The organism is Stutzerimonas stutzeri, from assembly GCF_000219605.1.
GTDB lineage: Bacteria > Pseudomonadota > Gammaproteobacteria > Pseudomonadales > Pseudomonadaceae > Stutzerimonas > Stutzerimonas stutzeri.
In genome coordinates this window covers 1,697,278-2,158,650 of record NC_015740.1, presented here as the reverse complement: position 1 = coordinate 2,158,650, position 461,373 = coordinate 1,697,278, and the positions used below count along the sequence as shown (strand labels likewise).

The window sequence follows — 461,373 nt, the reverse complement described above, 5'->3', positions numbered from 1 at the left end:
TTGCCGACGCCCGCCACGTTGACCATGCGCGTCAGGCGCAGCGTCACCTCCACCGGTACCTCCAGGGTATTGCTGACATCCATGGCCTTGCCGCTGCCGGCACGGTTGATGAGCAGCCGTACCGAGCCCGGTTTGTCGGTTGCTTTCGCTTGCTTGCTGGAGGCGAAGCTGGGAGCCAGCGGAGCCAGCCCGATCAGCAGCAGAAGGGGATAGATGAGCGGTCGCAGAGAGAGCATGACGTGTGATCCATCACGGAAAAGACAAGACTGCCGGCGACGAGCAGAACGAATCCGTTGGTTGTTTAAGGGGGCCGCGCTGGATTTTGGGACTGGCGTCATGCGGCGAGGTTCACTGCCGCATGTCGTTTATTCCAGGTGGATTTTTTCGTTGCGAGAACTGCGGATGGAACGCCTCGGCCGGCCGAAGCGGGAGCCCACGCCCAGCGGTGTGGGCAGCCGACAACGTCAGAACGCGACGGGCCCGGCGACGCCGCCCCGAACCCGTCACGGTCCGGGGCGCTTCATCACTCGTCAGCCTTGATCAGTTCCAGCAGCAACAGCGAGCGGCCGGTGACGGCGTACTCGTCGTTAAAGTCGAAACGTTCCGGCCGCGCGGTGGGGTGGTTGGTGTCGATCAGGCGGTTCCAGTAGATGCCCTGGGGCACCTCGGGCAGCGTGAAATTCACCAGGTCGTGGTGCGAGTTGACGATGATCAGCAGCGTCGCATCCGAACCGGCGCGGCGGATGCCGGTCGGCTGGGCACGGCCGTCGAGGAGCATGCCCATGCAGCGGTTGTGTGCATCTTCCCACTGCTCGATGGTCATCTCTTCGGCATTCGGCGCCAGCCAGGTGACATCCTTGACCCCCAGTTCCTCGTTGTAGGCGCCGACCAGGAAACGGCTGCGGCGCAGCATCGGGAAGCGCTGACGCAGGCGGATCAGCTTGCGGGCGAAGCCCAGCAGGCCGTAGCTGTCCTCGCTGATGTCCCAGTTCACCCAGCCGATCTCGCTGTCCTGGCAATAGGCGTTGTTGTTGCCGTGCTGGGTCCGGGCGAACTCGTCACCGGCGACGATCATCGGGGTGCCCTGGGAGAACAGCAGCGTGGCGAGGAAGTTGCGCATCTGCCGATAGCGCAGCTCGTTGATCTCCGGATCGTCGGTGTGGCCTTCCACGCCGTGGTTCCAGGACAGGTTGTTGTCGCTGCCGTCGCGGTTGTCCTCGTCGTTGTCCTCGTTGTGCTTGTGGTTGTACGACACCAGGTCCTTGAGGGTGAAGCCGTCGTGGGCGGTGACGAAGTTGACCGAGCTGAACGGCCGACGCCCGCGCTGGTTGTAGAGGTCGCCGGAGCCGGTCAGGCGGCTGGCGAAGTCGGCCAGCTGGCCGTCATCCCCTTTCCAGAACGACCGCACGGTGTCGCGGAACTGGTCGTTCCACTCGGCCCAGCCCGGTGGGAAGCCACCGACCTGATAGCCGCCGGGGCCGCAGTCCCAAGGTTCGGCGATCAGCTTGGTCTTGGCCAGCACCGGGTCCTGGCGACAGGCGACGAGGAAGCCGTGACGCTCGTCGAAGCCGTAGTGCTCGCGACCGAGAATGGTCGCCAGGTCGAAGCGGAAGCCGTCCACGTGCATCTCGGTGGCCCAGTAGCGCAGCGAATCGGTGACCATCTGCAGTACGCAGGGGTGGCTCATGTCCAGCGTATTGCCGGTGCCGGAATCGTTGATGTAGTAGCGCTTGTCATCCGGCATCAGGCGATAGTAGGAGGCATTGTCGATGCCGCGCATGGACAGCGTCGGGCCCAGCTCGTTGCCTTCGGCCGTGTGGTTGTAGACCACGTCGAGGATCACCTCGAGGTCGGCATTGTGCAGGTGCGCGACCATTTCCTTGAATTCGGTGATCTTGCCGCTGGCCAGATACTTCGGATGCGGTGCGAAGAAGGCGATGCTGTTGTAGCCCCAGTAGTTGCTCATGCCCTTTTCCAGCAGATGCTGGTCCTGGACGAAGGCATGAATGGGCAGGAACTCGATGGAAGAGACGCCGAGCTTGCGGATGTAGTCGATGACCTCCGGCGTCTTGAAGCCGGCGAAGGTGCCGCGGACGTCATCGGCCACGGACGGGTGGCGCATGGTGTAACCGCGCACGTGGGTCTCGTAGATGATCGTCTTGTCCCAAGGCACCTGCACCGGATGGTCGCGGCCCCAGGTGAAGGCCGGGTCGATGATCTTGCACTTGGGCACGAAGGGCGCGCTGTCGCGCTCGTCGAAGCTGAGATCGCCGTCGGGATGGCCGATGGTGTAGCCGAACAGCGCTTCCGACCATTTCAGCTCGCCCACCAGTTGTTTGGCGTAGGGGTCGATCAGCAGCTTGTTGGGGTTGAAGCGATGACCGTTCTCCGGGTCGTAGGGCCCGTGCACGCGATAGCCATAGATCTGTCCGGGGTGGGCGTCGGGCAGGTAGCCGTGCCAGATCTCGTCGGTGTACTCGGGCAGTTCGATGCGCTCGATCTCGGTTTCACCGCTGGCATCGAACAGGCACAGCTCCACTTTGGTGGCGTGTGCGGAAAAGATGGCGAAATTCACGCCCAAGCCGTCCCAGGTCGCCCCGAGAGGGAAGGGCAGGCCCTCGCGAATCCTGGAAGGGGTCATGACCTGTGGCGCGTGGGGCTTTTTCTTACTCATGAAAACTCCAAGGACGGATTCAGGAAGGCACAGCGAAGCGCCTGTCGGCGCGGACGGTCATTGGACCGAACCGACGCCGACAAGATTGCCTGCCGCCGGTCAGCTTTCCTTCTTTGCGCGCGGGGTACGGGTCTTCTTGATGGTTTCCGGTGTGCCGGCCTTGGCGTCGGTGTCCGCCTTGGCGGTATCAGCCTTGGCACTGGCACGGCTCGCGCGGGGCTTCGCAGCCGGCGCTTCCTTGACCTTCGGTGTGGCATCGGTGGGCTTGGTGGCGGTTTTGCGCGCGCGGGTCGCCGGTTTGGCCACGGGGGCCCCTTTTTCGGCCTCGACCAGCTTGCGAGCCATCTCCCAGTGACGCTCTTCCTCGCCGTGCGGGCAGCCTTCGGACTGCCAGATCTGGTAGGCGAACTCGCGGATACGTTTTTCTTCTGCACTCATTGTTGGGATTCTCCTGTTGCTCTCGTAGACGTATGCAGGACGGCCACCGACAAGCCGTCCAGAACGCGCGCAGCCTCGAGGCTGGCTTGTTGGGATGTGACTGTCGTTCCGTCGAAAAGTCGCTCGAACTCACTACCGTCCAGCGCCTCGGGCAATGCGATACGGGTATCGCCCCAACGCTGCGCTGGAATCCGAGGTTGTCTGCTGTCGCTCAGCAGGCCGGCAGCCAGCCGCGGCACCACCACCACCAGCCATTGCCCGTCCAGTTCGCGAGCGAAGGCGAGCAGGCGCTCGGCCTGCTCGCCGCTCACCGAAAGCGGCAGATAACGGCCCTCGGTGAACAGCCGCGGAAAACGTCGACGAGCCTGCAGCGTGCGGCTGATCACCAGCTGTTTGATGCGACCGTCATGCCAGCTTTGCAGCAGCTGGTCAGGCGTTGCGGGCTGCTCGAGGCTGTTGCGGCGCGCGGCGAAGTCCACGGGGCGGCGATTGTCCGGGTCCACCAGGCTCAGGTCCCAGAACTCGGCGCCCTGGTAGAGATCCGGCACACCGGGGGTGGTCATGCGCAGCAAGGTCTGCACGAGGCTGTTCAATGCACCGGCGGGCGCCAGCTCAGCGGCTGCGGCGGCGATTTCGTCCCGCAATGGTGCGCCTTCGGCGGCCAGCAGCAGGTGCTCCACGTATTGCCGGCAGGCGCCTTCGTAGTCGCCGTTGGGATCGCTCCAGGTGGTGCGCAGCTTGGCTTCGCGCAAGGCCTTTTCCTGCCATTGCAGAATGCGCGCGCTGTACTGCTCCATGGCGGGTCGATCGTCCGCGTGCAGGTCCAGCGGCCAGCTGCCGAGCAGGATCTGGAACAGCATCAGCTCGTCGGCGGGCGAGGGCGCGGCGCCATCGTCCAGCTGGCGGATCTGTCCTGCTGCCAGTTCGCGCCAGTGGCGGACCTTGCCGGCGAACCAGTCGGCGCGCTCGCTGAGCACCGCGATGCGCGCACGGGTGTCCTCGCCGCGCTTGTGATCGTGGGTGGCGGTGGTCAGCAGGTTGCGCGGGAAATGCTCGACGCGTTGCAGGCATTCATCGTGAAAGGCCTGCGCGGGTGCGCTGAAGTGCTGCGGGTCGAAGCCCACATCGTTGCGCGAGAGCAGGATGCCGGAGCGGTAGCAGGCGGTGTCTTCGACGGCCTTGGCGGCCGCCGGCGAGGTCAGCTGCTGGAAGCGTGTGCAGGCGTAGCGGCGAATCTTGCGCAGGTGGCGCGGCAGCTGACGCAGGCTCTCGCCGCCCAGCCAGCGCTGCAGATGCTCCAGCAGCGGCCAGTCCGCTTCGCTCAGGGTCGTCTTCGCGCCGTCCAGCGCCTGCTGGAAGAACGGCTCGTCCGCCTCGCGCCGGCCTGACGCGGCGATATAGGTGCGGTACACCGGGAAGTGAATGATCAGCTCCAGCAGCGCTCGACGGATCGCGCCGAGGGTGATGTCGCGAGTCATCACGTCGCCGCGAGCCACCTGTAGCAACGCCTGGGCGACGGTTTCGAAATCGCCGGCCAAGGGGCCGGTCAGCACCAGCTGGCGGGCCTGGCGGGCCTCTTCCATGAAATCGGTGGTGCGCCCGCTGGTCTCGCTCCACAGCGAGCAGAGCAGCGCTTCGCCAGCCGGGTCGTGCTGCAGCAGCGACACCTGGTTCATGAACTCGTAGCCGGTGGTGCCGTCCACGCCCCAGTCGTCATGCAGCCGTTCGCCACCGGCAAGGATCTTTTCGACGTAGATCGGCACGTGATCCTGTACCGCTTCCGGCGGACGGCCGGCATTGAGCCGGTCGACACGACGGCGCAGGCGCCGGCAGTAGCCACGCGGGTCGGCCAGACCGTCGATGTGGTCGATGCGCAGGCCATCGACCAGGCCGTCGCCGATCAGCTCGAAGATCTTGGCGTGGGTTTCCTCGAACACCACCGGCCGCTCGACGCGCAGGCCGCCCAGCTCGTTGATGTCGAAGAAGCGTCGCCAGTTGATGTCGTCGCCGGCGGTGCGCCAGCTGGCGAGGCGATAATGCTGGCGTTCAAGGAGGCCGTGCAGGCGCTTGAAGCCGTCCTCGCTGGTCGAGTCGTAGCAGTTCAGCGCCTGCTCCAGCGCCTGTCGCGTTTCAGCGTCCTGCAGCTGTTCGGCCAGGTCGGCACGCAGCAGGCGAGCAGTCTGGTAAGGCGCCGGCTCGGTCTTCAGTGCATCGAAATGCTGTGCCAGCGCCCGCAGCTGCGGATGCTCGGCGGCGCGCAGTACCTCGCCGTAGCTCGGCGGGGTGATCGGGAAGCGATGCTCGTAGTGCTCGGCGTACAGGGCGCCATTGTCGATATCCAGGCGCAGTTTAACGGTGCCCTGTTGCAGCGCCTCGCCATAGTCACTGCCCAGGAAGGGCACCAGCAGCTGCCCTTCGAGCAGGGGGTCCGGCGAATTCCATTCGATGTCGAAGAACTGCGCATAGGGGCTGCGGCGACCCCATTCGAGCACGTCCTGCCACCAGGCGTTACCGGAACCACCCACGGCCATGTGGTTGGAGACGATGTCCAGGATCAGTCCCATGCCCTTGCCGCGCAGGGCCTCGACGAGACGCTGCAGCGCCGGTTCGCCGCCCAGTTCCGGGTTGATGCGGGTCGGGTCGATCACGTCATAGCCGTGCATGGAGCCCGGGCGGGCTGTGAGCAGCGGTGAAGCGTAGATGTGGCTGATGCCGAGTTCGGCGAAGTAATCCACCAGTGCGGTGGCGTGATCCAGGGTGAAGTCGCGGTGAAACTGTAGTCGCAGGGTCGCGGTAAGGTCTTTCATCGATGCGCAGCTCCACGATGGTTGCGGCGTGCCTGCGCCAGGCATTCCAGGCGCCGGCGGCTGGCTTCGCCGTCGAGCAGCGTTGCACTGTCGCCGGGATAGCGGCGACGCCAGTTGGGGTGGGTTTCGACGATGCCCGGCATGTTGGTCTGTTCCTCCAGGCCGAGGGCGTCCTCGACCGGAAACAGCACCAGCGGCGCGCGGGTGTGGCCGAGAAAACAGGCGGCGGCATCGACGGCTTGTTCGGCGCTCAGCAGATGATGAGGATCTTTTCCGCCATCCTCGCAGAGCGCACGGTTGAGCCCGGCGCGCTCATGTTCGCGGGAACGCCATTGCTGATCGCGATCGGCTTCCTGCACCTGACCGACCTTGATGCGCCAGTCGATGTCATGGCCGTTCCACCAGCCCCTCAGGGTCGGGATGTCGTGGGTGGTACTGGTCGCCAGGGCCTGGTCGGAATACTGGTCGGCACGCTGGAAATGGCCGTCGTGCTGTTCGAACAGCAGTACCCGCATGCCGAGGATGCCCTTGGCGGCGAGCACGTCACGAAACCCGTGGGGAATGGTGCCGAGATCCTCGCCGAGGATCACCGCCTGATGCCGCCAGGCCTCCAGGCAGAGCAGGCGCAGCATGTCGTCGAAGGGGAAGTTGAGGTACACGCCGCGCTTGGGGTCGGCGCCGGCCGGCACCACCCACAGGCGCTTGAGGCCCAGCACGTGGTCGATGCGCATGCCGCCGGCGTGGGCGAGATTGGCGCGCAGCATTTCGATATAGGCTCGGAAGCCATGCTGACGCAGGCCCCAGGGCGAGAACGCGGAGATGCCCCAGTTCTGTCCGTCGCGGTTCATCACGTCCGGCGGTGCGCCGACGCTCAGCGAAGCGAGCAGTTCGCCCTGGCGGCTCCAGGCCTGGCTGCCACCGCCGTCGGCGCCGACGGCAAGGTCGGAGACCAGACCGATGCGCATGCCTGCGCTGCGTGCGGCAACCTGTGCGCGCTCGAGCCCGCGCGCCATCAGCCACTGGCCGAAGGCGTGATAGCTGACCTCGTCGGCATGTTCGCGGGCGAAGCGTTCCACTGCCGGGCTGGCCGGGTCGCGGTAGTCCTGCGGCCAGTTGCGCCAATGCTGCGGATGGCCTTCGGCGTCACGCAGATGCTGGTGCAGCGCCTCGAAACGGCAATGGTTCTCCAGCGCTTCGCCGCCATTGGCGCGAAAACTGTCGAAATCGGCCTGTTGCGGGTTCTCGCCCTGGCTGAAGTCGTCGAACAGCTGGCGCAGCAGGCGCTGACGCGATTGCGCCACGGCAGGCCAGTCGATCAGGTCCAGTCGCTCGAGGCGCTCCAGCTCCTCGCCGAGTCTGCACGCCTCGATGGCCTGACGCACCGGCCATTCGCCGAGAATGGAGCCCGGCGCTGCGTGCAGCACGTTGTAAAACAGGCGGCTGGAGGGCGAGTAGGGACTGTACTGATTGATATGCGCACCGAACATGGCATGCACCGGGCTGATGCCTAGCACGTCGGCTCCATGGGCACCGGCATTGCGCACCAGGGCTTCCAGCGCCTGGGTGTCGCCCAGCCCGCCGTCGCCTGGTCGGCGCAGGCTGTACAGCTGGGCCGTCAGCCCCCAGGCGTTCGGGCCTGCGAGCTGCGCAACCGTGGGGCACGAGGGCGGCGCGACCGCCACGATCAGTTCGGTCTCGTCGATCCTCAGGCGGTGATAGCCCGGGGTGTCCGGCACATGCAGCCGTGCCTGGTCGTCCAGCGTGCCGTGCAGCACGTCGCCCTGTTCGGCCACCAGTTCGTAACGGCTGGACGGCGGGAAGTAGGCCGCCAGCTCCAGCACGGCGTTCTGGTCGCAGGTCAGCAGCGGCGGTACACCGCCGTGGTTGTTCTGATGCGCGATGACTTTCAGGCTGGCTTCGATCTGCTGATCGGTATCTGCCTCGAGTCCGAGGCAACCGAGCACTTCACGCAGTACTTGCGGCTCCACCCGCTGCTGACGGTTGTCGGCGTCCACCCAGTCGATGGACAACCCGGCTGCGTCAGCCAGGCGGATCAGGGCTTCGTCACTCATGTGGCTTTCTCCAGATACAGCCTGGCCATACGAGGTGCCAACTGGTCATGCGCATGCGTGGCCTCGCGGCTGGCGAACAGCAGCTCGCCGCTGATCGATGCCGTCGGAAGGGGTGCGGCCTGGGTGCCAAGGTTGAGCTCCAGACGCAGCCGGCTGCCATCGCCGAGCTGCCAGCGGGAGAGCACCGCCGCTTGCGCCAGCACACGGGATTCGAGAAAGCGCGCACCCTGCAGGCGCGGCACGATCTCCCGGTGGCGGATGCCCAGCAACTCGCGATACAGCGCATACCATTCGGCATGCCCAGGTTCCTGGCGGGCGCTGAAATCCGGGCGCGAATTTTCGAAGGTGGAAACCGCGTTGGGGTCGGGAATGCGCTCGCGGGTGGCTTCGTCGGCGAACTCGGCAAACTCGGCGAACTCGTTGCGCCGCCCTTCGCGCACTGCATCGGCCAGTTCGCCGTGGTGGCTGGTGAAGAACAGGAATGGTTGGCGCGCCCCCCATTCCTCGCCCATGAACAACAGAGGCACCATGGGCGACAGCAGCAGCACGGCGGTAGCAGCACGCAATGCGTCGGCATCGGCCAGGCTGACCAGGCGCTCGCCGAAGGCGCGGTTGCCGGTCTGATCATGGTTCTGCAGGAACAGCACGAAGGAGGTCGGCGGCAGATGGCCGCTGGGCTCGCCACGTGCTTCACCGCGACGATTGTTCTGCCCCTGGTAGATGAAGCCTTCACCGAGGAAACGCGCCAGCTTGGTCGTGGCGTCCTGGTGATAGTCGGCGTAGTAGCCCTGACTCTCGTCGGTGAGCAGGGCATGCAGCACGTTGTGGCCGTCGTCGTTCCACTGCGCAGTGAAGCCGGCGGTCAGCAGGCTAGCGCGGTTGTCCTCGTTTTCCAGTACCAGGTGCACGTGGCGGCCAGGCTCGACGCTGGCGTGCACGCGCTCGGCCAGCTCGGTGAGGAAACTGCGGTCGGGAATCGCATGCACGGCGTCGAAGCGCAGCCCGTCGAAGCGGTAGTCCAACAGCCACATCAGGGTGTTGTCGATGAAGAAGTCGCGCACTTCGCGGCGGCGGAAATCGATGCCGTCGCCCCAGGGCGTCTGCTGGTCGTGGCGGAAGAAGTGCTTGGCATAGCGGCCCAGGTAGTTGCCGTCCGGCCCGAAGTGGTTGTAGACCACGTCGAGAAAGACCATCAGGCCCAGCCCGTGGGCGGTGTCGATCAGGTGCTTGAGTTCTTCCGGGCTTCCGTAGGCGGCTTCCGGCGCATAGGGCAGGACGCCGTCGTAGCCCCAGTTGCGATCGCCGGGGAATTCAGCGATCGGCATCAGCTCGATGGCGGTAACGCCAAGCTCCGCCAGGTCGGCGAGGTGTTGCTCCATGGCGGCGAAGCCGCCGTACAGCCCGACGTGCATCTCGTAGAGGACGGTTTCCTCCCAGGGACGACCCAGCCAGTTCGGGTTGCGCCACAGATAGTTGCTGCTGGTGTCGACGACCAGGCTGGGCGCGTGCACGTCGCCGGCCTGGGCGCGGGAGGCGGGGTCCGGCACCTGTAACTCATCGTCGATGAGAAAGCGGTAGAGGGTGCCGGCTCCGTAAGGGGCATCGATGCTGTACCAGCCATCTTCGTTGGGGGTCATCGGCAGCGTTTGGGCGCCAACCACGATCAGACTGACGTTTTGCGCATCGGGCGCCCAGATCCTGAAGCGGGTGGTCCCGTCATCCAGCAGTTCCGGACCGTGATGCCCGATAAAGGCACGCTGCTTGTGCATTGAATAGCCTCTTCAGATTAAAAGACGAACCTCGCGGCGCTCCCCGAGCAGCTGCTGGTAGAGCGCGTCATAGGGTTCGATGGCATGGCGCCAGAAGAATCCGGCCGCCATGGCCCGGCAGCGCATGGCGCCGAGCAGTTCAGGGTGGTGATGCACCGCCAGGGCGCGCTGTACGGCCTGGCGATAGCTGGCCGCGTCGGGTGCGTCGAACAGGAACCCGGTGATGCCGTCCTCGATGGAGTCCGCAAGCCCGCCGGTACGCCGGGCGATGGGCAGCGAGGCGTAGCGCTGGGCGTACATCTGGCTCAGGCCGCAGGGCTCGTAGCGTGACGGCATGAGCAGGAAGTCGCTGCCGGCGAACAGACGGCGCGCGTCGGTCTCGTTGAAGCCGATGTGCGCTCCGACCTGTCCGGGATACTGCTCGGCCAGCTGACGGACCTGCGCTTCGATCTGGCTCTCGCCCTGGCCGAGAATGGCCAGCTGACCGCCGCCTTCGACGATGGCATGGGCCACATCGAGGGTCAGGTCCACGCCTTTCTGATGCACCAGGCGCGAGACCACGGCGAACAGCGGAGCGTCGCGCTTCTCCAGCCCGAACGCGTCCCGCACATAGGCGGCATTAGCCTGCTTGCCGGCCCAGTCACGGGCACTGAAGCCGCTGACGAGGTAAGGGTCGCTTTCCGGCTCCCAGCTATCGTCGATGCCGTTGAGCAAGCCGCTGAGCAGGCCCTGGCGGGCCTTCATGCTGAGGAACCCTTCCATGCCGCAGCCGAACTCCGGCGTGGTGATCTCCCTGGCGTAGGTCGAGCTCACGGTGGTGACGTGATTGGCATAGGCGATGCCGGCCTTGAGCAGCGACAGCTTGCCGTAGAACTCCATGCGCTCCGGGTCGCAGGCCTCGCCGGGAATGCCCAGCTGACGCCGCTGGGACATGTCGATGTTGCCCTGATAGGCGAGGTTGTGGATGGTGAACACGCTGGGCGTCGACAGTCCGCGCCAGTGCATGTACGCCGGTGCCAGACCTGCCGGCCAGTCATGGGCGTGGACCAGCTCTGGCGCCCAGCTGATGCAGGCGGTGCCGGCGGCGATCTCGGCAGCGGCCAGGCCGAGGCGGGCGAAGCGGACCGGGTTGTCCAGCCAGTCGTTGCCGTGTCCGTCGACGTAGGGTGAACCATCGCGCTCGTAGAGTTCAGGGCTGATCAGCACATAGATGATCAGGCCATCCGGCATGTCGATGCGGCCGATGCGGCAGCCGGGTACCTCGGCGTATCCGCTCAGCGAGCCGACAATGCGGATAGGGTGGCCGCTGTTGATCACTTGCGAATAACCGGGAATCAGCACACGCACATCGTGGCGTGCGCCAAGTGCTCGGGGCAGGGCGGCGGACACGTCGGCGAGCCCGCCGGTCTTGACCAGGTCAGTCAGCTCGGAGGTCACGAACAGGATCTTGCGTTTGTCATCGTGGCTACTGCGAATCTGCAGAGCAGGGCGAGTAACCGGGGGCACAGCGGGTTGGGCCTTCGGTAGTCCGAGAGGCCGGGCGTTCACAGCGGCAATACTCATCACGATCTCCCCAGAGCCCCGGCGTTCCAGGTGCCGGTGCCAGCTACGAGCATATTTCTCCCATGCAACGATCTGATGACCGCCACATACCATGAACACGACCAGGCAAAAACGATTGTTAGGAGCTGCCGCGAGGGCAGGTAGAGCTGCGCCGGCCCTACCAAAAACCAGACCCGATGTCGCGGTAGAAGTTCTTAAAAAACTAGAACAGACGACCGCGGTCGGAACTCGCGCCAGGCCAACCCGCTCCGAATTCAGAACACGAACCTGAAGGCCCATTTGTGGCGGAGCAAAAAACATGCAAGAGATCGAACGAGTCGTGGCATTCCTGCAGCGCGAGGAACTCAAGCTGACCACTGCTGAATCCTGTACCTGCGGTTTGATGGCCTCGCTGCTGGGAGACATCCCGGGTTGCGGCCAGGTGCTCGACAGCGGGTTCGTCGTCTACTCGCCGAAAGCCAAGAACCGCCTGCTCAACGTGGATTTCGAGACTATCGAGAAATTCGGCCTGACCAGCGAAGAGGTGGCCCGCGAGATGGCCATCGGTGCGCTGAACGCCAGTGTCGCCACGCTGGCAGTGGCCAATACCGGCGTGGCCGACGACGATCAGGAGGATGAAGGCGGCACGCAGTGCTACGCCTATGCACTGATGCGGGGCGAGCGACAGGTGGTGGTGAGCGAAACGGTGCAGTTCGACGGCGACCGCGTCGAGATTCGCAAGCAGGCGGCGCGGCACGGCCTGACCCAGCTGGAAAACAAGTATGCGCAGCTGGTGGAGAAGCTCGAGCAGGGTGAAGGCACCTGACGCCTACACCGGAGGCTGGCGTTCCGGCTCGACGTGCTCCGGCTGCGACATATCGACGCGCTGCTTGTGTCCGACGCTCAGATCGGCCCGGACCTGCGGCAGCGAATGCGGGTACTGCCGCTGGATGAAGCCCAGCAGGTTCTCGCGGATGTGGCAGCGCAGGTCCCAGTTGCGTGAAGAGTCCAGGGAGCTGACCAGGGCGCGCAGCTGGATGGACTTCTCGCTGGCATCGGTCACCTGCAGCACGCAGACCCGGCCGTCCCACAGTTCGGGAACGTCCTTGCAGAGCCGCCGCAGCTCCTCGCGCAGCGGCTCCAGAGGCAGGCTGTAGTCGGCCCAGAGAAACACCGTGCCGATCAGGCTCGAGCCACGACGGGTCCAGTTCTGGAAAGGCTTTTCGATGAAGTACTGCAGCGGCACGACCAGCCGGCGGTCGTCCCAGATCCGCACCACCACGTAAGTGCCGGTGATTTCCTCGATGCGGCCCCATTCGTTCTCGACGATCACAACGTCATCCAGGCGGATCGGCTGGGTCATGGCGATCTGCAGTCCGGCGATCAGGTTGGCCAGTACCGGCCTCGCGGCAAAGCCCACCGCAAGACCCGCAAGCCCCGCCGAAGCCAGCAGGCTGGCACCGAACTGGCGTGCGCCGGGGAAGGTCATCAGCATCGCCGCGGCACCGATCAGCAGAACGAAGAACGCCAGGGTCCGCAGCAATACTCGAGATTGCGTCTGGATCTGCCGGGCACGCAGGTTGTCGACCACATCCACCGGGTTGCGCAGCTGGATGAACTGCTGAAGGCCGCGCAGCAGGCGCATCACCAGCCAGGTCAGGGTGCCGATGATCAGAAGCGTGGTCACATGCCGCGCGCCGCCGATCAGCAGCAGGTCATCAGGCGCCGAGGTCCAGACGCCCTGCAGGCCCATCAGTGGCAGCAGCACGCGGATGGGCTTTTCCAGCTGTTCGGACAGCTCGCGGGTGAACAGGAAGGCCCGCGCCAGGCGCAGCATCAGAGCGGTCAGCAGACGGCCGAACAGACTGAGGATAAGCACCACGAACAAGGCTGCAGCGAGCGTGCGCAGCGCTGGCTGGCTGATGTACTGGTCCCATTGCAAGAGATAGGCGGGCAGTTCGATGGCGTGGGGCTCCGGTTAACCGTTCGTCAGGGCCAGTGACAGGCTGTGTCTGGCAAAAGTTCAGGCCGTTGCGCCTGGGGGCGCGCCGGTCGGGTAGGGGGAACTCTTGCTGGCGGGGTCTCTCACAAAACCAAGCGGGCCACATTCGACCCCCGACTTTTCCAGACCTGAGGAGTGATCCCATGCAAAGTGCACAGACCGGCAATGACGTCCGTACCGAACGCCTCATCGAGTGGCTGCGCGATGCGCATGCTATGGAAGCGCAGGCGGAGACCATGCTGAACAAGCAGGCAAGCCGTATCGAGCATTACCCCGAACTCAAGGCGCGGATCGAGCAGCACATCACCGAGACGCAGAACCAGGCCAAGCTGATCGAAGGCTGCCTGCAGCGCTACGACAAGTCCTATTCCGGCCTCAAGGACCTCGGCGGCAAGATGATGGCGATGGGGCAGGCCATGGGCGGCATGATGGTCAATGACGAGATCGTCAAAGGCGCGCAGATGGGCTACGTCTTCGAGAATCTCGAAATCGCCTCCTACAAGATCCTGATTGCCGCTGCCGAAGCGGTCGGCGACATGCAGACCAAGGAAGTCTGCGAGCGCATCCTGGTAGAAGAGGTCGCCATGGCCGACTGGCTGCGCGACCACCTGGCGGAGCTGACCCAGGCCTACCTGACCCGCGCGCTGGAACCCAACGTCGAAGCCAAGCGCTGAGACGGCTTGCCTGATTGCCCGGCCATCTCGGCCGGGCCTTCCCCATTCTCTTTCGCAGGGCCGTTGCGGGACCGCAAACGGCCGTGCCTGTCCGTCGGGAGCCGTCCATGAGACCACGACCGCTCGTCAAGACCCTGACCTTCGCCGTGCTGCACTTCGCCACGGCTTTCATCGTCGTTTATGCGTTGACCGGAAGCGCCGTCATCGGTGGCGCCGTCGCCTTGATCGAGCCGCTGTGCAACACCGTGGTGTTCTACCTGCACGAACGCGCCTGGCAGCGATTCGGCCGGCAGAAGGCGACCCACTCCCACAGCTACGGCCACGATGTGTTCCTCAAGTACATGGGCCGGGGGCAGGCCGCCGGGGGCCGGGCCGCGCGTACGCCGCGCTGAGCCGGGTCACTCCGTGCGCACGCTCCGATTCGTTTCGGCGGGCAGCGTGCTGCGGGTGGCGCACATTTCGATGCGCAGTTCCTGAGCCAGACGCACCAAATTGGCCGCGTCGCGGCATTGGTCGTAGGAGATGCCGAGAACAGTCAGTTCCTCATCTGGCGGTTCATGGTAGAGGCGCACGCTGAGCGAACTGTCGGAAGCATCGCGGCATTCACACTGAAACGGCCGTAGGTAGGTGTGCAGGATGGCTTCGATCTTGAACAGAGGAAGACGCGTATTCATAAATCCTCCCTAGCAAAGGAGGTGACTAAAGCGCAGTACAGCATCCGCTGCGCACCCCTGGCGTTCCGACGTCCTTCAACCGTAGCAGCACTGTTCGCCTTGTAAATGCGGCGATATGTCCATTGAGCGGATTAAGTCGCCCAGGCGCTCTAGCTAGCCTTTTCAGACCAGTGCCGCTTATCGGAACCCGTCGGGCGGACCGGTCGCCGCCCCCCTGAACTCATACCAGCGGGGGATGACCAAATTAAGTAACAGCCATGACTACCCAGCCTACGCGGAGATCCCACATGAAAAGACTGCTGCTCAGCGCAATGCTCAGTGCAATGGTTGCGGCGCCTGCGATGGCGCAGTTTCCCGCCGGCACTCCGCGTGACGATACCGGGTCACGTCCGAGCCCGATGGGCAACCCCACGCCGCAGGAAGAAGTGGAAACCCGCAAGGATCACAAGGGCCGTACCGTGACCGAAGACGGCCAGCTGGTGGCGCCACAGCCGGGCAGCGAGGAACCTTCAACCGATCCGGACCGGCATTCGGCGCCGGGCGGCCCCAACGACACTTCCACCGACGCCGGCAAGCTGGAATAGCCGCCGGCATAGCTCGCGGAGGTTGGCCATGGCGCTCGAAGATTACCAACGCATGCGTGACTTCGCCGCCACGCCGGAACCCGCCGGCAAGGCACGGCCGAAGTCCCGCAAGAGCCAGGCGCTGCAGTACTGCATCCAGAAGCACGACGCCACGCGTCTGCATTACGACTTCCGCCTGGAACTGGACGGCACCCTGAAGAGCTGGGCGATTCCCAAGGGGCCAAGCCTGGACCCCGGCGTGCGCCGGCTGGCCGTTCACGTGGAAGACCACCCGCTGGAGTACGCCACCTTTGAAGGGAACATCCCCGAAGGGCATTACGGTGCCGGCGACGTGATCGTCTGGGACCGTGGCGTGTGGACACCCCAGGGCGACCCGCAGGAGGGCTATCGCAAGGGCAAGCTCAAGTTCAGCCTGGAAGGCGAGAAGCTTGCCGGCAGCTGGAACCTGGTGCGCACGCAGATGGACGGGAAGAAGGAGCAGTGGTTCCTCATCAAATCCCGTGACGAGGCGGCGCGCGAGGAGAGCGAGTACGACATCGTCACCGCCGAGCCCGACAGCGTGCTCAGTGACCGCACTCTGGTGCCGCGCAAGCGCGGCGCGAAGGCCCGCGTGGCCGAAACCCCGCCTGCGCCAGTCAAGGCGCCCGCCAAGAAGCGGACACCGGTCAGGCGAAAGGCAAAGGTCGCGCTCGAGGGGGCGGTTCCGGCCGAGCTACCGGAGCATTTCAAACCGCAGCTGGCCACCCTGGTCGATACGGTACCGGGCGGGGACTGGCGGTACGAAATCAAGTTCGACGGCTACCGGATGCTCGCGCGCATCGACTCCGGCGAGGTCAGGCTGTTTACCCGCAACGGCCACGACTGGACGGCGAAGATGCCCCAGCAGGCCGCGGCGCTTGCGGGGCTCGGGCTCGAGTCCGGGTGGCTGGATGGCGAGGTGGTGGTGCCGAACGAGGAGGGCACGCCGGACTTCCAGGCCTTGCAGAACGCTTTCGAGGCGGGGCGCAGCGGCAGCATTCTCTATTACCTGTTCGACATGCCTTACCTGAACGGCATGGACCTGCGCGAGGTGGCGTTGGAGCAGCGCCGCGCAGCGCTGCGCGAGGTGCTGGAGCGCAGTGACAGCGAGCTGCTGCGCTTCTCCGAGGACTTCACCGAGCAGCCGGACAGCATTCTGGAAAGCGCCTGCCAGATGAAACTCGAAGGGCTGATCGGCAAGCGCGCTGGCAGCACCTACACCTCGCGACGCAGTAGCAGCTGGGTGAAGATCAAATGCAGCAATCGGCAGGAATTCATCATCGTCGGCTATACCCAGCCAAAGGGTACCCGCACCGGTTTCGGCGCGCTGCTGCTCGGCCTGCACGACGACAACGGCGAGCTGCGTTACGCCGGCAAGGTCGGCACCGGCTTCAACCATGCAACGCTGCAGAGCCTGCACAAGAAGCTGAAGAAGCTGGAAACCGATAAAAGCCCGCTGGCAAAGGCACCCCCAGCAGCCGATGCACGTGGCGCGCAGTGGCTCAAGCCGGAGCTGATGTGCGAAGTCGCCTATGCCGAAATGACCCGACAGGGTGTGGTGCGCCACTCGGTGTTCCACGGCCTGCGAACCGACAAGCCGGCCGAGGCCATCACCCACGAGCGGGCCAAACCAGTCGCCAGGGCAAAGCCGAACGTCGCCGACAAGGCCGATGCCCTCGGCAGCGGTCGGATCAAGATTTCCAACCCCGAACGGGTCATCGACCCCAGCAGCGGCATCACCAAGATCGAACTGGCCCGCTTCTACGCGCAGATCGCCCCCTGGGCGCTGCCGCAATTGCAGAACCGGCCGCTGGCGCTGGTCCGCGCGCCTGAAGGCATCACTAGCGAGCTGTTCTTCCAGAAGCACGCCGACAAGCTGGCCATCCCGCATATCACCCAGCTGGACCCGGCGCTCGATCCCAAGCACGGCGCGCTGCTGGTGATCGACAGCGCCGAGGCGCTGGTCGGCGCCGCGCAGATGGGCACTATCGAGCTGCACAGCTGGAACGCCGTGGCGCCCAATCTCGAGCACCCTGACCGCTTCGTGCTGGACCTCGACCCCGATCCGGCTCTGCCGTGGAAGCGCATGCTCGAGGCGACCCAGCTGACCCAGACGCTGCTGGACGAGATCGGCCTGGCATCGTTTCTCAAGACCAGCGGCGGCAAGGGGCTGCACATCGTCGTACCGCTCGACCCTGTGCATGACTGGAGCGAGGTGAAATCCTTCAGCCAGGCGATTGCCAGGCACCTGGCAAAACTCCTGCCGTCCCATTTCTCCGCGGTCAGCGGGCCGAAGAACCGGGTCGGGCGCATCTTCATCGACTACCTGCGCAACAGCCGTGGCGCCAGCACCGTCGCGCCGTACTCGGTACGCGCCCGCGAGGGGCTGCCGGTTTCCGTACCCATCCACCGCGACGAGTTGGCGGACCTCAAGGGCGCCAACCTGTGGACGGTGCGCAACCTGCTGGAACGCCTGCAGGAACTCGGTGGCGACGACCCCTGGGCGTCCATCGGCAAGACCCGCCAGCGCCTGACCAGAAAGATTCGCGACCGCCTGAACGCCTGATGCGGCGACTGGCTCGCATCGGCATCCCGCCAGTGCGCACGCAACTATCAGAGGAGGCAGCATGAGTGACATGACAGTCGGAGATTACCTGGTCGAGCGGCTTTACCAGTGGGGCGTGCGGCGCATCTATGGTTATCCCGGCGACGGCATCAACGGCGTGCTCGGTGCGCTGAACCGGGCGGGCGGCAAGATTCGCTTCATTCAGGCTCGGCACGAGGAGATGGCCGCCTTCATGGCCTCGGCCGATGCCAAGTTCGGCGGTGGGTTGGGAGTCTGCCTTTCCACGTCGGGGCCGGGCGCCTCACACCTGCTGACCGGGCTGTACGACGCGCGTCTGGATCATGTGCCGGTGCTCGCGATCGCCGGGCAACAGGCCCGCACCGCGCTGGGCGCGCACTATCAGCAGGAGATCGACCTGCCGGCGATGTTCAAGGATGTCGCGGGCGCCTTCGTCCAGCAGGCCAGCGCGCCGGCACAGGTACGCCATCTGGTGGATCGGGCCATTCGCAGCGCAATCGGCGAGCGCAAGGTCGCCGCCATCATCCTGCCCAACGACCTGCAGGAGGCTCCCTACAGCGAGCCGCCGAGGACTCACGGTGCCGTGCTTTCCGGTATCGGCTACAGCCGGCCGAAGATCGTTCCCTATGACGCGGACCTGCAGCGCGCCGCCGAGGTGCTCAACGCCGGCAGCAAGGTCGCCATCCTGGTCGGCGCCGGCGCGCTGCAGGCCACCGACGAGGTCATTGCCGTGGCCGAGACGCTGGGCGCCGGCGTGGCCAAGGCGCTGCTGGGCAAGGCGGCAGTGCCCGACGATCTGCCCTGGGTCACCGGTGCCATCGGCCTGCTGGGCACCGAGCCCAGCTACAAGCTGATGAATGAATGCGACACGCTGCTGATGATCGGCTCGGGCTTTCCCTATTCCGAGTTCCTGCCGGAGGAAGGCCAGGCCAGGGGTGTGCAGATCGATCTCAAGCCCGACATGCTGAGCATCCGTTACCCCATGGAGGTGAATCTGCACGGCGAGGCCGGCGAAACGTTGCGCGCGCTCTTGCCGCTGCTGGAGAAGAAGATCAATCGTAGCTGGCAGCAACAGGTCGAAGCATGGCGCGCCGATTGGGACCGCACGCTGAAGGAGCGGGCAATGGCGGCGGCCGACCCGATCAACCCGCAGCGTGTGGCCTGGGAACTGTCGCCCCGCTTGCCCGAACGGGCCATCATCACCAGCGACTCCGGCTCCTGCGCCAACTGGTATGCCCGCGATATCCGAATGCGGCGTGGAATGATGGGGTCCCTGTCCGGCGGGCTGGCCTCCATGGGCGCCGCGGTGCCCTATGCCATCGCCGCGAAGTTCGCCCATCCGGACCGCCCGGTGGTGGCTTTGGTCGGCGACGGCGCCATGCAGATGAACAACATGGCCGAGCTGATCACGGTGGCCAAGTACTGGAGCCAGTGGCAGAACCACCAGTGGATCTGCTGCGTGTTCAACAACCAGGACCTCAACCAGGTGACCTGGGAGCAGCGCGTGATGGAGGGCGACCCGAAATTCGAGGCTTCGCAGAATCTGCCCGACGTGCCGTATCACCGCTTCGCCGAGCTGATCGGGCTGCAGGGCATCTTCTGCGACCGCGAGGACCAGGTGGCCGCCGCCTGGGAGCAGGCACTGGCCGCCGATCGCCCGGTGCTGCTGGAGTTTCGTACCGATCCCAACGTGCCGCCGCTGCCGCCGCACATCAAGCTGGAGCAGGCCAAGGCCTACGCCTCGGTGCTGCTGCATGGCGATCCGGACCAGGCCGGCATCATCAAGCAGACCGCCAAGCAGGTGCTCGGCGCGATCCTGCCAGGACACCGCAAGGACAAGCGCTGAAGCCGCCTTCAGCAGGCGGCACAGGCCCGGCGCTAGGGCTGACCGTCGCCGCCGGAGGCGCCGAACACCTGGCCGGTTACGTAGCTGGCCTCGGTGGACGCCAACAGCACGTACAGCGGGGCGATTTCGGCCGGCTGGCCCGGGCGGCTCATGGGCGTATCGCCGCCGAAGCGCTGCAGGTTCTCCATGGTCTGCCCACCGCTGACCTGCAGGGGCGTCCAGAACGGTCCGGGCGCCACGGCATTCACCCGGATGCCTTTGTCGATCAGCTGCTTGGCCAGCCCCTTGCTGAAATTGGTGATTGCCGCCTTGGTCAGTGAGTAATCCAGCAGGTTGGCAGGTGGGTCGTAGGTGGTGACCGAGGAGGTGTTAATGATCGAAGCGCCCGCCGGCATATGCGGCACGGCGGCCTTGGTGATCCAGAACATGGCATAGAGGTTGGTCTTGAGCGTCCAATCGAACGCCTCGTTGGAAATGTCGAGGATCGATTGCTCGCTGCTCTGTCGCGCGGCGTTGTTGACCAGAATGTCCAGCTCGCCCAGTTCCTCCACCGCCTTCTGAACCATCGAACGACAGAAGGCCTCATCGCGGATGTCACCGGGCAGCGCCACCGCCTTGCGTCCGACGTCGCGGATCAGCGCCACGACTGCCTGTGCATCCGGCTCCTCGTCCGGCAGGTAACCGATGGCGACATCGGCGCCTTCGCGGGCAAAGGCGATCGCTGCGGCACGCCCGATTCCCGAATCTCCGCCGGTGATCAGCGCCTTGCGCCCGGCAAGCCGGTTGGAGCCGCGGTAGCTCTTTTCGCCATGATCCGGCGGTGGCTGCATGTCCCGCGCAAGGCCGGGCCAGGGCTGCGACTGCTTGTCGCTTGCGTCGGGAGCTGTCATGGTCGTCGGAATGCATGGGAAATCCTGCAGCGTGTTGCGGCGTTGGCCGTCCATCGGTCGAGGCTCGCGTTGAATTAGGCCGACGGCGTCCCTGGGCGGCATGCCACGTGCGTTACGCAGGGATCCGCCAGTGCGGTGCCCCGCAGAAAGGCTCAAAGCGAGCGGGCGGCCAGCGGTTCGATGGCGGGGCCGTGGATGACTTCGCCGTCCGCCTGGAAGATAGAGCCGTGGCAGGGGCAGTCCCAGGTCCGGTCGGCGTTGTTCCAGGTCACGCTGCAACCCATGTGGGTGCAGGCCGCGGACACCGCGTGCAGGCCGCCGGCATCGTCGCGCCACACCGCGAGCTGTTCATCGCCGCGGGTGATCACGCCGCCTTCGCCCGGGCCGATGGCATCGAGGTCGTCGACCCTGGTCTGGCTATCGCTGCTCTGATTGAAGTCATCAGGGGAGGGACGGTTGGGGTCGTAGAGCTGCTTCCACGGGCGGCGGCCGGTGATGATCTGGCGGGCCATGCCCAGCCCGACGGCGGTGCCGTTGCTGATACCCCAGCCGTTGAACCCGGTGGCCACGAACAGGCCGGGGGATTGTTCCGGGTCCGGCTCGCCGGCATAGGCGACTCGGTCGGCGGTGTCGTAATCCTCGTTGCACCAGCGCCAGACGGCCTCACCCACTGACAGGTGGCCGCGTGCCCAGTGTTCGAGTTCGACGAACCGCCTGGCGACGTCTGCGTCCTGGCCGGTCCTGAAGCGCGGACCGAGTACGATGAACAGCGCCCCCCGGTCATCACGGCCCATGCGGATGGAATGAGTCGGCTCGTCGACGCCGATGAACATGCCGTCCAGATGCGCGCCGTCCTGCGGACGAAAGGCCATGGCCACGTGGCAACGTGGCTGGGTTGGGCTGACGAGGTCGACCGGCGTTTCCACCGGCATGTGCGTAGCGAGGATGACCTGATCGGCTTCCGCACTTCCGCCATCGAAGCCAACCTGCCAGCGCCCCTGGCGCTCGAAGCTCGTCGCGCGGGTGTGCTGATGGATGCGCCCGCCGCGGGCGTGCAGCGAGTTGGCCAGGCCGATCAGATAGCGTGTCGGGTTGAACTGGGCCTGATCCGGAAATTCCAGTGCGCCGGCGGTGGCGAAGGGCAGGGGCGGCTGGTCGATGACCCGTGCCGCGAAGCCCAGGCGGCGCGCCGCTTCGGCTTCATCGTCGATGGCTCGGCGCCAGTCCGCCGAGCACGCATAGGCGTAGGCGGACTGACGCTGGTAGTCGCAATCGATGGCGTGCTCGGTGACCCAGTGACGAATACGCTCCACGGCTTCGCGGTTGGCGTCGGCGTAGCACTGCGCCAGTTCCTGGCCGAAGGTATCGATCAGGTAGCGATAGATCAGCGCATGCTGGGTGGTGACCTTTGCGGTGGAGCGCCCGGTGACCTGTCCGCCGACCTCGCGGGCTTCGAGCACCACGACGGACTTGCCGGCTTCGCATAGCGTCATGGCGGCGCTCAGCCCGACGATGCCGGCGCCGACCACCACCACGTCGCATTCGCTGCGCGGAAAGTCGCCACGCGGCGCGCTGGCGCTCCAGCAGCAATCAGGGGTTGCGGATAGGGCAGGCATTGGCGGGTCCTCCTCACGGGTGGCATAGGCTGTAGAGCGGACCTGCCCGACCGGGTTCCGACCATCGGGCGGTTGGCGATCGAGGCACCGCCGTCACCGGCGCGTGCCCGGGAGAGCGCGACGGTGCGCCGACCGCTCAAGCGCAATGGGTTCGCCCGCAAAAAGGTGCCCCGCGGACGGAGCGCAACCTGATGGAATCTGTAAGGGATTGGGCGTCGCGCGCGTTGGGGACCGAACATGCACAGGATTAAGCCGCCATCCGTCCGAACGCCGCTTCGTCTGCACCGAACAGGCAATACTTGCTCCGCGGCGCCAGGCAAAACAGTCGGCGCGTTCAGGGAGTGGCAGCGGCAGGGACACGCCAGACAGGGTCAGCATGATGTCGGCCGACGACGACTTTCAAAGGAGTGTTCCCTATGTTCTCGCATAAACCGCTGATCGCGTGCTTTCTATTCGGCTCGCTGCCGGCACTGGCGCTGGCACAGACCGCCGCCACCCAGACCGGAAATGACAACGAAATCATTCTCGAGCAGAACGGCTGGAACTCGGCAAGCCAGGTGCAGCAGGGGGATCGCAATTATTCGCGGGTCAGGCAGGACGGCGGTGACAATCGGGTGCAGACGAACCAGCTCAATCTCGACAATTGGACTGAAGTGGTGCAGAACGGATCGTCCAACCAGGCAAGCGTCATTCAAATCGGAGATATCTACTCCGGACATTCGGCATCCATCGTTCAGCTCGGGACGGACAACCTCGCCGAGGTCAGTCAGATGGATGGCAATGGCGCACAGGCGAACATTCACCAAGAGGGAGCGGGCAATGTTCACCGGGTTACGCAGCTGTATTACATGAACGAGGCCGACAGCCGCTCCGCTGGCACGAACAACCTGACCGAGATCAGTCAGGAGTGGGCCGGCAGCGCCCGTACCGACCAGCTCGGCAACAACAACCGGATCACGATCGAGCAGGGTTTCCTGCCTTATGGCGGATTGGTCTCGGTGTATCAGGACGGCGGCTCGAATGAAGCGGCGGTCAACCAGCAAGGCGGGCGCTACTACGTCGGCCAGGTCGAGTTGAGACAGCTCGGTAGCGCTAACCGCGCGCAGGTAACGCAATGGGCCGGTTTCAGTAGCCTCACCTTCACCCAGGAGGGTAGCGGCAACGAACTGAACGCCCGGCAGGCGACCCGTGACGGGATCATTCGAGGCAATACGGTTGGCAACGACAACCGCGTCAATATCGACCAGAGCTATGACAGCCCGGTGCTCGACATCGCCCAGAACGGTTCGGCCAACGAAATCGATGTGGTGCAGCATACTCCCTACAGCACCGTGTCAATCGCCCAGACTGGCGATGGCAACGTCGCGCTGCTGAATCAGACGACACAGTTCGAATTCCCGGTGCCCGCCACGGCCATCATCCAGAACGGCACCGGCAATAGCGCGTCGATCACACAGCGTTATTGAGGCGTCAGCGGGCGCAACCGATTGGCGGTCGGCGGTCGCACTTCGTTTTCAGTGGTCCATGCAGTCCGGACCCTGACGCAGGTAGGTGGTTTCGTGGGTTTCGCCTTTGGAGTCCACGTACGTCATCCTGGCCTGCACGATCTCGCAGCCGCCTGCGGGCACGTCCATCGAGACGACCTTGGCGATGTCGAGCTTGTCGCCGTACTGGTAGGGCTTGGGCTCGTCGGCGGCATGCGCCAGCTGGGCGCTGAAAGCCAGGGCGGCGATCCAGATCAGTCTTTTCACGGGTAACCTCCAGAAACGCCTGCACGCCCGAGACGCTTCGACGGGCATTGGCAGGTCTTGCAAGCGACGCCCGCCGAGCAGCGGGCGTCAGGAATAAACGAGGCTGCCACGAGGGGAGCAGCCTGAAGGTGGCCGGACGGCTGGCCGACGGAGCGATTCGGCCAGCAACGCGGAACTGAGGGTTGCCCGTCCGCTGCCACCCGCCAATTCTAGGAAGCGCGCTGGGCCGGAAAAACCGCGCCGCCGGTGAAACACCTTTACCGAGCGCGCAACAATCGTTCAGGCCCAATGCGTCTCGTCCCGCAGCACCCGGTGATAGTCGTTGAAGGCGCGCGGCAGTGCCTGAGCGAGAAAGTCCAGCCAGGTCCTGATCTTCGCGTCGAGAAAGCGGCGGGAGGGGTAGAGCGCATGAATCTGCTTTTCCTGCAGGCGGTACTGCGGCAGCAGGCGCAACAGCGTCCCGCGCTGCAGCGCCGGCGCCGCCACGTAGTCAGGCAGCAGGCAGATACCCATGCCGGCTTCGGCGGCGCTGGCCATGGCTTCGGCGACATTCACCTTGAACGTCTCGCCGGGGCGGATGACCTCTTCGACGCCGTCGCCGACGAAGTGCCAGTCGTCGGCGAACACCGGATCGAGCAGCCGCAGGCAGCGGTGGTCATGCAGATCGGTCGGCCGTCGCGGCACGCCATGCCGCTGGAGATAGGTCGGTGCGGCGCAGACGACGTGAAACACCGGCCCGAGCCGCTGGGCGATCAGTTCCGAGTCGGGCAGGTCACGAGACAGGGTGATGATCACGTCCAGCCCGGCTTCCAGCAGGTCCGGTTGGCGTTGGGACAGGCTCAGATCGAGGCTGACCTCCGGATAGCGCTCGCAGTAGTGCCCGGCGAGGCCGGACAGGAGCTGGATGCCGAGGCCGGTGGTGGAGTGCACCCGCAGGCGACCGCGCGGCATGAGGTGCGCGCCACAGGCTTCCTGCCGGGCGTCATCGAGCTGCGCCAGTATCTCGCGGGAACGCTCGAGAAAGCGTGCACCGACCTCGGTCAGCGCCAGACGCCGGGTGGTGCGCTGCAGCAGGCGGGCGTGCAGATGGTTCTCCAGCTCGCTGACCAGGCGCGACACCTGCGCCGTGGAGGTGTCGGTCTGCCTGGCTGCCGCGGTGAAGCTACCGGTGTCGACGACCCGGACGAAGGCGCGCATCGCATGCAGCATGTCCATCAACCGTCGTCCTCCTGGCTGGCGGCGGGCGGCTGGCTCGTGCGCCAGCCTCCACCTAGGGCAAGGGACAGATCGACCTGATCCAGTGAAAGCTGCGCCTGCGAGGCGGCCAGCGCGGCCTGGGCGGTGGCCAGGGTGCGCTCGGCGTCCAGGCTGTCGAGATAACCCAGGCGACCCTCCTGGTACAGCCGGCGGGTGTGATCGGCGGCGTTGCGAGCCGCGTCACGCGCCTCGTGCAACGCCTGGTCGCGCTGCAGATCATGCGCGTAGCGGCTGAGCAGGGTCTGGGTTTCCCTCAGTGCCTCCAGCACCACACCGTCGAAGCGGGCTAGGGCGGCGTCTGCTCCAGCTTCCATGGCACGCACCCGGGCGCGATCGACCTGGGTTGGAAAGTGCCAGCTGATCGAAGGGCCGAATGCCCAGCGCTGCGTCACCGCATCTCCGAGGTGTTCGAGCATGCCGGTGTAGCCTGCCGTGCCGCCGAGACTGATCTGTGGGTACATCATCGCCGTGGCCACGCCGATCTGTGCCGTGGCCGCGGCCAGGCTTCGTTCGGCTGCGCGAATGTCGGGGCGTCGGCGGAGCAGGGCGGCGCCGTCACCAAGCGGAATCGGCTGACTCAGCTGTGGGGCGTGGTTGCAGGCCGCGGCGGCTTCAGGCAGCTCGCCCGGTGTGTGACCGAGCAGGGCGGCGAGCCGATACAGCGCCGCGGCCTTCTTCGCCTCGAAGGGAGGCAGCTCGGCGCGCAGGGTTTCGACCTGCGCTCGGGCGCGGGCAACATCCACTTCATTGCCGCGGCCGCCAGCGAGCAGGCGGGAGGCCACCTCAAGCTGGCGCTGCTGGATCGCCAGCGAGTGTTCGGCGATGGCCAGCTCTTCGCCGGCATGGCAGGCCGTCATGTAGCTGCGCACGACCCCGGCTACCGCACTGATGCGTGCCGCCTCGAGCAGCGACGCACTGGCGTCGGCTGTCGCACCGGCGGCTTCGGCGCCGCGCCGCAGCTGGCCGAACAGGTCCAGCTGATAGCTCACGGCGAGGCCGGCATCGGCCAGGTTCATCACCGGCAGCTTCTCTTCCAGCGCCAGCGCCTCGCTGGACAGCTGGCCGCGCGCCAGTGAACCGTCGCCACCCACCACCACTTCCTGGGCGTGATGGGCCATCTGGAAGCCCTGATAGGCCTGACGCAGGTTGTGATGGGCCTGGCGTATGTCACGGTTGCCCGCCAGCGCCTCGCGCACCAGCCTGTCGAGCAGGGGATCGTCGTACAGCTGCCACCAGCCGTCCGGCAGCGGCGTCTGTTCGACTTCTCGATTGCCGAGCGTATCGAATGGCGCCTGCGCTGCAGCCTGGCGCACCACGGCCTGGTCCGGTACGCGGTAGTCCGGGCCGACCGCACTGCAAGCGGCGAGCAGCGTGACGAGCAGGGGCAGGGCGGGGTACAGGTAGCGGCTCATGGTGTCGCGCTGCTCGCGTCGGCGACCGGCCACGGCAGCACCGAGAGGGTAGCCGTGCGGCCGACCACGAGGCGGATGTCGCTCGGCTGGCCTTCGTCGAGCACCACCCGCACCGGAATCCGCTGGGCCAGCCGCACCCAGTTGAAACTCGGGTCGATATTGGGCAGCAGCGAGTTGCCGCGGACCCGGTCACGATCCTCGATACCGGCGGCGATGCTCTGCACGTGGCCACGCAGGTGCTGCGTTTCGCCCATGACGTGGATGTCTACCGGCTGGCCGATCCCGATGGCGTGCAGCTTGGTTTCCTCGAAGTAGCCTTCGACGCGCAGGGAGTTGGTGTCGACGATGGACAGCACCGGCGTGCCGGTTTTCACGTAGTCGCCGACCCGCATGGTCTGGTCGCCCAGATAGCCGTCCACGGGACTGAGTACGCTGGTGCGCTCCAGGTCCAGCTGCGCCACGCCAAGGGCCGCCTCGGCGGTTGCCAGTGCCGCTTCGGCCCGCTTGACCTGGGTGTCGCCGATTTCCACCGTCTCGGCGGCGATCAGATCCTTCAGCACGCGGTTGCGTCGGGCTTCGCGCTGCGCCTGCTCCAGCTGTGCGCGGCGCTCCAGCACGGTGGCCTGCGCTTCGTCGACGGCCAGCTGGAAGCGCGCCCGATCGATCACGAACAGCACCTGGCCACGCGTGACACGCTGGTTGTCGCGCACCCGCAGTTCGGTGACCAGCCCGGACACATCCGGCGCGACCTGGACGATATCGGCATGTACATGCCCATCACGGGTCCAGGGCGCTTCCATGTAGTAAACCCACAGGTGCAGGCTGACGACGGTGGCGATGGCTAAAGCCAGCAGGGTCAGCAGTACCGAGCCGGCGGTGGGTATCCAGTTCTTCACGATTCAAATCCGCGCTACGAAATAGAACAGGGCGCCGAGCACGATGATGTACAGGGCGAGATTGAACAGCGGCGGGTGCCAGACCCAGCGGTAGAAGCCGACACGCTGCAACAGCGCGGCCAATAGGCTCTTCAGGCCATAGGCCGCCAGCATTTTCACCAGCAGGACCGGCACATAGACGCCGTAGAGATTGAGATGGCCCGTCATGCGAAGGCACCTGCGTCAGCGGGCCCGGCGGATGGTCCACACGGCACGCTGGCCGGCGCGTCCGGGAACAGGGCCAGCCGCAGGCCGTGGAGGGCTTGCGCCGCCTGCGGGGCCTCCTGCTGCAGACGCACAACGGTGCTTTCCAAGGCATGGCGCAGGGCGGCCGGGGGCGGCAGTTCACGCTGCGCCGTGGCGCAATCGCGAAAATAGGTCTGAATCATCATCAGCACCGGCGTCAGCTGTCGGCGCAGGAGGCCGCTTGGGCGTAGCTCGCGTAATTCCAGCAAGCGAAAGCAGACCCGCAGCTCGCGGGTGACATCGTTCAGCGCCAGGCCCTGGTCACCGAGTTGTGTCAGTCGAGGCAGCAGCTGAGCGATACGATCGACGAACGCCGATGCGCTGGCGACCGTATTGGCGCCGCGGCTCAGGTCCGCGAGTTGCGCCAGATTCTGCCAGCCGTGGCGTACCAGCCGACGCGCGGCCCAGAGCGTGCCGAACGGGCGGGTCAACCGCGCCCAGACCAGGGCGAACACCACGCCCAAGGCAGTGGACAGGGCAATATCGGCGAACAGTTGAAAATCCGCCTGGTAGGCACTCTGGATGGTGATGCTGGAGATCGTCTGGACCGCCACCAGGATCACCGTTCCGGCATGCTGCGGACGACCGGCGAGCGTACCGAGCAGCAGCAACGGTCCGGCGAGCAGCGTGGCCAGGCTGCCGAAGTCGTGCACGTTGGGCATCAGCGCGAACAGGTAGATGCCGGCGGCGCTGATTGAGACCAGTGTGGCGGCCAGAAACGACCTGATGAATGGCGCCGGGTTGTCCTGACTGGCGAAGAAGCAACCCGCCACGGCGGCAATGAACACGCCGCTGTAGCCGTGCTGCCAGCCGGAAACGAACCACAGCATGCTCAGGCAGAACACCGACAGCGCCACGGAAGCAGCGGTGAACCCCTGCAGGCCGTAATCATGATGGCGCCGGCCGCCGGCCAGCTGCTGGGCGTGATAGCGCAGCGCCGGGAGCCTGTCGGCACGCTCGGCGGCAAATTGCTGCCGCAGCGCCAGGCAGTCCTGCCAGAGGTCGAGCAGCGCGCGCAGTTGGCGCAAGGCGCCGTCGATGGCCAGCGCCTGTGTCGGATGGGCCGCACTCAGCCACGTGCCTAGCTGCAGGCTGCGCTCACGCAACTGGTCGGCATCGCTGGACGGCGCATCGCCCTGAATCCAGCGATCCACCGTCTGCAGGTATTCCTCCAGCTCCGGCAGCAGGCCGTGCGGCTCCCGCTGCAACCGGTGCAGCGAGTCCGCGGTGGAAATCAGCTGCGGCATCAGCATGGCCATGCGTGCACGGAATTCACGCGCCTGGACCGTCGAGCTGTAGCTGCGGCTGTCGTAGTCGAGGTGCGTGAGCATGCCGTCCAGACCCATGACGTCTACCAGCAGCGCGTTCAGCGCGCGCTGGTCGGCTTCGCCCAAATGCCGCGCGTTGAGCATGCGGCTGGCCGCGGCTCGGCCGTCGCGCAGCAGCGCGTCCATCTTTGCACTCAGCGTCGGCGCGATACGGCTGGGAAACAGCACCGAATTGACGACGCTGGCGCAAACGATGCCGAGCAGGATTTCCTCGGAGCGTGCGAGCGCGACATCGAAGATGGTCGCGGGATGATTGACCTCGGCCAGGCTGATCAGCGGCACCGTGTAGGCCGCCAGCAGAAAGATGTAGCTGCGCGGCGAGCGATCCAGCAGCGACAGGTAGAGCAGGGCGCCGATCCACAGCGGCATCGTCAGGCTCAGCATGATCGGCTGTTGGGCAAAGGCTGGGAGCAGCACGACCGACGCGGCGGCGCCGAGCAGCGTGCCCAGGGCTCGGTAGATCCCCTTCGAGCGTGTCGCGCCGGACAACGGGTGCGACACGACATATACGGAGGCCATCGCCCAGTACGGGTTGTCCAGTGGTATCGCCAGTGCGATGTACAGCGCCGTCAGGGCGGCAATCAGCGCCTTGGCCGAGAACAGCCATTCGCGCCAGGTTGGCATGGTCATAGGCGTATTGTTCGAGAGACGTGGGCCAAGGGCGGGAGAGGGCGGCCGGCACGCGTTGACGTGACATTTAACGACATCCACCTGTGACAAATTGAACAAGCAACAGGACAATCAGCGCACTTTCGTTGTTTCGAGTTCTGGGCCGCCCATGAGCAGACGCATTCCCAATTACGCGCTTTACGGCCAGGCCGCGTTGCCGGCGTGGCAGGATTTGCTGCATCTGGAGTGGATCAGTGACCGCGGCGACATGCATCAGCGCGAAATCCGGCCCCATCAGCACGATGCGTTGCTGCAGGTCGTCTACGTGCGCAACGGCCAGGGCGAGGTATCGCTGGAGAACAGTCGCATGGCTTTCCATGCGCCGTGCCTGATCCTGCTGCCGCAACGCACCGTGCATGCGTTTCGCTATAGCGCGGAGACCGATGGTCCGGTCATCACGGCAGCGCAACGGCCGCTGGAGTCCATGGCACGTATTCTCTCCAGCGATCTGCTGGCAATGATGCAGCGTCCGGTGGTGATTCCCTTGCCTTGGATTGCGGATGGCACGGAACCCATCTGGCCACTGATTCAGCTGATTCAGAACGAAGCGCAAGGCCAGGAACGCGACAACGTGGCGGCCGGCCATGCCTTGCTGATCGCCTTGCTGGTACAGATCACACGGCTCAATCAGCCGACCCTGACCGCAAGGCCGGCCAACGGCAGACGCTCGGCATTGCTCGGTCAATTCCGCGAACTGATCGATCAGCACTTCAAGCAGCATTGGCCGCTCGCGCTGTATGCCGAAGCGCTGGGCATCACGCCGGCCACGCTGGGCAGAGCCTGCCGCGAAGAACTCGGCGAATCGCCGACAGCCGTCATCAACGAACGCATCGTGCGCGAAGCACAACGACAGCTTGCATATACCGCATTGGACATCCAGCAGATCGCCCATGACCTGGGCTACGCCGACGCTGCGTATTTCAGCCGATTCTTCAGAAAGCAGGCTGGCCTCAAACCCAGCGAATTTCGCGCAGCATTCCGCGGACGAGCGTGAATGCAATTGAGGCGGGTGCAATCGGCGCGTCAACTGCAGGGTCGACGAGCGATAAAAGTGACTAGCCGAGCACCTGCAGGAATATCATGTGATTTCGCATAATCTATATTATGTTAAATTGGATATAGGTTGCGTCTGCCAGCTCCGTATCCTCGGCGCTTGCTTCCTCTACTTTCCTGATTGCTACCACCCTCGCTTCTCTTTCGTTTTTCACTAACCGCGAGGCGGTCCCGCGTTTCATCAGCGATGCGTCGAGCAGCCTGCCGTCGCGCAGCTAGACTCGCAGACAGCTGCCCCTTGTTTCGCGCCGACGGCGCCCAAGGGGCCTACCGTGCCGAAGAATCCTAAGGGACAGATGAGCGGTCAGCACGAGGTCATCGGCTTTCTTTCCCGCGCTGACAGCTACGGCTGCCCGGGCGGTACGGTCGAGCGTATCGAGACCCATGGCTCGCTGATCTTTCTGTGTGGCGAACGCGTCTACAAGCTCAAGCGCGAGATCGCCTATGCGTCGCTGGATTTTCTCACGCTGGAAAAGCGCGAGCGCGCCTGCCATGCCGAGCTGCGGCTGAACCGGCGCACGGCACCTGGCCTTTACCTCAGGGTGAGCGCGATCACCCGGGATCGCGCTGGCGTGCTGGCCTTCGACGCGGACGGCGAGGTGCTGGATTGGGGCGTGGTGATGCGCCGCTTTCCGCAGTCCGCATTGTTCGATCACATGGCCCTGGCCGGCGAGCTGACGACCTCGCTGATGCAGACCTTGGGCGTCGAGATCGCTCGTTTTCATGCCGGTGCCGAGCGAACGCCGGCCTTTGGTGGCAGCGCTGGCATACGCCGATCCATCGAGACCAATCATCAGGAGCTGCGCCGCCAGTGCGCATTGCTCGATGGAAACGCGGTGCAGGCACTCTACCGGGACCAGTTGGCCCTGCTCGATCAGCTGTCGGCAGAGCTGGACCGGCGGCGCCGCGATGGATGCGTGCGGCGCTGCCATGGCGATATGCGATTGGCGAACATCTGCCTGTTCGAAGGGCGGCCTACCCTGTTCGACGGCATCGAGTTCAGCGACGAGATTGCCTGTATCGATGTCCTGCATGACCTCGCCTTCGTGCTGATGGATCTGCAGCACCACCAGTTGGCTGATCTGGCGCCGACTGTTTTGCGAGCCTATCTGGATGAGAGTGGCGAGGCCGAAAAGTGTGCACCGTTGCCGCTGTTCCTATCGGTTCGCGCGGCGACTCGCAGCTTCACCCTGGCCGGCAGCGCCCAGCGCCAGGCCACAGCCGAAGCTGCCCAGGCCAAGGCTGAACAGGCACGTGCGTTGCTGCGACAGTCACGCCTCTATCTGCTCGATCACCAGGCACTGGGCCTGGGCTACCTGCAGCTCGCGTCCACTCGTCCCCGTCCAAGCAGGAGTCATCCATGAACACCCGCCCTCCTCTGTTGTTCGCGCTGCATGGCACCCAGGAATATGCCGCTCGTGTCGCCCGACACATGGCGCTCGAGCTGGCCGAACTCGAAGAGCGCGCCTTCGAAGACGGCGAGCACAAGACCCGCGCCCTGACGTCTGTGGAAAGCCGCAACGCCGTCGTCTTCCATGCGTTGTACGGCGATGACGAGCGCAGCGTGAACGACAAGCTCTGCCGCCTGTTGTTCTTCTGCGGCGCCCTGAAGGACGCCGGTGCCCGCCACGTTGAGGTGGTCGCACCCTATCTCTGCTATGCACGCAAGGAGCGTCGTACCCAGTTCCAGGACCCGATCATCACCCGCTACGTGGCGGCGCTGTTCGAGGCCTGTCGGGTGGATCGCCTGACGACCTTCGAGGTGCACAACCTGGCTGCGTTCGACAATGCGTTCCGCATCCCCACGCGGCATATCGAGAGCGCCGAGCTGTTCGCCGCGCACTTTACGCAGCTGCCTGGTGATGTCGATCTGGTAGCGGTCTCGCCCGATGCCGGCGGCGCCAAGCGTGCGGAATCCTTTCGCCGGGCGCTGGAGCGGCATATCGGGCGCGCGGTTGGCAGCGCCTACATGGAGAAGTACCGCAGCAACGACATCGTGACCGGAACGATGCTGGTCGGCGACGTTCACGAGCGGATCGCGATCATCGTCGATGATCTGATCAGCACCGGCGGCACTCTGTTACGCGCCGGCGAGGCCTGCCGCAAGGCCGGCGCGCGGCAGGTCCACGCAGCGGCGGCCCACGGCCTGTTCACCGGCGGGCCGGAAATCCTGGAGAGCCCGGTATTCGACCAGTTGGTGATCACCGACACCGTTCCGCCGTTCCGTCTTCCCTCTGAGCTGGTCAGCCGGCGCCTCACGGTGCTCGACTCAAGCGCTATGGTCGCCGCCGCGCTGAAGAGCGAGTACGGTTGATTGGTCGCTTGCTCGGTCTGCATGCATTTCTTGACTACCTTCGTGCTGGCAGTGCACTCGGAGCCGTGGATGTTGCGGTTCGTTTCGGTAAGTCGATTGGCGCCGTGCAATACCCTCTCGCGCGCGGCACCAGGAACAGCGGCTTCGTGAGGTTCATGACGTGCATCCTTGCGTGCAGTCCCCAGCCGATTTGTCCGGCATCGACGGCTTGTGTTTGATCGGAATCAACGTCCCGGAGGCCGTCATGCAACCGAACGTAGCGCCTGGCGCCAAGCGGCGTAAGATGGCGCCATTCTTCACACGATAATCGGAGTTTTCCATGCTGCTTCGCTTACTGGCCGCAGGCGCTTTCACCATGCTTTGCATGCCTGCCTTCGCGCAGGACCACCACGATCATCACGCAGCAGCACCCGCAGTCGCCGGGGAGCTGGCTGTCAGCCAGGCCTGGTCGCGCGCGATGCCGCCGAGTGCGCCCACCGGTGCGGTGTATTTCGTTCTGGAAAATCGTGGCGAGCATTCGCAGCGACTGATCGGTGCGCAGACGCCGCGCGCGGAAAAGACCGAGCTGCATACCCATGTGCATCAGGGCGACATGATGAAGATGCAGCAGATCGATTCGGTGGAGGTGCCGGCGGCGGGCAAGGTGGAATTCAAACCGGGAGGCAATCACGTGATGCTTTTCGGCCTCAAGCAGCCACTGGTGGCCGGAGAAAGTTTTCCGGTCACCCTGCAGTTCGAAAGCGGTAGCGAGATCACCACCGAAGTGAGCATCGAGGTCGATGCGCCGGCATCCGGGAATACCGCAACCGGCCATCATCACTGAGCTGAGCGGCGTGCCGCGCCGCGCAAGGCGGCACGCCTGTCTGCCCTCAGATAGCGGCGGGCGTGCGCATGGTGACGAACTCTTCGGCCGCCGTCGGGTGGATGCCCAGGGTCTCGTCGAAGACCTGCTTGGTCGCCCCGGCCTTCAGCGCCACGGCCAGCCCCTGCATGATTTCGCCGGCGTCCGGCCCGGCCATATGGCAGCCCAGCACGCGGTCGGTATGCGCATCCACTACCAGCTTCATCAGGCTTCGTTCGAGGCTGTCGGTCATGGTCAGCTTCATGGGACGGAAGCGACTTTCGAAGAGCGTGACCTTGTAGCCCTGCTCCCGCGCCTGCTCCTCGGTCAGCCCGACGGTTGCCATGTTAGGCAGGCTGAACACCGCTGTAGGGATGGTCGAGTAGTCGACCTTGCGATACTGCTCCGGTTTGAACAGGCGCCGCGCCACCGCCATGCCTTCGGCCAGCGCAACGGGCGTCAGCTGGACGCGACCGATCACGTCTCCGATCGCCAGAATCGAAGGCACCGAGGTGCGGTACTCGTCATCCACCGCAATGAAGCCACGGGCATCCAGTGCCACGCCGGCCGCTTCGAGCCCCAGGCCGTCGATCATCGGCCGGCGGCCGGTTGCATAGAAGATGCAGTCCGCTTCCAGGGTGCGGCCGTCTTCCAGGGTGGCAAGCAGGCTGCCGTCGGCAAGCTTGTCGATATGGACGACGTCGGCGTTGAACTGCAGGTCCACGCCCTTCTTGATCATCTCGTCCTTCAGATGGTCGCGCAGCGAGCCATCGAAACCACGCAGGAACAGCTCGCCACGGTAGAGCAGCTTGGTGTCGGCGCCGCAGCCATGGAAGATCGAGGCGAACTCCACCGCGATATAACCGCCGCCAACCACCAGGACCCGCCGCGGCAAGGCGTCCAGATAGAAGGCTTCGTTGGAGGTGATGGCGTGCTCGCGGCCCGGGATTTCCGGCACGTGCGGCCAGCCGCCGGTAGCGATCAGGATATGTTCGGCGCTGTAGCGCTTGCCTTCGACTTCGACGGTATGTGCATCGACCAGTTGCGCACGCGCCTGCAGCAGGGTCACGCCGCTGTCCACCAGGATGCTGCGATAGATGCCGTTCAGGCGCTGAATCTCGCGATCCTTGTTGGCGATCAGGGTCTTCCAGTCGAAGGTCGCGCCGTCGATGGTCCAGCCGTAGCCCTGCGCCTGGCCGATGTCCTCAGCGTAGTGCGCACCGTAGACCAGCAGCTTCTTCGGCACACAGCCGACGTTGACGCAGGTGCCGCCCAGGTAGCGGCTCTCGGCGACGGCCACTTTCGCGCCAAAGCCTGCAGCGAAGCGCGCCGCACGTACGCCACCGGAACCCGCACCGATGACGAATAGATCGAAGTCGTAAGCCATGTAGAGTTGTCTCCTTCTGTAGCGAACAGCATAACCCAGGCTTTGCGCCTGATTCACCGAAGGAGTGCCCCATGCGCCCCACCCTCACCCACCTGGCGCTGCATGTGCCAGACCTGGACGCCTGTATCGCCTTCTACACGCGGTTTTGCGGAATGCGGGTGTTCCACGAGCGCCCGGGCAAAGGCTCACGCATCGTCTGGATGGCCGAGCCCGGCAAGGAGCGTGAGTTCATCTTCGTGATCATGCCGGGCGGCATGGATCGCTCGCTGGCGGAGAACGACTACAGCCATTTCGGTTTCGCCATGGCCAGTCGGGAGGAAGTGGATATGGTAGCCGAATTGGCGCGCGCGGATGGCTGCTTGATCTGGGAGCCGCGCGACGAGCCCTATCCGGTGGGCTACTACTGTGGGGTACGCGACCCGGCGGGCAATTATGTGGAGTTCAGCTATGGCCAGCCGCTCGGGCCGGGCGCCGAGGAATTGCCCACGCCATAAAACGATCGGGCCACCCTGAGGTGGCCCGACTGGATCAGAACGCCTTACCGGTGAGGTAGAAGTTCTCGTAGCAGAAGTTGGTCGCCTCGATGTAACCCTCGGCGCTACCGCAGTCGAAACGCTGTCCTTTGAATTTGTAGGCCAGCACGCAACCGTCCTTTGCCTGCTTCATCAGCGCGTCGGTGATCTGGATTTCACCGCCCTTGCCCGGCTCGGTCTGCTCGATCAGCTCGAAGATGTCCGGGGTTAGGATGTAACGGCCGATGATCGCCAGGTTCGACGGGGCGTCTTCCGGCTTGGGCTTTTCGACCATGTGGCTGACGCGGAAGATGTCGTCGCGAATCATCTCGCCGGCAATCACGCCGTACTTGCTGGTTTCTTCCGGCGGTACTTCCTGGATCGCCACGATCGAGCAGCGGAACTGGTTGTACAGTTTGACCATCTGCGCCAGCACCGGGTCGCCATCGAGGTTGATGCACAGGTCGTCTGCCAGCACCACGGCGAACGGCTCGTCACCGATCAGCGGACGGCCGCTGAGAATCGCGTGGCCCAGCCCCTTCATTTCCACCTGACGGGTGTAGGAAAAGCTGCACTCGTCGATCAGGCGACGAATACCGACGAGGTACTTTTCCTTGTCGGTGTTGCGAATCTGATGCTCGAGCTCATAGCTGATATCGAAGTGGTCTTCGAGCGAGCGCTTGCCGCGCCCGGTGACCATGGCGATCTGCGTGAGCCCTGCCGCCAGCGCCTCCTCTACCCCGTACTGGATCAGCGGCTTGTTCACCACCGGCAGCATTTCCTTGGGCATGGCCTTGGTTGCGGGGAGAAAACGGGTGCCATATCCGGCAGCGGGAAAAAGGCATTTCTTGATCATGTGAGTCCTTGAAATGAAGGTTCCAATCGATGCACTGCTTGTAGGAACAGCAGCTGCCTTGCGGTGTTGCCCGGTCTTGCCGGCGTAGAGCCTACGACCATCGTTTTCATAAGGGGTTCGCAGCGAACGCAACGGAGGAATGCAGAAAAGATGCCCGTTCACTGACGTCTTTTCCAAACGCCTGCCAGACGGGTCGGCAACGCTAATATCGCTTTGCCATTCTGTAAAGCGGCGCTATGTCTCATGCCCGTTTGCACCGGCGTGATGCATGACGCCGCTTCTGTTCTTTAGCAGTGCGCGGTTACAGCAAGATGCCAACTAGGACCGCCGCCCCTGCCCTCGAAATCATGACCTGAGTCAGTGAAAGCTGCATTTGCTCCGTCATTGGTCGAGCGACGTGGTTCACATTCTTCGGAAAGCAATACCATAGCGCGCGCCATAATGGCGCAAGGCTAGCACCGGCTTCGAAGTTTCAAGAATCCACGCTACTAGCCGATACGAGCTTCAGATCGCCCAGCTCGTTGCTGCGTCGTCATGGGAAACCAATAAAACAAGAGTGCAGTGACAGCTACCTTCCGCGTGGCAGTAGTACTAAGGAAAACCATGAACAACTCCGCCCCTCGACAAATGTCCGTGCAGACGAAGATCAACCTGGCGCTGGTGCTGGTGCTGGTGGCGATCATGTCGGCCTCGCTGTTCATCGCTGCCAGCACGGAGAAGCGGCTGGTTCTGCAGGTGGTCGAGCAGCAGACCAAGGATGCCGCCGACTCGTACTTCGACAGCATCAACACCATGATGCTGACCGGTACCATGGCGCAGCGCGAGGTGCTGCGAAACAAGATCCTGGCACGCCCCGGCGTCATCGATGCGCGCATCATCCGAGGCGATGAAGTGACCAAGGTGTTCGGTCCCGGTTACGCGCATCAGGCGCCTGCCGACGCGCTCGATCGTCAGGCGTTGACGGGCGAGTCGATCATTCAGGTCGACAAGAAGGATGGCGGCCGGGTGCTGACCGTGATCAACCCGATCCTTGCCCATGCCGACTACCGCGGAACCAACTGCCTGACCTGCCACCAGGTCGCCGAGAACGCCGTCATGGGCGCCGTGCGCATCAGCTACGACCTCAAGGCGCTGGATCAGGAGGTCGACCGCAATATCCTCGTCAGCGGCGCGATCCAGTTGTTGTTGCTGATTGTCGGCGTGGTGGTGATGTGCATGACCGTCCGCCATGTGATCCTGCGTCGTATCAACGCCATGCGCCACACCATGGACAGCATGGCCGAAGACGAGGACCTCAGCCGCAGTGTCGCGGTCGGTGCAAAGGATGAAATCGGCGCCATGGGCGATGCCTTCAACCGCATGATCGGCAAGTTCCGCCATAGCCTGGAAGCAGTCGCCGGGGTCACGCACCAGCTCACCGATGTGTCCGAACGCGTCTCCCATGTCGCGGAAAAGACCCTGGCCGCGGTCAACGACCAGCGCAGCGAGACCGATCTGGTCGCCTCGGCGATGAACGAGATGAGTGCCACCGTGCAGGAAGTGGCGCGCAACGCCAGCCATACGGCAACTGCTTCCACCGGAGCGGACAATGAATCGAAGGCCGGCGTGAAGGTCGCCAGCGAAGCGCTGGATGGTATCGAAGTGCTGATCGCCGAAATCGAAAAGGCCGCCGAGGTGATCCAGCGGGTCGAGAGCGACAGCGCCAGCATCGACATGGTGCTCGGCGTGATCAACGGCATCGCCGAGCAGACCAACCTGCTGGCGCTGAACGCCGCGATCGAAGCAGCCCGCGCCGGCGAACAGGGCCGCGGCTTCGCGGTGGTGGCTGACGAGGTGCGTACCCTCGCCTCGCGCACGCAGAAGTCCACCGAAGAAATTCAGGCCATGATCGAGCAGCTGCAAAGCGGCGTGCGCAACGCGGTACAGGCGATGAAGGAGGCGCAGCTGCGTGCGCGTTCCGGCTCGCAGTGCGTCGAGAAAGCCGCACAGAGCCTGAGCGTGATTGCCAACGAAGTGGGCACCATCAACGAGATGAACACCCAGATCGCCACGGCTGCCGAACAGCAGAGTGCGGTGGCCGAGGAGATCAACCGCAACATCACCACCATCAGCCGCATTGCCGACACCACCTCGGCCGACGCGGCACAAACCTCGCAGATCAGCGATGAACTGGTGCGCCTGGCTACCGAACTGAACCGTCTGGTCGGCCAGTTCAAGCTCTGAGCACGCACGCGAGGCCAGCCGCGGTCTCGCGTCTTCTGCGCCCTGCATCCCGCCCAGCGGTGCGGTGCGGGGCGCTATTCTTGATCTGAGACAGTCGGCGCATGAGGCCTGATCGTCCATAATTCGCGCCCATGACCTGCCTGAGCCGGAAACACCCGAGGGTGGCACCGCGTTCCGCTTCCGGCTCCGAATTCAACCCTTAGGTGAAACGAACAATGGACCAACTGCCGAGCTTCAACCGGGCCCTGGTCGAGAAATACGACCGTCCCGGTCCACGCTACACGTCCTACCCTACTGCCCCGCAGTTCCATCAGGCCTTCGCCGAGGACGACTACCGCGCTGCCGCTGCGCGCAGCAATCAGGCGCAGCCGCCCAAGCCGCTGTCGGTGTACATCCACATCCCGTTCTGCAAGAGCCTGTGCTACTACTGCGCCTGCAACAAGATCATCACCCACAAGACCGAGCGCGCCGTCGAGTACCTCGAGTACCTCAAGCGCGAGATCGCCATGCAGGGTGCGCTGTTCGACCGCTCGCGCAAGCTGACCCAGCTGCACCTGGGCGGTGGCACACCGACCTATTTCACCAGCGAACAGCTGGCCGACCTGATGGCGAGCCTGCATCAGGCGTTCAACATGGATGACAGCGACAGCCACGAGTTCTCCCTTGAGGTGGACCCGCGCACCGTCACCCCGGAGCAGATCCACGGCTTGCGCAAGCTCGGCTTCAACCGCCTGAGCTTCGGCGTGCAGGACTTCGACGAGCAGGTGCAGATCGCCGTCAACCGCATCCAGACCGAGGAGCAGACCCGCGAACTGGTCCAGGCCGCCCGTGATGCGCGCTTCAAGTCGGTCAGCGTCGACCTGATCTACGGCCTGCCCCTGCAGACCGTCGCCAGCTTCGATGCCACGCTGAGCAAGATCATCGACATCCGCCCGGACCGCATCGCCGCGTACAGCTACGCGCACCTGCCGGATCTGGTGCGCGCGCAGAAGCTGATTCGCCCCGAGGACATGCCGCCGCCCGAGCGCAAACTGGAACTGCTGGAGCTGACCATTCAGCGCCTGACCGCGGCTGGCTACGTCTACATCGGCATGGACCACTTCTCGCTACCCGAGGACGAGCTGACCCTGGCCCGCGCCAACGGCACTCTGCAGCGCAACTTCCAGGGCTACTCCACCCATGCCGACTGCGACCTGATCGGGCTGGGCATTTCCTCCATCGGCAAGGTCGCCGACAGCTACAGCCAGAACGTCAAGGAGCTCTCGCAGTACTACGCGCGACTGAACGACGGCATGCTGCCGGTGCACCGTGGTTACAAGCTGAGCGACGACGATCGGCTGCGCCGCGATGTGATCGTCTCGTTGATGTGCCATGGGCGTATCGATTACCGGCAGATCGAACAGAAGCACGGCATCGACTTCCGCAGCTATTTTGCCGACTCGCTGGCCAAACTGGCCGAGCCGGTCGCCGATGGTCTGGTGGAGCTGCGCGACGATGCGCTGATTCTGCTGCCGCAGGGGCAGCTGATGATGCGCAACGTCGCCATGGCTTTCGATGCCTATCTCGGTGGCGAGCAGCGCGGGCGCTTCTCGCGCACCGTCTGATCCTTCCATCGCGTCCGGGGCGACGCCCACGCCGCCCCTTCCGCTGATCACCGGCCATTGCCAAATACCGCTCGAACTGTATAAATAGCCAGCTTTCGAGCGGGCCGCCCGCGCCCCAGTTTTACCGGATGTGCGATGCGTCAGGCCCTGGAAAACTCCTTCTACTATCTCGACAACTTTCAGCAGGTCCTGGCCTGGGTGGACCAGCATCATGGCGACCTGCTGGACGACGCCGAACGCGCCTTCATCGGGCGTTTCGCTCTGTTGCCGCAGGCGTCCCAGGCATTGCTGGTGCGCATGGTGATGCGCAAGGGCGCGCTGTTCCGCGCCAGCAAACTGCACTACGGGGAGATCGGCTGTCCACGTCGGGCGGCAGCGCCATTGATCGAGCAGGGCTGGATCGATGCCGAGCGTGAGCTGACGCTGGAACAGCTGTTCGGCCTGCTGACCAAGGGCGAACTGCTGCAGCTGTTCGGCGTCACGAACTCGGCCGGCCTGCGCAAGGCCGAGCTGTTCGAAAGGCTGCGCGCCGACCATGACTTGGCCAAGCCCTTCGGGCAATGGTGGGCGGGCTCCGAGGACGCGGTGTACAGCCTGTGCATCGACGAACTCTGCGAGCGGCTGCGCCTGCTGTTCTTCGGCAATATCCATCAGGACTGGTCGGAGTTCGTGCTGGCTGATCTGGGCGTTTATCGCTACGAGCAGGTGTCCTTTTCCCCCGCCTCACGAGCGTTCAGTTCGCGTGCCGAGCTGGACGCCTACCTGCATCTGCATCGCTGTCGCGAGCGCTTCGATGCCGGCGAGCCGCTGGCGGAGATACTGGCGGCTGTACCGGCCGCGCCGTTCGGCAATGCCTGGCTGGAAAGCCGCCGCGGCAAACTGCTGCTGCGCATCGGTCAGCAGTTCGAACGGCTCGGCCAGCTCGACGACGCCTTGCGCGTGCACGCGTCCAACGGTTATCCCGGTGCGCGTGAGCGGGCAATTCGTGTATTGGAGCGCGGCGGCCAGCCAGCGGCCGCGCTGGATCTGTTGCTTCAGGCCCGGGCCGCGCCGGAAAGCGAACATGAAGTGCAGCAGCTGCAGCGCATCCTCCCACGTCTGCAGCGCAGCCTGGGCATTCCGACCGAACGTGCACGCAGCCGCAAGCCGGAACAGCTCGATCTGGTCCTGCCGAGGCCTACCTGCAGCGTCGAGCAGGCGGTGCGCGAGCATCTGACGAGGCCGGATGCGCCGGTGTATTACGTGGAGAACGCCCTGGTCGGCTCGCTGTTCGGCCTACTCTGCTGGGACGCGATCTTCGCGCCGTTGCCGGGCGCGTTCTTTCACCCGTTCCACTGGGCGCCGGCCGACCTGAACCGCGCGGACTTCCACCAGCGCCGCGCCGATCTGTTCGCCGCCTGCCTGGCCTGCCTCGACAGCGACGACTACCGTGACTGCATCTGGCGCACCTTCCAGGCGAAGCTCGGCATTCATAACGCGTTCGTCACCTGGGGCCTGCTCGACGAACAACTGTTGGCGCAGGCGCTGGACTGCATTCCCGCCGCGCACCTGAAGCTGCTGTTCCAGCGCATCCTGGCGGACGTCACTGGCAATCGCACCGGCCTGCCGGATCTGATCCAGCTGTGGCCGGAAGCGCGCCGCTATCGCATGATCGAAGTGAAGGGCCCGGGCGATCGCCTGCAGGACAACCAGAAGCGCTGGATCGACTACGCCCATCAGCACGGTCTGCCCATTGCGGTCTGCCATGTCCAGTGGGCCGAGGCCATGGCGTGAGCTATCGGGTCGCGGTGCGCGCGCTCTGCGAATTCACGGCCAAGGTCGGCGATCTGGATCTGCGCTTCACGCCCTCGCCCACCGCGCTGGAAGGCATCGCCGGGCACGCCCAGGTCACCGCCAGGCGTGGCGATGGCTACGAGCGCGAGATCGCCCTGGAGGGGCAATACGGGCAACTGAGCGTGCGCGGCCGTGCCGATGGCTACGACCCGGCGCGCAATCGCCTGGAAGAGATCAAGACCTTTCGCGGCGACCTGGAACGCCAGCCCGCCAATCATCGCCAGTTGCACTGGGCGCAGGCGAAGATCTATGGCTGGCTGCTGTGTCAGACACGCGGGCTCGATGAACTCGAACTGGCACTGGTCTATTTCGACGTCACCAGCCACAAGGAAACGCTGTTCGTCGAGCGTCACACCGCAGCACAGCTGCGCGTGTTCTTCGAGACCCAGTGTCAGGCGTTCATCGATTGGGCCGCACAGGAAATGGCCCACCGCGCTGCGCGCGACCAGGCACTTTCCGCCCTGCGCTTTCCCCACGACGACTTTCGTACCGGCCAGCGGCAACTGGCCGAGGCGGTGTACAAGGCTGCCTGCACGGGCACCACGCTCATGGCGCAGGCGCCTACCGGCATCGGCAAGACGCTTGGCACCCTGTTCCCGCAGCTCAAGGCATTTCCGGGGCAGCGGCTGGACAAGCTGTTCTTTCTGGCCGCCAAGACGTCCGGTCGACGCCTGGCACTGGATGCGCTGCAGACGCTGCAACGCAACGCCAACCATGGACTGCGGGTACTGGAGCTGGTGGCGCGCGAAAAGACCTGCGAACACCCGGACAAGGCCTGTCATGGCGAATCCTGCCCGCTCGCCCGCGGCTTTTACGACCGCCTGCCCGCGGCGCGGGCCGCCGCGCTGGGGCAGGCCCTGCTCGACCAGGCGGCCCTGCGCGAAGCGGCGCTTGCCCATCAGGTCTGTCCCTATTACCTCAGCCAGGAGCTGGCACGCTGGGCGGACGTGGTGGTCGGTGACTACAACTACTACTTCGATAGCAGCGCCCTCCTCCACGGCCTGGCGCTGGCCAACGACTGGCGCATCTGCCTGCTGGTGGACGAGGCGCACAACCTGATTGACCGGGCACGTGGCATGTACAGCGCCGAGCTCGATCAGCGCGCCTTCGCCGGCCTCGCCAGCCAGGCGCCAGCACCCTTGAAGCGGCCGCTGGGGCGCGTGCAGCGCTGCTGGAACGAGCTGCATCGCGAGCAGCTGGCGGACTACCAGGTGCAACCGGAGTTGCCGCTCAAGCTGCTGGGCGCGCTGCAACAGGCGGTCAGCGCCATCACCGACTATCTGGGCGAGCAACCCGCAGGGCTGGATGCGGAACTGCAACGGGCCTATTTCGACGCCATGCATTTCTGCCGTGTCGCCGAGCTGTTCGGTGAACACTCTCTGTTCGACATCAGCCTGTTGCCGGCGACTGCTCGCAGCAAGGCCCGTCGTTCGATCCTTTGCCTGCGCAATGTGGTTCCCGCCCCCTTTCTGGCTCCCCGCCTGGCGCAGGCGCGTTCCAGCGTGCTGTTCTCCGCCACGCTGAGCCCGCGCAGGTTCCACGCCGACATGCTGGGCCTGCCCGCCGGCAGTGCCTGGATCGATGTCGAGTCGCCGTTCCAAAGCCGGCAACTGCGCGTCTGCCTGGCCGAGCATGTCTCGACCCGTTATCAGCACCGGCAGGCCTCGCTGGGCGCCGTGGTCGAACTGATTGCCCGTCAGTACCGCGAGCGGCCCGGCAACTACCTGGCCTTCTTCAGCAGCTTCGATTACCTGCAACAGGTCGCCGCGCTGCTGCGCGAGCAATGCCCGGACGTACCCTTCTGGGAGCAGACCCGCGGCATGCAGGAAGCGGCGCGCAATGCCTTTCTCGATCGCTTCACCGAACACAGCGAAGGCATCGGTTTCGCCGTGCTTGGCGGCGCCTTCGCCGAAGGTATCGACCTGCCCGGCCAGCGCCTGATCGGTGCCTTCGTCGCGACCCTTGGCCTGCCGCAGGTCAACCCGGTCAACGAACAATTCAAGATACGGCTCGACGAGCTGTTCGGGCGCGGCCACGGTTACGACTACACCTATCTCTACCCTGGTTTGCAAAAGGTCGTGCAGGCCGCCGGCCGAGTGATCCGCACACAGCAGGACGAGGGCGTCGTGCATCTGATCGACGATCGTTTTGGCCGTCCGCAGGTGCGTCGCCTGCTGCCCGGGTGGTGGGCCTTGTCTGGCAGTTCTGGTGGTTGAACGCCGGTCGTTCTGGTTGCGTGGGCCTCGGAGGCTGGTTATAGTCCTGCGCCGCCGATTCCCCATCGGCGCGCTGCGACGCAGCCTACGCCCGGATGGCGAAATTGGTATACGCAAGGGACTTAAAATCCCTCATCCGAAAGGGTATGCGGGTTCGACCCCCGCTCCGGGCACCAAACTTCCGTTGGTTCCAGCAACTGGCGCCGGCGCAGCCCATTCGAATATCCCTCCTGTATATCCCATCAGCCGCTCAAAGATCGGTTGCGCTCGATTGTGCGTACTTCAAGCCCTTCACGTTTGTTGGGCGTTAAGTTGCGGACAATATCGGCGTCTCTATAAATCTGTAGAATAAATTTGTGCTAATCTGTATCTACAGAAACAAACTGTCGGAACCATTGCGATGTCAGCCAGCCTTCAAGTAGCCGCTTTTTCCAAGGATCAATGCACAACTGGATTGCGCGCTGCGGTGAATATTCTGGACAAATGGCAGGCCACGACTGAACAGGCCTGTCGAATTCTGCGTATCTCCCGCAGCACTCATGCGCGCGCCAAGTTGCGTAATGCCGACTGGTCGGTGAGCCTGGATCCGGATCAGATGCAGCGCATCAGTTTCATCCTCAATATCCACGCCGCTCTGCGACTGATCTTCGATAATCCGGAGAACACCTACGGTTTCCCTGGAATGCCCAATCACAACGAGTTCTTCAACGGCCGTTCACCGCTGGCGGTCATGGCGCAGGGCGACATGATTTCGCTGTACGAGACATTTCGGCGGATCGACAGCCTGCGGGGCGCGCAGTGGTAGTGCCGAAGCGGCTGCCGATTCGGCCACCGGCGAAGCTGCAGGCGTATCGATTGGTGAACTCGAAGTTTCCGCCCATCGAGCTGTTCGATGACGTGGCCGACGCCGATGAGTTCGACATGCTTTATCAGCTCCAGGCCCTGACGAACCCGCGCCTGCACAACGAGACCGGCCGACTCGAGCTGATTCCCCGCGACGAGATCCCGTTCGGCATTCCCGGCTGCTCCTATGCCACCGCTCCGTTCACCCATGTGAATCCCTCAGGCTCGCGTTTCAGCGATGGCAGTTACGGCGTGCTCTACCTGGCCGACAGCATGGAAACGGCCCTGGCCGAAGTGCGCCATCACCAGGAACTGTACTGGTCCGGCGTGGTGGGTCTGAACTTCGAGCGCTTCGTCTTTCGCGGATTGTCGTGCCAATTCGACGAGGCAGGCCTGCTGGATGCCACGACCGTCGCGCTGACCGACCCGATCTACGATCCGAGCGATTATTCCGCGGCGCGCCAGTTCGGTCGTCAGCTCCGGCAGGACGGCTTTGCAGGTCTGCGCTACCGCTCGGTGCGCAAGCCTGGCCAGCATTGCTGGGCGCTCATGACGCCGCGCAATGTGCTCTCCATTGTCCAGACCGCTCATTACGAGATGATCTGGAACGCCGGCATTACCAGTGTGAGCGCCATCGGCGAGGTTTCGCCGTAGGCCCACCCCGGCGCCGCTCGTCCGCACGTGCGGCACTGCCAACCAGCTGTAACAAACGCCGCGCATCCTTTGCTCAAGGACTCCCCCACGGCGCACGGACGCTCCCCCGAACAGACGATGTGAGGACGCGACGATGAGCAAGCGATCACTCGAAGAACTGGTAACCCGTTCGGATATCAGCGCACTGCAGCCGATGGCGCACTGGCGTCGTGGTCGTCGCAGCGGGCAGGAAAAAACGGGGCCGAACGCTGCGGCGCTGATCCAGCGTGCCGCAACCGATATCGGCATGTTGAAAGCTGCCATTGCGCATTAAGCGAAACGCTGACTTCTGAGCCACATGCAGCCCGAAGCGGGCTGCAATGCCCGCGGCAGAGCATTTTTTCAGCCTTGACTGCTGTGGCAAAAATAGTAAGCAGCCTATCGTTCGCTCCGATGCCAACCAAGGGAGCAACACATGAGAAAGCTGCGTCCACATCATCTGACACCCTGCCTGCTTAGCGTCGGGCTGTTCTGCAGTCCGGCGATCCTCGCCGGCGAGAACTTCAGCGATCTGTTCACCGATGCCAAGCCGATTCTGGATCTGCGCTATCGCTACGAGCACATCGACCAGGACAACGCGCTGAAACATGCCAATGCGCAGACGCTGCGCACCCGCATCGGCTTCCAGACCGGTCAGTGGTATGGCCTGTCCGCGCTGGTCGAGGCCGACAACGTCAGCCGCCTGGGCGACGCGGCGTACAACAGCACACGCAACGGCCAGACCGACTATTCGACCGTTCCGGACCCCGACGGCAGCGAGATCAATCAGGCGCTGCTGCGGTACGACCATGCGCTCGGCAATGCTGTGGTCGGGCGGCAGCGGATCAATCTGGACAATCAACGCTTCGTTGGTGGTGTCGCCTGGCGCCAGAACGAGCAGACCTACGACGGCGTGCTGGGCCAGCTGCAACCGCTCGACAAGCTGATGCTGACCTACGCCTACATCGATAACATCAACACGATCTTCGGCCCGGACGACAACCGTTTCGACAATCGCGCCAACCCGGCCAATATCGAAGGCCACAGCCATCTGTTCAACGCCCGCTACGCGCACTCACCGGAGCTGACGGCCACCGCCTACAGCTATCTGCTGGGACTGGACAACATCGCTAGCGCACCCACCGCCGCGCTCGGCACCCTGTCCAGCAAGACCACCGGCCTGCGTCTGAATGGTGCCCTCCACGGCATCAGCTATGCGCTTGAATATGCACGCCAGCAGGACTACGCCGGCAATCCTCAGGAGCTGAGCAGTGAGTACTACCTGGCCGAACTGGGCTATGCCCTCAAGGGTGCGACTCTGAAAGCGGGCGTGGAAGTCCTGGGTGGCGACTCGGGGCCGGGCAATCGGGCCTTCCAGACGCCATTGGCTACCAAGCACGCCTTTCAGGGCTGGGCCGATGCCTTCCTGCTGACGCCTGCGGACGGTGTGCAGGATGTCTATCTCGGCGGCACTCTGCCTTTGTTCGGTGGAACGCTGCAGGCCTGGTACCACGATTTCCGCGCCGAACGCGGCAGCCAGCAATACGGCGAGGAGATCAACGTCGCCTACAGCCATGCCATCCCGCTGGCCAAAGGACTGGTGGCCACCGTCAAGTACGCCGGCTACGACGCCGATGATTACTCGGTGGATACCGAGAAGCTCTGGGCGCAGCTGCAGTACAGCTATTGATCATGTCAGGCGGGTGCTCGGCGCCCGCCCTGCCCTAGCCGTCGTGTCGCGGCAACCACAGAGAGATAAGCGCGGCGAGCACTACGAAAAGGGACGACACCCACAGGCAAGCCTGCAGGCCGTAGGCCTGGAACACCCAACCCGAGAGCAGCGTGCCCACCAGCCGCCCCAGGGCGTTGGACATGTAGTAGAAACCCACGTCCAGTGAGACACCGTCCTCCTTGGCGTAGCTGACGATCAGATAGCTGTGCAGCGATGAATTCACCGCAAACAGCATGCCAAACAACATCAATCCTCCGATCAGCACCCACTGTGGCGACGCAGCCGTCGCCAGCCCGATCGCAATTGCCGCAGGCAATGCCGCCAGCGAAGCTGCCCATAGGCATGCCGCCCGACCATCCGGGACCTTGCCACTGCGTTTGCCGGTGATCGCCGGTGCGACCGACTGGACAATGCCGTAACCGATGATCCAGCACGCAAGGAAGCCGCCGACCATCCAGAAGTCCCAGCCGAAAACCGCGCTCAGATACACCGGCAAGGCCACCACGAACCACACGTCTCGCGCGCCGAACAGGAACAGGCGCGCCGCGGACAACACATTGATCGCGCGACTCTTGGACAGGATGTCGCGAAACTTGGGCTTGGCCTTGGCCTTGCCGAGATCCTTTTTCAGCAGCACCAGACTGGCCAGCCAGACCAGCGCCAGTACGGCAGCCATCGAGAGAACCGCACCGGCGAACCCCAGCAGCGTAAGAAGCGCGCCGCCAAGGAAGAAACCTACGCCCTTGAGGGCATTCTTCGAGCCGGTGAGAATCGCGACCCACTTATAGAGCGTGCCCTGCTGGCTGTCGGGTACCAACAGCTTGATCGAGCTCTTGGCGGACATCTTGTTCAGGTCTTTGGCGATGCCGGAAAGCGCCTGCGCACCCATTACCCAGGGCACGGTCAGCCATGAGGCCGGTACGGTGAGCATCAGCAGGGCCGCGACCTGCAGCGCCAAGCCGAGGTTCATCGTCCGGTTCAGACCAAGCCGCGCGCCGAGGTACCCGCCAATCAGGTTGGTGACGACGCCGAATATTTCGTAGAACAGGAACAGCGCGGCGATCTGCAAGGGCGAGTAGCCCAGCGCATGGAAGTGCAGCACTACCAACATGCGCAATGCGCCGTCGGTGAGTGTGAAGGCCCAGTAGTTACCGGTCACCACCAGGTACTGGCGGATTTCCGGCGCGAGACGTTGGAGAGCGTGCATGGCGGCGGCTCGAAGATGTGTACGGATCACTGATACAGGCGCGAACCCTCAGGGCGGGCTGCAACCCTCCCTAAGGGGATGTAACCTGCCCTACCGGACGTCGACGAGCCCGACCTTGCGCGCCAGTTCAACGGTGCGGTTGGCGTAGCCCCACTCGTTGTCGTACCACGCGTAGATCTTCACCTGCGTGCCGTTGACCACCATGGTCGACAGCGCATCGATGATCGACGAGCGCGGGTCGGTGCGGTAATCGATGGAAACCAGCGGCCGCTCCTCATACCCGAGGATGCCTTTCAGCTCGCCCTCTGCGGCGGCCTTGAGCAGCCGGTTCACCTCGGCGGCATCGGTAGCGCGCTCCACTTCGAACACGCAGTCGGTGAGCGAGGCATTGGCCAGCGGCACGCGCACGGCATGGCCGTTCAGCTTGCCGCGCAGCTCGGGAAATATCTCGGCGATCGCCGTGGCCGAGCCGGTGGTGGTGGGGATCAGACTCATGCCCGAGGCGCGGGCGCGGCGCAGATCCTTGTGTGGCTGATCAAGAATGCTCTGCGTATTGGTCAGATCATGGATGGTGGTGATCGAACCGTGGCGGATGCCCAGGTGCTCATGGATCACCTTGACCACCGGTGCCAGGCAGTTGGTGGTGCAGGACGCCGCGGTGACGATGCGGTGCTGCGCCGGATCGTACAGGCCGTCATTGACGCCCATGACGACGTTCAGCGCGCCCGCCTCCTTTACCGGCGCGCTGACCACCACGCGCTTGACCCCCTGCTCCAGATACTGCTGCAGCACCGCAACGGTCTTCATCTTGCCGCTCGCCTCGATGACAAGATCGCAGCCCGACCAATCGGTGTCGGCGATCGCCTTGTTGGCGCTGACCTTCACACGCTGGCCGTTGATGACCAGGCAGTCGCCGTCGGCGCTCGCCTCGTGCTGCCAGCGGCCATGCACAGAGTCGAAATTGAGCAGGTGCGCATGGGCGGCCGCATCGCCGGCCGGATCGTTGATCTGCACGAAATCCAGCTCCGGCCAATCCCAGGCCGCACGCAGGGCCAGGCGACCGATGCGGCCGAAACCGTTGATGCCTACTTTTATGCTCATGGATGACTCGCTCCTGAAATGATGGATCAGAGATTGCGCGGCGCGAACATGATGATCGCCATGCCCAGCAACGCCACGGCGCAGCCGAGCAGGTCCCACCCGGTGGGGCGAACCCCGTCGACCAGCCACAGCCAGACCAGTGCGACAGCGACGTAAACGCCACCGTAGGCGGCGTAGACCCGCCCGGCGGCGGTGGGGTGCAGTGACAGCAGCCAGGCGAACAGCGCCAGGGAAAGCGCCGCCGGAACCAGCAACCAGATACTCTTGCCTTGTTTCAGCCAGAGGTACGGCAGATAACAGCCAACGATCTCCGCTATCGCGGTAATGACGAACAAGCCGAGCGTATTCAGCATGAGAGGCCCGTCATGCGCCGAAGCGTTCGATCCAGCCGACATGCGCCGGATGCTGGATAGCCTTGGGGCGAAGCGCCTGGACGCAGGCGATGGCGGTCGCGCGCGGCACTTCGCGGTCGACCAGGATGCGTGCTGCGATCAGTCCGGTACGACCTGAACCACCCTTGCAGTGAATGGCGACGCGCTTGCCGGCATCCAGCAACTCATGGATCCGAGCTGCCGCCCCTTCCCAGGCTCGATCGAAGTCCGCCAGCGGCACCTGTTCGTCGGCCACGGGCAGGTGAAACCACTCGAGGTCGCGTTCGGCACAGAGTTGCGGCAGCTGGCTCGCGTCGTTACGGGCCAGTTCTTCGGCGGGCATCAAGGTGATCACTGCTTCGGCACCAGCCGCCTGCAGCGTGGCCAGCGCCTCGTCGAGGCTGCTGCCCTTGCTGCCGGGACACGGCGTGAAGATCAGCTGACCGGCACAGCCGGGTACATCGAGGATGTCGTAGGGATGGGACACGCGGGCGATTCCTGGAAGTCAGATTGAGCGTTGATTGACGCGACGGGACAGCGCTTCGGCCGACTCCTTGCGTTCCGAATAACGGTCGACCAGGTAATCGGCGCGACCGCGTACCAGCAGGGTGAACTTGATCAGCTCCTCCATCACATCCACCACGCGGTCGTAATAGGCCGAGGGCTTCATACGCCCTGCCTCGTCGAACTCGAGATAGGCCTTGGCCACTGAGGACTGGTTGGGGATGGTGAGCATGCGCATCCAGCGACCCAGCACGCGCATCTGATTGAGCGCATTGAATGACTGCGAGCCGCCGCTGACCTGCATGATCGCCAGCGTCTTGCCCTGAGTCGGGCGCAGCGCGCCCATGGCCAGCGGCACCCAGTCGATCTGGGCCTTGAACACTGCGCTCATCGAGCCATGCCGTTCCGGCGAGCACCACACCTGCCCCTCCGACCACTGCATCAGATCGCGCAGTTCCTGGACCTTCGGATGGCTGTCAGGTGCATCGTCCGGCAGTGGCAATCCGGATGGATTGAAGATGCGCGTCTCGGCACCGAAACGCTCCAGCAGCCGCGCCGCTTCCTGAACCAGCAAGCGACTGTAGGAGCGCTCCCGGTTGGAGCCATAGAGCAGCAGGATGCGCGGCTTGTGCGCAGGCCCGTCTGGGAGGCCCAGCTTGGCGAGATCCGGTAGATCGAGCAGCGCTGGATCGATGTTGGGTAGGTCGTCGTGCATGGGGTAATCCTGAAAATTGTGGCGAGTGAACGATGCGATTCAGCCACACACCGTCGCCCGCTCGGGACGATTGCGCATGCGCTCCAGACGCTGCACGTTGTCGCTCAGCCAGTTCTTGTTGGCAGCCAGAATCGGTTGCAGCATGTCCGTGACCCAGTCAGGCAGATGCGGATGGAGACGGTAATAGACCCACTGTCCCTGACGGCGATCTTCCAGCATGCCGCAGCTGCGCAGCATCGCCAGGTGACGGGAAATTTTCGGCTGGCTTTCATCCAGCGCGCAGGTCAGCTCGCACACGCACAACTCGCCTTCGCGGGCGATGAGCAAGGCGATGCGCACGCGAGTCTCGTCAGCCAGGCATTTGAATACGGTGGTAGGTGTCAGGTGCTCGATCACGAAAATACCCTTCTGACGCTTGCCGATCGGTTGATGATCGCGAAACGTATGCGTCGGCGAATATATTGCTTAACGCATATGCGAGTAAAGCGCAGGTTGCGCACAGGTACTGAAGGCACCCCCTGGCGTGGCGAATTTGCTCGGCGTAATGCAATCCGCGTATATTCCCAAGTTCGTATATAAGGCGAACCGAATGTCTTGGATGAAAGTCTGCTGATGTCAGCCCCCCATGTGCTCGATGTGATCATCATCGGCGCCGGGCAGTCGGCCCTGGCGACCGCGTACTTCATGCGGCGTACGGCGCTTTCCTACCTGCTGCTGGACGATCAACCCGCCCCGGGTGGCGCCTGGCTCCACGCCTGGAATTCGTTGAGGCTGTTCTCACCGGCGGCCTGGAGTTCGACCGCCGGCTGGCCGATGCCCACCCCCGTCGAACCGGGCAATCCGTCGCGCGACGATGTGATCGACTACCTGCAACGCTACGAGACCCGCTACAGCTTTCCCATTCAGCGCCCGGTTCATGTCGATGCGATCAGCCGCGTAGACGATCTATGGCAGGTTCAGGCCGGCGATCGGCGCTGGCTGGCCCGGGCAGTAATCAGTGCGACCGGCACCTGGAGCAAGCCTTTCATTCCGGACTATCCGGGGCGCGAGGCGTTCCAGGGGCTGCAATTGCATTCAGCGTACTACCGGGACCCTGCGCCCTTCTCCGGCAAGCGCGTGATGGTGGTCGGCGGCGGCAATTCCGCCGCGCAGATCCTGGCGGAACTCTCGAAGGTCGGCGAAACCATATGGGTCACTCAGGACCCACCGGCATTCCTTCCCGATGAGGTCGATGGTCGCGTGCTGTTCGAGCGTGCAACCGCGCGCTGGAAGGCTCAGCAGGAGGGCCGCAGCGTCGATGACCTGCCCGGCGGCTTCGGCGATATCGTCATGGTGCCCTCGGTGCTCGACGCGCGGGAACGTGGCGTGCTGGTAGCGCAACCGCCGTTTGTGCGCTTGCACGAAACTGCCGTCGAATGGGCGGACGGCCGTCAGACTCGCCTCGATGCGGTGGTCTGGTGCACCGGCTTTCGCCCGGCGCTCGATCATCTTCACCTGTGCGGGCTGGTGGAGGCCGACGGCAAGGTGCAGGTAGCAGGGACCCGAGCCGTGAAACAGCCCAATCTCTGGCTGGTCGGCTACGGCGAGTGGACCGGCACGGCATCTGCCACGCTGATCGGCGTTACGCGCAGCGCCCGAAGTACGGTCGACGAAGTGGTCGAAGCGCTGTCCGCACAATCCCGCTAGCGCGGCGACACAACCCACCACCTACAGAAAGAAAAGGTACGGTTCCAGATGTCCACTCAATGCGAAGTGACCAGCAAGCAGGCCGGGGCGCCACTGGGCTTCTTCGAGCGTTACCTCACCCTCTGGGTATTCCTCTGCATCATTGTCGGCACGCTGCTCGGGCTTGGCATGCCCGCTGCGGCACAGGCCGTGGGCGCCCTGGAAGTGGCCCACGTGAACATCCCGGTCGGCCTGCTGATCTGGGTGATGATCATCCCCATGCTGATGAAGATCGACTTCTCCGCCCTGCGGGAGGTCTACGCGCAGCGGGCGAGCATGGGCATCACGCTCTTCGTCAACTGGGCCATCAAGCCGTTCACCATGGCGCTGCTGGGCTGGCTGTTCATCAAACAGGTCTTCGCGCCCTGGCTTCCGGCCGCCGAACTGGACAGTTACATGGCCGGCTTGATCCTACTGGGCGCGGCGCCCTGCACCGCAATGGTCTTCGTATGGAGCAACCTCTGTAACGGCAACGCCAACTTCACCCTGACCCAGGTCGCACTGAACGACGTGGTGATGGTGTTCGCCTTCGCCCCGATCGTCGCACTGCTGCTCGGTGTGTCTTCGATTCCAGTGCCTTGGGACACGCTACTGCTCTCGGTAGTGATGTACATCGTCATCCCGCTGGCGATCGCCCAGATCATTCGCGCGCGCCTGCTCAAGCGCGGCGAAGAGGCATTCCACGCCGCCCTGGCAAGAGTGCAACCATTCTCCATCGTTGCGCTGCTGGCCACCCTGGTGCTGTTGTTCTCCTTCCAGGGAAAGGCCATCGTCGCCCAGCCGCTGATCATCGCCATGCTGGCCGTGCCCATCCTGCTGCAGACGCTGCTGATCGCCGGGCTGGGCTATTGGCTCAATCGCCGCTTCCAGGTGCGCCACGATGTGGCCGGGCCGTCGACCATGATCGGCGCCTCGAATTTCTTCGAGCTGGCGGTGGCCGTCGCCATCGTGCTCTACGGCTTCAACTCAGGTGCCGCACTGGCCACGGTGGTCGGCGTGCTGATCGAGGTGCCGGTGATGCTCTGGCTGGTGCGCAGCGTCAATCGCAGCCGCGACTGGTACAACCGCGCGCTGACGGCTAACCGAACATAGCCCTGCGCTTACCCTCCTCGCTTAACTACTGGCACCTTCATGTGCTTTTCCACGCTGACAGGAGTGCCAATCGTCGAAGGCCTTCGGAGCACTGGCGATTTTGCTCGCCGGCCCTGCGCTGCCCCTGCCGAACATGCTGGTGATTCACACGGTGCGGCGCACCCAAAAAAGAGGTGGTGTACTGCACGTTGGTGGTGGTCTATGCACCACTGATGTGAGGACGACGATAAACGGTTCCGGCTGTGCCAAGTGCCAGTAGCTCATTGCCAATACCGAAGCAGTGGCACGTCGCCTCGGTCTGGAATATCAGCTTGAGATGCCCGGGGGGCATGCGCACGCCGGCGCCCCTCTTCGAGGACAAGGTGCCCAGCAGCGACGAACTCCAGCAGCTGCTGGGCTGAACCTAGAACCGGGCCTCGCACATCGCATCATTTGATGCATTTAACGGCACGGAACCCTCCTGCACGGTTCGCGGCCTCATAAACTGAGCCATCAGGAGAAATGTGAAGTGTCCGATTCGATGACTTACCTGGCCATCGCAGCCGCGGTGGCGCTCATCGCGCTGAACTTGCTGGCGATCATCAGCGTGTTCAAAAGCGAGCGAAGCGTGGGCGCAAAGGCGCTCTGGGCGATCGGTATCGCCCTCTTCCCAGTACTGGGCCTGCTGTTCTGGCTGCTGGTTGGCGTTCGCCGCGTCCGCTGATCAGGGTTTCTGACCCAGCAGGTACAGCGCTCGTCCCAGTACGCGTACCGAATCGGCGTGCTTGCCGGCCTGATGCAACTGCTCACCTTCGGCGCGCAGTTCGCGCACCTGCTGCAGGGTGGCCGCGTCTTTCGGTGGGTTGGTCTTGAGCAGTTCGTCGATCTTGGCCATGTCCATGGGGCAATGCATCGCCAGCAGTGGCGAGCTGAACAGAATCGCGAAGGCAAAGGCTGAGAGGCGTCGCATGGCTATTCTCCTGAGCGAGATGCGCCCATGCAGTATAGATAGCAGCGGCGGAATCGCTTGCCGCCACTCACTGGCAGTACCGGTGGCCGCGCGTCCTGGGACGCAAAAGAAAAAGCCCCAAGCAACGAATTGCTTGGGGCTCTTCAATATGGAGGCCGATGTCGGAATCGAACCGGCGTACACGGATTTGCAATCCGCTGCATAACCACTCTGCCAACCGGCCTCAAAACGAAGGCGCCGCATGATTTCTGCGGCGCGATCTTACAAACTGGAGCGGGAAACGAGACTCGAACTCGCGACCCCGACCTTGGCAAGGTCGTGCTCTACCAACTGAGCTATTCCCGCGTTGTCTTGGTGACGGGCGCCATTCTATACGATCGAAAGCTGCCGTCAACCCTTTGATTAAAAAAGTTTTTATTTCTTTTCCGTAGTGCTCAGGTGCGGCCAGGCAGCCATCAGGTAATTGATCATCGACCACAGCGTCAACCCTGCCGCGACGATGAGCAATGCGTACCCCATGCCGACCCATATTGTCGGCTGCGGCGGATTGGCCAGCAGGATCACCAGCGCCACCATCTGCGCCGCGGTCTTCCATTTGCCGAGATTCGACACCGCGACCTGTGCGCGGGCACCGAGCTCGGCCATCCACTCCCGCAGTGCCGAGACGACGATCTCGCGGCCGATGATGATGGCGGCTGGCAGTGTCAGCCAGAGGTTGGAATGCTCTTCCACCAGCAGCACCAGGGCGACCGCCACCATCAGCTTGTCGGCGACAGGGTCGAGAAAGGCGCCGAACGGCGTGCTCTGCTCCAGCCGGCGCGCCAGATAGCCATCGAGCCAATCGGTAAGCGCCGCGATGGTGAACACGGCACTGGCGGCCAGGTAGCTCCAGTAGAACGGGAGATAGAAAAGCAGGATGAAGATGGGTATCAGCAGCACGCGCAGAACGGTGAGCAGGTTCGGGATATTCATCGGTACCACTGATCGGCGGAATTCGGGGGACAGTTTACTCACTGTGCAGAGCCGCATAAATCGACTCGGCCAGCTTTTTACTGATGCCGGGCGCCTTGGCGATCTCGTCGAGGCTGGCCCTGCACAGTTCCTGAAGACCGCCGAAATGCGTGAGCAGTTCGCGGCGGCGTTTGGGTCCGATGCCCGGAACGTCCTCCAGCGTCGAAGTGCGCCGGGCTTTTCCGCGGCGAGCGCGATGGCCGGTGATGGCGAAACGATGCGCTTCGTCGCGCACCTGCTGGATGAGGTGCAGCGCAGGCGAGTCGGCCGGCAGCGTGAACTCATGCGCGGCGTCGTTCAGATAGAGAGTTTCCAGGCCCGGCTTGCGGGTGACCCCCTTGGCCACGCCAAGCAGGATGAGTTCCGGCACGGCCAGTTCCTCCAGCACCTCGCGGGCCATATTGAGCTGACCCTTGCCACCGTCGACCAGCAGGATGTCCGGTAGCTTGCCCTCGCCCTCTGCCGCCTTGCGAAAACGCCGGGAAAGCGCCTGATGCATCGCTGCATAGTCGTCGCCAGCGGTCACGCCCTCGATGTTGTAGCGCCGATAATCGGATTTCAGCGGGCCTTCGGGGCCGAACACCACGCAGGAGGCGACGGTCGCTTCACCGCTGGAATGACTGATGTCGAAACACTCCAGCCGCATCGGCGGCTCATCGAGTTCCAGCGCTTCGGCCAGCGCCTCGAAGCGCGCCGACAGATGCTGACGATTGGCCAGCCGCGCGCCCAGGGCCTGCTCGGCGTTGGTCAGCGCCAGTTGCTGCCAGCGCGCCCGCGTCGCGCGTACGCGATGGGTGATGGTAAGTTCCACGCCGCGCAGCTCGGAAATGGCGTCGATCAGCGTGGCGAAATCCTCGTGCACGGCATTGACGATCAGCTCGCTCGGCAGGTCGCGTTCCGTAGCGCCAAGGTAGTACTGCTCCAGAAAGGCCTGCAGCACCTCGCTGACACTTTCCTCGATGGCCACCTGCGGAAAGAAGTTCTTGCTGCCCAGCACGCGGCCGCCACGTACGGTGATCAGGTGCACGCAAGCGCCGCCTGGGCTGACCACTGCGGCGACGATATCCACGTTGCCCGAACCACCTTCCATGCTCTGCTGATCCTGCACACGGCGCAGGATGCCGATCTGGTCGCGAATCTCGGCGGCGCGCTCGAAGTCCAGGTTCATCGCCGCCTTTTCCATGTTGCGCGACAGTTCCTCGGCCAGGGCGTTGCTGCGGCCCTCGAGGAACATCACCGAGTGACGCACGTCTTCGGCGTACTCCTGCGGATCGACCAGCTTCACGCAAGGCGCCTTGCAGCGCTTGATCTGGTACTGCAGGCAGGGTCGGGTGCGGTTGCGGAAATAGCTGTCCTCGCATTGCCGCACGAAGAAGGCCTTCTGCAGCAGGCTCAGGCTTTCGCGAATAGCTCCGGCGCTCGGATAGGGGCCGAAATAGCGCCCGGGTTCCTTCTTGGCACCGCGATGGATGCTCAACCGGGGAAACTCGCCGGCCGAGAGGAAGACATAGGGATAGGACTTGTCGTCGCGCAGCAGGATGTTATACGGCGGCCGCCACTGCTTGATCAGCGTCTGCTCAAGCAGCAGCGCCTCGGTTTCGTTGGCGGTGATGGTGGTCTCGACCTGCGCGATCTTGGCCACCAGCGCAGCGGTCTTGGGTGCCTGCCCGGTCTTGCGGAAATAGCTGGCCAGGCGCTTTTTCAGGTTCTTCGCCTTGCCGACATAGAGCAGCTTGGCCTGCGCGTCGAACATGCGATAGACGCCCGGCCGGCCGCTGCAGGCGGCCAGGAACGCCGAGGAATCGAAGGCTTCTGTCATCAGTTGACGGTGTCGACCATCCCGTGGCGGACCGCCAGCAGGGCCAGCTCGACATCACTGGTGATCGACAGCTTTTCGAAGATGCGATAGCGGTAGGTGTTCACCGTTTTCGGCGACAGGCAGAGCTTGTCGGAGATGCTCTGCACCTTCTGACAATTGGCGATCATCAGCGCGATCTGGATTTCCCGTTCGGAAAGCAGATCGAACGGCGATTCGCTGAGCTGGGGCTGGAACGACTTGAGCGCCAGCTGTTGGGCAATCTGCGGGCTGATGTAGCGTTGGCCGCCGAACACCATGCGAATGGCCTGCACCATCTCTTCCAGGGCCGCGCCCTTGGTCAGATAACCCGCCGCCCCGGCCTGCAGCAGCCGCGTAGGGAACGGATCTTCTTCGCAGATGGTAACGGCAATGACCTTGAGGTCAGGGTAGCTGCGCAGCAGCTTTCGGGTCGCCTCCAGGCCACCGATGCCCGGCATCTTGACGTCCATCAGCACCACATCGGGCTTGAGTTCCCGAGCCTTGCGGATCGCGTCTTCACCGGAATCCGCCTGACCTATCACCTGAAGGCCGGAGATGTCCGCCAGCATGCGACTGATGCCCGTACGAACCAGATCGTGGTCATCGACCACCAGCACCCTAATCAAGCAGACACCTCATTGACCGTATTGAAAGCTGGCTTGGCTGCTCGCTTTTTCAGGAGCGAACTCTACCAAAAAAATCATCGACCGGACCGATCAAGACGCCGCTAACTGATCGAGATCAGTAGTCGGCCGCAGCAGCCGACGAACTGCATGCTGAACGCCGATGGACGGTCAAAGTCTCAACCCCTGAGGCTTTCGCTCAGGATTCCCATGCTCACATTCATTGCCGCTCTGGTGCTGACGCTGACCCACTTGGCGGCAGGCAGGCTGAGCAAGCTGCACAGCCTGCCCCGCAGCCGCTGGTTATCGATGGCCGGTGGCGTGGCAGTGGCCTACGTATTCGTTCACCTGTTACCTGAGCTGGCACAGGGCCAGCAGGTCATGGAGGATAGCGGTTTTCACCCGCTGCGCTACCTCGAACATCATGCCTACCTGCTGGCATTGATCGGCCTGGCCGGCTTCTACGGGCTGGAGCGGCTGATCAAGTCTCACCGTAGCGAGCGTTCCGACGACGAGCCAACTCATGCCGGCGTGTTCTGGCTGCATATCGCCGCCTTCGGCGGATACAACGCACTGATCGGCTACATCCTCGCCAACCGCGATCCGGCGCAGACCCTGGAGCTGATCTGGTACAGCGTCGCCATGGCGTTGCATTTCATGGTCAACGATGTCGCCCTTCAGCACGACCATCAGCAGCTGTTCGCCCGCAGCGGCCGCTGGATCCTGGCGGCCGCCACGCTGGTCGGCTGGGCGGTCGGCGCAACCACAGAGCTGTCCGAGTTGGGCGTATCGGCCGTGACCGCCTTTATTGCAGGGGCGATCATCCTCAATGTGCTCAAGGAAGAACTGCCTTCCGAGCGCAACAGCCGTTTCGGCGCGTTCCTCCTCGGGTCGCTGGGCTATTCGGGGCTGCTATTGCTGCTGTAGCCCGGCTGCGCGGCTCCCACCGGGCTTGCGCATCAGCCGATAGATGGCCGGAATCACGAACAGCGACAGCAACGGCGCGCTGAGCATGCCTCCGACCATCGGCGCGGCGATACGGCTCATCACCTCGCTGCCGGTACCGGCGCCGAGCAGGATCGGCAGCAGCCCGGCGACGATCACCGCCACGGTCATTGCCTTGGGCCGCACACGCTGCACTGCGCCCTCACGGATGGCCTCGCACAGCGCCGCCTCGTCGAGAAGCCCCTTTTGCTGCTGCTCGGTCCAGGCGTTCTTCAGATAGAGCAGCATGATCACGCCGAACTCCGCGGCGACGCCAGCCAGCGCGATGAAGCCAACGCCCGTGGCCACCGACAGGTTGTAGCCCATCAGGTAGAGGAACCAGACACCTCCGGTCAGCGCGAACGGCAGCGTGAGCATGATCAGCAGCGCCTCGTCCAGACGGCCGAACGTCAGGTAGAGCAGCACGAAGATGATGAGCAGCGTGGCCGGCACCACCAGCTTGAGCCGCTCGTTGGCGCGTTCGAGGAATTCGAATTGCCCCGAGTAACTCAGGCTCATGCCCGGCAGCAGGCTGACCTCGGCGGCGACGGCCCGGCGCAGGTCGGCAACCACCGAGGCGATGTCGCGGTCACGCACATCGACGTACACCCAGCCGGCCAGCCGCGCGTTCTCGCTGCGCAGCATCGGCGGGCCGTCGCTGACGCGCACTCGCGCCACACTGCCGAGGGTAACCTGGCTGCCCAACGGGGTGAGAATCGGCAGTTGCTCGAGCGCCTGCGGGGTGTCGCGCCATTCACGCGGGTAGCGCACGCTGATCGGGTAGCGCGCCAGCCCTTCCACGGTTTCGCCGACGGTCTCGCCGCCGATGGCGCTGGCCACGATGGACTGCACGTCGGCAATGTTCAGCCCGTAGCGCGCCGCGTCGCGTCGGTCGATGTCGATATCGATGTAGCGCCCGCCGACAAGCCGTTCGGCCAGCGCCGAGCTTACCCCCGGCACCTGCTTGGCCACGGCTTCCACCTGCTGGCTGACACGGTCGACCTCCTCCAGGTTGGCACCGGCGATCTTCACCCCGATGGGACTCTTGATGCCGGTGGCGAGCATGTCGATGCGGTTGCGGATTGGCGGAATCCAGATGTTGGTCAGCCCCGGCACTTGCACGGCGCGGTCCAGCTCCTCGACCAGTTTCTCCGGGGTCATCCCGGCACGCCACTGCTCGCGCGGTTTGAAACGGATGGTGGTCTCGAACATCTCCAGCGGCGCCGGATCGGTGGCCGACTCGGCGCGCCCGGCCTTGCCGAACACCGTCTCGACCTCCGGCACCGTGCGGATCATCCGGTCGGTCTGCTGTAGCAGCTGCACGGCCTTCTGCGCGGACAGCCCCGGCAGTGCAGAAGGCATGTAGAGCAGGTCGCCCTCGTCCATCGGTGGCAGGAACTCGCCGCCCAACCGGGAGACAGGCCACAGCGTGGTGGCCAGCACCAGCAGCGCCACCACGATGGTCGACTTCGGGTGCGCCAGAACCGCTTCCAGCGCCGGACGATACAGCTGGATCAGCCCGCGGTTGAGCGGATTGCGCGTCTCGTCCGGCAGCCGGCCGCGGATCCAGTAGCCCATCAGCACGGGCACCAGGGTCACCGATAGCCCCGCGGCGGCGGCCATCGCGTAGGTCTTGGTGAAGGCCAGCGGGCCGAACAACCGGCCTTCCTGGGCTTCGAGGGTAAACACCGGGATGAACGACAGGGTGATAATCAGCAGGCAGAAGAACAGTGCCGGCCCGACCTCCTGCGCCGCCCGGGTCATCACCTGCCAGTGCTCGTCGCCCTCCAGCACCTGGCCGGGATTGGCATGCCGCCAGGCCTCGGCCTTCTTGTGGGCGTTCTCGATCATCACCACCGCGGCATCGACCATTGCGCCGATGGCGATGGCGATGCCGCCCAGCGACATGATGTTCGCGTTGATGCCCTGATAGCGCATGACCGCAAAGGCGATCAGCACGCCGATCGGCAGCGAGACGATGGCCACCAGCGACGAGCGCAAGTGCCAAAGGAACAGCCCGCAGACCAGCGCGACGACGATGAACTCCTCCAGCAGCTTGAAGCTGAGGTTCTTCACGGCGCGGTCGATCAGCTGGCTGCGGTCGTAGGTGGTAATGATTTCGACGCCCGCAGGCAGGCTCCCCTTCAGCTCGTCGAGCCTGGCGTGCACGGCGGCCAGCGTTTCCCGCGCGTTCTTGCCGCTGCGCAGGATCACCACGCCGCCGACGGTCTCGCCCTCCCCGTCCAGCTCAGCGATGCCTCGGCGCATCTCCGGGCCGAGCTGGACGTGCGCGACATCGCCCAGGCTCGTCGGCACGCCGGCAGCGCTGAGCTGCAGCGGGATGCTGCGAAAATCCTCGAGCGTTTGCAGATAGCCCGAGGCACGCACCATGTACTCGGTCTCGGCCAGCTCAAGCACGGCGCCGCCTGTCTCCTGATTGGCCATCTCGATCGCCTGGATCACCTGCGCCTGGGTCACACCCAGGCTGGCCATCTTCAGCGGGTCGAGCACCACCTGGTACTGCTTGACCATGCCACCGATGGTGGCCACCTCGGCAACGTTGGGCAGGGTGATCAGCTCGTACTTGAGGAACCAGTCCTGCAGGCTGCGCAGTTGCGCCAGGTCATGTGCGCCACTGCGGTCGATCAGCGCGTACTGGTAGATCCAGCCGACGCCAGTGGCGTCCGGGCCCAGCGATGGCTTGGCCGCGGCCGGCAGCCGACTCTGCACCTGGCTGAGATATTCCAGTACCCGCGAGCGCGCCCAGTAGAGATCGGTACCGTCCTCGAACAGCACATAGACGAAGCTGTCACCGAAGAACGAATAGCCGCGCACGGTCTTCGCTCCCGGTACCGAGAGCATGGTGGTGGTCAGCGGATAGCTCACCTGGTTCTCGACAATCTGCGGCGCCTGCCCCGGATACGCCGTGCGGATGATCACCTGCACGTCGGAAAGGTCCGGCAGGGCGTCGATCGGCGTGGTACGCACCGCCCAGATGCCCACCGCGCTCATCAACAGCGTGGTCAGCAACACCAGAAAACGATTGAGCACGGACCAGCGAATCAGCGCGGCGATCATGGCTGCTGCTCCAATAGCTGCAGGCGCTCGATCAGCAGCCCCTGGTCGGTCTCGCGCACCGCGAAACGGATGCGGGCCTGCGGCTGTACCCCCTGCAGCAGTGCGACGTCGGCCACCGAGAAGCGCATGGTCATGCCAGGCATGCCCAGGGTGTTGAACGGCCCGTGGGCGATCCTCAGCTGCTCGCCGTCCAAACTCAGCACTCTTCCCTCGGCCTCATGCAGCGCGGGCGCCGGCTGGACAGCACCGTGCACGTGGCCGTGCGCGGCAGCATCGACGACCGGCGCCGCAACGATACCGCGCAGGCTGGCTTCGGAATCGAGCAGGAACTGCCCTGAGGCGACCACCTGCTGGCCTTCCTCGAGGCCGCGCAGGATCGCCGTGTGGCTGCCGCTCTCGCGGCCCGTCTCGACCTCCACCGGGCGGTAGCGTCCGCCGGCTTCGGCGAGCATCACCAGCGCGCGGCGGCCGGTGCGGATCACCGCCTCGCTGGGCACCAGCAGCACCGCGGCAGTCTCGCTGCCGGCCAGCGTCACCTGTGCGGTCAGCCCGGGGCGCAGGCGCCCCTCCGGATTGGGCAATTGCACCCGCACGCGCAGGGTGCGGCTGGCCGCGCTGGCCTCCGGCAGCACCGCGCTCACCTCGCCTTCGATGACCTGGCCCGGCAGCGCCGGCAGGCGTGCTGCGGCCTGCTGTCCAACCTGGATGCCTGCACTCTGCGCTTCCGGCACCGCGACCTCGAGCCAGACGCTGTCCAGCCCATTGATTCGCGCCAGGGGCGCTCCGGCTGCCAGTGTCATGCCCTCGCGCACCTCGAGCTCCTGCAGCACGCCGGCCAGCGGTGCGTTCACGCTGATGGTCGCGTCGATCTTGCCGCTACGCTCGAGCCGGCTGATCGTCGAGGTTGGCATCCCGGCCAGGCGCAGGCGCTGGCGGGCGGCGTCCAGCAGCGCAGCGTCGCCGGCACGGCGCAGCGCCAGATATTCCTCCTGCGCGGCGGCCCACTCGGGGATCAACAGATCCGCCAGTGGCGCACCCTTTTCGATCAGGTCGCCCGGTGCATGGCGGTAGACGCGCTCGACGAAGCCGCCGGCGCGCGTCTGCACCAGCGCCACGTCGCGGGCGTTGTATTCGAGCACGCCCACTGCATCGATGCGGCTTGCGAGCGGACCACGCCTGACCGTGGCCAGGCGCACGCCGAGATTCTGGGTGACGCCGGCGTCGATGCTGATGGCCGCCGCGTCACCGTCCTGGTTGGCGTAGCGCGGCACCAGATCCATGTCCATGAAGGGGGATTTGCCGGGCCTGTCGAAGCGATGCTGAGGAACCATCGGGTCGTACCAATAGAGCACCTGGGCATGGCTGCCGGCTTCGGATGTCGACCCGTGCGCTGCCATGTCGCCGTATTGGCGGGCGAACCAGTAACCCCCTCCCACCCCGACCGCGATCGCCACGCCGAGCAGCGTGATGCTTGCAAGAACAGTACGGCTCATTTGGCTTCTCCGTAGGCGAGGTGCAGACGGGTCCGGGCGATGGCCTCCAGCCCTTGCAGGTCGATGTGCTTCAGACGGGCTTCGATCAGCTCGTTGCGTGCGGCGAGCAGCGCATCCAGATCGCCGCGGCCGGCGCGGTAGCTGCTCATCGCCAACTCGACCTTCTCGCGAGCCAGCGGCAGTTGCAGCTCGCCACTGCGCGCCAGCGCGCGCTGCAGCCGCGCCAGCTCGGCGAGCTCGGCCTCCAGTTGCTCGGCAATCTCGCGCGCCACGGCCTCGCGCTCGGCCTCCAACCGGTTGAGCTCGGCGTGGCGTGCGGCGATCCGCGGGTTCTGCCGGCTGCGCTGGAATACCGGCAGGTCGAAGCTGAATTCCAGGTTGAGCATGTCGCCGAATTCGCGACCACGCTTGAGGTAGGCGACCTCCCAGGTCCAGTCACCCCTCTTCTCAGCGGTGGCCTCGCGGATGCGCGCCTGGGCTTCGCGGGCCATCGGGGCAAAGGCGCTGAGTTGCGGATGCCGCTCGAACTGATGGAGCAGCGTCTGGCGCTCGATGGGCCAGCTGGGCAACTCGCCGCTCAGCGGCTGATTGCCCTCGGCGCCAACCCAGCGCAGCAGTGCGGCGCGGGCCAGGCGGCGCTGCTGCTCCAGCTCATCCTGGCGTTCGGCGAGCTGGGCCGCCTCCTGGCGCGCCGCGACCTGGTCGGTCAGCTGACCACGTCCACCGGCGAGGCGCGCGCGAACCGCCTCGGCGAGCAGGCGATTCTCAGCCCGCAGCTCGCCAAACAGGTGCAGCTTGCGTTCCACCGCGTGGCTGGCGATCCACGCCTGGGCCGTGACCAGGCGCACCTTCAGCGCCTCGATCTCGCGTGCAGCCTCGGCGCGGCCGATTGCGGCATGGGCGACGTCGGCGCGTGCCCGACGCTTTTCGCGGTTGGGCATCTCCTGCATCAGGCCGACCATGCGCATGGTCATGCCATCGTCGTTGAGGCTCCAGCGCTCGGAGCCCTCGATAGGCAGGCTCTGTACGCCAAGCAGCAGTTTCGGGTCGGGCAGTTCGCCGGCGGCAATGGCTTCGCTGCGCACGGCCTGCACGCGGGCCGCCTCGGCACTCAGCGACGGCGCGTGCTGGCCGGCCAGACGCAGCGCCTCGTCGAAGGTCAGGCCGGTAGCCGTGCCGGGCAGCCAAAAGGCGAACAAGGGAAGCACGACCAGCAGCGCTCGGCCCATGCGAAAGAATCGGATCATCATGGCGAGATTCCTCGGTGTCCTGCACACCGCAGGCGGCATGCATCTGGCGCTCAGCGCGCGGGCGCAGAGCGAGTCAGGGTGGCGAAGGAATCAGTGACGCGGCGGACGCCAGACGTCGGCGCCGGAACGGGCGGGAAGGAACTCGAGATAGGCGGCGCCGAGCAGCGGAGGCGCAGCGTTCAACGCCGGCCTGGCGAGCATCGTCACAAGCGGGCTGCCGGTCTTGCACTGGTGCCCGCCGTCGCACAGCGGATTGCTCTGGTGCGCGTGGCCGTCTTCATCCGGCGCGACCGCCATATGGCCGGAGTGCTCGGCCGCCTGGGCATCTTTCTGCATCTGACACGGCAGCGCGCTCAGCGGCGACGCCGCCATCCCGTTCAGGGGAAGCGCGAGGCTGAGCAGCAGGACGAGCAAGAGACGCAGGTAGGCTTTCATGGACCGCAGTCTAGCCGGCAGCCCAGAGGGAAAAACTTGACCAAGATCGGGTTCAGCTCGCTTCCAGCCCCACCGCGGATGAATTGCCTGCGAGCAGATGGCTGAGTACCGAGCGCATCTTGCCGGGCTTGACCGGCTTGTTCAGCACCGGCACACCACAGCCCTGCAACTGCTGACGGCACTCGTCGCTGCGATCAGCGGTGATCATCACCACCGGCAGCGCCTGGCCGAACCGTTCGCGCACCGTCAACACCACATCCCAGCCGGTAAGGCCGCCGTCCAGGTGGTAATCGGCGAGGACCGCATCTGGTGCCCGTCCGTCCAGCGCAAGCAGGGCGCTCTGCGTGTCGGTAGCCGTGAGCACTTCGCAACCCCACTGCTCCAGCAGCGCGGTCATGCTCAATAGAATGCTCTCCTCGTTGTCGATCACCAGCAGCCGTCGCCCTGGCAGCGGATCGCCCAACTGCGGCAGGCTCACTGGCGTGGCGATGCGCTCGCGCGGCGAGGCGTCGGCCAGCGGGACGTCGATGCTGAACACCGAGCCACGGCCCGGTCGTGAACGCACCAGCACAGGGTAGTCGAGCATGTTGGCAATACGATCGACGATCGCCAGCCCCAGCCCCACCCCGCTGCGTTTGGTCGATCTGCCGATGCCCAGCTGATTGAACTCGAGGAAGATCGCCTGCAACTCTTCGGGGGGGATTCCCCTTCCGGTGTCCCAGACCTCGATGCGCAGCGCGCCGGCATGTTTGCGTGCGCCGATCAGCACACCGCCGCTGTCGGTATAGCGGCAGGCGTTGCTGAGGAAATTGCGCAGAATCCGTGTCAGCAGGCGGAAGTCCGTTCTAACGGCGAAGCGCGGAACGTGGTGCTTCAAGCGAAGCCCGGCGGCAGCGGCCACCGGTTGGAATTCGGAAACCAGCGGCAACAGGACATCGTCCAGCGTGTAGATGTCGATGTCCGGTTTGATGGCCGCCTGGTCGAGCTTGGAAATATCGAGCAGGTCGGTCAGCAGATCCTCGGCGCCCTCCAGCGCCTGGTGCGCACGCTCGACCAGATGGCGCTCGCCTTGCGGCAGGGCACGCTCGCGCAGCGTCGAGATGAGCAACCGCGCAGCGTTGAGCGGCTGCAGCAGGTCGTGGCTGGCAGCAGCGAGATACTTGTCCTTGCTGAGGTTGGCGGCCTCCGCCGCATCTCGCGCCTCGCGCAGTTCGCAGGTGCGCTCGGCGACGCGACGCTCCAGCTCCTCATTGAGCTGCAACAGGCGCAGCTGGGCGAGCTTGCGCTCGGTGACGTCGGCGACGAAGCCTTCCACCAGGCCGTCCTCGTCCGGTTTGAGCAGCAGGTTCATCACCACGTAGATGGCGCTGCCATCCTTGCGGCGCAGGCGTGTTTCGTAACCGAACAGCCCGTGCTGCTGGCTCAGGGTGTGGCGGATCTGCCGCAGCTCGTCCTCGCCGCCGATGAACAGATGGTGTGACAGATCGGTCAGCGCCCAGAGCGCCTCTTCCGGACCTTCATAGCCAAGCATTCGCGCCAGCGCCGGATTGGCTGCGCGGATGCCTTCCTGCAGGCTGGCCTGGAAGATGCCATGCACCGCATGCTCGAACAGCCATTTGTAGCGATTGCGTTCGGCTTCCAGCTCTTCCAGGCGTGCCAGCAGCTCGGGGTAGTGGCTCTTGCGTGCCGAATGACTGCCGAAGCCGAGCAGTTGCGTCAGTGCCTGATGCTGATCATCAGAGGGCTTCGGCATAGACCACCTCGACGTCCCGCTGCGTCGACGAGCGTGGATTGGTCAGGATGCAGGGGTCCTGCATGGCGTGTTGCGAGAGGAACGGGATATCGGAGAGGTTCACGCCGTGCAGGCTCAGGGTTTCGCGGAAGCCGATGCGCTGCTTGAGATCGATCAGATGCTGCACCAGCCGCTCGCGCACCTGTCGATGGCTCAGCCCGCGTGAATCGATGCCGAGGGTCTCGGCGACTATCCGGTAGCGATCAGGTGCAGCGTCGTAGTTGAAGGCCACCACATGCTCGACCAGCACGGCATTGCATACGCCGTGGGGCAGGTCCAGATAGCCGCCGAGGCTGTGGGACATGGCATGCACGGCGCCGAGGATGGCATTGGAGAAGGCCAGCCCGGCCTGCATGCTGCCGAGCATGATCTGCTCGCGCAGCGCGATGTCCGCCGGATTGGCGATCATCTGCACCAGATTGCCGTTGATCAGCCGCATGGCCTCCAGCGCGTGGGGGTCGGTCAGCGGGCCGTGGCCGGTGGAAACGAAGGCCTCGATGGCATGCACCAGCGCATCGATACCGGTGCAGGCGGAGAGAAACGGGTCCATGCTGAGCGTGGTTTCCGGATCGATCAGCGAAACATCCGGCACGGCGGCCTTGCTGACGATCGAGAACTTCATCCGCTCTTCCTGATTGGAAATGATCACGAACTGCGACACATCCGCCGAGGTGCCGGCGGTGGTGGGAATCAGGATCAACGGCGGGCTGGGCACGCGCAGGGTGTCGACGCCCTCGAATTCATAGATATGCCGCCCATGCGCGGCCACGATGCCGATGCCCTTGGCGCAATCCATCGGGCTGCCGCCGCCGACTGCAACGATCACGTTGCAGCCCTCGCTGCGATACAGCTCGGCACCGAGCATCACCTCTTCGCAGCGCGGATTGGGCGAAACGTCGGTGAACAGGCAGTGCTCGATGCCCTGTCGAGCGAGGCTGGCCTGCACATCGGCCACCCAGCCGGCCTTGACCACCCCCGGATCGGAAACCACCAGCACCTTGCGCGCGCCGAAATTGCCCGCGCAGGTGCCCACGCTATGGCGGCAGCCGGCACCAAAGATGATTTCAGGGGAGACGAACTTGCGCTGGAGGCTGATATTCGGGCTCATGACTGCGGCCTTTTTTATTTTTTGTAACAACGGGCGCAAGCCTACTGCATTGCTCAGTTAAAGCAATGCGCCTAACGGCTGGCGGCGCCATCCGTCCGGCGGAAAGAGCTACAGCAGCCCTTGGTAGAAGCGCAGCTCGCGCTCGAGCGCATCCGCCAGGTTGGCAGCCTGACGAAAGCCGTGGCGTTCGTCCGGGTAGAGACGGTACTGCACCTCGACGCCGCGCCTCTGCAATGCTGCCACCATCGATTGGGTTTGCTCGGGTAGCACCACGGCGTCCTGCCCGCCCTGCAGGAAGAGCACCGGTGCGGCGATGCGCTCGGCGTTATGCAGCGGCGCGCGCTCGCGAAAGCGCTCCGGCACCCGCTGCGGATCACCGATCAGCCAATCCAGATAGTCGCCTTCGAACTTGTGGGTGACCCGGCGCAGCGCCAGGGGGTCGCTGACGCCATACAGACTGGCGCCGCCGCGAAACAGATCGGTCGCCACCAGTGCGCTGAGGGCGGTGTAGCCGCCGGCGCTGGAGCCACGGATGAACACCCGCTGCGGATCGATAGCGCCCTGCTGCGCCAGTGCGCGGGCCGCCTGGCAGGCGTCTTCCACATCCACCACACCCCATTGCTCGCGCAGGCGTTGTCGGTAGGCCCGGCCGAACCCGCTGCTGCCGCGGTAGTTGACGTCCACCACGGCGAAGCCGCGCTGCGTCCAGAACTGGATGCGCGGGTCGAACACCGGGTAGCACGCCGACGTCGGTCCGCCATGGATGAACACCACCAGCGGTGGCAATGTACCGTGCTCGCCGCGGCAGTTCGTGTTGCGCGGCGTATAGAAGAACGCATGGGCGGTTTCACCATTGCCGGTCGGGAATCGCATGGCCTGCGGGCACGAAACCTGTGGCGCGGCAAGCGGAGTCGCTCCGCCGGCCAGAACCCGCACCGAGCCGTTGGCCCGGTCAATGGCCAGCACCGCCGGCGCGCGCTGCGTTGCACCCGCGATGCAGAACAGGTGGGTGGCGTCCGCAGTGAGCTGGCGGCAGCGGCTGAACGCACTGGCCAACTGCTGCCCGCCTCCGGCGCCGTGTTCGAACAGCCAACCGTAGCCGTCGACCATATGGGTCAACAGCAGGCCGCCGTCCGCCAGCGGCACATAGCTGCTGGTCCCCAGCTGCCAGGGCGCAGGCGCGCAGTCGAAATTACGTGTCGCCTCCGACTCCACTGCGATTAGCGGATGCAATGCCCACGCACCGTCGACCTCGGCCCAGGGCTGCCAGTAGCCCAACCGGTCACTGAGACAGATCAGCTGACCGTGTTCGGTGAAGCGCGGTTGCTGCAGCGACTCCCCACCCGCGCCGCCAGCCACGCACCTCACCGCGCCCCAGCCCCCGTCTGCCTGACGCTCGGCGACGCACAGACGGGTCGAGGTCCAGGGCTGCTCCGGGCGATCCCACTCGATCCAGGCCAACCGTCGACCATCCGGAGCCAATATGGGCGACGAGTAGAAGTCGGCCCCTTCGACGAGGATACGGCGAGCGCCGTCGGACAGCGTGAAGGCCACCAGCCGGTGCACGATACCGTTGTCTTCGCTGGACTCCTCCAGGGCGATGACGGCCGCGCCCTTGGGGTCGTACTGCAGATCACCGTAACGGCAGCCGGGACGCTCGGTCAGCGCTGCAGACAAGGATGTGGCTTCCGGGTCAGCCAGCGTTTGCAGGTAGATCTGCTGGTCCGCCTCGTTAACGAAGGCGAGCCCCTGCCCGGTAAGGCAGAACGCGCCGCCGCCGTATTCATAGACGCGACTGCGTACCGAGTAGCCGGCTGGCGTCAGGCAGCGCGCGTGGCCGGCCTGCCAGAACCACAGGCTGCAGCGACCCTCGGCGGGGTCGTACTCGATCCAGAACAACCCACCCTGCCCGGCCCGCAACTCGGCGAAGTCCCGGCTAGCGGCCGCAGCGGCTTCGGCACTCCAGTCGCTGGGCCAGAAGCCATAGGGCAGCACCTCGGCGGATGGATGAAGCATGGACGAATCGTTGCGGGGCGATTTCATACCTTGAGGATGAGCTTGGAAGCCTTCTCGTTACGATGCTGCAGCTGATCGAGGCCCAGCGCGCCGTGGTCGGCCTGATCGCGAGCCGCAAGGATCTTGCCGTGGTGTGCCGACTTGCTGCACACGGGGTCGGCATTGGCGGCATCGCCGGTGAGCATAAAGGCCTGGCAGCGGCAGCCGCCGAAGTCGCGCTCCTTCTCGTCGCAGCTGCGACAGGGTTCAGGCATCCAGTCGTAACCGCGAAACCTGTTGAAGCCGAACGAGTCTCGCCAGATGTATTCGATGCTGTGCTCGCGCACGTTCGGGAAAGTCACCGGTAACTGTCGCGCGCTATGACAGGGCAAGGCCGTGCCGTCCGGGGTGATGTCCAGGAACAGGTTGCCCCAGCCGTTCATGCAGGCCTTCGGCCGTTCCTCGTAATAATCGGGCGTGACGAAGATCAGTTTGCACGGATGGTTCTCGGCGGCGAGCTTGTCGCGCCACTCGTTGGTGATCCGCTCGGCACGTACCAGCTGCTCCTTGCTCGGTAGCAGCCCGGCGCGGTTAAGTTCGGCCCAGCCGTAGAACTGGCAGGTGGCGAGCTCGACAAAATCGGCCTCGAGCTCGACGCACAGACGAATGATCTGGTCGATGTTGTCGATGTTGTGCCGATGTGTGACGAAGTTGAGCACCATCGGATAGCCGTGTTTTTTCACCGCACGGGCCATTTCCAGCTTGTGGGCGAAAGCCTTCTGCGACCCGGCGAGCAGGTTGTTCACCTCCTCGTCCGCGGCCTGGAAGCTGATCTGGATATGGTCGAGGCCGGCATCGGCGAAGCTGGCGATCTTCTCTTCGGTAAGGCCGATGCCTGAGGTGATCAGGTTGGTGTAGTAGCCGAGCCCGCGCGCGGCGGCGATCAGCTCGGCAAGGTCCTGACGGACCAGCGGCTCGCCTCCGGAAAAGCCCAGCTGGGCCGCTCCCATCTCCCGCGCCTGGCGAAATACCTCGATCCACTCAGCCGTACTCAGCTCATCGTGGCTACGGGCGAAGTCCAGCGGATTGGAGCAGTACGGGCACTGCAGCGGACAACGATAGGTCAGCTCCGCCAGCAACCAGAGCGGCGGACCCGGCTCGTAGCCGGGTTTAGCGAAGCTCGATCCAGAACCGTTCAACGGCGACCTCCAGGAACGCGACGATATCCTCTTGAATGCCTTCGGCCTCCGGGTAGCGAGCCTGCAGGTCGGCGACGATGGCGCCCACGGTCCTTGTCCCGTCCACCTCGGTCAGCACTGCTGCGGCGCTCTCGTTGAGTTTGATCATACCTTCCGGATAGAGCAGCACGTGGCAGTTCTGCGCCGGCTCCCACTGGAAGCGGAAGCCGCGGCGAAAGGATGGAACCTGGGTCAGTTGAATTTCGCTCATCTCTTTTCTCGTCAATGGCCGGGCGGGCGTCGATCAGCCGTGGCAGTGGCGGGCCGAAGCCCAACCCTGCACGACGTGCGCCCGTCAGAAGCTGATGCCCTTGTGCCAGACCCGGTCGCGGGTGACGGTATGGTACGGCGGTCGGTCCAGCTCATAGGCCATGCTCATGGCGTCCAGCATGCTCCACAACACGTCGAGCTTGAACTGAAGGATCTCCAGCATGCGCTCCTGCGCCTCGCGGGTGCGATAGTGGTCCAGGGTGATGCGCAGGCCGTGCTCGACATCGCGGCGGGCTTCCTTCAGGCGCTTGCGGAAGTAGTCATAGCCCGACGCGTCGATCCAGGGATAGTGCTGCGGCCAGCTATCCAGCCGCGACTGGTGGATGGTCGGTGCGAACAGTTCGGTCAGCGAGCTGCTGGCTGCTTCCTGCCAGCAGGCCCGACGGGCAAAGTTCACGTAGGCATCCACTGCGAAGCGCACGCCGGGAAGCACCAGCTCCTGCGACAGCACCTGCTCACGGTCCAGACCCACGGCCTCGGCCAGCCGCAGCCAGGCTTCGATGCCACCCTCCTCACCCGGCGCGCCATCGTGGTCGATGATGCGCTGAATCCACTCGCGGCGGGTGTCGCGGTCCGGACAGTTGGCCATGATCGCTGCATCCTTCACCGGGATGCAGACCTGATAGTAGAAGCGGTTGGCGACCCAACCCTGAATCTGTTCGCGCGTCGCCTGCCCGGCATACATGGCCCGGTGGAACGGGTGATGGATATGGTAGTACTCGCCCTTGGCGCGCAGCGCCTGTTCGAATTCGGCGGGACTCATGGCTGGCAGGTTCATAACGGTTTCAGTTCCTTTCTTGTCGTTCTGCGCTCGTTCGGCCTGTGGCCGGCTGCGGCAATGTCTTGGCTTCAGAGCTCGATGTTCATGCCGTCGTAGGCGACCTCGATCCCGTGCTCGCCAAGGATCTCGCGCTCGACGGAATCCTCGTCGAGGATCGGGTTGGTGTTGTTGATATGAATGAGGATCTTGCGCACCGCCGGCATGCCGTCGAGCACCTCGATCATGCCGCCCGGGCCGCTCTGCTGCAGATGGCCCATTTCGCTGCCGAGCTTGGTGCCGACCTCGCGCACGAGCATCTCGTCATCGCGCCACAGCGTGCCGTCGACCAGCAGGCAGTCGGCCCGGCGCATGGTGGCCAGCAGCTCTTCGCTGACCTGGCCAAGCCCCGGCGCGTAGAACAGTGTGCCACCAGTGTTGCGGTCTTCGATGAGCAGACCGATGTTGTCGCCCGGGTGCGGGTCGTTGCGGTGCGGCGAATAGGGTGGCGCCGAGCTGCGCAGCGGGATCGGCGTGATATGCAGGTTCGGGCAGCAGGGAATGCTGAAGTTGCCGCTCAGGGCGACCGGGTTCCATTTCAGGCCGCCGTTCCAGTGCTCAAGCATGTTGAAGAGCGGGAAGCCGGTGGTGAGGTCCTGATGAACCATCTCGGTGCACCAGACTTCATGCGGGCAGCCTTCGCGCAGCGTCAGCAGGCCGGTGGTGTGATCGATCTGGCTGTCCAGCAGGACGATCGCACCGATGGCGGTGTCGCGGGGCGCACGGGCCGGCTGCAGGGTCGGAAAGGACTCGAGCTGGGCGCGGATGTCCGGCGACGCATTGCACAGGATCCAGTCGACACCGTTGTCGCTGATGGCGATGGACGACTGGGTACGCGCCTTGGCGTTGAGCGTGCCGGCGCGCAGGCCCGCACAGTTGGCGCAGTTGCAGTTCCACTGCGGAAAACCCCCACCCGCGGCGGAACCGAGTATTCGGATGAACATGGACAGCCCCCAAAAGCAAAGCCCCGGCCGGAGCCGGGGCTGGTCGATCAACGGTTTGCGAAGTACATGGTGACTTCGAAACCAATACGCAGGTCGGTGAAGGCGGGTTTAGTCCACATAGGTCGGTCCTCTTTTTATGGTGCCGGAAGATTCCGACAGCCCAATTAAGCCCCCTGTTCTGCTTCAAGCAGAATGGTACTTTGGAAGGAGACAGCGCCGTGCCTTGGTAGCGCCCGACGAACGGCAGCCATCTGTTACCAGGTTTCGCGATTCAGCTAACGCCTCGTTGCCGGGCGTGTCAACTCGAACGCAGCGCTGGCCGATCATTGGCATTGCGCCACGCCAGTTCGTTGGTGATGGTCGCCATGGGAACAAACATCGAACCGTCGAAATCGCTCAGCTCGATGCCTTGCTGAATGCGTTGCGGCCAATCGTTGTTGGCCAGCGCCGCCTTGCCAACCGCCACCAGATCCATCTCGCCTCGACCAAGCAAGGCCTCGGCCTGCTCGCCGGTGACGATGGCACCGTTGCCGATCACCGGGATCGCTACGCTGCCCTTGGCGATGGCGGCAAGGCTCGGGCCTTCTCCGAAGGCCGGTGCGCGGGCTTCGGGCTCAGTGATGTGCAGATAGTCGAGCCCTGCATCAGCCAGTACACGGAAGCGCTGCCGGGCCTGTTCCTCGCCGCCCTCCCATTTGAGCCGGCCGTCGCAGACCATGCTCTGCGACAGTCGCATCCCCACCACGAATTCCTCGCCCACCTCCGCCCGCACGGCAGCGATCACCGCCAGTGGCATGCGCAGGCGTTCGAGAAACGTCCCACCCCATTGATCGCTGCGCTGGTTGAACTCGACGCTCATGAATTCGTGCAGCAGGTAGCCGTTGGCGCCATGCAGTTCGACTCCATCGAAGCCGGCCTCCCGCGCGTGCCGGGCCGCCAGCGCGAAGCCGGCGATGGCCTCCTGGATATCCTCTTCGCTCATTTCAGCCGGCGTCGCGTAAGGACCCTCTCCGCCATAGAACTTCAGCTGAGATCCGCTCGGTTGTACTGCCGATGGAGCCACATGGCGGGCGTGATGGATGTTGCCTTGGGTCTGGGCACCGCCATGCATGAGCTGCGCGATGAACGCCGCACCGGCTTCGTGAACCGCCTGCACGATGGGCTTCCAGCTGTCCCGGTGCGCGTCGGTGGCGAGCCCGGGCTGGTTGAAGTAGCCCTGGCTATAAGCGGTATCGGTATAGACACCCTCGCTGACGATCATCCCGAAGCCGCCTTTGGCAAAGGATGCGTAGTAGTCGCGCATCAGTTCGTTGGCAACGCCCTCGGGCTCGGCGCTGACCCGCGTCATGGGTGCGACGACGGCTCTATTGCGCAAGCGCAGGTGCTTCAGCGAGCAGGGCTCGAGCAATTGCGGCATGGGTGACCTCCTCTGCTTTCGATGTTGGCCTATGCAGATGTGAGGCGCTTCGGCTCGCGGGAGTTCGATGGCCGCGATGGCTGGTCGAGTCCGGAGCAAAAAAAACGCGGCCGGGGCCGCGTTGCGATAGGAACCATACGCTCGGTTCGAGGGGGTACTTCAGAAGCGGCGCAGGTTCCTGCACTTGACGTGCGTAGCAAAATAAACCGGCGCGCTGGAGCACACGCGCCGGGGCCCTCATCAGAAGAAGCCGAGCGGATTGATGTCGTAGCTGACCAGCAGGTTCTTGGTCTGCTGATAGTGGTCGAGCATCATCTTGTGCGTTTCGCGACCGACACCGGACTTCTTGTAGCCGCCGAACGCGGCATGTGCCGGATACAGGTGGTAGCAGTTGGTCCAGACACGGCCGGCCTTGATGCCGCGACCCATGCGGTAGGCGCGGTTGATGTCGCGGGTCCAGACGCCAGCGCCCAGGCCGAACTCGGTATCGTTGGCAATGGCCAGGGCTTCGGCTTCGTCCTTGAAGGTAGCGACGCCGACCACCGGGCCGAAGATTTCTTCCTGGAACACACGCATCTTGTTGTGACCCTTGATCAGGGTCGGCTGCACGTAGTAACCGGAGGCCAGGCCGCCTTCGAGCTTCTCGGCTGCGCCGCCGGTGAGGATCTGCGCGCCTTCCTGCTGGGCGATTTCCATGTAGGAAAGGATCTTGTCGAACTGCTGCTCGGACGCCTGGGCGCCGACCATGGTGTCGGTATCCAGCGGGTTGCCGCGCTTGATCGCCTTGACCTTCTTCATCACCACTTCCATGAAGGGCTCGAAGATCGATTCCTGAATCAGCGCACGCGACGGGCAGGTGCAGACCTCGCCCTGGTTGAAGAAGGCCAGTACCAGACCTTCAGCGGCTTTCTCGATGAACGCAGGCTCCGCATTCATGATGTCTTCGAAGAAGATGTTCGGGCTCTTGCCACCCAGTTCCACGGTGCTGGGGATGATGTTCTCGGCCGCGCAACGCATGATGTGCGAGCCAACCGGGGTCGAGCCGGTAAAGGCGATCTTGGCAATGCGGGTGCTGGTCGCCAACGCCTGACCAGCTTCGCGGCCGAAGCCCTGAACGATGTTCAGCACGCCCGCTGGCAGCAGGTCACCGATGATCTCGATCAGGACCATGATCGACAGCGGAGTCTGTTCGGCCGGCTTGAGCACGATGCAGTTACCGGCAGCCAGGGCCGGTGCCAGCTTCCAGGCTGCCATCAGCAGCGGGAAGTTCCACGGGATGATCTGCCCGACCACGCCCAGCGGCTCATGGAAGTGATAGGCCGCGGTGTGCTCGTTGATCTCTGCAGCGCTGCCTTCCTGGGCACGGATGCAACCGGCGAAGTAGCGGAAGTGGTCGGCGGCCAGCGGTACGTCGGCGTTCAGGGTTTCACGAACGGCCTTGCCGTTGTCCCAGGTTTCGGCGACGGCAAGTTTTTCCAGGTTGGCTTCGATGCGATCAGCGATCTTCAGCAGGATATTGGCGCGGTCCTGCACCGAGGTACGACCCCAGGCGTCGGCGGCTGCATGCGCGGCATCCAGCGCCTTCTCGATGTCTTCAGCGCCCGAACGCGGGAATTCGGCGATCACTTCACCATTGACGGGCGAGGTGTTGACGAAGTACTCGCCTTTGACCGGCGGGACGAACTCACCACCGATGTAGTTGCCGTAACGGGGCTTGAAGGAAACGACGGCGCCTGGGGTACCGGGCTGGGCGTAGATCATGATGGGCCTCTCTTCTTCTGCTTGTCAGTGCCTGCGCCGGGAAGTGCGCAGGGCATGGACCGATCTTAGGCAGCCCGCTCCAGGCTCCGGTATGCACCCATGGCAGCGGAGGACTCCTCATTTGGTAGTAGATGCCAAGGCGCACAGCCCGCTGTACCGCGGCTTCTAGCCTATCTCCGACGCGCGTTTCTCGGCCAAAAAGCCGCACAGGCTAGCCCCTGTCCACGCGGCAAAAATGTTCTGCAGTAATCCACGCGACTTCGCCGACTACCGTCGGGACGAGCACAGCACAGCCACGGGCCTGGCAGGAACCCCGGCGGCAGGCTCAGGCCTGCCAACAAATCGAAGACCTGCGCCGGTTCTGCGGGCCCGACATGGCTCTGCTTTCGGTCGGCGGGGCCCAGACCGCTGATCATCTGCGTGCCCGCATGAGTGCGGGCGCAGAACTCGTGCAGGTCCACACCGCCTTCATGCACCAGAGCCCCTGGCTCGCACGCCGGCTGTTGCGGTAGCGCTTCTTCCCCGGCAGAAACGACAACGCCCCGAACCAGTCGGGGCGTTGTCATGGGTGCTGGCAAGGCTTCGCAGCTTGCCAGTCATTCATTCGATCAGAAACGCTCGATTTTCGCTTCGGCCTGCAGCTTCTGACGGAACGCCGCGAAGTCCTGCTGCCCCATCCGCGAAGCCAGGAAGCGGCGAATGTTCAGCTTCTCTTCGTCGGACAAAGCAGCGTCAGCCTCATTGACGCCGTTCAGTCGCACAACCACGTAATCGCCGTTGTTCAGCGCCACGCCCGAGTAGCTGGGCTTGTCCTGCTGCTCCGGACGCGGCATGCGGAACACTGCCTGCAGCAGCGCCGGTGCGACGCCCTCCTGGCTGCGAGTGGCCGCTTCGACTGCCTGCCACTGCCCTTCAGGTTGCTTGCCTTCGCGCAGCTCGGCCAACAGCTGCTCACCCTGAGTACGAGCGGTTTCGGCCGCCAGCTTGCGCTGGAGTTGCTGCACGATATCGTCACGAACGTCGGCAAGCGGAATCGCCGCAGGCTTCAGGTGCTCCTTGACGCGAATCACCACCGCCGTATCAGGGTCCAGTTCGATCACGCTGCTGTTGGCGCCGTCTACCAGCACTTCCTCGCTGAACGCGGCCTGGATGACCTGCCGATTGGCCGTGATGCCTTCGCCGCCCTCACGCCCGAACGCTTCGGTGGTCTGCACCATCAAACCCAGTTCCTGCGCAGGCTGCGCCAGGTCGGATGCCTCGAAGGCAGCATCTTCCAGCTGTTTGCTGGTCTCCACGAAGCGTTGCTCGACCTGCTGGGCCTTCAGCTCGCGTACCAGCTCCGGCTTCATGCTTTCGAAAGAGGGAACCTCCGGTGACTGGACGCCGAGCAGCTTGATGATGTGCCAGCCGAACTCCGACTTGACCGGTGCCGAGACCTCGCCTTCGTTCAATGCATAAAGCGCATCTTCGAATGCTGGGTCGTAGACCCCTGGACCAGCAAAGCCCAAGTCGCCACCTTCGTTGGCCGAGCCCGGATCCTGGGAAACTTCCTTGGCGACCGTGGCGAAATCCTCACCGTTCTTCACGCGCGCGGCAATCTCGTCGATCTTCGCCTTGGCCTCGTCGTCGCTCAGTTCACCGCCGGTCTCGACCAGGATATGCGCGGCGCGGCGCTGTTCTGCCAGATTGGCGATCTGTTTCTGATACAGCTCCTGCAACTCCTCGTCGGACGCCTCGACCTGATCGAAGAACGACTCCTTCTTCAGCTCGACGTATTCGACGACGACCTGTTCAGGGGTACGAAAACGGTCGGCATTGGCCTCGTAGAACTCGTTGATCTGGTCGTCGCTGACCTCGATGGCTTCGTGCTGCGCCGGCACGGTCAGCGTAGCGAAATCACGGGTCTGCATCTCCAGGCGGGCAAAGTTTTCCACCTGCTGATCGGTAACGAAACCGGTACCGGAAATGCCGGCACGCAGCTGGCCAATCAGCATTTCCTGTTCGAGCAGCTGGCGGAACTGGAGACGGGAATAGCCCATCTGCTGGATCACCTGATCAAACCGGGCAGGGTTGAAAGCACCGTCAACCTGGAACTCGGGGGTCTGCAGGATCAGCTGATCGAGCGCTTCGCGCGAGAATGCGAAGTTGGCGCCCTTGGCGGCCTGCAACAGCAGCATGCGATCAATCAGCGAGCCGAGAGCCGCATCGCGCAGCAGGCGGTCGTCGAGCAGGGACGGATCGAAATCCTGCCCGAGCTGCTGGGCGAGCTGCCGGCGCTGCATGTTCATGGCCTGGTCGAGGTCGTAGCGGGAAATTTCTTCGCCGTTGACTTCTGCAGCGTTCTGGGCGTTGCTGGCGGCATTGAAGATGGCATCGAAGCCAGTCAAGGCCAGCAGCACGACGATGACGCCGATGATTGTTTTGGCAATCCAGCCTTGTGAATTGTCCCTGATGTTCTGAAGCATGCGACCCCCAGGAGTCTGCGGCCCGCAAGACTGCGCACCGCGGGTGGAAACCGGATAAAAGAAAGGCGCATCCAGGGATGCGCCTTCTCGGAGCCTTTGGAGCGGTTGGGCTTATTCCCCCAAGCCAGATCTCGGCAGGCCAGGCCTGCTCGACAACCGCCCCGTGCCAGCGCAGCGCACGCTGACTGGCCGGGTAACAAAACGCTTAGTTGACAGCGTCTTTCAGAGCCTTGCCAGCTTTGAAGCCCGGGATCTTGGCAGCAGCGATGTTGATCGGCTTGCCAGTCTGCGGGTTGCGACCAGTGCGCGCAGCGCGCTCCTTGACAGCGAAAGTACCGAAACCAACCAGTACCACGGAGTCACCAGCCTTCAGGGCGCCGGTGACGGATTCGATCACTGCATCCAGCGCGCGGCCAGCAACAGCTTTTGGGATATCAGCAGATGCAGCGATGGCATCGATCAGTTCCGACTTGTTCACTCTAAGTCCCCTTATTTCTGTTGAGTCGTATCTTTAATTTTCGGGTGTAAGCAAAGCGGTGCTAGATGGCTCTGACACAAGAGGCCGATTAAACAAGGGCACCTGAAGTGTGTCAACGTGGCCTTCCAGACTAATGCGTGCTGATTCGCTCCTTGGAATCAGGCTCGCGCTTGTCGTCCTTTGCAACAATCTCGGGAGCCGCATCGGGCAAGGGCTCCGGCGCGTATTGCAGCGCAATTTGCAGGACCTCGTCAATCCACTTCACCGGTTTAATCTGCAGGTCCTGCTTAATATTTTCAGGAATCTCTTTCAGATCACGCTGATTTTCTTCCGGAATGATCACAGTCTTGATTCCGCCGCGATGCGCAGCCAGAAGTTTCTCCTTCAGTCCACCAATGGCCAGCACTTGTCCACGCAATGTGATCTCGCCGGTCATTGCGACATCTGCGCGCACCGGGATCTGCGTCAGGGCAGAAACCAGCGCCGTACACATCCCGATACCAGCGCTCGGGCCATCCTTGGGGGTGGCGCCCTCTGGCACGTGGATATGGATGTCCTGCTTTTCATGGAAATCGGCAGCAATGCCCAGGCTGACCGCCCGGCTGCGAACCACCGTCAGCGCCGCGGTAATCGACTCGCCCATCACCTCGCCCAGCGAGCCGGTCTTGGTGAGCCGCCCTTTGCCCGGTACCACGGCCGCCTCGATCGTCAGCAGCTCGCCACCGACCTGAGTCCAGGCCAGCCCGGTGACCTGCCCTACCTGATCCTGCTGTTCGGCGAGCCCGTAACGGAACTTGCGAACACCCAGGAAATGCTCGAGAGAATCGGCATCCACAATCACATGGAAGCGTTTCTCGGCCGCATGCTCCTTGACCACCTTGCGGCACACCTTGGCCAGCTGGCGCTCAAGGCTACGAACACCGGCCTCCCGGGTGTAGTAGCGAATGATGTCCCTGATAGCGGCTTCCTGGAACTCCAGCTCGCCCTTCTTCAGACCATTGGCCTCAATCTGCTTGGGCGCCAGATACCGTGTGGCAATGTTGACCTTCTCGTCCTCGGTATAGCCAGGCAGGCGGATGACTTCCATGCGGTCGAGCAACGGCGCCGGAATGTTCATCGAGTTGGCGGTACAGAGGAACATCACGTCCGAGAGGTCATAGTCGACCTCCAGATAGTGATCGTTGAAGTTGTGGTTCTGCTCCGGGTCCAGCACCTCGAGCAGTGCCGAGGCAGGATCGCCGCGCATGTCGCTGCCCATCTTGTCGATCTCGTCGAGCAGGAACAGCGGGTTGCGCACGCCCACCTTGGTCATCTTCTGGATCAGACGGCCCGGCATGGAACCGATGTAGGTGCGGCGATGGCCGCGAATCTCGGCTTCGTCACGCACACCGCCCAGCGCCATGCGAACAAACTTGCGATTGGTCGAACGCGCAATGGATTCGGCGAGGGACGTCTTGCCGACACCGGGCGGCCCTACCAGGCAGAGCACCGGCCCCTTGAGCTTCTTCACACGCTTCTGCACGGCGAGATACTCAAGAATGCGGTCCTTGACCTCTTCCAGACCATAGTGGTCGGCGTCGAGCACCTCTTCTGCCTTGGCGAGGTCCAGCCGGACCTTGCTGGCGGCTTTCCAAGGCACGTTCACCAGCCAGTCGATATAGGTCCGCACTACCGTCGCTTCGGCCGACATCGGTGACATCTGCTTGAGCTTGTTCAGCTCCGCCTGGGCCTTGGTATAGGCATCCTTGCTGAGTCCGGCGTTCTCGATACGCTTCTTCAGTTCATCGACTTCGTTATGGCCTTCATCGATATCGCCGAGTTCCTTCTGAATGGCCTTCATCTGCTCGTTCAGGTAGTACTCGCGCTGGCTGCGCTCCATCTGCTTCTTCACGCGTCCGCGAATGCGCTTCTCGACCTGAAGCAGATCGATCTCGGCGTCCAACAACGCCAGGACGTGCTCGACACGGGCAGGTAGGTCGGTGATCTCCAAGATCTGCTGTTTCTGCTCGATCTTCAGCGCCATGTGCGCCGCCATGGTGTCGACCAGGCGGGCCGGCTCATCGATGCTGCTCAGTGAGGACAGCACCTCTGCCGGGACCTTCTTGCCAAGCTGCACGTACTGCTCGAACTGACTGAGCAGGCTGCGCGTGAAAACTTCCGATTCGCGTGCATCGACATCGGCTTCCTCGATCAGCGAAACCTCGGCTCGACAGTGATCGTCGACTTCGACTAATCGCTCGATCACGCCCCGCTGCTCGCCTTCGACCAGCACCTTGACGGTGCCGTCCGGAAGCTTGAGCAGCTGCAGCACGGTAGCAACGGTGCCGACGCGATATAGCGCATCTTCGCCCGGGTCGTCGTCGGCCGGATTCTTCTGCGCCAGCAGGAGAATCTGCTTGTCGCCGGACATGGCGGATTCGAGCGCCTCGATGGATTTTTCACGGCCAACGAAAAGCGGGATCACCATATGCGGGTAAACCACCACATCGCGCAGCGGCAAGAGGGGCAATTCGATGGTTGTTTTCATAAATTCAGCTCTACGACGGCCATACGGCGGTAAACGGATGGGCTATACCCTTGCAGCAAAGATGAGGGCACCCTCGGCAAAAAACAAGGCGGCGAGCCAAATACAAAGGGGCCCGAAGGCCCCTTTGTTCGATCACGCCTCAGGCGCAGCCTTGGCTGGCGGCTCGGTGTTCTCGTAGATCAGCAAAGGCTGGGATGTGCCTTCGATCACGCTTTCATCGATGACCACCTTGCTGACGTCCTTCTGCGACGGAATTTCATACATGGTGTCCAGCAGAACGCCTTCGAGAATCGAGCGCAAACCGCGGGCACCCGTCTTGCGTTCGAGTGCACGATGAGCGACAGCTTTCAGCGCGTCCGGGCGGAATTCGAGATCCACACCCTCGAGTTCGAACAGTTTGGCGTACTGCTTGGTCAACGCGTTCTTCGGCTCGGTCAGGATCTGGATCAACGCAGCTTCGTCAAGCTCGTCGAGGGTTGCGATCACCGGCAGACGACCGACGAACTCAGGGATCAAGCCGAACTTGACCAGATCATCCGGCTCGACCGCACGCAGTGCTTCACCGATCTTCTTGCCCGGGTCCTTGCTGCGCACTTCCGCGTTGAAGCCGATACCACCCTGGGTGGAGCGACTCTGGATAACCTTTTCCAGGCCGGCGAATGCGCCGCCGCAGATGAACAGGATGTTGCGCGTGTCGACCTGCAGGAACTCCTGCTGCGGATGCTTACGGCCACCCTGCGGCGGGACGGAAGCAACGGTGCCTTCGATCAGCTTCAGCAGCGCCTGCTGCACGCCCTCACCGGAAACGTCTCGGGTGATGGACGGGTTATCCGATTTGCGGGAGATCTTGTCGATCTCATCGATATAGACAATGCCCATCTGGGCCTTCTCCACATCGTAATCGCACTTCTGCAGCAACTTCTGGATGATGTTCTCGACGTCTTCACCCACGTAACCCGCCTCGGTAAGCGTGGTTGCATCGGCAATGGTGAACGGAACATTGAGCAGGCGCGCCAGCGTCTCGGCGAGCAGCGTCTTGCCGGAGCCAGTGGGACCGATCAGCAGGATATTGCTTTTGCCCAGCTCGACTTCTTCTTTCTTGTCGCGCTGGTTGAGGCGCTTGTAATGGTTGTACACGGCCACCGCGAGGATCTTTTTCGCGCGCTCCTGACCAATGACGTACTGGTCGAGAATGCCGCTGATCTCCTTTGGCGCAGGCAGCTTATGCGCGTTGCTCTCGGCCTGGGCTTCCTGCACCTCCTCACGGATGATGTCATTGCACAGGTCGACGCACTCGTCGCAGATGAAAACGGAGGGCCCGGCGATCAACTTGCGAACTTCATGCTGGCTTTTGCCGCAAAAAGAGCAATAGAGCAGTTTGCCGGAGTCCTCGCCGTTGCGGGTGTCAGTCATTCGATCGATCCAATCGGGAAGGCTTGAAACACAAGATGAAGGCAATCGTGGGCTTTTTCAAGCCCACGGAACAGCCACATATCGCAGGCTGGGGCGATCAGACGGCCAGTTGGCGCTGGGTCAGAACCTGGTCGATGAGGCCGTATTTGACGGCTTCTTCACCGCTCATGAAATTGTCGCGATCGGTATCGCGGGCAATCACGTCCATGGGCTGGCCAGTGTGATGGGCAAGCACCTTGTTCAAGCGCTCGCGAATGGTCAGGATTTCCCGGGCGTGAATTTCGATGTCCGAAGCCTGACCCTGGAAGCCACCGAGAGGCTGGTGAATCATCATGCGCGAATGCGGCAGGCAGTAACGCTTGCCCGCCGCACCGCCCGCCAGCAACAGGGCTCCCATGGAGCAAGCCTGACCGATACAGATGGTCGAGACGTTAGGCTTGATGAACTGCATGGTGTCGTAGATCGACATGCCAGCGGTCACCGAGCCACCCGGGGAATTGATATAGAGGTGAATGTCTTTCTCGGGGTTTTCCGCCTCGAGGAACAGCAGCTGCGCCACGATCAGGTTGGCCATGTAGTCTTCGACCTGGCCGACCATGAAGATCACCCGCTCCTTCAGGAGGCGTGAATAGATGTCGTAGGCGCGCTCACCGCGTGCGGATTGCTCGATCACCATCGGGACCAGGCCGCCGGCGGCCTGAATGTCCGGAGCTTGCATAAAAGGATTGCGGGACATGTTCCAACGATACTCCCTATGTCATGCCTCAAAAGACATAAGCCAGCACGAGGCTGGCTTATGTTTGTGCACTCGAATATATGAAGAAATCAGGCTGCTTGCGGGGCTTCCGCAGGCTTGACGGCTTCTTCGTAGGAGACCGACTTGTCGGTCACCTTGGCCTGCTGCAGAACAGTATCTACAACTTGCTCTTCGAGCACAACCGAGCGAACTTCGTTCAACTGCTCAGCATTCTTGTAGTACCAGGCCACAACCTGCTCCGGCTCCTGGTAAGCGGAAGCCATTTCTTCGATCAGCTCACGAACACGCGCTTCGTCCGGCTTGAGCTCTTTCTGCTTGACCACTTCAGCCACGATCAGACCCAGCACGACACGACGCTTGGCCTGCTCCTGGAACAGCTCAGCCGGCAGCTGGTCTGGCTTGATGTTGCCGCCGAACTGCTGCACCGCCTGTACGCGGAGGCGGTTCACTTCATTGTCTACCAGTGCTTTGGGCACTTCGATCGGGTTACCCGCAACCAGCCCTTCCATGACCTGGTTCTTCACCTTGGTCTTGATGGCCTGACGCAGTTCGCGCTCCATGTTCTTTTTCACTTCCGCGCGGAAACCTTCCACGCCACCTTCCTGAACGCCGAACTGGGCAAAGAACTCCTCGTTGAGTTCCGGTAGCTGCGGAGCCGCGACGCTATTCACGGTGACGGTGAACTCGGCAGTTTTGCCGGCCAGATCGAGGTTCTGATAATCCTCGGGGAAAGTCGGGGTGATCACGCGCTCTTCGCCGGCCTTGGCGCCGACCAGGGCGTCTTCGAAGCCCGGGATCATGCGGCCGGAACCCAGCACCAGCTGAGTGCCCTTGGCCGAACCGCCGGCAAAAGCTTCACCGTCGATCTTGCCGACGAAGTCGATGTTCACCTGGTCGCCGTTCTCGGCAGCACGCTCGACGCTCTCGAAGCGAGTGTTCTGCTTGCGCAGGATTTCCAGCATGTTGTCGACGTCGGCATCAGTCACTTCAGCCTGCAGACGCTCGATCTCGATGGCCTCGAAACCAGCCACTTCAAACTCGGGGAATACTTCGAAGGTGGCGACGTACTCGAGATCCTTGCCCTTCTCGAATACCTTCGGCTCGACGGACGGAGCACCAGCCGGGTTCAGCTTCTCGGCCACGACGGCTTCGTAGAAGGTGGACTGGATCAGGTCGCCCAGCGCTTCCTGACGAGCGGCTTCCTCATAACGCTGACGGATCACGCTCATCGGCACCTTGCCGGGGCGGAAACCGGGGATCTTGGCACGGCTGGCGGTCTGTTGCAGACGCTTGTTGACTTCGGTCTCGATGCGCTCGACCGGCACGCCGATGGTCATGCGGCGCTCAAGAGCGGAGGTGCTTTCAACAGAAACTTGCATGGATTTTCCTCGTTGCACAGACATAAGCCGGGCGTTCCGGCCCCAGAATGGGCAAGCATTCTAGTGGCTCGACCAGCATAAGTCACCCTGCCTCTCACACAACCTGCAAGCCGCAGGGCGCTTGCGAATCGCACCTGCTGGCCCGTTCGAGCCTTACGGGCGGCATAGCTCATCAGCTCCGGAAGAACAGTATCGTCATGATCGATCCGGTCACGATTACCACCGCGCGCACCAGCGTTGCCGGCAGGCGTCGTCCGACACGAGCCATGACATACCCTCCGACTGTCGCAGCAAGCATCATTACCAGCGCTTCACGCCAGAATATGGCGCCTCCAAAGGCGTAAACCGACACTGCGATTGCGGTCAATACCGATGACACAAGGTTCTTGAGTCCCTGCATCGCGTTGATGTTGCTATGGCCGAGCAGGCTGAACGCAGCCAGCAGGACAATGCCCAGTCCGCCGTTGAAGTAGCCACCATAAACACTCACCGCAGCGATCGCGCAGGCCTGCACCCAGGTATCGGCCTCGCCGGAGCCGGCAGTGCGCTTGAACGTGCGCAGCAACCATGGCCCGAGCGCGAAAAGCAAAGTGGCAACCAGAAGCAGCCAGGGCACGATGGCGCGAAACACGTCATTCGGCGTCGTTAGCAGAAGTGCCGCGCCGAATGCACCCCCACCCAGGCTGATGGCGAGAAGCGAACGCATGCTCAGCGTGGCCGGAGCCTTGAGATCCTCCCGATAGCCCCAGGTGCTTGCGAAGTATCCCGGCAACAGCGCAAAGGTCCCCGAAGCATTCGCTGCAACAGGCGGCACGCCTGCATAAACCAGGGCCGGGAACGTGAAAAAGCTACCGCCTCCGGCGATGGCATTCAGCCCACCACCCAGGAAAGCAGCGGCGAGCAGGATTGCCCAAGTGGCGATCGAATGATCCATGTCTATGGCTACTCCGGTTTGTTCGTTGCTTTTTTTGTTGTCAAAGAAAGGGCCTGTAGCGCCGGAGTCAGCAGCTCGCTGGCTGCGATGGCGGCCTGCTCCGGGCAGCCACGCACAATGGCCTCATAGACGGCTGCGTGGGCCTGATAGGTAGGCTCAGGGAGGTGCTTCTCCGCTTCCGTCCTGGCGATGGTGTTCTGTAGGCCAGCCCAGAAGAACCGGTACATCTCAACCAGTGCCGCGTTGTGACTGGCCCGGACAATGCTCAAATGAAACTGCGCATCGCGGTGGACGAATGCCTCAAGCGAAGCCGCGTCAGTCCAGCTTCCTCTGGCGCCAAGCGCATCGCTGATCGCTTTCAGGTCGTCATCGGTACGACGTGACGCGGCGAGTCGTGCCGCTTCGACCTCCAGAGCCCGACGGACTTCCAGCTGATCGTGCAGCGCGGCATGGTCCAGGCTTTCGAGCAACTCCGAAGGGTCCCGGTTTGACCGAACGAACGTACCGGCACCCTGGCGAACCTCCAGCAGCCCAGTGTGCACCAGCGCGCGCACCGCCTCACGAACGGTATTTCTGCCCACGCCGAGCATGTCGCTGAGCTGGGGCTCGGTAGGAATACGCTCACCGCACTCCCATGAGCCGGCAGTAATCTGCGTGCGCAGCTGGTCGATAACGCGCTCCACCAGCGATAAGCGTTCCGCATGCTGCAACGTCATTCGCTACCTCCAAATTCATCCGACGTATGGATCATAGGATGAATTCCGGCGATGAACAACGTCGAGCGCCACACATCGGAACGTTCAGAGGTATGAAGCTGCGGTCATCAAGGAGAGAGCCGGAGAGTCGCTCCAGGCGGAGCGCAAAATCCGCCAGGACGTTTTGCAGTTTCAGCCAACGGCTTCATCGGGTGGCAGGAATCACATCGCCAGAAACGCGAAAGCCCCGGAATCCGGGGCTTTCAGCTTGTTACATGGTGCGGACGGAGAGACTCGAACTCTCACACCTTGCGGCGCCAGAACCTAAATCTGGTGTGTCTACCAATTTCACCACGTCCGCCAAGCGGGCTTAAACGAAAACGCCAGGCAGCGCCTGGCGTTCTATGGAATATGGGGTGGACGAAGGGGATCGAACCCTCGACACCAGGAGCCACAATCCTGTGCTCTACCAACTGAGCTACGCCCACCATATTACGCTTTGCTTGTGCCAGAGCCCGAAATGGCGCACCCGGCAGGACTCGAACCTGCGACCATCCGCTTAGAAGGCGGATGCTCTATCCAGCTGAGCTACGGGCGCTTTTATCTGCATTCTGTTCGGAGCGCAGACTTGAAGCTCCGGCCGTTGAAGAAGTTGTTTCTTCTAAGCCATCTTACCCAGCAGCAGGCTGTGCTCGACAAGCGGGGCGAATGTTATAGAGGCTCCAAACAGTCGTCAACAGCAAATTCAAAAAAATTTCAGTTAGATAAAGGAGTTACAACCGCCGCTAGCCGGTTCGCCTTTGCCGTATGACCATGGCATGCGAGAATACGCGCCCTTTCCTCGTCCTCTCCAATGGTTAATCAAGCGTCATGACCGCAAAACTGATCGACGGTAAAACGATTGCTGCCAATATTCGCCAACAGATTTCTGGTCGTGTTGCCGAGCGCCGTGCCCAAGGGCTCCGCGCGCCCGGCCTCGCCGTGATTCTCGTGGGCAGCGACCCAGCCTCCCAGGTATATGTGGCGCACAAGCGCAAGGATTGCGAGGAAGTCGGTTTCAACTCCGTTGCCCATGACCTGCCGAGCGATACCCGCCAGGAGGACCTGCTGGCTCTGATCGATCAGCTGAACGACGACGCCTCCATTGACGGCATCCTGGTGCAGCTGCCGCTGCCAAAGCACCTCGATGCGTCGCAACTGCTCGAGCGCATTCGTCCGGACAAGGACGTGGATGGATTCCACCCCTACAACGTTGGCCGCCTGGCCCAACGTATGCCGCTGCTGCGCCCTTGCACCCCAAAGGGGATCATGACGCTGCTGGAAAGCACAGGGCTCGACCTGCACGGTCTGGACGCCGTAGTCGTGGGCGCCTCCAATATCGTCGGCCGGCCAATGGCGCTGGAGCTGCTGCTCGCCGGCTGCACCACTACCGTGACTCACCGCTTCACACGCAATCTGGCCGAGCATGTACAGCGTGCCGACCTGGTAGTGGTCGCCACCGGCATCACTGGGCTGGTCAAGGGTGAGTGGATCAAGCCCGGTGCAATCGTTATCGACGTGGGCATCAACCGCCAGACCGACGGGCGTTTGCTGGGTGATGTGGAGTTCGAGCCTGCCAGCGAACGCGCTGCCTGGATCACTCCGGTCCCGGGCGGTGTGGGCCCGATGACCCGCGCCTGCCTGCTGGAAAATACCCTGTACGCTGCAGAACATTTGCACGACTGATCGAGAACGACGCAAACAAGAACGGCGCCCTTGGGCGCCGTTCTTGTTTGTATTCGACTATTCGGCTAAGCGCCAGGTCGTCCCGCCCTTCCCGTCCTCCAGCACCACCCCCATCGCGGTAAGCTGATCTCGGATGCGATCGGATTCGCCCCAGTTCTTTTCCGCCCTGGCTGCCAGTCGCGCAGCGATCAGCGCTTCGACCTCAGCTGCATCGACCTTCCCCGCCGCACCCGCTTGCAGGAAGGCTCCAGGCTCAAGCTGCAGGACGCCCAATACGCCCGCCAGCTCCTTGAGACGCGCAGCCAGCGCCGCCGCGGCAGTCAGATCAGACTCACGCAGGCGGTTCACCTCACGAATCATCTCGAACAGCACGGCGCAGCCTTCCGGCGAGTTGAAGTCGTCATCCATCGCCGCAGCGAAGCGCGCAACAAACTCATCGCCGCCAGCAGGCTGGGCCTCCGGCAAGCCCTTGAGGCCGTTGTAGAAACGCTCCAGAGCGCTCTTGGCTTCACGCAAACTGTCTTCGGAGTAGTTGATCGGGCTGCGGTAGTGGCTGGATACCAGCAGATAGCGCACCACCTCCGGGTGGTACTTCTCCAGCACTTCGCGGATGGTGAAGAAATTGCCCAGACTCTTGGACATCTTCTCGCCATCGACACGCACCGCACCGGCGTGCATCCAGGCGTTGGCGTAAAGCTTGCCGGTGGCCGCCTCGCTCTGTGCGATCTCGTTCTCGTGGTGCGGAAACACCAGGTCCGGGCCGCCACCATGGATGTCGAACGTCTCGCCCAGGCAGCAGGTGGACATCACAGAACACTCGATATGCCAACCGGGACGCCCAGGGCCCCACGGCGAATCCCAGCTCGGCTCGCCCGGCTTGGCGCCCTTCCACAATACGAAGTCCAGCGGATCTTCCTTGGCTTCGTCCACTTCGATACGAGCACCGATCTTCAGGTCTTCGATCTTGCGACGCGACAATTTGCCATAACCGGCGAACTTGCCGACCCGGTAGTAGACGTCCCCGTTGCCCGGCGCATAGGCGAAGCCCTTGTCGATGAGTGTCTGGATCATCGTATGCATGCCGGCGATATGGTCGGTGGCGCGAGGCTCGACGTCCGGACGCAACACGTTGAGGCGCGTCTCATCTTCATGCATGGCCGCAATCATGCGTTCGACTAGCGCCTGGAACGGCTCGCCGTTCTCGCTGGCTCGGCGAATGATCTTGTCGTCGATGTCAGTGATGTTGCGCACGTAGGTGACATCGTAGCCTCGGTGGCGCAGCCAGCGGGTGACCACGTCGAACGCCACCATCACCCGCGCATGACCGATATGGCAGAAGTCATAGACCGTCATCCCGCAGACGTACATGCGCACCTTGTTGCCTTCCAGGGGGCGGAACGGCTCCTTGGCCTTGCTCAGGGTGTTGTAGATCGCCAGCGCCATCATTGACCCCAGGAGTCACGCAGCGTGACGGTGCGATTGAACACGGGAGCGCCGGGCTTGCTGTCCTTCATGTCGGCACAGAAATACCCTTCACGCTCGAACTGGAAGCGCTCTTCAGGAGCCGCATTGGCCAGCGACGGCTCGGCGCGGCACCCCTTGAGCACGACGAGCGACTCGGGATTGATATTGTCCAGGAAGCTGCCGCCCTCCTCGTCCTTCTCCGGGTTGGCGGAACGGAACAGACGATCGTACAGGCGCACCTCGCATTCGACGCTTTCGGCAGCTGGCACCCAGTGGATCACGCCTTTGACTTTGCGGCCCTCGGGATTCTTGCCCAAGGTGTTTTCGTCATACGAGCAGCGCAGCTCGACGATATTGCCCTGATCGTCCTTGACGGCCTCATCCGCACGGATCACATAGCTGCCGCGCAGGCGCACCTCCCCGCCGGGAACCAGCCGTTTGAAGCCCGCTGGCGGGACTTCCTCGAAGTCGCCCGCATCGATATAGATCTCGCGGCTGAACGGTAGCACCCGCACTCCCATGTCCTGCTTGGGATGGCGCGGCAGCTCGAGGTTCTCGACCTGATCCTGCGGGTAGTTGGTGATGACCACCTTGAGCGGCTTGAGCACGCACATGGCACGCGCGGCGTTGGCGTCCAGGTCTTCGCGAATCGCGAACTCCAGCATGCCGATGTCGACGACGCCGCCCGCGCGGTTCACGCCGATCATGTCGCAGAAGTTGCGGATCGAGGCTGGGGTATAGCCGCGGCGCCGGAAGCCGGAGAGCGTCGACATGCGCGGGTCGTCCCAACCACTCACATGCTTCTCATCGACCAGCTGCTTGAGCTTGCGCTTGCTGGTGATGGTGTAGTTCAGGTTGAGACGGGCGAACTCGTACTGGCGAGGCTGGGCCGGTACAGGCAGGTTGGCCAGAAACCACTCGTACAACGGACGATGGTCCTCGAATTCCAACGTGCAGATGGAATGCGTGATGCCTTCGATGGCATCCGACTGACCGTGAGTGAAGTCGTAGCTCGGATAGATGCACCACTTGTCGCCGGTCTGGTGATGGTGCGCATGGCGAATGCGGTAGAGGATCGGGTCGCGCAGGTTCATATTCGGCGACGCCATATCGATCTTCGCCCGCAGCGCACGGGCGCCATCCGGGAACTCGCCGGCCTTCATGCGGGCGAACAGGTCGAGATTCTCTTCCACCGAGCGCTCGCGGAACGGGCTGTTCGTGCCCGGTTCGGTCAGGCTGCCGCGGTACTCTCGAGCCTGCTCGGGTGTCAGATCGCAGACATACGCCTTGCCGGCCTTGATCAGGTGTACGGCCCAGTCATGCAGCTGATCGAAGTAATCGGAGGCATAGCGCTCTTCGCCAGCCCACTGGAAGCCAAGCCACTGCACGTCGCTCTTGATCGCGTCGATGTACTCCTGGTCCTCCTTGGCCGGGTTGGTGTCATCGAAACGCAGGTTGCACTCACCACCGAACTCCTTCGCCAGGCCAAAGTTCAGGCAAATCGACTTGGCGTGCCCGATGTGCAGATAACCGTTGGGCTCCGGGGGGAAACGGGTGATGATCTTGGCATGCTTGCCGGAGTCCAGGTCAGCCTGGACGATCGGACGGAGAAAGTTGCTAGCGGCGGGAGTCTCGGGCTTGCTCATGGTGTCCTTAACGATCAGCGAGTATGCGGCTTAGAGAGGTTTACAAAGTAGTGAGCGATGGCGAGGCAGGTTTTAACGCCGCATGCCGAGTGCAGTAGTTTGCAAGTACCCTCTCAGGGTAGGCCGACCAATTCAAAGCGCCTATCATAGCGGACCCGTCAACCCCCTGACAGAGCAATGCGCTCAGGCGGCGCTACGATCAGCGACTGGCGGCACTCGGTACGACGACCCTTGCAGCGGCACGCCCGCACCAACGAAACGGAACCCCTCACGATGATCAAACTGCACACCAACTACGGCGTCATCACCGTCAATCTGTTCGAAGACAAGGCTCCGGAAACCACTGCCAACTTCAAGGAATACGTGAAGAGCGGCCACTACGACGGCACCATCTTCCACCGCGTGATCAGCAATTTCATGATCCAGGGCGGCGGTTTCGAGCCGGGCATGAAGCAGAAGGCTACCCGCGCGCCGATCAAGAACGAGGCCAATAACGGCCTGTCGAACAAAACCGGCACTCTGGCGATGGCGCGCACCATGGAGCCGCATTCGGCATCCGCGCAGTTCTTCATCAACGTGAAGGACAACGACTTCCTCGATCACAGCGCGCCAACCGTTCAGGGCTGGGGCTATGCCGTGTTCGGCGAGGTGACCGAAGGGATGGATGTGGTCGAGAAGATCAAAGCTGTGGCAACCACCATGAAGTCCGGCCATCAGGACGTCCCGGTCGAGGACGTGGTGATCGAGAAGGCCGAGATCGTCGAGTAATCGCGAGTGATCCTGCTGATCTCAGATCTGCATCTGGAAGAGGAACGCCCGGATATCACCCGGGCGTTCCTGCATTTTCTCGCGACGCGCGCTACCCAGGCCGAAGCCCTGTACATTCTCGGTGACTTCTTCGAGGTCTGGATTGGCGACGACGCCATGACGCCGTTCCAGGAGTCGATTGCCCGCGCCCTGCATGCGCTGAGCGAGCGCGGCGTCAGAATCTATCTGATGCACGGCAACCGCGACTTCATGATCGGCCAGACCTTCTGCTACAAGGCCGGCTGCAAGCTGCTGGCTGATCCGAGCGTGGTCCAGCTCTGCGGCGAGCCGGTACTGCTGATGCACGGCGACAGCCTGTGCACCCGCGATGAGGGCTACATGCGGCTACGCCGGTTGCTGCGCAACCCCCTCAGCCTGTTCGTTCTGCGCAACCTCCCACTCGCCACTCGCCGGAAACTGGCCCGTAAGCTACGCAACGAAAGCCGTACCCAGACGCGCATGAAAGCCAGCGACATCATCGACGTCACCCCGGAGCTGATACCCGGCGTGCTGGCCGAGCATCGCGTACGCACGCTGATCCACGGCCATACCCATCGACCGGCGACACATGACCTCGAGGTAGATGGCCAACCCGCCAAGCGGATCGTGCTGGGCGACTGGGATCGACAGGGGTGGGCATTGCAGGTGGATGAAAACGGGTACCACCAGGCGCCATTCGCCCTGAGCTAGGCTGCCGCCGGCACGCCGCTGTGAAACCGGAACTCGCTGTCCGGGCTTTCGATCAGTTCCCTTTCCCGCTCGCGCACCCGAACGATGGTGGCGTCCACATCGGCGGCGTCGCCATACAGATAAGCCAGCCTGAGGTAATCTTGGAAGTGCCGCGCTTCCGACTTGAGCAGCCCGTGATAGAACTTGCCCAGCTCCTCGTCCAAGTGCGGCACGAGCATGGCGAAGCGCTCACAGGAGCGCGCCTCGATAAAGGCGCCGATCACCAGCGTGTCGGTTAACCGATAGGGTTCGTGGTTGCGCACGAGCTCGCGCAATCCTGCGGCATAGCGAGACGAGCCAACATTGCGCAACTCGATCTCGCGGCGACGGATGATCGCCAGCACCTGCTCGAAATGACGCAGCTCCTCCCGCGCCAGACGCGACATCTTGTTCTGCAGGTCGGGTTTGTCGACATAGCGGAACATCAACTGAAACGCCGACCCCGCCGCCTTTTTCTCGCAGTTGCCGTGGTCGATCAGCATCACGTCCTGGTTCTGCAAGGCAGCCTCCACCCAGGCAGCGGGAGTGGCGCAGGCGAGGAAGTCGTTCAGATCAGGCAGCATGTCGAACCTTGCATATTCAGGAACAAAATAGTGTCTCGCCGCGTGGTACCGCGCCGCAACGGGCGGGCATTATACGAATGCCGCGCGGGGCAGCCAGTCTTCCTTGATATGCATCACAACTGGCGTCGCAGGCTTGTCTATAGTTGACCAACCCGCATCAGGAAATGGAGCCGATCATGCAAGCCATTCGCTGCATCCTCGTGGTAATTGATCCGAACCAGCCACAAGAGCTGGCCTTGAAACGAGCACACCTGATCTCGACCGTCAGCCAGTCGCGCCTGCACCTGCTGGCCTGCGATGCCAAGCACGATCACAGCGGGCATCTAGCGAATCTGCGTGCGCAGCTGGAAAGCGAGGGGCATCAGGTCACCACACAACAGGCATGGCACGAAAGTCTGCACCAGACCATCATCGCTGCCCAGCAGGCCGAGGGCTGTGGTCTGGTCGTCAAGCAACACGTGCCGGACAACCCGCTCAAGCGCGCCCTGCTTACGCCGGAAGACTGGAAGCTGCTGCGCTACTGCCCCTGCCCGGTGCTGATGGTGAAAACCGACAACCCATGGACCGGTGGCAACATCCTCGCTGCGGTGGATGTGGGCAATGCCGATCTCGAGCACCGTACGCTCCACGCCACCATCGTCAACCACGGCTACGAGATCGCCAACCTGGCTGACGGCAAGCTGCATGTGATCAGCGCGCACCCTTCCGCCATGCTGTCCGCGGCCGACCCGGCGTTCCAGTTGAAGGAAACCATCGAGGCGCGTTATCGAGAGGCCTGCAAGCGCTTCCAGGAGGAGTTCGATATTCCGGACGCACAGCTGCACGTCGAGGAGGGTCCGGCCGATGCGCTGATCCCCAGGGTCTGTCATCAGCTCAAGGCCGTCGTCACGGTCATCGGCACAGTGGCACGCACGGGGTTCTCCGGCGCGCTGATGGGCAATACCGCCGAAGTGGTGCTGGATACGCTGGAAAGCGACGTGCTGGTACTCAAGCCGGACGACGTCATCGACCACCTCGAAGATCTGGTCCGCCATTGAGACCGTAGAAACGAAAGCCCTGCAGCGGGCTTTCGTTCTCAGATGCGCAGATCCATGCCTTCACGCAGGAAGCGCGGCGCGATGTAACGCTCGTAGTGGGCTTCGGAGAGCAGAAAGAATTCCCGGTCGACCGCGTCGCGCAGCTCCGGTAGCGGCCACTCGCGAAATTCCGGAAGCAGGACGACGCCATAGGCCTCGAGCTGCTGAATGACCCGAGCGCCTCGAGCTATCAATTGATATGCCCAGCAATAGGGCGACTGCTCCGGGACGAAACGGATCTGTCGGGCCTCCAACTGCTGGCGAAGCAACTGCGGGTCGAACACCTCGAGCTTGGCCGCCATGACCTGAGCCAATAGGGTTTCCAGGCGCCGCCATACCGCACGCTTTTCCATGTCGTCATAGGCGTTCCAGTTTACCACCTCATGGTGAAAGCGCTTGCAGCCACGGCATACGACGTCACCGTAGACCGTCGAGCAAAGACCTATGCATGGGGTTTTGATGCGCTGGCTGGACATGGCAGAACAGGTTTGATGGCCGGCCGCGCATCTTAGACTTTTGTCCAACCGGGGTCACCCGGCTTTGCATGCGGATCGGCCGAATCCCTCCGCGAGCCCAGTGATTGGCGGCCCCGAGCTTGTCCGGAGAAGCGCGCCAGACACGACTCGCACCCCAGCGGCCAGCCGCGCTCGACTTAACTTCGTGAGCCATTTCCGCTAGACTCAGCCCGCCGTTTTTGGCGCCATAGTCCGCACGAAGCTGTTTTCAAAGCGTCACGAGCACAGTTTGACCCGGCAACGTGCCGGATGCGCAGAGCTGCCTGTTCCCTGCTCATCCGGCCTCTTCCGCCAGCGTAAAACTTTGAAAACAGCTTCCGGATGCGCGTCCCGAAACACCCAAGGGACCAATGATGAGGGTAAAAACTGTGCTTGAAGCCTATCGCAAACACGTAGAAGAGCGTGCCGCCCAGGGCGTTGTGCCCCAGCCGCTGAACGCCGAACAGACCGCCGGCCTGATCGAATTGCTGAAGAACCCGCCAGCGGGCGAAGAAGCATTCCTCGTTGACCTGATCACCAACCGCGTCCCCGCGGGCGTCGACGAGGCTGCCTACGTCAAGGCCGGCTTCCTGTCCGCCCTGGCCAAGGGCGAAACCTCTTCTCCGCTGCTGAGCAAGCAGCGTGCCGTCGAACTGCTGGGCACCATGCAGGGCGGCTACAACATCGCCACCCTGGTCGAGCTGCTGGACAGCGCGGAACTGGGCGCAGTCGCCGCCGAGCAACTGAAGCACACCCTGCTGATGTTCGACGCCTTCCATGACGTCGCCGAGAAGGCCAAGGCCGGCAACCAGCACGCCAAGGCCGTCATGCAGTCCTGGGCCGAAGGCGAGTGGTTCACCAACCGCCCGGCGGTTGCCGAAAAGATCACCCTGTCCGTCTTCAAGGTCACTGGTGAAACCAACACCGACGACCTGTCGCCGGCTCCGGATGCCTGGTCGCGCCCGGACATCCCGCTGCACGCTCTGGCCATGCTGAAAATGGCTCGCGACGGCATCAACCCGGACGTACCCGGTTCCGTCGGTCCGATCAAGCAGATGGAAGAGCTGAAAGACAAGGGCTTCCCGGTTGCCTATGTCGGCGACGTGGTCGGTACCGGTTCTTCGCGCAAGTCCGCCACCAACTCGGTGCTGTGGTTCTTCGGCGACGACATCCCCTTCGTTCCGAACAAGCGCGCTGGCGGCTTCTGCTTCGGCACCAAGATCGCCCCGATCTTCTACAACACCATGGAAGACGCCGGCGCCCTGCCGATCGAGTTCGACTGCACCAACCTGGCCATGGGCGACGTGATCGACGTCTATCCCTACGCTGGCAAGGTCTGCAAGCACGGTACCGATGAAGTCATCACCACCTTCGAGCTGAAAACCGAAGTCCTGCTGGACGAAGTCCGTGCCGGCGGCCGTATTCCGCTGATCATTGGCCGTGGCCTCACCGAGAAGGCGCGTGCCGAGCTGGGCCTGGCGCCGTCCACCCTGTTCAAAAAGCCGGAAGCTCCGGCGGACAGCGGCAAAGGCTTCACCTTGGCACAGAAGATGGTCGGTCGCGCCTGCGGTCTGCCGGAAGGCCAGGGCGTGCGCCCGGGCACCTACTGCGAGCCGAAGATGACCACCGTGGGCTCCCAGGACACCACTGGCCCGATGACCCGCGACGAGCTGAAGGACCTGGCTTGCCTGGGCTTCTCCGCTGACCTGGTCATGCAGTCGTTCTGCCACACCGCGGCCTATCCGAAGCCGATCGACGTCAACACCCACCACACCCTGCCGGACTTCATCATGACCCGCGGCGGTGTGTCCCTGCGTCCAGGCGACGGCATCATCCACAGCTGGCTGAACCGCATGCTGCTGCCCGACACCGTCGGCACTGGCGGCGACTCGCACACCCGCTTCCCGATCGGTATCTCCTTCCCGGCGGGTTCTGGCCTGGTCGCCTTCGCCGCCGCCACTGGCGTCATGCCGCTGGACATGCCGGAGTCGGTACTGGTGCGCTTCAAGGGTCAGATGCAGCCTGGCATCACCCTGCGCGACCTGGTTCATGCGATTCCCTACTACGCCATTCAGCAAGGTCTGCTCACCGTCGAGAAGAAAGGCAAGAAGAACATCTTCTCCGGCCGCATCCTCGAGATCGAAGGTCTGAACCAGCTGACCGTCGAGCAGGCGTTCGAGCTGTCCGACGCGTCCGCCGAGCGTTCGGCTGCTGGCTGCACCATCAAGCTGCCGGAAGAGTCGATCGCCGAGTACCTGAAGTCGAACATCACCATGCTGCGCTGGATGATCAGCGAAGGCTACGGCGATGCCCGTACTCTGGAGCGTCGCGCTCGCGCGATGGAAGCCTGGCTGGCCAACCCGCAACTGCTGGAAGCTGACAAGGACGCCGAATACGCGGCCGTGATCGAGATCGACCTGTCCGAAGTGAAAGAGCCCGTGCTCTGCGCACCGAACGACCCGGACGATGCCCGCCTGCTGTCCACCGTTGCCGGCGAGAAGATCGACGAAGTCTTCATCGGTTCCTGCATGACCAACATCGGCCACTTCCGCGCTGCCGGCAAGCTGTTGGACAAGGTCAAGGGCGGCATCCCGACCCGTCTGTGGCTGGCTCCGCCGACCAAGATGGACGCTCACCAGCTGACCGAGGAAGGCTACTACGGCATCTACGGCAAGGCCGGTGCGCGCATGGAAATGCCGGGCTGCTCGCTGTGCATGGGTAACCAGGCGCGCGTACAGACCGGTTCGACCGTGGTCTCCACCTCGACCCGTAACTTCCCGAACCGTCTGGGCGACGCCACCAACGTCTACCTGGCATCGGCCGAGCTGGCTGCAGTCGCATCCATCATCGGCAAGCTGCCGACGGTCGCGGAGTACATGGAATACGCGAAGAACATCGACAGCATGGCTGCCGACATCTATCGCTACCTGTCCTTCGACCAGATCGCCGAGTTCCGTGACGCTGCGGAGAAGACCAAGATCAAGGTCGTCGAAGTCTGATGACTGCATAAGGCAATAAAAAACCCCGCTCCGGCGGGGTTTTTTATGCCCAGTGATTTCTTCGGAATCCGATTGACGCTGATCCGGGCGCAGTCGTGTGCGCCGCCTAACCCACCGGGGAATCACCAGCGCCACCGCTGTGGCGGAAGCCCCGGCAACGTTTGCTGCAGGCAAAGAAAAGCCCGGTCTATGCCGGGCTTTTCGAGCTTGAAGGCTTCAGTTCAGCATTACTGAACCTGAGCTTCTACCTCGGCCTCTACACGACGGTTGATCTGACGACCTTCCTCGGTGGAGTTGTCAGCGACCGGGCGGGACTCGCCGTAGCCAACGGAGTTCACACGATTACCCTGGACACCGTACTCGTTGACCAGAACGTTGCGCACAGCTTCGGCGCGACGCTCGGACAGACGCTGGTTGTACTGGTCGGTACCAACGGAGTCGGTGTGACCTTCAACCACGGTGGTGGTCTGCGGGTACTGCTGCATGAAGTCAGCGAGGTTCTTGATGTCGCTGTAGCTTTCTTCGCGGACGCGCGACTTGTCGAAATCGAACTTGACGTCCAGTTCGACACGCACGACTTCCGGAGCCGGTTCCGGCTCGGTGTCGACGATCGGAGCCGGAGCCGGTTCCGGAGTCGGCTCAACGGCTGCAACCTGACGGGCGCCGCCACCGAAGTTCAGGCCGACACCAACGCCAGCCATCCACTCGGCTTCGTCGGCATCGATGTTGTACATGCCGTCAACGCTCGCCTTGGCGAAGAAGTTCTCGGTGAAGTAGTACTTCACGCCAGTACCCACGTTGGCGAAGGTGCTGCGGTCACGACCACCACGATCGGCCTGGCCGATGCTCTGGTGCGCAACGCCAGCGGAAACGTACGGACGCAGACCAACACCCGGAGCACCGAAGTGGTAAGCGGCGTCAAGGGAAGTCAGGCTGCCCTTGATGTTCTTGTGGCTGCCATCGGCGCCAACCGGATCCTTGGAGGTCAGGTCGTGATACTCGCCATAGGAAAGACCCAGCGAAACATCGTCGGTAAGGAAGTAGCTGACGCCAGCACCGTAGAGCTCGCCGTCACGCTGTACGTCACGCGAGCTATCGGTGAAGTAGTGCTTGCCGAACGCTTCCACCTCTACGGCACCCTGTCCTTGGGCCAGCGCGCTAAGAGAAGTGGCGGCAACCATCGAACCGATAACGACGCCTAAGGTGTTTTTAAGTTTCATCCGTAAATCCCCATCTGGTGGTTAGAATCAGAACAATCTAAGGAAACCGGCTGTCTGTATGCCCAAGCTGTTCGCAAGGTATAAGACAAGTTTCCGGGATTAAGTTTCAGCGGTATCCGAAAATTTTTCTCGCAGCTTGTCGAGCGCGCGCTTGTATCGCATCTTCGTCGCGCTTAAACCCATGTGCATGATATCGGCAATTTCCTGGAACTCCAGTTCAGCAACAAAACGCAACACCAATATCTCGCGATCGATTGGATTCACATGTACTAGCCATCGGTCGAGACCGGTCTTCTCTTCGATCTTTGGCGCCTTTTCGTCTGAGGCTTCCTCGAGCGGATCCAGGCTCAGCGCATCGAGCAGGCGTCGCTTGCGGCGCTCTTTGCGATATTGGGTAATGCACTCATTATAAGTGATGCTATATAGCCAGGTCTTGAACTTGGACTTGCCTTCAAAGTTCTTCAGGCCATATAGAACCTTGAGCATTACTTCCTGACAGACATCGTCGGCGTCTCGCTCGTTTCCCAAATAGCGGGCACATACATTGAACAGCGTGCGCTGATATCGGCGCATGAGTTCTTCGTAGGCCCGCGTAATATGAAACAGCTCGACATGCGCATGCTGCACCAGCTCTTCATCGGTGAGCTGGCGAGGGTCGTAGCGCGATATGGACGATGGGGTTTTAGTCAAGACGCTTCGAGCCGGCAATCAAAGTCACGGCCGCCATTCATGGAAACCGGAAAAAAGGCGACGTACTTTACCAGAATCGGATGGCTAGCGGCTGCCGACGCGCTGCTCGAGCAGCACTTTGTTGGCAACCGAAGCCAGCTCGCCGTCATCGGTCAGCAGCAATGTCTTGACCGTCCCGATCTCCTCGATCTGCCCTTCGATGTCTGCCAGGCGCACACGCTGGCCCACTTCGTACAGCTCGCGAACATATATGCCTGCCAGGATCTGGCCGACCAGTTCGCGGCTACCTAGACCGAACGCCAGCGCCACCGCAAGGCCAAAGGTGATCAGCACGATGGCGATGACGTAGTTCAGCAGTTCGGTCTTGACCTCCAGCTGACCAATAGCCACCGAGATGCTGATGATGATCACCAGACCCTGTGCAATCCGGGCCAGGCCGTTGGCGTAGTCCAGCCCCACGCTTTCCGCAGCGCCGCGAACGAGACCACTGAGCACCTGTGCGAGCAGCACGCCAGCCAGCAGAATCAGCGCCGCACCGAATACTTTCGGCACGTAGAGCGCAAGCATGTCCAGGGTCGCCGATACCCGCTCCAGTCCGAGCGATTCCGCAGCCGAAACCAGGAAAATCAGGAGGACGAACCAGTACACCACCTTGCCGATCAAGGCCGATACCGGAATGCGTATGCCCGCCCGTCCCAGCAACTTGGTGAGGCCGATCCCGGCCATCAGGCGATCCAGCCCCAGTTTGGCGAGAACCTTGGAAAGCAGCGTGTCCAGGAGCTTGGCCACCACGAAACCGAGCAGCACCACGACCAGTGCGCCGAAAAGGCGGGGAATGAAGGCCGCGACAGATGCCCAGAGCGAACTCATCGCCGCCAGCAGACTTTGGGTCCAGGGATCGAATTCCATGATCAATCAGCCTTATCGAACGAACGGTGGGAGGTGCCTCGACGAGAGACGGGAGCGAGATGACCTTTGCCGCTGTTGGCGGCCATCATCAGTGCTTGCAGCCAGTGGCCGATCAGCGCGAACAGATCGCCAGCCCCTACCTGACGGTTGGCCGTTTTCAGAACGCGCCCCAGACAAGCATCGTCGTCATGGACGGACGGCTTGTTGAGCAGGTCGCGCAGGGATTCTTCGAAGGGATCGCGCATGCAAACCTCGCAAAAGTATGTCGCCTAGACGGCCTACGACCGGGTGGGAGTCACATTCATAGCCAACGCAAACGGCGAAGCATCCACCACTGCAGCAAGGCGATACTGCCGATCAGTACGCAGGCTACGGCGAACCCGTACGGGAAGTCGGCACCTGGGATACCCCCGACGTTGATTCCGAGCAACCCGGTGAGAAAGCTGAGCGGCAGAAAAAAGCCCGTAATGATAGCAAGCAGATACATGGTCCGGTTCATCCGCTCGCTCAGCCTGCGGTGTTCAGACTCCAGCACGAGATTGATCCGCTCCCGGACCATTTCGAGCTCTTCGAGGTAACGGGTCAGGCGGTTGCTGAGCTCGTTCCAATACTCGGTATCGTCATCGACGAACCAGCTCAGTCCGTTGCGCGTCAGCTGCCCGTAGAGCTCCCGCTGGGGCAGCAGGAACCGGCGCAGGCCAGCCGCCTGCCGACGCAAGGAGAGCATCGAATCGTGCTCGGGGGTGTAGCGCTCGTTCGCCTCAAGCGCTTCTTCTTCCTTATCGATCCGCTCGGAAAGCTGCATGACGAGGTCATCGACGCGGTCGGTCATCGCCTCGGCGAGATAGATCAGCAGCTCAGACGCGGTCTTCGGCCCTCTTCCCTCCGACAGCAGCTGTATGACCACTTCCGTAGATCGCAATGGCCGCAGCCGAAGGGAAATGACGCGTTGCCGATCGGCGAACACGCGCACGGACACCATGTCTTCCGGTTCCGCATCGGGGTTCAGATTGACGCCGCGCAGGAAAAGCAGCAGCTCCTCCTGAGGCAAGGCTAGCATGCGGGGCCGCGTGTTCTCTTCCAGCAGCACATCGCAGGCAAACGCACTGAGTCCGCTCTGCCTGCGCAACCATTGCTGCGCCTGGGGTTGGCTGCGATCCCAGTGCAACCAGAGGCTTTCATGCGCCTGCAGTTGCAAGGTCGGCAGGGCCTGATAGCCGATCTGTCGGGCACCGCCGCTGCCATCCAGAACAAACGCGTGGATCAGACCGTTTTGCTCGCTATGAGATTCCCGCATCGATGTACCGTCGTCACTCATGAAAAGCCCGGCGAAGCCGGGCTCGGAACAGATGACGGGCATGCCCGCCAGTGCAGCGGATTACTGGGGCATCGACAGCGGCTCTGGCGACACAATGATGCCGTTGTTATCGGCATACACGTACTCACCCGGACGGAACGTCACGCCGCAAAAGGTCACCGGGACGTTGAGATCGCCAATGCCACGCTTGTCGGTCTTCATCGGGTGGCTGGCCAGGGCCTGTACGCCCAGCTCGGTCTGAGCGAGCACGTCGACGTCACGTACGCAGCCGTAAATGATCAGACCTTCCCAGCCATTGCGTGCCGCTTTCTCGGCAAGCATGTCGCCCAGCAGCGCACGGCGCAGCGAGCCACCACCGTCGACGACCATCACCTTGCCGGTACCGTCGACGTCAACCTGGTCCTTGACCAGCGAGTTGTCCTCGAAGCACTTGATGGTCACGATCTCCCCACCGAAGGAATCGCGACCGCCGAAATTGCTGAACAGCGGTTCGACGACCTGTACCAGGTCAGGATAGGCGTCGCACAGATCAGGCGTGACGTATTGCATGGAAAGCTCCTTCTGCTAGGGATAACGACCTTAGAACCATCTGGCGCGACATATTAGCCGCAAGCGGTCAGCGGCGGAACGGACAGGGATTTCCGGCGCAAATGAAAACGGGGCTGACGCCCCGTTTTCGATCTACCGCAACGGTCAGATCTGGCGATCAGCCAGGAAGAACCAGGTGTCCAGCACGGAATCCGGATTCAGCGACACGCTCTCGATGCCCTGCTCCATCAGCCACTTGGCCAGATCCGGATGATCCGACGGGCCCTGACCGCAGATACCGATGTACTTGCCAGCCTTGTTGCACGCCTGGATGGCATTGGCGAGCAGCTTCTTCACCGCCGGATTACGCTCGTCGAACAGGTGGGCAATGATTCCGGAGTCGCGATCCAGGCCCAGAGTCAGCTGAGTCATGTCGTTGGAGCCGATGGAGAAACCATCGAAGAACTCGAGGAACTCGTCAGCCAGCAGAGCGTTGGACGGCAGCTCGCACATCATGATGACCCGCAGGCCATTCTCGCCACGCTTGAGCCCGTACTTCGCCAGCAGATCGACAACCTGGGATGCTTCGCCCAGTGTGCGCACGAACGGCACCATCAGCTCGACGTTGGTCAGCCCCATGACGTCGCGGACCTTCTTCATCGCGCGGCATTCAAGCTCGAAGCAGTCGCGGAACGAGTCGCTGATGTAGCGCGAGGCTCCGCGGAAGCCCAGCATCGGGTTCTCTTCTTCCGGCTCGTAGAGCTTGCCGCCGATCAGGTTGGCGTACTCGTTGGACTTGAAGTCCGACAGGCGCACGATGACCTTCTTCGGCCAGAACGCTGCTGCCAGGGTGCTGACGCCCTCGACCAGCTTCTCGACATAGAAGTTGACCGGGTCGTCGTAACCAGCGATGCGCTTCTCGACGCTGCTCTTCACGTCGGCCGGCAGGCCTTCGAAATTCAGCAGCGCCTTGGGGTGCACGCCGATCATGCGGTTGATGATGAACTCGAGGCGGGCCAGGCCGACGCCTTCGTTCGGCAGGTGGGCGAAGTCGAAGGCGCGATCCGGGTTGCCGACGTTCATCATGATCTTGAACGGCAGCTCCGGCATGGCGTCGATGGAGTTCTGGCGAATGTCGAAGCCCAGTTCGCCATCGAAGATCAGGCCGGTATCGCCTTCCGCACAGGAGACAGTAACGCGCTGGCCATCCTTGAGGATTTCGGTGGCATTGCCGCAGCCGACTACTGCCGGAATACCCAGCTCACGGGCGATGATCGCTGCGTGACAGGTACGCCCGCCGCGGTTGGTGACGATGGCGCTGGCGCGCTTCATCACCGGTTCCCAATCCGGATCGGTCATGTCGGAGACCAGCACGTCGCCCGGCTGGACCTTGTCCATCTCGCTCACGTCGTGGATGACCTTGACCGGGCCTGCGCCGATGCGCTGGCCGATGGCACGACCCTCGACCAGTACGGTGCCCTTCTCCTTCAGCAGGTAACGCTCCATCACGTTGGCGCTGCTGCGGCTCTTCACGGTTTCCGGACGGGCCTGGACGATGTACAGCTTGCCGTCGTCACCGTCCTTGGCCCATTCGATGTCCATCGGGCGGCCGTAGTGCTTCTCGATGATCATCGCCTGCTTGGCGAGGTTGGTGACCTCTTCATCCGTCAGGCAGAAGCGCGCACGGTCGGCTGCATCGACGTCGACAGTCTTGACCGACTTGCCGGCCTTGGCTTCGTCGCCATAGACCATTTTGATCGCCTTGCTGCCCAGGTTGCGGCGCAGGATAGCCGGGCGACCCGCTTCCAGCGTCTGCTTGTGGACGTAGAACTCGTCCGGGTTGACCGCGCCCTGCACAACAGTTTCGCCAAGGCCGTAGGCGCCGGTGATGAAGACCACATCACGGAAGCCCGATTCGGTGTCGAGGGTGAACATCACACCGGCGGTGCCGGTTTCCGAGCGGACCATGCGCTGTACACCGGCGGACAGGGCGACCAGCTTGTGATCGAAACCCTGGTGCACGCGGTAGGCAATGGCACGGTCGTTGAACAGAGAGGCGAACACTTCCTTGGCCGCGCGGATCACGTTGTCCACGCCACGGATGTTGAGGAAGGTTTCCTGCTGGCCGGCAAAGGACGCATCCGGCAGGTCTTCGGCGGTGGCCGAGGAGCGGACCGCGACGGCCATGTTGTCGTTGCCGCCGGACATTTCGGCGAAGGCCGTGCGAATGTCGGCGTCGAGCTGCGGCGGGAACTCGGCGTCCATGACCCACTGGCGGATCTGCGCGCCGGCCTTGGCCAGGGCGTTGACGTCATCCACGTCGAGGGCATCGAGCAGAGCGTGGATCTGATCGTTCAGACCGCTGAGTTCGAGGAAGTCGCGATAGGCCTGAGCCGTCGTGGCGAAACCGCCCGGTACGGAAACGCCGGCACCGGCGAGGTTGCTGATCATCTCGCCCAGGGAGGCGTTCTTGCCCCCTACACGCTCAACGTCATGATTGCCGAGCTTATCGAGGGAAACTACGTACTCTACCAAGGTGATCTCTCCACATTAGTGTTGGAAACTCAACCGGAGCCAGGCCGCACGACTGTGGCCCGACCCTGCAAAATAAGTAACAATGCCCGCCAACCGGGCTCGGCGAAGGGCCTACTATAGCTGGGAACCGTTCTCGACTTAAGGCCCAAGGCACATGAAACGAACTGCTTTCTTCATTTCGGACGGCACAGGCATCACCGCGGAAACCCTGGGCCAGAGTCTTCTGGCACAGTTCGAGAACATCACTTTCACGAAACTGACGCGCCCGTACATCGACACCGCGGAAAAAGCGCGGGCCATGGTACAGCAAATCAATAATGCCGCGGAAAAGGACGGTGGCCGGCCGATCATCTTCGACACGCTGGTTAACCAGGAAATCCGTGACATTCTGGCCGAATCCAATGGCTTCATGATCGATATCTTCTCTTCGTTCCTTGCTCCGCTGGAACATGAGCTGATGTCACGTTCCTCCTATTCCGTGGGCAAATCCCACTCGATCAGCCACAACGCCAACTACATGGAGCGTATCGAGGCAGTCAACTTCGCCCTCGACAACGACGATGGTGCACGCACCCGCTACTACGACAAGGCGGACCTGATCCTGGTTGGCGTTTCCCGCTGCGGCAAGACGCCAACCTGCCTGTACATGGCGATGCAGTACGGCATCCGCGCCGCCAACTACCCGCTCACCGAGGACGACATGGAGCGCCTGCAGCTGCCCAGTGCACTCAAGGAGTACAAGGACAAGCTGTTCGGTCTCACCATCGACCCGGACCGCCTGGCTGCCATCCGCAACGAACGCAAGCCCAACAGCCGCTACGCCAGTTTCGCCCAATGCGAATTCGAAGTGCGCGAGGTGGAAAACCTGTTCCGCCGCGAGAACATCAACTTCATCAACTCCACGCATTTTTCGGTCGAGGAAATCTCGGCCAAGATCCTGGTGGAGAAAGGCGTCGAGCGTCGACTCAAATAACCGCCGCTTCGCTAGACAACAAAAAGTCCGCTTGGTGCGGACTTTTTGCGTTCAAGGCGCAAGAAAAATCTGCGCAGGACCCACTCGACCTGGCCGTGCACCAGCCTTAGAAGGCATCACCGGGGACCCGCACCCAGCCTTCCATCAGCACCCGCGCGCTGCGGCTCATGATGGCTTTGGTCACGGTCCACTGGCCGTCTATCTGCTTCGCCTCGGCACCGACGCGCAACGTGCCGGACGGATGCCCGAAGCGCACGGCCTGACGCTCACCACCACCCGCGGCAAGATTGACCAGCGTACCGGGCACCGCCGCCGCCGTGCCGATGGCCACCGCACAGGTGCCCATCATGGCGTGGTGCAGCTTGCCCATGGACAGTGCGCGCACGAGCAGATCCACCTCACCCGCTTCGATGGTCTTGCCGGACGACGCACGATAGCTTTTCGGCCGGGAAACGAACGCAACCTTCGGCGTGTGCTGGCGGGTCAACGCCTCCTCAGCGGTCTTGATCAAGCCCATCCGCAGCGCTCCGGCTACGCGAATCGACTCCAGACGAGCCAGCGCCTCCGGATTGCCGTTGATGTCCTCGCGCAACTCCGTGCCCTGATAGCCGATGTCCTCGGCATTGACGAATACTGTCGGGATGCCCGCACTGATCATGGTCGCCTTGAGCGTGCCGATACCGGGCACCTCCAGGTCGTCGACCAGGCTGCCGGTCGGAAACATCGAGCCGCCCTCCTCGCCATCATCGGACGGATCGAGGAATTCCAGCACGATTTCCGCAGCCGGAAAGGTCACACCGTCCAGCTCGAAGTCGCCGGTTTCCTGTACCTGCCGGTTGGCTACCGGCACATGGGCGATGATGGTCTTGCCGATGTTGGCCTGCCAGATCCGCACTACGCAGGTGCCGTTGTCCGGGATACGCGAGGCGTCCACCAGCCCTGCGTGCAGCGCGAAGGCACCGGCGCCGGTAGAGAGGTTGCCGCAGTTACCGCTCCAGTCGACGAAGGGCTTGTCGATCGACACCTGGCCATAGAGGTACTCGACGTCGTGATCGGGGCGACTGCTCTTCGACAGAATGACGCATTTGCTGGTGCTCGATGTGGCGCCGCCCATGCCATCGATGTGCGCCGAGTACGGGTCAGGGCTGCCGATCACGCGCATGAACAGCTTGTCGCGGGCAGCACCCGGCACCTGGCAGCTCTGCGGGAGATCCTGCAGACGGAAGAACACGCCCTTGCTGGTGCCGCCACGCATGTAGGTGGCAGGAATCCTGATCTGGGGAAGATGAGCCATGGGAATCTGGTCCTCATGAAGCTGCGCCACCGGACGGTCGCGCAGGAATGAAATGTCGCCGCTGCGCACACGCTCTGCGAACGAACCACAGAGCATGTGCGGAACTGGCGTGCTTCAGGCCTGGCCGAGGAAATCCTTGGCGAAGCGCTGCAGTACGCCACCGGCCTGGTAGACGCTGACCTCGGCCGCGGTGTCGAGGCGGCACGTGACCGGCACGCGGGTCTCTTCCCCATTCTTGCGATGCACGACCAGGGTCAGATCGCAACGCGGCGACAGTTCGCCTTCGATGTCGTAGGTTTCGGTGCCGTCAAGGCCGAGGGTCAGGCGGGTGGTGCCCGGCTTGAACTCGACCGGCAGCACGCCCATACCCACCAGGTTGGTACGGTGGATGCGCTCGAAGCCTTCGGCGACGATCACTTCCACGCCGGCCAGACGCACGCCCTTGGCCGCCCAGTCACGCGAGCTGCCCTGGCCATAGTCGGCACCGGCGACGATGATCAGGTTCTGCTTGCGATTCATGTAGGTTTCGATGGCTTCCCACATGCGCATGACCTGGCCTTCCGGCTCGACACGGGCCAGCGAGCCCTTCTGCACCTTGCCATCGACCACGGCCATTTCGTTGACCAGCTGCGGGTTGGCGAAGGTGGCGCGCTGTGCGGTCAAGTGATCGCCGCGATGGGTTGCGTAGGAATTGAAGTCCTCCTCCGGCAGCCCCATTTTGGCCAGGTACTCTCCCGCCGCCGAATCCGGCAGGATGGCATTGGATGGCGACAGGTGATCGGTGGTGATGTTGTCCGGCAGGATCGCCAGCGGTCGCATGCCCTTGAGGGTACGCTCGCCAGCCAGCGCGCCTTCCCAGTACGGCGGCCGGCGAATGTAGGTAGACATCGGGCGCCAGTCGTACAACGGACTCTTTGCCTCCTCGATGCTGCCCAGGTCGAACATCGGGATGTAGACCTGCTTGAACTGCTCCGGCTTGACCGAGGCGGCGACGATGGCGTCGATCTCCTCGTCGGATGGCCAGAGGTCCTTCAGAGTGACCGGATGGCCGTTCTTGTCGGTGCCCAGCACGTCCTGTTCGATGTCGAAGCGCACGGTGCCGGCGATGGCGTAGGCCACCACCAACGGCGGCGAGGCCAGGAAGGCCTGCTTGGCGTAAGGGTGGATGCGTCCGTCAAAGTTGCGGTTGCCGGACAGCACTGCCGTGGCATACAGGTCACGGTCGATGATTTCCTGCTGGATCTTCGGGTCCAGCGCACCGGACATGCCGTTACAGGTCGTGCACGCATAGGCGACGATGCCGAAGCCAAGCTTCTCCAGTTCCGGCAGCAGGCCCGCCTCTTCCAGGTACAGCTTGGCCACCTTCGAGCCCGGGGCGAAAGACGTCTTCACCCAAGGCTTGCGTACCAGCCCCAGTTCGTTGGCCTTTTTGGCCAGCAGGCCCGCCGCGACCACGTTGCGCGGGTTGGAGGTATTGGTGCAGCTGGTGATGGCGGCGATGATCACCGCGCCATCCGGCAACAGGCCTTCGGCCTCCTCGGCACGTGCGGCGGCCAGCTTGGCCTCGTCGGCGATCCCACGCTCGTGCAGTGCCGACGTCGGCAGACGCTTGTGCGGGTTGCTCGGACCGGCCATGTTGCGCACCACGCTGGACAGGTCGAATTCGAGCACGCGTTCGTACTCGGCGCCTTCCAGAGCTGTCGCCCACAGGCCGGTTTCCTTGGCGTACTGCTCGACCAGGGCAACCTGCTCCGGTTCGCGGCCGGTCAGTTTGAGGTACTCGATGGTCTGCTGGTCGATGTAGAACATCGCAGCGGTGGCGCCGTACTCCGGGCACATGTTGGAAATGGTGGCGCGGTCACCGATGGACAGACTGTCGGCGCCCTCGCCGAAGAACTCGACCCAGGCTCCGACGACACGTTCCTTGCGCAGGAACTCGGTCAGCGCGAGGACGATATCGGTGGCGGTGATGCCTGGCTGACGCTTGCCGGTGAGCTTGACCCCGACGATGTCGGGCAGGCGCATCATCGAAGGCAGGCCGAGCATCACGGTCTCTGCCTCCAGGCCGCCGACGCCGATGGCGATGACGCCCAGTGCATCGACGTGGGGCGTGTGTGAATCGGTGCCCACGCAGGTGTCCGGGAAGGCTACGCCGCCGCGGGCCTGGATCACCGGGGACATCTTCTCCAGGTTGATCTGGTGCATGATGCCGTTGCCGGCGGGGATCACGTCGACGTTCTTGAACGCCGTCTTGGTCCACTCGATGAAGTGGAAACGATCCTCGTTGCGGCGCTCCTCGACGGCACGGTTCTTCTCGAAGGCGTCCGGATCGAAGCCGGCGTACTCGACGGCCAGCGAATGGTCGACGATCAGCTGGGTCGGCACCACCGGGTTGACCTTGGCCGGGTCGCCGCCCTGCTCCGCGATCGCGTCACGCAGGCCGGCGAGATCGACCAGCGCGGTCTGGCCGAGGATGTCATGGCAGACCACGCGCGCCGGATACCAGGGAAAGTCCAGATCGCGCTTGCGCTCGATGATCTGCTTGAGCGAATCGGTCAGCGCTGCCGGTTCGCAGCGGCGCACCAGCTGCTCGGCCAGCACGCGGGAGGTATAGGGCAGCTTGTCATAGGCGCCCGGCTGAATGGCTTCGATCGCCTCGCGGGTGTCGAAGTAGTCAAGCCCGGTGCCTGGCAGCGGTTTGCGGTGTTCTGTATTCATGCCGGAAGAACTCAATCCAGTAATGTTCCGAGGGGCAAGGCCTGGAGGAACCCGCACGGCGGGCTCCCCATCCCGATCAGCGCTGGGCGATCGGTACTACCTTGCGCTGTTCCGGACCGATGTACTCGGCACTCGGCCGAATGATCCGGTTGTTGCTGCGTTGTTCGAACACATGGGACGCCCAACCGGTGACGCGCGAGCAGACGAAGATCGGCGTGAACAGCTTGGTGGGGATGCCCATGAAGTGATAAGCGGAGGCATGGTAGAAGTCGGCGTTGGGGAACAGCTTCTTCTGCTCCCACATGGTTTCGTCGACGGCTACCGAGACCGGGTAGAGCACGGTATCGCCCACTTCGTCAGCGAGCTTCTTGGCCCAGACCTTGATCACCTCGTTGCGCGGGTCGGAGACGCTGTAGATCGCGTGGCCGAAGCCCATGATCTTGTCCTTGCGCTCGAGCATGCCGAGGATCGCTTCGCGGGCCTCTTCCGGGCTCTTCCACTGCTCGATCATGTCCATCGCCGCTTCGTTGGCGCCGCCATGCAGCGGGCCGCGCAGCGAACCGATGGCACCGGTCACGCAGGAATAGAGGTCGGACAGCGTCGAAGCGCAGACACGGGCGGTGAAGGTCGAGGCGTTGAACTCGTGCTCGGCGTAGAGGATCAGCGAGACGTTCATCACCTTGACGTGCAGGTCGCTCGGCTTCTTGCCGTGCAGCAGCGCGAGGAAATGACCACCCAGGGTGTCTTCGTCGCTGGTGCAGTCGATGCGCACACCGTCATGGGTGAAGCGGTACCAGTAACACATGATGGCCGGGAAGGCGGCCATCAGGCGCTCGGCCACGTCGCGCTGCTGATCGAAGCTGAGTTCGGGCTCAAGGGTGCCGAGCACCGACGAACCGGTGCGCATCACATCCATCGGATGCGCGCTGGCCGGGATGCGCTCGAGCACATCCTTCAGCGGCTGCGGCAGGTCGCGCATGGTCTTCAGGCGCTTTTTGTAGTCGGCCAGTTGCGCAGTGGTGGGCAGCTCGCCGTAGAACAGCAGATAGGCCACTTCTTCGAAGTCGCACTCAGCCGCCAGGTCGCGTACGTCATAGCCACGGTAGGTCAGACCGGCGCCGGTCTTGCCGACGGTGCACAGGGCGGTCTGCCCGGCGATCTGTCCGCGCAGCCCCGCACCGCTCAATACTTTTGCTTCAGCCATTGCTATCTCCTTCTTGGATTTGTTCTGGATACTGCAAATCACGTTGAAAAATGGATCGCAAAGGTCCCGCTGGCAAATCCCGGCGGGACCTGCTCGTCAGCTCTTCTTCTGGGCGAACAGCGCGTCGAGATGCTGCTCGAACGCGTGGTAGTTGATGCGATCGTAGAGCTCCATGCGGGTCTGCATGGTGTCGATCACATTCTTCTGGGTGCCATCACGGCGCAGCGCGGTGTAGACATTCTCGGCCGCCTTGTTCATGGCGCGGAACGCCGACAGCGGATAGAGCACCAGGGAAACGTCGACGCTGGCCAGCTCCTCGGTGGTGTACAGCGGCGTGGCGCCGAACTCGGTGATGTTGGCCAGGATCGGTGCCTTCACGCGGTCGGCGAAGGTCTTGTACATGGCCAGCTCGGTGATCGCCTCTGGGAAGATCATGTCAGCACCGGCCTCGATGCAGGCTGCAGCACGATCCAGCGCGGAGTTCAGTCCTTCCACCGCCAGCGCATCGGTACGCGCCATGATCACGAAGCTGTCGTCAGTGCGCGCGTCGACCGCCGCCTTGATGCGATCGACCATTTCCTGCTGGGAAACGATTTCCTTGTTCGGCCGATGGCCGCAACGCTTGGCGCCGACCTGGTCCTCGATGTGGATCGCGGCAGCGCCGAACTTGATCATCGACTTCACGGTGCGGGCCACGTTGAACGCCGAGGAGCCGAAGCCGGTGTCGACATCCACCAGCAGCGGCAGGTCGCAGACGTCGGTGATGCGACGGACGTCGGTCAGCACATCGTCGAGCCCGGTGATTCCCAGGTCAGGCAGACCCAGCGAGCCCGCGGCGACGCCACCGCCGGACAGGTAGATCGCCTTGAAGCCGGCGCGCTTGGCCAGCAGCGCATGATTGGCGTTGATCGCACCGACCACCTGCAGGGGATGTTCGCTGGCGACCGCGTCGCGAAAACGCTGACCGGGGGTTGGGAGTGTCATGCCTCACCTCTTGGTTGTGGTGTTTGCTCAAGAGCACCTTTGAAATGGCGCTCGACATTGCGCTTGGAAGCGGCGATATGGCGGCGCATCAGCAGCTCCGCCAGTTCGCCATCGCGCTCGGCGATGGCGTCCAGGATTCGGTGGTGTTCGGCGAAGGCCTGATGCGGCCGATTCGGCGTGGTGGAGAACTGGATGCGGTACATGCGCACCAGCTGGTAGAGCTCGTCGCACAGCAGCTTGGCCAGCGTGCGGTTGCCGCTGCCCTGGATGATCCGGTAGTGGAAGTCGAAGTCGCCTTCCTGCTGGTAGTAACCGACGCCAGCCTGAAACGCCTCATCGCGTTCGTGAGTGCTGAGCACCCGACGCAGCTCATCGATCTCCGCCTCGCTCATGCGTTCGGCGGCCAGGCGACAGGCCATGCCTTCCAGGGACTCACGAATTTCGTAGAGTTCGATCAGCTCGGCATGGCTCAGCGAAACCACGCGCGCGCCCACATGGGGAACGCGGACAAGCAGTTTCTGGCCCTCCAGCCGGTGGATAGCCTCGCGCAGCGGCCCGCGGCTGATGCCGTAGGTACGCGCCAGTTCGGGCTCGGAAATCTTGCTGCCCGGCGCAATTTCACCCTTGACGATCGCAGCCTGGATCAGGCGGAACACGTTCTCGGCAAGTGTGCCGCTATCAAGCTGCTGTACTGATGGGGGTAGCTCAACGGTATCCAGCATGATTGTCGACAATCCGAAAGACAGTACGGCGAAACTACGCCTGCAAAACCTAACAGTCAACTGACGCAGTCCGCCGATTGTCGACACCTTTACTAAAGTCGTACGCTCGGCATGGTCTGTATCAAGGGGTGTCAAAGCGCTGGTGGCCGTTGTAGCGCCAAGAAATCAGCATGCTAGAATGCCAGCCTTTCGCGTCCAGGCCGCTCGCCGGACCTTTCGGCGCAGGCCAGCCGGCCATTCTTCCCTTCCCTTAGATTTCAGGTTCCATGAGAGTTAAAGCCTACCTTCTGCTGCTCTGCGTACTGATCCTGCCCGCCATCGGCGTGGCTGCCGAAAAGGCGATCTACGGTCTGAACGAACACGTCGGCATTCCCGACTTCAATCTGGAAGTGGAAGCGAAACTCGACACCGGCGCGCAGACGGCATCGCTTAGCGCGCGCGACATCACTCGCTTCAAGCGCAAGGGCGAATCCTGGGTGCGCTTCTACCTGGCCGTCGACAGCGCCCATGCGCAGCCCATCGAACGCCCCCTGGCGCGGATCAGCAAGATCAAACGTCGCGCCGGCGACTTCGATCCGGAAGAGGAAAAGACCTATACCGCACGACCGGTCATCGAGCTCGATCTGTGCATGGGCAAGGTCAAACGCACCATCGAAGTGAACCTCACCGACCGTACGGCTTTCCAATACCCACTTTTGATCGGTTCCGATGCGCTCACCCGCTTCGGTGCCCTGGTGGACCCAAGTCGCACCTTTATTGCCGGCAAGCCCGGTTGCCTCAACGAATCTGACGCTGACGAGTAATACCCATGCGCGCTCTCACTCTGCATCTGAAAGTCCTGATCTTCCTGCTCGTCGCACTGGGAATTTCGATTACTGCCTACCAGATCTTCATCCTCGGCATTCCGGTTACCGAAGACGAAACCGATGACCTGTGGAATATCGACGCCAAGGTCGAGTTCCAGGCCAATCCGCGCGAGCCAGTGAAGCTGCAGATGTACGTGCCGCCACTGAATCAGGAGTTCGTCAGCCTCAACGAGAGCTTCATCTCCAACAACTACGGTGTCAGCGTCAACCGCGTCGATGGCAACCGCCGCGTCACCTGGTCCGCGCGTCGCGCCAGCGGCAACCAGACACTCTATTACCGCCTGGTGCTGACCAAGCGCTACAGCGGCGAGCAGAGCAAGCCCACCGGCCCGATCTTCCGCGACAGCATCCCGGTCGAAGGCCCGGAGAAGATTGCCGCCGAGGCCCTGCTCTCTCCCATTCGCCAGCATTCGGCCGACGTCGAGACCTTCATCAGCGAAGCGATCAAGCGCGTCAACAATCCCAACGATGACAACGTCAAGTTGCTGCTCGGGGGCGATACCTCCATCCCGAACAAGGCACGCGTCATCGAGCTGCTGCTGTCCATCGCCCACGTGCCGATGGAGCGTGTGCATACCATCCGCCTGAATGCCGATCAGCCGCAAACGCCCGAACTCTGGCTGCGCAGCTTCAATGGCGACAAGTGGCTGTTCTTCAACCCCGGCACTGGCGAACAGGGCCTGCCGGGTGACCGTCTGGTCTGGTGGACCGGTGACGAGCCGCTGATCAACCTGGAAGGTGGCCGCAACCCGCAGGTGACCTTTACCCTGAACAACAGCGAGATGAACGCCATCCGCCTCGCCAAGCTGACAGACGAGAACACCGAGGCCGGATTCCTGGAGTATTCGCTGTACGGCCTGCCCCTGCAGACTCAGCAGACCTACCAGATCATGATCATGATCCCGATCGGCGTGCTGGTGATCCTGATCCTGCGTAACCTCGGCGGCCTGCAGACCCTCGGCACCTTCACCCCGGTGCTGATCGCCCTGGCATTCCGCGAAACCCAGATCGGTTTCGGCATCATCCTGTTCACCCTGATTACCGCGCTCGGCCTGTCGCTGCGCTCGTACCTGGAACATCTGAAACTGCAGATGCTGCCGCGCCTGTCGGTCGTGCTGACCTTCGTTGTGGTGCTGATTGCAGTGATCAGCCTGCTCAGCCACAAGCTCGGCCTCGAGCGCGGATTGTCGGTATCGCTGTTCCCGATGGTGATCCTGACCATGACCATCGAACGCCTGTCCATCACCTGGGAAGAGCGTGGCGGCGGCCATGCCTTCAAGGTCGCGGTCGGCACGCTGATCGCCGCAAGCCTGGCCTTCATGCTGATGAACATCCGGGAGCTGACCTACTTCATCTTCACCTTCCCGGCCGTGCTGCTGATCATGGTGGGCTTCATGCTGGCGATGGGTCGCTACCGCGGCTACCGCCTGACCGAGCTGTTCCGCTTCAAAGCCTTTCTGAAGGATTGAGCCATGTTCGGTCTGATCAAGACGTGGAAGGCCCTGGAAGCCAAGGGCATCATGGGCATCAACCGCCGCAACGCGGACTACGTGCTCAAGTACAACAAGCGCAGCCTGTACCCGATCGTCGATGACAAGATCATCACCAAGCAGCGCGCGATCGAGGCCGGCATTCATGTGCCGGAGATGTACGGGATCATCGAGACCGAGAAGGACATCGACAAGCTCAAGGACATCGTCAAGGACCACACCGACTTCGTCGTCAAACCGGCCCAGGGTGCTGGCGGCGACGGCATTCTGGTGATCGCGGACCGTTTCGAGGGTCGCTACAAGACCGTATCCGGAAAGATCATGACCCATGAGGAGATCGAGCATCAGATCTCCAACATCCTCACTGGTCTGTATTCTCTCGGCGGTCACCGCGACCGTGCGCTGATCGAGTACCGCGTCACGCCTGATCCGATCTTCAAGAGCATCAGTTACGAAGGGGTGCCGGACATCCGCATCATCGTGCTGATGGGTTATCCGATCATGGCCATGCTGCGCCTGCCCACCCGCCAGTCCGGCGGCAAGGCCAACCTGCACCAGGGTGCAATCGGCGTCGGCGTGGATCTGGCGACCGGTATCACCCTTCGCGGCACCTGGCTGAACAACAAGATCACCAAGCACCCCGACACCACCAATGCTGTGGACGGCGTACAGCTGCCGAACTGGGACGGCTTCATGAAGCTGGCCGCCGGCTGTTACGAGCTCTGCGGGCTCGGCTATATCGGTGTCGACATGGTGCTCGATCAGGACAAGGGACCGCTGATCCTGGAGTTGAATGCACGCCCGGGCCTGAACATCCAGATCGCCAACGACTGCGGGCTGACCCACCGCGCCCATGCCGTGGAGAACCGTCTGGAAGAGCTCAAGGCAAAGGGCATCCAGGAAACCGTCGAGGAACGCGTAAAGTTCTCCCAGGAGCTCTTCGGCCACGTTCCGCCGCACGACTGACCCATTGGCCGGCCCGTGCATCTCGCGGGCCGGCCCCTATCGATCCGACCATGCCCCTCTGCACGCTGCACCCCCTGCCCTATAAGGCCGATCCTACTCAGTGGTTCGAACGCATTCGTCATGCGCCCGGCGCCGTTCTGCTGGATTCCGGCCGGCCGGTAGCCGAGCGCGGCCGCTTCGACATCCTCAGCGCCTGGCCATCGGCGATCTTCGAGCCTGCCCGGAGCGAATCAGGGCGTGATTTTTTCCAGCGTTTGCGCCAGGCATTGCGCGACCTGGGGCCGGCCACGCTGCCCGACGGTTGCGAGCTGCCCTTCGCGGGCGGACTGATCGGCCTGCTGACTTATGACTTCGGCACGCGGCTGGAACGACTTCCACAGCGCGCCCGCGATGACAGTCGTTTGCCGCTGGCGCGCCTGGGGCTGTATGGCTGGGCGTTGATCACGGATCACCAGCGTCGGACCAGCCAGCTGCTGTTTCATCCGGCCACCGCCCGGCCCGAACGTGAACGCCTGGTCCGCCTGTTCGAAACGGGCTCCCCTGCCGCACCCGAGCCATTCAGGCTGCATGGGCGGTTCACTCCGGATATCTCGCAGGATGATTATCGCCGCGGCATCGAGCGCATCCAGGCCTATATCCAGGCGGGCGACTGCTACCAGGTGAACTTCACCCAGCGTTTTCGCGCCGCCTGCTCGGGTGATGCATGGAGTGCCTATAGCGCCCTGCGCAAGGCTTGCCCGACACCATTCGCCGGGTTCGTAGGGCTTGGCGATGGCGCCATCGTCAGCCTTTCGCCGGAACGCTTCCTGCGGCTGCAGGGCGGCCGGGTGGAGACGCGGCCGATCAAGGGTACGCGGCCCCGCGGGCATGACGAGCAGAGCGATGCCGCACAGGCGCAGGCACTACTGGCCAGCGAGAAGGATCGTGCCGAGAACCTGATGATTGTCGATTTGCTGCGCAACGATCTCGGCCGCAGCTGTCGCATCGGCAGCGTGCGCGTCCCGCAGCTGTTCGCGCTGGAAAGCTACCCCAATGTCCATCACCTGGTGAGCTGTGTCACCGGCGAGCTCGCCGACCGGCTGGACGCATTCGATCTGCTGGCCGGCAGCTTTCCTGGCGGGTCCATTACCGGAGCGCCGAAGATCCGCGCCATGCAGATCATCGACGAGCTGGAACCTACCCGCCGCTCGATTTACTGCGGGTCGCTGCTGTATGTCGATGTCAGGGGGGAAATGGACAGCTCCATCGCCATCCGTACCCTGCTCGTCCGTGACGGACAAGCCAGCTGCTGGGGCGGTGGCGGCATCGTCGCCGACTCGGACTGGCAGGCGGAATACCAGGAGTCGATCGACAAGGTGAAGGTGCTGCTGGAAACGCTGGAGCAGCTACCAGGCTGAGGCGACCGGTCAACGGAACGGCCGCCTCGATCCGGACAGATCAGAGCGTCAGTTTGCGGTTCGACGCCTTGAGGAACTCCTGCTTGAGCGCATCGAAGGTATGCACTGCCGGGAATTGCGGGAACTCGGCGATGACATTGTCCGGCGCATGGAACAGGATGCCGGCATGGGCTTCGCTGAGCATGGTGGTGTCGTTGTAAGAGTCACCCGCAGCGATGACACGGTAGTACAGGCTCTTCAGCGCGATGACCGACTGGCGCTTGGGGTCCTTCTGGCGCAGCTGATAGTCCACCACGCGGTCGGTCTCGTCGGTGATCAGGCGATGGCAGAGCAGCGTCGGGAAGCCCAGCTGGCGCATCAGCGGCTGGGAGAACTCGTAGAAGGTGTCGGACAGGATCACCACCTGGAAACGCTCACGCAGCCAGTCGATGAACTCCGGCGCGCCTTCCAGCGGCTTCAGCGTTGCGATGACCTTCTGGATATCGGCGAGCTTCAGGCCGTGCTCGTCGAGGATGCGCAGGCGCTGCTTCATCAGCACGTCATAGTCGGGAATGTCCCGTGTGGTCGCCCGGAGCGATTCGATTCCGGTGGCCTCGGCAAAGGCGATCCAGATTTCCGGAACCAGCACACCTTCCAGGTCGAGACAGGCTATTTCCACGGGCCACTCCTCAATGCAGAAAATTGAAGGCGGCACTCTAACGGCAGCTCGCAGCCGAAGCAACGCAGCGCTTATACCCGAAAAGGCTGATACGCGTATCTAAACGTTATTTAGCGGCATAAACCCCTTTTGCTACCATCCGCCGCCTCAGAGCGCCGAAGCGCCGTGGACATTTATAAGGAAGCCGCCTGATGAGCACCTCCATCGACGTCGCCGCGTTGGCTACAGCCTACGCCGAGAAATCGCCGCAAGACGTTCTTAAGCTCGCCTTCGATCTGTTCGGCGATGACCTGTGGATCTCCTTCAGTGGCGCCGAAGACGTGGTACTGCTGGATATGGCCTGGAAGCTGAACAAGAGCGTCAAGGTGTTCACCCTCGATACCGGGCGCCTGCACAGCGAGACCTATCGTTTCATCGAGCAGGTCCGTGATCACTACGGCATCGCCATCGAGATCATGACCCCGGACCCGGCGTTGCTGCAGCCGCTGGTCAACGAAAAGGGCCTGTTCAGTTTCTACCGCGACGGTCATGGCGAATGCTGCGGTATCCGCAAGATCGAGCCGCTGCGCCGCAAACTGTCGACAGTGCGCGCCTGGGCCACCGGCCAGCGGCGTGACCAGAGCCCTGGCACCCGTAGCCAGGTTGCAGTACTGGAACTGGATACCGCGTTCTCGACACCGGACCACCCGCTGTACAAGTTCAACCCGCTGGCACAGATGACCAGCGAGGAAGTCTGGGGCTACATCCGCATGCTGGAAATTCCCTACAACAGCCTGCACGAGCGCGGGTTCATCAGTATCGGCTGTGAGCCCTGCACTCGGCCGGTGCTACCGAACCAGCACGAGCGTGAAGGTCGCTGGTGGTGGGAGGAAGCCACCCACAAGGAATGCGGGCTGCACGCCGGCAATCTGATCGCCAAGAGCTGACCGCACACTCATGCGGTAGACAGTGCACTCACGGGTTGGCGCCAGCGCCGAACCCGTGTCTCGAATGATCAGTAGGTCGGCAGCTGCATGCCGTCGAACAGCTCATCCAGTTCCGCCTTGTTGCGGCACTGGATGGCCTTTTCCAGCATGTCCCGGTTCAGATGCGGGGCGAACTGCTGGATGAAGTCGCACATGAAGCCGCGCAGGAAAGTGCCGCGGCGGAAGCCGATCTTGGTCACGCTGGACTCGAACAGCTCACTGGCATCCAGCACCACCAGATCCGAATCCAGGTTCGGGTCCACCGCCATGCGCGCCACGATACCAACGCCCAACCCGAGCCGGACATAGGTCTTGATCACGTCAGCGTCGGCTGCGGTGAAAACCACCTTCGGCGAAAGCCCACGATGGCCGAAGGCTTCGTCGAGCTTGGAGCGCCCGGTGAAACCGAACACGTAGGTCACGATCGGGTGCTCGGCCAGCGCCTCGAGGGTGAGCTTGTCCAGTTTCGCCAGCGGATGGCCGCGAGGCACGATCACGCAGCGGTTCCACCGATAGCAAGGCATCATCACCAGGTCGCCGAACAGTTCCAGCCCCTCGGTTGCGATGGCGAAATCGACCGTCCCGTCGGCGGCCATTTCGGCGATCTGCATCGGCGTACCCTGGTGCATGTGCAGCGACACGTCCGGGTACTGCTTGATGAAGCTGCTGATCACCTGAGGCAACGCATAACGTGCCTGGGTGTGAGTGGTCGCGATGCTCAGGGTGCCCTTCTTTTCGTTGGAGAACTCCTGGGCGATCTGCTTGATGCTCTCGCACTTGCGCAGAATCTCGCCAGCCGTGGTGATGATGCGCTCTCCAGCCGGTGTCACCCGCGTCAGATGCTTGCCACTGCGGGCGAACACCTCGACGCCGAGCTCATCCTCCAACAGGCGAATCTGCTTGCTGATGCCGGGTTGCGAGGTGAACAGACTCTGGGCAGTTGCCGAAACGTTGAGGTCATGGTGCGCCACTTCCCAGATGTAACGCAGTTGTTGAAGCTTCATAGAAATCCCTCAAGGCAATGGCACCACTGCGCCTGCCGCAACACTTATAACCTTATGAACGGTGCGCCAACGGATGATAGATGTTCCGCCTGGCTTTTGCTGTGCGACCTTTGGTCTGACTCGCCGTGACTGCCGTTGAGCTTAGCAGTGCGGCGAAAACCGGGCCGGCGTTTGTGTCAGGCGCCGTTACGCTGCTCCAGGAAGCGCAACAGGCGATAGATCATTTCGGTACGGGGCATCGATACGCCCTGCTGCGCAGCTGCGGCAAGCGGTGCGGCATAGATCGCCTCCAGCTCCATCGGCCGGTTGTGATGCCTGTCGTGATACATGCTGGGCAGGTAGTCGGGCATGCGTGCCGTTCCCATCAGCAACTTCTCCGGGAAATCCTCTGGCAGCGCACAACCCAGCGCCGGCGCCGCGGCGCAGACCTCCTGCATGATGGCCTTGATCTGCGCCCGCGTGTCGTCGCTGGCGAGCAGCGACTCGGTACCAGCGTCGAGCAGAGCCGAGAGGCCGTTGAACGGCACGTTCCACACCAGCTTCATCCAGCGCGCCTGTGCCAGGCTGGGCATCGGTGAAGAATCCACCCCGGCCCGACGGAACATCTCGACCATCGCGCCCAGTAATGCCTGTTGTGCCTGCGGGTCATGCCCGGCTGGCCCGGAATGGTAGCCAAGGTTGACCCCGCCAAGGGCCTGATGCTCGACCACGCCGGGCGCGGAACGATGTGCACAGATCGCACACAGGCCGCCCAGCAGGTGGACGCTGGCCGGCAGAAACGGCCTGAGCACATCCTCCACACCCAGCCCGTTCTGCAGTACCACCACCTTGCAATCGGGTGCTGCGACCTGAGCGATGAGCGGCGCCAGCTCCCGGTTGCTGGTGCTTTTAGCCCCCACCAGTAGCCAGTCGCAGGGAGGCATCTGGGTGGCATCGCGGTAAATCTGCGGTTGCTCCAGCAGCAATGGCCCATGCACCGCGCTATTGACCTGCAGGCCACGGGCGAGGACGGCATCGTATTCGCTGCGCAACAGGAAATGCACATCGAAGCCGGCGCGCGCTAGCATCAAGCCGTAGAAGCCTCCGATGGCACCCGTGCCGATGATGCCTATACGTGGATTGGCTGCAGACATAAGCACTCCAGGTCATGTGGCCGGCGGGATACCCGCGCCAACCGATTGAAAAAAGCCGAACGATAGCAGCCCGACGATGCACATCACAGCGTCCCGCTTGGCGTTGCGAAGATCGACAGGCGGATCGACTCAATACGCCATCAATCTCGTTGTCGATTAAGCCCTTTAGCGCTAAGGTTCCGTTTCCCCGCTGCGCCCTCAAGTCCAGTTCCGCCGCACCGGGATCGCTGGCGGACGGCTCCCGTGATTCCTGACGAGTGACAAATGGCTGATTTACCAATCGACGACCTCAACGTTGCGTCCAACGTGACCCTGATCACGCCGGAGCAACTGAAGCGTGAAATCCCGCTGACCGCCTCGGCATTGCAGACCGTCTCCCATGGTCGTCAGGTCGTACGCGACATTCTCGACGGCAAGGATCACCGCCTGTTCCTGGTGATCGGCCCCTGCTCAATCCATGACCTGAAAGCCGCCCACGAGTACGCCGAGCGCCTCAAGGTCCTGGCGGAAAAGGTGTCCGACAGCCTGTTCCTCGTCATGCGCGTGTATTTCGAGAAGCCCCGTACCACTGTCGGCTGGAAAGGCCTGATCAACGATCCCTACATGGACGACTCGTTCAAGATCCAGGACGGTCTGCACATCGGCCGCAAGCTGCTGCTCGATCTGGCGGAGATGGGCCTGCCCACCGCCACCGAGGCACTCGACCCCATCTCTCCGCAGTATCTGCAGGATCTGATCAGCTGGTCGGCGATCGGCGCGCGCACCACCGAATCGCAGACGCACCGTGAGATGGCGTCCGGGCTGTCCTCGGCTGTCGGCTTCAAGAATGGCACCGACGGCAGCCTGACCGTGGCCATCAACGCGCTGCAGTCGGTTTCCAGCCCGCACCGTTTCCTTGGCATCAACCAGTCTGGCGGCGTGTCCATCGTCACCACCAAGGGCAATAACTACGGCCATGTGGTGCTGCGCGGTGGTAACGGCAAGCCCAACTACGACTCGGTCAGCGTCGCGCTCTGCGAGCAGGAGCTGCACAAGGCGGGCATTCGCCCGAACATCATGATCGACTGCAGCCATGCAAACTCCAATAAGGACCCTGCCCTGCAGCCGCTGGTGATGGACAACGTCGCCAACCAGATCCTCGAAGGCAACAATTCCATTGTCGGTCTCATGGTCGAAAGCCACCTTGGCTGGGGCAATCAGGCCATTCCGAAGAACCTGTGCGATCTCAAGTACGGCGTGTCCATTACCGACGCCTGTATCGACTGGGACACCACCGAGAAAGCCGTGCTGAGCATGCATGACAAGCTCAAGGACGTGCTGCCCAAACGGCAGCGCGGCTAGGAAGAAAAAACGCCGGTCTCCCGGCGTTTTTTTTATGGCTCTGGCGTGGCCTGGCCAGAGCCCGTTCGATTGCGTTCGATGTAGCGTTCCACATATGAGCATGAAGGGATGACCTGATAGCCCTCGCGCTCGGCGTATTCGAGCGCATGCTGCGCCAGGGCCGCTGCGATGCCTCGCCCACGCAATGCGTCCGGAACGAAGGTGCGATACATATCCAGTGTCTGCTTGCCAAGATCCATGTAGGCAAGGTAGGCGCAGTGACCTTCGATCATCGCCTCGAAGCGATGGCCAGCCAGGTCGTGATGGACGCGCACCGTGTCGCTCATCGTGACTCCTTCAGCAGGATTGTCCTGTCTTCTTGTTTTCGGGTGGCTGCACCAGGGACGTGTCGTCGGCAGCCGCATACATTCACAGACGTCTTTTCTACCTCTTTCGAAGTCGTTCGACCAGCCTTGCGTTGATCATTATTTGCACGCCCTGCACCGGAACTTTCGATGCGTGATGCAATCAGGCAACTATGATGGGTCTTTGGGGAACCAGCGCTGGATGTTTTTTATCCAACTTGCCGGGATGAGAGACAAAGCAAAGGCAGTTTGAAAAAAAACCTGTAGCGCCTGCGCCCACTCAGTTTACTTAAGCTAAGTTATAGGTAGTATGTGCGCGCAAACTTTCCATAACGGAAGTTGCTTTATGGATTTCCACCTTAAGGGGAACAAGATGAACAACGTTCTGAAATTCTCTGCTCTGGCTCTGGCCGCAGTTCTGGCTACCGGTTGCAGCAACAGCATGACCAAAGAAAGCGAAGCTCGCCTGACCGCGACCGAAGACGCCGCTGCTCGCGCCCAGGCTCGCGCTGACGAAGCGTACAGCAAGGCCGACGAAGCTCTGGCCGCCGCTCAGAAGGCTCAGCAGACTGCTGACGAAGCCAACGAGCGTGCTCTGCGTATGCTGGAACGCGCCAGCCGCAAGTAAGCTTGTAAAAGCAAAAAAGCCGACCTTCAAGGTCGGCTTTTTTATGCGAAAAAGCAGTCAGAACAACTGCTCTTCATGGACGGCGACTTCGGTCCGCTGCTCGGCGATCTGGATCGGCAAGCCGTCTTCGCCAGCAATGATCTCGCGCACCATTTCCCAGTCCAGGTGCAACTTGCCCGCGGCCTCGTCACGCTTGAGCAGGGTATTGATGACGACGGCGTGCTTGTCCATCAGTGTCAGCGTCTTTTGATCACCGTCTTCCAGCGGCGCATGGGCTTCTAGATAGACCTTGCCCTCGCTGACGCCGAACTTGTAGGGCTCGTCGACGATACGCACCGGCGTTCCGACTTTCACCATCTTCGCCAGTTCGAGCACGTTGTGGTTGAGCATACGGAAGCAACCGTGGCTCACCCGCATGCCGATACCGAACTTCTTGTTCGAGCCATGGATCAGGTAGCCCGGAAGCGAAAGGGTCATCTTGTAAGGGCCGAGGGGATTATCCGGACCTGGCGGCACGACCGTCGGCAGCGGATCGCCATCGGCGGCGTGCTCTTCACGAATGGACTTCGGCGGGTACCAGGCCGGGTTGCTGGTCATAGCCGTGATCCGGGCATTGCCCACCGGAGAGCCCCAGCCTTCCCGGCCGATGCCCAGCGGGAAGGTATGCACCACGTTCTTGCCTTCCGGGTAGTAGTACATCCGGTACTCGGCAATGTTGATCACAATGCCCTCGCGCGGGCCCGGAGGGAGGATGAACCGGGTCGGCAGAATGATGTCGGTGCCCTCGCCCGGCAGCCACGGGTCGACACCCGGGTTGGCCGCGACCAACTCCAGATAGCCGAGATCGTGGGCTTCACCGATGGCAGCGAAGGTATCTTCGTACTTCGCCTTGATGACCTGAATCTGGCCGACGATGTCTTCGCCTTCCGGCGGCAGCGGCAGTTCGAGCGCCGCGCTGGGGCCCGCCGAAAGCAAAGCAGCGAATGACAAACAGGAGGCGACCGCAAACGCGCGCGAGACCATTGAAGAGTCCTTGAGAATCCAGAGTAGAAGGATAGATGCGATTGTACTTGAACCGACCGAAACGTGAGCTACCAGGCCGCAGTGGCAGACGGAAGGCCCTTGCGGCGCGCCTCGAGCAGCTGACGGCAGCTGGGACACAATTGACGGTCCTTCAGCGTGGCCCGCTCGAGTTCCCGCCAACGGGGCTGAGCCGGCAGCAAGCCGCCGCACAACGTGCGGTCGGCATTTCCGCTCAGTTCCAGTTGCCGCAGCGCCAGGTGCAGTCGATTCTCGCGGCAGGCGAACATGTCGTACTGTTCGTCCGGCACGATGAGTCGATAAGCGTAAAGGGTCCTGGCTGAGCGCGACATCTGAGGCTCCAATCGAGGGCGCGACAGTAGCTGCGGCCACGCCTCAAAGCAAGGGCTCGAGTGCCGGCCAGACCGTCTCGAGCAACTGGCTCTGCGCCTCGGCAGTCGGATGGATGCCGTCGGCCTGCATCATCCCGGCAACACCCCCTACACCCTCCAGCAGGAACGGCACGTAGGCGACGCTCTTTTCCTGCGCAAGCGAGTCGAACGCATCGGCGAATGCACGGGTATAGCGCTGCCCCAGATTCGGCGGCATCCGCATGCCCAGCAGCAACACTTCAGCACCGGCTTCGCGGCTGCGATCGATCATGTCGGCAAGATTCTGTTTCAATTGCACAGGTGATTGCCCACGCAATCCGTCATTGCCGCCCAGCTCCAGAATGACCACTTCAGGGGTATGTTCCTCAAGCAGGGGATCGAGCCTGGCAAGCCCGCCAGCCGTGGTATCGCCACTGATGGAGGCGTTCACCACACGCCAGGATTCATCGCCCTCGACGAGGCGTTCCTGCAGCAGATGCACCCAGCCCTGGCTGGTTTCCAGCCCGAAAGCGGCGCTGATACTATCGCCGACCACCAGTACGGTTCCGGCCAGGGCTCCCTGAGTCCAGCACAGCAGCGCCAGGGCCCCGCATTTCAGCCACCTTCGCATCGGATTCCCTCATGAGCGGCAATATTCTCGACGCCCGGAACCTTAACAAAGTGGTACCCAGCGAGGAAGGCGAGCTGAGCATCCTGGCCGACCTCTCTTTGCAGCTGGCCAAGGGCGACAGCCTGGCCATTGTCGGCACCTCAGGGTCGGGCAAGTCGACGCTGCTCGGCCTGCTGGCCGGGCTCGATCTGCCGAGCTCGGGCGAAGTTCATCTGGCCGGCCATGCGCTGGCAGCGCTCGACGAAGACCAGCGGGCGCGGGTGCGTGCCGAACACGTCGGCTTCGTCTTTCAATCGTTCCAGCTGCTCGACAGCCTCAACGCCCTGGAGAATGTCATGCTGCCGCTGGAACTGGACGGGCGCCGCGACGCTCGCGAGCGCGCCACCGAGCTGCTCTCTCGCGTCGGCCTGGGCGAGCGCCTGCAGCATTATCCCCGCCAGCTATCCGGTGGCGAGCAGCAACGCGTCGCACTGGCCCGCGCCTTCGCCGCCGAGCCCGAGGTGCTGTTTGCCGACGAACCCACCGGCAACCTCGACACCCATACTGGCGCGCATATCACTGAACTGTTGTTCGAGCTTAACCGCGAACGCGGCACGACCTTGGTGCTGGTCACCCACGACGAGCGCCTGGCCAGGCGCTGCCATCGCGTGCTTCGCCTCGAGGGCGGGCGCCAGATCGCCAGCGAGACGAGCGAATGATGGGCCTACCCAAGGCGCGCCTGTTCGCTCTGGCTTACCGGCAGTTGCTGCGCGACGCTCGCGCCGGCGAGTTGCGCGTGCTGTTTTTCGCCCTGTTGATCGCCGTCGCCGCCAGCACCGCCATCGGCTATTTCGGTGCACGCCTGAACGACGCCATGCTGCTGCGGGCCAGCGAGTTCCTTGGCGCCGACCTGGTGCTGGGCGGCAGCGCACCCGCCTCGGCGCAACAGATCGACGCCGGCAAGGCACAGGGGCTGGAACACGCCCAGGTGGTCGAATTCTCCAGCGTCATCGCCACCGACCAGGACTTGCAGCTCGCCAGTGTCAAAGCGGCCAGCAGCAGCTATCCCCTGCGCGGCGCCTTGCGCAGTGCTGCGCAACCCTACGGCGCCGAAGAAGCCGGCACCGGTCCGGCCCCGGGTGAAGCCTGGGCCGAGGCCAGACTGTTCGCCGCCCTGGACCTGGCAATCGGTGACGACATCGAAGTCGGCAACAAGCTGCTGCGCCTGACCCGCGTGTTGACCTACGAGCCCGATCGGGTCGGTGATTTCTACAGCCTGACGCCACGCGTGCTGATGCACCTGGACGATCTTGCCGCGACCGGTGTCGTCCAGCCTGGCAGCCGAGTGCGCTACCGGGAGCTCTGGCGCGGCGAAAGCGCCGCACTGGCGGCTTACCAGCAGGCACTGCAGCCCGGGCTGCAAGCCCATCAACGCATCGAAACCGCCGGCGACAGCAACCGGCAGATAGGGGGCGCACTGGGCCGTGCGGAACGCTATCTGAACCTTGCGAGCCTGGCTGCGATTCTGTTGGCGGGCGTTGCCGTCGCGCTGTCGGCTGCCCGCTTCGCCACACGCCGCTTTGATGCCAGTGCGCTGCTCCGCTGTCTGGGCCTTTCCCGCCATGACGCGCTGCTGCTCTACACCTTGCAACTGGGCATGCTTGGCCTACTGGCCAGCCTTGTCGGCGCCCTGCTCGGCTGGACCGCACAGCACGGACTGTTCTACCTCCTGCGCGATCTGCTGGCGCAGGAGATTCCCCCCGGCGGCATCTGGCCCGCTGCAGCCGGTGTGGCCACGGGTCTGGTGGCGCTGGCGGGCTTTGCCCTTCCGCCATTGGCAGGACTGGGTCGCGTACCACCATTGCGGGTACTGCGCCGCGACCTGCTGCCGGTGCCACCCAGCGCCTGGCTGGTGTACGGCACGGCGATCCTGGCCCTCGGCCTGATCATGTGGCGGCTGAGCCTGGACCTGAAGATCACCCTGGCTCTGCTGGGCGGCGGCCTGCTTGCCACACTGGTGCTGGGAGGCCTGTTGCTGCTCGGCCTGAAGGGTATGCGTCGCCTGCTTGCCGGCGCTTCGCTGAGCTGGCGGTTGGGTCTGGGTCAGCTGCTGCGGCATCCGCTTGCAGCGGCGGGACAGGCGCTTGCCTTCGGCCTGATCCTGTTGGCGATGGCACTAATCGCCCTGTTGCGCGGCGAGCTGCTCGACACCTGGCAGGACCAGTTGCCGGACGACGCACCCAACCATTTCGTACTCAACGTCTTGCCTGCAGAAAAGGATGCCTTCGCCGAGCGAATCGACGCACTCTCCAGCCATGCCGCGCCGCTGTATCCGGTGGTGCCGGGCCGACTCGTGGCGATCAATGGCGAGCTGGTCAGCAAGGAGTCCCAGGGCGAACGCGCGATTCGTCGCGATCTCAGCCTGACCTGGTCGGCCGACCTGCCCAAGGACAATCATCTGGTGGCTGGCCAGTGGTGGCATGAGCGGGCCGAGGCGGAGCTGCCAGGCGTGTCCGTCGAGGCCGAACTGGCCGAAAGCCTGCAGCTGAAGCTCGGCGACCAGCTGAGTTTCACCATAGGCGGGCTGACGCGTGACGCTCGCGTCACCAGCCTGCGCGAGGTCAACTGGGACAGCTTCCAGCCCAACTTCTACATGATCTTCGAGCCCGACACCCTGCAGGGCATGCCGGCCACCTACATGACCAGCTTTCACCTGCCACCCGGCAACGAGCGCGAACTGGTGGAGCTGGCGCGGGCGTTCCCGTCGGTGACCCTGCTCCAGGTGGAGGCGCTGCTGGCCCAGCTGCGCAGCATCCTCGCGCAGGTCTCGCTGGCGGTGGAGTACGTACTGCTGTTCGTGCTGGCGGCGGGGCTGGCCGTGCTCTTCGCCGGTCTGCAAGCGACACTGGACGAACGCATCCGCCAGGGTGCGCTACTGCGTGCGCTAGGGGCCGAACGGCGTCTGCTGCTGAGGGCGCGCCGGGCCGAGTTCGGATTGCTCGGCGCTGCCAGCGGCCTGCTTGCCGCGCTTGGCTGCGAACTGGTGAGCGCCCTGCTCTATCACTATGCGTTCGACCTACGCTGGCAGCCGCATCCCTGGCTGTTGTTAATGCCGCTGATCGGCGCGCTGCTGGTCGGCAGCGCCGGGCTGATCGGCACGCGTCGCGCCCTCAACGCGAGCCCGCTGAGCGTACTGCGCGAGAACTGAAGCGCTACAATCGGCGCTTTTGCAGCGAGGTCGGAATTCAATGAGCCGTTATCGCCCACCCCGCCCGGCCGGCACGCCGCTGATCACACCAGAAGGCGAGGCCCGGCTGCGCGCCGAATTGCACGAACTGTGGCATGTCAGGCGACCACAGGTTACCCAGTCGGTCAGCGAAGCCGCCGCCCAGGGCGACCGTTCGGAAAACGCCGAGTACACCTACGGCAAGAAGATGCTGCGCGAGATCGACAGCCGTGTCCGCTTTCTAACCAAGCGTCTGGAAAAGCTGAAAGTCGTCAGCGAACGACCCAGCGACCCCAACAAGGTGTACTTCGGTGCCTGGGTGACGCTCGAGGATGAAGACGGTGAGCAGGCGCGCTACCGCATCGTCGGTCCCGATGAGCTGGACCTGCGCCAGGGCATGATCAGCATCGATTCACCCCTCGCCCGCGCACTGGTCGGCAAGGCGCTGGACGCCGAGGTGCAGGTGCAGACGCCGACCGGAACAAAGCTCTGGTACGTCGTCGCCATCGATTACCCATGACCAGGCAGTCAGATACAGAACAGTTAGTCACGATAATCGTCGATCATGCAGGCTTTAAACACGCATGTTCTGCGAAAAAGCCAGATCATCACCTAATCACTCACTCCGGCGTTTCGCTTCGTAACAGGCACGCCCAACTCGCCTGATAGCGCAACGCTAGCCGCATCGCTGCGATCCGCCAGTTAGAGCGGACGCTGCCGAGTGGGTCGGCTCTGGCACGAATGCTGCGCTGGCAAGGGCGCAGTACGCGCCATGCGCGGTGAACGGCAAGGGACTGCCCCATAGCCCGATTCACATTCGAAGAGTGCGTCCATGAACAAGAACAAAACCTTGCTCGCCCTCTGTCTCGGAAGCGCCCTGGCGCTTTCCGGTCAGGCATTCGCTGCCACCGGCAGCGGCTACACCGCCACGAAGTACCCGATCGTGCTCGCCCACGGCATGCTGGGTTTCGACAGTCTGCTGGGCATCGACTATTGGTATGGCATCCCCAGTGCGCTGCGCCGAGACGGCGCGCAGGTCTATGTCACCGAAGTCAGCCAGCTCAACACATCGGAACTGCGTGGCGAGGAACTGCTTGCCCAGGTCGAGGAAATCGTTGCTATCAGCGGCAAGCCGAAGGTCAACCTGATCGGCCACAGCCACGGCGGACCGACCATCCGGTACGTGGCAGGCGTACGGCCGGACCTGATCGCCTCGGTCACCAGTGTCGGCGCGCCCCACAAGGGCTCGGACGTGGCGGATCTGATCCGCAAGGTTCCAGAGGGTTCATCCGGTGAGGCCATAATCGCCGGCTTGGTGAACGCCATGGGCGCGTTCATCAACTTCGTCTCCGGCAGTTCCAGCACCGCTCCGCAGAACTCCCTGGGTTCGCTGGAATCGCTCAACAGCGAGGGCGCGGCCCGCTTCAATGCCAAGTTCCCCCAGGGCATACCCACCACCGCATGCGGCGAAGGCGCTTACAAGGTCAATGGCGTGCACTACTACTCCTGGAGCGGCACCAGTCCGCTGACCAATCCGCTGGACGTGAGCGACGCCATGATGGGCGCAGGCTCGCTGGCCTTCAGCGGACCCAATGACGGGCTGGTCGGACGCTGCAGCTCGCACCTGGGGATGGTGATCCGCGACAACTACCGCATGAACCATCTGGACGAGGTCAACCAGTTCATGGGGCTGACCAGCCTGTTCGAGACCGATCCGGTCAGCGTCTACCGCCAGCACGCGAACCGATTGAAGAACGCGGGGCTCTGACGCAGCCGTTTCCTTGAACCAGGCCGGGATCATCGATCCCGGCCGCTACCGAAAGGCGAGTCCATGAGCAGATCCATCCTTTTGTTGCCGCTGGCCATCGCGCTGGGCCTGGGCTTCTTTATCGCCCGGCCCGAATCCACCGTGACGCCGGTGGCAGAAGCACCCGCATCGTCTCCCGCCGCCAACCTCACTGCCGCTCGTCCTGCCCAGCGCACAACGACCGGCGCGGCGCCGCAGGTCATGGCGAAGCTGCCCGCCTCCTTCAAGGGCACCGAGGTCGACGGCCAGTTCCAGCTGGACGCCGCCGGCAACCTGATCATCGGTCCAGAGCTGCGTCAACTGTTCGACTACTTCCTCAGCGCCATTGGCGAGGAGCCGCTCAAACAGAGCATCGAGCGCCTGCGGCGCCATATCGCTGCGCAATTGCCGGAGCCTGCCCAGGCGCAGGCACTTGCCGTGCTCAACCAATATCTCAACTACAAGCGCCAACTCGTTGATTTCGAAGCGCAGCATCCTCGGGTTGCGGACCTCGCCTCGATGCGGGACCGGTTGAGCGCCGTACGAGCGCTGCGCGCGCACGCGCTCGATCCGGCGACTCACCAGGCGTTCTTCGGCCTGGAAGAAGCCTATGACCATTTCAGTCTGGAGCGGTTGGCCATCCGCTTCGATCCCGCGCTGGACAGCGATGCCAAGGGTCGCGCGATCGACCAGCTGCGAGCCGGGCTGCCCGCTGAACTGCAGGACCTGCTGATGCCCCAGCTGCAGACCGAACTGCGTGAGCAGACCACCGCCCTGCTGGCGAACGGAGCGGGTCCACAGCAGCTGCGGCAGCTGCGCCAACAGCTGGTCGGCAGCGAGGCAGCGGATCGGTTGGAGGCACTGGATCTGCAACGGCGGCAGTGGCAGCAGCGCGTCGCCAGCTACCAGCAGGAGCGTACCCGTATCGAAACCGCCCGCGGGCTGGATGAGGTCGAACGCCGTGCCGCCGTCGAACGGCTTGAAGCACAGCGCTTCAGCGACAGTGAGCGCCTGCGTCTGCTCGCGGTTGTGCAGGAGGATCGGACTCGCTGAGCGGGTCAGTTGGCGGCGGTCTTGCGGTCCGCCTCCAGCAGATAGCGTTCGCGCCGGTAGGCCAGGTAGTACTTGTTGACGCTGTTGACGTAGGCCACGACTCCCATGCCGACCGTTTCCATGGCGATGCGCTCGACCTGGAAGAACCACTGGTCCGGGTTGAGGCCGCGCCGCCTGGCTTCGGCGCGCATGCTCTGCACGCGCTGCGGGCCCAGGTTGTAGGCAGCGAGGATGAACGCCATGCGCTCGCGCTCGTTCAACCGCGGGCTGGCGAAATGGTTGCGACGGATATTGGCCAGGTACCTGGCGCTGGCCTGCACATTGTTGTCCAGCTGCTGGACGTTGCTCACGCCCATTGCGCGCGCGGTCGCCGGCGTCACCTGCATCAGGCCGGTGGCACCGCCTGCGCCTCGTGCGGCGGGGTTGAGCGTCGACTCCTTGAACGCCAGCGCGGCCAGATTCAGCCAGTCCAGCTCGATCTGCTCGGCGTAGCGCTGCAGGGTCGGACGGACCTTTTCCAGGCGCTGGCGGCCAACCCGATCCAGCGGATACTGCACCTTGTACAGCCGCCGGTAGACCCGTTCGAAGGCTGCATCCTGATTGTCGGGGAGGTCATAGTCCTTCAGGAACCGATCGGCACTGGCCCGGAGCATGCTGGCCTCCTTGCGCACGAACCAGTGCATGCTGGTCTTCTCGCCAAGACTCAGGTGCTGCTCGATGCGCAGCTTCGGCATGACCTTGGCCCAGCGCTGGGCGATGGTCTGCTCGACGACTGTCGCCGGGTAGACCCCGGCCTGCACCATCTCCAGCACATCCTCCACCGCCAGCGTCGGGTCGACCCACTCGGCGACAATGGGGGCCAGCTTGCGCTCCATCAGCTGCTTGTTCAGCTGCGCCAGTGCAGGCCCGGCCGCGCTGCCCGGCGGCAGCGCCAGGCTGCGCCCGGAGAGCTGTTCGAGGCGCTGGTAGCGCGGCCCACCCTGGCGGCTGACCAGCACCAGGGCAACGTCGCTGACCACCGGTCGGCTGCGGCTGATGCCCTTCATGCCGGACAGTGGAAGCAGCTCCCCGGGTGCAACCAGATCCCCTTCGCCGCGCTGCAGCGCTCCGAGCAACTGGTCCTTAGCCTTGGGAACGATCTTGAGGGTGATGGCCTTTCCGGATGTGGCGTTGCGATTCAGGTACTGTTCGAAGGCGCGCAAGCGGGCGTACTCCACGCCGATCGCCTCGCCCTTGATCTCACCGGAGCTGTTGCGGCTCTGGTTGACCAGCACCCGCAACACGCCGCTGCGGCGGATTTCGGCGAGATCACGTACCTTGTCGCTCGATTGCCAGGCCTCCGGTCCGGCCATGCGGGCGCTTGCCGTGAGCGGCAGCGAACCCAGCAACAGACAGAGCAGAAGTGGCAGCAATCGTGACATCGAAGATGTACCGGTTTGGGACACGAAGAACGCTGATGCGGTGCTCCCTGCCCGCAAAAGGTGGCAAAGATTCGCACAGCTCGAACGAATGCGCCAGTTTCGCCTGAAAAACTGGTTTAGCTATATTTCCTATCTATATGATTTAAATAACATTTACGTTTTAGAGGTTCTCATGCAACTCGTGGATATCGGCGTCAACCTGACTCACCGCTCGTTCGCCTCCGCCCCCTCCGCGGTGGTGGAGCGCGCGAGAGCCGCCGGTGTGACCCAGATGATGCTGACTGGCACGAGCCTCGCGGAAAGCGAAGCCGCCCTGACCTTGTGCCGTGAACTCGACGAATCCCGCCAGCACCTGTTCAGCACCGCCGGCGTGCACCCGCATGACGCCAGCCAGTGGACCGGAGACAGCGCCAGCCAGCTGCGCGCTCTTCTGGCCGAGCCCGAGGTGCGTGCCGTCGGTGAGTGCGGGCTGGACTTCAACCGCGACTTCTCGCCCCGACCGCAACAGGAACGCGCCCTGGAAGAGCAGCTGCAACTCGCAGTGGAAAGCGCAATGCCGGTGTTCCTCCACGAACGGGACGCCAGCGAACGACTGGTAGCGATCCTGAAACCATTCCGTGATCGGCTGAGTGCAGCGGTCGTGCATTGCTTCACCGGCGACAAGCGGGCGCTGTATGCCTATCTCGACCTTGATCTGCACATCGGTATCACCGGCTGGATCTGCGATGAGCGGCGAGGCACCCATCTGCATCCTCTGGTGCGGGACATCCGTGCGGACCGGCTGATGCTGGAAAGCGACGCCCCCTACCTGCTGCCTCGCAGCCTGCGACCAAAGCCGAAAAGCGGACATAACGAACCGGCGTATCTGCCGGAAGTGCTGCGCGAGGTGGCCCGCCATCGTGGCGAAAGCGAAGCTCAGCTGGCCGCGCATACAACCCTGACGGCGCGCCAGTTCTTCGGCCTGCCGGACATCGATTGATTCGCAGATTGCACTCAAGCTCCGCGCCCGGCGGCCGTTAATTATCCCGTCGTGCCGAAAGCGCCAAGCCGCGCTCCGGGAACCCTCAAATAGAAGAAGAGCAGCCATGGCCGTTTGGATTCGCGATCTGTCGCTCAAGTACAAGTTCTGGGCGCTCAACATGGTGAGCTTCGTCATCGCCCTGTTGCTGGTGCTTTACGCCGTGCAGTTGGAGCAGAGCGCACGCAGTGCCGATGCCCGCAGTGCCGCCCAGGCGCGCGCAAGCGTGCTGGCAGCCTGGCCGAATGACGCGGCATTGCCGCAGGCCGCTGATCTGACCCTCTATCCCGCGGGGCAGCGTGCCGTGATCGGACGTCAGTCACTGGCCGACTCCGGCTGGACAGCACTGGACCACGACCGCCTGTTTTCCACCCATCCGCTGATCGGTGTGGAAATGCTGTCCCGACCCGACGGTCAGAAGCTCGCGGTTATGGCTCGCGCGCCCAGCGTGATCCAGGTGCTGGGGCAACATTTCTTCAGCTATGCCGCCGCCGTCGCCGTGCTGATGCTCGGTCTGCTCGGCGCCTCGCAGATGCTGATCCGTTTCCTGCTCAGCCACCTGAACACGCTCAAGGACGTCATGCTGCACGTCGAGCGCAGCGGCGACCTGCAGGCACGCGTGCCGCTGGACAGCCGTGACGAAGTCGGTCAGATGGCCGGCGCATTCAATGCGATGCAGGGCGGCTATCAGCGCGTCGTCAGCACCGTCGCCCAGGCCGCCGCGCGCCTGGATCAGGGCGCCAGCCGGCTGGCCTCGAGCATGAACGATGTGCATAGCGGCATGCGCGGCCAGCAGGGCGAAACCGACCAGGCCGCCACGGCGATCAACGAGATGAGCGCGACGGTGCATCAGATTGCCGAACATGCCCGCGAAACCCGCGACCTGTCGCAGAATGCCGATCGCCTCGCAGGCGACGGCCATCGGGTGGTCGGGCGGGTGGAGAAATCCATTTCCAGCCTGTCCCAGGGCGTGCAGCAGACCGGCGAGATGATCGAGCAGCTCGCTGCCGACAGCCAGAAGATCAACGGTGTGGTCAGCGTGATTCACAGCATCGCCGAGCAGACCAACCTGCTGGCGCTCAACGCTGCGATCGAAGCCGCCCGCGCCGGTGAGCAGGGTCGCGGGTTCGCGGTGGTGGCCGACGAAGTACGCAACCTGGCCAAACGCGTTCAGGACTCCACCGACGAGATCACCCAGATGATCACCGGACTGCAATCGATGACCCGCGATGCCGTGGAATTCATGCAGGAGAGCTCGCTCAAGGCCGACGATTGCGTGCGTGAGGCCCACGAGGCCGCCCAGGCCCTGGAAGCCATCGCCGAAGCCGTGGCGCAGATGCGCGAAAGCAACACGCAGATCGCCGTGGCCGCCGAGCAGCAGAGCCAGGTCGCCGAGGAGCTCAACCGCTCGGTTACCGGCATTCGCGACGTCACCGAGCGCACCGTGGAGCAAACCGTCAGCTCCGCCAGCACCAGCGCCGAACTCGCCGCGCTCTCCACCGACCTCAGTCGTGCCATCGGCCAGCTCAGGCTCTGAGGTACGCTTCGCGCCGCGTGCACCACAACGCGGCGCGGCCTGCCCGATAAACAGGCAGCACCCCGTCTCATGCCCCATGAAGGGGCGTCTCGCCAGCCTTGGTTCAGCGCAAAAGCCGCTGACACCTGTCCATCGCGCCTTGGCACCGCTCTTGCTTTGTCGATCCTGCAGGCGAAGCTGCTGCGACAATTCGAAATAGCCGACTAGGGTTCCGACTCGCTCGCGAGTGGCTGGTCCGAGAGTTGGCGACCTCCAGTGAGGTTACACGGCGGGATAAAAGCCCGGGAGAACAGCGTGATCCGCACGCAGCTCCTGCGCCATCCCCAAATACTGGAGGGTTTGCCATGTGCCCGCTCGTATCGGCTCTGCCGTTCACCGCCCCGCCCGTTCTAGCAGCTGTCGCAAACCGGGGCACCTGCCCATGCGCCTGATCAATCGAACGCCGAGCCGCAGCGGCTGGCTTGCTCTGGCCATACTGCCCTTCGCCCTGTTGCTGGCGCTGTACCTGACCAGCTCTACCCAGCGCCTGGAGATCAATCCCAACGACAAGCTGCTGCCCAGCTTCGGCCAGATGAGCGCGGCTGTCGAACGCCTCGCCTTCACCCCGGACAAGCGCTCGGGCGACTACCTGTTCTGGCAGGACACCGCCTCGAGTCTCAAGCGCCTCGGTAGCGGACTGGCCATCGCCGCCGTGGCCGGCCTCTGCCTGGGCGTCGCCGCTGGCACCCTGCCGCTGTTCGGTGCGCCGCTGTCGCCCCTGCTGACCGTGCTGTCGATGGTGCCACCGCTGGCGATCCTGCCGATCCTGTTCATCGTGTTCGGGCTGGGCGAGCTGTCCAAGGTGATGCTGATCGTCATCGGCATCACCCCGATCCTCGCCCGCGACCTCGAGCAGCGTGCTCGCGAGATACCCCGCGAACTGCTGATCAAGGCGCAGACCCTCGGCGCCAACACCTGGACGCTGATCCTGCGCCTGGTGTTGCCGCAGCTGCTGCCGCGCCTGCTCATCAGCCTGCGCCTGGTGCTCGGCTCGGCCTGGCTGTTCCTCATCGCCGCCGAAGCCATCGCCTCCACGGACGGGCTCGGCTACCGCATCTTCCTCGTACGCCGCTACATGGCCATGGACGTGATCCTGCCCTACGTCGCCTGGATCACCCTGCTGGCGTGGGCCATGGATTTCTCGCTGCGGCGCCTGACCCAGCTGCTGTTCCCCTGGTATGAAGGAGCCAAGGCATGAGCGACAGAAAGAGCGCAGCCGTTGCGGGCGGATCCGTCGCCCACCTGGAGCACGACGCACCTATAAGCCGCAGCGCAGGCGATGCCAGACCGTTCATCCAGGTCAGGAATGTCTGGCAGCAGTATGGCGACCAGGTGGTGCTGGAGCGCCTGAACCTGAAGATTGCCGAAGGTGAGTTCTGCACCCTGGTCGGTGCCTCCGGTTGCGGCAAGTCGACCTTCCTGCGGCTGCTGCTCGGCCAGGAAGCGCCCAGCCGTGGCGAGATCCTGCTGGATGGCCAGCCATTGGCAGACGAACCGGACGCCAGTCGCGGCGTGGTTTTTCAGCGCTACTCGGTATTTCCGCACCTGACGGTGCTGGACAACGTCGCCCTCGGCCTGGAACTGCCGCGCGCCCCGCTGCTGGGTCGTCTGCTCGGACGCCGCAAGCGCGATGCCCGTGAGCAGCCTGCGCAGATGCTGCACAAGGTCGGCCTCGGCCATGCGCTGGACAAGTACCCGGCACAGCTCTCCGGCGGCATGCAGCAGCGCCTGGCCATCGCCCAGGCGCTGGTGATGAAGCCCCGCGTCCTGTTGCTCGACGAGCCCTTCGGCGCCCTCGACCCCGGCATTCGCAAGGACATGCATGAGCTGCTGCTGGAGCTGTGGCGGGAAACCCGGCTGACGGTGTTCATGGTCACCCATGACCTCTCGGAAGGCTTCACCCTCGGCAGCCGCATTCTGGTCTTCGACAAACCGCGCATCGATCCCCACGCCCCGGGTGCCTATGGCGCACGGGTGACCTACGACATTCCGCTGCACGAGGGCCGCCATGCTCCCGGCGCGTCCGCAGGCCTGCCGACCGCCCTCGCCGACTCTTTTCGCACTGCCTATCAAGGAGCCTGACATGAGTGCTTCACTCGCGATCCGCCCCACGCTGTACGAGGAAACCGTTCCCGGCGGCGGCCACACCTCCTTCATCCTCAAGCGCGGTCAACTGCTGCGTCTGACCGATCTCGAAGGCGGCGCCAACGTCAGCCTGATGCTGCTCAACGCCCAGGAGAAGAGCGAGCGGCTGAACCTGCCGGATACCCTCAAGGGCCAGCACACCGCCAAGCTCACCGCGGGGCATTGCCTGTACTCGGACATGGGGCGCGTACTCGCCGCCATCACGGCCGACACCTGCGGCTGGCACGACAGCTTCGGCGGTGTGCTGAACGCCGATGAAGTCGCCGAGAAGTACGGCCAGGGCCGCTATCAGGAACTGCGCAACGGCTTCTTCCGCAATGGCACCGACAACCTGCTGGTGGAAATGGGCAAGTGGAACCTGAACCTGCAGGACCTGCTCATGGTGCTCAATCTGTTCAGTCGCGTGGACGTCACCGCCGACGGTGCCTTCGCCTTCCACCAGGGCCACTCCAAAGCCGGCGATTACATAGAACTGTACGCACCGATGGACACCCTGGTGATCCTCACCGCCCTGCAGCATCCGCTGGACCCCAATCCGCTGTACGCACCCAAACCGGTGCAGCTGAGCTGGCACAAGGTCGAGAGCGATGGCATCAGCGTGCTCTGCCGCACCTCGCGCCCGGAAAACGGCCGTGCCTTTCACAACACCGAACGTCTGTACATCTGAGGAGGTGGCCGCGATGAGCCTTACCGAAAGCAGCCTGCACCCCGAAACCGCCGCGTTCCGCCATGTGATCCCGGCCGGCGAACCGTACCTGTTCGAAGTCAAGGCCGGACAGACCCTGCGCCTGCTCGATCTCGAAGGCAACCAGGCGGTGGACACGCTGTTCTTCAGCGCGAAAAACCCGCGCGAGCGCTACGACCCGCAGCGCACTCTGCGCCGGCAGAACCGCGTCTACCTCACCACCGGCACGGTGCTCTATTCGAACCTCGGCAATCCGCTTCTGACCATCACCGCCGACACCTGCGGCCGCCATGACACCCTCGGCGGGGCCTGCGCCCAGGAGAGCAACGTGGTGCGCTACGCGCTGGACAAGCGCTACATGCACAGCTGCCGTGACAACTTCCTGCGCGCGAGCCTCAACGACGGTCGCCTGACCAAGCGCGACATTGGCGCCAACATCAACTTCTTCATGAACGTGCCGGTGACCCCCGAAGGCGGCCTGACGTTCGCCGACGGCATCTCCGCGCCAGGCAAGTATGTGGAGCTGAAGGCCGAGCAGGACGTGATCGTGCTGATCTCCAACTGCCCGCAGCTGAACAACCCCTGCAACGGCTGGAACCCGACGCCCGCCGAGGTGCTGGTGTGGAACTGATGCCGCTGTTACGTCGCTACCTGCTGCCGCTGCTGCAGGCGCGCGCCGGGCAGCGACCCCAGCGACCGGCAACGAAGAACCCTCCCCAACCACGGACGGCCGTGGCACTGATGAATAAAGGCGGGACGGCCCGCCAGCCCTTCGAGGGTTACTGACCATGTTCGACAAACTGCTGATCGCCAACCGCGGCGCCATTGCCTGCCGCATCCTGCGTACGCTGCGCAACCTGAATGTGAACGGCGTGGCCGTCTACTCCGAGGCCGACGCCGCCAGCCTGCATCTGCAGCAGGCCGACGAGGCCCACAGCCTGGGCGAAGGCCCGGCCACACAGACCTATCTGGACGCGCAGAAGATTCTCCGCATCGCCCGTGAAACCGGCGCGAAAGCCATCCACCCCGGCTACGGGTTTCTCTCCGAGAACGCGGCGTTTGCCGAAGCCTGCGAGGCCGCCGGGATCGCCTTCGTCGGCCCGACGCCGGAACAGCTGCGGGTGTTTGGCCTCAAGCACACCGCCCGCGCCTTGGCCAAACAACGCGGCGTACCGATGCTGGAGGGCACCGAGCTGCTCGACAGCCTCGCCGATGCCCTCGGCGCAGCCGAGCAGGTCGGCTACCCGGTGATGCTGAAAAGCACCGCCGGCGGTGGCGGTATCGGGATGCGCGTGTGCCGCTCGGCGGCGGAACTCACTGATGCCTTCGACGCGGTCAAGCGTCTGGGGCAGAACAACTTCAGCGATTCGGGCGTGTTCATCGAGAAATACATCGAGCGCGCCCGCCACCTGGAGGTGCAGGTGTTCGGCGACGGCGCCGGCGAAGTCATTGCCTTGGGCGTGCGCGACTGCTCGGTACAGCGGCGCAACCAGAAGGTGCTGGAGGAAACCCCGGCGCCGAACCTGCCGGTCGGCATGGCCGCGGCCCTGTGCCAGGCGGCGATCACCCTGGCCAAGGCGGTCAGCTATCGCAGCGCCGGCACCGTGGAGTTCGTCTACGACGCCGAAGCCGAGCGTTTCTACTTCCTCGAGGTAAACACCCGCCTGCAGGTGGAGCACGGCGTCACCGAGCAGGTCTGGGGCGTGGACCTGGTGCGCTGGATGATCGAGCTGGCCGCCGGCGACCTGCCGCCGTTGGCCGAGCTGGTGAAGGATCTCAAGCCGAGCGGCCACGCGATCCAGGCGCGCGTCTACGCCGAGGACCCGGGCCGCGACTTCCAGCCGAGCCCGGGCCTGTTGACCGCCGTGGCCTTCCCGGCCGCTGACGGCAAGAGCCTGCGCATCGACACCTGGGTCGAAGCCGGCTGCGAGATCCCGCCGTATTTCGACCCGATGATCGCCAAGGTCATCAGCTGCGCGCCGAGCCGCGAAGCGGCCCGCGTCGCGCTGGACGCCGCCCTCGGCGACACCCTGCTCTACGGCGTGGAAACCAACCGCGATTATCTGCGCCAGATCCTCGGCTTTGCCCCCTTCGCCCTCGGCACGCCCTGGACCCGCTGCCTGGAAGGTCTGCGCTATTCGGCCAGCACCTTCGAGGTGATCAGCGCCGGCACCCAGACCACCGTGCAGGACTTCCCCGGCCGCCTCGGCTACTGGGCGGTGGGCGTGCCGCCGTCCGGCCCGATGGACAGACGCGCGCTGCGCCTGGGCAACGCCCTGCTCGGCAACCCCGAGGACGCTGCCGGGCTGGAAATCACCATGAGCGGGCCGATCCTGCGCTTCAACACCGACGCGGTGGTGGCGCTGACCGGCGCCGCGATCCCCGTGAAGCTCGATGACGTCGAACAGCCGATGTGCACCGCCATTTTCGTCCCGGCCGGCCGCACCCTGACCATCGGCACTATTGCCGGCGCCGGTGCGCGCTCCTACCTGGCCGTGCGCGGCGGGGTGCAGGTGCCGGAGTATCTGGGCAGCAAGAGCACCTTCACCCTCGGCCAGTTCGGCGGCCACGGTGGCCGCGCCCTGCGCGCCGGCGACGTGCTGCACCTGGCACCGCTGAGCGACTCGTCGGCCGGCGCCAGGCTCGCCGCCGAGCTGTGCAGCGCCCTGCCGGCGGTGCGCGAGCTGCGGGTGATCTACGGCCCGCACGGCGCGCCGGAATACTTCACCGAAGGCTATATCGACAAGTTCTTCGCCACCGACTGGGAAGTGCACTTCAACTCCAGCCGCACCGGGGTGCGCCTGATCGGCCCGAAACCCGAGTGGGTGCGCGAGAGCGGCGGCGAGGCCGGCCTGCACCCATCGAACATCCACGACAACCCCTACGCCATCGGCGCGGTGGACTTCACCGGCGACATGCCGGTGATCCTCGGCCCGGACGGCCCGAGCCTGGGCGGCTTCGTCTGCCCGGTGACCATCATCGAGGCGGATCTGTGGCAGCTCGGCCAGCTCAAGGCCGGCGACAAGGTGCGCTTCGTGCCGGTGGACGTGCTGACCGCACGCCAGCTGGCCAAGGCCGCCGATGCCGAGTGCGCCAGCCTCGCGCCGGCGGCCGTGGTCGCCACGCCGGTGGCGCTGCAGTCGCCCATCGTGCTCGATATCGGTGAAGCGGACAGCCGCCTGGTCGCCCGCCTCTCCGGCGACACCCACCTGTTGCTGGAAATCGGCGCGCCGGAGCTGGACCTGGTGCTGCGCTTCCGTGGCCATGCGCTGATGCAGGCCCTCGAAGCCAAGCAGCTCGACGGCGTCATCGACCTGACGCCCGGCATCCGCTCCCTGCAGGTGCACTACCAGCCCGAGACCCTGGCGCTGGAGAATCTGTTGGAGATTGTCGCCGGCCTGTGGGATGCCGTGTGCGCCGCGCAGGACCTGAAGGTGCCCTCGCGCATCGTCCACCTGCCGCTGTCCTGGGACGACCCGGCCTGCCAGTTGGCCATCGAGAAGTACATGACCACGGTGCGCAAGGACGCGCCCTGGTGCCCGAGCAACCTGGAGTTCATCCGCCGCATCAACGACCTCCCGAATCTCGAGGCGGTGTACCGCACGGTGTTCGACGCCAGCTATCTGGTGATGGGCCTGGGCGACGTCTACCTCGGTGCGCCGGTGGCCACCCCGCTGGACCCGCGCCACCGCCTGGTCACCACCAAGTACAACCCGGCGCGCACCTGGACCGCGGAGAACTCGGTGGGCATCGGCGGCGCCTACATGTGCATCTACGGCATGGAAGGCCCGGGCGGCTACCAGTTCGTCGGCCGCACCCTGCAGATGTGGAACCGCTACCGCGCGGTCGAGGCGTTCGGCGGCCTGCCGTGGCTGCTGCGCTTCTTCGACCAGATCCGCTTCTACCCGGTCTCGGCGGAGGAGCTTGTGAGGATCCGCCGCGATTTCCCGCTGGGCCGCTACCCGCTGAAGATCGAGAACACCGAGCTGCGCCTGTCCGACTACCAGGACTTTCTTGCCGCCGAGGCCGACAGCATCGACGCCTTCCGTCGCCAGCAGCGCGGCGCCTTCGACGCCGAGCGCCAGCGCTGGATCGAATCGGGCCAGGCGCACTTCGAGAGCGAGGAAGTCGCCGCCGACCTCGGCGAGGACGCCCCGCTCGGCGCCGGCCAGCACGGCATCGAAAGCCACATTGCCGGCAACCTCTGGCAGGTGTCGGTGGCCGAGGGCACGCGGGTCGAGGCCGGCGACGTGCTGGTGATCCTCGAGAGCATGAAGATGGAAATCCCGCTCACCGCGCCGGTCGCCGGCGTGGTCAAGGAAGTCCGCGCCCAGCCCGGCTCGCCGGTGCGCGCAGGCCAGCGGGTGGTGGTGATCGAGGAGGCGTGAGGCCCCTCGGCACCCGAAGCAACGTCGGGTGGATCGCGCTTTATCGATCCACCAACCGGCCCAGCGGGCCGGCAACGAACATCGCGGTGGAAAAGGCTTCGCCGTTTTCCACCCTACGAGGGACATGAGATGACCACGACATTCGACCTGCGCCTCACCACCCTGAGCGCCGCCTACACCGCCGGGGACATCACCCCGCGCCAGCTGTTCATTGCACTGCGCGACAAGGCTGCGGAACTCAACCCTGAGTTCAACGCATTCATCCACCTGATGACGGCCGCGGAGCTCGAGCCGTATCTGGCCGCCCTCGACGGCAAGACGCCCGCCGAGCTGCCGCTCTACGGCATTCCCTTCGCCATCAAGGACAACATCGATCTCGTCGGCGTACCCACCACCGCCGCCTGTCCCGCGTATGCCTACACACCGGAGACCAGCGCCACCGTCGTCGATCAGTTGATCGCCCTCGGCGCGGTGCCGCTGGGCAAGACCAACCTCGACCAGTTCGCCACCGGCCTCAACGGCACCCGCTCGCCCTATGGCGAATGCCGCAACTCGGTGCACCCGGACTACCCCTCCGGCGGCTCCAGCGCTGGCTCCTCGCTAGCCGTTGCGCTCGGGCTCTGTTCCTTCGCGCTGGGCACCGATACCGCCGGTTCCGGCCGGGTGCCGGCGGCGCTGAACAACCTGGTGGGCCTGAAAGCGAGCAAAGGGCTGATCTCCACCGCCGGCGTTGTCCCGGCCTGCCGTACGCTGGACTGCGTGACCTTCTTCACCGCCACGGCGGCCGAAGCCAGTCAGCTGCTGGCGCTCACCGCCAGGCTCGATGCGCGCGACGAGTACAGCCGTAGCAACCCGCTGTGGAATGACGGCTCGGCCTTCGGCCAGATCAAGACCTTCCGCTTCGGCATACCCCAGCACCTGGAATTTCTCGGCTGCGCGGAAAGCGCGGCGTTGTTCGCCGCCACCATCGAACAGCTGAAAGCCCTCGGCGGCGAGCCGGTGGAAGTGGACTTCGCCCCCTTCCTCGAAGCTGCACGCCTGCTCTACGAAGGCCCCTGGGTGGCCGAACGCTACAGCGTGGCGGGAGCGCTGATCGAGCAGCAGCCCGACGCCGTGCTGCCGGTAATAAAAGCCGTTCTGGAGAAAGCCCCCGGTACAACCGCCGTGCAGCTGTTCCAGGCGCAATACCGCCTGCAGCAACTCAAGGCCGTCTGCGACCGCACCATGGCCGAGGTCGATTGTGTGCTGACGCCCGCCTACCCGCGCCCAGTGACGCTCGCCGAACTTCACGCCGAGCCGGTCAAGCGCAATTCGGACCTGGGCTACTACACCAACTTCATGAACATGCTCGACTACGCCGCTGTCGCGGTGCCGGCCGCCACCATGCACAACGGCCTGCCCTGGGGCGTGACGCTGTTCGGCCGGGTGTTCACCGACCAGTACCTGCTGAGCCTGGCCGATGCGCTGCAGCATCAGACAGGGCTGAAGTTGATCGGCGGCAACGCGCTCATTACCCCGCCGCCCCGGAATCCGGCCCGCAACGACCGCGCCCGCCTGGTGGTCTGCGGAGCGCACCTGGACGGCCTGCCGCTGAACTGGCAACTCAGGCAGCGTGGCGGACGGCTGCTGGAAACCACCCGCAGCTCGCCGGACTACAAGCTCTACGCGCTGGCCGGCGGGCCACCGCTGCGCCCGGGCATGGTTCGCGTCGCCGAAGGCGGAGCGGCCGTCGAGGTTGAAGTCTGGGAGCTGCCGAGCCAGGAACTCGGCTCCTTTCTCACCGGCATTCCGGCACCGCTCGGCCTGGGCAAGGTGCAGCTCGCCGACGGCCGCAGGGAAACAGGCTTCATCTGCGAGCCCTACGGCCTGGACGGCGCCCAGGACATAACCGAGCTTGGCGGCTGGCGCACCTATCTGAAGCGTCGCAGCTGAGGCAGACGAGGAGCGACGGGGTTGCACTGCGGCCATCCCGTCGCATTGTCGGAACATCCAGCGCCGGACCGACCTCCGATGCAGAGCCACGCCGACTCCGGTCGGCGCCATCTGCATCCGAAGGAGGACTCCATGCGTATCACCCTGCCACGCATCGGTCTCGGCGGCGCACCGCTGGGAAACATGTTCCATCCGCTCAGCGAAGAAACCGCCGACGCCACCCTCAATGCCGCCTGGGACGCCGGCTTTCGCTATTACGACGTGTCGCCGCACTACGGCGCGGGCCTGGCCGAGCAGCGCTTCGGGCGCCTGCTGAGTGGCAAGCCGCGTGACGAGTACGTCCTGAGCACCAAGGTCGGGCGCCTGCTGCAGCCGGCCAGCCAGCCGGAAAACGCCAAGCCCTTCGTCGACGAGCTGCCCAACAAGCGCGTGCCGGATTATTCGGCCGACGGCGCACGCCGCTCCATCGAGGACAGTCTGGAGCGCATGGGCGTCGATCGCCTCGATGTGGTGTTCATCCACGACGTTTCCGAAGACCAATGGGGCCCGCAATGGCGCGAGTACTTCCAGCAGGCCATGAACGGCGCGGCGAAGGCGCTGACCCAGCTGCGCGATGAAGGCGTGATTCGCGGCTGGGGCCTGGGGGTCAACCTGGTCGAGCCATGCCGCCTGGCTCTGGAGCAGAGCGACCCGAACGTGTTCCTGCTGGCCGGCCGCTACTCGCTGCTGGAGCACGACGAGGCGCTGGACACCCTGTTCCCGACCTGCCAGGCACGCGACGTTGGCGTCGTCGTTGGGGGACCGTTCAACTCCGGCGTCCTGGCCGGTGGCGATCACTATGAGTACGACCAGATCCCACCACAGGTCGCCCAGCGCAGGGAGCAGCTCAAGGCCGCTGCCGAGCGCTGCGGCGTCGATCTGCGGGCCGCCGTCCTGCACTTCTGCCTGGCCAACCCGGTGGTCGCCTCGGTCATCCCGGGCACGGCCAATCCCGAGCGTCCTCGGCAGTACATGGAATACTTCAACACCCAGGTGCCCCGCGAGTTCTGGCAGACCCTCAAGCGCGACGGCCTGCTGCGCGAGGATGCGCCGGTGCCAATCTGACCTCTGCCAAGCCGTAACGGGCTGACCGCCCCATGCGCCGCCTGGCCCGTGGCGGCGGTCGGCCGGAACGGTGTCATCAGCTGCACCATCCGCACTATCGCGGAGCAAGCCTCCCCATTAGTGAGCAGCGCCGTGCCGGGCGCGCCACCCGTGTTGGCTCCGGCGCTAGCTGCAACTCATTGAAACTCCGCGAGTTCGCTGCCAGCCATCGCATCTGGCACGCAACCTGCTCTATCCCCCTTGCACGGGATGAGTCGCCTCCGGCACTCATGATGCTTGGCACAATCAGGAGCAACTTCAAGGAGAACTAGGGTTCCGGCTCACAGGGAGTGGGCGCTGGTCCGAGAGTTCTCCGGTCCCAGGGACGGGACTACACGGAGGGATAAAAGCCCGGGAGACGCGATGTCATCCCGTGCCTGTCATTCCAATGTGTAGGGAAATCACGCCATGTCCACACTGCGCTCGCTGAACAAGACCCTCCTCGCCGCCGGCCTGGCCGTCGCGACGTTGTTTTCACCGCTGGCCAGCCAGGCCGCCGAGAAGCTGAAGATCGGCACCGTGGTCTGGGCCGGCTATGGCCCCTTCTACGTCGCCGACAAGAAAGACCTGTTCAAGCCCCACGGCCTGGACGTGGACCTGCAGTTCTTCAACGACCCGGCGCTGATCCCCACCGCCATGCTCAGCCGCGCGCTGGACGGTGGCATGCTCACCTACGATCAGGTAGTGGCCTCGGTCGCCAAGGGCTTGAAGCACCGCGTGGTGATGCCCATCGACTTCTCCAACGGCGGTGACGCCATCGTTGCCGACGCGTCGATCCAGTCCATCGCCGACTTCAAGGGCAAGAAGGTCGGCTTCAACCCGCTGTCGCCCTCCGACTTCCTGCTGGCCTACGCGCTGCAGCAGAACGGCATGAGCGACAAGGACATCGACGCCGTCAACATGACTCCGGAAGGCATCCCCGGCGCCATGGCCTCGGGCAACCTGCCGGTCGGCGTGACCTACGAGCCCAACGTTTCGCAGATCCTCTCCATGGGCGGCGGCGACAAATTCAAGGTGGTCTATTCGTCCAAGGACGCACCAGGGCTGATCACCGACGTGCTGGTCTTCGACGAGGCGGTGATCGCCAAAAAGCCCGCCGCCATCAAGGCGATGATCCAGGGCTATCTCGACGGCCTGGCCTACATGCAGGCGCACCCCGAGGAGTCGGCGAAGATCATCGGCGAGGTGCTCGGCGTCAGCGCCGAAGAAGCCGTCGAGCAGATGGCCGGCGCCTACAACATCCCCCTTGCGGAGATGGGCAAGAGCTTCACCCCAGGCGACGACACCCATTCCTTCCATGGCAGCGGCGCGATCATCGCCAAGCTGCTCAAGGACAACGGGCAGATCCCGACCATCCCGGATTTCAGCCAGACCTACGACGCCCAGTTCACCGAAGCGCTCGCCCAGTAAGCCGACGCCGGGCGGGCCGTCGCCCGCCTGTGCTGGAGAAAAACCATGACTGCCAAACCTCTGTACCGTTACGCCGATGGCCGCCTGCCCAACACGCTGGCGATCCTCTATACCGCGCTCGCCTACGGCGGCGGCCTGGCTCTGCTGTTCGTCGGTAACGGCTGGCTGAACGTGCTGGGCACGCTGCTGCTGGCCCACGGCATGATCATCGCCGCCTACCTGGTCCACGAATTCGCCCACGGCGCCATCTTCAGCGTGCCCAAGCACAACGAATGGGCCGGCAATGTCTGCAGCTGGCTGTGCGGCAGCTGCTACGCCGAATTCCAGGACCTGCGCAAGAAGCACATGCGCCACCACGTCGACCGCGCCGACGTGATCACCTTCGACAGCAAGGCCTTCCTCAAGGCACGCCCGCTGTGGTTCCAGAAGCTGGTGCTGGCGCTGGAATGGGCCTATGTGCCGGCGGTGGAGCTGATCATGCATTTCTATGTGATCGCCCTTCCCTTCATCACCGACAACGACAAGCACCGCGCCCGGCGCGGCAAGGTCGCCGCGGTGCTGGCCATTCGCACACTACTCTTTGCCGGGCTCGCGGTGCTCTCGCTGAAGGCCGTGCTGCTCTACGCCGTGGCCTGGATGATCATGCTCAGCGTGCTGCGTTTCGCCGATGCCTATCAGCACACCTACGAGGCCTTCGCCGTGCTGGAGGACGGTGGCAAGCTGCCGGAGGACAAGCGCCGCGACCGCAGCTACGAGCAGCAGAACACCTACAGCAACGTGGTTTCCGAGCGCTGGCCGGCGCTGAACCTGCTGCTGCTCAACTTTTCCTTCCACAACGCCCACCACGAGAAGCCGGTGGCGCCCTGGTATCGCCTGCCCAAGCTCCACGCCGAGCTGTACGGCAGCACCTACAACCAGGTCATCCCGATGCGCAAGCTGCTCGGCAGCTTCCACCGCTACCGCGTACGCCGCGTGCTGGACGATGACTACGGGGTGGTCAGCGAAGGACCGAACAAGGCCGACAACTTCTACGGCGCCGTGGGCGTCTCGTTCCTGACGGCGGTGTGACATGCACAAGGCACTGGATTACCGAGGCCGTTGCGTGGTCATCACCGGCGCCGCCGGGGGCATCGGCCGGGGCCTGGCGCAGAGCTTCGCCGCTGCCGGCGCCACCCTGGAGCTGCTGGACCGTGACGCCGACGCCCTCGCCCGGCTCGCCGACGAACTCGCTGGCGAGACGCTGCTGCACTGCACCGCACTGGACCTGGGTGATCGGCAGGCGGTGCAGCAGTACGCCGATGACCTCGCCTGCCGCGGCCTCAACGCCGATGTGCTGATCAACAACGCCGGCGTCGAGTACGCCACGCCGCTGGGCGAGTGCAGCTTCGAGGCCGATCAGCGCTGGTCGGCCCTGCTGGAGAACAACGTCGGTTCCATGCAGCGCCTGACCCGCGCATTGCTGCCACGCCTGCGCGCCGGCGCCAGCGTGATCAACCAGGCCTCCATCTGGGGTCTGAAAGGCGTGCCGGGCTTTTCCGCCTATGTCGCCAGCAAGCACGCGGTGGTCGGCCTGACCCGCTCGCTGGCCTGGGAGCTGGGCCCGCGGCGCATCCGGGTGAACGCGGTGTGCCCCGGCTGGATCGGCACCGATGCGGCCATGCGCTCGCTGAAGGTGATGGCGGACGCCAACGGCCGCAGCGACAGCGCCGAGCTCGCGGCGATACTCGCCAACCAGGCCATTCCGGAGCTGCTGACACCGGCCGATCTGGGCGGCACCTTCCTGTTCCTCGGCTCACCGCTGGCCGCCGCCCTGACCGGCCAGGCGCTGTCGGTCAGCCACGGCGAGGTGATGCACTGATGGCTGCCATCCTTACCGGGCTGACCGCTCTGGTCACCGGCGCAGCGACCGGCATCGGCCGTGCCACCGCACTCGCGCTGGCCGCCGAAGGCGCGCGGGTCTGGATCAATCATCGCGATCAACACGACCTGGCGGAACGAATGGTCGAGCAGATCATCGCCAGCGGCGGCTGCGCCTGGGCCATCGAGGCCGATGTCAGCGATCCGGTTGCGGTGGCGGCAATGTTCGAGACCATCGAGGCACAGGGACCGCTGGATCTGCTGGTCAACAACGCCGGGGTGATCCTGGAAAAGCCCTTTCTCGAAACCAGCGAGGCCGACTGGGCAAGGGTGCTGGGCGTCGATCTCGCCGGCGTCTACCGCTGCTGCCGCCATGCACTGGCACAGATGCAGCCGCGGCGCAGCGGCGCCATCGTCAATGTCGCCTCGGACCTCGGATTTCTCGGCCGCGAACAGTACGCCGCCTACTGCACGGCCAAGGCCGGGGTGATCGGCCTGACCCGCTCACTGGCCCGCGAGTTCGCTGCAGACGGCATCCGCATCAATGGCGTCGCACCCGGCCCCATCGCCACGGCGATGGTCAGCCCGGAGCACATGAGCGACGAGTGGATGGCCAAGGAGCTGGCGATCCCCATGGCGCGCCTGGGTACGCCGGAGGAAGTCGCGGCGGCCATCGTCTTCCTGCTTTCGCCGCAGGCGAGCTATTTCACCGGACAGCTGCTCGGGCCCAACGGCGGCTCCTGGATGGGCGCATGAACAGCCTGATGCCACAGGGCATGCTGATCGGCGGCGCCATCATGTGGGGGCTGGGCTGGCTGCCGCTGCAGTTCTTCGCCGCCCGCGGCCTGGCCGGCATGCCGCTGGTGCTGCTGACCTATTCGCTGCTCAGCCTGCTGGCGCTGCCGGTGCTCTGGCAGCAGCGCCGCCAGTGGGCGAGCCAGTATCGCCAGGTGCTCACCATGGGCCTGTGCGGTGGCTGGGCCACCGCCGCCCTGGTTACCGCCCTGGCGGAGGGCAACGTGGTGCGGGTGATGCTGCTGTTCTACCTGGCACCGGTGTGGGCGATGGTCGGCGGCTGGCTGCTGCTGGGCGAACGCCTCAACGGCACGCGGCTGTTCGCCCTGGGGCTGGCGATGCTCGGCATCGGCCTGACCCTCGGCGTCACGAGCGAAGCGCTGGCCGCGCCCGGCGCAAACGACTGGCTGGCGCTTTCCGCCGGCCTCGCCTTCAGCCTCAACAACCTCGCCACTCGCGCCGCCGACCGGGTGCCGCTGGCGAGCAAGGCGCTGGTCAGTTTCGTCGGCAGCGCGCTGCTCGGTGGGCTGTTCTGCCTGCTGCTGCGCCAGCCACTTCCGCCCCTGGATCTGACCCTGAGCTGGCAGATCGCCCTGCTCGCCCTCGGCTGGCTGGTCAGCATGGCCGCCGTACAGTACGGCCTGACTCATCTGGAAGCCGGCCGCGCCGCGGTGCTGGTGGTGTTCGAGCTGATCGCCGCGGTGCTGTCGTCCGCCTGGTTCGGCAGCCACGCCATCGGCCCGAACGAATGGCTCGGCGCCGCCCTGATCACCACCGCCGCGCTGATCGCCGGCTGGCCGGAACGTCCCCTTTCAATCGCGACAAGGAGCACCTGCGCATGACCGTGCACATGGATCAACTGAGCTGGGTCGATTACGAACGCCGCGTGCGCGAAGGCGCCGTGGTCTTTCTGCCCTGCGGCGCCACCGAGCAACATGGCCCGCACCTGCCGCTGGGCACCGACGCGCTACTGGCCAGTGCCATCAGCGCCGACGTGGCGGCACGAGTCGGCGGGCTGGTGGCACCGGCGCTGTCATACGGCTACAAGTCGCAACCGAAATGCGGCGGCGGCCAGCACTTCTGCGGTACCACCAGCCTGGATGGCGCAACCTTGAGCGCCCTGGTGCGCGACGCCGTGCGTGAGTTCCATCGCCACGGTGTGCGCCGCCTGGTGCTGGTGCTCGGGCATTACGAGAACCAGTGGTTCGTCGCCGAGGGCATCCAGCTGGCGCTGCGCGACCTCGGGCCGGACGCCGGGCTGGAGGTAATGCGCCTGGAGCACTGGGATTTCTGCCACGAGCAGACCCTGACCGACATCTTCCCGGAAGGCTTCCCCGGTTTCGCGCTGGAGCATGCCGCGGTGATCGAGACCTCGCTGATGCTGCATTTCCATCCGCAACTGGTCGCGCTGGAGAAGATTCCCGACGACGCCCCGGCCGACTTTCCGCCCTACGACATGTACCCCACCCGTACCGAATGGGTGCCGCCCTCCGGGGTGCTGTCCTCGGCCAGAGGCTCCAGCGCGGCGAAAGGCCAGCGGCTGGCCCACGACATCGTCGAAGGCATCGCCGCCGCGGTGTGCAAGGAGTTTGCGCTGTGAGCCTGACGACGCATCCGCTGCTCCTCGAGCACACGGCGCTGCTGGTGATCGACATGCAGCGCGACTTCTGCGCGCTGGGTGGATACGCCGACCAGGCCGGCATGGACGTTAGCCGCCTGCGCGCACCGATCGCGGCGATCCAGGCGCTGCTGGATTGCGCGCGCGGCGTGGGCATGCTGGTGGTGCACACCCGTGAAGGCCATCGACCGGATCTTTCCGACCTGCCCGAGCCCAAACGCCGCCGCGCCCAGGCCACCGGCGCTGCCATCGGCAGCCCTGGCCCCCTCGGCCGCCTGCTGGTGCGCGGCGAATTCGGCCATGACCTGATCGACGAGCTGCAACCGCGCGCCGGCGAGCCGGTGATCGACAAGCCGGGCTACAGCGCCTTCGCCCATACCGATCTCGAACTGATCCTGCGCCGCCGCGGCATCGAGCGGCTGATCCTGACCGGCGTGACCACCGAGGTCTGCGTGGCCTCGACGCTGCGCCAGGCCATCGACCTTGGCTTCGACTGCCTGACCGTCCGCGACGCCTGCGCCTCGGCCGACCCGCAACTGCATGCGGCTGCGCTGGCGATGATCGAGGTGGAAGGCGGCCTGTTCGGCAGCGTGATCGACAGCCAAGAGCTGCTGAGCCAACTGGAGGGATCGCCATGACCCCCCAGCCTGATCGCGCCCGAAGCACGTCATTTGCGGAGCATTACCCATGAAAACCGTTCCCGATGCCTATCTCGGCGTCTGGCGCCGCCGCCTGCTGACCACCACGGCCGGCCTGCGCGACGAAACCAGCGAAGTCTACTGGCTGCAGACCGCCTGCCTGCACGCCGACCTGCGTCTGCCGGGGGGTCAACCCGTGGCACCGGCAGCTTCGCTTGAAACCTGCAGCCATGCCCAGCAGTTGGCGCTGAGTGAACAGGCCGGCTTTGCCGGCATCACCGAGGTCAACGGCGATATCTGCCAGTGGCATCGCCTGATCGACTTCCAGCCGCCGGGCGGGCCTGCGGATATCGGCCTGATGCGCTTCGAGACCTCGGAACGGCTGCTGGAAGACGGGCTGGACGGCAGCTATCACGAAATCTGGCAGCGCCTGCCGGAATCGCAGGGGCGCAACTGGGGTATCTGGCTGCGCGCGGCGGAGCAGCCAGCCCGCCAGGCCTGCCTGCTGGTAGCGGGCGACTACTTCCTGTTCGCCGCCGAGCGGCCGATTCTGCTGCCGGCCAGCTCGGGGCATCTGCGTGAACAGCTGGCCGCCGTCGGGCCCGCGTTGCGGCCGCAGCTGCTGGCCTGCGAGCTGTCCTTCGGCCGCCACCGCAACGGCGCCACACCCTGGCAGATCACCCATTCGACGCTGCCCGGCCGCGTCGGCGACGCGCTGCTGTCGAGCTACTGGAACTTCGCCGACCCCGCCAGTCTGCCCGCCGCGGACCTCGCCGCGCTGGGCCGTTATCCGGCGGCCGGCGGCTGGCAACGCGTCGAACTGGATGTGCCTACCGCTACAGAGGAGGTCCCCGCATGACCGCACAGATCAGCATTCCCTCCACTGCCCCCGCCGCTCAACAACGACACACCACAGCACCCGTCGCACGAGCCGAACCGGTGGTCCGCAGAGGCAGTTTCTGGCGCATTCGCGGCGAGCTCTCGCGGCGCAGCGCCTGGCTGCTCACCGGCGCCGGGCTGAGCCTGCCCTTCGTCGTCTGGTGGCTGTGGACCGCCCTTGGTCTGGCCGACCCGATGTTCATGCCCAGCCCCGGCGCAGTGCTCGAGCGCATCGGCCGCTGGTGGACCAGCGAGGGGCTGCTGGGAGACATCGGCATCAGCGTCTGGCGTGTCATGGCCGGCTTCGGCGCCTCGGCACTGATCGCCCTGCCGCTGGGGCTGTACATCGGCACGTACCGGCCGGTGCAGGCCTTTCTCGAACCGCTAACCGACTTCATCCGTTATATGCCGGCCGTGGCCTTCATTCCGCTGGTGATGCTCTGGGTCGGCATCGACGAAGGTTCCAAGGTGCTGATCATCTTCATCGGCACCTTTTTCCAGATGGTGCTGATGGTCGCCGAGGATGTGCGCCGCGTACCCATGGCGCAGATCGAGGCGGCGCAGACCATGGGCGCCAACCGCAGCGAGATCGTCAAGCTGGTGATCCTGCCTTCGGCCAAGCCGGCGCTGCTCGACACCCTGCGCATCACCTGTGGCTGGGCCTGGACCTACCTGGTGGTAGCCGAACTGGTCGCGGCCAACTCCGGCCTCGGCTACGCCATCCTCAAGGCGCAGCGTTACATGCACACCGACAAGATCTTCGCGGGCATCCTGCTCATCGGTCTCATCGGCCTGATCACCGATCAGGCCTTCCGCTGGTTGCACCGCCGCGCCTTTCCCTGGATGAGGAAATGACCATGTCCGATGCCAAGATTCGTGTACGCCAGGTCGGCAAGACCTTCGTCAGCGAGCGCCGTGAGGTGCAGGCGCTGCAGTCGATCGACCTGGACATCCAGCCCAACGAGTTCGTCACCTTCGTCGGCGCCTCGGGCTGCGGCAAGTCCACCCTGCTGCGCATCATCGCCGGCCTGGAGACGCTGAGTCGCGGCGAGATCCTGCTCGACGGCAGGCCCATCGACGGCCCCGGCGTCGACCGTGCCATGGTCTTCCAGCACTACAGCCTCTACCCCTGGCTGACGGTGATGCAGAACATCAAGTTCTGCCGCCAGCTCAAGGTGATCGGCGATACCGTGCGCCACGATGGAGACGTGGAGTCCGCCGCCGGCCGCGCCGATGCCCTGCTCAACCTGATGGGTCTGACGCGCTTCGCCGATGCCTACCCCAGCCAGCTCTCCGGCGGCATGCAGCAACGCGTTGCCATTGCCCGCGCCCTGCTGCCCAGACCCGCGACACTGCTGATGGACGAGCCCTTCGGCGCGCTGGATGCGCAAACCCGCGAAGTCATGCATGACCTGATCCGTCACGTACACCGGCTGGAGAAGAGCACCATCCTGTTCGTCACCCACGATGTCGAAGAAGCCATCTATCTGGGCAGCCGCATCGTGCTGATGGCGCCACGCCCCGGGCGCATCGATTCCATCTACGAGGTACCGCTGCCGGCCCAGCGCCACCAGGACATGAAGCTCGCGCCGGAATTCACTGAGCTCAAGCGCGAGATCCTCGCCCGCATCCGCGAAACCTCCGGCATGCACACCGACCTCGAGCAGCTGGCCAAACTCAGCGCCGTGGCCGGCTGAAGGCTAGCGGCCAAGCAGTTCGGCCATTGCCGCGAACACCTGGCGCATGGCCGGCGCGCTGCGGCCCGGCCCACCGGCACAATGGCCCCAGTCCGATTCGAGCACCCGCAGCTCGGCACCCGGAATCAGCGCGGCCTCGTGGCGGGCATCCTCGACGGTGAAATACAGATCGCTGCTGCCGGGCATAAGGATGGTCCGCGCACGGATGCGCCCCAGCGCTTCGGCCAGCGAGCCGGCAGCGAAACTGCGGGCCGGGTCGGCCGATTGCCAGGTATGCAGCACGCAGAGCAGGTCGTTGGCGTCCTGCTCCAGATGATCCTGTTCCCAGTAGTCGAGCAGCGCCTCAAGGCTCTCGAAACCCATCTCGCGCCACAGCTCATGACGATAGAACGCCTGCGAATAGGCCCAGCCGGCATAGGCACGGCCGAAAGCCCGCAAACCACGTTCCGGCGGCACGCTGTAGCGCCCTCCCAGCCAGGCGGCGTCGGCGCACAGCGCCGCCTTCACCCCTTCGAGAAACACCCGATTGTGCGGCCAGCAGCGTGCCGTACAGCAGAACGGCAGGATGGCACGCATCCGTTCCGGATAGGCCATTGCCCAGAACAGCGTCTGCATGCCGCCCATGGACCAGCCGCTGACCAGGGCGAGCTGCCAGTCGTCGCCATACAACCGATCGAGCAACGCCTTCTGCGCCCTCACGTTGTCCAGCAGGCCGACCCGCGGGAAGTCCGCTGCGCCCTGACCGGGCGCAGCGTTGCTCGGCGAAGTCGACCAGCCTGCGCCGAACAGGTTTGTCAGCACCACGCAGTAATCGCCACCTGCCAGCGGGCCATCCGCACCAAGCAGGGGCAGGCTGCCCCAATGTGTGCCGCCGTAGTAGCTCGGAATCAGCACCAGGTTGTCCCGCGCGCGGTTCGGCGTGCCCACTACCTGATAGCAGAGCCGCGCATTGCGCAGGCGTTCGCCGTTTTCGAGGCTCATTTCGCCCAGCGCAAAAAATTTCTTTTCCCTTTTTATTTCAATCATCTGCGTGACTCCTGCAGTGGCGCAGAGGGCGCCAGGCGGCACCAGCGTCGGCCCGTTTCTATACACGCTGGCATGTATATTGGATGAAGGAATCGTGCCAGCGGCCCCGGCCGCCATTCATGACTCCAAGGAGCGCAAGCCGATGACCAGCTTTCCCCTCTCCTCCGTCGAGGAGTTGAAACAGCAGTTGCAGGACAAGGGTGTGAAGTACGCGATGGCCAGCTACGTCGACATCCACGGCGTGATCAAGGGCAAGTTCGTCCCCATCGCCCATCTCGGCCAGATGCTCCGCGGCTCCGAGCTCTACACCGGTGCGGCGCTGGACGGCGTCCCGCAGGAGATCAGCGACAACGAGGTGGCCGCGATGCCAGACCCGGCGACCGCCACCCAGTGCAGCTGGAACCGCGATCTCGCCTGGTTCGCCAGTGACCTCTACCTGGACGGCAAGCCCTTCGACGCCTGCTCGCGCGGCATCCTCAAGCGCCAGACCGAAGCCGCTGCAGCGCTGGGCTACACCTTCAACCTGGGCATCGAGACCGAGTTCTTCCTGTTCAAGGACACCCCGGATGGCGGCTTCGCGCCCATTTCCGAGCGCGACGACATGGCCAAGCCCTGCTACGACCCGCGCCTGCTGATGGACAACCTGCCCATCGTCGACGAACTGGTGCAGGCGATGAACGAGATGGGCTGGGGTGTCTACTCCTTCGACCACGAGGACGCCAACGGCCAGTTCGAAACCGATTTCAAGTACAGCGACGCCCTCGGCATGGCCGACCGCTTCGTGTTCTTCCGCATGATGGCCAACGAGATCGCCCGCAAGCACGGCGCTTTCGCCACCTTCATGCCCAAGCCCTCGGCCAACCGCACCGGCAGCGGCGCGCACTACAACATGTCGCTCGCCGACATCGAGACCGGCAAGAACCTGTTCGAAGTCGATGGCGAAGACCCCTACGGCTGCGGCGTGACCCCGCTGGCCTATCACTTCATCGCCGGGGTGCTGAAACACGCCAAGGCCATCTGCGCGGTCATCGCGCCTACGGTCAACAGCTACAAGCGACTGATCCGCAAGGGCGCCATGTCCGGCTCGACCTGGGCGCCGGTGTTCTGCTGCTACGGCAACAACAACCGTACCAACATGCTGCGCATTCCGTCCCAGGGTGCGCGGGTCGAATGCCGCGCCGCCGACATCGGCTGCAACCCCTACCTCGGTGCCGCGATGATCCTCGCCGCCGGCCTGGAGGGCATCCGCGACAAGCTCGATCCCGGCCAGCCGCACCGCGAGAACATGTATCACTACAGCGAACGGGAGGTCGCGCAGATGGGTATCGAGACCCTGCCGCGCACCCTCAGCGAAGCCATCGACGCCTTCGAGGCCGACCCGCTGTCGCGCCAGGTGTTCGGCGATGCCATGTACCAGGCCTTTGTCGAGTTCAAGCGCGACGAATGGAATGCCTACCACACCCATGTTTCCGACTGGGAAATCCAGCGCTATCTGAAGTTCTTCTGAACCGGGAGTACCGCCATGCACGGCACCATGATGAAAAAGCTGCTCTGCGCCGGGGCCATTGCCCTCGCCGCCCTCGCCCCGCTGGCCCAGGCGGAGGAGAAAAAGACCTTCAACCTGGCCTGGACCATTTACGTCGGCTGGATGCCCTGGAAGTACGCCGACGAGTCGGGAATCATGAAGAAGTGGGCCGACAAGTACGGGATCGAGGTGAACATCAGCCAGATCAACGACTACGTCGAGTCCATCAACCAGTACAGCGCCGGCCAGTTCGACGGCGTGGTTGCCACCAGCATGGATGCGCTGTCGATTCCGGCGGCCGGTGGCGTCGACACCACCGCGCTGATCGTCGGCAGCTACTCCAACGGCAACGACGGCCTGGTGATGAAGGGCACCAGCGATCTCAAACAGATCAAGGGCCAGCAGGTGCACCTAGTGGAACTGTCGGTGTCGCATTACATCCTGGCCAAGGCGCTGGACAGCGTAGGCCTGTCGGAGAAGGACGTGCAGGTGGTCAACACCTCGGACGCCGACATCGTCGCTGCCTTCAGTACGGCCGATGTACGCAACGTGGCGACCTGGAGTCCGCTGCTGCAGGAAGTCGCCGCCACACCGGATGCACATCAGGTCTTCGACTCGGCCAGCGTGCCGGGCCATGTCAAGGACCTGCTGATCGTCAACAGCGAGACGCTGGCCGACAACCCCGCGTTCGGCAAGGCAGTTACCGGCGCCTGGTACGAGGTAATGGCAATCATGGCCAGCGACACGCCGCAAGGCGCCGAGTTGCGCGCCCAGCTGGGCGCAGCTTCCGGCACCGACCAGGCCGGCTACGAGGCGCAACTCAAGGGCACCCACATGTTCTATCAGCCAGCCGAAGCGGTCGCCTTCATCTCCGGCGAACCGGCCCACGAAGCGATGGACAGCGTGCGCAAGTTCTCCTTCGACCACGGCCTGCTGGGCGACGGTGCCGATTCGGCGGACTTCGTCGGTATCGCCATGCCGGCCGGCGCGCTCGGTGATCAGGGCAATCTCAAGCTGCGCTTCGACACCACCTACATGCAGATGGCCGCCGACGGCGCCCTGTGAGGGCTTGCCACGCAGCGGGCCTTGCCGGCACGCTGCGTGGCCGCCGCGCATTTCGAGGAGCCTCATGCGCCGTACCAAAGAAGACGCCGAACAGACCCGCCTCAAGATCATCGCCGCGGCGCTGGAGCTGTTCAGCCGCAACGGCTATTCGAACACCACCCTGGCGATGATCGCCGAAGCCGCCGGCTTCAGCCGTGGCCCGATCTACTGGCACTTCAAGAGCAAGGATGAGCTGTACGAAGCGGTGCTGGCCTACTCCCAGGAGCCGCTGGAGCAGCTGATCGAGCAGAGTCGCCAGCTGGCCGCTAGCCCGCAGGCTGCGCTGGAGCACTTCGTCGGCGAATGGTTTCGCCTGCTGCTGGACGAGCGCTGGTATCGGCAGTCCTTCGAGATCCTGCTGAACAAGACCGAACTCACCGCGCAGATGGCGAGCACCCTGAAACGCGAACGCAAGCTCACCCGTGCCATGGTGCAGCTGCTGGAAGACCTGATTGCCAAGGCGCACGCAGATGAAGGATCGGCGCGATCACTGGCCTTGCTGCTCTATTCGAGCCTGATGGGCATCACCCATACCTGGCTGCTGTCGCCCAAGCTCTTTTCGCTGAGGGAACAGGCACCGTTTCTCACCAGACGTCTGTTGAGCTCCATGGCGCCGGGCTTGGAGATGGCAGGCGGGACAAGCGGAACGGGTCGATCAGCCGAGTAGCCGTGGACGCTTGAGCTTGTTCAGCAGAGCGGGCCGAAGCGCGGCGGCATCGGCATCAATGGAGGCGATCAAGCCAGCGATTTCAGCGCGCGACAGCGAGATGCGGCACGGCAGTCCGGTCAGCAGCAGGGATTCGCCAGTGGCCTCATCGAGCAACATCACGCGCACCGTAGTTGGCGAGTCCATCCGTGCGTTGAACACCAGCGGTTCGTAGTGTTGCTGGACCAGAGCGAAGGCCTCCGGCTGTCTGAATCGTTTCATGGCGACAACTCCTTTTGTCGGGGCGCGGATTCTAGCAGCAGCGGCCGCCTCGCAGGCGGCCCGATTGCCAACAGCGCCACAAGCCGGATGGAGATATCACGGGTACGCGGTGGGACAGGCACCAAACGGAACGCCAGGCCTGACCCAGGGGGCCAGCAAAAGTCAGGTGCTGAGAGGCTGGAGGATGGGAACAACATGGGAACGCCGACTGCAGGAATACGCATCCCAGAAACGCTGAAGGCCCCGGAGTACGGGGCCTTCAGGATTGCAGATGGCGGAAGCGCAGAGATTCGAACTCTGGGAAGGGTCTCCCCTTCGGCGGTTTTCAAGACCGCTGCCTTCAACCACTCGGCCACACTTCCGGATAAAGCGGGCGCAATAGTACCGGATAGAAATACACTGTCAAACACTGATGCTAGGCAGCTGGACTGCCTCTGTTATGATCCGGGACAAATCGTCCCAGGCTTGATTTCATCCAAGGAGTGTCGCCATGCACGAACACGAATACGCGCTTAGCCACACGCAGGTCGAACAGCGTGAGGTCAGCAAGGTCCTGCGCAACACCTACGGGCTGCTGGCCATGACGCTCGCGTTCAGCGGCCTGGTGGCATACCTGTCCATGCAGGCCAACGCCGCCTACCCGAATATCTTCGTGGTGCTGATCGGCTTCTACGGCCTGTTCTTCCTTACCGCCAAACTGCGCAACTCGGTATGGGGCCTGGTGTCCACCTTCGCCCTGACCGGCTTCATGGGCTATACGCTCGGCCCGATCCTCAACATGTACCTGGGGTTGGCCAACGGTGGTGAGCTGATCAGCTCGGCGCTGTCGATGACCGCACTGGTGTTCTTCGGGCTGTCGGCCTACGTGCTGATCACCCGCAAGGACATGAGCTTTCTCAGCGGCTTCATCACTGCGGGTTTCTTCGTGCTGATCGGTGCGATGCTGGCGGGCTTCTTCTTCCAGGTCACCGGGCTGCAGCTGGCGATCAGCGCAGGTTTCGTGCTGTTCTCCTCGGCCTGCATCCTGTTCCAGACCAGCGCGATCATCCATGGTGGCGAGCGCAACTACATCATGGCCACCATCGGCCTGTTCGTGTCGCTGTACAACCTGTTCATCAGCCTCCTGCAGCTGCTGGGCATCTTCGGCGGCGACGACTGATTCAGCGCTGAACCTGCCCGCCTCGGCGAGCAATCCGACACCCTGCGAAGGCAACGCTTTCGCAGGGTGTTTTCGTTTGGGCGTTCAATACGTCGCGTTTCAGCCGGCGCGCGAGGCCTGAGCCTCGGGCGAGGCATCCTCGAAGCGGTCTACCTGTCGCAGGCTTCTGAAGCCGAGCATCCAGCCGCCGGTCACCGCCAGCGTGCAGAAGCTGCCCAGCAGTGCCGCCGGTACCGCACCGAGCCAGGCGGCACTGGTGCCGGCGCGGAACTCACCGAGCTCGTTGGACGAACCGATGAACAGCATGTTCACGGCATTGACGCGTCCACGCATGGCGTCAGGCGTGGAGAACTGGATCAGCGACGAGCGGATGTACATGCTCACCATGTCCGCACCTCCGGCGACGAACAGCGCGGCGAACGACAGCCAGAACAGGCTGGACAGCGCGAAGACCATGTTGGCGAGACCGAACACCGCCACGGCAATGAACATGGTCATGCCGACATGGCGGTTGAACGGCCGCGTGCTCAGGTAGAAGCCCACCATCACCTCACCCAGCGCCATGGCGCTGCGCAGTGCACCGAGGCCGGTCGGGCCGACTTCCAGCACCTCCTGGGCGTAGATCGGCAACAGCGCGACCACGCCGCCGAGCAGCACGGCGAACAGGTCCAGCGAGATGGTGCCGAGGATGATCGGCCGCGAGCGAATGAAGCGGATGCCCGCGGTGAAGCGCTGCCATGCGGTAGCCTCCAGCGCCCGCATGGCCTCGCCGTAGCGCACCGGTACCCGTTGCAACAGCACGATTGCCGCGAGGAAGAACAGCAGGCAGGCCGCATAGGTCAGCCCACCGCCACCCATTGCGTACAGGCCTCCGCCGAACACCGGGCCGGCGATAGTGGAGCCGCGCACGATCATGCTGTTGGCGGCGATGGCTGCAGCCAGACGCTCGCGCGGCACGATCTGCGGCAACAGGCTGGACAACGCCGGTCCGGTGAACGCACGGGCGCAGCCGTAGAACACCAGCACGATATAGAAGCTGAGCACCGCCCCGCCGCTCAGCGAGAGCCACAGCAGCGCCGCCGCGCAGACTGCCTCGAGCGCCCAGCTCAGGGCGAGGATGCGCTTGCGATCGTAGCGATCGATCAGGTCGCCGGCAGGCATCAGCAGCAGGAACATCGGGACGAACTGCGCCAGGCCGACATAGGCCAGCGACAGCGGATCGCGAGTCATGTCGTACACCTGCCAGGCCACCACGACGGCGAGGATCTGCACGGCGAACATGGCCAGCACGCGACTGATCAGAAATGGCACAAAGCCAGGCTGACGGTAGACGGAATCAGGCAAAGCGGAAGCGTCGGCAACAGACATGGGATATCCAGACGGCCAGGCCCGGTACCGGGCAGAAAGCCGGCCAATCTACCGGAGGGGCGAAGACCCGAGCAATGCTGGCCCGCCCGACCGCCCCTCCCTGCCCGCTCGCAGACTCGGGCATTTCCGCGGCACCGTCGCCGACGGACGAGCACCGGAATGGCCGACGACGGATTCTTCATACGCCCGGCTGGCGTATCATGTCGGCTGTTTCGCAATGGTGCCCCGATGAAATTCGTAATCGCCCTGTTCGCCCCGCCCCACTCACCGGCCGCGCGTCGCGCGCTGCGCTTCGCCGAAGCCACGCTGGCTGGCGGACATGAGATCAGTCGCCTGTTCTTCTACCAGGACGGCGTGCACAGCGCCTCGGCGAACATCGTCGCGGCCCAGGACGAACTGGATGTCGCGGCGCAATGGAGCCGCTTCGTCACCGCCAACCAACTGGATGGAGTGGTCTGCATCGCGGCCGGCTTGCGTCGCGGTGTGCTGGATGCCGGCGAGGCGCAGCGCTATCGGCGACCCGCGGCAAACCTCGCCGCCGGCTGGGAGCTATCCGGGCTGGGCCAACTGCACGAGGCGGCACAGCAAGCCGATCGCCTCGTCTGCTTCGGAGGTCACTGATGGCGCGCTCCCTGCTCATCATCAGCCGCCAGGCGCCCTGGTCCGGCCCATCCGCCCGCGAAGCGCTGGACATCGTGCTGGCTGGCGGCGCCTTCGAGCTACCGCTGGGGCTGCTGTTCCTCGACGATGGCGTATTCCAGCTCGCCCCCACGCAGCTGGCAGCATCCGTCGAACAGAAGGATCTGACCGCGAATCTGCAGGCACTGCCGCTGTTCGGTATCGATGCCCTGTTCGCTGCGCGACGCAGCCTCAGCGAGCGCCAGCTCGCCGAATCGACGCTGGCGCTGCCGGTCGAGGTCCTCGACGATGCAGACCTGCGCGCCCTGATCAACCGCTACGACCACGTGATCACCCTCTGATGGCCACTCTGCACCTGCTTTCTCATTCGCCGTTCAGCGACAGCCGCTTCGCCAGTTGCCTGCCGCTGCTGGGCGACGCCGACGCCCTGCTGTTGACCGGTGACGCCACCTACGCGTTACAGCCCGGCAGCCAACCGTGCCTGGCGCTGCACCAGCTTCCCGAGCAGGTCGCGCTGTTCGCCCTGCAAGAGGACGTTCAGGCACGCTCGATCACCGCCCTGCCGCCGCGCGTCCAGCTGCTGGACTATCCCGGCTTCGTCGAGCTGACCTGTCGCTATCCGCGGGTCAACAGCTGGTTATGAGCCTGATCGTCGAAGGGCGCGAGATCGCGCTGGACCAGGACGGTTTTCTCGTCGATCTAGCGGACTGGAGCGAAGCCGTGGCCGAGGCCCTGGCGGCGCGGGAGGAACTGGCCCTCGAAGCCGAGCACTGGGAGATCATTCATCTGCTGCGCGCCTTCTATGCCGAGTTCCAGCTCTCCCCGGCCACGCGACCGCTGATCAAGTACGCCGCGCTCAAACTCGGCGCGGAAAAAGGCAACAGCCTGCACCTCAACCGTCTGTTCAACGGCACCCCAGCCAAACTGGCCGCCAAGCTGGCGGGGCTGCCGAAACCGAGCAATTGCCTATGATCCTCGAGACTCCTGCCGAACACCCCTTCGCCGTGTATGTGCGCATCCTCGGCAAGGGCAAACGTGGCGCCCGCGACCTGACGCGTGAAGAAGCCCGCGAAGCCATGGGCATGCTGCTCGACGGCAAGGTCGAGGAGGCCCAGCTCGGCGCCTTCCTCATGCTGTTGCGGCACAAGGAAGAAAGTGCCGAAGAGCTGGCCGGATTCACCGAAGCGGTACGCGAGCGGGTGCAAGCGCCGAAGACGGCTGTCGACTTGGACTGGCCAAGCTACGCAGGCAAGAAACGCCACCTGCCCTGGTACCTGCTCGCAGCCAGGTGCCTGGCAGCCAACGGCGTGCGCATTGTCATGCACGGCGGCGGCGCCCACACCGCCGGGCGCATCTATACCGAACAGCAGCTGCAATTGCTCGGTATCCGCCGCTGCGACGACTGGGCCGAGGTCGGTGCTGCGCTGGATGAGAACCGCCTTGCCTTCATTCCACTGGGTGCCTGGATGCCGGTGCTGCAACGCATGATCGACATGCGCAACCTGCTCGGCCTGCGCTCGCCAATCCACTCGCTGGCGCGCCTGCTCAACCCGCTGGGTGCGCGTTGCGGGCTGCAGAGCATCTTCCATCCCGGCTATCAGGACACCCATCGCCAGGCCAGCACCCTGCTCGGCGACCATGCCATCGTCATCAAGGGCGAAGGCGGCGAGGTCGAGATGAATCCGGACAATATTTCCCACCTCTACGGCACCACTGGCGGGCTGCCCTGGGATGAAGAATGGCCGGCATTGTCCGAGCGCCGTCATGTGAAACCGGCCCAGCTAGACCCTCGGCATCTGCTGGCGGTCTGGGAAGGTCGGGAAGAAGATGCCTACGGCGAACTCGCCGTGATCGCCACCATGGCCCTGGCCCTGCGCGGCCTTGGCGCCACGCGGGACGCGGCTTTCGGGCAGGCGCATGACTACTGGCAGAGCCGCCACTCATCGATTTAAGCGATAGGATTAAGCGGCCGTTCGGTCACATCGATCGAACGATGCTTCCTAGACTGCCCTCCTATTCCGTAACAGGAGGGCATCATGGGATTACTGATCGATGGCCAGTGGCATGACCGCTGGTATGCAAACCGCGACGGAAGATTCGAGCGCGAACAATCCAAGCGCCATGACTGGATCACGGCAGACGGTTCACCGGGCCCCAAGGGCAAGACCGGCTATCCGGCCGAAGCCGGTCGTTATCACCTATACGTGTCACTTGCCTGCCCCTGGGCTCACCGCACGCTGATCTACCGCAAGCTCAAGGAGCTGGAATCGCTCATCGACGTTTCGGTGGTCAGCTGGCTGATGGCCGAGAACGGCTGGACCTTCGACAAGGCCACCGGCTCCAGCGGCGACGCGCTGGACGATCTGGAATTTCTGCACCAGCGCTACACCCGCGACGATCCGGACTATTCCGGCCGCGTCACCGTGCCGGTGCTGTGGGACCGCGAGCGCCAGTGCATCGTCAACAACGAGTCCGCCGAGATCATCCGCATCCTCAATACCGCCTTCGATGGCATCACCGGCTCGCGGCTGGATTTCTATCCGGAGCCACTACGCGGCGAGATCGATGCGCTCAACGCACGGATCTATCCGGCGATCAACAACGGGGTCTACCGCGCCGGGTTCGCCACCACCCAGGACGCCTACGAGGAAGCCTTCGACGAGCTGTTTCGCGAACTCGACTGGGTGGAGCGGCGACTGGGCAAGCAGCGCTACCTGACCGGGGAGTACCTGACCGAGGCCGATTGGCGCCTGTTCACCACTGCCATTCGCTTCGATGCGGTGTATCACGGGCATTTCAAGTGCAACCTGCGCCGCATCGAGGACTATCCGAACCTCTCGAACTGGCTGCGCGAGCTGTACCAGTGGCCGGGAATCGCCGAGACCGTGGACTTCACCCACATCAAGCACCACTACTACGCCAGCCATCGGCAGATCAACGGCACTGGAATCGTCCCCAAGGGCCCCGCGCTGGGCCTGGAGCGCACGCATGACCGCGAGCGGCTGCCGGGGCGTGGAATCTGGACGCGGCCGCAGCGCTGACCACTCCAGCCGCGAAGGCAGCGTAGGCCTCTAGCCCGCGCTGCCGTGCTCGAGCATATGGCACATGGCAGTCTTCAGTTTCATCGGCCGCACCGGCTTGTGCATCAGCATATGGCCGAGCTCGCGGACCTGCTGCTTGAGCTCGTTGCTGTAGTTGGCGGTGATCATCAGGGCCGGGAGCGGGCTGGCGCGCCGCGCATTGACGGTGGCCACCACATCGATGCCGGTGTGGCCGTTGTCCAGGTGGTAGTCGGCGATCATCAGATCGGCCTCGGCGTGGAAGTTGTCCACCTGCCGCGCCAGGTCTTCTTCGGACAGTGCCGTGATCACCTTGCAGCCCCAGCCTTCGAGCAACGTACGCATGCCGGCGCAGATCGCCGTGTCGTTGTCCAGCACCCACACCCGAGCGCCCTGTAGTCGCTGCAGCACCAGTTCGGTGGTGCTCGGCTCCGGCCGCGCCTTGGGCGCGCGTTTGGCCAGCGGCACGTCGATGGCGAAGCAGGAACCGCGGCCCGGATGCGAGCTGACCCGGATGCGATGGCCGAGCATGCGGGCGATCTTGTCGACGATGGCCAGACCCAGACCGAGGCCGCGATCCTGATTCGGTCGCACGCCCTCGCCGCGCTTGAACTCCTGAAAGATTTCCTCAAGCTTGTCCGCGGGGATGCCCACGCCGGTATCCCAGACCTCGATGGACAGGCTCTGCCGACGCCGGCGGCAGCCTAGAAGCACGCGTCCCTTGGGCGTGTAGCGAATGGCGTTGGTCAGCAGGTTGCGCAGGATGCGCGCCAGCAGCTGGATATCGCTGCGCACGAGCGCCGAGCAAGGAATGAAGTCCAGCTGCAACTGTTCGGCACCGGCAATCTGGCGAAACTCCATGGCCAGATTCTCAAGCAGCTCGCTGACAGCGAACGGTGCGATATCCGGTTTGATCACGCCGGCATCCAGCTTGGAAATATCGACCAGTGTGCCGAGCAGGTTCTCCACGTCCTCCAGTGAATTGCTGATATTGCGGATCAGCCCGCCGCTGGACGCGCCAGGCTGCTCCAGCAGAGCGCTGGTGAACAGCCGCGCGGCATTGAGCGGCTGCAGCAGGTCGTGGCTGACCGCCGCGAGGAACTTGGTTTTCGACAGGTTGGCCAATTCAGCTTCGCGCTTGGCTTCGCGCAACCGCGCCTCGGCATGGCTGCGCTCGTCGATCTCGCGCAATAGCTGGTCGTTGAGGCTGGTGAGTTCGGCGGTGCGCTCGCGAACCCGCTGTTCAAGGTTCTGGTAGGCCTGATGCAGCGCCTCGGCGGTGCGCCGGCGGTCGGTGATGTCCTGGATCAGCACGAAGATGCCGGCCACTTCGCCGTTGGCCTGCCGGTTCGGCACGTAGGATCGCAGCATGTAGCGCTGCTGGCCGGCATGGTTGCGCTCGGCCATCTCGAAGCTGACGCTTTCGCCGGACAGCGCGCGATCGATGTAGGGCTCCAGTTGCCGCCAGTGCTCGCCGCTGTGCACCTCGCGCAGGGACTGGCCGAGCATGCCGTCGCTGGGCCAGCGGTACCACTCCTCGTAGACCTTGTTGGTGAACTCGTAGGTGAGATCGGCCGACACGTAGGCGATCAGCGCCGGCACATGGTCGGTGATCAGGCGGATCCAGCGCTCGCTCTCGCGCAGCGCCTCGGCATGACGGTAGCGCTCGGTGATATCGGTAAAGGTATTGACGAAACCGCCGGTGGGCAGTGGGTGTGTACGAATCTCCAGCACCCGACCATCGAACAGACGCTGTTCCAGTTCGCGAATCGGCCGGCCGCGGGCGTCACGGCTGTTGGGCGTGAGCAGGGTCAGCTCGCTGTCGGCCATGACTTCCTCGAACGGTCGATGCGCCTCGATAGGCGCCAGCCCGCAGAGCTCGAGGAAGCGTCGGTTCCACAGCTCCAGCGCGCCTTCGGCGCTGACCATCGCCACGCCCTGGGACAGGTTGTCCACCGCCCGCTGCAGCAGCCGCGACTTCTGCGCCAGCGCTTGCTCGCGGCGCATGGTCTCGCTGACCTTCACCTCGGTGATATCGGTGTAGAGAATCACCAGCCCGCCTTCGCGGGTTGGCCGCTCGCTGACCTGCACCCAGCGACCGTTGTTCAGCCGGTACACCGTGGGTTCGTCGCCCTTGCCACGGTGCTCCTCCACGATTAGGCCGGTGCTTTCGGCCATGCGCCGCACCTCGGCCAGGCGCGTGCCGGCATTGATGCGCGCGCGGGTGCGTGTCCAGAGCGATTTGAAGCGGCGGTTGAACAGCACGATGCGCTGATCGCGGTCGAACAGCACGAAGGCGTCGGAGATGCTCTCGATGGCGTCCACCAGATGCTGGTGAGCGGTTTCCGCGCGCAAGCGGGCATCGCTGAGCAGCTGGTTGCTGCCCTTGAGTTCAGCCATCGCCTGATTCAGGGCATCGGTGCGCTCGCGCACCTGCTCGGCCAGTTCCACCGAGTGCTGGAAGGCCGCGTAGGAGGCATCGCGGCCGGCACCGCTGGATTCCACGCGCTCGATCAGTGCCGCATTGATGCGCTTGAGCTTGTGGTTCTCCCGTTCGAGTTCGGCCTGCCGCGCCAGCAGCTCAGCGACTCGCCCGTCCTCCCGGTCGGCCAATGGCGACACCGGTGAAGGTCTGGTTGATGTGCATGCCATTGAACTGCTCTCCGTAGGTGTTGAAGCCGATCACCTGCTGGCGTCGGAGAAAGGCCGATGTCTGCTCGCTGCTGCCATCGGCCTCGATTTCCAGCCGGCGCAGGAAGCAGTCGCAGCCGATGGTCAGCAGCGGCGGGCCGAGGCGCTGCTCCAGTCGCTGGAACAGCGCCTCCAGGTTGGGCATCAAGGGACCGGGCTGCATGGCGGTGAGGACGATGCCGTTCTCCACCGCGCAATAGAAGGTCAGGCTCAGGTCGTCGTTGACCTTCTGGATCGAGCGCACGTAGTAGTGTTCGTTGATACGCACCGCCAGCGGGTGGGCGGCGAACAGTCGATGGTCGAGGTCACTGACAGGCACACCGATCAGCCGCGCATACTCCTCGGCGGCCGGCTCGGCGTTCAGTTCGTAGACCCGACGGCTGGTACTGTCGGCGCGGGTTACCACCAGCTTCTCCTCGCGCGGCAGGATGTGATGAGTGGTGAACACCTCGAAATCCAGCCAGGTGTTGATCAGCACCACGATTGCCGCGCCGCTGTAGAAGCGGCCGTCGTAATAGACGTAGGTGTCGCTCAGATGATTGTCGTCACCGGCCGACCCGCCGAAGTGCGGGATGCTGCCGAAGGCGGCGCTGAGGGCCGACAGCACCAGCTCCTCGCGGCTGGATAAGCCGTCGAGCAGCGTCAGCGCGAAGCTGTGATCCTTGATCGGCGCCAGCGAGTTGCTGCGACAGTCACTGCCCAGGCGTTCGACCAGCTGCTGTGCTTCGATCAGGCTGAAGCGGTCCATCTCGTCGATCAGCTCGCAGGCGATGGAAAAACTGCGGTGGTCGAAGCCGACCGCCGTCACGCAGCTGCGTCCGTAACCCTGGGACGTGATCTCGCCAGCCGAGGTGCAGCCCACCAGGCGCACGCCGCCGAAGTACTGGCGCAGCGCATCACCCAGCGCGGGCAGGTCGTATTCGGCCGAGCAGAAGAACAGCACGAAGCCCAGATGCGGATGCATCAGCTGTCGGGCCAGATCCTGGGCCACCGTTTCGGCCAGCCGTGCATCGGACATCGCCGTGCGGATCACTTCGCCTTGATGTTCGGTCACGCACGCACCCCGCACAGCCTGAATCGGATGACCCCATTCTTGGGCAGGGCATATGGCACGAAAATGCTACTTGAGTACCGGAAAAGGCCTGCCTAGGTAGCATCGCGACGAAACAACGCAGGCGGTGCCTAGCGTGCGGAACCGACGCCGGCGGCGCTGATGGCGAAAAGGCCGGCCCCTGAGGGAGCCGGCCTTTGCGGTTACAGCGCAGAGCGCTGTGTTCAGGGCGTGGGGACGCTCGACGTACGCACCACTGCATCGCTACGGATGGCGCGACCTACGGTTCGGCTGCCATCCGCGCCCTGTATTCGGCTTAGAAGCTGAGTGCCGCACCCACTGCGAAGGTACGGGTTTCTTCATCCAGCGCTGCAGTGTCGCGCCCTTCGATCTCGAACTGGTTCAGCTCGGCGACCAGGGTCAGGTTGTCGTTGATGCTGTGGAACAGCGCGATGCCGCGGGTTTCGTAGTCGGCTGCACTGCCCAGACCGTTGCCGTCGTCCTTGGTCTTGCCGTAGGACAGCGCCACGCGGTTCTTGCCGAAACGGTAGGAGCCCTGCAGCAGGTAGCCGTCGCTGTCCACTTCACGCAGCAGCGCCTCGCCGGCATTGTTGGTGAAGAACGGGTTGATGCCCTCGGCCTGGAAGCCCGAAGCGGTCAGCGACAGGTTGCCCATCTTGGCCTGCACACCGTAACCCAGGCCCTTGGAGTCAACCTTGTCGATGCTGCTGTCGGTGTTGTCCGAGCTCTGCTGCATGCCGTTGATCCAGGTGTAGAACTGGGTACCGCCCAGTTCGAACTCGTAGGTCACCTCGGCTTCGAAACGTGGCGCTTCCTGGTAGGCCTTGTCCAGATCGGAATCGGTGTCCTCGGTGGTGTCCACAGGGTCCATGATGCCCGCGGCGATACGCAGACCATTCATCTTCGGCGAGCGGTAGGTGATCTGCGAAGTCGGGAACGGGTACGGGTAGCCGGTACCGATGTTGCCGAAGGAGACGCCGCCGCCATCGACCAGCCCCAGGGTGTCGCTGACCTGGCCGTAGCCGCTGAGCATCTCGTCGAGCAGGATGTTGGAACGACCGAACAGACCGAAGTCCTTACCGAACAGCACTTCACCCCATTGCTCGTTGGCCGCGGTGGCGTAGAACTGACGTACGTCGATGCCGGTTTCGGTACCGTTGGTATCGCTATCGTTGATGGTGACCCAGAACGAGGAGCGGCCGCCCAGCTTGAGGTCGCCGACCTGCTTGCCGAAGTTGAAGCCGATCCAGTTGGGCAGGAAGCCCATCTTCACCCGAGACTGCTTGCGATCGAACTGCTCGCCGTCCCGCTCCACGTCGCTGTGAACGTAGAAGGTGTTGAAATAACCATCGGTGGAGAAAGTGGTGTCGTTCTCGTCATAGAGCACGATCTCAGCCATGGCCGACTGGCTGACAGTCATGGCAACAGCACTGGCCAGGGCCAGTGGCAGCAGGGTTGATACGGCTTTCTTGTTGTTGTGCATGGCGCTCTCCGCTGTATTGACGACTCGCAGTCGTGTCGGGAGCGATTATCGAAAGGCCCTCCTGGCGCACATACGCTGCGATAGCGGCGAAACGCTACTACTTTCGGCACGCAGACCGTCTTGCCCGCAAAGCATCTCCTCCCTGCGGCTGATCGACCAGGCTTAGGTCGTACACCCAAAGCAGCGCACAGCCCAGCCGTCGCGCCTGCGATGACTGGGGTGAATGCAGCGGAAAGGAGTGGGCGACGGTTACGAGGTCAGCGGCTGTGCCAGCGCGTATCCGCAGCGTCGGCATTGGCGACCACGATCCAGCCGCCATCGGCCGCCCTTAGGGCCCGCAGTTGCAGGCGTAGTGCCTCGGAGTCGAGTTGCGCCATCGCCGCGGCGACCGCAACCGGATGGCCGGCATCGCAGCCTGCCAGTAGCGCCTGCCAGTTGGCCTCGGCATGACGGCGTATATCGCTGCCACCTGGCGGCGCACCGCTGGCTTGGGAAGCGCGGGTGGGCTGGTCGTCCAGCTGACCGGCAAAGGATTCGAGGAAGGCTTCAATATGGCCAAGGAGCTCGCCAGCCGTCGCGCTGGGTGATTGCACCGCAAAGACCAGCCCGCCCTGCCCGCCGAACTGGCGGAAGCCGCAGAACACCGCATAACCGAGCTGCAATTCGCTGCGCAGGCGGCGGAAGAACGCGCCCTCCATTAGCCGCGCCAGCTGACGCCAGGCGGCTTCGACCGCAGGGGTGCGAGACGGCAGCGGGCAGAACAGCACCAGTGCAGTCTCCGTTCCGGGGTCGCCGAAGCGGCACCAGCGATAGGGAGCGGGATTGGCGTCATCTCGCTGCACGAGCGGCGTGGCAACGCCGGGCAGCTCATCCAGCACATCATGCAGCGGGCCGCTCAGGTGCATCGGCAACCCGACGGCCAGTGCGTCCCACTGTGACAGAAGCCATGCCTGCGCGAGGGCCGACTGATCCAGCTCCCCGCCCCCATCGGCCACCGGTGGCTCGAGCAGAACGGGCAAGCGACGTAGCAGCTGGCGAATGAGGATTTCGTCCGCACCGGGCCGCACGGCGTCGGCCAGCAAACGGCGGCCCTGGTCGAACACGGCTGCCGGTGGCTGTTCCAGGATCCCCACCAGGTCGCGCAGGATCACGGGAAGCGCTTCGGCATAACCGAACAGCGCGAGGCACCAGCTGCGTCCGTAGTTCTCGAAGCGCAGCTCGACGCCGGCCTGCTCGGCCGCCAGGGTATAAGGCTGCAGGGCAGCCTGGAGCACGTACCAGAGTCCCGGTACCGGCTGCTGCGCAGCGAAACGCCAGCGCAGGTAGAGCGCGCCCAGCCCTCCGGAGGCCTCGCCGTCGCCATATGCAAGCCAGCGCAGCCCGGCTTTCTCCGCAGTCACCCGGCGAGGCGGCAGCCGTTCGCTCAACCAGCGATTATGTGAAGGCAGGCGCCACTGCCAATCCGGTGCTGCATGCACCACCAGGCGTTCCATGGACAGCCGCAAAGCGAAACCCTGCGGCGACGGCTCGATAGGCTCAGACAGGTCTCCGTCCTCGTCATCGACAGTTAGGATCAGCGGCTGATTGCGGTGCAGCTGCTCGCCCAGCGCCTCGAGCCCTTGGCGCACGCGTTGCGCATCGAGGGTCGGCGTCCAGGCCGCCGGGTCCACCCAGTAGCGCAGCAGGGAAAGCGGCTCGCGGCCCAACAGCCCGCGCTGGCGGATCTGCACGTATTCGTCCCAGACAACCGCCCACGCAGCCTCGGATGTCATGAAGCGCAGCCACTGCTGCACGGCGGCGACGACCTGGGTGCGCGCGGCGATGCCCTGGTCGGTCAGCTGCAGCTCGACGACCGCCACACCCTGTCCGCGATGCCAGTACGGCACGCGCAATGTGACCCGATCGCACCAGTCCGGCTCGCGCAGCCGCGCCAGCAGACTGTCCGGCGCCTGGGAAGCCAGCCCTGCCCCAAGCAGATCGAGCGCTACTGCGGCTTCGCCCGGCAGACCATCCAGGGCAAATGCCAGATTCAGACAGGGCCGCGCGCCGGCGACCTGCAGGCGCAACGCGGGACCTTCGGCCATTCGCAGCGGTGGGATCGAACGGGTGACGGGCTCACCGCCCGGCAACTGACATTCCGGGCAATCGAGCGTCTGCAGAACCTGCTGAAGGGCAAAGGGCGCCGCGATCAGCAGTTCGAGCTGGCCCGTCTGGTAGAAGCGCCGGTGATAGCCGTGCAGCGCCCGCTGAAATGCCTCGTCTTCCACCGGCAGCGTCTCGCGGTTGCCGGCGTGAAACGCCGCGAACGGATGCGCTTCGCCAAGCGCTGTGCCGATGGCGGCATCGCAGAGGGTTTCGCGGTCGCGGCCGCGCGCCAGGAATTCTGCCTGCAGCACTTCCCGCTCGCGCAATTGCGCCGCTGGGTCGAGCAGTGGTCGGGCCAGCATGTCGAGAAGACGCTTGAGCGCATCGTCGAACGCGTCGCTCGGTACCTGGAAGAAAAAATCAGTGTGGCGTTCGCGGGTCGACGCGTTGAGCTGACCGCCACAGCCCTGCACGAAGGGCATCAGCGACTGCGCCTGGGGATAGGCGTGACTGCCAAGAAACAGTAGGTGTTCGAGAAAGTGCGCCAGGCCGGGATAATCGAGCGGAGCATCGTGCGCACCGGCATGCACACGCACCAGCGCCGCGGCCTGGCTGCCAGGCGGCAACGCGATGACGCCCAGCCGCATGCCGCCGGGCAATCGATGGCGCGATGGCGGCACGGCAGATGGAACGCTGGGTTTCATGGCTGGTACTCCTTTACGCCGCGCAGGGATTCGCTCAGGTGTCCAGCTGGCCGGCGAGAAACTGCCGCAGGCGGCGTTGCATCAGCTTGCCGGAACTGCCGAGGCAGGCGATCGGCGAACCCGCAAGGGCCTCGCGCCCGAGCTCGGCGGCCTCGCCGGCCAGCGCCAATGGGCAATCCAGGCTCAGCGACAGCTTGTTCAACTGGCGCAGCTGAACCTCGTTCGGCGGTACGTTGGAGAACATCACCAGCCCCTGAGGACGCATCTTGTCGCACACCAGCGCCAGCTCCTCGAGTGGCTGACCGAGCGGCAATACCGTGACGGCCAGGCTGTCACCGCTGAGCAAGAGGCCGGCCACCAGCAATTCCAGTTCACGGCACTGCCCCGGCAGCGCGCTCAGCAGGACACGCTCGGCGCCCGGCACACGGGCCAGTTGCAAGCGCTGCAGCGCCCGCGCGCGCAGGAAAGCGTCGAGGAACAACCACTCGCTGCTTCCACCGAATTCGTCCTGGCGCAGCAACAACGCCTGCCAGACCGGTAGCAGCACGTCCTGGAACACCACGGCCAGCGGATAGGTGGAGAAGACCTGGCCATATAGCTGCTCCAGGCGCACCTCGTCGAAACTATTCACGGCTTCGCGCAGCTGCGCTTGCCACTCACCCCACTCCCCACTGACAACTATTGCGGGCTCCTCAGCTTCGCGGGTTGCCGCGCTGCGCGCCAGGATGCTGCCGACCTTGCTTACCGCCACGCCACGCTCGGTCCAGGAAAGGATGCTGCGTACCGCTTCCACATCTGCCATCGAGTACAGCCGATGGCCACTGTCCGTGCGTGTCGGCCGGATCAGTCCGTAGCGGCGTTCCCACGCGCGTAAAGTCACCGGGTTGACACCAGTAAGGCGGGAAACCTCGCGGATAGGAAATAGCTCCTGCTGCTCGAACGCATTCGAGGCCAGGTTCGAAGCGCCGGAAGAATCGGTCATGGGGCGGCTCGCTGGAAGAGAATGCCGAGATTGTAACCCAGCGTTTCGCAGCATACCCTCTACGAACGTTGTACAAACCCGAGGTGCGATGAAATGACGCCCGATCTGCCGTTGACGCTCTATGTCGATCGCGCCTGCCCGCTCTGCGCCCGTGAAATCCGCTGGCTAGAAAAAAAGGCCGATCCTGCACGGCTGCTACTAGTCGATATCAGCGCTGCAGACTTCAACTCCGACGGCCTCGACCGAGACGTAACGCAACTGCGCAGGCGCTTGCATGCGCGTAGCGCCAGCGGAGTCTGGTTGACTGGCGTGGACGCTACCTACTGGAGCTGGCGTCTGGCGGGCCACGGCGTTTGGGCCACCCCGCTCGGCTGGCAGCCACTGCGCCCGCTGCTACTGCTCGGCTACCAGCTGTTCGCCGTGCTACGCCCCCATCTGGATTGGCTGCCGCATCCCGACGGTGCGAATCGTTGTGCCACCCAGTGCAACGTCCCGCAGAAGCCGTCGAACGCTGACGGCACAACCGAAGATCACCGTTAGTTCTGTGCGAGCAGCGGCATGCGCAGGCCAAGCCCGAACTCCACAGCTGCCGGGCGGCCGATCATCTCGTCATGGCTGACCGGCTGCCGCCAGTAGACCTCGCGCACACCGCACGCCCGAAGCTCCCGCTTCAAGCTGCCCTGGTCGCTCCAGACGTTACGCTGGCCTACGGCGAACTGCCGCCGGCGACCGCTGCGCTCGACCACCCAGGCGCTGTATCCACAGCAGCGCAAACCATGCAGCTCGACCCGCTCTATTCGGCCGAGACATAGCGCAATACGTAGCCTCAACCTCGATACGCTCAGTTTCATATTCGGATACCTGTACAGATTCGCTTGTCCGCATAGCCAGGCAATTGCTCTCTGCCTGCCAAACTGCGGGTTCCAGCGAAGCAGCTTTCGTTTCAGTAGAATATTCCTGTACATTTATCTGTACAACAACGAATATTCGTATAGCTTTATTGCATCCAGTACCCGCTGTGCATCCACAACAGCGCCCGCCTTACGAAAGGAACCGTCATGAACGATCTGCCTGGTCATTACCGCGAAATATTGTCCGGGGTGGGTGAAAACCCCGAGCGCGAAGGTCTGCGCGATACGCCGCAACGCGCGGCAAAGGCGATGCAATACCTGTGCGGCGGTTACAACCACAGCCTGGAAGAGATCGTCAACGGCGCGCTTTTCGCCTCGGACAACGACGAGATGGTTATCGTCAAGGACATCGAGCTGTACTCTCTGTGCGAGCACCACATGCTGCCCTTCATCGGCAAGGCCCATGTGGCATACATCCCCACCGGGCGCGTACTGGGCTTGTCGAAGATCGCGCGGATCGTCGACATGTTCGCCCGCCGGCTGCAGATCCAGGAAAACCTGACCCGCCAGATCGCCGAAGCCATTCAGGAAGTCACCGGCGCCGCTGGTGTTGCGGTGGTGATCGAAGCCAAGCACATGTGCATGATGATGCGCGGCGTAGAGAAGCAGAACTCGGTGATGAACACTTCGGTGATGCTCGGCGCCTTCCGCAGCTCCTGCAACACACGGATGGAATTCCTCCAGCTGATCGGGAGGGGCCAGTGATGTCGCGTCTGGAGCCTGGAATGGCACGCATCCGGGTGAAGGATCTGCGCCTGCGCACCTACATCGGCATCAATGAGGACGAGATCCTCAACCGTCAGGATGTGCTGATCAACCTGAATATCCTCTACCCGGCGGTCGAGGCGGTGCGCGACAACGACATCGAGCAGGCGCTCAACTACCGCACCATCACCAAGGCGATCATTCGTCATGTCGAGCACAACCGCTTCGCCCTGCTCGAGCGCATGACCCAGGAAATCCTCGACCTGGTGATGGCACATCCCGCGGTGAGCTACGCCGAGGTGGAAGTCGACAAGCCGCATGCGCTGCGCTTTGCCGATTCGGTCTCGATCACCCTCGCTGGCAGTCGCTGAGCACGGGGTCGTGAATATCCGCCGCATTGTGCTCGCCAGCCTGCTGTCGCTGATCCCGCTGATCCCGCTGATCGCAGCGGCGAGCTGGCGCGAAGCCGTGCCACAGGCGCGACTGATCGGTGAAGGCCAGTTGCGCTTCTTCGGTTTGCGCATCTATGACGCGCGCCTTTGGAGCGATGCCGCGCCTCTGCAAGCCCGGACGCCGTTTGCGCTGGAACTGACCTATCACCGCTCCATCAGCCGCAACGACCTGGTGCGCACCAGCCTGGAAGAGATTCAGCGACTGTCCGGTGAATCGCTTGATGTCGAACAGCTGCGTCGCTGGCGCGCAGACATGCAGCAGGCCTTCGTCGATGTAAAGGCTGGTGACCGAATCACCGGCGTCTTCTTGCCCGGGCGCGGTTGCCGCTTCTACGTGAATGATCGCCTGCAGCATGAGGTCGCCGACGCTGCGTTCGCCGACGCGTTCTTCGCCATCTGGCTCGACCCGCGCAGCCGCGACCAGAAGCTGCGCCGCAACCTGCTGGGCCAGCGATGAAAAGCCGGGCACTGGCGGCCTATGGAATGCTCGGCCTGCCGCTGGCGATGGCCATGCTACCGATCTATGTGCTGGTGCCGAATTTCTATGCGGCCGATCTCGGCCTCGGTCTGACGCTGACCGGCGCGGTGCTGTTTCTCGCCCGTCTGCTGGACACCGTGCAAGACCCCGGGCTTGGCCGCCTTATCGATCGTCGCTCACCACGCGGCTGGACCATTCTGCTCGGCGGCGCGGCTGTGTTGCTGAGCCTGGCGATGGCGGCACTGCTGATCCCACCCGGCAACTTCGGCAGCTTCGGCCTAGCCGCTTGGCTCGGCGCGTTGCTGGCGCTCACCTATACCTTGCACAGCCTGATCAACATTACCTATCTGGCCTGGGGCGCGCGCCTCTCCGACCAGCCGGATACCCGCACCCGAGTCGCTGCCTGGCGCGAAGGTGCCGGGCTGTTCGGCGTGGTGCTCGCCAGCGTGCTGCCTACCGTGCTGGCGACGCAATATGGCATGGCCGCGGCACTGGTAACCTTCGCCGCCACCTTCGCCGTGCTGCTGTTTCTCGGCACGGCGACCTTGTTGTTCGGCGCCCCACGCCCCCATCGCGCCGTGCGCACGCAAGCCAGCAGCTGGCGACTGCCGCTGCGCAATCGTGCGTTCCAGCGGCTGGCGGGCGTCTACTTCATCAATGCCGTGGCCGTGGCGATTCCGGCCACCCTGGCGCTGTTCTTCATCGCCGACCGTCTGCAACTGGCGCAACTGACCGGCCTTTTCCTAGCGTTGTACTTCATCAGCGGCGCATTGGGTCTGCCACTCTGGACCCGTCTGGCTGATCGTCTCGGCAAACGGCGCAGCTGGCGGATCGGCATGCTCACCGCCTGCGCGGCCTTTATCTGGGCGGTGCTGCTGGAGCCAGGCTCGGCCTGGGCCTATGCCGGCGTTTGCGTGATGTCCGGTCTCGCCCTCGGGGCCGATCTGGCCCTGCCTCCGGCGCTGCTGGCCGACATCATCCCAGTCGAGGAGCGCGACTCGACCGCCGCCTACTTCGGCCTGTGGAGCTTTCTCGCCAAGCTGGCGCTGGCACTCGCCGGTCTGGCTTTGCCATTGCTGGCGTTGAGCGACTACCAACCAGGCACCGCGGCCGGCTGGAACCTTGCGCTGGTCTACGCCGGCCTGCCCTGCTTGCTGAAGCTGGTGGCGGCGCGGCTGATCACATCCCTGCCCTGCGGAGAAACGAAACCATGAAAAAGGTACTGATCCTGGCTTGCTGCCTGCTGTTGCTCAGCTGCACCGCCGTCGACGTCGAACATTACCGAGACGAGGAGCCGCAGCTGGATCTGCGCAAGTATTTCGTCGGCACGGTTGATGCCTGGGGCATGTTCCAGAAGCGCTCCGGCGAGGTCGTCAAGCGCTTCCATGTCGAGATCGAAGGCAGCCTCGATGGCGATAAGCTGATCCTCGACGAACACTTCCGCTACAGCGACGGCACTACCCAGCAGCGCGTCTGGACGCTGACCGAGAAAAGCCCGGGGCACTGGCGCGGCACGGCTGCAGACGTGGTCGGCGAGGCCGTTGGCGAGGTGGCCGGCAATGCCCTGCGCTGGCGCTACGTGCTCAGCCTGCCGGTGGATGACAAGGTCTACGACGTACACCTGGACGACTGGATGTACCTGATCGACGAGAACACCCTGGCCAACCGTTCGTTCATGAGCAAGTTCGGCGTGGAGGTGGGACAGGTCACCCTGTTCTTCCGCAAACGCAACGAATGAGCTGATGGCACTTGCAAGGCACCGAGCGGGCCAAGTTGTTCTAGAATGCGCGGCATGCCCCTTCAGGATGTCGTGACATGATCAATGCCAAGCTGTTGCAACTGGTTATCGAAGCCTCCAACGACGGGATCGTGGTCGCCGAGCAGGAAGGCGACGACAACATCCTGATCTACGCCAACCCAGCGTTCGAGCGGCTGACCGGCTATGCGGTCGACGACATCCTCTACCGCGACTGCCGCTTCCTGCAGGGCGAGGACCGCGACCAGCCGGCCCTGCAGGCCATTCGCGAGGCGGTGAAGAACAACCAGCCGTGCCGCCAGATCATCCGCAACTACCGCAAGGACGGCACACCGTTCTGGAACGAGCTTTCCATTACGCCGGTATTCAACGAAGGTGACCAGCTGACCTACTTCATCGGCATCCAGAAGAACGTCACTGCCGAGGTCGATGCGCTGCAACGTGTCGAAGCGCTGGAAGCGGAAATCCGCGAACTCAAGGCAAAGTTGAGCCAGCAGCAGAATTGAATGCAGCACGGCCAACACCTGGTTGGCCGCAGCTCAAGGCGCACCGCTGCAAGTGCGCCTCTACTTCCAGCCCCAAAAAACAAGACCTAAGTGTCGTAACCTGAGCGCGGCAGATGTGGGATACTGGCACCTTGCCACTTAAATCCTGCCGTGGGCACTTCACGCCCTAGGATCTGTCTTGACGATCAATGCTGTCGTAGAAAACGCGGTCATGCTGCTCGCGTTATGTTGGCTGCTGGCTTTCACCACACGTAGTTGGAACCGGAGCGGTCAGCTCTCTGCAAAATTGCTCGCTGGACTCTGGTTCGGCAGCGCCTGCATCTTCGGCATGCTGAACACCAGCATCGGCCAGACCGGAATCATTCTCGACGCCCGCACCGTTGTCCTCAGCATGGCTGGGTTGTTTGGCGGCCCTATAGTGGCTGGAACCGCCGGCGTGCTGGCTGGCGGCTACCGTATTTGGATCGGCGGACCAGGTCTCGTCCCCGGACTTGCCAACATCCTCCTGCCGATCCTGCTAGGCATCGGCTACCGATGCGCCTACCGCCAGCGGTGGCTACGTATCGGCTTCTGGCAGCTGCTCGCCTTCGGTCTGCTGCTACACCTCGGCGTGTTGGGCCTCGTCGCGTTGCTGCTACCCAGTCCACTTGGCGCCTCCGCAATGGCGGAAATCGCCTTACCGGTATTGCTCGCACTGCCGCTGGCAACTGCCACCCTAGGCGTGATGCTCAATGACCTACTGGAACGCGATCGTTTCGAACAGGCGCTGCGCTTCAGCGAAGCACGGCTGCGGGCCATTACCAAGGCGATTCCCGACCTGCTCATGGTTATCGACGAAGATGGCCGCTACCTGGAGATCCTTTGCGCTGAACGCAGCCTGCTCTACGATGATGCGAGCAAGCTGCTTGGCCGTCGTCTGCATGACGTGATGGCCGAGGCGGAAGAGCGTCGCTTTCTCGACTTCATCCAACGAACCCTGAACAGCGACATGCCACAGCTGATCGAATACAGCATGGCTACCCTGGGTGGGCCAAAGGTGTTCGAAGGTCGAGCTTTACCACTGGAGCTACCGGAAGGACAAAAGCGTGCGGTGGTCTGGCTGAGTCGCGATATCACCGACAGAGTGAATACCGAACTGGAGCGCAGGATTGCCGCCATCGCGTTCGAATCGCAGCAAGGCATGCTGATCACTGATGCGCAGAACCGCATCCTGCGGGTGAACCGTGCCTTCACGCGCATCAGTGGGTACAGCGCCGAGGAAGCTATCGGCCAAACCACCGCCCTGCTCGCCTCAGGGAAACACAGCGCAGAGTTCTACCGCTCGATGTGGTCCAGTATCGAATCCAGTGGTGTCTGGGAGGGTGAAATCTGGAACCGCCGCAAGAGCGGGCAGATATTCCCTGAATGGCTGTCCATCAGTGCAGTACGCAACGTGCGAGATGAAATTACCCACTATGTCGTGGCTTTTACCGACATTACTGATCGCAAGGCAGCCGAAGAACACATCCACAACCTGGCGTTCTATGACCCCCTGACCGGCTTGCCGAACCGGCGTCTATTGCTCGATCGCCTGCACCAGGCGATGGCTGCGAGCCGACGCAGCAGCCAGCTGGGCGCCTTGATGTTCATCGATCTGGACAACTTCAAGAACATCAACGACCTGCACGGCCACCAGACCGGCGACCAGGTGTTGCGCGTCGCCGCCGAGCGGCTGCACGGCGATGTGCGGGCCAGCGACACGGTCGCGCGATTTGGTGGTGATGAGTTCGTGGTGATGCTGGAAAGTCTGGGGGACGATCCATTACAGGCCGCAGCCCAGGCCGAGCATATCGGCATGAAACTGCTCGGCTCACTGGATCGACCGTACCAGCTGAACGACGTCAGCCTGTACAGCAGTGCAAGCATCGGCGTGGTGCTGTTCGGCGCGGACGCCAGCAGCAGCGACGAGTTGATGAAGCGCGCCGATATGTCGATGTACGAGGCGAAGATCGCCGGCAAGAACGCTCTGCGCTTCTTCGATCCACGCATGCAACAAGCTGTGCAAGAACGCCTACGCCTGGAAGACGAGATACGCCAGGGGCTGATAAACGGCGAGTTCGTACTGCATTTCCAGCCGCAGCTCGAACATGCCGAAGGCATTGTCGGCGCCGAAGCACTGGTGCGCTGGCAGCATCCTCAGCGCGGTCTGCTAACCCCGGCTGCCTTCATCAGACAGGCTGAACACGCCGGCCTTATCCACGCCCTCGATCAGCAGGTTCTGACCCAGGCGTGCGCACAGCTCGCGCAATGGGCAAAAGTGGCGGCATTCGCTGAACTGACCCTTTCGGTCAACCTCAGCGCACACCTGCTGTATCAGGACAATTTCGTGGAGAAGCTGCTTGAACTGCTGGAGCAAAGCGGCGCAAACCCGGCCCGACTCAAGCTGGAGCTCACCGAAACGCTTCTGCTGGACAACATGTCTGAAGCCATCAGCCGCATGACCCGACTGAAGGACCGCGGCATCCGCTTTTCCATCGACGATTTCGGCACAGGCTATTCGTCGATGAGCTACCTGCAGCAATTGCCGCTGGATCAGCTGAAGATCGATCAGACCTTCGTTCGCCGGCTGCCGGAGGACACCAGCAGCCTGACCATCGTGCGTTCGATCTGCGCGCTGGCCAGCGGATTGGGTCTGGAAGTTATCGCCGAAGGCGTCGAATGCGAACCGCAGAGGGTGATGCTGCTCGCCAATGGCTGCTACCACTTTCAGGGCTACCTGTTCGGCAAGCCGCTATCCGTGGAGGCCTTCGAGCAGCTGATTCATGCCGCAGGGACCGACGAAGGCACGCAGGGATAGCACTGGGAAGAGCCGCCGCGGCACCTCCCAGCCGTTATTGCTACAGCGCCAGTGGCGCGCGACTGCACAGCTTCACCAACGCCTGCACCCAGTCCTCGTGAGTGTTTAGACACGGCACCAGCACCAGCTCTTCGCCACCGGCCTCGACGAACTGCTCGCGCCCGCGGTCGCCAATCTCCTCGAGGGTTTCAATGCAGTCGGCGACAAAGGCCGGGCACATTACCAGCAACTTCTTCACCCCACGCTCGGCGAGCTCGTCCAAGCGCGCCTCGGTATAGGGCTCGATCCACTTGGCTCGCCCCAGACGCGACTGGAAAGAAACCGACCACTGATCGTCGCGCAACCCCGCCTTCGCGGCGAATCCGGCAGCGGTACGCATGCACTGCGCGCGATAACAGCTGGCGAGCACGGCGCCCTCAGCCCGCTGACAGCAGTCGTCACTCTTCAGGCAATGCGAACCTGTCGGATCGACCTTGTGCAGGTGGCGCTCGGGTAATCCGTGAAAACTCAGCAGCAGGTGATCGAAATCCTGCTCAAGATGCGGCCTGGCACTGGCTGCCAGCGCTTCGAGATATTCCGGCTGATCGTAGAACGGCTGAAGAATCGACAGCTGCAGGCTCAGTCCGCGCTCACGGATGACCCGGCGCGCCTCTTCGATGACGGTCGTGGTGGTGCTGTCAGCAAACTGCGGATACAACGGAGCCAGCGTCACCTGGTTGATGCCCTGTCCGGCCAGGCGGGTCAGTGTGGTTTCGATGGACGGCTCACCATAACGCATCGCCAGTTCGACCGGCCCTTGCGTCCAGTGCGGTTTTACAGCCTCCTGCAAACGGCGACTGAGCACGACCAGCGGCGAGCCTTCCGGCCACCAGATCGAGGCATAGGCATGTGCGGACTGCTCGGGCCGCTTGATCAGGATCATCGAGACCAGCAGGCGGCGCAGCGGCCACGGCAGATCGACCACGTACGGGTCCATCAGGAACTGGTTGAGGTAGCGGCGCACATCGGCGACTTCCGTGGAGGCTGGCGAACCCAGATTGACCAACAACAACGCCTGCTCTGTCATGCAAACTTCCTGACTACGTTAAAGGGTGGCGCCTCGCTCCAGGCAGGCGCGCTATTTTCACACAGGGTGCACCGCTCAGGGGTGCGTCAATAAGTCGGCCAGCGCCGAGTCCAGATCGGTGAAGCGAAAGCTGTAGCCCTCCTCCTGCAGCCGCTGCGGCTGGGCGTGCTGGCCACCGAGCAGCAACCCGGCAAGTTCGCCGAGCAAAGGCTTGAGCAGCGCTGCCGGAACCGGCAGCAACGCCGGTCGATGCAGGCAGCGGGAAAGGCTGCGAGTGAACTCCAGGTTGCGTACCGGCGTCGGTGCGCAGGCATTGTACGGGCCGCTGGCCGCCGGCTGCCGCAGAAGAAAATCAATCAGACCGATTTGGTCTTCGATATGAATCCAGGGCATCCACTGCCGGCCATTGCCCAGCCGGCCACCCAGCCCCAGGCGAAACGCTGGCAGCAAGCGCTGCAGGAAGCCGCCATCACGCGCCAGCACCAGCCCGGTGCGTATCAGCACCACGCGAATACCCAACACCGCGGCCTCGCTGGCGCGCTCTTCCCAGGCGTTGCACAGCTGGCTGGCGAAGTCGGCGGTGACCGGCTGATCAGCTTCGGTCAGGCGGTGCTCGCCGCCGTCGCCGTACCAGCCGACTGCCGAGCCAGAGATCAGCAGCGCCGGCTTCTGCTCGCGCCGGCCCAACCACTCCACCAGCTCCTCGGTCAGCCTCACTCGGCTGTCCCAGAGCAGGCTCTTGCGTGCCTTTGTCCAAGGTCGGTCGGCTATGGGCGCACCGGCCAGGTTCACCACGGCGTCCAGCGCTACCGCATCGAGCTGCTGCAGGCTGCCGACGCCCTTTACCTCGGCGCCGCACAGCTGCGCCACACGCTGCGGTGAGCGGCTCCAGACCCAGAGTCGATGCCCGTCGGCCTGCCAGCGACGACACAGCGCGCGCCCGATCAACCCGGTACCGCCGGTGAGCAAGATGTTCATGGTGAGCTCCTGTTGCGCTGCGCGCTGTGCTGGTCGACCCGCCTGAACTACAGCATACACCTATACATGGTTATTCGAATGTACAGCTGATGGCGCCCCGTTCGTTGCAGAAAGAGCCGCCACCGTCGGTACCGCTGGGAGCCTGAAGCGCGTATTGACGGTCCGCCAAGGATGCGACACCGCGTTGCTGAGCGTTATTCTGCCGGCAGCCGCCTTCTTGTACAAGAAAATGCATGCGATCTTGTACATCACATATTGACTTGTACAAGACGAAGAATATGATGACATCAAGTTGTACAGAAATTCATCTTGTACAAGAGGTTGTCATCATGCACACCACGCTCCCCACCCCCCGAATCGGAATCAGCGCCTGCCTGCTCGGCAACCCGGTGCGGTTCAATGGCGGCCACAAGGAATCGCGCCTGTGCAGCGAGACACTCGCACAGCATTTCGAATTCGTGCCGGTCTGCCCGGAAGTGGCCATCGGTCTCGGCACGCCGCGTGAACCGATCCGCCTGGTGGGCGATGCCGATGCGCCGCGTGCGGTCGGCACGGTGCGCCCGGAGCTGGACGTGACCGACGCGCTGTCCGCCTACGGTCGGCAGATCGCCGAGCAGCTACACGACATCAGCGGCTACATCCTGATGCAGAAGTCGCCGTCCTGCGGCATGGAGCGGGTCAAGGTCTATGCCGCCAACGGCCACACCCTGCCCGGCGGTGGCACCGGCGTGTTCGCCCAGGCCTTGATGCAGGCACGCCCCGATCTGCCGATCGAGGAGGATGGACGACTGAACGATGCCGTGCTGCGCGAGAACTTCCTCACCCGCGTCTACGCCTACGCCGACTGGCAGCGCCTGCTGCAGACCGGTCTGAGCCGTCGCGCCATCGTCGATTTCCACTCGCGCTACAAGTACCAGCTCATGGCCAGCAACCCGCTGGAGTACAAGGCGCTCGGCCGACGGGTCGCGGCCCTGGCCGAGCACGCGCTGGAAGATTTCGCCCCAGGCTACTTCAGCCAGCTGATGCGGGCGCTGAAGAAGCCCGCCACTCGCGGCACGCATTGCAACGTGCTGCTGCACCTGAGCGGCTACCTGAAGGATGCCCTCGGATCGGACGACCGCCGTGAACTGCGCCGGCTGATCGACCAGTACCGCGAAGGCGTGATTCCGCTGGTAGTGCCGCTGACCTTGCTCAAGCACCACTTCCGCCGCCACCCGGACCACTACATCGCGCGCCAGGCCTACCTGCAGCCGCACCCCGAAACACTCAGTCTGCGTAACGGAATCTGACCATGATCGAACCAACGGACCTGGCGCAGCTGACCGCCGACGGCCTGCTGCCCATCCGCGAAGTGGCCCGCATCACCGGCGTAAACGCCGTGACCCTGCGCGCCTGGGAGCGCCGCTACGGGCTTATCGTACCGCTGCGCACGGCCAAGGGGCACCGGCTGTACGACGACACCCACATCGAGCGCATCCGTGACATCGTCACCTGGCTCAATCGCGGCGTGGCGGTCAGCCAGATCAGGACATTGCTCGGCACCAGCACGCCGCCGGAGCTGCCGCAGCAGAATCAGTGGTCTGCACTGCTCGACGAGCTCTTGCAGGCGATCGATCGCTTCAGCGAACGGCAGCTGGATGACGCCTTCAACCGCGCGGTCGCCCTTTACCCGCCGCGCACGCTTTTCCAGCACCTGCTGCAGCCGCTGCTCGAAGCCCTGGAGCGACGCTGGCAGGGCCAGTACGGCGCATCGCTGGAGCGCGTGCTGTTCCACTCCTGGCTGCGCAGCAAGCTGGGCAGCCGCATCTATTTCAACAATCGCCAGCAGGCAGGCCGCCCGTTGCTGCTGGTCAATCTCGACCAGGACAGTTTCACGCCCGGCCTCTGGCTGAGCGCCTGGCTGATCTCCAGCACCGACTGCCCGGTGGAAGTCATCGAATGGCCGGTGCCGCTCAACGAGCTGAGTCTGGCCGGCGAACGCATTCGGCCGCGCGCCGTCCTGCTGTATGCCAGCAACAGCCTGCCGGGCCTTTGCCTGCAGCGAGACCTGCCGCGCCTGCTCGAACAGAGCGCCGCACCGCTGTTCATGACCGGCCCGGCCGTGCACATCCACGCGCCGGTGCTGCAGGGCCAGCGTGGCCTGACACTGGCCCACGATCCGCTGAGCGCCCTGCAGTGCCTGCAGCACGCCGGCCTGTTGCCCGGCAGCGAGGGAGGTGCCGCATGACGCAGCTGATCTGGCTGCGCAGCGATCTGCGCACGAGCGACAACACCGCCCTGGCGTCTGCCATGGCCGCCGGCCCTACCGTCGCGGTCTACCTGATCACGCCCGGCCAGTGGCTCGCCCATGACGATGCCGTCTGCAAGGTGGACTTCTGGCTGCGCAACCTCGTCGAGCTGGCGGGCCGGCTGCAGGCGCTCAATGTGCCGCTGCTGATTCGCGACGTAGAGGATTGGCAGGCCGCGCCCGACGCGTTGCTCAAGCTCTGCCAGGAGCTGGCCGTGCAGCGCCTGCACTACAACGACGAATACGGCGTCAACGAGCAACGCCGTGACCAGGCCGTTGTCGCCCGGCTGCGGGCCGCCGGCATCGACGTGCGCGGCTATCTCGACCAGCTGCTGTTCGCGCCGGGTAGCGTGCTCACCCAGTCGGGTGGCTACTTCAAGGTGTTCGGCCAGTTCCGCCGCGCCTGCCTTGCACGCCTGGCGATGTCGCTGCCGGCATGCGTCGCGCCACCGGCCCCGCAGCAAGCCATGACCGTCACCAGCGACGTGCCACCGGACGAGGTGCGCGGCTTCGATCGGCCGAGCGACTACCTGCGCACGCTGTGGCCCGCCGGCGAAACCTTCGCCCAGCACCGCCTGGCGGCGTTCATCGAAGACGATCTGCACCAGTACCACCAACGCCGCGACCTGCCGGCCGAACCCGGCACCAGCCAGCTGTCGGCTTATCTCGCGGCTGGTGTCATCTCCATCCGCCAGTGTCTGCACGCGGCCGTGGCAAGCAACCGCGGCGAGCTGGACAGCGGGAGCGCCGGCGCCACCACCTGGATCAACGAGCTGCTCTGGCGTGAGTTCTACAAGCACATCCTGGTCGGCTACCCACGGGTCTCGATGCACCGCGCCTTCCGCGCCGAGACCGAAGCGCTGCCGTGGCGCCGCGCGACCGACGAGCTGCAGGCCTGGCAAGAGGGCCGCACCGGTTTTCCGATCATCGATGCGGCGATGCGGCAGCTGCGGGAAACCGGCTGGATGCACAACCGCCTGCGCATGGTCACGGCCATGTTCCTCAGCAAGAACCTGCTGATCGACTGGCGCGAGGGCGAGCGCTGGTTCATGCGCCACCTGATCGACGGCGATCTGGCCGCCAACAACGGCGGCTGGCAGTGGAGCGCGTCCACCGGAACCGACTCGGTGCCCTACTTCCGCCTGTTCAACCCCATCAGCCAGTCACAGCGCTTCGACCCGGACGGCCAGTTCCTGCGCCGCTGGCTGCCGGAACTGCAGGGACTGGGCAAGCGCGAGATACACAACCCATCCGCGCAGCGCAGCCTGTTCGGCAAGGCCGATTACCCGGCACCGATCATCGACCTCGGGGAAAGCCGCGCGCGAGCCCTGGACGCCTTCCGCAACCTGCCGGACGTCCGGCCATGAGCAGCTTCCTGCATCGCTTCGCGGCCGAGTTCGCCAATCTGGATGCCGACAAGCTGGAGCGCCTGGGCGAGCTCTACAGCGATGACGTGCATTTCACCGACCCGCTGCACGAGGTGGTCGGTCTGATTGAACTGCAGCGTTATTTCGCCGAACTGTACGCCAACGTAGAGCAGCTGCATTTCGAGTTCATCAGCCACGACCAGGTGTGCGAGGGACAGGGCTACCTGCGCTGGCTGATGAGCTTTCGCCACCCGCGCCTCAATCGCGGCCAGCTGATCAGCCTGGAAGGGTGCTCGCTGTTGCGCTGGAACGCCGACGGCAAGGTGGAGCGGCATCGCGACTATTTCGATGCCGGCGCGCTGCTCTACCAGCACGTACCGCTGCTCGGCTCGGCGATCCGCTGGCTGCAGCGGAGACTGGCATGAACCTCTCGCGTCGGATCTGGCTGACCGGTGCCAGCAGCGGCATCGGCCTCGAACTGACACGTCTGCTGCTGGCCGAGGGGCATTGTCTGGCGCTATCGGCACGTCGCGCCGAGCCGCTGCTGGCGTTTGCCCGACGCTATCCGGGGCGGGTACTGGCACTGCCTGGCGACCTCACCGACAGCGAACAGGTACGTGCCATCGGCGCGGCGATCGAGTCGCACTGGGGCGCGCTGGACAGCGTGATCCTCAATGCCGGCAGCTGCGAGTACATCGACGCCCGGCATTTCGAGGCGGCCCTGCTGCAGCGGGTCGTGCAGACCAACCTGTTGTCCGCCGGCCATTGCATCGAGGCTGCACTGCCCCTGCTGCGGCAGGGGGTGCGACCGCATCTGGTCGGCATCGGCAGCTCGGTGACCTGGCTGCCGCTGCCGCGCGCCGGAGCCTACGGCGCCTCGAAGGCCGCGCTGCGCTACCTGCTCGAATCGCTGCGTCTGGACCTGGCTGGCGAAGGCATCGACGTCACGCTGGTCAGCCCGGGGTTCGTCGATACACCGCTGACCCGTCACAACGACTTTCCCATGCCCATGCGCTGGCCGGCGGACAAGGCTGCACGACAGATCGCCCGGCGCCTGGAACGCCGCCCGCTGCACATCGCCTTTCCCGCACCGTTCATCGCCGTGCTGCGCCTGCTCTCGCACCTGCCCGCGCGCCTGCAGTTCGCCCTCGGTCGGCGACTGGCGCGCACGCCTCTCAAGGAAGGATAACCATGAAGATCGCCATCATCGGCAGCGGTATTGCCGGTCTCACCTGTGCGCATCTGCTGGCCCGCCAGCACGCCGTCACCGTGTTCGAGTCGGCCAGCTGGATCGGCGGCCACACCCATACGGTGGACGTGCGCGTGCACGGACGCGACTACGCGGTGGACACCGGCTTCATCGTCTTCAACGACTGGACCTACCCCAACTTCATCAAGCTGCTGGGCCAGCTCGGAGTCCGCTACAAGCCCACCGAGATGAGCTTCTCGGTCTGCGACCCCCAGCGGGACCTGGAATACAACGGGCACAGCCTCAACACCCTGTTCGCTCAGCGCAGCAACCTGCTCTCGCCCCCCTTCTGGGGCATGCTGCGCGACATCCTGCGCTTCAATCGCGAGGCGCTGGACGACTACCACAACGGTCGCATCACCCCTCAGGTCACCCTTGGCAGCTACCTCCGACTCGGTCGCTACAACCAGCGCTTCATCGATCACTACATCGTGCCCATGGGTGCGGCGATCTGGTCGATGTTGCCGGCCGACATGCTGGAGTTTCCGCTGGAGTTCTTCATCCGCTTCTGCAAGAACCACGGGCTGCTGTCGGTGAACGACCGCCCGCAGTGGTACGTGGTCGAGGGCGGATCGAGCGCATACGTGTCACCGCTGACCAAGGGCTTCAGCCAGCATATCCGCCTCAACTGCCCGGTGTTCGAGGTGCTGCGCGACGAGCATGGCGTGACGATCCAGAGCCCGGCCGGTGCCGAGCGTTTCGACAAGGTGATCTTCGCCTGCCACAGCGACCAGGCGCTGCGCCTGCTGGCACAGCCGAGCCAGGCGGAACGCGACATCCTCGGCGCCATCGGCTACGCCGGTAACGACGTGGTGCTGCACACCGATATCCGCCTGCTGCCCAGGCGCCCGCGTGCCTGGGCCAGCTGGAACTACCGTCTCGGCGGACCGAGCCAGCAGCCGGCAGCCGTCACCTACAACATGAACATCCTGCAGGGTATCGAGGCGCCACAGACCTTCTGCGTCAGCCTCAACCAGACCGACGCCATCGATCCGGAGCAGATTCTCGCGCGCTTCACCTACGCCCATCCGCAGTACAGCCTTGCCGGCATCGCCGCCCAGGCCCGCGCCGCGGAGCTGCAGGGTGCCAACCACAGCTACTTCTGCGGCGCCTATTGGGGCAACGGTTTCCATGAGGACGGCGTGGTCAGTGCCCTGCGCGTCGCCGCAGCCTTCGGAGCCGCGCTGTGAACGGCGCCATCGTACACAGCGCGCTGTACCGCGGCTGGGTGCAGCACCGGCGTTTCGCGCCGCGCGCCCATGCGTTCAGCTACCGCATGGGGCTGCTCTACCTGGACCTGGCCGAGCAGGATGCGGTGCTCGGCCTTTCACCGCTGAGTGGCCGTGGGCGCTTCGCCCCCTTCTCCTTCCGCGAGCGCGACTACCTGCCGGAGTACACCGGACAGGGCATCGCACTGGCCGATGCCGTGCGCCAGCGCGTGAGCGAAGCGCTGGGTCGACCGGTCACCGGCGCGGTGCGCCTGCTGACCCAGCCGCGCAGCTGGGGCCTGTGCTTCAACCCGGTCAGTTTCTTCTATTGCTTCGATGAACAGGAGCAACTCGCCGCGGTGCTCTGCGAGGTGAGCAACACGCCCTGGCGTGAGCGTTATCACTACGTACTGCCGGCCAACGGCAACCGCAATCTGCGCTGCAGCGTGGCCAAGACCTTCCACGTCTCGCCGTTCCTGCCGGAGGCCCTGGAGTACCGCATGCGCTTCAACCCGCCGGGCCGGCGCATCGGCGTGCACATGGAGGACTGGCAGGGCGAACTGAAGCTGTTCGACGCCACCCTCGGCCTGGAACGCCAGCCGCTTGGCCGCGGCGCCGTGCATCGCTATCTGTTCGGTTTCCCCTGGATGACCGCCAAGACCCTGCTCGCCATCTATTGGCAGGCGCTGCGCCTGCTGCTCAAGCGCACGCCGATCTTCAACCATCGGCCCCCGACGAAGCCGTTCGGGTTGGCCGTTACCCACTCCACAGGAGGCCGCCATGAAGAGCCCTAGCCTGACCGTCAAAGCCCACCCGCTGGCCGGGATGGGACTGGCCGCCGGCCTGCTGCGCCGCACCGTGCTGCATCAGCTGTACAAGCTGCGTCACGGTCAGCTGACGCTGCACCACGGGGATCAGCAGCAGCTGTTCGGTGACCTGGCAAGCCCGCTGAAGGCCGAGATCCATGTGCTCGACGCCGGTCTCTGGGGATTGGTGGCCGCACGCGGCTCCATCGGCGCGGGCGAGGCGTACATCCATGGTTACTGGACCAGCCCTGACCTGACCGCCGTGATCCGCCTGTTCGTTGCCAACCTGGATGTGCTGGACAGCATCGAGCGCGGCGCGCTGGCGCTGTTCGGCCAGCCGGTGATCAAGGCGCTGCACTGGCTCAACCGCAACACCCGCGCCGGTTCGCAGCGCAATATCGCCGCGCATTACGACCTGGGCAACGAGCTGTTCGAGCGCTTCCTCGATCCGACCATGATGTACTCGGCGGCCATGTTCGCCACGCCCGAGCAGAGCCTGGAGGACGCCCAGCTGCACAAGCTGGAGCGCATCTGCGCGAAGCTCGATCTGCAAGCCGACGATCATCTGCTGGAGATCGGTACCGGCTGGGGCAGCATGGCGCTGTATGCCGCGATCCACCATGGCTGCCGGGTGACCACCACGACGCTGTCGCACGAGCAGTTCGCCTATACCCAAAGGCGCATCGAGGAAGAGGGTCTGCAGGACCGCATCACGCTGCTGCTCAAGGACTACCGCGATCTCGAAGGACGATTCGACAAGCTGGTTTCCATCGAGATGGTCGAGGCCGTGGGGCATGACTTTCTGCCAGGCTACTTCCGCCAGTGCGCGCGGCTGCTCAAGGACGACGGCCTGATGCTGCTGCAGGCGATCACCATCCGCGACCAGCGTTACGAGCAGGCGCGGCGCAATGTCGACTTCATCCAGCGCTACATCTTTCCCGGCGGCGCCCTGCCCTCGCTGCAGCGCATGCTCGATGTCGCCACGCAGCACACCGATCTGAACCTGCTGCACATGGAGGACTTCGGCGAGCACTACGCGCGCACCCTGCGCCTGTGGCACGAGAACTTCCGCCAGGCGCGTGGCGAGCTGGAGCGCCACGGTTACGACGAGCAGTTCTACCGCCTGTGGGAGTTCTACCTGTGCTACTGCGAAGGCGGCTTTCTCGAGCGCGCCATCGGCACCGCACAGCTGCTGCTGGGCAAACCGGGCACTCGTCGGAAACCCCTCTATGTCGGGTAATTCGGCGCCTCGGCTGCCGATAACCAGACCGCACATCATCCGGAGTCACCCATGAGCACCGATAGCGTCACGCTGCAAGCGCACTACCTCAAGGCCGACCGTATCATGCTCGGCGTGATCTGGTTTCTGCTGGCCTATTCCTGCGGGATCGCGGCGTTCTATGGCAACTGGGCACAGGCGCTGGTCATCGGCGGGCTGACCGCCGTCTCGATGACCGCGCTGTACCTGCTGATTCCTGGCCAACGTCTGTTGCGCTGCCTGATCGGTGCCGCGTTCATGGTGCTGGCCGCACTGCAGATCAACCAGGCCCATGGTCTGCTGGAAATGCATTTCGGCATCTTCGCCCTGCTGGCATTCCTGGTGTACTACCGCGACTGGCTACCGATCGTCGTCGCGGCCGCCACCATCGCGGTGCATCACCTGAGCTTCTTCGCCCTGCAGCAACAGGGCGCGGGCGTCTATCTGGTGCCGGAAGGAACCTGGGGCGTGGTGTTCCTGCATGCCTTCTACGTGGTACTGGAAAGCGCCATCCTCATCTACCTGGCGTTCCGCGCCAATGCCGAAGCCCGCGAAGGCGAAGCCCTGCTCGGCGCCGCTGCCGCCATCACCGCGCATCCCGAGCGCATCGACCTGAGCTGCCGCAGCCGCGCCAGTGGCCCGGTCACCCAGCGCTTCAATCATATGTTGGACCAGCTCGGCGAACTGGTCGGCGCGGTGGTGCGCGACACTGCAGGCCTGGACGGCACCGCGGCTAACCTGAGCACGGCGACACGCCAGCTGCGCGAGGGCGCCAGCCGCCAACTGGACGAAACCGCCTATATGGTCGAGGCGATGCAACAGATGACGGTGGCCATCGACGACGTCGCCGGCCATGCCGATCGCGCCGCCCAGGCCGCACAGGGTGCGAGTCGCAAGGCCGGTGACGGTCGCCTGGCGGTCAGCGGCGTGCGCAACGAGATCGGCACCCTGGCCGAACATATCGAGGGTACCGACCGCGTGGTGCAGGACCTGGCGGCACAAGCGGAGCAGATCGATCGCGTGCTGGAAGTGATCCGCAACATCGCCGAACAGACCAACCTGCTGGCCCTCAACGCTGCCATCGAGGCGGCGCGCGCCGGCGAACAGGGGCGCGGGTTCGCCGTGGTGGCCGACGAGGTGCGCAGCCTCGCGCGCAAGACTGCCGCCTCCACCAGCGAAATCCAGGGCATCATCAGCCGACTGCAGCAGGGCAGTCGCCAGGCCACCGAAGCGATGCACGACAGCCGCGCCAGCGTTGCCCGTTGCGTCAGTAGCAGCCAGGACACCACCGCCCTGCTCGACGCCATCGCCTACGAGATCGAAGCCATCAGCCAGATGAACGAGATGATCGCCGCGGCCACCCACGAGCAGACTGCCGTTTCGGCGGACATGGGCCGCCATCTGCAGAGCGTGCAGCAGGTGGCCGAACGCAACGCCGGGGATGCCAGCGCGCTGGACAGCGGCGGTCGCCAGCTGCACGAGCTGGCCGGCCGCCTCGGCAGCCTGGGTGGTCGCTTCGCCCTGTAACGGCCCTCAGCGCCGCGCGGTGTTACCGGCCGAGTGGCCGATGGTCACCGCGCCAGGCTGCTCGAAGGCCGCGCAGACCGCCGCGACCAGCAACCGCGCCTGCGCGGGAACCCGCAGCCCGCTGTCGTCCAGCACGATCACACCATCGGCGTGCAGCTGGCGCAGCGCCGGCCAGTGCTGCGCATAGCGCTGACGCACATCGACGCCGCTTTGCAGGCTCAGGGCATCGAAATCCAGCGCGAAGGTGCAGAGCAGGCGCTCGAGCAGCAGACGGTGCAACGGATCGATGTGATTGGCATGCAGGCCGCGAACGCAGGGCAGCTGGCCCTGATCAAGCGCCCGCTGGTAGGCCGGCACGCGATCGGCGTTCTGGCAGAACAGGCCGCCCACCCGGCTGACGGCGCCGACGCCGAAGCCCAGGTGGTCGCAGTCGCCTTGCAGGCTGTAGCCGCAGAAGTCATGGTGCAGCGCGCCGATCTCCTGGGCCATGGCCAGGTCGTCATGCGGCAGCACGAACTTGCCCAGGCCGATGTAGCGGTAGCCCGCCGCGCTCAACTGCTCCACCCCGTGCCGGTACATCGCCAGGGTGTCGGCCGGCGACGCGAGGCCGAGGCGGCCGACAGCGGCCGGCACGGCATCACGGTAATCGAACATGGTGACCTGATCGGGCGCGAGCTCGATGATCGAAGCCAGCTTCCGGGCGAAGCTCGACGGGGTCTGCCAGGAGCGACCGTAGCCGAGGTCCAGGTTCACCGAGCGATAGTGCAGCGCATGTGCCGCCTCGATCACCGCACGGATGCGGGCCGAGCTGCGGAAGTACTCCACCGTGCCGCCATCATCGGCGCGCAGGTCCGGTACCGCGACGCTGAGCTGGTTGAAGCCCAGCTCGTGCAGCGCACCGATCAGCGGCCAGTCGACATGGGCCAGCTCCACCTCGGCCAGGAAACTGCCGGCATGGGGTTCGACGAAGGCGAAGCGCCGCTTGAGTTGGCTGAGCAGGCGGCGCAGCGCCTCGATACCGAGGGTGCCGACGCTCAGGCGCAGCTGTTCGACCGCCTGCAGTGGCCCGGCGTGACAGCCGAGCTGCTCGATCTCGCGCTCGAGCCGCTGCAGGTAAGCCGCCGCGGCCTCGGGCTGCAGGCCGGCGCCGTCCGGCTGATGAATGGAGAGGGAGAGCGGCCGTCCGCCGCGGCGACTTTCGCGCAGGGCGCGCAACAGGTCCAGCGGTGCGACACGGTCGCTGAAATCGACCGCAGCCGGATAGCTGCAGTGCAGCTGCCCGAACTGTCCGTAACGTTGTACCAAGGCCTCGTCCCAGGTCACTGAGCCAAGCATAAGCGCCTCCCACCCTCGAATCTCGCGTACTCGGCATCATCCGGGAGCGGAGCCAGGCGGCTTTGACGCCCGTCAAGTAGGTGACAGATGGGCCCAGCGAGCAGCCGGACGGTAGCCACCCGCCCCGCAATCGGTGCAGCGCAATCTTTGGCAAGCCCGTCACACGGTGCTATTGATGTCCGACCAGCCAGCCACCGGAGCCGCCCGTGATCCCAGCCTCTCTGCTTTCGTCCCTGCGTTCGGCGCGCCATGTCGTGGTGTTCACCGGTGCCGGTGTCTCCGCCGAGAGCGGCATCCCGACCTTTCGCGATGCGCTCACCGGCTTGTGGGAGCGTTTCGATCCGGGCGAACTGGCCACTGCCGACGCCTTTCGTCGCGACCCGGCGCTGGTCTGGGGCTGGTACGAGTGGCGCCGGATGAAGGTTCTCCAGGCTCGGCCGAACCCCGCGCACATGGTCATCGCCGAGCTCGCCAGCCATGTGCCGCAGCTGACGCTGATCACGCAGAACGTCGACGACCTGCACGAACGCGCCGGCAGCCGCGAGGTGATCCACCTGCACGGCAGCCTGCACCGGCCACGCTGCTTCGCCTGCGCCCGTGAGCCGGCCGAGCCGCTGCCCGCACCCGACGAACCCGAAGCCGGACGTCGTCTCGAACCGCCGCGCTGCCGCCACTGTGGCGGACGCCTGCGGCCAGGCGTGGTCTGGTTCGGCGAGAGCCTGCCGGGCGATGCGTTGCGCGCCGCCTTCGCCGCTGCCCAGGCCTGCGACCTGCTGCTGTCGGTCGGTACCTCAGGGGTTGTCTATCCCGCCGCTGAAGTGCCGCATCTGGCGCGGGCCGCCGGCGCCACGCTGGTGCATGTAAACCCACAGGGCGAGGCGCCGCAGAGTGCGCACGAACACCTGCTCGCGCTGCCCGCCGGCCAGGCCTTGCCGCAGCTGGTTCGCGAGGCTTTCGGCGGCTGAGCGCCGCGCGCAAAGCGCCCCAAAGCAGTGAGCGCACAGCCCTTTTCGCACCGAAGTGGTTCAACCGCCTCGCGCGGCCGGCGGCGATTCGCACCCCCGGACAAGCCCGCACGGGCCCGCCGGCCGGGGGTTGCAGCGGTGCCCCGGCGCAGCTGGCACGCAACCTGCTAAATCCCTTGCAACAGCTGCCAGCACGGCAGCACGTCCCAGGCGGTCAGCGACGACCGCACGCCAGTAGGCACGGGACCGGGTGAACCAGGCAACGACGCCAGGCCAATCACCCCCACGACATTTTTGAAACCAGGCAAAGGCGCCTGGAGCTGACCCCAGCTCCAGGCGCCTTTTTGCGTTTTGCCGGCCGCGTGCCGCAGCCGCTCGAGAGGAAAGGCTATGAGTTCAACCGTCACCCCGCTCAAGCACGAGACATTGGTCATCGTCGGCAACGGCATGGTCGGGCATCACTGCATCGAACAGCTGATCGAACAGGACGCCCTCGCCCGCTACGACGTGCACGTGTTCGGCGAGGAGCGCCAGCGCGCCTACGATCGCGTACACCTGTCCGAGTACTTCGGCGGCCGCGATGCCGAGTCGTTGGCGATGTGCGAAGCCGACTACTACAGCCGCCACGGCGTACAGGCCCACCTGGGCGAGCAGGTGCTGGAGATCGACCGCGAGCGCAAGGAAGTGGTCACCGGCAACGGCCGCCAGCCCTACGACAAGCTAATCCTGGCCACCGGCTCCTACCCCTTCGTGCCGCCGATTCCCGGTGCTAAAGGCAACTCGCGGCTGGTCTACCGCACCCTCGAGGATCTCGACGGCATTCGCGCGGCCGCAACCGGCGCACGCCGCGGTGTGGTGGTCGGCGGAGGCCTGCTCGGCCTGGAAGCGGCCAATGCGCTGAAGTCGCTGGGCCTGGAAGCCCACGTGGTCGAGTTCGCCCCGCGGCTGATGCCGGTGCAGCTGGACGATGCCGGCGGCGCGGCGCTGAAGGCGCGCATCGAGGCGCTGGGTGTCGGCGTGCACCTGTCGCGTGCCACCCAGGAGATCATCGTCGGCGAGCAATACGCCTACCGCATGGTCTTCCAGGACGGCGAATTTCTTGAAACCGACCTGATCGTCTTCTCCGCGGGCATTCGCCCGCAGGACGCCCTGGCCCGTGACTGCGGCCTGGAACTGGCGGCACGCGGCGGCGTGGTAGTCGACAGTGAATGCCGTACCTCGGACCCGGTGATCTTCGCCATCGGCGAATGCGCCAGCTGGAACGGCAGCGTGTTCGGCCTGGTCGCCCCGGGCTACAGCATGGCCCGCTGCGTTGCCGCGCAACTGGCCGACGCAGCGCACACGCCCTTCCTCGGTGCCGACATGTCGACCAAGCTCAAGCTGCTCGGCGTGGATGTCGGTTCCATCGGTGACGCCCATGGCGCGACCCCGGGCAGCCGGAGCTACCGTTTCATCGACGAGGCCAGCGCCAGCTACCGCCGCCTGGTCGTCTCTGCCGATGGCAAGCGCGTGCTGGGCGCGGTGCTGGTAGGCGACAACAGCTACTACGACACCCTGCTGCAGTACGCGCAGAACGGCATCAAGCTGCCGGCCGATCCGTCCGGCCTGATCCTGCCGCAGACCGAGGGCGCGCCGACGCTTGGCCCGGACGCCCTACCGACCAGCGCGACCATCTGCTCCTGTCACAACGTCAGCAAGGGCGCGGTGTGCTGCCAGGTCGACGCTGGCGTCACCGACCTCGGCGAGCTCAAGGCCGCGACCAAGGCGGCCACCGGCTGCGGCGGTTGCAATGCCCTGCTCAAGCTGCTGTTCGACGCCGAACTGGCGGCGCGCGGCGTGGCGGTTGACAAGAGCCTCTGCGAACACTTCGCCTACACCCGCCAGGAGCTCTACGGGATCGTCCGCGTCGAGGGCATCCAGAGCTTCGCCGAACTGCTGGCCAAGCACGGCCGCGGCCATGTCGGTTGCGACATCTGCAAGCCGACCGTGGGTTCGATCCTGGCCTCGTGCTGGAACCAGCCGATCACCGATCCGGCGCTGATTCCGCTGCAGGACACCAACGACACCTTCATGGCCAACATGCAGAAGAACGGCACCTACTCGGTGGTGCCGCGCATCCCGGGTGGTGAGATCACCCCCGAGGGGCTGATCGCCATCGGCCAGGTGGCGAAGAAATACGACCTCTACACCAAGATCACTGGCGGCCAGCGCATCGACCTGTTCGGCGCTCAGCTGCACGAACTGCCGGACATCTGGGGCGAGCTGATCGCCGCCGGCTTCGAAACCGGCCACGCCTACGGCAAGAGCCTGCGCACGGTGAAATCCTGCGTCGGCAGTACCTGGTGCCGCTACGGCGTGCAGGACAGCGTCGGCATGGCGCTGCGCCTGGAGGACCGCTACAAGGGCCTGCGTGCGCCGCACAAGATCAAGTTCGCCGTATCGGGCTGTACCCGCGAATGCGCCGAGGCGCAGAGCAAGGACATCGGTGTGATCGCCACCGACAAAGGCTGGAACCTCTACATCTGCGGCAACGGCGGCATGCGCCCGCGGCATGCCGAACTGTTCGCCACCGATCTCGATGACGAAACGCTGATCCGCATCATCGACCGCGTCTTGATGTTCTACGTGCGCACCGCCGACAAGCTGCAGCGTACCTCGGTCTGGCGCGAAAGCCTGGAAGGCGGCCTGGACTACTTGAAGGACGTCATCCTCGACGACAGCCTGAACCTCGCCGCCGAGCTGGAGAGCCAGATGCAGCACGTGGTCGACAGCTACCAGTGCGAATGGGCCAACGCCATCTCCGATCCGGAGAAGCTCAAGCGCTTCCGCACCTTCGTCAACGATGGGCGCGCCGATCCGGACATCCACTTCGTCAAGGAGCGCGGCCAGCGTCGGCCGGTGCGCGCCAGCGAACTTCACCTGATCCCACTTACCCAGGAGGTGCTCTGATGAGCCAGTCCAACGTCGTTCGTCTCGACTCCCGTTCCAACGCGCCGGCGGCCTGGCAGACGCTGTGCAGCCGTGCCGATCTGGTCGCCAATTCCGGTGTGGTGGCCTGGCACGATGGCGCCCAGGTGGCGCTGTTCCACCTGCCTGACAACGCGGACGGCGAGCAGCTGTTCGCCATCGAGAACCGCGACCCCAAGTCGGGCGCCAACGTGATCGGCCGCGGCATCGTCGGCAGCCTCAAGGGCGAACTGGTGATCGCCTCGCCGCTGTACAAGCAGCACTTCCGCCTGGCCGATGGCAGCTGCCTGGAGTACCCGGAGCAGCGCCTGCAGGTATGGCCGGTGCGCCTGATCGGCGACGAGGTACAGATCGCCGCGGGCTGATCGCCGCCCGTTGCCCGGGCAACGTTCCTTGAATACCGCAACGATCCTGCGGGAGCGGACTTGACCGCAAAGCTGACCCCGACTCGCCAGCCACCCACATCGCTCAGCCAGCGCCCCGCGGCCGCCGTCGCGGGCCTGGCCCCCTACTGCCATTCAGAGAGACCGACATGTCCTACATCATCCCCTCCGAGTTCGTCACCAAGATGGTGGACGCCGGCGAATCGAAGATCTTCATGTCCACCCGCGACACCCTGATCCGCGGCTTCATGGCCGGCGCGATCCTGGCTCTTGCCGCGGTGTTCGCGGTCGCGGTGACCGTGCAGACCGGCTCGCCGCTGGTGGGTGCCATGCTGTTTCCGGTGGGCTTCGTGATGCTCTACCTGATGGGTTTCGACCTGCTCACCGGGGTCTTCATGCTGACGCCGCTGGCGCTGCTGGACCGCCGCCCGGGCGTGACCGTGGGCGGCATCCTGCGCAACTGGGGCTGGGTGTTTCTCGGCAACTTCGGCGGCGCGCTGGTGGTGGCCTTCATGATGGCCTTCGTCTTCACCATGGGCTTTTCCACCGAACCGGGACCTATCGGCGAGAAGATCTCGCACATCGGAGAGGACCGCACCCTGGGCTACGCCGAGTTCGGCGCGGCGGGCTGGGCGACCATCTTCCTGCGCGGCATGCTGTGCAACTGGATGGTCTCGATGGGCGTGGTCGGCGCGATGATCTCCACCTCGGTGAGCGGCAAGGTCATCGCCATGTGAATGCCGATCATGCTGTTCTTCTTCATGGGCTTCGAGCATTCGGTGGTGAACATGTTTCTGTTCCCCTCGGCGATGATCATGGGCGGCGACTTCTCGGTCATGGACTACATGGTCTGGAACGAGATCCCCACCGCGCTGGGTAACCTGGTGGGCGGCCTGGCCTTCACCGGCCTCACGCTCTACACCACCCACGTACGCACGGCGCCCAAGCGCAGCGTCTACTGATCGGGAGTGCGGCCGAAAGCCCCGGTTGCGCATTCGCGTCCGGGGCTTTCGTGCAGATCGAAGATGCCCAGCCAACTCGTTATCTCCCTCGGCCAGCATTCGGATGCCGGACGCAAGCCGCTCAATCAGGACTTTCACGGCGCCTGCATTCCCACCGACGCGCAGCTCGCCAGCAAGGGCATCGCCATCGCGCTGGCCGACGGCATCAGCAGCAGCGAGGTCAGCCATATCGCCAGCGAAACCGCAGTGGCGAGCTTTCTCTCGGACTACTTCTGCACCTCCGATGCCTGGTCGGTGAAACAGTCGGCGCAGCGCGTGCTGGTGGCAGTCAACTCCTGGTTGCATGCGCAGACCCGCCAAGGCCCTTACCGCTATGACCGCGACCGCGGCTATGTCTGCACCTTCAGTGCGCTGGTGCTCAAGGGCGGCAGCGCGCACCTGTTCCACATCGGCGATGCGCGCATCCATCGCCTGCGTGAAGGCACCCTCGAACAGCTGAGCGAGGATCACCGCGTGCGTGTCAGCGCCGAAACCAGCTATCTCGGCCGCGCCCTGGGCATCAACCCGCATCTGGAAATCGACTACCGCAACCTCCCGCTGGCACTGGGCGATCTGTTCCTGCTCGCCACCGACGGCGTGTACGAGCACCTCGATCCGCGCGCGATGGCCGATATCGTTGCGACCCATGCCGACGACCTGGACGCTGCAGCGCGGCAGCTGGTCGAACAGGCGCTGGTCAACGGCAGCGATGACAACCTCACCGTGCAGCTGGTGCGCATCGACAGCCTGCCCGAGCAAGCGGCCGACGACGTGCAGCGCCAGCTCGGCGAACTGGCCCTGCCGCCGCTGCTGGAGCCGCGCACGCAGTTCGACGGCTACCGCATCGTTCGTCAGCTGCATGCCAGCAGCCGCAGCCACGTGCATCTGGCTGTCGACGAAAAGAGCGGCGCGCAGGTGGTGCTGAAGACGCCGTCACTCGATCAGCGTGGCGACCCGGCCTATCTCGAGCGCTTCCTTCTCGAGGAATGGATCGCCCGGCGTATCGATAACCCTCACGTGGTCAAGGCCTGCCCGCCGCCACGCCGGCGGCACTTCCTGTACACGGTCAGCGAATTCATCGAAGGGCAGACGCTCGCGCAGTGGATGCTCGACCACCCGACGCCGGACCTGACCACCGTACGCGGCTTCGTCGAACAGATCGCCCGCGGCCTGCGCGCCTTTCACCGCCTGGAAATGCTGCATCAGGACCTGCGCCCGCAGAACCTGCTGATCGACGCCACCGGCACGCTGAAGATCATCGACTTCGGCTCGACACGGGTTGCCGGGCTCGCCGACCGACAGGCCCCGGATCCGCAGGAGGCGCTGCTCGGCACCGCCGCCTACACCGCGCCGGAGTATTTCCTTGGGGAGGCGGGCTCGCCGCGTTCGGATCAGTTCTCCCTCGCGGTGATCGCCTACCAGCTGCTCAGCGGTCGCCTGCCCTATGGCACCGATGTCTGCAAGGCACGCACCCTGGCCGCGCAGAAGCGCCTGCACTACCGCTCGGTACGCGACGCCCAGCGCGAGATCCCGGCCTGGGTCGACGAGGTGCTGGCCAAGGCGCTGCATCCCGACCCACGGCGGCGCTACGCCGATCTGTCCGAGTTCGTCTTCGAGTTGCGCCAGCCCAACCCGGCGCTGCTCAACCGCACTCGCCCACCCTTGCTGGAACGCAACCCGCTGCTGTTCTGGAAAGGCCTGTCGCTGCTGCTGGGGCTGGCGGTCGTTGCACTGCTGCTGCGCTAGCCGCGCGGGCGCAACAGTGCCGTCGCGCCCTGCGCCTTGCGCGTGTACCAGAGCACCCGACTGACGCCGCGGGTGATCGCCACATAGGCCAGGCGCAGACTCTCGTCGGCCATCGCCTGGTCATAGCTGTTGCGAAAGAACCCGCAGTACGCATACAGCGCATTGCGCAGCGGGTGCGCCTGCGGTGGCAGGCAGTCGTCGACGACGATGGCGACCTCCGCCTGCAGGCCCTTGGCGCGATGGATGGTATAGGCCTTGACCGGCAGCTTGCGATCCAGCTCGGCCTGGATGGCGCGCAGCGTGTCGTTGCGTCGGCCAAGCAGCAGCACCGCGGTGCGCTCGCGGCTGCCACGCTCGACGACGTGGGCGCATTGCGCCTTTATCTCGGCGACCAGTTGTGCCAGTCCGCCGTTCAGCTCGAAACCGGTGACCAGCCGGACGCCGTGGTCACCCGGTTGCATGGGCCGGTTCGGCCGACTGGTCTTGGCCTGTTTGAAGCGCACACCGGCCAGCACCGCCTCGCCATCGCGAATCACCGGTTCGATGGAACGGTAGTTGGTTTCCAGCAGCAGCGTTTCGCTGCCCTTGGCGCCACGCCGCGGGAAGTGCCGGTCGAACTCCATGAACAGCTCCGGCGAACTGCCGCGCCAGCCGTAGATCGACTGCCAGTCGTCACCGATGGCCATCAGGCTCGGGCTCGAACCCTGGCGGGCCAGCTGCCGATGCAGCGCCTGCAACCACTGGACGATCTGCGGCGAGATGTCCTGAAACTCGTCGATCAGCAGGTGCTGGAACGGTACGAGGCTCGCCGGCGGTACGCCGTCAGCGGCGGTCAGGCGCTCGCCGAGCTGCTGGAAGGCAGCGTTGAAGGTCTGCAGGCCTTGCTCGCGCAGCACCGCCTGGAAACAGCCGTGGAACGCGATCAGTGCCTCGATGAACTGGCGCTCGCGGGATGTGCATTCGAGTTGGGACGGCTGCAGGCGATCGATGCGCAGGCCGATGCTCTCGATGAATCCGGCCTGGACGTGAAACGCCTCGTACAACGGCAATGCCGCGAACTCGCCGGCCAGGCTGAAGGGCTTCTCCGGCGCCTTTGGCGCGGCACGCCTGCCCTTGGCAGGCTCGACCGCCGGCCCGGGCAGATCGAGCAGCCGGTGCACCTGCTCGCGAAAATCCGGCTGCTCGGCATAGCAACGCTGGTAGGCCTGCTTGAGCAGGCGCTGTTGTGCCGGACGCAACCGTGCATTCGCCAGCGGGTTGTCCGGCTCGTCGCCCGCGGCAGCCTTGTCGTCCAGCTGCTCGAACCACTGCGCCGTGCCGAGCACTTCGCGCGCCAGCTGTGCCATGGCCGAGTGGAAGGTGCGCACGCACTGGCGCGCCTGGCGCTCGTCGAACGGGAACTGCCAGAACGCCAGGACCCGCAGCAGCTGCTCGCGCAGCTGCCCACAGGAGGCATTGGTGAAGGAGATCACCGTCAGCCGTCCCGGCTCGATGCCCAGGTGGCAGAGCATGAATACCACGCGCAGCAGCAAGGTGGTCGACTTGCCTGAACCGGCGCCGGCAAAGATGCGCGTCAGCGGGCTGCGCCCCAGGATCATCGCCCACTGTTCCTCCGACGGCGCGCTGACGATACCGGCTGCCACCGCCTGCTCGACACGCTCGCGCATGGCACGAACCTGGCCCTCGTCCACCTTCAGCGCGGCCGCCGGGTAGATGCCCTGCGCAGCCGCTCGCCGGGGTTTGGCGGGGCCGCCTTCCTTGGCGTCCGCCTTGGCTGCCGACTTCGGCTTGGCCTTGCCCTTGGCGCCCCTGGCCTTGCCCTGGGCCTTGCCACTGCGCTTGCCCGTGGACTGCGGTTGCGCCTTGTCCGGCCCATGCCCCCAGCGACGGAACAGCAGCTCGTCCTCGTCGCGCAGATGGGCCGAGGTGCGTGGAAAGCAGCGCTTCAGCACCCCGGCGACCAGGGACCTGTAGCGCTTGACGGCAGAAAGCATCGGAAATTCACCGTGACCATTCACATATCATTGATATGGTAAGGGTTTTTCCCTGTACTCTGGCTGCCGCGGGAACGAACGGCAGGCAAACTCGCTGAGATGAGGCGCCGGGCAGCTTCGCCTGCAGGATTTCGCACGCAAATGGCTGTCCGAGCTGAACAGCCTATGTTTCGGCCGAGCCGAATGCCCCTCTACCGGATGACGGAACGCTTCTGATGGAACCAGCAGCCAACCCCACGCCTGATGATGCGAGCCACAGCTTCCTCCCGGACGGTGGCGAACTGGGCACGTTGATCCGACGCTTCGATTGGTCTAGCACTCCACTGGGGCCATTGCGGGACTGGCCGCAGAGCCTGAAGACCGTCACGGCGATGCTGCTGCTCTCGCCAACACCCATCGTCCTGCTCTGGGGCGAGCGCGGCATCATGATCTACAACGACGCCTATTCCGGGTTCGCCGGCAGCCGTCATCCGCAGCTGCTGGGCTCGGAAGTGCGCCTGGGCTGGCCGGAAGTGGCGGACTTCAACGACCACGTGATGAAGGTCGGCCTGGCCGGCGGCACGCTCTCCTACAAGGATCAGGAGCTGGCGTTGTACCGCAACGGTCGCCCCGAACGCGCCTGGATGAACCTGGACTATTCGCCGGTGTTCGACGAGCAGGCGCAGCCGGCCGGCGTGATTGCCATGGTCGTGGAAACCACGGAACGGGTAATGGCCGAGCGTGAGCTGCAAGGCCAGCAGGCACGCCTGCAAGAGATGTTCGAGCAGGCGCCGGGAATGATGGCGATGCTGCGCGGCCCCGAGCACGTATTCGAAATGGTCAACCCGGCCTACTGCCGGCTCGTCGGCGAGCGCGAGATCATCGGCAAGCCGGTGCGCGATGCGTTGCCGGAGGTGGAGCGCCAGGGCTTCATCGAAATCCTCGACCGGGTCTACCGCAGCGGCGAGGCCTTCGTCGGCTCCGGCATTCACATCGGTCTGCAGCGCACCCGCGGCGCAGCGGAAGAAGACCGCGTGCTGGATTTCGTCTTCCAGCCGGTCACCGATATCGATGGCAACGTCGGCGGCATCTTCGTCGAGGGCCACGATGTCACCGAGCGTGCCCGGGCCGACCTAGCGCTGCGTGAAAACGAGCAGCGCCTGCGCTTCCTCGATGCGTTGTCCAAGGAGACGGCGCGCAGTGTCGATGCCGATGCCATCCTGGCCACCACCACGCGCATGCTCGGCGAACACCTGGGACTGTCCAGTTGCGCCTACGCCGACATGGAGCCCGACCAGGACAGCTTCACCATCCGTGGCGATTGGTCGGCGCCGGGCTGCATGAGCATCGTCGGCCACTACCGCCTCGCCGCGTTCGGCAGTCTGGCGGTCCAGAAGCTGCGCGCCGGCGAACCCTTCATCGTCGACGATCACCTTGCCCGCCTGCCCGCCGCCGACGCGGCGACCTTCCAGCAACTCGACATCGCCGCCACCATCTGCATGCCGCTGGTCAAGGAGGGTCGGCTGACCGCACTGATGGCCATTCACAGCCGCGTACCGCGGGCCTGGAGCGCCTGCGAGCTGGCCCTGCTCACCGAGGTCACCGACCGTTCCTGGGCCCACATCGAACGGGTGCGTTCCGCCGCTGCGGTGCGCCAGCGCGAGCGGAGCTTCCTCGAACAGCTGGAAGCCAAGGTGCTCGAGCGCACCGCGGCGCTGGCCCGCAGCGAGGCCAACATCCGCGCGGTACTGGAGACCTCGCACCTGTACATGGCGATGCTCGCGCCGGACGGCGCGATTCTCTACGTGAACGCCACGGCCCTGGCCGGCATCAGCGCCCGCTTCAACGAACTGGCCTATATGCCGTTCTGGGAATCGCCCTGGTTCGCCGCGACACCGGGTATGCCCGAGGTGATGCGAGAGATGACACGGCGGGTAGCGGCCGGCGCCACCGAGCACGTGACCATGACCCTGAACATGCCGCAGGGCGTGCGCGTCTTCGATTTCTCCATGCGCCCGGTACCGGGCGAGGACGGCAGCATCGTGGCCCTGGTACCCGAGGCGCTGGACATCAGCGAACGGGTGAACGCCGAACAGGCGCTGCAGCAGCTGCACAAGATGGAGGCGCTGGGCAACCTCACCGGCGGTATCGCCCACGACTTCAACAACCTGCTGATGGCCGTGCTCGGCAGCCTCGACCTGTTGCGTCGGCGCATGCCCGCCGACCCCGCGCTGCTGCGCCTGGTGGACAATGCCAGAGCCGGTGCCGAACGCGGCGCTTCGCTCACCGCGCGCATGCTCACCTTCGCCCGCAAGCAGGAACTGCACAAGACACCGATCGACCTGCCGCAGCTGATCGCGGGCATGAAGGAGCTGCTGCTCAGCTCGCTTGGCCCGACCATCCAGCTGCAGGTCGAGCTGCCGGCCCGGCTGGCGCAGGTGAAGACCGATCCCAACCAGCTGGAAACCGCCCTGCTCAACCTCGCCGCCAATGCGCGTGACGCCATGTCCGGCGTCGGCCGTATCCGCATCGCCGCCGAAGAGCTGACGCTACCCGAGGAGCAGAACGGCCTGCCCGCCGGCCGCTATGTGCGCCTGGATCTCAGCGACAACGGCAGCGGCATGGATGAAGCGACCCTCAAGCGCGCGGCCGAGCCCTTCTTCACCACCAAGGGGGTCGGCAAGGGCACCGGGCTCGGGCTGTCCATGGTCCATGGGCTGGCCGAACAATCCGGCGGTCGGCTGGTGCTGCGCAGCTCGCCCGGTGCGGGCACCACCGCCGAGATCTGGCTACCGGCCCTGGCGGCGGATAACGCGCCTGCGTCGGCGCCTGTCTCCACGCCGGCACCCGATGAAAGCTCCCGGCGCACGATGAAGGCGCTGACCCTGCTGGCGGTGGACGACGACGAGCTGGTGCTGTTCAGCACCGCCGGCATCCTGGAAGCGGCCGGACATCGGGTGCTCACCGCGCGGTCGGCCGGGGAAGCGCTGGATCTGCTGCAGGTCAACCAGGTCGACATCCTGGTCACCGATCACGCCATGCCGCTGATGAGCGGTGCGCAGCTGGCAGCCGTGGTGCGGGAGACTCGCCCGCAATTGCCGATCCTGCTGGTCTCCGGTTACGCCGAACTGCCCTCCACCGCGCCGGCGCTTGCGCTGCAGCGGCTGGCCAAGCCGTTCAGTCAGGACGAGCTGCTCGATGCCATCGAGCAGCTGTGCTGACGAGCGCCTCAGCTGCCGATCACGCCGCCATCGTCCTTGGTGATCAGCACGGTGGACGAGCGCGGGCGTGATTGGCCGTCGCTGGCCGGAAAGCTCAGCCCCGGGTGCTGCACATTGATCCACATGGCGCGGTAGTCCGGGCTCCAAGTGATGCCGGTGATCTCGCAACCACGCGGCCCCACCAGAAAACGCCGCACCTCCCGGGTGACCGGGTCGGCACAGAGCAGCTGGTTGGTGCCCATGGCCTGCATGGCTGGCTGGTCGTCGTCGAAATCGGTTTCGATCCACAGCCGGCCAGCGGCATCGAATGCCAGACCATCCGGCGAGGAGAAGCAGTCGCCGTCGATGGTACCGACCAGATTGGCCGCCACCGGGTCGCCCTGGGCGTCCCGCGCCCCGCTGCGCTCGCCGGCGAGCAGAAAGACCTCCCACTCAAAGCGCGTGGCGGTCGGATCACCGCCCTCTTCCTGCCAGCGCAGGATCTGGCCGTGCAGGTTGTTCGGTCGCGGGTTGGCCTTGTCCACAGGCTGCCTGTCGCCACGCCCGTCGTTGTTGGTGAGCGTTACGTAGACCTCGCGGGTCTGCGGATGCACCGCGACCCATTCCGGCCGATCCATCGGCGTCGCCCCGGCGCGGTCAGCGGCAGCGCGGGCATTGAGCAGCACCTCGGCCTGACCGGGAAAGCCGTTCTCTGCGGTCAGCCCGTGCTCGCCATGCACCAGAGCCAGCCATTCACCGCTGCCGTCGGCGTCGAAGCGGGCAACGTACAGCGTGCCCTCATCCAGCAGGCGGCGGTTGTCGGCGTCCGCCCCGGCCGCGAAGCGACCGCTGGGGACGAACTTGTAGACATACTCGCCCTTGGTGTCGTCGCCCGAGTAGAACGCCATGCGCCCATCCTCGCCCAGCGACAGCACCGAGCATTCGCGGCAATAACGGCCGAACGCGGTGCGCTTGACCGGTACGCTGTCAGGGGCGAACGGATCGACTTCCACCACCCAGCCGAAGCGGTGCGGCTCGTTGACGTAGCCACCGTGGGGCTGGTCGGCCCGCGGCGTGGCATCGAAGCGCGGATCGGCGGTTTCCCAGCCGTAGAGCTTGCTCAAGCCGCTGCCGGCGATGCCGTAACGCTGGTGCGAGACCCGCGCCGCCAGGTCCTGCGGATCGTGGTTGACGAAGTAGTTGTGCCAGTTCTCCTCGCAGATCAGATAGGTGCCCCAGGGGGTGAAGCCGCTGGAGCAATTGTTCAGCGTGCCCAGAACGGTCCTGCCATCCGGGTCGGCGACGGTCTTCATGCTCGGATGGCCGGCCAGCGGCCCGGAAATGGCCATCTCCGTCAACGCGCTGAGGCGCCGGTTGTAGCGCGACGGCAACACCCGCTGCCACTGGCCACGGGCATCCTTGCGCACTTCAATGACGCTCAGTCCGTGGGCCGCCTGCTCCTTGCGCACCTGTTCCAGCGGGCGCCGGCCTTCCTCCAGACGCATGCCGTCGGTGTGCAGCGTCGGGTTGACGTATTCGTGATTGATCACCAGCAGGCCGTGGCTGCCCGGCGCATCGGGGAACGGGAAAAAATGCATGCCGTCGTGGTTGTCGCCGGCCTGCTTGAGCTGCGCCTGCCAGTCGTCGCTGGCATCGGCCTGCCACTGAGGCGCATCGGCCAGTACCGGGTCGCCCCAGGAAAAGAACACCCGCGCGCTGTACCCTGGCGCCACCTCGACCCGGTCGAACTGCGGGTCGAGCTGCGCCGGAATGCCCTGGAAACCGATCAGTCGCGCCGGTCCGGCAGCAGCCCGGGCGCCGGCCAGTGCGCCGCCGAGAAAGGCAATGCCGGCCAGGCCCAGGCCGCCCTTGAGCAGGCCGCGGCGGCGCTGATCGATGACATCGTGCAGAGATACGTTGCGGCTGGGGTTGATCGCCTGGTCATCATGGGCGGCGATGCTGGCGTGAAAAGCGCTGAAATCCTGTTTCATCGAAACGAATCCTGAATGGCTGAACCGCATCACTCGATGCGGTAATGAAAGGTGTTCTGCACGTTGGGCACCTCCACCGCCCGCCCATCGACGATGCGCGGCTGGTAGCGGAAGCTCTGGGCCGCGATCAGCGATGGACGGATGAACAGCGGATGGCAGTCACCAACCACCTTGGGCGAACGCACCCGTCCCTGGACGTCCACCGTGTAGCTCACCGTGCAGGCGCCCTGCAGCCCGGCGTCCAGCGCCCGCTGCGGATAGACCGGCGGCTTCTTGGCGATCGGCAGGTACTGGCGGCTGGCTGCCTCCGCGGCAGCCGCCTGCCGGGCACGCTCGGCCGCTTCGGCACGGGCCGTTGCCTCGGCCTGGCGGCGCTGCGCGTCCAGCCGTGCCTGCTCGGCCAGACGCTCTTGCTCCAGACGCTGCTGTTCGTCACGGCGGCGGTGCTCCTCGCGGCGACGTTCCAGCTGCTGCTTGCGCTGCTGCTCGGCTTCGCGCTCCCGTTCGGCGCGCTTGAAGGCCAGGTCGGCCTGCTCCACCTGTGGTGGCGCTTCGACCTGAACGGGGGGCGGCGGCGCTTCGACCGGTTTCGCAACCGGCGGTTCGGGCAGTACTGGCACCGGCGGCGGCAGGCTGATCAGCTGGGTCTGCATCACCTGGGTGGCAACCGGTGCGTCCATCGTCGGCGTCCAGCTGGTCAGCAGCAGGGCGAACAGCCCGGCATGCAAGCCCAGCGTGGTTAGCGCCGCGCCAGCGGCACCGGTCCATCGCCGCTGTTTGAGCACGGCCGTGGGCGGCGCCGACAAGCCGAGCGCCATCATTGCTCCTGCTCCGCAGCGGCCGGCGCCTCGGTGATCAGGCCCAGGTTGACCACCCCGCCGCGCTGCAGCTCGGCGATACCGGCGACCACACGACCGTAGTCCGCCGCCTCGTCGGCACGGATATAGACCTGGGTGTCGCCCCGCGCGGCAATGACCGCGCCGACCTTGGCCTGCAGCTCGGCCAGGTCGACGGCGCTGTCGGTCTGGTTCTCGACGTCCAGCTCGCTGCCGAGGTTCCAGTAGAAGCCGCCGTCGGCCTTCACCGAAAGCGTCAGGATCTGCCGCTCGTTCTCTACCGGCAGCGCCTCGGCCGCCACCTTCGGCAGCTCGATCTTGACGCCCTGCACCAGCATCGGCGCGGTGACCATGAAGATCACCAGTAGCACCAGCATCACGTCGATATAGGGCACCACATTCATTTCCGCCTTGGGCCCGTGTTTGCGCTGTGGCCTGACTAGCATCGCTGGCCTCCTCAGGCGGCTGCGGCGACGCTGGGCGAAGCAGCGTGCAGGCGCCGATGCAGGCGCGCCTGCAGCTCGTTGCCGAAGGCGTAGTAACGGCCGACCAGCGTCTGCCCGCGGGCGGCGAAGCGGTTGTAGGCCATCACTGCGGGAATCGCCGCGAACAGGCCGATGGCCGTGGCGATCAGCGCTTCGGCGATACCCGGGGCGACGGTGGAAAGCGTGGCCTGCTGTACCTGCGAAAGGCCGAGGAAGGAGTTCATGATCCCCCACACGGTGCCGAACAGGCCAATGTAGGGGCTCACCGAACCCACCGTGGCGAGGAACTGCAGGCCCTTCTCCAGGCGTTCCTCCTGCTCGGCAATGGCGACGTACAGGCTGCGCTCCACGCCCTCGGCGACCGCATCCGGGGCGATGCCCGCTTCACGCTGGAGTTGGGCGAACTCGCCGTAACCGGCGAGGAAGATGCGCTGCAAAGCGGCCTCCTCCGGCAACGGCTGCTGCTGCCCTTCGCGGTAGAGCTGGGCGAGATCGCCGCCCTGGCGAAAGCGCTGCTGGAAGCTGCGCAGCAGACGTTCGCTGCGGTGCAGCGCGGCGCTGCGACGGATGATCAGGTACCAGCTGGAGACCGAAGCCAGCACCAGGATCACCATCACCGCCTGCACCACCAGGCTGGCCTCGCTGATCAGGCCCCAGACGGACATGTGCTCGAGAGTCGTTTGCATGAATCGTTTCCTCCTGCCCGCATGGGCAGCTGCTATTGGATGGCGGGTCGGTTACCGGGCGATGACATCAATCCAGACCCAGCGCATCGGCGATGGCTGACCAGGGCAGGTATTTGTAGTTCTGCGTGCCTTCGGGCATGCGCTTGCGGCCGTCCTGCACCACCAGCATGCCCCGGCTCCAGATGCCGCCGAGATCCGCCGAAGTGACCTCCAGCCCGTCGGTTTCCGAAGCGCCGTCGATACCGCGCTCGGCATTCAGGCCGATGCGGAACGCGCCGCGCACGGCATACGGCGCCTGGGCATCAAGCACCACGTAGCTGTCGTTGCCCTGGCTGGAGATCACCAGGTAATCGCCACCCTCGCCGTGGTAGAGCGCCAGGCCTTCGATGTCGTCGTACACCGGCCCGCCAACGCCGATCACCTTCTGGGGCGCTGCCGGCACCTCGGCACGGGCATCGACCACCCAGACCGCAACGTCCTCTTCACCGACGAACAGCCGCTCGCCACGGTCATCGGCGACGCAGCCCTCGGGCTGGCTGTCCAGCTTGAAGCGCCGCACCAGTTCACCCTGCGGCTGGCCGGACTGGCCATCGAGGCGGTACTGAACGAAGGTGCCGTCCTTGTCGTTGGCGATCGCGTAGGTGACACCTTGGCGGTTCTGGAACATGCACAGGCCGTAGATATCGCTCAGCGACGTGGCGATCTGGCCGATATCGCGGAGCACCCCGCTCGCGCGGTCGATGGCGAACAGGTGCAGGCTGTTGTGATCCCGGTTGCTGGCCACGGCCAGGTCCACGCGCTTGCTGCCGAGGCGGAAACCGCTGCGCACATCGACGTTGTTCAGCCGGCCGACGGTCAGGCTTTGCAGCTGGCGGCCTTCCAGGTCGTACACCACCAGCCCGCCCTTCTTGTCGGTGCCGAGCACGCGACTCTGCGCAGGATCGCGCGGATTGACCCAGATCGCCGGGTCATCGGCGGCGTCCCCCAGACTGGGCACCGGGCCGGTCTCCACCGCTGCCGCCAGACTGACGATGGGTTCGGGATGCGGCAGTGCCTGTGGCTGCCACGCCAGCTGGGCGCGATGCAGGCCGTGCTCGTCCGCCAGCAGCAGTTCAACTCCTTCGGAGGTGCGACGCGCGCTGATGCGTTCCGGCTCATCGAGGCCTTCAAGCGGCAGCACGCCGTCCGCCTGCCAACCCGATTCGCTCTGACGATAGAGGTGCAGCGCCGGCGCCTCGGCATCCAGGGCCAACAGACCACCCGGCACCAACGCCATGCCAGCCGCCACCTTTGTCAGCGCGCCGAACGGCTTGACCAGATCGACCGGCTCACGCTGCAGCGGCGCCTCGGCATCCGCCGGGTAGCGCCAGAAGCCGACGTTCTCCTCGTTGACGTAGAGCTGCCCGGCCATGTCATCGGTCTGGCAGAAGGTGCTCTGCGGCGGCAGGCTGAGCCCGCGCACGCGCCGTGCTTCACCGAGCAGGCGGCCCTGGCTGCCCACCAGCCATTGCTCGCCGACACCTTCCTCGCCGAGCAGGAATACGAAGTCGTTGCGCGCGCTGTCGCGGTACAGGCACAGCCCCTCGATGGCGAACGAGGTGCGCGGCAGATACAGCGGCTGGCTCCAGGTCCGGTTGTCATCCAGGCCGATCAGCATCGCCTGCTGGCGCTTGCGCTCCACGGTGGCCAGCAGCAGCCCCCGACGGTCGAGGCGATGGTCGAGGCCCTCGAACCGCCCGCTGTGCTCGGCCAGTGTGTTGCCGGCCTTGTCCAGCAGGTGCAGGCCCTGCTTGTCCAGCTGGACGCGCTCGGCATGCGCCCAGGGGCCATTGCCGGCCAGCAGCTGCGCGTATTCGAGGCCGGTCTGCGCCGGCGTGGTGATGCTCAGCTGCGTACTCTGTGGCGCCTCGTCCTGACCGGCGGACTGGCAGGCGGCCAGGGTGATGCACAGGCCGAGCAGCAGGGTTTTGGGTAATGCGTTCATGCGATATCCATTCAGGTGCCGCAGGCCGGTGCCCGGCCGTAAAGGGGAACGGCGGGCACCGGAGCGGCAAGGGGTCAGAAGTGAGTCAGGGTCAGGCCGAGCTTGTAGGTCGGCCCGTACTCTTCGTACTGGGCGTTGTAGGAACCGCGGCCGGTGTAGACGTAATAGGACTCGTCCGTCAGGTTCAGCGCCTCGAAGGTCAGCTGCAGGCTCGGCGTGATGAAGTAGCCGGCCTTGAAGTCGACGAACAGCTGGTCGTCGACGTAGAGGTCGTGGGCCTTGTCGTCGATACCGGCCACCTCGTACAGGTAGTCGGACTTGTAGTTGGCGGCCAGGCGCAGGTTGAGCCGGTCGTTTTCCCAGCCGACCATCAGGTTGCCGACCGTATCGGAATGGTTCGGCAGGTCGATGCTGCGGCGCATGCCCTGCCCCTCGATGTCCGCGTCGGACTTGCTGAAGGTGGCATTGGCGCCCAGCAACAAACCGTTCCACGGCGCCGGCAGCCAGTCGAGCTTCTGCGAGTAGGCCAGCTCCAGCCCGTAGAGCTTGGCGCTGCTGCCGTTCTGGAAGCTGAGCGCTTCGTCGAACGCCGCCCACTGGCCGGTGCCGGCCAGGTCGGTGTTGTAGATGAAGTTGTCGATGTCCTTGTAGAACAGGTAGGCGGACACCACGCCGGCGCGGCCCATGTAGTGCTCAATGCCGAGGTCGTAGTTGACGGACTCCAGCGGCTTGAGATCGGGGTTACCGAACTCGGCGTCGTCGCCATCGATGACGAAACCGGGTGCCAGCTGGCCGAAGGTCGGGCGTACCACGCTGTTGGTCCATGCGGCGCGGATCAGCGTGTCATCGGTCAGCTGGTAGCGCACGTGCAGGCCGGGCAGCCAGTGGTGGTAGTCGTTGCTGCTGGAAATGGACTCGAACTGGTCGTCGCGCATGCCGGTGCCCTTGGCGCGAAAGCGCGTGCCCTCGTAGCGCAGGCCGGCGATGACACGCCAGCGGTCAACGTCCACCGTGTTCATCAGGTACGCGGCATTGATGTCCTCGTGCATGTCGAAATCATTGATGCGCGACTCCTCCTCGTCGTAGAACTCGCTGGCGTCCAACCCGGCGATCGCACCCTTGATCGCCGAGGCGCTGATGCCGCGGCCGAAGCGGCCGAGCGCGTAGTCGACGTTGCCACCCTGGAAATCGGCCAGGGTCAGGTCGTCGAAGTCGTCATAGACCCAGACCTCGCTGTCGTTGTCCTTGTGCCGGCGGCTGAGCTTGCCGCCGAACTTGGCCTGCGCCGCGTAGCCCTGGATGTCGTAGTCGCGGGCCAGGTCCAGGCGGATGTTCTTCTCCCGGTCGCGGGTATCGCTCTTCTCCCACTCCACTTCATCCAGTTCGAAGGAAGCCGGATCGTAGAAGGCCGAATCCACTGTCAGTCGCGGCTTGCGGCTGCTGGAGAAACCGGCGTCGGCGAAGTCGCCTTCGAAGGTCGCGCCGGAGATGCCACCCGGATTGCGCTCGCGGGACTGGCTGTAGCCGACCTGTCCGCTCAGGGTCCAGAGGCCCATCATGCGTTCGCCGCCGAACACGTAGGACTGGATGGTCTGGGTTTCCTCGCGCGATTTCAGCTCGCGCCAGCCTTCGGCATCGCCGGTTTCGCCGGGCAACTGGGCGTCCTCGAACTCCACGCCGGCGGCGTTGCGCGTTTCGGTGTCCTTGAAGCGGCTGTACAGCGTACGCAGGTAATAGCTGCTGACGTCATCCGGCTTGTAGTCGAAGTTCAGCCCGAAACCGGTGCGCTCGCGGGTGATCTCGTAGTCGCGCTGCTCGAACTCTTCCAGGCGTGCGCCATCGTCGGCAAAGTCCCACTTGCCGCCGGTTTCGACGTTGTCCGAACCGAACTTGCGCTCCTGCCAGCTGAGGGCTGCGGCCACACCGAAGTTGTCGACGCCATCGCCAAGGCTGAAGCGGTTGCTGATCGCGCCGGAGAACTTCGGGCTGGTCTTCTCGACATTCTCGTCGTAGCTGCCCTCGCCGCTGATGCTGTAGAACAGGCCGTCATGATCGAACGCCGAGAGGCTTTCCACCTCGATGGTGCCCCCCAGGGAGTTGGCGTCCATGTCCGGGGTGAGCGTCTTGACCACCGACAGCGACTGCACTAGCTCGGACGGCAGTACATCCAGCGCCACCGCGCGGCGCTTGCTTTCCGGTGAGGGCACCAGGGTGCCGTTGATGGTGACGCTGTTCAGGTCGGGCGCGATGCCACGCACGCTGACGAAGCGCCCTTCACCCTGGTCGCGCTCCACCGAGATCCCTGGAATGCGCTGCAGCGCTTCGGCGGCGTTGTCATCCGGCAACTGGCCGATGCCATCGGCATGGACCACGCTCTTGACGCTGTCGGAACTGCGCTGGTCCTTCAGTGCCTCGTCGATGCTGACGGCCTGGCCGATGACCTCGACATGCTCCATGACCAGCGGCTCCTCGGCCCAGGCCGAACCGGCGCTGACAGCCAGGGCCAGCAGGCTGATGCGGAATCCTGCATGGCGGATGCCGCTGCGGTATGTGTTCATGAACGATTCCCCCGAATGGTGTTTGCCGGGTCCATCCCGGAACTGCAGCGGACGGTAGGTGGGGGATATGGCGGTTCTGTGACAGGAAATTTGGGGAGGGTTTGGAAGAGTGGGTTTTGGGGGATTTTGGGGGTGGGGTTGAGCTGATATGACCTGTTTTCAAAGCGAGCTGCGCGCCAGAGCCGTTTTTTGAAGGGAGGCGAAAGATCCTGTTTCGCCCTGCTGGGCGAGTCACTTTTTCCAGACGCGGAAAAAGTAACCAAAAACGCTTTGCCCCTGCATACGGCCCCGCGCTATGCGCGGGGTTCGTTCGCTACATCGCTGCTCCAGGGGTCGGCTTACAAGGGCCATCCATGGCCCTTTAAGCCTTTCGCCGCATCCATGCGGCTCACCCCCTTACACAGCGATTCCACTCACCCTCCTGAAGGGGCGTCGGGTGTCGCCTGATGGTCACTGCAAGTAAAAGTCGGGGAGCACTCCTTGCAATCCGATCCAAGCTCCTACGAGGAGAACCTGCGCCAATCATGGCGCTGGAACGCCAATGCTTGCCCTCGCAGCGCCAACAAACCAGTTGATACCGCGCCGCTTCTGGACATTGCACTGACTAACGAGCAACGCCAATCGCCCCTTTCAGGAGGCCGAGTGCAATCGTTGCGTAGGGGAGTGAGCGGCATGGATGCCGCGAAAGGCGTAAAGGGCCATGGATGGCCCTTGTACGCCGGCCCCCGGAGCAGCGATGGAACGAGGGGAGTCGAGCGCAGCGAGACCCGGATGGTGGGGCAAGAACTGATCCAAATCCATCAGGGCAAACCACGTCCCCAATCCCATCCAGCAAATCAACCAACCAAAAAAACCCTGAGCCAATTCAACCCCCACCCCATTCATCCAACCGTCACATCCATCTGTTTCCGTGCCCTCACGCACTGGCGCGAGCCCTCGCCACGGAGACTCGATGAAATCCCTCCTCAAACTCCACACCCTCACCCTCCTCGGCCTCGCCCTGGCCGCCAACGTCGGCTTGCAGCTGCTGCTCGCAGTCGGCACGGTCAAATCCTGGGGCGAGATCGACTGGATGGACGTCGTCGGCGAAGGCGGTTGCGCCGCCCTCGCCCTCGCCTGGCTGGTCATGCTGCTGCACAGCCGCCCGGCCGGCCGGGTGACGCGGTTGCTCGCACTGGGCCTGGCCTGCATCTGCTTTTCCTGGTGGATGGACCTGCTTGACGAGTTCATCCAGATCCCCGCCAGCATCGCCTGGGATAACTGGCTGGAAACCGCGCCAATGCCGGTGGGTCTGTTGCTGCTGACCTTCGGCATCTACCACCTGAACCAGGAACAACGCGCCATCAACGCGCAGATGCACAAGCGCGAGCGGCTGTTCCGCGAACATCGGCTGTTCGACAACCTCACCCCGCTGAGCACCGCCGAATACCTGCGGCGGCAGCTCGATCAGACCCTGCGCCAGGCCGACGAGGAGCAGCGCCCGCTGTCTCTGCTGGCGATCGACCTGGACGACTTCAGCCGGGTCAATCAGCGCTACGGCCAGGCCGAGGGCGATCTGGTGCTGCAGGCCGTGGCGCAGCTACTGGTGCTCAACCTTCATCATCAGGACTTGCTCTGCCGCCTGGCCGGCGATCGCTTCGTCGTGCTCCTGCCGGATACTGCCGAACAGCAGGCGCGGCAGCTTGCCGAGGAGTTGCAGACCGCCGTGGCCAGCCTCGCCCACAAGACGCGCCAGCATGGCGAACGCCTGCATCTGCGCGCCAGTACCGCGGTGGTGATGGCCTTCGACGACGATGCCGAGCAGCTGCTCCAGCGCCTCAACCTCGCGCTGGCCAAGGCCAAGCAGTCACTGCCGCGCTGCGCCTGAGACGACCATGAGCAGCCCCTTACGCTGGTACGAGTGGGATAGCCGCTTCATCGCCGCGCATCACCAGCCGGCGGTCCTGCTGGACCTGGCGTTGTCGCGCGGCATCGACAGCCACGCGCTGCTGCGCGGCAGCGGGCTGTTCTACGAAGACATCGCCAGTGGCCGGGCGCGGGTCAGCCCGGCGCAGTTGCTGACCCTGATCGGCAACGCGGAACGCCTGCTCGGCGCAGCGGACAGCAGTTTCCTCTTCGGCCAGCGCCTGCTGCCCGGCCATTACGGCGAAGTCAGCCTGGCGCTGGCCAATGCCGGCAATCTCGAGCAGGCGCTGGAGCGCCTCTGTCTGTTCCGCGCCCTGCTCTGCCCGTTGCTCGCTCCAAGGCTGCTGCTGGATGAACGCCAAATTCACCTGTACTGGCTGGATGGTGGCGCCAGTGGGCGGCACCAGCGGTTTCTCGTGGAGGCGCACCTGACCGCCATCGTCGCGCTGTGCAAACGCGGCTCCGGTCTGCGGTTGCCCTGGCGCTTCCAGTTCGCCTATGCGCAGCCGCGGCACATCGAGCAGTACTGGGTGCATCTGGGCGATGCGCTGCAGTTCGACCGCCAGTTGACCCTGCTCAGCCTGCCGCGCGAATACCTGCATCAGCCCTGGCCGGAGGCGTCGACCACCGTGGGCCAGGTCGCGGTGCAGGCCAGCCAGCAACAGATCGATGCGCTGGACGGGCCGTGCGCCTTTCTCGATGCGTTCTACCAGTACCTGGAGGCGCACATCCGCGAGCCGCTGAATCTCGAGCGCGTCGCCGTCGCGTTCGCCATGAGCCCGGCGACGCTCAAGCGCAAGCTGGCCAAGCACGGTACGCATTTCCAGGAACAACTGGACCTAGTTCGCAAGCACGTCGCGCTCTACCTCTACCAGGCCTGTGGCTTGGGTAACGAGGCTGTGGCGCGGCACCTGGGCTTCAACGACACCACCAATTTCCGCCGCGCCTTCAAGCGCTGGACAGGCGTTGTGCCCAGCGGGCTGCAGCCACTGTTCGACGCGCCCTGAGGAAATGCTAAGGTTCGGCCCGCACTACCTTCGATGCAAACGGACCGGGCATGGACATCAAGCAGCTGAAGTTTCTCGTGGCGCTCGACGAAACGCGGCATTTCAGCCAGGCGGCGGCGCGCTGTCACGTCACCCAGCCGACGCTGTCGATGCGCCTGCGCACACTGGAAGACGAGCTCGGTCTGCAGCTGGTGATTCGTGGCCAGCGCTTCGAAGGCTTCACGCCCGAAGGTGAACGCATCCTGGCCTGGGCGCGTAGCCTGCTGGCCGCTCAGGACGGACTGCTGGCCGAGGCCGCCTCCTGCCGCGGCCAGCTGGTCGGCACGCTGCGCCTGGGCGTAGTGCCGCTGGCCGGGTTCGACCCGATGCGGCTGGTACGGGCGTTCGGCGAACGCCATCCGAGCCTGCGTTTCGAGCTGTTCGCACTCAGCAGCGAGCAGATTCTCGAGCGACTCAGCCGTAATCTGCTGGATCTCGGCCTGTCCTATCTGGAGCGCCTCGACGACGCGCACTTCGCCAGCCTGCCCCTGGGCGAAACGCGCATGGGTCTGCTGCATGACGAGCGCCATTTCCGCTTCGATGCCCCTTCGCTGAGCTGGGAGGCCCTGGCTGGCCTGCCCCTGGGCCTGCTGACCGGCGGCATGCACTTTCGCCAGTCCATCGACCACGCGCTGCGCAGCCGTGGCCTGAGCCTTGCGCCGCGGCTGCAGACCGATGCCGTACATCATCTGCTGCAGGCCGTGGGCGCCGGTCTGTGCTGCGCCATCATGCCGCTCGATAGCGGACTCGAGGCCCTGGACAGCCGGCTGACGCTGACGCCTATCGACAATGCCAGCACTCTGGCGCCGCTGGGGCTGATCCTGCGGCGCGACTCTCCGCGATCCGCACTGGGTGAGGCCTGTTTCAACGAGGCCCGCGAACTGCTGCAACAGCGATGAAAGGGGCTGGTGATCGACGCCATCGATCACACCATCGGACATAGCGATTGGACGGCCGGCACCGGCGCTCCTAGGCTGCCTGCGTCGACCTGTCGCAGGCAGCCGCCATGCTCTACGCCACTCTGAACTCCACCGAACCGCACGATGCACGCGCTGCGCTGTTGGCCGAGGAATGCGCGCTGGCCATCAGCTACAACGGTCTGAACCATGCCGTGATGATGGTGACGCCGCAGGATCTGGAGGAATTCGTCGTCGGCTTCAGCCTCGCTGGCGGGCTGATCGAGCGACTCGATGACCTGCGTGACCTGCGCCTGCTCGGCGACGGCAGCGCTCGCCGCGCGGACGTGCAGGTCAGCCCGCGGGCGTTCTGGACACTCAAGCAGCAGCGTCGCCAGCTCGCCGGCACCAGCGGCTGCGGACTCTGCGGGGTGGATGCGCTGGATCTGGCACTGCCTCAGCTGGTGCCGCTGCAGCCGACAGCACTGCCACCCGAAGGGCATTTCCATGAGCTGCGCCAGCGCATTGCGAGCGCCCAGCTGATGGCGCGCGACAGCGGTGCGCTGCACGCGGCGCTGTATGTCGACGGCAACGGAAAGATCGCCCTCTGCCGTGAGGACATCGGCCGGCATAACGCGCTGGACAAGCTGATCGGCGCGCTGACGCTGCAACGCCGCAAGCCGAGCGAAGGCTTCGTCGTGGTCACCAGCCGCTGCAGCCTGGAATTGATCCACAAGGCCGTGCGCGCCGGCATCGGCACGCTGGTCAGCCTCTCGGCACCGACTCAGCTCACCGTACAGTGGGCGCGTCAGCACCACCTCAACCTCATTCATCTGCCCCACCACAGCGCTCCGCGGGTCTACAGCCCTGCGCCTGCGCTGCCCGACCAGAACGGATGTCACCCATGAGCCGCATGTCCCGCTACCATCCCGCCACCCGCTTCCAGCCCTACGCCGGCCCGGCTGGCGGCTGGGGCGCCCTGCGCAGCGTGGCCAGCGCCTGGCTCGGCAGCGGCAATGCGCTGAAGAACATCCGCGCCATGCTCAAGACCAACCAGAACGGCGGCTTCGACTGCCCCGGTTGCGCCTGGGGCGATTCGCCGGAGGCCGGTGCGGTGAAGTTCTGCGAGAACGGCGCCAAGGCGGTGAACTGGGAAGCCACGCGCCGCCGCGTGGATGCCGCCTTCTTCGCCCGCCACAGCGTCAGCCAGCTGCGTGAGCAGAGCGATTACTGGCTCGAATACCAGGGGCGTCTCACCGAACCGGTGCGTTATGACGCGGCCAGCGACCGCTATCGGCCGATCACCTGGGATGATGCGTTCGCGCTGATCGCGCGACACCTGAACGGCCTGGCCAGCCCGCACCAGGCAGCCTTCTACACATCCGGCCGGGCCAGCAACGAAGCGGCCTATCTCTACCAGCTGTTCGGCCGCAGCTTCGGCACCAACAACTTTCCCGACTGCTCGAACATGTGCCACGAGGCCAGCGGCGTCGCCCTCACCGAATCCATCGGTGTCGGCAAGGGCACGGTAACGCTGGAAGATTTCGACCACGCCGATGCGATCTTCGTACTTGGCCAGAACCCCGGCACCAACCACCCGCGCATGCTCGAACCGCTGCGCCAGGCGCTGGAGCGCGGTGCCCAGGTGGTCTGTTTCAATCCACTGCGCGAACGCGGCCTGGAACGATTCCAGCATCCGCAGAAGCCCATCGAGATGCTCGCCAACCAGGACGCGCCAACCCACAGCCTCTACCTGCGCCCCAACCTTGGCGGCGATCTGGCCGTACTGCGCGGCATCGCCAAGTACCTGCTGCAATGGGAACGCGAAGCGCTGGGGAGCGGCGGACCGGCGGTGTTCGATCGCGACTTCATCGCCGAGCACACCCATGCCGTCGATGCCTATCTGGAGGCGATCGATGCCACGCCGTGGGCGCAGATCGCGCAGCAGTCCGGGCTCGAACGCGACGCGATCGGCCAGGCCGCCGCGATCTACCGCGAAGCCGGGCGGACCATCGTCTGCTGGGCCATGGGCATCACCCAGCACCATCATTCGGTGGCGACCATCCAGGAGATCGCCAACCTGCTGATGCTGCGCGGCAACCTCGGCAAGCCTGGCGCCGGTGCCTGCCCGGTGCGCGGCCACAGCAACGTGCAGGGTGATCGCACCATGGGCATCAACGAACGCCCGCCGGCCGCACTACTGGATGCGCTGGAGCGCCATTTCGCCCTGCCGATGCCCCGCCAGCCCGGGCACAACACCGTGGAATGCATCCAGGCCATGCTGGCCGGCGAGGTGCAGGTATTCATCGGCCTGGGCGGCAACTTCGCCCAGGCCACGCCGGACAGCCCGCGCACCCGCCAGGCGTTGCGCAACTGCGCGCTGACCGTGCAGATCAGCACCAAGCTCAACCGCAGCCACCTGACCATGGGTCGCGAAGCGCTGATCCTGCCCTGCCTCGGCCGCACCGACATCGACCGCCAGGCCTGCGGCCCGCAGGCGGTGACCGTGGAAGATTCGTTCAGCATGATCCACGCCTCCCGGGGCCAGCTGGAGCCGCTGTCGACGCAGATGCGTTCGGAACCGGCCATCGTCGCCGGTATCGCCGCCGCCACGCTGGGCAAGCGCCCGGTGGACTGGCTCTGGCTGGTGGAGGACTACGCACGAATCCGCGAGCTGATCGCGGCGACCATCCCGGGTTTCGCCGGCTTCGACCACCGCCTGCATCGCCCTGGCGGTTTCTATCTGGGCAACGCGGCCGCGCGTCGGGAATGGAGCACCGCCAGCGGCCGCGCCGAGTTCAAGGCACATGCGCTGCCGGCCGACCTGCTGCCAGAGCGGGCGCGCCAGGCGGGCATCGGCGCCGATCTGATCCTGCAGACGCTGCGCTCCCACGACCAGTACAACACCACGCTGTACGGCCTGGACGACCGCTACCGCGGCGTAAGGGGGATGCGCGAGGTGGTGTTCGTCAACCCCGACGACATCCAGCGCCTGGGCCTTGAAGCCGGCCAGCAGGTCGATCTGGTTTCGCTATGGGACGACGGTATCGAACGGCGCGTTAGCGGCTTCACCCTGCTCGCCTACGACACCCCGCAGGGTCAGGCTGCCGCCTACTACCCGGAAACCAACCCGCTGGTGCCGCTGGAAAGCTTCGGCGCGCGCAGCCATACGCCCACCTCCAAGTTCATCGCGATCCGCGTGCTGCCGAACACGCGGACGACCGACCTGCAGCTGATCGCCAGCGGGCAATGACACTCATTCGAAGCGACTGGAATCGTCGCGGTCGTGGGGGTAGCGCCGGCTGAGCGGAAACGCTGGCAGCCAGGCTTCACGGCGCACGGTCCAGCATTCGTAGGTCGGCGTCAGCTGGTCGGGCGCATCCAGTGCGCCCAGGTGTACCTCGATCTCATCGGCGAAGCGGGAAAAAACCGACGAGCCACAGCGGGGGCAGAAGTACCGTCCGGCGTATTCGGCCGTCTCGCCCTCAACGGTCACCGCATCCTGCGGGAACACCGCAGCGGCGTAGAACAGCGCGCCGTGGTGCTTACGGCAGTCCAGGCAATGACAGATGCCGACTCGATAGGGCTGCCCCGCCGTCACGATGCGCACGTCGCCGCACAGGCAGCCACCGCTTAATGAATTCACTTTGTGTCTCCTCCGTCAGTGCCGAGAGCGCCGCGCCAGGGGTCGCGGGCGCACGGTCGTGGCTCGGCCGCCCGAGAAGCGTAGTCGCCTCCGGACCGCCGCACTAACGAAGACCAGCTTCAGCTTCCCTTGCGCCCCTGGCCAGCGAAACGCTGGATGTCATGGGTCGGCCCCGAGACGATCAGCAGATCGCCCGGCAGCACCTGAGTGCTGGGCGTCGCGTGCTGGAAATCCTGGTTGGCCCGCTTGAGGCCGACGACGGTCACGCCGAATTTCTCGCGCACCGCCGCTGCGGCCAGGGTGCTGTTGTGGATGCGCTCGGGTGCATGGATCTTGGCGATGGCGAAGCCGTCGTCGAACTCGATGAAGTCCATCATCCGTCCGGAGATCAGGTGGGCAACCCGCTCCCCCATGTCCGCCTCGGGGTAGACCACATGATGCGCGCCGATCCGCGTTGCGATCTGCCCATGCTCGGTGGTCAGCGCCTTGACCCAGATGTCTTTGATGCCCAGTTCGGTCAGCGCCATGATGGTCATCAGGCTCGCCGCCAGGTCACTGCCGATGCCGACAATGGCATGGGGGAAATCGGCAACGCCAAGCTGACGCAAGGCCATGACATTGGTGGAGTCGGCCTGTACCGCATGGGTCAGCAGATCGGCCCATGCATGAACGGGCTCGGCGGCCTGATCGATACCCATCACGTCATGGCCAAGGCGTGTCAGCGAGCGCGCCACCGAGCTGCCAAAGCGCCCAAGCCCGATGACCACCACACTGTCGCCTTTGGAGAACGAAAATTGCTCTGAAAACAACAATTTAGCCAACAATTGGGTGCTCCTCCGGATAGCGGTAAGGCATGCGGTGCTCGCCCAGCGCGAGCGAGGCGGCCAGGGTGATGGTGCCGACCCGGCCGACGTACATGAGCAGCGTCAGCATCAGCTGGCTGGTCTCCGGCAGATCGGCGGTGATACCGGTGGACAGGCCGACGGTGCCGAATGCGGAAATGACTTCGAAGATCACCTGATCGGTGGGAATGTCGGTGTCACGCAGGATGACCAGCGTACCGAGCACGACCATGGCGCTCCCCAGCACCAGCACGGTGATCGCCTGGCGCTGGGCCGAACTGCCGACCCGGCGGCCGAACGCTTCGGTGTCGGCCCTGCCGCGGATCTCGGCGATCACCAGCAGCGCCAGGATGGCCACGGTTCCGACCTTCACCCCACCGGCAGTACCGGCACTGCCGCCACCGATGAACATCAGGAAATAGTGCAGCGCCCAGCTCTCATGGGTCAGCGCGCCGATATCGAGCGCATTGAAACCGGCCGTACGCGCCGAGACCGAAACGAAGGCTGCCGAAAGAAGCTTGTCGGCCCAGGCCATTGGACCGAGCGTACCCGGATTGGACCACTCGAACAGCAGCACTGCCATGAAACCGCCCACCAGCAGCACTGCTGTCCCCGACAGCGTCAGCTTGGTGTGCAACGACCAGTGCCGAGGGTCCGACCACCTGCGGCGCAGGTCGTTGAGTACGGGGAAGCCGATACCGCCGATAATGATCGCGCTCATCACCGGCAGCAGGATGAATCCATCGGTGGCGTAGCGCACAAGGCCATCGACGTGGATGGAGAAGCCGGCATTGTTGAACGCCGATACGGAATGGAACAGACCGCTCCAGGCGGCCTCGCCCCAGCCAAGCCCGTACGACAGATGCAGGCGCAGGGTCAGCAGCAGCATGACCGCCAGCTCCATCACCAGCGTGACGACCAGCACCAGTTTCGCCACGCTGCTGATGTCGCCCAGCCCCAGTACATGGGACTCGGCCTGCGCGATCAGCTTGGCGCGCAAGCGGAACGAACGGTTGACCAGCAAGCCCAGCAGGGTCGCCAGGGTCATCATGCCGAAGCCACCGAGCTGGAACAGCGCCATGATCACGACCTGGCCGAAGGTCGACAAGTAGGTGCCCGTATCGACCACCACCAGACCGGTGACGCAGACCGCCGAGACAGCGGTGAAGAAGGCCGTGAGCAACGGGCCGGTCTCGCCGCTGGCATGGGCTATGGATAACGAGAGCAGCGCTGTGCCGCAGAGGATGGCGAACAGAAAAACGAGAGCAACGGTCCTGCCTGGGTGCAGCAATGATTTCATTCGACCCGCGCCAACAGATCCGGGAAAGGAGAACGGGCCGTCCGACCGGCGGCCCGTGAGCAGAGCGAGAGGCTATGTGGCAGGCAGCAAGCGCCTAGCCGCGTAAAAGCTCGAGCACCCGGGTGGCAAGGATGTCGATGGAGAACGGCTTGGTCAGCACCTGCATTCCGGCACCGAGAGAGCTGTTGCCCAGCGCCGCGCTTTCCGCATAGCCGGTGATGAACAGGGTCTTCAGGCCGGGGCGCACCTCCCGCCCGGCATCGGCCATCTGCCGCCCGTTCATGCCCCCCGGCAGGCCGACATCGGTGATCAGCAGGTCGATACCGACATCCGACTGCAGCAGCTTCAACCCGGTGAGGCTGTCAGCCGCCTCGATCAGGGTGTAGCCCAGATCACCCAGCACGTCGGTCAGCAGCAGCCGTACCGTCGGCTCATCATCGACGATGAGGATCGTCCCGCAGGAGCCGGTGAGCGCTGCGGCCGACTGCACCGGGGCCGCAGTGCTGGCACCCGCCTCGCCGTGATAGCGCGGTAGATGAATACACATCGACGTGCCTTTGCCCGGTTCCGAACTGATACGCACCTGTCCGCCGGACTGCTTGGCGAACCCGTAGATCATCGAAAGGCCGAGGCCGGTGCCCTCGCCGATCGGCTTGGTGGTGAAGAAGGGGTCGAACGCCTTGGCGATCACGCCAGGCGCCATCCCGGTACCGGTGTCGGTCACCGTCAACGACAGGTATTCACCGGCCGGCAGGTCGTTGGCCAGCGCCGCCTCCGCGTCCAGCCACTGGTTTGCCGTCTCGATGATGATACGACCGCCGTCCGGCATGGCATCGCGCGAATTGATGCACAGATTGAGGATGGCGTTCTCCAGCTGGCTGGCATCCACCGATGCCGGCCAGAGGTCGGGAGCACTGACGGTCTCGACCAGAATGCTCGGCCCGACCGTGCGCTGGATCAGCTCGGTCATGCCTTCGACCAGCAGGTTCACGTCCAACGGCCGCGGATCGAGCGTCTGCCGGCGTGAGAACGCCAGCAGCCGATGGGTCAGCGCGGCGGCGCGCTTGGCCGCGCTCTGTGCGGCCAGCATGTACTTGTCGATATCGTTAAGCCGCCCCTGGGCGATCCGCATGCCCATCAGATCCAGCGCACCGCTGATGCCGGCCAGCAGGTTGTTGAAGTCATGTGCCAGCCCGCCGGTGAGCTGACCGACCGCCTCCATTTTCTGCGACTGACGCAGTTTTTCCTCGGCATGGATCAGCTCGGCCGTGCGCTCGGCGACGCGCAGCTCCAGGGTATCGTTCAGAGCGCGCAGCGCCGCGGTGGCACGGTCGCGTTCGGCCTCGATGGAGCGTCGGTCTTCCACATCGATCAGCACGCCCGGAAAGCTCAGCGCGATGCCTTCCGGCGAGTGGTCGACGCGGCCGTTGGCTTCGATCCAGTAGTAACGACCGTCGGCACGGCGGACCCGATACTGATGGGCGTAGGCTCCGCCACGGGCAATGACTTCGTCGATGGCAGCGATCAGTCCGGGGCGATCCTCCGGGTGCACGCTAGTGATGATCTGCTCCAGGCTCAGCCTCTCGCGCCCCAGCGCCGGGTCCAGGCCGAACCCACGGGCGAAACCCTCGTCGACGGTGAACCGGTCGGTCCGCAGATCCCAGTTCCAGGTGCCGATGATGGCCCCGGCCGCCAGCGCCAGCTGGACGCGCTGGACGTTCTCGCGCGCCAGGGACTCGCTGACGCGCAGGCGATCCTCGGCATCGTGCCGCTGGGTGACGTCGTTGAAGAGAATGGCGATGCGGCGGTCTGCCGGCGCACCTACCCGGACCGCCCGCACATCGAACCAGCGACCGAACGCTTGCGCGTAACTTTCGAAGCTGGCCGGCTCGCCGGTCTTGGCGACGTGGCCATAGGCATCGAACCAGAACCGTTCCAGCTCCGGCGCGAATTCGGTCACCCATTTGCCGTGCAGGTCGACGCCGGTCTGCCGCTCGAACGCCGGATTGACCTCGACGAACTGGTAGTCCACCGGCCGATCATCGGCGTCGAACTTGACCTGGACGATGGCGAAGGCGGCTTCGATGGTCTGCAGGATAGCGCTGAAGCGCTCCTCGCTCTGGCGCAATGCCGCTTCGGCGGCACGCACGCGGGTCAGGTCGAGCATCGCACCGATCATGCGTACGGCGCGCCCGTGCTCGTCACGGATCACATGGCCTCGATCGAGAATCTCCGCATAGGAGCCATCCACACGGCGGAAGCGATATTCGTCGTTCCAGGCAGTCTGGCCGCCATCGAGTACGGCATGAATCGAAGCGTCGATGCGGCCGCGGTCGTCCGGGTGGATGTGCGCCAGCCACCAGTCGCCGGTGCACTCGATGCTGGCCAGCGGATGGCCGTAGGCCTGCTCCAGCGCGTCGTTCCAGAGCACATGATCGCTGTCCAGGTCCCAATCCCAGACGGCATCGTTGGTTGCCTTGGCCGCCAGGCGATAGCGCACCTCGGTGTCGCCGATGGCGCGCTCCTCCAGCGCTGCGCGCAAGCGCACCACCTCGGCCACGAGCTCCTCGCGGGTAAGATTTTCCAGAGCTGCTCCCCCTCTTCCATAGCCTTGACCAGGGGCGGACCACTACCCGTCATGTAATGCCGGCAATCAGACCAGAAACGACCGGGTTTTGCACACCGGCAGTCGCAACCACGAGGCATGACGTCGAGTCGGCCAGTGCGCCTGTTGCCTCGCCTGCCCTCCATGTCGTGCCGCCTATCGGCTGCGCTGGCATGCCTGAACTTTCCCCGCGGTGGGCTGTCATTCTGCTGATGCACCATACGGAGCGGCAGCTGTGCGCTCCGTTGAAGGCGCGCTGTGCTTCGCGCGCCCGGCTGCGGTCAACCGACCCGCCCGGCTGTTTCCGATGTGCCTGTCGTCCGGTATTCGACAGCGCCCCAGCGGGGCCAGGTGCAGCCAACCCCACTGCCCCGCCCCGGGGACTTATTCTTCTTCCAATATCGCGAATCTTTCATGTCCATATCTCTTCATCTTTCTGCCTTGCTTTCCCGCTTCACTTCGCGCCATTTCATCGGCGCCGGCCTGTTTGGCGCGCTGCTGGCCACAACGCCGATCCATGCCCAGGAAAACAATGACAGCAACGCTCGCTGGGTCAGTGACAGTCTGAATACTTTCGTTCGCAGTGGTCCCACCGATGGCTATCGCATCGTCGGCACCCTGACCTCTGGCCAGAAGGTCGAGTTGATCAGCACCCAGGGTGACTACAGCCAGGTACGCTCCGAATCGGGCAGCACCGTGTGGATTCCCAGCAGGGAGCTGCAGGAAGTGCCCGGCCAGGCCGAGCGTCTGCCGCAACTTGAGCAGCAGGTCGCCGAACTCAGCGAGCAGCTCAAGACCATCGACGACAGTTGGAAGGTCCGCGTGCAGGGCATGCAGGAAACCCTGGATTCGCGCAAGGCGCTGATCGACGAGCTCGAAGCCCGGCGCATGACCCTCGAGACGGCACTGACCGAAGCACAGTCGGAACTGCGCGCCACCCAGGCCCGCCTCGGTGACGAGAACAAGCAGGTCCTCATGCAGTACATGGTCTACGGCGGCAGCATTGCCGGTGCCGGGTTGCTGGTGGGCCTGATCCTGCCGTCGTTGACCCGTGGCCGCAAACGCAACGATCGCTGGTTCTGAGCCGCTCAGGCCAGGTGGCTGGCCAGCAGATAGTAGATGGCAGCCGCCAGCAGCGTGCTGCCCATCAACCCGATGCGCCCCTGCACGGCTAGCACCGCGACAGCCATCAGCGCCAGCCCGCCGGCCACGGGTGAGCTGCCGATTTCGCTGTAGACGACATACACGGCGAGATTGACGAACACGGCCATCGGCATCACCTGTCCGACCAGGTGCAGCCCCCGTTCGCCCAGCGAGAGGCGAACGAATGCGGGCACTATGCGCACCAGCACGCTGGTGGTCGAAAGGGCAGCCATGGCGACCAGCGCTGCATCGTTCATGACCGACGCCTGCCCAGCAGCCAGGTCGCCAGCAGCACGCCGGGGACCCAGAAATACACCGGCCCGAGCAGCAGGATCAGCCCACTCGCCCCTGCGACAACGAACGCGATCCGCATCAACGCCATCTGCCGATCGTGCTGCAACGAACCGATCCGGCTCCTGAGCTGCGACATGGCCAGATACAGCAACACTGCACTCGCCGGGAAGGCGAGATTCAGATCGTCGCCGAGCCAGGCTGTAGGCAGTGCGCGGCTCAGCAACGCACCCAGCACGCCGGTCAGCACCCAGGCGAGGAAAATCATCAGGCGAAGGCGCAGCACCACGCCGGGCCCATCGTCGTCACGCTCGCTGGCGTAAGCCTCGTCGCCGAGCATGTGCGCGCAGCAGGCGCGATCCAGCGCTCGTTCCGGCAGGCGGTCTACCGTGGTGAGCGCCATGGGCACGTAGCGGCTGTTGATCGAGGCCGTGACCAGCAGCAGGGTCAGAAAGCCTGCGCCGCCCTCGCTGAGCGGCAAAGCGGCAAACTGACCGCTGCCGGTAAAGCCGAGCAAACCGACCAGCAGCACCTCCCACCACGACCAATCGGAACGCGCCGCCAATATGCCGAACAGCATGCCAACCGGCATGACCGAAAGCGCGGCCGGCAAAGCACGTCGATAGCCAGCCAGGCTCGCCGCACGACGCCCCTGCAGTCGAGCGAAATCTTCCGTTGCCTCTGTCACTTGAAACCCCGCTGCACGAACCTGTCACGGCCAGTCTCGGTCGTGCCGCGCGGAAGGGTCTTGCACGATCGTGCAGACGAGGTGGTTCAGGATGGGCGGATCAGCCGCAGCCAATGCCCCGGCGAAAGCCCATAGGCCTGTTTGAACTGGCGGCTCATGTGACTCTGATCGGCGAAACCGGCGATCAGCGCGGCCTCGCTGGGCGAGATTGCTCCGAGCAGCAGGCGGCGAACCTGGTCGAGCCGCCGCAGCGTCAGATAACGATAAGGGCTGGTGCCGAACAGCGCGCGGAAATCCCGCGACAGGCTCCAGCGATCACGGCCTGACACCCGCTCCAGCTCATCGAGGCTGACGGGCTGAGTCAGAAATTCGTGGATGTAATCCCGGGCCCGCTCGGCCGCGCGGAAATCGACGCTGCGCCGCCGCCCCTTCGTCCCGGCGATCGAGGCCATTACCTGAGCGAGGTCGTATAGCGCATCCTCTTCCTCCAACCCCTCGAGTGGCCGGTCCAGACACTGCAACAGGCTGCTAATGGCTCGCTGCAGGCGCGGGTCGCGGGATACGCCTTCGTCGATGAAGGGCAGCGGCTGGCCGCCCAGCGGGCCCTGCAACAAGGCGGGCTCGATGTAGACGATGCGGTAGCGGAACCCCGCTTCATTACCGGCCTCGCCATCGTGCAGCTCGTCCGGATGCAGCACGAAGGTGTCGCCCGGCAGGCTGTGGCGCGCGCACTTGCGGTAGTTGAAACGATGCTGGCCCGCCAGCGTACAACCGATGGCATAGGTGTCGTGCCGGTGAGGAGCGAATCCGTAACCGGCGAAGTAGGCCTCCAGTCGTTCGAGCCGCCCCGGTTCATGCGGGCGCCTGACCCAATCCTTGTCGTTCATGTGCGTCGCGTCATCGTCCGGCGTCCATCGTTTCGTTGCTGACCCGCGCTACGGTAGCGAGCGATGGCGATGACAGGCAACCACAGCCCGCGCAAGGGCATTCTTGAGCCGTTCCGTTCGTCAAACGGACATCGCTTAAGCCCCGCGCGCCGACTATGCTTGGCGTAGAGAACTGCTAGGAAGCCAGGCACACATGGGCGCAGTATGGCGATCCGACAAGACACCCCAGGATGGGCGTAACACGCGCGCCCCCTCCCCTGCATCATCCCGTACATCCGGCAAGGGCCGTCGCAAGACGGCGCGGCGCTGGCGCTGCTCGTGGGCGTTTCATTGCTGGCCGGTGGCGGCTATCTCGGCTGGCAGGAGCTGGAGAGTTCACGCTGGCAGTCGCAGTGGCTGAGCCGCTATGCCGCCGACCTGGATTACACCGTCAAGCCCGGCCCGAGTCCGCGCATCCAGTTTCCCGAGGATGGCCCCTTCGATCGCCGACTGGGTTACGTCGATCTACCTAATTTCATCGAACGGCTGGTGCAGCGCAATTTCCGCATCGAGGAACAGGCGCGCTTCTCGCGCGCGCTGCTGGATTACACCAGCCGCGGCTTCTTCCCGCCCTACCCGGAAGAATCCCAGGCAGGGCTGACGATCAACGACTGCCGTGGGCTGCCGCTCTATACCAACAGCTATCCACGTCAGTACTACGAACGCTTCGAGGACATCCCGCCGCTCGTGGTGATGAGCCTGCTGTTCATCGAGGATCGTGGCCTGCTCGACGCCAGCCGGCCGAACGCCAACCCGGCGGTGGACTGGCCACGGTTCACCAAGGCTGCCATCAGCCAGCTGGAAAAGCGCCTGGGCCTCGGCGGCCAGGCCGCTGGCGGCAGCACCCTGGCCACTCAGGTGGAAAAGTATCGTCACTCCCCCGAGGGGCGCACCGGTGATCCGCAGGAAAAGATCCGGCAGATGGTCTCCGCCAGCGTACGGACCTACCGCGAAGGCCCGCAGACGCTCGCCACCCGCCAGCGCATCGTGCGTGACTACCTCAACAGCGTGCCGCTTTCCGCCGCACCGGGTCACGGCGAAGTGCACGGTATCGCCGACGGCCTGCGGCTCTGGTTCGGTGCCGACTTCCGCGAGGTCAACCGCCTGCTCGATCCGCGCAGCCCGGAAGCGGTCGACCAGCAGGCCCGTGGCCTGGCGCTGCGTCAGGTGCTGTCGCTGCTGATCGCTCAGCGCCGGCCCTCCTATTACCTGGGCGCGGGCCGCGAGGAAATGGCGGCCCTGACCGACAGCCATATTCGCCTGCTGGCCAACGGCGGCATCATCGACACGGCCCTGCGCGATGCCGCGCTGAGCCAGCGCGTCGTGGCGCAGAATCCCAATCGCGACGCGGCGATCCAGCCCGTGGAAGCCACCAAGGGCATCACCGTGGCGCGCATGCGCCTGGCCGGTCTGCTCGGCCTGCCGCTGTATGACCTGGACCGGCTGGACCTCACCGCCAGTACGTCGTTGCAGGGTGATCTGCAGAGCCAGATCAGCGAATACCTGGTGCGCCTGGCCGATCCGGCCTTCGCCGAGTCGGTCGGTCTGTTCGGCGACCGCATGCTCTCGCCGGAGAAGACCGGCGACGTGCGCTACAGCTTCACGTTGTTCGAGCGCGGCGAAGAAGGCTTCCATGTGCGGGTGCAGACCGACAACACCAACCAGCCGTTCGACATCAACGAAGGCAGCAAGCTGGAACTGGGCTCGACGGCCAAGCTGCGGGTGCTGACTACCTACCTGGAAGTCATCGCCGAGCTGCACCAGCGCTATTCCGAACTCAGCGCGAGCGAACTGCGCAAGATCGACGCGCGAGCCAACCTCAGCCGCTGGGCCATCGACTATCTGGCAACCAATAGCGATCGCAGCCTGGAGCGCATGCTCGATGCCGCGTTGGAGCGCCGCTACTCGGCGAGCCCGGCCGAGCGCTTCTTCACCGGCGCCGGCATGCACCGCTTCGGCAACTTCCGCCGCGAAGACGACGGGCGCATTCCCACGGTGCGCGAGTCGCTGCGCGAGTCGATCAACCTCCCCTTCGTGCGCCTGATGCGCGACCTGGTCAGCTACAGCACCTACGAAACCATCAACAGCGCCGAGCTGCTGAGAGACGACAAGGACCCGCGCCGGCAGGAATACCTGACCCGCTTCGCCGACCGCGAGGGCTCGGTGTTTCTGCAGCGGTTCTGGAAGAAATACCGCAACAAGAGCGCCGACGAGCGTATCGAGACCTTCCTTCAGGGCATGCGCCCGACGCCCGTACGCCTGGCTGCCGTGCATCGCTACCTGATGCCGGATGCCGAACGCGCCGTGTTCGACCGCTTCCTCAAGCAGCACCTGCCGGATGCGGCGCTAAGCGAGAAGGAACTCGATTCGCTATACACCCGTTACGGTCCGGGCGCCTACAGCCTGCCCGATCAGGCCTATATCGCCCGCACCCATCCGCTGGACCTGTGGCTGCTCGGCTATCTGATCGCCAACCCGCAGGCAACGCTCTCCGAAGTGGTCGCCGACAGCCGCGCCGAGCGTCAGGAAGTCTATGGCTGGCTGTTCCGCAGCCGCCACAAGAGCGCGCGCGACAGTCGCATCCGCATCATGCTGGAGGTGGAAGCCTTCACCGATATCCATCGGCGCTGGCAGCGCCTCGGCTATCCGTTCGACAACCTTGTGCCGTCGCTGGCTACCGCGCTTGGCAGTTCCGGAGACCGGCCGGCCGCGCTGGCCGAGCTGATGGGCATCATCCTCAACGACGGTGTCCGCCTGCCCAGCGTGCGTATCGACAACCTGCACTTCGCCGAGGGCACGCCATACGAGACGCGCTTGGGCTTCGTGGCCGGGTCCGGCAAGCGCGTGATGCCGGTGGAAGTCGCACGGGCGCTGCAGGATGCGCTGGCCAACGTGGTCGAAGGCGGCACGGCGCGACGTCTGCAAGGTGCCTTCAAGCAGGAGGATGGCAGCGCGCTGCGCATCGGTGGCAAGACCGGGACCGGCGACAACCGCATCCAGAGCGTCGGCGCCGGCGGCCGGCTGATCAGTTCGCTGGCGCTGAACCGCACCGCCACCTTCGTCTTCTATCTGGGGCCGAATCACTTCGGCACGCTGACGGCCTATGTGCCGGGCCGGGCCGCCGACAGCTTCCGCTTCACCTCGGCGCTGCCGGTACAGACCCTCAAGGGCATGGCGCCGATCCTGCAGCCGTACCTGCAAGGCGCGAACAGCCTGTGCCAGCCCGAGCACCTGCCGGCACTGACCAGCGGCATGCTGTCAGCGGAGAACTGACCGCCCAGACAGGCCCCGTCCACTCGGGGCCTGTTTTTTTCTTGCGACGCTTCGCCTGTTTGCCTGTCGAATGCCTCGGCCCTTGCCCGTCGATGTGCAAGGCCGCCGCCGTAACGATCGGCCGACAATGGGAAACGTCATGCTCGAAGGGATATTGCTGGCCAGCACAGGCCTTTTCGCATTCGTCACACTGCTGCCTCTCTGGCGGCATCGCGCCTGGTGGGTGCGCGTATGGGAATTTCCACGCCTGCAGCTCGCCACACTGCTGGCGGTACTGCTGGTCGCGCAGGCGCCGCTGCTGGACTATGGCCAGCCCTGGCACCTGCTCGCCTCGCTGACCAGCGCCGCCTGCCTGATCTATCAGCTCTGGTGGATCGCGCCCTACACCCGCCTCTGGCGCAACGAGTGCTACGTGCCGAGCCAGACGCCCCGCGGCCACGCATTCGCGTGATGGCCACCAACGTGCTGGGGCCCAATCGCCAGGCCGAGCGCCTGCTGGCGCTGGTGCACGAGTACCGACCCGACGTGCTGGTGACACTGGAAACCGACTCTTGGTGGGAAGCACACCTGGACCAGCTGAGCGACGACTATCCCCACAGTATTCGCTGCCCGCAGGACAACCTCTACGGCATGCACGTGTATTCGCGCCTGCCGCTGGAGGAGCCGGAACTCAAGTTCCTGGTGGAAAACGACGTACCCTCCATGCATGCCCGGGTGCGTGTCGATGACAGCCTTTCGGTGCGCATGCATTTCCTGCATCCGGCACCGCCCAGCCCCACGGAAAACGACGAGTCCACCGAGCGCGACGTGGAACTGCTGGTGGTGGCCAGAAGCATCCAGCACAGCGATGACCCGATCATCGTGACCGGCGACCTCAACGATGTGGCCTGGTCGCCGACCACCCGGCTGTTCCGCAAGATCAGCGGGCTGCTGGACCCACGCGTGGGCCGCGGCATGTACAACACCTTCCATGCCCATCACTGGTTCCTGCGCTGGCCGCTGGACCACTTCTTTCACAGTGCGCACTTCCGTTTCGTCCGCCTGCTGCGCCTGCCGGACATCGGCTCCGATCATTTCCCGGTGTTCATCGAGCTGCAGTACGACCCGAAGCACACTGAAGAGCAGCAAGGGCTCGAGGCTGATCGTGATGACCAGCGGCAGGCCGCCGAGACCATAGCCGGAGAACCGGCAACATCGCAGGATGTGCCACAACCCGAGGCCGGGCCGCGCCGCTAAGGGTTATCCCCGCTACGCGCAAGGCCTATGCTGGACGAGACAGCGCTCACCGGTTCAGAAGAGAGGTTCCTTTGGCATCTGCATCCGATCGCCCCGCCCTCACACCCGACACCCTGCGCGAACTGGCTTTCGACCAGTCGATTCGCTGGACCAGCCAGAACGATGACCTCTGGCAGCTGATCGACAACGACCTCTGGGCGCTGACCCGCAATCCCAGCCTGATCCTCAGTACCGTGCCGGAGCAGAAGCTGGAGGCGCTGCTGCGCCGCGTCGACTGCCACCGCCTGGTGGACGGCATCGTCAAGGCGCGCCAGGCACGGCTGGAGCAGCCGACCTGGTTCGCCAGCCAGCAGTACGGCGAACGCCTCGCGCGAGTCGCCTACTTTTCCATGGAATACATGCTCAGCGAAGCCTTGCCTATCTATTCCGGCGGCCTCGGCAACGTCGCCGGGGACCAGCTCAAGGCCGCCAGCGACCTCGGCGTGCCGGTCACCGCGGTGGGCATGCTCTGGCAGCACGGCTACTTCCGCCAGAGCATCGGCCCGGACGGCCGGCAGCAGGCGCTGTACCCGGTCAACGACACCCGGCAGATGCCCATCGAGCCGCTGCATGACGCCAGCGGCGCGCCTCTGAGGCTGGCCATACAGCTGCCGGGGTTGCAGATCTGGCTGCGCGGCTGGCAGGCCCGGGTCGGCCTCAATCGCCTGCTGCTGCTCGATACCAATGACCCCGCCAATCCACCCATCGCGCGGCTGATTGCCAGCGAACTCTATGGCGGCGACAACGAGATGCGCCTGCGCCAGGAACTGGTGCTGGGCATCGGCGGCTGGCGCTTGCTGGAAGCCGCCGGCCTGCAGCCCGATGTGCTCCACCTGAACGATGGCCATGCCGCATTCGCCGTGCTGGAGCGGGCGCGCAGCCATATGGCCCGGGAGCGGGTCTCCTTCGCCGTGGCCCTCAATGCTACGCGCGCCGGCAATCTGTTCACCACCCATACACCGGTCGAAGCCGGGTTCGATCGCTTTCCGCCCGAGCTGGTGAGCCAGTATCTGGAGCGCTATGCCGAATACGAGCTGGGCATTTCCATGCAGACGCTGCTGGCCATGGGGCGCAAGCAGCCGCAGGACTCCCACGAGCCGTTCAACATGGCCTACCTGGCCACCCGCGGGGCGGGCGCAGTCAATGCGGTCAGCCAGCTGCACGGGCACACCAGCCGCTACATCTTCCGCGAGCTGTATCCGCGCTGGCCGCTGGCGGCGGTACCGGTCGGGCATGTCACCAATGGCATCCACCTGCCGACCTGGGTGTCGCCGAATGCCGAAGCCCACTGGTACGAGTTGCACGGGAACGACGTTCCCTGGCGCGGCATCGACCACGCTTCGGTGGACGAACTGCTGGCCCAGGTCGACGACCGCTGGCTGTGGCAGATCCGCCAGCATGCGCGCAACGAACTGCTCGGCTTCGTGCGCAGCCATCTGGCCCGCAGCCTGGCCGTGCATGGCGCCTCGCCAGCGGACATCGAAGTGGCCGGTTCGCGCCTGCATCCGGAACGACTGACGCTTGGCTTCGCCCGTCGCTTCGCCAGTTACAAGCGCCCCAACCTGCTGCTGCAGGACCCCGAACGGCTGGCGCGCATCCTCAACCACCGCAGCTGCCCGGTGCAGTTGCTGGTAGCTGGCAAGGCACATCCGGCCGACCGCGCCGGGCAGGCGTTACTGACCGAGTGGCAACGTTTCGCCGCCAGGCCCGACATCGCCGGCCGCGTGGTCTTTCTCGAGGACTACGACATGCGCATCGCCAGGCACCTGGTGCAAGGCGTGGACGTCTGGCTGAACACGCCGAGGCGGCCCTGGGAGGCCAGCGGCACCAGCGGCATGAAGGTGCTGGCCAACGGCGGCCTGAACCTGTCGCAACTCGACGGCTGGTGGGCCGAAGCCTACGCTGCCGACCTCGGCTGGGCCGTCGGCGACGGCCTGGAATACGGCCCGGAGCACGATGAAGTGGATGCCGAGCAGCTCTATCAGCTGCTGGAAACCCAGGTAGTCCCCACTTTCTACGCCCGTGACGATGAAGGGGTGCCCACCGCCTGGGTGCAACGCATGCGGCGCAGCATGAGCGCGCTGGTCGAGCGCTTTTCCGCCGATCGAACCGTGCGCGAATACACCGAACAGTATTACCTGCCCATGGCGACGGCCTACCGCCGTCGCTGCGCCGAAGGTTCGGCGCTGGCCAGCGAGTTGGCGCACCAGGTCACCCGCCTGCGCTGCTACTGGCATGAACTGGCCTTCACCGGTGTGCAATGGGCTCGCGAAAACGGCCAGCTCCAGGTCGACGTCCGTCTGCATCTCGGCCATCTGGAACCGCGACAGCTTGCCGTGCAGCTCTATGCCGAAGGCCGGGGCGAAGCTCCCGCCGAGGTCCATCCCCTCACCCTCATCGAACACGACGGTGCTTTCGCCAGTTACCAAGGCCACTTGCCTGCCGACCGCTCGGCGGCGGATTACACTGCGCGGGTCGTCCCTGGCAGCCAACTGGGGCTGTCTGTGCCGCTGGAGCTGGGCTTGATTCACTGGCAGCGATGAACGCTCGGAACGCCAGCGCAGCGGCGCAGTCCTCTATTAACCACTTGCCTTTTGAGGAAGACGCAGATGATGAAGCAACTGTTCGACAAATCCGCCCCGCAGAACGTCCACGGCTGGGAACGCGCCGCCTCGCTTGCCGGTGGGCTGGTGATGATGGGCAAGGGGCTGCGTCGGGGCGGGCTGGTCGGGCTGGCGGAGCTCGCCATGGGCGGGATGGCGCTGGCGCGCGGCATCAGCGGGCGCTGCGAAGCCAAGCGCATGTTGACTGAAATGGAGAGCAAGCCAGCCCTGCCGAGCCAGCGCTACAGTCATATGCCGCTGGATTCGGAAGTCCACAGCCCGGACTTCAAGGGTGACAACGTGACATTGCCCGACAGCACGCCGATGGGTCACGAGACGCGAGGCACGCCGCAGGTCTGAACCCCTGCAAGGTGGGCTGAAGCCCACCCTTTGCGCGCCGGGAGTCGGCGCCTGCCTCGCCGTACCGACGCCCGATCAAGCCTGCCCCAGCAACCGCCCCTGATTCTGCTGTGCCATCTCCTTGAGGTAGTCCCAGGTGGTGCGCATGCGCGCCAGGTCCTTGAACTCGATGGGCATCAGCATCCAGAAGGTACGGGTAAAGCTGACCTCCTCGGGCACCAGCAGTCGCAACCGTGGATCGGCATCGGCGGAAAACGCCGGCAGGATCGCGATCCCCGCCCCCATCGCCACGGCTTCCTGCTGCGCCAGCAGGCTGGTGCTGCGCAGCCCGACCGAGCGGGGATCGGCGATCCCATCGAGAAACAGCAGCTCCTTGCTGAACAGCAGGTCATCCACGTAGCTGACGAAGCGGTGCTCTGCCAGATCCTCGCGGCTGCGGATCGGCGGGTGTTCGTCGAGATACGCCGGCGACGCATACAGCCGCAGCACGTAGTCGGTCAGCCGGGTGATGATGAACGGCCCGCGCTCCGGGCGTTCCAGGGTGATGACGATGTCCGCCTCGTGACGCGACAGGCGCACCGCGCGCGGCAGCGCCAGCAGGTCGATGTTCAGGTGCGGATAGCGCCGGCTGAGCCCGGTGAGCTGGCCGGCGAGCATCACCGTGCCGTAACCCTCGGTGGCGCCGATGCGCACTTGCCCGGAAAGGCCATCGCCCATGCTGGGCAGTGAATGTTCGATGGCCACGCTGGCACTTTCCATGGCCTCGACCCGCGGCAACAGGTTGCGCCCGGCTTCGGTGAGCTTGTAGCCACCCGGCTCGCGCAGGAATAGCTGCAGGCCGATGCTTTTTTCCAGCGCCTGCAGCCGGCGCGAGACCGTGGTGTGGTCGACCGCGAGCCGACGCGCCGCAGTGGTCAGCCGCCCCGCTCGGGCGACTTCGAGGAAATAGCGCAGATTGTCCCAGTCCATGGTTGCCGCCTCCAGCAGGTTCCTGTGCATTTATGCAGAGCGACTCTGCAGTCGATCGCATTGTAATGTGATTTTTTGCATTGCTACATTCAATGCAGCCCTCGCAGCCGTCCGCGAGCCAATAACAACAACAGTGCCTTTTCAGGCGGAGAGCCATATGACAACGTCCAACGCCATTCCTACCGTCAAACTGCTGATCGACGGTGAATTTATCGAATCGACCACCCAGGACTGGCGCGACGTCGTCAACCCGGCGACCCAGGAAGTCCTGGCGCGCGTGCCGTTTGCGACCGCCGAGGAAATCGACCGCGCCGTCGCCAGCGGCCAGAAAGCCTTCCAGACCTGGCGCAAGACGCCGATCGGTGCACGTGCGCGCATCTTTCTCAAGTACCAGCAGCTGATCCGCGAGAACATGAAGGAGCTGGCGGCGATCCTCACTGCCGAACAGGGCAAGACCCTGGCCGATGCCGAGGGCGACGTGTTCCGCGGCCTGGAAGTGGTCGAGCACGCCGCCGGTATTGGCAACCTGCAGCTCGGCGAGCTGGCGAACAACGTCGCCGCCGGCGTCGATACCTATACCCTGCTGCAGCCGCTGGGCGTCTGCGCTGGTATTACCCCGTTCAACTTCCCGGCGATGATCCCGCTATGGATGTTCCCGATGGCCATCGCCACCGGCAATACCTTCGTCCTCAAACCGTCCGAACAGGACCCGATGGTCACCATGCGCCTGTGCGAACTGGCGTTGGAAGCCGGCGTGCCGCCGGGCGTGCTCAACGTGGTGCATGGCGGCGCCGATGCGGTGAATGCGATCTGCGACCACCCGGATATCAAGGCGGTGTCCTTCGTAGGTTCGACCAAGGTCGGCACCCACGTCTACAACCGTGCCAGCCAGGCCGGCAAGCGCGTGCAGTGCATGATGGGCGCGAAGAACCACGCCATCGTGCTGCCCGATGCGCACAAGGAGCAGACCCTCAACGCCATCGCCGGTGCCGCCTTCGGCGCGGCCGGCCAGCGCTGCATGGCGCTGTCGGTGGTGGTGCTGGTGGGTGAGGCGCAGGCCTGGATTCCCGATCTGGTAGCCAAGGCGCAGACCCTCAAGGTCAACGCCGGTGTCGAGGCCGGCACCGATGTCGGCCCGCTGGTTTCCTGCGCGGCGCTGGATCGCGTCAGCGGGCTGATCGAACGTGGTGTACAGGAAGGAGCCAGGCTCGAACTGGATGGCCGTAACCCGAGCGTCAGCGGTTACGAGAACGGCAACTTCGTCGGCCCGACCCTGTTTTCCGGCGTCACCCCCTCGATGAGCATCTACCGCGAAGAAATCTTCGGCCCGGTCCTCTGCGTCATGGCGGCGGCGACCATGGACGAAGCCATCGAGCTGATCAACGCCAACCCGAATGGCAACGGCACCGCCATCTTTACCCGCTCCGGCGCGGCGGCGCGGCACTTCCAGGAAGAGATCGACGTGGGCCAGGTCGGCATCAACGTACCGATCCCGGTGCCGGTGCCGATGTTCTCCTTCACCGGCTCCCGCGCTTCCAAGCTCGGCGACCTCGGCCCCTACGGCAAGCAGGTGGTGCAGTTCTACACCCAGACCAAGACCATAACCGAGCGCTGGTTCGACGAAAACGAGGTCGGCGGCCCGGTCAACACCACCATCAACCTGAAGTGACATCACCCACCGGGCCGGCGGACGCGCCGGTCCTCAAGGACGCTGAAATGACATTCGAAACCCTGCTCGTCGACATCCAGGAGCGCGTTGCGCTGATCACCCTCAACCGGCCGCAGGCGCTCAATGCGCTCAATGCGCAGCTGATCAGCGAGCTGAACCAGGCCCTGGGCCAGCTCGAGGCCGATCCGCGGATCGGCTGCATCGTGCTCACCGGCTCGGCCAAGGCGTTCGCCGCCGGCGCCGACATCAAGGAAATGGCCGAGCTGTCCTACCCGCAGGTCTATCTCGATGACCTCTTTGCCGAAGCTGACCGCATCGCCACGCGCCGCAAGCCGCTGATTGCCGCCGTCGCCGGGTACGCGCTGGGTGGTGGCTGCGAGCTGGCATTGCTCTGCGACATGATTTTCGCCGCCGACAACGCGCGTTTCGGCCAGCCGGAAGTCAACCTCGGCGTGCTGCCGGGTATTGGCGGCACCCAACGCCTGACCCGCGCAGTGGGCAAGGCCAAGGCGATGGACATGTGCCTGACCGGTCGCCAGATGGACGCCGCCGAAGCCGAGCGCGCCGGCCTCGTCGCGCGCGTATTCCCGGCCGAAAGCCTGCTGGAGGAAACCCTCAAGGCTGCCCGGGTGATCGCCGAGAAATCCCTGCCGGCCACCATGATGATCAAGGAAAGCGTCAACCGCGCCTTCGAAACCACGCTGGCCGAAGGCATCCGCTTCGAGCGTCGCGTGTTCCATGCGGTATTCGCGACCGCCGACCAGAAGGAAGGCATGGCCGCGTTCAGCGAGAAGCGCAAGCCTGAGTTCACCAATCGCTAAGCCGCATCTGGCCATAACAACAAGAGGAAACACGCCATGCATATCGGATTCATCGGCCTGGGCAACATGGGCGCGCCCATGGCCCACAACCTGCTCAAGGCAGGCCACCAGCTCAGCGTATTCGACCTCAACGCCGCGGCCGTCGATAACCTGGTCGGCGCCGGCGCGCTGCCGGTCGACTCCCCGACCGCCATCGCCCAGGGCAATGCCGAGCTGATCATCACCATGCTGCCAGCGGCGCCTCACGTGAAGAGCGTGTACCTGGGCGAGAACGGCCTGATCGCCAGCGCCCGTGCCGGTGTGATGCTGATCGACTGTTCGACCATCGATCCGCACAGTGCCCGTGAAGTGGCCAAGGCTGCCGCCGAGCATGGCAACCCGATGCTGGACGCACCGGTTTCCGGCGGCACCGGCGGTGCAGCAGCCGGAACCCTGACTTTCATGGTGGGTGGCAGCGATGCGGACTTCGATCGTGCACAACCGATTCTCGCGGCCATGGGCAAGAACATCGTGCACTGCGGTGCAGCCGGCAACGGCCAGGTGGCCAAGGTCGCCAACAACATGCTGCTGGGCATCTCCATGATCGGCGTCGCCGAGGCGATGGCGCTGGGCGTCGCGCTGGGTATGGATGCCAAGACCCTGGCCGGCGTGATCAACACCTCCAGCGGCCGCTGCTGGAGCTCGGATACCTACAACCCCTTCCCTGGCGTGCTGGACAACGTACCGGCCTCCCGCGGCTACAGCGGCGGCTTCGGCAGCGACCTGATGCTCAAGGATCTGGGCCTGGCCACCGAGGCCGCCAAGCAGGTGCGTCAGCCGGTGATCCTCGGCGCCCTCGCCCAGCAGCTATACCAGAGCTTCAGCGCCCAGGGTCATGGCGGCCTGGACTTCTCGGCGATCATCAATCAGTACCGCAAGGACACCTGACCATGAGTGCAACCGAACGCCCCGTGCTGGCCGCCGTACGCAACCACGTCGGCCACCTCACCCTCAACCGCCCGGCCGGGCTGAATGCGGTGACCCTGGAAATGGTCCGCCTGCTGCACCAGCAGCTCAGCGCCTGGGCTGCCGATCCGCAGATTCATGCCGTGGTACTGCGTGCCAATGGCGAAAAAGCCTTCTGCGCCGGCGGTGACATCCGTTCGCTGTACGACAGCTTCCAGCGCGGCGACACCGAGCACGAAACCTTCTTCGAGGAGGAATACGCCCTCGATCAGTACATCCATGCCTACCCGAAACCACTGCTGGCGCTGATGGACGGTTTCGTCCTCGGCGGCGGCATGGGCCTGGTCCAGGGCGCGTCGCTGCGGGTAGTCACCGAGCGCGTGCGCATGGGTATGCCGGAAGTCGGCATCGGCTATTTCCCGGATGTCGGCGGCAGCTATTTCCTCTCGCGCCTGCCGGGAGAGCTTGGCACCTACATGGGCATCACCGGCCTGCAGATCCGCGCCGCCGATGCGCTGCACGTGGGCCTGGCGGACTGGTGCGTCAGCCACGACCAGATTGCCGAGCTGGATCGCTGCCTGGACCGCATGAGCTGGTCGGTCCATCCCCAGGAGGCGCTACGCACCCTGGTGGCCACACTAGGCACCAACAGGCTGCCCGGTTCCGAACTCAAAGCGCTGCACCAGGCCATCGACGAGCATTTCGCCAAGCAGGACGTGGCATCGGTTCGTGCCTCGCTGGCAGCCGAGAACCGTCCCGAATTCAGCGACTGGGCCGCCGAAACCCTCAAGGTGCTCGACAGCCGCTCACCCCTGGCGATGTGCGTCACCCTGGAGATGCTGCGGCGCGGCCGCAATCTGCCCCTGGCCGACTGCTTCGCCCTGGAGTTACATCTGGACCGTCAATGGTTCGCCAAGGGCGACATCATGGAAGGCGTGCGCGCGCTGATCATCGACAAGGACAAGTCCCCACGCTGGAATCCGCCGACGCTGGCAGAGGTCACGCCGGAGCGCGTCCAGGCGTTCTTCGACGGCTTCAAGGCCACCACCGGCAAGACACGCCGCAGCGCCACGGCCTGAACCTCTTTTGCAGCACAACAACAAGAAGAGACCGCGCAATGCATGACCTCGAACTCAGCGAAGACCAACGCATGATCCGCGACATGGCGCGCGACTTCGCCCGCCGCGAGATCGCCCCCCATGCACAGGCCTGGGAAAAGGCCGGCTGGATCGACGACGCCCTGGTCGCCCAGATGGGCGAGCTTGGCCTGCTCGGCATGGTCGTCCCGGAAGAATGGGGCGGCAGCTATATCGACTACGTCGCCTACGCCCTGGCCGTGGAGGAAATCTCCGCCGGCGACGGCGCCACCGGCGCGCTGATGAGCATCCACAATTCGGTGGGCTGCGGCCCGGTGCTGAATTACGGCTCGCAGGCGCAGAAGGACGAGTGGCTGGCTGAACTGGCCAGCGGCCGCGCCATCGGCTGCTTCGCCCTCACCGAACCGCAGGCCGGCTCCGAGGCGCACAACCTGCGCACCCGCGCCGAACGGGTAGACGGCCAGTGGGTGCTCAACGGCAGCAAACAGTTCTGCAGCAATGCCAAGCGGGCGAAGTTGGCCATCGTCTTCGCGGTGACCGATCCGGACCTCGGCAAGAAAGGTCTTTCCGCGTTTTTGGTGCCCACCGACACGCCCGGCTTCGCGGTGGAACGCAGCGAACACAAGATGGGCATCCGCGCCTCGGACACCTGCGCGGTCTCGCTCAGCGACTGCCGAATCCCGCAGGCCAACCTGCTTGGCGAGCGTGGCAAGGGCCTGGCGATTGCGCTGTCGAACCTCGAAGGCGGACGCATCGGCATCGGCGCGCAAGCGCTGGGCATCGCCCGTGCGGCCTTCGAGGCCGCCCTGCTCTACGCCCGCGAGCGCGTGCAGTTCGGCAAACCGATTGCCGAGCACCAGAGCATCGCCAACATGCTTGCCGACATGCAGACCCAACTGAATGCGGCGCGTCTGCTCATTCTGCATGCCGCGCGGCTGAAGAGCGCCGGCCTGCCGTGCCTGTCCGAAGCCTCCCAGGCCAAGTTGTTCGCCTCGGAAATGGCGGAGAAGGTCTGTTCGCAGGCGGTGCAGATCCACGGTGGCTACGGCTATCTCGAGGACTACCCGGTGGAGCGCTACTACCGCGATGCGCGTATCACGCAGATCTATGAGGGTTCCAGCGAAATCCAGCGCCTGCTGATCGCGCGGGAGCTGGCGAACTATCCGCTTTAGCGATGAATCCTTGGAAAAGGCGCCGCCGATGCCGCAGTGCTGCCTGATGGCAAATCCGGACAGCCGGGGCTGAATTTTCAGCTTTCATTGGCGGGCCAACGCCCATCCTAGGGCAAATACCTCACGGGATTTGACGTCCCCGCTCCACCTGACTGCCCGATGGTCTGCAGGCTGGGCTTCAGCCCACCAGTCGCTCGAAGCCCATAACCACAGCCAAATAAAAAGGGGAGCCGCTAGGCTCCCCTTTAGGGCGTGTTGCTTTGTTCTTCTTCTGCTGACGGGCTTGTTGTTTTTGTTCGCAGCCCGATCGGACCATCGTCCGCATAGCAGTCCCATTCGGGACATAAAGAACAAACGGATTATTTTGGTCGCTGATGTTGCCACTGCCCTCGCGGGCTCAACCGGTTCTGGAGCTGCCTCAAGGCAGTTTTATTGTTCTCGGTCCGGTCGACAGGAAACCTGTCGGGCAATTCCTCTCCAAAAGAATCAGTTTGCTACGTCTCCCACCTGCTTGTTTTTATTGTGTCGGAGTCGCTACGTGTTGTTCTTGTTATTGGGTTTGCTTTCTTGTTCTTGTTGTGCCCATTAGAAAGCATTCGCCGTGCCAGCTTTTGAGAATCCTTTATTTTCAATGAGTTAGCCCTCTTCACCTGCAACGAGAGACTGCCGCGCCAGCCCTTTCGTTACCGCCCACCCCAGGAGACCGTTACGCCGTACGAAAGGAGTAACACCTTCGGACAGGTTTCCAGTAACAGCTGCAGCTCCGCATCGGGCGCTCAACGCAGGACACCCCGACAGTGGTCACCGTCAGGGTGTCGATCGCTCGATGGGCATAGGTAGGTTCTTCGGCTGGTTAGCGCCTGGGCGTATCAGGCGTCCGCTGTTTGCACAGCAGTTTCCTTGCGTCTTGCCATGTAATCGCAGGCCAGAATGGCCAGCAGTGGAACGACGCCAACACTGAGGGCAGCGTGCCAGGATCCGATCAGACCCACGAAAAGCATCCCCACGACAACGATCGCAGCGACGCAATGGGCCAGGAAACGACACAGTTCAAGTGCAACTACTTGTTGTTCGGCATTGTTATTCATGACGTTTGACTCCCCGTTTTTCTTGTAATAAGCAGCCTCCGTTTTCATATTAGTCCGCCGTTAAAAGCCTGCAACCAAAACCGACGTGCGGCACGTCTAGGGCGGGCTTTACAGGGATTACCCCATACTTTCGTCGATACCCTTCAATAACTTCGGCGGCTGTTCGAACATAAGTCGCATATATTCTGGAATCCATTTCCTGACTGTTTGTCCAATAAAGGCCATGCTGATAAGCAGGGCGCTCGGGCAGCACCATGAACGGCCCCAGCGAGGCTTTTATTAACCCGGCAATCAAATACACCAAATCATGCTGCGTAGGCGATACGTGGATGCCGGAAATAAGAACGGATTCTTTGAGGGCGTAATTGCAATCGTCTCATGACCGAGCGAACACGCCTTTCCAGTTCGTCCTGATTACGCGCCGGCAAGCCCGTGCGAACCTGATGTTTCAAATCACAATTCAAATACTCGTCAGGGTTCAACTCCGGGGCGTAGGCCGGCAAGAAGAACAGTTCGATTTGCTCTTTGCGGTCGCCAACCCAGGCGCTCACCTTTTTGCTGTGGTGTACGCGCAGGTTGTCGAGAATCAGGAACACCTTGCGGCCCTGAGCATCGCGAATCAGGCGACTCAGGAAGCGAATCAGCACTGGGGCTGTCAGCGTTTCCCGATACAGCATGAAGCGCAGTTTGCCCCGATTGGTCACGGTGGAAATCATGTTGGTGGAAAAACGACTGCCGCTGACCAGGCGCACCGGCGTTTCGCCAATAGGGGCGTAGCTGCGGCCAGCATGGCTGTCACTGCGCATACCGGTTTCGTCGCCCCACTGAATCTCACCATTCTCAGCCTTGGCCCGCTGTGCGATGCGTGGATATTCATTATCCAGCCAGTGCTGAACCACTTCAGGTTTCTGCTGATAAGCCCGATGCAGTGGGCGCTGCGGGGTGTAGCCCCAACGCTTGAGGTATTCACCAACCGTTCGAACCGGCATGAGAAAACCACAGCGCTGGCGGATCAGTTCTCGCACCGCATCACGCGTCCAGAGCGCAAAGCCGAGCTTGAGTTGGTCGGGCATCTTATCGGTCATCAAGGTGCGAATCAGCACTTCCTGGCTGGAGCTCAAACTGCGGCGATCACCCTGGCGCACACCACGCTGGCCGCCGGCAATGGCAGCCTTTTCGCCTTTATGTTCTGCGACCTGCGCCCAGTGAGCAATAGTGCGGGGGTGAACACCAACCGCTTCGCCAATAGCCTTGTAGGTGTAACCCTGCTCACGCATGCGTAGGGCCGTGGAGCGCTTTTCACGTTGTTCTTGGGGGCTGAGTTTACGGGCATCTATTTTCATGGAGACAGATTATCTAATATGCCCTATTTATTTGCCAGGTTAATATTGAAAAAAGCCCACAGGCTTCTTCGCCATTTCACCCCGCCGCGCGCTCAATCCCACCCTTCGTTCGTACTGCACCGCAGCGTTCGCCGCGCCTTGCCCGGTGTGCGCGAAAACCGCGGCGCCGGCGCCGCCTGCATCATCCCGTCGAGCTCCTGATAGACCCCGCGCTGGCGCAGATGGGGATGCTGCGGTGCATCGACCAGTTCCAGCACGGGCGCGAAACAGGCGTCGCTGCCCTCCAGCAAGGCACACCACTCGGCTTGGGTGCGGGTCGCGAACAGCCGCTCCAGCAACTCGCCCTGCGCAGGCCACTCGGCCGGATCAGCACAGCCCGCCCACAGCGCCTCCGGTGCGTCCATGCGCTCCAGCAGCTCGCGCCAGAACTGCGGTTCCAGCGGGCCGATGGCGATTTCGCGACCGTCCGCGCAGCGGTAGCAGCGATAGTTCGGCGCCGCCCCAGCCAGCGGATTGCGATCACGCTGCAGGTCGATCCGTCCACTCGGCAGCAAGCCGGCGAAGAACGTCATCAGCGACGATACCCCGTCGACGATGGCCGCATCGATCACTTGCCCCTGCCCTGAGCGCTCGCGCTCCCACAATGCGGCGAGAATGCCCACGGCGAGGTAGAGCGAGCCACCACCGAAATCACCGACCAGATTCAACGGAGGGATGGCCGGCCCGCTGTCGCCACGGATCGCCGCCAGCGCGCCGGTCAGCGCGATGTAGTTGATATCGTGCCCAGCGGCCTTCGCCAACGGGCCGCTCTGCCCCCAGCCGGTCATGCGCCCGTAGATCAGCCGCGGATTGCGTTCCAGCAGCTCGTCCGGCCCCAGCCCCAGCCGTTCCATCACCCCGGGGCGGAAGCCTTCGATCAGCACGTCGGCGTCCACGGCCAGCGCCAGGCAGCGCTCTCGCCCAGCCACACTGCGGATGTCGAGGGTCAGCGTCTTGCGTCCACGATCGACCACCGGGTTCGGCCAGCCATTGCCACCTTCGCGCTCGATACGCAGCACCTCGGCGCCCATGTCGGCCAACAGCATGGCGCAATGCGGACCGGGGCCGATGCCGGCGAATTCCAGCACGCGCAGCCCGCACAGCGGTCCGCTACGGGTATCGTCATGTTCGTTCATGATCTACCTCCTCGACGCACACGCGCGCGGACGCGCCCCGCGCCGAAGCGCGGAGCGCGTCCTGTAACAGGCGTTACTGGTTGACGACGCTGGGCTGGTTCTCGACCAGATGATTGCGATAACGCTCGCGCAGGACCTTCTTGTCGATCTTGCCGGTGGCGGTGAGCGGCACCGCGTCGAAGATCACCGCGTCAGGCATCCACCACTTGACGATGTTCGGCTCCAGGTGGGCGAGGATTTGCTCCACCGTGATCTCGGCATCGCTGTGCGGCTCGACCACCAGTAGAGGGCGCTCCTCCCATTTCGGGTGGAACACCCCTACCACTGCCGCCACCTTCACGCCCGGGCAGGCCGCGGCCACGTTCTCGATATCGATGGAGCTGACCCATTCGCCACCGGACTTGATCACATCCTTGCTGCGATCGGTGATGCGCATGAAGCCATCGGCATCCAGCGTGGCGATGTCCCCGGTGTCGAACCATCCTTCGGCATCCAGCGCGCTTTTCTCGCTGCGGTAGTAACGTTCCACCGTCCACGGCCCGCGCACCTTGAGGCTGCCGGAGCTGACACCATCACAGGGCAGCTCGTTGCCCTGCTCGTCCACTACCTTCAGCTCGATGCCGAACTGCAACCGCCCCTGGCGCGACCAGATGGTGTCGTTGGTGGCCTGCTGGCCGCGTTCGGCCAGCTTGGGCGTCGGCGTCGCCACCACGCCCAGGGGGCTGGTCTCGGTCATGCCCCACAGCTGGCAGACCGCCACGCCATACTTGGTCTGGAACGTCTCGGCCATGGCCCGCGGTACGGCGGAACCGCCGATCACCAGCCGTGCCAGGCTGCCCGAATCCTCGCCGCTGCGCTCCAGATGCGCGAGGTACATCGTCCAGATGGTCGGCACGCCGCCGGACAGGGTAACGCCCTCGCTCTTGATCAGCTCCTGCAGGCTGGCGCCGTCCATCTTGTCGCACGGCAGGACGAACTTGCAGCCATTGATCGCCGCAGCGAACGGCAGGCCCCAGGCGGTGCCGTGATAGAGCGACGAACAGGGCATGATGCAGTCGAAGGCGGACAGTGCGAACGCACCGGAAAGCCCCGCCGCCATGGCGTGCAGCACCACCGAGCGGTGGCTGTAGAGCACGCCCTTGGGGTGCCGGTGGTGCCGGAGGTGTAGCAGAGCACCGCACCGGCGTTCTCGTCGAACTGCGGCCAGGCAAGCGGCTGTTCGACGGCGATCAGCTGCTCGTAACCCATCACCCCGTCGAGGCCGGACGAAGGCTGCGCGGCCAGTTCGATGAAATGCCGGATGTTGCTCAGCCGCGGCCGCAGACGGGCGACGCAGGCGGCGAAGCTGCTGTCGAACAGCAGCACCTGGCTGCCGGCATGGTTGATGGTGTACACGATCTGCTCATCCGACAGCCGCGGATTGGCGGTGTGCAGCACCGCGCCGATGCCGGGTACGGCGAAGAACAGTTCGTAATGACGATGGGTGTTCCAGGCCAGCGACGACACGCAGTCGCCGGGGCCGATGCCCAGCGCAAGCAGCATACTGGCTGCCTGCGCGGCGCGGTTCGCAAGGCCGGCGTAGTCGTAGCGCCAGAGGGGTTCATCGACCAGCCGCGAGACGATTTCGCGGTCGCCATGGGCACGGGCGGCGTGGGTGAGGATGCCGCTGATCAGCAGGGGGGCGTTCTGCATCAAACCTGGTTGCATGTTTCCTACCTCTATCTTGTTTTTATTGTCGACGTGCCGGTCGAGGAAACGGCGTTCTACCGGCATGGTTCTTCGTTTGGCCGCCTCAGGCACGCGGGCGGCGCAGCGGTGCTCAGTCAGATCCTCCGAGGTTGCGGGAGATGACCAGGCGCTGGATGTCGCTGGTGCCTTCGTAGATCTGGCAAACCCGTACGTCGCGGTAGATGCGCTCCACCGGGAAGTCGGACAGGTAGCCGTAGCCACCCAGGGTCTGGATCGCTGCCGAGCAGACCCTTTCCGCCATCTCCGAGGCGAACAGCTTGGCCATCGAGGCCTCCACCAATGCCGGGCGTCCGGCCTCGCGCAGCGCCGCAGCGTGATGGACCATCTGCCGTGCCACGGCGATCTGCGCGGCCATGTCGGCCAGGCGGAAGGCCACCGCCTGGTGCTCGATGATCGGCTTGCCAAAGGTTTCGCGCTCCCTGGCGTAGTCGCGCGCCGCTTCGAAGGCGGCGCGGGCCATGCCCACCGCCTGGGCGGCGATGCCGATGCGGCCGCCCTCCAGGTTGGCCAGGGCGATGCGGTAGCCCTCGCCCTCGTCGCCCAGCCGGTTGGCCACCGGCACGCGCAGATCCTCGAAGGCGATCTGGCAGGTGTCCGAGGCGTGCTGGCCGAGCTTGTCCTCGACCCGTACCACCTGATAACCCGGGCTGTCGGTCGGCACAATAAAGGCACTGATACCGCGCTTGCCGGCGTCCGGATCGGTGACGGCGAAAACGATCACCGTGCCTGCATGCTTGCCCGACGTGACGAACTGCTTGGCACCATTGAGCACGTAGTGATCGCCGTCGCGCCGGGCGCGGGTGCGCAGGCTGCTGGCATCGGAGCCGGCCTGAGGTTCGGTGAGGGCAAAGGCGCCGATCTGCTCGCCGCGCGCCAGCGGGCCAAGGAAATCGCGCTTCTGCTGGTCGTTGCCGAAACGCAGGATGGGCACGCAACCCACCGAGTTGTGCACGCTCATGATGGTCGAGCAGGCGCCGTCACCGACGGCGATCTCCTCCAGCGCCATGGCATAGGCCAGGTAGCCGGTGTCGCTGCCGCCCCACTGCTCCGGCACCAGCATGCCGAAGAAACCGAGCGCAGCCATCTCGCCGATCGCCTCGGCCGGGTAACGGTGCTCGCGGCTCCACTGTTCGGCGAATGGCTTCAAGCGCTCCCGGGCGAACTGCCGGGCCATCTCGGCGATCGCGCATTGATCCTCATTGGGCAACATGGGCGCCTCCTCAGACCAGTTCGACGGCCATGGCGGTGGCTTCGCCGCCGCCGATGCAGATCGCCGCCACGCCGCGGCGCAGGCCACGGGCGCGCAAAGCCGAAAGCAGCGTCACCAGGATTCGCGCACCCGAAGCACCGATGGGATGCCCGAGCGCACAGGCGCCACCGTTGACGTTTACCTTGGCGGGGTCCAGGCCCAGCTCGCGCATGGCGGCCATGGCAACCACGGCGAAGGCCTCGTTGATCTCGAACAGATCGACCTCCTCGACGGCCCAACCGGTGCGCTGCATCAGCTTGCGGATCGCCCCGATCGGCGCGGTGGTGAACAGATTCGGCGCATCGGCGTAGGCCGCGTGACCGTGGATCACCGCCTGCGGCTGCAGGCCCCAGCGCTCGGCCTCGGAGCGGCGCATCAGCAGCAGCGCAGCGGCGCCGTCGGAGATCGAACTGGAATTGGCCGCGGTCACCGTGCCGCCCTCGCGGAAGGCCGGTTTGAGGCTGGGAATCTTCTCCGGCATCGCCTTGGGCGGCTGCTCGTCGTCACGAATCTGCCGCTGCTGTTTGCCCTGGGTGACCTCCAGCGTGACGATCTCCTCGGCGAAACGCCCCTCGGCTATGGCCGACTGGGCGCGGCGCAGCGATTCCAGCGCGTAGCCGTCCTGCTCCTCGCGGCTGAAGCCGAAGGTGTCGGCGCATTCCTCGGCGAAAGTGCCCATCAGCCGGCCTTTGTCGAACGAATCTTCCAAGCCATCGAGGAACATGTGGTCGAGCACCCGGCCGTGGCCCATGCGGTAGCCGCCGCGGGCGCGGTCGAGCAGGTACGGTGCGTTGCTCATGCTTTCCATGCCGCCAGCGACAACGATATCGGCGCTGCCGGCGAGCAGCTGATCGTGGGCCATGATCACCGTCTGCATGCCCGAGCCGCACATCTTGTTCACGGTGGTGCAGGTAGTGGCGCGGGTCAGTCCGGCGCTCAATGCCGCCTGCCGTGCCGGTGCCTGCCCCTGGCCGGCAGGTAGCACACAGCCCATCAGCACGTCCTGCACGTTCTCGGCCGGCAGCCCGCTGCGTTCCACCGTGGCGCGGATGGCGGCAGCGCCGAGTTGCCAGGCGGTCATGCCCTGCAGGTCGCCCTGAAAGCCGCCCATGGGCGTGCGTGCGCTGCTGACGATTACGATCGGATCATCTTTCATCTCTGCTTCCTTCATTTGGCGGCCATGCGCAAGGCACCGTCGAGGCGGATCACCTCGCCGTTGAGCATGCTGTTCTCGAAGATGTGCCGCACCAGCGCGGCGTATTCGGCCGGATGCCCCAGACGTGGCGGGAACGGCACGCCGGCAGCCAGCGAGTCGCGGATTTCCTGGGTCATGCCGGCCATCATCGGCGTCTCGAATACGCCGGGGGCGATGGTCATCACCCGGATGCCGAAGCGCGCCAGCTCGCGGGCGGCCGGCAATGTCAGGCTGACCACACCGCCCTTGGACGCGGCATAGGCGGTCTGGCCGATCTGCCCATCGAAGGCGGCGATCGAGGCCGTATTGATGATCGCGCCGCGCTCGCCGCCTTCGTCCGGCGCGTTCTCGGCCATCGCCTCGGCGGCCAGGCGCAGCATGTTGAAGCTGCCGATCAGGTTGATGCCGACGATGCGGCTGAAGCTGTCCAGACTGTGCGGCCCGTTGCGGCCGAGGACCTTTTCGCCGCCGGCGACGCCGGCGCAGTTGACCAATCCGTGCAGCGCACCGAAGCGTTCGCGAGCAGCGCTGACGGCATGGCGGGCGGCCGTCTCGTCGCGGATGTCGGCGACCACACTGAACGCGTTCGCGCCCAGTGCGTGGGCAGTGGCCTGTGCGGCCGTCTCGTCGAGATCGACCAGAACCACCTTGCCGCCGGCCTCGACCAGCGCCTGCGCCGCTGCGGCGCCGAGGCCGGACGCGCCGCCGGTGATAAGGAATACGTTGTCCTGAATCCACATGGCGTTCTCCCGTGCTTGTTGTTATGGGGTTCGAAGCCGGGATCATCTTTGGACAGCGACGGGCGGGCGGCAATGGTCGATCTATTCAACCTGCCTGACCGTTTTGGCCAATGGCAAAAAGCGATTACAGGTCTGCCTATAGAGCGTGGGCAAAGCTGCGGGGGGATGGAGCCCAGCAGCTTCGCGCTCAGCCTCGAGCCGGCGCGAGAATGAGGTTGCGGTAGTGGCCCGGATTGATACCCGTCCACTTGCGAAAGGCCTTGTAGAACGAGCTGACATCGGCAAACCCCAGTCGCTCGGCAATCTCGCCATAGCTGACGCTGGCGTCGGCCAGCCACTCGGTGGCCATTTCCTGACGCAGGCCGTCCTTGATGGCCTGGTAAGGCTGCCCCGCTTCTGCCAGACGGCGACGCAGCGTCGAGGCCGACATGCACAGTGCCTGCGCCAGTGTCTCGCTGTCCGGCCAGCGCTCGGCGGGGAGGCTTCGCAGGTGCTGCTTGATGCGACTGGCCAGGCTGGAATGGTCCCGGTAGCGCACCAGAATGTTGGCCGGCGCCTCGGCAAGGAAACTGCGCAGTTCCGCCTCGCTGCGACGGATCGGCAGATCGAGCACCTCGGCAGCGAAGATGATGCGCGTCGAAGGACGCGCGAAGCGCAGGTTATCGGAGAACATGACCCGGTAGTCGTCGGTGTACTCCGGCTCGGCGCAGCGCAACTCCACCGCCAGCAAGGGAATGCGCCGCCCCACGAGCCAGCAGGCCAGCCCGTGCAGCAGCATCCAGTAGGTGAAGTAGCAGAACGCCCGGGCCGGCTCGGCGTTGCGCTCGCGCAACACCACTTCGGCAAGACTCTGGCTACGGATCAGCTTGCCGCGCAGGTTTTCCAGACCCAGGCCGAGAAATTCCAGCGCATGCACCAGAGCCTTCTCCAGCGTCGGCTGCTGCATGCAACTGCGGCTGAGAAAGACGAAGCTGCCCGAGCGCAGGCGTCGCGGGTCCATACCGAAGAACTCGTCATCGAACCGCCGTGCCAGACGCAGCCAGAGCTGCGAATAGTCGCGCACATCCATGCGCCCATCGGGGTTTCGCAGGCAGCAGGGTTCGAGACCGATCTGTTCCAGCAGCTGCTCGGCGGTCAGCCCCGGTTGCAGGAAGCCGCGCAGCGCCTCGACCACCAGCCGCACGCTGATACTGTCGCGGCTAGCGGTGACCGCCTTGTCAGCCTTCAATTGCGCCTCGGTGATCATGCGGCTCGGGTTCCTCCATCGATGCCCGCCATGATCGGCCAGGCCGCCGCGTCTGTCAGCCCTCGCCTCACATCCAGCCGAGCGTGAGCGCCATTACCATCAGATAACGACCGGTCTTGGCCAGGCTGACGATCAGCAGGAAGCTCCACAGCGGCTCGCGCATCACCCCGGCCACCAGGGTCAGCGGATCGCCGATGATCGGCACCCAACTGAGCAGCAGGGTCCAGCGGCCGTAGCGGTGATAGCTGGCTTGCGCCCTCGCCAGCTGACGCTCGTTGACCGGGAACCAGCGCTTGTGACGAAAGTGCTCGACATAACGGCCCAGCAACCAGTTCACCAGCGAGCCCAGCACGTTGCCCAGACTCGCCAGCGCCACCAGCTCCCATGCGGCATAGCGTTCGGTCAGCAGCAGCCCGGCCAGCACGGCTTCGGACTGCATGGGCAGCAGGGTCGCAGCGCCGAAGGCTGCAAGGAACAGGCCGAGATAGCCGGAAAGCTCGAACATCCACCGTCCCGTGAAGCAGTCTCTGAGTGGTGCGGCAGTATGCTCGAAACGCGTCTGCGCTTACATCTCGTGAATGCGGCTGACCTGGCGCGCCAGGCGCATCGTCTCGTGCTCCTCGAGATGCAGCAGGTCCTCGGCCAGGTTGCGCGCACCGTCGATCTCGGCCCGACGCGCCAGGGAACGGTAGAGGTCGATGACCTGGTTGTGGATGGTGAAGATATCCAGCGATATCTCCTCCACGCTCATGGTGTCGTAGGCCTTGCAGGCCTGGTTGCGCAGTACCGGATTGCGCGTCAGGTAATCGTAGATCCAGGTGTGCAGTGCTTTCGGATCGGCGTGCTTCTCGATCTTGTCGACCGTTTCGGCCAGCGCTCGCTCGTGATCGGCGATGTAGACCAGCAGCCACTTGGCGCGAGTCTCGTCGTGCTTGTCGGAACAACGTGCCATGCAGCGGGCCAGCATGGCATGGGTGTCGCGTGTCCAGTCGATCAGGTCTTCGAATCGCTCGATCTTCATCGCCAAGTCTCCCCTGTGTGGCGGCAAACAGCACGGCGCCGATCCGCCTGCTGTCGCTCGAGTCTGTCCACGGCTCAGGCTCTTTGCCATGACCCTGGTTAAGAGACTAGCTCAGCCTGCCTGCGCGCGACCCGCCATGGCGCGCAACCTTGCTACAGATCATTGCTGAGCGGGTCGGCACGAGCGAGGCAGGGCGCCGAGCGCTCATACCATCCAGAGGAATACGTCAGGCCGGCGCGACGTGCCGCCTCAGCCGAACACCGTCACGGTCTGCCTGCTCAGCGCGATCAGCTCACCAGATGGCGACCACAGTGCCGCAGCGCAATGTCCGTAGCCGTCGCGGGCATGCTCGATCTCGGCGCGGTACATGCACCATTCATGGCTGTCGAGCACGGGCATCGGCTGGATGAACTCGATGGTCCAGGTCAGCGAACTGCCCGGCGCGAAGCTCTTGAGATGCGGCAGCACAGCGGGCGGCCAGGCGTCCACCAGCGCCAGCAGGTGCGCCTCGGTCATCGGTTCGCGCGGAACGTCGCCACGCTGACGAACCCAGCCGCCCATCTGGCGGGAGCTGTTGCCGCTGAACGGCAGGCCACCGACACCCCAGCGCATCGCCAGGTAGCGGGTGAACTCCGGCGTCACGCCCGGTACGTAGGGCAGCTCCTGGCAGGCTTCCACTGGCGGCATGGACGGACCTGGCTCGGCCGGCACATCGATCACCGAACTGCGCGGCGCGCCAAAACTGCCCTGAACGATGGTGACCACCTGGCCATCCTGCACCACCCGGCCCAGCATCTGGCTCACCGCCTTGCCTTCGCGCAGCACTTCGGCCTCGTACCTGGCTGGCTTGTCCACCGCCAGCGGACCAACGAAGGTGATCGCCAGCGAGCGCAGCGGGCGTCCTTCAGGCACCTTGGCGCGCATGTTCTCGAATACCAGCGCTGCGACCAGGCCGCCGAAACCCGCACGCCCCTGCCCCCAGCTGGCCGGCACGACCACGCTTTCGGGATTGTCACGTACCGCTTGCAGCAGCTCGCAAAGGTCCATATGCACCTCGTTATCGTTCGTTATGCCGGCGATGTTAAAGGTGCATGGGAGGCGGCGCGACCCTGTCTGGCAGAAGCGGCCGGATGAAATGCCGAATCATCCATATTGGCAATGGATGTCAGGAATGCCGCCGCGGGGCAGCGATCCGCCAGGGCATGGCGCGTCGAACGTTGGTCAGGGCGCGCGACAGCTCCTCTCCCGGCCCGGGCAGCTGCGCGTAACGCTGCGCCTCGTACAGCCGGACGAATGCACGGATTGCTGGCGCCTGATCGGGCATTTCGGTAGCGGCGCGCTCGGCGAAGCTACGTGCCCCCTCGCCTTTGTGGCGGCGGATACCCTGGCGTGCCAGCAGGCGCTCGAAGCGATCGAACTGGCGCTGCTGAACATCTTTTTCCCGCCGCCAAGGTTTGAACAGCACGAGCGCCAGTATTCCGGTCAGCAGCCCGAGCACGGCGACCAGGCCCAGACCGAGCGCCTGGCCGTCGAGCTTGCCAAACCAGCGCTGCAGCATCTGCGACTGCTGCTCATCCTGATAATTGAGGACCCAGCGCTGCCAGCCATAGTTGAGGCTGTCCCAGCGCAGCCGCAACGTGTTCATCCAGCCGACGTCGCGGAACCGCAGCAGCGACAGCGGCTCGTCGGCGAGAAAGCTCCGCTCCCGCGCCAAGGCTTGTTCCAGTCCCTGCTCGACGCGCTCGGGCGCGACCTGGAAAGTCGGGTCGACACTGACCCAGCCGCGCTCGGCGACCCAGTATTCGACCCAGGCATGGGCATCGAACTGATGCACCGACAGGTAGTTGCCCGCAGGATTGACCTCGCCTCCCTGGTAGCCGGCCACAACGCGCGCCGGAATGCCCGCCGCGCGCAGCACGAAGGTCATGGCGCCGGCGTAGTGGGCACAGAAGCCGCTGCGGGTCTGGAACAGGAAGTCGTCGACGATATCGCTGCCCACCGGCGGTGGCTCCAACGTGTAGTGATACGGCTCGCGGTTGAAATGCCGCAGCAGTGCATCCACCACTGCCTGCGGCTCCTGTGCGCTGCGCCGCAGCTCGGCAGCCCAGGTGCGGCTGCGCGGGTTGCCCTGCTCCGGCAACTGCAGCGCCCGGGCAAGGCTTTCCGGCGCACCGATGGCTTCGCGTCGGGCGTCCAGCCAGGATGTCACCCGGTACATCAGCGGCTTGGTCACCGGCTGGCGGCGCTGCAGATGGAAATCGGTCATCAGTTGAGCCCCGCCCGACGCAACCTGAGCAACGTCCAGGGCGAACAGCCAGGGCTGGCCGCTGGGCTGCATGACCACGCTATAGCTGAGCGGCTCGCCCAGCGCCTGCCACTCCGGTGCCTGGGGCACGTTGGATGCGTAAGACTGCGACCAGCGCCGGCCATCGAAACGCTCGAAGGTCACCGCGCGCCAGTAGAGCTGGTCGCGAGGGGGAATCTCGCCGTCGAAGCTGACACGAAACGCCAGCTCCGCCGAGCGCCCCAGCCGCGCGATATCGCCAGGCGCCATGTGGTCAGCCAGACCGGTCGTACCCCTGTCGCCGGCCTGCGGCAGCGACCACAGCGGTGGCAGGCGGGGAAAGAACAGGAACAGCACCAGCATCAGTGGTACCGCCTGCAACAGCAGCGCGCCGGCCAGCCGCACGGTCGGCCACGGCCGCGTCACCAGGCTGCTCTGCTGCAGGCCGATCATCGCGGCGAGCAATGCAGTGACCGGAAGGAGGCTGTAGAGCCCGGCGAGCAGGCTGTCCTCGAACAGGTAGCTGGTCACCACCGCGAAGAAGCCGAGAAAGATCAGCACCAGCGCATCGCGGCGGGTACTCATCTCCACCAGCTTGAGGATGAATGCGGCAATCAGCAGCACCACACCGGCCTCGAGCCCGACCAGGCTGCCGCGGGAAAAGTACACCCCGAATCCCGCCCCGATCATCAGCAGCGCCTTGGTCCAGCTGCGCGGGTAACGAGCGCGCATGCGGAAGATCTGGATTCGCCAGCCCGCGCAGCCCAGCCACAGGCCGATGATCCACAGCGGCAGATGGGTGAGATGCGGCAGGATCACCAGCACCTGCGCCACCAGCAGCCAGATCAGGCTGTTGCGCGGAATACCCGGCTTCGCACTCATGCATCGCCCCCATCAGCCAGGCCGTGCAGCGCCAACGCACGCAGGCAGGCATCTCGATGCGCCTGGCCGCTGTCCGGGCCGAACAAGCCGGCCGGCAGCCGCAGCGCGAACGGCTGCTGCTTTTCGCTGAGGTCGATGACCCAGTGGCAGAGCACCGACAGTCGTTGCTCGGTATCGCCGGTAAGCGCGTCGAAATCCAGCAGCGGATCGTTACCGAGCAGGCTGGCGAAATCCTTGACCAGCAGGCCCTGGCCGCGCGAATAGGCCTTCCAGTGCAGGCGTCGACGCGGATCGCCCGGCTGCCAGGCGCGCAGGCCCTGATAGTCGTCGACGCCCGAGCCCCGCGTCAGCACGCCTTCATCCTCGCTCTCCGGCGCGCTGCCGCCCTGGGGACGCTCGGCTGCCGACGGCTGCGGGTAGACGAGCGCGGCCAGCTCCAGGTCGATCCAGCTCCAGGCCACCAGCAGCCCCAGCGGGAAACGGCTCTCCACCCGCACCCGGCCCGGTCGCAACCAACCGCGGCGACGGGTCGGCAGGCTCAACTCGACCTCGACGGTGCCGCCAGCCGGAACGTCGACCAGGCGCAATCCGCTCCCCGGCCAGCCCAGCGCAACGGCTTGATAGGCGCGTCCCTGGCTCTCCAGGCGGACGCGCAGCAAGGCCTGCTCACCGACGAACGCCGCGGTGGTGCCGCCGGCCTGCAGCACCAGCCCGGCCAGGTTGCGCCAGGTGTGCAGGATGGTGACCAGATAGAGGGAGCCGAGCAGAAAGGTCAGCCCATAGGCCAGGCTGTTCTGGTAGTTGATCGCGGTAAGCAGCATAAGCAGCAGCGCCACCATGAACATCAGCCCCACCGCCGTCGGCATGATGAAGATTCGCCGCTGGTTCAGCCGCACGCTGGAAGCCGGCGGAATGCGCCGCAGCAACCAGCGGTCGCGAAAGCGCGGCAGCAACCTCACGCCGGACGCCCGCAGTACGGGGCGGACAGCTGCCTCACAGCGCCGGCACCTCGCGCAGCAGCCATTGCACCAGCGCACCGCCCCCGTGACCGGTGGGATCCGCGCGCTCGCGCAGACGGTGGCCGACCACAGTGGGCAACACCGCCTGCACATCCTCCGGAATCACGTAGTCGCGACCGTCGAGGAATGCCCAGGCGCGGGCAGCCGCCAGCAACGCCAGGCTGCCGCGCGGCGACAGCCCCCAGGCGAACTGCGGCTGAGTGCGCGTGGCCTCCACCAGACGCAGCACGTAATCGACAAGGGCATCGCTGACCCGCACATGGCCGACTGCATCCTGGATTGCCCGCAGTTCGTCGTGCTGCAGCAACGGTTCGAGTCGGGTCAGCAGATCGCGCCGCGACTCACCCAGCAGCAGCGATTTTTCCGCCGCCTTGGCGGGGTAGCCCAGGGAGACGCGCATAAGAAAGCGGTCCAGTTGCGACTCCGGCAAGGCGAAGGTGCCGCCAGAGCTCACCGGGTTCTGCGTGGCGATGACAAAGAACGGCTCGGGCAAGGGGCGTGTCGCCCCTTCGATGGTGACCTGCCCCTCCTCCATGGCTTCGAGCAACGCGCTCTGGCTTTTCGGCGTGGCGCGGTTGATCTCGTCGGCGAGCACCAGCTCGGCGAAGATCGGCCCGGGGTGGAACACGAACTGCCCGCTGTCCTTGTCGAATACCGAGGTGCCGAGAATGTCGCCAGGCAGCAGGTCGGACGTGAACTGGATGCGCTGGAAGTCCAGGCCCAGCACCTTGGCCAGGGCATGACTCAGGGTGGTCTTGCCCATCCCGGGCATGTCCTCCACCAGCAGGTGACCGCGGGCCAGCAGGCAGGCCATGGCCAACCGGACCTGCGCCTCCTTGCCGAGCAATACTTCATTGACTGCTCGCAGGCAGGCGTCCAATCGGGTGCGCATCGAAATCTCCTTCGTTCGTCGTCCCGATGCTACTGGTCGGCCGCGGCCAGGCAAAGCAATGGAAACGCCCGGTGACGACTTTGTGATTTGCGCCCGCTCTGGCAGCCGGCCGCTTGACCGCGCGCCAGGCGAGCGTGCGCGCTAAAGACGTTGGGGATGCTGGCGCGAAGCGCAGTGCTCACGCCCGATGACGGGAAGCTGACCGAACCAGCCAAACCGCTCGCCAACGGCTGCCCAGGCCGCACTCAATGCACGGCCGAGCAGCGGTGATAGCCGGTTTAACGTCCGGCGCGGGATTCACGGAGGTAGAAACGCGCCTTCTGTGCCTTCTGCGTGCAACCGCGGAAGGCTTCGAACTGCTGCTGGGTCTTGGCGCCGGTCAGCAACGCCATGGCCTTGGAATAGCTCACGGTACCGGCAAAGCCCTCGGCTTCCGCCAGGCTCTGCTCCTTCCATGCCGCGTCCAGCTCCGCGGCACAGCTGTCACGGTACGCGGTCTTGCCGGCACAGCCGGCCAGCAGCACAACCAGCAAAGGCAAAGTCAGCCAGGTTTTCATCGCATCATCCCTCATGTGCCATTCAGGGTTACGGCGCGCTGCGCGCCTTACGGTTACGCAAATACTCGACGACAGACGGCTGGTCGCCGGCGAACTCGATCCGCTCGGCCTTGCTTTCGCGTTGGTAGGCGTACATCGGGTCGTAATATTCGCCCAACAACGCTTCGATCCAGGCGCGATGCAGATCGACCGCACCGCTGCGCGCCTGCTCCGCCAGGGCCTGATCCATCAGCAGGGCCAGGCGCTGGTAACGCTCGCCGCCGAGCCGCTTGTTGATATTGACCAGACTTTGCTGAAGACGCTCAGCGAATGCAGCGAAACCGTTCTCACCCTGTTCGCTGATGAACTCGGCGCACAGGTCGATCACATAGTCCTTGAGGATGCGCTCGACCCGGCCTTGCAGACTGTCCTCCAGCCAGATCAACGGAAACTGCTGCATGCCCTGGAACAGCGGCAGCGGGATGGAGCAGCGCCCGACCAGGCGCGCCTCGTCCTCGATCACGAAGCTTTCGATCCCTGCCGCGCGCATCTTCAGCAGGCGGATCGCCAGCGCGTTCTCGAAATCGATCTGCGAGGGCTGCGGCGTGGCGCGCTTGCCGAAGCTGGAGCCGCGGTGGTTGGCCAACCCTTCGAGATCCAGGCTGTTGCCCAGCTGGGCCAGCACCTCGGTCTTGCCGGTCCCGGTCATGCCGCCCACCAGTACGAACTCGCACCGCTCCACCGCCTGCTCGATGGTTTCGAGCAGAAAGTGACGCATCGCCTTGTAACCGCCGACCACGCGCGGATAGTCGATGCCCATCTCGTCCTTCAACCATTGCTGGACGATCTTCGAACGCAAACCACCACGGAAGCAGTACAGGTAACCGTCCGGGTGGGCGCGGGCGAAATCGGCCCAGGCCTGCAGCCGCTCGGCCTTGGTCTTGCCGGAGACCAGCTGATGGCCCATCTCGATGGCGGCTTGCCGGCCGTGCTGCTTGTAGCAGGTGCCGACCTTCTGCCGCTCCACATCATTCATCAGCGGCAGATTGACCACGCCGGGAAAGGCCCCCTTGCCGAACTCCACCGGCGCACGGGCATCCATCATGGGAACGTCGTTGAGGAACAGCTCGCGATAATTCTCCGTGTCGCCGCGCATCAACGTACCTCGACCGCATGGCTACGCGCGGCGACCAGCTGGCCGATCGGTTCCAGCGCAAGGCCGAGCTCGGCACAGGCCGCGAGGAACTCCGCCTCGCCCTCCGGCGCCACGGCGACCAACAGCCCGCCACTGGTCTGCGGATCGCAAAGCAGAGGTTTGTGGCGCTCGTCGAGCGTGGCGATGCGCTCCCCGTAGCTGTCGAAATTGCGCTGGGTGCCACCCGGTACGCAGCCCTGCTCCAGGTAGTATTCGATGCCAGGCAGGCGCGGTACGCGGGCGTATTCGATCTCCGCGGTCAGGCCGCTGCCATCGGCCATCTCCACCAGATGGCCGAGCAGGCCGAAACCGGTCACGTCAGTCATGGCACGAACGCCTTCAAGCTTGCCGAAGCGGCTGCCGGCGGTGTTCAGCGTGCACATCCAGTCGCGGGCCAAGCCGACGTCCTCGACGCGCAGCTTGGCCTTTTTCTCGGCGGTGGTGAGGATACCGATGCCCAGCGGCTTGGTCAGGTACAGCTTGCAGCCGGCGGTAGCGGTGTCGTTACGCTTCATCTGGCGCTTGTTCACCAGGCCGGTGACGGCCAGCCCGAAGATCGGCTCGGGCGCATCGATCGAGTGCCCGCCGGCCAGCGGAATGCCGGCGGCATCGCAGACGGCACGGCCCCCGGCGATCACTTCGCGGGCGACTTCCGGCGGCAGCACGTTGACCGGCCAACCGAGGATCGCGATGGCCATCAGCGGGTCGCCGCCCATGGCATAGATGTCGCTGATGGCATTGGTGGCGGCGATGCGGCCGAAGTCGAAGGGATCATCGACGATGGGCATGAAGAAGTCGGTGGTCGATACCACACCACGCTCCTCGTCGATGCCATAGACCGCCGCGTCATCGCGCGAGGCGTTGCCGACCCACAGACGCGGATCGAGATTCTGCGCACCACTGCCGGCAAGAATCACGTCCAGCACCTTGGGCGATATCTTGCAGCCGCAGCCGGCGCCGTGACTGTACTGGGTGAGGCGGATCGGTTCGCTCATCGGACTCTCTCGTGACACGTGCACAAACGGGCGGCGATTGTAGCAAAGGCGGCCACGCATTCGCCCTTGCAGGCTCGCCGGCCAGGCATGAAGCTATCGCCAATGCCACAGGGAGAACCGCATGAGCAAGAGAGTTGCACTGGTATTGGGATCCGGCGGTGCGCGGGGCTATGCGCACATCGGCGTGATCGAGGAGCTGGAAGCGCGTGGCTACGAGATCGCCTGCATCGCCGGCTGCTCCATGGGCGCCGTGGTTGGCGGCATCTACGCGGCGGGCAAGCTCGACGAGTATCGCGCCTGGATCGAGAGCCTGGACTACCTGGATCTGCTGCGCCTGGTCGATCCCAGCTTCAGCCTGGGGGCGATCCGCGGCGAAAAGGTGTTCGGTCGGATCCGCGACATGGTCGGCAAGATCTGCATCGAGGACCTGCCGATCCCCTTCACCGCCGTTGCCACCGACCTCACCAACCAGCAGGAAATCTGGTTCCAGGAAGGCAGCCTGGAGCTGGCGATGCGCGCCTCCGCCGCCATTCCCAGCCTGTTCACCCCGGTGATGCAGGGTAACCGCATGCTGGTCGACGGCGGCCTGCTCAATCCTCTGCCCATCGTCCCGGTGGTGTCGGCGCACTGCGACATGATCATCGCGGTCAACCTCAACGCCAACAACCACAAGCAGTACCCGCTGCCGGAGATCGAGCGCCCCGGACGCTTCGACACGATCATGAGTTCGATCAGTTCGCACCTGCCCTTTTGGCGCAAGGAGGAGACCGCCCTGGCCGAACTCGACGACATCCGCGCCGGCGAGTTGCTGCGCGGCGACCAGCCACCGGCGGCGCCAACCAGCCGCAGTGCACCGAAATCCGCTGAAGGTGCAACGGTGGTCGACGTGACCGGGCCGGCCTCGCTGCTGGAGCTGATCAACCAGAGTTTCGACGTCATGCAGTCATCGCTGGCGCAGTACAAGATCGCCGGCTACCCGCCCAACGTGCTGGTCAACATCCCCAAGCGCGCCTGTCGCTTCTACGAGTTCTACAAGGCGCCCGAGCTGATCGCCCTCGGGCGCATCGTCGCCCATGACGCGCTGGTGCGTTACGAAGAGGAGCAGTGAGCGCAGCCTGACGCTACGGGCCGACCGACTCGCGCGACTCGCCTGGAAGCTGTGTCGACTCATGGGTCGGCATCTGCGGCACCTCCTTGATCAGCCAGTCGCCGAGCAGACTGTAGGCGACCGCGAGTAGCGTCGGACCGAGGAACAGTCCCATGAAGCCGAAGGCCAGGATGCCGCCGAATACCCCGAGCAGCACCACCACCAGCGGCAGGTTGCCGCCCCGGCTGATGAGATAGGGCTTGAGCACGTTGTCCACGCCGCTGATGACGAACATGCCCCAGATGCCGAGGAACACCGCCATGCCGTAGTCGCCCTGCCAGGCCAGCCAGGCGACTGCCGGCCCCCAGATCAGCGGGGGTACCATGATGAAGCTGCAGGCGAAGGTCAGTAGACCCAGCACCAGTGCGCCCGGAATGCCGGCGATGAGGAAACCGATGTAGGCCAGAATCGCCTGCGCCGCGGCCGTCCCGATCACCCCGTTGACGACTCGCTGCACCGTTCCGGCCACGAGTTCGAGGTAATGGTCGGCTCGATCACCGATCAGCCGGTGCAGCAGACTGTGCACGAAGGCCGACAGCCGTGGCCCGTCACGATAGAAGAAGAACACCAGCACCAGGCTCAGTGCCAATTCGAGCATGCCGCCGCCGATCCGCGCGCTGCGCACCAGCAGCCAGTTGGCGACCTGGCCGATATAAGGCCTGATGCTGGCGATCAGTGCGGTGCCCTGCTCGTCCACCGTGTTCCAGAAGTTCACCAGCGAATCACCGATCAACGGCAGCTCACCGAGCCATTCCGGCGCAGGCGGCAACCCTTCGACCTGCAGGTCGTGCAGCAGCGCGTTGGCGTCGCGAATCTGATCGGCGATGTTGAACCCCAGCCATACCAGTGGCACGGCCACCAGCACCATCCAGCTGAAGGTGAGCAGCCCCGCCGCGAGCGTGGCGTTGCCGTTCAGCCAGCGGGTCAGCAGGCGCATCACCGGCCAGCTGGCGAATGCCAGCACGGCGGCCCAGAACAAGGCCGACGCAAAAGGCGCCAACACCCAGAGACAGGCTGCCAGCAAGCCGAGCAGCAGGATCTGCGCAAGCAGGCGATCATTGTTGAGCATGGGAAATTACTCTACGCAAAAATACCGACGCACCCTATGCATTGGGTGCGTCGACAGAGTCGGCTATTGCAGCCGCAATGCCGTGTCAGCGCAATAGGCGGATCAGCAGTCCCGACTCCTGCGACTCGTCGACTTCCAGTCGCCCGCCGCGGATGCGCTCGGCGATCAGCGCCTCTCGCCATGCTGCGGCGCCCTGCCCCGCGAGACTGATGCGCGTCGTGCTGTCCAGACGAAGGACATTGGCCAGCAGCTCGCCCCACTCGGCAGTCGGCTGATCAGCCAGGCGTGGCAGGCGCAGCTCGCCAGTGCTGCGCAGCTGACGCAGCAGGGTCGCCGCGGTGGGCAGCACCTGGGCCAGCGGCTCGTCGGGTTGCAGCTGCTCGACATGCAGGTAGGGCCGACCATTGCCGCGGGTCACGCCGTATAGCGCGATCAGGTCGTCCTGTCCCTCGGTTTCCCCTTCTGGCAGGCGAGCCAGTAGATAGGCCTGCTGCGCTTCCGGCCCGTAGAGCATGGATTTGCCGAAGATGGCGTTGGCCCACAGGCTGCTGGAGCCGCATTCGCGCCCTTCGCACCAGAACAACAGTTCGGCACCCTGCTCCAGCAGGTCGCCGCGGGCCTGGGTGAAGGCCTCGATGCCAGTGTGCGAAGCCGGCAGCTGGTAAGTCACGGCGGTCAGTCGACCAGAGGCGACCACCTGAGCGGCCATGCGCAGGTTGCCACTGATGCGACGTATGGAGTCCTGCGGGTAGATGCGTTCCTGAACGGTGGACTGCCGGTAGTCGATGATCTGCGCTTGGGCGAAGCGCGGCACACGCTCGAGATCAGCACTGCCGGCCACATCGGCCGCGATTGCAGCAGCGGACAGAAACAAAGCCGGTGCGGCCATCCATGCACGTCGCATAAAACTCCTCAACGGATCACCTTCGACTGTTCGCCTGAACTCGGCGGCTGCGGCAAGCCCAGGTCAAGCGCAAGGGCTTGGCCAGCGAGCGTTGCGACGGTGGAGCATTCGATCATTGCGCTGACTCGGCTGGGAACGTTGCCGTCCAGCCTCGCCAGTTGGCAAAAGCAAGTCAAGCAAGGCTTTGCGAGAGAGTATTGCAACGCTTGGCTGATCTCAGCCGTGGAAGAAGGCGTTGAACACTGCAGCAACCGCTTCGGCGCCCGGCTCGTCATCCAGATGCAGGTGATGGCCACCGGGCAGGCGCTGCACCGCGAAGGGCAGCCCGTCGACCAGTTCTCGCAGCTCCGGCTGGATCATCAGCCCCTGCTCGGCCAGCACCAGACTGCTGGGGCAGGCGACCTGCCGGACGAATGCCAGCGCGTGGGCACGGGTCAGCCGCATGGCTGAAGGCAGCATCAGACGCGCGTCGGTTCGCCAGGTGTAACCGCCGGGCACCGGCATCAGTCCGCGCTGCGCCAAACGCTCGGCCGCCTCGCGACTGACCGCGCCGACGCCTTTCATGCGCGCCTGCACGGCTTTGTCGAACGTGGAATAGACGGGCTTGCGCTTGTCGTCCACGGCCAGCAATGCCTCGAGCGCGGCACCGAGTTTCTGCGGCGCGCCGTCCGCCTCGCCGGTATAGGGGATGGCGCCGTCGATCAATGCCAGGCGCTCGATGCGCGCTGGCAAGGCACCGGCGAGCAGCACCGAGACGATCGCGCCCATGGAGTGCCCGAGCAGGGAAAAGCGCTTCCAGCCGAACTGCTCGGCGACCTGCAGCACATCGTGGGCATAGTCCCAGATGTTGTACCCCGCGCCGGCCGGTCGGTGGTCCGAATGGCCATGCCCCGGCAGGTCGAGCGCGACGATGCGCAGCCCTTGCAGGCGCGGGGCCAGCCGACTGAAGGTGGCGGCGTTGTCCAGCCAGCCGTGCAGCGCGATGACCGGCTTGCCGTCTTCAGGTCCGTACAGGTGCGCCGCCACCTCCAGATGAGGCAGGCTCAGCCGGACCTCTTCGAACAACATACTCATGCCGCCCCCCGGGACAACTCGCGATACGCATCCCAGCGCCCCAGCAGCTCGCGCAGCTTCTCGGCCGTCTGCTGCGGTCGCTCGAACGGAAACATGTGGCCACCGGACAGCGTATGCGCTTCGCCACGGGCCATCAGCCGCAGCAGGTAGGCATGATGCGGCAGTACCACACGGCTCTCGCGGCCGCGCACCATGGCCAACGGAATCTTCAGCGCGGGCGGCCAGCCGGGCGTGAGGTGCGGCACGCTGCGGTAGATGCTGATTTCGGTCTGCGGATCGAAGCGCAGGCGCAGCCCCTGCCCCGCCGGCTCCAGGCCGTGTTCGATGTAGGCCTCCAGGCATTCGGGATCGAAGCTGCTGAACAGCGCCTTGCCGGCGAAATAGGCGCGCGCTTCCTCGGCGCTGGAGAACTGTTCGCGGCGTCCGAGCGTGCGGCCGGCCGGGGTCAGCCGGTCGATGAAGCCCAGCCGCTTGGCAGCCCAGATGACGGTCTGGTCGAACCAGGTCGGCAACGGTGAATCGAGCATGACCACGCCGTGGTAAAGCTCGGGCCGCAGCAGCGCGGCGCGGTAGTGCAGCATGCCGCCGAACGAGTGCCCGACCCCCCACACCGGTTCGCGCAGGCCTTCGAGCTGCTCGAACAGCTCGTCGAGCAGGTTGTTCCAGTTATCGTCCACCGGGAAACGCGGATCATGTCCGTGCCGATCCATGTGCGCGACCCGGTATTCCGGCGCAAGGGCCTCGAACAGCTTGCGATAGGTCGCCGAGGGGAAGCCGTTGGCATGAGCGAAAAAGATAGGTTGCGACATGAACTGAAGGTGCCGGACAGACTGAGCCCTCATTGTCTGGCAGCCCTCGGCAGGCGGCAATCGCCATAGCCCTGCCGAATGAAGGGCATTCAGGCCAATCAGCAGGCCGCATTGTCCGGCCCGCCGGCGATCAGCTCGGTAATCGGCCCTTGTCCAGCGGCACGATTGCAACGGTCAGCCGGGAAATGCAGCTCGGCTTGCCGTCCTCGCCGCTCAGGCGAATGTCCCATACATGGGTCGAACGCCCCAGATGCACCGGCCGGCATACCCCGGTCACCCGTCCACTGCGCAGGCCACGCAGGTGATTGGCATTGACCTCGAGCCCCACGCAATAGAACTTGCTGGTGTCGATGCAGTGATAGCTGGCCATGGAACCCAGGGTCTCGGCCAGCACCACGGAGGCGCCGCCATGCAGCAGGCCATACGGCTGATGGGTGCGAGCATCGACCGGCATGCTTGCGGTGATGGACGAGTCATCGAAGGACTCGAAGCGGATATCCAGCAGATCGGTGATGGTGTTCTTGCGAGTGCTGTGAAGCTCTTCCAGGTCGGGCTGACGGTGCCAGATGCTCAAGGCGCATACTCCTGAGGGCTATTGTTGTTCTGGGATGCCGCTGTGACCACGCATGACCAAGCGGACCCGACCAACCCTAACCAACATGGTGCAAGGACGCCAGCTGCATCAGCCCGCCCGCGATGGCTTCCCCTTCGAGTTCGGCGAGCGACGCCGTCGCCATCGGCAGCGGCTCGGAATGACTGCCGTTGACCAGCCAACCGGCCAGGTTGCCGACGAAAGGCTGGTGCGTGACCAGGAGCAGATCGCTCTCGCCGCGCAGATCGAGCGCTCGCAGGGCCTCTTCGAGATCCGACTCGGGCGTGGCCCAGTCCACGGTTTCCCGCCGGCCGCTGAAACCCAGTGCCTTGCAGACCTCATCCGCGGTCTGCTGTGCACGCTGGTAGGGGCTGACCAGCACTACCTGCAGCGGCTTGCCGCGCAGAAAAGTGGCGCTGCGGCGCACGTCACGCCGGCCTCCCTCGGTCAGGTTGCGCTCGGCATCCGTACGTGCGCGTGGTTCGGCCTCGCCATGACGCAGCAACCAGAGCCTCATGCCGTAGGGCCTTGTTGAGAGTCATTCGATTCACTGGGCGCAGCCGGCGGCACCGGCGTGACCAGTTCCACATCCGCTGGGCGTGGTGTGGGCCAATCCGACAACGGCCAGGGCTTGCGCTCGGTATTGAAGGTGGCGAAACGACCGATCTGCGCAATGTACTGGCTCAGACTGTCGCCGAAGCCCTGCAGGCTGGAGTCGGCGTTCCCCTTGACCAGGCGCATCACCAGCTGCAGCACCACGACCACCAGCAGCGCCAACTCGGCCAGTTGCCAGACGAAGAAGAAGATCAGCATCCAGACGGCCCGCAGAATCAGCGATTCGCGCTCCGTAGCCTGATTCGATTGGTTCATGGACATAGCCTCGGCTCAGAATCCGTCGGTTGAAATGAAATCCACATCGGTCTTGGGTTCGCCACGCATCAGCACGCCAATGATCTGATCGAGCGTACGCCCCTCGAACAGGATGGCATGCAGGCCGGCGACCAGTGGCATATAGACCTGCAGTTCCTCGGCCTTGCACTTGAGCACCTTGATGGTGTTCACGCCTTCGGCAACCTCGCCCAGCCGTGAAACCGCCTCGTCGAGACTGAGCCCCTCGCCAAGCGCATAGCCGACCTGGAAGTTGCGACTCTTCGACGAGGTGCAGGTGACGATCAGATCGCCGACCCCGGCGAGGCCGAGAAAGGTCATGGGGTTGGCGCCGAGCTTTACGGCGAATCGCGTCATCTCCGCCAGCGCCCGGGTGATCAGCATGCTGCGCGTGTTCTCGCCCATGCCCAGCGCCGCCGCCATGCCCGCCATGATCGCGTAGACATTCTTCAGTGCGCCGCCCAGCTCGACACCGAAACGGTCGGAGCTGGCATACACACGAAAGGTTCGCCCATGCAGCACCTTCTGCACATGGCGGCACAAGGCCTCGTCCTGACTGGCGACCACCGTCGCGGTCAGCGCGTGCTCGGCGACTTCGCGCGCCAGGTTCGGCCCGGAGAGCACACCGATGCGCGCCTGGGGCGCGATCTGCTCGAGGATCTGACTCATCAGCATGAAACTCTCGGCCTCGATGCCCTTGGTGGTGCTGACCAGCATCTTGCCCCCCAACTGCGTCGCGAACGGCTGCAGCGCCTGGCGCAACGCGCTGGACGGCAGCGCGACGAAGACCAACTCGCACGCATCGAGAGTGGAAGACAGATCGGTGGTCGGCTCCACCAGCGGAAGGATCTCGACACCTTTGAGGTAGCGCGGGTTCTGCCTCAGGGTACGGATGCTTTCGGCCTGTTCGGCATCGCGCATCCAGAGCAGGACGTGGTGACCGTTTTCGGCCAGCAGATTGGCAATCGCGGTACCGAAACTGCCGCCGCCGAGTACCGCAATGGGTTGCTGTCGTGTCATGAGGGTTCCGTCGTGGGCCATCCGAAATGGCAGTGCGAGGCATTATACGTTTCGCGTCCGCAGCGAACAGCGCAACAGCAAGCCCCTGTGAAATCATCCGGTTACAGTTGCATCCGGCGTCGGCGGACACGCCTGGAAAACGATTCACCCGGGCCATGCAACCGTCACTGCAACGATTGTCTATAGAGGACAAGCTGTCGCAAGGTCCTCGTTAGCCTTTCAGGAGTGTTAAAGTAGCCGCCCGATTCTGTCTTTGCGTCCTTCAGCCGCAGGTACGGGTGAATGGCGTCGCTGTTGTCAGGCTGTGACTTTAGCCACAACGCGACAGTCTATGACTAGTCTTGATGATCAGGCCTCGAACTCGGGCCCGGTATGTAAGCAGCAAAGCCCTTCGCGGGGCCCATTGAGGAATACGCATGACCAAACAACACGCCTTTACTCGGGAAGACCTGCTTCGTTGCAGCCGCGGCGAACTCTTCGGTCCCGGTAATGCGCAACTGCCCGCGCCGAACATGCTGATGGTCGATCGTATCGTTCACATCAGTGAAGTGGGCGGCAAGTATGGCAAGGGCGAGCTGGTCGCCGAGCTGGATATCAACCCTGATCTCTGGTTCTTCGCTTGCCACTTCGAAGGCGATCCGGTCATGCCCGGCTGCCTCGGTCTCGATGCCATGTGGCAGCTGCTCGGCTTCTACCTCGGCTGGCAGGGCAACCCTGGCCGCGGGCGTGCACTGGGTTCCGGCGAAGTCAAGTTCTTCGGCCAGGTGCTGCCGACCGCCAAGAAGGTCACCTACAACATCCATATCAAGCGCACCATCAACCGCTCGCTGATCCTCGGCATCGCCGATGGCACGGTCAGCGTTGATGGCCGCGAGATCTACAGTGCCGAAGGCTTGCGCGTCGGCCTGTTCACCTCTACCGACAGCTTTTGAAGGACATCCGCATGCGTCGCGTCGTGATCACTGGCCTGGGTATCGTTTCCTGCCTGGGCAATGACAAAGAGACCGTCTCCGGCAACCTGCGCGCCGGCCGCCCCGGCATTCGCTTCAACCAGTCCTATGCGGACATGGGGCTGCGCAGCCAGGTCTCGGGCTCCGTCAACCTGAACCTCGAAGAGCTGATCGACCGCAAGGTCCTGCGCTTCATGGGTGACGCCGCCGCCTACGCCTACCTGGCGATGGAGCAGGCCGTGAAGGACGCCGGTTTCAGCCTGGATGACATTTCCAATCCGCGTATCGGCCTGGTGGCCGGCTCGGGTGGTGCATCGACCATCAATCAGATGGAAGCCATCGACATCCTGCGCGACAAGGGCGTCAAGCGCATCGGCCCATACCGCGTTCCGCGCACCATGAGCAGTACCGTCTCGGCCTGCCTCGCGACCCCGTTCCGCATCAAGGGCATCAACTACTCCATCGCCTCGGCTTGCGCCACCAGCGCACATTGCATCGGCCATGCGATGGAGCAGATCCAGATGGGCAAGCAGGACGTCGTCTTCGCCGGTGGCGGTGAAGAGGAACACTGGAGCCAGAGCTGCCTGTTCGACGCCATGGGCGCCCTGTCCAGCCAGTACAACGAAACTCCGGAAAAGGCCTCCCGCGCCTACGATGCCAAGCGTGACGGTTTCGTCATCGCCGGCGGTGGCGGCATGGTCGTGGTCGAAGAGCTGGAGCACGCCCTCAAGCGCGGCGCCAAGATCTACGCGGAAATCGTCGGTTATGGCGCTACATCCGATGGCTACGACATGGTCGCCCCGAGCGGCGAAGGCGCCCTGCGCTGCATGCAGCAGGCGATGTCCACCGTCGAAGGCTCGATCGACTACCTGAACACCCATGGCACGTCCACCCCGGTGGGCGATGTGGCCGAGATCAAGGCCGTGCGCAACATGTTCGGCGACAAGATCCCGACCATCAGCTCGACCAAGAGCCTGTCCGGCCATTCGCTGGGCGCTGCCGGTGTCCACGAGGCGATCTACTCGATGCTGATGATGGAAGGCAACTTCATCGCAGCCTCGGCCAACATCGACGAGCTGGACCCGGAAGTCGCGGACATGCCGATCCTGCGGGAAACCCGTGAGAACGCTCAGATCGACACGATCATGAGCAACAGCTTCGGCTTCGGCGGCACCAACGCCACGCTGGTACTGCGCCGCTACAAGGCCTGATCCAGCAAGCGACACACGAGAACGGCGCCCTAGGGCGCCGTTCTTGTTTCCGTTATCGGTTGATTCAAACGCGCCGCTCGGCACCCTCGTCGATATCGCCATGGGCGATACAGGACGCTGCGGTGAAGAGCACGTCAGTCGAGGAATTCAGCGCCGTCTCGGCCGAGTCCTGCACCACGCCGATGATGAAGCCGACCGCCACCATCTGCATCGCCAGGTCGTTGGAGATGCCAAACAGACTGCAGGCCAGCGGAATCAGCAGTAGCGAACCACCGGCCACACCCGAGGCACCGCAAGCGCAGACCGCCGCCAGCAGGCTCAGCAACACCGCAGTGGCCACATCCACCTGGATGCCAAGCGTATTGACCGCAGCCAGGGTCAGCACCGTGATGGTGATCGCCGCACCGCCCATGTTGATGGTCGCGCCCAGCGGGATGGAAACCGAGTAGGTGTCCTTGTGCAGCCCGAGACGCTGACACAGCTGCATGTTCACCGGGATGTTGGCGGCCGAACTGCGGGTGAAGAAGGCCGTTATGCCGCTCTCGCGCAAGCAGGTGAACACCAGCGGATAGGGATTGCGGCGAATCTGCCAGAACACGATCAGCGGGTTCATCACCAGCGCCATGAACAGCATGGCGCCCACCAATACCAGCAGCAGCCGCGCATAGCCGAGCAGTACATCGAAACCGGAATCGGCCAGGGTGCCAGCCACCAGACCGAACACGCCGAGCGGCGCGAAGCGGATCACCACCTTGACGATCAGCGTGACGCCATCGGACAGATCGCCGATCAGCCGGCGCGTGCTGTCCTGTGCATGGCGGAAGGCGAAGCCGAGACCGATTGCCCATGCCAGGATGCCGATGAAGTTGCCATTGAGCAGCGCACGCACCGGGTTGTCGGCGATGTTGAACAGCAGCGTCTGCAGTACCGCCCCGACACCGGACGGCGGCGTTACATCGGCCGCCCCGCTCACCAGCGTCAGCGATGTGGGGAACATGAAGCTCGCCAGCACAGCGACGGCCGCGGCGCTCAAGGTGCCCACCGCGTAAAGCAGAATGATCGGCCGAATATGCGTGGGTTGCCCGCGCTTGTGGTTGGCCAGCGATGACGTCACCAGCACGAACACCAGAACCGGCGCAACCGCCTTGAGGGCTTGCACGAACAGGTCCCCCAGCAGCGCCACCGACTTGGCAGCCGCAGGCAGGAACAGCGCCAGCAGCGCGCCGGCCAGCAGGCCAACCACGATCTGGGCGACCAGGCTGGTGCGATTGATGAAGCGGAAAATTCGAGGCAGATCGGACATGGGCACATCTCGCAGCTGGGAAGAACGGCCCCGACTCAGCCCGTTCCTGCTGTGGAAAAACGCGGGATAGTACGCCGCTCGCCCGCCCGCGCCCAGCGTTGTGCTGTCACGGGAGGGCGAAAAATGCCCATATGAGCTGTCGTTGGGTGAGGCGTCTGACGAAGCCTCACCCATGGCTCAGACCTGGAAGCGCGCCACCAGGTTGTTCAGGTCGATCGCCAGGCGCGCCAGCTCCTGGCTGGCAGCGCTGGTCTGGTTGGCGCCCGCGGAAGACTGCAGCGACAGGTCACGAATGTTGACCAGATTTCGGTCGACCTCGCGCGCCACCTGGGCCTGTTCTTCCGAAGCACTGGCAATCACCAGGTTGCGCTCGCTGATCTGGCTGATCGCACTGGCGATGCCATCGAGCGCTTCCCCGGCGGCGCGCGCCAGATCCAGCGTGGTTCTGGCGCGCTCGTTGCTCAACTGCATGGCGTGCACCGCCTTGTCGGTTCCCTGGTGCACATCGCCGATCATCTGTTCGATCTCCTGGGTCGACTGCTGGGTGCGATGGGCCAGTGCACGCACCTCGTCGGCCACTACGGCGAAACCACGGCCCGCATCCCCTGCCCGTGCCGCCTCGATGGCCGCGTTGAGCGCCAGCAGGTTGGTCTGCTCGGCGATCGAGCGAATCACATCCAGCACCTTGCTGATGTCACGCACCTGACCCGCCAGACGCTCCACTTCGGTAGCCGTTTGCGTGACGTCGTTCGCCAGCACACCGATCGACTCTACCGTACGGATGACCTGCTGGCGGCCATGCTGTGCCGTCTCATCGGACTCGCGCGACGCTTCGGATGTCGCCACGGCGTTGCGCGCCACTTCGTCCACCGCAGTGGTCATCTCGTTGACCGCCGTTGCAGCCTGCTCGATCTCATGATTCTGCTGGTGGAGGCCGCGAGTGGAGTCTTCGGTGACGACATTGAGCTCCTCCGCCGCCGAAGCCAGCTGATTGGACGAATGCGAGATGCCCTGAATGGTGTCCCGCAGACTGCGCTGCATGGCCTGAAGCGCAATCAGGAGGCGTGCCGGCTCGTCATTGCCGACAACTTTTATGCTGCGGGTCAGATCACCGCCGGCAATCACCTCGGCGACACCTACGGCCTCAGCCAACGGCTGCACGATGCTGCGGGTCAGCAGCGTCGCCAGCGCGATCGTGGCGATAAACGCGACCACCATTGCAATCACGACACCCTCGAAGGCGTTGCTTGCCACCTCGAGGGCGTGGTCGCTGGCTGCATCGGCCGCCTTGCGATTGAGATCGATGAGATTGGCGATCGCCTGGGAGGTGCTGCGCGCGTGCTCGTTCAGCTCACCCCTGGTCAGCTCGATTGCCTCATCCACACGATCCTGCAGCGCGAGCTCGACGATCTTTCGCTGGAAGCTCTCATAACGGCTCAGCGCCTGGTCGAACGAGGCAAGCAGCGCCTTGCCCTCCGCGTCCTGGATCAGCCGATCCAGATCCTGCCGCTCCTGCGCCAGGGTCTTGCGCAGACCATCGAGGGTGTCCGCTCCGCGGCGTCGCTCTTCAAGCTGGCTGATCAGCAGGAGTAGGGTGCCGGCGCGGATCATCAGAAACTCCTGATTGACCTGACCGAGCAGCTGAATGGTAGGCAACAGCCGCTGGTCAATTTCCTCCGCCTCGCCTTCCATGGCCGAGATGCGCGTCAACGCGAAAACGCCAAGCGCGAAGACTATCAACGCCACAAAGCCGAAGCCCAATCCAGCCCTCAGGGCTATTTTCATTTGTCTGAACATAACGACGACCTCACGTGACTACGGGATATAACCGCATATCGGATAAGGTCTATCGTTACTTGACACCCGGCATGAAAATATGTTTTCGGAACTGAGAATCGAACTCCTTTAGGTTCGCTTAAACCTGAAAACGCTGCACCACCTCATTCAGCCCAATCGCCAACCTCGCCAGTTCCTGACTCGCTGCGCTGGTCTGGTTGGCGCCCGCCGACGATTGCAGCGACAGGTCACGGATGTTGACCAGATTGCGGTCCACCTCGCGGGCAACCTGAGCCTGCTCTTCCGAAGCACTGGCAATAACCAGGTTGCGCTCGCTGATCTGACTGATCGCGGCCGTGATGCCGTCCAGCGCTTCACCTGCGGCGCGTGCCATTTCCAGCGTGGTACGGGCCCGCTCATTACTGACATGCATGGCACTCACCGCCTTGTCGGTACCCTGGTGCACGCTGCCGATCATCTGTTCGATTTCGGCTGTGGACTGCTGAGTGCGATGCGCCAGGGCGCGCACTTCGTCCGCGACCACCGCGAAACCACGCCCGGCGTCGCCGGCGCGCGCGGCCTCGATCGCCGCATTCAATGCCAGCAGATTGGTTTGTTCGGCAATGGAACGAATCACCTCCAGCACCTTGCTGATGTCGCGCACCTGTCCGGCGAGATGCTCCACTTCTCCAGCGGTGTTGGTCACGTCGCTGGCCAGCAGGTTGATCGATTCCACCGTCTGCAGAACCTGCTTGCGCCCGCGCTGCGCCGTGTCGTTCGACTCCTGCGAGGCTTCGGAGGTAGCCACCGCGTTACGCGCCACTTCATCCACTGCCGCGGTCATCTGATTGACAGCTGCTGCGGCCTGTTCGATTTCATGGTTCTGCTGATGCAGGCCACGCGTCGAATCTTCGGTAACGGCGTTGAGCTCCTCAGCCGCCGAAGCGAGCTGATTGGATGACTCGGCGATGCCCTGGATGGTCCCCCGCAGATTGTTTTGCATGGCCTTGAGCGATGCCAGCAAACGAGCTGGCTCATCGTTGCCATTCACCGCGAAATCGCCGGTCAGGTCGCCATTGGCAATACGCTCTGCAACCGAAACCGCTTGTCCCAGCGGGCCCACGACGCTACGGGTGAACATCCAGGCGAGCATGACCGTAACCACGGCGGCAAAGATCAGCGTGGCCACAACCCAACCGAAACCGGTGTCGTACTGAATGGACGCCCGCTCAGCTGCCTGCCCGGCCTCTTCATTGTTTATCCGCTGCAGCTCGTTCAGCGCGGCCGTGAGGTTATCGGCATGCTCATTGATCGCGCCGTTGATGAGCGCGATAGCCTGATCATGTTCGCCCCGCTGTACTTGGTCGACGATGCGCTGCTGCAACGGCAGGTACTGGTCGAAGGCCTGCTTGAACCGTTGATACGCGGACTTTTCTTCCGCCGTCGTCAACAGCTTGACGTACTGCGCATCGCGCTCCGCTACCTCGCCGCGCAGCTGTGCCAAGCGTTGAGCAGTGCTCTGCACGACCTGCACGTCTTCGGCGATGGTCATGCGCAAGGTGAGCGCCCGAATACGCATCACCGTCATGTTGAGCTCGCTGATGGCCATGATGCTCGGCAGCCAGTTCTCGTCGACCTCCCTGCTTTCCTTGCGCATATTCGCCATCTGGTTCAATGCGAACAGGCCGAGGAACAGAACCAGTAATCCGATCAAACCGAAGCCGAGGGCGGAACGTTTGCCGATTGTGAGATTGCGGATGGACATGGGGCTACTTTCTCCATGAATTGAAACGACGTCACAAACCGTGACCTGCTTCATTTATCGGAGACAGAACCGCACTCTTGACTTTTTGACGTCAAATTAATGGATTAGGGCGACTGACGGTCCTGAAGGCCACTACGTCCAAACGATATCGCCATCATCTCGAGCGGACTTGAAACGTCCGTTCGGCCAATTTCCGATCACCCTGAAAGACCATCAGCCGCCACTCGCCCGGCACCACCTCGTGCACCTCGGTAAACTCGAAGGCCATCACGTCGGTTTCGGCATCGGGCACCAGGCTCTGCACCACCTCGAACTTGTCGTGACGCTTGCCATCAGGCGTCACCACCCCCGGCGTCAGGTACAGCAGAGTCAGCGGTGTATCCCCCTCACGCTTGCCAGAGAGGCGATAGCGCAACCCGAACTTGCTGCCGAGCTTGGCTGGCACCTCAATGGTCTGACGAATCGGCTGGTCGCGGCGGCTCAGCACACGCTCGCCCGGCTGGAAGTCGTCCTTGGACGTTTCGAAGATGCCGTACTCCACCGGCCCCACCACTTCAACCTGCGCCTGCGCAGGAATACCTACCACTAACAACGTGGCAACCAACGACCAACGAGCGAACGACATGACCTGCTCCTTCCAATGTGCGGAGCCGGCAGGTTATGACGTCGCGATTACAGCCTCATGACGCTCAGCGCAGCTCGTCCTGGCGTTTTTGCGGCAACAACGCGAGGAAGTTGTCACGCGCCACACCCCGCGCCACCGCTTCGGGCAAGGCATCGAGAAAAGGGGCAAACGCATTCATGCCTGTGGCCAGATTCTCGAAATGGCCCACTACGTCGGAGCCGATCACGAAACGCGTCGGATGCCGCGTCACCAGCTCCACCCACTTCGGATCAGGTTTGTCCCCTTCGCCCAGCAGGTAAGGCTTGAGCATCGTCCAGGACAGATCGATGTACAGGTTGGGGTAGTCGTCCAGTAGGCGACTGACCGTTTCATGGAGAAATTCCAGCTTCTCCTGATGCCGGTGCAGCTCCATGCTGGTGCCGGCATGTGCCCAGATGAACCGCGTGTGCGGATGGTTGCGCAGCGGTTCCTCCAGCTCGACCAGATACAGCGGATTGCGCTCGCGCTTGGAGGTGATGTTCGAGTGCAGCATCACCGGCAGGTCGAACTCGGCAGCCAGGTGGTAGACCCGGGCCAGCGCCTCATTGTTGGCGCGCGGCGTGTCGCCTTCGGTCAGGGCCGTTACATCGTCATGGCGGGTGAAGATCTCCCCCAGCCCCTGCCATAGCCCGGGATGCAACTCAAGCATGCGACGGATATGGGCATCGGCGTTCTTGTCGTTGGGATTGAAGCCGGAGAGAAACGGATGAAACCGCTTGCGCTGCTCTTCGTCGAGTTCCTCCAGCGCCGCAGCCACCAGCACATCGGTGGCGCTGTACCAGTACACCGGCGCGTCATCGCCTGCGTAATAGCGTGGACGCTTGGGTTCGTTCTCGTGCCATTTCTTTGCGACCGGAATGCCGCTGATCATCACATGATCGATGCGTCCTGCATCCATTGCCTCGAGCAGCTTCTGCATGCCGTCGGTTTCCTGGAAGAAGTCCACATAGTGCAGGTGTGCATCGCTATACCGGTACTCCCGCTCCTCGGCCGCGGTGAATGGGGCCAACAGGCAGATGGAAAGCGCGCAAAAGATTCTCTGGATGTACAAAGCTCGGTCCTCCTGACAGCCAGCGAGTAGACCGCCAGCACGCATGAGCGTTCAGCTTGCGGGGCCACGAGCCCGCATCACGCATACCCCCCACCGTATTTGACCAGAATCAACGTGGCCTCCCCGCTGCGCTCCTAATATCCGGTCAGATCGATGCCATTCGCCGCATCGTTGTTCGAATCAGCAAAAGGAACTCAGCGCATGGCCATGAAAACCACCAGTGCCCGTGGACAGATGAATGCCGGCATGGCGATCGAAGTCGAGTGCGGCAACCACCGCCTGATCATGGACCAGCCCAGAAACGCCGCCGGCCAGGATCTAGGCCCCACTCCGCTGGAAGCCATCCTGGCTGCGGTAGCAGGATGCTTCGGCACTATTGGCCGCTTTATCGCGCACCAGCAAAAAATCGAACTGCGTGGCATGCGCTTCGAGATCGAGGCCGACTACGATCCGTCGGGCCTGCTGGGGCGCGACCCGAGCATGCGCCCCGGTTTTCAGGAGTTGCGGGTGAAGGTGGAAATCGATGCTGATCTCGACCGCGCCGGCAAGCAGGCGTTACTGGAGTTGATCGAAAAACGCTGTCCGGTGGCCGACAACCTCACTCACGGCACTCGACTGGTCAGCATGTTGCTCTGAGAAGGGCTCGTAAACGCAAACGGCCCGTCAGTGACGGGCCGTTTTGTTTACTGCGTCTGCCGATCAGGCCGAGAGCTCGACCAGCAGCTTGTTCAAGCGCTGCACGTAAGCCGCCGGGTCCTTGAGACTGTCACCGGCAGCCAGCGCGGCCTGGTCGAACAGGATGTGTGAAAGATCGGCGAAGCGATCCTCGTCCGGTTCGGCGTCAAGCTTCTCGATCAGCGGATGCTGCGGATTGATCTCGAAGATCGGCTTGGACTCCGGCACCTTCTGCCCGCTCGCCTCCAGAATCTGGCGCATCTGCAGCCCGAGATCCTGCTCGCCAATGGCAAGAATGGCCGGCGAGTCGGTGAGGCGGTGGGATACCCGCACCTCGGCCACCTCTTCGCCCAACGCCCCCTTAAGACGCTCGATCAGCCCTTCCTTGGCCTTGGCGATCTCTTCCTGGGCCTTCTTGTCCTCCTCCGAATCCAGCTTGCCCAGATCCAGATCGCCGCGCGCCACGTCAACGAATTGCTTGCCATCGAACTCGGTGAGATAGCTCATCAGCCACTCATCGATGCGGTCGGTGAGCAGCAGCACTTCGATGCCCTTCTTGCGGAAGACCTCCAGGTGCGGGCTGTTCTTGACCTGTGCATAGCTCTCGCCGGTCAGGTAGTAGATCTTGTCCTGACCTTCCTTCATGCGGCCAAGGTAGTCGGCCAACGACACGGACTGCTCGCCCGATGTGTCGCTGGTAGAGGCGAAACGCAACAGACCGGCGATCTTCTCCTTGTTGGCGAAGTCTTCTGCCGGGCCTTCCTTGAGCACCTGGCCGAACTGCGACCAGAACTTCTTGTAGTCCTCCGGCTTGTCCTTGGCCAGTTTTTCCAGCATGTCCAGCACGCGCTTGGTCAGCGCCGACTTCATCGAGTCGATTACCGGATCCTTTTGCAGGATCTCGCGCGAAACGTTGAGCGACAGGTCATTGGAGTCCACCACACCCTTGATGAAACGCAGGTACAGCGGCAGGAACTCGTCGGCCTGATCCATGATGAACACGCGCTGAACGTAGAGCTTGAGGCCCTTGGGCGCTTCGCGATGGTACAGATCGAACGGCGCGCGACCCGGCACGTAGAGCAGCGAGGTGTACTCCAGCTTGCCCTCGACCTTGTTGTGGCTCCAGGACAGCGGGTTGTCGAAGTCGTGAGCGACGTGCTTGTAGAACTCCTGATATTCCTCGTCCTTCACTTCGCTGCGCGGACGGGTCCAGAGGGCACTGGCACGGTTGACGGTTTCCCACTCGACCTCGGCAGGCTTGTCCTTCTCTTCACCGTAGTGCTCCTTCGGCAACTCGATGGGCAGGGCAATGTGGTCGGAGTACTTCTTGACGATATTGCGCAGACGCCAGCCATCGGCGAATTCTTCCTCGTCCTTCTTCAGATGCAGGACGATGCGGGTACCGCGCTCGGCCTTTTCGATGGTCGCGACTTCGAATTCGCCCTCGCCCTTCGACGACCAGTGCACGCCTTCGCTGGCCGGGGTACCGGCGCGGCGGCTGTAGACGTCGACCTTGTCGGCGACGATAAACGCCGAATAGAAGCCCACGCCGAACTGGCCGATCAGGTGCGAATCCTTTTTCTGGTCGCCTGAAAGGTTCTTCAGGAAATCCGCGGTGCCGGATTTGGCGATGGTGCCGAGGTGGGCGATCACGTCCTCGCGGCTCATGCCGATGCCGTTGTCTTCGAGGGTTACGGTCTTGGCGTCCTTGTCGAAGGACAGGCGAATCTTCAGATCGGCGCCACCTTCGAGCAGCTCCGGCTTGGCCAGCGCCTCGAAGCGCAGCTTGTCGGCGGCGTCGGAAGCGTTGGAAATCAGTTCGCGAAGGAAGATTTCCTTGTTCGAATACAGCGAATGGATCATCAGGTGAAGCAGCTGCTTCACTTCGGTCTGGAAGCCCAGGGTTTCTTTTTGAGTTTCCACACTCATCGTCTACGAACTCCACGTCATCTATAGGGCACGGACCGCGGCTGCGGCGATGTCTGGCAGATGGGGACGGGACGACGAATTTCAAGGGCGGCCGACGCGACTTGGCGCCGGCCGACCCGCATCAGGGCTCGATCAGTTCCAGCAGGACGATCTCGCCGGGCGCCAGATTGTAGGTCGCCTCGCCAGGCCCGCGAATGATCCGTCGGATGACGAGATTGCCATCGCCGTCCAGCCCGGCGAAGCGCCCTTCGGCAATGCCACCACGCTCGGTATGGGCACGCATCAGCCGGTGCTGGTAGCGCCCCGGATTGCGCAGCACCTGCTCCATGGAAAAATACAGACGCCCATCGACCTTGCGCGGTGCGGCGGGCACAGCGCCGACGGGTTCCTCCGCCTTGCTTGCCGGCACGGAGGCTGCCTTCTCTACCGCCAGAGGCGGATAGTCATCCCCCTTCACATGCCAGCCCTGCTCGTTCTTGCCCAGACGCAGCGTAAACGCCTGCGGCTCCCCCTTCACCTGCGCCTGCGCCTCCAGCTGCAACTCATCGGCGGGCAATGTCAGCGAAGGCAAGGCCTGCAGCACGACATCGCGGCTTGCGTGGCGGCGCTGCAGATAGTCTTCGACGACGTAAGCGATGGTGTCGCGCGAGTCGTGACGGCGATCGACCTGACCGTCGCGATAACGCAGGCGGTCTGTATACAGCTCGACAACGCCAGTGAGACTGGTGTCGTACTGCGGCGGCAAGACCAGATGGAAGTCGCCTTTCAGCCGATTCGGCGCTACCGGCTGCAGGTCAAGATGCAGGGTGTAGCCGCGATCAAGACGTCGCGTCTCGGGCAGCTCCTCATCCTGCCCCAACCAGGCGATCTCCACTTCCGGCAGGTCGCCGCTGTCATCCGGCAGGACATCTACACGCACCGCCCCGTCTACGGGTTGGTGCAGACGGATGGTGACTTCTTGGCGAGCAAAAAATCCCTGCCCTGCACGCAAGCTCAGCACGCCATTGATCAGCTCCCCTTGCTGCGGCACGAACCGGCGGTCGTTCAACTGCCCCCGCATGCCCATCTCCAGCTCGGGCTGCGACTGGGCGGGCAGCCAGCCCAGGCTGAATATGGCAGTCAGCCGCTCGGAATCGCGGCTGGCCAGCAAAGACAGCCCGACCACTAGGGGAATGATGCCGAGACAGGAAAGCACCACGGCCTTGCGTGCCACACGCCAATGGCTGAACGCGAAAGCCAGCGTCATCGGCGGCAGCAAGCTGCCCAGCCCCCACAGCAGGCTGGTCGTGAATGCCTGGCTGATCAGCCAGACGAAACCGGCGAGCATCAGTAACAGGCCGCCGAGTATCAACAGTGCTTCCATTCGAGTTCCTTCACGCAATCGCAGGGGGTAACAGCGCACACCGCAGCGCCGCTACCCGTCGATGCGTCAGGGCTCGTCGATCTTGAAGTGGCAGCGGGCGGTGGCGATGGGTTCGGCCTGATGGGTCTGCCAGGCGGTGATCGCGACATTGGCGACCCTGCGGCCCTGGCGCCAGACCTGGCAGGCAGCGAAGGTGTCACGATAGTGACCGGCACGCAGATAATCTATCGAGAAGTCGATGATTTTGGGCAAATGTGGTGCCCCCATGAACATCAGCAGATGCAGCATTGCCGCATGCTCCATAAAGCCCGCGATGACGCCGCCATGGATGGCCGGCAGCGGGTTGCCGATGTTGTCTTCGTTCTGCGGCAGACGGAACACCATCTCGTCGCCAAGCCGCAGGCATTCGATCCCGATCAGCCGGGCATAGGGAACCAGCTTGATCAGCGAATCGTAATCGTTGTTGGCATGAGCGCTCTGCACCAGCGCGTTGAGATTGAGCTCGCTCATGCTGCACCGCCTTTGCCGAACGGGCCCTGAGCCGCCTTGCCCATGCGCATGAAGGTGCCCACGGCATGTGCGATCGGCTCGTTGATATCTCGCTGATAGGCCACGCCACGGGTGAAGATCACCGTTGGTGTGACGCGGTAGCACTCGGCAAAGCCGAAGATGTCGTGACCGGGCTCGGCGGGATGCATGTAGTCGATGCGCAGATCGAGCGTCGGACACACCTCCAGCTCTGGCAATGCACAGGCCGTGGAGATTCCGCAGGTGGTGTCCATCAGGGTGGTGATGGCGCCGCCGTGGACGCCGCCGGTCTCGGGGTTGCCGACTATCTTTTCGCTGTACGGCAGGCGCAAGGTCAGCCCCCGGCGATCGGCATGCTCAACGCTCAGCCCGAGCACCTGACAGTGCCGCAGAAAAGACAGAAAGCGCTGCGTGCGCTCGAGTATCTGGCTATCGCTCATTCGAACTCTCGGATGTGGGTCGGGCCGCGCATGATACCGTCTCGCCAGCAGCGCGCCCTATTCCTTGGGCGATTCGGTCGGCGAAGTTGGCGTGAATACCATCACCTCGAGCACGTCGGAATGGAACTCCCGGCGATAGAGGATGAGCACCACGCCAGCGGTGACAAGCATGAAGAACCACGGATGGATAAACCAGGCCAGCGTCGCCATGCCGAAATAGTAGGCGCGCAAGCCGAAGTTGAACTGGTTGGCCGCCATGGAGATGACCCGTGCAGCCCGATCGGCGAAAGCTCTGCGCTCCTGATCGCTGACGTTGCGCTCCCCCACCATCGGAGCGGAGGCCACCAGCACGGCGGCGAAGTTGTACTGGCGCATGCACCAGCTGAAGGTGAAGAACGCATAGACGAAAACCACCGCGAGGCACAGCAGCTTGATCTCCGAAAGCCCGCGGCTGACAGGTTGCGCGAACGGCAGATCGGCCAGCAGCGAAACCGCGCGGTCGGACGCGCCCAGCGCAGTCAGGATGCCCGCGAGGATGATCAGCGTGCTGGAGGCGAAAAACGAGGCGTTGCGTTCCAGGTTACCAATGACATTGGCATCGGCGATGCGGTTCTCCCGCAACAGCAGGCGCTGCATCCAGTCTTGCCGATAAAGATGCATCACGCTCGCCAGGCAGGCGGTATCGCGCCCCCGCCAATCCGCATAGCGTGTATAGCCGACCCAGCAGAGGATGAACCACAGGACGGCGATCAGATGCGGCACGTGTGTATCGGATAACGTCATGGCGGGTCCTCGGAAAGGTCGTCAGATTATAGCCAGCCGCTTCCGAGGTCAGCGCCGCATCGTCGAGCGATGCGGCGCCTTGCTTGAGCTTACGCGCGGTGCTGCACCCGCTCGGCACGGCCGAGCAGACGATCGGTGACGACCGCCAGTACCAACAGCACCAGTACCGGAACCAACCAGCCCATGCTCTGATCCGCCAGCGGCAGCTGCGTGAACAGCGCCGGCACCCAGCTGCCGAGACCGGCCGCGGCGAGGCCATCGACAACGCCGAAAACCAGCGTCACCGCCATCACGGGCACGAAGACACGCGACGACGACAGCCAGAAGCGATCCAGCAGGCTCAGCGCTACCAGCACGATGGCCAGCGGGTACAGACCGACCAGCACCGGCACCGACACGCTGATCAGTTGCGTCAGCCCCTGGTTCGCCACCAGCAGGCTGAACAGCGCGAACACGATCACCACACTGCGATAGGAGACCGGCAGCAGCGCGCTGAAGAACTCGCCACAGGCGGTGGTCAGCCCCACGGCGGTGGTCAGGCACGCAAGGGTGATGACCACAGCCAGCAGCAGGCTGCCCGGCGTCCCGAAGGTGTGCTGCACATAGGTGGTCAGGATCTGCACGCCGTTCTCCGCTCCGCCGGCGATGCCCTGACTGGTGGCACCGAGATAGAACAGGGCCAGGTAGACCAGCGACAGGCCGATGGCGGCGATCACGCCGGCAATCATCGAGTAACGGGTCACCAGCGCCGGCTCGGTTACACCGCGATCACGAATGGCCGTGGCGATCACGATACCGAACACCAGAGCACCCAGCGTATCCATGGTCAGGTATCCCTCGAGGAAGCCCTTGATCAACGGCGCGCCACGATAGCTTTCGTTGACCGCTCCCACCTCGCCCGCCGGAGCGAAGATCGCAGCGCCACCGAGCACCAGCAAGGCCGCCAACAGCACCGGCGTGATGAACTTGCCGATGCGGTTGACCAACTGCCCCGGATTCAGCACCAGAAACAGCATGGCCGCGAAGAACACCAGCGTGTAGATGAACAGCGGCATGCCCGAGTTGCCACTGAACGGCGCGATACCCATCTCGAACGAAACGACTGCGGTGCGCGGTGTGGCGAACAGCGGACCGATCGCCAGGTACACCGCGACAGCCAGCACCGTACCGGCGAATTTGCCCAGAGGTGCGGTGAGTCGATCCATCCCGCCGCCAACGCGCGCCAGCGCAACCACGGTCAGCAGCGGTAACCCGACGCCCGTGAGGAGGAAGCCCAGCGCCGCGCGCCAGATGAACTCGCCCGCCGCCATGCCGGCGCTGGGCGGGAAGATGATATTGCCCGCACCGAGAAACAGCGCAAACGTCATGAAGCCGAGGGCAAGCAGGTCAAAACCTTTCAAACGATTCATGCAGGGAAAACTACCAGGGAGATAACGGCACAAATGACGCGACGCCCGCGCAGCCAAAGCGGCGGTTCAGCGATCAGACAGGCCTGATGATGGGATACGGGTTTCCTTCAGGGATAAGGGGAAACGTCACTCAGCCGGTTGGGCCGAACCTTCGATGCACGCCATCGCTCTTGTGGAGCGAAACACGTATGAATGAGTGGCAATGATGCCACGATGCAGCGCGAATGCCGATCAGAACGTCGGTATTCGCTGCGGAAGCCGGCGGCCAAAAGGTCGCAGCCGACCCATGAGAGCGCCCAAGGTGCGCCGCGCAAGCGGCCTGGGTAAGCCCAACGAAAAAGGCCCGGCTTTCGCCGGGCCTTTTTTCATCAGGCCTTCATTTGCCAGCCTGTGACTTCCGCCAGCGCCTTGCCGATATCGGCAAGCGAGCGCACGGTCTTCACGCCTGCGTCCTGCAGCGCGGCGAACTTCTCCTCCGCCGTGCCCTTGCCGCCGGAGATGATCGCACCGGCATGGCCCATACGCTTGCCGGCCGGAGCCGTAACGCCCGCGATATAGGAAACTACCGGCTTGGTCACGTTGGCCTTGATGAAGGCCGCCGCTTCTTCCTCGGCCGAACCGCCGATCTCGCCGATCATCACGATAGCCTCAGTCTGCGGATCGTCCTGGAACAACTTGAGGATATCGATGAAGGTCGAGCCCGGAATCGGATCGCCGCCAATGCCGACGCAGGTCGACTGGCCGAAACCGGCGTCGGTGGTCTGCTTCACGGCTTCGTAGGTCAGCGTGCCGGAGCGCGAGACGATACCGACCTTGCCGGGCATATGGATGTGCCCCGGCTGGATGCCGATCTTGCACTCACCGGGCGTGATCACGCCGGGGCAGTTCGGCCCGATCAGGCGCACACCGAGCTCGTCGCACTTGATCTTCACTTCCAGCATGTCCAGCGTTGGAATGCCCTCGGTGATGCAGACGATCAGCTTGATGCCCCCAAAGGCCGCTTCGAGGATGGAGTCCTTGCAAAACGGTGCCGGTACGTAGATGACCGACGCATCGGCTCCCGTCGCCTCGACCGCTTCGCGCACGGTGTTGAACACCGGCAGCCCGAGGTGCATCGTGCCACCCTTGCCGGGCGTTACACCACCGACCATCTTGGTACCGTAGGCAATTGCCTGCTCGGAATGGAAGGTGCCCTGCGAGCCGGTGAAGCCCTGACAGATGACCTTGGTGTCCTTGTTGATCAGTACGCTCATTACTTGCCCTCCGCGGCTTTGACAACCTGAATGGCCGCATCGGTCAGGCTGTTCGCACCGATGATGTTCAGACCGCTCTCACTCAGCATCTTGGCGCCCAGGTCGGCGTTGTTGCCTTCCAGCCGCACCACCACCGGCACCTTGACCCCCACTTCACGCACGGCACCGATGATGCCCTCGGCGATCATGTCGCAACGCACGATGCCACCGAAGATGTTCACCAGAACCGCAGCGACATTGCTGTCGGAGAGAATGATCTTGAACGCTTCGGTCACGCGCTCCTCGGTGGCGCCACCGCCCACGTCGAGGAAGTTCGCCGGCGCGCCGCCGTGCAGGTTGACGATGTCCATGGTGCCCATGGCCAGACCGGCACCGTTGACCATGCAACCGATGTTGCCGTCGAGCGCCACGTAATTCAGCTCCCACTTGGCAGCATGCGCCTCGCGCGGATCGTCCTGTGACGGGTCGGCCATGTCGCGCAGCTTCGGCTGGCGATAGATGGCGTTGCTGTCGATGTTGATCTTGGCGTCCAGGCAGTGCAGATTGCCGTCGGTCTTGATCACCAGCGGGTTCACTTCCAGCAGGGCCAGGTCATAGTCCTGGAACAGCTGGGCGAGGCCGACGAAGATGTGTACGAACTGCTTGACCTGGTCACCCTTGAGGCCCAACTGGAACGCCAGTTCGCGCGCCTGGAAGGGTTGCGCGCCTACCAGCGGATCGATGGTGGCCTTGAGGATCTTCTCGGGCGTGTCGTGAGCGACTTTTTCGATGTCCACGCCACCTTCGGTCGACGCCATGAAGACGATCCGGCGACTGGCGCGATCGACCACGGCGCCCAGGTAGAGCTCCTTGTCGATATCGGTGCACGCCTCGACCAGAATCTTGCTGACCGGCTGACCATTGGCATCGGTCTGGTAGGTCACCAGACGCTTGTCGAGCCACTGCTGGGCGAACGCCCGGGCCTCATCCTTGCTGCGAACCAGCTTTACGCCACCCGCCTTGCCACGTCCACCGGCATGCACTTGGGCCTTGACCACCCATTGTGTGCCGCCGATCTTGTCGCAGGCTTCCGCTGCTTCCTTCGGGCTATCTACCGCATAGCCTTTGGACACGGGCAGACCGTATTCAGCGAACAGTTGTTTACCTTGGTACTCGTGAAGATTCATGCTTTCTACCGTCTGTTTTGGTATTGGCGCATTTACGGCACGACGAACCGCCGTGCCTCCCTCACAAGTCGCTGAAAACTATCTGCGAATTCACGATACCTCTCAGCGACCTGCAATTCTTTCGAACCTGCAGTTTGCAAAGGGCCCGGCGTATCGCTGGATACGTCGGGCCCCGGGTACAGCGCTAAACCGATTAGCGCTTCTTGCGATTGGCGATGTGGATGGCGTGGCCATTCACTGCCAGGGCCGCTTCATGCAGCGCTTCGGACATGGTCGGATGCGAGAACACCATCATGCCCAGGTCTTCGGCACTGGTGCCGAACTCCATGCCGATGGCGCCCTGCTGAACCAGCTCGGCGGCGCTTGGGCCCATTACATGCACGCCCAACACGCGGTCGGTCTTGGCATCGGCGATGACCTTGACCAGGCCGGCGGTGTCGTTGGCAGCCATGGCACGGCCACTGGCCGCGAACGGGAAGGTGCCGACGTTGACTTCAACGCCTTCGGCCTTGAGCGCCTGCTCGGACTTGCCGACCCATGCGATTTCCGGGTGAGTGTAGATGACCGACGGAATCAGGTCATAGTTCATCTGGGTCTTGTGGCCAGCGATGCGCTCGGCAACCATCACGCCCTCTTCCGACGCTTTGTGCGCCAGCATGGCGCCGCGAACCACGTCACCGATGGCGTATACGCCCGGAACGCTGGTGGCGCAATAATCGTCGACGAAGATGAAACCACGCTCGTCCATATCGACGCCGGCATCGGCCGCCAGAAGATCGGTGGTGACCGGACGACGGCCGACCGCAACGATCAGCTTGTCGAAGGTCATCTGCTGCTCGCCTTCGGCACTGGTGAAGTTGACAGTCACCTGATCGCCCTTCACTTCCGAGCCAGTCAGGCGCGCGCCCAGCAGAATCTTCAGACCCTGCTTGGACAGGACCTTGAAGGCTTCCTTGGAGATCTGCTCGTCAGCGGCCGGCAGGAACTTGTCCATGGCCTCGATGACGGTGACCTCAGCGCCCAGACGGGCCCAGACCGAACCCAGCTCCAGACCGATCACACCGGCGCCGATGACGCCCAGCTTGCCCGGCACGCTCTGGAAGTCCAGCGCGCCGGTGGAGTCGACGATGACCTTCTGATCAACCGGTGCCGGCGGGATGTTCACCGGGGTGGAACCCGAAGCCAGGATGACGTTCTCGGCAGCGAGAGTCTGTACGTTGCCGTCCAGGCCGGTAACTTCGACCTGCTTGCCGGCCAGCAGCTTGCCGTGGCCTTCGAAGACGGTCACGCCGTTGGCTTTCAGCAGGGCCGATACACCACCGGTGAGGTTCTTAACGATCTGGTCCTTGCGCGCGACCATGGTCGGAACGTCCATGGCCACTTCGCCAGTGCTGATGCCGTGCACCTTGAAGCTCTCGTGGGCTTCATGGAACTTGTAGGAGCTGTCCAGCAGAGCCTTGGAAGGAATGCAGCCTACGTTCAGGCAGGTACCGCCCAGAGCGGTCTTGCCATCCTTGCCCTGGTACTTTTCGATACACGCGGTCTTCAGACCCAGCTGGGCTGCGCGAATAGCGGCAACATAGCCGCCGGGGCCGGCACCGATGACGACGACGTCGAATTTCTGGCTCATTACGAATCCTCTTCAAAAGCAGCTAAAAGCCAAAGGCTGCAGGCAGCAAGACCGGCTTTCACCTGACCTGCCAACTGCAGCCCGGGGCGTTTCTATCAGATATCCAGCAGCAGACGGGCCGGGTCTTCCAGCAGGTCCTTCATGGTAACCAGGAAGGTCACAGCTTCCTTGCCGTCGATCAAGCGATGGTCATAGGACAGCGCCAGGTACATCATCGGCAGGATGACCACCTGACCGTTGACGGCCATCGGACGTTCCTGAATCTTGTGCATGCCGAGGATGGCAGTCTGCGGCGGGTTGACGATCGGGGTCGACAGCAGGGAACCGAACACACCACCGTTGGAGATGGTGAAGGTACCGCCAGTCATTTCCTCGATGGTCAGCTTGCCGGCCTTGGCCTTCTTGCCGAACTCGTTGATGCCGCCTTCGATCTCCGCCAGGCTCATGTGCTCGGCGTTACGCAGGACCGGCACCACCAGACCGCGGTCGCTGGAAACGGCGACGCCGATGTCCTGATAACCGTGGTAGACGATGTCGTTGCCGTCGATGGAGGCATTGACGCCCGGCTGGCGCTTGAGCGCTTCCACCGCAGCCTTGACGAAGAAGGACATGAAGCCCAGGCGCACGCCGTTATGGGTCTTCTCGAAGAGGTCCTTGTACTTGGCGCGCAGTTCCATGATCGGCTTCATGTTGACTTCGTTGAACGTAGTCAGCATAGCCATGGAGGACTGGGCTTCGACCAGACGCTCGGCGACCTTGGCACGCAGGCGGGTCATCGGCACGCGCTTCTCGACGCGATCACCCTCGGCGAAGATCGGAGCCGCAGCGGCAGGAGCGGCCGGCTTGGCAGCGGCAGCCGGAGCGGACTTCTTGGCTTCGACGGCGGCGACGACGTCTTCCTTGGTCACGCGACCGTCCTTGCCGGTACCGCGGATGCTGTTCGGATCAATACCGTTCTCTTCGGCCAGCTTGCGGGCCGCCGGGGCCAGGATCGGCTCTTCGCCACCCGCGCTGGCAGCGGCTGCCGGAGCAGCAGCGGCCGGGGCCGGGGCCGGGGCGGCAGCTTGAGCGGGTGCAGCGGCGGCAGCAGCGCCTGCTTCCAGCTTGCCGAGCAGCTCGCCGCTCAGCACGGTGTCGCCTTCGTTCTTGACGATCTCGGTCAGCACGCCGTCTGCTTCGGCCAGTACTTCCATGACCACCTTGTCAGTTTCGATGTCGACGATCAGTTCATCACGCTTAACCGCGTCGCCCGGCTGCTTGTGCCAGGTGGCAACGGTGCCGTCGGCGACCGATTCCGGGAATGTAGGGGCTTTGATCTCGATAGCCATTATTCAGGGGTCCTATTGATTCGGTTTCTACATCGAGGCCGCGAACGTTCGCGGCCTCTCGCACGAATGGATTAAACGGTGAACGCGTCCTGCAGCAGTTTTTCCTGCTGCTCGGCATGCATCGAGGCGTAACCGACCGCCGGTGCCGCCGATGCATCACGACCCGCATACTGAAGGAACAGTTCCTTCTTGTGTGCGGTCGCAACACGGCGCATGTGGTGCTGGCTGCAGTACCAGGCGCCCTGGTTCATCGGCTCTTCCTGACACCAGATGATGTGCTTGACGTTCTGATACGGCGCGAGCGCCTCGGCGAGGTCTTCCTCTGGGAACGGATAAAGCTGCTCGATACGGACGATGGCGATATCGTCACGGCCTTCGGCACGGCGCTTGTCCAGCAGGTCATAGTAGACCTTGCCGCTGCACATGATGACGCGCTCGACCTTGGCCGGATCGATCGGATCGATCTCCGGAATCACCGTCTGGAAGGAGCCCTGAGTCAGCTCTTCCAGGGTCGAGGTGGCCAGCTTGTGGCGCAACAGCGACTTGGGCGTCAGTGCTACCAGCGGCTTGCGCAGCGGGCGAATCGCCTGACGACGCAGCATGTGGTAGACCTGTGCCGGCGTGGTCGGTACGCAGACCTGGATGTTGTGCTCGGCGCACAGCTGCAGGTAACGCTCCAGACGCGCGGACGAGTGCTCAGGCCCCTGCCCTTCATAGCCATGCGGCAGCAGCATGGTCAGACCGCACAGACGGCCCCACTTGTGCTCACCGCTGGTGATGAACTGGTCGATGACCACCTGGGCGCCGTTGGCGAAGTCGCCGAACTGCGCTTCCCACACCACCAGCGCGTTCGGCGTAGTAGTGGCGTAACCGTATTCGAACGCAAGAACCGCTTCCTCGGAAAGGAAGGAGTCGTACAGATCGAAACGCGGCTGGCCTTCGTACAGGTGCTGCAGCGGGATGTAGGTGCTGCCATCCTTCTGGTTGTGCAGCGCTGCGTGGCGATGCGAGAAGGTACCGCGACCCACGTCCTGGCCGGAAATACGTACCGGGTGGCCTTCGAACAGCAGCGTTGCGTAGGCCATGGTCTCGGCATAGCCCCAGTTGATGGCAAGCGCGCCTGCGCCCATCTTCTGGCGGTCCTCGAGGATCTTCGAAACCTGGCGCTGCACTACGAAGCCTTCCGGCGTCTGCAGCAGCTTGTTGGACAGGTCCTGCAGGGTCTTCAGATCGAAGCTGGTGTCGTGACGTGCGGTCCAGGCATGACCCAGATAGGGGCGCCAGTCGACGAACAGCTCCTTGTTCGGCTCCTTGACCAGGCTCTTGACCACGTGCAGACCGTTGTCCAGCGCAGTCCGATACTCGTCGATCTTCGCCTGAACACGCTCGTCGTCCAGTACCTTGGACTGAATCAGCGAGTCGGCGTACAGCTCACGGGTGGTGCGCTGCTTGGCGATCTTCTGATACATCAGCGGCTGGGTACCGCTTGGCTCGTCCGCTTCGTTGTGGCCGCGACGGCGGTAGCAGATCAGGTCGATGACGATGTCGCGCTTGAACTGCATCCGATAGTCGACGGCAAGCTGGGTGACAAACAGCACCGCCTCGGGATCGTCAGCGTTCACGTGGAAGATCGGCGCCTGGATCATCTTCGCCACGTCGGTCGCATACTCGGTGGAGCGAGCATCTTCCTGCTTGTTGGTGGTGAAGCCGACCTGGTTGTTGACCACGATGCGGATGGTGCCGCCAGTGCGGTAGGCACGGGTCTGCGACATCTGGAAGGTTTCCATCACGACACCCTGACCGGCGAAGGCTGCGTCACCGTGGATGGTGACCGGCAGGACCTTGTCGCCAACCGGGTCGTTGCGACGATCCTGGCGGGCGCGTACGGAACCCTCGACCACCGGAGAAACGATCTCCAGGTGCGACGGGTTGAACGCCATAGCCAAGTGGATCTCGCCGCCCGGGGTCATCACGTTGGAAGAGAAACCCTGGTGATACTTGACGTCACCGGAGCTCAGGCCTTCGACCTTCTTGCCTTCGAACTCGTCGAACAGGTCGCGCGGGTTCTTGCCGAAGGTGTTGACCAGCACGTTCAGACGGCCGCGGTGGGCCATGCCGATGACGATTTCCTTGGTGCCGTAGGAGCCGGAGCGCTGGATGATCTCGTCGAGCAGCGGAATCAGGCTCTCGCCACCTTCCAGGCCGAAACGCTTGGTGCCCGGATACTTGGTACCCAGGTACTTCTCCAGACCTTCGGCAGCGGTAAGACGCTCGAGCAGATGACTCTTGATTTCCGGCGAAAACTCCGGACGGCCACGCACGCTTTCCAAGCGCTGGACGAACCAGCTGCGCTGCTCGGAATCAACGATGTGCATGTATTCCGCGCCGATGGTGCGGCAATAGGTTTCTTGCAGAGCGTTGACGATTTCGCGCAGAGTGGCCTGGCCGTTGACCATGGCCAGGTCACCGGTGCGGAACACGGTGTCGAGATCAGCGTCGGTCAGACCGTAATTGTTGATCGCCAGATCGGCGGGTGCGGTGCGCTGCTGCAGGCCAAGCGGATCGAGCTGTGCTGCCTGATGGCCGCGCACTCGGTAGGCCTGGATCAGGCGCAGGACTTCAATCTGCTTCTTCTCATGCTCGCTGCTGACAGCGCCTGCGGATACAGGCTGAGCACGGCGCTGGTTCTTGGCCAGCAGGACGAAGTGGTCGCGGATCGTCGAATGCGATACATCGGCTGAAGCGCTGCCACCGGAGGGCAACTTCTGGAAGTAAGTGCGCCACTCTTCGGGCACAGCGTTGGGATCGTGCAGGTAGAGCTCATAAAGCTCTTCCACATAGGCAGCGTTACCACCGGATAGGTGGGCACTGTCCCACATGCGCTGCATTACGCTTTCTTGCATGTCTGGTCACCTTCGATAAGGAGACACCACCAGCGTGGAAACCGCAGCATGACTTCCCAAGTTCTGAAGCAGCGACTCAGGTAAAGCCACTACGGACCGCGCAGATAGTTCCCGGGCACAACCCGGATGCTCCTGCTGGTCATCAAATTTTCAGAGTGAAATCCCGGCTTTGTGAGCTGGGATTCCTACTAAAACTACGGCGCCGAGCTTCGACTTCGGCGCCGCAGGTGTCACGGGTAAAGCAATCCGGCCGTTCCAGGCTAGCGCATAACCTTTCCCGACCGGGGTGTCATCAGGTACCGCTCTGCAGCAGCATGTTGCGTATGTGACCGATTGCCTTGGTAGGGTTCAATCCCTTCGGACAAACGTCGACGCAGTTCATGATACCGCGGCAGCGGAACACACTGAACGGATCGTCCAGACCGGCCAGACGATTCTCGGTTTCGGTGTCGCGACTGTCGGCCAGGAAACGGTAGGCCTGCAGCGACGCAGCGGGACCGAGGAACTTGTCAGGGTTCCACCAGAACGACGGGCAGCTGGTCGAGCAACAAGCGCACAGAATGCACTCGTACAGACCGTCCAGCTTCTCGCGATCTTCCGGACTTTGCAGTCGTTCGATAGCCGGCGGCGGCGTATCGTTCATCAGATACGGGCGCACTTTCTCGTACTGCTTGTAGAAGATGCTCATATCGACGACCAAGTCACGAATGACCGGCAGACCTGGCAGCGGACGGATGACCAGCTTGTTGCCCTTGACCACGGAGGACAGCGGGGTGATGCAAGCCAGACCGTTCTTGCCATTGATATTCATCCCGTCGGAACCGCACACGCCTTCGCGGCAGGAGCGACGATAGGAGAAACCCTGGTCCTGTTCCTTGATCAGAGCCAAGACGTCCAGAACCATCAGGTCTTTACCTTCGGTATTGACCTGGAAGTCCTGCATGAACGGCTTTTCGTCCTGATCGGGGTTGTAGCGATAAACACTCACTTGCAACATATCGGCGACCTCAATAAGTCCGAACCTTGGGCTCGAATGCCGGAACGGTCTTCGGAGCGAAGTTCACGGCACGCTTGGCAACGCGCTTGTCACCCGGGAAGTACAGGGTGTGGCACAGCCAATTCTCGTCATCACGCTCTTCGAAATCTTCGCGAGCATGGGCGCCACGGGATTCCTTGCGGTGCTCCGCGGCAATTGCAGTAGCCTCGGCGACTTCCAGAAGGTTCTGCAACTCAAGCGCCTCGATGCGCGCAGTGTTGAACGCCTGGCTCTTGTCCGAGATCTTGACGTTGGCGATACGCTGACGCAGATCCACCAGCTGAGCGATGCCCTTCTGCATGTATTCGCCAGTACGGAATACACCGAAGTAGTTCTGCATGCAGCTCTGCAGCTCCTTGCGCAGCGGAGCAACGTCTTCGCCGGTGCTGCGCTCGTTGATACCAGCCAGACGCCCCAGCGCAACATCCAGATCGGTTTCGCTGGCACCGCGATGCTCGATACCTTCCTTCAGCGCCTTCTCCAGGTGCAGACCGGCAGCGCGGCCGAACACAACGAGGTCGAGCAGCGAGTTGCCGCCCAGACGGTTGGCACCATGTACGGATACGCAGGCCACTTCGCCCACAGCGAACAGACCATCGATGATCTTGTCGTTGCCGTTGGCGTCCTGAGTAATCGCCTGACCATGGATGTTGGTGGCGATACCACCCATCATGTAGTGGCAGGTCGGAACAACCGGCACCGGTGCGACGACCGGATCGACGTGAGCGAAGGTCTTCGACAGCTCGCAGATACCAGGCAAACGGCTGTGCAGCACTTCTTCGCCCAGGTGATCCAGCTTCAGCATCACGTGATCGCCATCCGGACCGCAACCGTTGCCCGCCAGGATTTCCTTGACCATCGAACGTGCAACGACGTCGCGACCGGCCAGGTCCTTCGCGTTCGGCGCGTAACGCTCCATGAAGCGCTCGCCATGCTTGTTGATCAGGTAGCCACCTTCACCGCGGCAACCCTCGGTCACCAGCACGCCGGCACCGGCGATACCGGTCGGGTGGAACTGCCACATCTCGATATCCTGAACCGGGACACCGGCACGCAGAGCCATACCTACACCGTCACCGGTGTTGATCAGGGCGTTGGTGGTCGATGCATAGATGCGACCAGCGCCACCAGTGGCAAGCACGGTAGCCTTGGAACGGATGTAGACGGTTTCGCCGGTTTCGATGCAGATGGCGATGACACCAACGACTGCGCCGTCCTGGTTCTTCACCAGGTCGACCGCGTACCACTCGTTGAGGAACACGGTGTCGTTCTTCAGGTTGCCCTGATAAAGAGTGTGCAGCAGTGCGTGACCGGTACGGTCTGCAGCGGCACAGGTACGAGCGGCCTGGCCACCCTTACCGAAGTCCTTGGACTGCCCACCGAACGGGCGCTGATAGATGCGACCCTGCTCGGTACGGGAGAACGGCAACCCCATGTGCTCGAGCTCGAACACCGCCTCAGGGCCTACGGAACACATGTACTCGATAGCGTCCTGGTCACCGATGTAGTCGGAGCCCTTGACGGTATCGTACATGTGCCAGCGCCAGTCATCGTTCGGGTCGGCCGAAGCGATGGCGCAGGTGATGCCGCCCTGAGCGGAAACGGTGTGCGAACGAGTCGGGAAAACCTTGGTGACCACAGCAGTCTTGTGACCGGACTGGGACAGCTGCAGCGCCGCGCGCATACCGGCGCCACCGCCACCGACGATGATGGCATCAAAAGAAAGCGTACGAATGTTAGCCATGAATCAGATACCCCAAAGAATCTGCACGCCCCAGACGAAGAAGGTGAACATGGCAATGCCACACACCGCCTGGAACAGGAAACGAACGCCGGTAGCCCACTTACCGATCGCCATGTTGGTCAGGTAGTCGGTGGAGATCGTCCACATGCCTACCCACGCGTGCACACTCAGGGCGACCAGAGCCAGCAGGCTGAAGATGCGCATCCAGTTGGCCGAGAACAGCGCGTGCCACTGGGTGTACTCCAGTCCCGGGTTCGCGATCAGGTACCCAAGCAGGAACAGAAAATAAGCCGCAAGAACCACTGCAGAAACGCGCTGCGCCATCCAGTCGTACAGACCCGAGCGCGAAAAGTTGGTGACATTGGTTACCATATCCACACTCCCGCCAGAACGATCAGCACCGCCGATACGGCGATTACGACTTTCGAGCCCAGCTTGCCGCCTTCCAGCGTCTCACCATGGCCAGAATCCATGATCAGGTGACGAACACCCGCCACAAGGTGGTACAGCAGTGCGGACAGCAACGCCCAGCTCACCAGCTTGGCCAGAGGGCTACCCAGGTACGCACGGACCTCCTCGAAGCCTTCCGGAGAAGACAGCGAGGTATCGAGCGCGAGCAGCAGCAAGGCGATACCGACGAACAGGATGACACCGGATACACGGTGGAGAATCGACGTGTAAGCAGTGATGGGGAGTTTTATTGTCCTAAGATCTAGGTTTACAGGTCGTTGGCTTTTCACGGCTTTTTTCACACTTGAGAGCCCCAGAGCGCAGGGCAAAGTTGTTGGGAAGAGTACGCAGCAGTACCCGCTACCCACGAGTGACAACCTACAGAATACTGCCTGTAAGGCCCCTGCCGGTCGGTTTCCGAGTATAAACAGTTAGGTCACTAATGACAATGTGGTGAAGTGCCACTAAAGGCTGATAGCGACCTCTATATAAATGCCGTAAACAGTGCACCCAAGCTGTACGCATCCCCCTGCAGAGCCCTCTACGGCATGGGTTCGCGCAAATTGACTTTGCGGTTTATCACACTATAGTGATGCGGGCCCTGCGTGGGGGGCCATGATGATTCCAAGCACAAAACAGGAGGCCATACATGGCTGACAAGAAAGCGCAGTTGATCATCGAGGGCGCTGCCCCCGTCGAACTGCCCGTTTTAACCGGTACCGTAGGGCCTGATGTAATTGACGTACGAAGCCTGACCTCCACGGGTCACTTCACCTTCGATCCCGGCTTCATGTCGACCGCCTCTTGCGAGTCCAAGATCACCTACATCGATGGCGACAAGGGCATCCTGCTGCATCGCGGCTATCCGATCGAGCAGCTGGCAGAGAAATCCGACTATCTGGAAACCTGCTACCTGCTGCTGAACGGGGAACTGCCGACCGCCGAACAGAAGGCACAGTTCGTCAGCACCGTGAAGAACCACACCATGGTTCACGAGCAGCTGAAGTCCTTCCTCAATGGTTTCCGTCGTGACGCCCACCCCATGGCCATCATGTGTGGCGTTGTCGGCGCGCTTTCAGCCTTCTACCACGATTCGCTGGACATCAACGACCCGCACCACCGCGAAATTTCCGCGGTGCGCCTGGTCGCCAAGATGCCAACCATCGCCGCGATGGTTTACAAGTACTCGATCGGTCAGCCGCTGATGTACCCGCGCAACGACCTGAGCTACTCGGAAAACTTCCTGCACATGATGTTCAACACCCCGTGCGAGATCAAACCGATCAGCCCGGTGTTGGCCAAGGCAATGGATCGCATCTTCATCCTGCACGCCGACCATGAGCAGAACGCCTCCACCTCCACCGTACGCCTGGCAGGCTCCACCGGCGCCAACCCATTTGCCTGCATCGCGGCCGGCATCGCCGCCCTGTGGGGACCGGCTCACGGCGGTGCGAACGAAGCCGTACTCACCATGCTGGACGAGATTGGCGACGTATCGAACGTCGAGAAGTTCCTGGCCAAGGCCAAGGACAAGAACGATCCGTTCAAGCTGATGGGCTTCGGACATCGCGTCTACAAGAACTTCGACCCGCGCGCCAAGGTCATGAAGCAGACCTGCGACGAGGTTCTGGGCGAGCTGGGCATCAATGACCCGCAACTGGATCTGGCCATGAAGCTGGAAGAGATTGCCCTCAACGATCCTTACTTCGCTGAGCGCAACCTGTACCCGAACGTGGACTTCTACTCGGGCATCATCCTCAAGGCCATCGGCATTCCGACCAGCATGTTCACCGTCATCTTCGCCCTGGCGCGCACTGTCGGCTGGATCTCTCACTGGAAAGAAATGATCGCATCCGGCCAGAAGATTGGTCGTCCGCGTCAGCTGTACACCGGCCACGCCAAGCGCGATCTGCCGCGTTAAGCGACAAGCTCGCGCAAAAAAGGCTGCCCTTGGGCAGCCTTTTTTGCTTTTGCAGAACCATTAGTTGTAGTGCGTAAGTACGAGCCGGACCCCCTAGAGGACGCGGCCTCTACGCAGTACCACCCGGACTATCGCTACGCCGTCGCCTGCTCCAGCCAGCCAAGAAGACGAATTGCGTCCGCCCTGCTTTCCCCACAACAAACAGGGTCAGCCGAAAAAGCCGAGCACACGGCCGGCCGCCGCGGATCACCGAACAGCAAACAGAGAAAGTCAGCGCTTAATTGAACACAGCGTTCCCCAGCACTTTTACCGAGCGGCATACCGGGGATAGGTGAGCTGATGGAAGGCGCGATGCAGCAGGCACCGCAACCGGGGCGACAATCCATATAACTGCCACTCAGTGAAAAAACGGGCGCGATAATAATCCGGCCGAAGCTTACGCACCAGATGCGTCATTGCAGACGAAAACGCTTGGAAATACCCTAGCGCGTCATCATTTCGAGCCCACAACCATCATGCCCGTCTGGTTGCAAACCGCCGCCCTGCTCTGCTGCTCCAACCTGTTCATGACCTTCGCCTGGTACGGCCACCTGAAAAGCCTGAACGGTAAACCCTGGCTTATCGCCGCATTGATCAGCTGGGGCATCGCATTCTTCGAATACATGCTGATGGTGCCGGCAAACCGCATCGGCTATACGGAACTCTCAGTTGGACAGCTGAAGATCATGCAGGAAGTGATCACCCTCATGGTGTTCGTTCCGTTCAGCGTGCTGTACATGCAGCAGCCATTGAAGCTCGATTATCTATGGGCAGGGCTTTGCCTGATCGGAGCCGTGTACTTCATATTCCGCAGCTAGCACGCATGCCAGGTGACGCAAGCCCGGGCGCTTGGGCATACTGGCGCCCCTTTTCCAACCCTGCAAAGGCACCCAAATGTTCAAGGTTAACGAGTACTTCGACGGCACCGTCAAATCCATCGCGTTCGACATGACTGAAGGCCCGGCCACGATCGGCGTCATGGCGCCAGGTGAATACGAGTTCGGCACCGCCCAACTGGAAGTCATGCACGTAGTTGCCGGCAGCCTGGACGTGAAACTGCCGGGTAGCGATGCTTGGGAAACCTTTGCCAGCGGCAGCCAGTTCACCGTACCGGCGAACAGCAAATTTCAGTTGAAGGTCAAGGTGGATACGGCTTATCTTTGCGAGTATCGCTAAGGCGAACGAACACTGCCTGAGGCGCTAGCCAGGTGGATGGACGTTGCGCCATCCACCTTCCGTAAGGGACTTTTGAGGCTTGAGCGTCGCAGCTCACTCACCGACTGAACATCACCAAACGCAGAACAGCTGATGCCCCACCATCAGCCCAACGGCTTATAGGCCTGTGTCACCTGTTTGCCCTGGCTCAACTTGGTGAGTTCCTGCGCAAGCCGTTCGCGCTCCGAGCGTCCCGCCGCTTGAAGCTTGGCGTATACCTCGGCCATCGCCTCGATCGCTTCACGCAGCTCAGCGTCCGCTGCATCTTCATCCTGTAAAGTCGCAATCAGAGCGCTGCAGTCATCGTCCAGAGCGGCGATCCCTTCCCAATCCCCGTTTGCTAGCGCATTACGCAACCGCTCAGTGAAGTCGGCGAAAAGGCGTGCTTTTGAACTCATATATTCTCCAGATCGATCAGCGTCGCTGAACGCGCTATATGATGAACTGGGTACATGATAGATCAACCCTTCGGGGCAATCTGATCCCAGGCGAGTTTTATCTCGCCGAGCAGCCTGCCAACTTCGTTCAGCTTGTCGATATTGTTATGCCGGCTGGCCTCGAACAGGCACATCGTCATGTACTCATAAAGGCGATCAAGGTTATCCGCCAGCTCGCCACCCACGTCCTTGTCCAGCGCGTCACGCAGGCCGCCGATGATGTTGATCGCCTTGCCAATGAGCACGCCCTTCTCGGCATAGGCTTCACGCTCCATCGCGCCCTTGGCCTGCGCGATACGATCCAGACCGCCCTGCATCAGCATCTGAATCAAACGATGCGGATCGGCCTCGCCTACCTGAGCCTGCACCCCGACCTGCTGGTACTGCTTCATTGCTGCCATTGCGTACATTTGGATGAGCCTCTCGTCACATCAATCACATGCCCAAGGTATCGGTAGCGAACGGCCAGACTTGAGCAAATGAACAAACAAAAAAGGCTGTCTGCAGGGGCGCAATGCTGTTCAGCTCAGAAAGTTACCCCGAGGTCGGGCCTCCCACGAGAGCGGCAGTGAGCAACCAATCTGTAGGAGGCGCGCCCTCGCGGCGAACGGAGCTACAGGCATGCACGAAGGCTACGACCCACCCCGAGCCGCCAACAACAAGTTAGTGTTAGGTGCTGGGTGGGCGATTTCCGCTAGTGACCCAACTTACCTCTTGGAGTTATTAGCTGCCCAGGGCAGATTTTCCAGAGAAGCAAGCAGGCTGCTGGATGTATTGGCGAGCTGACCCACCAGCAAGTCCATCGCGTTGAACTGTTTGAACAGGCGATCCTGCAGCGAGGTCATGCGCCTATTAAGATCTTCCTTCTGCTTGTCGATGTTCGAAATCGTCTCGGTCATTACCTTGTTGCGCTGCTCAAGAATGCCGCCCGTTTCGGTATAGGGCTTCAGCTTCTCGTCTAGGCGAGTGGCAATGCCTTTTTCACCCGTGAACAACGCCGGCAACTCGGTAAAGTTGCTGTCCATTACCTTGCTCAGCTTGTCATCGTCGATCTTCAGCGTGCCGTCTTTCTGCGTGGTAATGCCCAAGTCGGCCAGCGCACGGAGGGCGCCTTCACCTTGCACATTGGTCAACTCGCTGCGAATCGTCCCCAACAAGGTTCGCGCCGTGGCATCACCCACCAGAGCACCGGTGACCGGCGCCTTGCCATCACCCACGCTGGTAACTTTCGTCTGCTCATTGATCACGCCGATCAGCTTGTTGTAGCTATCGACAAAAGACTGGATCTGCTTTTTAACGCCCGCTTTGTCTTCCGCGACGTTGATGGTCAGCGGCTCATCTTTGGCTGTCTTGGCTTTTAGATCGAGCGTGACGCCCTCAATGGCGCCCTCGACCTTATTGGTTTCGCTGGTGACTGTGAGCCCGTCTACGGTAATAACCGAACTTTGAGCCTGGGCCAGGATGCGAGGCCCAGCGTCATCATCTGGCTCCACGCCATCGAACGCCAGAACACTCAGGCTTTGCTGGCCTTCACCTGCTACCCCGGACGGCGAGGCTCCAACAGTGATGTCCTTATCCGCCCCCGTCTTACTGCTGCTCAGCACCAGGCGAGCGCCCTGATCGTCGGTAACGATGGTTGCCGTTACGCCTTTTTCAGCGCCCTGCTTGTTGATGGCGTCGCGTATGCCAGCCAATGTATTGTTGCTTTCATCGACCGTAATGGAGAACGAGCCCTCATTGCCGAGCTTTATCTCCAGTGAGCCACTTCCAAAGCGCGCGGGTGCTTCTGCCGTACTTTTCACGGCAGCCAATGCAACCTTACTGCTGGTTGCAAGCTCCTTAACCTCAACCTGATAGCTCCCCGCGCCGGCCGTTGTGCCAGCGGTAACACCTACCAGGTCCGACTTGCTCGACGTTGCTGAACGTGCCTGAAACAGCTCCGGCTTGTTCAAGCCGCGAAGGGCAGTTTGAAAATCACTGATCGCGCTTTTCAGCGCACCGATGGCAGTGATCTGCGTGGTGGTCTTCATCTCGAGGTTGGCGAGCTGCGACTCCTTGGGCGCGCGCTCAGCAGCCACCATGCTCTTCACGATGCTGTCGATGTCGATACCCGAGCCAATACCTGTTACGCCTGCCATAGCCTCACCTCGTCAAATTAACCACAGTCACACATCCCACAAACAAGAACCGTGCCGTCAGGCCGTTGCCTCGAACAGCAGGCTGCGCATCTCATCCAGGCGCTCGGCCAGCCGCAGGATATCCTCGGAGGGAATCTGCCGCACCACCTTGCCCGAATCACCGTCGAGCACCTGCACCACCACCTGGCCGGTGGAGTCGTCGACACTGAAATTCAGATCGCGCTGCAGCGTCTGCATCTGCGTGCGAATACGCTCTACCGCCTCGCCAACATCCAGTTTCTGTTCAGCCTTGCCGGCTTCATTCTCTGCACTAGCCTTGCCGGCTTCATTCTCTGCACTAGACGACGAAAGCCCAGCCTCCGAACGGGGGCTGGGCATCGCAGTGTTGTCAGAGGATGACGCAAGGGAATTAAACGCAATTCTTGCGACGTCCATGGTTCACCTCTCAATAAATGGATGGGGTAGCAATACCACCCCATCCACTACGCCCGGCTTACTGGAGCAGGCTAAGGACGGCCTGTGGCAGCTGCTTGGCCTGGGCCAGGATTGCAGTACCAGCCTGTTGCAAGATCTGGTTCTTGCTCAGGTTGGCGGTTTCGGCAGCGAAGTCGGTGTCCTGAATACGGCCGCGTGCGGCAGAGACGTTTTCCTGAATGTTCTGCAGGTTCGCAATTGTGTTGTCGAAGCGGTTTTGCACTGCACCGAAAGTGGCGCGCTGGGCATCAATCGTTTCAATAGCAGCGTCAATAGATTCGAGCATTTTCGCCACTGTAAGCGGGCTTTCGACAGCACCGATCTTTTCCAAATTCACTTCGGTCGCACTTACCTTAAGTGTTGCCGCGTCCATTTTGCCGCCAAACACTATCTCGATAGTGTCTCCCGTGCCGCCGTAGGCACCAACTTGGAAAGTAACTTTGTTATCAGCCGCCTCAGGAGCGTTATTAGCACCTTCAACGTTACCGTTGAGAAGCTTTTTGGTTCCAAACGAAGTTGTATCCGCAATACGGTTAAGTTCTTTTTGCAACTCGTTTACTTCAAGATTAAGAGACTTTTTATCTTCGGCACTATTACTACCGTTCCCTGCTTGTAGAACCAAATCTCGCATACGCTGGAGTATATTCGTGGACTGCTGCAAAGCACCCTCTGCGGTCTGGACCATCGAAATACCATCGTTTGCGTTGCGTACGGCTACACCAATGCCGTTGATTTGGCTGGTCAGGCGGTTAGAGATCTGCAGACCCGCAGCATCATCTTTCGCACCATTAATACGGCTACCGGTAGACAGACGCTGCATGGAAGTTTGCAGCGCATTAGACGAATTGCTGAGGTTGCGCTGAGTATTCAGCGAAGCAATGTTGGTATTTACAGTAAGAGCCATGATGAGCCTCCAGGGGCGCTGGTTACTTTGGTTTGCCTGAGCTTGCGACTCCGGGTCCGGCTTTGCCCAGGCACCCATCGAGTTCGCATTCGATTAGCTTATCGGCGCCGTTTGGGTTGGCTTTAGGGCAGATTCGAACTTTTTCGTGAGCCCGGTACCGCTCCAACGCTACGCCAGCGCATCCACATTGCGGACTTGCTTGACTAGCTTTTCGGGTGAAGCGGGGAAAACTTTAGGGGATGGCTGAAGCCGTTTCCCTGACCTGGAGTCAAAGGAAGCTCGGCCACTGCTGGTGAGCTTTGCTGGCGCGTCCCGGCCAAGGCCGCTCCCACAGTTCGGTGAAACTTTGGGGAGCGGGTATGATAGCGAGGCTCGCTGGGATGAGGCTGCTATTAACCTGGCAAATAAATAGGGCATATTAGATAATCTGTCTCCATGAAAATAGATGCCCGTAAACTCAGCCCCCAAGAACAACGTGAAAAGCGCTCCACGGCCCTACGCATGCGTGAGCAGGGTTACACCTACAAGGCTATTGGCGAAGCGGTTGGTGTTCACCCCCGCACTATTGCTCACTGGGCGCAGGTCGCAGAACATAAAGGCGAAAAGGCTGCCATTGCCGGCGGCCAGCGTGGTGTGCGCCAGGGTGATCGCCGCAGTTTGAGCTCCAGCCAGGAAGTGCTGATTCGCACCTTGATGACCGATAAGATGCCCGACCAACTCAAGCTCGGCTTTGCGCTCTGGACGCGTGATGCGGTGCGAGAACTGATCCGCCAGCGCTGTGGTTTTCTCATGCCGGTTCGAACGGTTGGTGAATACCTCAAGCGTTGGGGCTACACCCCGCAGCGCCCACTGCATCGGGCTTATCAGCAGAAACCTGAAGTGGTTCAGCACTGGCTGGATAATGAATATCCACGCATCGCACAGCGGGCCAAGGCTGAGAATGGTGAGATTCAGTGGGGCGACGAAACCGGTATGCGCAGTGACAGCCATGCTGGCCGCAGCTACGCCCCTATTGGCGAAACGCCGGTGCGCCTGGTCAGCGGCAGTCGTTTTTCCACCAACATGATTTCCACCGTGACCAATCGGGGCAAACTGCGCTTCATGCTGTATCGGGAAACGCTGACAGCCCCAGTGCTGATTCGCTTCCTGAGTCGCCTGATTCGCGATGCTCAGGGCCGCAAGGTGTTCCTGATTCTCGACAACCTGCGCGTACACCACAGCAAAAAGGTGAGCGCCTGGGTTGGCGACCGCAAAGAGCAAATCGAACTGTTCTTCTTGCCGGCCTACGCCCCGGAGTTGAACCCTGACGAGTATTTGAATTGTGATTTGAAACATCAGGTTCGCACGGGCTTGCCGGCGCGTAATCAGGACGAACTGGAAAGGCGTGTTCGCTCGGTCATGAGACGATTGCAATTACGCCCTCAAAGAATCCGTTCTTATTTCCGGCATCCACGTATCGCCTACGCAGCATGATTTGGTGTATTTGATTGCCGGGTTAATATGAACCAAGCTGTGCGAGACGCTCGAGGAATAGCGCTTCGTCGAGCACCGCCACGCCGAGTTCGTTGGCTTTGGTGAGCTTCGAGCCCGCGCCAGGGCCCGCTACTACGCAGTTGGTTTTGGCGGATACTGAACCGGCGACCTTTGCCCCCAAAGCCTCCAGCCGCGCCTTGCCTTCATCACGACTCATGGTTTCCAGCGTGCCGGTCAGTACCCAGGTCTGCCCGGCCAGCGGCAGGCCTTCCGCAGATTTCCTCTCGCTCTCCCAGTGCATACCGAAATCCCGCAGCTGGGCTTCGATAGCACGGGCGCGCTCGGCGTTACCAGATTTGTCGAAATAGTCACGCAGTGAGCGCGCGGCCTTTTCGTTCAGCCGTTCAACCTGACGCAGATCGAGCCAGTCGGCGGCGATGATTGCCTCGAGCGTGCCGAAACGCTCTGCCAGACGCTGCGCACCGGTGCGGGCGATATGGGGGATGTTGAGCCGGTCGAGCAGGTCAGCCAGCGTCGCGCACGCGGCGAATTCCGGGTGTACGTCGCCCTCCTCCTGCGGTTCGACGCCGCGTTCGCGCAGCAGCGCGATGACCGTGCGGTTATGTTCGTCCTCGAAGAAGCTATGGATTTCATGAGCGACTTCCAGCCCAACGTCGGGCAGGTAGACGAGCACGTCGGGCAATGCACTGCTGATTCGCTCCAGCGAACCTAGCGCCCGCGCAAGCAACTTGGCGGTTTCCTCACCGACGTCTGGGATGCCTAGGGCATAGACGAACCTTGCGAGGCTCGGTTTGCGGCTGGCATCGATGGCGTTGAGCAGGTTGCGCGTGGAAATTTCGGCGAAACCTTCCAGGTCGATGACCTGCTCATGGGTCAGGCAGTAGAGATCCGCCGGCGATTTGACCAACCCCCTGTCGACCAGCTGCTCGACGATCTTGTCACCCAGGCCGTCGATATCCATCGCTCGGCGCGATACGAAATGGATGATCGCCTGCTTAAGCTGCGCCTGACAGGCCAGCCGGCCGACGCAACGGTAGATCGAGCCTTCGCTCACCGACTCACGCCCCTTGCTGCGCTTGATCAGCTGGGTACGCTCCACGGCAGAACCGCACACCGGGCACTGCTCCGGCACATGCACGGCGCGCGCGTCGACCGGGCGGCGTTCGGCGATTACGCCGAGGATCTGGGGAATCACGTCGCCTGCACGTCGCACGATCACCGTATCGCCGATCATCACGCCAAGCCGCGCCACTTCATCCATGTTGTGCAGCGTCGCGTTGGAAACCGTAACGCCCGCCACCTGCACCGGCTTCAACCGGGCCACCGGGGTGATCGCGCCGGTACGGCCGACCTGGAACTCTACATCGAGCAGTTCGGTGATTTCCTCCCGCGCGGGAAACTTGTGGGCGATGGCCCAGCGCGGCTCGCGCGCCCGGAAGCCCAGCTCACGCTGCTGCGCGACCGCGTTGACCTTGAACACCACACCGTCGATTTCGTAAGGCAGCGCGTCGCGCTTTTCACCGATGGCGTCGTAATAGGCGCGGCATTCGGCGACGCCCTTGGCCAGTTTCAGCTCACGGCTGATGGGCAGACCCCAACCTTTCAAGGCCTGGAGAATACCGATGTGCGTGTCAGGCAGTTCGCCGTCGCTGCGGCCGACGCCGTAGGCACAAAGTTCGAGCGGACGGCTGGCAGTGATCTTCGAATCCAACTGACGCAGGCTTCCAGCAGCGGCGTTGCGAGGATTGGCGAAGGGTTTGCCGCCGCTTTCCAGCTGCCGCGCATTCAGCGCTTCGAAGCCGGCCTTGGGCATGTAGATCTCGCCGCGCACCTCGAGCACCGCCGGCCAGCCAGTGCCATGCAGCTTCAATGGAATGTTGCGCACGGTGCGCACGTTGGCGCTGATGTCCTCACCCGTGCTGCCGTCACCGCGGGTGGCGCCGCGCACCAGATGGCCGTTCTCATAGAGCAGGCTGACCGCCAGACCGTCGAGCTTGGGTTCGCAGCTGTATTCGACAACCGCGCCATCTCCGAACAGGTCGCCCGCCGGCAGATCCAGCCCTTCGCGCACGCGGCGGTCGAAATCGAGCAGGTCCTGCTCCTCGAAGGCATTGCCCAGGCTCAGCATCGGCACTTCATGGCGTACCTGACCGAACGCCGCCAGTGCCGCTCCTCCAACCCGCTGGGTTGGCGACTCAGGCGTCACCAGTTCCGGGTGCTCTGCTTCGAGCGCCTTGAGCTCGTTAAACAGGCGGTCGTACTCGGCGTCAGGAACGCTCGGCTCGTCGAGCACGTAGTAGCGATAATTGTGGGCGTCAATTTCGCCGCGCAGTTCGGCGATGCGCTCGGCGGCGGTTTGGGCGGAAGGCATAAGACGGAGCCGTGGCTGGGGCTGTGCTGATTCAGACCGTATCAGCGCGCCTTGGTTGATAGTGAGGCGTCGGATTCTAGCCGAATGCGCAATCGAAGGCAGGTTCGCGGCTTTGGCTAGTCGGAGGCTGGAAGCGCAGCGGGACGGCCTCAGCCATCCCGAATCAAACTGCTCACTGATGGACAGAGGCGGAGCGCGCCCGTCAATGGAATGCCTGCACTGGAGACAGGAGCATGAGACGGCGCGAGCAAGCCACGTCTGCTAACACACAACACCGGGCGCAAGGCCCGGTGCAAATATCACTCAACGCTGCTTGATGGTCATCTGCCGGCGCTCGAACTCGACGATGCGCTGGCGGTAGTGCTCGATGGTCTGGGCGGTGAGAACGCTGCGCTGGTCATCCTTCAGCTCGCCGTTGAGCTCCTGGGACAGCTTGCGCGCCGCAGCAACCATGACATCGAAGGCCTGCTTGGGATGGCGTGGGCCGGGCAGACCAAGGAAGAAGCTCACGGCCGGCGTGGTGAAGTGATCGATGTCGTCCAGATCGAAAGTACCAGGCTTGACGGCATTGGCCATGGAGAACAGCACCTCGCCATTGCCGGCCATGCTTTCGTGGCGATGGAAGATGTCCATTTCGCCGAAGCGCAGGCCACTCTCGAGAATGTTCTGCAGCAGCGCCGGACCACGGAAACCGTGAGGATCACGGCAAATGACGTTGATGACGAGTACTTCCTCGACGGGCGCCAGTTCTTTCTGCGGCTGATCTTTCCCTTCCTCGTCATCACCAACAACCGGATCGAGCAGCGTCGGTACAGGCTCGTCGCCGTTGAGCTGGAGGTCGCCCTGAAAGGGTTCGTTCTGCCGGCGCTTCTTGCCGGACTCGCGCGCGCTCATCGTCGGCATGTCGCCCTCATCCAGAGAAGGCTCTTGATCGCGATTAACCACACGCGCCGGGCCTAGAAGCTCCGGAGAATCGTCGGCATCGGGAAGGTTGGAGAGGCTGCGGTCCAGCTTGAATTTCAGCTTGCCCTTGCCACCGCGCATGCGACGCCAGCCGTCGAACAGAATGCCGGCAATGACAATGATGCCGATGACGATCAGCCACTCGCGCAGACCGATATCCATTAATGCTTTAACCTCTGAATTCGATGATAAAGACGCAACGAACAGTCACTTGGGACTGCTTCAAGCGCATCGCAAAAATTGTGCTCTAAGCTAGCACGACGAACGGTAACTTTGCACCGTGCGGTAGTTCTCTTTTTATAGCGTTCCTTGTATCAAAAATGCTCAAACACGCGGCTTAATCCTAGGCTTCAGCGAGTGCAACGGCCTGTTCGACGTCGACCGTCACCAGGCGTGAGCAGCCCGGCTCATGCATGGTCACACCCATCAGCTGATCGGCCATTTCCATGGCGATCTTGTTGTGGGTGATGTAGATGAATTGCACTTTCTCCGACATCTCCTTCACCAAGCGCGCGTATCGACCGACGTTCGCATCATCCAGCGGTGCGTCAACTTCATCGAGCATGCAGAACGGCGCGGGATTGAGCTGGAAGATGGCAAAAACCAGCGCCAGCGCCGTCAACGCCTTTTCGCCACCGGAAAGCAGGTGAATGGTGCTGTTCTTCTTTCCGGGCGGACGCGCCATGATCGCCACCCCGGTATCGAGTAAATCTTCTCCGGTAAGTTCCAGATAGGCATTGCCGCCGCCGAACACTTTCGGGAAAAGCGCCTGCAGGCCACCGTTGATCTGATCGAAGGTCTCTTTGAAGCGGTTGCGAGTTTCCCGGTCGATCTTGCGGATGACGTTTTCCAGCGTATCCAGCGCCTCGACCAGATCATCGTTCTGCGCATCGAGGTAACGTTTGCGTTCCGATTGCTGCTGGTACTCATCGATCGCCGCGAGGTTGATCGGGCCCAGGCGCTGAATGCGCTGGCCAAGGCGCTCCAGCTCCGCCTCCCAACGCGGCTCGTCTGCATCGGCAGGGAGCGTGCCAAGCACGCCATGCAGATCGTAGCCGTCCTCCTGCAGCTGGTCCTGCAACGCCTTGCGGCGGACGCTCAGCCCTTGCCAATCCAGCCTTTGCTGCTCCAGCTGCCCACGTAGCAGCTGCGCTTGCTGCTCGGCCTGAGTGCGGCGTTTTTCGGCATCACGCAGCTCGCGGTCGGCGTCTTCCAAGGCCAGTCGCGCATGCTTGAGTTCGTCTTCGACACCCATACGACGCTCCAGCAGCTCTTCGAGCTTCATGCGCAGTTCTTCCAGCGGTGCCTCGCCCTCCTCCAGGTTCAGCGTCAGCTGCTCGCGGCGCTCGATGGCACGTTCGAACTGTTGCTCCAATCGCTCCAGCGCCTGCCGGGTGGACTCGTACTGCGCCTTGAGCGAACCGACCCGCAACGCCAGCTGATGCGCCTGGTCCTTGTGCTGACGGGCATCCTGGCGAATGCGATCGAGCCGCTCGCGGATGCCATCGCGGCTGGCCAGCAGGGTTTCGCGCTGCTCGGTGTCTTGCGCCATCGTCTCCAGCGCTTCCTGCAACTGCAGGCGCGCTTCACCCAGCTGTTCGGTCTCGATCTCGCGCTGTTCCTGCTGCTCGGCAAGCTCCTCGTCCAGCCGACGACGACGCAGCGCTAGCTGTTCCAGCCGCGCCTGACCGGCCGACAGCCTGGCCTTGAGGTCACTGTGCTTGCGTGCTTCTTCCTGTTGCTGACGACGTTGCAGCTCGCGCTCACCTTCGAGTCGGGACTGTTCGCCGCTCAACGCGGTGACGCGATCCTCCATCGCCGCCAGGCTCGCTTCGCGTTCATCACGCTCGGCCAGCAGGCGCTGCAGTTCCTGCCCACGCGCCAACACGCCGGATTCCGCCTCGCTGGCGCGACGCACCCGCAGAAAATGCCGGCCGACCCAATAGCCATCCCGGCTGACCAGACTCTCGCCCTCCGCCAGCGACGGGCGCTCGGCCAATGCGCGTTCCAGCGACTCGACCGGTCGCACGTGGCCCAGCCATGGCGAAAGATCAAGCGCCGACTCGACCCGCTCCAGCAGGCTGCCCGGGCGGCGGTCACCGCCGCGCGGCGCGCTGACCAGATTCAATGCGCCCTGTTGGAAGCCTGCAAGCTCGACCTCGGCGAAATCGTCCAGCAGCACCGCTTGTAGATCTGCGCCCAGCACGGTTTCCACCGCCAGCTCCCAGCCCGGCTCGACCCGTAGCCCATCTGCCAGGCGTGGGCGCTGTTCCAGCCCCTGTTCGCGCAACCACTCGGCGACCCCCTTGCCCGGCTCCATCGCCGCTTGCTGCAAGGCTTCGAGGGACGCGATCCGGCCATTGAGGCGCTGCAGTTCGCCTTGCGCCTGCTGCTGAGCCCGAGTCGCCTGCTGCAGCTCGTCGCGCAGCTGCTCCAGGCGCTCGTTGAGCTCCTCGGCCACCGCGGCGAGCGCCTCGAGATCCAGCTCGCTGGCCGCCAGTTGCTCGTCGAGGTCGAGCATCGCCCTGTCCTCGGGGTCGGCCGCCAGCAGCGCGCGTTCGTCATCCAGCCGGCGTTGACGCTCGGCCAGGCGTTCCAGGCTCTGCTCCAGCTGCTGGATGCGCGATTGCTGCACTTCCGCGGCGCGGCGCGGCTCGGCGCTGTGCTGGTTGAAGCGCTCCCACTGTTCCTGCCAGGCCTGCATGGCGGCTTCGGCTTCTTCCAGCTGGGCGGCGGACTCTTCGGCAGCGGCGCCGGACAACTCCTGTTCCGGCTCGAGCATCGCCAGCTCCTCGCCGAGCGTGGCCAGCAGCGTGCGGTCGTGGCCAAGGTGCGACTCGGTCTCAAGGCGCGCCTGTTCTGCCTCACGCAGATCGTCCTGCAACTGGCGCAGGCGCTGCTGCCCATGCTGGATGCTCTGCTCGACGCGCGCGATGTCGCCGCCGACCGAATAGAAGCGACCCTGCACCTGATTGAACCGTTCGGACAGCTCATGGTGACCGTCCCGCAGGCGCTCGATGCTCGCATCAGCGCTGCGCTGTTCGGCCACCAGCGCTTCGAAGGCGACCTCCTGATCACCGATGACCTGCTCGCGCTGGCCCACCTGCTCGTTCAAGGCCTGCCAACGAAGTGCCGACAGCTGCGCCTTGAGCTGGCGCTCCTCGGCCTTGTACTCCTGATACTTCTCCGCCGACTGCGCCTGACGATGCAGGCGTTCGAGCTGACGCTCCAGCTCTTCGCGCAAGTCGGTCAGGCGCGCCAGGTTCTCGTGGGTGCGACGGATACGATTCTCGGTTTCGCGCCGGCGCTCCTTGTACTTGGAGATGCCGGCCGCCTCCTCGATGAAGTTGCGCAGATCCTCGGGCTTGGCCTCGATCAGCTTGGAGATCATGCCCTGTTCGATGATCGAATAGCTGCGTGGTCCGAGGCCGGTGCCGAGGAAGATATCGGTGATGTCGCGGCGCCTACATTTCACCCCGTTGAGGAAGTAGGTGTTCTGCGAGTCACGGGTGACGCGGCGGCGGATGGAGATTTCGGCGAAGGCGGCGTACTCGCCGGTAAGCGTACCGTCGGAGTTGTCGAAGATCAGCTCGATGCTCGCCTGGGTCACCGGCTTGCGGGTGTTGGAGCCGTTGAAGATGACGTCGGTCATCGACTCGCCGCGCAGGTTCTTCGCCGAGCTTTCGCCCATGACCCAGCGCACGGCGTCGATGATGTTGGATTTTCCGCAACCGTTCGGGCCGACCACCGCCGCCATGTTGCTCGGGAAGCTGACCGTAGTGGGATCGACGAAGGATTTGAAACCGGCGAGTTTGATGCTTTTCAGTCGCATGCGGCCTATCCGTGGCGGTCGACGGGGGAACGAACAAGCGGAGTCGCCATGAGCATCGGGATTCCTGGCATCGATTGGGCTGCTGGCAAGAAGCCGCGAAGTTTATCACGGCACTCCGGTTGACTCGCAGCGCGTCGGTGCACAGAAACGCAGCCGCGGGCCACGCCATGCTCTATGGCGACAGGATGATCACGGAAATGAAGCGCCATTCAGAGAATGGAAGACGAAACGGTCTCAGCCGCCGGTCATGCTCATGAAACGCACCACCTGAACCTGCTCGTCGGTGCGGAAGTGATGCTTTTCCGGCTTGAGCTGCAACGCATCCACCAGGGCGTTGCGCAGGCGCTCGCTGTCGCCCGGATAGCGCCGCATCAGGCTTTTCAGATCCAGCGCGCCCTCGTGGCCAAGGCACAGCACGAGCTTGCCCTCGGCTGTCACGCGCACGCGGTTGCAGCTGCCGCAGAAGTTGTTGCTGTGCGGCGAGATGAAGCCGACCTGCGTCTCGCTGCCGGCCACCTGCCAGTAGCGCGAAGGACCACCTGTGGCATGGCTGCTGCGCACCAGCGTATGGCGTGCCTCGATGCGCTCACGTACCTCGTCGCTGGAGCAGAAGGTTATCTGGCGCTGATGGCTGGACACGCTGCCCAGCGGCATCTCTTCGATGAAACTGATATCCAGCCCACGCTCGATGGCGAACTCCACCAGGTCGAGAATCTCGTCGTCGTTGCGGCCCTTCTGCACCACGCTGTTGAGCTTGATGCGTTTGAAGCCGGCGCTACGCGCAGCCTCGATGCCTTCGAGCACCTGATCGAGCCGGTCACGGCGGGTCAGCTCGGCGAAACGCTCGCGTTTGAGCGAGTCGAGGCTGATATTGAGCCGTCTCACGCCGGCTTCGCGCAGCGATGCAGCCAGGCTCGGCAACTGCGAGCCGTTGGTGGTGATGGCCAGATCTTCCAGTTCGTTGCGCGCACCGAGCCGCGCCAGCAAGCCGGTCAGCCCCTTGCGCACCAGCGGTTCGCCACCGGTCACGCGGATGCGTTTGACGCCCAGGCTGATGAAGGCATCGGCCACCGCATAGAGTTCTTCGAGCGTGAGGATCTGCGCACGGGGCGCGAAGACCATGTCCTCGCTCATGCAATAGGTGCAGCGAAAATCGCAGCGGTCGGTTACCGACAACCTCAGGTAGGTGATGCGCCGGCCGAATGGGTCGACCAACTGGGAATCGGGCATGGAACTCTCCAACTGCGGGATGCGCCTGTGTTCAGACTATGCGCTAAGTACGATTCAGGCAAAGCGACGTTACCAATGGCGTACCGCCAACGCCACCGAGTGGCATGCAGCCAGCCCGGGGCAATGCTTTAATGGACCGCTTTGGCAGGCGACCGCGAAATCTGCCACCCATGCGAGAGACCACGGCCAATGGACAACGACTCCCTGAAAGCAATGAGCTGGCGTGAGCGCCTTTACACCATCATCTTTTTCACCAACACTCCGGCCGGCAAGCGCTTCGACACCTGGCTGCTGGTGATCATCTTCGCCAGCCTGGTGGTGGTGATGCTCGACAGCATCGCCTCGTTCAACGAGCGGCACGGCCAGTTGCTGACCAATCTGGAATGGGGCTTCACGGCGATCTTCGCCGTCGAGTACGTGCTGCGCATCTACACTCACCCCGAACCCCGCAAGTACATCCTCAGCTTCTACGGCATGGTGGACCTGTTCTCGGTGCTGCCGGCCTTCATCGCCCTGCTGTTCCCGGATGCGCAGTACCTGCTGGTGGTGCGCGTCATCCGGATGCTGCGGATATTCCGCGTCCTCAAGCTCGCGCCCTATCTCAGCCAGGCCAACTTCCTGCTGGTGGCGCTGCAGGGCAGTCGGCAGAAGATCATTGTCTTCCTGCTCAGCGTGACCACCCTGATCATCGTCTACGGTACGTTGATGTACGTCATCGAGGGCCCGAGCAACGGCTTCACCAGCATTCCGATGAGCATCTACTGGGCGGTGGTCACCCTGACCACCGTCGGATTCGGCGACATCGTCCCGCTGACACCGCTGGGCAAGGCGCTGGCCACCGTGGTGATGATCACCGGTTACTCGATCATCGCCGTGCCGACCGGCATCTTCACCGCCGAGCTGGCCAATGCGATGCGCCAGGACAGCCTGCGCCACAACTGCCCCACCTGCGACAAGCTCACCCACGAACCCAACGCAGCATTCTGCAGCCGCTGCGGCAGCCAGCTGTTCGAGCCGAGAGAGCAGCAGACACAAAGCTGACACCCGCGAACGACCGGGAAGGCAGGTCGCCGGCAAAAGCGACGAACTGCCCTGAAGCGCCACTGTCACATCCTCAGATTCGCGTCAGGCAGGATGGAGACCGGCATGCCCTTGCTCAAACTGCTGCATTTCGCCGCCCTGCTCTGCTGGTGCGGCTCGCTGCTCTATCTTCCGGCGATGATCGCCGCCGGCACCAAGCGCAGCGAGCAGCTGTTCTACCGCGACCATGCCCACCTCACCCGCATGGTCTTCACCCTCATCAGCACACCGGCCGCGCTACTGGCCATTGGGTCCGGCACGGCATTGTTCCTGCGTGACGGCACCCTCGCCGGCTGGCTGATCATGAAACTCACGGTGGTCACCGCCATGGCGCTCTGTCATGCGCTGTGTGGCGTTCTGGTCCTGCGTATCGAACGTGAGCCGGAGCGCGGCGTCACATACCAGTGCATGGCACTGGGTGTACTGGTGCCGGTTCTGATTGCCCTGACCCTGTGGCTGGTACTGGCCAAACCCTTCTGACTCAAGGAATGACCGCCCCGCATGACCGATCGCCCGGCCCGCCTCGACCATTCCCATCCCGCCTGCCCGAGCTGGCCGTCTCCGGCACGTCGTTGCGACGGCTCAGGGCGCCTGCTCGCCATCCAGATCCACACCGACCGCGTGCTCGTAGACCAGCCGCCCGCCAAGGAAAGCGGCCAGGGAAATCAGCACGGCCGTGAGCAGCGAGAGATACAGCCCCCACATCGCGTCGCCGTCGCCGCGGTCCATGCCCTGGTAGCGCAGCAGCCAGTTCAGCGAGGCCAACGACAGCATCATCACCGCCAGGATCGCATGGCACCAGGCGGTGACCTTGCGGCGGATCTGCTGGACCGATACCAGGTCGATGACACCCGCGATGCTGGCGATCCAGCCGCCGATCGCGCCGACGCCGGACAGCCAGAGCGCAGCACGCCACCAGAACTCGTCGAGAGTCCAGAGGTAGGCCAGGTCCGCCGGCACCAGACCGATCAGGGCAGCGACCGGGAAATGGATCATCATCGGGTGCAGCGGATGGCCCGCAATGGCAGCGTTACTGTTGATGGACTCGCGTTCTGTGGCCATCCGGCCCTCCCAGGCTCCAAACTGAAACAGGCCGCCCGCTCAACGAGACGAGGCGGCAACCCTTTCAAATGGACCACGCTGGCGCTGGCAGTTCCTTCGCTGCTCGGCTGCGAGGGGCCGCAATCGGCGCTGTCGCCGGCCGGACCCATGGCGCGCGATGTGGCTAATGTCTGGTGGGCGATGTTCGGCTTCTCCGTGGTGGTGCTGGTGGTGGTCAGCGCGCTGTGGATCTACGCCATGCTGCGTCAGCCGCGCACCCACAGCGCCGAAGAGGCCAAGCGCATCAACCGGCGCTGGATCATCGGTGGCGGCCTCGTCCTGCCCACGGTCAGCATCGTCGCGCTGCTGGCCTTCGGCATCCCTACCGGACGCAGCATGCTGCCGCTGCCGGTGGAAGGCGAACAGCCGCTGCGTGTCCAGGTGATCGGCCATCAATGGTGGTGGGAGGTGCGTTACCCGGAAAGCGGCGTGGTGACCGCCAATCAGTTCATCCTGCCGATAGATAGACCCGTCGACGTCGAGGTGACCAGTGCCGACGTCATCCATTCGTTCTGGGTGCCGCGACTGGGCGGCAAACTGGACATGGTGCCCGGGCGGACCAACACCTTGCGTCTGCAGGCCTCCCAGACTGGCGTCTTCCGCGGGCAGTGTTCGGAGTTCTGCGGCAGCCAGCACGCGCACATGATCCTGCATGTCGAAGCTCTCGAAGCCGATGCGTTCGCCACTTGGATCGAGGCCCGCACCGGGCGTGAGCACCAGCCGCCGGGCGGCGCCGCCAGTCAGGTGTTCGACGAGCGCTGCGGGCAGTGCCACCGCGTCGCCGGTGTCAGTGACGGCAATCGCGCCCCGGATCTGAGCGACCTGGCGACCCGCCCGACGCTGGGCGCCGGGGTGATTGCCAACGACGCCGAAGGCCTGCGCCGCTGGCTCAGCGATCATCAGAGCATCAAGTACGGCATTGCCATGCCCCGCCACGACGACATTCCCGAAGAAACCCTCGGCCAGCTTGCCGACTGGCTGGAGACGCTCGCTCCATGACCCCGACTCATAACACTGGCGCCCCCGCCACCGACCCTGACCAGCTGCACGACCAGTTCAACGAGGTGTGGGGCAACCCGCGCGGCTGGCGCGCGCTGACCATCGTCAACCACACCAGCATCGGCCTTCGATTCCTGGTGACCGGCGCCTTCTTCTTCCTCGTCGGCGGTCTGCTGGCGATGCTGATCCGCACGCAGCTCGCGCTGCCCGGCTACGAGCTGATGGAGCCGGACGTCTACAACCAGGTCTTCACCATGCATGGCACGGTGATGATGTTCCTCTTCGCCGTGCCGATGATGGAAGGGCTGGCGGTCTACCTGATCCCGAAGATGATCGGCGCCCGCGACCTGGTATTCCCGCGGCTTTCCGCGCTGGGCTACTACTGCTACCTGTTCGGCGGGCTGATCCTGCTGTCGAGCATCTTTCTCGACATCGCGCCAAAGGCCGGCTGGTTCATGTACACGCCGCTGTCCAGTTCCGCCCACACGCCGGGCGTGAATTCGGACTTCTGGCTGCTGGGCATCACCTTCGTCGAGATTTCCGCGGTGAGCGCGGGCGTCGAATTGGTGGTGTCGATCCTGCGCACCCGCGCCAGCGGCATGGCGCTGCACAAGATGCCGCTCTATGCGTGGTACATCCTGGTGATGGCCATGATGATCGTGGTCGGCTTCCCGCCATTGATCCTAGGCTCCATTCTGCTGGAGCTGGAGCGCGCGGCCGGTATGCCATTCTTCGATGTCGCCCGGGGCGGTGACCCGGTGCTCTGGCAGCACCTGTTCTGGCTGTTCGGCCACCCCGAGGTGTACATCATCTTCCTGCCGGGGGCAGGCATCGTCTCGACGCTGATCCCGGTGTTCTGCCAGCGTCCGCTGGTGGGCTACCGCTGGGTGGTACTGGGCGTGCTGACCACCGGCTTCATCAGTTTCGGGCTGTGGGTGCACCACATGTTCACGGTCGGCATTCCGCAGCTGGCCACAGCGTTCTTCTCGGCGGCGAGCATGCTGGTGGCGATCCCCACCGGGGTGCAGATCTTTGCCTGGCTGGCAACGCTCTGGCTCGGCAAGCCGGTATACAAGGTGCCAATGCTCTGGCTGGTGGGCTTTCTCATCGTCTTCGTCGCCGGCGGGCTGACCGGGGTGATGCTGGCGCTGGTGCCGTTCGACTGGCAGGTGCACGACACCCACTTCGTGGTTGCTCACATGCACTACGTGCTGGTGGGCGGCATGTTCTTTCCGTTGATGGCCGGGCTGTACTACTGGCTGCCGCACTTCTCCGGGCGCATGCCATCGGAACGGCTAGGCCGCTGGGGCTTCTGGCTGTTCTTCATCGGCTTCAACGTGACCTTCCTGATCATGCACTGGACCGGGCTGATCGGCATGCCGCGCCGGGTCTACACCTATGACACGGGACTGGGCTGGGACATGCCCAACCTGGTGTCCTCCATCGGCAGCTTCATCATGGCGGTGGGCGTGGCGACCATCCTGCTCGACATCGTGCTGCACTTCCGTTTCGGCAAGCCGGCGCCGAAGAACCCCTGGCAGGCCGATACGCTGGAGTGGGCCACCTGCCTGCCACCGAGCGCCTACAACTTCGTCAGCCTGCCGGACGTAACCGATCGCCACCCGCTATGGAAGGACCCGGACCTGCCAGACAGCGTAGCCCGAGGCGAGCACGCGCTGACGGTAATCGATCATGGCCGCCGGGAGACCTGGGGCAGCGACCCGCTGACCGGCAAGGTCCGAGAGATCATTCACCTACCGGGCAACAGCTGGCTGCCGTTCATCGCGTCCGTGTTCCTCGCCGTGCTCTGCCTCAGCCTGCTGAACAAGTTCTACTGGGTCGCCCTCGGCGCGACCGTGGCGACGGTGGTGGTACTGCTGCGCTGGTCGTGGGAGAACGGTGCCCACCCCGCCGCCGCGCCGGATGCCCATACCCAGCCCGGTGAGCCGCCGCTGCATTCACGCACCTTCGACGGGCCGGGCCTGTGGGGCATGGGCGTAACGCTGTTGGCCAACGGCGCGCTGTATCTGTCGCTGCTGTTCGGCTGGTTCTACCTCTGGACCGTTTCGCCGCAATGGCGGGTGCCGGAGAGCCAGCTCAACGGCTGGCTGATGTTCGCCAGCGCCGTGCTGCTGAGCGCGGGCACGCTCTGGCTGCACCGTCTGATCAAGCGCCTGCGGGCCGGCACGCACCACGGGCTGATGGCACAGCTGGCGTGGCTGGGGCTGCTGGCACTGGCGCAGTCGGTGATGCTGCTGTGGCTGATGCTGAGCGCGGGGCTGGCACCTACCGAAACCGCACATGATGCCGTGGTGTTCGTGATGCTCGCGTACAGCCTGATCCATTGCACACTGGCAGCGGTGCTCACCGGTCTGCAGGCATGGCGCGTAGCCCTCGGTTACGTGGGCGACAAGGCGCCATACGAGCCCGTCGTGGTCGAGCAGCTCTGGTACTACAACCTGGGTGTGCTCTGGGTCAGCTATGCGGCCATCGTGCTGTTTCCGGCCACCTGGGGAGGTGCGTGATGAGGTATGCGCGGACGTCGCCCTACCATCCGATCCAGATTCCGATCGGCCTGATCATCTGGAGCCTGTGGTTCGTCGCCATGTATGGCGGCCAGGCGGTGATCTGCAAGCTCAGCCCGCCCGACCCGGCCCAGGGCGTATGGAACTGGCTGAACGGCAGCCTGGGTGCCCTGACCCTGCTGACCCTTGCGTTGCTGCTGTGGATGGCGCGCTATTTCTGGCGTCTGTCGCGGGCACCGGAGGAACAGAACGAACGGCAGCAGTTCGTCACCAAGATCGCTGCGGGGATTCACTTCATCGCGGCCCTGGCCACGCTGTTCGTCGGCATTCCGCTGTTGCAGATACCGCCATGCCTGTGATCTCCCGAGCCAAACGGCGAGTGCCACCGGGACTGCTGGCGTTGCCGGCAGCCCTGAGTGTATCGACGCCGGCCTTCGCCCACGGCCTGTTCGACGCCCATGTGCTCGACCGCGCGCCGCTGCTGCTGACCGCTTTGCTGGTGGCAGCAGCCTGGCTGCTGTACCTGCTCGGCGGTCGCAAGGTTGCGCCGCGGCGCCATGAAGCCCTCTGCTTTCACGCGGCAATGCTGCTGGTGGTGTTCTCGGTGTTCGGCCCCATCGACGACTGGGCGGAAACCAGCACGGCCTGGCACATGACCCAACACATGCTGTTCATCATCGTGATCGCCCCGCTGTGGGCGCTGGCGCGACCGCTGCCGCAATGGCGCGGGGTCACCGGGCGCTTCGCCCAGCCGCTGTGGACCGGCATCCTGCGTGCCGGGCGCTACCCCACGCTGCTGGCGCTGCTGCATGGCGCGGTGATCTGGATCTGGCACACACCGAAGCTCTATGTGCTGGCGCTGGACAACCTCTGGTGGCATGCCTTCGAGCATGCATGCTTCCTGTTCACCGGTTGGCTGTTCTGGTGGTCGGTGCTGCGCGCAAACCCGAAGCAGGTTCCACAGGCACTGATGGCGGTGCTGCTGACGCTGATGCACACCGGTCTGCTGGGCGCCCTGCTCACCTTCGGTAGCGTGTCGTTCTACGGTGAAGGCCGCTCAGTGGAAGATCAGCAGCTGGCCGGGCTGATCATGTGGGTGCCGGGGGGGCTGATCTACCTGATCGGCGGCGGATGGATCGCCTGGCGCTGGCTGACCCGCATGTGGCGGCGGCAGAATACGCAAGCCGCCGCGCCGGATCTCTGACACGCAACGGCACCGAGCGTCGGCCCTGCGGGAAGGCGCGGTCAGTCGAGTTTCTTGCGAATCCAGTACAGATAGGTACCGGCCTCGGCCTGCTGTTCGACCAGATCATGGCCGAGGAACACGCAGAACTTGGGAATGTCGCGCTGGGTCGAGGGATCGGTAGCGATGACCTTGAGCATGGCCCCGCCAGCCAGGTCGCGCACCTTGTTGTGCAGCATCATCACCGGCTCGGGACAGTTCAGGCCGGTGGCGTCGAGAACGGCGTCGACAGTCATTTCAGCTGATTGGCTCATCAGAGGGCTCCGGAAAACAGGCGTGCATTGTGGCGCAAGCGGGAGAACAGGTCATCCGCTGCCGATCAACGATCAGAGGCGGCGCAGGTGACAGGTCACCTCTTCCCGGTCGTGATACAGCTGCTTGCAGCCAATACTGGCCTTGACGCCACGTTCGGCCAGCCCGTCGGCAATACGTTCGAGCAGGCGCTTGACCTCGGCGTAGCGCTGCTTCATCGGCAACTTGAGGTTCACCACCGCCTCGCGGCACAGGCCCTCGCCGATCCAGGTTTCCAGCAGCGCAGCATTGCGCGCCGGCTTCTCGACGATGTCGCAGACCATCCAGTCCACCGGCTTTTTCGGGCGGAAAGTAAAGCCGTCGGCGCGAAAATGTTCCACCAGCCCGGAATCCATCAGGTCGGCGTTCATCGGCCCGTTGTCCACCGCGCTGACCTTGATATGCCGGTTGACCAGCTGCCAGGTCCAGCCGCCCGGCGCCGCGCCGAGATCGACGCCGGTCATGCCCGCCGCCAGCCGCGTATCCCACTGCTCACGCGGGATGAAATGGTGCCAGGCCTCCTCCAGCTTGAGCGTCGAGCGGCTGGGTGCCTGGCGCGGAAACTTCAGGCGCGGGATGCCCATCGGCCACAGCGCGCTGTTGTTCGCCTCGGCGATGCCGACGAATACTTCGCGACCGCTCTTGAACGTGAGCAGAAGGCGCGGCCCCTTGCCCTGCTCGTCGAGGCGCCCGGCCTTGACCAGCGCCTTGCGCAGCGGCGCCTCGAACTTGCGGCAGAAGTTGGAAAGCTCCTTGCCATCGTTGGTATCCAGCACCTCCAGCCACAGGCTGCTGCACACCGGGTAGTCCGCCAGGTGCGCCAGCAACACGCTGATGCGATCGGTTTCCGGAAGCTGCAGGTAGGCGCCACGTGCCCATTGCCGCGGAAAAATCAGATCGGCGAAGCGCAGCCGGCGCATCAGCCTTTCGGCGCCGCCGGGCTCGCTGCAGATGAACTCGGCACAGGCGCTGTCAGGCCGCGCCTTGGCATAGCCGGCGACTTCGAGGATGGCGGCGTGCTCACTGATTTCGGCACAGACCTCGCCTTCGAACCCGGGGCGGCAATGCAGCAACAATGTATTCATGTTCGGATCCTGTGAGCGGTCGGGTCTGCGCCAAAGCCGCGCATCATAGCCGACCGCGGGAACCCTCGCCCGCATCGCCCGGTCCAGTGCAGTAGCGAAACACCTGCCCAAGGGCTAGTTTCAAAGCTCGTTCATCAGCCAGCCCTCACCGTGTGGGCACAAGGAGATGAGGAATGCCTTCCCTGGATAGCCTGAAATGTCGCCGCAGCCTCGAGGTTGCCGGCAAGACCTACCACTACTACAGCCTCCCCGACGCAGCCGCCCAGCTGGGCGACATCAGCCGACTGCCCACCTCCCTCAAGGTGCTGCTGGAGAACCTGCTGCGCTGGGAAGATGACGTGACCGTACGCAGCGACGATCTCAGATCGCTGGTGAGCTGGCTGCAAACCCGCAGCTCGGACCAGGAAATCCAGTACCGCCCCGCCCGGGTACTGATGCAGGACTTCACCGGCGTCCCGGCAGTAGTCGACCTCGCGGCCATGCGCGATGCCGTGGCCAGGGCCGGCGATGATCCGCAGAAGATCAACCCGCTGTCGCCGGTGGACCTGGTGATCGACCACTCGGTGATGGTCGACCGCTTCGGCAGCGACCAGGCCTTCGAGCAGAACGTCGAGATCGAGATGCAGCGCAACGGTGAACGCTACGAGTTCCTGCGCTGGGGCCAGCAGGCCTTCGACAACTTCAGCGTGGTGCCGCCGGGTACCGGCATCTGCCACCAGGTCAACCTGGAATACCTCGGCCAGGTTGTCTGGACCCGCGAAGAGAACGGCGAAACCGTCGCCTACCCGGACACCCTGGTCGGCACCGATTCGCACACCACCATGATCAATGGCCTCGGCGTGCTCGGCTGGGGTGTCGGCGGCATCGAGGCCGAAGCGGCGATGCTCGGCCAACCGGTATCGATGCTGATTCCCGAGGTGATCGGTTTCCGCCTCAGCGGCAAGCTCAACGAGGGCGTCACCGCCACCGACCTGGTGCTAACCGTGACGCAGATGCTGCGCAAGCACGGCGTGGTCGGCAAATTCGTCGAGTTCTACGGCCCGGGGCTGGATCACCTGCCGCTGGCCGACCGTGCCACCATCGGCAACATGGCGCCCGAGTACGGCGCCACCTGCGGCTTCTTCCCGGTCGACCAGATCACCATCGACTACCTGCGCCTGACCGGCCGCAACGAGGAGCGCATTGCCCTGGTCGAGGCCTACAGCAAGGCGCAGGGCATGTGGCGTGACAGCAATTCGCTGGACCCGGTGTTCACCGCCACCCTGGAGCTGGACCTGGCCCAGGTGCAGCCGTCCGTAGCCGGGCCCAAGCGCCCGCAGGACCGGGTCACGCTTGGCGATATCGGCGCCAACTTCGACCTGCTACTGGAAACCGGCGGGCGCAAGCAGCAGGCCGACACCTCGGTGGAGGTCAAGGGCGAGAACTTCCACCTCAAGCACGGCGCGGTTGTCATCGCGGCAATCACCTCCTGCACCAATACCTCGAACCCCAATGTACTGATGGCCGCCGGCCTGGTCGCCAAGAAGGCGGTTGAGCGCGGGCTCAAGCGTCAGCCCTGGGTCAAGTCCTCACTGGCGCCGGGCTCCAAGGTGGTCACCGACTACCTCGAGCGGGCCGGGCTGACACGCTATCTGGACCAGCTCGGCTTCAACCTGGTGGGCTATGGCTGCACCACCTGTATCGGCAACTCCGGACCGTTGCCGGATGCCATCGGCCAGGCGATTACCGACAACGACCTGATCGTATCGTCGGTGCTGTCCGGCAACCGCAACTTCGAGGGCCGCGTGCACCCGCTGGTCAAGGCCAACTGGCTGGCCTCGCCACCGCTGGTGGTCGCCTTCGCCCTGGCCGGCACCACGCGCATCAACATGGACCGCGAGCCGCTGGGCTACGACGACCAGAATCAGCCGGTGTACCTGAAGGATATCTGGCCGAGCAGCGCCGAAATCGCCGAAGCGGTGGCGCGTATCGATGGCGAGATGTTCCGCAGCCGCTATGCCGACGTATTCAGCGGCGACGAGCACTGGCAGAAGATTCCGGTCAGCGCCGGCGACACTTATCAGTGGAATGCCAGCTCCAGCTACGTGCAGAACCCGCCCTACTTCGAAGATATCGGCCAGCCACCAACGCCGCCGGCGGACGTCGAGAATGCCCGGGTTCTGGCGGTGTTCGGTGACTCCATCACCACCGACCACATCTCGCCCGCCGGCAACATCAAGGCGAGTTCGCCGGCCGGCCTTTACCTGCAATCGCTGGGGGTGGCGCCGGAAGACTTCAACTCCTACGGCTCGCGCCGCGGCAACCACGAAGTGATGATGCGCGGCACCTTTGCCAACATCCGCATCAAGAACGAGATGCTCGGCGGCGAGGAAGGCGGCAACACGCTCTACCAGCCGAGTGGTGAAAAGCTGTCGATCTACGACGCCGCCATGCGCTATCAGGCCGAAGGCGTGCCGCTGGTGGTGATCGCCGGCAAGGAGTATGGCACCGGCTCCAGCCGTGACTGGGCCGCCAAGGGCACCAACCTGCTGGGCGTGAAGGCGGTCATCGCCGAGAGCTTCGAGCGCATCCACCGATCCAACCTCATCGGCATGGGCGTGCTGGCGCTGCAGTTCGTCGGCGAGCAGACGCGTCAGTCGCTGGGTCTGAACGGCACGGAGAAGTTGTCGATCCGAGGGCTCGGCGCGGACATCAAGCCACGCCAGCTGCTCACCGTCGACGTGGAACGGCAGGACGGCTCGCGCGATTCGTTCCAGGTGCTGAGCCGCATCGACACGCTGAACGAGGTCCAGTACTTCAAGGCCGGCGGCATCCTGCACTACGTATTGCGCCAGCTAATCGGCAGCTGATCAGGCAGAAAAAACGCCGGTGCGAATCCGTTCGCACCGGCGTCTCGCCGTCCTCTGGCGTCCAATCTCCAGCCGCCTGAACATCCATGCACGCTGTCCGGTCCCTGACTTCGCCACCGCCCCGCCGACCGGAACGTCCGGACACGCATTAACCCTCTCGCAAAAAGATTGCAGAACCATTAAGCCGAATCTGCCGTCAGTCGCCTTTCGACCAAAGTTGATCCTCGAATCAGCTTTGCCGTCTCAAGAACGCCACGCCATGGCCGACCCATAGGTCAGCCCAGACTCAGAAGAACATCAAAGGTCAGGCGCGCTCCTCCGAACATTCAATGCCAGGCGTGAAAAGTCGATGCGTAACAACCAGCCCGTATCCCAGCGTGAATATGCCTTCCCCGACCAGCAACGCCTCATCTCGACCACCGACCTGAAAGGGCAGATCACCTACTGCAACGACATCTTCGCCGAAGTCAGTGGCTTCGCTCGCGACGAGCTGATCCGCGCGCCGCACAACCTGGTGCGCCACCCGGACGTGCCTCCCGCGGTGTTCGAGCATATGTGGACGACGCTCAAGCAAGGCAAGCCGTGGATGGGCGTGGTCAAGAATCGCCGCAAGAACGGTGACCACTATTGGGTCAATGCCTACGTCACGCCGATTCTCGATCAGCAGCGGCAGGTCACCGGGTACGAATCGGTGCGGACCAAGCCGACGCGCGAGCAGATCCAGCGCGCCGAAGCACTCTACGCACGACTGAATGCGGGCAAGAGCGGCGTACCGCGCAGCGACGTCTGGCTACCCGTACTGATGAAGTGGCTGCCGTTTATTCTGGTGGGCCAGATCGGCTTTCTGCTCGGTGCATTCTTCGACCATGCCGCGGGCTTCATGGCAGCGGCCCTGCTGTCGATTCCGCTCGGCCTTGCCGGCCTGCATTGGCAGCAGCGTGGCCTGCGCCGGCTGATGCAGCTGGCGCAGCAGAGCACCAGTGATCCGCTGATCGCGCGCATGTACACCGATAGCCGCGGCGTCGAAGCGCAGCTGGAAATGGCCATGCTCAGCCAGCAGGCCCACCTGAAGACCTGCCTCACACGCCTGCAGGACACCGCCGTGCAGCTGCAGGGTCAGGCCAAGGAGGCCGACACGCTGGCTCAGAACTGTGCCAACGGCCTGGTGCAGCAGCATCAGGAAACCGAGCAGGTGGCCACGGCCATCAACGAGATGGCCGCAACCACGCAGGAAGTGGCCAGCAACGTTGCGTTGGCTGCCGACGCCACCCGTGAAGCCAGCCGCCTGACTGTCCACGGCCGGGAAGTCACCGCCGAGACGCGCAAGGCCATCCAGCAACTCTCCGACTCGGTGGCCAAGACCGGCGAAGCGGTCAATCAGTTGGCCAGCGACAGCGAGGCGATCGGTAGCGTGGTCGACGTGATCAAGAGCATCGCCGATCAGACCAACCTGCTGGCACTCAACGCCGCCATCGAGGCGGCGCGCGCCGGCGAGAGCGGCCGCGGCTTCGCCGTGGTTGCCGACGAGGTACGCCAGCTGGCCCAGCGTACCGGGGCGGCCACCGGCGAGATCCACCAGCTCATCGAAAAGCTGCAGCAGCAGGCACGCCACGCCGTGCAGACCACCGAGGCCGGTCGGGTCCATGCCAGCCGCGGCGTCGAGCAGGTGCTCCAGGCCGACCAGGCGCTGACGGGCATCAACGAGGCCATGGGCAATATCATCGACATGACCACCCAGATCGCCTCGGCCACCGAAGAGCAGAGCGCCGTCGCCGACGAGATCAGCCACAACGTCAGCACCATCGCCCGCCTCGCCGACCAGACCGCCGGCGACGCCCGTAGCTCGGCGCTGCTCAGCGAGGACCTCGCGGCAACGGCGCAGGGGCAGTACGCACTGGTCGAACGCTTCAACCGCTGAGCGCAAGTGCAGCGAGCGTCGCAGGTGCTCGCTGCCACTTCTCAGGGGCTTGAAAGCCCGCCCAGAAACGCGGCGATGACGTCCGCCGCTTCGTCCAGATGCTGCTCGTGGGTCAGCCCCGAGCGCTTCAGCGGCTTCAGATCATGGTCCGCCGCAGCGAGCCAATGCAGGGCGATCGCAGGCGACAACGGGTATTGCGCCACCCGCTCGCGATCACCGAGTGCATCGCGCTCGCCCTGCACGATCAACGTCGGCGCCCTCAGCCCTTGCAGATGGGCCACTCGAGGCTTGTCCGGCTTCCCCGCGGGATGGAACGGATAGCCCAGGCACACCAGTGCCTCGGCCTCCAGCTCATCGGCTAACAGGCTCGCCATTCTCCCGCCCATGGACTTGCCGCCGATGGCCAGCGGTCCTGTGGCCTGCTGTCGCACCAGCGCATGGACTTCCCGCCATTGTGCGAGCAACTGAGCCTGCGGACTGGGCGGGCGTCTGCCCATTCCCTGGCGTCGCGCCGCCATGTAGGCGAACTCGAAGCGGCACACCGCAACCCCGCGCGCGGCAAGGCGCACAGCCATTTGCTCCATGAACGGACTGTCCATCGGCGCACCGGCGCCGTGGGCCAGAATCAGGCTGGCCGACGCCGCGCCCCGAGGATGGTTCCAGCCGATGAGATGCCCTTTGTCACATTGTGTGTATTGACCCGCGTCAATACCGGCAGATTGCCCTTTCCCCATTCTTGCCCCGCTTTCTATTAGAAAGAAAAACTGCTCATTACCCGTGGATGGAAGCCCATACATGAACACAGCAACCAGTACCGCCTACAGTTACAAGGTGGTCCGCCAATTCGCCATCATGACGGTGGTGTGGGGAATCGTCGGGATGGGGCTCGGCGTTTTCATCGCAGCACAATTGGCCTGGCCATTTCTGAACTTCGACCTCCCGTGGACCAGTTTCGGTCGTCTTCGCCCATTGCACACCAACGCGGTGATCTTCGCCTTTGGCGGCTGTGCTCTGTTCGCGACTTCCTACTACTCGGTTCAGCGCACCTGCCAAACCACCCTGTTCGCGCCTAAGCTGGCCGCGTTCACCTTCTGGGGCTGGCAGCTGGTCATCCTGCTCGCCGCGATCTCCCTGCCGCTGGGCTTCACCAGCTCCAAGGAATACGCGGAACTGGAGTGGCCGATCGACATCCTGATCACCATCGTCTGGGTGGCCTATGCGATCGTCTTCTTCGGCACGCTGGCGACGCGCAAGGTCAAGCACATCTACGTCGGTAACTGGTTCTTCGGTGCCTTCATCCTGACCGTGGCGATCCTGCATGTCGTCAACAACCTGGAAATCCCGGTTACCGCGATGAAGTCCTATTCGCTATATGCCGGTGCGACCGATGCGATGGTGCAATGGTGGTACGGCCACAACGCCGTGGGCTTCTTCCTCACCGCCGGCTTCCTCGGGATCATGTACTATTTCGTGCCTAAGCAGGCCGAGCGCCCGGTGTATTCGTATCGCCTGTCGATCGTTCACTTCTGGGCACTGATCACCGTCTACATCTGGGCCGGCCCGCACCACCTGCACTACACCGCGCTGCCAGATTGGGCGCAGAGCCTGGGCATGGTGATGTCGCTGATTCTGCTGGCTCCGAGCTGGGGCGGCATGATCAACGGCATGATGACGCTGTCGGGTGCCTGGCACAAACTGCGTAGCGACCCGATCCTGCGCTTCCTGGTGGTTTCGCTGGCGTTCTACGGCATGTCGACCTTCGAAGGTCCGATGATGGCGATCAAGACCGTCAACGCCCTGTCCCACTACACCGACTGGACCATCGGCCACGTACACGCTGGAGCCCTCGGCTGGGTTGCAATGGTCTCCATCGGCGCGCTGTATCACCTGGTCCCGAAAGTGTTCGGCCGCGAGCAGATGCACAGTATCGGTCTGATCAACACCCACTTCTGGCTAGCCACCATCGGCACCGTGCTCTACATCGCTTCGATGTGGGTCAACGGTATCGCGCAGGGCCTGATGTGGCGTGCAATCAACGACGACGGCACGCTGACCTATTCCTTCGTCGAATCGCTGGAAGCCAGCCACCCCGGCTTCGTAGTGCGAATGATCGGTGGTGCGATCTTCTTCGCCGGCATGCTGGTGATGGCCTACAACACCTGGCGCACCGTGCAGGCTGCCAAGCCCGCCGAGTACGACGCTGCCGCGCAGATCGCCTGAGGAGCCTAGGTAAATGAAATCGCACGAGAAACTAGAAAAGAACGTAGGTCTGTTGACCCTGTTCATGATCCTGGCGGTAAGCATCGGCGGTCTGACCCAGATCGTCCCGCTGTTCTTCCAGGACTCCGTCAACGAGCCGGTTGAAGGCATGAAGCCTTACACCGCGCTGCAGCTCGAAGGCCGGGACCTCTACATCCGCGAGGGCTGCGTTGGCTGCCACTCGCAGATGATCCGCCCCTTCCGCGCCGAGACCGAGCGCTACGGCCACTACTCCGTGGCCGGTGAAAGCGTCTACGACCATCCGTTCCTGTGGGGCTCTAAGCGTACCGGACCGGATCTGGCCCGTGTCGGCGGCCGCTACTCCGATGACTGGCACCGTGCGCACCTGTACAACCCGCGCAACGTAGTTCCTGAGTCGAAGATGCCGTCCTATCCGTGGCTGGTCGAGAACACCCTCGACGGCAAGGACACTGCCAAGAAGATGTCGGCTCTGCGCATGCTTGGCGTTCCTTACACCGAAGAGGACATCGCCGGCGCTCGGGACTCCGTCAACGGCAAAACCGAGATGGATGCGATGGTGGCTTACCTGCAGGTACTCGGCACAGCTCTGACCAATAAGCGCTGAGTCGTACTGACCAAGAAAAAATGACCGGCTGGCAAATCAGCCGTCAGGGACTTCAATCGCGGACAGCCAGAGTTGCTCGGGCTGTCCAGGAGTAGCACATGAGCACTTTCTGGAGTGGATACATCGCCCTGCTGACGCTGGGCACCATCGTCGCTCTGTTCTGGTTGATCTTCGCCACCCGCAAGGGCGAATCCGCCGGCACTACGGATCAAACGATGGGACATGCCTTCGATGGCATCGAGGAATACGACAACCCGCTGCCGCGCTGGTGGTTCCTGCTCTTCATTTGCACCCTGGTGTTCGGCATCCTGTACTTGGTGCTCTACCCCGGCCTGGGTAACTGGAAGGGCGTTCTGCCAGGCTACGAGGGTGGCTGGACTCAAGAGAAGCAGTGGGAACGCGAAGTTGCTCAGGCCGATGAAAAGTACGGTCCGATTTTCGCCAAGTACGCTGCCATGTCAGTGGAAGAAGTGGCACAGGACCCGCAAGCCGTGAAAATGGGCGCTCGCCTGTTCGCCAACTACTGCTCCATCTGCCACGGTTCCGATGCCAAGGGTTCGCTAGGTTTCCCGAACCTCGCCGACCAAGACTGGCGCTGGGGTGGTGATGCCGCTTCGATCAAAACCAGCATCCTCAACGGACGTATCGCAGCAATGCCGGCCTGGGGCCAAGCCATCGGCGAAGAAGGCGTGAAGAACGTCGCCGCCTTCGTGCGCAACGAACTCGCCGGTCTGCCGCTGCCGGAAGGCACCGATGCAGATCTGGGCAAAGGCAAGGAGGTCTATGCGCAGACCTGCGCCGTCTGCCACGGCCAGGGTGGCGAAGGCATGGCCGCGCTGGGCGCGCCGAACCTGCAGCATGCTTCCGGCTGGATCTATGGCTCGAGCCTCGGCCAACTGCAACAGACCATTCGCCATGGTCGCAATGGCCAGATGCCTGCTCAGCAGCAATATCTGGGCGACGACAAGGTTCACCTGCTCGCCGCCTATGTTTACAGCCTGTCGCAAAAACCGGAACAACTCGCTAACCAGTGAGCCCCAAAAGGGCGGTACACTCGTACCGCCCTTCTCGCCTTGTCCCCAGGCAACTTCCGCTACTCTGCGACTATCTGTCGCATCGCAAACTGACCAACGTCCTTCCCCCTCCGCGCTAGCACTTCTAAGCTGTGCTTCCGATTCGCCATCCCGCCTAGAACCATAAGGCGCAATCGTAATTTCCTACGCACCGGCGTGGTGCGATACCTCCCTGCACAGCACACGGAAAACGCTTTAAATCAGGGTTTTGGCCAGCAAAGACAGCCTGGGCGCGGTTTGCATTGCCCCCCTGCTTTCTCCATACTTGCCGCCGTTTTTGCCTTCGAAAATGCTATTAGCGTGGAAGCCTTGCATGAGCACAGCAATCAGTGAGACTGCTTATAACTATAAGGTGGTTCGCCAATTCGCCATCATGACGGTGGTGTGGGGAATCATTGGGATGGGCCTGGGTGTTTTCATCGCCGCGCAGCTGGTGTGGCCCTCGCTCAATTTCGACCTGCCGTGGACGAGCTTCGGTCGTCTGCGTCCCTTGCACACCAACGCGGTGATCTTCGCCTTCGGTGGTTGCGCACTGTTCGCCACGTCCTACTACGTGGTTCAGCGCACCTGCCAGACGCGACTGTTCTCCGATGGTCTCGCTGCCTTCACCTTCTGGGGTTGGCAAGCCGTGATCGTGCTGGCGGTCATCACGCTGCCGCAAGGCTTCACCAGCTCCAAGGAATACGCGGAACTGGAATGGCCGATCGACATCCTGATCACCCTGGTATGGGTGTCGTACATTGCCGTGTTCTTCGGCACCATCATGAAGCGCAAGGCCAAGCACATCTATGTGGGTAACTGGTTCTTCGGTGCCTTCATCCTGGTGACGGCGATGCTGCACATCGTCAACAACCTGGAAATCCCGGTGAGCTGGTTCAAGTCCTACTCGATCTATTCGGGCGCGACCGATGCGATGGTGCAGTGGTGGTACGGCCACAACGCCGTGGGCTTCTTCCTGACCACCGGCTTCCTTGGCATGATGTACTACTTCGTGCCGAAGCAAGCCGAGCGTCCGGTGTATTCCTATCGCCTGTCGATCGTCCACTTCTGGGCGCTGATCACCCTTTATATCTGGGCCGGTCCTCACCACCTGCACTACACCGCCCTGCCGGACTGGGCGCAGAGCCTGGGCATGGTGATGTCGATCATCCTGCTGGCACCGAGCTGGGGTGGCATGATCAACGGCATGATGACCCTGTCCGGCGCCTGGCATAAGCTGCGCACCGATCCGATCCTGCGCTTCCTGGTGGTTTCGCTGGCGTTCTACGGCATGTCGACCTTCGAAGGTCCGATGATGGCCATCAAGACCGTCAACGCCCTGTCCCACTACACCGACTGGACCATCGGCCACGTACACGCTGGCGCCCTCGGCTGGGTAGCGATGATCACCATCGGTTCGATGTACCACCTGATCCCGAAAGTGTTCGGTCGCGAGCAGATGCACAGCATCGGCCTGATCAATGCGCACTTCTGGCTGGCCACCATCGGCACCGTGCTCTACATCGCCTCGATGTGGGTCAACGGCATCACCCAGGGCCTGATGTGGCGCGCAATCAACGAAGACGGCACCCTGACCTACTCCTTCGTCGAAGCGCTGGAAGCCAGCCACCCGGGCTTCATCGTCCGTGCGCTCGGCGGCGCCTTCTTCCTCGCCGGCATGCTGCTGATGGCCTACAACACCTGGCGCACCGTGCGTGTCGCCAAAGCAGCCCAGTACGACGCTGCCGCGCAGATCGCTTGAGGAAACGGATAGATGAAGAACCACGAAATACTTGAAAAGAACATCGGTCTGCTGACCCTGTTCATGATCCTGGCGGTGAGCATCGGTGGTCTGACCCAGATCGTCCCGCTGTTCTTCCAGGACGCCGTCAACGAGCCGGTCGAGGGCATGAAGCCGTACACCGCGCTGCAACTGGAAGGCCGTGACCTGTACATCCGCGAAGGTTGCGTGGGCTGCCACTCGCAGATGGTGCGCCCGTTCCGCGCCGAAACCGAGCGCTACGGCCACTACTCCGTCGCCGGCGAAAGCGTCTACGACCATCCGTTCCTGTGGGGCTCCAAGCGTACCGGTCCGGACCTGGCCCGTGTCGGCGGCCGCTACTCCGATGATTGGCACCGTGCGCACCTGTACAACCCGCGCAACGTCGTGCCCGAGTCGAAGATGCCGTCCTACCCGTGGCTGGTCGAGAAGACCCTCGATGGCAAGGACACCGCCAAGAAGATGTCGGCGCTGCGCACCCTCGGCGTGCCCTACACCGACGAAGACATCGCCGGCGCCCGGGATGCCGTTCGTGGCAAGACCGAGATGGACGCCATGGTGGCCTATCTGCAAGTACTCGGCACCGCACTCACCAACAAACGGTAACGCATGATGGAAATCGGGACTCTTCGTGGCCTGGGCACAATTCTGGTATTCGTCGCCTTTATTGGCGTGGTGCTCTGGGCCTACAGCAGCAAACGCAAGCAAAGCTTCGACGAAGCCGCCAACCTGCCCTTCGCGGACGACGAGACCGACGCCAAGAAGCGTGATGAAGAAGCTTCCAGGAGTAAGAAATAAATGACCTCGTTTTGGAGTTGGTACGTCACCCTGCTGAGCCTCGGCACCATTGCCGCGCTGGTCTGGCTGCTACTGGCAACTCGCAAGGGCCAACGCCCTGACAGCACCGAAGAAACCGTTGGCCACTCCTATGACGGCATCGAGGAGTACGACAACCCGCTGCCGCGCTGGTGGTTCATGCTGTTCGTCGGCACCGTGGTGTTCGCGCTCGGCTACCTGGCGCTCTACCCCGGCCTGGGCAACTGGAAAGGCCTGCTGCCGGGCTATGAGGACGGCTGGACTCAGGTCAAGGAATGGCAGCGCGAGATGGACAAGGCCGACGAGCAGTACGGCCCGCTGTACGCCAAATACGCCGCCATGCCGGTAGAGGAAGTGGCCAAGGACCCGCAGGCGCTGAAGATGGGTGGCCGTCTGTTCGCCTCCAACTGCTCCGTCTGCCACGGCTCCGACGCCAAGGGCGCCTATGGCTTCCCCAACCTGACCGACGATGATTGGCTGTGGGGCGGCGAGCCCGAGACGATCAAGACCACCATCCTGCATGGCCGTCAGGCTGCAATGCCGGCGTGGAAGGACGTGATCGGCGAAGAAGGCATTCGCAACGTGGCTGGCTACGTTCGCAGCCTGTCCGGCCGTGATACCCCAGAGGGTATCAGCGTCGACATTGAGCAGGGTCAAAAAATCTTCGCGGCCAACTGTGTAGTCTGCCATGGACCGGAAGCCAAGGGCGTTACAGCCATGGGCGCGCCGAACCTGACCGACAACGTCTGGCTGTATGGTTCGAGCTTCGCTCAGATCCAACAGACCCTGCGCTACGGTCGCAATGGCCGCATGCCTGCCCAGGAAGCGATCCTTGGCCATGACAAGGTTCACCTGCTGGCAGCCTACGTCTACAGCCTGTCGCAGCAACCGGAGCAGTGATCGACCGGGGTCGGGAGTGACGACCTGTCACACCCGACCTCAACGCTCCGGGCGTACCATTCGCAGCTGGACAGAAAAATGATCCCGGTTGGCACGTATCGACTGGGACACCCACCTTCCGCCGTGGTACGCACTCGATGACTGAGCAGATCCCCGTTCGTGATGTAACCCCTCCGTCCAAGGCAGGAGCGTCCGCTGACCTCTATGCCGCGCGTGAAAAAATCTACACCCGAGCCTTCTCCGGCCTGTTTCGCAATGTCCGCCGCGTCGGCGGAGCGGTTCTCTTCATCCTTTATTTCGGCACCGCATGGATCAACTGGAACGGCCGACAGGCTGTCTGGTGGGATCTACCGGAGCGCAAGTTCCATGTCTTCGGGGCTACCTTCTGGCCTCAGGACTTCATGCTGTTGTCGTGGCTGCTGATCATCTGCGCCTTCGGCCTGTTCTTCATCACTGTGTTCGCCGGCCGCGTATGGTGCGGCTACACCTGCCCGCAAAGCGTGTTCACCTGGGTTTTCATGTGGGCCGAAAAGGTCACCGAGGGTGATCGCAACCAGCGTATGAAGCTGGACAAGGCTCCCATGAGCGGCGGCAAGTTCATCCGCAAGCTGGGCAAGCACAGCATCTGGCTGTTCGTCTCCTTCGCGACGGGGGTCACCTTTGTCGGGTACTTCACCCCCATCCGCGAACTGGTACCTGACCTGCTCACCTTGCAGGTTGGCGGCTGGGCCTTGTTCTGGGTGGCTTTCTTCACGCTCGCCACCTACGGCAACGCCGGCTATCTGCGCGAGCAGGTCTGCATCTACATGTGCCCGTACGCACGCTTCCAGAGCGTGATGTTCGACAAGGACACGCTGATCGTTTCCTACGATCCGCGCCGCGGCGAGAAGCGTGGCCCGCGCAAGAAGGACGCCGATTACAAGGCCATGGGCCTGGGTGATTGCATCGACTGCACCATGTGCGTGCAGGTCTGCCCGACCGGTATCGACATCCGCGACGGCCTGCAGATCGAATGCATCGGCTGCGCGGCCTGTATCGATGCGTGCGACGCGATCATGGACAAGATGAACTACCCACGCGGGCTGATCAGCTACACCACCGAACACAACCTGTCCGGCCAGAAGACCCATCTGCTGCGTCCGCGGCTGATCGGTTACGCCGTCGCGCTGTTGGCGATGATGGGGCTGTTCACCTATGCCGTGTATGATCGCCCGCTGGTCAAGCTGGACGTGCTCAAGGATCGCGTGCTCTATCGCGAGAACGAGCAAGGCAATATCGAGAACGTGTACACCCTCAAGGTCATGAACAAGGCTCAGCGCGAGCAGACTTTCGTGATCGAGGCCTCGGGTCTCGACGGCCTGGTCTATGAGGGCCGCAGCGAGATACGGGCCGAAGCGGGTGAGCTGGTGACCGTGCCGGTGGAACTGTCCATCGCACCGGAGAAGCTGCCCTCGAGCACCAATGAGATCGTCTTCCATGTCCGTTCGGTAGACGACGAATCGATCAACGACGATGCCGACAGCCGTTTCATCGGCCCAAGCATCCGCTAGAAAGGTAATGCATGCGCTCCGATAACGAACAAACACGTTGGTACACCCAGTTCTGGGCCTGGTTTGTCATCGCGATTCTGCTGAGTTCGGTGGTGTTGGGGGTGTCGTTGCTGACGATTGCCATCCGCAACGCCGATACGCTGGTGGCGGACAACTACTACGATGCCGGCAAAGGGATCAACCAGTCCCTCGAGCGCGAAAAGCTGGCGGAGCGTCTGGAGATGCAGGCCCGTATCGTCCTCAATGACGAGCGCGGTCTGGCCGAGGTGCAGCTGAGCGGTGCGAGCCGGCCTCAGCAACTGGTGCTGAATCTGCTCTCCCCGACCCAGCCGGAGCGTGACCGCCGCGTGGTCCTGCAACCGCAGGGCGATGGCATCTATCAGGGACAGATGCAGGAGTCGATCACCGGCCGACGCTTCATCGAACTCCTCGGCCGAGAAGGCGACCAGGACTGGCGCCTGTATGGTGAAAAGACGGTTGAAGCCGGCCGCGCGCTCGAACTGAAGCCTTGAGCTGCTGATGGCAAAGCCCCTCCCCTGCTACCACTGCGGGCTGCCGGTTCCTCCCGGCAGTCCCTTTCAGGCCCGCGTGCTGGGTGAGACGCGGGCCTTATGTTGCCCGGGCTGTCAGGCGGTGGCCGAAGCCATCGTCAAGGGCGGCCTGGAAAGCTACTACCTGCACCGCAGCAACACGGCGATCAATCCCCAGGCGCTCCCACAGGAGCTCAGCGAGGAAATGGCGTTGTACGACCGCAAGGACGTACAGCAACCTTTCGTTCAGCACCAGGGCGAGCTGGCAAGCACGTCCCTGATGATCGAAGGCATCAGCTGCGCGGCCTGCGGCTGGCTGATCGAACGCCATCTGCGCAACCTGAAGGGCGTGGCCGAGGCCAACCTCAACCTGTCCAATCATCGCCTGAACGTGCGCTGGAGCGATGCGCAGTTACCGCTCAGCGAGCTGTTGGGCGAACTGCGCCGCATCGGCTACGCGGCCCACCCGTATCAGGCCGACCAGGCGGCCGAACGCCTGGCGAGCGAGAACCGGCGCTCGTTGCGCCAACTGGGTGTCACCGGCCTGCTCTGGATGCAGGTCATGATGGCAACCATGGCGACCTGGCCGGAGTTCAACCTGGACCTGTCGGAGAGCTTCTTCGTCACCCTCCGCTGGACCGCGCTGCTGCTGACCACGCCCATCGTCTTCTACTGCTGTACCGATTTCTTCAAGGGTGCGTTACGGGATCTGCGTACCCGCCACCTGACCATGGACGTGTCGGTATCGCTGGCCATCGGCGGCGCCTATGTCGCCGGCATATGGTCGACCATCACCGGCCAAGGCGAGCTTTATTTCGATGCGGTGGGCATGTTCGCCCTCTTTCTGCTGGCCGGGCGATACCTGGAGCGCAGGGCACGCGAGCGCACGGCGGCCGCCACCGCGCAACTGGTCAACCTGCTGCCGGCGTCCTGCCTGAAGCTGGATGCCGACGGTCACAGTCACCGCATCCTGCTCAGCGAACTGCAGCTCGGTGACCAGGTGCTGGTGCAGCCCGGCGGATTGATCCCGGCTGACGGCGTGATTCTCAGCGGGCAATCCAGCGTCGACGAGTCGGTTCTAACGGGGGAATACCTGCCTCTTCCACGCGGTGCCGGCGATTCGGTTACCGCCGGCACCCTCAATGTCGAAGGCCCGCTGACCGTGGAGGTCCAGGCACTGGGCGACGACACCCGGCTGTCCGCCATTGTCCGCCTGCTGGAACGCGCCCAGGGCGACAAACCCAAGCTCGCCGAACTGGCTGACCGCGTCGCCCAATGGTTTCTGCTGGTGGTGCTGGTGGTGGCCAGCATCGTCGGCTTGGTCTGGTGGCAGATCGACCCGCAACGCGCCTTCTGGATCGTCCTCGCGCTGCTGGTCGCGACCTGCCCCTGCGCCCTTTCGCTGGCGACCCCCACTGCGCTGACGGCGGCCACCGGCACCCTGCATAAGCTCGGCCTGCTGTTGACCCGCGGACATGTCCTGGAAGGCCTCAACCAGATCGACACCGTTGTTTTCGACAAGACCGGGACCCTCACCGAAGGGCGCCTCACGCTCAGCGCCGTGCACCCGCTCGGTGAGCTCGATGCCGATAGCTGTCTCGCGCTGGCCGCGGCGCTGGAGAACCGCTCCGAGCATCCGATCGCCCGCGCCTTCGGCCGCGCGCCGCTGGCTGCCGAATCCGTCGAGACGGTACCAGGCCTCGGCCTGCAGGGCAGCGTTCAAGGCCGCAACCTGCGCATCGGCCAGCCGGGCTTCGTGGCCGAAGGTTTCGCCGGTTCCGCGCCGGCCATTCCTGGCGAACACGGCCAGTGGCTTCTGTTGGGCGACGAGCAAGGCCCGCTGGCCTGGCTGGTACTCGACGACCGGCTACGCGACGACGCCCCGGCTCTGCTGGAAGCCTGCCACCGACGCGGCTGGCGGACACTGCTGCTTTCCGGAGACAGCTCGCCGATGGTGGCGCAGATCGCCAGCGACCTGGGCATTGACCAGGCCGAAGGTGGCATGACTCCGGCGGCGAAGCTCGCCAGGCTGCAGGCATTGCAGGCCGAAGGGCATCGCGTGCTGATGCTCGGTGATGGCGTCAACGATGTCCCGGTGCTGGCAGCGGCCGACATCAGCGTTGCCATGGGCTCGGCAACGGATCTGGCGAAGACCAGCGCCGATGCCGTGTTGCTGTCCAATCGTCTCGGCAGCCTCGCGCAGGCCTTCGATATCGCCCGGCGCAGCCGACGCATCATCATCGAAAACCTTGCCTGGGCAAGTCTGTACAATGGCCTGATTCTGCCGTTCGCCGCAGTGGGCTGGGTCACTCCTCTATGGGCGGCGCTCGGGATGTCGATCAGCTCGCTGCTGGTGGTACTCAACGCCCTGCGGCTCACGCGCCAGCCGGATCCAGCGGGTCGCGGCTGATCCGCCAGCGGACCGCCCCACCGGCGCCGATGCGCAAGGCGACACGCCATTAATCGCAGCCGAAACGCTGATTTCGGCCTCTGGAGGTCCTGATGGCCGCTCTGTATATCCTGATCCCTGTTGCCGTGGTCCTGGTGGCCGTTGCGATCTGGGTGTTCTTCTGGGCAGTGGACAGCGGTCAGTTCGACGACCTAGACGGGCCGGCGCACAGCATTCTGTTCGATGACGAAGAGCCCCAGCGTCCCGCGGACACACAGGATGACGCCAAACAGCAGGCGGAGCAGCGCAAAGGTGACTGAACTGGCTCCGCTTCTGCTTTCCGCCTGGGTACTTGGCCTGCTGGGCGGCGGGCATTGCCTGGGGATGTGCGGCGGACTGATGGGCGCGCTGACCATGGCCATTCCGCCGGAACAGCGCGCAAAGCGCCTGCGCCTGCTGCTCGCTTACAACCTGGGGCGGGTGGCCAGCTATGCCGTTGCCGGCTTTCTGATCGGCCTGGCAGGCTGGGCGATTGCGAATAGCCCGGCGGCGACGGCACTGCGTGTCGTTGCCGCGTTGCTGTTGATCAGCATGGGGCTTTATCTCGCTGGCTGGTGGAGCGGCCTGACCCGCGTGGAAGCGCTAGGGCGTGGTCTCTGGCGCCATATCCAGCCCGTCGCCAGCCGGCTGATGCCGGTAACCAGCCTGCCCCGCGCGCTCGTTCTCGGGGCACTCTGGGGCTGGCTGCCATGTGGTCTGGTGTACAGCACCCTGCTCTGGTCGGCCAGCCAGGGCGATGCGTGGGACAGTGCTCTGCTGATGCTGGCCTTCGGCATCGGCACATGGCCGGTTCTGCTTGCCACGGGCCTGGCCGCCGAGCGCCTGACGGGACTACTGCGCAAACGCGGCGTACGCATCGCCGGTGGCCTGATGGTGATCCTGTTCGGCCTGTGGACCCTGCCGGGTCCTCATCAGCAATGGCTCATGGGGCACGGCAATGCAGCAGTCCACGGCGAGCATTCGCACTAGTCTGGGCGCGGAACTCAAGGCTCCTTCGGTAGCTGACGCTTGTGTGCGGTCTTGTCATAGGTATCGACGATGATCTGGGCGGCCTCGTCCGGTACCGGCTTGCCCTGCAGGAAGTCGTCGATGTTGCGGTAGCTGACGCCGTGCGCCGCCTCATCGGGCTTACCCGGTGACAGCTCTTCGAGGTCAGCGGTCGGCACCTTGTGCACCAGTTGCTCTGGCGCTCCCAGCGCCGCGGCGATCTGCCGAACCTGATCCTTGACCAGACCGGCCAGTGGCGTCAGGTCGCACGCACCGTCACCGAACTTGGTGAAGAAACCCATCACCGCTTCCGCCGCATGGTCCGTTCCGATCACCAGCCCCTGACGGGCATTGGCGATGGTGTATTGAGCAACCATGCGCATCCGCGCCTTGGTGTTACCCAGCACGAAATCACGCTGTTCAGGGCTCAGCGGCTCGAGTGCTTCGGTAGCGGCCGCCAGACCGAGTACCGCGGTGCCGATGTTCACCGTGTGGCATTCATCGGGCTTGATGGTATCCACCGCCAGCTGAGCTTCATGCTCGTCATGCTGGACCTGATACGGCAGGCGCACGGCGATGAAACGGTAGTGGTCTCCCTCCCCAGCGGCGCGCATCCCCTCGACGGCCCGCTGCGCCAAGAGGCCAGCAGTCGTCGAGTCGACTCCGCCGCTGATCCCCAGCACCAGTGTTTTCATGCCGGACTCGCGCAGGCAGGACTGGATGAAGCGTATCCGACGTTCGATTTCCGTCTGTACGGACTCCGGCCCGGTGAAAGGTGCGCAGACATGGAGCGCGGCTGCGATTTCCTGCTGACGACTGTGCATGAAACTCTCCTCTAGCGACATTTAGGATCTACTGGTTCGAAACGGAGGAAGGTGACCATCTGACCACGAATCACGGCGATCCTTCCGCATGTCGGGAGCGATCGGACCCAACGCACTAGGGTCTGATCAACTTTGATACAGGTCAAGTCCGTCGCGAGGCCCTGCACCTAGAATCCAGCGACCGCCGTCATGACCGGGAACGCCACATGCTCGACTCCATTCGCTGGGATTCCGACCTGATCCGTCGTTACGATCAGGCCGGCCCGCGCTACACGTCGTACCCGACCGCAGCCCAGTTCAATGACAAGATCGGTTCGTTCGATCTGCTCCACGCCCTGCGCAGCAGCCGCCAGGCGTCCCGCCCGTTGTCTCTGTACGTCCATCTGCCCTTCTGCGCCAACACCTGCTACTACTGCGGCTGCAACAAGATCATCACCAAGGACCGCGGCCGCGCGCAGCCTTATCTGGAGCGCCTGGAAAAGGAAATCGAGCTGATCTCCTGCCACCTGGGCAAGGACCAGCTGGTCGAGCAACTGCACTTCGGTGGCGGCACGCCGACCTTCCTAAGCCATGACGAGCTGCGCCGCCTGATGAAACATCTGCGCCAGCATTTCAATCTGCAGGACGACGACCATGGAGACTTCAGTATCGAGGTCGACCCAAGGGAAGCGGACTGGCCGACCATCGGCCTGTTGCGCGAGCTTGGTTTCAATCGCATCAGCATCGGCGTGCAGGATCTCGACCCGGATGTTCAGCGCGCCATCAATCGCATGCAGACACTGGAGCAGACCCGCACCATCATCGAAGCGGCACGCACACTGCAGTATCGCTCGCTGAACATCGACCTGATCTACGGTCTGCCGCTGCAGACCCCGGCACGCTTCGCCAAGACGGTTGAGGCCATCATCGATCTGCAACCCGATCGCCTGTCACTGTTCAACTACGCTCATCTGCCCGAGCGGTTCGCACCGCAGCGACGGATCAACGCCAATGATCTGCCGGCGCCTGCAGAGAAACTGGCAATGCTGGAGCAGAGCATCCACCTGCTCACCGATGCCGGTTATCGATATATCGGCATGAATCACTTCGCGCTACCCGACGACGAACTGGCCATGGCTCAGGAAGACGGCAGCCTGCAACGCAATTTTCAGGGTTACACGACCCACGGCCACTGTGATCTGGTCGGCCTGGGCATATCGGCCATCAGTCAGATCGGCGACCTGTACTGCCAGAACCACAGCGACATCGCGGAGTACCAGCATCAGCTGGACCGGGGTCAGCTCGCCACCGCCAGGGGGCTGCGCTGCAATCAGGACGATCTGATCCGCCGCGACGTCATCCAGGCACTCATCTGTGATTTCGAGCTCAGCTTCGCCCGAATCGAACACGATCATGCCATCGAATTCCGCCATTACTTCGCCGAGCCCTGGCCGATGCTGGAACAGATGGCCGCAGACGGACTGATCGAGATCAGCGAGAGCCATCTCATCGTTCAGCCGGCCGGACGCCTGCTGGTGCGTTCGATCTGCATGCTCTTCGATCACTACCTGCCCGAACACGGCAACCAGGGCTTCTCGCGCGTCATCTAGCGGCTCAGACCATCGTCCAATCTTCCGACCTGCGACCCTTGCGCCAATTGGCCATAGCGTTCGTACTGAGTTAACCTTGCGCGCTATAAACCGGTTTCCAGGAAGCCCTCTATGTCCGAATCGATCAAGGTCCGTGCGCAGCGGCAAGCTCATTGCAAGGATTGCAGCCTTTCCGGGCTCTGCCTGCCCCTGTCGTTGAACATGCAGGACATGGACGCGCTGGACGATATCGTCAAGCGCGGCCGCCCGCTGAAGAAAGGTGAGACACTGTTCCGCCAGGGCGATACCTTCAGTTCGGTCTTCGCCGTGCGTTCCGGTGCGCTTCGAACATTCAGCGTGACCGATGGCGGTGAAGAACAGATCACCGGCTTCCACCTGCCCAGCGAGCTGGTTGGCCTTTCCGGCATGGATACCGAAAGCTACCCAGTCACGGCCCAGGCACTGGAAACCACATCGGTCTGCGAAATCCCCTTCGAGCGTCTCGACGAGCTGAGCGTGCTGCTGCCGCAACTGCGCCGCCAACTGATGCGCATCATGAGCCGCGAAATCCGCGACGATCAGCAGATGATGCTGTTGCTGTCCAAGAAGACTGCCGACGAGCGCATCGCCACCTTCCTGATCAACCTGTCGGCTCGTTTCAGCGCACGGGGCTTTTCCGCCAATCAGTTCCGCCTGCCCATGTCGCGCAACGAGATCGGCAACTACCTAGGGCTGGCAGTCGAGACCGTATCCCGCGTGTTTACCCGCTTCCAGCAGAACGGTCTGCTCGAAGCCGAGGGCAAGGAAGTGCGCATCCTGGATTCCATCGGACTGTGCGCCCTCGCCGGCGGCGCCATGGACGTCTGAGTCACCGAGTTTGGAGCAGTAGCCCGATGATCTTCGACGAATTCAGCATCAAGACCTTGATCCGCCCGGTTCCGGACTTTCCGCGGCCCGGCGTGATATTTCGCGATATCACGCCATTGTTCCAGTCGCCAAAGGCGCTGCGCATGGTGGCCGACAGCTTTATCCAGCGTTACGTGGAAGCGGATTTCACCCATATCGGGGCGCTCGACGCCCGCGGCTTTCTGGTCGGTTCGATCCTCGCGTACGAGCTGAACAAGCCGCTGGTGCTGTTCCGCAAGCAGGGCAAATTGCCCGCCGACGTGCTTTCGCAGGCCTATTGCACCGAGTATGGCGAAGCGCACCTGGAAATTCATGCCGACAGCCTGTGTGAAGGCGACTCGGTACTGCTGTTCGATGACCTGATCGCCACCGGTGGCACCCTCCTCGCCGCGGCCCAACTGGTACGACGCATGCGCGCCAGCATCCATGAAGCCGCCGCGATCATCGACCTGCCCGAACTCGGCGGGTCGCAGAAACTGCAGGACATCGGCATCCCAACCTTCACGCTGACCGCCTTCGAGCTGAGCGACCGCTGACCAACCCATCGCCGATTGCTCGATCTGGAGGAGACGCCGTGCCAACGAGACTCTGGCGCTGCCTGCTGATTCTTGCGCTGGCCTGGACCACACCCGCATTGGCGCTGGATCGCGACGTCCTGCTGGATCAGGCCAATATCCTCCTGTTGCCCCGTGAGCGCGCGATACCGCCTCTGGAACTAGTCGATCAGGATGGCCAGCGGTTCGACACGCGATCATTACAGGGACGCTGGCATATTCTGTTCTTCGGCTTCACCGCCTGCCCGGATATCTGCCCGACCACGCTGAGCGACATGCGCCGGCTGTTCAGCCAGCTCCCGAAGGAAACCCGCGACCAGCTGCAGCTGGTATTGATCACTGCCGATCCTGCGCGTGACACACCTCAGCAGCTGAAGACGTACCTGGACTACTACCGCGGCGGGTTCAACGGCCTCACCGGCGATATGGAGCAGCTGCAGCGGCTGTCCAGGGCACTGGGCCTGCCATTCGTTCCAGCAAGCGAGACGCAGGGGGACTACAGCGTCAGCCATAGCGGCAATCTGGCCCTGGTGGGCCCCGACGGCACGCTGCGCGGGCACATCCGTGCCCCGCTCCAGCTCGAGGGGTTGCGGCGGATGTTGCCGCAGATCGTTGATACAGAACGCTGACGAGCCCTTCGCACTCGCGCAGCTCGAAAGCAATCAAGCAGTCAGTGGCAATCCAGGGTGTCGGCCAACACATAGGCCTGAAAGGCAACTTCGTCGATCCACTGCTGCGTCAGCTTTGCCAGGCGCCCGTCCACACTCCATTGCGCGACGAGTGCGTCGATTTTCTGCTGTAACCCCGCCTCATCCGCGGTCAGCCGAAGCTGCCGCTCGGCATCCGCCAGCGGCGGCAGCAGGCGCTTGTAGCGGCGCCACTCCGGCAACGTAGCCAGTTCGGTCAGCAAGGCTTCGTCCTCGACAACGGCCTGGCACTCGCCCAGCTTGAGACCGATAAGCGCATGCGCCGAGCTGGGATACTCTCGCGGCGATGCCCCAAAACGCTCGCGCAGCACTGGCGCATAGGGGCTTGCGGTACTGACGCAGACGGATTGCTCGCGAAGATCCGCCCAGGCGGCGGCAGGCCCTGCCTCGGTGGGGACAAGAGCCGCGGGGACAGCGCGATAGTAAGTGGTCACGCCACGTTGCTGGCTGGCCTCCACGCGCACGCCAACCTGCCCGTCCGACACCGCGAACTGCACCGGGCGCCCGAGTTCGACGCCAAGCTGCTCGGCCAGCGCCGCCTCGAAACTTTCGGTCTCACTGCTCGACAGCACGCGATGCTCGGGCAACTCCATCCGCAGCGACTCGGCCAGCCCCACTGCCGGCGAGAACAAGGCGAGCCAGAGAACGATGTGCGAAAAGACAGGCACCGGCCGGGCCTCAGACGTACTGATAGCGCAGCATCCGCTGCTTGAACTTCTCCAGCACCACCTGATCGATCAGGGTGGCAAGAATGGCGATCACCAGAATGTTCATCATGACTCCCACCATATCGGCGATCTCCCCGGAGTAAGCCAGCGAGCGGCCCAGCCCCTGGCCGAAGCCGATCAGCATCTCGGCAGAGATCAGTGCACGCCAGGCGTTGCCGAAGGCCAACTGGGCGCCGGTGATCAGCTCGGGCATCACCGCCGGCAGATAGACACGCCGTAGCAGCTGCCAACGCGAAGCGCCCATCACCCGTGCGGCAGAGACATGTACCGGCTGCACACTCTCGGTGGCGTTCATCACCGAAAGCGCCATCGGGAAGAACGCCGCCAGCGCCACCACGACGATGATCGGCAGATTGCCGAACCCCATCACGATCAGGAACAGCGGCACCCAGGCAATCGACGGGATCGACTGCAGAATGACGATGGCCGAGCGCAGGATCTCGCGGAAGAAGAACAACACGCCGCCGACAAGGCCGAAACCGATGCCGAACAGCAAGGCGAAGCCGTAGCCACTGCCCAGGCGGCTCATGCTGCCATACAGGCCGTCGCGGAACTCGGGTTGCTGGATGGTGGTGATCAGGCGCTCGACCACGGTCGGGATACCCGGCATGAGGAATGCCGGCAGACTCCAGGCCGCCGCCTGCCAGATCAGCAGAATGAACAGGATGGCCAGAACGACGGCCAGGTATTTCTTCGGGCCGGTTAGACGACGAGCCTGACTCATGGGTGCGCTACCTCCGTCTTGATACCCAGCAGGCTGAGAATCTCCTTACGCTCGGCAGCAAACGCCGACAGGTCGTGGCTTTTCTCGCAATGGGTGAAGTTGAAGGTCTTGAGCACTCGAGTCGGCCGTGGGCTGAACACCAGTACGTGATCGGCGAGATAGAGCGCCTCGTCCACATCATGGGTGACCAGCAGCACGGTCGGCTGATGCTCCTCGATCAGCTCGCGCAGCACGTCCTGCAGTGCCATGCGGGTCAGAGCATCGAGGGCGCCGAACGGTTCATCCAGCAGCAGCACCTCGGGTTTGGCGATGAAGGCGCGGGCCAGGGCGGTGCGCTGGCGCATACCGCCAGAAACCTGGTGGGGATAGTAATGCTCGAAGCCATTGAGCCCGACACGCTCGAGCCAGACACGCGCCTGCTCGAAGGCCTCGCTTTTGGCCACGCCCTGCAGCTCGAGCGCCATGGCGACATTGCCTTGCAGGCTCAGCCAGGGGTACAGCGCATGCTCCTGGAACACCAGGGTACGTCGCGGGCTCGGCTCGGTGATCGGCTTGCCATCGGCAAGCACGCGGCCAGCGCTGGGCTTCTCCAGCCCCGCCACCAGGTGCAACAAGGTCGACTTGCCGCAGCCCGAAGGCCCGACCAGGGCGACCAGCTCGCCCTGGGCGAACTCGCCGCTGAACCCCTTGATGACTTCGAGCTGCCCGAAGCGCTTGTCTACATCTTCAAACCTGAGCTGCATAAAAATCCGCAAATCCAGAAACGAAACGGCCCGGCAATGCGGGCAAAATGAATGGCCCGACTCAGGGTCGGGCCTTTGTGTTGCCGAAAGGCACAGCGCCGATCAGAGTTCCCGTGCTTCCTGCCAGCTCAGATCGAGAATGGCTCGGGTATCGAACGGCTTGCCATCGCGAGTCTTCAGCGAGCCCTGCTCCTGCAGGATGTCAGCAAGCTCCTGAATACGGGCCAGATCGTCGTCGCCAAGCTTGGCGCTGAAGGTCTGGGTGCCAATGGCTTCCTCGATGACCACCTCGCGGGCCAGTTCGCCGCGCTTGAGGGTTTTCAAGGTTGGCTCGGCGATGAAGTAGCCGGCGATCAGCTTCGCCGCTTCGGCCGGCTGCTTGTCCAGCAGTTCGATGGCATCGCGCTGAGCATCCAGGGATTTCCAGACGGCATCCTTGCGCTTGGCCAGGGTGTCGCCGGAGGTGATCACCACCATGCACGGGAACGGCCACACTTCGCCGATCTCGTAGACCTGGCGAACCGGCGCCACCAGCTGTGCGATGCGGTCGTAGGGCTCGAACAGGAAGGCGGCATCCACTCGCCCGGATACCAGCGACTGCACCGCAACTGCCGGGCTGACGCCCATGATGTTGACATCGCTCGGCTTGAGGCCGGCATTCTTCAAGGTCACGCCACGCAGCACCGCATCGGCAGTGCTGCCTTCGCGCTGCGAAGCCAGTGTGCGGTCCTTGAGGCCTGCAACGTCCTGGATGTCGGTATCTTCACGCACCAGGATCGAGTGATAACCTTGCTGCGCACCACCCACCACCTTCAGATCGGCCCCTTTGGACGCCCAGGCCACCGCATTGGTAAAGCCCAGCACACCGGTATCCAGCTGACCGCCGACGATGGCCTTGATCAGATCGGTGCCCGAACTGAACTCGATCAGTTCGACGTCCAGGCCGTGCTTCTTATACAGCCCTGCCTCGTGGGCGACCATGGCCTGGGCATCGTCCATCACCCGGATGTAACCTACCTTGAACTTTTCCTGCGCCTGCGCGAACGCACTCAGGAGCACAAGAGCAGGAACCAGCCAGAGCTTCGCTTTCATTTCGACCTCGATTCGGATAGCCAGCGTATATAACCAAAACAAAGCACTATATTCGTTTTGGTTATCTAACGTTTATGGCTTAGAACTTTACCCGAACTATCTGCAGAACGGCACTAGCAAGTAGCAATAAGCTAAAGGCGTCGAGTTATAGGCTGATCGGCTTGCGCCCTGCGAGGGCGTGAGCCAGTGTGCCGCCATCGACCAGGTCCAGCTCGCCGCCCAGTGGAACACCATGGGCAATTCGGCTAATGGTCAGGCCTTTGGGAATGAGCATCTGTGCGATGTAGTGCGCGGTGGCTTCCCCTTCGACAGTGGGGTTTGTTGCCAGGATGACTTCGCTGAATGCGCCATCCGCCACCCGACCCAGCAGCTCGGGAATGCCGATGGCCTCCGGCCCCAGGCCATCGAGCGGAGACAGATGTCCCTTGAGCACGAAATAACGCCCACGAAAGCCGGTCTGCTCGACCGCAAACACGTCGACCGGGCTCTGCACCACGCATAGCAGGGAATCATCGCGCCGCGGATCAGCGCACTGCGGGCAGAGTTCGTCTTCGGTCAGCGTACGGCACTGCCTGCAGTAGCCGACACCTTCCATCGCCCGGGTCAACGCCTGCGCCAGGCGCAGGCCACCGCTGCGGTCACGCTCGAGCAGCTGCAGCGCCATGCGTTGCGCGGTCTTCTGTCCTACGCCAGGAAGAATGCGCAGGGCATCGATGAGTTGCCGAATCAGCGGGCTGAAGCTCATGTACGTCTCGAAATGGAATCACTGAAAAAACCGGCCGCCCCACAGCGAGAGGGGCGGCCCGGCTGGAACTGCGCGCTGGATCAGAACGGCATCTTGAAGCCCGGCGGGAGCTGCATGCCTGCGGTCATGCCGGCCATCTTCTCCTGGCTGTTCTGCTCGATCTTGCGTACCGCATCGTTGACGGCCGCAGCGATCAGGTCTTCGAGGATTTCCTTGTCTTCCTGCATTAGGCTGTCATCGAGGCTGACGCGCTTGACGTCATGACGGCCGTTCATCACCACGCTGACCAGGCCGGCACCGGATTGGCCAGTGACTTCGGCGTTCGCCAGCTCTTCCTGCATCTTCTGCATCTTTTCCTGCATCTGCTGCGCCTGCTTCATCAGGCCGGCCATGCCACCTTTCATCATGGGTATCACCTCAATTCGATCAGGGTTCTGAGTGTTCTACGGGTTCGATGGTGCCTTCGCGGATCACCGCGGCGAACTGCTGCATCAACTGCTGGACCAGCGGGTCCGCATGAATCGATTGTTCAGCGGCGCGCTGTCGCTCGGCGCGACGACGCTGCGCGGCCTGCGCCGGCGTTTCCTGCTCGGGCTTCTGCAGCACGATATCGAGCTGCAACGTACGCCCGTGGTACTGATTCAACGCATCGTTCAACCGGCGCTGCTGTGTCGGGTTGAACAGGGCACTCTGGGCCGGGTCGAGGTGCATCAGCCAGCGATCGCCCTCCACCGAAATCAACGTGCAGTTGGCCGCGATGCTGCCGGTCAGGCCGGACAGACCGAGCTTGAGATAGAGCTCCAGCCATTCGGCAGCCAGCCCGGTGGCAGGCTCAACTGCCGGCAGCGGCTCGACCTCCTGCTGGTCCGTCTCGTCCTGCTGCAGCTCCTCGAAGTAAGCCTCGGCCTGATTTTCGACCTCGAAATAGTCTTCGTCGGTCAGCGGCGGCTCGTCATCGTCAGGCTCTTCGACCTGAACCACGGCAGCCACATGATCGGGTGGCCCGTCCAGTGCCGGCTCGGGCAGTATTGCATTGGCCTCGACGGCAACCGGCGGGACCTCGGGCGGTTCGTTCCAGGGTACATCGATCACCGGCACGGCCTGCTCTTGCGCAGGCGCTGCCGGCGATGTCGCCACGGCAGGCAGTTCAGGAGCCGCTGTGGTCACCGACTCAGCCGGGCTGGCTATCACCGCCGGAGCCGCTGGCGGCGCCACAACGGCGGCAGGAGCAACCGTAGCGGGGGCTGAAACAGGCGACACGCCGGGGGCAGCGGTATCGGCCACCGCTGCAGGCTTGGAATCAGCTGTGGCCGGGCTGATTCCCAAATTCTTTAGCGATGTTCGTGGCGCGTCACCCATATCCGCCGGGCGGAACGCCAACATACGCAGCAGAACCATTTCGAAGCCACTGCGCGGATCGGGCGCCAATGGCAGATCGCGTCGCCCGATTAGGCCCATCTGATAATAGAACTGCACGTCTTCGGCTGGCAGCGCCTGCGCCAGCGCCAGCACCCGATCGCGATCGCCCTGGCCATTGTCCACCGCTTCCGGTAGCGCCTGGGCGATGGCGACGCGATGCAACACATTGAGCATTTCCGCGAGTACGCCGGCCCAATCCGGCCCCTGCTCGGCGAGATGACGAACGGCTTCGAGCAGTGCCCGGGCGTCGCCCTCGAGCAGCGCCTGCAGTACGCCATAGACCTGACCGTGATCGAGCGTGCCGAGCATCGCCCGCACATCGGCGGCCAGCACCTTGCCCTCACCGAAGGCGATCGCCTGGTCGGTCAGGCTCATGGCATCGCGCATCGAACCGTCCGCGGCGCGACCGAGCAGCCACAGCGCATCTTCCTCGAAAGGAACGTTCTCGACGCCAAGCACATGGGTCAGGTGCTCAACGACTCGCTCCGGCGGCATGTTTTTCAGCGAGAACTGCAGGCAGCGCGACAGGATGGTCACTGGCAACTTCTGCGGATCGGTGGTCGCGAGCAGGAACTTGACGTGAGGCGGCGGCTCTTCGAGGGTCTTGAGCAGCGCGTTGAAAGAGTGCGACGAGAGCATGTGTACTTCGTCGATCAGGTAGACCTTGTAGCGTCCGCGACTCGGCGCGTACTGCACGTTGTCCAGCAGTTCGCGCGTGTCCTCGACCTTGGTGCGGCTTGCAGCGTCCACCTCGATCAGGTCGACGAAGCGCCCCTCATCGATCTCCCGGCAGACCGAACACTGCCCGCAGGGTGTGGAACTGACGCCCGTCTCGCAGTTCAGGCACTTGGCGATGATCCGCGCGATCGTCGTCTTGCCGACGCCGCGGGTACCGGTGAACAGATAGGCATGGTGCAGGCGCTGATTGTCCAGCGCGTTGATCAGGGCCTTGAGCACATGCGTCTGGCCGACCATTTCGCGGAACGAGCGCGGACGCCATTTACGTGCAAGAACCTGATAACTCATAACACCATCGCGGGGAACTAGGCAGGTCGGGTAGGGACAAGCCATTACTGGCCCGTCCCCCCCTAAGAACCGTACGTGCGGCTTTCACCGCATACGGCTCAAGTTTACGAAAAGCCAGCCAAGAGGCTAACCGACATTATATGGCGCGAGATATTAGCATCTCTGGCCACCGTATCGCAGAGTTACCTTTTCACGCTGGCTATGCACCAGCGCATGGCAGTTGGGATGAAGCAGCACGCGGTTCCTCAAAGTATCCGGCCCGCCGTCCACACGCCTGATGACGTGGTGGTCGTGCCAACCGGTTTCCCTGCTGATCGCATGCCCGCACAGGGCGCAAAGCCCCATCTGTCTGCGGAAGATGCTGAGCACCTGTCCCCGATAACGCAGCTTGTGCTGCATCCGTTGAACCCTCAGCGCCTCCCACTTCAGTTCCTGCGTCGCGTCGTAGGGCTGATACTCACCCGGTAGACGCTTGTGACGCACGATTGCGGTTTCCGCCAGCCCGTACAGCCGCCGGTGTTGCCTTTCTCCCTTGCCATTTTTATAGGGATACGCAAACACCCAGTTCTGCCTGCCTATGGATCGGAAGTATTTATTCCTGATCCAATCAGCCGACTTCCGCGGATGCCTCCGCTTCGCCCACCTCCAGATTCGCCAGAAAATAAGATTATCCAGCTTGCTGAAGGCCTCTTTTGCCACGACCGGGGAGTGGTATTGCGCCCACCCCTTCAGTACCGGGTTCAGCTGGCCGATCAACGCGTCCTGCGTCAGTGCTCCGCTGCCTTTGATGATCTCTCGCACTTTCCGATAGAACGCCGAGACGTTCTTCTTCGAGGGCTTGATCAGCAGCTTGGCGTTCCTATACGGCGATTTCGGCACGTACTTCCTGAAATTCCACCCCAGAAAATCGAAGCCTTGGTGGATGTGCGTGATCTGCGTTTTCTCCCGTGACAGCGCAACCCCTCGTGCCGACAGGAATTGCTCTACCCAAGGTTTGACCACGTCCTCTAACAGCTCTTTCGAGGCTGCCGTAACGACAAAGTCATCCGCATAGCGAACACACTGCACCTTGCTCTTCTTAGCGTTCCGGACCCCCAACTTCTTCACCAGATGGCGCTTTAGCTGAATCTCCAGACCATTCAGGGTGGCGTTTGCCAGACAGGGCGAGATGATCCCGCCTTGCGGCGTCCCGGCCTCCGTAGCCATGAGTTGTCGCCGGTCGATAACCCCGGCTTTCAACCATTTGCGCAGCACCGTTCTGTCCATCGGGACATTTCGACACAGCCACTCGTGATTGATGTTGTCGAAGAAACCCTTGATGTCGCCCTCCAGAATCCAGACCGGCGCCGTTTGCGGCGACAGCAGGTGGAATAGCTCGACCATCGCGTCAGCAGTCGAGCGATCCGGGCGAAACCCATAGGATTTCGGATCGCTGGTGCTTTCGATTACAGGTTCCAAGACTTGCAGATACAGCGCCTGCATGGCCCGATCCAGCATCGTCGGGATACCCAGCGGGCGTTTCTCTTGCTTGCCGGGCTTCGGTATCCATACCCGCCGTAGCGGTTTGGGTCGATAGCCTCGCTTTTTCGACAGACGTCCCACGGCCTGGAGCTTGGCCTGAGGCGTTCCCCAGGTTTCTCCGTCGACTCCCGGCGTCTTGCGACCCCGGTTTTCCGTGACTCGCCTTACAGCCAGACAGCGGCCATAAAACGAGTGGGTCAGCAGTCGTTGCAGGCGTTTAACCCTGCGCCAATCGCCTTCCCCAGTTGCCTGCGCAATCTTTAGCTGCGTCTTCCGAACGGTTTGTTGAATCCCGGCCCAATCGAGAGCGTGCCAGTTCTTCATCCCGTCGAAGGACGCAGACGCGACCGGTGTTGCTGGTTGCGTTTTCATACTGTCCTCCTGATATGCACGACATTCAGGACGGACTACCCCCTATGGGCAGTAGTCGCCCATAGGGTCGTTTGGTTATCGCTGGAATCAGCGGCTCTTCTTGCGCTCGTAAACCAGATGCACGTCAGCCAGGGTTGCCCCTGCCGGTAATGTCTCAACCGGTATGCCACCCGTTACAGACGGCCCTTCGCTTTTTGCATCCTCCCATTCCCCACACCCATCAGCGCCCCTTGCGGTTTGCCTGCCTGACCGATGTTGCTGGCCAGGCGGGTGGTCGGGATTGCCACGTTCCCCGAGACGCATCAATTCCCCGTTTAGGCTTCGTCTCTCCCCCGGCAGTCTGCGGTACCGCATCACCTCATCCCACAGTGATGACCGACTGCATTGCCGTTTTTGGCTGAGGCCAATAATTGCCGTAGGCCCGTCCATTATGACGAGGGTTCAGGCGACGATTCACATGTGTTAGCCATGCGGGTTGGGTCATTAGCCTCGGTACGTCCGTGCAACTCGGACGCGAAGCGTTCTCCGTCACCGGATAACACCCTCTTGCGAGCGAGACATTGTTAATCGGGCTTCACACCCCAGGGTTGGCCCCTGACGCATGCCGATCTAATGAACGGGCAGGTACATGCCCGGCTCGGTACTCCCTGTGCAAGCGGAGCTGAGCAATGCGTTTCGGAGCTTGACGCTCCGTGCTTGGTTCAACGTCCCCAACGTCTCACGACGGTGATAAGGCTCTGTGCCAAACAAGAGGACGAAGTTCTGCCCTGAGGGCGGAATTCACCCTCAGGCTTAGACATTATTTGTAACAATCCAGACGGGCCGGAAAGCTACTTTCCTGTGTCTGCACCTCATTCTGAACCCATTTTGGGCGCGAACTGATGCAGATTTATTGCCTAGCTTCGCTAAAACGCAGAGCGTCCGAAGCATAGGTTTACCAGGCAGAGCCGGTACATTGACTGCTGTTTTAAGCATTAACCCCCTGATAGCAAAGGGTTTGGAGCCATGGTGCAGTAAACCAAACCAAGCACGACACGTACACACGTGTCGCACAGGACGGGTAATGCTAGCGGAGCAGGATGGAAATTGCATCCGAGCTGAGTCCGATCCGAGGCTAGCGCAGCAAGCGGGCCCCGAGCGCGCTCACCACCGCCGTCAACGCCGGATTGTCCCCCTCTATCCTTACGGCGAGACCGTCGATCTCACGTCGCGCCGGGTAGGCCTTGCGCAGCAGATCGAAGGCAGCCCGGCGCTGCGCATCGTCGCCCTGGAGACTGCGGCGGAAGTCCGCGTCGTCGCGACGCGGGTCGTAGACCGCCCTGCACAGCGTTGCCAGCATCTCGGCCGGCTCTGCCGATGCGGCGAAGGTGAGCCCGGCAAGCGCAGGGCCAGGCATCAGCTGCGCCAGCTCGACGGCCGGTTCAAGGGCGCGAGCGGCGCAGTAGGCCGCATGGATCTGCGCCGTGCCACGCAATTTGCCGTCCAGGCTGTAGCCGGCGATGTGTGGCGTGGCGATGCGACACAGATCAGCCAGTTCGACGTCCACCTGTGGCTCGCCTTCCCAGACATCCAGCACCGCCTCGAGATCCGGACGCTGCAGCAGCAGATCGCGCAACGCCGCGTTATCCACCACCGCTCCTCTGCTGGCGTTGATCAGCCAGGCACCCGGTCGCAGCCCGTTCAGGCGCTGACGGTCGAACAGATGGAAGGTCGGGCAGTCGCCGCTCATGCTCAACGGGGTATGCAGACTGATGACATCGCACTCGGCAATCACTTCATCCAGCGTCACGAAACCGCCTGCCTCGAGAGTCTGGCGCGGCGGGTCGCAAACGCGCACATCCCAGCCGAGGCCTCGCAGCACTTCGACCAGGCGCCCGCCTACCTCGCCGGCACCCACCACGCCGAAGCGGCGTCGCGCCAGGGCTTCGCCGCTGACTTCGGCTAAGGCCAACAGGCAACCCAATACGTAATCGACCACCCCGCGCGCGTTGCAGCCAGGCGCGCTGGCCCAATCGATGCCGGACTGTTCGAAATAGTCGAGGTCCAGATGGTCGGTGCCGATGGTGCAGGTGCCGACGAAGCGCACCGCGGTGCCTTGCAGCAATTCGCGATCGACCCGCGTCACCGAGCGCACGAGCAGCACATCCACGCCCTCCAGCGCCGCCCGATTGATGCGACGCCCGGGCATGCGACGGATCTCGCCGAGACCGGCAAAGAACTCATCGACCAGCGGGATGTTTTCGTCGGCAAGGATGTGCATGGTGTGGCTCCGGTTGGGGGAAGCACATTCTAGACGGGCCGCCGACGCTTTGCCGCCTTCCTGCGTGCAGCGACCCGGCGTAGACTAGCGCGTTTCTTGTATACAACTGGAACGCCTCGCAATGCCCACTGAGCTTCGACTCAGACGGGTCCGCCTTGAACTGCGCACCCTCTTCGCCCTCGCCCTGCCCATGATGATCGCTCAGCTGGCCAGCACTGCCATGGGCTTTGTCGATACCGTGATGGCCGGCCGCGTCAGTCCGCACGACCTGGCTGCCGTCGCGCTGGGCAACTCGATCTGGGTGCCGGTCTACCTGCTGGTCAGCGGCATTACCCTGGCCACCACACCCAACGTCGCCCAGCGCTTCGGCGCCGGGCATCACGCCGAAATCGGCCCGCTGGTGCGCCAGGCCCTGTGGATGGGCGTTGGCATCGGCATCGGCAGTGCACTGCTGATGTGGAACGCGAAGCCGGTGCTGCATCTGATGAAGGTCGAACCCGCCCTGATCGATCCAACCATGGCATACCTGCGCGCCGTCGCCTGCGGCTTCCCGGCCATGGCGCTGTATCAGGTACTGCGTTGCTTCAGCGACGGGTTGGGTCACCCACGGCCGAGCATGGTCATCGGCATTCTCGGCCTGCTGCTGAACATCCCACTGAACTACGTGTTCATCTACGGCAAGCTCGGTATGCCGGCGTTGGGTGGTGTGGGTTGCGGCGTATCCACGGCACTGGTGATGCTGTTCATGCTGACGTCCATGGCCATCTGGGTGAAGCGTGCGCCGGCCTATCAGGCAAGCCAGCTGTTCTCCCACTTCGAGGGCCCGCGCTGGCCGATGCTTCGTCGCCTGCTGTCGGTCGGCGTGCCCATCGGCATCGCCGTGTTCGCCGAAGCGAGCATTTTCTCCGTGATCGCGCTGCTGATCGGTGCGCTCGGTGCGACGGTGGTGGCCGGGCATCAGATCGCCCTGAACTTCACCTCGCTGATCTTCATGATCCCGCTGTCCCTGGGGATGGCCGTGACCGTGCGCATCGGTCAGGAGCTGGGCCGCAGCGCACCGCGCGATGCCCGTTTCGTAGCCGGCGTCGGGATCGCCGCAGCGCTGGTCTATGCCTGTTTCTCGGCGAGCGTCATGCTGCTGTTCAGCGAGCAGATCGCACGGATCTATACGCCTGATCCAGCGGTGATCGCGGTCGCCGCCAGCCTGTTCTTCTATGCCGCGCTGTTCCAGTTCTCGGACGTGGTTCAGGTCACCGCGGCGGGCGCGCTGCGCGGTTATCAGGACACCCGCATGACCATGGTCTACACGCTGTTCGCCTACTGGGGCATCGGATTGCCGGTGGGTTACCTGCTGGGGCTGACCGATAAGCTTGGCCCGGCGAGCGGGCCAAGCGGCCTTTGGCAGGGCCTGATCGCTGGCCTCAGCTGCGCGGCACTGCTGCTGAGCGTGCGGCTGGCACGTAGTGCGCGCCGGGAAATCCGCCGCCATGCCGCATTGCGCAGAAGCGCGGCCTGAGCCAACCCGCTCAGAGGCTGCGTTCTATGCGTCCATCGGACCGAGCCAGATAGCCGGTGCCGCACTCCCACAGCAGCGCCGCGCGATCATCGCTGCCGAGTGCATCGAGCCCGCCCCGCAGCGCATAGGCAGTGAAACCGAGCTGGGTCAGCAGGAAGACCGCACTCGCGCTGCGCTTGCCACTTTCGCAATAGCACAGGTAGGTGCGGCGGGGATTCAGCAGTCGCGTCTTCAGCCGCAACAGGTGCAGCGGCATGTGCAGCGCCTGCATGGCGTGCCCGCGCTCGTAGTCATCGGCTAGCCGAACGTCCAGCCACTGAGCGCCGCAGCCGAGCAGATCGGCCACTTCGTCCAGATCGACCTCGCTCACCACCGGCGCCTTGAGCAATTCGAAAAAGTCGGCCCGGCCCAGGCGCAGCACGCTGCCGTCCTCGATCATTGCCACGCTGGCGTTGCGCGGACGATCTTCCAGCAGCGCTTCCTCGCCGAAACAGGCGCCGGTTTCGAGTTCCGCCAAGAGCTGTTCGCCACTGTCCTCGGCCTTGAGTACCTGCGCCCGACCACTCTTGAGGAAATAGCAGCAGTCCCCCGCCTCGCCTTCACGCAATAGCGTCTGCCCGGCTGGTGCCTCGACCGACACGAGCCGGTGCAGCATGCTGCGTATGTTCTGCGGAGGAACCTGGGCGAACAGGGGATTTTCGAGCAGACGTTCGAGCCACTCCGTTTCTTCGCCGTCCATGGTCAGCTGCAGCAGCACATCCTGCAGCGCTTGGCGCCAGGAAAGCAGGCGATCGAGTTCCACGGCATCCACGCTCAGCAGATGGCAATCCTCCAGTGCCCGCACCTCCCGCGTCCGTTCTGACAGCAGGCTATGCAGCGCCGCCGGAGTCCCCGCCGCGAGCAGCCCCTGTTGCCCCTCGACATCGCTGACGAGCAGCTTCCCGGCCATCAGGTAGTAGCGTGTCGTCGCGTGCCGTTCGTCCAGCTCAAGCACCTCGCCTGCGGTGAGCACAAGCGGCACGGTGCGCGCACGCAGCTCCCAGAGCTGACGTGGCGACAGCGCGTTCAACGGGATCAGATCACGCAGCTGATCAGGGTGCAGCGGTTTGTTCATCCTGGAAAATCCAACCTCTAGCCATGGATCAGCTTGTGCAGCTGACTCTCAGCAGCACGGCGCCCCTGCAATCCACCGGTGTGGACGAAAAGCACGCGTGTGCCGGCGGCAACATAACCGCGCTCGACATAAAGGCGCAATGCCATCATGGTCTTTGCGGTATAGATCGGATCAAGCGGCACTCCGCCGTCACGCTCGGCCGTGTACATGAAATGCGCCAGCTCCTTGTCGAACCGGGCGAAACCGCCGCGGCTGGCATCCAGCAGCTCGTAGCCCTCATTGGCAACGCCCGCCTGCGCGAGCAGCGCCGCCACATTGTCATCGACAGCATGCGATGGCGGGCCGGCCAGCGCGCCGATTACCGGATGCCGCCCGGCCTCACCGATGACCAATCCCGCCAGGGTCGTTCCGGTTCCGGCGGCAAGCCAGACAGCGTCGTAATCGTCCCAACCGACCGCAGCCAATGCCGATGGCAGCCTTGGCACGAGTTCGGCGCAACCCAGGGCGCCAGGTAGCCCGCCTCCGCCCTCGGGAATGCAGTAGTAACCGCGATGGCGTTGCTGCCATGGCTGCCAGAAGCCGGGTAGGTTGCGTGCCCGGAAGCCACCGTAGCCCAGCCAGTGGATCTGCATGCCCCAGGCTTGCAGATCGGCCACCGTCGGCGTGTCCTGCTCGTGTCCGCGCAGCAGGCCGACCGTCGCGAAACCGAATCGGTGACCGGCCGCGGCCAGAGCGTGCAGATGGTTGGAATGCGGACCACCAAGGCTGATGAGCCCCGGTGCGCCGGCACGGCGGGCTGCGTCCAGATGGTTAACGAGTTTGAACCACTTGTTTCCGGACAGCTCCGGGTCCACCAGGTCGAGCCGCAACACCACCACGTCGACAGCGGCCTGCTGCAACCAGTCCAGATGCAGGCGTTGCAGAATCAGCGGGGCATCGGAGGCGACGCAACGTTCGGAAATCAACAAACGGCTCAGCTACCGGTACGCTGCCGGTCTTCCTTGCGATGCCGGGCACAGCAGTTGGATTCTCCGATCACGAAACGACTCGGTGCATCGACCTTGTCCAGCGGCATGGCGCAACGCTCACCACTGGCCAAGGTCGCGATACAGGCGGGTTTCTGGTAGTGCTCGAGCCATTGCCGGTATTGTTCCTCGGAGACGAAGCACTTGGCAGCGGCATAAGCGAGGGGGTTGGCTCGGTAGCGAGCAAGGTCCTGCAGCGCGATGGTCAGATGCCCGGCGCCCGGATGGTAGGCCATGAACACCACGCCCTGGCGCGACAGGTCCTCCAGCACCCGGTCACCGCTCTGCCGCAGCGTCTCGCATTCGTTCTTCAGCCGCTGGATCTCCTCTTCCTGCTGCGCGTCCAGCTCATTGCGATAGGCCAGTTCGACGTCGCGGATCGCCACCTGCTCCTTGTACTCGGCCACTGCTGCAGCGATGCGCGCCTGGGCCTCATGCTCGAACTGCTCTCGCGCCGCACCGATCTCGACACGACCGCTGACTTCCAGCGTCCGCAACTGCTTGCTCATCTCCTCGCGGGCTTTCTGGAAGCTTTCCGCCTGCGCGGTCATCTGCGCATGCAGGCTGGCATTGAGTTCGGTCTGTTGCTGCAGCTGCTGCTGCAGCGAGCGGATCTCGTCCTGCAGAAGCTTGCGTTCCTTGTCCGCCGCAGCAGCGCTCTTGAGCGCGTCCTCTTCCCGCAAACGTTCGAGATTGGCGATGCGCTGACGCTGCTGCTTGATGAGCAACGCAGCTTTCTGGCGCTGCTCCCGCTCGTGACTTTCGGATCGCTGGGTAGTGGCCTCCTTGCCAGCCTCAGCCGCGTACCAGGCGTCTTCGGCCACCATCTGCAGGCGTTCGGCAGGCACGACAGGCGCGCCCTCGTCCTCCACCAGCAGGCCGAGCTGGTTGCGCTTGATGGTGTCGCGCAGCAGTGCCAGATCGTTGCGCTCGGCGCTGACCTTGGGATCCCACATATGCATCTGGTGCCAGGAGACGGGGCACTGACTGCGACAGGCCAGGCGAATGGGGCCGGCGCCCATGTCCGGCCCGCGGCCGGTGCGCTCGGCCAGCTGGCGCAGCGGAATGTTCCAGCCGTCATCGGCGGAACCATCTTCATTGAAGTCGAGGCAGAAAAAGACGGCGGCACGCACCTGCAGCCGCGGGTTGATCATCACGTAGACGGCATGCATCTGGCGGTCAGCGAACTCGGGCAACGCAACCACCCCGTCCAGCACCGCTTCGAACTCCGGATACAGCATTTCCTTGCAGATGGTGCCTTCGTTGTAGAACAGCACGGCCTCGACCATCTGCGGTTTGTTCTGCATGCTCGACTTCCCTTATCGCCCGTCACCGCGAGCCGAATACTGAAACGCTCATCCACGATCGCGTCTCTTTGGGGCTCGAGTTTAGGGGAATTAATCAAGCGTGCAATGTGACCCGGTTGGCAGCGAGCCCGCGCATCGCGCGACCCGCCAGAGCCGTCCGGCGGATTTGCGATGAGCTTAGCTAATTCAGCTACCGCCATAGGCGGCGAGGCGACGCTTCATCTCGTCGCCAAGCGCCTGCAAGCCGCTCATGGGGCGAACCATCACCTCGAATTCGATGATCCGGCCCGTTTCGTCGAAACGGATCAGATCGATGCCCTTCAGTTCGCGATCACCCACGCTGGCACTGAACTCGAGCACGACATCGCGGCCTTCGGCGCTGGCCAGCTCGCGGTGATAGCGGAAGCCTTCGAACACCTGCAGCACGGTATTGAGGATCAGGTTGACCGCAGGGGCTCCTTCATAAGGCTTGTGAGCCATCGGCGAGCGGAACACCGCCAGGAGGGTGCAGCAGTTCCGGCAAGCCGCTCAGATCGCGCTGGGCAATCATCGCGTGCCAGGCCTGCAGGCATTCGGCGGCTTGCGGCTGCAGCATTGTCTTGATGTCCATACGCGTGCTCCGTGGGTTAAGCCTGAATGGAATCAGAGCGCCGCGGCCAGACGGCAGCCCTGATTGATGGCGCGCTTGGCATCGAGTTCGGCCGCCACATCAGCACCGCCGATCAGGTGGACCCGGGCGCCTGCCGCCTCCAGCGTCTGCTGAAGCTCACGCAGTGGCTCCTGGCCGGCGCAGAGAATGACCGTATCCACCGGCAGCACCTGCGGCTCGCCCTCGCCGACACGGATATGCAGCCCGGCGTCGTCGATCTGCAGATACTCGACCGAATTGAGCATCTGGACGTGCTTGTTCTTCAGTCCCGTGCGATGAATCCAGCCGGTGGTCTTGCCCAGCCCGTTGCCGACCTTGGATTTCTTGCGCTGCAGCAGATAGACCTGGCGCTTGGGTGCATGCGGCGCCGGCTGGATGCCCGCGATGCCGCCGCGCACGGAAAGACCGAGATCGATGCCCCACTCCTTCCAGAACGCCTCGCGGTCCAGGCTGGTGGATTGTCCATCGTGGGTGATGTACTCCGACACGTCGAAGCCGATGCCACCGGCACCGATCACCGCCACGCGCTGACCGACCGGCTTGCGTTCGAGAATCGCGTCGAGATATCCGATCACCTTCGGATGGTCGATTCCGGGAATCTCCGGGGTGCGCGGCACGATGCCCGTGGCCAGGATGATCTCGTCGAAACCGCCCGCCAGCAGCGCCTCTGCCGTGGCGCGGGTATTCAGGCGCACCTCGACCCCGGTTTCCTCCAGCCGATTCTGGAAATAGCGCAGGGTCTCGTAAAACTCTTCCTTGCCTGGCACGCGCTTGGCGACATTGAACTGCCCACCGATTTCGCTTGCAGCGTCGAACAGCGTCACCTGATGTCCCCGCTCCGCTGCAACGGTCGCTGCGGCGAGGCCAGCCGGACCGGCGCCGACCACCGCGATCTTCTTCACCGCGGTGGTGGGAATGTAGTTGAGCTCTGTTTCATAGCAGGCACGCGGGTTGACCAGGCAGGTGGTCAGCTTGCCGCTGAAGGTATGGTCCAGGCAGGCCTGGTTGCAGCCGATGCAGGTATTGATCCGCTCGCTGTGCCCAGCGGCCGCCTTGTTGACGAACTCCGGATCGGCGAGGAACGGGCGTGCCATGGACACCATGTCGGCATCACCCTCCGCCAGCACCTGTTCGGCCACTTCCGGCGTGTTGATGCGGTTGGTGGTGATCAGCGGAACGTTCACCTCGCCGCGCAGCTTGGCGGTGACCTTGGTGAACGCCGCGCGCGGCACCTTGGTGGCGATGGTCGGAATCCGCGCCTCGTGCCAGCCGATGCCGGTGTTGATCAGCGTGGCGCCGGCCTGCTCAATGGCCTTTGCCAGCTGCACCACCTCTTCCCAGATGCTGCCGCCCTCGATCAGGTCGAGCATGGACAGGCGATAGATGATGATGAAGTTCGGGCCGACCGCCTCGCGCACCCGGCGCACGATCTCCACCGGCAGACGCATGCGGTTCTCGTAGCTACCACCCCAGCGGTCGGTACGGTGGTTGGTGTGGGCGACCAGGAACTGGTTGATGAAGTAGCCTTCCGAACCCATGATCTCTACGCCGTCGTAGCCGGCGCGTTGGGCCAGGGTCGCGCAGTTGACGAAATCGCGAATCTGCTTCTCGATGCCCTCTTCGTCCAGTTCCCGCGGGGTGAACGGGTTGATCGGCGCCTGGATCGCACTGGGTGCGACCAGCTGCGGGCTGTAGGCATAGCGACCGGCGTGCAGAATCTGCATGCAGATCTTGCCGCCGGCCTCGTGCACGGCCTGGGTGACGATCTTGTGCTCTTCGGCCTCTTCCGGCGTTGACAGCTTGGCGGCACCGGCGCGCACCGAGCCTTCCTCATTGGGCCCCACGCCACCGGTGACGATAAGGCCGACGCCACCGCGGGCGCGCTCGGCGAAGAACGCCGCCATCCGCTCGAAGCCGTTGGGCATCTCCTCCAGACCGGTGTGCATGGAGCCCATCAGGGTGCGGTTGCGCAGCGTGGTGAAGCCCAGATCGAGCGGAGCCAGCAGATGCGGGAAGGCGGTCATCGGTGTGTCCTCATCATTGTCGGTGCCGAGCCTCTTGGGGCTGCGGTCGGATATGCAGCGACGATAAACAGCCCAAACCTCACGCTCAATGATCATAAATGACAACTTTCTGATCATTCAGCGCAAAACGCTTGGCAAGCCACGCCGCATTACCTAGTCTGACGGCGTTCATCACGGCCTTCTTTTTCATGCGCACCTACCTGAATCTCGCACTGCTGGCGGTCCTGGCCGGCGTCTCGCTCGCGGTCTATTTCGACTGGACCCACGACCGCCGCAGCGGCCCACTGCTATCCGACCTGCGCACATTGCCCATCGAAAGCCGCGGTCAAGCCGGCGGCGCGGGCAATCTGCTGGGCATCGAGACCCGACTGCAACCGGCCGACTACCAGAGCCGCGAGCGGCTGCAGCTGAAGTTCCGTACCTACCTGCAACAGGCGGCGGATGAAGGATTGCTCAGCGAGCGCACCGTCGTGGTGTTGCCCGAGCATGTCGGTACCGGCCTGTTCGCCCTGGGCGAGAAGCCGGAGGTCCAGCAGGCGCGAACGCTGCGCGACGCCATGCAGTGGATGGCGCTGAGCAACCCCGGGCGGTATCTGCGCGCCCTGACCGGCAACCAGGGCGACGACCGCCGCACCGGTGCCGTGCTGCGCCTCAAAGCGCGGCAGATGGCCGAAGAGTACCAGGCGATTTTCGGCGGCCTCGCCAAGGAGTTCGGCGTCACCCTGGTAGCGGGCTCGATCGTGCTGCCCGAGCCCTATCTGGAAAACGACAGGCTCAAGATCGGCGACGGACCGCTGCGCCAGATCAGCCTGACCTTCGACGGCCGCGGCAAGCCGCTCGGTGCTTTGCAGTACAAGCACGCCTTGAGCCGGTACGAGCGACGCTACAGCGTCGCCCCGATCCCCGAACCGCACCGACTGATCGAAACGCCCGCAGGCTCGCTGGCGGTGCTGCTAGGTTGCGATGCCTACCTGCAGCGACCACCAGCCGAGGCGAGACTGCTGGCGGTACCGGGCGCCCTGGCGGACCCACAATCTGCCTGCGGCAGCGCACCCGACAACCGGCTCGCCGAACCCTCGGCCATGTCCGTGCATACCCTGGCCGTACCCTGGAACCTGCTCGGCTCCCCGCGCCGCCCGGCCCCACCGGGACATGGCATTCCGGTACAGATCAAGAACCACTGGCTTGGCAGCGCGCCATGAATGCGCAACGGGTGCGGCTGGGCGATCTTTCGGTCGGCTTCCTGCACAGTCTGGGCGAGGCGCTGCAGCTGTATGGGCAGGATCCGCAACCGCTGCTGCAGGCCTATGGGCTGGATGCAGAGCGCCTCGCCGAGCCTCATGCACGGCTGTCCATCCCGCGCTATATGAGGCTCGGCCATGCGGCGATTCAGCTGGCCGGCGATCCCGCGCTGGGCCTGGAGATGGGACGTCTGCGCAAGCCGAGCCACCTCGGGCTCGCCGGACTGACCGCCACCCAGGCGCCGACGGTGCGTGACGCGGCGCGGGCTCTGATCCGTTACGAACCCTTGTATGCCTCCAACTATCGCGGCAGCTCGAGCTTCCACGAAGACGCCGCCGGTGCCTGGCTGCGCTTCTATTCCATCAGCCCGTACAACGCCTACAACCGTTTCGTGGTCGACACCGTGCTTGCCAGCTGGATCGCCCAGCTGACACGCCTGTGCGGGCAGCCGCTGGTGCCCGCGGCAATCCATATCGAGTTCGAGGCACCGGAATATGCGGCGCGTTACGAAGCGCTGTTCGGTCGCCCGGTGGCCTTCGGCGCCGAGGCGAACCAGCTGCAGCTGGATCAGCGCGCGCTGGCCCTGCGCAATCCGGAGCACTGTCCCGGCACCTGGAGGCATTTGGTCGAGCTGTGTGAAGGCGAGCTGGAGCGGCGTACCCGCACACGCAGCCTGCGCGAACGCGTCACGCAGATGCTCGGACCCATGCTCAAGGGGCAGGAGCCAGACCTGCAGCAGATCGCTTCCCGCCTGCAGATGCCCGCCTGGACGTTGCGGCGCAAACTGGCCGAAGAAGGCAGCAGCTACCGCGCAATCATCAACGACACACGTCGCGATCTGGCGATGGCCTATATCCGCGATACCGAATCGGCCTTCGGCGAAATCGCCTGGCTGCTCGGCTTTTCCTCCGCGGAGGCGTTCCAGCGCGCCTTCAAGCGCTGGAGCGGTCAGACGCCGGGTGATTACCGGCGCGCGCAGCGGCGCGGCGGCTGACCAGTCGACCCTTCGGACTAGAGTTCGACGGCGTCCTCGGCACTGTCCGGATGATCATGCTCGGCGGCATGCCATTCCAATAGTTCATCCTGATAGTCGTCCATCGCGAATCTCCTCGCCTGCGGCTACATCGAACCAATGTTCATCGATCAGTTATCAAGCTTCATGCCAGGAGCCTACAGCCCGCTGGTGAACCTATCGTGACCGGAGAGCACGGAGCGACGCCAACGATCGACTGTCGCCGCCAGCTGGAGCAGGTGTGCAGCTAGGACGGCGAGGACAACCCCGCCGCGTTCATTGCCAGGCGCAGCAGCCAGGCCACGATGCCCAGCGCCAGTACGCTGCCACTCCAGATCAGCACCAGCCAGCTCATGCGCTGCCAGAGTGGCTTCGGCTCGCCCTCGCCGGCGGGCTTTCGTTCATGCGGGGCCATCAGTGGTACCCATCCTCTGCACTGACCTTGCCGCGGAACACGTAGTAGCTCCACGCCGTGTACATCAGGATCAGCGGCAGGATCAGCAGCGCCCCGACCAGCGTGAAACCCTGGCTCTGCGGCGGTGCGGCCGCCTCCCAGATGGTCACCGATGGCGGGATGATGTTCGGCCAGAGGCTGATACCCAGCCCGCTATAGCCGAGGAAGATCAGCGCTAGGGTGAGCAGGAACGGCGTGTAGTTGGCGTACCGCTGGATCGAGCGCAGCAGGCCGAAGGCACATAGCAGAACCAGCACCGGGACCGGCATGAAGTACAGCAGGTTCGGCATGCTGAACCAGCGCTCGGCAATATCCGGGTGGGTCAGCGGCGTCCACAGGCTGACGATGCCGGTTACTGCCAACACCGCCCAGACCAGAGGAATGCCGATGTCGTGCATGCGCCGCTGCAGCTCGCCGGCGGTGCGCATCATCAACCAGGTGCACCCGAGCAGTGCATAGGCGACGATCAGCGCCAGCCCGCAGAACAGCGAGAACGGCGTCAGCCAGTCGAATGCGCCGCCGGCATAGGCGCGCCCCTCCACCGGCAGGCCGCTGATGAATGCGCCGAGCACCACGCCCTGGAAGAAGGTCGCCGCCAGCGAGCCGCCGATGAAGGCCTTGTCCCATATGTGCTGCCGCTGCTTGCTGGCCTTGAAGCGGAACTCGAATGCCACGCCGCGGAAGATCAGCCCCATCAGCATGAAGATGATCGGCAGGTAGAGCGCCGATAACACCACCGAATAGGCCAGCGGAAAGGCCGCGAACAGCCCTGCCCCGCCCAGTACCAGCCAGGTCTCGTTGCCGTCCCAGATCGGCGCCACGGTGTTCATCATGACGTCCCTATCGGAAGTGTCCTGCACGAACGGGAAGAGGATGCCGACGCCGAGATCGAAGCCGTCCATCACCACGTACATCATGATCCCGAAGATGATGATCACTGCCCAGATAAGTGAAAGATCGATACCCATGGCTCAGTTCCTCTCGCCCAATTGATCGCCCTGTTCATGGTTGATCGCCTCGTCCGCGGCGGATATCGGACGCATCGGCGTGCGCGCCTCGCCCGGCCCGCCGGCACCTTTCTCGCGCCCTTCGCTGATCACCGGCCCTTTCTTCACCAGGCGCAGGACATACACCATGCCGATGCCGAAAACGGCGAAGTAGACCACTACGAACATCGCCAGGGTGAGCCCCAGCTGCCCCGCGCCGTGATTCGAGACCGCGTCGGCGGTGCGCATCAGGCCGTAGATGACCCAGGGCTGACGTCCGATCTCGGTGGTGTACCAGCCGGCGAGAATGGCGATAATCCCGGACGGCCCCATCAGCAGCACCATGCGCAGAAACGCCCGGGAGCTGTACAGCCGATCGCCACGGCGCAGCAGCAGGCTCCAGATGCCGGTGATGATCATCAGCAGCCCGAGCGCGACCATGATGCGGAACGTCCAGAACACGATGGTCGAGTTCGGCCGGTCCTCGGGCGGAAAATCCTTCAGCGCCGGGATCGGCTCGGTCAGGCTGTGATTGAGGATCAGGCTGGCGAGATAGGGAATCTCGATCTTGTAGCGGGTTTCCTCGGCCTCCATGTCCGGCCAGCCGAACAGCAGCAGCGGCGTCGGTCCGCCTTCGGAATTGTCCCAGTGCCCTTCCATCGCAGCGATCTTCGCCGGCTGGTATTCGAGGGTGTTCAGACCATGGAAATCACCGATCACCGCCTGTACCGGAGCGACGAGCAGCGCCATCCACATCGCCATCGAGAGCATCTTGCGGATCGCCGGGTTATCCTTGCCGCGCAGCAGATGCCAGGCCGCCGAAGCGCCGACGAAGAACGCGGTGGCAAGGAATGCCGCCACCGACATGTGCGCCAGGCGATAGGGGAATGACGGGTTGAAAATGATCGCCAGCCAGTCCACCGGCACCACCACGCCATCGATGATCTCGTGGCCCTGCGGCGTGTGCATCCAGCTGTTGGAAGCGAGGATCCAGAAGGTGGAGATCAGGGTGCCCACGGCCACCATCACCGTGGAGAAGAAGTGCAGCTTGGGCCCGACGCGATTCCAGCCGAACAGCATCACGCCGAGAAAGCCGGCCTCGAGGAAAAAGGCCGTCAGCACCTCATAGGTCAGCAGCGGCCCGGTGACGCTACCGGCGAACTCCGAATAGGCACTCCAGTTGGTGCCGAACTGGTATGCCATGACGATGCCAGAGACCACGCCCATGCCGAAGTTCACCGCGAAGATCTTCAGCCAGAAGTGGTAGAGGTCCCGGTAGACCTCCTGCTTCGTCTTCAGCCACAGCGCCTCGAGTACGGCGAGGTAGCTGGCCAGGCCGATGGTGATGGCCGGGAAGATGATGTGGAAGGTAATGGTGAACGCGAACTGCACACGTGCCAGCTCGAGTGCTTCCAGTCCGAACATTGGGCAACTCCTCGTCTGATGACCTCCCGCCTCGTCTGTGACGGCGAATACGGGGTCCAGCACAAGTGACAGCAGATCGCGCCAAGGGTGCAGCGCAACCGCCGCAGCAAGTCGTCGCAGCCTCTGGATCGGCGGTCGGCCCGATCGAACCTGAGCGGTCTATGCTGCAGCTAGCCGCATCCGACCAGGAGTTTCGCCGGTGCCCATCCGTTCGTTCATCCCGCCGTACATTCTCGACCGCATGATCGATCGCGGCTCGCCCTACTTGCGCAGCTGTGCTCGCGAAACGCTGGACCACGTGCAGAGCCTGCTGCCCAACCCGGGACCGCCCCGCCCCACGGCGATCGCCGAGCTCGGCGAGCTGCGCACGCCCGGTCATCCACAACGGCGCATCCACGATGCCGAGCAGCGCATGCAGCTGCCCGGCACGCTCCGTCGCCGCGAGGGTCAGAGCGCTTCAGGCGACCCCGCGGTGGACGAGGCCTACGATGCCCTGGGCGCGACCTACACCTTCTTCTGGCAGGTGTTCCAGCGCGACTCCATCGACGATCTGGGCATGCCGCTGATCGGCACCGTGCACTATGGCCAGGGTTATGAAAACGCCTTCTGGAACGGCGAGCAGATGGTGTTCGGCGATGGCGACGGTGAGCTCTTCCAACGCTTCACCCGCTCCCTCGACGTGGTCGCTCACGAGCTGGCCCACGGGCTGATCGAGAGCGAGGCCGCGCTGGTTTACTACAACCAGCCAGGGGCGCTGAACGAGTCGGTTTCCGACGTCTTCGGGGTGCTGACCAAGCAACATGCGCTTGGCCAGACTGCCGCCGAAGCCGACTGGCTGGTCGGTGCCGAACTCCTGACCGACAAGGTCCAGGGCGTGGCGCTGCGCTCCATGGCCAACCCCGGCACCGCCTACGACGACCCGCTGCTCGGCCGCGACCCGCAGCCGGCGCATATGCGCGATTTCATCGAAACCCGCGAAGACAACGGCGGCGTGCACCTCAATTCCGGCATCCCCAACCGCGCATTCCACCTCGCGGCCATGGCGTTGGGCGGGTACGCATGGGAACAGGCCGGGCGCGTCTGGTACGCCACTATCTGCGACCCGCAACTACCCAACGATGCCGATTTCGCGACGTTTGCAGGCGTCACGCTGCAACAGGCAACGCGCCTGTTCGGCCGCGGCTCCAGCGAAGCCGAAGCCGTGCAGCAGGCATGGCTGCAGGTCGGCGTTTCACCGCGCTGAGGAGGCAACATGAAGATGCCGGCCCTGGGCCCTGAAACATCCTTGCGGATCTCGCGCCAGGGCGGTCTCGTTGCCGCGCCGGCGCTCACCCGCCCCCGGCAGATCGAATTCGCCGACTGCGACCCGGCGCAGCGCCGTGGCCTCTGCTCGGTTGTGGAGCGCTGCCTGCCGGTCGCCAGCAAGGACGTCGGTCGTGGCGACCAGCGTTTCTTCAAGGTCGAACTGCACTATCGCCGCGAGGACAGCGATGCCGAGATGATCCTGCAGATCGCCGAGGAGCGCGCGCCACAGGAGTTGCTGCGGCTCTGGCAGGACGGCGCGATCCCCGATCCGCCAGGCTGAGCGAACGGCTAGAAGCGCAGCTCGTCCCCTGCAGCGAGCAGCGCGTCGATTCCCGTCGCCGGCAACGGCCGCGACAGCAGGTAACCCTGGAATTCGTCGCAGCCGTTGTGGCGCAGGAACTCGAATTGCGCGGCGTTCTCTACGCCTTCGGCAACCACGGTCTTGTGCAGGCTCTTGCCCAGCGAGATGGCGGCGCGGGCGATCATCGCCACCTCGTCCTCCTGCTCGAGACCGGTGACCAGCGAACGGTCGATCTTGATGATGTCCAGCGGGAACCGCCGCAGATAGCCGAGCGCCGAGTAACCGGTGCCGAAATCATCCATGGCCAGGCGAAAGCCGCGTGCCTTGAAGTCGGCAAGAATGGATACGGCGCGGCTGCCATCGCCGAGAAACACCGTTTCGGTGATCTCCAATTCGACGAGCAGCGGCGACAATCCTACCTCGTCGAGCACCGCCATGACCCGCTCGACCACATCGTCGCCGAGAAACAGCAGCGGTGAGAGGTTCACCGCCACCAGCAGCGGTACCTGGCGTCCCGCATTCCAGCGCCGGGCGTCGCTGAATGCGCGGCGCAGCACGGCCAGCGTCAGGGGCATGATCAGGCCGCTTTCCTCGGCCACCGGCACGAAGCGATCGGGGCCGATCACCCCGAGGTCGGCGTGTGTCCAGCGGGCCAGCGCCTCCAAGCCGACGATGCGCCGCTGGGCATCCACCTTCGGCTGGTAATGCACCGCGAACTCGTCGCGCTCCAGTGCGGTGCGCATCGCGGCCTCGAGATTCAGACGCTCATCGGCGATGCGGTTGAGGTCATGGGTGAAGAACTGGAAGTTGTTGCGTCCCCGTTTCTTCGCCGCGTACATGGCGATATCGGCATGCTTGAGCAGGGTTTGCGCATCCTCTCCGTCATCCGGGAACATCGCCACGCCGAGGCTGGCGCCAACCTGGAATTCGCGCCCGGCAAGGGTCACAGGGCGACGAATCTCGTTCAGCACGCGCTCGAGCAAGGAGATCACGGTACTGATGCGGTAATGGTCGCCGAGCACCAGCACGAACTCGTCGCCCCCCACCCGCGCCACGGTGTCGGAGCCGCGCAGGCTGCCGGCCAGGCGCGCCGCGATGCTCTTGAGCAGTTCGTCGCCAGCGACATGGCCGAGGCCGTCATTGATGAACTTGAAGTTGTCCAGGTCGATGAACACCAGCGTCAGGTAGTAGCCCAGGCGTGCCGCCCGCGCCAAGCCCTGCTCGATCCGGTCGTTGAGCAGTATGCGGTTGGGCAGACCGGTCAGCAGGTCGTGGTTGGCCTGCCGCTCCAACTGCTGCTGGTAATGCTTGCGCTCGGAGATGTCCTGCACCGTGCCCTCGTAGCAGATGAACTCGCCATTGGGGCCGCGCACCACGTGGGCGTTCTCGGAAATCCAGATGCGCGTGCAATCGCGCCGGTAGACCTCTGACTCGAAGTTGAGCACCTCGCCATGCTGCTCCATCAGCTGGCAGAACGCCTCGCGCCGCCCCGGCTGGACGTACAGACGACGCTCGATGTCCGCCAGGTCGGCAACCAGTTCGGAGGCGCTGTCGTAGCCATAGATACGGGCCAGCGCGGGGTTGGCAGCCAGGTAGCGGCCATCGCGGGTCGACTGGAAGATCCCCTCCGAGGCGTTCTCGAAGATGCTGCGATAGCGCAGCTCCGCCTGCTCCAGTGCCTCGAGCACGGCGCGCTGGGCGGTGATGTCTTCGATGAAGCCTTCGACGACGATTTCGCCCTGCTCGTCCGGCACCGCGACGCCGCGCTCGATGACCCATTTGATGAAACCCGCCGCGGTGCGGATCCGGTAATGCACGGTGAAGCGGCCAAGGGCTGCGATGGCTCCATCGATGCTGCGGCGCACCCGCGCGCGATCATCCGGATGGGTGATCTGCTCCCACGATACCTCCGCGTCATCCACCAGCGCCGCGGCGCTGTAGCCGCACAACCCCAGCGAGCCCTGGCTGACGAAAATCATCGTCCACGACGCATCGTTACGGCAGCGATAGGCCATTCCTTCCAGGTTGTTGACCAGGGTATCGAGTACGCGAGAGCGGTCTAGGACCTCGCAGGTGAGCAGGCTGCTGCGGCGGTTGGCGGATTTATCGATCATCGTTTCGGGCTTGAGGTGTTTCGCGTGACCGTACGGTCGGCTGCGAAAAGGCAGAAAGCCATCACCGAGCAAGAAACGCTCCAGCCTGTTTGCGTCAGGCTACCCGCCTGGGCAGGCTGCAAATACGTGCAGTACGCTCCAGAAAGGCGCAGCGATCGTCTCGACGCACCGAAATCAGGCACGAATGCCAAGTCGCAGCGCACCATCTACGCTTAACCGCGCCGGCATAGCGAATCCGGCGCGCCCACCAGCCAGCCGAGGTACCCATGGTCGAACGCAGCCAGTCCGAGAAACGAGCCATTTTCCGCGAGCTTCACCGTTCGGGCTGCTTCGTATTGCCCAACCCCTGGGATGTCGGTAGCGCAGCGGCTCTCGCCAGCCTCGGCTTCAGGGCCCTGGCCACCACCAGCTCAGGTTACGCCTGGTCCTGCGGGCATGCAGATGGACAGATGACGCGTGATGATGTCCTCGCCCACCTGCGCCTGATGGCTCGCTCTACAGACCTGCCGATCAATGCCGACTTCGAGAGCGGCTACGCCGCCACGCCTGACGGCGTCGCCGAGAACGTGAGCATGGCAATCGAGACCGGCGTGGCGGGGATATCCATCGAGGATTCGACGGGCGATTCGCGCGCGCCCCTGCGCGAGATCGCCGAGGCAACGGAACGCATGCAGGCCGCGCGGCAAGCCATCAATGCGGCGGGCGGCGAAATCATCCTGACCGGACGCGCCGAGAACTTTTTCGTCGGCCGTCCCGATCTGGACGACACCATCCGGCGCCTGAAAGCCTACGCCGATGCTTGCGCCGATTGCCTCTATGCACCGGGGCTCAGGACGCGAGAGCAGATCAGTGGGGTGATCGCGGCGGTGGCGCCGAAGCCGGTCAACGTGCTGATCGGCTGGGATACCGATCTCACCGTGCAGGACCTCGCCGACCTCGGCGTCAGGCGCATCAGTGTCGGCGGTGCATTGGCCCGCACGGCGTGGGCAGGCTTCCTGCGCGCCGCTCGCTCCCTTGCCGAGCACGGCCGTTTCGATGGTTTCGCCGACGCGGCCTCCGGTGCAGAGCTCGACGGGATGTTCGATCGCCGAGACAGGCCATAACACGTGATTGCGCGTCAGCCGTTGCGGACCAGCGTAGCCTGAAGCACGAGCGCGATGGCGCCAGTGATCATGGCTGCGGCGGCGACGATCCATCCGGCGGCCCCCCATCCAAGGGCTGCCGTCACCCCTCCCACCAGCACCGGGCCTGAGAGCTGGCCAAGATTGCTTCCCTGCATGACGACACCGACCACGACAGGCACCAGGGTCGATTCCCGGGCCGCCAGCGGCGCCGATGCCAGCAACGTTGCCGGAATCAGGCCGCCCGCGGCCGAGAAAAGCAGGCACAGCAGGAAGGTCGTCAGTGGCTGGAACAGTCCGAGGAAGATTCCGAGCGCGGCTGCGCCCATGGTCGCGCTGGCAAAGAGGATCAGCGCACCGCGCCCGATCCCTCTCGCCAGCAGCCAGCCGGCGGCGAGGTTGCCGCTGATGTTGACCGCACTGGCCAAGGCGCTGAGCAAGCCGGCATCGCGGTACGTGACGTCCATGCGCTCCATCAGAAGCACCGGCAGAAAGGCGAACAGGGCGAAGAACATCAGGCTGTACAGCGCGAATGTGGACGCCAACAGGACCGTGGCGCTGGACCATGCCCGCCGAACACCGTCGAACAGTCGACCTGCCACACGGCGCCTCGGGTCCCCGGGGACGCAGTAGAAAACCGCCAGCGCAGCGATCAGCGCCAGAGCCGAACTGGACCACCACAGCCATTGCCAGGCCGAGAAAAACGGCCCGGCCGTCATGGCCAGGGCCATCCCGCATGGCATGAAGCAGCTCCAAAGCGCCAGCGCACGATCACGCGCTGCGCCGGTCGCGAGGCGCTCCAGTATCGCCGGCCCGGCGACGATCACCAGCAGAAACCCGAGCCCTTCCAGCAGCCGGGAAACCAGCAGCGTGCCGAATGAAGGCACCAGGGTGCCGGCGAAACCGGACAGCGCCATGATCGCGAGGCCAAGCAACAGCGCTGTGCGCCGTCCCATGACGGCAGCCAGCGCACCTGCCGGGGCACCGCCCAGCAAGCCCAGCACAGCGAACACACTGGTCAGCCAGCCGGCCTGAGCGAGGCTCAGCCCCATGTCCGTCTGCAGCATCGGGGTGGCGATGGCGGCCTTGCCCAGATGCAGTGCCGCGACGACGCCGCTGGCCAGCACCAGCCAATTGGCAAGCGCCGATCGAGCGCCTCGTAGCGAGCGGCTCATCCGGCGGTACCACCGCCAGCACCAGCGAGCGCGGCCGCCACACGTGCGACGTGGCGGCCCTGATAACGGGCGCCCTCCAGTTCGTTCTCGCTTGGCTGACGGTCGCCGCCGCTGCCGTCATCGGCAAGCGTGGAGGCACCGTAGGGCGATCCGCCAGTGACGGCGTCCATTCGTAACTGACCCTTGAAGCTGTAGGGCAACCCGACGATCACCATGCCCAGGTGCAGCAACACCGTATGGGTCGCCAGGATCGTGCTCTCCTGTCCCCCGTGCTGACTGCCGGTCGAGGTAAAAACGCTGCCAACCTTGCCCACCAGACGGTCGTCCGCCCACAGGCCGCCGCATTGGTCGAGGAAATTCTTCATCTGTGCAGCCATGTTGCCGAAGCGCGTTGGCGTGCCGATGACGATGGCGTCGTACTCGGGCAGCTCGGCAACGGAAGCGACATCCGCCGGCTGCAACGTCCGGTAGCCCGCCTTGCGTGCGACGTGCTCCGGAACGAGTTCCGGCACCCTTTTGACCTGTGCGAGCGCTCCTGCCTGACGAACCCCATCGGCCACGGCGTGGGCCAACGTCTCGATATGCCCATAAGAGGAGTAATACAGCACCAGTACCTTAGTCATCGCTCGAATCCTCGTTGTCATTGGACCGAGCCAACGATAAGCACTGGCGATGCTCTGCAAGAGTGATTAAATTTCGATCAACACGATCTACGGAGCAGATCATGCTCGATGCAATGACGCTGGATCAGATCCGGACGTTCGTCACGGTTGCCGACAGCGGCAGCTTTCGCTCCGGCGCGGCGCGGCTGTTGCGCGTGCAATCGGCGGTCAGCCATGCGATTGCAAATCTGGAGGCAGAGCTGGAACTGCGACTGTTCGATCGCAGCGGTTATCGGCCGGTACTGACGCCCGAAGGCGAGGCCCTGCTGGCGCATGCGCGCGACATCCTGCTGCGTGCCGATGCCATGCGGGCGCGCGCCCGTGCGCTGGGCGCCGGGGTGGAGCTGGAACTGGCTCTGGTAGTCGATACCCTGTTCCCGATCGAGTCGGTGGCGCGGGCGGTTGCCGCAGCGAGCGCCGAATTTCCGTCGACCTGCTTTCGCATGGATGTGCAAGCGCTGGGAGGGCCGATCGCCGCGCTGGAGGACAGGCGCTGCGCGCTGGCGATAATCGTCGGTGAGGACTTCCGTAATCCTCGGCTGTCGCTGGAAGCCATCGGCTCGGTACAGCAGGTTGCGGTGGTGTGCGCTACACATCCCCTCGCTGCACGGGAAGAGCGCGAGCGGCTCGGAATCGCCGATCTCGCCAACCATCTGCAGATCGTTCTGACCGACCCTACCCCGCTCTCGGAGGGCCGCTCATTCGGCGTTCTGTCCCCCTTCACCTGCCGGGTCAACACTCAGGATGCCAAGCTGGCGCTGATACGCGAGGGCCTCGGCTGGGGGCGACTGCCGACATGGCAGGTGCAGAACGATCTGGATTCGGGCCGCCTGGTGCGCGTCCCCATTCCCGACCTCGGGCGCAACAGCGAGGTGCAGTCCGAAGCCTACCTGGCGCACCGCCTGGACGAGCCGCTGGGCCCTGTTGCCCAGGCATTCCGTCGCGCACTCCTCGAACACTCACACAGTTAAACCTCAGCTTAATGCCTCGAGCTGTTATACAAAGCGAGCGGTGTTCGAGATCGTCGACCGACCACATCAGCTGTCGCTGGCCATGTTGCGTCATGGTGCGGCCAGCTTGGAGGTTTGGCCTCGCTTATATAGCGCCGATCACGACCGTACGAATGTCATCGGCCAACTGCCTCACCCGCGCTTCGCTGGTGTCCCAGGAGCACATGAAGCGTGCGCCGCCGACGCCGATGAAGGTGTAGAACAGCCAGCCGCGGTGTTTCAGCGCTTCCAGCGCCGCTGGCGGAAGGCTGACGAAGACACCATTGGCCTGTACCGGAAACATCAGCTCAACCCCCGGCAATTCGCCTATGAGCTCGGCCAGCAGCCGAGCGCAGCGGTTGGCGTGGTCGGCGTACTTGAGCCAAGCCCCGTTTTCCAGCAGGCCAACCCACGGCGCAGAAAGGAATCGCATTTTGGAGGCGAGTTGGCCGGCCTGCTTGCAGCGGTACTCGAAATCGATGGCCAGATCCCGATTGAAGAACAGGATGGCCTCACCCACCGCCATGCCGTTCTTGGTACCACCGAAACAGAGCACGTCGACCCCGGTTTTCCAGCTCAGCTCGGCAGGAGCAAGGCCGAGATGAGCGCAGGCATTGGCAAAGCGGGCACCATCCATGTGCAGATGCAGGCCAAGCTCCTTGCAGGTATCGCTGACCGCGCGCAATTCCTCGGGCTGGTACACGGTGCCGACTTCGGTGGCCTGGGTCAGGCTCACCACGCGCGGCTTGGGGTAGTGGATGTCCTTGCGCTTCAGGGCGATTTCACGAATGGCCGCGGGCGTCAGCTTGCCCTGCTCGGACCGGCCGAGCAGCAGCTTGGAGCCATTGGAGAAGAACTCGGGGGCGCCGCATTCGTCGGTCTCGACGTGGGCAATGTCGGCGCAGATCACGCTGTGGTAACTCTGGCAGAGCGACGAGAGCGCCAGGGAATTCGCAGCCGTGCCGTTGAAAGCGAAAAACACCTCGCAGTCGGTATCGAACAGCGCCCGAAAGTGATCGGCCGCGCGCGCTGTCCATTGATCGTCGCCGTACGCCCTGTCATGCCCCTGATTCGCTCTGGCCATGGCTTCCCAGGCTTCTGGGCATACGCCGGAATAGTTGTCGCTGGCAAATTGCTGATTGGCGGTGGTCATCGAATCCTCGTCGTGTGGCACTGCCGGACTGTTACTGGGCAGCACGTTAGTTTGTAGAGCCCAGCGCCTCCGAGCGCAAACGGGAATTGCCCACCGACCAGCTAGGCTGGCTCGCAGCCCTGGCTTCGCAGGTTAGTCATTCGACCTTCGGTCTGGCCTGCCGTGTAGACCGAAGGCACATCGCGACAAGGACGGCGCAGCGAATGGCTCAAGGATTCTTCAAGCATCCTGCAGAAGTTCGACGTCTGAAGTCATATCCGGCTCCGGAGGCTTGCACCTGTTGTTATGATATAACATCATCAGCGCATTCCTTCTCGGAGACTCTGACATGAAACCAGGCATCCACCCCGACTATCGGCCTGTGCTGTTCCATGACACGGCAGCCGACGTCTATTTCCTGATCGGCTCGACGGCCGAGACAACGCGCACCCACCAGCACACCGACGGCAATACCTACCCGTACATCGCCCTCGATGTCTCGAGTGCTTCGCATCCCATCTACACAGGCAAGCAGCGCAAGACCACCACCGAAGGGCGCATTGCCGGCTTCAACAAGCGCTTCGCCGGTTTCGCCACGAAGAAATAGATCTCCCGCGTCACAGCGATCCGACCCGCTCTCTTGAGCGGACGGCACCGCTGTGCCCGTCCGCCCGATCCTTCAAGGAAGACGACCCGATGTTCCGCCGTAACCGCCTGAGCAATGCCTGCCACCGCGCTCGCCTGATCCCCGCCTTCGCCCTCTTTCCACTGTCGGCCTTCGCCGACCAGGCGCTGCATCTGGAACCAACCGTCGTGACCGCCACGTCGACCGCCCGGCAGCTTGGCGATGCGCCTGCCAGCGTGTCGGTGATCAGTCGGGAGGAGCTGGCACTGCGACCGGTTCAGGATCTCGAGGATGCGCTGCGCGGTACTGCCGGGCTGCAGTTCACCGGCGTTGGCATGACGCGCCGGGGCGTGAGCATCCGTGGAATGGGAAGCGAGCACACCCTGGTACTGATCGATGGACAGCGCATCGGCAACGCAGGCGGCGCCGTGGCGCACGCGGATTTCGATCTGGGCTGGGTGCCGGTCGAAGCCATCGAGCGCATCGAGGTCGTGCGCGGCCCGATGTCCTCGCTGTACGGCTCCGAAGCCCTCGGCGGCGTGGTAAACGTCATCACCCGCCGCAGCACTGATACTTGGCAGGGAGCGGCGCAGCTCAACGGCGGAGTGAGGGAAGATGGCCGAGGAGGTCAGACCCATCAGTTAGGTGTTTATACCGGCGGTCCGCTGGTGCCTGGCGTGATTGGCCTGTCGCTGACAGGAGAGACGCGGCGCCGTCAGGAAACACCCCTGCACCGGGATACGCATCTGTCCGAGATCGAAGGTCGAGACGCCCAAAGCGCAAGCGCAACGCTCAGCTGGACACCGGACGCGGCACAACGCATCGACCTCGGATTTGCAAGCGGCGAGGAAGATCGTTGGCGCAATACCCGCAGCGCAGGCCGTGCACCGGTCGACTACGAATCCCGTGATCGCATCGAGCGTGAGCGGTTGTCGCTTGCGCACAGTGGAGAATGGGCCTGGGGCAAAACCTCCGTGCGCGCCTATCGCAACTCACTGGAGCGCAACAATCGCTACACCAACGGGGTCATCCCAACTTCGCCGCGCCAGGAGCTCACCGACGACGTGATCGATGGCAGCGCGTCCCTCCAGGCCGACACCCACCTGTTCACCCTCGGCGGCGAATGGCGCAAGGAGCAGCTTGAGGACCGAGGTTTTGCCAGCGGTGATGCGCGGATCATCCATCGCGCCCTGTTCCTGCAGGACGAAATCGAATTCGCCCCGTCCTGGTCGCTCGTCGTTGGAAATCGCTTCGATCGGCATGAGGAATACGGTTGGCACAACAGCCCGCGCGCCTACCTCGTGCATCACGTCAGCGATGCGCTGACGCTCAAGGGTGGCGGTGGGCGCGGCTTCAAGGCGCCGTCGCTCAAGCAGCTCTCCCCTGGCTACTCGGCCATCGGCGGCGGCGGGATGTTCACCATCTACGGCAACCCCGATCTGGAACCCGAGATCAACACCACCTACGAGCTCAGCGCGGACTACCAGGGCAGTGGCTGGACGCTAAATGGCGGCGTGTTCCAGAACAATGTTCGCGGGCTCATCCAGACCGTGTGCGTCGCCAGCTGCGGACTCCGCGGCCGTGAGGTCCGCAACTACGACAACGTCGACAAGGCGCGAATCCGCGGCCTGGAGCTTGGTGGCGGTCTGGATCTGCCGGCCGATCTCCGCTGGGAGCTGAACTACACCTACCTCGACGCCATCGATCGTAGCGCCGATCGCCGGCTGGGCGACCGTGCCCGTCACCTGGCCAACACCCGGCTGCAATGGACGCCCACTGCAGACTTCACCGGACAACTGCGCGGCGAGTATGTCGGCAGCCAACTGTCCTACTCCAGCAACACGGCCCATGCAGTTCCCGCCTACAGCCTCTGGCACCTGGAAATCAGCCAGCGCATCAGCGACACCCTGAGCATCCGTGGCGGGATCGAGAACCTGACGGACAGAGATTTCAGCGACGCCGCGGACAACTACGCCTTTACCGAGCCCGGGCGGACCTATCACGTCGGTGTGAGCTTGAGCTTCTGAAATGCGCGGATTGATCCACATCGGGCTCACCATCCTGATGGCGGGCGCGAGCCTGCCTGCCTTCGCCCAGTTGCCGCGCGAGCCCCTCACTGTACGGGTCGTCGCGACCGACTTCGTATTGCAGGGCAAGATCGACAAGCTCAAGGAGCTGGCAGCGGATTCCCATGTCGTGCTGAGCCGTGCCGCCCTGAGCATGCCGGACTTGGAGGCCGATCCCCCCGACCTGCTCATCCTCGACACGCCTCGGCCAGCTGACCTTTCCGCGGTGCAGCGTGCCCTAGGCGAGACACTGTCCGACAGGCGCGCACCCTGGATTCGCGTAGGCGGCGGTCCGCCCGCGTTCGGCAACCTGCCCGAGCCGGTGGCCAGGCGGCTGATCGGCTATTACGCCAATGGCGGCCAGCAGAATCTCAGGCACCTCTTCGCTTATCTGCGCGCCTGGCATGACGGCAAGCCTACCGACTCGATCGCGCCTCCAGCCGAGTTGGCCGAAACCGGCTACTACCACCCTGCAGCACCGAACCCCTTCGAGCGAGTGGAGGATTATCTGGCCTGGGGTGCCGACCGCTGGGCACCGAGCGCGCCGCGTGTGGCCTTCGCTATTCATCGCGGTGCGCTGGTCGACGACCAGCTCCGGCTGATCGACGCACTGGTTGCACGCAGCGAGGCACGTGGCCAGGCGCCCATGGCCTTCTGGATGGACGACAGAGACCCAGAGGCATTGACGAATGCACTGGGGCCCGCCCGCAGCGATGTGCTTGTCAACCTGCAGCACATGCAGAATGGGCCGGCACGGCAGGCGGAGTTTCTGGCGCTGGGCATCCCGGTGCTGACAGCCCTCACCTGGCGCGAAGGTGACCGTGCGCACTGGCGTGCCTCGGCCAGCGGGATCACGCCGAGGACCGCAGCGACCATGCTGACCGTCCCGGAAAGCTGGGGGATGACCGATCCGCTGGTAATCGCCGCCATCGAGAATGGCGAGCCTGCACCGCTTCCCGAACAGCTAGACGCCCTGCTAGACAAGGTCGATCGTCTGGCCCGACTGCGTCATCTTCCCGCTCCCGAAAAGCGTCTGGCGCTGATGTTCTGGAACCATCCCGATGGGGAAAAGAACGTTGCCGCCTCCAACCTCAATGTACCGCGCAGCCTCGCGAAGCTGACGTCTGCGCTGCGGGAAGCGGGTTATGTCGTGCCCGAACGCGGCGAGACCGAGCTGATCGAAACCGCACAACGCCTGCTGGGCGGCTATTACCGCCCGGAGACGCTCGATACTCTGCTCGCCGACAAGCTCGCCATCTCGCTGCCCTTGGACAACTACCTGGGCTGGCTCACGGAGCTGCCGGAGCCAAGCCGGCGGCTCCTGGTCGAACGCTGGGGTGATCCTGCCACACACTGGGCGCTGCGGCAGATCGAAGGACAGCCCCACTTCGTCATACCCGCAATCCGTCTGGGCAGCGTATTGCTGCTGCCGCAACCGCCACGTGCGGGTCGTCCTGGCGAGGCATACCACGACAGCAAGGTGCCGCCCGATCACCTCTATCTCGCCGCCTACCAGGCGTTGAGAGAGGAGTTCGGAGCCGATGCGCTGATCCACTTCGGCACCCATGGGACTCAGGAATGGCTGCCGGGCAAGGATCGGGGGCTCGCCGTCGGCGACTACCCCTTCCTCGCACTCGGTGACCTGCCGGTGTTCTACCCCTATATCCAGGACAACATCGGCGAGGCCATCCAGGCACGCCGGCGGGGTCGTGCCGTGATCATCAGCCATCAGACGCCCCCGTTTGCGCCCGCCGGGCTCTGCGACGAGCTGCGCGATCTCCACTCGCTGATCCACGAATACCAGCAGCTCGATGAGGGCGCGGTGCTACAAGCGACTGCCGAGCAGATCCGCCAGAAGGCCGTGGACGCGAAGATGCTGGCGGACCTGGGCTGGGACGATGCCCGCATGCGCGCCGAGCCTCAGAGGTTCATGCAAGCGCTGCATGATCATTTGCACGAGATGGCACAAGCGAACGTGCCCCTGGGGCTGCATACCTTCGGAGATCCCGCGCAGCCCGAACATCGCCTCGCAACGGTGATGCAGCAATTGGGGCAGCCCTTTCTTCGTGCGCTGGGCCTCGCCGAAGACGAGCCAATAGCCGAGGACTTCGCCGGGCTGCAGGCGAGTCTCCCCTACCGCACCCTGCAGCGCTTCTTGCGCGACGGCGAACGCCTCGAGACGATCGACGATGCTCGGCTGCGCGAGCAGCTCGAACGAGCGCTAGAGCTGGACGCGCAACTGGCCGAGACGGGTGAGATCCAAGCGTTGCTCGCAGGACTTGCCGGCGGTTTCGTCGCGCCTGGCCCGGGCGGCGATCCGGTACGCAACCCGGGCGTACCCAGTGGTCGCAACCTCTATGCGTTCGAGGCGGACAAGCTGCCGACTCGGGCAGCTTACGAGGCAGGCGCCGAGGCATTCGAGCAGCTGCTCGAAAGCTACCGCCAGGATCATGAAGGCAAGTCGCCAGATAAGCTCGCCTTTAGCCTGTGGTCGTCCGAGGCGATGCGCCATCTGGGCATCCTCGAAAGCCAGGTTCTACACGCACTGGGCGTACGTCCCGTCTGGGACGCAGGTGGGCGCGTGCAGGCGCTGGAGATAATCCCGGCAGCAGAGCTCGGCCGGCCGCGCATCGACGTCGTGGTACAGGTCACCAGTGTCTACCGCGATCAGTTTGACGGCTTCATGCGCCTGCTGGCAGAGGTGGTTGAACGGCTCTCCCGCCTGGACGAGCCAGGTAACGTCCTGGCCAGCAACAGCCGCTCGCTGGCAACCCGCCTGCGCGATCAGGGTTTGGGAGCCGCCGAGGCAGAACACCTGTCGCAGCTACGGCTGTTCGGCAACGAGCCAGGTGATTACGGCACCGGCGTCTCGCAGCTGACGCTGGACTCGACGAGCTGGAAAGAGGAATCGGAGCTGGCGCAGCAGTTCCTGTCCCGCCTGCAGTACGCCTACGGCACCGGCCGTTGGGGCGAAAAAGTCGACGGCCAGAATCTCTTCGCCGAACAGCTGAAAGGTGTTCAGGCGGCGGTCATGGCGCGCTCCAGCGAGCTCAACGGCGTGCTCGCCACCGATCATCCATTTGAGTTCCTCGGGGGGCTTTCCTTGGCCATCCGCCATCTTGATGGCACGAGCCCGTCGCTCTACATCTCCGATCTGCGCAAGCGGGAACCGCGCACCACAGGGGCGGCAGGTTACCTCGCCAGCGAGCTGCGCAGTCGTTATCTGAACCCGCAATGGATCGCCGCCATGCAGCAGGAAGGATATGCCGGCACGCTGGAGGTCCTGAACGTGGCCAACAACCTGTGGGGCTGGCAGGCGGCCGACCGGAGCATGGTGCGCGCAGACCAATGGCAGGCGCTGCACGACACCTTCGTGAAGGACCAGCGAGCGCTTGGCGTAAATGAGTGGTTCGAGACACACAATCCCACGGCTCAGACCCAGCTGATCGAGCGCATGGTCGAGGCGATCCGCAAAGGCTACTGGGATGCCCCGGCGCAGACGCGGCGCGAGCTGGCCGAACGCTGGCAAGCCTTGACCACCGAGCGAGGCGCCGACGCCGGCGAGCCGGTAACTCGCGAGTTCATCCAGCAACTGGCGTCCGGCTTCGGTCTGGCACCGACACCGGCGCAATCGCCTACCGAGTCGGCCTCATCCGGCGCGCCTGAAGCTGGCGAGACGGTACGCGGACAGGTGATGCAGCCGTTGTCCGAGCCGACCGGCGAACACGATCGCTTGCCGCTACTGCTGGGCGCCAGCGCCTTGCTTCTTCTGCTGCTGCTCGGTGCAGGGCACCAGCAACGGGCCAATCGCCGTATCACCGTCCTTCCCTAAAACGAACGAAAAGAATCTGATGAACATCCTTGAGTCCAGTCTGTACGAACTTACCCGAGTATTTCTCGCACCCGTTCTGCTGCTCATCCTGGCGGCACTGGCCTATGCGTTTCTTGCGCTGGGCAGTTTTGTCATGGAGGCCTGGCAGCGCCGCGCCGGCCGCTACCGCTCGGCGCTGGCCGCACATCAGCGCGTCCATGGCGGCACCAGTGACGATCTCGAGCTGTGGATCATGCAGCGCCTGGAATGGCTGCGGGTGACATCGCGCAGCGCTCCGATGCTGGGGCTCGTGGCCACCATGATCCCCATGGGTCCTGCCCTGCTGGCGCTGACGGAGAGCGACGCCAAGGGCATCGGTGAAAATCTGGTGATCGCCTTTTCGGCCGTGATCCTGGCGTTGATCGCATCGAGCATCACGTTCTTCGTGCTCACCGTGCGCCGCCGCTGGCTGCTTCAGGAGCTGCGTGCCATCGAGCGCATGGGAGAGCAGAACTGATGCGTTTTCTCGACCATGACGATGAAGACGACCCACTGCTTTCGGTCGTCAACCTCATCGACCTCTTTCTGGTGGTGATCGGGATCCTGCTCATCGTCATCGTGCAGAACCCCCTCAACCCGTTCAGCCAGGACAAGGTCGTGGTCGTCGAGAATCCGGGCGAAGCGAACATGCGCATGCTGATCAAGGACGGAAAGGAACTGAAGCAGTACCAGTCCAGCGGCGAGATCGGCGAGGGGCAAGGCTCCAAGGCCGGCGTCACATACCAACTGAACGATGGACGCATGATCTACGTGCCGGAAAGCACCGACTAACTTACGCGCCCTCGGGCATGGATCGATGGCATGCCGATCACCTCACGTCGAGATGACCTCGGCCTTCTCGGCAGGCGCGCAGCGCATTGACCGTCAGCTGCCGCGCATCAGAGCTTGGGCGATGCTCACCATCGCCTGCATTGAGCCATGGACGGAATTCCATTGCGAGCCATTGCACCTCCGCCGCGAAACGACGGCACTCGGTCTCATAGACCCAGTACCCGAAAAACATCGCTCCCTCTATTGACCTCAAGTTCGCTTGAACTTCTAGAGTTCGTTGCGTCTGTCGCTCGCTCATGACGACACCTTCAACTCCGCGCAGAACAGGATCAGAAGCCCATGTGCCTTTTCAATGAGCTCTCGTTGGATGCAGGCGAGCCGGTCGGCTACACAGACCACCGCCATACCGACTCCGCTGGTGCTGGGCAGGGCCCAGGACGGCCGGGCACCACGATCGACCAGAGTGAAGCAGACACGCATGGCCCATTGCACAGCTGTTCGTTGCCACAAATGAGCCGGGTGGGACTTCGTCGAGCCGCCTGCAGTGATCTGCTCAAGCTGTTCGAGATCCACCGGGCCGTGTTCCTGCCCCACATCGCCCGGATCTGGGGATGGGACGAGCGCTGGCAACGCGCCAACTTCCTCGAAGAGATGGCCACAGCCAGCACCTGGGTGCTGCAAGTGGACAACGAGCTCACGGGCTACCTGCAGGTACAGGATCAAGCAGAGCGGATCTACTTGCGCAACATTGCGCTGCTGCCTGTGCTTCAAGGCCGCGGGGTCGGTACTCGCCTCTTGGTCCAGCTCCAGGCGAAGGCAGCCGCGCGTGATATGCCCATCGAGCTCAGCGTCTTCAGGACGAACGTGGCGGCAAGGCGCTTCTACGAGCGCCTCGGGTTCATCACGTCGCGAGGCGGGAAAACCCATATCGACATGAAGTGGCACAGCCCCGACCGGGAGCAACGGAGAGCTTGAACCTTGAGCCCCACCGTCACCCGCAAGACCGGCGAGATCCAGAGGGCCGTGGGACCACTGACCGGGTCGATTCGATGACGGCTGTACATGGATCACGGTTACCCGAGGGCTGAAACTCCCTGGCTCATGCCTGCCAGCCGAAAGCACACCGCTGCCAGTCGACAGCACCAGGAGGACCCATGCCGCCAGAGACCCTGCTTGCCTTCCTCACCTACGCCTTCCTGACCTCCATCACTCCTGGCCCGAACAACACCATGCTGCTGGCCTCCGGGGTGAACTACGGGTTCGTACGCAGCCTGCCCCATGTCCTAGGGATCAGTATCGGCTTCGGTGTGATGGTGGTGGGAGTGGGCGCGGGTCTGGGGCGTCTTTTCGAAGACGATCCCTCGCTGTACGCCGCGTTGCGCATCGTGGGCGGCGCTTACCTGCTGTACCTGGCCTGGCAGATCGCGACGGCCGCGCCGATGCAGGACGCTTCCCCCAATGGCCGGCCGTTCGGGTTCTGGAAAGCAGCAGGCTTTCAATGGGTCAATCCCAAGGCATGGATCATGGCGATCGGGGCCATCACGGCGTATTTGCCCACCGGGGGCGGCATGCAGGCGGTCGTGTTGCTCGCCCTGCTGTTCGCGCTGGTGAACGCCCCTAGCGTGACGGTCTGGGTTACGTTCGGCACGACCCTACGCCGTTGGTTGACCGACCTGCGACACCTTCGGGTATTCAACGTATCGATGGCGATGATGCTGGTGCTGTCGCTGTACCCGCTTCTGTTTAGATGATTTGCCGCCATGACACGCATTGCCAGTTTTCCGTAAATAGCCCGACACGGGCTCTCGATCTTGGCGATGCCCTGCTCTTCCCCAGCCCAAACGTACCTTCGTCTGTCGAATCAGGGAGACCAACGGATGCCTGGACAAGCGTTCAAGAAGGATCCTTTGCTACCGATCGGTGAAATCACCAAACGCAGCGGCGTGGCCGCGTCTGCACTTCGCTATTACGAATCGCTCGGATTGATCAGCTCTTCGCGTCAAGGCAGCAGCCGGCGATTCTTCCCACGCTCGACGCTGCGCCGAGTGGCCTTCATCATCTTCGCGCAGAAGATAGGCTATTCACTCGATGAGATCGGCAAGCAGCTTGCGCGCCTACCCACCGACAAACTGCCAACCAACGATGATTGGCAGGCGCTTTCTCGCGGCTGGAAGCAGCAGGTCGCGCAGCGCATCAATGAACTGCAACGACTCGACATGGATCTTGACCACTGCATCGGTTGTGGTTGTCTCTCGCTGCAGCATTGCAAGCTCGCCAATCCGAACGACTCGGCCGGTGATAGCGGTACGGGACCGCGGCGGTGGCTATCGGATGAAATGCCGGAACAGGAATGAAGGGCGACGACGTTGCAGCCGCCCCCTACGAAGCGGCATTCGTGTTGACTTCCAAGGGCCAAGCAGCGGGCACAAAAAAAGCTGCCCTTGGCAGCTTTCCTTGTTCCACCTTCAGTCGAAAGGTGGCGATGTATGGCGCAGCGGACGGGACTCGAACCCGCGACCCCCGGCGTGACAGGCCGGTATTCTAACCGACTGAACTACCGCTGCGCGTCGGCCGGACTTTCGTCCGTAATCTCACAAAGGTTGGTGGCTGATGACGGGATCGAACCGCCGACCCCCTGCGTGTGATGCAGGTGCTCTCCCAGCTGAGCTAATCAGCCGATCGCCTTGCGAGGCGCGCAATTTACTCACCCCCCTAAGCTAAGTCAACAACAGCATTGAATTTTTTTTACTGAACCGTGGTCAACAGGAGCTGCCACCTCGCTTTGTAATCTTGGCGGCCCATCATCGAGTCGTCGCACGTGCAGGCAAATTCGCTGCGCCAGTGCCGAAAGTGTTCTAGAAATGCTGTAACGCCTGACAGAGGCAACCTGCGTACAGGGAACCGAACAACAAAAGCGCCACGGAGTATTTCGCTTGCCACTGCCGGGAAAACTTCACAGTTACCGCCGCTACGTCCCTTTGTTTTTCAGCGCCGTGCTTCTCTGCCTGTTCGCCTTCTATCTGGCGACCCAGATCGAGCAATGGGTCCAGTTGACCCGTGACCCGGCACCTGCCGACCTATATGAAGATCAGGCCGCTAACCTGGGCAGGCCCGACATGCAGCGACTTGAAATCCTCTTTGGCACCACCGCCGCCTCCGAAACCTATACGCCAACCGCAGCGGCGAGCGGATTCACGCTACGCGGCAGTTTCGTCCATGCCGAGCCGCAGCGCTCCAGCGCCATCGTCCAGGTCGATGGCCAGCCACCGCGGCTGTACTGGCAAGGCGAGGAACTCAGCAGCGGCGTCAGTCTGCATCGGGTGTTCCCTGATCGCGTCGAATTGCTGCGCAACGGTACCGTCGAGGTGCTCCATTTCCCACAGGTGCGCTCGCCAAGCTACATTCCGGACGAGCCGGCCGACGTGTCCTATCAGGATGAGGTCCCCTATGCCGAACCGCAGGACGAGGAGACACAGCAGATGCAGCAACAGATGGACGCCCTGCGCCAGCAGCTGGAAGAAGCCGTGAACCAGCCGGATGCCACACCCTCCAACGACCAGCCCATGGAAGACGATTGACCGATGTCGAAGCCTTTTTCGCGCCCGTTGCTTGCCCTAATCGCCACCAGCCTGCTGGCCGCCCCCGTGCCCCTGCTGGCCGCCGAACCCGGCATCGAGCCCAGCAATACTCGCCAAGATGGCTGGACGATCAATCTCAAGGACGCCGACATACGCGCCTTCATCGATCAGATCAGCCAGCTCAGCGGCCAGACGTTCATCGTCGATCCGCGCGTGAAGGGCCAGGTCAGCGTGGTGTCGAACGCCACGCTGTCGCTGAGCGAGGTATATCAGCTCTTCCTCTCCGTCATGGCCACCCATGGATTCAGCGTGCTCACCCAGGGTGATGTAGCACGGGTAGTGCCCAATGCCGAAGCCAAGGCCGAGGCCGGCAGCGGCCCGAGCGGTGGCGATCAGCTGGAAACACGGGTTATCCAGGTGCAGCACACCTCAGCTGCGGAACTCATTCCGCTGATCCGTCCCCTGGTGCCGCAGTACGGTCACCTCGCGGCCGTATCTTCGGCAAACGCACTGATCATCAGCGACCGCAGCGCCAACATCGCTCGTATCCAGGATCTGGTGCGCCAGCTCGACCGAGCTGAAAGCAACGATTACGGCGTGCTGAACCTGCAGCACGGCTGGGCAGTGGACATAGCCGAGGTCCTGCGCAACTCACTGGTACGCGGCGAAGCGAAGTCCACTGCTGGCGTGCAGATCATCGCCGACTCACGCACCAACCGCCTGATCTTCATCGGCCCCAGCGAGGCGCGCAGCAAGTTCGCGGCGCTCGCGCAGACCCTCGACACACCCACCACCCGTTCGGCCAACACGCGCGTCATCCGGCTGCGCCACAACGACGCCAAGTCCCTGGCCGAGACCCTGGGCGACATATCGGAAGGTTTGAAGAGCCCCGAAGGCGGCGAAGCCACGACCAGCCGCCCACAGAACATCCTCATCCGTGCCGATGAGAGCCTGAACGCACTGGTACTGCTCGCCGACCCGGAGCTGATCGGCACCATGGAAAGCATCGTCCGACAGCTGGACATTCCACGCGCCCAGGTCATGGTCGAGGCGGCAATCGTCGAGGTGTCCGGTGACATTACCGATGCCCTGGGCGTGCAGTGGGCCATCGATGCGCGCGGCAGCACGGGTGGCGCGGGCGGGGTAAATTTCGGCAACACCGGCATTTCCGTCGGCAGCGTGCTCAATGCGATCAACGAAAATGAAATTCCCAACAACCTGCCCGACGGCGCCATCATCGGCGTCGGCACGCGCAGCTTCGGCGCGCTGATCACTGCACTGTCGTCCAACAGCAAGAGCAACCTGCTCTCGACGCCGAGCCTGCTAACCCTGGACAACCAGGAAGCGGAAATCCTTGTCGGCCAGAACGTCCCGTTCCAGACCGGCTCGTACACCACCGACGCGGCGGGCGCTAACAACCCCTTCACCACCATCGAGCGCCAGGATATCGGTGTCACGCTGAAGGTCACGCCACACATCAACGAAGGCGCGACCCTGCGCCTGCAGATCGAGCAGGAGATTTCCTCCATCGCTCCCAGCGCCAGCCTGACCGCCCAGGCAGTCGACCTGGTGACCAACAAGCGCGCAATCAAAAGCACCATCCTCGCCGAGGATGGCCAGGTCATCGTGCTTGGCGGCCTGATTCAGGACGATGTCACCCGCACCAACTCCAAGGTGCCGCTGCTTGGGGACATCCCACTGCTAGGAGGGCTGTTCCGCTCGACCCAGGAAACCCACATCAAGCGCAACCTGATGGTGTTCCTGCGGCCCACGGTTATTCGCGATCGCGCCGGCCTTGCCGCGCTGTCGGGGAAGAAGTACAGCGACATCCGGGTGATCGAGACCGATTCGGCCAGTCCGACCATCCTTCCGGCCAACCCCACCCAGCTGTTCGATGGTCGAGGCGAGCCTGCGCCGGCCATAGACCTACGTCAGTAACGACTATGCCTGGTAACGTTGAACGCTCCTGCGGGAGATGAGACAACCCTCAGCGGAAGCCCAACGGCTGCCGCTGAGGAATCATTGGCTCAGAGCGCGGCCAATCCGCGGGCCAGATCGACCTTGAGATCGTCGACATCTTCCAGCCCAACCGCGACGCGGATCAGGCTATCGCGGATGCCCGCCGTCGCGCGATCCTCGGCCGAAAGTCGACCATGGGTGGTCGAGCCGGGATGGGTGATGGTGGTCTTGCTGTCGCCCAGGTTGGCGGTGATCGAAATCAGCCGGGTGGCGTCGATGAAACGCCAAGCGCCCTCCTTCCCTCCAACCACCTCGAAACTCAGCACCGCGCCGAAGCCCTTCTGCTGCCGCTTGGCCAGCTCGTGCTGCGGATGGCTCGGCAGGCCAGCGTAGAACACCCGCTCGACGCCCGGCTGCTGTTCCAGCCATTCGGCCAGTATCTGAGCGCTGGCACAATGAGCTTGCATGCGCAGGCGCAGGGTTTCCAGCCCCTTGAGAAACACCCAGGCATTGAATGGGCTGAGCGTCGGCCCGGCGGTACGCAGGAAGCCGACGATTTCCTTCATCTGCTCGCTGCGCCCGGCAACCACACCGCCAAGGCAGCGGCCCTGGCCGTCGATGTACTTGGTCGCCGAGTGGATGACGATATCGGCCCCCAGTTTCAGCGGCTGCTGTAGCACTGGCGTGCAGAAACAGTTGTCCACCGCCAGCATGGCGCCCTTGCCGTGGCAGAGGTGCGCCAGCGCGGCGATGTCCACCAGCTCAGCCAGCGGATTGGACGGCGATTCGACGAATACCAGCTTGGTGTTTTCCTTGAACGCCGAATCCCATGCGGCGAAGTCGGTGAGCGGGACGTAATCGACCTGCACCCCGAAGCGCTTGAAGTACTTCTCGAACAGCGAGACGGTGGCCCCGAACACGCTGCGCGATACCAGCACATGGTCGCCCGCCGAACACAGGCTCATCACCGTGGCGAGGATCGCTGCCATTCCTGAGGCGGTGGCGACCGCCTGCTCGGCACCTTCCAGCGCAGCGATACGCTCTTCGAAGGCCCGCACTGTCGGGTTGGTATAGCGCGAATAGACATTGCCCGGTACATCACCGGCAAAACGCGCGGCCGCATCGGCGGCGCTGCGGAACACGTAGCTGGACGTGAAGAACAGCGGCTCGCCATGCTCGGCTTCCGGCGTACGGCGTTGACCAGCGCGCACGGCCAGGGTGTCGAGCCCGACCCCGTCGAGCTCGCTATCCAGCCGTCCGGCTTCCCATTCGATGGTCATAGTCTTACCTCAGCCGGCACCGCTTGGCGTGCCGGCATGATCAGTTGTTGTACAGATCGATGATCGCGCTGACGGCATTGGTCTTGGCCTTGCTCAGGTCATTGCGCGCCTGTTCGATCTTGTGCAGATAGGCCTCGTCGATGTCGCCGGTGATGTAGTTACCGTCGAACACCGCGCAATCGAAGTTCTCGATCTTCACCTTGCCGCCACCCACCGCATCGATCAGATCCTCGAGATCCTGATAGACCAACCAGTCGGCCCCGATCAGCTCGGCCACCTCCTCGGTGGTGCGGTTGTGGGCGATCAGCTCGTGGGCGCTGGGCATGTCGATGCCATAAACGTTGGGGTAACGCACCGCCGGCGCCGCCGAACAGAAGTAGACGTTCTTCGCTCCGGCTTCGCGAGCCATCTGGATGATCTGCTTGCAGGTGGTGCCGCGCACGATGGAATCATCCACCAGCATGACGTTCTTGCCACGAAACTCCAGATCGATGGCATTGAGCTTCTGGCGCACCGACTTCTTGCGCGCCGCCTGTCCGGGCATGATGAAAGTGCGGCCGATGTAGCGATTCTTGACGAAGCCTTCGCGGAATTTCACACCGAGCCGATTGGCCAGCTCCAGCGCCGCGGTGCGGCTGGTATCCGGAATCGGGATGACCACGTCGATGCCGTGGTCCGGGCGCTCGCGCAGAATCTTGTCGGCCAGCTTCTCGCCCATGCGCAGACGAGCCTTGTACACCGAAACCCCGTCCATCAGGGAGTCGGAACGCGCCAGGTAGACGTACTCGAAGATGCAGGGCGCAAGCTTCGGTGCATCGGCGCACTGACGGGTGAACAACTTGCCGTCGGTTGTGATGTACACCGCCTCGCCAGGCGCCAGGTCGCGAATCAGGGTGAAGCCGAGCACATCGAGCGACACGCTTTCCGAAGCGATCATGTACTCGACGCCTTCGTCGGTGTGGCGCTGGCCGAAAACGATCGGGCGAATTGCATTCGGGTCGCGGAACCCGACGATGCCATAACCGGTCACCATCGCCACCACGGCGTAGCCACCGCGGCAACGCTCGTGGACCTTGCTGACGGCGGCGAAAACGTCCTCTTCGGTCGGCTGCAGCTTGCCGCGCACGGCCAGTTCGTGGGCGAACACGTTGAGCAGCACCTCCGAGTCGGAGCTGGTGTTCACGTGGCGCAGGTCCGACTCGTAGATTTCCTTGGTCAGCTGGTCGACGTTGGTCAGGTTGCCGTTATGCGCAAGCGTGATGCCGTACGGCGAGTTCACATAGAACGGCTGCGCTTCGGCCGAGCTCGAACTACCAGCCGTGGGATAGCGGATATGACCGATGCCCATGTTGCCGACCAGGCGCTGCATGTGGCGTTGCTGGAACACATCGCGCACCAGGCCGTTGTCCTTGCGCAGAAACAGCCGCCCATCGTGGCTGGTCACGATACCGGCTGCGTCCTGGCCGCGGTGCTGCAGTACGGTAAGCGCGTCATACAGCGCCTGATTGACGTTCGACTTACCGACGATGCCGACAATGCCACACATGCAAGGAACCTCTCAGTTATTACAGGCAGACCGGATACCGCGGCAGGCCGAGCATCCGTAAACGAAAGACATCAACCCGGCGGGCTGAGCGACCCAGCGAACCATTGCCCGCTGAATCCGAGAATCAGGTTCTTCGACCAATCGGCGATCAGGAGAAAGTGTGGCAACAATGCCGATTCGCGCCACCACAGGTCCTGCTCCACCGGTCCGAGGCTCAGCAAGCCGGCGAGCACCACGATCAAGAGGCCACCTCGTGCGGCACCGAATACCATGCCGAGGAACCGATCGGTCCCCGACAGACCGGTCACCCTGATCAGCTCGCCGATCAGAAAATTCACCAGCGCTCCGACCAGCAGGGTCGCCACGAACAACAGCGCGCAGGCCGCGATCACCTGGGCCGACGGTGTGCTGATGTACTCAGCGAGGTGGTGGGACAACGCACCACCAAACATCCAGGCAACCACGCCAGCGATGATCCAGGTCAGCAGCGAAAGCGCCTCCTTGACGAAGCCGCGCTTCAGGCTGATCAGGCTGGAAACGGCAATGACGGCGATGATGGCCCAATCGACCCAGGTGAATGCCACGATGTTTTCTGCAAGGAGGAAAAGGCGGCGCATTTTAGCAGAGCGCAAGCGCCAGGGGTACGCGCCAGTGACCCGGCGATGAGAGGACAACTGCGGCTGGCCATCCGCTGCCTGACCAGCCGCTCAGCGAGTCAGCTTCCTTCAGGTTTGAAGCGCACCACGAAACCGTCCAGCTTCTGCTGGCGCTGCAACACATCGCGAAGCCTGTTCGCTTCGCTGCGCTCCACGAGCGGCCCGACAAACACACGATTCATGCCGTCCGCCGTGCGGATGTAGGCGTTGTAGCCCTGGGAGCGCAACGTCTGCTGCAGACTCTCCGCGCTTGCCCGATTCGACAGGCTGGCCAGCTGAATCGACCAGCTGACAGGCAGGTTATTGTTGTCGAGCCGCGGCTCCGCAACCGGTGGCTCAGTCTTCGCTGGTGCTGGCTGCTCGGGCGTCGCTGGCGCGGAGGCTGTCGGCGCGACAGGCGCGACGGGCTCGATGGGTGCTGGAGCCGATGCGACGGCAGGCGGCGCGGCGTCCGGCTCGGCGCCTTCTTCGATGATCTCGAAGCCTTCGGGTACGGACTGCGGTTCCGGAACGTCGACCGGCTCCATTTCGATCTCCGCCACCACTGGTGCAGCTGGAATGCTGGGCGCATCAACGGTGACATGCCGCAGGTCGTCCTGCCGATTGAACAGCATCGGCACGAATATGACCGCGATCGCTATAAGCACCAGCGCGCCGACCATGCGTTGCAGCAATCCTTTATCCAGCAGTGCCATGTCCACCATCCCCTACCTGTTGTTCCAGCCACTCGAGTGCCGCGGCCACGCAGTAGAACGAACCGAAAACCAGTATCTCGTCGACCGATTCCGCCCTGGCGCACTGAGCATCGAGTGCTTGCTCGATAGTTGCATACTCGCTGACCGATGCACCGCGCTCAAGCAGTGCGGCAGCCAACTGTGTAGCCGATTGCGTCCGCGGCGTAGGCAACGGGGCCACCGCCCAATCCGAAATCGATGGCGCCAGGGCATCGAGCACGCCCGTCAGGTCTTTGTCTGCCAGCAACCCGAAGACCGCCCGCCTTGTCCCAACGACCGGCCGTTGTTCGAGACGTTGCGCGAGAAAGGCTGCGGCATGCGGGTTATGGCCAACGTCCAGCAACAGCGCAATCCGCCGACCATTCCAGAGGACCTGTCGGCTATCGAGACGCCCCACGACCCGAGTCTGCAGAAGCGCGCGGGCCAGCCTTGCCGGGTCCCACGGCAGACCGAGCATTGCGTAGGCCTGCAACGCTAACGCCGCGTTCTCCATTGGCAAGGTGAGCATCGGCAAGCCGTGTAGTTCCAGCGGCGCGCCAGCGGCGTCGACGCCCCGCCAATGCCAATCCCGTGCCCCCATCGCCAGATCGAAATCTCGCCCGCGCAGCAGCAGGGGGGCACTCAGCGAATTGGCATGGTCCAGCAATGGCTGTGGTGGATCCAGGTCACCACAGAGCGCGGGCTTGCCCTCGCGGAGGATACCGGCCTTCTCGTACGCGACGCTCTCGCGGCTATTGCCCAGCCAGTCGGCATGATCCAGGCCGATGTTGGTGATCACGGCCAGATCGGCATCGACGATATTGACGGCATCCAGCCGCCCGCCGAGCCCGACCTCCAACACTACGGCATCCAGCCCGGCACGCTCGAACAGCCAGAACGCCGCCAGCGTGCCCATTTCGAAATAGGTAAGGGAAATCTCGCCACGAGCCGCTTCGACCACGGCAAACGCTTCGCAAAGCTCTGCGTCGCTCGCCTCACGACCACTCAGCAGAACACGCTCGTTGTAGCGCAACAGGTGGGGGGAGCTGTAGCTGCCAATTTTGAGCCCCTGAGCATTCAGCAACGAGGCGATGAAGGCACAGGTGGAGCCCTTGCCGTTGGTGCCAGTGACCGTGACCACCAGAGGGGCCGGCCGTGTCATGGCCATCCTGGCCGCCACCGCGCGAACCCTATCGAGGCCCATGTCGATGGCGGTCGGGTGCAACTGTTCCAGGTAGGCGAGCCAGTTGGCCAGGCTCCGGCTGGTCATGCCTTGGCCGTTACCTGAGAGGTCTCTACCGGCGTCGGCAGTTTCTGCATCTGGGCCAAGAGGCGAGCGAGGCGGCTACGCAGCTCGGCACGGGGAATGATCAGATCGATCGCACCGTGTTCAAGCAGAAACTCGCTGCGCTGGAAGCCTTCCGGCAGTTTCTCGCGCACAGTCTGCTCGATTACTCGCGGACCCGCGAAGCCGATCAGGGCCTTAGGCTCCGCTACGATCACGTCACCAAGCATCGCCAGGCTGGCGGAAACGCCGCCGTAGACCGGATCGGTCAGCACGGAAATGAACGGCAAGCCTTCCTCGCGCATGCGTGCCAGGACCGCGGAGGTCTTGGCCATCTGCATCAGCGAGATCAGCGCCTCCTGCATGCGTGCGCCGCCCGAGGCGGAGAAGCACACCAGCGGGCAGCGCTTTTCCAGAGCGACGTTAGCGGCACGCACGAAGCGCTCGCCCACGATTGCACCCATGGAGCCGCCCATAAAGGAAAACTCGAACGCACAAGCCACTACCGGAACGTTGAGGACCTTGCCGCTCATGGCGATCAGGGCGTCCTTCTCCCCCGTCTGCTTCTGCGCTGCAGACAGACGATCCTTGTACTTCTTGCTGTCGCGGAACTTCAGACGGTCGACCGGCTCAAGCTCCGCAGCGATCTCTTCGCGGCCGTCGGCATCGAGGAAGATGTCGAGTCGGGTACGCGCATCGATGCGCATGTGATGCTGGCACTTGGGGCATACATCGAGGGTCTTCTCCAGCTCGGGGCGGTACAGTACCGCCTCGCAGGAGGGGCATTTGTGCCAGAGGCCTTCGGGTACCGAACTCTTCTGCGTCTCCGAGCGCATGATCGAAGGGATCAGTTTGTCTACCAGCCAGTTGCTCATGCTCTTGTTCTCCAAAGCTTCAGTCCCGAGCGCACACGCGCTGCAGGCAGATTGATCGTTGTGCGATCGGAGGCTTGCTGCTCTCCTGATCGCTCATCGGACGCGCCTGGAGGCGCAGCCGCAAAAACCTGATCACCGCCCGTGGGGAGATGAATCAGCGAAACGGTGCCGGTCCACCGGCGACTCGTTACTGGACGGCCCCGGCTGGTCCGGCGTCACATGACCGAGCGCACACGCCTGACAAAGGTTTCAACCTTGACGGCATCCTTGATGCCCTTGCTTGCCTCCACACCACCGCTGACATCCACCGCGCACGGTCGAACCTGGGCAATGGCCTGTTCGACGTTATCCGCCGTCAACCCTCCTGCCAGAATCAGCGGCTTGGACAAGTTCGGCGGAATCAACGACCAATCGAAGCACTCTCCTGTGCCTCCAGGAACGCCGGCGACAAAGGTATCGAGGAGAATGCCACTGGCGTTGGCATAGAGCGCCACCTGCGCGGCTATATCCTCTCCGCCGCCTACTCTCAACGCCTTGTACCACGGCCGGTGAAACCCTTCGCACTGTGCCGGCGATTCATCGCCATGGAACTGCAGCATATCCAGCGGAACGGCGTCGAGAATCTCGTTGATTTCACAGCGACTGGCGTTCACGAACAGACCTACCGTCGTGACGAATGGGGGCAACGCGGCAACGATCTCGCGCGCACGCTGCAGGCTGACCGCACGCGGGCTTTTGCTATAGAAAACCAGCCCGATGGCATCGGCGCCGGCTTTGGCCGCGATCAGCGCATCTTCAACCCGGGTTATGCCGCAAATCTTGCTGCGAACGACTGGCAAAGGAGCTTACCTATCTACAGGGAAACCGGATGGTAACAAAAGACCTGCCGGCTGCAAGCGAATGCTGCGGAGCCTCTCCCATCAGCGCCGCACATCTGGCAAGCCGGAAAGAAAATGCGGACCGAGGTAGCGCTCAGGTAGTTCGAACTCTGCCGGATAATCGACCTCGACCAGATAAAGGCCGTAGGGATGAGCAGTTACGCCGCCTGTGCGGCGAACTCGCGACTCCAGCACTTGCGCAGCCCACTCCACCGGCCTTTCGCCTGCCCCGATGGTCATCAGCACACCGGCAAAATTACGCACCATGTGATGAAGGAACGCGTTCGCGCGTACGTCGATCACGATGAGCCGTCCGAACTGGAGCAACTCGAGATGATGAATGGTCTTGATCGGCGACTTGGCCTGACATTGCCGCGCACGAAACGCACTGAAATCGTGCGTGCCAACCAACGCTGCCGCGGCGGCACGCATCCGCTCGATATCCAGCGGGCGATGGTTCCAGGTGACCTCTTCCGCCATATGCGCCGGCCGAATCTGATCGTTATAGATCACATAGCGGTAACGACGGGCCATTGCACTGAAACGCGCATCAAAATGCGGGGACATCTTCTTGGCCCAGGTCACGCTGATATCGGGCGGCAGGTTCATGTTCGCCCCCATTACCCAGGCGTGCATGCTCCGTTCTACCGGGGTGTCGAAATGCACCACCTGGCCGCTGGCATGCACCAGCGCATCGGTTCTGCCGGCGCAACTGAGCGTAACGGGATGCCCACCGGCGACTCTGGTCAAGGCATTCTCGAGCGACTCCTGAATGGAAGGCACACCGGCGCGCTGGCGTTGGAACCCGCGATAACGGGATCCTTTGTATTCGACACCGAGAGCTATTCTGGAAACGCCGACGGCAGCCATTTCGGCTGCCGTTTCGGGTACTGCTTGGTTCATGATCAGGCTAGTTTGGCGAGCATCTCGCGCGCCTCTTGCTGTTGCACGTCGCTACCCTCGGAAATCACTTCGTCCAGAATATCGCGAGCACCTTCGGCATCCCCCATGTCGATGTAAGCGCGGGCAAGATCCAGCTTGGTGGTGGTCTCATCGGTATCGGAGAAGAAGTCGAAGTCATCGTCCGCACCGCCTGCAGCGCTCGTCGCAGCCGGCACCGGAGTTGGTTCGCTCAGATCATTGGACAGATCATCCAGCTCAGCTTCGACCACATTCAACTGCTCGGCAAAACTCTGGGGTTGAGCTTCCACCTCAGGCTCGTCCAGGGAAATATCGAAATCTTCTGGCAACTGCTCAGGCGTGTTCGTGTTGACCGGCTCGGCCAGTTCGAAATCGAGATCGTCACCATCGAAAGCCGTGGGTGCTTCGGTCGGCTCGTCGTCGAGAGTCAGCGAAAACTCGCTATCGGCCGGCGTGCTTTTCTCAGCCTCGAGATCGAAGGAGAAGTCGGAGATATTCTCCTGCGAAGTTTCCTGCAGGCTTTCGCCCTGATCGAGTTCGAAAGAGAAGTCACTTGTAGCTGGCGACTCGTTCCGCTCGACAGGAGTCTCATCCAGCATCAGGTCATCGAAGTTCAGCGAGTCGTCAGCCGGTACCGCCGTAGGACGCTCGTTATTCAGATCGATATCCAGATCATCCAGGCTGAGGTCGAAGGCATCATCCAGATCCTGCCCTGCAGCCGGCGCAACAGGCTCGTCAAGCTGCAGGTCATCAAGACTGAGGCTATCCACATTCTTATGGGCAGCCGCAGCCGCAACTGCCGAACCTGCCAGCGCAGCGGCCATGGCTGGGTACTTCTGCTTGAGCTGCTCGACTTCGCCGGCAGCCCCGCCGATTTCGCGCAGTTCGCTTTCTTCACGAGCGAAACCATCGCGATTGCCAAGCTCTGCGTAGACCTCCATGAGCTTCAGGCGCAGGTCGCGTCGGTGCGGCTCGTCATTGAGTGCGTTCTGCAAGAGTTCGGCAGCCTGATTGAAGCGGCCATATGCGATATAGATGTCAGCCTCGGCCAAGGCATCCCCAGTGGTAGACGTCAGCTCGTCCGACGCAGTGCTGGCGGAGCCGGAAAAGGGGGCGGGCTCTGGATGCTCCTGTCCGATATCGACGAAAGCAGGCGTTCCGACGCGCAGGTCTTCGACAGCCTCTTCAGCCAGCAGGCTTTCCTGCAGTTCGGCTTCCTTCATCGCGTTACGACGTGACAAGGCCATGAGCCCCAACAGCAGCAGTAACAGTGCGCTACCGCCGACCACGCCGAGCAGCAGGGTGTTCGAAAGCAGGTCGTCGATCAGCCCGCGAGGCTCAGGCTCTACCGCGGGGGCGACCGGTCTGGCCGGCGCGGCGGGCTTGGCAGCCGGCTGCGCCGCCGCAGGACGCTCAGCGGGGGCAGGCGCGGCGACTGGCGCAGAGTCTTGCTGACCTGTGCCCGAGCCAGCCGACGGCTCATCAGGTGCGGCGCTTTCGTTAGCGGCACCGCCTTCAGACGGCGCGCCAGCAGACGGCTCAGCCTGACCGGCATTCTCGGCACCGGACGCGGCCGGAACCTGCCCTTCCACACCGAGCTGCGCCTGCAGTTTGGCCAGCTGATCATCTTTAAGCTGCATGAGCCGCTGCAGTTTTTCCAGCTGCCCTTGCAGATCATTCAACCGATCTTTCAGCTCGTCATTCTCACGCCGGCTGGAATCGAGGCTTTCCTGAGTTACCGCAAGCTTGTCACGAAGCGCCTTACCACCATCGGCAGAGCCGGTTTCGGATCCTGCCGTCGACTTCCCGGCGTCAGCAGCCACAAGACGGAGGTTGTCTCCGGAGTCGCTACGGGACGGCGCAGCACCGGCCTCGGTGCGACGGGTCGCATCCAGTTGACGAGCACCTGCTACAGCGCCTCCTCGGCTCTGACGCCAGGCAGCGTTCTGCTCGGCGACCTGGGTGATCGCTTCAGCTTGCGAACGGCGGGATATCTGCTCTGCATCAGGCAGACGAAGCACTTGCCCGCTCTTCATCCGATTGATATTGCCGCCAATGAAGGCATCGGGGTTCAGATCCTGGATCGCCAGCATGGTCTGATGGACCGTGCCGTTACGACGATTACGCTCCGCGATGTCCCACAGCGTATCGCGAGCCGATACCTTGTATTCGCTACCGGACTGCGCTGGCGATGCCACGGAAACGCCAGTAGCGGGCGCCGCAGGTGCGGCTGCCGGACGAGACGGTGCGGTGCGAACGGGCTCGACGGCGCGAGCAGGGGCAGAAATAGGCAACTGCGGCGCAGCAGCGGCAGCAGTTTCAGGCGAATAAAGCGGAGGGTCCAGCAGCAGCGTGTACTCGCGCAGCAGGCGACCGTTAGGCCAGAGGACCTCTACGAGAAAATTGAGATATGGCTCGCGTACCGGCTTGCTCGACGAAACCTGGATGACACTTTTTCCGTTTGGACGCAGTACGGGCGTGAACTTCAGGTCGGTCAGAAAGTACTGGCGATCAATACCGGCACGATTGAATTCCTCAAGCGAGGCGAGAACCGGAATCACCTCTCCCGGTGCCAGGTTTTTGGCATCGAGCAGCTCGATTTCGGCGATCAGCGGTTGATTCAAAGACGACTGAAGCGTGACCTCTCCCAACCCAAGCGCATGGGCCATTTCTGTAGTCAGCGCGGTAGCAGCCGCGATTGCCAGCACCAGATTGCGAACCCGAACCATTATTTAATCCCTTGTTTATCTTTTTCTCGAACTACGAGAGGGTCTTATTTCACTGCCCGCGCCACCTTACGGTGGCTCCCCTTCAGCGATAAGCCGTTCAGCGCATCGGCTAGAAATATTCTTTGAATTTCCAGTAAGTATCTTTTACAGATAGTCTTTTATCAACAACTCACCGGACTGCACAGCATTCAGTGCCGCGCCTTTTCGCACGTTATCAGACACAATCCACAAATTGACTTCACGCGGGTCGCTGGTGCCTTGGCGGACCCGGCCGACATGAATGACGTCCTGCCCCACGGCATCCTCGACCGCGGTCGGATAGTCACCAGCCTCGACCAGCTCGATGCCGGGCGCCGCGTCCAGTGCTGCCGTCAACGATTGCATGTCGGCTTCGGCGCCACCCAGCAGAGAAACCACCAGACTCTCGCCAAAGAAAACCGGCACCTGGATGAAGGTTGCGGCAACCCGCAATTTCGGAAGATCCAGCAGCTGCCGAAGCTCTGCTGCCACACGTCGCTCCTGATCGGCATGCCCGGCGCCGTCAAGCTCCTCGACCTGGGCGAGCATATTGAAAGCCATTTGCCGACCAAATACCCGCGGTTCGAGCGGCCTCGCGTTCAGCAGCTCGCTGGTCTGCCGCGCAAGCTCCTTGACACCCGCACTACCGCGACTGGAGACCGGCAGGCAAGCCGTAACCGTAACGCGCTGCAGATCCAGCTGCTGCTGGATAGGTGCCAACGCAATCGCGAGCGCGACCGACTCCGGCAGCGGGCTGCTGAAGCAGCGGCAATCGGAGATCGCCTCGACTCGGCCACCATTGACCTCCGGCACCAGACAAGGCTGCTGCTCGACCGCGACCGTAGCGGACAGATCGATGACTCTGCATCCAGCGGCCTTCGCGCTGACTCGGCATCGAGCGGCCATATCGCTCGCTCCGACGAGAAACACCAATTGCACGCGAGTGAAATCGAACCGATCCGCATCGCCAGTGCGCAGGTTACGTCCCTTGAACGGCACGCTGTGGCCGATACCCTCGCCGCTATCCAGCAAGTGCAGCTCGGAAAGTGGAAATCCACGCTCTTCGAGCACTTCGACCAGGGCCTCACCTACCAGGCTGACCGCTTCTACAACCGCAACTCCGACAAGCGAGGGCATCATCTTCTCCATGCATCAGGACGGGCACTGTAGCGAAATGGCTGATCGCTGCAAGCAGCGCCGCCGAGCGGCGCGCTGCGCAGACGAAAACGCCGCGACGAATCGCGGCGTTTCGGCACTTCAAGCAATGCTCATCAACGTTCCAGCAGGATACGCAACATGCGGCGCAAAGGCTCGGCGGCACCCCACAGAAGCTGATCGCCGACGGTGAACGCGCCCAGATAATGCGAGCCCATGTTCAGCTTGCGCAGGCGCCCGACCGGAACGCTCAGCGTGCCGGTCACTGCCGCCGGGCTCAGCTCCTGCATGCTGGCGTCGCGATGATTGGGCACCAGCTTGACCCAGGGGTTGTGCTGGCTGATCAGCCCCTCGATGTCGGAGATCGGCACATCCTTGTTCAGCTTGATGGTCAGCGCCTGACTGTGGCAACGCATGGCCCCGACACGTACGCAGATACCATCGACCGGAATCGGGTTCTTGAAGCGACCGAGGATCTTGTTGGTTTCGGCCTGTGCCTTCCACTCCTCGCGGCTCTGCCCGTTCGGCAGCTCCTTGTCGATGTAGGGGATCAGGCTGCCGGCCAGCGGCACGCCGAAATTGTCGACCGGGAAGGCCTCGCTTCGCTGGGTTTCGGCCACCTTGCGGTCGATGTCGAGAATGGCGCTGGCGGGATTGAGCAGGTCGTCGGCCACCGCCGCATTGATGGCACCCATCTGCTTGATCAGCTCGCGCATGTTCTGCGCGCCGGCACCGGACGCCGCCTGATAAGTCATGGCGCTCATCCACTCCACCAGGCCGGCCTCGAACAGGCCACCCAGCCCCATCAGCGCCAGGCTGACAGTGCAGTTGCCGCCGATATAGTTCTTGGTCCCGGCATCCAGCTGCTGGTCGATCACGCGGCGGTTCACCGGGTCGAGCACGATCACCGCGTCGTCCTGCATGCGCAGGGCAGAGGCGGCGTCGATCCAGTAGCCCTGCCAGCCGGCCTCGCGCAGCTTGGGGAAGACTTCGTTGGTGTAGTCGCCGCCCTGGCAGGTCAGGATCACATCGAGACCTTTCAGCTCGTCGATGCTGTAGGCGTCCTTCAGCGCAGCGGTTTCCTTGCCAATATCGGGGCCCTGGCCGCCAACGTTGGAGGTGGTGAAGAACACAGGCTCAATCAGGTCGAAGTCCCGCTCTTCCAGCATCCGCTGCATGAGCACGGAACCGACCATACCGCGCCAACCGATCAGACCTACACGTTTCATCGCAACTACACCTATAGAAAAAGTGGCCCGCGCAGATTAAGGCGGGCCGAAAGATTACAACTTCGCGAGGGCCGCGACTACTGCATCACCCATCGCCTGAGTACCGACCTTGTTACAACCTTCGGACCAGATGTCGCCAGTACGCAGGCCCTGATCGAGCACATCGCTTACCGCCTGTTCGATGGCATCGGCCGCCGCGACCTGGTTGAAGCTGTAACGCAGCATCATCGAAACGGACAGGATGGTTGCCAGCGGGTTGGCGATACCTTTGCCGGCGATGTCCGGTGCCGAGCCATGGCACGGCTCGTACATGCCTTTGTTGCCGGCGTCCAGCGAGGCGGACGGCAGCATGCCGATCGAGCCGGTGAGCATGGAGGCCTCGTCCGACAGGATGTCGCCGAACATGTTGTCGGTGACGATTACGTCGAACTGCTTCGGCGCGCGCACCAGCTGCATGGCCGCGTTATCGACATACATATGGCTGAGTTCGACTTCCGGGTAGTCCTTGGCGACTTCCTCGACGACCGCGCGCCATAGCTGACTGGAAGCCAGCACGTTCGCCTTGTCCACCGAGCAGAGCTTCTTGTTGCGCACCATGGCCATATCGAAACCGACCTTGGCGATGCGGCGGATTTCGCTCTCGCTGTACGGCAGCGTGTCGTACGCCATGCGCTCGCCGTTCTCCAGCACCTTGCTCTCGCGCGGCTGGCCGAAGTAGATGCCACCGGTCAGCTCGCGCACGATCAGGATATCCAGACCGGCGACGATTTCGGGCTTGAGCGACGAGGCATCGGCCAACTGCGGATAGAGCAGCGCCGGCCGCAGGTTGCCGAACAGGCCCAACTGGGAACGGATCTTCAGCAGACCACGCTCCGGACGGATGGCCGGATCGATGGTGTCCCACTTGGGCCCGCCGACCGCGCCCAGCAGAATGGCGTCAGCGGCGCGGGCGCGCTCCAGCGTTTCGTCGGCCAGCGGCACACCGTACTTGTCGACGGCCGCGCCGCCCAGCTCGTCATAGCTCAGCTCGAAGCCCAGATCGAACTTGTCACTGGCCAGCTGCAGCACCTTGACCGCCTCGGCCATGATTTCCGGGCCGATGCCATCGCCGGGGAGAACCAGAATCTGTTTGGACATTTCCTATTCCTTATAAGAGGTCACATCGAGGCAGGGCGCACCGATGGGCTGAGCCCACCTGGTTTTTCGTTCGTCACCAGCCTCGGCTTTTTTGCGTTGCCAGATGGCGCCGAGCAGTCGAGGCGCCATTGCGAGGATCTTTCCGCAGGATGAGACCGAACCCGCCCTGCTTGTCGTACAGACTACTTGATCGCGCCGAACAACCAAGGCTGGCTCTGCTGGTGGCGAACTTCGAAGGCCTTGATGGCCTCGGCGTCCTGCAGGGTCAGACCGATATCGTCCAGACCATTGAGCAGGCAGTGCTTGCGGAAGGCATCGACCTCGAAGCCGTATTGCTTGCCGTCCGGACGGGTAACGGTCTGCGCAGCCAGATCGACGGTCAGCTGGTAGCCTTCGGTCGCCTCGGCCTGCTGGAACAGCTCGTCCACCTCCTCTTCTTTCAGCACGATCGGCAACAGGCCGTTCTTGAAGCTGTTGTTGTAGAAGATGTCGGCGAAGCTCGGCGCGATGATGGCGCGGAAGCCGTATTCGTCCAGCGCCCACGGCGCATGCTCACGGGAGGAGCCACAGCCGAAGTTCTCGCGGGCCAGCAATACGCTGGCGCCCTGATAACGCGGGAAGTTCAGCACGAAGTCCTTGTTTACCGGACGCTGCGAGCAATCCTGGTTCGGCTGACCGACATCCAGATAGCGCCACTCGTCGAACAGGTTGGGGCCGAAGCCGGTGCGCTTGATCGACTTCAAGAATTGCTTCGGAATGATCTGGTCAGTGTCGACATTGGCGCGATCGAGTGGGCAGACCAGGCCGGTGTGTTGGGTAAAGGCTTTCATGTCTCGTCTCCTCAGGCCTGGATCAATTCGCGTACGTCGATGAAGTGGCCGGTAACCGCTGCGGCAGCAGCCATCGCCGGGCTGACCAGGTGGGTACGCCCGCCCGCACCCTGGCGGCCTTCGAAGTTGCGGTTGGAGGTCGAGGCGCAATGCTCGCCGCTGCCAAGCTTGTCCGGGTTCATCGCCAAACACATGGAGCAGCCCGGCTCGCGCCATTCGAAGCCGGCCTCGATGAAGATCTTGTCCAGCCCCTCGGCCTCGGCCTGCTGCTTGACCAGGCCCGAGCCCGGCACCACCAGCGCCTGCTTGACGTTCGCGGCGACCTTCCGCCCCTTGGCGACTTCGGCTGCAGCGCGCAGATCCTCGATCCGCGAGTTGGTGCACGAACCGATGAACACGCGATCCAGACGAATGTCGGTAATGGCCTGATTGGCCTGCAAGCCCATGTACTTCAGCGCGCGGGTGATGGAATCCTTCTTCACCGGGTCGGCCTCTACGGCCGGGTCCGGCACGTTCTGATCGACAGCCAGTACCATCTCCGGCGAAGTGCCCCAGCTGACCTGCGGCTTGATGTCCTCGGCCTTGAGTTCAACGATGGTGTCGAACACCGCGTCGTCGTCGGAAACCAGGTCCTGCCACAGCTTCACGGCCTTGTCCCAATCGGCGCCCTTCGGGGCGTAAGGCCGCCCTTCGACGTACGCAATGGTCTTCTCGTCCACGGCGACCATGCCCACGCGGGCGCCCGCCTCGATGGCCATGTTGCAGATGGTCATGCGGCCCTCCATGGACAGGTCGCGAATCGCGCTGCCGGCAAATTCCAGTGCATGGCCATTGCCACCGGCGGTGCCGATCTTGCCGATCACCGCCAACACGATGTCCTTGGCGGTGACGCCGAACGGCAGCTTGCCTTCGACGCGCACCTGCATGTTCTTCATCTTCTTGGCGACCAGGCACTGGGTGGCGAGCACGTGCTCGACCTCGGAAGTGCCGATGCCGTGGGCCAGCGCACCGAAGGCGCCGTGGGTGGAGGTGTGCGAGTCACCGCAAACCACGGTCATGCCCGGCAATGTCGCGCCCTGCTCCGGGCCGATCACGTGGACGATGCCCTGACGCACGTCGTTCATCTTGAATTCGAGGATGCCGAAATCGTCGCAGTTCTCGTCCAGCGTCTGCACCTGAATGCGCGAAACCTCGTCGGCAATGGCCTCCAGACCACCTTGGCGCTCGCCCTTGGTGGTCGGCACGTTGTGGTCCGGGGTGGCGATGTTGGCGTCGATGCGCCACGGCTTGCGATTGGCCAGGCGCAGCCCTTCGAAGGCCTGCGGCGACGTCACTTCGTGGAGGATGTGACGGTCGATGTAGATCAGCGATGAACCATCATCGCGACGTTTCACCTCGTGCATTTCCCAGAGCTTGTCGTAGAGCGTCTTGCCGGCCATCGGACTTTTCCTCATCTGCTTTCTATGCGGGGCGAATAGCCCTTGCGCTTATGGGGTCGATGCTAGGGGCTTGCATTGAATTACTCAAATTCATATTTTTCATCCAATGCATTCCTGACTGGAATTCACAGCCATCCGGAAGTCCTCCCATGGATCTCGCCAACCTCAACGCCTTTATCGCAGTCGCGGAAACCCGCAGCTTTTCCCTGGCCGCCGAACGCCTCCATCTGACCCAGCCGGCGGTGAGCAAGCGCATCGCCGCGCTGGAAGCACAGCTGGATGTGCGCCTGTTCGATCGGCTGGGCCGCGACGTCAGTCTCACCGAAGCTGGCCGCGCCCTGCTCCCCCGCGCCTACCAGATCCTGAATGTACTGGACGACACCCGCCGTGCCTTGACCAACCTCAACGGCGATATTGGCGGACGGCTGAGCCTGGCGACCAGCCATCACATCGGCCTGCATCGGCTGCCTCCGCTGTTGCGCGCCTTTACCCGCGCGCACCCGCAGGTCAGCCTGGATATCCGTTTTCTCGATTCGGAAGTGGCCTATGACGAGGTACTGCACGGCCGTGCCGAGCTGGCGGTGATCACCTTGGCGCCACAGACCGCCGAGCCGGTGGTGGCGGTGAAGGTCTGGGACGATCCACTGGATTTCGTCGTCGCGCCCGAGCATCCGTTGGCCAGCAAGGCGGATATCACCCTGGCGGACGTCGCCGGCCACCCGGCGGTATTCCCAGGCGGCAATACATTTACCCACCACATCGCCCAGCGCCTGTTCGAGCGCGAGGGACTGACACCTAACATCACCATGAGCACCAATTACATGGAGACGATCAAGATGATGGTCTCCATCGGCATTGCCTGGAGCGTGCTGCCACGTCGCATGCTGGACGAACAGGTGGTCAGCCTGCCCTTGCCGGGTGTCCAGCTGACGCGACAGCTCGGCTACATCCTGCACAGGGAACGCACCCTGTCCAATGCGGCCAGGGCGTTCATGACACTGCTGGATGCTGAACGCGGTGACTGACCAGACGAGACAACTACGAGAAAGGGCGCCCTATGGCGCCCTTCTCTTCTTTGCAGATCAACCCTCCAGCGCGGGCCGCTGATCGGCATTGATCGGGATGCGCTTGGGCTTGGCCTCTTCCGGCACCACGCGCACCAGGTCGATGTTGAGCAGGCCACTGTTCAGCGCAGCGCCTTTCACCTCGATGTGGTCGGCTAGCCGGAACGACAACTTGAACGCCCGCTGAGCGATGCCCTGATGCAGATAGGTGACATTCTCGGCCTCGCTTTCGCGCCGCCCGCCGCTAATGGTCAGCACGCTGCGCTCGACCTGCAGATCGAGGTCGGACTCCTCGAAGCCGGCGGCTGCGACCACGATTCGATACTGGTCGTCACCGTGTTTCTCGATGTTATAGGGTGGATACGAGCTGCCGGTGTCGTTACGCAGGGCGGACTCGAACAGGTCATTGAAACGATCAAAGCCCACGGATTGCCGGAACAGAGGGGCCATGGGGAATGAACTCATGATAAACCTCCTGAAATCAGCGAGTTGAAACGGGCGGGACCCGACTTCGGCATCCCGCTGAGCCGTAGATAGGAACCGAAAAACGGATTTCAAGAGGCTGCAAACGAGCCAGGCGACGAGAGGTAGCACATGTCCAGAGTCATGCTGATTACAGGCGCCAGCCGCGGCATCGGCGCCGCCACTGCACGACTGGCGGCGCAACAGGGCTATGCCTTGTGCCTGAACTATCACCAGCGCGCGGATGCCGCGAACGCGGTGCTCGATCAGGTCCGCGGCCTGGGCGTAACGGCGATCGCCGTACAGGCCGACGTCGCTGACGAGACCCAGGTGCTGCACATGTTCGAAGCCATCGACCGGGAGTTCGGCCGGCTGGACGTGCTGGTCAACAACGCCGGCATGCTCGAGCAGCAGATGCGCCTGGAACAGATGGATGCGGCGCGCTGGACCCGCGTACTGGGCGCCAACGTGATCGGCAGCTTCCTGTGCGCACGCGAGGCGATCAAGCGGATGTCGACGCGCCATGGCGGCAGGGGCGGCGCCATCGTCAACCTGTCTTCGGTGGCCGCCCGCCTCGGCGCACCAGGCGAATACATCGACTACGCGGCCGCCAAGGGCGCCATCGACAGCATGACCCGGGGCCTGGCCAAAGAGGTCGCCAGCGAAGGCATCAGGGTCAATGCGGTGCGCCCGGGCGTGATCCATACCGATATCCACGCCGCCGGGGGCGAGCCGGATCGTGTCGAGCGGGTCAAGGCAAGTGTGCCGATGGGGCGCGGCGGGCAAGCCGAGGAAATCGCCGAAGCCATCCTCTGGCTCGCCAGCGAACAGGCCAGCTATACCAGCGGAGCGCTACTGGATGTAGCCGGTGGGCGTTGATTCGGCTCAGGCCAATGCGGCGGCACGCAATTCGCGCGTATCGACGCCGAGCATCGCATCGATCCGCGCGCAATCGTTTTCCCGGCGCAGCTCGGCGAACAGCGCCACCGCCTCCGGATAATTGCGAGTCAGCAGGGCCAGCCACTGCTTGAGCCGACCCGGCGCATAACGCGGCGCGATCTTTTCTCGCGCTTGCTGCCAGAAATCCAGCAGCACGGGGCGGAATTCCTCCCAGCTCATCGGCGCGATCTGCTGGCCGGCTTTAGCCGCAGCGATCTGCCGGGCCAGGTCCGGTCGTGAAACCAGCCCGCGCCCCAGCATGATGTCCTCTGCCCCGCTGACCTCACGGCAGCGGCGCCAGTCCTCCAGCGACCAGATATCGCCATTGGCATAGACGGGCACCGGCACTACCTCCTGCACCCGCGCGACCCACTCCCAATGCGCCGGCGGCTTGTAGCCTTCGACCTTGGTTCGGGCGTGCACCACCAGCTGCTCTGCCCCACCGGCCACCAGCGCACGGGCGCAATCGAGCGCGCCGTCCGGGCTGTCGAAGCCGAGACGCATCTTGGCGGTTACCGGGATGTCCGCCGGCACGGCTCGGCGCACCTCACAGAGAATCGAATGCAGCAGCTCCGGCTCCTTCAGTAGCACAGCACCGCCGCGGGATTTGTTGACCGTCTTGGCCGGGCAGCCAAAATTGAGGTCGATGGCCGGGGCGCCGAGTGTGCAGGCAAAAGCCGCGTTGTCTGCCAGGCAGATCGGATCGGAGCCCAACAATTGAACGCGCACCGGCGTCCCGGCACGAGTGAGCGCGCCGGCCTTCAGTTCCGCGGCAAGCTTGTCAAAGCTGCTTTGCGGCAACAGGCGATCGGACACCCGAATGAACTCGGTCACGCACCAGTCGACGCCACCCACCCGGGTGAGCACGTCACGAAGGATTTCGTCGACCAGCCCCTCCATGGGTGCCAAAGCAATCTGCATACCGGTCACTACATGATGAAAAGGCCGGCATTGTACGGATGCGTCGCGCCTTTATGAATCGGCGCTAGCTGGCCGACTTATTCCTCTATCGTTCCGCCGATGGTATCGGTCCCGGTAGTCGCGCCCATGCCACCCGTCGTTCCGGTATTGCCGGTGCCCATGGTGCCCAGATTGCTGTCGCGCTGGCCGCTGGAATCCTTTTCGCCATCGGAGCCGCCGCGTTCTTCCGGGGACGCAGGCATGGTATCCACCGCGTCCTCCGCAGCTCCGGAACCTCGAGCGTCGCCGTGCTGCTTATCCGACGACTCCGCGAACGCACCGGCTGAGCTGAGCAGAACCAGTGCTGCCACTGAGGCAATTATCGATTTCATGGAAACCTCCTGATGGTAGAGAGCCGCTAATCGCTGCGCCTCTCCAGCTTCGGCCGACGGCGATGTTCCATATCGGTTTCATTGCCTCCATGACCGGGCTCGGCCGAGTCATCCAGCTGCTCGCCAGATGGCTGCCTGGAACCGCCCTGATCGGTGCGCTCAGCTTCGTCGAGATGCTCTACGCCGCTACCGATGCCCATCGAACCATTACCGGCTGCACCGCGATCCGGCGCGCCAGTGTTCTGCGCCACGGGCACCCCAGCGAAAGGCAGCTCCAGGCTCTGTGCGCCCGCCGTAGAAGCGAGTAGCGCGAGCAGCAACGTCGTTGGAATACGCATAACCGGTACCTCCGCATTCGTCCGCCTAACCGTTTGGCAGCAGCCCTCGCCTTGAGTGCGATGGCTGGCGACCGATGGCGCTCCGGAACCGCTTTTCGCCACCGGGGTCACAACCTCAAGGACGATGATTGATTACACAGAGGAAGCACCGGATGGAACCTGCGCTCATAGTTGCGATGATGGTACTGGGCTGGATCTCGGTCGCGCTCGCCATGCTCTGGGGCATGTTGCGGATCGCCCGGCGGCACCAGCCACGGCAGACGCCCCGCCCCATCCGGCCCGCTGCTTCGCCTGACTCCCCTGCCCCTTTGCCCCTTCGCTCCTGGCAGGCCAGCCTGGTTTCCCGGCGATTTGAAATAAACCCGTGACAGCAGCGTTCAAAGCTGTAGAATGCGCCTCGCGGGATGGAGCAGTCTGGTAGCTCGTCGGGCTCATAACCCGAAGGTCGTCGGTTCAAATCCGGCTCCCGCAACCAATTTGAAAGGCCACTCAAATGAGTGGCCTTTTTTGTTATGGCGCTGTTCCAGATTGCACACCGCAAGCCATGGCACTGCTAAGCATTTGAAGAAAAAAGCTTTTTTCAGCCCAGGTGATTGACACCGCCTCTCCGGGCTGTAGAATGCGCCCCCACAGACGCGGGATGGAGCAGTCTGGTAGCTCGTCGGGCTCATAACCCGAAGGTCGTCGGTTCAAATCCGGCTCCCGCAACCAAATCACGAAAAGGCCACTCAGACGAGTGGCCTTTTTCGTTTGCGCGTCTTTTTTGTCACGGACAGACAAGCGCGCCCCCTCTTTCGGCCAGTCAGCCGCGTCTTGTATTAACCTGGCAAATAAATAGGGCATATTAGATAATCTGTCTCCATGAAAATAGATGCCCGTAAACTCAGCCCCCAAGAACAACGTGAAAAGCGCTCCACGGCCCTACGCATGCGTGAGCAGGGTTACACCTACAAGGCTATTGGCGAAGCGGTTGGTGTTCACCCCCGCACTATTGCTCACTGGGCGCAGGTCGCAGAACATAAAGGCGAAAAGGCTGCCATTGCCGGCGGCCAGCGTGGTGTGCGCCAGGGTGATCGCCGCAGTTTGAGCTCCAGCCAGGAAGTGCTGATTCGCACCTTGATGACCGATAAGATGCCCGACCAACTCAAGCTCGGCTTTGCGCTCTGGACGCGTGATGCGGTGCGAGAACTGATCCGCCAGCGCTGTGGTTTTCTCATGCCGGTTCGAACGGTTGGTGAATACCTCAAGCGTTGGGGCTACACCCCGCAGCGCCCACTGCATCGGGCTTATCAGCAGAAACCTGAAGTGGTTCAGCACTGGCTGGATAATGAATATCCACGCATCGCACAGCGGGCCAAGGCTGAGAATGGTGAGATTCAGTGGGGCGACGAAACCGGTATGCGCAGTGACAGCCATGCTGGCCGCAGCTACGCCCCTATTGGCGAAACGCCGGTGCGCCTGGTCAGCGGCAGTCGTTTTTCCACCAACATGATTTCCACCGTGACCAATCGGGGCAAACTGCGCTTCATGCTGTATCGGGAAACGCTGACAGCCCCAGTGCTGATTCGCTTCCTGAGTCGCCTGATTCGCGATGCTCAGGGCCGCAAGGTGTTCCTGATTCTCGACAACCTGCGCGTACACCACAGCAAAAAGGTGAGCGCCTGGGTTGGCGACCGCAAAGAGCAAATCGAACTGTTCTTCTTGCCGGCCTACGCCCCGGAGTTGAACCCTGACGAGTATTTGAATTGTGATTTGAAACATCAGGTTCGCACGGGCTTGCCGGCGCGTAATCAGGACGAACTGGAAAGGCGTGTTCGCTCGGTCATGAGACGATTGCAATTACGCCCTCAAAGAATCCGTTCTTATTTCCGGCATCCACGTATCGCCTACGCAGCATGATTTGGTGTATTTGATTGCCGGGTTAATAACAACGGGTCCGTAGAATTAACTCTTTATCCGAAGCTAATTACCACATTCGCTATAACCATTCATGATAGCCCTAGGCCAGCCCGCGTCAAAAACAAAACTCTTTCAACTCAATAAGTTGGCTCTCCTAAACACCTCGCGATCCCCATCCGCAACTTTTTTTTGGCTCCCTGGCTTGACTTGGTTCACGTTATGACGGATATATAGTCGCAACAGGGAGCAATACGTTGCAGAGCAGTTTAAGACCAACTGGACAGGTCAAGTTTTGCGGCGCAAGAGTTAAACCCCCTGCCTGATTAGTATCGCTTTTAATAAAGCGATACGGGCTCGTTCGCCATAAGCATTGAGAGAGCCGGGGCTCGCAGAGTGCCCGGAGTGCGGTAGCCATGCCCGATTCTCTCAAGGTCACACGCGGACGTTGGCCGATCGCAGATGACGGGTAGTACGTACAAGTTATTCAAATCGACATGTAAATAAGTCGATGGCGGTAGCTTTGTCTAAATAAAAGAATATTTAGATCGGCATTAACTTTCGTCACAGGCTAAAAGCCTACTGCCCAGGCATTACGCCGAAATTCTTTATTCCCACCCAGGACGCCGATCAGCAGCGGCGCGGCAATAGCTGCGGTTCGACAAACCGTTTCGCCTCGCCTTTGCGCAGGGAGAACTAAAGTGTCAACAATCTTTTATGGAACGGAAGATCAGGACAAGGCATTGATTGCGCGGGATATCAATCAGAATGGCTACGCCTGCATACCCGGCTACTTGAACAATCTGCAACTAAGGAAGGTCTGATACGTGCTGGTCAACGTGGTGGAGAAAGCACTGCTGCAGAACAAGTTGAGCCGCAAACTGATTAGCCGCGCGATAGGCCTCGGGCTGCTCAAGCCACAGCGCCTGCAGCTGGTACCCGGCAATCTCTACCTGTTCTGGGGCTACCGATCCCTGCACGCCAATGAACCTTGTGATCCGGCGCAGCTGCGCGCTACCGCGATCTTCCACTACGGCGATCCCCACGCCGGCAGCCTGATGACCCGAATGATCCTCAGACACAACCAACGCAGGGCACGGCGGGCCAGCGCGATCGGCGCGCATCAACCTGTCTGAGCGCGCATCTGTAGCACCCAGCGATAACCCCCGAATGCATTAGGGGGCGGCTGAGCTTCGATAAGGAAATCACCATGATCAACGTGACCAAGTCGTACATGGGCAGCAAAAACAAGTTCAAGGCTTACATCGACAGGATCTACAACACCGGCTGGCTCACCAACAACGGACCGTTAGTGACTGCACTCGAGCAACGACTCAAGGACTACCTCGGGGTGAGGAACATCATCCTCACCAACAACGGCACCATCGCGCTGCAGATTGCCTATCGAGCGCTGGGATTGACCGGCAGCGCCATCACCACCCCCTTCAGCTTCGTTGCCACCACCAGCTCGCTGCAATGGGAAGGCATCAAGCCGATCTTCGCCGACATCGATCCGGCGACCTGGAATCTGGACCCGGAACAGATCGAGCGAAATATCCAGCCCAACACCTCCGCCATCGTCGCGACGCACGTATTCGGCAATCCTTGCGATGTCGAACGCATCGAGCAGATCGCGCGCAAGAACAATCTGAGGGTCGTCTACGACGGCGCCCATGCGTTCGGCGTTCGTCACAAGGGGCGGTCGGTCTACGACTGGGGCGATATCAGCACGCTGAGCTTCCATGCGACCAAGCTGTTTCACACCATCGAGGGTGGCGCCATCGTCACCAACGACGACGCGCTGGCCGATCGCATCCGTCTGCTCTGCAACTTCGGCATCGTCGACACCGACCAGATCGAAGGCATCGGCATCAACGCCAAGCTCAACGAGTTCTCTGCCGCGATGGGCATGTGCGTACTCGACGACATCGAGCTGATTTTCGAATGCCGGGCGGAGATCGGCCATCGCTACGAGCGGCGCCTCGGCGAGCATTTCGACCTGCAACGACCGCAGCCCGAATCCCAGTGCAACTACAGCTATTTCCCCGTTGCCCTTGCCGATGAAAGCCAGCTGCTGCGCTGCCGCTCGCAACTGAACGAGAACGGCATCAACCCCCGCCGCTACTTCTACCCCTCGCTGGACACGCTCGATCATCTACAGCCGCAAGTGCCGCAGCCGCGCTCGCGAGCGTTGAGCCGCAAGGTTTTGTGCCTGCCGATCTATCCCGGTCTGCCGCGCAAGGTGCAGGAAAACGTCATGCAGACGCTCATCCAGGAGGCGATCCACAGCGAGCAGTCGAGCCGCACGCTGTTCCAGCCCCTTGCCGAAGCGTTCGGGCTGTTCAGCGCCACGGAGCGCCTGCCGGGCGCCGACTACCCGCGCATGCCCCTGACATCCGGAGGCCAGCAATAACCCATGTCAGATCCCAAGCGGTTATCGGTGATCCGCAACACCAGCCTGAATTACCTCGGGCAGGCGTATGCCCTGCTTGTCGGCATTCTGATCCTGCCGTTCTACCTGAAGCACCTCGGCGCCGAAGCCTACGGCCTGATTGGTTTCTTCGCGGTGCTCCAGGCCTGGTTGCAGTTACTCGATGCCGGGATGTCGCCTGCACTGGTCCGACAGGTCGCGCACTACCGCGGGCAGGGCGACCTGTCCGCCGCGCCCGGCCCCGCCGGGCGCCTTCTGCGCTCGTTCGAGCTGCTGTTGCTGCCGATTACGCTGGCAACCTGCGTGGCGATCTACCTGAGCAGCGGCTGGATCGCCGAAACCTGGCTGCAGACCCGCGAATTGAGTACCGGCACCATCATGCAGTGCATCAGCCTGATGGGCCTGATGGTCGGGCTGAGGCTCTACGCGACGCTGTACAAAAGCGGTCTGCAGGGCGTCGAATTGCATGGCTGGCTGAACGCAACGAATGTACTGATCGCTACCCTGCGTTACTTCGGCGGCCTGTTCCTGGTCGCCTACGTCTCGCAAGACCCGCTGGACTTCTTCCTATTTCAAACGGCCGTCGCCCTGGTGGAAACGCTGGCCTTTGCCAGCAAGGCTTATGTGCAACTGGCCAGCCCACGTTTGCTCACCGGCATCGACTGGCGCGTGGTCAAGCCGGTGCTGCCGTTCGCCGGCGGCATGTTCTTCACCTCACTGCTGTGGATCGTGCTGACCCAGCTGGACAAGGTGCTGCTTTCCAAGGTGCTGCTGCTCAAGGAGTACGGCTACTTCTCGCTGGTGGCGCTGATCACCACCGGCATCATGACCCTGACCAACCCACTGGTGCAGACGCTGCTGCCGCGCATGACCATGCTCGTGGCCGAAGGGCGGATCGCCGAGATGGAGCGGCTGTATCTGAACGCCACCCGCTTCGTCTGCAGCGTGCTGTTTCCCATGGCTGCGGTGATCGCCTGGCACGGTCAGGCGCTGATCTTCGCCTGGACTGGCGACGCTGCCGCTGCCCAATGGAGCGAACGCATGCTGTTCTGGTACGTGCCGGGCAGCGCACTGATGGCGGTCGGCGCCTTCCAGTTCTACCTGCAGTACGCCTACGGCCAGCTACGCCTGCACATCTGGTACAGCGTGGTTTCCACCGCCGTCAGCGTGCCGATCGTGATCTACACAGCGCTTGCCCACGGCGCCTACGGTGCCGCACTCGCGTGGTTCTTCCTGCGCCTGGCGACCTTCGTGATCTGGCCACCGGTGGTGCACCGGAGCTTTGCTCCGGGCCTGCAGGGCGTCTGGGCACGAGACATGTTGCGGATTACCGCCGCGACCGTGATCGGCGTGGCGCTGGGCGAGCCGCTGTTCCTGCTGATCGTCAGCGACAACCGTTTCGACATTCTGATGGCGCTGGCTGCAAGCGGGTTCATCTGCCTGCTGCTGGTCGCGGCGACCTCGAAATCACTGCTACTCAAGCTTCATCTACTCATCACCAAGCGAGCATCCAAAAATGGAATTGAAGAGCGAGCAAGCCTTGATTGAAAGCTGGGGCGGCAAGACCGAACCGCTGCTGAGCATCGTCTGCCTGGCCTACAACCATGCATTGTTTATCAGGAAGGCGCTGGAGAGCTTTCTCCAGCAGGAAACGGATTTCCCTTTCGAGGTGATCGTTCACGACGATGCCTCGACCGATACCACCGCCGCGATCATCGCCGACTACGCGGCGCGCTACCCAAGCATCATCAAGCCGATCTACCAGACGCAGAACCAGTTCAGCCTTGGCGAGCCGTTCAGCACGCGGCTATTCGCCCGTGCGGGGGGTAAGTACATCGCCTACTGCGAAGGCGACGACTACTGGACCGACCCGACCAAACTGCAGCAGCAGGTGGACTTTCTCGAGCAGCATCGTGACTACGTGATCACCTTTCACGATGCATTCATGTTCAACAGCCAGGGCATCATCCAGAGCCCGCAGCTCACCGGAAAGCTGCGCAAGGACGCCACCGCGCTGGAACTGATGCAGGGCCGTCCGCTGTCGACGCTGACGGTGTGTTTTCGCAACCTCATCCAGGAACTGCCGCCGGAATTGCTCGGCGTGAAAGTGCTGGATATCTGCTGGTGGTCGCTGCTCGGCGCCTACGGCAAGGGCAAGTTCATGGAAGAGATCAGCCCCGCCGCCTACCGCGTGCACGAGGGCGGCATCTTCTCCATGCAGCCGAGCCGGCAACGCATCCAGATGGCCATGCACGCCCACTACTCGCTGGCGCGCTACTACAACTGCATCGGCAACAACGCGCTCTACGAGTACTTCCTGATCCAGGTGTTCGGCGAGTGCCTCTCGCTGATCTCGCCGTTCAGCAAGATCCAGGCGCTCTCGACGATCGCCCAGAACATCAGCCTCAACCTGCTGCGCCGGTTGAGCCCACGGCTGGCCAGGAGCTGACCAGCCCGCCCCGCTTCTTTGCAAACTCGCACCATGAGGAAGGACCCCAATGACTGCCTTGACCCGCTCTTCGCTGGAATATGACGCGGACAACCGCATCGATCTCGCCGGAATAATGCGCACTGCCTTCGACCACAAGGCGCTGATCATCGCCATTACCGGGCTATTCGCCGCGCTGGGTGTCGCCTACGCACTGATCGCTACCCCGATCTATCAGGCAACCGCGATGATCCAGATCGAACCGAAAAAAGCCGCGATCACCGGCGTGCCGGAAATATCGGCCCGGCCAGATTCGGTGTCCCAGGCGGTCACCGAAATCTCACTGCTCAAATCCCGCGCGGTGCTGGGAAAGGCAGTAGAAGAGCTCAAGCTCTATATCGTGGCGAAGCCGCGGCATTTCCCGCTCATTGGTAGCTACCTGGCTCGCAGACATGACCCCGCGACCGATGGTGCCCTGGCTGCTCCGCTGTTCGGCTTGGTTGGATACGCCTGGGGCGGGGAGAAGCTCGACGTATTCCAGCTCGATGTTCCGGAGGCCTATCTGGGCATGGAGCTCACACTGGTGGCCGGCAATGCAGACAACTACAGCCTGTATGACGACGAGCAGCAGCTGCTCCTGCGTGGCCAAGTGAACCAGGCTGTTGAGAGCCAAGGCTTCAAGGTGCAGGTCGCCAACCTGCAGGCGCGCCCCGGCACCGAGTTCCTGCTGGTCAGGAATCGTCCGCAGACCACCGCGCTGGATTACCAGAACCGCCTGAAAGTCGGCGAAGCCGGCAAGGACTCGGGGATCATCTACATGTCCCTGGAAGATCCCGATCCACAACTGGCCAACCGGGTGCTTGATGAAATCAGCCGCCTGTACGTCAGTCAAAACATCCAGCGCAGTTCGGCTGAAGCGGCCCAGCGCCTTGAGTTCCTGCGCTCGCAGCTGCCACAGGTGCGTAAGGAACTGGAAAAAGCCGAGGCGGCGCTGAACGCCTACCAGACCAGCTCCAAGTCCGTAGACATCAGCATCGAGACCAAAGGCGTGCTGGATCAGATCGTCGCCCTGGAAACACAGATTTCCGAACTGTCTCTCAAGCGCGTGGAGTACGACCGCCTCTATACCCGCGAACACCCGACCTACCGGACACTGATGACCCAGATGAACGAGCTGCAGGCACAGAAAGCTCAGCTGCTGAAGAAGGTCGACGCTCTCCCCATGACGCAGCAGGAGTTGCTGCGCCTTCAACGTGACATGGAAGTCACGACCCAAACCTACACGCTGCTGATGAACCAGGCCCAGGAGCAGGACATCCTGCGCGCCGGCACGATCGGCAACGTGCGCGTCATCGACAACGCCTACTCGATGATCGAGAAGCCCTCCAAACCGGTCAAACCACTGGTGGTGGCCATCGCGATCTTCGTCGGCCTGCTCGCCTCGGCGGCAGTGATTCTGCTGCGCCAGGCGTTCTACCGCGGTGTGGAAAGCCCGGATGTGATCGAGAAGCTAGGCGTGCCGGTCTATGCCGGCCTGCCCTACAGTGCTTCGCAGGATCAGTTGAACCGCAGCCGCAAGAGCCGCGACGGCAAAACCCGGCTGCTCAGCCTCACCGAGCCGACCGACCTGGCCGTCGAATCGCTGCGCAGCCTGCGTACCAGCCTCAAGTTCGCCATGCTCGAGGCGCGCAACAAGGTGCTGATGATCACCAGCCCAACCCCTGCGGTGGGCAAGTCGTTCGTGTCCAGCAACCTCGCCGCCGTCATCGCCCAGACCGGACAGCGCGTGTTGCTTATCGATGCCGATATGCGTCGCGGCTACCTGCATACCCTGTTCGGCATGGCACCACGCCACGGACTCTCGGATGCGCTGGCCAGTGGCCTGAGCCTGGCGGAAGTCAGCAACCGTACCGAGCAGAAGAATCTGCATTTCATATCCGCTGGTTTTTCCGCACCAAACCCGTCCGAGCTGCTAATGCACGACAACTTTTCCCGCCTGCTCAGGGAGGCAGAGAAGCTGTACGACTTCATCATCATCGATACGCCGCCCGTGCTGGCCGTCACCGATGCGGTGCTCGTTGCGCAGCAGGCCGGTACCAACCTGCTGGTAGCTCGCTTCGGTCTCAGCACGAGCTCGCAGATCGATGCATCCAAACGCCGGCTCGCGCAGAACGGCGTGATCCTCAAGGGCGTGATTCTCAACGCCGTGAAGCGCAAGGCATCGACGTCACCTTATGACAGCGGTGCCTACGGCTATTACACCTACACCCAGCAAGCCTGAACGTCAGACAAGGAGGTGCACTGTGCTCAGAACCGTCTCGATGATGCAGCCTTACCTATTCCCATACCTGGGCTACTTTCAACTCATCGCGCTCAGCGACGTATTCGTCCTGGGCGACGACCTGCAGTTCGTCAAAGGCTCATGGATGAATCGCAACCGGATATTGGTCAACGGCCAGCCCAAGTTGATTACGTTCCCACTGAAGAAAGGTCACCAAACCGAGCACATCAATCAGCGCTGGCTCTGCGACGACTTCGACAAGGAGGCCGAAGCGCTGATGACGACGCTCGAGCGTTGCTATGCCAAGGCTCCGCAACGCGACACAGTGCTGCCGCTGATTCGCGGGATCCTCCAGTGCCCGGAACGCAACTTGGCGCTGTTTACCGAGAACGCCCTGCGCTGCCTCTGCGCCTACATGAATATCCGTACGCCAATCTATCGCGGCTCCAGCCTTGGCTTGCCGGCCAAAATGGAGATGCAGGACAGGGTCATCCAGATCACACACCGCATGGACGGCGAGCTCTACCTGAACCCCATTGGCGGCATGGATCTTTATTGCCCGGCCCGCTTCCGCGCTGACGGGCTGCTGCTGCGTTACCTGCGAATGGACGACATCGCTTATCCGCAGCTCAAGCATCCATTCGTACCGTCGTTGTCGATCATCGACGTGCTGATGTTCAACAGTCGCGAGGCGCTCAAGGACCTGCTGCAGTGCTTCAGCGTGGTCGAGGGTCACGAAAAAAGAGCAACGCTGGCACCGGCGTGACGACATTCAGCCTGTCATCGGATTGAGGCAGGCCAATTCACGGAAGGAACTCGTTATGACAACCAACGCTACAGCCCGCTGGTATCTGATCCAGACCAAGCCACGCCAGGAAGCACGCGCCGAGGAACACCTGCTGCGCCAGCACTTCGAATGTTACCGCCCGATCAAGGGACCCTCTCGCACCCCAAACAGCCCTAGAACGGGTGAAGCGCTGTTCCCTGGGTACCTGTTTATCCGCCTCGACTGCACTCACGACAACTGGTACCCAATTCGCTCCACCCGTGGCGTCAGCCGCGTGGTGACCTTCGGCGGCCAGCCCACACCGGTGCGCGACGAGCTGATCGAGCAATTGCGCCAGCGCCTGGCCCAAGCGCAAGACAAACCGACCGTGCCGTTCACACCCGGCGAACGGGTACAAGTCAGTGGCGGCAGCTTCAGTGAGATCGAAGCGATCTTCGTCAGCAGCGACGGTGAGGAGCGTTCCGTCATCCTGTTCAACCTGCTGCAGCGTGAACAGAAAGTCCGGGTGCCCACCCGCTATCTCCAGTGCTACTCCTGAACCAGGCAAGGCGCTTCGGCGCGTTCGAGCAGCCTGACAGGATCAATCAGCGAGCCAACCGATGAAGATCCTATTCCTCAATGCGTTCTATGCCCCGCATGTCGGCGGCGGCGCGGAAGTCATCCTCCGCCACCTGGCCGAGGGACTACAGCGTCGTGGTTGCGAGGTAGCGGTACTGGCGACCGGTCCGGATGCCGGACTGAACATGCAGCTTCAGGCAGGCGTGCGGATCTATCGCGCCGGCCTGGCCAACATCTACTGGCATTACACCCAGCAGCGCCCGAGCCGTGTTGCCCGATTAGGCTGGCACTACCGCGACCGCTACAACAGCGACATGCGCCGCTACGTACGCGACGTGATCGAGCAGGAGCGACCCGACATCGTCGTCAGCAACAACCTCACCGGCTGGTCGATTTCCGCCTGGGACGAAATCACCGCTGCGGGGCTGCCCATCGTTCAGGTGCTGCACGACCTGTACCTGCTCTGCCCAAAGGACACGATGTTCAATCGCGGCAAGTGCTGCCAGCGCCAGTGCGGCCTGTGCTCGGTGTTCCGCCTCGGCCACGCCGGTGCGTCGGCGCAAGTTGCCACCGTGGTCGGTGTCAGCCGCTTCGTGCTCGAACGAGTCGCCACGCAAGGCTACTTCAGCCACGCCCGCCGCCATGTGGTGCATAACTGCACGCCGGCCAATCCTGGCCAGGACAGCAATCTAAAGCAACGCAGCAACCATCCGCTGCGGTTCGGGTACATCGGCACACTATCGGAGAACAAGGGCGTCGGCTGGCTGATCGAGCAGTTCCAGCGACTGGAAATCGATGCTCGGCTGGATATTGCCGGGCGCGGCAAGCTGGAATACGAGGCCAAGCTCAAGGCCATGGCCGATCCAACCAAGGTCAGCTTTCTCGGCTACTGCGACAGCGACGCCTTCATGCAGAGCATCGATGTGCTGGTGGTGCCGTCGCTGTGGGCCGAGCCGTTCGGCCTGGTGGCCGTCGAAGGCTGCGCCAACCACCTGCCGGTGATCGCCAGCAACATGGGCGGGCTGCCGGAGATCATCCGCGACGAATGCAATGGCCTGCTCTGCTCACCCGATGATCCCGACTCACTCGGCATCGCCATGCTCTGGCTCTACATCGACGGCGCACTGCGGCAGCGGCTCGCCAGCCAGGCGCGGGCCAGCGTACTGCCGCTGCTGGATATGGAACGCATGCTGGATCAGTACCAGACCATCCTGCGTGAAACACTTCAGGGAACGAGAATCCACCATGAACCAGAGCCTGCTGATTACCCCGCGGCGACGCGACTCGAATCCGTTGGCCTTCGACAAGCCGACATTGTTGACGCTGGTCGTCGCCTCGCTGCTGCTGACTGAAACCTTTTCCGGGGCGCTGCGCTATTACTTCGACATGGCCGGAATATCCTGGCTGCTGTACCTGCCCAAGATTGCCTGTCTGATCGCGCTGGGCCTGGAGCTTTTGCGCTATCGCGGCTGGCCGGCGTTCTGGCTGGTGCTGCTGGGAATTATCACGTCCGCCCAGTTGGCACTGATGCACGGCGCGGAGCTGGCCAACATCGGTTTCAGCCTGTTCATCTACATACCATTGCTGTTCGGCCTTATTTGCGGCCGGCATCTGGAGTTACGGCTGGCGCTCCTGCGGCGGATCATCGGCTTCTGTCTGATCGCCAGCTTTGTCGGCATTGCCCTGGACATGCTCACCAACGTGCCCTGGAAAGGCTACAGCTACATGGTCGGCGAGGTGGAACTGAGCGCCAACCGCTCCTGGGCATTCGACGACATCGACCGCATCGGCGGCTTCGCCCGCATGTCTACCGCGCTGTCGGTGATGATCGCGATCTACAGCCTGTTCATCGCCGCATTCACGCGCTCGCGGCTACTACGCGTACTGCTCTACATCGCCGCCCTGATCGGCATCGTGCTGACCACCAACAAATCCACTGCCGCAGCCTATGTACTGACACTGTTGATGCTGATAGTGACGGCCTACCGCTTTGCCAGTGCGACGGCCTTTCTCGTTGCAGTGCTGGTTGGCCTCACCCTGCCTATGGCCAGCCTGGTGCTAAGCCTGGACCCAAATGCAGCCAACAACGGCACCCTACTGGCCTCCTTTGCCGATCGGTTGATCAACAGCTGGCCGAACTTCATCGGGGTCATTACCCGCGAGGGCTGGGGCTGGTGGGGCGCGGGATTCGGGGCGGTGGGCAGCGCAGGACAGGTCTATCCCGTACCGGGCCTCGAGCTGCTGAGCGTTGCCGATAATACCGCGCTGTACCTGTGGGGCATGCTCGGCGTATTCGGCGTGCTGCTCTACCTGCTGACCTATCCACTCATGCTGCGTCTGCATGAACGTGGCCCGCGACTGCGCAGTGCCCTGCTGCCGATCGTGTTCTGCATCTGTCTGGTCGCCTGGGCCACGGATGTACTGGAGGTGTCCATCGCCACGCTTTTCCTGGGCCTGGCCATCTCCCACGTGCTGACCCCGGCTCGCGCCCCGAGCAACAACCTGGCGGCACAACGGCTGCCCGAGTTGCAGCACCTGACCTGAGACCTACCTTCACGGATGATCCACATGACGAAGCGCTCTACCCCGCTCAACGCCCTGCTGCTGGGCGGCCTGCTAGGCCTTGCCCCATTTGCGCCGGCCCAGACCATCGAGGAGCCTTTCGTGGTCGGCGTCTGTGCCCATGAGCTGCACAAGGGCGACCCCAGCGGCCGTGCCTACGCGATGATGCGCGACGCTGGCATCACCTCCGTGCGCACTGATGCTCACTGGGCCTATGTGGAGCGCAGGCCTGGGCAGCTGAAGATCGAACCGCACTGGCACCGTTATCTCAAGGCAACCGCCGCTCAAGGGCTGAGCACCCAGTTCATCCTCGGCTATGGCAACTCGCACTACGGCGGTGGAGAAAAGCCCCGCACCGAGCCGGTCAGAGCAGCTTTCAACCGCTATGTCGAGTTCATCACTGAAGAGCTGAAGGGCCAGGTGGCCTATTACGAGATATGGAACGAATGGGACGTCGAAGATCCGCGCGACCCCGAGTTCACCCAGGATTACGCACGGCTAATCGCCGATGCGGCCGGTATCGTTCGCCAGCGCGACCCCGCCGCCAAGGTGCTGGCCGGCGCGGTGACCACCCAGGGCATCGAGTCGGGATTCGCCCAGCGTCTGCTGGAGAACGGGCTGATGCAATCGGTGGACGGCCTGTCATTGCATCCCTACGTGCATTGCCGCGGCTGGCGACGCAACACCCCGGAAGCCTGGATCGACTGGATGGCCGAGGTGGACAAGGAGCTGACCCGCGCCGCGGGACGCCCAGTGCCGCTCTATTTGACTGAAATGGCCTGGCCGTCGCATCAGGGCGCGTGCGGCATCGACGAGACCCTGCAGGCCGCCTATCTCGCCCGCAGCTTCTTCCTCGCCAGGACGTTGCCGAGCATCCGCGGCATGTGGTGGTACGACTTCCGCAACGACGGTACCGACAGAACCGAGCGCGAGCACAACTTCGGCCTGGTCCGCCAGGACTTCACGCCGAAGCCGGCCTACCGCGTGCTCACCGCCGTCAGCGATATCGTCGCCAACTACCGCTTCATCGGCCGCGACGAGAACAGCGACGGTGACGTGGTGGCGCTGCGTTTCGCCCGTGGTGAAGACGAACTGCTGGTGGCCTGGAGCGCCGGCAAGCCGCGCAACCTGGAGCTCGAAGCGCTCGACCCGCAACCCGGCCGGGTGGCGTTGATCGATACGGCGCAACCACAGCACGGCCGTGTCACCAGCAACGCCCGCTGGGAATGCACGGGCAGGGGCGGTCGTTGCCGCACAACGCTCAAGCTCGATGGCTTTCCCAAGATCGTCAGCCTGCGCGCCGTGCAGGACTAGCGCCCCGCCGCTTTGCGCACAACCGGCCGCCGCGCCGGCCCTGCGCTCGGCCGCCGGCCGATAGAACCGGGCCAGGTCCACTGGCCCGCTGCCAATCACAACGCAACGCACCCGCTGCGTCACAGTCATCGCGCGAGCGCTGCCGGCCCGCGCGATCGCCCTTTGCAAGGAGAGCCCCATGATCGTCATCAACGCTCGCTTCCTGACCCAGGAAACCCGCGGCGTGCAACGTTTCGCCGAACAGGTCTGCCTGGAGTTAGGTGCCATGCGCAAGGACCTCACCTTTGTCGCGCCTCAGGACACGCCCGTGCATGGCAGTGCCGAACGCTTGCAGGTACGCCGTATCGGACGCAACCGCGGGCACCTGTGGGAACAACTGGACCTGCCGTTGTGGCTGGCGCGCAATGGTCGGCCGCCGCTGGTATCGCTGTGCAACACCGCCCCGCTGATCTACCGCAACCAGATCGCCACCCACCACGACATCACCTACGTGCGCCATCCGGAAAGCTACTCGCGCACCTTCCGCGGTGCCTACAAGAGCCTGACGCCGCTGCTGCTCAAGCGCATCAAGGCACTGATCACGGTCAGCGACTTTTCCCGCAAGGAAATCGCCCGCTACTACGGCTACCCGAGAGAGAACATCTGTGTGGTACCCAATGCCGTGTCGGCGAAGTTCCGCCCACCCGCCGCGGGAAGCCAGCCGCCGGCTGGCAGGCCCTATCTGCTGGCCGTGTCGTCGCCCAATGCGCACAAGAACTTCGCTCGCATGGTGGCCGCCTTCCTCAGCCTGGAAGGCTTCGACGAGGTGGAATTGCACATCGTCGGCGACTCCCACTCGGTGTTCTCCGGCAGCGACTACCGGCTGGAAGGCAATCCTCGCGTACGCGTGCTTGGCCGCCTCGACGACGAGCAGCTGGTGCGCGAATACCAGGGCGCCACCGCGTTCGTCTTTCCGTCGCTCTACGAAGGCTTCGGCATACCGCCGCTGGAGGCGCAGGCCTGTGGCTGCCCGGTGATCGCGGCGCGGGCCGCGTCGATTCCCGAAGTGCTCGGCGAAAGCGTCCTGTATTTCGAGCCATTGAACATCGAGGACATCGCCCGCTGCATGCGCCACGTGCTGCAGGACGCCGGCCTGCGCGAAGACCTGCGCACCCTCGGGCTGGCCAACGTCGAGCGCTACTCCTGGAAGCGCTCCGCGCAGACGGTTTCCCAGCTGATCGACGAGACGCTGATGGGCAGAAGCAAGCCACCGACCTTCATCGCCTGGTCGTCGGACCGCCCCTAGCAGCGCCGAGCCTATGCCCGGCCCGTACATTTCCATCCGTCAAACGAGGCAGACCATGGAACGGTTGGTGCACATCGACGCGCTGCGAGGCGGCGCATCCATCCTTCTGATTGTTCATGTCGTAGCGCTGCCGCTGCTGACAGAGCCCGGTTCCTCGCCGGCCATCGACCTCTGGCTGGTGGCCACGCTGTGGCTGCTGTTCGGCTGCGGCTTTCTGGTACCGGCCGCCTTGCATGCAGGTGGCAATGACGGACGCGGCTTCGCCATCCGGCGCCTGCTGCGCCTGCTGCCGGTGTATCTGCTGGCGGTCCTCCTGACTGCGGTGCTGCTACCAAGCTTGCCGGCCTGGCTGCCCGGCGTGACGAGCCGCTACCCAGGCATGGCATTCGAGGCCGTGAGCGCCTACGGCGCCCTGCCGCCCCTTCTGCTGTTCTACGGGCTGTGCCTGCTGCTGCATGCGCTCGGCCTGCTGCACAGCGTGAGCCTGCGGGCCGGCTGCGCCCTGGTGCTGCTCGCGGCCGCACTGCTGCTGGCCCTGACCCAGCAGCTGATCGACAGGACGCTGCCGGTCACCCTGCCGCTGGTGTTGTCGCTGATGTTCTTCGCCTCGTTGCGCTACGAGGTGCAGCACGAGGCCAGCAGCTACGCCCGCCGGCGCGCCCGTGAATATGCGCGCTACACGCTGCGGGTTTACCTGCTGGTGCTGCCGGTGATTTTCGTTGCCGGCTGGGCGCGGGACGGCTCGGCACAGCAGGCCGCCTGGCCGGGACAGTTGCTCGGCTACGCCGTGGCCGTCGCCCTGTTCCTGCTGTTCACCGGTCGCCTGCGCCTGCGGGCGCCATTGCTCATCTGGTTCGGCAGCCTCAGTTGCTCGCTCTACCTGCTGCTGCCGGCGATGCAGCGCCTGGGCCAGCTGCTGACGCAGACGCTGGGCCTGAACGGTCCGCTGGCGGCCAGTGCCAGCGCGGTATTTGGCCTGGCGCTGGCCATCACATCCGCCCTGCTCTGCCGCCGCCTGCTCGAGCACCCGCTGACGCGCGCCGGCAATCGGCTCACCGGACAGCGCGGCGTACTGCCCCTGGGCCGCCTGCACAGCCGCTGACCAACGCTTTCCGTATCGCGGCCTGGCCGCTCATTCGTTTCGACCAAGGATGTCATCCCATGAAAGTTGCCATCGTTCACGATTGGCTGGTGACCTACGCCGGCGCCGAGCGCGTGCTGGCCGGTTTGTGCGCGGTCTGGCCGGAGGCCGACCTGTTCGCCGTCATCGACTTCCTCTCCGATGAAGACCGCGCCCATCTGGGCGGCAAGCGCGCTACCACGACCTTCATCCAGCAGCTGCCGAAGGCGCGGACGCACTACCAGAAGTATCTGCCGCTGATGCCGCTGGCCATCGAGCAGCTGGACATGTCCTCCTACGACCTGATCATTTCCAGCAGCCACGCGGTGGCCAAGGGCGTACTGACCGGCCCCAACCAGTTGCATATCAGCTATGTGCATTCGCCGATCCGCTATGCCTGGGACCTGCAGCACCAGTACCTGCACGAGGCCAGCCTGGAGCGTGGCATCAAGGCCAAGCTCGCGCGCATGCTGCTGCACTACATGCGCATGTGGGACCAGCGCACGGCCAGCGGCGTCGACGAGTTCATCGCCAACTCGCACTTCATCGGCCGGCGCATCAACAAGAGCTACCGGCGCCAGTCCACCGTGATCTACCCACCGGTAGACACGCGCCAGTTCACGCTCCACGAGGCCAAGGAGGACTTCTATCTGACCGCCTCGCGCATGGTGCCGTACAAGAAGATTCCGCTGATCATCGAGGCCTTCGCGGCGATGCCGGACAAGCGCCTGATCGTCATCGGCACCGGGCCGGAGATGGACAAGGCTCGCGAAGTAGCAGGGCCCAACGTGACCTTGCTCGGCTATCAGAGCTTCGAGGTACTGCTGCACCACATGCAGCGCGCCAAGGGCTTCGTCTTCGCCGCCGAGGAAGACTTCGGTATCGCCCCGATCGAGGCTCAGGCCTGCGGCACGCCGGTGATCGCCTACGGCCGCGGCGGGGTGCTGGAAACCGTGCGCGGGCTCGACCAGCCGGAACCGACCGGCGTGTTTTACCCGGAGCAGACGACCGACTCGATCATTGCCGCCATCGCGGAATTCGAAGCGAATCGCGCACGCATCACCCCTGCCAACTGCCGCAGCAACTCGGAACGTTTCTCCGGCGAGCGCTTCGAGCAGGAAATCCGCGCCTTCGTCGAGGCCCGCGTGCGCGAGGCCCGCTTCGAAGGCCAGGACCTCGGCTCGGCAGCGCAGCCCAGCACCCCGCTCTACCCAGCCGCGGTGGTACCGATCAAGCAAGCCTGAACGACCTACCCAGCCATTCATGTACGCATTTACGAGGTTTCAAGGATGAACACGGTAAAGCAATGGATGAGGGCGACCCGCGCCCTCGGTTTCGCACTCGTGCTGGCGGTCGAGCCGGCCAGTGCCATGGTGATCGCCGAGTCGCTGAGGGCCGATACGGCCCTGCCGGACGTGCAGGGCAGCACCTCGTCGTCCTGCGACAGCGCGGGCAGCCCGAGCCCGATCGCCTACAGCGAGTCATCCAACGATTCAGCGCTGCCCTGCGCCACCACCAGCGGCAGCCAGGGCACCAGTCAGTCGCCTGGCCATCCGGGCCATCGCGTCGTCGAGCCAGCCTCCGGCTCGTTCTGGTATGCCCCGACGGACAGCAGACGTTATTCATTCTGACCACGGGCGTCGCAGCGTCCGGCCACTCAGGAGCCTCAGCATGAGCACAGAAGGAACCGCCAGATCTCCGCTGATTCTGGCCGATGGCTACTCCTACACCGAACTCATTCCCGTGCCGGACAGCCCGTCCGGCTTCATCCGTATCTTCCACGCCTTCTTCAGCCCGCAGGAAGAAACACCCGAGCCCGAGGTGGAGGCGTACCACACGCCGCTCGCCACACCGGAACAGAGCTGAGGACCGACACCATGCACAACCAGGCGCGTATTCAACCTTGCCGCCAACAGACGCCGGCTATGGCCGACATGGCCTGCGACATGCCGGTCAAGCGCCAGACGACCATCGTCACGGTCACCTATGGCGATCGCCTCATCTACCTGCGTCGCCTGATCGAACAGGCCTTTGCCTTCGAGCAGATCACCCGCGTGGTGGTGGTCAGCAACGCCTCCCGCGCACCGCTCGAACAGCTCACCAGCCGCTGGCCCGGCCAGGTCCGCATCATCCCGCTGGAGCAGAACACCGGCTCGGCCAACGGCTATGCGGTGGGCCTGCAGGCCGCGCTCGAAGAAGGCGCCGAATACCTGTGGATGATGGATGACGACAACGCGCCCACCGCGTCCGCCGTGCGCCTGTTGCACGAGGAACTGACGCGGCTGGGCGATGAGGTGGGCTTGCAGAACGCCGCGGTGCTGGGCTTTCGCCCCAGCCAGCAGGAAGACATCGCTCGCGGCGTGCCGCGGCGCTTCGCCATTCAGCCGCGCTCCAGCTATTTCGGCTTTCATGTCGCGCAGCTGCCCTACAAGCTCTGGCGGCGCCTGCCCTGGGGCCGGCCCAAAGGAACGCCGCCACGCGCCATCGACCTGCCGTTCGCGCCCTACGGCGGCATGCTCGCGCATCGCAGCCTGTACCAGGCGATCGGTCTGCCGTTGCGCGAACTGGTGCTCTACGCCGACGACACCGAGTACACCCGCCGCATCACCGCCATGGGCGGCCGTCTGCGGCTGGTCACCGATGCGCTGATCGACGAGCTGGAGCTGTCGTGGAACATCAAGGCGCACACCCGCAACATCTACGAGGCCTTCCTGCTCGGCGATTCGGACTTCCGCGCCTACTACACCGCCCGCAACCAGGCCTGGTTCGACACCCATGTGTGGGCGGCCTCGCCGTGGCTGTACCGCCTGAACCGTCGGATCTTCCTCGGCCTGCTGCGTCATGTCGCGCGGCGTCAGCAGGTGCCGGAACGACTGCGGCTGATCGAACAGGCGATCCATGACGGCGAAAGCCGCACGCTGGGGATGAGCCGGACATTCCCACTGCGCTGACCACACCCACAAGGAGGTTCCGATGCCCACGCCCACCCCGGCGAACCGAGACAACAACTTCGATTTCCTGCGTTTTTTCGCCGCCGCGATGGTGGTGTTCGGTCACAGCTACGGCCTCGCCGGGCAGGCGCACCAGGAGCCGTTGCGCCTGTTCAGTGGCAGCTACGACTCGGCGGACATCGCCGTGCACGTGTTCTTCGTCATGAGCGGCTTCCTGATCGCCGCCTCCTGGCTGAACAGCCGCAGCGTGCTGGACTTCGCCGCCAAGCGGGCGCTGCGCATCATGCCGGCGCTGATCGTTTCGGTGCTGTTCGTCGTGCTCGTGATCGGGCCGCTGGCCACGCGCCTGCCGCTGGGCGAGTACTTCAGCGCACCCGACACCTTCGCCTACCTGAGCAATGCCGCGCTGATCACCGAGTTCCGCCTGCCCGGCGTGTTCGCCAGCAATCCCTTCCCGGACACGGTCAACGGCTCGCTGTGGACGCTGCCCTACGAGGTGCTGATGTATGCCACCGTGGTAACGCTTGGCCTGCTCAAGGCATTCGGTCGCAACATGGCGCTGATCAGCCTGCTGCTGATGGTCGTCACGCATTTCTGGCTGATCCCCCTCTACGAGGTGCAGAGCGACCTGCTGTACAAGGCCACCCGACTGGGAGCGTTCTTCTATGCCGGAGTGATCTTCTACCTGTATCGCCAGCGAATCCTGTGGAGCTGGAAGCTCGCCACGCTGATGGTGGTCGCCAACCTGATCTTCGCGCGCAACGACCAGTGGGAGTTCGTCCACGTGCTGACGCTCCCCTACCTCACGCTCTACCTCGCCCAGCTACGCATCCCGCGCCTGGCCGGGTTCGGCAAGGCCGGCGACTTCTCCTACGGCCTGTACATCTTCGCCTTTCCGATCCAGCAGCTGATCATGCACTGGAGCGATGGCCGGCTACCGCTGCTGCCGTTCATGGGCTTGAGTTTCATCACCAGCCTGGCCGCCGCCGCGCTGTGCTGGCATCTGATCGAAGCGCCGGCGCTCAGGCTCAAGCGCTATCTGCCGCAGCCACCCGCACAGACCGCCGGCGTCGCTGCAACGTCCCGCTGAACGGCACGTTCGGCATGGCTAAAAAATGCTCAGCTCTGTATACTCGCGCGCCTTTTTCATGCGCGGTTTTCGAGGTTCAAAGTCGATGAGCAAAACGCCAACAGTCGGGTTCGTGAGCTTGGGTTGCCCCAAGGCGACCGTCGATTCCGAACGCATCCTCACTCAGCTGCGCATGGAGGGCTACCAGATCGTGCCGTCCTATGAGGATGCCGATGTGGTGGTGGTCAATACCTGCGGTTTCATCGACAGCGCCAAGGCCGAATCGCTGGACGCCATTGGCGAGGCGATCGCCGAGAACGGTAAGGTGATCGTCACCGGCTGCATGGGCGTGGACGAGAACAACATCCGCGGCGTGCATCCCAGCGTGCTGGCGGTTACCGGCCCGCAGCAGTACGAGCAGGTGGTCAACGCGGTGCACGAAGTGGTGCCTCCGAGCATCGAACACGATCCCTTCGTCGATCTGGTGCCGCCGCAGGGCATCAAGCTCACCCCGCGCCACTACGCCTATCTGAAGATTTCCGAAGGCTGCAACCACAGCTGCAGCTTCTGCATCATCCCGTCCATGCGCGGCAAGCTTGTCAGCCGCCCGGTGGGCGATGTGCTCAGCGAAGCCGAGCGCCTGGTCAAGGCCGGCGTGAAGGAAGTCCTAGTGATCAGCCAGGACACCAGCGCCTATGGCGTCGACCTCAAGTACAAGCTGGACTTCTGGAACGGCCAGCCGGTCAAGACGCGCATGCTCGAGCTGTGCGAGGAGCTGGGCAAGATGGGCGTCTGGGTGCGCCTGCACTACGTCTACCCCTACCCCAACGTCGATGATGTGATCCCGCTGATGGCCGCCGGCAAGATCCTGCCGTACCTGGACATCCCCTTCCAGCACGCCAGCCCGAAGGTGCTCAAGGCGATGAAGCGCCCGGCCTTCGAGGACAAGACTCTGGCGCGCATCAAGAAATGGCGCGAGATCTGTCCCGAGCTGACCATCCGCTCGACCTTCATCGTCGGCTTCCCCGGCGAGACCGAAGAAGATTTCCAGTACCTGCTGGACTGGCTGACCGAAGCCCAGCTCGACCGCGTCGGCTGCTTCCAGTATTCGCCGGTTGACGGCGCGCCGGCCGAGGCCATGGACCTGGAGCCGGTACCGGACGAGATCAAGCAGGATCGCTGGGACCGCTTCATGGCGCACCAGCAGGCCATCAGCGCCGCGCGCCTGCAGCTGAAGGTCGGCAAGGAACTGGATGTACTGATCGATGAAGTGGATGAGGACGGCGCCATCGGCCGCTCCTGGGCCGATGCCCCGGAGATTGACGGCATGGTCTACGTTGACAGCGAACAACCGCTGCAGCCGGGCGACAAGGTGCGCGTGCGCGTCACCAATGCCGACGAGTACGACCTCTGGGCCGAAGTGATCTGAACTGCTCCGCTACAGGAAAACGCCCCGCACTAGCGGGGCGTTTTCATTTCTGCGCAACCAGTCCTCGACAGCCTACGGCGAGGCCTTCTCCACCGATTGACGATCCGTCAACGCTGCGGTGGTTGCCGCACCGGTGCGCCGTTGGCGACGTAGTAGCTCGCCGTGCTGCGCGGCAGCGGGCTGCGCCCGCGAATCCGGTCGGCGATCTTCTCGGCCAGCATGATGGTGGTGGCGTTGAGGTTGCCGGTGATGATCTGCGGCATGATCGAGGCATCCACCACGCGCAACCCGTCCACTCCATGCACACGGCCCTGCCCGTCGACCACGGCCATGTCGTCGGTGCCCATCCTGCAGGAGCAGGACGGGTGATAGGCCGTCTCGGCGTGCTCGCGGACGAAGGCGTCCAGCTCGGCGTCGCTCTGCGCCTCCACGCCCGGATTCAACTCGCGACCACGGTACGGATCGAGCGCCGGCTGCGCGATGATCTCGCGGGTGATGCGGATGGCATCGCGAAACTCGCGCCAGTCCTGCTCGTGGGCCATGTAGTTGAACAGGATGCTGGGGTCGACCCGCGGATCGGTGGAGCGAATCTCGATGCGCCCGCGACTGGGTGAACGCATCGAGCCGACGTGGGCCTGGAAGCTGTGGCCGTCATGGGCGTTGCTGCCGTTGTAGCTGACCGCCACCGGCAGGAAGTGGAACTGGATGTTCGGCCATTCGAACTCGTCGCTGCTGCGGATGAAGCCGCCGGCCTCGAACTGGTTGCTGGCACCGATGCCGCTGCCGAGGAACAGCCACTCGGCGCCGATCGCCGGCTGGTTCCACCACTTGAGCGCCGGGTACAGCGACACCGGCTTCAGGCACTCGAACTGCAGGTACATCTCCAGGTGGTCCTGCAGGTTCTGGCCTACGCCGGGCAACTCCTGCACCAGCGTGACGCCGAGCTTCTTCAGCAACGCGCCAGGGCCGACCCCCGAACGCTGCAGGATCTGCGGCGAGGCGATGGCGCCGCCGCACAGCAGCACTTCGCGGCGCGCGCGCGCCACCTGCGGCTGCTCGCGGCCGCGCAGATAACGAACGCCGACGGCACGCTTGCCCTCGAACAGCACGCGGTCGGTGACGGCATGGGTATGGATGGTCAGGTTCGGCCGCTCCTTGGCCTGGTCCAGATAACCGCGCGCCGTGCTCGCGCGCCGGCCCTGGGGCGTGACGGTGCGATCCATCGGGCCGAAGCCTTCCTGCTGGTAGCCATTGAGGTCATCGGTACGCGGATAGCCAGCCTGCACGCCCGCTTCCACCATGGCATGGAACAGCTCGTTGTTGTCGGCCTTGGGTGTGGTCACGCTGACCGGGCCATCGCCGCCGTGGTAGTCGTTGGGGCCGATGTCGCGCGACTCGGCCTTGCGGAAGTACGGCAGGCAGTCGAGGTAGGTCCAGTCCTCCAGCCCCGGTGCCTTCGCCCAGTTGTCGTAGTCCAGGGCGTTGCCGCGGATGTAGCACATGCCGTTGATCAGCGAGGAACCACCCAGGCCCTTGCCGCGGCCGCAGTCCATGCGGCGGTTGTTCATGTGCGGTTCGGGATCGGTCTTGTAGGCCCAGTTGTAGCGCGTGCCTTGCAGCGGATACGCCAGCGCGGCAGGCATCTGGGTGCGGAAATCCAGCCGGTAGTCCGGGCCGCCGGCTTCCAGCAGCAGCACGCTGACGTCGGCGTCCTCGGTCAGGCGCGCGGCCAGCACATTACCGGCCGAACCCGCGCCGATGACGATGTAGTCGTATTCCATGCGTCCTCCTTTCCCTCAGAACACCGAGGCGAACTCGCCCAGCTCCACCTGTACCGATTTGACTCGCGTGTAGTGCGCCAGCGAGGCGATGCCGTTCTCGCGGCCGATGCCTGACTGCTTGTAGCCACCGACCGGCATCTGCGCCGGCGATTCGCCCCAGGTATTGATCCAGCAGATGCCGGCCTCGAGGCGATGGATGATGCGGTGCGCCCGCGCCAGGTCAGGGGTGACCACGCCCGCGGCCAGGCCGTACTCGGTGGCGTTGGCGCGACGGATGACCTCCTCTTCGTCCTGGTATTCGAGCAGGCTCAGCACCGGGCCGAAGATTTCGTCGCGCACGATGCTCATGTCGTCGCTGCAGTCGCTGAAGATGGTCGGGGCGACGAAGGCGCCCTTGGCGTACTCGCCCTCGGTCACCCGCTCGCCGCCACACAGAATGCGCGCGCCGGCGGCCTTGCCCTGGGCGATGTAGTCGAGCACCTTGTCCATGTGCGCAAAGCTGACCAGCGGGCCGAAGTTGGTCGCCTCCTGCTGCGGATCACCCAGGCGAACGCGCTGCACACGCTCCAGCAGCTTGGCCTCGAACGCCGCTTTCAGGCCCGCCGGGACGAACACCCGGGTGCCGTTGGTGCACACCTGGCCGGAGCTGAAGAAGTTGGCCATGACCGCGATATCGGCTGCGCGATCCAGATCGGCATCCTCGCAGACGATCAGCGGCGACTTGCCACCCAGTTCCATGGTCACGTCCTTCAGCGACGACGCCGCCGCACTGGCCATGACCTTCTTGCCGGTGGCCACGCCGCCGGTGAACGACACTTTGGCGATGCGCGGGTGCTCGGTGATCAGCGCTCCGACACCGGCACCACTGCCGGTCAGCACGTTGAACACGCCATCGGGCAGCCCGGCTTCGCTGAAGATTTCCGCCAGCTTCAGCGCGCTCAGCGGCGTCACCTCGCTGGGTTTGAAAATCATCGCGTTGCCGGCGGCCAGCGCCGGAGCCGCCTTCCACAGGGCGATCTGGATCGGGTAGTTCCAGGCGCCGATGCCGGCGACCACGCCAAGCGGTTCGCGGCGGGTATAGACGAAACTGCTGTCACGCAGCGGAATCTGTTCTCCCTCGATGGCCGGAGCCAGGCCGGCGTAGTACTCCAGCACGTCGGCGCCGGTGACGATGTCGACGCTGCGGGTTTCGCTCAGCGGCTTGCCGGTGTCCAGGGTTTCCAGCAGCGCCAGCTCGTCGTTGCGCTCGCGCAGCAGGTCCACCGCGCGACGCATGATGCGCGCCCGCTCGATGCCTGTGAGTGCCGCCCAGATGCGCTGGCCCTGCTCGGCACTTTCTACCGCGCGCTCCAGGTCGGCCGCACCGGCCTCAGCCACATCGGCCAGGACTTCGCCGTTGGCCGGGTTGATGCTCTGGAAGGTCTGGTTGCTGCTGGCGTCGACGTAGCCGCCATGGATATAGAGTTGCTGCCGTGAAAAACGGGCCATGTTCTAGCTCCTGTAATCGAGGCGACAACGGATCAGCGCTGCCGCGACGTGAATGGAACGCCCGGGGATCGCCCGGACGTGTGTGGTCAGGCCGTCGGTGTCGCGCCCGGGTTGGGCATGCCGCTTTCACCCCCACCGTTCTCGCGCTGCAGATGCAGGAAGTGCATGTGGTGTTCGTAGTGGTCGAGGACGTCCTCGATCAGCTGGCGCCGCGAGTAACCCATCAGGTCGTAACCCAGGCTGCCCTGGCGCAGGTGCACCTCGAGCCGGTAGTAATCGGCCTTGCTGCTCTGGGTGCGCATGGCGAACGACGGCATGGTGCTGCGCACCGGCCAGATCTGATAGGTGAAATCCTGTTCGCTGCCCAGGTTGACGTTGAGGATCAGATGCTCGTTGCCCGGCTCGCCCTCGAGAATCTCCACCGGTAAGCCCTTCTCGCCCAGCGCCTTCTTGATCTCTTCCATGGCCGGCCTGCCGACCTCCTTCAGATAACGGCGAATCTGCGACAGGCTGGGGAAGCTCATCGCCCGCGAAAGACGCTGGCTCCAGTTCATGTGGGTGTGCTCCAGCGTGGCTCGCCCGGACAGATATCCGGCGAGGCTCTTCTGGTAGCTGTCGGCCATGACGCCTTCAACATGCAGGGCCTTGAACAGCCCCACCATCATGAACAGCAGCACGATGGAGAACGGCAGCCCCATGATCACCACGGTGCCCTGCAGCGCCGTCAGGCCACCGGCGATCAGCAGCGCGAGGGTGAGCACGCCGATGATCGCGGCCCAGAGAATGCGCATCCACACCGGCGCATCGCTGTTCACATCCTTGAGGATGGAGGTGAAGTTCGACAGCACCAGCGAACCGGAGTCGCCCGAGGTGACGAAGAAGACGATGGCCAGGATGGTCACCACGATGGTGGTGATGCCCGACCACGGCAGGCTCTGCAGGAACAGGTAGATCGATGAGCCAGGGTTGTTCATGGCCTGCTCGCCGAACTCCAGCGCGCCGCCCATGACCATCTCGATGGCGCTGTTACCCATGATCGACATCCAGGCCATCATGAAGGCCAGCGGCAGCAACAGCGTGCCGATGACGAATTCACGAATGGTCCGGCCGCGGGAAATGCGCGCCAGGAACAGCCCTACGAAAGGCCCCCAGGCGATCCACCAGGCCCAGAAGAACACCGTCCAGGCGTTCAGCCAGTCGGTCGGGCGCTGGTAGGCGTAGGTGTCCAGCGACAGGCTGATGAAGTTGGAGAAGTAGTCGCCGACATTCATCACCAGAGCATTGAGCAGGAACACCGAGTCGCCCACCACCAGCACGAACAACAGCAACAATACGGCCAACAGCATGTTGAACTCGGAAAGCCGGCGAATGCCGCGCTCCACGCCGGTGGCCGCCGAGATGGCCGAAAACACCACGATCAGCACCACCAGCACGGCCTGGGTCAGGGTCCCTTCGGGGATGCCGAAGATGTAGTTGAGGCCGAAGTTCAGCTGGATGATGCCGATGCCCAGACTCGTGGCGATGCCGAAGATCGTGCCCAGCACGGCCGCGCCATCCACGGTGTGGCCGATCGCGCCATGGATGCGCTTGCCGAAGATCGGATACAGCGCCGAGCGGATCGACAGCGGCAGCCCCTGGCGAAAGCTGAAATAGGCCAGCGACATGCCCACCAGGGTGTATACGCCCCAACCGGACAGCCCCCAGTGCAGGAAGGTCAGCTCCATGGCGTGGCGTGCCGCCTGGGTGGTGCCGCCCTCACCTACCGGCGGCTCGAGAAACTGGGTGATCGGCTCGGCGATGCAGAAGGTTTGGAGTGATCCGGCCCGAGGCGGATCTTGCCGTAACGACTGGTGGCGACGATCACCACGAACAGCAGGTACAGCAGCACGGCGAGAAAGTAGAACCAGCCGAAGCTGTTGGATATCCAGCCGAGTACCGTGTTGATGACCGCCAGCGAGCGATCGGTGAAGAACATCGTCCATACGGCGAATACCACGATGGCGATGGCGGAACCGTAGAACACTACGGGATTGATTCGATCAGCGGGCGCTTCGGAATCATTAGGCGAGAGCTCAGCCTCGTTCATCAGTTCTATCTCCTGAACTTGTTCTGGCTTTACGACATCGCAGTGCGACGTATTGCGGCAGGTAGCGTGCAATTCCATGGGAATTGCGCGGGCCTGATGGCGGGGCGGGCATGCAAGACGTGCTGTGCTGATGACAGCCATACCCTTCGGCGACAAGAGCGCCGACAAAACAAAAGCGTTGATTTGCTCCGATCAGATGAAATAAGCGAGGCATCCTACACGATAAATGCCAATCCCGCGAACAACGCGAACCACCTACAGCCTGCTCGGTGCCGGCCAGCGCCTTCGCTACCCCGGCGTTCGGCAACGCGCAGCAGCGAACCGGTGAGCATCGCGGCGTGGCTGCGGCTGCATTTTCAGCGGTACAGACGCTGGCTTATGATCGGCCCCGCGTAACCAGGCGCTCCCTTCAACCTGCAGAGATGAACCCATGTCGTCCGATCCTCGTTTCACTGCCATGCCCGACGCCAACGGCTACTTCGGCCCCTACGGTGGCCAGCTGGTGCCGCCGCACCTCAAGCAGGCGATGGACGACATCAACCTGGCCTACGAAGAGATCCGCCAGCGCGAGGATTTCCAGCAGGAACTGGCAGCCCTGTTCGCCGACTACGTGGGCCGGCCGAGCCCGATCTTCCATGCCCGGCGCCTCTCCGAGCAGCTCGGTGGCGCGCAGATTCACCTGAAGCGCGAGGACCTGAATCACACCGGGGCACACAAGATCAATCACTGTCTGGGCGAGGCACTGCTTGCCCGGTTCATGGGCAAGACCAAGGTGATCGCCGAGACCGGCGCCGGCCAACACGGTGTCGCCCTGGCCACCGCCTGCGCGCTGGTGGGCATCCCCTGCGAAATCCACATGGGCCAGGTGGACATCGAGAAGGAACATCCCAACGTCACCAAGATGAAGATCCTCGGCTGCAAGCTGGTGGCGGTCACCCGAGGCGCGGCGACGCTCAAGGAAGCGGTGGACAGCGCCTTCGAGGAATACCTGAAGGATCCGCAGAACTACCTCTACGCCATCGGCTCGGTGGTAGGCCCGCATCCGTTCCCGAAGATGGTCCGCGATTTCCAGTCGATCATCGGTCAAGAGGCGCGCGGCCAGTTTCTCGCCAGGCATGGTCGCCTGCCGGACCAGGTGGTCGCCTGCGTCGGCGGCGGTTCCAATGCCATGGGCATCTTCACAGCCTTCCTGGAAGACGCCGCGGTCGAGCTGGTGGGCATCGAGCCGGCGGGCGAAAGCCTGGACAAGCCCGGCCGCCATTCGGCCACCCTGTCCAAGGGCAAACCCGGTGAACTGCACGGCATGGCCTGCTACGTGCTGGAAGATGCCGAGGGCAACCCGTCCGCAGTGCACTCCATCGCCTCCGGCCTGGACTATCCCGGCGTCGGCCCTCAGCACAGCTACCTCAAGGACATCGGCCGGGTGAACTACCAGACCGCGACCGACCAGGAGTGTCTGGATGCCTTCATGACCCTGTCGCGCGTCGAAGGCATCATCCCCGCCCTGGAAAGTGCCCACGCGGTGGCCTGGGCGATTCGCACCGCGCCGACGCTGGGCAAGGACAGCCACATCCTGGTCAACCTCTCCGGCCGCGGCGACAAGGATGCCGACTACGTCGCCAAGCTGCTCGGCCTGTAAGCCTCTGGCGCCGGGCCGCCACCTCCCGAGAGGACGCGGCCCGACGTCGCGCAGCGCGGCGCCATAGCGGGTAATATGCGCAGCCGCCCGTCCGTATCCAGGCCTGCCCCATGCAACATAGCGTCTCGCCGATCGGCTACGTCCGCTCCTGCTTCAAGGAAAAGTTCGCCATTCCGCGCCAACCCAGCCTGGCCCCGGCCGCACGCGGCATGCTGGAACTGCTGCCGCCGTTCGACAAGGGCGATGCGGTGGCCGGACTCGAACAGGTCAGCCATGTATGGCTGCTGTTCCTCTTCCATCAGGCGCTGGAAAGCACACCACGTCTCAAGGTGCGACCGCCGCGCCTGGGCGGCAATCGCATGGTCGGCGTGTTCGCCACCCGCGCGACGCATCGCCCCAACGGTATCGGTCAATCGGTGGTCAGGCTGGACCGCGTCGAAGCGGATCGGCTGTTCATCTCCGGCATCGACCTGCTGGATGGCACGCCGGTGCTGGACATCAAGCCCTATGTGCCCTACGCCGATGCCCTGCCGGATGCGCGCAACGACATGGCTGCGGACGCGCCGACACTGATCGAGGTGCAGTGGACGGAAAGCGGGTTGCTGCAGGCCCACCGCGAAGCGCTGCGCCTCGGCGAGCCACTGCTGGAACTCATCGAGCAATGCCTGGCACAGGACCCGCGCCCCGCATACCAGAAGCCGGAGCCCGAGCGGCGCTACGGCGCGCAGTTCTGGGATGTCGACGTGCGCTGGCACTACCCTGCGCCGGGCACGATCCGCGTGCTCGAGGTGATACCCGCGACGCCGCGACCGACCTGAAGCCGGCGCGGGGCGACCTCACTTGCCGGCCGGGGTCAGCAACAGACGCTGCGTGCCATAGACCTTGTCGAGATTTTCCGTCTTGAACGGGAAGCTCAGGTACTGCGCCTTCAGCCACGCCTCGATGCCGTCGGCGTAGTGCGGGCTGGCCGGGTTGCCGGATTGGCCCGAACTGTTCAGCCCGATCATCGGTTCGTCCAGTCCGAAGTCGACGATGATGCGCATTGCCGGGATCAGCCAGGTATCGAAGTCCGTGCCCAGGTGATAGGCCGAGGCATTCAGCGTGCTGTGATCGCCGCCCATGGCATACGGACCACGATCGAGGTAGTTGCCGATGGCGTGGATTCTGCTGCGCTGGCCGGCCGCCATGTGCGGTGCCAGCTGCGTCGCGCCGGAGGTCCAGCGAGCGGTATGCAGCTTGCCCCATTGCCAGGCGCTGCGCTCGTTGCCCAGACGGGTTTCCAGCAAACTCACCGCAGCGGCCAGGCTGCGCGCCAGGATCGCCGGTTTGTCTTCGCTCTGCGCGGTGCGCTGGTCGTTCCAGAACGGGCTGTCCTCGCGACCGAGCAGATGGTCCGCCTGGGCCGAATAGGAAGTGTTGGCGGTCTGTACCAGCGCACGCCAGGCCGGCGAGTCCTCAGGCCCCAGTTCGTCGAGGAAGATGTGCCGCGCACTCTCGTGCAGGAAGGCGCCATACAGCGCGGCGTTGGCCGAATCGGCCGCGAGCTTGCCATCGAAGGCGAGCAACCGATCCAGCGCCTCGCGCGCCTTGCTGCGTTCGGCGGCCGGTAGGGCATCGATCGCCTGGCGCAGCGGCCCGGCCATGCCCGGCGCCTCGAACATCGCCCTGAGCTTGGCAGCGAACGGCGTGACCTGGTCGTACTGCATGGCGATGGTGCTGCGGGTGTCATGCTTGCCCCGCCCGGCCAGCTCCGCCAGTCGCTCGTAGCGCTCCGGGCCGTACCAGGAGCTGGACAGCTGCATGCCATAGCCGCGCGGCACGCTGCGCTGGTTGGCGGTGCCTAGCCAGCCCTGGAACGGGTCCTGGTCGTAGGGATGCAGCATCGGGTCGGCATAGCCATCCCAGTCGTAGCGACCGTCCCAGCCCGGCGACGGCACCAGCCCCAGCCCCTCGCGACGGTTGGGGAAGCGCCCGGTCACCTGCCAGCCAATGCCCTGCTGGTCGGCGAACACCAGATTGAGCGCGGCGGCGCGAATCTCCCGGGCCGCCTCGAAGGCCTGGTCCACCGACTGCGCGCGGGACAGGTCGAAGAAGGCGTCCAGCGTGCGATCGGCTTCCAGCTGCGTGGTCTTCAGGGCCAGGCCGTAGCCACTACCGAGCTGCAACGGTTGCAGCGGGTGCTTGCGCTCGCCGAGTACGCTGTTGAGCAGCGGGCCGTTGCGAGTCTCGAAAATGGTCTCGCGGATCGGCCGCTCGCCCTTGACGAAGTAGGTCTCGTGGCGCTCGCGGGCCGGCAGCCATTTGCCGTCGGCCAGGTACATCAGCCGCGAGCCTTCGCGACGCACCTGCTCGAGATAGAGGTCCTGGTTGTCGCCCATGACCATCGTCATGCCCCAGCCGAGCTTGCCGTTGAAGCCCGCCACCACGGCGGGGACGCCGGCGATGGTGACACCCGCCGCCTGGAACTTCGGTGCGCGGATCTGCATGAAATTCCAGTACGAGGGCATCGACAGCGGAAGGTGCGTGTCGTTGGCCAGGATCGGCTTGCCGCTGCGCGTGTTGCTGCCGGCGATGGCCCAGTTGTTGGAAGCCGCCATGCCGGCCGGCGTCAGAGCCGCCAGCGGCTGTGTGGCACGTTCGAGTGCCGCCAGCCCGGGCACATTGCCACCCAGCTTCAAGCCCTTGAGCTTGTCCACCTCGTCGAACGGCAACACCTCGTCCGGGTAGATGGGCAACAGCCAGGCCAGCTTGTCGCTACCCACTTTCTGCGCCATCAGCAACGCGGCGACCTCTTCCTGCAGGTTCTGCGAAAGGCCGAAATTGAGCAGACAGAACACCAGCACCGAATCCTCGGGCTTCCAGTACTCCGGTTTGTAGCCGGACTCGGCGAGGTCCATCGGCAGTTTGTCGCGATGGCGATACAGGTAGGCGTTCACGCCACGGGCGTACACCTCGAAGAACTTTTTCATCCTCGGCGAGGATTCGCGGTACAGCAGCTCGGCGCTCTGGCGCAGATTGACCGCCCGCATGAAACGGTCGGTCTCCAGCACGCCCGGGCCGACCATTTCCGCCAGGCGGCCCTGGGCCATCAACCGCAGGCTGACCATCTGGCTCAGTCGGTCGGTGGCGTGGACGTATCCCATGGCAAACAGCGCATCGTGAAACGACGAGGTTTCGATCAGCGGCATGCCCAGGGAATTGCGCCGGATGCTCGCACTGCCCGCCAGTCCGGTCAGCGGTTGAATGCCTTGTGCCGGCGGCAGACTGGCGCTGTAGCGGTTATCGAGATAGGCCTGACAACCGCCGAGGCCGGCCAGGCCGAGTGCGGCCCCCAGCGTCAGGCGAACCAGGGCGTACGGCAGACGCAGAGACATCGAAGACTCCTGTGCGGGCTTGGCGAGGATGGTGCTAACAGATTAGAGGGCGTACGGCGAAGAAGGTCGGTCAGGCCGCGTCGCGCGATTTTGGCAGAGCCTCGTCGAGCAGCCAACGGGCCGAGCGGCGCGCCTCTGCCTTGTGCCGCAGTTCCAGCGCGCTGAACTGCGCTTCGTGGCGACGGCGCTCGCTCTTGTCCAGGGCCTTCCAGGCGGCATGGGTCGGCACCTGTTCGGTGGCCTCGAACAACTGCTGGAACACCTGACAGCGCGGATGTTGCCCGAGCTCGGCGTCGTAATTGTCGAGCAGCACCTTGATGCGGATGGCGCCCTCGATGAGCGGCAGCTGCTCGTCCAGCAGACAGCTGGCGAGAATCCGCAGATCCTCCGCCAGCGCCGTCTGCTGTTTTTCCTTCAGCTCGGCCTGCTGCCGTTCATTGCGCCAGACACGGCGCCAGAGATACAGCGCATAGCCCGCCAGCGCGGCGATCAGCAGCGTGGCGGCGGCGAACAGGCTCATGGAAAGTGTCATGACAGGCTCAGGCGCCGTGGCACTTCTTGTATTTCTTCTGGCTGCCGCAAGGGCACGGGTCGTTGCGTCCGACGTCCTTCAGCGGATTACGCACCGGCTCGTGGCCATGATTGCAATGCGGGCCGTGAACGTGGTGATGGTCATGGTCGTGATCGTGGTTGCAGTCGGGACCATGCACATGGGGCTCGTGACTCATCTGGGTACTACTCCGGAATAAAGTTGCCCGGGATTATCTCGCCATTGCTGGAAATGTGCACGCGTCGCCCGGCCATCAGCCCGGTCTTGAGCTCGCCGGCCAGTCGGTAGTTGATCGGCCGATCCGGCTTTTCCAGCAGCCGCACGATGTACTTCATGTGCCGCCACAGGTTGGTATGCACCGGCACTTCGTAATATTCGAAGCTGTTGGCGGGAACGGTCAGCCAACCGCTGGACTCGCCGCTGGCCAGCTCCACGTCGTTGAGATGGACGGTGTAGATGAGGCCGCGTACAGGCAGGCTGCGATCGTTGGGGTTGTCGATGCGAAAACGCAGCATGAACTGCTGTTCCAGCAGCCTCGCCTTGATGATATCGACCTTGGTGAGTTCGACTTTCGGGTCCTTGAAGTTACCCGAGAACCAGGTCGAACAACCGGCCATGCCGCCAAGCAGCGTCAGCAACACGACCGTTCTTAGAATTCTTATTGTGTGTGCCTGGCAAGACATTCCGGTACTCCAAAGGACGGCCAAGTGTAGCAAGCAGCATCTTCACCGCAATGGGGTGCCGCCGCAAAAATACCAGTCTCAGGCCGCATTATGACAACGTCGTGGCAGGCAGCCGCCCGGACCGCGCGCACCTGCCTGAAGAGCAGTCAACCGGCCAACATCCGCGCCAGGACCAGTCGGGCCTTGCCGATGCCCGCGGCGAGTGCCGCCTCGATCTGCGCCATGGTGATCACCCCGCTCCCATTGCCCGCAGCCGGATTGACCACCAGCGCCAGGCAGGCGTACGGCAGTTCCAGCTCGCGGGCCAGTGCCGCCTCGGGCATGCCGGTCATGCCCACGATGTCGCATCCGTCGCGCTCCATCCGAACGATTTCCGCCACGGTTTCCAGGCGCGGGCCCTGGGTGCAGCCGTAAACACCGTGACTGCTGAAGGCGAAACCCTCTGCCGCCAGCGCGCCGATCAGCCGTTCGCGCAGCGCTTCGTCGTACGGATAGCTGAAATCGATATGCGTCACATGATCGATGTCACCCTCGAAGAAGGTCTGCTCACGACCATAGGTGTAATCGATGATCTGGTGCGGCACGCAGAAATGTCCGGACCCCATCGCCGCGTGAATGCCGCCCACTGCATTGACCGCGAGCACCGCGTCAGCGCCCGCCTGCTTCAATGCCCAGAGGTTGGCGCGATAGTTCACCTGGTGAGGCGGCACACGATGCGGATGGCCGTGCCGCGCAAGGAACAGCACCTCGCGACCGCCATACTCGCCCCGCAGGATTTCCGCAGAGGGACGTCCATAGGGCGTATCGATCAGCTGTGCGCGGTGCAGCTTGAAGCCGGTCAACTGGGTCAGGCCGGTGCCGCCGATGATGGCATGGACAGTCATGGGGATTCCTTGAAAAGAGAAGGATCAGTCAATCAGATCGGCAGCCTTCAGCGCGCCGATGGCGTCCAGCCAGCGAGGGTTCTGCTTGTAGTCCGCCGGGCAGCCCGCCCGGCCACGCATTCCCGCCAGCGCGGTCGACGGCGTCACCTTCAAGCGCTGCAGCGCAGTCAGCGCCAGCTCTGCGGCCCCACGATCGTTGCAGACCAGCCCCATGTCGCAACCAGCGCCCAGAGCGGATTCGATCCGCTGCGCCGCGTCGCCTGCGACATGCGCTCCGGCCATCGAGAGATCGTCGCTGAAGATCACGCCTTTGAAGCCCAGCTCGTTGCGCAGGATGTCCTGCAACCAGCGCCGGGAAAAACCGGCGGGCTGCTCGTCGACCTGAGGATAGATGACATGCGCCGGCATGATCGCATCGAGCGTGCCACTCAGCGCCATAAAGGGAATCAGATCACAGCGGCGCAGCTCGTCGAGGCTGCGCTCATCCACCGGTATCGCGACATGCGAATCGGCCTCAGCCCAGCCGTGCCCGGGGAAGTGCTTGCCAGTGGCGGCCATGCCGGCGGCATGCATGCCGCGAATAAAGGCGTCGATCAGCGTCACCGCGACCTGCGGGTCACCCTCGAAGGCGCGTGCGCCTACCACCGCGCTGCGCTGATGATCCAGATCGAGAACCGGCGCGAAGCTGAAATCCAGGCCCACCGCAAGCACCTCGCTGGCCATGACCCAGCCACAGGCTTCGGCCAGCCTGGGAGCGTCGGTGCAACGCGCCAGTTCGCGCATTGCCGGAAGCCGCACGAAACCCTGGCGCAGCCGCTGCACGCGGCCGCCTTCCTGATCCACCGCCAGCAGCAGATCGGGGCGCACGGCGCGGATCGCACGGCACAGTTCCTCCACCTGTCGCGGAGACTCGATATTGCGAGCGAACAGAATGAGCCCACCCACTTCGGGTTGGCGCAGCAGGTGCCGATCCTCGGCAGTCAGCCAGGTACCGGCGATGTCCAGCATCAATGAACCGTGCATACAGACGCAGATCCTTATTCGAGTTCAGCGGCAGCCCAGCTCGGGCAAGGTGCCTCGGTGATGCGCACCTGACAGTGAGGCGGCACCCTGGGGAAAAGTTGCAGCAGATCGGCATTGCGCATACGCACGCAACCGTGGGAAAGCGGCACACTCATAGGTTCGCAATCGGGCGTGCCGTGGATGTAGATGTAGCGGCGGAAGGTGTCGACCTGCCCCATCCGGTTGACGCCCGGCTCGCAACCGCTGAGCCAGAGGATGCGGGTCAGGATCCAGTCGCGCCCGGGAAACACCGCATGCAGCTCGGGTGTCCAGATTTCACCGGTCCAGCGCCGCCCGCGCAACACCGCCCCCTCGGGCAGGCCATCACCGATGCGCGCACGCACCTGATGCACGCCGCGCGGTGTACAGCCGGAACCATTCTGTTCGCCGACACCGTTACGAGCGGTGGACACCGGAAAGCGCAGACGCAGCTGCCCGCCGGCAAAGCCGTAAAGCTGCTGGTCAGCGACGGAGATATGCAGAAGATCGAGAAAGGCCATGGGCGGCTAGCTTAGCCGATCACCCGGCAGGCTTGTAGCTCAAGCCTTCGCCGGGATGGCCACGGCGTTGCGCCGCGCGATCGGTTGCGCCGCCGCCAGGGTATTGTCATCGATACCGCTGTCGGCACGCATGCCGGCTGCCAGGAACGGCACCATCATGCGCATCACCTGCTCGATGGAAGTCCGAACGCCGAAATCGTTCTCGGAGATCGCACGCAGCGCCTTGATACCGGACATGCTGAATGCCGCAGCCCCGAGCATGAAGTGCACGCGCCAGAACAGCTCGATGGGCGGAATGGCCGGCGCGGCGTCGTGAACCTTGAGCATGTAACGACGGAACACCTTGCCGTACATGTCTTCCAGGTAACGCCGCAGGTGGCCCTGGCTCTGACTGAAGGACAAGCCCAGCAGGCGCATGAAGATCGACAGGTCGTCGCCGCTGCGCGGTTTGACCGCCAATGCCTGCTCCACGAGGATTTCCAGGAGCTCCTCGAGCGTGTCCTTCTTGTCGGTGAGCGCCTCGCGGCGATCCAGCTCACGCTCCAGGCTGGCACAGAACGGCCCGAGGAAACGCGAGAACACCGCCTGGATGAGCGCCTTCTTCGAACCGAAATGATAGTTGACCGCCGCGAGGTTGACCCCAGCCTTGCTGGTGATCAGGCGAAGCGAGGTCTCGGCGAAGCCTTTTTCCGCGAACAGCTGTTCCGCTGCATCAAGAATGCGCTCAACTGTTTCCGACTGCGCCATGCCCCCTCCGAAAGACAAACAACTGTTTGAAACTTACGTTTCACCGACCGGCAAGTCAACCACGAAACGCCGCGTGGCACTAGCGTCATTGTCGCAGACGCACTGCCCAGCCCGCCGGCTGACCAGACATGAAACATTCATTGCCAAGGCCGGATCACTGTATATAATCCCAGTCACTGTATAAAAGAATAGAGACCGACATGATCAAGCTGACGCCTCGCCAGACGGAAATCCTCGCCTTCATCAAGCGCTGTCTGGAAGACAACGGTTATCCGCCAACCCGCGCGGAGATCGCTCAGGAGCTCGGCTTCAAATCGCCCAATGCCGCGGAGGAGCACCTCAAGGCGCTCGCCCGCAAAGGCGCCATCGAGATGACGCCCGGCGCCTCCCGCGGGATACGTATTCCCGACTTCGAGCCCGCACCTGCCGAAACCGGCTTGCCCATCATCGGCCGCGTCGCTGCTGGCGCACCGATACTGGCCCAGCAGCATGTCGAGGAATCCTGCCAGATCAGCCCCGCCTTTTTCCATCCGCGCGCCGATTATCTACTGCGTGTTCGTGGCATGAGCATGAAGGACATCGGCATTTTCGATGGCGACCTGCTGGCGGTGCACACCACCCGTGAAGCACGCAATGGCCAGATCGTGGTCGCGCGGGTCGGCGACGAGGTTACCGTCAAGCGCTTCAAGCGCGACGGCAAGAAAGTCTGGCTGCTGGCGGAAAACCCGGAATTCGCCCCCATCGAGGTCGATCTCGAACATCAGGAATTGGTTATCGAAGGCTTGAGTGTCGGCGTCATACGCCGCTGAGGAGAAGGTTATGCAGTACCAGACCAGCACTTCCCGGCCCCAACTATCGCTGTTCGACGGTGTCATCGCACAAAGCCTGGCACCGTTCGGCAGTCTTGCACCGCGCAGCAAACCCGAGCAGGAGAAAAAGGATCACCTGAGCGAGTTGAGCCTCAGCGGCAGCAGTCAGCACTGTCATCTGCTGCTCACGCCGATCCTGCGCGAACTCGGCGACGCGACGGACAGCCGCTGGCTGACACTGATCGCGCCGCCCGCCTTCCTTTCACAGAGCTTCCTGCGCAAGTGCGGCCTGAACCGCGAGCGCATCATCCTGCTGCAACCACGCAACGCGGAAGGCGCGCTGGAACTCGCGTGCAAGGCGCTGGCGTCCGGCTGCAGCCATACCGTCATCAGCTGGCTCGGCCAGATCGACGACGCGACACGCAGCAAGCTGCGCAACGCCGCCAGCCTGGGCGGGGCGCAGAGCCTGAATATTCGTCTGGGTTGTTGAGTGGCGGCGAGCACAAGGACGTGCTGCCTGTTGTGAAGTGAAGGCCGAGCCCCGGAGCAGCTGCGCTCAGTGCAGAACGCGCGGCTCGTCTGCATCGTGGTCGAAATCGCCTTCTGTCATCCGACCCGCCATCTGAACGCCAACATTGAACATCGCCTTGGCAATCTCCACATGCTGCCCCTGCAGGAAGAGCTTGGCGTCGTCGGAAAAGTCGAGCGTGACCAACACCTCTTCGTCCTCGGCACGACGAAGCACGATGCGCCCGTCTGGTAGCTCGACGATTTCCAGAAAAGATGTAGGCATGGATCAGCTCCGCGTGAAAGGCCGCCATTGTAGCAGCCGGTCGCCGTCGCGGCAGCCTTTGGCGCTTCAGGCCACCAGTCCGGCGCGTTGCGGGGCGCACACCTCGTGCGTTGCGCCCCGAAAATGACGTGCCCAAGGCGGATCGGCAACGTAGCATGCGCTGAAAAAAGCGCGCGCATCTCTGCGCCGGGACAAGGAATCGTGCATGACCACCCGCACCTTGCTGCTCACCGCTCTGGCCATGCTGGCGTTCGCCGGCAACTCGATCCTCTGCCGGATCGCGCTGCGGGACACCGCCATCGATCCAGCCAGCTTCACCGGCCTGCGGATAGTCGCCGGAGCGCTCACTCTATGGCTGCTGTTGCGCGTCGACAGGGCCGACCAGCCCCTAGGCGGTGACTGGGTCGGTGCCATGGCGCTGTTCGTCTACGCGGCCTGCTTTTCCTTTGCCTATATTGACCTGGACGCCGGCGCCGGCGCACTGCTGCTGTTCGGTGCCGTACAGCTGAGCATGCTTGCCTGGGGCTTGCTGAGAGGCGAGCGTTTCAGCGCCGGGCAGCTCGCCGGCCTGCTGCTGGCGGTCAGTGGATTGGTGATCCTGCTGCTCCCGGGGAGCAGCACCCCGCCCTTGGATGGCGCTTTGCTGATGATCCTGTCCGGCATCGCCTGGGGCGTCTATTCGCTCCGTGGACGAGGTGCAGCCACACCGCTTGCAGCCACTGCGGGTAATTTTCTACGGGCGGTTCCATTGGCGGCAGTGCTCTGCCTGCTTTCGCTGGGCCAGCAGACGTGGGATTGGCCTGGCGTGGCCTACGCGCTGCTTTCCGGGGCGCTGACGTCCGGGGTCGGCTATGCCATCTGGTACGCCGCCCTGCCCGGTCTGGCGGCGATCCAGGCCGCCAGCGTGCAACTCAGCGTTCCGCTACTGGCGGCCATTGCCGGTGCCGTGCTGCTGGGCGAAGCGGTGACCACAACGCTACTGTTGGCCGGCACCGCGATTCTGGGCGGCATCGCCCTGGTCCTGCGCATCAGGCATCGCCATTAGCCCGGCGTCGCCGGTCACCACTCGGTGAGCGACTCGCGAAAGCGCAGCGCCAGCCCCTTGAGGTTCTGCCGCCAGGCTTCCAGCTCGGCGCGGGTCAGCGGCGGAGTCTCGTCCTCGACGGTGACCGCCTCGATCAATGGCTGCCGCGGATCGGTCTTGGCCTTGGCCGGGGCGCGAGGCGGCTGGAACAGCTGACGATAGGCGGCCAGCAACTGCCCGAGCCAGGTACTCGGCTGTTCCGACAGTTCCAGCAGCTCGGCGAGCTCCGGACTCGGCGCGGCCTCTAGAACGCTGCGCGTCAGGAACGCCTCCACCACCGGCGCATCGGCGCCCGGCGAGCGATAGTAGCCGGCGATCTCGTGGCAAAGGCCGAGCAACGCGCCGTACAGGTGAAACAGACACGCCTCGCGCTCGGCCTGGATAAGCCCCTGAGAGTTCATCGAGGCAGCCTCTTCGGCCTTGCGCCAGCTTTCCAGCGAGAGGCCTGCAAAGAAGATCTTCTGGTTGGTACGGGTGTAGAGCTCGTGAGCCATGGCATGCTCTCCGGAAGAGAATGTGCAGAGAATGGACCTTCGACGAACGCCGCACCAGAGCGAACGACGAACAGACGGCGTGGGCGTGAGGCAATCAACCCGACCGACTCGCCTGGCGAGTCGGTCGAGCCAGGATCAGCGCTTGTCTTCGACCTGCCACTTGCCGCCGTCGTAGAACGCCTTCCAGCCGGTGGGCTTGCCATCCACTTCGCTCTGCACGTACTGCTCCTTGGTCTTGCGGCTGAAGCGGATCACCGCCGGGCGGCCGTCCGGATCCTGCTGCGGTGCCTGGAGCAGGAAGTGGTACTTGGGATCGATCTCGTCCTTGTGGGGGATCAGCTCTCGCACCAGCGGCGCGCGGGTCTCGCGATTCTTCGGGAACTGGCTGGCAGCCAGGAACAACCCGGAAGCGCCATCGCGCAGTACGTAGGTGTCGTCGACCTTCTCGCACTTGAGCTCCGGCATCTTTACCGCATCCATCTTCGGCGGCGCCGGCTCGCCATTCTTCAGCAGCTTGCGGGTGTTCTTGCATTCGGCGTTGGTGCAGCCGAAGAACTTGCCGAAACGACCGGTCTTGAGCTGCATCTCGCTGCCGCACTTGTCGCATTCCAGGCTTGGCCCCTCGTACCCCTTAATACGGTACTGACCTTCCTCGATCTCGTAGCCGGAGCAGTCCGGGTTGTTGCCGCAGATGTGCAGCTTGTGCGTCTCGTCGAGCAGGTAGGCATCCATCGCGGTGCTGCAGATCGGGCAGCGATGCTTGCCCAGCAGCACGCGGGATTCGGACTCACCCTCGTCATCCGCGGCGATCTCGTCACCGGGAATGAGGTTCACCGTGGACTTGCAGCGCTCCTTCGGCGGCAGGCTGTAGCCGGAACAACCGAGGAACACGCCGGTGGACGCGGTGCGGATCATCATCGGCCGGCCGCAGACCTTGCACGGGATGTCCGTCAGGGTCGGCTGGTTGGCACGCATGCCATTCTCGCTGGACTCGGCGACCTCGAGCTTCTTGCGGAAATCACCGTAGAACTCGTCCAGCACATGCTTCCAGTCGCGCTCGCCCTGGGCGACGTCGTCCAGATGCTCTTCCATGCCAGCGGTGAAGCCATAGTCCATCAGGTTGTTGAAGCTCTCGGAGAGGCGTTCGGTGACGATGTCGCCCATCTTTTCCGAGTAGAAACGGCGATTGTGCAGCGAGACGTAGCCCCGATCCTGGATGGTGGAAATGATCGCCGCATAGGTGGATGGCCGGCCGATGCCGCGCTTCTCCATCTCCTTGACCAGGCTGGCTTCGGAATAGCGGGCCGGCGGCTTGGTGAAGTGCTGGCTCGGGTCGAGCTTGAGCAGCTTCATGGCGTCGCCCTTGCTCATTTCCGGCAGCACGTCGTCCTCGCCAGCCTTGCTCTGCTGCGGCATGACCTTGGTGTAGCCGTCGAACTTGAGGATGCGCCCCTTGGCACGCAGCTCGAAGTCACCGGCCTCGACCGTCACGCTGGTGGACAGGTACTGCGCCGGCGGCATCTGGCAGGCGACGAACTGGCGCCAGATCAGCTCGTACAGGCGCTCGGCATCGCGCTCCATGCCGGACAGCTGGTTCGGCCTCAGGTTGACATCGGACGGGCGAATCGCCTCGTGCGCTTCCTGGGCGCCCTCCTTGCTCGAATACAGGTTCGGCTTTTCGGGCAGGTACTTGTCACCGAACTCGCCTTCGATGAAACCGCGCACCATGCTGATGGCGTCGGCCGACAGGTTGGTCGAGTCGGTACGCATGTAGGTGATGTAACCGGCTTCGTACAAGCGCTGGGCCATCATCATTGTCTTCTTCACGCCGAAGCCGAGGCGATTGCTCGCCGCCTGCTGCAGGGTCGAGGTGATGAAGGGCGCCGAAGGCTTGCTGCTGGTCGGCTTGTCCTCGCGCTTGGTCACGCTGTAGCTGGCGCCCTTGAGCTTCTCCAGCGCAGCATTGGCCTGCGCCTCGTTCAGCGGCTTGAACGCCTCGCCCTTCTCGCGGGCGACTTCGAAGCGCACCTTGGCCTGCTGGGCAGTCGCCAGGTCGGCATGAACTTCCCAGTATTCTTCCGGGACGAAGGCGCGGATCTCGCGCTCGCGCTCGACCACCAGTTTCACCGCCACCGACTGCACGCGACCGGCAGACAGGCCGCGGGCGATCTTCGCCCAGAGCAGCGGCGAAACCATGTAGCCAACCACCCGATCGAGGAAGCGCCGCGCCTGCTGGGCGTTGACGCGATTCAGATCGAGCTCGCCCGGCTGGGAAAAGGCCTCCTGGATCGCCTTCTTGGTGATCTCGTTAAACACCACGCGCTTGTAACGGCTGTCATCGCCACCGATGGACTCGCGCAGGTGCCAGGCGATGGCCTCCCCTTCTCTATCCAAGTCGGTCGCGAGATAGATGGTGTCGGCTTCCTTGGCCAGGCGGCGCAGCTCCTCGATGACCTTTTCCTTGCCGGGCAGGATCTCGTACTTGGCCTTCCAGCCATGTTCCGGATCGACGCCCATGCGCGCGATCAGTTGACGCTTGGCCTTCTCCTTGGGCGACAGCGCAGGCGCTTCGGCCGCCGCAGCCTTGCCGCGCTTGACCGGCTCCTTGTTGGCCGAGCCGCTGGTGGGAAGGTCGCGGATGTGGCCGATACTCGACTTCACCACGTACTGGTTGCCCAAATACTTGTTGATTGTCTTGGCCTTGGCCGGTGATTCCACGATGACCAGCGATTTACCCATGGAGAGGAGAGTTCCTGAATCTAGAGGTGAACAGAGGCGGCGCCTCCGGCAGTTTGAATACCCGTGCCGTCGGTAATCGGCAAGGCATCAGCGAACGTTCGTGCGCGTTTTGCGAACGGGGCGGCTCTGCAGGATATTCCTGCTCGGCTCGGCCTGGCGCGGACCAGAGCGACGATTCGAGGCCATGAACCGGACGCCGGGGTTAGCGCTCTGTCTAAAAAGCACCGCTATATATAGTGGCGATGGAGCTGAGGTCAAGCGCGGCACTGGTAGCCCTGTGCCAGCTCAATCCCGAAAAACGCTGGGCTCGGCTTCGATCAGCGCGAACCTCGGCACCGTTTCACCGTTGACCTCGACCGTCTCGGTAAACATCGACAGTGGCCGCACCCAGAGTCCGCGCTCGCCATACAGCGCCTGGTAGAACACCACCAGCTCCTCCGTCTCGGAGTGCCTGGCCACGGCGAATACGCGATATTCCGGCCCCTTGTAATGGCGATAACGCCCCGGCTCCAACTGCATGCCTACCTCCACGCAACGACAAAAAAGAAAAACCGGGGCACCAGGCCCCGGCTTCCATGCACCGGCTGACAACATTCTTTCCGCAAACCTGCAGAAATGGTTGTCAGCCTAGCGCAGTCATCTGCATCTGTCTGTCAGAGGCGCTCGAAGACCGTGCTGATCCCCTGGCCCAGACCGATACACATGGTAGCGACACCCAGCGTACCGTTGTTCTGCTTCATCACGTTCAGCAGGGTGCCGGAGATGCGCGCACCGGAGCAGCCGAACGGGTGACCCAGGGCGATGGCACCGCCGTGCAGGTTGACCTTCTCTTCCATCTTGTCGAGCAGCTTGAGGTCCTTGAGCACCGGCAGGGCCTGTGCGGCGAAGGCTTCGTTCAGCTCGACGTGGCTGATGTCGTCCATGGTCAGACCGGCACGCTTGAGGGCCTTCTGGGTCGACGGAACCGGGCCGTAACCCATGATCGCCGGATCCACGCCCGCCAGCGCCATGGCACGAACCACGGCCATCGGCTGCAGGCCGAGGTCCTTGGCGCGTTGGGCCGACATGACGATCATGCAGGACGCACCGTCGGTGATCTGCGAGGAGGTACCGGCGGTCACGGTACCGCCCTTCGGGTTGAACGCCGGCTTGAGCTCGGCCAGACCCTCAAGGGTGGTTTCCGGGCGAATGGTCTCGTCGTAGTCGAAGACCTTGAGGAAGCCGTTCTCGTCGTGACCTTCCATCGGGATGATCTCGTCCTTGAACTTGCCTTCCTGAGTCGCTTTCCATGCCAGCTGGTGCGAGCGGTAGCCGAACTGGTCCTGGGCTTCACGGGTGATGCCGTGCATCTTGCCGAGCATCTCGGCGGTCAGCCCCATCATGCCCGACGCCTTGGCCGCGTGCAGCGACAGCTGCGGGTTCGGGTCGACGCCGTGCATCATGCTGACGTGGCCCATGTGCTCCACGCCACCGATGACGAACACGTCGCCATTGTTGGTCTGGATAGCCTGCACGGCGGTGTGCAGCGCGCTCATGGACGAACCGCACAGACGGCTCACGGTCTGGCCGGCGCTGGTGTGCGGAATGCGGGTCAGCAGCGACGCCATGCGGGCGATGTTCCAGCCCTGCTCGAGGGTCTGGTTCACGCAGCCCCAGATCACGTCCTCGACCTCGGCCGGGTCGATCTTCGGATTGCGCGCCAGCAGGCCGTCGATCAGCTGTGCGGACATGGTCTCGGCGCGGGTGTTACGGTGCATGCCGCCCTTGGAGCGCCCCATCGGGGTGCGACCGAAGTCGACGATGACTGCATCTCTTGGATTCAGGCTCATGAATTCTCTCTCCCTCGATTAACCGTAGAAGCGCTGGCCGTTGGCAGCCATCTCGCGCAGCTTCGCGGTCGGGTGGTACAGCGGGCCCAGGTCGGCGTACTTGTCGGCCATCGCGACGAACTCGGCGACGCCGATCGAATCGATGTAGCGCAGCGCACCACCACGGAAGGGTGGGAAGCCAATGCCATAGATCAGGCCCATGTCGGCTTCGGCAGCGGTCTCGACGATGCCGTCTTCCAGGCAGCGCACGGTTTCCAGGCACAGCGGGATCATCATGTAGTTGATGATGTCCTCGTCGGACAGCTCGCGCGTCTCGGCGACGATCGGCTTGAGCAGCTCGTAGGCCTGCGGGTCGACGACCTTCTTCGGCTTGCCCTTCTTGTCCATCTCGTAGGCATAGAAGCCCTTGCCGTTCTTCTGACCGAGGCGGTTGGCGTCGTACATGACGTCGACGGCGGTGCGGGTATCGTCCTTCATGCGATCCGGGAAGCCTTCGGCCATCACGTCACGGCCGTGGTGGCCGGTGTCCATGCCGACGACGTCCATCAGGTAGGCCGGGCCCATGGGCCAACCGAACTTCTCCATCACCTTGTCGGCACGAACGAAGTCGACACCGTGGGCGATGGCGCGAGCGAAGCCGCCGAAGTACGGGAACAGCACGCGGTTGACGAGGAAGCCCGGGCAGTCGTTGACCACGACCGGACTCTTGCCCATTTTCTTGGCGTAGGCGACGGTGGTGGCGATGGCGGTTTCGCTGGTCTTCTCGCCGCGGATCACCTCAACCAGCGGCATCATGTGCACCGGGTTGAAGAAGTGCATGCCGCAGAAGTTTTCCGGACGCTTGAGCGCCTGGGCCAGGTAGCTGATGGAGATGGTGGAGGTGTTGGAGGCGATGATCGCGTCCTCGCGTACGTGCCCTTCCACCTCGGCCAGCACGGCGTGCTTGACCTTCGGGTTCTCGACCACGGCTTCGACGACGATGTCGACGGTGCCGAAATCGCCATAGGACATGGTCGGGCGGATCGCGTTGAGCGCCTGCGCCATCTTGTCAGCGGTCAGACGGCCTTTCTCGACACGCTTGCCGAGCAGCTTGGAGGCTTCGTCCAGGCCCATCTGGATACCCTCTTCGCGGATATCCTTCATCAGGATCGGCGTGCCCTTGACGGCCGACTGGTAGGCGATGCCGCCACCCATGATGCCGGCGCCGAGTACGGCAGCCAGTTTCACGTCGCGGGCCTGCTTGTCGTAGGCCTTGGCCTTCTTCTTCAGTTCCTGATCGCTGAGGAACAGGCCGACCAGGCTTTCGGCAACCGAGGTCTTGGCCAGCTTGACGAAGCCAGCAGCCTCGACTTCTAGCGCCTTGTCACGGCCGAAGTTGGCGGCTTTCTGAATGGTCTTGATGGCTTCGACCGGGGCCGGGTAGTTCGGGCCGGCCTGGCCAGCCACGAAGGCCTTGCTGGTTTCGAAGGCCATCATCTGCTCGATGGCGTTGAGCTTGAGCTTGTCCAGCTTCGGCTGACGCTTGGCCTTGTAGTCCAGCTCGCCGGAGATGGCGCGCTTGACCAGGTCCAGGGCAGCTTCCTGCAGTTTCTCCGGAGCGACGACGGCATCGACCGCGTGCACCTTGAGGGCGTCTTCGGCACGGTTTTCCTTGCCGGAGGCGATCCACTCGACGGCGTTGTCCACACCGATCAGGCGCGGCAGACGCACAGTACCGCCGAAGCCCGGGTAGATGCCCAGCTTGACTTCCGGCAGGCCGACCTTGGCGGTGGTGGACATGACGCGATAGTCGGCAGCCATGCACATCTCGAAACCGCCACCCAGGGCGATGCCGTTGATGGCGACCACGGTGGGTACGCCCAGGTCTTCGAAATCGCTGAAGATCTTGTTCGCTTCGAGGTTGCCGGCAACCAGCTCTTCATCGGGCAACTTGAAGTTGTCGACGAACTCGGTGATGTCGGCACCGACGATGAACACATCCTTGCCGCTGGTGACGATCACGCCCTTGACCGAAGCGTCGGCCTTGATGGCATCGACAGCCTGGCGCAGATCGTTGAGAGTGAGGCGATTGAATTTATTGACGGACTCACCCTTGAGGTCGAAATTCAATTCGACGATGCCGCTCTCAAGAGCCTTAACCG

Annotated in this window: 398 protein-coding genes, 11 tRNA genes, 7 pseudogenes and 2 riboswitches (2 of these 418 cut by a window edge); of the genes and pseudogenes, 189 read left to right on the top strand and 227 right to left on the bottom strand. The window is 63.8% G+C overall.

Going from position 1 to position 461,373, the window contains the following annotated elements; all coding sequences use genetic code 11:
- From PSTAB_RS10135 to glgA, 7 genes are all read right to left on the bottom strand, one after another.
- A protein-coding gene (locus PSTAB_RS10135; protein ID WP_013982817.1) for a M23 family metallopeptidase crosses the window boundary here: on the bottom strand, positions 1-236 show its 5' end (the start). 613 nt of this gene lie to the left of the window's left edge; 236 of the gene's 849 nt are visible here — the first part of the coding sequence; its start codon is at positions 234-236; its stop codon lies off the left edge, out of view.
- 287 nt (positions 237-523) lie between these two features.
- The gene (gene glgX, locus PSTAB_RS10130) at positions 524-2,674 is read right to left on the bottom strand and encodes a glycogen debranching protein GlgX (protein ID WP_011913274.1); all 2,151 of its coding nucleotides are present in this window, start codon (positions 2,672-2,674) and stop codon (positions 524-526) included.
- Positions 2,675-2,773: 99 nt separating this feature from the next.
- On the bottom strand, positions 2,774-3,112 hold the full coding sequence (locus tag PSTAB_RS10125) for a DUF2934 domain-containing protein (RefSeq protein WP_013982816.1): 339 nt from the start codon (positions 3,110-3,112) through the stop codon (positions 2,774-2,776).
- Entirely contained in the window at positions 3,109-5,919 is a 2,811-nt protein-coding gene (locus PSTAB_RS10120) for a malto-oligosyltrehalose synthase (protein ID WP_013982815.1), read from the bottom strand. The genes PSTAB_RS10125 and PSTAB_RS10120 overlap by 4 nt, the downstream gene beginning before the upstream one ends.
- Entirely contained in the window at positions 5,916-7,991 is a 2,076-nt protein-coding gene (gene malQ, locus PSTAB_RS10115; protein ID WP_013982814.1) for a 4-alpha-glucanotransferase, read from the bottom strand. The genes PSTAB_RS10120 and malQ overlap by 4 nt, the downstream gene beginning before the upstream one ends.
- Positions 7,988-9,760, bottom strand: coding sequence for a malto-oligosyltrehalose trehalohydrolase (treZ, locus tag PSTAB_RS10110; RefSeq protein WP_013982813.1), 1,773 nt, complete (start codon positions 9,758-9,760; stop codon positions 7,988-7,990). Before treZ ends, malQ begins: the two co-directional genes overlap by 4 nt.
- A 12-nt stretch (positions 9,761-9,772) precedes the next feature.
- Complete coding sequence (gene glgA, locus PSTAB_RS10105; RefSeq protein WP_041771732.1) at positions 9,773-11,323, bottom strand: glycogen synthase GlgA; 1,551 nt, start codon at positions 11,321-11,323, stop codon at positions 9,773-9,775.
- A gap of 298 nt (positions 11,324-11,621) precedes the next feature.
- Here glgA and PSTAB_RS10100 point away from each other — a divergent pair, with 298 nt between their 5' ends.
- Complete coding sequence (locus tag PSTAB_RS10100; RefSeq protein ID WP_013982811.1) at positions 11,622-12,128, top strand: CinA family protein; 507 nt, start codon at positions 11,622-11,624, stop codon at positions 12,126-12,128.
- Between the two features lie 3 nt (positions 12,129-12,131).
- On the opposite strand, the gene PSTAB_RS10095 is transcribed toward PSTAB_RS10100, so the two are convergent.
- Positions 12,132-13,244 (bottom strand): mechanosensitive ion channel family protein, encoded by a 1,113-nt coding sequence (locus PSTAB_RS10095; RefSeq protein ID WP_013982810.1) that lies wholly within the window; start codon positions 13,242-13,244, stop codon positions 12,132-12,134.
- 203 nt (positions 13,245-13,447) lie between these two features.
- On the opposite strand from PSTAB_RS10095, the gene PSTAB_RS10090 reads away from it, so the two are divergent.
- Both PSTAB_RS10090 and PSTAB_RS10085 read left to right on the top strand, forming a co-directional pair.
- On the top strand, positions 13,448-13,978 hold the full coding sequence (locus PSTAB_RS10090; RefSeq protein WP_013982809.1) for a ferritin-like domain-containing protein: 531 nt from the start codon (positions 13,448-13,450) through the stop codon (positions 13,976-13,978).
- Between the two features lie 107 nt (positions 13,979-14,085).
- A complete protein-coding gene (locus PSTAB_RS10085) occupies positions 14,086-14,370 on the top strand; it encodes a DUF2061 domain-containing protein (RefSeq protein WP_013982808.1) in 285 nt (94 codons plus the stop codon).
- 6 nt (positions 14,371-14,376) lie between these two features.
- Here the strand turns inward: PSTAB_RS10085 and PSTAB_RS10080 are convergent, their stop codons facing one another.
- The gene (locus PSTAB_RS10080) at positions 14,377-14,652 is read right to left on the bottom strand and encodes a DUF1652 domain-containing protein (protein ID WP_013982807.1); all 276 of its coding nucleotides are present in this window, start codon (positions 14,650-14,652) and stop codon (positions 14,377-14,379) included.
- A gap of 287 nt (positions 14,653-14,939) precedes the next feature.
- Here PSTAB_RS10080 and PSTAB_RS10075 point away from each other — a divergent pair, with 287 nt between their 5' ends.
- The 3 genes from PSTAB_RS10075 (at position 14,940) to PSTAB_RS10065 (ending at position 19,684) form a co-directional block, all read left to right on the top strand.
- Entirely contained in the window at positions 14,940-15,236 is a 297-nt protein-coding gene (locus PSTAB_RS10075; RefSeq protein WP_013982806.1) for a hypothetical protein, read from the top strand.
- A gap of 28 nt (positions 15,237-15,264) precedes the next feature.
- A complete protein-coding gene (ligD, locus tag PSTAB_RS10070) occupies positions 15,265-17,820 on the top strand; it encodes a DNA ligase D (RefSeq protein WP_013982805.1) in 2,556 nt (851 codons plus the stop codon).
- Positions 17,821-17,881: 61 nt separating this feature from the next.
- Positions 17,882-19,684: a thiamine pyrophosphate-requiring protein gene (locus tag PSTAB_RS10065; RefSeq protein ID WP_013982804.1), complete on the top strand. Its 1,803-nt coding sequence runs from the start codon at positions 17,882-17,884 to the stop codon at positions 19,682-19,684.
- A gap of 32 nt (positions 19,685-19,716) precedes the next feature.
- Here the strand turns inward: PSTAB_RS10065 and PSTAB_RS10060 are convergent, their stop codons facing one another.
- Both PSTAB_RS10060 and PSTAB_RS10055 read right to left on the bottom strand, forming a co-directional pair.
- Positions 19,717-20,574: an SDR family oxidoreductase gene (locus PSTAB_RS10060; RefSeq protein ID WP_148263413.1), complete on the bottom strand. Its 858-nt coding sequence runs from the start codon at positions 20,572-20,574 to the stop codon at positions 19,717-19,719.
- 152 nt (positions 20,575-20,726) lie between these two features.
- Positions 20,727-22,190: an FAD-dependent oxidoreductase gene (locus PSTAB_RS10055; protein WP_013982802.1), complete on the bottom strand. Its 1,464-nt coding sequence runs from the start codon at positions 22,188-22,190 to the stop codon at positions 20,727-20,729.
- 416 nt (positions 22,191-22,606) lie between these two features.
- On the opposite strand from PSTAB_RS10055, the gene PSTAB_RS10050 reads away from it, so the two are divergent.
- On the top strand, positions 22,607-23,656 hold the full coding sequence (locus tag PSTAB_RS10050; protein ID WP_013982801.1) for a hypothetical protein: 1,050 nt from the start codon (positions 22,607-22,609) through the stop codon (positions 23,654-23,656).
- Positions 23,657-23,704: 48 nt separating this feature from the next.
- Here PSTAB_RS10050 and PSTAB_RS10045 read toward each other — a convergent pair whose 3' ends face one another.
- The 6 genes from PSTAB_RS10045 to PSTAB_RS10020 all read right to left on the bottom strand — a co-directional run bounded on the left by PSTAB_RS10045 (position 23,705) and on the right by PSTAB_RS10020 (position 29,749).
- A complete protein-coding gene (locus tag PSTAB_RS10045) occupies positions 23,705-23,941 on the bottom strand; it encodes a DUF2790 domain-containing protein (RefSeq protein WP_013982800.1) in 237 nt (78 codons plus the stop codon).
- 279 nt (positions 23,942-24,220) lie between these two features.
- Positions 24,221-25,156 carry a LysR family transcriptional regulator gene (locus PSTAB_RS10040; RefSeq protein WP_013982799.1) on the bottom strand — a complete coding sequence of 312 codons (936 nt, stop codon included), beginning with the start codon at positions 25,154-25,156 and terminating at the stop codon, positions 24,221-24,223.
- Positions 25,156-26,610, bottom strand: coding sequence for an efflux transporter outer membrane subunit (locus tag PSTAB_RS10035; protein WP_013982798.1), 1,455 nt, complete (start codon positions 26,608-26,610; stop codon positions 25,156-25,158). The genes PSTAB_RS10040 and PSTAB_RS10035 overlap by 1 nt, the downstream gene beginning before the upstream one ends.
- Positions 26,607-27,506 carry an efflux RND transporter periplasmic adaptor subunit gene (locus tag PSTAB_RS10030; RefSeq protein WP_013982797.1) on the bottom strand — a complete coding sequence of 300 codons (900 nt, stop codon included), beginning with the start codon at positions 27,504-27,506 and terminating at the stop codon, positions 26,607-26,609. The genes PSTAB_RS10035 and PSTAB_RS10030 overlap by 4 nt, the downstream gene beginning before the upstream one ends.
- Positions 27,507-27,509: 3 nt before the next feature.
- On the bottom strand, positions 27,510-27,713 hold the full coding sequence (locus tag PSTAB_RS10025) for a DUF1656 domain-containing protein (protein ID WP_013982796.1): 204 nt from the start codon (positions 27,711-27,713) through the stop codon (positions 27,510-27,512).
- Complete coding sequence (locus PSTAB_RS10020; RefSeq protein ID WP_013982795.1) at positions 27,710-29,749, bottom strand: FUSC family protein; 2,040 nt, start codon at positions 29,747-29,749, stop codon at positions 27,710-27,712. The genes PSTAB_RS10025 and PSTAB_RS10020 overlap by 4 nt, the downstream gene beginning before the upstream one ends.
- Positions 29,750-29,897: 148 nt before the next feature.
- Between PSTAB_RS10020 and PSTAB_RS10015 the strand changes: the two genes are divergently transcribed.
- The 4 genes from PSTAB_RS10015 to PSTAB_RS10000 all read left to right on the top strand — a co-directional run bounded on the left by PSTAB_RS10015 (position 29,898) and on the right by PSTAB_RS10000 (position 33,978).
- Positions 29,898-30,782: a helix-turn-helix domain-containing protein gene (locus tag PSTAB_RS10015; protein WP_013982794.1), complete on the top strand. Its 885-nt coding sequence runs from the start codon at positions 29,898-29,900 to the stop codon at positions 30,780-30,782.
- A gap of 355 nt (positions 30,783-31,137) precedes the next feature.
- Positions 31,138-32,205, top strand: a complete 1,068-nt coding sequence (locus PSTAB_RS10010) for a phosphotransferase (protein WP_013982793.1) — start codon at positions 31,138-31,140, stop codon at positions 32,203-32,205.
- Positions 32,202-33,155, top strand: coding sequence for a ribose-phosphate diphosphokinase (locus PSTAB_RS10005; RefSeq protein WP_013982792.1), 954 nt, complete (start codon positions 32,202-32,204; stop codon positions 33,153-33,155). Before PSTAB_RS10010 ends, PSTAB_RS10005 begins: the two co-directional genes overlap by 4 nt.
- 319 nt (positions 33,156-33,474) lie before the next feature.
- Positions 33,475-33,978 (top strand): copper chaperone PCu(A)C, encoded by a 504-nt coding sequence (locus PSTAB_RS10000; RefSeq protein WP_013982791.1) that lies wholly within the window; start codon positions 33,475-33,477, stop codon positions 33,976-33,978.
- Positions 33,979-34,024: 46 nt separating this feature from the next.
- Here PSTAB_RS10000 and gorA read toward each other — a convergent pair whose 3' ends face one another.
- The gene (gene gorA / locus PSTAB_RS09995; RefSeq protein ID WP_013982790.1) at positions 34,025-35,383 is read right to left on the bottom strand and encodes a glutathione-disulfide reductase; all 1,359 of its coding nucleotides are present in this window, start codon (positions 35,381-35,383) and stop codon (positions 34,025-34,027) included.
- Between the two features lie 71 nt (positions 35,384-35,454).
- Here gorA and PSTAB_RS09990 point away from each other — a divergent pair, with 71 nt between their 5' ends.
- Positions 35,455-35,877: a VOC family protein gene (locus PSTAB_RS09990; protein ID WP_013982789.1), complete on the top strand. Its 423-nt coding sequence runs from the start codon at positions 35,455-35,457 to the stop codon at positions 35,875-35,877.
- A 34-nt stretch (positions 35,878-35,911) separates the two neighbouring features.
- Here the strand turns inward: PSTAB_RS09990 and galU are convergent, their stop codons facing one another.
- Positions 35,912-36,751, bottom strand: coding sequence for a UTP--glucose-1-phosphate uridylyltransferase GalU (gene galU / locus PSTAB_RS09985; protein WP_013982788.1), 840 nt, complete (start codon positions 36,749-36,751; stop codon positions 35,912-35,914).
- 603 nt (positions 36,752-37,354) lie between these two features.
- Between galU and PSTAB_RS09980 the strand changes: the two genes are divergently transcribed.
- The 9 genes from PSTAB_RS09980 to PSTAB_RS09940 all read left to right on the top strand — a co-directional run bounded on the left by PSTAB_RS09980 (position 37,355) and on the right by PSTAB_RS09940 (position 47,832).
- Complete coding sequence (locus PSTAB_RS09980; RefSeq protein ID WP_013982787.1) at positions 37,355-38,974, top strand: methyl-accepting chemotaxis protein; 1,620 nt, start codon at positions 37,355-37,357, stop codon at positions 38,972-38,974.
- Positions 38,975-39,189: 215 nt separating this feature from the next.
- Entirely contained in the window at positions 39,190-40,578 is a 1,389-nt protein-coding gene (gene hemN, locus PSTAB_RS09975) for an oxygen-independent coproporphyrinogen III oxidase (protein ID WP_011913241.1), read from the top strand.
- Positions 40,579-40,713: 135 nt separating this feature from the next.
- Positions 40,714-42,351: a VRR-NUC domain-containing protein gene (locus PSTAB_RS09970; protein ID WP_013982786.1), complete on the top strand. Its 1,638-nt coding sequence runs from the start codon at positions 40,714-40,716 to the stop codon at positions 42,349-42,351.
- Entirely contained in the window at positions 42,348-44,627 is a 2,280-nt protein-coding gene (locus PSTAB_RS09965) for an ATP-dependent DNA helicase (RefSeq protein ID WP_013982785.1), read from the top strand. The genes PSTAB_RS09970 and PSTAB_RS09965 overlap by 4 nt, the downstream gene beginning before the upstream one ends.
- 89 nt (positions 44,628-44,716) lie before the next feature.
- Positions 44,717-44,803: transfer RNA gene (locus PSTAB_RS09960), tRNA-Leu, on the top strand.
- Positions 44,804-45,027: 224 nt separating this feature from the next.
- Positions 45,028-45,432 (top strand): antitoxin Xre-like helix-turn-helix domain-containing protein, encoded by a 405-nt coding sequence (locus PSTAB_RS09955; protein WP_013982784.1) that lies wholly within the window; start codon positions 45,028-45,030, stop codon positions 45,430-45,432.
- Positions 45,432-46,124, top strand: a complete 693-nt coding sequence (locus PSTAB_RS09950; protein WP_041771731.1) for an RES family NAD+ phosphorylase — start codon at positions 45,432-45,434, stop codon at positions 46,122-46,124. The genes PSTAB_RS09955 and PSTAB_RS09950 overlap by 1 nt, the downstream gene beginning before the upstream one ends.
- Before the next feature lie 133 nt (positions 46,125-46,257).
- Positions 46,258-46,437: a hypothetical protein gene (locus PSTAB_RS09945; RefSeq protein WP_013982782.1), complete on the top strand. Its 180-nt coding sequence runs from the start codon at positions 46,258-46,260 to the stop codon at positions 46,435-46,437.
- Between the two features lie 141 nt (positions 46,438-46,578).
- Positions 46,579-47,832 carry an alginate export family protein gene (locus PSTAB_RS09940; protein ID WP_013982781.1) on the top strand — a complete coding sequence of 418 codons (1,254 nt, stop codon included), beginning with the start codon at positions 46,579-46,581 and terminating at the stop codon, positions 47,830-47,832.
- 34 nt (positions 47,833-47,866) lie between these two features.
- Here PSTAB_RS09940 and arsJ read toward each other — a convergent pair whose 3' ends face one another.
- The 6 genes from arsJ to PSTAB_RS09910 form a co-directional block, all read right to left on the bottom strand.
- Positions 47,867-49,081: an organoarsenical effux MFS transporter ArsJ gene (gene arsJ / locus PSTAB_RS09935; protein WP_013982780.1), complete on the bottom strand. Its 1,215-nt coding sequence runs from the start codon at positions 49,079-49,081 to the stop codon at positions 47,867-47,869.
- A gap of 90 nt (positions 49,082-49,171) precedes the next feature.
- Positions 49,172-50,182, bottom strand: a complete 1,011-nt coding sequence (locus tag PSTAB_RS09930) for an ArsJ-associated glyceraldehyde-3-phosphate dehydrogenase (protein WP_013982779.1) — start codon at positions 50,180-50,182, stop codon at positions 49,172-49,174.
- Between the two features lie 26 nt (positions 50,183-50,208).
- Positions 50,209-50,535, bottom strand: a complete 327-nt coding sequence (locus tag PSTAB_RS09925; RefSeq protein ID WP_013982778.1) for a YnfA family protein — start codon at positions 50,533-50,535, stop codon at positions 50,209-50,211.
- A gap of 10 nt (positions 50,536-50,545) precedes the next feature.
- On the bottom strand, positions 50,546-51,040 hold the full coding sequence (locus PSTAB_RS09920) for a phosphatase domain-containing putative toxin (RefSeq protein ID WP_013982777.1): 495 nt from the start codon (positions 51,038-51,040) through the stop codon (positions 50,546-50,548).
- A gap of 18 nt (positions 51,041-51,058) precedes the next feature.
- Complete coding sequence (gene arsH / locus PSTAB_RS09915; protein WP_011913230.1) at positions 51,059-51,772, bottom strand: arsenical resistance protein ArsH; 714 nt, start codon at positions 51,770-51,772, stop codon at positions 51,059-51,061.
- Positions 51,773-51,811: 39 nt separating this feature from the next.
- A complete protein-coding gene (locus PSTAB_RS09910) occupies positions 51,812-52,168 on the bottom strand; it encodes a metalloregulator ArsR/SmtB family transcription factor (protein ID WP_011913229.1) in 357 nt (118 codons plus the stop codon).
- A gap of 216 nt (positions 52,169-52,384) precedes the next feature.
- Between PSTAB_RS09910 and PSTAB_RS09905 the strand changes: the two genes are divergently transcribed.
- The 3 genes from PSTAB_RS09905 (at position 52,385) to PSTAB_RS09895 (ending at position 55,292) form a co-directional block, all read left to right on the top strand.
- The gene (locus PSTAB_RS09905) at positions 52,385-53,458 is read left to right on the top strand and encodes an ArsO family NAD(P)H-dependent flavin-containing monooxygenase (protein ID WP_041771934.1); all 1,074 of its coding nucleotides are present in this window, start codon (positions 52,385-52,387) and stop codon (positions 53,456-53,458) included.
- 48 nt (positions 53,459-53,506) lie between these two features.
- A complete protein-coding gene (arsB, locus tag PSTAB_RS09900; protein WP_013982775.1) occupies positions 53,507-54,589 on the top strand; it encodes an ACR3 family arsenite efflux transporter in 1,083 nt (360 codons plus the stop codon).
- 520 nt (positions 54,590-55,109) lie between these two features.
- The gene (locus PSTAB_RS09895; protein WP_017245094.1) at positions 55,110-55,292 is read left to right on the top strand and encodes a PLDc N-terminal domain-containing protein; all 183 of its coding nucleotides are present in this window, start codon (positions 55,110-55,112) and stop codon (positions 55,290-55,292) included.
- Here the strand turns inward: PSTAB_RS09895 and PSTAB_RS09890 are convergent, their stop codons facing one another.
- From PSTAB_RS09890 to gacA, 6 genes are all read right to left on the bottom strand, one after another.
- Positions 55,293-55,538 carry a hypothetical protein gene (locus PSTAB_RS09890; protein ID WP_011913223.1) on the bottom strand — a complete coding sequence of 82 codons (246 nt, stop codon included), beginning with the start codon at positions 55,536-55,538 and terminating at the stop codon, positions 55,293-55,295.
- Positions 55,539-55,687: 149 nt separating this feature from the next.
- Positions 55,688-55,761, bottom strand: a tRNA-Cys gene (locus PSTAB_RS09885).
- Between the two features lie 46 nt (positions 55,762-55,807).
- Positions 55,808-55,883, bottom strand: a tRNA-Gly gene (locus PSTAB_RS09880).
- A gap of 69 nt (positions 55,884-55,952) precedes the next feature.
- A complete protein-coding gene (gene pgsA / locus PSTAB_RS09875) occupies positions 55,953-56,510 on the bottom strand; it encodes a CDP-diacylglycerol--glycerol-3-phosphate 3-phosphatidyltransferase (RefSeq protein ID WP_013982772.1) in 558 nt (185 codons plus the stop codon).
- 34 nt (positions 56,511-56,544) lie between these two features.
- A complete protein-coding gene (gene uvrC, locus PSTAB_RS09870; protein WP_013982771.1) occupies positions 56,545-58,368 on the bottom strand; it encodes an excinuclease ABC subunit UvrC in 1,824 nt (607 codons plus the stop codon).
- A complete protein-coding gene (gacA, locus tag PSTAB_RS09865) occupies positions 58,368-59,012 on the bottom strand; it encodes a response regulator transcription factor GacA (protein WP_003284948.1) in 645 nt (214 codons plus the stop codon). The genes uvrC and gacA overlap by 1 nt, the downstream gene beginning before the upstream one ends.
- A 207-nt stretch (positions 59,013-59,219) precedes the next feature.
- Between gacA and PSTAB_RS09860 the strand changes: the two genes are divergently transcribed.
- Entirely contained in the window at positions 59,220-59,936 is a 717-nt protein-coding gene (locus PSTAB_RS09860; protein WP_013982769.1) for a hypothetical protein, read from the top strand.
- Here PSTAB_RS09860 and PSTAB_RS09855 read toward each other — a convergent pair.
- The 14 genes from PSTAB_RS09855 to exaC all read right to left on the bottom strand — a co-directional run bounded on the left by PSTAB_RS09855 (position 59,922) and on the right by exaC (position 77,591).
- Entirely contained in the window at positions 59,922-63,071 is a 3,150-nt protein-coding gene (locus PSTAB_RS09855) for an efflux RND transporter permease subunit (RefSeq protein ID WP_013982768.1), read from the bottom strand. The two genes, PSTAB_RS09860 and PSTAB_RS09855, sit on opposite strands and share 15 nt — an antisense overlap.
- Positions 63,068-64,564: an efflux RND transporter periplasmic adaptor subunit gene (locus PSTAB_RS09850; protein WP_013982767.1), complete on the bottom strand. Its 1,497-nt coding sequence runs from the start codon at positions 64,562-64,564 to the stop codon at positions 63,068-63,070. Before PSTAB_RS09850 ends, PSTAB_RS09855 begins: the two co-directional genes overlap by 4 nt.
- A complete protein-coding gene (locus PSTAB_RS09845; protein ID WP_013982766.1) occupies positions 64,561-65,814 on the bottom strand; it encodes a TolC family protein in 1,254 nt (417 codons plus the stop codon). The genes PSTAB_RS09850 and PSTAB_RS09845 overlap by 4 nt, the downstream gene beginning before the upstream one ends.
- A 90-nt stretch (positions 65,815-65,904) precedes the next feature.
- Positions 65,905-66,249 carry a hypothetical protein gene (locus PSTAB_RS09840; RefSeq protein WP_041771730.1) on the bottom strand — a complete coding sequence of 115 codons (345 nt, stop codon included), beginning with the start codon at positions 66,247-66,249 and terminating at the stop codon, positions 65,905-65,907.
- Between the two features lie 52 nt (positions 66,250-66,301).
- Positions 66,302-68,002, bottom strand: coding sequence for a hybrid sensor histidine kinase/response regulator (locus tag PSTAB_RS09835; protein WP_013982764.1), 1,701 nt, complete (start codon positions 68,000-68,002; stop codon positions 66,302-66,304).
- The gene (gene ercA, locus PSTAB_RS09830) at positions 67,986-69,149 is read right to left on the bottom strand and encodes an alcohol dehydrogenase-like regulatory protein ErcA (protein WP_017245086.1); all 1,164 of its coding nucleotides are present in this window, start codon (positions 69,147-69,149) and stop codon (positions 67,986-67,988) included. The genes PSTAB_RS09835 and ercA overlap by 17 nt, the downstream gene beginning before the upstream one ends.
- Positions 69,150-69,257: 108 nt before the next feature.
- Complete coding sequence (locus PSTAB_RS09825; RefSeq protein WP_049790812.1) at positions 69,258-71,192, bottom strand: alpha/beta hydrolase family protein; 1,935 nt, start codon at positions 71,190-71,192, stop codon at positions 69,258-69,260.
- A complete protein-coding gene (pqqE, locus tag PSTAB_RS09820; protein WP_013982761.1) occupies positions 71,189-72,343 on the bottom strand; it encodes a pyrroloquinoline quinone biosynthesis protein PqqE in 1,155 nt (384 codons plus the stop codon). Before pqqE ends, PSTAB_RS09825 begins: the two co-directional genes overlap by 4 nt.
- Entirely contained in the window at positions 72,315-72,593 is a 279-nt protein-coding gene (gene pqqD / locus PSTAB_RS09815) for a pyrroloquinoline quinone biosynthesis peptide chaperone PqqD (protein ID WP_011913210.1), read from the bottom strand. The genes pqqE and pqqD overlap by 29 nt, the downstream gene beginning before the upstream one ends.
- Positions 72,594-72,677: 84 nt before the next feature.
- Complete coding sequence (pqqC, locus tag PSTAB_RS09810) at positions 72,678-73,430, bottom strand: pyrroloquinoline-quinone synthase PqqC (RefSeq protein WP_013982760.1); 753 nt, start codon at positions 73,428-73,430, stop codon at positions 72,678-72,680.
- Positions 73,431-73,501: 71 nt separating this feature from the next.
- Positions 73,502-74,413: a pyrroloquinoline quinone biosynthesis protein PqqB gene (pqqB, locus tag PSTAB_RS09805; protein ID WP_013982759.1), complete on the bottom strand. Its 912-nt coding sequence runs from the start codon at positions 74,411-74,413 to the stop codon at positions 73,502-73,504.
- 47 nt (positions 74,414-74,460) lie between these two features.
- Positions 74,461-74,532 carry a pyrroloquinoline quinone precursor peptide PqqA gene (gene pqqA, locus PSTAB_RS21165; protein WP_003253598.1) on the bottom strand — a complete coding sequence of 24 codons (72 nt, stop codon included), beginning with the start codon at positions 74,530-74,532 and terminating at the stop codon, positions 74,461-74,463.
- 179 nt (positions 74,533-74,711) lie between these two features.
- Positions 74,712-75,830, bottom strand: a complete 1,119-nt coding sequence (locus PSTAB_RS09800) for an oxidoreductase (protein ID WP_013982758.1) — start codon at positions 75,828-75,830, stop codon at positions 74,712-74,714.
- A 240-nt stretch (positions 75,831-76,070) separates the two neighbouring features.
- Entirely contained in the window at positions 76,071-77,591 is a 1,521-nt protein-coding gene (exaC, locus tag PSTAB_RS09795; RefSeq protein ID WP_011913206.1) for an acetaldehyde dehydrogenase ExaC, read from the bottom strand.
- 296 nt (positions 77,592-77,887) lie between these two features.
- Between exaC and PSTAB_RS22040 the strand changes: the two are divergent.
- Positions 77,888-78,103, top strand: a pseudogene (locus tag PSTAB_RS22040) (phosphoserine aminotransferase); the annotation flags it as partial.
- A 96-nt stretch (positions 78,104-78,199) separates the two neighbouring features.
- Here PSTAB_RS22040 and PSTAB_RS09785 read toward each other — a convergent pair.
- The 11 genes from PSTAB_RS09785 to PSTAB_RS09735 form a co-directional block, all read right to left on the bottom strand.
- Entirely contained in the window at positions 78,200-80,056 is a 1,857-nt protein-coding gene (locus tag PSTAB_RS09785; RefSeq protein WP_013982756.1) for a SurA N-terminal domain-containing protein, read from the bottom strand.
- A 205-nt stretch (positions 80,057-80,261) separates the two neighbouring features.
- On the bottom strand, positions 80,262-80,534 hold the full coding sequence (gene hupB / locus PSTAB_RS09780; RefSeq protein WP_003282502.1) for a nucleoid-associated protein HU-beta: 273 nt from the start codon (positions 80,532-80,534) through the stop codon (positions 80,262-80,264).
- A gap of 130 nt (positions 80,535-80,664) precedes the next feature.
- Positions 80,665-83,061: an endopeptidase La gene (lon, locus tag PSTAB_RS09775; RefSeq protein WP_013982755.1), complete on the bottom strand. Its 2,397-nt coding sequence runs from the start codon at positions 83,059-83,061 to the stop codon at positions 80,665-80,667.
- A 132-nt stretch (positions 83,062-83,193) separates the two neighbouring features.
- Positions 83,194-84,474 carry an ATP-dependent Clp protease ATP-binding subunit ClpX gene (gene clpX / locus PSTAB_RS09770; RefSeq protein ID WP_013982754.1) on the bottom strand — a complete coding sequence of 427 codons (1,281 nt, stop codon included), beginning with the start codon at positions 84,472-84,474 and terminating at the stop codon, positions 83,194-83,196.
- A gap of 97 nt (positions 84,475-84,571) precedes the next feature.
- Positions 84,572-85,210 carry an ATP-dependent Clp endopeptidase proteolytic subunit ClpP gene (clpP, locus tag PSTAB_RS09765; protein WP_013982753.1) on the bottom strand — a complete coding sequence of 213 codons (639 nt, stop codon included), beginning with the start codon at positions 85,208-85,210 and terminating at the stop codon, positions 84,572-84,574.
- Between the two features lie 89 nt (positions 85,211-85,299).
- A complete protein-coding gene (gene tig, locus PSTAB_RS09760) occupies positions 85,300-86,610 on the bottom strand; it encodes a trigger factor (protein WP_013982752.1) in 1,311 nt (436 codons plus the stop codon).
- A gap of 172 nt (positions 86,611-86,782) precedes the next feature.
- Positions 86,783-87,544 carry a sulfite exporter TauE/SafE family protein gene (locus PSTAB_RS09755; protein ID WP_013982751.1) on the bottom strand — a complete coding sequence of 254 codons (762 nt, stop codon included), beginning with the start codon at positions 87,542-87,544 and terminating at the stop codon, positions 86,783-86,785.
- A gap of 8 nt (positions 87,545-87,552) precedes the next feature.
- The gene (locus PSTAB_RS09750) at positions 87,553-88,260 is read right to left on the bottom strand and encodes a FadR/GntR family transcriptional regulator (RefSeq protein WP_013982750.1); all 708 of its coding nucleotides are present in this window, start codon (positions 88,258-88,260) and stop codon (positions 87,553-87,555) included.
- 255 nt (positions 88,261-88,515) lie between these two features.
- A tRNA-Leu gene (locus PSTAB_RS09745) sits at positions 88,516-88,600 on the bottom strand.
- A gap of 51 nt (positions 88,601-88,651) precedes the next feature.
- Positions 88,652-88,727 (bottom strand) — tRNA-His (locus PSTAB_RS09740).
- A 33-nt stretch (positions 88,728-88,760) separates the two neighbouring features.
- Positions 88,761-88,837, bottom strand: a tRNA-Arg gene (locus tag PSTAB_RS09735).
- 272 nt (positions 88,838-89,109) lie between these two features.
- On the opposite strand from PSTAB_RS09735, the gene folD reads away from it, so the two are divergent.
- Complete coding sequence (gene folD / locus PSTAB_RS09730) at positions 89,110-89,964, top strand: bifunctional methylenetetrahydrofolate dehydrogenase/methenyltetrahydrofolate cyclohydrolase FolD (protein WP_013982749.1); 855 nt, start codon at positions 89,110-89,112, stop codon at positions 89,962-89,964.
- A gap of 57 nt (positions 89,965-90,021) precedes the next feature.
- On the opposite strand, the gene cysS is transcribed toward folD, so the two are convergent.
- Both cysS and PSTAB_RS09720 read right to left on the bottom strand, forming a co-directional pair.
- Positions 90,022-91,407 carry a cysteine--tRNA ligase gene (gene cysS / locus PSTAB_RS09725; protein ID WP_041771728.1) on the bottom strand — a complete coding sequence of 462 codons (1,386 nt, stop codon included), beginning with the start codon at positions 91,405-91,407 and terminating at the stop codon, positions 90,022-90,024.
- On the bottom strand, positions 91,407-93,074 hold the full coding sequence (locus tag PSTAB_RS09720) for a glutamine--tRNA ligase/YqeY domain fusion protein (protein ID WP_011913192.1): 1,668 nt from the start codon (positions 93,072-93,074) through the stop codon (positions 91,407-91,409). Before PSTAB_RS09720 ends, cysS begins: the two co-directional genes overlap by 1 nt.
- 273 nt (positions 93,075-93,347) lie before the next feature.
- On the opposite strand from PSTAB_RS09720, the gene PSTAB_RS09715 reads away from it, so the two are divergent.
- Positions 93,348-93,842, top strand: coding sequence for a peptidylprolyl isomerase (locus PSTAB_RS09715; RefSeq protein ID WP_013982747.1), 495 nt, complete (start codon positions 93,348-93,350; stop codon positions 93,840-93,842).
- 6 nt (positions 93,843-93,848) lie between these two features.
- Complete coding sequence (gene lpxH, locus PSTAB_RS09710; protein WP_013982746.1) at positions 93,849-94,571, top strand: UDP-2,3-diacylglucosamine diphosphatase; 723 nt, start codon at positions 93,849-93,851, stop codon at positions 94,569-94,571.
- On the opposite strand, the gene PSTAB_RS09705 is transcribed toward lpxH, so the two are convergent.
- Positions 94,568-95,173 carry a MiaE family protein gene (locus PSTAB_RS09705; RefSeq protein ID WP_011913189.1) on the bottom strand — a complete coding sequence of 202 codons (606 nt, stop codon included), beginning with the start codon at positions 95,171-95,173 and terminating at the stop codon, positions 94,568-94,570. The two genes, lpxH and PSTAB_RS09705, sit on opposite strands and share 4 nt — an antisense overlap.
- Positions 95,174-95,349: 176 nt before the next feature.
- Between PSTAB_RS09705 and PSTAB_RS09700 the strand changes: the two genes are divergently transcribed.
- Entirely contained in the window at positions 95,350-96,210 is an 861-nt protein-coding gene (locus PSTAB_RS09700) for a universal stress protein (protein WP_041771932.1), read from the top strand.
- A 38-nt stretch (positions 96,211-96,248) separates the two neighbouring features.
- Here PSTAB_RS09700 and PSTAB_RS09695 read toward each other — a convergent pair whose 3' ends face one another.
- Positions 96,249-96,725 carry a DUF1289 domain-containing protein gene (locus tag PSTAB_RS09695; protein ID WP_013982744.1) on the bottom strand — a complete coding sequence of 159 codons (477 nt, stop codon included), beginning with the start codon at positions 96,723-96,725 and terminating at the stop codon, positions 96,249-96,251.
- Between the two features lie 407 nt (positions 96,726-97,132).
- Between PSTAB_RS09695 and acnB the strand changes: the two genes are divergently transcribed.
- Positions 97,133-99,742 (top strand): bifunctional aconitate hydratase 2/2-methylisocitrate dehydratase, encoded by a 2,610-nt coding sequence (gene acnB, locus PSTAB_RS09690; RefSeq protein WP_013982742.1) that lies wholly within the window; start codon positions 97,133-97,135, stop codon positions 99,740-99,742.
- 227 nt (positions 99,743-99,969) lie between these two features.
- Here acnB and PSTAB_RS09685 read toward each other — a convergent pair whose 3' ends face one another.
- The 7 genes from PSTAB_RS09685 to ppsA all read right to left on the bottom strand — a co-directional run bounded on the left by PSTAB_RS09685 (position 99,970) and on the right by ppsA (position 106,942).
- Positions 99,970-100,962, bottom strand: coding sequence for an OmpA family protein (locus tag PSTAB_RS09685; RefSeq protein WP_017245063.1), 993 nt, complete (start codon positions 100,960-100,962; stop codon positions 99,970-99,972).
- Between the two features lie 99 nt (positions 100,963-101,061).
- Positions 101,062-101,652: an RNA polymerase sigma factor SigX gene (gene sigX, locus PSTAB_RS09680; RefSeq protein WP_013982740.1), complete on the bottom strand. Its 591-nt coding sequence runs from the start codon at positions 101,650-101,652 to the stop codon at positions 101,062-101,064.
- 84 nt (positions 101,653-101,736) lie between these two features.
- Positions 101,737-102,561 carry a mechanosensitive ion channel family protein gene (locus tag PSTAB_RS09675; protein ID WP_013982739.1) on the bottom strand — a complete coding sequence of 275 codons (825 nt, stop codon included), beginning with the start codon at positions 102,559-102,561 and terminating at the stop codon, positions 101,737-101,739.
- Positions 102,562-102,563: 2 nt separating this feature from the next.
- Positions 102,564-102,806 (bottom strand): hypothetical protein, encoded by a 243-nt coding sequence (locus PSTAB_RS09670; protein WP_013982738.1) that lies wholly within the window; start codon positions 102,804-102,806, stop codon positions 102,564-102,566.
- A 56-nt stretch (positions 102,807-102,862) separates the two neighbouring features.
- The gene (locus tag PSTAB_RS09665) at positions 102,863-103,858 is read right to left on the bottom strand and encodes a zinc transporter ZntB (protein ID WP_020306356.1); all 996 of its coding nucleotides are present in this window, start codon (positions 103,856-103,858) and stop codon (positions 102,863-102,865) included.
- Positions 103,859-103,939: 81 nt separating this feature from the next.
- A complete protein-coding gene (gene rraA, locus PSTAB_RS09660; RefSeq protein WP_011913180.1) occupies positions 103,940-104,428 on the bottom strand; it encodes a ribonuclease E activity regulator RraA in 489 nt (162 codons plus the stop codon).
- Between the two features lie 144 nt (positions 104,429-104,572).
- Positions 104,573-106,942 (bottom strand): phosphoenolpyruvate synthase, encoded by a 2,370-nt coding sequence (ppsA, locus tag PSTAB_RS09655; RefSeq protein WP_013982737.1) that lies wholly within the window; start codon positions 106,940-106,942, stop codon positions 104,573-104,575.
- Positions 106,943-107,096: 154 nt separating this feature from the next.
- Between ppsA and ppsR the strand changes: the two genes are divergently transcribed.
- The gene (gene ppsR / locus PSTAB_RS09650) at positions 107,097-107,915 is read left to right on the top strand and encodes a posphoenolpyruvate synthetase regulatory kinase/phosphorylase PpsR (RefSeq protein ID WP_013982736.1); all 819 of its coding nucleotides are present in this window, start codon (positions 107,097-107,099) and stop codon (positions 107,913-107,915) included.
- Between the two features lie 106 nt (positions 107,916-108,021).
- On the opposite strand, the gene prpF is transcribed toward ppsR, so the two are convergent.
- The 5 genes from prpF to PSTAB_RS09625 form a co-directional block, all read right to left on the bottom strand.
- Positions 108,022-109,209: a 2-methylaconitate cis-trans isomerase PrpF gene (gene prpF / locus PSTAB_RS09645; RefSeq protein WP_041771931.1), complete on the bottom strand. Its 1,188-nt coding sequence runs from the start codon at positions 109,207-109,209 to the stop codon at positions 108,022-108,024.
- A gap of 114 nt (positions 109,210-109,323) precedes the next feature.
- Positions 109,324-111,927, bottom strand: a complete 2,604-nt coding sequence (gene acnD, locus PSTAB_RS09640; RefSeq protein ID WP_014596647.1) for a Fe/S-dependent 2-methylisocitrate dehydratase AcnD — start codon at positions 111,925-111,927, stop codon at positions 109,324-109,326.
- Between the two features lie 76 nt (positions 111,928-112,003).
- The gene (prpC, locus tag PSTAB_RS09635; RefSeq protein ID WP_013982733.1) at positions 112,004-113,131 is read right to left on the bottom strand and encodes a bifunctional 2-methylcitrate synthase/citrate synthase; all 1,128 of its coding nucleotides are present in this window, start codon (positions 113,129-113,131) and stop codon (positions 112,004-112,006) included.
- Positions 113,132-113,227: 96 nt separating this feature from the next.
- Complete coding sequence (gene prpB, locus PSTAB_RS09630) at positions 113,228-114,115, bottom strand: methylisocitrate lyase (RefSeq protein WP_011913174.1); 888 nt, start codon at positions 114,113-114,115, stop codon at positions 113,228-113,230.
- Complete coding sequence (locus tag PSTAB_RS09625) at positions 114,112-114,837, bottom strand: GntR family transcriptional regulator (protein WP_011913173.1); 726 nt, start codon at positions 114,835-114,837, stop codon at positions 114,112-114,114. The genes prpB and PSTAB_RS09625 overlap by 4 nt, the downstream gene beginning before the upstream one ends.
- A gap of 266 nt (positions 114,838-115,103) precedes the next feature.
- On the opposite strand from PSTAB_RS09625, the gene rloA reads away from it, so the two are divergent.
- Genes rloA through pabB form a run of 4 tightly spaced genes read left to right on the top strand, consistent with a single transcriptional unit; the run spans position 115,104 to position 119,556 of the window.
- Positions 115,104-115,640 carry a retropepsin-like aspartic peptidase RloA gene (gene rloA, locus PSTAB_RS09620; protein ID WP_013982732.1) on the top strand — a complete coding sequence of 179 codons (537 nt, stop codon included), beginning with the start codon at positions 115,104-115,106 and terminating at the stop codon, positions 115,638-115,640.
- A 5-nt stretch (positions 115,641-115,645) separates the two neighbouring features.
- On the top strand, positions 115,646-117,172 hold the full coding sequence (rloB, locus tag PSTAB_RS09615; RefSeq protein WP_011913171.1) for an osmotic stress tolerance membrane protein RloB: 1,527 nt from the start codon (positions 115,646-115,648) through the stop codon (positions 117,170-117,172).
- Between the two features lie 3 nt (positions 117,173-117,175).
- Positions 117,176-118,159: an alpha-L-glutamate ligase-like protein gene (locus PSTAB_RS09610; protein ID WP_011913170.1), complete on the top strand. Its 984-nt coding sequence runs from the start codon at positions 117,176-117,178 to the stop codon at positions 118,157-118,159.
- Between the two features lie 50 nt (positions 118,160-118,209).
- Entirely contained in the window at positions 118,210-119,556 is a 1,347-nt protein-coding gene (pabB, locus tag PSTAB_RS09605) for an aminodeoxychorismate synthase component I (RefSeq protein WP_013982731.1), read from the top strand.
- Positions 119,557-119,596: 40 nt separating this feature from the next.
- Here pabB and thrH read toward each other — a convergent pair whose 3' ends face one another.
- On the bottom strand, positions 119,597-120,214 hold the full coding sequence (gene thrH / locus PSTAB_RS09600) for a bifunctional phosphoserine phosphatase/homoserine phosphotransferase ThrH (protein ID WP_011913168.1): 618 nt from the start codon (positions 120,212-120,214) through the stop codon (positions 119,597-119,599).
- 191 nt (positions 120,215-120,405) lie between these two features.
- Here thrH and PSTAB_RS09595 point away from each other — a divergent pair, with 191 nt between their 5' ends.
- Positions 120,406-121,140, top strand: a complete 735-nt coding sequence (locus tag PSTAB_RS09595; RefSeq protein WP_011913167.1) for a phosphoadenylyl-sulfate reductase — start codon at positions 120,406-120,408, stop codon at positions 121,138-121,140.
- A 68-nt stretch (positions 121,141-121,208) separates the two neighbouring features.
- Here the strand turns inward: PSTAB_RS09595 and cysB are convergent, their stop codons facing one another.
- Positions 121,209-122,183, bottom strand: a complete 975-nt coding sequence (gene cysB / locus PSTAB_RS09590; RefSeq protein WP_011913166.1) for an HTH-type transcriptional regulator CysB — start codon at positions 122,181-122,183, stop codon at positions 121,209-121,211.
- 176 nt (positions 122,184-122,359) lie between these two features.
- Complete coding sequence (locus tag PSTAB_RS09585; protein WP_013982730.1) at positions 122,360-123,316, bottom strand: putative 2-dehydropantoate 2-reductase; 957 nt, start codon at positions 123,314-123,316, stop codon at positions 122,360-122,362.
- 264 nt (positions 123,317-123,580) lie between these two features.
- Here PSTAB_RS09585 and PSTAB_RS09580 point away from each other — a divergent pair, with 264 nt between their 5' ends.
- The gene (locus PSTAB_RS09580) at positions 123,581-124,657 is read left to right on the top strand and encodes a 3-deoxy-7-phosphoheptulonate synthase (protein ID WP_013982729.1); all 1,077 of its coding nucleotides are present in this window, start codon (positions 123,581-123,583) and stop codon (positions 124,655-124,657) included.
- A 32-nt stretch (positions 124,658-124,689) separates the two neighbouring features.
- Here PSTAB_RS09580 and PSTAB_RS09575 read toward each other — a convergent pair whose 3' ends face one another.
- Positions 124,690-124,983, bottom strand: a complete 294-nt coding sequence (locus PSTAB_RS09575) for a GNAT family N-acetyltransferase (RefSeq protein WP_013982728.1) — start codon at positions 124,981-124,983, stop codon at positions 124,690-124,692.
- 391 nt (positions 124,984-125,374) lie between these two features.
- Here PSTAB_RS09575 and PSTAB_RS09570 point away from each other — a divergent pair, with 391 nt between their 5' ends.
- Entirely contained in the window at positions 125,375-125,629 is a 255-nt protein-coding gene (locus tag PSTAB_RS09570; protein WP_003294452.1) for an Lpp/OprI family alanine-zipper lipoprotein, read from the top strand.
- Positions 125,630-125,686: 57 nt separating this feature from the next.
- Here PSTAB_RS09570 and PSTAB_RS09565 read toward each other — a convergent pair whose 3' ends face one another.
- From PSTAB_RS09565 to PSTAB_RS09555, 3 genes are all read right to left on the bottom strand, one after another.
- Positions 125,687-126,652 (bottom strand): L,D-transpeptidase family protein, encoded by a 966-nt coding sequence (locus PSTAB_RS09565; RefSeq protein ID WP_013982726.1) that lies wholly within the window; start codon positions 126,650-126,652, stop codon positions 125,687-125,689.
- A 68-nt stretch (positions 126,653-126,720) separates the two neighbouring features.
- Positions 126,721-127,002, bottom strand: a complete 282-nt coding sequence (locus tag PSTAB_RS09560) for a hypothetical protein (RefSeq protein WP_013982725.1) — start codon at positions 127,000-127,002, stop codon at positions 126,721-126,723.
- A gap of 43 nt (positions 127,003-127,045) precedes the next feature.
- On the bottom strand, positions 127,046-127,651 hold the full coding sequence (locus PSTAB_RS09555; protein WP_011913161.1) for an arylesterase: 606 nt from the start codon (positions 127,649-127,651) through the stop codon (positions 127,046-127,048).
- Between the two features lie 11 nt (positions 127,652-127,662).
- On the opposite strand from PSTAB_RS09555, the gene PSTAB_RS09550 reads away from it, so the two are divergent.
- The 5 genes from PSTAB_RS09550 to PSTAB_RS09530 all read left to right on the top strand — a co-directional run bounded on the left by PSTAB_RS09550 (position 127,663) and on the right by PSTAB_RS09530 (position 133,695).
- Positions 127,663-128,349 (top strand): ABC transporter ATP-binding protein, encoded by a 687-nt coding sequence (locus tag PSTAB_RS09550; protein WP_013982724.1) that lies wholly within the window; start codon positions 127,663-127,665, stop codon positions 128,347-128,349.
- Entirely contained in the window at positions 128,349-130,838 is a 2,490-nt protein-coding gene (locus PSTAB_RS09545; protein WP_013982723.1) for an ABC transporter permease, read from the top strand. The genes PSTAB_RS09550 and PSTAB_RS09545 overlap by 1 nt, the downstream gene beginning before the upstream one ends.
- 40 nt (positions 130,839-130,878) lie before the next feature.
- Complete coding sequence (gene greB, locus PSTAB_RS09540; protein ID WP_013982722.1) at positions 130,879-131,376, top strand: transcription elongation factor GreB; 498 nt, start codon at positions 130,879-130,881, stop codon at positions 131,374-131,376.
- 312 nt (positions 131,377-131,688) lie between these two features.
- Positions 131,689-132,624 (top strand): triacylglycerol lipase, encoded by a 936-nt coding sequence (locus PSTAB_RS09535; RefSeq protein WP_011913157.1) that lies wholly within the window; start codon positions 131,689-131,691, stop codon positions 132,622-132,624.
- A 63-nt stretch (positions 132,625-132,687) separates the two neighbouring features.
- Positions 132,688-133,695 carry a lipase secretion chaperone gene (locus PSTAB_RS09530; RefSeq protein WP_013982721.1) on the top strand — a complete coding sequence of 336 codons (1,008 nt, stop codon included), beginning with the start codon at positions 132,688-132,690 and terminating at the stop codon, positions 133,693-133,695.
- A gap of 5 nt (positions 133,696-133,700) precedes the next feature.
- On the opposite strand, the gene PSTAB_RS09525 is transcribed toward PSTAB_RS09530, so the two are convergent.
- Positions 133,701-135,116, bottom strand: a complete 1,416-nt coding sequence (locus PSTAB_RS09525) for an MltF family protein (protein ID WP_013982720.1) — start codon at positions 135,114-135,116, stop codon at positions 133,701-133,703.
- 172 nt (positions 135,117-135,288) lie between these two features.
- Here PSTAB_RS09525 and PSTAB_RS09520 point away from each other — a divergent pair, with 172 nt between their 5' ends.
- The 20 genes from PSTAB_RS09520 to PSTAB_RS09430 all read left to right on the top strand — a co-directional run bounded on the left by PSTAB_RS09520 (position 135,289) and on the right by PSTAB_RS09430 (position 156,897).
- On the top strand, positions 135,289-136,095 hold the full coding sequence (locus tag PSTAB_RS09520; protein ID WP_013982719.1) for a TatD family hydrolase: 807 nt from the start codon (positions 135,289-135,291) through the stop codon (positions 136,093-136,095).
- A 106-nt stretch (positions 136,096-136,201) separates the two neighbouring features.
- Positions 136,202-137,671 carry a methyl-accepting chemotaxis protein gene (locus PSTAB_RS09515; RefSeq protein ID WP_013982718.1) on the top strand — a complete coding sequence of 490 codons (1,470 nt, stop codon included), beginning with the start codon at positions 136,202-136,204 and terminating at the stop codon, positions 137,669-137,671.
- Positions 137,672-137,863: 192 nt separating this feature from the next.
- Positions 137,864-137,961, top strand: a riboswitch (guanidine-I (ykkC/yxkD leader).
- Between the two features lie 131 nt (positions 137,962-138,092).
- Entirely contained in the window at positions 138,093-138,908 is an 816-nt protein-coding gene (locus PSTAB_RS09510) for an ABC transporter permease (RefSeq protein WP_013982717.1), read from the top strand.
- Positions 138,905-139,792 carry an ABC transporter ATP-binding protein gene (locus PSTAB_RS09505; protein WP_013982716.1) on the top strand — a complete coding sequence of 296 codons (888 nt, stop codon included), beginning with the start codon at positions 138,905-138,907 and terminating at the stop codon, positions 139,790-139,792. Before PSTAB_RS09510 ends, PSTAB_RS09505 begins: the two co-directional genes overlap by 4 nt.
- A 1-nt stretch (position 139,793) precedes the next feature.
- Positions 139,794-140,522, top strand: coding sequence for an urea amidolyase associated protein UAAP1 (locus PSTAB_RS09500; RefSeq protein ID WP_013982715.1), 729 nt, complete (start codon positions 139,794-139,796; stop codon positions 140,520-140,522).
- Between the two features lie 13 nt (positions 140,523-140,535).
- Positions 140,536-141,171, top strand: a complete 636-nt coding sequence (locus PSTAB_RS09495) for an urea amidolyase associated protein UAAP2 (RefSeq protein ID WP_011913149.1) — start codon at positions 140,536-140,538, stop codon at positions 141,169-141,171.
- Positions 141,171-141,326 (top strand): hypothetical protein, encoded by a 156-nt coding sequence (locus PSTAB_RS21735; protein WP_162470520.1) that lies wholly within the window; start codon positions 141,171-141,173, stop codon positions 141,324-141,326. Before PSTAB_RS09495 ends, PSTAB_RS21735 begins: the two co-directional genes overlap by 1 nt.
- Before the next feature lie 2 nt (positions 141,327-141,328).
- Positions 141,329-144,928: an urea carboxylase gene (uca, locus tag PSTAB_RS09490; RefSeq protein ID WP_013982713.1), complete on the top strand. Its 3,600-nt coding sequence runs from the start codon at positions 141,329-141,331 to the stop codon at positions 144,926-144,928.
- A 129-nt stretch (positions 144,929-145,057) separates the two neighbouring features.
- The gene (gene atzF / locus PSTAB_RS09485) at positions 145,058-146,860 is read left to right on the top strand and encodes an allophanate hydrolase (RefSeq protein WP_013982711.1); all 1,803 of its coding nucleotides are present in this window, start codon (positions 145,058-145,060) and stop codon (positions 146,858-146,860) included.
- Between the two features lie 132 nt (positions 146,861-146,992).
- Entirely contained in the window at positions 146,993-147,964 is a 972-nt protein-coding gene (locus PSTAB_RS09480; protein ID WP_041771724.1) for an aldo/keto reductase, read from the top strand.
- Positions 147,965-148,260: 296 nt separating this feature from the next.
- A riboswitch (guanidine-I (ykkC/yxkD leader) is annotated at positions 148,261-148,363 on the top strand.
- A gap of 48 nt (positions 148,364-148,411) precedes the next feature.
- On the top strand, positions 148,412-149,413 hold the full coding sequence (locus PSTAB_RS09475; RefSeq protein ID WP_013982709.1) for an ABC transporter substrate-binding protein: 1,002 nt from the start codon (positions 148,412-148,414) through the stop codon (positions 149,411-149,413).
- A gap of 45 nt (positions 149,414-149,458) precedes the next feature.
- Positions 149,459-150,481 (top strand): fatty acid desaturase family protein, encoded by a 1,023-nt coding sequence (locus PSTAB_RS09470; RefSeq protein ID WP_013982708.1) that lies wholly within the window; start codon positions 149,459-149,461, stop codon positions 150,479-150,481.
- Between the two features lies 1 nt (position 150,482).
- A complete protein-coding gene (locus PSTAB_RS09465) occupies positions 150,483-151,271 on the top strand; it encodes an SDR family NAD(P)-dependent oxidoreductase (protein WP_013982707.1) in 789 nt (262 codons plus the stop codon).
- Complete coding sequence (locus PSTAB_RS09460; protein ID WP_013982706.1) at positions 151,271-152,026, top strand: SDR family NAD(P)-dependent oxidoreductase; 756 nt, start codon at positions 151,271-151,273, stop codon at positions 152,024-152,026. The genes PSTAB_RS09465 and PSTAB_RS09460 overlap by 1 nt, the downstream gene beginning before the upstream one ends.
- Entirely contained in the window at positions 152,023-152,907 is an 885-nt protein-coding gene (locus PSTAB_RS09455) for a DMT family transporter (protein WP_013982705.1), read from the top strand. The genes PSTAB_RS09460 and PSTAB_RS09455 overlap by 4 nt, the downstream gene beginning before the upstream one ends.
- Positions 152,904-153,665, top strand: a complete 762-nt coding sequence (locus PSTAB_RS09450) for a creatininase (RefSeq protein ID WP_013982704.1) — start codon at positions 152,904-152,906, stop codon at positions 153,663-153,665. Before PSTAB_RS09455 ends, PSTAB_RS09450 begins: the two co-directional genes overlap by 4 nt.
- A complete protein-coding gene (locus tag PSTAB_RS09445; protein ID WP_013982703.1) occupies positions 153,662-154,321 on the top strand; it encodes a cysteine hydrolase family protein in 660 nt (219 codons plus the stop codon). Before PSTAB_RS09450 ends, PSTAB_RS09445 begins: the two co-directional genes overlap by 4 nt.
- Positions 154,322-154,370: 49 nt before the next feature.
- A complete protein-coding gene (locus tag PSTAB_RS09440) occupies positions 154,371-155,180 on the top strand; it encodes a hypothetical protein (protein ID WP_013982702.1) in 810 nt (269 codons plus the stop codon).
- The gene (locus PSTAB_RS09435; RefSeq protein ID WP_013982701.1) at positions 155,177-156,055 is read left to right on the top strand and encodes an ABC transporter permease; all 879 of its coding nucleotides are present in this window, start codon (positions 155,177-155,179) and stop codon (positions 156,053-156,055) included. The genes PSTAB_RS09440 and PSTAB_RS09435 overlap by 4 nt, the downstream gene beginning before the upstream one ends.
- A 2-nt stretch (positions 156,056-156,057) precedes the next feature.
- Positions 156,058-156,897 carry an ABC transporter ATP-binding protein gene (locus tag PSTAB_RS09430; protein WP_013982700.1) on the top strand — a complete coding sequence of 280 codons (840 nt, stop codon included), beginning with the start codon at positions 156,058-156,060 and terminating at the stop codon, positions 156,895-156,897.
- 3 nt (positions 156,898-156,900) lie between these two features.
- On the opposite strand, the gene PSTAB_RS09425 is transcribed toward PSTAB_RS09430, so the two are convergent.
- Positions 156,901-157,923: an alpha/beta fold hydrolase gene (locus tag PSTAB_RS09425; RefSeq protein WP_013982699.1), complete on the bottom strand. Its 1,023-nt coding sequence runs from the start codon at positions 157,921-157,923 to the stop codon at positions 156,901-156,903.
- A gap of 142 nt (positions 157,924-158,065) precedes the next feature.
- Between PSTAB_RS09425 and glnT the strand changes: the two genes are divergently transcribed.
- From glnT to PSTAB_RS09410, 3 genes are all read left to right on the top strand, one after another.
- Complete coding sequence (gene glnT / locus PSTAB_RS09420) at positions 158,066-159,430, top strand: type III glutamate--ammonia ligase (protein ID WP_013982698.1); 1,365 nt, start codon at positions 158,066-158,068, stop codon at positions 159,428-159,430.
- Positions 159,431-159,445: 15 nt separating this feature from the next.
- Complete coding sequence (locus PSTAB_RS09415) at positions 159,446-160,513, top strand: putative urea ABC transporter substrate-binding protein (protein WP_013982697.1); 1,068 nt, start codon at positions 159,446-159,448, stop codon at positions 160,511-160,513.
- 64 nt (positions 160,514-160,577) lie between these two features.
- A complete protein-coding gene (locus PSTAB_RS09410) occupies positions 160,578-161,219 on the top strand; it encodes a TetR family transcriptional regulator (RefSeq protein ID WP_013982696.1) in 642 nt (213 codons plus the stop codon).
- Here PSTAB_RS09410 and PSTAB_RS09405 read toward each other — a convergent pair.
- Both PSTAB_RS09405 and PSTAB_RS09400 read right to left on the bottom strand, forming a co-directional pair.
- Positions 161,208-161,480 carry a DUF1652 domain-containing protein gene (locus PSTAB_RS09405; RefSeq protein WP_011913133.1) on the bottom strand — a complete coding sequence of 91 codons (273 nt, stop codon included), beginning with the start codon at positions 161,478-161,480 and terminating at the stop codon, positions 161,208-161,210. The genes PSTAB_RS09410 and PSTAB_RS09405 overlap by 12 nt on opposite strands.
- Before the next feature lie 272 nt (positions 161,481-161,752).
- A tRNA-Ser gene (locus tag PSTAB_RS09400) sits at positions 161,753-161,842 on the bottom strand.
- A 128-nt stretch (positions 161,843-161,970) separates the two neighbouring features.
- Between PSTAB_RS09400 and PSTAB_RS09395 the strand changes: the two genes are divergently transcribed.
- Positions 161,971-162,639 carry a Bax inhibitor-1/YccA family protein gene (locus tag PSTAB_RS09395; RefSeq protein WP_013982695.1) on the top strand — a complete coding sequence of 223 codons (669 nt, stop codon included), beginning with the start codon at positions 161,971-161,973 and terminating at the stop codon, positions 162,637-162,639.
- Positions 162,640-162,738: 99 nt separating this feature from the next.
- Here PSTAB_RS09395 and PSTAB_RS09390 read toward each other — a convergent pair whose 3' ends face one another.
- Positions 162,739-164,007: an MFS transporter gene (locus PSTAB_RS09390; RefSeq protein ID WP_013982694.1), complete on the bottom strand. Its 1,269-nt coding sequence runs from the start codon at positions 164,005-164,007 to the stop codon at positions 162,739-162,741.
- 228 nt (positions 164,008-164,235) lie between these two features.
- On the opposite strand from PSTAB_RS09390, the gene tusD reads away from it, so the two are divergent.
- The 6 genes from tusD (at position 164,236) to PSTAB_RS09360 (ending at position 167,687) form a co-directional block, all read left to right on the top strand.
- The gene (tusD, locus tag PSTAB_RS09385) at positions 164,236-164,628 is read left to right on the top strand and encodes a sulfurtransferase complex subunit TusD (RefSeq protein ID WP_013982693.1); all 393 of its coding nucleotides are present in this window, start codon (positions 164,236-164,238) and stop codon (positions 164,626-164,628) included.
- Positions 164,628-164,987 (top strand): sulfurtransferase complex subunit TusC, encoded by a 360-nt coding sequence (gene tusC, locus PSTAB_RS09380; RefSeq protein ID WP_013982692.1) that lies wholly within the window; start codon positions 164,628-164,630, stop codon positions 164,985-164,987. The genes tusD and tusC overlap by 1 nt, the downstream gene beginning before the upstream one ends.
- Positions 164,987-165,289 carry a sulfurtransferase complex subunit TusB gene (gene tusB, locus PSTAB_RS09375; RefSeq protein ID WP_013982691.1) on the top strand — a complete coding sequence of 101 codons (303 nt, stop codon included), beginning with the start codon at positions 164,987-164,989 and terminating at the stop codon, positions 165,287-165,289. The genes tusC and tusB overlap by 1 nt, the downstream gene beginning before the upstream one ends.
- Complete coding sequence (locus tag PSTAB_RS09370; RefSeq protein WP_013982690.1) at positions 165,286-165,618, top strand: TusE/DsrC/DsvC family sulfur relay protein; 333 nt, start codon at positions 165,286-165,288, stop codon at positions 165,616-165,618. The genes tusB and PSTAB_RS09370 overlap by 4 nt, the downstream gene beginning before the upstream one ends.
- Positions 165,615-166,598 (top strand): glycosyl transferase family protein, encoded by a 984-nt coding sequence (locus PSTAB_RS09365; protein WP_013982689.1) that lies wholly within the window; start codon positions 165,615-165,617, stop codon positions 166,596-166,598. Before PSTAB_RS09370 ends, PSTAB_RS09365 begins: the two co-directional genes overlap by 4 nt.
- 84 nt (positions 166,599-166,682) lie before the next feature.
- Positions 166,683-167,687 carry a glutathione S-transferase family protein gene (locus tag PSTAB_RS09360; protein ID WP_013982688.1) on the top strand — a complete coding sequence of 335 codons (1,005 nt, stop codon included), beginning with the start codon at positions 166,683-166,685 and terminating at the stop codon, positions 167,685-167,687.
- A gap of 30 nt (positions 167,688-167,717) precedes the next feature.
- Here PSTAB_RS09360 and nahK read toward each other — a convergent pair whose 3' ends face one another.
- The 5 genes from nahK to PSTAB_RS09335 form a co-directional block, all read right to left on the bottom strand.
- Entirely contained in the window at positions 167,718-170,357 is a 2,640-nt protein-coding gene (gene nahK, locus PSTAB_RS09355) for a hybrid sensor histidine kinase/response regulator NahK/ErcS' (RefSeq protein WP_011913125.1), read from the bottom strand.
- On the bottom strand, positions 170,287-171,450 hold the full coding sequence (gene nosP / locus PSTAB_RS09350; protein WP_013982686.1) for a nitric oxide-sensing protein NosP: 1,164 nt from the start codon (positions 171,448-171,450) through the stop codon (positions 170,287-170,289). Before nosP ends, nahK begins: the two co-directional genes overlap by 71 nt.
- 313 nt (positions 171,451-171,763) lie before the next feature.
- Positions 171,764-172,951, bottom strand: a complete 1,188-nt coding sequence (locus PSTAB_RS09345) for a porin (protein ID WP_013982685.1) — start codon at positions 172,949-172,951, stop codon at positions 171,764-171,766.
- Positions 172,952-173,208: 257 nt separating this feature from the next.
- Positions 173,209-175,740 (bottom strand): pyrroloquinoline quinone biosynthesis protein PqqF, encoded by a 2,532-nt coding sequence (gene pqqF / locus PSTAB_RS09340; RefSeq protein WP_013982684.1) that lies wholly within the window; start codon positions 175,738-175,740, stop codon positions 173,209-173,211.
- A 34-nt stretch (positions 175,741-175,774) separates the two neighbouring features.
- Complete coding sequence (locus PSTAB_RS09335; RefSeq protein WP_013982683.1) at positions 175,775-176,722, bottom strand: MerR family transcriptional regulator; 948 nt, start codon at positions 176,720-176,722, stop codon at positions 175,775-175,777.
- Between the two features lie 93 nt (positions 176,723-176,815).
- Between PSTAB_RS09335 and PSTAB_RS09330 the strand changes: the two genes are divergently transcribed.
- Complete coding sequence (locus PSTAB_RS09330) at positions 176,816-177,262, top strand: thiol-disulfide oxidoreductase DCC family protein (RefSeq protein WP_013982682.1); 447 nt, start codon at positions 176,816-176,818, stop codon at positions 177,260-177,262.
- Here the strand turns inward: PSTAB_RS09330 and PSTAB_RS09325 are convergent.
- Complete coding sequence (locus PSTAB_RS09325; protein ID WP_169313165.1) at positions 177,259-177,573, bottom strand: DUF6482 family protein; 315 nt, start codon at positions 177,571-177,573, stop codon at positions 177,259-177,261. The genes PSTAB_RS09330 and PSTAB_RS09325 overlap by 4 nt on opposite strands.
- Positions 177,574-177,780: 207 nt before the next feature.
- Here PSTAB_RS09325 and folE point away from each other — a divergent pair, with 207 nt between their 5' ends.
- The 7 genes from folE to PSTAB_RS09290 all read left to right on the top strand — a co-directional run bounded on the left by folE (position 177,781) and on the right by PSTAB_RS09290 (position 184,366).
- Positions 177,781-178,338 (top strand): GTP cyclohydrolase I FolE, encoded by a 558-nt coding sequence (gene folE, locus PSTAB_RS09320; protein WP_013982680.1) that lies wholly within the window; start codon positions 177,781-177,783, stop codon positions 178,336-178,338.
- A complete protein-coding gene (folX, locus tag PSTAB_RS09315; RefSeq protein ID WP_003284525.1) occupies positions 178,338-178,709 on the top strand; it encodes a dihydroneopterin triphosphate 2'-epimerase in 372 nt (123 codons plus the stop codon). The genes folE and folX overlap by 1 nt, the downstream gene beginning before the upstream one ends.
- 10 nt (positions 178,710-178,719) lie before the next feature.
- Positions 178,720-179,247: a chalcone isomerase family protein gene (locus PSTAB_RS09310; RefSeq protein WP_013982678.1), complete on the top strand. Its 528-nt coding sequence runs from the start codon at positions 178,720-178,722 to the stop codon at positions 179,245-179,247.
- Positions 179,244-180,482 carry an MFS transporter gene (locus PSTAB_RS09305; protein WP_041771722.1) on the top strand — a complete coding sequence of 413 codons (1,239 nt, stop codon included), beginning with the start codon at positions 179,244-179,246 and terminating at the stop codon, positions 180,480-180,482. The genes PSTAB_RS09310 and PSTAB_RS09305 overlap by 4 nt, the downstream gene beginning before the upstream one ends.
- A complete protein-coding gene (locus PSTAB_RS09300) occupies positions 180,479-181,006 on the top strand; it encodes a DUF3833 domain-containing protein (protein WP_003284529.1) in 528 nt (175 codons plus the stop codon). The genes PSTAB_RS09305 and PSTAB_RS09300 overlap by 4 nt, the downstream gene beginning before the upstream one ends.
- 77 nt (positions 181,007-181,083) lie before the next feature.
- Positions 181,084-181,530 carry a PAS sensor domain-containing protein gene (locus PSTAB_RS09295; RefSeq protein ID WP_003284530.1) on the top strand — a complete coding sequence of 149 codons (447 nt, stop codon included), beginning with the start codon at positions 181,084-181,086 and terminating at the stop codon, positions 181,528-181,530.
- 178 nt (positions 181,531-181,708) lie between these two features.
- On the top strand, positions 181,709-184,366 hold the full coding sequence (locus PSTAB_RS09290) for an EAL domain-containing protein (protein WP_013982676.1): 2,658 nt from the start codon (positions 181,709-181,711) through the stop codon (positions 184,364-184,366).
- Positions 184,367-184,406: 40 nt separating this feature from the next.
- On the opposite strand, the gene hemH is transcribed toward PSTAB_RS09290, so the two are convergent.
- On the bottom strand, positions 184,407-185,432 hold the full coding sequence (gene hemH, locus PSTAB_RS09285) for a ferrochelatase (RefSeq protein ID WP_013982675.1): 1,026 nt from the start codon (positions 185,430-185,432) through the stop codon (positions 184,407-184,409).
- A gap of 75 nt (positions 185,433-185,507) precedes the next feature.
- The gene (locus tag PSTAB_RS09280) at positions 185,508-186,410 is read right to left on the bottom strand and encodes a TIGR01777 family oxidoreductase (RefSeq protein WP_013982674.1); all 903 of its coding nucleotides are present in this window, start codon (positions 186,408-186,410) and stop codon (positions 185,508-185,510) included.
- A 329-nt stretch (positions 186,411-186,739) separates the two neighbouring features.
- On the opposite strand from PSTAB_RS09280, the gene PSTAB_RS09275 reads away from it, so the two are divergent.
- The 9 genes from PSTAB_RS09275 to PSTAB_RS09235 are packed head-to-tail and all read left to right on the top strand — an operon-like array spanning position 186,740 to position 196,112.
- Complete coding sequence (locus tag PSTAB_RS09275; protein WP_013982673.1) at positions 186,740-187,699, top strand: YbgA family protein; 960 nt, start codon at positions 186,740-186,742, stop codon at positions 187,697-187,699.
- 2 nt (positions 187,700-187,701) lie between these two features.
- Complete coding sequence (locus PSTAB_RS09270) at positions 187,702-188,637, top strand: MerR family transcriptional regulator (RefSeq protein ID WP_013982672.1); 936 nt, start codon at positions 187,702-187,704, stop codon at positions 188,635-188,637.
- A complete protein-coding gene (gene phrB / locus PSTAB_RS09265; RefSeq protein WP_013982671.1) occupies positions 188,634-190,064 on the top strand; it encodes a deoxyribodipyrimidine photo-lyase in 1,431 nt (476 codons plus the stop codon). The genes PSTAB_RS09270 and phrB overlap by 4 nt, the downstream gene beginning before the upstream one ends.
- Positions 190,061-190,489: a nuclear transport factor 2 family protein gene (locus PSTAB_RS09260; RefSeq protein ID WP_013982670.1), complete on the top strand. Its 429-nt coding sequence runs from the start codon at positions 190,061-190,063 to the stop codon at positions 190,487-190,489. Before phrB ends, PSTAB_RS09260 begins: the two co-directional genes overlap by 4 nt.
- Positions 190,486-191,253: an SDR family NAD(P)-dependent oxidoreductase gene (locus tag PSTAB_RS09255; RefSeq protein WP_013982669.1), complete on the top strand. Its 768-nt coding sequence runs from the start codon at positions 190,486-190,488 to the stop codon at positions 191,251-191,253. The genes PSTAB_RS09260 and PSTAB_RS09255 overlap by 4 nt, the downstream gene beginning before the upstream one ends.
- A 2-nt stretch (positions 191,254-191,255) precedes the next feature.
- On the top strand, positions 191,256-192,503 hold the full coding sequence (locus tag PSTAB_RS09250) for an NAD(P)/FAD-dependent oxidoreductase (protein WP_013982668.1): 1,248 nt from the start codon (positions 191,256-191,258) through the stop codon (positions 192,501-192,503).
- Positions 192,500-193,315 (top strand): DUF1365 domain-containing protein, encoded by an 816-nt coding sequence (locus PSTAB_RS09245; protein ID WP_013982667.1) that lies wholly within the window; start codon positions 192,500-192,502, stop codon positions 193,313-193,315. Before PSTAB_RS09250 ends, PSTAB_RS09245 begins: the two co-directional genes overlap by 4 nt.
- Positions 193,302-194,567, top strand: coding sequence for an SAM-dependent methyltransferase (locus PSTAB_RS09240; protein ID WP_013982666.1), 1,266 nt, complete (start codon positions 193,302-193,304; stop codon positions 194,565-194,567). Before PSTAB_RS09245 ends, PSTAB_RS09240 begins: the two co-directional genes overlap by 14 nt.
- Positions 194,568-194,618: 51 nt before the next feature.
- Positions 194,619-196,112, top strand: a complete 1,494-nt coding sequence (locus PSTAB_RS09235; protein WP_013982665.1) for a methyl-accepting chemotaxis protein — start codon at positions 194,619-194,621, stop codon at positions 196,110-196,112.
- Positions 196,113-196,118: 6 nt separating this feature from the next.
- Here the strand turns inward: PSTAB_RS09235 and PSTAB_RS09230 are convergent, their stop codons facing one another.
- Positions 196,119-197,447, bottom strand: a complete 1,329-nt coding sequence (locus tag PSTAB_RS09230; protein WP_013982664.1) for an oxygen-independent coproporphyrinogen III oxidase — start codon at positions 197,445-197,447, stop codon at positions 196,119-196,121.
- 206 nt (positions 197,448-197,653) lie between these two features.
- On the opposite strand from PSTAB_RS09230, the gene PSTAB_RS09225 reads away from it, so the two are divergent.
- From PSTAB_RS09225 to PSTAB_RS09205, 5 genes and pseudogenes are all read left to right on the top strand, one after another.
- On the top strand, positions 197,654-198,412 hold the full coding sequence (locus tag PSTAB_RS09225; protein WP_013982663.1) for an SIR2 family NAD-dependent protein deacylase: 759 nt from the start codon (positions 197,654-197,656) through the stop codon (positions 198,410-198,412).
- 390 nt (positions 198,413-198,802) lie between these two features.
- Entirely contained in the window at positions 198,803-201,361 is a 2,559-nt protein-coding gene (gene nirB / locus PSTAB_RS09220; RefSeq protein ID WP_013982662.1) for a nitrite reductase large subunit NirB, read from the top strand.
- On the top strand, positions 201,361-201,744 hold the full coding sequence (gene nirD, locus PSTAB_RS09215) for a nitrite reductase small subunit NirD (protein WP_011913098.1): 384 nt from the start codon (positions 201,361-201,363) through the stop codon (positions 201,742-201,744). The genes nirB and nirD overlap by 1 nt, the downstream gene beginning before the upstream one ends.
- 167 nt (positions 201,745-201,911) lie before the next feature.
- Positions 201,912-202,724: pseudogene (locus PSTAB_RS09210) on the top strand (formate/nitrite transporter family protein).
- Positions 202,725-202,787: 63 nt separating this feature from the next.
- A complete protein-coding gene (locus PSTAB_RS09205; RefSeq protein WP_013982661.1) occupies positions 202,788-204,509 on the top strand; it encodes a bifunctional protein-serine/threonine kinase/phosphatase in 1,722 nt (573 codons plus the stop codon).
- Here the strand turns inward: PSTAB_RS09205 and PSTAB_RS09200 are convergent.
- Entirely contained in the window at positions 204,506-206,503 is a 1,998-nt protein-coding gene (locus PSTAB_RS09200; protein WP_013982660.1) for an ATP-dependent helicase, read from the bottom strand. The genes PSTAB_RS09205 and PSTAB_RS09200 overlap by 4 nt on opposite strands.
- Before the next feature lie 215 nt (positions 206,504-206,718).
- Here PSTAB_RS09200 and PSTAB_RS09195 point away from each other — a divergent pair, with 215 nt between their 5' ends.
- On the top strand, positions 206,719-209,703 hold the full coding sequence (locus PSTAB_RS09195; protein ID WP_013982659.1) for a PAS domain-containing protein: 2,985 nt from the start codon (positions 206,719-206,721) through the stop codon (positions 209,701-209,703).
- An 8-nt stretch (positions 209,704-209,711) separates the two neighbouring features.
- On the opposite strand, the gene PSTAB_RS09190 is transcribed toward PSTAB_RS09195, so the two are convergent.
- The 6 genes from PSTAB_RS09190 to PSTAB_RS09165 form a co-directional block, all read right to left on the bottom strand.
- Positions 209,712-211,673: a PhoX family protein gene (locus PSTAB_RS09190; protein ID WP_013982658.1), complete on the bottom strand. Its 1,962-nt coding sequence runs from the start codon at positions 211,671-211,673 to the stop codon at positions 209,712-209,714.
- Between the two features lie 29 nt (positions 211,674-211,702).
- The gene (locus tag PSTAB_RS09185; RefSeq protein WP_013982657.1) at positions 211,703-212,491 is read right to left on the bottom strand and encodes an energy transducer TonB; all 789 of its coding nucleotides are present in this window, start codon (positions 212,489-212,491) and stop codon (positions 211,703-211,705) included.
- Positions 212,491-212,955 (bottom strand): protein TolR, encoded by a 465-nt coding sequence (gene tolR / locus PSTAB_RS09180; protein WP_041771721.1) that lies wholly within the window; start codon positions 212,953-212,955, stop codon positions 212,491-212,493. Before tolR ends, PSTAB_RS09185 begins: the two co-directional genes overlap by 1 nt.
- 11 nt (positions 212,956-212,966) lie before the next feature.
- Positions 212,967-213,680 (bottom strand): protein TolQ, encoded by a 714-nt coding sequence (gene tolQ, locus PSTAB_RS09175; protein WP_013982655.1) that lies wholly within the window; start codon positions 213,678-213,680, stop codon positions 212,967-212,969.
- Between the two features lie 67 nt (positions 213,681-213,747).
- On the bottom strand, positions 213,748-215,664 hold the full coding sequence (locus tag PSTAB_RS09170; protein ID WP_013982654.1) for a phytase: 1,917 nt from the start codon (positions 215,662-215,664) through the stop codon (positions 213,748-213,750).
- Positions 215,665-215,738: 74 nt separating this feature from the next.
- On the bottom strand, positions 215,739-218,222 hold the full coding sequence (locus PSTAB_RS09165; protein ID WP_013982653.1) for a TonB-dependent receptor: 2,484 nt from the start codon (positions 218,220-218,222) through the stop codon (positions 215,739-215,741).
- 952 nt (positions 218,223-219,174) lie between these two features.
- Here PSTAB_RS09165 and PSTAB_RS09160 point away from each other — a divergent pair.
- The 5 genes from PSTAB_RS09160 to PSTAB_RS09140 all read left to right on the top strand — a co-directional run bounded on the left by PSTAB_RS09160 (position 219,175) and on the right by PSTAB_RS09140 (position 225,322).
- Positions 219,175-220,089 (top strand): GGDEF domain-containing protein, encoded by a 915-nt coding sequence (locus PSTAB_RS09160; RefSeq protein ID WP_013982652.1) that lies wholly within the window; start codon positions 219,175-219,177, stop codon positions 220,087-220,089.
- Positions 220,090-220,096: 7 nt separating this feature from the next.
- Entirely contained in the window at positions 220,097-221,134 is a 1,038-nt protein-coding gene (locus PSTAB_RS09155; protein ID WP_013982651.1) for an AraC family transcriptional regulator, read from the top strand.
- Positions 221,135-221,184: 50 nt separating this feature from the next.
- Positions 221,185-222,072, top strand: coding sequence for a LysR family transcriptional regulator (locus tag PSTAB_RS09150; RefSeq protein ID WP_013982650.1), 888 nt, complete (start codon positions 221,185-221,187; stop codon positions 222,070-222,072).
- Positions 222,073-222,179: 107 nt separating this feature from the next.
- Positions 222,180-222,977 (top strand): formate dehydrogenase accessory sulfurtransferase FdhD, encoded by a 798-nt coding sequence (fdhD, locus tag PSTAB_RS09145; protein ID WP_013982649.1) that lies wholly within the window; start codon positions 222,180-222,182, stop codon positions 222,975-222,977.
- Positions 222,974-225,322 (top strand): FdhF/YdeP family oxidoreductase, encoded by a 2,349-nt coding sequence (locus PSTAB_RS09140; RefSeq protein WP_013982648.1) that lies wholly within the window; start codon positions 222,974-222,976, stop codon positions 225,320-225,322. The genes fdhD and PSTAB_RS09140 overlap by 4 nt, the downstream gene beginning before the upstream one ends.
- 3 nt (positions 225,323-225,325) lie before the next feature.
- On the opposite strand, the gene PSTAB_RS09135 is transcribed toward PSTAB_RS09140, so the two are convergent.
- From PSTAB_RS09135 to PSTAB_RS09120, 4 genes are all read right to left on the bottom strand, one after another.
- A complete protein-coding gene (locus tag PSTAB_RS09135) occupies positions 225,326-225,715 on the bottom strand; it encodes a GFA family protein (protein WP_013982647.1) in 390 nt (129 codons plus the stop codon).
- Positions 225,716-225,834: 119 nt separating this feature from the next.
- On the bottom strand, positions 225,835-226,539 hold the full coding sequence (locus tag PSTAB_RS09130) for a potassium channel family protein (RefSeq protein WP_013982646.1): 705 nt from the start codon (positions 226,537-226,539) through the stop codon (positions 225,835-225,837).
- Positions 226,529-227,857, bottom strand: coding sequence for a TrkH family potassium uptake protein (locus PSTAB_RS09125; RefSeq protein WP_041771720.1), 1,329 nt, complete (start codon positions 227,855-227,857; stop codon positions 226,529-226,531). The genes PSTAB_RS09130 and PSTAB_RS09125 overlap by 11 nt, the downstream gene beginning before the upstream one ends.
- Positions 227,858-227,951: 94 nt before the next feature.
- Positions 227,952-230,417, bottom strand: a complete 2,466-nt coding sequence (locus PSTAB_RS09120) for a PAS domain-containing protein (protein WP_013982644.1) — start codon at positions 230,415-230,417, stop codon at positions 227,952-227,954.
- Between the two features lie 459 nt (positions 230,418-230,876).
- On the opposite strand from PSTAB_RS09120, the gene PSTAB_RS09115 reads away from it, so the two are divergent.
- Positions 230,877-231,545, top strand: coding sequence for a TIGR04211 family SH3 domain-containing protein (locus PSTAB_RS09115; RefSeq protein ID WP_013982643.1), 669 nt, complete (start codon positions 230,877-230,879; stop codon positions 231,543-231,545).
- Positions 231,546-231,550: 5 nt separating this feature from the next.
- On the opposite strand, the gene PSTAB_RS09110 is transcribed toward PSTAB_RS09115, so the two are convergent.
- From PSTAB_RS09110 to PSTAB_RS09100, 3 genes are all read right to left on the bottom strand, one after another.
- Positions 231,551-231,862, bottom strand: a complete 312-nt coding sequence (locus PSTAB_RS09110) for a hypothetical protein (protein ID WP_013982642.1) — start codon at positions 231,860-231,862, stop codon at positions 231,551-231,553.
- Positions 231,859-232,509, bottom strand: coding sequence for an AzlC family ABC transporter permease (locus PSTAB_RS09105; RefSeq protein WP_041771718.1), 651 nt, complete (start codon positions 232,507-232,509; stop codon positions 231,859-231,861). Before PSTAB_RS09105 ends, PSTAB_RS09110 begins: the two co-directional genes overlap by 4 nt.
- 161 nt (positions 232,510-232,670) lie before the next feature.
- Entirely contained in the window at positions 232,671-233,471 is an 801-nt protein-coding gene (locus PSTAB_RS09100; RefSeq protein WP_013982640.1) for an AraC family transcriptional regulator, read from the bottom strand.
- Between the two features lie 318 nt (positions 233,472-233,789).
- Here PSTAB_RS09100 and PSTAB_RS09095 point away from each other — a divergent pair, with 318 nt between their 5' ends.
- The 4 genes and pseudogenes from PSTAB_RS09095 to PSTAB_RS09080 all read left to right on the top strand — a co-directional run bounded on the left by PSTAB_RS09095 (position 233,790) and on the right by PSTAB_RS09080 (position 241,021).
- Positions 233,790-236,783, top strand: a complete 2,994-nt coding sequence (locus tag PSTAB_RS09095) for a transglycosylase domain-containing protein (protein WP_013982639.1) — start codon at positions 233,790-233,792, stop codon at positions 236,781-236,783.
- 139 nt (positions 236,784-236,922) lie between these two features.
- A pseudogene (locus PSTAB_RS09090) lies at positions 236,923-238,019 on the top strand (endonuclease/exonuclease/phosphatase family protein).
- Between the two features lie 71 nt (positions 238,020-238,090).
- A complete protein-coding gene (gene glgP / locus PSTAB_RS09085; protein ID WP_013982636.1) occupies positions 238,091-240,601 on the top strand; it encodes an alpha-glucan family phosphorylase in 2,511 nt (836 codons plus the stop codon).
- Between the two features lie 66 nt (positions 240,602-240,667).
- The gene (locus tag PSTAB_RS09080; protein WP_013982635.1) at positions 240,668-241,021 is read left to right on the top strand and encodes a YgaP family membrane protein; all 354 of its coding nucleotides are present in this window, start codon (positions 240,668-240,670) and stop codon (positions 241,019-241,021) included.
- A gap of 75 nt (positions 241,022-241,096) precedes the next feature.
- Here PSTAB_RS09080 and PSTAB_RS09075 read toward each other — a convergent pair whose 3' ends face one another.
- Complete coding sequence (locus tag PSTAB_RS09075) at positions 241,097-241,990, bottom strand: LysR family transcriptional regulator (RefSeq protein ID WP_013982634.1); 894 nt, start codon at positions 241,988-241,990, stop codon at positions 241,097-241,099.
- Positions 241,991-242,147: 157 nt separating this feature from the next.
- Here PSTAB_RS09075 and PSTAB_RS09070 point away from each other — a divergent pair, with 157 nt between their 5' ends.
- From PSTAB_RS09070 to PSTAB_RS09050, 5 genes are read left to right on the top strand one after another with little or no spacing between them, the layout of a single operon-like run.
- Positions 242,148-243,659, top strand: coding sequence for a CoA-acylating methylmalonate-semialdehyde dehydrogenase (locus tag PSTAB_RS09070; RefSeq protein ID WP_013982633.1), 1,512 nt, complete (start codon positions 242,148-242,150; stop codon positions 243,657-243,659).
- 47 nt (positions 243,660-243,706) lie between these two features.
- On the top strand, positions 243,707-244,480 hold the full coding sequence (locus PSTAB_RS09065) for an enoyl-CoA hydratase (RefSeq protein WP_011913069.1): 774 nt from the start codon (positions 243,707-243,709) through the stop codon (positions 244,478-244,480).
- A 36-nt stretch (positions 244,481-244,516) separates the two neighbouring features.
- The gene (gene mmsB, locus PSTAB_RS09060) at positions 244,517-245,407 is read left to right on the top strand and encodes a 3-hydroxyisobutyrate dehydrogenase (protein WP_013982632.1); all 891 of its coding nucleotides are present in this window, start codon (positions 244,517-244,519) and stop codon (positions 245,405-245,407) included.
- 2 nt (positions 245,408-245,409) lie between these two features.
- On the top strand, positions 245,410-246,504 hold the full coding sequence (locus PSTAB_RS09055) for an enoyl-CoA hydratase/isomerase family protein (protein WP_013982631.1): 1,095 nt from the start codon (positions 245,410-245,412) through the stop codon (positions 246,502-246,504).
- Between the two features lie 38 nt (positions 246,505-246,542).
- On the top strand, positions 246,543-247,694 hold the full coding sequence (locus tag PSTAB_RS09050) for an acyl-CoA dehydrogenase family protein (RefSeq protein WP_013982630.1): 1,152 nt from the start codon (positions 246,543-246,545) through the stop codon (positions 247,692-247,694).
- Positions 247,695-248,563: 869 nt separating this feature from the next.
- On the opposite strand, the gene PSTAB_RS09045 is transcribed toward PSTAB_RS09050, so the two are convergent.
- The 17 genes and pseudogenes from PSTAB_RS09045 to selD form a co-directional block, all read right to left on the bottom strand.
- Positions 248,564-248,830: a hypothetical protein gene (locus tag PSTAB_RS09045; RefSeq protein WP_011913064.1), complete on the bottom strand. Its 267-nt coding sequence runs from the start codon at positions 248,828-248,830 to the stop codon at positions 248,564-248,566.
- Positions 248,831-249,087: 257 nt separating this feature from the next.
- The gene (locus PSTAB_RS09040) at positions 249,088-250,125 is read right to left on the bottom strand and encodes an IS630-like element ISPa47 family transposase (RefSeq protein ID WP_013982509.1); all 1,038 of its coding nucleotides are present in this window, start codon (positions 250,123-250,125) and stop codon (positions 249,088-249,090) included.
- Positions 250,126-250,217: 92 nt separating this feature from the next.
- Positions 250,218-251,300, bottom strand: a complete 1,083-nt coding sequence (locus tag PSTAB_RS09035; RefSeq protein WP_013982627.1) for a CaiB/BaiF CoA transferase family protein — start codon at positions 251,298-251,300, stop codon at positions 250,218-250,220.
- Positions 251,301-251,373: 73 nt separating this feature from the next.
- Positions 251,374-252,992, bottom strand: a pseudogene (locus PSTAB_RS09030) (long-chain fatty acid--CoA ligase).
- A gap of 127 nt (positions 252,993-253,119) precedes the next feature.
- The gene (locus PSTAB_RS09025; protein ID WP_013982626.1) at positions 253,120-254,259 is read right to left on the bottom strand and encodes an acyl-CoA dehydrogenase; all 1,140 of its coding nucleotides are present in this window, start codon (positions 254,257-254,259) and stop codon (positions 253,120-253,122) included.
- A gap of 10 nt (positions 254,260-254,269) precedes the next feature.
- Entirely contained in the window at positions 254,270-255,454 is a 1,185-nt protein-coding gene (locus PSTAB_RS09020) for an acetyl-CoA C-acyltransferase (protein ID WP_013982625.1), read from the bottom strand.
- Positions 255,455-255,465: 11 nt separating this feature from the next.
- Positions 255,466-256,233, bottom strand: a complete 768-nt coding sequence (locus PSTAB_RS09015; protein ID WP_013982624.1) for an SDR family NAD(P)-dependent oxidoreductase — start codon at positions 256,231-256,233, stop codon at positions 255,466-255,468.
- Positions 256,234-256,420: 187 nt separating this feature from the next.
- Positions 256,421-257,479 (bottom strand): AraC family transcriptional regulator, encoded by a 1,059-nt coding sequence (locus PSTAB_RS09010; RefSeq protein ID WP_013982623.1) that lies wholly within the window; start codon positions 257,477-257,479, stop codon positions 256,421-256,423.
- Between the two features lie 67 nt (positions 257,480-257,546).
- The gene (locus PSTAB_RS09005; RefSeq protein ID WP_011913057.1) at positions 257,547-257,984 is read right to left on the bottom strand and encodes a YqaA family protein; all 438 of its coding nucleotides are present in this window, start codon (positions 257,982-257,984) and stop codon (positions 257,547-257,549) included.
- Between the two features lie 60 nt (positions 257,985-258,044).
- The gene (locus PSTAB_RS09000; RefSeq protein ID WP_013982622.1) at positions 258,045-258,500 is read right to left on the bottom strand and encodes a hypothetical protein; all 456 of its coding nucleotides are present in this window, start codon (positions 258,498-258,500) and stop codon (positions 258,045-258,047) included.
- 249 nt (positions 258,501-258,749) lie between these two features.
- Positions 258,750-259,547 carry an acyl-CoA thioesterase gene (locus PSTAB_RS08995; RefSeq protein WP_013982621.1) on the bottom strand — a complete coding sequence of 266 codons (798 nt, stop codon included), beginning with the start codon at positions 259,545-259,547 and terminating at the stop codon, positions 258,750-258,752.
- Positions 259,548-259,665: 118 nt separating this feature from the next.
- Entirely contained in the window at positions 259,666-261,666 is a 2,001-nt protein-coding gene (locus PSTAB_RS08990) for a transglutaminase TgpA family protein (protein WP_013982620.1), read from the bottom strand.
- The gene (locus PSTAB_RS08985) at positions 261,663-262,625 is read right to left on the bottom strand and encodes a DUF58 domain-containing protein (RefSeq protein WP_013982619.1); all 963 of its coding nucleotides are present in this window, start codon (positions 262,623-262,625) and stop codon (positions 261,663-261,665) included. Before PSTAB_RS08985 ends, PSTAB_RS08990 begins: the two co-directional genes overlap by 4 nt.
- A 34-nt stretch (positions 262,626-262,659) precedes the next feature.
- Complete coding sequence (locus PSTAB_RS08980) at positions 262,660-263,577, bottom strand: AAA family ATPase (protein WP_013982618.1); 918 nt, start codon at positions 263,575-263,577, stop codon at positions 262,660-262,662.
- 278 nt (positions 263,578-263,855) lie between these two features.
- A complete protein-coding gene (locus PSTAB_RS08975) occupies positions 263,856-264,134 on the bottom strand; it encodes a hypothetical protein (protein WP_011913049.1) in 279 nt (92 codons plus the stop codon).
- A 28-nt stretch (positions 264,135-264,162) separates the two neighbouring features.
- Positions 264,163-265,269 (bottom strand): tRNA 2-selenouridine(34) synthase MnmH, encoded by a 1,107-nt coding sequence (gene mnmH / locus PSTAB_RS08970; RefSeq protein WP_013982617.1) that lies wholly within the window; start codon positions 265,267-265,269, stop codon positions 264,163-264,165.
- Positions 265,269-266,303, bottom strand: coding sequence for a selenide, water dikinase SelD (gene selD / locus PSTAB_RS08965; RefSeq protein ID WP_013982616.1), 1,035 nt, complete (start codon positions 266,301-266,303; stop codon positions 265,269-265,271). The genes mnmH and selD overlap by 1 nt, the downstream gene beginning before the upstream one ends.
- Before the next feature lie 121 nt (positions 266,304-266,424).
- On the opposite strand from selD, the gene PSTAB_RS08960 reads away from it, so the two are divergent.
- Positions 266,425-267,411, top strand: coding sequence for a patatin-like phospholipase family protein (locus PSTAB_RS08960; protein ID WP_011913046.1), 987 nt, complete (start codon positions 266,425-266,427; stop codon positions 267,409-267,411).
- Positions 267,412-267,424: 13 nt separating this feature from the next.
- Here the strand turns inward: PSTAB_RS08960 and PSTAB_RS08955 are convergent, their stop codons facing one another.
- The 8 genes from PSTAB_RS08955 to PSTAB_RS08920 form a co-directional block, all read right to left on the bottom strand.
- Positions 267,425-268,519 (bottom strand): AI-2E family transporter, encoded by a 1,095-nt coding sequence (locus tag PSTAB_RS08955; protein ID WP_011913045.1) that lies wholly within the window; start codon positions 268,517-268,519, stop codon positions 267,425-267,427.
- Between the two features lie 85 nt (positions 268,520-268,604).
- Entirely contained in the window at positions 268,605-269,423 is an 819-nt protein-coding gene (locus tag PSTAB_RS08950) for a DUF4892 domain-containing protein (protein ID WP_011913044.1), read from the bottom strand.
- A 216-nt stretch (positions 269,424-269,639) separates the two neighbouring features.
- Positions 269,640-270,497 (bottom strand): alpha/beta hydrolase, encoded by an 858-nt coding sequence (locus tag PSTAB_RS08945; RefSeq protein ID WP_041771717.1) that lies wholly within the window; start codon positions 270,495-270,497, stop codon positions 269,640-269,642.
- Positions 270,494-271,306: an alpha/beta fold hydrolase gene (locus tag PSTAB_RS08940; protein ID WP_013982614.1), complete on the bottom strand. Its 813-nt coding sequence runs from the start codon at positions 271,304-271,306 to the stop codon at positions 270,494-270,496. Before PSTAB_RS08940 ends, PSTAB_RS08945 begins: the two co-directional genes overlap by 4 nt.
- A gap of 130 nt (positions 271,307-271,436) precedes the next feature.
- Positions 271,437-271,880, bottom strand: a complete 444-nt coding sequence (locus PSTAB_RS08935; RefSeq protein WP_013982613.1) for a hotdog fold thioesterase — start codon at positions 271,878-271,880, stop codon at positions 271,437-271,439.
- Positions 271,881-271,956: 76 nt separating this feature from the next.
- Entirely contained in the window at positions 271,957-272,415 is a 459-nt protein-coding gene (gene sixA / locus PSTAB_RS08930; RefSeq protein WP_013982612.1) for a phosphohistidine phosphatase SixA, read from the bottom strand.
- On the bottom strand, positions 272,412-272,768 hold the full coding sequence (locus PSTAB_RS08925; RefSeq protein WP_013982611.1) for a DUF4389 domain-containing protein: 357 nt from the start codon (positions 272,766-272,768) through the stop codon (positions 272,412-272,414). Before PSTAB_RS08925 ends, sixA begins: the two co-directional genes overlap by 4 nt.
- 15 nt (positions 272,769-272,783) lie before the next feature.
- On the bottom strand, positions 272,784-273,806 hold the full coding sequence (locus PSTAB_RS08920; RefSeq protein ID WP_013982610.1) for an NAD(P)H-dependent glycerol-3-phosphate dehydrogenase: 1,023 nt from the start codon (positions 273,804-273,806) through the stop codon (positions 272,784-272,786).
- Positions 273,807-274,222: 416 nt separating this feature from the next.
- Between PSTAB_RS08920 and fabA the strand changes: the two genes are divergently transcribed.
- Together fabA and fabB are read left to right on the top strand one after the other, a co-directional pair.
- On the top strand, positions 274,223-274,738 hold the full coding sequence (fabA, locus tag PSTAB_RS08915; protein WP_013982609.1) for a 3-hydroxyacyl-[acyl-carrier-protein] dehydratase FabA: 516 nt from the start codon (positions 274,223-274,225) through the stop codon (positions 274,736-274,738).
- An 11-nt stretch (positions 274,739-274,749) separates the two neighbouring features.
- The gene (gene fabB, locus PSTAB_RS08910; RefSeq protein ID WP_013982608.1) at positions 274,750-275,967 is read left to right on the top strand and encodes a beta-ketoacyl-ACP synthase I; all 1,218 of its coding nucleotides are present in this window, start codon (positions 274,750-274,752) and stop codon (positions 275,965-275,967) included.
- A 64-nt stretch (positions 275,968-276,031) separates the two neighbouring features.
- Here the strand turns inward: fabB and sstT are convergent, their stop codons facing one another.
- The 5 genes from sstT to PSTAB_RS08885 all read right to left on the bottom strand — a co-directional run bounded on the left by sstT (position 276,032) and on the right by PSTAB_RS08885 (position 282,526).
- Positions 276,032-277,270: a serine/threonine transporter SstT gene (sstT, locus tag PSTAB_RS08905; RefSeq protein WP_013982607.1), complete on the bottom strand. Its 1,239-nt coding sequence runs from the start codon at positions 277,268-277,270 to the stop codon at positions 276,032-276,034.
- Between the two features lie 177 nt (positions 277,271-277,447).
- A complete protein-coding gene (locus PSTAB_RS08900; RefSeq protein ID WP_041771716.1) occupies positions 277,448-279,055 on the bottom strand; it encodes a methyl-accepting chemotaxis protein in 1,608 nt (535 codons plus the stop codon).
- 130 nt (positions 279,056-279,185) lie between these two features.
- Positions 279,186-280,811 (bottom strand): methyl-accepting chemotaxis protein, encoded by a 1,626-nt coding sequence (locus tag PSTAB_RS08895; RefSeq protein WP_013982605.1) that lies wholly within the window; start codon positions 280,809-280,811, stop codon positions 279,186-279,188.
- 154 nt (positions 280,812-280,965) lie between these two features.
- Positions 280,966-281,436, bottom strand: a complete 471-nt coding sequence (locus PSTAB_RS08890) for a DUF3859 domain-containing protein (RefSeq protein WP_011913032.1) — start codon at positions 281,434-281,436, stop codon at positions 280,966-280,968.
- A 64-nt stretch (positions 281,437-281,500) separates the two neighbouring features.
- Positions 281,501-282,526, bottom strand: coding sequence for an amidohydrolase family protein (locus PSTAB_RS08885; protein WP_013982604.1), 1,026 nt, complete (start codon positions 282,524-282,526; stop codon positions 281,501-281,503).
- Positions 282,527-282,727: 201 nt separating this feature from the next.
- Between PSTAB_RS08885 and PSTAB_RS08880 the strand changes: the two genes are divergently transcribed.
- Positions 282,728-283,162 (top strand): OsmC family protein, encoded by a 435-nt coding sequence (locus tag PSTAB_RS08880; RefSeq protein WP_013982603.1) that lies wholly within the window; start codon positions 282,728-282,730, stop codon positions 283,160-283,162.
- 63 nt (positions 283,163-283,225) lie between these two features.
- Here the strand turns inward: PSTAB_RS08880 and htpG are convergent, their stop codons facing one another.
- The 15 genes from htpG to sdhC all read right to left on the bottom strand — a co-directional run bounded on the left by htpG (position 283,226) and on the right by sdhC (position 301,465).
- Positions 283,226-285,130, bottom strand: coding sequence for a molecular chaperone HtpG (htpG, locus tag PSTAB_RS08875; RefSeq protein WP_011913029.1), 1,905 nt, complete (start codon positions 285,128-285,130; stop codon positions 283,226-283,228).
- A 121-nt stretch (positions 285,131-285,251) separates the two neighbouring features.
- Positions 285,252-286,493 carry a hypothetical protein gene (locus PSTAB_RS08870; protein ID WP_013982602.1) on the bottom strand — a complete coding sequence of 414 codons (1,242 nt, stop codon included), beginning with the start codon at positions 286,491-286,493 and terminating at the stop codon, positions 285,252-285,254.
- A 66-nt stretch (positions 286,494-286,559) separates the two neighbouring features.
- The gene (locus PSTAB_RS08865; RefSeq protein WP_011913027.1) at positions 286,560-287,003 is read right to left on the bottom strand and encodes a PaaI family thioesterase; all 444 of its coding nucleotides are present in this window, start codon (positions 287,001-287,003) and stop codon (positions 286,560-286,562) included.
- Entirely contained in the window at positions 287,000-287,461 is a 462-nt protein-coding gene (locus tag PSTAB_RS08860) for a PaaI family thioesterase (protein WP_011913026.1), read from the bottom strand. Before PSTAB_RS08860 ends, PSTAB_RS08865 begins: the two co-directional genes overlap by 4 nt.
- A 57-nt stretch (positions 287,462-287,518) precedes the next feature.
- Positions 287,519-288,244, bottom strand: coding sequence for a DUF599 domain-containing protein (locus tag PSTAB_RS08855; protein WP_013982601.1), 726 nt, complete (start codon positions 288,242-288,244; stop codon positions 287,519-287,521).
- 89 nt (positions 288,245-288,333) lie between these two features.
- Entirely contained in the window at positions 288,334-289,653 is a 1,320-nt protein-coding gene (gene brnQ, locus PSTAB_RS08850; RefSeq protein ID WP_013982600.1) for a branched-chain amino acid transport system II carrier protein, read from the bottom strand.
- Positions 289,654-290,021: 368 nt separating this feature from the next.
- The gene (gene sucD / locus PSTAB_RS08845; protein ID WP_011913023.1) at positions 290,022-290,906 is read right to left on the bottom strand and encodes a succinate--CoA ligase subunit alpha; all 885 of its coding nucleotides are present in this window, start codon (positions 290,904-290,906) and stop codon (positions 290,022-290,024) included.
- Complete coding sequence (sucC, locus tag PSTAB_RS08840; protein ID WP_011913022.1) at positions 290,906-292,072, bottom strand: ADP-forming succinate--CoA ligase subunit beta; 1,167 nt, start codon at positions 292,070-292,072, stop codon at positions 290,906-290,908. Before sucC ends, sucD begins: the two co-directional genes overlap by 1 nt.
- Positions 292,073-292,265: 193 nt before the next feature.
- Positions 292,266-293,702: a dihydrolipoyl dehydrogenase gene (gene lpdA, locus PSTAB_RS08835; protein WP_011913021.1), complete on the bottom strand. Its 1,437-nt coding sequence runs from the start codon at positions 293,700-293,702 to the stop codon at positions 292,266-292,268.
- Positions 293,703-293,797: 95 nt separating this feature from the next.
- Positions 293,798-295,030, bottom strand: coding sequence for a 2-oxoglutarate dehydrogenase complex dihydrolipoyllysine-residue succinyltransferase (gene odhB / locus PSTAB_RS08830; protein WP_013982599.1), 1,233 nt, complete (start codon positions 295,028-295,030; stop codon positions 293,798-293,800).
- A 71-nt stretch (positions 295,031-295,101) separates the two neighbouring features.
- On the bottom strand, positions 295,102-297,933 hold the full coding sequence (locus PSTAB_RS08825) for a 2-oxoglutarate dehydrogenase E1 component (protein ID WP_013982598.1): 2,832 nt from the start codon (positions 297,931-297,933) through the stop codon (positions 295,102-295,104).
- 292 nt (positions 297,934-298,225) lie between these two features.
- Complete coding sequence (locus tag PSTAB_RS08820) at positions 298,226-298,930, bottom strand: succinate dehydrogenase iron-sulfur subunit (protein ID WP_013982597.1); 705 nt, start codon at positions 298,928-298,930, stop codon at positions 298,226-298,228.
- Positions 298,931-298,940: 10 nt separating this feature from the next.
- A complete protein-coding gene (gene sdhA, locus PSTAB_RS08815) occupies positions 298,941-300,713 on the bottom strand; it encodes a succinate dehydrogenase flavoprotein subunit (protein WP_013982596.1) in 1,773 nt (590 codons plus the stop codon).
- Positions 300,714-300,716: 3 nt separating this feature from the next.
- On the bottom strand, positions 300,717-301,085 hold the full coding sequence (gene sdhD, locus PSTAB_RS08810) for a succinate dehydrogenase, hydrophobic membrane anchor protein (RefSeq protein WP_011913018.1): 369 nt from the start codon (positions 301,083-301,085) through the stop codon (positions 300,717-300,719).
- Positions 301,079-301,465: a succinate dehydrogenase, cytochrome b556 subunit gene (gene sdhC / locus PSTAB_RS08805; protein WP_193384069.1), complete on the bottom strand. Its 387-nt coding sequence runs from the start codon at positions 301,463-301,465 to the stop codon at positions 301,079-301,081. The genes sdhD and sdhC overlap by 7 nt, the downstream gene beginning before the upstream one ends.
- A 347-nt stretch (positions 301,466-301,812) precedes the next feature.
- Here sdhC and gltA point away from each other — a divergent pair, with 347 nt between their 5' ends.
- The gene (gltA, locus tag PSTAB_RS08800) at positions 301,813-303,084 is read left to right on the top strand and encodes a citrate synthase (RefSeq protein ID WP_003302389.1); all 1,272 of its coding nucleotides are present in this window, start codon (positions 301,813-301,815) and stop codon (positions 303,082-303,084) included.
- A gap of 134 nt (positions 303,085-303,218) precedes the next feature.
- Here the strand turns inward: gltA and PSTAB_RS21905 are convergent, their stop codons facing one another.
- Positions 303,219-303,470: a YkgJ family cysteine cluster protein gene (locus tag PSTAB_RS21905; RefSeq protein ID WP_080564974.1), complete on the bottom strand. Its 252-nt coding sequence runs from the start codon at positions 303,468-303,470 to the stop codon at positions 303,219-303,221.
- A gap of 129 nt (positions 303,471-303,599) precedes the next feature.
- On the opposite strand from PSTAB_RS21905, the gene PSTAB_RS08795 reads away from it, so the two are divergent.
- Both PSTAB_RS08795 and ppnP read left to right on the top strand, forming a co-directional pair.
- Positions 303,600-303,941 carry a DMT family protein gene (locus tag PSTAB_RS08795; protein WP_013982594.1) on the top strand — a complete coding sequence of 114 codons (342 nt, stop codon included), beginning with the start codon at positions 303,600-303,602 and terminating at the stop codon, positions 303,939-303,941.
- Positions 303,942-304,017: 76 nt separating this feature from the next.
- Positions 304,018-304,299, top strand: coding sequence for a pyrimidine/purine nucleoside phosphorylase (gene ppnP / locus PSTAB_RS08790; RefSeq protein WP_003302386.1), 282 nt, complete (start codon positions 304,018-304,020; stop codon positions 304,297-304,299).
- A gap of 143 nt (positions 304,300-304,442) precedes the next feature.
- On the opposite strand, the gene PSTAB_RS08785 is transcribed toward ppnP, so the two are convergent.
- From PSTAB_RS08785 to PSTAB_RS08765, 5 genes are all read right to left on the bottom strand, one after another.
- Positions 304,443-304,736, bottom strand: coding sequence for a flagellar protein FliT (locus PSTAB_RS08785; protein ID WP_003285453.1), 294 nt, complete (start codon positions 304,734-304,736; stop codon positions 304,443-304,445).
- A gap of 62 nt (positions 304,737-304,798) precedes the next feature.
- Positions 304,799-305,185, bottom strand: a complete 387-nt coding sequence (fliS, locus tag PSTAB_RS08780) for a flagellar export chaperone FliS (RefSeq protein ID WP_013982593.1) — start codon at positions 305,183-305,185, stop codon at positions 304,799-304,801.
- Between the two features lie 297 nt (positions 305,186-305,482).
- The gene (fliD, locus tag PSTAB_RS08775) at positions 305,483-306,913 is read right to left on the bottom strand and encodes a flagellar filament capping protein FliD (RefSeq protein WP_013982592.1); all 1,431 of its coding nucleotides are present in this window, start codon (positions 306,911-306,913) and stop codon (positions 305,483-305,485) included.
- Positions 306,914-306,970: 57 nt separating this feature from the next.
- Positions 306,971-307,291 carry a flagellar protein FlaG gene (locus PSTAB_RS08770; RefSeq protein ID WP_013982591.1) on the bottom strand — a complete coding sequence of 107 codons (321 nt, stop codon included), beginning with the start codon at positions 307,289-307,291 and terminating at the stop codon, positions 306,971-306,973.
- Between the two features lie 115 nt (positions 307,292-307,406).
- Positions 307,407-308,291 carry a flagellin domain-containing protein gene (locus PSTAB_RS08765; RefSeq protein WP_041771714.1) on the bottom strand — a complete coding sequence of 295 codons (885 nt, stop codon included), beginning with the start codon at positions 308,289-308,291 and terminating at the stop codon, positions 307,407-307,409.
- A gap of 435 nt (positions 308,292-308,726) precedes the next feature.
- Here PSTAB_RS08765 and PSTAB_RS08760 point away from each other — a divergent pair, with 435 nt between their 5' ends.
- A complete protein-coding gene (locus PSTAB_RS08760; protein ID WP_013982509.1) occupies positions 308,727-309,764 on the top strand; it encodes an IS630-like element ISPa47 family transposase in 1,038 nt (345 codons plus the stop codon).
- 22 nt (positions 309,765-309,786) lie between these two features.
- Here PSTAB_RS08760 and ligA read toward each other — a convergent pair whose 3' ends face one another.
- The 4 genes from ligA to moaA form a co-directional block, all read right to left on the bottom strand.
- Positions 309,787-312,156, bottom strand: a complete 2,370-nt coding sequence (gene ligA, locus PSTAB_RS08755) for an NAD-dependent DNA ligase LigA (RefSeq protein ID WP_013982588.1) — start codon at positions 312,154-312,156, stop codon at positions 309,787-309,789.
- A 303-nt stretch (positions 312,157-312,459) separates the two neighbouring features.
- Positions 312,460-313,281, bottom strand: coding sequence for a cell division protein ZipA (gene zipA, locus PSTAB_RS08750; RefSeq protein WP_013982587.1), 822 nt, complete (start codon positions 313,279-313,281; stop codon positions 312,460-312,462).
- 181 nt (positions 313,282-313,462) lie between these two features.
- On the bottom strand, positions 313,463-316,951 hold the full coding sequence (gene smc / locus PSTAB_RS08745; RefSeq protein WP_013982586.1) for a chromosome segregation protein SMC: 3,489 nt from the start codon (positions 316,949-316,951) through the stop codon (positions 313,463-313,465).
- A 234-nt stretch (positions 316,952-317,185) separates the two neighbouring features.
- On the bottom strand, positions 317,186-318,181 hold the full coding sequence (gene moaA, locus PSTAB_RS08740) for a GTP 3',8-cyclase MoaA (RefSeq protein ID WP_013982585.1): 996 nt from the start codon (positions 318,179-318,181) through the stop codon (positions 317,186-317,188).
- Positions 318,182-318,370: 189 nt separating this feature from the next.
- Here moaA and PSTAB_RS08735 point away from each other — a divergent pair, with 189 nt between their 5' ends.
- Together PSTAB_RS08735 and PSTAB_RS08730 are read left to right on the top strand one after the other, a co-directional pair.
- A complete protein-coding gene (locus tag PSTAB_RS08735; protein WP_011913004.1) occupies positions 318,371-319,222 on the top strand; it encodes an ion transporter in 852 nt (283 codons plus the stop codon).
- A 105-nt stretch (positions 319,223-319,327) separates the two neighbouring features.
- Positions 319,328-319,741 (top strand): CopD family protein, encoded by a 414-nt coding sequence (locus PSTAB_RS08730; protein ID WP_011913003.1) that lies wholly within the window; start codon positions 319,328-319,330, stop codon positions 319,739-319,741.
- 102 nt (positions 319,742-319,843) lie between these two features.
- Here PSTAB_RS08730 and PSTAB_RS08725 read toward each other — a convergent pair whose 3' ends face one another.
- Complete coding sequence (locus PSTAB_RS08725) at positions 319,844-320,323, bottom strand: DUF2231 domain-containing protein (RefSeq protein ID WP_013982584.1); 480 nt, start codon at positions 320,321-320,323, stop codon at positions 319,844-319,846.
- A 147-nt stretch (positions 320,324-320,470) separates the two neighbouring features.
- On the opposite strand from PSTAB_RS08725, the gene coxB reads away from it, so the two are divergent.
- From coxB to PSTAB_RS08705, 4 genes are read left to right on the top strand one after another with little or no spacing between them, the layout of a single operon-like run.
- Complete coding sequence (gene coxB, locus PSTAB_RS08720) at positions 320,471-321,361, top strand: cytochrome c oxidase subunit II (RefSeq protein WP_041771712.1); 891 nt, start codon at positions 320,471-320,473, stop codon at positions 321,359-321,361.
- Complete coding sequence (gene ctaD / locus PSTAB_RS08715) at positions 321,358-323,886, top strand: cytochrome c oxidase subunit I (protein WP_013982582.1); 2,529 nt, start codon at positions 321,358-321,360, stop codon at positions 323,884-323,886. The genes coxB and ctaD overlap by 4 nt, the downstream gene beginning before the upstream one ends.
- On the top strand, positions 323,886-324,245 hold the full coding sequence (locus PSTAB_RS08710; protein WP_013982581.1) for a hypothetical protein: 360 nt from the start codon (positions 323,886-323,888) through the stop codon (positions 324,243-324,245). Before ctaD ends, PSTAB_RS08710 begins: the two co-directional genes overlap by 1 nt.
- Positions 324,236-325,090 carry a cytochrome c oxidase assembly protein gene (locus PSTAB_RS08705; protein ID WP_041771711.1) on the top strand — a complete coding sequence of 285 codons (855 nt, stop codon included), beginning with the start codon at positions 324,236-324,238 and terminating at the stop codon, positions 325,088-325,090. Before PSTAB_RS08710 ends, PSTAB_RS08705 begins: the two co-directional genes overlap by 10 nt.
- 41 nt (positions 325,091-325,131) lie before the next feature.
- On the opposite strand, the gene tusA is transcribed toward PSTAB_RS08705, so the two are convergent.
- On the bottom strand, positions 325,132-325,383 hold the full coding sequence (gene tusA / locus PSTAB_RS08700) for a sulfurtransferase TusA (protein WP_011912999.1): 252 nt from the start codon (positions 325,381-325,383) through the stop codon (positions 325,132-325,134).
- Between the two features lie 72 nt (positions 325,384-325,455).
- Positions 325,456-326,505 carry a 23S rRNA (cytidine(2498)-2'-O)-methyltransferase RlmM gene (gene rlmM, locus PSTAB_RS08695; RefSeq protein WP_013982579.1) on the bottom strand — a complete coding sequence of 350 codons (1,050 nt, stop codon included), beginning with the start codon at positions 326,503-326,505 and terminating at the stop codon, positions 325,456-325,458.
- 173 nt (positions 326,506-326,678) lie between these two features.
- On the opposite strand from rlmM, the gene acnA reads away from it, so the two are divergent.
- Positions 326,679-329,354 carry an aconitate hydratase AcnA gene (acnA, locus tag PSTAB_RS08690; RefSeq protein WP_013982578.1) on the top strand — a complete coding sequence of 892 codons (2,676 nt, stop codon included), beginning with the start codon at positions 326,679-326,681 and terminating at the stop codon, positions 329,352-329,354.
- Between the two features lie 349 nt (positions 329,355-329,703).
- Complete coding sequence (locus PSTAB_RS08685) at positions 329,704-331,272, top strand: methyl-accepting chemotaxis protein (protein ID WP_013982577.1); 1,569 nt, start codon at positions 329,704-329,706, stop codon at positions 331,270-331,272.
- A 41-nt stretch (positions 331,273-331,313) separates the two neighbouring features.
- Here PSTAB_RS08685 and PSTAB_RS08680 read toward each other — a convergent pair whose 3' ends face one another.
- A complete protein-coding gene (locus tag PSTAB_RS08680) occupies positions 331,314-332,006 on the bottom strand; it encodes an alpha/beta family hydrolase (RefSeq protein ID WP_041771710.1) in 693 nt (230 codons plus the stop codon).
- A gap of 61 nt (positions 332,007-332,067) precedes the next feature.
- On the opposite strand from PSTAB_RS08680, the gene ccoN (PSTAB_RS08675) reads away from it, so the two are divergent.
- The 12 genes from ccoN (PSTAB_RS08675) to PSTAB_RS08620 all read left to right on the top strand — a co-directional run bounded on the left by ccoN (PSTAB_RS08675) (position 332,068) and on the right by PSTAB_RS08620 (position 344,163).
- The gene (ccoN, locus tag PSTAB_RS08675) at positions 332,068-333,492 is read left to right on the top strand and encodes a cytochrome-c oxidase, cbb3-type subunit I (RefSeq protein WP_013982575.1); all 1,425 of its coding nucleotides are present in this window, start codon (positions 332,068-332,070) and stop codon (positions 333,490-333,492) included.
- A gap of 13 nt (positions 333,493-333,505) precedes the next feature.
- The gene (ccoO, locus tag PSTAB_RS08670) at positions 333,506-334,117 is read left to right on the top strand and encodes a cytochrome-c oxidase, cbb3-type subunit II (protein WP_013982574.1); all 612 of its coding nucleotides are present in this window, start codon (positions 333,506-333,508) and stop codon (positions 334,115-334,117) included.
- A 98-nt stretch (positions 334,118-334,215) separates the two neighbouring features.
- On the top strand, positions 334,216-335,151 hold the full coding sequence (gene ccoP, locus PSTAB_RS08665) for a cytochrome-c oxidase, cbb3-type subunit III (RefSeq protein WP_013982573.1): 936 nt from the start codon (positions 334,216-334,218) through the stop codon (positions 335,149-335,151).
- A 352-nt stretch (positions 335,152-335,503) separates the two neighbouring features.
- A complete protein-coding gene (gene ccoN / locus PSTAB_RS08660; protein ID WP_011912991.1) occupies positions 335,504-336,931 on the top strand; it encodes a cytochrome-c oxidase, cbb3-type subunit I in 1,428 nt (475 codons plus the stop codon).
- Positions 336,932-336,943: 12 nt separating this feature from the next.
- Positions 336,944-337,555, top strand: a complete 612-nt coding sequence (gene ccoO / locus PSTAB_RS08655; protein WP_011912990.1) for a cytochrome-c oxidase, cbb3-type subunit II — start codon at positions 336,944-336,946, stop codon at positions 337,553-337,555.
- A gap of 6 nt (positions 337,556-337,561) precedes the next feature.
- Complete coding sequence (locus tag PSTAB_RS08650) at positions 337,562-337,747, top strand: CcoQ/FixQ family Cbb3-type cytochrome c oxidase assembly chaperone (RefSeq protein WP_003294837.1); 186 nt, start codon at positions 337,562-337,564, stop codon at positions 337,745-337,747.
- Positions 337,748-338,665, top strand: a complete 918-nt coding sequence (ccoP, locus tag PSTAB_RS08645) for a cytochrome-c oxidase, cbb3-type subunit III (RefSeq protein ID WP_011912988.1) — start codon at positions 337,748-337,750, stop codon at positions 338,663-338,665.
- A gap of 137 nt (positions 338,666-338,802) precedes the next feature.
- Positions 338,803-340,215: a cytochrome c oxidase accessory protein CcoG gene (gene ccoG / locus PSTAB_RS08640; RefSeq protein WP_013982572.1), complete on the top strand. Its 1,413-nt coding sequence runs from the start codon at positions 338,803-338,805 to the stop codon at positions 340,213-340,215.
- 11 nt (positions 340,216-340,226) lie between these two features.
- On the top strand, positions 340,227-340,727 hold the full coding sequence (locus tag PSTAB_RS08635) for a FixH family protein (RefSeq protein WP_013982571.1): 501 nt from the start codon (positions 340,227-340,229) through the stop codon (positions 340,725-340,727).
- A 7-nt stretch (positions 340,728-340,734) separates the two neighbouring features.
- Positions 340,735-343,155, top strand: a complete 2,421-nt coding sequence (locus PSTAB_RS08630) for a heavy metal translocating P-type ATPase (protein WP_041771709.1) — start codon at positions 340,735-340,737, stop codon at positions 343,153-343,155.
- A 92-nt stretch (positions 343,156-343,247) separates the two neighbouring features.
- Positions 343,248-343,454, top strand: coding sequence for a cbb3-type cytochrome oxidase assembly protein CcoS (gene ccoS, locus PSTAB_RS08625; protein WP_013982569.1), 207 nt, complete (start codon positions 343,248-343,250; stop codon positions 343,452-343,454).
- Complete coding sequence (locus PSTAB_RS08620) at positions 343,447-344,163, top strand: sulfite exporter TauE/SafE family protein (protein WP_013982568.1); 717 nt, start codon at positions 343,447-343,449, stop codon at positions 344,161-344,163. Before ccoS ends, PSTAB_RS08620 begins: the two co-directional genes overlap by 8 nt.
- A 14-nt stretch (positions 344,164-344,177) precedes the next feature.
- Here the strand turns inward: PSTAB_RS08620 and nadE are convergent, their stop codons facing one another.
- Positions 344,178-345,005, bottom strand: a complete 828-nt coding sequence (nadE, locus tag PSTAB_RS08615) for an ammonia-dependent NAD(+) synthetase (protein WP_013982567.1) — start codon at positions 345,003-345,005, stop codon at positions 344,178-344,180.
- Positions 345,006-345,211: 206 nt separating this feature from the next.
- On the opposite strand from nadE, the gene hemN (PSTAB_RS08610) reads away from it, so the two are divergent.
- The 4 genes from hemN (PSTAB_RS08610) (at position 345,212) to PSTAB_RS08595 (ending at position 348,662) form a co-directional block, all read left to right on the top strand.
- A complete protein-coding gene (hemN, locus tag PSTAB_RS08610) occupies positions 345,212-346,594 on the top strand; it encodes an oxygen-independent coproporphyrinogen III oxidase (protein ID WP_013982566.1) in 1,383 nt (460 codons plus the stop codon).
- Positions 346,595-346,705: 111 nt separating this feature from the next.
- On the top strand, positions 346,706-347,440 hold the full coding sequence (fnr, locus tag PSTAB_RS08605) for a fumarate/nitrate reduction transcriptional regulator Fnr (protein WP_011912980.1): 735 nt from the start codon (positions 346,706-346,708) through the stop codon (positions 347,438-347,440).
- A gap of 26 nt (positions 347,441-347,466) precedes the next feature.
- A complete protein-coding gene (locus tag PSTAB_RS08600) occupies positions 347,467-348,015 on the top strand; it encodes an adenine phosphoribosyltransferase (RefSeq protein WP_011912979.1) in 549 nt (182 codons plus the stop codon).
- A gap of 38 nt (positions 348,016-348,053) precedes the next feature.
- Positions 348,054-348,662: an SCO family protein gene (locus tag PSTAB_RS08595; protein WP_013982565.1), complete on the top strand. Its 609-nt coding sequence runs from the start codon at positions 348,054-348,056 to the stop codon at positions 348,660-348,662.
- 41 nt (positions 348,663-348,703) lie between these two features.
- Here the strand turns inward: PSTAB_RS08595 and PSTAB_RS08590 are convergent, their stop codons facing one another.
- From PSTAB_RS08590 to pdxB, 9 genes are all read right to left on the bottom strand, one after another.
- Positions 348,704-349,408, bottom strand: a complete 705-nt coding sequence (locus tag PSTAB_RS08590; protein ID WP_013982564.1) for a type 2 periplasmic-binding domain-containing protein — start codon at positions 349,406-349,408, stop codon at positions 348,704-348,706.
- 10 nt (positions 349,409-349,418) lie between these two features.
- The gene (locus tag PSTAB_RS08585) at positions 349,419-350,192 is read right to left on the bottom strand and encodes an ABC transporter permease (RefSeq protein WP_011912976.1); all 774 of its coding nucleotides are present in this window, start codon (positions 350,190-350,192) and stop codon (positions 349,419-349,421) included.
- On the bottom strand, positions 350,189-350,935 hold the full coding sequence (locus tag PSTAB_RS08580) for an ABC transporter ATP-binding protein (protein WP_013982563.1): 747 nt from the start codon (positions 350,933-350,935) through the stop codon (positions 350,189-350,191). Before PSTAB_RS08580 ends, PSTAB_RS08585 begins: the two co-directional genes overlap by 4 nt.
- Positions 350,936-351,037: 102 nt before the next feature.
- Entirely contained in the window at positions 351,038-352,027 is a 990-nt protein-coding gene (locus PSTAB_RS08575; RefSeq protein ID WP_013982562.1) for an ABC transporter substrate-binding protein, read from the bottom strand.
- 145 nt (positions 352,028-352,172) lie between these two features.
- Positions 352,173-352,772, bottom strand: a complete 600-nt coding sequence (recR, locus tag PSTAB_RS08570; protein WP_011912973.1) for a recombination mediator RecR — start codon at positions 352,770-352,772, stop codon at positions 352,173-352,175.
- Positions 352,773-352,852: 80 nt separating this feature from the next.
- A complete protein-coding gene (locus tag PSTAB_RS08565) occupies positions 352,853-353,179 on the bottom strand; it encodes a YbaB/EbfC family nucleoid-associated protein (protein ID WP_008567825.1) in 327 nt (108 codons plus the stop codon).
- 19 nt (positions 353,180-353,198) lie between these two features.
- Positions 353,199-355,217, bottom strand: coding sequence for a DNA polymerase III subunit gamma/tau (dnaX, locus tag PSTAB_RS08560; protein WP_013982561.1), 2,019 nt, complete (start codon positions 355,215-355,217; stop codon positions 353,199-353,201).
- Between the two features lie 153 nt (positions 355,218-355,370).
- Positions 355,371-357,110, bottom strand: coding sequence for a group II intron reverse transcriptase/maturase (ltrA, locus tag PSTAB_RS08555; RefSeq protein ID WP_013982560.1), 1,740 nt, complete (start codon positions 357,108-357,110; stop codon positions 355,371-355,373).
- A gap of 1,114 nt (positions 357,111-358,224) precedes the next feature.
- A complete protein-coding gene (gene pdxB / locus PSTAB_RS08550; protein WP_013982559.1) occupies positions 358,225-359,370 on the bottom strand; it encodes a 4-phosphoerythronate dehydrogenase PdxB in 1,146 nt (381 codons plus the stop codon).
- 121 nt (positions 359,371-359,491) lie between these two features.
- Between pdxB and PSTAB_RS08545 the strand changes: the two genes are divergently transcribed.
- Positions 359,492-360,886 (top strand): MATE family efflux transporter, encoded by a 1,395-nt coding sequence (locus tag PSTAB_RS08545; protein ID WP_013982558.1) that lies wholly within the window; start codon positions 359,492-359,494, stop codon positions 360,884-360,886.
- Positions 360,887-360,896: 10 nt separating this feature from the next.
- Here PSTAB_RS08545 and PSTAB_RS08540 read toward each other — a convergent pair whose 3' ends face one another.
- From PSTAB_RS08540 to PSTAB_RS08520, 5 genes and pseudogenes are all read right to left on the bottom strand, one after another.
- Positions 360,897-362,000 (bottom strand): cyclic nucleotide-binding domain-containing protein, encoded by a 1,104-nt coding sequence (locus PSTAB_RS08540; RefSeq protein WP_013982557.1) that lies wholly within the window; start codon positions 361,998-362,000, stop codon positions 360,897-360,899.
- Positions 362,001-362,017: 17 nt separating this feature from the next.
- Positions 362,018-362,965 (bottom strand): 1-aminocyclopropane-1-carboxylate deaminase/D-cysteine desulfhydrase, encoded by a 948-nt coding sequence (locus PSTAB_RS08535; RefSeq protein ID WP_013982556.1) that lies wholly within the window; start codon positions 362,963-362,965, stop codon positions 362,018-362,020.
- Between the two features lie 8 nt (positions 362,966-362,973).
- Positions 362,974-364,332, bottom strand: coding sequence for a hypothetical protein (locus PSTAB_RS08530; protein ID WP_013982555.1), 1,359 nt, complete (start codon positions 364,330-364,332; stop codon positions 362,974-362,976).
- A 186-nt stretch (positions 364,333-364,518) separates the two neighbouring features.
- Positions 364,519-364,942 (bottom strand): annotated as a pseudogene (locus PSTAB_RS08525) (nuclear transport factor 2 family protein).
- Between the two features lie 32 nt (positions 364,943-364,974).
- A complete protein-coding gene (locus tag PSTAB_RS08520) occupies positions 364,975-367,005 on the bottom strand; it encodes an NADPH-dependent 2,4-dienoyl-CoA reductase (RefSeq protein WP_017245326.1) in 2,031 nt (676 codons plus the stop codon).
- Positions 367,006-367,193: 188 nt separating this feature from the next.
- Between PSTAB_RS08520 and PSTAB_RS08515 the strand changes: the two genes are divergently transcribed.
- Positions 367,194-368,207, top strand: a complete 1,014-nt coding sequence (locus PSTAB_RS08515) for a carbon-nitrogen hydrolase family protein (RefSeq protein ID WP_013982551.1) — start codon at positions 367,194-367,196, stop codon at positions 368,205-368,207.
- Positions 368,204-369,241: an AraC family transcriptional regulator gene (locus tag PSTAB_RS08510; protein ID WP_013982550.1), complete on the top strand. Its 1,038-nt coding sequence runs from the start codon at positions 368,204-368,206 to the stop codon at positions 369,239-369,241. The genes PSTAB_RS08515 and PSTAB_RS08510 overlap by 4 nt, the downstream gene beginning before the upstream one ends.
- A 265-nt stretch (positions 369,242-369,506) precedes the next feature.
- On the opposite strand, the gene PSTAB_RS08505 is transcribed toward PSTAB_RS08510, so the two are convergent.
- The 3 genes from PSTAB_RS08505 to PSTAB_RS08495 are packed head-to-tail and all read right to left on the bottom strand — an operon-like array spanning position 369,507 to position 372,124.
- On the bottom strand, positions 369,507-369,674 hold the full coding sequence (locus PSTAB_RS08505) for a DUF2474 domain-containing protein (protein WP_013982549.1): 168 nt from the start codon (positions 369,672-369,674) through the stop codon (positions 369,507-369,509).
- On the bottom strand, positions 369,674-370,681 hold the full coding sequence (gene cydB, locus PSTAB_RS08500) for a cytochrome d ubiquinol oxidase subunit II (protein ID WP_011912959.1): 1,008 nt from the start codon (positions 370,679-370,681) through the stop codon (positions 369,674-369,676). The genes PSTAB_RS08505 and cydB overlap by 1 nt, the downstream gene beginning before the upstream one ends.
- Positions 370,682-370,684: 3 nt before the next feature.
- A complete protein-coding gene (locus PSTAB_RS08495) occupies positions 370,685-372,124 on the bottom strand; it encodes a cytochrome ubiquinol oxidase subunit I (RefSeq protein ID WP_011912958.1) in 1,440 nt (479 codons plus the stop codon).
- A gap of 199 nt (positions 372,125-372,323) precedes the next feature.
- On the opposite strand from PSTAB_RS08495, the gene PSTAB_RS08490 reads away from it, so the two are divergent.
- A complete protein-coding gene (locus PSTAB_RS08490; protein WP_013982548.1) occupies positions 372,324-373,367 on the top strand; it encodes a M4 family metallopeptidase in 1,044 nt (347 codons plus the stop codon).
- A gap of 9 nt (positions 373,368-373,376) precedes the next feature.
- Complete coding sequence (locus tag PSTAB_RS08485; RefSeq protein WP_013982547.1) at positions 373,377-373,709, top strand: protealysin inhibitor emfourin; 333 nt, start codon at positions 373,377-373,379, stop codon at positions 373,707-373,709.
- Positions 373,710-373,717: 8 nt separating this feature from the next.
- On the opposite strand, the gene PSTAB_RS08480 is transcribed toward PSTAB_RS08485, so the two are convergent.
- Positions 373,718-375,916 carry a putative bifunctional diguanylate cyclase/phosphodiesterase gene (locus tag PSTAB_RS08480; protein ID WP_013982546.1) on the bottom strand — a complete coding sequence of 733 codons (2,199 nt, stop codon included), beginning with the start codon at positions 375,914-375,916 and terminating at the stop codon, positions 373,718-373,720.
- A 194-nt stretch (positions 375,917-376,110) separates the two neighbouring features.
- On the opposite strand from PSTAB_RS08480, the gene PSTAB_RS08475 reads away from it, so the two are divergent.
- On the top strand, positions 376,111-376,947 hold the full coding sequence (locus PSTAB_RS08475) for an isocitrate lyase/PEP mutase family protein (protein WP_013982545.1): 837 nt from the start codon (positions 376,111-376,113) through the stop codon (positions 376,945-376,947).
- Positions 376,948-376,961: 14 nt separating this feature from the next.
- Here PSTAB_RS08475 and PSTAB_RS08470 read toward each other — a convergent pair whose 3' ends face one another.
- Positions 376,962-378,140, bottom strand: a complete 1,179-nt coding sequence (locus PSTAB_RS08470; RefSeq protein ID WP_011912953.1) for an MFS transporter — start codon at positions 378,138-378,140, stop codon at positions 376,962-376,964.
- Positions 378,137-378,763 carry an NAD(P)H:quinone oxidoreductase gene (gene wrbA, locus PSTAB_RS08465; protein WP_013982544.1) on the bottom strand — a complete coding sequence of 209 codons (627 nt, stop codon included), beginning with the start codon at positions 378,761-378,763 and terminating at the stop codon, positions 378,137-378,139. Before wrbA ends, PSTAB_RS08470 begins: the two co-directional genes overlap by 4 nt.
- 101 nt (positions 378,764-378,864) lie before the next feature.
- Between wrbA and PSTAB_RS08460 the strand changes: the two genes are divergently transcribed.
- Complete coding sequence (locus PSTAB_RS08460; RefSeq protein WP_013982543.1) at positions 378,865-379,773, top strand: LysR family transcriptional regulator; 909 nt, start codon at positions 378,865-378,867, stop codon at positions 379,771-379,773.
- Between the two features lie 124 nt (positions 379,774-379,897).
- Here PSTAB_RS08460 and PSTAB_RS08455 read toward each other — a convergent pair whose 3' ends face one another.
- Complete coding sequence (locus PSTAB_RS08455; protein ID WP_011912950.1) at positions 379,898-380,944, bottom strand: threonine aldolase family protein; 1,047 nt, start codon at positions 380,942-380,944, stop codon at positions 379,898-379,900.
- Positions 380,945-381,272: 328 nt separating this feature from the next.
- On the opposite strand from PSTAB_RS08455, the gene PSTAB_RS08450 reads away from it, so the two are divergent.
- The 5 genes from PSTAB_RS08450 to PSTAB_RS08430 all read left to right on the top strand — a co-directional run bounded on the left by PSTAB_RS08450 (position 381,273) and on the right by PSTAB_RS08430 (position 388,256).
- Positions 381,273-381,530: a type B 50S ribosomal protein L31 gene (locus PSTAB_RS08450; RefSeq protein WP_011912949.1), complete on the top strand. Its 258-nt coding sequence runs from the start codon at positions 381,273-381,275 to the stop codon at positions 381,528-381,530.
- An 89-nt stretch (positions 381,531-381,619) separates the two neighbouring features.
- Positions 381,620-383,575, top strand: a complete 1,956-nt coding sequence (locus tag PSTAB_RS08445) for a TonB-dependent receptor domain-containing protein (RefSeq protein WP_013982542.1) — start codon at positions 381,620-381,622, stop codon at positions 383,573-383,575.
- A gap of 1 nt (position 383,576) precedes the next feature.
- Positions 383,577-387,446, top strand: coding sequence for a cobaltochelatase subunit CobN (gene cobN / locus PSTAB_RS08440; RefSeq protein WP_013982541.1), 3,870 nt, complete (start codon positions 383,577-383,579; stop codon positions 387,444-387,446).
- A 19-nt stretch (positions 387,447-387,465) separates the two neighbouring features.
- Entirely contained in the window at positions 387,466-387,942 is a 477-nt protein-coding gene (locus tag PSTAB_RS08435; protein ID WP_013982540.1) for a MotA/TolQ/ExbB proton channel family protein, read from the top strand.
- Positions 387,942-388,256, top strand: coding sequence for a DUF2149 domain-containing protein (locus PSTAB_RS08430; RefSeq protein WP_013982539.1), 315 nt, complete (start codon positions 387,942-387,944; stop codon positions 388,254-388,256). The genes PSTAB_RS08435 and PSTAB_RS08430 overlap by 1 nt, the downstream gene beginning before the upstream one ends.
- Before the next feature lie 37 nt (positions 388,257-388,293).
- Here the strand turns inward: PSTAB_RS08430 and PSTAB_RS21550 are convergent, their stop codons facing one another.
- Complete coding sequence (locus PSTAB_RS21550; protein WP_148263412.1) at positions 388,294-388,554, bottom strand: hypothetical protein; 261 nt, start codon at positions 388,552-388,554, stop codon at positions 388,294-388,296.
- 41 nt (positions 388,555-388,595) lie between these two features.
- On the opposite strand from PSTAB_RS21550, the gene PSTAB_RS08425 reads away from it, so the two are divergent.
- The 3 genes from PSTAB_RS08425 to soxR all read left to right on the top strand — a co-directional run bounded on the left by PSTAB_RS08425 (position 388,596) and on the right by soxR (position 390,610).
- A complete protein-coding gene (locus PSTAB_RS08425; RefSeq protein WP_041771708.1) occupies positions 388,596-389,231 on the top strand; it encodes a GNAT family N-acetyltransferase in 636 nt (211 codons plus the stop codon).
- A 179-nt stretch (positions 389,232-389,410) separates the two neighbouring features.
- Positions 389,411-390,007, top strand: a complete 597-nt coding sequence (locus tag PSTAB_RS08420) for a LysE family translocator (protein ID WP_013982536.1) — start codon at positions 389,411-389,413, stop codon at positions 390,005-390,007.
- A gap of 126 nt (positions 390,008-390,133) precedes the next feature.
- Complete coding sequence (soxR, locus tag PSTAB_RS08415; protein WP_013982535.1) at positions 390,134-390,610, top strand: redox-sensitive transcriptional activator SoxR; 477 nt, start codon at positions 390,134-390,136, stop codon at positions 390,608-390,610.
- A gap of 133 nt (positions 390,611-390,743) precedes the next feature.
- Here soxR and PSTAB_RS08410 read toward each other — a convergent pair.
- Together PSTAB_RS08410 and PSTAB_RS08405 are read right to left on the bottom strand one after the other, a co-directional pair.
- Positions 390,744-390,820 (bottom strand) — tRNA-Asp (locus tag PSTAB_RS08410).
- 37 nt (positions 390,821-390,857) lie between these two features.
- Positions 390,858-390,933 (bottom strand) — tRNA-Val (locus PSTAB_RS08405).
- A gap of 256 nt (positions 390,934-391,189) precedes the next feature.
- Here PSTAB_RS08405 and PSTAB_RS08400 point away from each other — a divergent pair.
- Both PSTAB_RS08400 and gspD read left to right on the top strand, forming a co-directional pair.
- The gene (locus PSTAB_RS08400; protein WP_013982534.1) at positions 391,190-391,834 is read left to right on the top strand and encodes a type II secretion system protein N; all 645 of its coding nucleotides are present in this window, start codon (positions 391,190-391,192) and stop codon (positions 391,832-391,834) included.
- Between the two features lie 3 nt (positions 391,835-391,837).
- The gene (gspD, locus tag PSTAB_RS08395) at positions 391,838-393,772 is read left to right on the top strand and encodes a type II secretion system secretin GspD (RefSeq protein ID WP_013982533.1); all 1,935 of its coding nucleotides are present in this window, start codon (positions 391,838-391,840) and stop codon (positions 393,770-393,772) included.
- 89 nt (positions 393,773-393,861) lie between these two features.
- Here gspD and PSTAB_RS08390 read toward each other — a convergent pair whose 3' ends face one another.
- The 14 genes from PSTAB_RS08390 to leuC form a co-directional block, all read right to left on the bottom strand.
- The gene (locus PSTAB_RS08390) at positions 393,862-395,073 is read right to left on the bottom strand and encodes an O-succinylhomoserine sulfhydrylase (protein ID WP_013982532.1); all 1,212 of its coding nucleotides are present in this window, start codon (positions 395,071-395,073) and stop codon (positions 393,862-393,864) included.
- Positions 395,074-395,113: 40 nt separating this feature from the next.
- Positions 395,114-396,619, bottom strand: a complete 1,506-nt coding sequence (gene purF, locus PSTAB_RS08385) for an amidophosphoribosyltransferase (protein ID WP_013982531.1) — start codon at positions 396,617-396,619, stop codon at positions 395,114-395,116.
- Positions 396,620-396,690: 71 nt separating this feature from the next.
- A complete protein-coding gene (locus tag PSTAB_RS08380; protein ID WP_020306120.1) occupies positions 396,691-397,236 on the bottom strand; it encodes a CvpA family protein in 546 nt (181 codons plus the stop codon).
- Between the two features lie 98 nt (positions 397,237-397,334).
- A complete protein-coding gene (locus PSTAB_RS08375) occupies positions 397,335-397,979 on the bottom strand; it encodes an SPOR domain-containing protein (protein WP_013982528.1) in 645 nt (214 codons plus the stop codon).
- Positions 397,954-399,258 (bottom strand): bifunctional tetrahydrofolate synthase/dihydrofolate synthase, encoded by a 1,305-nt coding sequence (folC, locus tag PSTAB_RS08370; RefSeq protein ID WP_013982527.1) that lies wholly within the window; start codon positions 399,256-399,258, stop codon positions 397,954-397,956. The genes PSTAB_RS08375 and folC overlap by 26 nt, the downstream gene beginning before the upstream one ends.
- Positions 399,255-400,148, bottom strand: coding sequence for an acetyl-CoA carboxylase, carboxyltransferase subunit beta (gene accD / locus PSTAB_RS08365; RefSeq protein WP_017245300.1), 894 nt, complete (start codon positions 400,146-400,148; stop codon positions 399,255-399,257). The genes folC and accD overlap by 4 nt, the downstream gene beginning before the upstream one ends.
- Before the next feature lie 215 nt (positions 400,149-400,363).
- Positions 400,364-400,987: a phosphoribosylanthranilate isomerase gene (locus PSTAB_RS08360; protein WP_013982525.1), complete on the bottom strand. Its 624-nt coding sequence runs from the start codon at positions 400,985-400,987 to the stop codon at positions 400,364-400,366.
- 81 nt (positions 400,988-401,068) lie between these two features.
- Complete coding sequence (gene truA / locus PSTAB_RS08355) at positions 401,069-401,929, bottom strand: tRNA pseudouridine(38-40) synthase TruA (protein WP_041771707.1); 861 nt, start codon at positions 401,927-401,929, stop codon at positions 401,069-401,071.
- Between the two features lie 2 nt (positions 401,930-401,931).
- Complete coding sequence (locus PSTAB_RS08350; RefSeq protein ID WP_041771706.1) at positions 401,932-404,676, bottom strand: motility hub landmark protein FimV; 2,745 nt, start codon at positions 404,674-404,676, stop codon at positions 401,932-401,934.
- 144 nt (positions 404,677-404,820) lie between these two features.
- Positions 404,821-405,831, bottom strand: a complete 1,011-nt coding sequence (locus tag PSTAB_RS08345) for an aspartate-semialdehyde dehydrogenase (RefSeq protein ID WP_041771705.1) — start codon at positions 405,829-405,831, stop codon at positions 404,821-404,823.
- 134 nt (positions 405,832-405,965) lie between these two features.
- Positions 405,966-407,078, bottom strand: a complete 1,113-nt coding sequence (gene asd, locus PSTAB_RS08340) for an aspartate-semialdehyde dehydrogenase (RefSeq protein ID WP_013982519.1) — start codon at positions 407,076-407,078, stop codon at positions 405,966-405,968.
- 54 nt (positions 407,079-407,132) lie between these two features.
- Positions 407,133-408,215 (bottom strand): 3-isopropylmalate dehydrogenase, encoded by a 1,083-nt coding sequence (leuB, locus tag PSTAB_RS08335; protein ID WP_013982518.1) that lies wholly within the window; start codon positions 408,213-408,215, stop codon positions 407,133-407,135.
- A gap of 182 nt (positions 408,216-408,397) precedes the next feature.
- Complete coding sequence (gene leuD / locus PSTAB_RS08330) at positions 408,398-409,045, bottom strand: 3-isopropylmalate dehydratase small subunit (protein WP_013982516.1); 648 nt, start codon at positions 409,043-409,045, stop codon at positions 408,398-408,400.
- 11 nt (positions 409,046-409,056) lie between these two features.
- Complete coding sequence (gene leuC, locus PSTAB_RS08325; protein ID WP_011912925.1) at positions 409,057-410,484, bottom strand: 3-isopropylmalate dehydratase large subunit; 1,428 nt, start codon at positions 410,482-410,484, stop codon at positions 409,057-409,059.
- A gap of 149 nt (positions 410,485-410,633) precedes the next feature.
- Between leuC and PSTAB_RS08320 the strand changes: the two genes are divergently transcribed.
- The gene (locus PSTAB_RS08320; RefSeq protein WP_013982515.1) at positions 410,634-411,509 is read left to right on the top strand and encodes a LysR family transcriptional regulator; all 876 of its coding nucleotides are present in this window, start codon (positions 410,634-410,636) and stop codon (positions 411,507-411,509) included.
- Positions 411,510-411,566: 57 nt separating this feature from the next.
- On the opposite strand, the gene PSTAB_RS08315 is transcribed toward PSTAB_RS08320, so the two are convergent.
- Positions 411,567-412,013: an Hsp20 family protein gene (locus tag PSTAB_RS08315; RefSeq protein ID WP_013982514.1), complete on the bottom strand. Its 447-nt coding sequence runs from the start codon at positions 412,011-412,013 to the stop codon at positions 411,567-411,569.
- A 129-nt stretch (positions 412,014-412,142) separates the two neighbouring features.
- On the opposite strand from PSTAB_RS08315, the gene PSTAB_RS08310 reads away from it, so the two are divergent.
- The gene (locus tag PSTAB_RS08310; RefSeq protein WP_013982513.1) at positions 412,143-412,889 is read left to right on the top strand and encodes an SDR family oxidoreductase; all 747 of its coding nucleotides are present in this window, start codon (positions 412,143-412,145) and stop codon (positions 412,887-412,889) included.
- A 6-nt stretch (positions 412,890-412,895) separates the two neighbouring features.
- On the opposite strand, the gene PSTAB_RS08305 is transcribed toward PSTAB_RS08310, so the two are convergent.
- From PSTAB_RS08305 to PSTAB_RS08295, 3 genes are all read right to left on the bottom strand, one after another.
- Positions 412,896-413,870, bottom strand: a complete 975-nt coding sequence (locus PSTAB_RS08305) for a tRNA dihydrouridine synthase (RefSeq protein ID WP_013982512.1) — start codon at positions 413,868-413,870, stop codon at positions 412,896-412,898.
- 77 nt (positions 413,871-413,947) lie between these two features.
- On the bottom strand, positions 413,948-414,241 hold the full coding sequence (locus tag PSTAB_RS08300; RefSeq protein ID WP_041771704.1) for a hypothetical protein: 294 nt from the start codon (positions 414,239-414,241) through the stop codon (positions 413,948-413,950).
- Positions 414,242-414,267: 26 nt separating this feature from the next.
- Positions 414,268-414,579: a hypothetical protein gene (locus PSTAB_RS08295; RefSeq protein ID WP_014596441.1), complete on the bottom strand. Its 312-nt coding sequence runs from the start codon at positions 414,577-414,579 to the stop codon at positions 414,268-414,270.
- Positions 414,580-414,977: 398 nt separating this feature from the next.
- Between PSTAB_RS08295 and PSTAB_RS08285 the strand changes: the two genes are divergently transcribed.
- The 21 genes and pseudogenes from PSTAB_RS08285 (at position 414,978) to rimO (ending at position 436,690) form a co-directional block, all read left to right on the top strand.
- Positions 414,978-415,054 (top strand) — tRNA-Met (locus tag PSTAB_RS08285).
- A 159-nt stretch (positions 415,055-415,213) separates the two neighbouring features.
- Positions 415,214-415,290: transfer RNA gene (locus PSTAB_RS08280), tRNA-Met, on the top strand.
- 150 nt (positions 415,291-415,440) lie between these two features.
- Positions 415,441-416,478 (top strand): IS630-like element ISPa47 family transposase, encoded by a 1,038-nt coding sequence (locus tag PSTAB_RS08275; RefSeq protein WP_013982509.1) that lies wholly within the window; start codon positions 415,441-415,443, stop codon positions 416,476-416,478.
- 821 nt (positions 416,479-417,299) lie between these two features.
- Positions 417,300-417,611, top strand: a pseudogene (locus PSTAB_RS08270) (hypothetical protein); the annotation flags it as partial.
- A gap of 74 nt (positions 417,612-417,685) precedes the next feature.
- On the top strand, positions 417,686-418,888 hold the full coding sequence (locus PSTAB_RS08265; RefSeq protein WP_003285289.1) for a DegT/DnrJ/EryC1/StrS family aminotransferase: 1,203 nt from the start codon (positions 417,686-417,688) through the stop codon (positions 418,886-418,888).
- Positions 418,889-418,891: 3 nt separating this feature from the next.
- Complete coding sequence (locus PSTAB_RS08260) at positions 418,892-420,454, top strand: lipopolysaccharide biosynthesis protein (RefSeq protein WP_003285287.1); 1,563 nt, start codon at positions 418,892-418,894, stop codon at positions 420,452-420,454.
- On the top strand, positions 420,423-421,355 hold the full coding sequence (locus PSTAB_RS08255) for a glycosyltransferase family 2 protein (protein WP_013982506.1): 933 nt from the start codon (positions 420,423-420,425) through the stop codon (positions 421,353-421,355). The genes PSTAB_RS08260 and PSTAB_RS08255 overlap by 32 nt, the downstream gene beginning before the upstream one ends.
- Before the next feature lie 49 nt (positions 421,356-421,404).
- A complete protein-coding gene (locus PSTAB_RS08250) occupies positions 421,405-423,615 on the top strand; it encodes a polysaccharide biosynthesis tyrosine autokinase (protein ID WP_013982505.1) in 2,211 nt (736 codons plus the stop codon).
- A gap of 22 nt (positions 423,616-423,637) precedes the next feature.
- Entirely contained in the window at positions 423,638-424,381 is a 744-nt protein-coding gene (locus tag PSTAB_RS08245; protein ID WP_013982504.1) for a WbqC family protein, read from the top strand.
- Between the two features lie 55 nt (positions 424,382-424,436).
- Positions 424,437-424,940, top strand: coding sequence for a transcription/translation regulatory transformer protein RfaH (rfaH, locus tag PSTAB_RS08240; protein WP_013982503.1), 504 nt, complete (start codon positions 424,437-424,439; stop codon positions 424,938-424,940).
- Positions 424,941-425,001: 61 nt separating this feature from the next.
- On the top strand, positions 425,002-426,312 hold the full coding sequence (locus PSTAB_RS08235) for a glycosyltransferase family 4 protein (RefSeq protein ID WP_013982502.1): 1,311 nt from the start codon (positions 425,002-425,004) through the stop codon (positions 426,310-426,312).
- Positions 426,206-427,504, top strand: coding sequence for a hypothetical protein (locus PSTAB_RS08230; protein WP_041771703.1), 1,299 nt, complete (start codon positions 426,206-426,208; stop codon positions 427,502-427,504). The genes PSTAB_RS08235 and PSTAB_RS08230 overlap by 107 nt, the downstream gene beginning before the upstream one ends.
- Before the next feature lie 24 nt (positions 427,505-427,528).
- The gene (locus PSTAB_RS08225; protein ID WP_013982500.1) at positions 427,529-428,836 is read left to right on the top strand and encodes a hypothetical protein; all 1,308 of its coding nucleotides are present in this window, start codon (positions 427,529-427,531) and stop codon (positions 428,834-428,836) included.
- 178 nt (positions 428,837-429,014) lie between these two features.
- Positions 429,015-430,121, top strand: a complete 1,107-nt coding sequence (locus PSTAB_RS08220; protein WP_013982499.1) for a glycosyltransferase family 4 protein — start codon at positions 429,015-429,017, stop codon at positions 430,119-430,121.
- Positions 430,122-430,176: 55 nt separating this feature from the next.
- Positions 430,177-431,223, top strand: a complete 1,047-nt coding sequence (locus tag PSTAB_RS08215; RefSeq protein WP_013982498.1) for a hypothetical protein — start codon at positions 430,177-430,179, stop codon at positions 431,221-431,223.
- 59 nt (positions 431,224-431,282) lie between these two features.
- Positions 431,283-432,485, top strand: coding sequence for a glycosyltransferase family 4 protein (locus PSTAB_RS08210; protein WP_011912906.1), 1,203 nt, complete (start codon positions 431,283-431,285; stop codon positions 432,483-432,485).
- Between the two features lie 45 nt (positions 432,486-432,530).
- A complete protein-coding gene (locus tag PSTAB_RS08205; protein ID WP_013982497.1) occupies positions 432,531-432,872 on the top strand; it encodes a hypothetical protein in 342 nt (113 codons plus the stop codon).
- Positions 432,873-432,912: 40 nt separating this feature from the next.
- The gene (locus PSTAB_RS08200) at positions 432,913-433,107 is read left to right on the top strand and encodes a hypothetical protein (RefSeq protein WP_013982496.1); all 195 of its coding nucleotides are present in this window, start codon (positions 432,913-432,915) and stop codon (positions 433,105-433,107) included.
- A gap of 11 nt (positions 433,108-433,118) precedes the next feature.
- Positions 433,119-434,192, top strand: a complete 1,074-nt coding sequence (locus PSTAB_RS08195; RefSeq protein WP_013982495.1) for a glycosyltransferase — start codon at positions 433,119-433,121, stop codon at positions 434,190-434,192.
- A 22-nt stretch (positions 434,193-434,214) separates the two neighbouring features.
- Entirely contained in the window at positions 434,215-435,282 is a 1,068-nt protein-coding gene (locus PSTAB_RS08190; protein ID WP_013982494.1) for an acyltransferase family protein, read from the top strand.
- An 85-nt stretch (positions 435,283-435,367) separates the two neighbouring features.
- Complete coding sequence (gene rimO, locus PSTAB_RS08185; protein WP_013982493.1) at positions 435,368-436,690, top strand: 30S ribosomal protein S12 methylthiotransferase RimO; 1,323 nt, start codon at positions 435,368-435,370, stop codon at positions 436,688-436,690.
- A gap of 107 nt (positions 436,691-436,797) precedes the next feature.
- On the opposite strand, the gene betA is transcribed toward rimO, so the two are convergent.
- The 3 genes and pseudogenes from betA to betT all read right to left on the bottom strand — a co-directional run bounded on the left by betA (position 436,798) and on the right by betT (position 442,045).
- Positions 436,798-438,471: a choline dehydrogenase gene (betA, locus tag PSTAB_RS08180; protein ID WP_013982492.1), complete on the bottom strand. Its 1,674-nt coding sequence runs from the start codon at positions 438,469-438,471 to the stop codon at positions 436,798-436,800.
- Between the two features lie 15 nt (positions 438,472-438,486).
- Positions 438,487-439,959 carry a betaine-aldehyde dehydrogenase gene (betB, locus tag PSTAB_RS08175; RefSeq protein WP_013982491.1) on the bottom strand — a complete coding sequence of 491 codons (1,473 nt, stop codon included), beginning with the start codon at positions 439,957-439,959 and terminating at the stop codon, positions 438,487-438,489.
- A gap of 86 nt (positions 439,960-440,045) precedes the next feature.
- A pseudogene (betT, locus tag PSTAB_RS08170) lies at positions 440,046-442,045 on the bottom strand (choline BCCT transporter BetT).
- Positions 442,046-442,475: 430 nt separating this feature from the next.
- Here betT and trpB point away from each other — a divergent pair.
- Positions 442,476-443,684 carry a tryptophan synthase subunit beta gene (trpB, locus tag PSTAB_RS08165; RefSeq protein ID WP_011912898.1) on the top strand — a complete coding sequence of 403 codons (1,209 nt, stop codon included), beginning with the start codon at positions 442,476-442,478 and terminating at the stop codon, positions 443,682-443,684.
- A gap of 110 nt (positions 443,685-443,794) precedes the next feature.
- Positions 443,795-444,502, top strand: coding sequence for a tRNA (N6-threonylcarbamoyladenosine(37)-N6)-methyltransferase TrmO (tsaA, locus tag PSTAB_RS08160; protein WP_013982490.1), 708 nt, complete (start codon positions 443,795-443,797; stop codon positions 444,500-444,502).
- A gap of 18 nt (positions 444,503-444,520) precedes the next feature.
- Here the strand turns inward: tsaA and PSTAB_RS08155 are convergent, their stop codons facing one another.
- From PSTAB_RS08155 to PSTAB_RS08120, 8 genes are all read right to left on the bottom strand, one after another.
- On the bottom strand, positions 444,521-447,058 hold the full coding sequence (locus PSTAB_RS08155; protein ID WP_013982489.1) for a penicillin acylase family protein: 2,538 nt from the start codon (positions 447,056-447,058) through the stop codon (positions 444,521-444,523).
- A gap of 70 nt (positions 447,059-447,128) precedes the next feature.
- A complete protein-coding gene (locus PSTAB_RS08150) occupies positions 447,129-447,590 on the bottom strand; it encodes a DUF2489 domain-containing protein (protein ID WP_011912895.1) in 462 nt (153 codons plus the stop codon).
- Between the two features lie 7 nt (positions 447,591-447,597).
- Positions 447,598-447,786, bottom strand: a complete 189-nt coding sequence (locus PSTAB_RS21150; protein WP_013982487.1) for an SEC-C metal-binding domain-containing protein — start codon at positions 447,784-447,786, stop codon at positions 447,598-447,600.
- A 7-nt stretch (positions 447,787-447,793) separates the two neighbouring features.
- Positions 447,794-448,291, bottom strand: coding sequence for an LEA/WHy family protein (locus tag PSTAB_RS08140; RefSeq protein ID WP_011912894.1), 498 nt, complete (start codon positions 448,289-448,291; stop codon positions 447,794-447,796).
- Between the two features lie 146 nt (positions 448,292-448,437).
- Entirely contained in the window at positions 448,438-449,175 is a 738-nt protein-coding gene (locus tag PSTAB_RS08135; protein ID WP_013982485.1) for an S-methyl-5'-thioinosine phosphorylase, read from the bottom strand.
- Positions 449,176-449,199: 24 nt separating this feature from the next.
- On the bottom strand, positions 449,200-450,198 hold the full coding sequence (nagZ, locus tag PSTAB_RS08130) for a beta-N-acetylhexosaminidase (protein ID WP_013982484.1): 999 nt from the start codon (positions 450,196-450,198) through the stop codon (positions 449,200-449,202).
- Between the two features lie 14 nt (positions 450,199-450,212).
- Positions 450,213-450,737, bottom strand: a complete 525-nt coding sequence (locus tag PSTAB_RS08125; protein WP_013982483.1) for a L,D-transpeptidase — start codon at positions 450,735-450,737, stop codon at positions 450,213-450,215.
- A 39-nt stretch (positions 450,738-450,776) separates the two neighbouring features.
- Positions 450,777-451,484: a TetR/AcrR family transcriptional regulator gene (locus tag PSTAB_RS08120; protein WP_011912890.1), complete on the bottom strand. Its 708-nt coding sequence runs from the start codon at positions 451,482-451,484 to the stop codon at positions 450,777-450,779.
- Between the two features lie 200 nt (positions 451,485-451,684).
- On the opposite strand from PSTAB_RS08120, the gene lexA reads away from it, so the two are divergent.
- Complete coding sequence (gene lexA / locus PSTAB_RS08115; RefSeq protein WP_013982482.1) at positions 451,685-452,293, top strand: transcriptional repressor LexA; 609 nt, start codon at positions 451,685-451,687, stop codon at positions 452,291-452,293.
- A gap of 10 nt (positions 452,294-452,303) precedes the next feature.
- Positions 452,304-452,783: an SOS-induced cell division inhibitor SulA gene (gene sulA, locus PSTAB_RS08110; protein WP_011912888.1), complete on the top strand. Its 480-nt coding sequence runs from the start codon at positions 452,304-452,306 to the stop codon at positions 452,781-452,783.
- Positions 452,784-452,849: 66 nt separating this feature from the next.
- Here the strand turns inward: sulA and PSTAB_RS08105 are convergent, their stop codons facing one another.
- On the bottom strand, positions 452,850-453,086 hold the full coding sequence (locus tag PSTAB_RS08105; protein WP_011912887.1) for a hypothetical protein: 237 nt from the start codon (positions 453,084-453,086) through the stop codon (positions 452,850-452,852).
- Between the two features lie 205 nt (positions 453,087-453,291).
- Between PSTAB_RS08105 and PSTAB_RS08100 the strand changes: the two genes are divergently transcribed.
- Positions 453,292-454,131, top strand: coding sequence for a DMT family transporter (locus tag PSTAB_RS08100; protein ID WP_013982481.1), 840 nt, complete (start codon positions 453,292-453,294; stop codon positions 454,129-454,131).
- A gap of 14 nt (positions 454,132-454,145) precedes the next feature.
- On the opposite strand, the gene PSTAB_RS08095 is transcribed toward PSTAB_RS08100, so the two are convergent.
- The 5 genes from PSTAB_RS08095 to fadB form a co-directional block, all read right to left on the bottom strand.
- Positions 454,146-454,664, bottom strand: a complete 519-nt coding sequence (locus PSTAB_RS08095; RefSeq protein ID WP_013982480.1) for a DUF6586 family protein — start codon at positions 454,662-454,664, stop codon at positions 454,146-454,148.
- A 135-nt stretch (positions 454,665-454,799) separates the two neighbouring features.
- On the bottom strand, positions 454,800-457,403 hold the full coding sequence (topA, locus tag PSTAB_RS08090) for a type I DNA topoisomerase (RefSeq protein ID WP_011912884.1): 2,604 nt from the start codon (positions 457,401-457,403) through the stop codon (positions 454,800-454,802).
- Positions 457,404-457,688: 285 nt separating this feature from the next.
- Complete coding sequence (locus PSTAB_RS08085; RefSeq protein ID WP_013982479.1) at positions 457,689-457,922, bottom strand: DUF1653 domain-containing protein; 234 nt, start codon at positions 457,920-457,922, stop codon at positions 457,689-457,691.
- Positions 457,923-458,056: 134 nt separating this feature from the next.
- Positions 458,057-459,232, bottom strand: a complete 1,176-nt coding sequence (gene fadA / locus PSTAB_RS08080; RefSeq protein ID WP_011912882.1) for an acetyl-CoA C-acyltransferase FadA — start codon at positions 459,230-459,232, stop codon at positions 458,057-458,059.
- Between the two features lie 18 nt (positions 459,233-459,250).
- Positions 459,251-461,373: the 3' portion of a fatty acid oxidation complex subunit alpha FadB gene (gene fadB, locus PSTAB_RS08075; protein WP_013982478.1), read on the bottom strand. It continues 25 nt past the right edge of the window; the window shows 2,123 of its 2,148 coding nt (coding positions 26-2,148); its start codon lies beyond the right edge, outside the window — the gene reads right to left on this strand; it ends in the stop codon at positions 459,251-459,253.

Excerpts from the sequence above, each read along its gene's own strand:
- glgX (WP_011913274.1), bottom strand. The coding sequence starts at position 2,674 with ATGAGTAAGAAAAAGCCCCACGCGCCACAGGTCATGACCCCTTCCAGG.
- PSTAB_RS10125 (WP_013982816.1), bottom strand. The coding sequence starts at position 3,112 with ATGAGTGCAGAAGAAAAACGTATCCGCGAGTTCGCCTACCAGATCTGG.
- PSTAB_RS10120 (WP_013982815.1), bottom strand. The coding sequence starts at position 5,919 with ATGAAAGACCTTACCGCGACCCTGCGACTACAGTTTCACCGCGACTTC.
- malQ (WP_013982814.1), bottom strand. The coding sequence starts at position 7,991 with ATGAGTGACGAAGCCCTGATCCGCCTGGCTGACGCAGCCGGGTTGTCC.
- treZ (WP_013982813.1), bottom strand. The coding sequence starts at position 9,760 with ATGCACAAGCAGCGTGCCTTTATCGGGCATCACGGTCCGGAACTGCTG.
- glgA (WP_041771732.1), bottom strand. The coding sequence starts at position 11,323 with ATGAGTATTGCCGCTGTGAACGCCCGGCCTCTCGGACTACCGAAGGCC.
- PSTAB_RS10100 (WP_013982811.1), top strand. The coding sequence starts at position 11,622 with ATGCAAGAGATCGAACGAGTCGTGGCATTCCTGCAGCGCGAGGAACTC.
- PSTAB_RS10090 (WP_013982809.1), top strand. The coding sequence starts at position 13,448 with ATGCAAAGTGCACAGACCGGCAATGACGTCCGTACCGAACGCCTCATC.
- PSTAB_RS10085 (WP_013982808.1), top strand. The coding sequence starts at position 14,086 with ATGAGACCACGACCGCTCGTCAAGACCCTGACCTTCGCCGTGCTGCAC.
- PSTAB_RS10080 (WP_013982807.1), bottom strand. The coding sequence starts at position 14,652 with ATGAATACGCGTCTTCCTCTGTTCAAGATCGAAGCCATCCTGCACACC.
- PSTAB_RS10075 (WP_013982806.1), top strand. The coding sequence starts at position 14,940 with ATGAAAAGACTGCTGCTCAGCGCAATGCTCAGTGCAATGGTTGCGGCG.
- ligD (WP_013982805.1), top strand. The coding sequence starts at position 15,265 with ATGGCGCTCGAAGATTACCAACGCATGCGTGACTTCGCCGCCACGCCG.
- PSTAB_RS10065 (WP_013982804.1), top strand. The coding sequence starts at position 17,882 with ATGAGTGACATGACAGTCGGAGATTACCTGGTCGAGCGGCTTTACCAG.
- PSTAB_RS10060 (WP_148263413.1), bottom strand. The coding sequence starts at position 20,574 with ATGACAGCTCCCGACGCAAGCGACAAGCAGTCGCAGCCCTGGCCCGGC.
- PSTAB_RS10055 (WP_013982802.1), bottom strand. The coding sequence starts at position 22,190 with ATGCCTGCCCTATCCGCAACCCCTGATTGCTGCTGGAGCGCCAGCGCG.
- PSTAB_RS10050 (WP_013982801.1), top strand. The coding sequence starts at position 22,607 with ATGTTCTCGCATAAACCGCTGATCGCGTGCTTTCTATTCGGCTCGCTG.
- PSTAB_RS10040 (WP_013982799.1), bottom strand. The coding sequence starts at position 25,156 with ATGGACATGCTGCATGCGATGCGCGCCTTCGTCCGGGTCGTCGACACC.
- PSTAB_RS10035 (WP_013982798.1), bottom strand. The coding sequence starts at position 26,610 with ATGAGCCGCTACCTGTACCCCGCCCTGCCCCTGCTCGTCACGCTGCTC.
- PSTAB_RS10025 (WP_013982796.1), bottom strand. The coding sequence starts at position 27,713 with ATGACGGGCCATCTCAATCTCTACGGCGTCTATGTGCCGGTCCTGCTG.
- PSTAB_RS10020 (WP_013982795.1), bottom strand. The coding sequence starts at position 29,749 with ATGACCATGCCAACCTGGCGCGAATGGCTGTTCTCGGCCAAGGCGCTG.
- PSTAB_RS10015 (WP_013982794.1), top strand. The coding sequence starts at position 29,898 with ATGAGCAGACGCATTCCCAATTACGCGCTTTACGGCCAGGCCGCGTTG.
- PSTAB_RS10010 (WP_013982793.1), top strand. The coding sequence starts at position 31,138 with ATGAGCGGTCAGCACGAGGTCATCGGCTTTCTTTCCCGCGCTGACAGC.
- PSTAB_RS10005 (WP_013982792.1), top strand. The coding sequence starts at position 32,202 with ATGAACACCCGCCCTCCTCTGTTGTTCGCGCTGCATGGCACCCAGGAA.
- PSTAB_RS10000 (WP_013982791.1), top strand. The coding sequence starts at position 33,475 with ATGCTGCTTCGCTTACTGGCCGCAGGCGCTTTCACCATGCTTTGCATG.
- gorA (WP_013982790.1), bottom strand. The coding sequence starts at position 35,383 with ATGGCTTACGACTTCGATCTATTCGTCATCGGTGCGGGTTCCGGTGGC.
- PSTAB_RS09990 (WP_013982789.1), top strand. The coding sequence starts at position 35,455 with ATGCGCCCCACCCTCACCCACCTGGCGCTGCATGTGCCAGACCTGGAC.
- galU (WP_013982788.1), bottom strand. The coding sequence starts at position 36,751 with ATGATCAAGAAATGCCTTTTTCCCGCTGCCGGATATGGCACCCGTTTT.
- PSTAB_RS09980 (WP_013982787.1), top strand. The coding sequence starts at position 37,355 with ATGAACAACTCCGCCCCTCGACAAATGTCCGTGCAGACGAAGATCAAC.
- hemN (WP_011913241.1), top strand. The coding sequence starts at position 39,190 with ATGGACCAACTGCCGAGCTTCAACCGGGCCCTGGTCGAGAAATACGAC.
- PSTAB_RS09970 (WP_013982786.1), top strand. The coding sequence starts at position 40,714 with ATGCGTCAGGCCCTGGAAAACTCCTTCTACTATCTCGACAACTTTCAG.
- PSTAB_RS09955 (WP_013982784.1), top strand. The coding sequence starts at position 45,028 with ATGTCAGCCAGCCTTCAAGTAGCCGCTTTTTCCAAGGATCAATGCACA.
- PSTAB_RS09945 (WP_013982782.1), top strand. The coding sequence starts at position 46,258 with ATGAGCAAGCGATCACTCGAAGAACTGGTAACCCGTTCGGATATCAGC.
- PSTAB_RS09940 (WP_013982781.1), top strand. The coding sequence starts at position 46,579 with ATGAGAAAGCTGCGTCCACATCATCTGACACCCTGCCTGCTTAGCGTC.
- arsJ (WP_013982780.1), bottom strand. The coding sequence starts at position 49,081 with ATGCACGCTCTCCAACGTCTCGCGCCGGAAATCCGCCAGTACCTGGTG.
- PSTAB_RS09930 (WP_013982779.1), bottom strand. The coding sequence starts at position 50,182 with ATGAGCATAAAAGTAGGCATCAACGGTTTCGGCCGCATCGGTCGCCTG.
- PSTAB_RS09925 (WP_013982778.1), bottom strand. The coding sequence starts at position 50,535 with ATGCTGAATACGCTCGGCTTGTTCGTCATTACCGCGATAGCGGAGATC.
- arsH (WP_011913230.1), bottom strand. The coding sequence starts at position 51,772 with ATGCACGACGACCTACCCAACATCGATCCAGCGCTGCTCGATCTACCG.
- PSTAB_RS09905 (WP_041771934.1), top strand. The coding sequence starts at position 52,385 with ATGTCAGCCCCCCATGTGCTCGATGTGATCATCATCGGCGCCGGGCAG.
- arsB (WP_013982775.1), top strand. The coding sequence starts at position 53,507 with ATGTCCACTCAATGCGAAGTGACCAGCAAGCAGGCCGGGGCGCCACTG.
- PSTAB_RS09895 (WP_017245094.1), top strand. The coding sequence starts at position 55,110 with ATGACTTACCTGGCCATCGCAGCCGCGGTGGCGCTCATCGCGCTGAAC.
- PSTAB_RS09890 (WP_011913223.1), bottom strand. The coding sequence starts at position 55,538 with ATGCGACGCCTCTCAGCCTTTGCCTTCGCGATTCTGTTCAGCTCGCCA.
- pgsA (WP_013982772.1), bottom strand. The coding sequence starts at position 56,510 with ATGAATATCCCGAACCTGCTCACCGTTCTGCGCGTGCTGCTGATACCC.
- uvrC (WP_013982771.1), bottom strand. The coding sequence starts at position 58,368 with ATGACAGAAGCCTTCGATTCCTCGGCGTTCCTGGCCGCCTGCAGCGGC.
- PSTAB_RS09860 (WP_013982769.1), top strand. The coding sequence starts at position 59,220 with ATGCTCACATTCATTGCCGCTCTGGTGCTGACGCTGACCCACTTGGCG.
- PSTAB_RS09855 (WP_013982768.1), bottom strand. The coding sequence starts at position 63,071 with ATGATCGCCGCGCTGATTCGCTGGTCCGTGCTCAATCGTTTTCTGGTG.
- PSTAB_RS09850 (WP_013982767.1), bottom strand. The coding sequence starts at position 64,564 with ATGAGCCGTACTGTTCTTGCAAGCATCACGCTGCTCGGCGTGGCGATC.
- PSTAB_RS09845 (WP_013982766.1), bottom strand. The coding sequence starts at position 65,814 with ATGATGATCCGATTCTTTCGCATGGGCCGAGCGCTGCTGGTCGTGCTT.
- PSTAB_RS09840 (WP_041771730.1), bottom strand. The coding sequence starts at position 66,249 with ATGAAAGCCTACCTGCGTCTCTTGCTCGTCCTGCTGCTCAGCCTCGCG.
- PSTAB_RS09835 (WP_013982764.1), bottom strand. The coding sequence starts at position 68,002 with ATGCCGAAGCCCTCTGATGATCAGCATCAGGCACTGACGCAACTGCTC.
- ercA (WP_017245086.1), bottom strand. The coding sequence starts at position 69,149 with ATGAGCCCGAATATCAGCCTCCAGCGCAAGTTCGTCTCCCCTGAAATC.
- PSTAB_RS09825 (WP_049790812.1), bottom strand. The coding sequence starts at position 71,192 with ATGAAATCGCCCCGCAACGATTCGTCCATGCTTCATCCATCCGCCGAG.
- pqqD (WP_011913210.1), bottom strand. The coding sequence starts at position 72,593 with ATGAGCGAAATTCAACTGACCCAGGTTCCATCCTTTCGCCGCGGCTTC.
- pqqC (WP_013982760.1), bottom strand. The coding sequence starts at position 73,430 with ATGAACCTGCCAGCCATGAGTCCCGCCGAATTCGAACAGGCGCTGCGC.
- pqqB (WP_013982759.1), bottom strand. The coding sequence starts at position 74,413 with ATGTTCATCCGAATACTCGGTTCCGCCGCGGGTGGGGGTTTTCCGCAG.
- PSTAB_RS09800 (WP_013982758.1), bottom strand. The coding sequence starts at position 75,830 with ATGCCGCAATTGCTCGAGCCCTGCTCGCTGAAGCACCTGCGCTTGCGC.
- exaC (WP_011913206.1), bottom strand. The coding sequence starts at position 77,591 with ATGATCTACGCCCAGCCCGGTACCCCAGGCGCCGTCGTTTCCTTCAAG.
- PSTAB_RS09785 (WP_013982756.1), bottom strand. The coding sequence starts at position 80,056 with ATGCTTCAGAACATCAGGGACAATTCACAAGGCTGGATTGCCAAAACA.
- lon (WP_013982755.1), bottom strand. The coding sequence starts at position 83,061 with ATGAAAACAACCATCGAATTGCCCCTCTTGCCGCTGCGCGATGTGGTG.
- clpX (WP_013982754.1), bottom strand. The coding sequence starts at position 84,474 with ATGACTGACACCCGCAACGGCGAGGACTCCGGCAAACTGCTCTATTGC.
- clpP (WP_013982753.1), bottom strand. The coding sequence starts at position 85,210 with ATGTCCCGCAATCCTTTTATGCAAGCTCCGGACATTCAGGCCGCCGGC.
- tig (WP_013982752.1), bottom strand. The coding sequence starts at position 86,610 with ATGCAAGTTTCTGTTGAAAGCACCTCCGCTCTTGAGCGCCGCATGACC.
- PSTAB_RS09755 (WP_013982751.1), bottom strand. The coding sequence starts at position 87,544 with ATGGATCATTCGATCGCCACTTGGGCAATCCTGCTCGCCGCTGCTTTC.
- PSTAB_RS09750 (WP_013982750.1), bottom strand. The coding sequence starts at position 88,260 with ATGACGTTGCAGCATGCGGAACGCTTATCGCTGGTGGAGCGCGTTATC.
- folD (WP_013982749.1), top strand. The coding sequence starts at position 89,110 with ATGACCGCAAAACTGATCGACGGTAAAACGATTGCTGCCAATATTCGC.
- cysS (WP_041771728.1), bottom strand. The coding sequence starts at position 91,407 with ATGGCGCTGGCGATCTACAACACCCTGAGCAAGGCCAAGGAGCCGTTC.
- PSTAB_RS09720 (WP_011913192.1), bottom strand. The coding sequence starts at position 93,074 with ATGAGCAAGCCCGAGACTCCCGCCGCTAGCAACTTTCTCCGTCCGATC.
- PSTAB_RS09715 (WP_013982747.1), top strand. The coding sequence starts at position 93,348 with ATGATCAAACTGCACACCAACTACGGCGTCATCACCGTCAATCTGTTC.
- PSTAB_RS09705 (WP_011913189.1), bottom strand. The coding sequence starts at position 95,173 with ATGCTGCCTGATCTGAACGACTTCCTCGCCTGCGCCACTCCCGCTGCC.
- PSTAB_RS09700 (WP_041771932.1), top strand. The coding sequence starts at position 95,350 with ATGCAAGCCATTCGCTGCATCCTCGTGGTAATTGATCCGAACCAGCCA.
- PSTAB_RS09695 (WP_013982744.1), bottom strand. The coding sequence starts at position 96,725 with ATGTCCAGCCAGCGCATCAAAACCCCATGCATAGGTCTTTGCTCGACG.
- PSTAB_RS09685 (WP_017245063.1), bottom strand. The coding sequence starts at position 100,962 with ATGAAACTTAAAAACACCTTAGGCGTCGTTATCGGTTCGATGGTTGCC.
- PSTAB_RS09675 (WP_013982739.1), bottom strand. The coding sequence starts at position 102,561 with ATGGAATTCGATCCCTGGACCCAAAGTCTGCTGGCGGCGATGAGTTCG.
- PSTAB_RS09670 (WP_013982738.1), bottom strand. The coding sequence starts at position 102,806 with ATGCGCGATCCCTTCGAAGAATCCCTGCGCGACCTGCTCAACAAGCCG.
- PSTAB_RS09665 (WP_020306356.1), bottom strand. The coding sequence starts at position 103,858 with ATGCGGGAATCTCATAGCGAGCAAAACGGTCTGATCCACGCGTTTGTT.
- rraA (WP_011913180.1), bottom strand. The coding sequence starts at position 104,428 with ATGCAATACGTCACGCCTGATCTGTGCGACGCCTATCCTGACCTGGTA.
- ppsR (WP_013982736.1), top strand. The coding sequence starts at position 107,097 with ATGAAACGAACTGCTTTCTTCATTTCGGACGGCACAGGCATCACCGCG.
- prpF (WP_041771931.1), bottom strand. The coding sequence starts at position 109,209 with ATGGCTCATCTTCCCCAGATCAGGATTCCTGCCACCTACATGCGTGGC.
- acnD (WP_014596647.1), bottom strand. The coding sequence starts at position 111,927 with ATGAATACAGAACACCGCAAACCGCTGCCAGGCACCGGGCTTGACTAC.
- prpC (WP_013982733.1), bottom strand. The coding sequence starts at position 113,131 with ATGGCTGAAGCAAAAGTATTGAGCGGTGCGGGGCTGCGCGGACAGATC.
- prpB (WP_011913174.1), bottom strand. The coding sequence starts at position 114,115 with ATGACACTCCCAACCCCCGGTCAGCGTTTTCGCGACGCGGTCGCCAGC.
- PSTAB_RS09625 (WP_011913173.1), bottom strand. The coding sequence starts at position 114,837 with ATGCTGGATACCGTTGAGCTACCCCCATCAGTACAGCAGCTTGATAGC.
- rloA (WP_013982732.1), top strand. The coding sequence starts at position 115,104 with ATGAGAGTTAAAGCCTACCTTCTGCTGCTCTGCGTACTGATCCTGCCC.
- rloB (WP_011913171.1), top strand. The coding sequence starts at position 115,646 with ATGCGCGCTCTCACTCTGCATCTGAAAGTCCTGATCTTCCTGCTCGTC.
- PSTAB_RS09610 (WP_011913170.1), top strand. The coding sequence starts at position 117,176 with ATGTTCGGTCTGATCAAGACGTGGAAGGCCCTGGAAGCCAAGGGCATC.
- pabB (WP_013982731.1), top strand. The coding sequence starts at position 118,210 with ATGCCCCTCTGCACGCTGCACCCCCTGCCCTATAAGGCCGATCCTACT.
- PSTAB_RS09595 (WP_011913167.1), top strand. The coding sequence starts at position 120,406 with ATGAGCACCTCCATCGACGTCGCCGCGTTGGCTACAGCCTACGCCGAG.
- cysB (WP_011913166.1), bottom strand. The coding sequence starts at position 122,183 with ATGAAGCTTCAACAACTGCGTTACATCTGGGAAGTGGCGCACCATGAC.
- PSTAB_RS09585 (WP_013982730.1), bottom strand. The coding sequence starts at position 123,316 with ATGTCTGCAGCCAATCCACGTATAGGCATCATCGGCACGGGTGCCATC.
- PSTAB_RS09580 (WP_013982729.1), top strand. The coding sequence starts at position 123,581 with ATGGCTGATTTACCAATCGACGACCTCAACGTTGCGTCCAACGTGACC.
- PSTAB_RS09575 (WP_013982728.1), bottom strand. The coding sequence starts at position 124,983 with ATGAGCGACACGGTGCGCGTCCATCACGACCTGGCTGGCCATCGCTTC.
- PSTAB_RS09570 (WP_003294452.1), top strand. The coding sequence starts at position 125,375 with ATGAACAACGTTCTGAAATTCTCTGCTCTGGCTCTGGCCGCAGTTCTG.
- PSTAB_RS09565 (WP_013982726.1), bottom strand. The coding sequence starts at position 126,652 with ATGGTCTCGCGCGCGTTTGCGGTCGCCTCCTGTTTGTCATTCGCTGCT.
- PSTAB_RS09560 (WP_013982725.1), bottom strand. The coding sequence starts at position 127,002 with ATGTCGCGCTCAGCCAGGACCCTTTACGCTTATCGACTCATCGTGCCG.
- PSTAB_RS09555 (WP_011913161.1), bottom strand. The coding sequence starts at position 127,651 with ATGCGAAGGTGGCTGAAATGCGGGGCCCTGGCGCTGCTGTGCTGGACT.
- PSTAB_RS09550 (WP_013982724.1), top strand. The coding sequence starts at position 127,663 with ATGAGCGGCAATATTCTCGACGCCCGGAACCTTAACAAAGTGGTACCC.
- PSTAB_RS09545 (WP_013982723.1), top strand. The coding sequence starts at position 128,349 with ATGGGCCTACCCAAGGCGCGCCTGTTCGCTCTGGCTTACCGGCAGTTG.
- greB (WP_013982722.1), top strand. The coding sequence starts at position 130,879 with ATGAGCCGTTATCGCCCACCCCGCCCGGCCGGCACGCCGCTGATCACA.
- PSTAB_RS09535 (WP_011913157.1), top strand. The coding sequence starts at position 131,689 with ATGAACAAGAACAAAACCTTGCTCGCCCTCTGTCTCGGAAGCGCCCTG.
- PSTAB_RS09530 (WP_013982721.1), top strand. The coding sequence starts at position 132,688 with ATGAGCAGATCCATCCTTTTGTTGCCGCTGGCCATCGCGCTGGGCCTG.
- PSTAB_RS09525 (WP_013982720.1), bottom strand. The coding sequence starts at position 135,116 with ATGTCACGATTGCTGCCACTTCTGCTCTGTCTGTTGCTGGGTTCGCTG.
- PSTAB_RS09520 (WP_013982719.1), top strand. The coding sequence starts at position 135,289 with ATGCAACTCGTGGATATCGGCGTCAACCTGACTCACCGCTCGTTCGCC.
- PSTAB_RS09515 (WP_013982718.1), top strand. The coding sequence starts at position 136,202 with ATGGCCGTTTGGATTCGCGATCTGTCGCTCAAGTACAAGTTCTGGGCG.
- PSTAB_RS09510 (WP_013982717.1), top strand. The coding sequence starts at position 138,093 with ATGCGCCTGATCAATCGAACGCCGAGCCGCAGCGGCTGGCTTGCTCTG.
- PSTAB_RS09505 (WP_013982716.1), top strand. The coding sequence starts at position 138,905 with ATGAGCGACAGAAAGAGCGCAGCCGTTGCGGGCGGATCCGTCGCCCAC.
- PSTAB_RS09500 (WP_013982715.1), top strand. The coding sequence starts at position 139,794 with ATGAGTGCTTCACTCGCGATCCGCCCCACGCTGTACGAGGAAACCGTT.
- PSTAB_RS09495 (WP_011913149.1), top strand. The coding sequence starts at position 140,536 with ATGAGCCTTACCGAAAGCAGCCTGCACCCCGAAACCGCCGCGTTCCGC.
- PSTAB_RS21735 (WP_162470520.1), top strand. The coding sequence starts at position 141,171 with ATGCCGCTGTTACGTCGCTACCTGCTGCCGCTGCTGCAGGCGCGCGCC.
- uca (WP_013982713.1), top strand. The coding sequence starts at position 141,329 with ATGTTCGACAAACTGCTGATCGCCAACCGCGGCGCCATTGCCTGCCGC.
- atzF (WP_013982711.1), top strand. The coding sequence starts at position 145,058 with ATGACCACGACATTCGACCTGCGCCTCACCACCCTGAGCGCCGCCTAC.
- PSTAB_RS09480 (WP_041771724.1), top strand. The coding sequence starts at position 146,993 with ATGCGTATCACCCTGCCACGCATCGGTCTCGGCGGCGCACCGCTGGGA.
- PSTAB_RS09475 (WP_013982709.1), top strand. The coding sequence starts at position 148,412 with ATGTCCACACTGCGCTCGCTGAACAAGACCCTCCTCGCCGCCGGCCTG.
- PSTAB_RS09470 (WP_013982708.1), top strand. The coding sequence starts at position 149,459 with ATGACTGCCAAACCTCTGTACCGTTACGCCGATGGCCGCCTGCCCAAC.
- PSTAB_RS09465 (WP_013982707.1), top strand. The coding sequence starts at position 150,483 with ATGCACAAGGCACTGGATTACCGAGGCCGTTGCGTGGTCATCACCGGC.
- PSTAB_RS09460 (WP_013982706.1), top strand. The coding sequence starts at position 151,271 with ATGGCTGCCATCCTTACCGGGCTGACCGCTCTGGTCACCGGCGCAGCG.
- PSTAB_RS09455 (WP_013982705.1), top strand. The coding sequence starts at position 152,023 with ATGAACAGCCTGATGCCACAGGGCATGCTGATCGGCGGCGCCATCATG.
- PSTAB_RS09450 (WP_013982704.1), top strand. The coding sequence starts at position 152,904 with ATGACCGTGCACATGGATCAACTGAGCTGGGTCGATTACGAACGCCGC.
- PSTAB_RS09440 (WP_013982702.1), top strand. The coding sequence starts at position 154,371 with ATGAAAACCGTTCCCGATGCCTATCTCGGCGTCTGGCGCCGCCGCCTG.
- PSTAB_RS09435 (WP_013982701.1), top strand. The coding sequence starts at position 155,177 with ATGACCGCACAGATCAGCATTCCCTCCACTGCCCCCGCCGCTCAACAA.
- PSTAB_RS09430 (WP_013982700.1), top strand. The coding sequence starts at position 156,058 with ATGTCCGATGCCAAGATTCGTGTACGCCAGGTCGGCAAGACCTTCGTC.
- PSTAB_RS09425 (WP_013982699.1), bottom strand. The coding sequence starts at position 157,923 with ATGATTGAAATAAAAAGGGAAAAGAAATTTTTTGCGCTGGGCGAAATG.
- glnT (WP_013982698.1), top strand. The coding sequence starts at position 158,066 with ATGACCAGCTTTCCCCTCTCCTCCGTCGAGGAGTTGAAACAGCAGTTG.
- PSTAB_RS09415 (WP_013982697.1), top strand. The coding sequence starts at position 159,446 with ATGCACGGCACCATGATGAAAAAGCTGCTCTGCGCCGGGGCCATTGCC.
- PSTAB_RS09410 (WP_013982696.1), top strand. The coding sequence starts at position 160,578 with ATGCGCCGTACCAAAGAAGACGCCGAACAGACCCGCCTCAAGATCATC.
- PSTAB_RS09405 (WP_011913133.1), bottom strand. The coding sequence starts at position 161,480 with ATGAAACGATTCAGACAGCCGGAGGCCTTCGCTCTGGTCCAGCAACAC.
- PSTAB_RS09395 (WP_013982695.1), top strand. The coding sequence starts at position 161,971 with ATGCACGAACACGAATACGCGCTTAGCCACACGCAGGTCGAACAGCGT.
- PSTAB_RS09390 (WP_013982694.1), bottom strand. The coding sequence starts at position 164,007 with ATGTCTGTTGCCGACGCTTCCGCTTTGCCTGATTCCGTCTACCGTCAG.
- tusD (WP_013982693.1), top strand. The coding sequence starts at position 164,236 with ATGAAATTCGTAATCGCCCTGTTCGCCCCGCCCCACTCACCGGCCGCG.
- tusC (WP_013982692.1), top strand. The coding sequence starts at position 164,628 with ATGGCGCGCTCCCTGCTCATCATCAGCCGCCAGGCGCCCTGGTCCGGC.
- tusB (WP_013982691.1), top strand. The coding sequence starts at position 164,987 with ATGGCCACTCTGCACCTGCTTTCTCATTCGCCGTTCAGCGACAGCCGC.
- PSTAB_RS09370 (WP_013982690.1), top strand. The coding sequence starts at position 165,286 with ATGAGCCTGATCGTCGAAGGGCGCGAGATCGCGCTGGACCAGGACGGT.
- PSTAB_RS09365 (WP_013982689.1), top strand. The coding sequence starts at position 165,615 with ATGATCCTCGAGACTCCTGCCGAACACCCCTTCGCCGTGTATGTGCGC.
- PSTAB_RS09360 (WP_013982688.1), top strand. The coding sequence starts at position 166,683 with ATGGGATTACTGATCGATGGCCAGTGGCATGACCGCTGGTATGCAAAC.
- nahK (WP_011913125.1), bottom strand. The coding sequence starts at position 170,357 with ATGGCATGCACATCAACCAGACCTTCACCGGTGTCGCCATTGGCCGAC.
- PSTAB_RS09345 (WP_013982685.1), bottom strand. The coding sequence starts at position 172,951 with ATGCACAACAACAAGAAAGCCGTATCAACCCTGCTGCCACTGGCCCTG.
- pqqF (WP_013982684.1), bottom strand. The coding sequence starts at position 175,740 with ATGAAACCCAGCGTTCCATCTGCCGTGCCGCCATCGCGCCATCGATTG.
- PSTAB_RS09335 (WP_013982683.1), bottom strand. The coding sequence starts at position 176,722 with ATGACCGATTCTTCCGGCGCTTCGAACCTGGCCTCGAATGCGTTCGAG.
- PSTAB_RS09330 (WP_013982682.1), top strand. The coding sequence starts at position 176,816 with ATGACGCCCGATCTGCCGTTGACGCTCTATGTCGATCGCGCCTGCCCG.
- PSTAB_RS09325 (WP_169313165.1), bottom strand. The coding sequence starts at position 177,573 with ATGAAACTGAGCGTATCGAGGTTGAGGCTACGTATTGCGCTATGTCTC.
- folE (WP_013982680.1), top strand. The coding sequence starts at position 177,781 with ATGAACGATCTGCCTGGTCATTACCGCGAAATATTGTCCGGGGTGGGT.
- folX (WP_003284525.1), top strand. The coding sequence starts at position 178,338 with ATGTCGCGTCTGGAGCCTGGAATGGCACGCATCCGGGTGAAGGATCTG.
- PSTAB_RS09305 (WP_041771722.1), top strand. The coding sequence starts at position 179,244 with ATGAAAAGCCGGGCACTGGCGGCCTATGGAATGCTCGGCCTGCCGCTG.
- PSTAB_RS09300 (WP_003284529.1), top strand. The coding sequence starts at position 180,479 with ATGAAAAAGGTACTGATCCTGGCTTGCTGCCTGCTGTTGCTCAGCTGC.
- PSTAB_RS09295 (WP_003284530.1), top strand. The coding sequence starts at position 181,084 with ATGATCAATGCCAAGCTGTTGCAACTGGTTATCGAAGCCTCCAACGAC.
- hemH (WP_013982675.1), bottom strand. The coding sequence starts at position 185,432 with ATGACAGAGCAGGCGTTGTTGTTGGTCAATCTGGGTTCGCCAGCCTCC.
- PSTAB_RS09280 (WP_013982674.1), bottom strand. The coding sequence starts at position 186,410 with ATGAACATCTTGCTCACCGGCGGTACCGGGTTGATCGGGCGCGCGCTG.
- PSTAB_RS09275 (WP_013982673.1), top strand. The coding sequence starts at position 186,740 with ATGCACACCACGCTCCCCACCCCCCGAATCGGAATCAGCGCCTGCCTG.
- PSTAB_RS09270 (WP_013982672.1), top strand. The coding sequence starts at position 187,702 with ATGATCGAACCAACGGACCTGGCGCAGCTGACCGCCGACGGCCTGCTG.
- phrB (WP_013982671.1), top strand. The coding sequence starts at position 188,634 with ATGACGCAGCTGATCTGGCTGCGCAGCGATCTGCGCACGAGCGACAAC.
- PSTAB_RS09260 (WP_013982670.1), top strand. The coding sequence starts at position 190,061 with ATGAGCAGCTTCCTGCATCGCTTCGCGGCCGAGTTCGCCAATCTGGAT.
- PSTAB_RS09255 (WP_013982669.1), top strand. The coding sequence starts at position 190,486 with ATGAACCTCTCGCGTCGGATCTGGCTGACCGGTGCCAGCAGCGGCATC.
- PSTAB_RS09250 (WP_013982668.1), top strand. The coding sequence starts at position 191,256 with ATGAAGATCGCCATCATCGGCAGCGGTATTGCCGGTCTCACCTGTGCG.
- PSTAB_RS09240 (WP_013982666.1), top strand. The coding sequence starts at position 193,302 with ATGAAGAGCCCTAGCCTGACCGTCAAAGCCCACCCGCTGGCCGGGATG.
- PSTAB_RS09235 (WP_013982665.1), top strand. The coding sequence starts at position 194,619 with ATGAGCACCGATAGCGTCACGCTGCAAGCGCACTACCTCAAGGCCGAC.
- PSTAB_RS09230 (WP_013982664.1), bottom strand. The coding sequence starts at position 197,447 with ATGCTTGGCTCAGTGACCTGGGACGAGGCCTTGGTACAACGTTACGGA.
- nirB (WP_013982662.1), top strand. The coding sequence starts at position 198,803 with ATGAGTTCAACCGTCACCCCGCTCAAGCACGAGACATTGGTCATCGTC.
- nirD (WP_011913098.1), top strand. The coding sequence starts at position 201,361 with ATGAGCCAGTCCAACGTCGTTCGTCTCGACTCCCGTTCCAACGCGCCG.
- PSTAB_RS09205 (WP_013982661.1), top strand. The coding sequence starts at position 202,788 with ATGCCCAGCCAACTCGTTATCTCCCTCGGCCAGCATTCGGATGCCGGA.
- PSTAB_RS09200 (WP_013982660.1), bottom strand. The coding sequence starts at position 206,503 with ATGCTTTCTGCCGTCAAGCGCTACAGGTCCCTGGTCGCCGGGGTGCTG.
- PSTAB_RS09195 (WP_013982659.1), top strand. The coding sequence starts at position 206,719 with ATGGAACCAGCAGCCAACCCCACGCCTGATGATGCGAGCCACAGCTTC.
- PSTAB_RS09190 (WP_013982658.1), bottom strand. The coding sequence starts at position 211,673 with ATGAAACAGGATTTCAGCGCTTTTCACGCCAGCATCGCCGCCCATGAT.
- PSTAB_RS09185 (WP_013982657.1), bottom strand. The coding sequence starts at position 212,491 with ATGGCGCTCGGCTTGTCGGCGCCGCCCACGGCCGTGCTCAAACAGCGG.
- tolR (WP_041771721.1), bottom strand. The coding sequence starts at position 212,955 with ATGCTAGTCAGGCCACAGCGCAAACACGGGCCCAAGGCGGAAATGAAT.
- tolQ (WP_013982655.1), bottom strand. The coding sequence starts at position 213,680 with ATGCAAACGACTCTCGAGCACATGTCCGTCTGGGGCCTGATCAGCGAG.
- PSTAB_RS09170 (WP_013982654.1), bottom strand. The coding sequence starts at position 215,664 with ATGAACGCATTACCCAAAACCCTGCTGCTCGGCCTGTGCATCACCCTG.
- PSTAB_RS09165 (WP_013982653.1), bottom strand. The coding sequence starts at position 218,222 with ATGAACACATACCGCAGCGGCATCCGCCATGCAGGATTCCGCATCAGC.
- PSTAB_RS09160 (WP_013982652.1), top strand. The coding sequence starts at position 219,175 with ATGAAATCCCTCCTCAAACTCCACACCCTCACCCTCCTCGGCCTCGCC.
- PSTAB_RS09155 (WP_013982651.1), top strand. The coding sequence starts at position 220,097 with ATGAGCAGCCCCTTACGCTGGTACGAGTGGGATAGCCGCTTCATCGCC.
- PSTAB_RS09150 (WP_013982650.1), top strand. The coding sequence starts at position 221,185 with ATGGACATCAAGCAGCTGAAGTTTCTCGTGGCGCTCGACGAAACGCGG.
- fdhD (WP_013982649.1), top strand. The coding sequence starts at position 222,180 with ATGCTCTACGCCACTCTGAACTCCACCGAACCGCACGATGCACGCGCT.
- PSTAB_RS09140 (WP_013982648.1), top strand. The coding sequence starts at position 222,974 with ATGAGCCGCATGTCCCGCTACCATCCCGCCACCCGCTTCCAGCCCTAC.
- PSTAB_RS09125 (WP_041771720.1), bottom strand. The coding sequence starts at position 227,857 with ATGAAATCATTGCTGCACCCAGGCAGGACCGTTGCTCTCGTTTTTCTG.
- PSTAB_RS09115 (WP_013982643.1), top strand. The coding sequence starts at position 230,877 with ATGTCCATATCTCTTCATCTTTCTGCCTTGCTTTCCCGCTTCACTTCG.
- PSTAB_RS09110 (WP_013982642.1), bottom strand. The coding sequence starts at position 231,862 with ATGAACGATGCAGCGCTGGTCGCCATGGCTGCCCTTTCGACCACCAGC.
- PSTAB_RS09100 (WP_013982640.1), bottom strand. The coding sequence starts at position 233,471 with ATGAACGACAAGGATTGGGTCAGGCGCCCGCATGAACCGGGGCGGCTC.
- PSTAB_RS09080 (WP_013982635.1), top strand. The coding sequence starts at position 240,668 with ATGATGAAGCAACTGTTCGACAAATCCGCCCCGCAGAACGTCCACGGC.
- PSTAB_RS09075 (WP_013982634.1), bottom strand. The coding sequence starts at position 241,990 with ATGGACTGGGACAATCTGCGCTATTTCCTCGAAGTCGCCCGAGCGGGG.
- PSTAB_RS09070 (WP_013982633.1), top strand. The coding sequence starts at position 242,148 with ATGACAACGTCCAACGCCATTCCTACCGTCAAACTGCTGATCGACGGT.
- PSTAB_RS09065 (WP_011913069.1), top strand. The coding sequence starts at position 243,707 with ATGACATTCGAAACCCTGCTCGTCGACATCCAGGAGCGCGTTGCGCTG.
- mmsB (WP_013982632.1), top strand. The coding sequence starts at position 244,517 with ATGCATATCGGATTCATCGGCCTGGGCAACATGGGCGCGCCCATGGCC.
- PSTAB_RS09055 (WP_013982631.1), top strand. The coding sequence starts at position 245,410 with ATGAGTGCAACCGAACGCCCCGTGCTGGCCGCCGTACGCAACCACGTC.
- PSTAB_RS09050 (WP_013982630.1), top strand. The coding sequence starts at position 246,543 with ATGCATGACCTCGAACTCAGCGAAGACCAACGCATGATCCGCGACATG.
- PSTAB_RS09045 (WP_011913064.1), bottom strand. The coding sequence starts at position 248,830 with ATGAAAACGGAGGCTGCTTATTACAAGAAAAACGGGGAGTCAAACGTC.
- PSTAB_RS09040 (WP_013982509.1), bottom strand. The coding sequence starts at position 250,125 with ATGAAAATAGATGCCCGTAAACTCAGCCCCCAAGAACAACGTGAAAAG.
- PSTAB_RS09035 (WP_013982627.1), bottom strand. The coding sequence starts at position 251,300 with ATGAACGAACATGACGATACCCGTAGCGGACCGCTGTGCGGGCTGCGC.
- PSTAB_RS09025 (WP_013982626.1), bottom strand. The coding sequence starts at position 254,259 with ATGTTGCCCAATGAGGATCAATGCGCGATCGCCGAGATGGCCCGGCAG.
- PSTAB_RS09020 (WP_013982625.1), bottom strand. The coding sequence starts at position 255,454 with ATGAAAGATGATCCGATCGTAATCGTCAGCAGCGCACGCACGCCCATG.
- PSTAB_RS09015 (WP_013982624.1), bottom strand. The coding sequence starts at position 256,233 with ATGTGGATTCAGGACAACGTATTCCTTATCACCGGCGGCGCGTCCGGC.
- PSTAB_RS09010 (WP_013982623.1), bottom strand. The coding sequence starts at position 257,479 with ATGATCACCGAGGCGCAATTGAAGGCTGACAAGGCGGTCACCGCTAGC.
- PSTAB_RS09005 (WP_011913057.1), bottom strand. The coding sequence starts at position 257,984 with ATGTTCGAGCTTTCCGGCTATCTCGGCCTGTTCCTTGCAGCCTTCGGC.
- PSTAB_RS09000 (WP_013982622.1), bottom strand. The coding sequence starts at position 258,500 with ATGAAGATCGAGCGATTCGAAGACCTGATCGACTGGACACGCGACACC.
- PSTAB_RS08995 (WP_013982621.1), bottom strand. The coding sequence starts at position 259,547 with ATGGACCTTTGCGAGCTGCTGCAAGCGGTACGTGACAATCCCGAAAGC.
- PSTAB_RS08990 (WP_013982620.1), bottom strand. The coding sequence starts at position 261,666 with ATGAGTGCGAAGCCGGGTATTCCGCGCAACAGCCTGATCTGGCTGCTG.
- PSTAB_RS08980 (WP_013982618.1), bottom strand. The coding sequence starts at position 263,577 with ATGCGCACCCGATTGGACGCCTGCCTGCGAGCAGTCAATGAAGTATTG.
- PSTAB_RS08975 (WP_011913049.1), bottom strand. The coding sequence starts at position 264,134 with ATGAAAACCTGGCTGACTTTGCCTTTGCTGGTTGTGCTGCTGGCCGGC.
- mnmH (WP_013982617.1), bottom strand. The coding sequence starts at position 265,269 with ATGCGCGGCGACACGGAGAATTATCGCGAGCTGTTCCTCAACGACGTT.
- selD (WP_013982616.1), bottom strand. The coding sequence starts at position 266,303 with ATGAGCGAACCGATCCGCCTCACCCAGTACAGTCACGGCGCCGGCTGC.
- PSTAB_RS08960 (WP_011913046.1), top strand. The coding sequence starts at position 266,425 with ATGAGCAAGAGAGTTGCACTGGTATTGGGATCCGGCGGTGCGCGGGGC.
- PSTAB_RS08955 (WP_011913045.1), bottom strand. The coding sequence starts at position 268,519 with ATGCTCAACAATGATCGCCTGCTTGCGCAGATCCTGCTGCTCGGCTTG.
- PSTAB_RS08950 (WP_011913044.1), bottom strand. The coding sequence starts at position 269,423 with ATGCGACGTGCATGGATGGCCGCACCGGCTTTGTTTCTGTCCGCTGCT.
- PSTAB_RS08945 (WP_041771717.1), bottom strand. The coding sequence starts at position 270,497 with ATGAGTATGTTGTTCGAAGAGGTCCGGCTGAGCCTGCCTCATCTGGAG.
- PSTAB_RS08940 (WP_013982614.1), bottom strand. The coding sequence starts at position 271,306 with ATGTCGCAACCTATCTTTTTCGCTCATGCCAACGGCTTCCCCTCGGCG.
- sixA (WP_013982612.1), bottom strand. The coding sequence starts at position 272,415 with ATGAGGCTCTGGTTGCTGCGTCATGGCGAGGCCGAACCACGCGCACGT.
- PSTAB_RS08925 (WP_013982611.1), bottom strand. The coding sequence starts at position 272,768 with ATGAACCAATCGAATCAGGCTACGGAGCGCGAATCGCTGATTCTGCGG.
- PSTAB_RS08920 (WP_013982610.1), bottom strand. The coding sequence starts at position 273,806 with ATGACACGACAGCAACCCATTGCGGTACTCGGCGGCGGCAGTTTCGGT.
- fabA (WP_013982609.1), top strand. The coding sequence starts at position 274,223 with ATGACCAAACAACACGCCTTTACTCGGGAAGACCTGCTTCGTTGCAGC.
- fabB (WP_013982608.1), top strand. The coding sequence starts at position 274,750 with ATGCGTCGCGTCGTGATCACTGGCCTGGGTATCGTTTCCTGCCTGGGC.
- sstT (WP_013982607.1), bottom strand. The coding sequence starts at position 277,270 with ATGTCCGATCTGCCTCGAATTTTCCGCTTCATCAATCGCACCAGCCTG.
- PSTAB_RS08900 (WP_041771716.1), bottom strand. The coding sequence starts at position 279,055 with ATGAAAATAGCCCTGAGGGCTGGATTGGGCTTCGGCTTTGTGGCGTTG.
- PSTAB_RS08895 (WP_013982605.1), bottom strand. The coding sequence starts at position 280,811 with ATGTCCATCCGCAATCTCACAATCGGCAAACGTTCCGCCCTCGGCTTC.
- PSTAB_RS08890 (WP_011913032.1), bottom strand. The coding sequence starts at position 281,436 with ATGTCGTTCGCTCGTTGGTCGTTGGTTGCCACGTTGTTAGTGGTAGGT.
- PSTAB_RS08880 (WP_013982603.1), top strand. The coding sequence starts at position 282,728 with ATGGCCATGAAAACCACCAGTGCCCGTGGACAGATGAATGCCGGCATG.
- htpG (WP_011913029.1), bottom strand. The coding sequence starts at position 285,130 with ATGAGTGTGGAAACTCAAAAAGAAACCCTGGGCTTCCAGACCGAAGTG.
- PSTAB_RS08870 (WP_013982602.1), bottom strand. The coding sequence starts at position 286,493 with ATGGAAGCACTGTTGATACTCGGCGGCCTGTTACTGATGCTCGCCGGT.
- PSTAB_RS08865 (WP_011913027.1), bottom strand. The coding sequence starts at position 287,003 with ATGAGCGAGCTCAATCTCAACGCGCTGGTGCAGAGCGCTCATGCCAAC.
- PSTAB_RS08860 (WP_011913026.1), bottom strand. The coding sequence starts at position 287,461 with ATGAGCGATAGCCAGATACTCGAGCGCACGCAGCGCTTTCTGTCTTTT.
- PSTAB_RS08855 (WP_013982601.1), bottom strand. The coding sequence starts at position 288,244 with ATGACGTTATCCGATACACACGTGCCGCATCTGATCGCCGTCCTGTGG.
- brnQ (WP_013982600.1), bottom strand. The coding sequence starts at position 289,653 with ATGAATCGTTTGAAAGGTTTTGACCTGCTTGCCCTCGGCTTCATGACG.
- sucD (WP_011913023.1), bottom strand. The coding sequence starts at position 290,906 with ATGAGCGTACTGATCAACAAGGACACCAAGGTCATCTGTCAGGGCTTC.
- sucC (WP_011913022.1), bottom strand. The coding sequence starts at position 292,072 with ATGAATCTTCACGAGTACCAAGGTAAACAACTGTTCGCTGAATACGGT.
- lpdA (WP_011913021.1), bottom strand. The coding sequence starts at position 293,702 with ATGAGCCAGAAATTCGACGTCGTCGTCATCGGTGCCGGCCCCGGCGGC.
- odhB (WP_013982599.1), bottom strand. The coding sequence starts at position 295,030 with ATGGCTATCGAGATCAAAGCCCCTACATTCCCGGAATCGGTCGCCGAC.
- PSTAB_RS08825 (WP_013982598.1), bottom strand. The coding sequence starts at position 297,933 with ATGCAAGAAAGCGTAATGCAGCGCATGTGGGACAGTGCCCACCTATCC.
- PSTAB_RS08820 (WP_013982597.1), bottom strand. The coding sequence starts at position 298,930 with ATGTTGCAAGTGAGTGTTTATCGCTACAACCCCGATCAGGACGAAAAG.
- sdhA (WP_013982596.1), bottom strand. The coding sequence starts at position 300,713 with ATGGCTAACATTCGTACGCTTTCTTTTGATGCCATCATCGTCGGTGGC.
- sdhD (WP_011913018.1), bottom strand. The coding sequence starts at position 301,085 with ATGGTAACCAATGTCACCAACTTTTCGCGCTCGGGTCTGTACGACTGG.
- gltA (WP_003302389.1), top strand. The coding sequence starts at position 301,813 with ATGGCTGACAAGAAAGCGCAGTTGATCATCGAGGGCGCTGCCCCCGTC.
- PSTAB_RS21905 (WP_080564974.1), bottom strand. The coding sequence starts at position 303,470 with ATGGATTGTCGCCCCGGTTGCGGTGCCTGCTGCATCGCGCCTTCCATC.
- PSTAB_RS08795 (WP_013982594.1), top strand. The coding sequence starts at position 303,600 with ATGCCCGTCTGGTTGCAAACCGCCGCCCTGCTCTGCTGCTCCAACCTG.
- ppnP (WP_003302386.1), top strand. The coding sequence starts at position 304,018 with ATGTTCAAGGTTAACGAGTACTTCGACGGCACCGTCAAATCCATCGCG.
- PSTAB_RS08785 (WP_003285453.1), bottom strand. The coding sequence starts at position 304,736 with ATGAGTTCAAAAGCACGCCTTTTCGCCGACTTCACTGAGCGGTTGCGT.
- fliS (WP_013982593.1), bottom strand. The coding sequence starts at position 305,185 with ATGTACGCAATGGCAGCAATGAAGCAGTACCAGCAGGTCGGGGTGCAG.
- fliD (WP_013982592.1), bottom strand. The coding sequence starts at position 306,913 with ATGGCAGGCGTAACAGGTATTGGCTCGGGTATCGACATCGACAGCATC.
- PSTAB_RS08770 (WP_013982591.1), bottom strand. The coding sequence starts at position 307,291 with ATGCCCAGCCCCCGTTCGGAGGCTGGGCTTTCGTCGTCTAGTGCAGAG.
- PSTAB_RS08765 (WP_041771714.1), bottom strand. The coding sequence starts at position 308,291 with ATGGCTCTTACTGTAAATACCAACATTGCTTCGCTGAATACTCAGCGC.
- PSTAB_RS08760 (WP_013982509.1), top strand. The coding sequence starts at position 308,727 with ATGAAAATAGATGCCCGTAAACTCAGCCCCCAAGAACAACGTGAAAAG.
- ligA (WP_013982588.1), bottom strand. The coding sequence starts at position 312,156 with ATGCCTTCCGCCCAAACCGCCGCCGAGCGCATCGCCGAACTGCGCGGC.
- zipA (WP_013982587.1), bottom strand. The coding sequence starts at position 313,281 with ATGGATATCGGTCTGCGCGAGTGGCTGATCGTCATCGGCATCATTGTC.
- smc (WP_013982586.1), bottom strand. The coding sequence starts at position 316,951 with ATGCGACTGAAAAGCATCAAACTCGCCGGTTTCAAATCCTTCGTCGAT.
- moaA (WP_013982585.1), bottom strand. The coding sequence starts at position 318,181 with ATGCCCGATTCCCAGTTGGTCGACCCATTCGGCCGGCGCATCACCTAC.
- PSTAB_RS08735 (WP_011913004.1), top strand. The coding sequence starts at position 318,371 with ATGGACAACGACTCCCTGAAAGCAATGAGCTGGCGTGAGCGCCTTTAC.
- PSTAB_RS08730 (WP_011913003.1), top strand. The coding sequence starts at position 319,328 with ATGCCCTTGCTCAAACTGCTGCATTTCGCCGCCCTGCTCTGCTGGTGC.
- PSTAB_RS08725 (WP_013982584.1), bottom strand. The coding sequence starts at position 320,323 with ATGGCCACAGAACGCGAGTCCATCAACAGTAACGCTGCCATTGCGGGC.
- coxB (WP_041771712.1), top strand. The coding sequence starts at position 320,471 with ATGGCGCGCGATGTGGCTAATGTCTGGTGGGCGATGTTCGGCTTCTCC.
- ctaD (WP_013982582.1), top strand. The coding sequence starts at position 321,358 with ATGACCCCGACTCATAACACTGGCGCCCCCGCCACCGACCCTGACCAG.
- PSTAB_RS08710 (WP_013982581.1), top strand. The coding sequence starts at position 323,886 with ATGAGGTATGCGCGGACGTCGCCCTACCATCCGATCCAGATTCCGATC.
- PSTAB_RS08705 (WP_041771711.1), top strand. The coding sequence starts at position 324,236 with ATGCCTGTGATCTCCCGAGCCAAACGGCGAGTGCCACCGGGACTGCTG.
- tusA (WP_011912999.1), bottom strand. The coding sequence starts at position 325,383 with ATGAGCCAATCAGCTGAAATGACTGTCGACGCCGTTCTCGACGCCACC.
- rlmM (WP_013982579.1), bottom strand. The coding sequence starts at position 326,505 with ATGAATACATTGTTGCTGCATTGCCGCCCCGGGTTCGAAGGCGAGGTC.
- acnA (WP_013982578.1), top strand. The coding sequence starts at position 326,679 with ATGCCTTCCCTGGATAGCCTGAAATGTCGCCGCAGCCTCGAGGTTGCC.
- PSTAB_RS08685 (WP_013982577.1), top strand. The coding sequence starts at position 329,704 with ATGCGTAACAACCAGCCCGTATCCCAGCGTGAATATGCCTTCCCCGAC.
- PSTAB_RS08680 (WP_041771710.1), bottom strand. The coding sequence starts at position 332,006 with ATGGGGAAAGGGCAATCTGCCGGTATTGACGCGGGTCAATACACACAA.
- ccoN (WP_013982575.1), top strand. The coding sequence starts at position 332,068 with ATGAACACAGCAACCAGTACCGCCTACAGTTACAAGGTGGTCCGCCAA.
- ccoO (WP_013982574.1), top strand. The coding sequence starts at position 333,506 with ATGAAATCGCACGAGAAACTAGAAAAGAACGTAGGTCTGTTGACCCTG.
- ccoP (WP_013982573.1), top strand. The coding sequence starts at position 334,216 with ATGAGCACTTTCTGGAGTGGATACATCGCCCTGCTGACGCTGGGCACC.
- ccoN (WP_011912991.1), top strand. The coding sequence starts at position 335,504 with ATGAGCACAGCAATCAGTGAGACTGCTTATAACTATAAGGTGGTTCGC.
- ccoO (WP_011912990.1), top strand. The coding sequence starts at position 336,944 with ATGAAGAACCACGAAATACTTGAAAAGAACATCGGTCTGCTGACCCTG.
- PSTAB_RS08650 (WP_003294837.1), top strand. The coding sequence starts at position 337,562 with ATGGAAATCGGGACTCTTCGTGGCCTGGGCACAATTCTGGTATTCGTC.
- ccoP (WP_011912988.1), top strand. The coding sequence starts at position 337,748 with ATGACCTCGTTTTGGAGTTGGTACGTCACCCTGCTGAGCCTCGGCACC.
- ccoG (WP_013982572.1), top strand. The coding sequence starts at position 338,803 with ATGACTGAGCAGATCCCCGTTCGTGATGTAACCCCTCCGTCCAAGGCA.
- PSTAB_RS08635 (WP_013982571.1), top strand. The coding sequence starts at position 340,227 with ATGCGCTCCGATAACGAACAAACACGTTGGTACACCCAGTTCTGGGCC.
- PSTAB_RS08630 (WP_041771709.1), top strand. The coding sequence starts at position 340,735 with ATGGCAAAGCCCCTCCCCTGCTACCACTGCGGGCTGCCGGTTCCTCCC.
- ccoS (WP_013982569.1), top strand. The coding sequence starts at position 343,248 with ATGGCCGCTCTGTATATCCTGATCCCTGTTGCCGTGGTCCTGGTGGCC.
- nadE (WP_013982567.1), bottom strand. The coding sequence starts at position 345,005 with ATGCACAGTCGTCAGCAGGAAATCGCAGCCGCGCTCCATGTCTGCGCA.
- hemN (WP_013982566.1), top strand. The coding sequence starts at position 345,212 with ATGCTCGACTCCATTCGCTGGGATTCCGACCTGATCCGTCGTTACGAT.
- fnr (WP_011912980.1), top strand. The coding sequence starts at position 346,706 with ATGTCCGAATCGATCAAGGTCCGTGCGCAGCGGCAAGCTCATTGCAAG.
- PSTAB_RS08600 (WP_011912979.1), top strand. The coding sequence starts at position 347,467 with ATGATCTTCGACGAATTCAGCATCAAGACCTTGATCCGCCCGGTTCCG.
- PSTAB_RS08585 (WP_011912976.1), bottom strand. The coding sequence starts at position 350,192 with ATGAGTCAGGCTCGTCGTCTAACCGGCCCGAAGAAATACCTGGCCGTC.
- PSTAB_RS08580 (WP_013982563.1), bottom strand. The coding sequence starts at position 350,935 with ATGCAGCTCAGGTTTGAAGATGTAGACAAGCGCTTCGGGCAGCTCGAA.
- PSTAB_RS08575 (WP_013982562.1), bottom strand. The coding sequence starts at position 352,027 with ATGAAAGCGAAGCTCTGGCTGGTTCCTGCTCTTGTGCTCCTGAGTGCG.
- recR (WP_011912973.1), bottom strand. The coding sequence starts at position 352,772 with ATGAGCTTCAGCCCGCTGATTCGGCAACTCATCGATGCCCTGCGCATT.
- PSTAB_RS08565 (WP_008567825.1), bottom strand. The coding sequence starts at position 353,179 with ATGATGAAAGGTGGCATGGCCGGCCTGATGAAGCAGGCGCAGCAGATG.
- dnaX (WP_013982561.1), bottom strand. The coding sequence starts at position 355,217 with ATGAGTTATCAGGTTCTTGCACGTAAATGGCGTCCGCGCTCGTTCCGC.
- ltrA (WP_013982560.1), bottom strand. The coding sequence starts at position 357,110 with ATGAAAACGCAACCAGCAACACCGGTCGCGTCTGCGTCCTTCGACGGG.
- pdxB (WP_013982559.1), bottom strand. The coding sequence starts at position 359,370 with ATGCACATCCTTGCCGACGAAAACATCCCGCTGGTCGATGAGTTCTTT.
- PSTAB_RS08545 (WP_013982558.1), top strand. The coding sequence starts at position 359,492 with ATGCCCACTGAGCTTCGACTCAGACGGGTCCGCCTTGAACTGCGCACC.
- PSTAB_RS08540 (WP_013982557.1), bottom strand. The coding sequence starts at position 362,000 with ATGAACAAACCGCTGCACCCTGATCAGCTGCGTGATCTGATCCCGTTG.
- PSTAB_RS08530 (WP_013982555.1), bottom strand. The coding sequence starts at position 364,332 with ATGCAGAACAAACCGCAGATGGTCGAGGCCGTGCTGTTCTACAACGAA.
- PSTAB_RS08520 (WP_017245326.1), bottom strand. The coding sequence starts at position 367,005 with ATGACCGCCTTCCCGCATCTGCTGGCTCCGCTCGATCTGGGCTTCACC.
- PSTAB_RS08515 (WP_013982551.1), top strand. The coding sequence starts at position 367,194 with ATGCGCACCTACCTGAATCTCGCACTGCTGGCGGTCCTGGCCGGCGTC.
- PSTAB_RS08510 (WP_013982550.1), top strand. The coding sequence starts at position 368,204 with ATGAATGCGCAACGGGTGCGGCTGGGCGATCTTTCGGTCGGCTTCCTG.
- PSTAB_RS08505 (WP_013982549.1), bottom strand. The coding sequence starts at position 369,674 with ATGGCCCCGCATGAACGAAAGCCCGCCGGCGAGGGCGAGCCGAAGCCA.
- cydB (WP_011912959.1), bottom strand. The coding sequence starts at position 370,681 with ATGGGTATCGATCTTTCACTTATCTGGGCAGTGATCATCATCTTCGGG.
- PSTAB_RS08495 (WP_011912958.1), bottom strand. The coding sequence starts at position 372,124 with ATGTTCGGACTGGAAGCACTCGAGCTGGCACGTGTGCAGTTCGCGTTC.
- PSTAB_RS08485 (WP_013982547.1), top strand. The coding sequence starts at position 373,377 with ATGAAGATGCCGGCCCTGGGCCCTGAAACATCCTTGCGGATCTCGCGC.
- PSTAB_RS08475 (WP_013982545.1), top strand. The coding sequence starts at position 376,111 with ATGGTCGAACGCAGCCAGTCCGAGAAACGAGCCATTTTCCGCGAGCTT.
- PSTAB_RS08470 (WP_011912953.1), bottom strand. The coding sequence starts at position 378,140 with ATGAGCCGCTCGCTACGAGGCGCTCGATCGGCGCTTGCCAATTGGCTG.
- wrbA (WP_013982544.1), bottom strand. The coding sequence starts at position 378,763 with ATGACTAAGGTACTGGTGCTGTATTACTCCTCTTATGGGCATATCGAG.
- PSTAB_RS08460 (WP_013982543.1), top strand. The coding sequence starts at position 378,865 with ATGCTCGATGCAATGACGCTGGATCAGATCCGGACGTTCGTCACGGTT.
- PSTAB_RS08455 (WP_011912950.1), bottom strand. The coding sequence starts at position 380,944 with ATGACCACCGCCAATCAGCAATTTGCCAGCGACAACTATTCCGGCGTA.
- PSTAB_RS08450 (WP_011912949.1), top strand. The coding sequence starts at position 381,273 with ATGAAACCAGGCATCCACCCCGACTATCGGCCTGTGCTGTTCCATGAC.
- PSTAB_RS08445 (WP_013982542.1), top strand. The coding sequence starts at position 381,620 with ATGTTCCGCCGTAACCGCCTGAGCAATGCCTGCCACCGCGCTCGCCTG.
- cobN (WP_013982541.1), top strand. The coding sequence starts at position 383,577 with ATGCGCGGATTGATCCACATCGGGCTCACCATCCTGATGGCGGGCGCG.
- PSTAB_RS08435 (WP_013982540.1), top strand. The coding sequence starts at position 387,466 with ATGAACATCCTTGAGTCCAGTCTGTACGAACTTACCCGAGTATTTCTC.
- PSTAB_RS08430 (WP_013982539.1), top strand. The coding sequence starts at position 387,942 with ATGCGTTTTCTCGACCATGACGATGAAGACGACCCACTGCTTTCGGTC.
- PSTAB_RS21550 (WP_148263412.1), bottom strand. The coding sequence starts at position 388,554 with ATGAGCGAGCGACAGACGCAACGAACTCTAGAAGTTCAAGCGAACTTG.
- PSTAB_RS08425 (WP_041771708.1), top strand. The coding sequence starts at position 388,596 with ATGTGCCTTTTCAATGAGCTCTCGTTGGATGCAGGCGAGCCGGTCGGC.
- PSTAB_RS08420 (WP_013982536.1), top strand. The coding sequence starts at position 389,411 with ATGCCGCCAGAGACCCTGCTTGCCTTCCTCACCTACGCCTTCCTGACC.
- soxR (WP_013982535.1), top strand. The coding sequence starts at position 390,134 with ATGCCTGGACAAGCGTTCAAGAAGGATCCTTTGCTACCGATCGGTGAA.
- gspD (WP_013982533.1), top strand. The coding sequence starts at position 391,838 with ATGTCGAAGCCTTTTTCGCGCCCGTTGCTTGCCCTAATCGCCACCAGC.
- PSTAB_RS08390 (WP_013982532.1), bottom strand. The coding sequence starts at position 395,073 with ATGACCATCGAATGGGAAGCCGGACGGCTGGATAGCGAGCTCGACGGG.
- purF (WP_013982531.1), bottom strand. The coding sequence starts at position 396,619 with ATGTGTGGCATTGTCGGCATCGTCGGTAAGTCGAACGTCAATCAGGCG.
- PSTAB_RS08380 (WP_020306120.1), bottom strand. The coding sequence starts at position 397,236 with ATGCGCCGCCTTTTCCTCCTTGCAGAAAACATCGTGGCATTCACCTGG.
- PSTAB_RS08375 (WP_013982528.1), bottom strand. The coding sequence starts at position 397,979 with ATGGTGGACATGGCACTGCTGGATAAAGGATTGCTGCAACGCATGGTC.
- folC (WP_013982527.1), bottom strand. The coding sequence starts at position 399,258 with ATGACCAGCCGGAGCCTGGCCAACTGGCTCGCCTACCTGGAACAGTTG.
- accD (WP_017245300.1), bottom strand. The coding sequence starts at position 400,148 with ATGAGCAACTGGCTGGTAGACAAACTGATCCCTTCGATCATGCGCTCG.
- truA (WP_041771707.1), bottom strand. The coding sequence starts at position 401,929 with ATGAACCAAGCAGTACCCGAAACGGCAGCCGAAATGGCTGCCGTCGGC.
- PSTAB_RS08350 (WP_041771706.1), bottom strand. The coding sequence starts at position 404,676 with ATGGTTCGGGTTCGCAATCTGGTGCTGGCAATCGCGGCTGCTACCGCG.
- PSTAB_RS08345 (WP_041771705.1), bottom strand. The coding sequence starts at position 405,831 with ATGCCCTCGCTTGTCGGAGTTGCGGTTGTAGAAGCGGTCAGCCTGGTA.
- asd (WP_013982519.1), bottom strand. The coding sequence starts at position 407,078 with ATGAAACGTGTAGGTCTGATCGGTTGGCGCGGTATGGTCGGTTCCGTG.
- leuB (WP_013982518.1), bottom strand. The coding sequence starts at position 408,215 with ATGTCCAAACAGATTCTGGTTCTCCCCGGCGATGGCATCGGCCCGGAA.
- leuD (WP_013982516.1), bottom strand. The coding sequence starts at position 409,045 with ATGAAAGCCTTTACCCAACACACCGGCCTGGTCTGCCCACTCGATCGC.
- leuC (WP_011912925.1), bottom strand. The coding sequence starts at position 410,484 with ATGGCCGGCAAGACGCTCTACGACAAGCTCTGGGAAATGCACGAGGTG.
- PSTAB_RS08320 (WP_013982515.1), top strand. The coding sequence starts at position 410,634 with ATGGATCTCGCCAACCTCAACGCCTTTATCGCAGTCGCGGAAACCCGC.
- PSTAB_RS08315 (WP_013982514.1), bottom strand. The coding sequence starts at position 412,013 with ATGAGTTCATTCCCCATGGCCCCTCTGTTCCGGCAATCCGTGGGCTTT.
- PSTAB_RS08310 (WP_013982513.1), top strand. The coding sequence starts at position 412,143 with ATGTCCAGAGTCATGCTGATTACAGGCGCCAGCCGCGGCATCGGCGCC.
- PSTAB_RS08305 (WP_013982512.1), bottom strand. The coding sequence starts at position 413,870 with ATGCAGATTGCTTTGGCACCCATGGAGGGGCTGGTCGACGAAATCCTT.
- PSTAB_RS08300 (WP_041771704.1), bottom strand. The coding sequence starts at position 414,241 with ATGAAATCGATAATTGCCTCAGTGGCAGCACTGGTTCTGCTCAGCTCA.
- PSTAB_RS08295 (WP_014596441.1), bottom strand. The coding sequence starts at position 414,579 with ATGCGTATTCCAACGACGTTGCTGCTCGCGCTACTCGCTTCTACGGCG.
- PSTAB_RS08275 (WP_013982509.1), top strand. The coding sequence starts at position 415,441 with ATGAAAATAGATGCCCGTAAACTCAGCCCCCAAGAACAACGTGAAAAG.
- PSTAB_RS08265 (WP_003285289.1), top strand. The coding sequence starts at position 417,686 with ATGATCAACGTGACCAAGTCGTACATGGGCAGCAAAAACAAGTTCAAG.
- PSTAB_RS08260 (WP_003285287.1), top strand. The coding sequence starts at position 418,892 with ATGTCAGATCCCAAGCGGTTATCGGTGATCCGCAACACCAGCCTGAAT.
- PSTAB_RS08255 (WP_013982506.1), top strand. The coding sequence starts at position 420,423 with ATGGAATTGAAGAGCGAGCAAGCCTTGATTGAAAGCTGGGGCGGCAAG.
- PSTAB_RS08250 (WP_013982505.1), top strand. The coding sequence starts at position 421,405 with ATGACTGCCTTGACCCGCTCTTCGCTGGAATATGACGCGGACAACCGC.
- rfaH (WP_013982503.1), top strand. The coding sequence starts at position 424,437 with ATGACAACCAACGCTACAGCCCGCTGGTATCTGATCCAGACCAAGCCA.
- PSTAB_RS08235 (WP_013982502.1), top strand. The coding sequence starts at position 425,002 with ATGAAGATCCTATTCCTCAATGCGTTCTATGCCCCGCATGTCGGCGGC.
- PSTAB_RS08230 (WP_041771703.1), top strand. The coding sequence starts at position 426,206 with ATGAACCAGAGCCTGCTGATTACCCCGCGGCGACGCGACTCGAATCCG.
- PSTAB_RS08225 (WP_013982500.1), top strand. The coding sequence starts at position 427,529 with ATGACGAAGCGCTCTACCCCGCTCAACGCCCTGCTGCTGGGCGGCCTG.
- PSTAB_RS08220 (WP_013982499.1), top strand. The coding sequence starts at position 429,015 with ATGATCGTCATCAACGCTCGCTTCCTGACCCAGGAAACCCGCGGCGTG.
- PSTAB_RS08215 (WP_013982498.1), top strand. The coding sequence starts at position 430,177 with ATGGAACGGTTGGTGCACATCGACGCGCTGCGAGGCGGCGCATCCATC.
- PSTAB_RS08210 (WP_011912906.1), top strand. The coding sequence starts at position 431,283 with ATGAAAGTTGCCATCGTTCACGATTGGCTGGTGACCTACGCCGGCGCC.
- PSTAB_RS08205 (WP_013982497.1), top strand. The coding sequence starts at position 432,531 with ATGAACACGGTAAAGCAATGGATGAGGGCGACCCGCGCCCTCGGTTTC.
- PSTAB_RS08200 (WP_013982496.1), top strand. The coding sequence starts at position 432,913 with ATGAGCACAGAAGGAACCGCCAGATCTCCGCTGATTCTGGCCGATGGC.
- PSTAB_RS08195 (WP_013982495.1), top strand. The coding sequence starts at position 433,119 with ATGCACAACCAGGCGCGTATTCAACCTTGCCGCCAACAGACGCCGGCT.
- PSTAB_RS08190 (WP_013982494.1), top strand. The coding sequence starts at position 434,215 with ATGCCCACGCCCACCCCGGCGAACCGAGACAACAACTTCGATTTCCTG.
- rimO (WP_013982493.1), top strand. The coding sequence starts at position 435,368 with ATGAGCAAAACGCCAACAGTCGGGTTCGTGAGCTTGGGTTGCCCCAAG.
- betA (WP_013982492.1), bottom strand. The coding sequence starts at position 438,471 with ATGGAATACGACTACATCGTCATCGGCGCGGGTTCGGCCGGTAATGTG.
- betB (WP_013982491.1), bottom strand. The coding sequence starts at position 439,959 with ATGGCCCGTTTTTCACGGCAGCAACTCTATATCCATGGCGGCTACGTC.
- trpB (WP_011912898.1), top strand. The coding sequence starts at position 442,476 with ATGTCGTCCGATCCTCGTTTCACTGCCATGCCCGACGCCAACGGCTAC.
- tsaA (WP_013982490.1), top strand. The coding sequence starts at position 443,795 with ATGCAACATAGCGTCTCGCCGATCGGCTACGTCCGCTCCTGCTTCAAG.
- PSTAB_RS08155 (WP_013982489.1), bottom strand. The coding sequence starts at position 447,058 with ATGTCTCTGCGTCTGCCGTACGCCCTGGTTCGCCTGACGCTGGGGGCC.
- PSTAB_RS08150 (WP_011912895.1), bottom strand. The coding sequence starts at position 447,590 with ATGACACTTTCCATGAGCCTGTTCGCCGCCGCCACGCTGCTGATCGCC.
- PSTAB_RS21150 (WP_013982487.1), bottom strand. The coding sequence starts at position 447,786 with ATGAGTCACGAGCCCCATGTGCATGGTCCCGACTGCAACCACGATCAC.
- PSTAB_RS08140 (WP_011912894.1), bottom strand. The coding sequence starts at position 448,291 with ATGTCTTGCCAGGCACACACAATAAGAATTCTAAGAACGGTCGTGTTG.
- PSTAB_RS08135 (WP_013982485.1), bottom strand. The coding sequence starts at position 449,175 with ATGACTGTCCATGCCATCATCGGCGGCACCGGCCTGACCCAGTTGACC.
- nagZ (WP_013982484.1), bottom strand. The coding sequence starts at position 450,198 with ATGCACGGTTCATTGATGCTGGACATCGCCGGTACCTGGCTGACTGCC.
- PSTAB_RS08125 (WP_013982483.1), bottom strand. The coding sequence starts at position 450,737 with ATGGCCTTTCTCGATCTTCTGCATATCTCCGTCGCTGACCAGCAGCTT.
- PSTAB_RS08120 (WP_011912890.1), bottom strand. The coding sequence starts at position 451,484 with ATGGCGCAGTCGGAAACAGTTGAGCGCATTCTTGATGCAGCGGAACAG.
- lexA (WP_013982482.1), top strand. The coding sequence starts at position 451,685 with ATGATCAAGCTGACGCCTCGCCAGACGGAAATCCTCGCCTTCATCAAG.
- sulA (WP_011912888.1), top strand. The coding sequence starts at position 452,304 with ATGCAGTACCAGACCAGCACTTCCCGGCCCCAACTATCGCTGTTCGAC.
- PSTAB_RS08105 (WP_011912887.1), bottom strand. The coding sequence starts at position 453,086 with ATGCCTACATCTTTTCTGGAAATCGTCGAGCTACCAGACGGGCGCATC.
- PSTAB_RS08100 (WP_013982481.1), top strand. The coding sequence starts at position 453,292 with ATGACCACCCGCACCTTGCTGCTCACCGCTCTGGCCATGCTGGCGTTC.
- PSTAB_RS08095 (WP_013982480.1), bottom strand. The coding sequence starts at position 454,664 with ATGGCTCACGAGCTCTACACCCGTACCAACCAGAAGATCTTCTTTGCA.
- topA (WP_011912884.1), bottom strand. The coding sequence starts at position 457,403 with ATGGGTAAATCGCTGGTCATCGTGGAATCACCGGCCAAGGCCAAGACA.
- PSTAB_RS08085 (WP_013982479.1), bottom strand. The coding sequence starts at position 457,922 with ATGCAGTTGGAGCCGGGGCGTTATCGCCATTACAAGGGGCCGGAATAT.
- fadA (WP_011912882.1), bottom strand. The coding sequence starts at position 459,232 with ATGAGCCTGAATCCAAGAGATGCAGTCATCGTCGACTTCGGTCGCACC.